The organism is Streptomyces kanasensis (assembly GCF_043077165.1).
GTDB lineage: Bacteria > Actinomycetota > Actinomycetes > Streptomycetales > Streptomycetaceae > Streptomyces > Streptomyces changanensis.
The window spans coordinates 1,858-366,681 of sequence record NZ_JBIBSF010000008.1; the positions used below are offsets into that span (position 1 = coordinate 1,858).

268 protein-coding genes, 8 pseudogenes and 1 riboswitch are annotated in these 364,824 nt (G+C 73.1%); of the genes and pseudogenes, 124 read left to right on the top strand and 152 right to left on the bottom strand.

Annotation, left to right across the window (positions count from 1 at the left end):
* Positions 1-105: 105 nt before the first annotated feature.
* The gene (recQ, locus tag ACF053_RS20185) at positions 106-1,953 is read right to left on the bottom strand and encodes a DNA helicase RecQ (RefSeq protein ID WP_391955150.1); all 1,848 of its coding nucleotides are present in this window, start codon (positions 1,951-1,953) and stop codon (positions 106-108) included.
* 70 nt (positions 1,954-2,023) lie between these two features.
* Between recQ and ACF053_RS20190 the strand changes: the two genes are divergently transcribed.
* Positions 2,024-2,401: an NTP pyrophosphohydrolase gene (locus ACF053_RS20190; protein WP_391955151.1), complete on the top strand. Its 378-nt coding sequence runs from the start codon at positions 2,024-2,026 to the stop codon at positions 2,399-2,401.
* Between the two features lie 188 nt (positions 2,402-2,589).
* On the opposite strand, the gene ACF053_RS20195 is transcribed toward ACF053_RS20190, so the two are convergent.
* The 9 genes from ACF053_RS20195 to ngcE form a co-directional block, all read right to left on the bottom strand.
* A complete protein-coding gene (locus ACF053_RS20195) occupies positions 2,590-4,140 on the bottom strand; it encodes an amino acid permease (protein ID WP_391955152.1) in 1,551 nt (516 codons plus the stop codon).
* A 245-nt stretch (positions 4,141-4,385) separates the two neighbouring features.
* A complete protein-coding gene (gene dxs / locus ACF053_RS20200; RefSeq protein ID WP_391955153.1) occupies positions 4,386-6,332 on the bottom strand; it encodes a 1-deoxy-D-xylulose-5-phosphate synthase in 1,947 nt (648 codons plus the stop codon).
* A gap of 329 nt (positions 6,333-6,661) precedes the next feature.
* Entirely contained in the window at positions 6,662-7,966 is a 1,305-nt protein-coding gene (locus tag ACF053_RS20205; RefSeq protein ID WP_391955154.1) for a sugar ABC transporter permease, read from the bottom strand.
* Entirely contained in the window at positions 7,963-8,757 is a 795-nt protein-coding gene (locus tag ACF053_RS20210; protein ID WP_058941395.1) for an ATP-binding cassette domain-containing protein, read from the bottom strand. The genes ACF053_RS20205 and ACF053_RS20210 overlap by 4 nt, the downstream gene beginning before the upstream one ends.
* Before the next feature lie 198 nt (positions 8,758-8,955).
* Positions 8,956-10,056, bottom strand: coding sequence for a substrate-binding domain-containing protein (locus tag ACF053_RS20215; RefSeq protein WP_391955155.1), 1,101 nt, complete (start codon positions 10,054-10,056; stop codon positions 8,956-8,958).
* 122 nt (positions 10,057-10,178) lie between these two features.
* Entirely contained in the window at positions 10,179-11,390 is a 1,212-nt protein-coding gene (locus tag ACF053_RS20220; protein ID WP_391955156.1) for an ROK family transcriptional regulator, read from the bottom strand.
* A 211-nt stretch (positions 11,391-11,601) separates the two neighbouring features.
* Positions 11,602-12,537 carry a carbohydrate ABC transporter permease gene (locus ACF053_RS20225; RefSeq protein ID WP_391955422.1) on the bottom strand — a complete coding sequence of 312 codons (936 nt, stop codon included), beginning with the start codon at positions 12,535-12,537 and terminating at the stop codon, positions 11,602-11,604.
* A gap of 26 nt (positions 12,538-12,563) precedes the next feature.
* Complete coding sequence (locus ACF053_RS20230) at positions 12,564-13,487, bottom strand: carbohydrate ABC transporter permease (RefSeq protein ID WP_391955157.1); 924 nt, start codon at positions 13,485-13,487, stop codon at positions 12,564-12,566.
* A gap of 239 nt (positions 13,488-13,726) precedes the next feature.
* Complete coding sequence (ngcE, locus tag ACF053_RS20235; protein ID WP_391955158.1) at positions 13,727-15,214, bottom strand: N-acetylglucosamine/diacetylchitobiose ABC transporter substrate-binding protein; 1,488 nt, start codon at positions 15,212-15,214, stop codon at positions 13,727-13,729.
* A 422-nt stretch (positions 15,215-15,636) separates the two neighbouring features.
* On the opposite strand from ngcE, the gene ACF053_RS20240 reads away from it, so the two are divergent.
* Entirely contained in the window at positions 15,637-19,479 is a 3,843-nt protein-coding gene (locus ACF053_RS20240) for a GH92 family glycosyl hydrolase (protein WP_391955159.1), read from the top strand.
* Positions 19,480-19,643: 164 nt separating this feature from the next.
* Positions 19,644-20,255: a DUF4291 domain-containing protein gene (locus tag ACF053_RS20245; RefSeq protein ID WP_391955160.1), complete on the top strand. Its 612-nt coding sequence runs from the start codon at positions 19,644-19,646 to the stop codon at positions 20,253-20,255.
* A 96-nt stretch (positions 20,256-20,351) separates the two neighbouring features.
* Here ACF053_RS20245 and ACF053_RS20250 read toward each other — a convergent pair whose 3' ends face one another.
* A complete protein-coding gene (locus ACF053_RS20250; protein ID WP_391955161.1) occupies positions 20,352-23,192 on the bottom strand; it encodes an aconitate hydratase in 2,841 nt (946 codons plus the stop codon).
* A gap of 469 nt (positions 23,193-23,661) precedes the next feature.
* Here ACF053_RS20250 and ACF053_RS20255 point away from each other — a divergent pair, with 469 nt between their 5' ends.
* The 3 genes from ACF053_RS20255 (at position 23,662) to ACF053_RS20265 (ending at position 26,159) form a co-directional block, all read left to right on the top strand.
* Positions 23,662-23,991, top strand: coding sequence for a putative quinol monooxygenase (locus tag ACF053_RS20255; RefSeq protein ID WP_391955162.1), 330 nt, complete (start codon positions 23,662-23,664; stop codon positions 23,989-23,991).
* Positions 23,992-24,055: 64 nt separating this feature from the next.
* Complete coding sequence (locus ACF053_RS20260) at positions 24,056-25,063, top strand: UbiA family prenyltransferase (protein ID WP_391955163.1); 1,008 nt, start codon at positions 24,056-24,058, stop codon at positions 25,061-25,063.
* A gap of 7 nt (positions 25,064-25,070) precedes the next feature.
* Positions 25,071-26,159: a polyprenyl synthetase family protein gene (locus tag ACF053_RS20265; RefSeq protein WP_391955164.1), complete on the top strand. Its 1,089-nt coding sequence runs from the start codon at positions 25,071-25,073 to the stop codon at positions 26,157-26,159.
* 834 nt (positions 26,160-26,993) lie between these two features.
* On the opposite strand, the gene ACF053_RS20270 is transcribed toward ACF053_RS20265, so the two are convergent.
* The 4 genes from ACF053_RS20270 to ACF053_RS20285 all read right to left on the bottom strand — a co-directional run bounded on the left by ACF053_RS20270 (position 26,994) and on the right by ACF053_RS20285 (position 32,987).
* Positions 26,994-28,313, bottom strand: a complete 1,320-nt coding sequence (locus ACF053_RS20270) for a hypothetical protein (RefSeq protein ID WP_391955165.1) — start codon at positions 28,311-28,313, stop codon at positions 26,994-26,996.
* 447 nt (positions 28,314-28,760) lie between these two features.
* On the bottom strand, positions 28,761-30,002 hold the full coding sequence (locus ACF053_RS20275) for an RNA polymerase sigma factor (RefSeq protein ID WP_391955166.1): 1,242 nt from the start codon (positions 30,000-30,002) through the stop codon (positions 28,761-28,763).
* A gap of 16 nt (positions 30,003-30,018) precedes the next feature.
* Positions 30,019-30,381: a YciI family protein gene (locus ACF053_RS20280; RefSeq protein ID WP_391955167.1), complete on the bottom strand. Its 363-nt coding sequence runs from the start codon at positions 30,379-30,381 to the stop codon at positions 30,019-30,021.
* Between the two features lie 248 nt (positions 30,382-30,629).
* Complete coding sequence (locus ACF053_RS20285; protein WP_391955168.1) at positions 30,630-32,987, bottom strand: MMPL family transporter; 2,358 nt, start codon at positions 32,985-32,987, stop codon at positions 30,630-30,632.
* A 400-nt stretch (positions 32,988-33,387) separates the two neighbouring features.
* Here ACF053_RS20285 and ACF053_RS20290 point away from each other — a divergent pair, with 400 nt between their 5' ends.
* Together ACF053_RS20290 and ACF053_RS20295 are read left to right on the top strand one after the other, a co-directional pair.
* Complete coding sequence (locus tag ACF053_RS20290) at positions 33,388-34,917, top strand: helix-turn-helix domain-containing protein (protein WP_058941407.1); 1,530 nt, start codon at positions 33,388-33,390, stop codon at positions 34,915-34,917.
* 274 nt (positions 34,918-35,191) lie between these two features.
* Positions 35,192-35,392 (top strand): cold-shock protein, encoded by a 201-nt coding sequence (locus tag ACF053_RS20295; RefSeq protein ID WP_058941408.1) that lies wholly within the window; start codon positions 35,192-35,194, stop codon positions 35,390-35,392.
* A 331-nt stretch (positions 35,393-35,723) separates the two neighbouring features.
* On the opposite strand, the gene ACF053_RS20300 is transcribed toward ACF053_RS20295, so the two are convergent.
* Complete coding sequence (locus ACF053_RS20300; protein WP_391955169.1) at positions 35,724-36,566, bottom strand: SGNH/GDSL hydrolase family protein; 843 nt, start codon at positions 36,564-36,566, stop codon at positions 35,724-35,726.
* Positions 36,553-37,122 (bottom strand): PadR family transcriptional regulator, encoded by a 570-nt coding sequence (locus tag ACF053_RS20305; protein ID WP_391955170.1) that lies wholly within the window; start codon positions 37,120-37,122, stop codon positions 36,553-36,555. Before ACF053_RS20305 ends, ACF053_RS20300 begins: the two co-directional genes overlap by 14 nt.
* 1,203 nt (positions 37,123-38,325) lie before the next feature.
* On the opposite strand from ACF053_RS20305, the gene ACF053_RS20310 reads away from it, so the two are divergent.
* The 6 genes from ACF053_RS20310 (at position 38,326) to ACF053_RS20335 (ending at position 45,771) form a co-directional block, all read left to right on the top strand.
* Positions 38,326-39,879, top strand: coding sequence for a pectate lyase family protein (locus ACF053_RS20310; RefSeq protein WP_391955171.1), 1,554 nt, complete (start codon positions 38,326-38,328; stop codon positions 39,877-39,879).
* 519 nt (positions 39,880-40,398) lie between these two features.
* Positions 40,399-41,472, top strand: a complete 1,074-nt coding sequence (locus ACF053_RS20315; protein ID WP_391955172.1) for an AraC family transcriptional regulator — start codon at positions 40,399-40,401, stop codon at positions 41,470-41,472.
* Positions 41,473-42,363: 891 nt separating this feature from the next.
* Positions 42,364-42,882: a toxin-antitoxin system HicB family antitoxin gene (locus tag ACF053_RS20320; RefSeq protein ID WP_391955173.1), complete on the top strand. Its 519-nt coding sequence runs from the start codon at positions 42,364-42,366 to the stop codon at positions 42,880-42,882.
* Between the two features lie 81 nt (positions 42,883-42,963).
* Entirely contained in the window at positions 42,964-43,806 is an 843-nt protein-coding gene (locus tag ACF053_RS20325; protein WP_391955174.1) for a DUF4097 family beta strand repeat-containing protein, read from the top strand.
* A 151-nt stretch (positions 43,807-43,957) separates the two neighbouring features.
* On the top strand, positions 43,958-44,983 hold the full coding sequence (locus ACF053_RS20330; protein ID WP_391955175.1) for an ATP-binding cassette domain-containing protein: 1,026 nt from the start codon (positions 43,958-43,960) through the stop codon (positions 44,981-44,983).
* Complete coding sequence (locus ACF053_RS20335) at positions 44,980-45,771, top strand: ABC transporter permease (protein ID WP_391955176.1); 792 nt, start codon at positions 44,980-44,982, stop codon at positions 45,769-45,771. Before ACF053_RS20330 ends, ACF053_RS20335 begins: the two co-directional genes overlap by 4 nt.
* A gap of 165 nt (positions 45,772-45,936) precedes the next feature.
* On the opposite strand, the gene ACF053_RS20340 is transcribed toward ACF053_RS20335, so the two are convergent.
* The 8 genes from ACF053_RS20340 to ACF053_RS20375 form a co-directional block, all read right to left on the bottom strand.
* The gene (locus tag ACF053_RS20340) at positions 45,937-47,565 is read right to left on the bottom strand and encodes a flavin-containing monooxygenase (RefSeq protein WP_391955177.1); all 1,629 of its coding nucleotides are present in this window, start codon (positions 47,563-47,565) and stop codon (positions 45,937-45,939) included.
* 136 nt (positions 47,566-47,701) lie between these two features.
* On the bottom strand, positions 47,702-48,337 hold the full coding sequence (gene phzG, locus ACF053_RS20345; RefSeq protein WP_391955178.1) for a phenazine biosynthesis FMN-dependent oxidase PhzG: 636 nt from the start codon (positions 48,335-48,337) through the stop codon (positions 47,702-47,704).
* Between the two features lie 26 nt (positions 48,338-48,363).
* Entirely contained in the window at positions 48,364-49,227 is an 864-nt protein-coding gene (locus ACF053_RS20350) for a PhzF family phenazine biosynthesis protein (RefSeq protein ID WP_391955179.1), read from the bottom strand.
* Entirely contained in the window at positions 49,227-51,317 is a 2,091-nt protein-coding gene (locus tag ACF053_RS20355; RefSeq protein WP_391955180.1) for an anthranilate synthase family protein, read from the bottom strand. The genes ACF053_RS20350 and ACF053_RS20355 overlap by 1 nt, the downstream gene beginning before the upstream one ends.
* Positions 51,314-51,937, bottom strand: a complete 624-nt coding sequence (locus tag ACF053_RS20360; protein WP_391955181.1) for an isochorismatase family protein — start codon at positions 51,935-51,937, stop codon at positions 51,314-51,316. The genes ACF053_RS20355 and ACF053_RS20360 overlap by 4 nt, the downstream gene beginning before the upstream one ends.
* Positions 51,938-52,196: 259 nt before the next feature.
* Positions 52,197-53,369 (bottom strand): 3-deoxy-7-phosphoheptulonate synthase, encoded by a 1,173-nt coding sequence (locus ACF053_RS20365; protein ID WP_391955182.1) that lies wholly within the window; start codon positions 53,367-53,369, stop codon positions 52,197-52,199.
* 88 nt (positions 53,370-53,457) lie between these two features.
* On the bottom strand, positions 53,458-53,946 hold the full coding sequence (locus ACF053_RS20370; protein ID WP_391955183.1) for a PhzA/PhzB family protein: 489 nt from the start codon (positions 53,944-53,946) through the stop codon (positions 53,458-53,460).
* A gap of 339 nt (positions 53,947-54,285) precedes the next feature.
* A complete protein-coding gene (locus tag ACF053_RS20375; RefSeq protein WP_391955184.1) occupies positions 54,286-55,455 on the bottom strand; it encodes a ParB N-terminal domain-containing protein in 1,170 nt (389 codons plus the stop codon).
* Between the two features lie 497 nt (positions 55,456-55,952).
* On the opposite strand from ACF053_RS20375, the gene ACF053_RS20380 reads away from it, so the two are divergent.
* From ACF053_RS20380 to ACF053_RS20415, 8 genes are all read left to right on the top strand, one after another.
* Entirely contained in the window at positions 55,953-56,345 is a 393-nt protein-coding gene (locus ACF053_RS20380; protein ID WP_391955185.1) for an ArsR/SmtB family transcription factor, read from the top strand.
* Complete coding sequence (locus tag ACF053_RS20385) at positions 56,342-56,989, top strand: SRPBCC family protein (protein WP_058941423.1); 648 nt, start codon at positions 56,342-56,344, stop codon at positions 56,987-56,989. The genes ACF053_RS20380 and ACF053_RS20385 overlap by 4 nt, the downstream gene beginning before the upstream one ends.
* 123 nt (positions 56,990-57,112) lie before the next feature.
* Complete coding sequence (locus ACF053_RS20390; RefSeq protein ID WP_058941424.1) at positions 57,113-57,466, top strand: DUF3099 domain-containing protein; 354 nt, start codon at positions 57,113-57,115, stop codon at positions 57,464-57,466.
* 301 nt (positions 57,467-57,767) lie between these two features.
* Entirely contained in the window at positions 57,768-58,988 is a 1,221-nt protein-coding gene (locus ACF053_RS20395) for an FAD-dependent monooxygenase (protein ID WP_391955186.1), read from the top strand.
* 73 nt (positions 58,989-59,061) lie between these two features.
* Positions 59,062-60,693 (top strand): cytochrome bc1 complex cytochrome b subunit, encoded by a 1,632-nt coding sequence (qcrB, locus tag ACF053_RS20400; protein WP_058941426.1) that lies wholly within the window; start codon positions 59,062-59,064, stop codon positions 60,691-60,693.
* A gap of 234 nt (positions 60,694-60,927) precedes the next feature.
* The gene (locus tag ACF053_RS20405; protein ID WP_391955187.1) at positions 60,928-62,454 is read left to right on the top strand and encodes an FAD-dependent oxidoreductase; all 1,527 of its coding nucleotides are present in this window, start codon (positions 60,928-60,930) and stop codon (positions 62,452-62,454) included.
* A gap of 27 nt (positions 62,455-62,481) precedes the next feature.
* Entirely contained in the window at positions 62,482-62,877 is a 396-nt protein-coding gene (locus ACF053_RS20410; RefSeq protein ID WP_391955188.1) for a VOC family protein, read from the top strand.
* Positions 62,878-62,880: 3 nt separating this feature from the next.
* Positions 62,881-63,822 carry a M56 family metallopeptidase gene (locus tag ACF053_RS20415; protein ID WP_391955189.1) on the top strand — a complete coding sequence of 314 codons (942 nt, stop codon included), beginning with the start codon at positions 62,881-62,883 and terminating at the stop codon, positions 63,820-63,822.
* Between the two features lie 216 nt (positions 63,823-64,038).
* On the opposite strand, the gene ACF053_RS20420 is transcribed toward ACF053_RS20415, so the two are convergent.
* From ACF053_RS20420 to ACF053_RS20450, 7 genes are all read right to left on the bottom strand, one after another.
* Positions 64,039-64,710, bottom strand: coding sequence for a GntR family transcriptional regulator (locus tag ACF053_RS20420; protein WP_391955190.1), 672 nt, complete (start codon positions 64,708-64,710; stop codon positions 64,039-64,041).
* 50 nt (positions 64,711-64,760) lie between these two features.
* Positions 64,761-65,762 (bottom strand): proline racemase family protein, encoded by a 1,002-nt coding sequence (locus ACF053_RS20425; protein WP_391955191.1) that lies wholly within the window; start codon positions 65,760-65,762, stop codon positions 64,761-64,763.
* 18 nt (positions 65,763-65,780) lie between these two features.
* Positions 65,781-66,674 carry a dihydrodipicolinate synthase family protein gene (locus ACF053_RS20430; RefSeq protein WP_391955192.1) on the bottom strand — a complete coding sequence of 298 codons (894 nt, stop codon included), beginning with the start codon at positions 66,672-66,674 and terminating at the stop codon, positions 65,781-65,783.
* 14 nt (positions 66,675-66,688) lie between these two features.
* Positions 66,689-68,218: an FAD-dependent oxidoreductase gene (locus tag ACF053_RS20435; protein WP_391955193.1), complete on the bottom strand. Its 1,530-nt coding sequence runs from the start codon at positions 68,216-68,218 to the stop codon at positions 66,689-66,691.
* Positions 68,202-68,522, bottom strand: a complete 321-nt coding sequence (locus tag ACF053_RS20440) for a (2Fe-2S)-binding protein (protein WP_391955194.1) — start codon at positions 68,520-68,522, stop codon at positions 68,202-68,204. The genes ACF053_RS20435 and ACF053_RS20440 overlap by 17 nt, the downstream gene beginning before the upstream one ends.
* 155 nt (positions 68,523-68,677) lie before the next feature.
* The gene (locus tag ACF053_RS20445) at positions 68,678-69,952 is read right to left on the bottom strand and encodes an NAD(P)/FAD-dependent oxidoreductase (protein WP_391955195.1); all 1,275 of its coding nucleotides are present in this window, start codon (positions 69,950-69,952) and stop codon (positions 68,678-68,680) included.
* 57 nt (positions 69,953-70,009) lie between these two features.
* A complete protein-coding gene (locus ACF053_RS20450; protein WP_391955196.1) occupies positions 70,010-72,448 on the bottom strand; it encodes a collagenase in 2,439 nt (812 codons plus the stop codon).
* 201 nt (positions 72,449-72,649) lie between these two features.
* Here ACF053_RS20450 and ACF053_RS20455 point away from each other — a divergent pair, with 201 nt between their 5' ends.
* Positions 72,650-74,041 (top strand): aminopeptidase P family protein, encoded by a 1,392-nt coding sequence (locus tag ACF053_RS20455; RefSeq protein WP_391955197.1) that lies wholly within the window; start codon positions 72,650-72,652, stop codon positions 74,039-74,041.
* Positions 74,042-74,223: 182 nt separating this feature from the next.
* On the opposite strand, the gene argF is transcribed toward ACF053_RS20455, so the two are convergent.
* The 12 genes from argF to ACF053_RS20515 form a co-directional block, all read right to left on the bottom strand.
* Positions 74,224-75,243: an ornithine carbamoyltransferase gene (argF, locus tag ACF053_RS20460; protein ID WP_391955198.1), complete on the bottom strand. Its 1,020-nt coding sequence runs from the start codon at positions 75,241-75,243 to the stop codon at positions 74,224-74,226.
* Positions 75,244-75,671: 428 nt separating this feature from the next.
* Positions 75,672-76,904, bottom strand: a complete 1,233-nt coding sequence (locus tag ACF053_RS20465; protein ID WP_391955199.1) for an arginine deiminase — start codon at positions 76,902-76,904, stop codon at positions 75,672-75,674.
* 249 nt (positions 76,905-77,153) lie between these two features.
* A complete protein-coding gene (locus ACF053_RS20470) occupies positions 77,154-80,330 on the bottom strand; it encodes a hypothetical protein (RefSeq protein ID WP_391955200.1) in 3,177 nt (1,058 codons plus the stop codon).
* Positions 80,330-82,408 (bottom strand): hypothetical protein, encoded by a 2,079-nt coding sequence (locus ACF053_RS20475; RefSeq protein WP_391955201.1) that lies wholly within the window; start codon positions 82,406-82,408, stop codon positions 80,330-80,332. The genes ACF053_RS20470 and ACF053_RS20475 overlap by 1 nt, the downstream gene beginning before the upstream one ends.
* Positions 82,405-85,122 (bottom strand): hypothetical protein, encoded by a 2,718-nt coding sequence (locus ACF053_RS20480; RefSeq protein ID WP_391955202.1) that lies wholly within the window; start codon positions 85,120-85,122, stop codon positions 82,405-82,407. Before ACF053_RS20480 ends, ACF053_RS20475 begins: the two co-directional genes overlap by 4 nt.
* The gene (locus ACF053_RS20485; protein ID WP_391955203.1) at positions 85,119-88,577 is read right to left on the bottom strand and encodes a tubulin-like doman-containing protein; all 3,459 of its coding nucleotides are present in this window, start codon (positions 88,575-88,577) and stop codon (positions 85,119-85,121) included. Before ACF053_RS20485 ends, ACF053_RS20480 begins: the two co-directional genes overlap by 4 nt.
* A gap of 45 nt (positions 88,578-88,622) precedes the next feature.
* Positions 88,623-91,118 (bottom strand): VWA domain-containing protein, encoded by a 2,496-nt coding sequence (locus ACF053_RS20490; protein ID WP_391955204.1) that lies wholly within the window; start codon positions 91,116-91,118, stop codon positions 88,623-88,625.
* A gap of 8 nt (positions 91,119-91,126) precedes the next feature.
* Complete coding sequence (locus ACF053_RS20495) at positions 91,127-91,612, bottom strand: Pycsar system effector family protein (protein WP_391955205.1); 486 nt, start codon at positions 91,610-91,612, stop codon at positions 91,127-91,129.
* Positions 91,609-93,228: a hypothetical protein gene (locus ACF053_RS20500; protein WP_391955206.1), complete on the bottom strand. Its 1,620-nt coding sequence runs from the start codon at positions 93,226-93,228 to the stop codon at positions 91,609-91,611. The genes ACF053_RS20495 and ACF053_RS20500 overlap by 4 nt, the downstream gene beginning before the upstream one ends.
* The gene (locus ACF053_RS20505; protein WP_391955207.1) at positions 93,225-95,597 is read right to left on the bottom strand and encodes an nSTAND3 domain-containing NTPase; all 2,373 of its coding nucleotides are present in this window, start codon (positions 95,595-95,597) and stop codon (positions 93,225-93,227) included. Before ACF053_RS20505 ends, ACF053_RS20500 begins: the two co-directional genes overlap by 4 nt.
* Positions 95,594-96,499 carry a hypothetical protein gene (locus tag ACF053_RS20510; protein WP_391955208.1) on the bottom strand — a complete coding sequence of 302 codons (906 nt, stop codon included), beginning with the start codon at positions 96,497-96,499 and terminating at the stop codon, positions 95,594-95,596. The genes ACF053_RS20505 and ACF053_RS20510 overlap by 4 nt, the downstream gene beginning before the upstream one ends.
* A gap of 339 nt (positions 96,500-96,838) precedes the next feature.
* Complete coding sequence (locus ACF053_RS20515) at positions 96,839-97,567, bottom strand: Crp/Fnr family transcriptional regulator (protein ID WP_391955209.1); 729 nt, start codon at positions 97,565-97,567, stop codon at positions 96,839-96,841.
* 507 nt (positions 97,568-98,074) lie between these two features.
* Between ACF053_RS20515 and ACF053_RS20520 the strand changes: the two genes are divergently transcribed.
* Positions 98,075-99,739: a 3' terminal RNA ribose 2'-O-methyltransferase Hen1 gene (locus tag ACF053_RS20520; protein ID WP_391955210.1), complete on the top strand. Its 1,665-nt coding sequence runs from the start codon at positions 98,075-98,077 to the stop codon at positions 99,737-99,739.
* Complete coding sequence (locus ACF053_RS20525; RefSeq protein WP_391955211.1) at positions 99,736-102,321, top strand: polynucleotide kinase-phosphatase; 2,586 nt, start codon at positions 99,736-99,738, stop codon at positions 102,319-102,321. The genes ACF053_RS20520 and ACF053_RS20525 overlap by 4 nt, the downstream gene beginning before the upstream one ends.
* A 619-nt stretch (positions 102,322-102,940) precedes the next feature.
* Here ACF053_RS20525 and ACF053_RS20530 read toward each other — a convergent pair.
* Complete coding sequence (locus ACF053_RS20530; protein WP_391955212.1) at positions 102,941-103,864, bottom strand: LLM class F420-dependent oxidoreductase; 924 nt, start codon at positions 103,862-103,864, stop codon at positions 102,941-102,943.
* 164 nt (positions 103,865-104,028) lie between these two features.
* Here ACF053_RS20530 and ACF053_RS20535 point away from each other — a divergent pair, with 164 nt between their 5' ends.
* The gene (locus tag ACF053_RS20535) at positions 104,029-104,241 is read left to right on the top strand and encodes a hypothetical protein (protein WP_391955213.1); all 213 of its coding nucleotides are present in this window, start codon (positions 104,029-104,031) and stop codon (positions 104,239-104,241) included.
* Positions 104,242-104,264: 23 nt separating this feature from the next.
* Here ACF053_RS20535 and ACF053_RS20540 read toward each other — a convergent pair whose 3' ends face one another.
* From ACF053_RS20540 to ACF053_RS20555, 4 genes are all read right to left on the bottom strand, one after another.
* The gene (locus ACF053_RS20540) at positions 104,265-104,897 is read right to left on the bottom strand and encodes a DUF6099 family protein (RefSeq protein ID WP_391955214.1); all 633 of its coding nucleotides are present in this window, start codon (positions 104,895-104,897) and stop codon (positions 104,265-104,267) included.
* 125 nt (positions 104,898-105,022) lie between these two features.
* Entirely contained in the window at positions 105,023-105,391 is a 369-nt protein-coding gene (locus tag ACF053_RS20545) for a nucleotide pyrophosphohydrolase (RefSeq protein WP_391955215.1), read from the bottom strand.
* Complete coding sequence (locus ACF053_RS20550; protein ID WP_391955216.1) at positions 105,388-106,722, bottom strand: ATP-binding protein; 1,335 nt, start codon at positions 106,720-106,722, stop codon at positions 105,388-105,390. The genes ACF053_RS20545 and ACF053_RS20550 overlap by 4 nt, the downstream gene beginning before the upstream one ends.
* 78 nt (positions 106,723-106,800) lie before the next feature.
* Complete coding sequence (locus tag ACF053_RS20555; protein WP_391955217.1) at positions 106,801-107,199, bottom strand: cell division protein SepF; 399 nt, start codon at positions 107,197-107,199, stop codon at positions 106,801-106,803.
* 221 nt (positions 107,200-107,420) lie between these two features.
* On the opposite strand from ACF053_RS20555, the gene ACF053_RS20560 reads away from it, so the two are divergent.
* Together ACF053_RS20560 and ACF053_RS20565 are read left to right on the top strand one after the other, a co-directional pair.
* Complete coding sequence (locus ACF053_RS20560) at positions 107,421-108,827, top strand: phosphoribosyltransferase family protein (protein ID WP_391955218.1); 1,407 nt, start codon at positions 107,421-107,423, stop codon at positions 108,825-108,827.
* Positions 108,828-108,918: 91 nt separating this feature from the next.
* Entirely contained in the window at positions 108,919-109,539 is a 621-nt protein-coding gene (locus tag ACF053_RS20565) for a CBS domain-containing protein (RefSeq protein WP_391955219.1), read from the top strand.
* Between the two features lie 525 nt (positions 109,540-110,064).
* Here ACF053_RS20565 and ACF053_RS20570 read toward each other — a convergent pair.
* The gene (locus ACF053_RS20570) at positions 110,065-110,913 is read right to left on the bottom strand and encodes a caspase family protein (protein ID WP_391955220.1); all 849 of its coding nucleotides are present in this window, start codon (positions 110,911-110,913) and stop codon (positions 110,065-110,067) included.
* Positions 110,914-111,183: 270 nt separating this feature from the next.
* Here ACF053_RS20570 and ACF053_RS20575 point away from each other — a divergent pair, with 270 nt between their 5' ends.
* From ACF053_RS20575 to ACF053_RS20600, 6 genes are all read left to right on the top strand, one after another.
* Positions 111,184-112,098, top strand: coding sequence for a DNA/RNA non-specific endonuclease (locus ACF053_RS20575; RefSeq protein ID WP_391955221.1), 915 nt, complete (start codon positions 111,184-111,186; stop codon positions 112,096-112,098).
* Positions 112,099-112,113: 15 nt separating this feature from the next.
* Positions 112,114-113,220, top strand: coding sequence for a hypothetical protein (locus tag ACF053_RS20580; RefSeq protein WP_391955222.1), 1,107 nt, complete (start codon positions 112,114-112,116; stop codon positions 113,218-113,220).
* Positions 113,221-113,315: 95 nt separating this feature from the next.
* Entirely contained in the window at positions 113,316-114,443 is a 1,128-nt protein-coding gene (locus tag ACF053_RS20585) for a hypothetical protein (RefSeq protein WP_391955223.1), read from the top strand.
* Positions 114,424-117,630: an AAA family ATPase gene (locus ACF053_RS20590; protein ID WP_391955224.1), complete on the top strand. Its 3,207-nt coding sequence runs from the start codon at positions 114,424-114,426 to the stop codon at positions 117,628-117,630. Before ACF053_RS20585 ends, ACF053_RS20590 begins: the two co-directional genes overlap by 20 nt.
* Positions 117,627-118,751: a trypsin-like peptidase domain-containing protein gene (locus tag ACF053_RS20595; protein ID WP_391955225.1), complete on the top strand. Its 1,125-nt coding sequence runs from the start codon at positions 117,627-117,629 to the stop codon at positions 118,749-118,751. The genes ACF053_RS20590 and ACF053_RS20595 overlap by 4 nt, the downstream gene beginning before the upstream one ends.
* A gap of 203 nt (positions 118,752-118,954) precedes the next feature.
* Positions 118,955-120,025 (top strand): trypsin-like serine peptidase, encoded by a 1,071-nt coding sequence (locus ACF053_RS20600; protein WP_391955226.1) that lies wholly within the window; start codon positions 118,955-118,957, stop codon positions 120,023-120,025.
* 106 nt (positions 120,026-120,131) lie between these two features.
* Here ACF053_RS20600 and ACF053_RS20605 read toward each other — a convergent pair whose 3' ends face one another.
* From ACF053_RS20605 to ACF053_RS20620, 4 genes are all read right to left on the bottom strand, one after another.
* Positions 120,132-120,824 carry a hypothetical protein gene (locus tag ACF053_RS20605; RefSeq protein WP_391955227.1) on the bottom strand — a complete coding sequence of 231 codons (693 nt, stop codon included), beginning with the start codon at positions 120,822-120,824 and terminating at the stop codon, positions 120,132-120,134.
* Entirely contained in the window at positions 120,821-122,857 is a 2,037-nt protein-coding gene (locus ACF053_RS20610) for an RICIN domain-containing protein (RefSeq protein ID WP_391955228.1), read from the bottom strand. The genes ACF053_RS20605 and ACF053_RS20610 overlap by 4 nt, the downstream gene beginning before the upstream one ends.
* Before the next feature lie 410 nt (positions 122,858-123,267).
* Positions 123,268-124,002 carry an amidohydrolase family protein gene (locus ACF053_RS20615; RefSeq protein WP_391955229.1) on the bottom strand — a complete coding sequence of 245 codons (735 nt, stop codon included), beginning with the start codon at positions 124,000-124,002 and terminating at the stop codon, positions 123,268-123,270.
* Positions 124,002-124,859, bottom strand: coding sequence for an amidohydrolase family protein (locus tag ACF053_RS20620; protein ID WP_391955230.1), 858 nt, complete (start codon positions 124,857-124,859; stop codon positions 124,002-124,004). The genes ACF053_RS20615 and ACF053_RS20620 overlap by 1 nt, the downstream gene beginning before the upstream one ends.
* Before the next feature lie 219 nt (positions 124,860-125,078).
* Between ACF053_RS20620 and ACF053_RS20625 the strand changes: the two genes are divergently transcribed.
* Positions 125,079-125,324, top strand: coding sequence for a DUF2283 domain-containing protein (locus ACF053_RS20625; protein WP_391955231.1), 246 nt, complete (start codon positions 125,079-125,081; stop codon positions 125,322-125,324).
* Between the two features lie 385 nt (positions 125,325-125,709).
* Positions 125,710-126,879 (top strand): Cmx/CmrA family chloramphenicol efflux MFS transporter, encoded by a 1,170-nt coding sequence (locus ACF053_RS20630; RefSeq protein WP_391955232.1) that lies wholly within the window; start codon positions 125,710-125,712, stop codon positions 126,877-126,879.
* 129 nt (positions 126,880-127,008) lie between these two features.
* Here the strand turns inward: ACF053_RS20630 and ACF053_RS20635 are convergent, their stop codons facing one another.
* Both ACF053_RS20635 and ACF053_RS20640 read right to left on the bottom strand, forming a co-directional pair.
* A complete protein-coding gene (locus ACF053_RS20635) occupies positions 127,009-127,185 on the bottom strand; it encodes a hypothetical protein (protein WP_391955233.1) in 177 nt (58 codons plus the stop codon).
* 213 nt (positions 127,186-127,398) lie between these two features.
* Positions 127,399-128,784 (bottom strand): GH1 family beta-glucosidase, encoded by a 1,386-nt coding sequence (locus ACF053_RS20640; RefSeq protein WP_391955423.1) that lies wholly within the window; start codon positions 128,782-128,784, stop codon positions 127,399-127,401.
* 382 nt (positions 128,785-129,166) lie between these two features.
* Between ACF053_RS20640 and ACF053_RS20645 the strand changes: the two are divergent.
* The 3 genes and pseudogenes from ACF053_RS20645 to ACF053_RS20655 all read left to right on the top strand — a co-directional run.
* Positions 129,167-130,084, top strand: a pseudogene (locus ACF053_RS20645) (ROK family protein); the annotation flags it as partial.
* A 391-nt stretch (positions 130,085-130,475) separates the two neighbouring features.
* Positions 130,476-131,705, top strand: a complete 1,230-nt coding sequence (gene manA / locus ACF053_RS20650) for a mannose-6-phosphate isomerase, class I (RefSeq protein ID WP_391955234.1) — start codon at positions 130,476-130,478, stop codon at positions 131,703-131,705.
* Between the two features lie 391 nt (positions 131,706-132,096).
* Positions 132,097-133,764, top strand: a complete 1,668-nt coding sequence (locus ACF053_RS20655; protein WP_391955235.1) for a cellulase family glycosylhydrolase — start codon at positions 132,097-132,099, stop codon at positions 133,762-133,764.
* 440 nt (positions 133,765-134,204) lie between these two features.
* Here ACF053_RS20655 and ACF053_RS20660 read toward each other — a convergent pair whose 3' ends face one another.
* The gene (locus ACF053_RS20660) at positions 134,205-135,248 is read right to left on the bottom strand and encodes a LacI family DNA-binding transcriptional regulator (protein ID WP_391955236.1); all 1,044 of its coding nucleotides are present in this window, start codon (positions 135,246-135,248) and stop codon (positions 134,205-134,207) included.
* Positions 135,245-137,851, bottom strand: coding sequence for a glycoside hydrolase family 2 protein (locus tag ACF053_RS20665; protein ID WP_391955237.1), 2,607 nt, complete (start codon positions 137,849-137,851; stop codon positions 135,245-135,247). Before ACF053_RS20665 ends, ACF053_RS20660 begins: the two co-directional genes overlap by 4 nt.
* Positions 137,852-138,125: 274 nt before the next feature.
* Here ACF053_RS20665 and ACF053_RS20670 point away from each other — a divergent pair, with 274 nt between their 5' ends.
* The 5 genes from ACF053_RS20670 to ACF053_RS20690 all read left to right on the top strand — a co-directional run bounded on the left by ACF053_RS20670 (position 138,126) and on the right by ACF053_RS20690 (position 143,183).
* Entirely contained in the window at positions 138,126-139,445 is a 1,320-nt protein-coding gene (locus ACF053_RS20670) for an ABC transporter substrate-binding protein (protein ID WP_391955238.1), read from the top strand.
* A gap of 144 nt (positions 139,446-139,589) precedes the next feature.
* Entirely contained in the window at positions 139,590-140,732 is a 1,143-nt protein-coding gene (locus tag ACF053_RS20675; protein WP_391955239.1) for a carbohydrate ABC transporter permease, read from the top strand.
* A gap of 95 nt (positions 140,733-140,827) precedes the next feature.
* Positions 140,828-141,640, top strand: a complete 813-nt coding sequence (locus ACF053_RS20680) for a carbohydrate ABC transporter permease (RefSeq protein ID WP_391955424.1) — start codon at positions 140,828-140,830, stop codon at positions 141,638-141,640.
* Positions 141,641-142,053: 413 nt separating this feature from the next.
* Positions 142,054-142,479, top strand: a complete 426-nt coding sequence (locus ACF053_RS20685) for a toxin glutamine deamidase domain-containing protein (RefSeq protein ID WP_391955240.1) — start codon at positions 142,054-142,056, stop codon at positions 142,477-142,479.
* The gene (locus ACF053_RS20690; protein ID WP_391955241.1) at positions 142,476-143,183 is read left to right on the top strand and encodes a hypothetical protein; all 708 of its coding nucleotides are present in this window, start codon (positions 142,476-142,478) and stop codon (positions 143,181-143,183) included. Before ACF053_RS20685 ends, ACF053_RS20690 begins: the two co-directional genes overlap by 4 nt.
* A gap of 174 nt (positions 143,184-143,357) precedes the next feature.
* Here the strand turns inward: ACF053_RS20690 and ACF053_RS20695 are convergent, their stop codons facing one another.
* On the bottom strand, positions 143,358-144,296 hold the full coding sequence (locus tag ACF053_RS20695) for a beta-ketoacyl-ACP synthase 3 (RefSeq protein ID WP_391955425.1): 939 nt from the start codon (positions 144,294-144,296) through the stop codon (positions 143,358-143,360).
* Positions 144,297-144,966: 670 nt separating this feature from the next.
* Here ACF053_RS20695 and ACF053_RS20700 point away from each other — a divergent pair.
* Together ACF053_RS20700 and ACF053_RS20705 are read left to right on the top strand one after the other, a co-directional pair.
* Positions 144,967-145,284: a helix-turn-helix domain-containing protein gene (locus ACF053_RS20700; RefSeq protein WP_391955242.1), complete on the top strand. Its 318-nt coding sequence runs from the start codon at positions 144,967-144,969 to the stop codon at positions 145,282-145,284.
* Between the two features lie 10 nt (positions 145,285-145,294).
* Positions 145,295-146,239, top strand: coding sequence for a 4'-phosphopantetheinyl transferase family protein (locus tag ACF053_RS20705; RefSeq protein WP_391955243.1), 945 nt, complete (start codon positions 145,295-145,297; stop codon positions 146,237-146,239).
* A 6-nt stretch (positions 146,240-146,245) separates the two neighbouring features.
* Here ACF053_RS20705 and ACF053_RS20710 read toward each other — a convergent pair whose 3' ends face one another.
* The 5 genes from ACF053_RS20710 to ACF053_RS20730 all read right to left on the bottom strand — a co-directional run bounded on the left by ACF053_RS20710 (position 146,246) and on the right by ACF053_RS20730 (position 150,847).
* A complete protein-coding gene (locus ACF053_RS20710; protein WP_391955244.1) occupies positions 146,246-147,166 on the bottom strand; it encodes an SDR family NAD(P)-dependent oxidoreductase in 921 nt (306 codons plus the stop codon).
* A gap of 98 nt (positions 147,167-147,264) precedes the next feature.
* Positions 147,265-148,338 carry an SDR family oxidoreductase gene (locus tag ACF053_RS20715; protein WP_391955245.1) on the bottom strand — a complete coding sequence of 358 codons (1,074 nt, stop codon included), beginning with the start codon at positions 148,336-148,338 and terminating at the stop codon, positions 147,265-147,267.
* Positions 148,335-149,660, bottom strand: a complete 1,326-nt coding sequence (locus ACF053_RS20720) for an NAD(P)/FAD-dependent oxidoreductase (RefSeq protein WP_391955246.1) — start codon at positions 149,658-149,660, stop codon at positions 148,335-148,337. Before ACF053_RS20720 ends, ACF053_RS20715 begins: the two co-directional genes overlap by 4 nt.
* 72 nt (positions 149,661-149,732) lie before the next feature.
* Positions 149,733-150,599: a class I SAM-dependent methyltransferase gene (locus tag ACF053_RS20725; protein ID WP_391955247.1), complete on the bottom strand. Its 867-nt coding sequence runs from the start codon at positions 150,597-150,599 to the stop codon at positions 149,733-149,735.
* Positions 150,596-150,847 (bottom strand): phosphopantetheine-binding protein, encoded by a 252-nt coding sequence (locus ACF053_RS20730; RefSeq protein WP_058943053.1) that lies wholly within the window; start codon positions 150,845-150,847, stop codon positions 150,596-150,598. The genes ACF053_RS20725 and ACF053_RS20730 overlap by 4 nt, the downstream gene beginning before the upstream one ends.
* A gap of 411 nt (positions 150,848-151,258) precedes the next feature.
* Between ACF053_RS20730 and ACF053_RS20735 the strand changes: the two genes are divergently transcribed.
* From ACF053_RS20735 to ACF053_RS20785, 11 genes and pseudogenes are all read left to right on the top strand, one after another.
* The gene (locus ACF053_RS20735) at positions 151,259-152,110 is read left to right on the top strand and encodes an alpha/beta fold hydrolase (protein WP_391955248.1); all 852 of its coding nucleotides are present in this window, start codon (positions 151,259-151,261) and stop codon (positions 152,108-152,110) included.
* Between the two features lie 332 nt (positions 152,111-152,442).
* Positions 152,443-158,409 (top strand): annotated as a pseudogene (locus ACF053_RS20740) (SDR family NAD(P)-dependent oxidoreductase); the annotation flags it as partial.
* 3 nt (positions 158,410-158,412) lie between these two features.
* Positions 158,413-162,618 carry a type I polyketide synthase gene (locus ACF053_RS20745; RefSeq protein WP_449336537.1) on the top strand — a complete coding sequence of 1,402 codons (4,206 nt, stop codon included), beginning with the start codon at positions 158,413-158,415 and terminating at the stop codon, positions 162,616-162,618.
* On the top strand, positions 162,600-163,616 hold the full coding sequence (locus ACF053_RS20750; protein ID WP_391955250.1) for a 3-oxoacyl-ACP synthase III family protein: 1,017 nt from the start codon (positions 162,600-162,602) through the stop codon (positions 163,614-163,616). Before ACF053_RS20745 ends, ACF053_RS20750 begins: the two co-directional genes overlap by 19 nt.
* The gene (locus tag ACF053_RS20755; RefSeq protein WP_391955251.1) at positions 163,613-165,019 is read left to right on the top strand and encodes an NAD(P)/FAD-dependent oxidoreductase; all 1,407 of its coding nucleotides are present in this window, start codon (positions 163,613-163,615) and stop codon (positions 165,017-165,019) included. Before ACF053_RS20750 ends, ACF053_RS20755 begins: the two co-directional genes overlap by 4 nt.
* Complete coding sequence (locus ACF053_RS20760; RefSeq protein WP_391955252.1) at positions 165,016-166,068, top strand: AfsA-related hotdog domain-containing protein; 1,053 nt, start codon at positions 165,016-165,018, stop codon at positions 166,066-166,068. Before ACF053_RS20755 ends, ACF053_RS20760 begins: the two co-directional genes overlap by 4 nt.
* An 11-nt stretch (positions 166,069-166,079) precedes the next feature.
* Positions 166,080-167,429 (top strand): protoporphyrinogen/coproporphyrinogen oxidase, encoded by a 1,350-nt coding sequence (locus tag ACF053_RS20765; protein WP_391955253.1) that lies wholly within the window; start codon positions 166,080-166,082, stop codon positions 167,427-167,429.
* On the top strand, positions 167,426-168,436 hold the full coding sequence (locus tag ACF053_RS20770; protein WP_391955254.1) for an SDR family NAD(P)-dependent oxidoreductase: 1,011 nt from the start codon (positions 167,426-167,428) through the stop codon (positions 168,434-168,436). The genes ACF053_RS20765 and ACF053_RS20770 overlap by 4 nt, the downstream gene beginning before the upstream one ends.
* Positions 168,391-169,407, top strand: coding sequence for an acyl-CoA desaturase (locus ACF053_RS20775; RefSeq protein WP_058943062.1), 1,017 nt, complete (start codon positions 168,391-168,393; stop codon positions 169,405-169,407). Before ACF053_RS20770 ends, ACF053_RS20775 begins: the two co-directional genes overlap by 46 nt.
* Positions 169,408-169,450: 43 nt before the next feature.
* Positions 169,451-171,076 carry an AMP-binding protein gene (locus tag ACF053_RS20780; RefSeq protein ID WP_391955255.1) on the top strand — a complete coding sequence of 542 codons (1,626 nt, stop codon included), beginning with the start codon at positions 169,451-169,453 and terminating at the stop codon, positions 171,074-171,076.
* Positions 171,077-171,287: 211 nt separating this feature from the next.
* Complete coding sequence (locus ACF053_RS20785; RefSeq protein WP_391955256.1) at positions 171,288-172,301, top strand: phosphorothioated DNA-binding restriction endonuclease; 1,014 nt, start codon at positions 171,288-171,290, stop codon at positions 172,299-172,301.
* A gap of 3 nt (positions 172,302-172,304) precedes the next feature.
* Here the strand turns inward: ACF053_RS20785 and ACF053_RS20790 are convergent, their stop codons facing one another.
* Positions 172,305-172,979: a 4'-phosphopantetheinyl transferase family protein gene (locus tag ACF053_RS20790; RefSeq protein WP_391955257.1), complete on the bottom strand. Its 675-nt coding sequence runs from the start codon at positions 172,977-172,979 to the stop codon at positions 172,305-172,307.
* A 319-nt stretch (positions 172,980-173,298) separates the two neighbouring features.
* Between ACF053_RS20790 and ACF053_RS20795 the strand changes: the two genes are divergently transcribed.
* Both ACF053_RS20795 and ACF053_RS20800 read left to right on the top strand, forming a co-directional pair.
* Positions 173,299-173,754, top strand: coding sequence for a hypothetical protein (locus ACF053_RS20795; RefSeq protein ID WP_391955258.1), 456 nt, complete (start codon positions 173,299-173,301; stop codon positions 173,752-173,754).
* A gap of 554 nt (positions 173,755-174,308) precedes the next feature.
* Positions 174,309-175,565 carry a PP2C family protein-serine/threonine phosphatase gene (locus tag ACF053_RS20800; RefSeq protein WP_391955259.1) on the top strand — a complete coding sequence of 419 codons (1,257 nt, stop codon included), beginning with the start codon at positions 174,309-174,311 and terminating at the stop codon, positions 175,563-175,565.
* 77 nt (positions 175,566-175,642) lie between these two features.
* On the opposite strand, the gene trhA is transcribed toward ACF053_RS20800, so the two are convergent.
* Entirely contained in the window at positions 175,643-176,497 is an 855-nt protein-coding gene (gene trhA / locus ACF053_RS20805; protein WP_391955260.1) for a PAQR family membrane homeostasis protein TrhA, read from the bottom strand.
* Between the two features lie 256 nt (positions 176,498-176,753).
* Here trhA and ACF053_RS20810 point away from each other — a divergent pair, with 256 nt between their 5' ends.
* On the top strand, positions 176,754-177,314 hold the full coding sequence (locus ACF053_RS20810) for a hypothetical protein (protein ID WP_391955261.1): 561 nt from the start codon (positions 176,754-176,756) through the stop codon (positions 177,312-177,314).
* A gap of 271 nt (positions 177,315-177,585) precedes the next feature.
* Here ACF053_RS20810 and ACF053_RS20815 read toward each other — a convergent pair whose 3' ends face one another.
* The 4 genes from ACF053_RS20815 to ACF053_RS20830 form a co-directional block, all read right to left on the bottom strand.
* Positions 177,586-177,789, bottom strand: a complete 204-nt coding sequence (locus tag ACF053_RS20815; protein WP_048475199.1) for a cold-shock protein — start codon at positions 177,787-177,789, stop codon at positions 177,586-177,588.
* Between the two features lie 237 nt (positions 177,790-178,026).
* Complete coding sequence (locus tag ACF053_RS20820) at positions 178,027-178,383, bottom strand: MerR family transcriptional regulator (RefSeq protein ID WP_391955262.1); 357 nt, start codon at positions 178,381-178,383, stop codon at positions 178,027-178,029.
* Positions 178,384-179,551: 1,168 nt separating this feature from the next.
* Positions 179,552-179,755 (bottom strand): cold-shock protein, encoded by a 204-nt coding sequence (locus ACF053_RS20825; RefSeq protein ID WP_058943069.1) that lies wholly within the window; start codon positions 179,753-179,755, stop codon positions 179,552-179,554.
* A gap of 665 nt (positions 179,756-180,420) precedes the next feature.
* Positions 180,421-180,864: a MarR family winged helix-turn-helix transcriptional regulator gene (locus ACF053_RS20830; protein WP_391955263.1), complete on the bottom strand. Its 444-nt coding sequence runs from the start codon at positions 180,862-180,864 to the stop codon at positions 180,421-180,423.
* A 109-nt stretch (positions 180,865-180,973) separates the two neighbouring features.
* Here ACF053_RS20830 and ACF053_RS20835 point away from each other — a divergent pair, with 109 nt between their 5' ends.
* Entirely contained in the window at positions 180,974-181,531 is a 558-nt protein-coding gene (locus tag ACF053_RS20835) for a quercetin 2,3-dioxygenase (RefSeq protein WP_391955264.1), read from the top strand.
* A gap of 526 nt (positions 181,532-182,057) precedes the next feature.
* Here ACF053_RS20835 and ACF053_RS20840 read toward each other — a convergent pair.
* From ACF053_RS20840 to ACF053_RS20855, 4 genes are all read right to left on the bottom strand, one after another.
* Positions 182,058-182,771, bottom strand: coding sequence for a PASTA domain-containing protein (locus ACF053_RS20840; protein ID WP_391955265.1), 714 nt, complete (start codon positions 182,769-182,771; stop codon positions 182,058-182,060).
* 361 nt (positions 182,772-183,132) lie between these two features.
* On the bottom strand, positions 183,133-183,762 hold the full coding sequence (locus tag ACF053_RS20845) for a TetR/AcrR family transcriptional regulator (protein WP_391955266.1): 630 nt from the start codon (positions 183,760-183,762) through the stop codon (positions 183,133-183,135).
* Positions 183,763-183,905: 143 nt separating this feature from the next.
* The gene (locus tag ACF053_RS20850; protein ID WP_391955267.1) at positions 183,906-185,297 is read right to left on the bottom strand and encodes an amidase; all 1,392 of its coding nucleotides are present in this window, start codon (positions 185,295-185,297) and stop codon (positions 183,906-183,908) included.
* Positions 185,284-185,490: a hypothetical protein gene (locus ACF053_RS20855; protein ID WP_391955268.1), complete on the bottom strand. Its 207-nt coding sequence runs from the start codon at positions 185,488-185,490 to the stop codon at positions 185,284-185,286. The genes ACF053_RS20850 and ACF053_RS20855 overlap by 14 nt, the downstream gene beginning before the upstream one ends.
* Positions 185,491-185,638: 148 nt before the next feature.
* Between ACF053_RS20855 and ACF053_RS20860 the strand changes: the two genes are divergently transcribed.
* Complete coding sequence (locus ACF053_RS20860) at positions 185,639-186,988, top strand: MFS transporter (RefSeq protein ID WP_391955269.1); 1,350 nt, start codon at positions 185,639-185,641, stop codon at positions 186,986-186,988.
* A gap of 68 nt (positions 186,989-187,056) precedes the next feature.
* Positions 187,057-187,935, top strand: a complete 879-nt coding sequence (locus tag ACF053_RS20865; RefSeq protein WP_391955270.1) for an MBL fold metallo-hydrolase — start codon at positions 187,057-187,059, stop codon at positions 187,933-187,935.
* A gap of 474 nt (positions 187,936-188,409) precedes the next feature.
* Here the strand turns inward: ACF053_RS20865 and ACF053_RS20870 are convergent, their stop codons facing one another.
* The 3 genes from ACF053_RS20870 to ACF053_RS20880 all read right to left on the bottom strand — a co-directional run bounded on the left by ACF053_RS20870 (position 188,410) and on the right by ACF053_RS20880 (position 191,079).
* Entirely contained in the window at positions 188,410-188,802 is a 393-nt protein-coding gene (locus tag ACF053_RS20870; RefSeq protein WP_391955271.1) for a type II toxin-antitoxin system death-on-curing family toxin, read from the bottom strand.
* The gene (locus ACF053_RS20875; protein WP_007445201.1) at positions 188,799-188,993 is read right to left on the bottom strand and encodes a ribbon-helix-helix protein, CopG family; all 195 of its coding nucleotides are present in this window, start codon (positions 188,991-188,993) and stop codon (positions 188,799-188,801) included. The genes ACF053_RS20870 and ACF053_RS20875 overlap by 4 nt, the downstream gene beginning before the upstream one ends.
* A gap of 1,264 nt (positions 188,994-190,257) precedes the next feature.
* Entirely contained in the window at positions 190,258-191,079 is an 822-nt protein-coding gene (locus ACF053_RS20880) for a helix-turn-helix domain-containing protein (protein WP_391955272.1), read from the bottom strand.
* A 115-nt stretch (positions 191,080-191,194) separates the two neighbouring features.
* Between ACF053_RS20880 and ACF053_RS20885 the strand changes: the two genes are divergently transcribed.
* Positions 191,195-191,641 carry a hypothetical protein gene (locus ACF053_RS20885; RefSeq protein WP_391955273.1) on the top strand — a complete coding sequence of 149 codons (447 nt, stop codon included), beginning with the start codon at positions 191,195-191,197 and terminating at the stop codon, positions 191,639-191,641.
* Positions 191,642-191,785, top strand: a pseudogene (locus tag ACF053_RS20890) (cytochrome P450); the annotation flags it as partial.
* A gap of 456 nt (positions 191,786-192,241) precedes the next feature.
* On the opposite strand, the gene ACF053_RS20895 reads toward ACF053_RS20890, so the two are convergent.
* From ACF053_RS20895 to ACF053_RS20935, 9 genes are all read right to left on the bottom strand, one after another.
* Positions 192,242-193,555: a TIGR02679 family protein gene (locus ACF053_RS20895; protein WP_391955274.1), complete on the bottom strand. Its 1,314-nt coding sequence runs from the start codon at positions 193,553-193,555 to the stop codon at positions 192,242-192,244.
* On the bottom strand, positions 193,552-197,685 hold the full coding sequence (locus tag ACF053_RS20900; protein WP_391955275.1) for a TIGR02680 family protein: 4,134 nt from the start codon (positions 197,683-197,685) through the stop codon (positions 193,552-193,554). The genes ACF053_RS20895 and ACF053_RS20900 overlap by 4 nt, the downstream gene beginning before the upstream one ends.
* Positions 197,682-198,983 carry a TIGR02678 family protein gene (locus ACF053_RS20905; RefSeq protein ID WP_391955276.1) on the bottom strand — a complete coding sequence of 434 codons (1,302 nt, stop codon included), beginning with the start codon at positions 198,981-198,983 and terminating at the stop codon, positions 197,682-197,684. Before ACF053_RS20905 ends, ACF053_RS20900 begins: the two co-directional genes overlap by 4 nt.
* The gene (locus tag ACF053_RS20910; RefSeq protein WP_391955277.1) at positions 198,980-200,536 is read right to left on the bottom strand and encodes a TIGR02677 family protein; all 1,557 of its coding nucleotides are present in this window, start codon (positions 200,534-200,536) and stop codon (positions 198,980-198,982) included. The genes ACF053_RS20905 and ACF053_RS20910 overlap by 4 nt, the downstream gene beginning before the upstream one ends.
* 117 nt (positions 200,537-200,653) lie before the next feature.
* The gene (locus tag ACF053_RS20915; RefSeq protein WP_391955278.1) at positions 200,654-205,198 is read right to left on the bottom strand and encodes a sacsin N-terminal ATP-binding-like domain-containing protein; all 4,545 of its coding nucleotides are present in this window, start codon (positions 205,196-205,198) and stop codon (positions 200,654-200,656) included.
* Complete coding sequence (locus tag ACF053_RS20920) at positions 205,185-208,064, bottom strand: pPIWI_RE module domain-containing protein (RefSeq protein ID WP_391955279.1); 2,880 nt, start codon at positions 208,062-208,064, stop codon at positions 205,185-205,187. The genes ACF053_RS20915 and ACF053_RS20920 overlap by 14 nt, the downstream gene beginning before the upstream one ends.
* Positions 208,065-208,133: 69 nt before the next feature.
* Positions 208,134-211,580, bottom strand: coding sequence for a pPIWI_RE_Z domain-containing protein (locus tag ACF053_RS20925; protein WP_391955280.1), 3,447 nt, complete (start codon positions 211,578-211,580; stop codon positions 208,134-208,136).
* Positions 211,573-212,766, bottom strand: coding sequence for a pPIWI_RE_Y domain-containing protein (locus ACF053_RS20930; protein WP_391955281.1), 1,194 nt, complete (start codon positions 212,764-212,766; stop codon positions 211,573-211,575). Before ACF053_RS20930 ends, ACF053_RS20925 begins: the two co-directional genes overlap by 8 nt.
* Positions 212,763-214,388, bottom strand: a complete 1,626-nt coding sequence (locus ACF053_RS20935; RefSeq protein ID WP_391955282.1) for a PD-(D/E)XK nuclease family protein — start codon at positions 214,386-214,388, stop codon at positions 212,763-212,765. The genes ACF053_RS20930 and ACF053_RS20935 overlap by 4 nt, the downstream gene beginning before the upstream one ends.
* A 139-nt stretch (positions 214,389-214,527) precedes the next feature.
* Here ACF053_RS20935 and ACF053_RS20940 point away from each other — a divergent pair, with 139 nt between their 5' ends.
* From ACF053_RS20940 to ACF053_RS20955, 4 genes are all read left to right on the top strand, one after another.
* Positions 214,528-215,427, top strand: a complete 900-nt coding sequence (locus ACF053_RS20940) for a hypothetical protein (RefSeq protein WP_391955283.1) — start codon at positions 214,528-214,530, stop codon at positions 215,425-215,427.
* 203 nt (positions 215,428-215,630) lie between these two features.
* Positions 215,631-216,605, top strand: a complete 975-nt coding sequence (locus tag ACF053_RS20945) for a hypothetical protein (protein ID WP_391955284.1) — start codon at positions 215,631-215,633, stop codon at positions 216,603-216,605.
* Positions 216,602-218,113 (top strand): hypothetical protein, encoded by a 1,512-nt coding sequence (locus tag ACF053_RS20950; protein WP_391955285.1) that lies wholly within the window; start codon positions 216,602-216,604, stop codon positions 218,111-218,113. Before ACF053_RS20945 ends, ACF053_RS20950 begins: the two co-directional genes overlap by 4 nt.
* Positions 218,110-219,453 carry an AAA family ATPase gene (locus ACF053_RS20955; protein WP_391955286.1) on the top strand — a complete coding sequence of 448 codons (1,344 nt, stop codon included), beginning with the start codon at positions 218,110-218,112 and terminating at the stop codon, positions 219,451-219,453. The genes ACF053_RS20950 and ACF053_RS20955 overlap by 4 nt, the downstream gene beginning before the upstream one ends.
* Before the next feature lie 79 nt (positions 219,454-219,532).
* Here the strand turns inward: ACF053_RS20955 and ACF053_RS20960 are convergent, their stop codons facing one another.
* From ACF053_RS20960 to ACF053_RS20970, 3 genes are all read right to left on the bottom strand, one after another.
* Positions 219,533-220,519: a tyrosine-type recombinase/integrase gene (locus tag ACF053_RS20960; protein ID WP_391955287.1), complete on the bottom strand. Its 987-nt coding sequence runs from the start codon at positions 220,517-220,519 to the stop codon at positions 219,533-219,535.
* A 162-nt stretch (positions 220,520-220,681) separates the two neighbouring features.
* On the bottom strand, positions 220,682-220,888 hold the full coding sequence (locus tag ACF053_RS20965; protein ID WP_121827678.1) for a helix-turn-helix domain-containing protein: 207 nt from the start codon (positions 220,886-220,888) through the stop codon (positions 220,682-220,684).
* A gap of 315 nt (positions 220,889-221,203) precedes the next feature.
* Positions 221,204-221,488, bottom strand: a complete 285-nt coding sequence (locus tag ACF053_RS20970; RefSeq protein WP_376307677.1) for a helix-turn-helix domain-containing protein — start codon at positions 221,486-221,488, stop codon at positions 221,204-221,206.
* 270 nt (positions 221,489-221,758) lie between these two features.
* Between ACF053_RS20970 and ACF053_RS20975 the strand changes: the two are divergent.
* From ACF053_RS20975 to ACF053_RS21010, 8 genes and pseudogenes are all read left to right on the top strand, one after another.
* Positions 221,759-222,647, top strand: a pseudogene (locus ACF053_RS20975) (hypothetical protein).
* The gene (locus ACF053_RS20980; protein ID WP_391955426.1) at positions 222,644-223,342 is read left to right on the top strand and encodes an ATP-binding protein; all 699 of its coding nucleotides are present in this window, start codon (positions 222,644-222,646) and stop codon (positions 223,340-223,342) included. The pseudogene ACF053_RS20975 and the gene ACF053_RS20980 overlap by 4 nt, the downstream one beginning before the upstream one ends.
* Before the next feature lie 108 nt (positions 223,343-223,450).
* On the top strand, positions 223,451-224,263 hold the full coding sequence (locus tag ACF053_RS20985) for a DUF2637 domain-containing protein (RefSeq protein ID WP_391955288.1): 813 nt from the start codon (positions 223,451-223,453) through the stop codon (positions 224,261-224,263).
* A gap of 264 nt (positions 224,264-224,527) precedes the next feature.
* Positions 224,528-224,935, top strand: a complete 408-nt coding sequence (locus ACF053_RS20990) for a plasmid mobilization protein (protein ID WP_391955289.1) — start codon at positions 224,528-224,530, stop codon at positions 224,933-224,935.
* Positions 224,932-226,648, top strand: a pseudogene (locus ACF053_RS20995) (relaxase/mobilization nuclease domain-containing protein). Before ACF053_RS20990 ends, ACF053_RS20995 begins: the two are co-directional and overlap by 4 nt.
* Before the next feature lie 102 nt (positions 226,649-226,750).
* The gene (locus tag ACF053_RS21000) at positions 226,751-226,936 is read left to right on the top strand and encodes a hypothetical protein (RefSeq protein ID WP_391955290.1); all 186 of its coding nucleotides are present in this window, start codon (positions 226,751-226,753) and stop codon (positions 226,934-226,936) included.
* Positions 226,937-227,178: 242 nt separating this feature from the next.
* Positions 227,179-227,496 (top strand): hypothetical protein, encoded by a 318-nt coding sequence (locus tag ACF053_RS21005; RefSeq protein ID WP_391955291.1) that lies wholly within the window; start codon positions 227,179-227,181, stop codon positions 227,494-227,496.
* Between the two features lie 205 nt (positions 227,497-227,701).
* Positions 227,702-229,090: a hypothetical protein gene (locus ACF053_RS21010; protein WP_391955292.1), complete on the top strand. Its 1,389-nt coding sequence runs from the start codon at positions 227,702-227,704 to the stop codon at positions 229,088-229,090.
* 57 nt (positions 229,091-229,147) lie between these two features.
* Here ACF053_RS21010 and ACF053_RS21015 read toward each other — a convergent pair whose 3' ends face one another.
* The 3 genes from ACF053_RS21015 to ACF053_RS21025 all read right to left on the bottom strand — a co-directional run bounded on the left by ACF053_RS21015 (position 229,148) and on the right by ACF053_RS21025 (position 231,344).
* Positions 229,148-229,699 (bottom strand): flavoprotein, encoded by a 552-nt coding sequence (locus tag ACF053_RS21015; RefSeq protein ID WP_391955293.1) that lies wholly within the window; start codon positions 229,697-229,699, stop codon positions 229,148-229,150.
* A 927-nt stretch (positions 229,700-230,626) separates the two neighbouring features.
* Positions 230,627-230,719, bottom strand: a complete 93-nt coding sequence (locus tag ACF053_RS21020) for a TerD family protein (RefSeq protein WP_391955294.1) — start codon at positions 230,717-230,719, stop codon at positions 230,627-230,629.
* A 70-nt stretch (positions 230,720-230,789) separates the two neighbouring features.
* Entirely contained in the window at positions 230,790-231,344 is a 555-nt protein-coding gene (locus ACF053_RS21025) for a TerD family protein (protein WP_391955295.1), read from the bottom strand.
* Between ACF053_RS21025 and ACF053_RS21030 the strand changes: the two genes are divergently transcribed.
* The 3 genes and pseudogenes from ACF053_RS21030 (at position 231,261) to ACF053_RS21040 (ending at position 233,118) form a co-directional block, all read left to right on the top strand.
* Positions 231,261-231,716, top strand: a complete 456-nt coding sequence (locus ACF053_RS21030; RefSeq protein ID WP_391955296.1) for a hypothetical protein — start codon at positions 231,261-231,263, stop codon at positions 231,714-231,716. The two genes, ACF053_RS21025 and ACF053_RS21030, sit on opposite strands and share 84 nt — an antisense overlap.
* A pseudogene (locus ACF053_RS21035) lies at positions 231,713-232,896 on the top strand (hypothetical protein). The gene ACF053_RS21030 and the pseudogene ACF053_RS21035 overlap by 4 nt, the downstream one beginning before the upstream one ends.
* Positions 232,897-232,923: 27 nt before the next feature.
* Positions 232,924-233,118: a hypothetical protein gene (locus tag ACF053_RS21040; protein WP_391955297.1), complete on the top strand. Its 195-nt coding sequence runs from the start codon at positions 232,924-232,926 to the stop codon at positions 233,116-233,118.
* On the opposite strand, the gene ACF053_RS21045 is transcribed toward ACF053_RS21040, so the two are convergent.
* Positions 233,115-233,864, bottom strand: coding sequence for a hypothetical protein (locus ACF053_RS21045; protein ID WP_391955298.1), 750 nt, complete (start codon positions 233,862-233,864; stop codon positions 233,115-233,117). The two genes, ACF053_RS21040 and ACF053_RS21045, sit on opposite strands and share 4 nt — an antisense overlap.
* Positions 233,865-233,960: 96 nt before the next feature.
* Positions 233,961-234,140, bottom strand: coding sequence for a hypothetical protein (locus ACF053_RS21050; protein ID WP_391955299.1), 180 nt, complete (start codon positions 234,138-234,140; stop codon positions 233,961-233,963).
* A gap of 404 nt (positions 234,141-234,544) precedes the next feature.
* Here ACF053_RS21050 and ACF053_RS21055 point away from each other — a divergent pair, with 404 nt between their 5' ends.
* From ACF053_RS21055 to ACF053_RS21155, 21 genes and pseudogenes are all read left to right on the top strand, one after another.
* Positions 234,545-235,033: a hypothetical protein gene (locus tag ACF053_RS21055; protein WP_391955300.1), complete on the top strand. Its 489-nt coding sequence runs from the start codon at positions 234,545-234,547 to the stop codon at positions 235,031-235,033.
* Positions 235,034-235,133: 100 nt separating this feature from the next.
* Positions 235,134-235,559, top strand: coding sequence for a hypothetical protein (locus tag ACF053_RS21060; RefSeq protein ID WP_391955301.1), 426 nt, complete (start codon positions 235,134-235,136; stop codon positions 235,557-235,559).
* Complete coding sequence (locus tag ACF053_RS21065; RefSeq protein WP_391955302.1) at positions 235,556-236,332, top strand: hypothetical protein; 777 nt, start codon at positions 235,556-235,558, stop codon at positions 236,330-236,332. The genes ACF053_RS21060 and ACF053_RS21065 overlap by 4 nt, the downstream gene beginning before the upstream one ends.
* The gene (locus ACF053_RS21070; RefSeq protein WP_391955303.1) at positions 236,329-237,186 is read left to right on the top strand and encodes a relaxase/mobilization nuclease; all 858 of its coding nucleotides are present in this window, start codon (positions 236,329-236,331) and stop codon (positions 237,184-237,186) included. Before ACF053_RS21065 ends, ACF053_RS21070 begins: the two co-directional genes overlap by 4 nt.
* Before the next feature lie 13 nt (positions 237,187-237,199).
* A complete protein-coding gene (locus tag ACF053_RS21075; RefSeq protein ID WP_391955304.1) occupies positions 237,200-237,898 on the top strand; it encodes a hypothetical protein in 699 nt (232 codons plus the stop codon).
* A 22-nt stretch (positions 237,899-237,920) separates the two neighbouring features.
* A complete protein-coding gene (locus ACF053_RS21080) occupies positions 237,921-238,670 on the top strand; it encodes a hypothetical protein (RefSeq protein ID WP_391955305.1) in 750 nt (249 codons plus the stop codon).
* A 669-nt stretch (positions 238,671-239,339) separates the two neighbouring features.
* A complete protein-coding gene (locus ACF053_RS21085; RefSeq protein WP_391955306.1) occupies positions 239,340-239,747 on the top strand; it encodes a hypothetical protein in 408 nt (135 codons plus the stop codon).
* A 282-nt stretch (positions 239,748-240,029) separates the two neighbouring features.
* Positions 240,030-240,413 carry a hypothetical protein gene (locus tag ACF053_RS21090; protein ID WP_391955307.1) on the top strand — a complete coding sequence of 128 codons (384 nt, stop codon included), beginning with the start codon at positions 240,030-240,032 and terminating at the stop codon, positions 240,411-240,413.
* A complete protein-coding gene (locus ACF053_RS21095) occupies positions 240,410-241,213 on the top strand; it encodes a DUF317 domain-containing protein (protein ID WP_391955308.1) in 804 nt (267 codons plus the stop codon). Before ACF053_RS21090 ends, ACF053_RS21095 begins: the two co-directional genes overlap by 4 nt.
* A 30-nt stretch (positions 241,214-241,243) precedes the next feature.
* Positions 241,244-241,600, top strand: a complete 357-nt coding sequence (locus tag ACF053_RS21100; RefSeq protein ID WP_391955309.1) for a hypothetical protein — start codon at positions 241,244-241,246, stop codon at positions 241,598-241,600.
* The gene (locus ACF053_RS21105) at positions 241,591-242,430 is read left to right on the top strand and encodes a DUF317 domain-containing protein (protein WP_391955310.1); all 840 of its coding nucleotides are present in this window, start codon (positions 241,591-241,593) and stop codon (positions 242,428-242,430) included. The genes ACF053_RS21100 and ACF053_RS21105 overlap by 10 nt, the downstream gene beginning before the upstream one ends.
* Positions 242,431-242,480: 50 nt before the next feature.
* Entirely contained in the window at positions 242,481-243,026 is a 546-nt protein-coding gene (locus ACF053_RS21110; RefSeq protein WP_391955311.1) for a hypothetical protein, read from the top strand.
* Positions 243,027-243,028: 2 nt separating this feature from the next.
* On the top strand, positions 243,029-243,802 hold the full coding sequence (locus tag ACF053_RS21115; RefSeq protein WP_391955312.1) for a DUF317 domain-containing protein: 774 nt from the start codon (positions 243,029-243,031) through the stop codon (positions 243,800-243,802).
* Between the two features lie 33 nt (positions 243,803-243,835).
* Positions 243,836-245,623, top strand: coding sequence for a type IV secretory system conjugative DNA transfer family protein (locus ACF053_RS21120; RefSeq protein ID WP_391955313.1), 1,788 nt, complete (start codon positions 243,836-243,838; stop codon positions 245,621-245,623).
* Positions 245,620-246,549, top strand: coding sequence for an alpha/beta fold hydrolase (locus ACF053_RS21125; RefSeq protein WP_391955314.1), 930 nt, complete (start codon positions 245,620-245,622; stop codon positions 246,547-246,549). The genes ACF053_RS21120 and ACF053_RS21125 overlap by 4 nt, the downstream gene beginning before the upstream one ends.
* On the top strand, positions 246,506-247,078 hold the full coding sequence (locus ACF053_RS21130) for a hypothetical protein (protein ID WP_391955315.1): 573 nt from the start codon (positions 246,506-246,508) through the stop codon (positions 247,076-247,078). Before ACF053_RS21125 ends, ACF053_RS21130 begins: the two co-directional genes overlap by 44 nt.
* Before the next feature lie 58 nt (positions 247,079-247,136).
* Positions 247,137-247,616 carry a hypothetical protein gene (locus ACF053_RS21135; protein ID WP_391955316.1) on the top strand — a complete coding sequence of 160 codons (480 nt, stop codon included), beginning with the start codon at positions 247,137-247,139 and terminating at the stop codon, positions 247,614-247,616.
* 31 nt (positions 247,617-247,647) lie between these two features.
* A pseudogene (locus tag ACF053_RS21140) lies at positions 247,648-247,971 on the top strand (hypothetical protein); the annotation flags it as partial.
* 66 nt (positions 247,972-248,037) lie between these two features.
* Positions 248,038-249,234 carry a tyrosine-type recombinase/integrase gene (locus ACF053_RS21145; RefSeq protein WP_391955317.1) on the top strand — a complete coding sequence of 399 codons (1,197 nt, stop codon included), beginning with the start codon at positions 248,038-248,040 and terminating at the stop codon, positions 249,232-249,234.
* The gene (locus tag ACF053_RS21150) at positions 249,227-250,051 is read left to right on the top strand and encodes a hypothetical protein (RefSeq protein ID WP_391955318.1); all 825 of its coding nucleotides are present in this window, start codon (positions 249,227-249,229) and stop codon (positions 250,049-250,051) included. The genes ACF053_RS21145 and ACF053_RS21150 overlap by 8 nt, the downstream gene beginning before the upstream one ends.
* Before the next feature lie 115 nt (positions 250,052-250,166).
* Positions 250,167-251,684 carry a tyrosine-type recombinase/integrase gene (locus tag ACF053_RS21155; protein WP_391955319.1) on the top strand — a complete coding sequence of 506 codons (1,518 nt, stop codon included), beginning with the start codon at positions 250,167-250,169 and terminating at the stop codon, positions 251,682-251,684.
* Here ACF053_RS21155 and ACF053_RS21160 read toward each other — a convergent pair.
* Positions 251,675-252,325, bottom strand: a complete 651-nt coding sequence (locus tag ACF053_RS21160) for a class I SAM-dependent methyltransferase (RefSeq protein ID WP_391955320.1) — start codon at positions 252,323-252,325, stop codon at positions 251,675-251,677. The two genes, ACF053_RS21155 and ACF053_RS21160, sit on opposite strands and share 10 nt — an antisense overlap.
* Positions 252,326-252,482: 157 nt before the next feature.
* On the opposite strand from ACF053_RS21160, the gene ACF053_RS21165 reads away from it, so the two are divergent.
* From ACF053_RS21165 to ACF053_RS21185, 5 genes are all read left to right on the top strand, one after another.
* Positions 252,483-253,070 (top strand): hypothetical protein, encoded by a 588-nt coding sequence (locus tag ACF053_RS21165; RefSeq protein ID WP_391955321.1) that lies wholly within the window; start codon positions 252,483-252,485, stop codon positions 253,068-253,070.
* Complete coding sequence (locus ACF053_RS21170; protein ID WP_391955322.1) at positions 253,067-254,338, top strand: DNA cytosine methyltransferase; 1,272 nt, start codon at positions 253,067-253,069, stop codon at positions 254,336-254,338. The genes ACF053_RS21165 and ACF053_RS21170 overlap by 4 nt, the downstream gene beginning before the upstream one ends.
* The gene (locus ACF053_RS21175; RefSeq protein ID WP_391955323.1) at positions 254,338-255,447 is read left to right on the top strand and encodes a DnaB-like helicase N-terminal domain-containing protein; all 1,110 of its coding nucleotides are present in this window, start codon (positions 254,338-254,340) and stop codon (positions 255,445-255,447) included. Before ACF053_RS21170 ends, ACF053_RS21175 begins: the two co-directional genes overlap by 1 nt.
* Positions 255,448-255,514: 67 nt before the next feature.
* Complete coding sequence (locus ACF053_RS21180) at positions 255,515-256,882, top strand: DUF317 domain-containing protein (RefSeq protein ID WP_391955324.1); 1,368 nt, start codon at positions 255,515-255,517, stop codon at positions 256,880-256,882.
* 200 nt (positions 256,883-257,082) lie between these two features.
* On the top strand, positions 257,083-257,922 hold the full coding sequence (locus ACF053_RS21185; protein ID WP_391955325.1) for a hypothetical protein: 840 nt from the start codon (positions 257,083-257,085) through the stop codon (positions 257,920-257,922).
* On the opposite strand, the gene ACF053_RS21190 is transcribed toward ACF053_RS21185, so the two are convergent.
* From ACF053_RS21190 to ACF053_RS21255, 14 genes are all read right to left on the bottom strand, one after another.
* Positions 257,910-258,716: an aldo/keto reductase gene (locus tag ACF053_RS21190; protein WP_391955326.1), complete on the bottom strand. Its 807-nt coding sequence runs from the start codon at positions 258,714-258,716 to the stop codon at positions 257,910-257,912. The two genes, ACF053_RS21185 and ACF053_RS21190, sit on opposite strands and share 13 nt — an antisense overlap.
* Complete coding sequence (locus ACF053_RS21195; protein WP_391955327.1) at positions 258,626-259,837, bottom strand: JmjC domain-containing protein; 1,212 nt, start codon at positions 259,835-259,837, stop codon at positions 258,626-258,628. Before ACF053_RS21195 ends, ACF053_RS21190 begins: the two co-directional genes overlap by 91 nt.
* Before the next feature lie 9 nt (positions 259,838-259,846).
* Entirely contained in the window at positions 259,847-260,023 is a 177-nt protein-coding gene (locus ACF053_RS21200; RefSeq protein ID WP_185923492.1) for a hypothetical protein, read from the bottom strand.
* A gap of 434 nt (positions 260,024-260,457) precedes the next feature.
* Positions 260,458-261,342, bottom strand: coding sequence for a DUF5655 domain-containing protein (locus tag ACF053_RS21205; protein ID WP_391955328.1), 885 nt, complete (start codon positions 261,340-261,342; stop codon positions 260,458-260,460).
* A gap of 80 nt (positions 261,343-261,422) precedes the next feature.
* The gene (locus ACF053_RS21210; RefSeq protein ID WP_391955329.1) at positions 261,423-262,574 is read right to left on the bottom strand and encodes a helix-turn-helix domain-containing protein; all 1,152 of its coding nucleotides are present in this window, start codon (positions 262,572-262,574) and stop codon (positions 261,423-261,425) included.
* A gap of 6 nt (positions 262,575-262,580) precedes the next feature.
* Entirely contained in the window at positions 262,581-263,387 is an 807-nt protein-coding gene (locus ACF053_RS21215; RefSeq protein ID WP_391955330.1) for a hypothetical protein, read from the bottom strand.
* A 156-nt stretch (positions 263,388-263,543) separates the two neighbouring features.
* Positions 263,544-265,703: a DEAD/DEAH box helicase gene (locus ACF053_RS21220; protein ID WP_391955331.1), complete on the bottom strand. Its 2,160-nt coding sequence runs from the start codon at positions 265,701-265,703 to the stop codon at positions 263,544-263,546.
* A gap of 54 nt (positions 265,704-265,757) precedes the next feature.
* The gene (gene brxD / locus ACF053_RS21225) at positions 265,758-267,107 is read right to left on the bottom strand and encodes a BREX system ATP-binding protein BrxD (protein WP_391955332.1); all 1,350 of its coding nucleotides are present in this window, start codon (positions 267,105-267,107) and stop codon (positions 265,758-265,760) included.
* Positions 267,108-267,228: 121 nt separating this feature from the next.
* On the bottom strand, positions 267,229-270,147 hold the full coding sequence (gene pglZ, locus ACF053_RS21230) for a BREX-2 system phosphatase PglZ (RefSeq protein ID WP_391955333.1): 2,919 nt from the start codon (positions 270,145-270,147) through the stop codon (positions 267,229-267,231).
* Positions 270,147-274,040: a BREX-2 system ATPase PglY gene (gene pglY, locus ACF053_RS21235; RefSeq protein WP_391955334.1), complete on the bottom strand. Its 3,894-nt coding sequence runs from the start codon at positions 274,038-274,040 to the stop codon at positions 270,147-270,149. Before pglY ends, pglZ begins: the two co-directional genes overlap by 1 nt.
* A gap of 25 nt (positions 274,041-274,065) precedes the next feature.
* Positions 274,066-277,800: a BREX-2 system adenine-specific DNA-methyltransferase PglX gene (pglX, locus tag ACF053_RS21240; protein ID WP_391955335.1), complete on the bottom strand. Its 3,735-nt coding sequence runs from the start codon at positions 277,798-277,800 to the stop codon at positions 274,066-274,068.
* 64 nt (positions 277,801-277,864) lie between these two features.
* Positions 277,865-282,532, bottom strand: coding sequence for a BREX system serine/threonine kinase PglW (pglW, locus tag ACF053_RS21245; RefSeq protein ID WP_391955336.1), 4,668 nt, complete (start codon positions 282,530-282,532; stop codon positions 277,865-277,867).
* Positions 282,533-283,027: 495 nt separating this feature from the next.
* Positions 283,028-284,359 (bottom strand): class I SAM-dependent RNA methyltransferase, encoded by a 1,332-nt coding sequence (locus ACF053_RS21250; RefSeq protein ID WP_391955337.1) that lies wholly within the window; start codon positions 284,357-284,359, stop codon positions 283,028-283,030.
* A gap of 93 nt (positions 284,360-284,452) precedes the next feature.
* The gene (locus ACF053_RS21255; RefSeq protein ID WP_391955338.1) at positions 284,453-286,519 is read right to left on the bottom strand and encodes an APC family permease; all 2,067 of its coding nucleotides are present in this window, start codon (positions 286,517-286,519) and stop codon (positions 284,453-284,455) included.
* Between the two features lie 209 nt (positions 286,520-286,728).
* Here ACF053_RS21255 and ACF053_RS21260 point away from each other — a divergent pair, with 209 nt between their 5' ends.
* Positions 286,729-287,397 carry a potassium channel family protein gene (locus ACF053_RS21260; protein ID WP_391955339.1) on the top strand — a complete coding sequence of 223 codons (669 nt, stop codon included), beginning with the start codon at positions 286,729-286,731 and terminating at the stop codon, positions 287,395-287,397.
* Positions 287,397-288,074, top strand: coding sequence for a potassium channel family protein (locus ACF053_RS21265; RefSeq protein WP_058943814.1), 678 nt, complete (start codon positions 287,397-287,399; stop codon positions 288,072-288,074). Before ACF053_RS21260 ends, ACF053_RS21265 begins: the two co-directional genes overlap by 1 nt.
* 187 nt (positions 288,075-288,261) lie before the next feature.
* Here the strand turns inward: ACF053_RS21265 and ACF053_RS21270 are convergent, their stop codons facing one another.
* From ACF053_RS21270 to ACF053_RS21300, 7 genes are all read right to left on the bottom strand, one after another.
* On the bottom strand, positions 288,262-289,167 hold the full coding sequence (locus ACF053_RS21270; protein ID WP_391955340.1) for a DUF3159 domain-containing protein: 906 nt from the start codon (positions 289,165-289,167) through the stop codon (positions 288,262-288,264).
* 3 nt (positions 289,168-289,170) lie between these two features.
* Positions 289,171-289,569 carry an OB-fold nucleic acid binding domain-containing protein gene (locus ACF053_RS21275; RefSeq protein WP_391955341.1) on the bottom strand — a complete coding sequence of 133 codons (399 nt, stop codon included), beginning with the start codon at positions 289,567-289,569 and terminating at the stop codon, positions 289,171-289,173.
* 177 nt (positions 289,570-289,746) lie between these two features.
* Positions 289,747-290,433 (bottom strand): response regulator, encoded by a 687-nt coding sequence (locus ACF053_RS21280; RefSeq protein ID WP_391955342.1) that lies wholly within the window; start codon positions 290,431-290,433, stop codon positions 289,747-289,749.
* A complete protein-coding gene (locus ACF053_RS21285; protein WP_391955343.1) occupies positions 290,430-293,042 on the bottom strand; it encodes an ATP-binding protein in 2,613 nt (870 codons plus the stop codon). The genes ACF053_RS21280 and ACF053_RS21285 overlap by 4 nt, the downstream gene beginning before the upstream one ends.
* Positions 293,043-293,186: 144 nt before the next feature.
* Complete coding sequence (locus ACF053_RS21290) at positions 293,187-293,954, bottom strand: DUF3710 domain-containing protein (protein WP_391955344.1); 768 nt, start codon at positions 293,952-293,954, stop codon at positions 293,187-293,189.
* A gap of 1 nt (position 293,955) precedes the next feature.
* A complete protein-coding gene (gene dut / locus ACF053_RS21295) occupies positions 293,956-294,468 on the bottom strand; it encodes a dUTP diphosphatase (RefSeq protein WP_058943818.1) in 513 nt (170 codons plus the stop codon).
* Positions 294,468-295,043: a PaaI family thioesterase gene (locus tag ACF053_RS21300; RefSeq protein ID WP_391955345.1), complete on the bottom strand. Its 576-nt coding sequence runs from the start codon at positions 295,041-295,043 to the stop codon at positions 294,468-294,470. Before ACF053_RS21300 ends, dut begins: the two co-directional genes overlap by 1 nt.
* 58 nt (positions 295,044-295,101) lie before the next feature.
* On the opposite strand from ACF053_RS21300, the gene ACF053_RS21305 reads away from it, so the two are divergent.
* Positions 295,102-295,584 carry a DUF3093 domain-containing protein gene (locus ACF053_RS21305; protein ID WP_391955346.1) on the top strand — a complete coding sequence of 161 codons (483 nt, stop codon included), beginning with the start codon at positions 295,102-295,104 and terminating at the stop codon, positions 295,582-295,584.
* A gap of 374 nt (positions 295,585-295,958) precedes the next feature.
* Here ACF053_RS21305 and ACF053_RS21310 read toward each other — a convergent pair whose 3' ends face one another.
* The 4 genes from ACF053_RS21310 to ACF053_RS21325 form a co-directional block, all read right to left on the bottom strand.
* The gene (locus ACF053_RS21310; RefSeq protein ID WP_391955347.1) at positions 295,959-296,873 is read right to left on the bottom strand and encodes a hypothetical protein; all 915 of its coding nucleotides are present in this window, start codon (positions 296,871-296,873) and stop codon (positions 295,959-295,961) included.
* A gap of 13 nt (positions 296,874-296,886) precedes the next feature.
* Positions 296,887-297,183, bottom strand: a complete 297-nt coding sequence (locus ACF053_RS21315; RefSeq protein WP_058943822.1) for a DUF4193 domain-containing protein — start codon at positions 297,181-297,183, stop codon at positions 296,887-296,889.
* Between the two features lie 395 nt (positions 297,184-297,578).
* A complete protein-coding gene (locus ACF053_RS21320) occupies positions 297,579-298,817 on the bottom strand; it encodes a sensor histidine kinase (RefSeq protein WP_391955348.1) in 1,239 nt (412 codons plus the stop codon).
* 4 nt (positions 298,818-298,821) lie between these two features.
* Positions 298,822-299,475 carry a response regulator transcription factor gene (locus ACF053_RS21325; protein ID WP_228973294.1) on the bottom strand — a complete coding sequence of 218 codons (654 nt, stop codon included), beginning with the start codon at positions 299,473-299,475 and terminating at the stop codon, positions 298,822-298,824.
* Between the two features lie 333 nt (positions 299,476-299,808).
* Here ACF053_RS21325 and ACF053_RS21330 point away from each other — a divergent pair, with 333 nt between their 5' ends.
* Entirely contained in the window at positions 299,809-299,982 is a 174-nt protein-coding gene (locus tag ACF053_RS21330; RefSeq protein WP_391955349.1) for a hypothetical protein, read from the top strand.
* Between the two features lie 128 nt (positions 299,983-300,110).
* Here ACF053_RS21330 and ACF053_RS21335 read toward each other — a convergent pair whose 3' ends face one another.
* Together ACF053_RS21335 and ACF053_RS21340 are read right to left on the bottom strand one after the other, a co-directional pair.
* Positions 300,111-300,938, bottom strand: coding sequence for an inositol monophosphatase family protein (locus ACF053_RS21335; RefSeq protein ID WP_391955350.1), 828 nt, complete (start codon positions 300,936-300,938; stop codon positions 300,111-300,113).
* A gap of 9 nt (positions 300,939-300,947) precedes the next feature.
* Positions 300,948-302,075: a ferrochelatase gene (locus tag ACF053_RS21340; RefSeq protein WP_391955427.1), complete on the bottom strand. Its 1,128-nt coding sequence runs from the start codon at positions 302,073-302,075 to the stop codon at positions 300,948-300,950.
* Between the two features lie 171 nt (positions 302,076-302,246).
* On the opposite strand from ACF053_RS21340, the gene ACF053_RS21345 reads away from it, so the two are divergent.
* The 3 genes from ACF053_RS21345 (at position 302,247) to sepH (ending at position 306,330) form a co-directional block, all read left to right on the top strand.
* Positions 302,247-303,515 (top strand): MFS transporter, encoded by a 1,269-nt coding sequence (locus ACF053_RS21345; protein WP_391955351.1) that lies wholly within the window; start codon positions 302,247-302,249, stop codon positions 303,513-303,515.
* Positions 303,516-303,522: 7 nt separating this feature from the next.
* Positions 303,523-304,845 carry a D-arabinono-1,4-lactone oxidase gene (locus ACF053_RS21350; RefSeq protein ID WP_391955352.1) on the top strand — a complete coding sequence of 441 codons (1,323 nt, stop codon included), beginning with the start codon at positions 303,523-303,525 and terminating at the stop codon, positions 304,843-304,845.
* 426 nt (positions 304,846-305,271) lie between these two features.
* Positions 305,272-306,330, top strand: coding sequence for a septation protein SepH (gene sepH, locus ACF053_RS21355; protein ID WP_391955353.1), 1,059 nt, complete (start codon positions 305,272-305,274; stop codon positions 306,328-306,330).
* 120 nt (positions 306,331-306,450) lie between these two features.
* Here the strand turns inward: sepH and ACF053_RS21360 are convergent, their stop codons facing one another.
* Positions 306,451-307,311 carry a sulfurtransferase gene (locus tag ACF053_RS21360; protein ID WP_391955354.1) on the bottom strand — a complete coding sequence of 287 codons (861 nt, stop codon included), beginning with the start codon at positions 307,309-307,311 and terminating at the stop codon, positions 306,451-306,453.
* Positions 307,312-307,540: 229 nt separating this feature from the next.
* Between ACF053_RS21360 and ACF053_RS21365 the strand changes: the two genes are divergently transcribed.
* Positions 307,541-308,314 carry a VOC family protein gene (locus ACF053_RS21365; RefSeq protein WP_391955355.1) on the top strand — a complete coding sequence of 258 codons (774 nt, stop codon included), beginning with the start codon at positions 307,541-307,543 and terminating at the stop codon, positions 308,312-308,314.
* Between the two features lie 195 nt (positions 308,315-308,509).
* On the opposite strand, the gene ACF053_RS21370 is transcribed toward ACF053_RS21365, so the two are convergent.
* From ACF053_RS21370 to ACF053_RS21385, 4 genes are all read right to left on the bottom strand, one after another.
* The gene (locus ACF053_RS21370; protein WP_391955356.1) at positions 308,510-309,211 is read right to left on the bottom strand and encodes a thymidine kinase; all 702 of its coding nucleotides are present in this window, start codon (positions 309,209-309,211) and stop codon (positions 308,510-308,512) included.
* A 73-nt stretch (positions 309,212-309,284) separates the two neighbouring features.
* Positions 309,285-310,490 carry an alkaline phosphatase family protein gene (locus tag ACF053_RS21375; RefSeq protein WP_391955357.1) on the bottom strand — a complete coding sequence of 402 codons (1,206 nt, stop codon included), beginning with the start codon at positions 310,488-310,490 and terminating at the stop codon, positions 309,285-309,287.
* Positions 310,490-311,074: a DUF5998 family protein gene (locus ACF053_RS21380; protein WP_058943833.1), complete on the bottom strand. Its 585-nt coding sequence runs from the start codon at positions 311,072-311,074 to the stop codon at positions 310,490-310,492. Before ACF053_RS21380 ends, ACF053_RS21375 begins: the two co-directional genes overlap by 1 nt.
* 66 nt (positions 311,075-311,140) lie before the next feature.
* Positions 311,141-314,116 carry a bifunctional acetate--CoA ligase family protein/GNAT family N-acetyltransferase gene (locus tag ACF053_RS21385; protein WP_391955358.1) on the bottom strand — a complete coding sequence of 992 codons (2,976 nt, stop codon included), beginning with the start codon at positions 314,114-314,116 and terminating at the stop codon, positions 311,141-311,143.
* Between the two features lie 126 nt (positions 314,117-314,242).
* Between ACF053_RS21385 and ACF053_RS21390 the strand changes: the two genes are divergently transcribed.
* Complete coding sequence (locus tag ACF053_RS21390) at positions 314,243-314,530, top strand: HPr family phosphocarrier protein (RefSeq protein WP_391955359.1); 288 nt, start codon at positions 314,243-314,245, stop codon at positions 314,528-314,530.
* A 297-nt stretch (positions 314,531-314,827) separates the two neighbouring features.
* Here the strand turns inward: ACF053_RS21390 and ACF053_RS21395 are convergent, their stop codons facing one another.
* The 4 genes from ACF053_RS21395 to ACF053_RS21410 form a co-directional block, all read right to left on the bottom strand.
* Positions 314,828-315,505 (bottom strand): GntR family transcriptional regulator, encoded by a 678-nt coding sequence (locus ACF053_RS21395; RefSeq protein ID WP_391955360.1) that lies wholly within the window; start codon positions 315,503-315,505, stop codon positions 314,828-314,830.
* Between the two features lie 256 nt (positions 315,506-315,761).
* The gene (locus ACF053_RS21400; RefSeq protein WP_391955361.1) at positions 315,762-316,565 is read right to left on the bottom strand and encodes a M23 family metallopeptidase; all 804 of its coding nucleotides are present in this window, start codon (positions 316,563-316,565) and stop codon (positions 315,762-315,764) included.
* Positions 316,566-316,578: 13 nt separating this feature from the next.
* A riboswitch (cyclic di-AMP (ydaO/yuaA leader) is annotated at positions 316,579-316,742 on the bottom strand.
* 258 nt (positions 316,743-317,000) lie between these two features.
* Positions 317,001-318,368 (bottom strand): M16 family metallopeptidase, encoded by a 1,368-nt coding sequence (locus ACF053_RS21405; RefSeq protein ID WP_391955428.1) that lies wholly within the window; start codon positions 318,366-318,368, stop codon positions 317,001-317,003.
* A 26-nt stretch (positions 318,369-318,394) separates the two neighbouring features.
* Positions 318,395-319,744: a M16 family metallopeptidase gene (locus ACF053_RS21410; protein ID WP_391955429.1), complete on the bottom strand. Its 1,350-nt coding sequence runs from the start codon at positions 319,742-319,744 to the stop codon at positions 318,395-318,397.
* Positions 319,745-319,928: 184 nt separating this feature from the next.
* Between ACF053_RS21410 and ACF053_RS21415 the strand changes: the two genes are divergently transcribed.
* On the top strand, positions 319,929-322,391 hold the full coding sequence (locus ACF053_RS21415) for a DNA gyrase/topoisomerase IV subunit A (RefSeq protein WP_391955362.1): 2,463 nt from the start codon (positions 319,929-319,931) through the stop codon (positions 322,389-322,391).
* 362 nt (positions 322,392-322,753) lie between these two features.
* On the opposite strand, the pseudogene ACF053_RS21420 reads toward ACF053_RS21415, so the two are convergent.
* Positions 322,754-323,887: pseudogene (locus tag ACF053_RS21420) on the bottom strand (CobW family GTP-binding protein); the annotation flags it as partial.
* A 116-nt stretch (positions 323,888-324,003) separates the two neighbouring features.
* Here ACF053_RS21420 and ACF053_RS21425 point away from each other — a divergent pair.
* Positions 324,004-326,010, top strand: coding sequence for an ATP-binding protein (locus tag ACF053_RS21425; RefSeq protein WP_391955363.1), 2,007 nt, complete (start codon positions 324,004-324,006; stop codon positions 326,008-326,010).
* A gap of 22 nt (positions 326,011-326,032) precedes the next feature.
* On the opposite strand, the gene ACF053_RS21430 is transcribed toward ACF053_RS21425, so the two are convergent.
* From ACF053_RS21430 to ACF053_RS21445, 4 genes are all read right to left on the bottom strand, one after another.
* The gene (locus tag ACF053_RS21430) at positions 326,033-326,914 is read right to left on the bottom strand and encodes an SGNH/GDSL hydrolase family protein (protein WP_391955364.1); all 882 of its coding nucleotides are present in this window, start codon (positions 326,912-326,914) and stop codon (positions 326,033-326,035) included.
* Between the two features lie 451 nt (positions 326,915-327,365).
* Entirely contained in the window at positions 327,366-328,970 is a 1,605-nt protein-coding gene (locus ACF053_RS21435; protein WP_391955365.1) for a solute symporter family protein, read from the bottom strand.
* A complete protein-coding gene (locus tag ACF053_RS21440) occupies positions 328,960-329,475 on the bottom strand; it encodes a DUF485 domain-containing protein (RefSeq protein ID WP_449336538.1) in 516 nt (171 codons plus the stop codon). The genes ACF053_RS21435 and ACF053_RS21440 overlap by 11 nt, the downstream gene beginning before the upstream one ends.
* Before the next feature lie 430 nt (positions 329,476-329,905).
* Positions 329,906-332,023, bottom strand: coding sequence for a DNA gyrase/topoisomerase IV subunit B (locus ACF053_RS21445; protein WP_391955366.1), 2,118 nt, complete (start codon positions 332,021-332,023; stop codon positions 329,906-329,908).
* Positions 332,024-332,461: 438 nt separating this feature from the next.
* Here ACF053_RS21445 and ACF053_RS21450 point away from each other — a divergent pair, with 438 nt between their 5' ends.
* Positions 332,462-332,692, top strand: a complete 231-nt coding sequence (locus ACF053_RS21450; protein ID WP_058943282.1) for a DUF7455 domain-containing protein — start codon at positions 332,462-332,464, stop codon at positions 332,690-332,692.
* Between the two features lie 725 nt (positions 332,693-333,417).
* Here the strand turns inward: ACF053_RS21450 and ACF053_RS21455 are convergent.
* The 7 genes from ACF053_RS21455 to ACF053_RS21485 all read right to left on the bottom strand — a co-directional run bounded on the left by ACF053_RS21455 (position 333,418) and on the right by ACF053_RS21485 (position 344,136).
* Positions 333,418-334,248, bottom strand: a complete 831-nt coding sequence (locus tag ACF053_RS21455) for a S1 family peptidase (protein ID WP_391955367.1) — start codon at positions 334,246-334,248, stop codon at positions 333,418-333,420.
* A gap of 144 nt (positions 334,249-334,392) precedes the next feature.
* Positions 334,393-335,946: an RNA polymerase sigma factor gene (locus tag ACF053_RS21460; RefSeq protein WP_391955368.1), complete on the bottom strand. Its 1,554-nt coding sequence runs from the start codon at positions 335,944-335,946 to the stop codon at positions 334,393-334,395.
* Between the two features lie 400 nt (positions 335,947-336,346).
* Complete coding sequence (locus ACF053_RS21465; RefSeq protein WP_391955369.1) at positions 336,347-337,288, bottom strand: FadR/GntR family transcriptional regulator; 942 nt, start codon at positions 337,286-337,288, stop codon at positions 336,347-336,349.
* A 116-nt stretch (positions 337,289-337,404) separates the two neighbouring features.
* Positions 337,405-339,444: an ATP-binding cassette domain-containing protein gene (locus ACF053_RS21470; protein ID WP_391955370.1), complete on the bottom strand. Its 2,040-nt coding sequence runs from the start codon at positions 339,442-339,444 to the stop codon at positions 337,405-337,407.
* Between the two features lie 135 nt (positions 339,445-339,579).
* Positions 339,580-340,350 (bottom strand): NUDIX hydrolase, encoded by a 771-nt coding sequence (locus ACF053_RS21475; protein ID WP_391955371.1) that lies wholly within the window; start codon positions 340,348-340,350, stop codon positions 339,580-339,582.
* 131 nt (positions 340,351-340,481) lie between these two features.
* Entirely contained in the window at positions 340,482-342,542 is a 2,061-nt protein-coding gene (locus ACF053_RS21480) for a glycogen debranching N-terminal domain-containing protein (RefSeq protein ID WP_391955372.1), read from the bottom strand.
* A gap of 115 nt (positions 342,543-342,657) precedes the next feature.
* Positions 342,658-344,136 (bottom strand): DUF4192 domain-containing protein, encoded by a 1,479-nt coding sequence (locus ACF053_RS21485; protein ID WP_391955373.1) that lies wholly within the window; start codon positions 344,134-344,136, stop codon positions 342,658-342,660.
* A 111-nt stretch (positions 344,137-344,247) separates the two neighbouring features.
* Here ACF053_RS21485 and ACF053_RS21490 point away from each other — a divergent pair, with 111 nt between their 5' ends.
* Both ACF053_RS21490 and ACF053_RS21495 read left to right on the top strand, forming a co-directional pair.
* Positions 344,248-346,419 (top strand): RecQ family ATP-dependent DNA helicase, encoded by a 2,172-nt coding sequence (locus ACF053_RS21490; protein WP_391955374.1) that lies wholly within the window; start codon positions 344,248-344,250, stop codon positions 346,417-346,419.
* Positions 346,420-346,636: 217 nt separating this feature from the next.
* On the top strand, positions 346,637-347,266 hold the full coding sequence (locus tag ACF053_RS21495; protein WP_391955375.1) for a hypothetical protein: 630 nt from the start codon (positions 346,637-346,639) through the stop codon (positions 347,264-347,266).
* A gap of 169 nt (positions 347,267-347,435) precedes the next feature.
* Here ACF053_RS21495 and ACF053_RS21500 read toward each other — a convergent pair whose 3' ends face one another.
* The 4 genes from ACF053_RS21500 to ACF053_RS21515 form a co-directional block, all read right to left on the bottom strand.
* Positions 347,436-348,068 carry a hypothetical protein gene (locus tag ACF053_RS21500; RefSeq protein ID WP_391955376.1) on the bottom strand — a complete coding sequence of 211 codons (633 nt, stop codon included), beginning with the start codon at positions 348,066-348,068 and terminating at the stop codon, positions 347,436-347,438.
* A 91-nt stretch (positions 348,069-348,159) separates the two neighbouring features.
* Positions 348,160-348,870: a ribonuclease HII gene (locus tag ACF053_RS21505; RefSeq protein ID WP_391955377.1), complete on the bottom strand. Its 711-nt coding sequence runs from the start codon at positions 348,868-348,870 to the stop codon at positions 348,160-348,162.
* Between the two features lie 387 nt (positions 348,871-349,257).
* The gene (locus ACF053_RS21510) at positions 349,258-350,169 is read right to left on the bottom strand and encodes an ADP-ribosylglycohydrolase family protein (protein WP_391955378.1); all 912 of its coding nucleotides are present in this window, start codon (positions 350,167-350,169) and stop codon (positions 349,258-349,260) included.
* Between the two features lie 41 nt (positions 350,170-350,210).
* Positions 350,211-351,821, bottom strand: coding sequence for an ABC-F family ATP-binding cassette domain-containing protein (locus ACF053_RS21515; RefSeq protein ID WP_391955379.1), 1,611 nt, complete (start codon positions 351,819-351,821; stop codon positions 350,211-350,213).
* A gap of 134 nt (positions 351,822-351,955) precedes the next feature.
* Between ACF053_RS21515 and ACF053_RS21520 the strand changes: the two genes are divergently transcribed.
* On the top strand, positions 351,956-352,594 hold the full coding sequence (locus tag ACF053_RS21520) for a TetR/AcrR family transcriptional regulator (protein ID WP_391955380.1): 639 nt from the start codon (positions 351,956-351,958) through the stop codon (positions 352,592-352,594).
* A gap of 12 nt (positions 352,595-352,606) precedes the next feature.
* On the opposite strand, the gene ACF053_RS21525 is transcribed toward ACF053_RS21520, so the two are convergent.
* Positions 352,607-353,212, bottom strand: coding sequence for a YdbC family protein (locus tag ACF053_RS21525; protein WP_391955381.1), 606 nt, complete (start codon positions 353,210-353,212; stop codon positions 352,607-352,609).
* Positions 353,213-353,448: 236 nt separating this feature from the next.
* Here ACF053_RS21525 and ACF053_RS21530 point away from each other — a divergent pair, with 236 nt between their 5' ends.
* Positions 353,449-353,976, top strand: coding sequence for a TerD family protein (locus tag ACF053_RS21530; protein WP_391955382.1), 528 nt, complete (start codon positions 353,449-353,451; stop codon positions 353,974-353,976).
* Positions 353,977-354,173: 197 nt separating this feature from the next.
* On the opposite strand, the gene ACF053_RS21535 is transcribed toward ACF053_RS21530, so the two are convergent.
* Positions 354,174-357,053 (bottom strand): vitamin B12-dependent ribonucleotide reductase, encoded by a 2,880-nt coding sequence (locus tag ACF053_RS21535; RefSeq protein WP_391955383.1) that lies wholly within the window; start codon positions 357,051-357,053, stop codon positions 354,174-354,176.
* 153 nt (positions 357,054-357,206) lie between these two features.
* Positions 357,207-357,719 carry a transcriptional regulator NrdR gene (nrdR, locus tag ACF053_RS21540; protein ID WP_391955384.1) on the bottom strand — a complete coding sequence of 171 codons (513 nt, stop codon included), beginning with the start codon at positions 357,717-357,719 and terminating at the stop codon, positions 357,207-357,209.
* 691 nt (positions 357,720-358,410) lie between these two features.
* Between nrdR and lexA the strand changes: the two genes are divergently transcribed.
* On the top strand, positions 358,411-359,211 hold the full coding sequence (gene lexA / locus ACF053_RS21545) for a transcriptional repressor LexA (RefSeq protein ID WP_058943266.1): 801 nt from the start codon (positions 358,411-358,413) through the stop codon (positions 359,209-359,211).
* A 294-nt stretch (positions 359,212-359,505) separates the two neighbouring features.
* On the opposite strand, the gene ACF053_RS21550 is transcribed toward lexA, so the two are convergent.
* Both ACF053_RS21550 and ACF053_RS21555 read right to left on the bottom strand, forming a co-directional pair.
* Entirely contained in the window at positions 359,506-361,473 is a 1,968-nt protein-coding gene (locus ACF053_RS21550; protein WP_391955385.1) for an ATP-dependent DNA helicase, read from the bottom strand.
* A 221-nt stretch (positions 361,474-361,694) separates the two neighbouring features.
* Positions 361,695-363,059, bottom strand: a complete 1,365-nt coding sequence (locus ACF053_RS21555; RefSeq protein ID WP_391955386.1) for an aminotransferase class III-fold pyridoxal phosphate-dependent enzyme — start codon at positions 363,057-363,059, stop codon at positions 361,695-361,697.
* Between the two features lie 432 nt (positions 363,060-363,491).
* On the opposite strand from ACF053_RS21555, the gene ACF053_RS21560 reads away from it, so the two are divergent.
* Positions 363,492-364,679: a trypsin-like serine peptidase gene (locus tag ACF053_RS21560; RefSeq protein ID WP_391955387.1), complete on the top strand. Its 1,188-nt coding sequence runs from the start codon at positions 363,492-363,494 to the stop codon at positions 364,677-364,679.
* Positions 364,680-364,824: the final 145 nt, after the last annotated feature.

Here is a 364,824-nt window from a genome sequence, read left to right on the forward strand (position 1 = left end):
GGGGGGGGGGGGGGGGGGGGGGGGGGGGGGGGGGGGGGGGGGGGGGGTGGGGGGGTGTCGGCGGGGGGGGGGGGGGGGCGCCCCCCCCCCCCCCGCCCGTCGTGGTCAGTCCTCCGCGGCGAGTGCCTCGATGATCTGCTCCCCGTACTTGGCGAGCTTGTTCTCGCCGACGCCGCTGACCGCGCCGAGCTCGGCGAGGGTCGAGGGCGGTGCCGCGGCGATCTCCCTCAGCGTCGCGTCGTGGAAGACGACGTACGCCGGGACGCCCTGCTCCTTGGCGGTGGCCGCGCGCCACGCCCGCAGCCGCTCGAAGACGGGCAGCGCCTCCTCCGGCAGGTCGACGGGCGCGGCCTTCCGCTTCCCCGCCGCACCGCCCCGGCCCGCGGCGCGCGCGGGCTTCTCCGGCTCGGTGCGCAGCAGGACCTTGCGGCGGCCTGCGAGCACCTCGGCGGACTCGTCGGTGAGGACGAGGGTGTTGTACTCGCCCTGCACCGCGAGGAGCCGCTGGGCGAGCAGCTGGCGGACCACGCCGCGCCACTGCGCCTCGGTCAGCTCCGTGCCGATCCCGAAGACGCTCAGCGCGTCGTGGTCGAAGCGGATGACCTTGTCGGTCTTCCGGCCGAGGAGGATGTCGACGATCTGGCCGACGCCGAAGGACTGGTTCCGCTCCCGCTTGAGCCGGACGACGGTCGACAGGGCCTTCTGCGCCGCGACCGTGCCGTCCCAGGTGCTGGGCGGCGTCAGGCACGTGTCGCAGTTGCCGCAGGGGCCGCTCTCCTGCCCGAAGTAGGCGAGCAGCTGGACGCGGCGGCACTCGACGGTCTCGCACAGGGCCAGCATGGCGTCGAGGTGGGCGGCGAGACGGCGGCGGTGCTCCTCGTCGCCCTCACTGGTGTCGATCATGCGGCGCTGCTGCACGACGTCGTTGAGCCCGTACGCCAGCCAGGCCGTGGAGGGCAGGCCGTCGCGGCCGGCCCGGCCCGTCTCCTGGTAGTAGCCCTCGACGGACTTCGGCAGGTCGAGGTGGGCGACGAACCGGACGTCCGGCTTGTCGATGCCCATGCCGAAGGCGATCGTGGCGACGACGACCAGGCCGTCCTCCCGCAGGAAGCGCGACTGGTTCTCGGCGCGGGTGCGGGCGTCGAGCCCCGCGTGGTACGGGACGGCGTCGATGCCGTGCTCGACGAGGTACGCGGCGGTCTTCTCCACCGAGGCGCGGGACAGGCAGTAGACGATGCCGGCGTCGCCCTCGTGCTCACCGCGCAGGAGGGCGAGGAGCTGCTTGCGCGGCTCGTTCTTCGGGGCGATCCGGTACTGGATGTTGGGCCGGTCGAAGCTCGCGACGAAGTGGCGGGCGTCCTGGAGCTTCAGCCGGGAGGCGATCTCCGCGTGCGTCGCGCGCGTCGCGGTCGCCGTGAGGGCGATGCGCGGCACGTCGGGCCAGCGCTCGTGGAGCTGCGACAGCTGGAGGTAGTCCGGGCGGAAGTCGTGGCCCCACTGGGCGACGCAGTGCGCCTCGTCGATGGCGAACAGCGCGATCTTCCCCCGCTCCAGCAGCCGCAGCGTCGACTCGACGCGCAGCCGCTCGGGCGCCAGGTAGAGCAGGTCCAGCTCACCGGCGGCGAACTCCGCCTCGACCAGCCGCCGCTCGTCGAGGTCCTGTGTCGAGTTGAGGAACCCGGCCCGCACGCCGACCGCGCGCAGGGCGTCCACCTGGTCCTGCATGAGCGCGATGAGCGGCGAGACGACGACGCCGACACCGGGGCGGACCAGTGCGGGGATCTGGTAGCAGAGCGACTTGCCGCCACCCGTCGGCATGAGGACGAGCGCGTCACCACCGCCCACGACGTGGTCGATGATCTCCCGCTGCTCACCGCGGAACGAGTCGTAGCCGAAGACCCGGCCGAGGACCCGCAGGGCCTCGTCCGCGTCGGATGCGTGCGGGGAAGTCATTCGGCAATACTACGAGCGCCGCACGGGGCCCGGGGACCTCCGGCCGCCGCCTGTGGATAACGTGGGGGCCATGACGTCCCCCCTGCTGATCGTCGACGCGGCGAACGTCGTCGGCTCCGTACCGGACGGCTGGTGGCGTGACCGCCGGGCGGCCGCCGAGCGGCTGCGCGACCACCTCGCCCGGTACGCCGCCGGGGGTGTGCCCGGTCTGCTGCCGGGACCGCTCGACATCGTGCTGGTCGTGGAGGGGCGGGCGCGCGGCGTCGAGCCGGTCGACGGCGTGCGGGTCGTGGCGGCCCCGGCGGACGGCGACGCCACCATCGCGGAGCTGGCCCGCGGGGCGGCGGACCGCCCGTGTGTGGTCGTCACCGCCGACCGGGAGCTGCGCCACCGCGTCACCGCGTACGGCGCCCGCTGCGCCGGCCCGCGCACGGTACGCCCCGTCTGACCCGGCCCCGGCGCCCCGGCCCCGACGTCGCACGCCCCTACGGCGCCGGGGCGCCCGCGGCCGGGCCTGGCCCGCCGGGTCCGGCGGGCCCGGCCCGGTCGTGGTCGGGACCGGTCGTGGTCGGGACCGGTCGTGGTCGGGACCGGTCGTGGTCGGGACCGGTCGTGGTCGGGACCGGCGGTCCCGGTCTAGCCGCGGTCCGGTCCGCCGGTCCCGGCCGGGGCGCGCTCCGGTCCGGGCCCACCGGCCATGCGGCTGCGGGACCGGCCGTAGAGGAAGTAGACGACGACGCCCAGGGCCATCCAGATGGCGAAGCGGACCCAGGTCTCGGCGGGCAGGTTGAGCATCAGCCACAGCGACGCGGCCACCGACGCCGCCGGCAGCCACGGCACCAGGGGGGTGCGGAAGGCACGCGGCAGGTCGGGGCGGGTGCGGCGGAGGATCACCACGCCCAGGGCGACGACGACGAACGCGAAGAGGGTGCCGATGTTCACCAGCGTCGCCAGCTCCGCGATGCTGGTCATGCCGGCGATGACGGCGATGAGAACGCCGAGCAGCACCGTCGCGCGGTAGGGCGTCTGGTACACCGGGTGGGTCCGGGAGAAGAAGCGCGGGAGCAGTCCGTCCCGGCTCATCGCGAAGAAGACCCGGGTCTGGCCGAGCAGCAGGATCATGCACACGGTGATGAGGCCGACGGCGGCGCCGAAGCTGATGAAGCCGGCGTACCAAGGGTGCCCGGTGGCCTTGAAGGCGTCCGCGAGGGGCGCGTCCACGGAGAGCCGGCTGTAGTGCTGCATGCCGGTGACGACGATCGACACGGCGACGTACAGGGTGGTGCAGATGAGGAGGGAGCCGAGGATGCCGCGCGGCATGTCCCGCTGCGGCACGCGGGTCTCCTCGGCGGCCGTGGCGACCACGTCGAAGCCGATGAAGGCGAAGAAGACGATCGACGCGGCGGTGAAGATGCCCATGACGCCGAAGTTGGTCGGCTCGTAGCCGAAGAGGACCTGCAGGAGCGGCGCGTCGAGGCCGCTGCCCCCGGTCTGCGGCTGCGCCTCGGGGATGAACGGCCGGTAGTTCGCCGCCTTGACGAAGAACGCGCCGGCCACGATGACGACGAGGACGACCGTGACCTTGATGACGACGACGAGCGCGGTGAGCCGCGCCGACAGCTTCATGCCGAGCACGAGGACGGCGGTCAGCGCCAGCACCAGCAGGAAGGCGAGCAGGTCGAAGCCGAACCCGTGGACCTCGTCCGTCCCGGACAGTGCCTGCGGCAGGTGCCAGCCGACGTTGTCGAGGAGCGAGCGGACGTACCCGGACCAGCCGACGGCAACGACGGCGGTGCCCAGCGCGAACTCCAGCACCAGGTCCCAGCCGATGATCCAGGCGGGCAGTTCACCGAGCGACGCGTAGGCGAAGGTGTACGCGGAGCCGGCGACCGGCACCGTCGAGGCGAACTCGGCGTAGCAGAGGGCCGCCAGGGCGCAGACGACACCCGCCACGACGAAGGCGAGTGCCGTCGCGGGGCCGGCGGTCTCCTTGGCGACCTTGCCCGTCAGGACGAAGATGCCCGTGCCGATGATCACACCCACGCCGAAGACCGTCAGGTCCAGTGCGGAGAGGGATCTGCGCAGCCCGTGCTCGGGTTCCTCGGTGTCCTGGATGGACTGCTCGACCGTCTTGGTGCGGAACAGGCCGCTGTTCCGGCGCGGCGCCGGGTCCGTCTGTGTCGTCACCCGGTCATGATCCGGAGACGGGGCGGGCGCGGGGCGGGCGCGCGGGCCGGGTTCACGCGAATGGGCCGGTGGGACCACCCGAACAGGGTGGTCCCACCGGCCCACACGGCCTACGGCGGCGTACCGCGGCCCGCCCGGCCCACCGCGGCGGCGATCCGGCGCCCGGGCCGGCCCGGTACGGGCGAGCCCGTGGGCCGCCCGGCGTGGGCCGGCCCGACGTGGGCCGGCGCACGGTCCGGCGCGGGTCAGTCGCGGACCGGCTCCGCGGCGGCCTCGTCCGCCGACTCGTCGGCCGTCTCCTCCGGGGCCTCGTAACGGCCGTCCAGCTTGGAGACGAGGCCCGTCACCTGGCGGGCGACGTCCGGGGCGGTCAGACCGATCTCGGCGAGGACCTCCTTGCGGGAGGCGTGGTCGAGGAAGCGCGGCGGGATGCCGAAGTCGCGCAGCGGCACGTCGACGCCCGCGTCCCGCAGCGCCTGGGCGACGGCGCTGCCGACGCCGCCCACGCGGCCGTTGTCCTCGACGGTGACGACGACGCGGTGCCGGTCGGCGAGCGGCGCCAGGGCCTCGTCGACGGGCTTGACCCAGCGCGGGTCGACGACCGTCGTGGAGATGCCCTGCTTGTCGAGGAGGTCGGCGATCTCCAGGCACATCGGGGCGAGCGCGCCGACGGAGACGAGCAGGACGTCCGGCCGGTCGGTGCCCGGCTCGCGCAGGACGTCCATGCCGCCGACACGGCCGACGGCCTCGACGGCGGGGCCGACGGCGCCCTTCGAGTACCGCACCACGGTGGGCGCGTCGTCGACGGCGACGGCCTCGCGCAGCTGGGCGCGGACCTGGTCGGCGTCGCGGGGGGCGGCGATGCGGAGGTTGGGGACGACCTGGAGGATCGACATGTCCCACATGCCGTTGTGGGAGGCGCCGTCAGTACCGGTGACGCCGGCGCGGTCCAGGACGAACGTCACGCCGCAGTCGTGCAGGGCGACGTCCATGAGCACCTGGTCGAAGGCGCGGTTGAGGAACGTGGCGTAGACGGCGACGACCGGGTGCAGCCCGCCCGCGGCCAGGCCCGCCGCCGAGACCGCCGCGTGCTGCTCGGCGATGCCGACGTCGTACACCCGCTCCGGGAACGCCTTGGCGAACTTGTCGAGGCCGACCGGCTGGAGCATGGCCGCGGTGATCGCGACGATGTCCTCGCGCTCCTTGCCGAGCTCGACCATCTCGTCGGCGAAGACGGAGGTCCAGTCGGCCCCGGAGGAGGCGATGGGGAGGCCGGTGTCGGGATGGATCTTGCCGACGGCGTGGAAGCGGTCGGCCTCGTCCGCCAGGGCCGGCTGGTAGCCGCGGCCCTTCTCGGTGAGGCAGTGGACGATGACGGGGCCGTTGAACCGCTTGGCCCGCTGGAGCGCGGACTCCACGGCGGCGATGTCGTGGCCGTCGATCGGGCCGACGTACTTCAGACCGAGGTCCTCGAAGAGGCCCTGCGGGGCGATGAAGTCCTTCAGGCCCTTCTTCGCGCCGTGCAGCGTCTCGTACAGGGGCCTGCCCACGACCGGGGTGCGGTCGAGGATGTCCTTGGTGCGGGCGAGGAAGCGCTCGTAGCCGTCGGTGGTGCGGAGCGTGGCCAGGTGGTTGGCGAGGCCGCCGATGGTCGGGGCGTAGGAGCGCTCGTTGTCGTTGACGACGATGACGAGCGGCCGGTCCTTCGCCGCGGCGATGTTGTTCAGCGCCTCCCAGGCCATGCCGCCGGTGAGCGCGCCGTCACCGATGACCGCGACGACGTGGTCGTCGCGGCCCAGCACCTCGTTCGCCTTCGCCAGGCCGTCCGCCCAGCCGAGGACGGTCGAGGCGTGGGAGTTCTCGATGAGGTCGTGCTCGGACTCGGCACGCGCCGGGTAGCCCGACAGGCCGCCCTTCATCTTCAGCTTGGAGAAGTCCTGACGGCCGGTGAGGAGCTTGTGCACGTACGACTGGTGCCCGGTGTCCCACAGGATCCGGTCCTTCGGGGACTCGAAGACGCGGTGCAGGGCGATGGTCAGCTCGACCACGCCGAGGTTGGGGCCGAGGTGGCCGCCGGTCTTCGAGACCGCGTCGACGAGGAAGGTGCGGATCTCCGAGGCCAGCCGGTCAAGCTGCTCCGGGGAGAGCCGGTCGAGGTCGCGCGGTCCCCTGATACGGGTCAGCAATGCCACCCGTGCCTCCTTGCGTGTTGGGCTGGTCGAGGTTGAGCCGGTCGAACGTGCCGATCCGCCGAGTCTAATGTTCCGTCCCGGACTGTGGACATCGGGCCGTGTCCGGGAGGCGCCCGTACGTGGTGACAGGCACGGGCGGTGCGGACGTAGCCGAATGTAACCACGTGGGGCGGGTGGGTGCCCGGTGTCTACGGGCCCCTCCCTCAGGACGCACCGGTGCCCGGCGCCGGTTGCGTGGCGCCGGGCACTGCGGGGTGACGCGCTGCCGCCGGGGTGCGTCCTGCCGATCGGGTCGGGCCCGCCGGCCCGACCCGATCGACACGGCGCCCCTAGGCGCGGCCGGCGTCCTTCTGGGTCCTGCGGGAGATCGAGTCGATCACGACGGCGGCGAGGAGCACCGCGCCGGTGATCATGTACTGGATCTCGCTGGCCATGCCGAGCATGTTCAGGCCCTGCTGGATCGACTGGATGACGATCATGCCGAGGAGGGCCGACCAGACCTTGCCGCGGCCGCCGAAGAGGCTGGTGCCGCCGATGACGGCCGCCGCGATGACGAGCATCAGGGTGTTGCCGCCGCCGAGGCTCTTCGTGGCGCCGCCGGAGAGGCTGGCGACGAAGAGGCCGCCGAACGCGGCGAGCAGGCCGGAGAGGCCGAACACGGTGATCCGGATCCGGTCGACGTTGATGCCCGCGCGGCGGGCGGCCTCGGCGCTGCCGCCGACCGCGAAGACCTGGCGGCCGAAGGTGGTGCGGCGGGCGACGAAGTCGGCGACCAGCAGGACGGCGAGGAAGAGCACGAGGGCCAACGGCAGGCCGCGGGCGCCGGCGGGCTCGTTCAGCACGTAGGCGACGGCGAGGCACAGGACCGCGACGACGCCGGTGCGCAGCAGGATCTCGCTGGTGGGACGGGCGGCCAGGCCGGCGGCGCGGCGGCGCTTGACGTCCAGCAGCAGCGAGGCGGCGTAGAGGAGCACCGCGGCGACGGCCAGGCCGTAGGCGGCGGCCTTGTCCTCGAAGTAGTAGCCGGTGAGGCTCTCCACGACGCTGCCGGTCGGCGTGTTGATGGAGCCTTCCTTGCCCATCAGCCAGATCTGCAGGCCGCTCCAGCCGAGGAAGCCGGCGAGGGTGACGACGAAGGCGGGCACGCCGACCTTCGCGAAGAAGAAGCCGTGCAGGAGGCCGAGGGACAGGCCGACGACGACCGAGATGAGGACGGCGAGCCAGTCGTTCAGCCCGTTGGTGACGCTGAGCACCGCCCAGACGGCGGCGCCGACGCCGGCGATGGAGCCGACGGAGAGGTCGATCTCGCCCAGGATGAGGACGAAGACGATGCCGACGGCCATGATGCCGAGGCCGGAGCTGTACACCGCGATGTTCGCGACGGAGCTCGCCGACAGGAAGTTGGCGTTCTGCGACTGGAAGACGACCGCGATGACGATCAGGCCGATGAAGACCGGCAGGGAGCCGAGCTCGCCGCCGCGGACCTTGCGGGTGAACTCGGTCCAGTAGCCCTTGAGGCCCTGCTCGCGGACGAGGAGGCGGGGGTCGACCGCCGGTACGGGCGCCGCCGACTGGTCGGTGCCGTTCTGGGCGTGGGCGCCGCGGCGCCGGGGGGTCTTGGTGAGGTCGCTCACTTCGCGTCCTCCTTCGAGGCCGTACGGGCCTGGCGGCGCGTGACGGCGTTGTCCGTGGCGCCGGTGATGGCGGCGATGATCTCTTCGTGGGACGTGCCCTGGACGTCGAAGACGCCGTTGTTGCGGCCGAGGCGCAGGATGGCGGCGCGGTCGGCGACGGCCCGGACGTCGGCCATGTTGTGGGTGATGAGGATGACGCCGTGGCCGTTCTCGCGGAGCCGCTCGACCAGGTCGAGCACCTGGGCGGTCTGCTCGACGCCGAGGGCGGCGGTCGGCTCGTCCAGGATGACGACCTTGGGGTTGCCGATCAGGGCGCGGGCGATGGCCACGACCTGGCGCTGGCCGCCGGAGAGGGAGGCGACCGGGATGCGCACGCTCGGGATGCGGATGGAGAGGGTGTCGAGGAGCTCCTTGGCGCGCTTCTCCATCGCGATCTCGTCGAGGACGGAGGCGCGGCGCAGCTCGGTGCCGAGGAAGAGGTTGGCGACCACGTCGAGGTTGTCGCAGAGGGCGAGGTCCTGGTAGACGGTGGCGATGCCGAGCTCCTGGGCGTCGTTCGGCCGGGTGACCCGGACCGGACGGCCCTCCCACTCGATGCTGCCCTCGTCGATCGGGTGGACTCCCGAGATCGTCTTGACGAGGGTCGACTTGCCGGCGCCGTTGTCGCCGAGCAGGGCGACGACCTCTCCGGCGTGGATCTCCAGGTCTACGTCGGTGAGCGCCTGGACGGCGCCGAACCGCTTGGAGACTCCGCGCAACGCCAGCACGGGCGTAGCGGACACGTGAATCATCTCCTTCACCCGCCCGACGGGCGGGGATGGTGGTGCGTTGGAGCACAAGGGGTGCGAGGGAGTCCGGCGCCCGCCCGCCGCCGCGGGGCGTGATGAGGGGGTGGGCGCCGGACCGGTGCGGGGGCCCGGGTCGAACGGGCCTCGTGTGGGGCCCGGCCGGAGCGGGCCCCGCGCGTGGTGAGGGGGGAGGGGTGCCGGTTACTTGATGCCGGCGGCCTCGCAGGCGGCCTTGTACTCGGCCGTGCAGATGTCGGCGGCCTTGTAGACCTTGTCCATGACGATCGTGTCGGCGATGTTGTCCTTGGTCACGATCTGGGCGTCGTAGAGCTTCGCCGGGATGTTCTTGAACTCGCCGGTGAGGCTGGTGACCTTGGCCGGGGTCAGGTGGGCGAACTTCTCGCCCTTGAGGAGCGCGACGGCGATCTCGGCGGTGGTCTCGGCCTCGGGCTTGATCTGCTTGTAGATCGTGAAGGACTGCTCGCCCTTCAGGATGCGCTGCAGACCGGCCAGCTCGGCGTCCTGGCCGCCGACGGGGACCTTGACGCCCTGCTTCTTGAGGGCGGTGATGATGCCGCCGGCCATGCCGTCGTTGGCGGAGTAGACGCCCTGGAAGCCGTCCTTGCCGAGCGAGTCGATGGCGGCGCCCATCTTCTTGTTCGCCTCGTCCGGGGACCAGTCCGGGATGTCCTGCTCGTAGACGATCTTCCCGACCTGCTTGTCGAGGACGCTGTGGGCGCCCCTCTTGAAGAGCGGGGCGTTCGGGTCGGTCGGCGAACCGTTGATCATGACGACGTCGGCGTCCTTGGCCCCGGCGCCCAGCGCCTTGACGAGGGCCTCGCCCTGGAGGCGGCCGATCTTCTCGTTGTCGTACGAGACGTAGGCGGCGATCGGGCCCTCGGCGAGCCGGTCGTACGCGACGACCTTGACGCCCTTCTTCTCGGCCTGCTGCACCCACGACTTGGTGGCCTTGTAGTCGACCGCGTCGAGGATGATCACCTTGACGCCCTGCGTGACGAGCGCGTCGAACTGCTTCTTCTGGGTCTCGGTGTCCTGGGCGGCGTTGTTGTACTTGACCTCGCAGTCCGAGCAGAGTTCCTTGATCTTCGCCTCGATGATCGGGCGGTCGAAGGTCTCGTAGCGCGTGGTCTTGTTCTCGGGCAGGAGCAGACCGATGGTCTTGCCGTCACCGCCGTCGCCGCCGGCGGAGCCGCCGTCTCCCGCCTTGCCACAGGCGGCGAGGGACACGGCCATGGACACCGCGGCCGTACCTATGACGACGCGTCGCGTCATTGCGTTCATTGGGTTTGCCTCCCTGACGAGGCCGCGACACTGCGGCCGAGGTGGCTGTGAGTCAACTCGGGCCGCCACCTCGTCGTCAAGGAGTGAATTGTTAACGAGATGACAACGGTGCCATGCGTTATCTAAGTGAACGCAGGCGTAGCGGCCTTCCCGGCCGGCTGGTGGGCGCCCTCCAGAAGGGTCGAATCACCCATTTCGCTCAGGACGAGGGCGAGCGCTCCCAGCACTTCGGCGCGTCCGCCGAGGGCGCCCGGGGCGACGGAGAGGTGCCGGGCGGCGCTGGGGATCGCGTACCGCGAGACGGACTCCCTGATGGGCGTCAGGACCAGCTCACCGGCCTCCGCGAGGTCACCGCCGAGGACGACCCGGCTGGGGTTGAGGAGGTTGCAGAGGTTCGCGACGCCGCTGCCGATGTGGCGGCCCACGTCGGCCACGACGCGGCGGCAGCCGGGGTCGCCCTCGCGCGCCAGCTGGACCACCCGCTCCATGGTGAGGTCGGGACCGTGGCCGGGCTGGAGGAGCGGCAGGACGTAGCGGGCCGCGGTGAACGTCTCCAGGCAGCCGCGGTTGCCGCAGCGGCAGACGGGGCCCGACTCGTCGAGCGTGATGTGGCCGATCTCGCCGGCCGTACCGCCGGGGCCCCGGTAGATCTGCCCGTCGATGACGAGCCCGGCGCCGACGCCGCTGGCCACCTTGATGTACGCGAGGTCGCGGACGCCGCGGCCGGCGCCCCAGACGAGCTCGCCGAGGGCGCCGAGGTTGGCGTCGTTGTCGACGTAGACGGGGACGCCGAGGCGGGCCGACAGCTCCCGGCTGGGGTTGATCCCGGTCCAGCCCGGCAGGATCGACGTGGAACCGAGCGTGCCGGACGAGACGTCGATCGGGCCGGGGACGCCGAGCCCCACCCCGATGACCTTGTCGGGGCCGATGCCGGTGGTCTCGATCAGCCGTTTGACCAGGTGTTCCGCCCGGTCGAAGCCCTCGGCGGAGGAGGCGTCCACGTCGAGTGGCTCGGCCTCCTCCGCGAGCACCTGGTGGGCGAGGTTGCCGACGGCGACGCGCAGGTGCGTGTGGCCGAAGTCGACGCCGATCACGATCCCGGCGTCACCGCTGAGCGAGACGCTGCGGGCGCGGCGGCCGCCCGCGGAGGTCGGGGTGACCTCGACCGTGCCGCCGTCCTTGAGCTCCCGCACGATGTTGGAGACCGTGGCGGCGGACAGCCCCGTGGCCCGGGCGATCTCCGCCTGGGTGAGGGAACCGGCCATACGGACGGCGCGCACGACCCGTTCGAGGTTGGCGCGATGCAGAGACGTCTGCGACCCCGGAGTCTCCATCGACTCTCTCACTCCTGCCGTTTTCTCCAACATGTGAACTCTAAGCTGAGCCTTTCGCGTTGGCCTCCGTCAAGACCTTGAGCATTACGAAGCTCTGATGAGCGGGTAATGTCGCAATAAGACCGGTATGTCGGCATTGGGGCACAAAGAAACCGCCCGCCGGAGCCCGTGGGGCCCGGCGGGCGGTTCACGGCTCGTAGCCGCCGGACGGCTACTTCAGGGCGCCGGAGGTGAGCCCCGCCTGCACCTGCCGCTGGAAGACGGCGTACACCACCAGCACGGGCAGCATCGCGATCACCATGCCGGCCATCAGCGCGCCCCAGTCGTTCTCGTACCCCTGCTGCAGGGCGATCATCGCCAGGCCCTGGGTGAGGACGTACTTGTCCTCCTGCTGGTTCAGCACCATCGGCAGCAGGTACTGGTTCCACTGCCCCAGGAAGTTGAAGATCCCGATGCTGATCAGGCCGGGCTTCGCCATCGGCAGCATGACCTGGAAGAACGTCCGGGTGTGCGAGGCGCCGTCGATCAGCGCAGCCTCCGCCACCGAGGTGGGCAGCGTCCGGAAGAACGCCGTCATGAAGAAGACGGTGAAGGGCAGCGAGTACGCGACGTAGACGAGGATCAGCCCGTGGTACGTCGCCAGCAGCGAGGTGCCGGGGAAGTCCCGCATCACGAAGAAGAGCGGGATCACCAGCATGAAGACGGGGAAGGACATCCCGGCCACGAACAGGTAGTAGACGAACCGGTTGCCGGGGAAGGTGAAGCGGGCCAGCACGTACGCGGCCATCGACCCCAGCACCATCGTGCCGGTCACGGAACCGCCCACGACGATCGCCGTGTTCACGAAGTAGCGGCCCATGTTCGCCTCGTTCCAGGCGTTGGACCAGTTCTCCCAGTGCAGGACCGTCGGCAGCCCCCACGGGTCGGTGAGGATGCCGCCGCTGTCCTTGAAGGCGCTCCACAGCACCCACAGCAGCGGGACGCCGACCATCAGCGCCCACAGCACGAGGATGCCGTGCGAGAAGACGTTGAGGACGTCGCCCTCGGACGGGCGGCCCCCGGCGCGCCCCGGGCCCGTGGACCGGCGGGGGGTGCGCGGGGACGTCGGGGTGCCGGCGCCGGGTACCGGCCCGTCGGTCTTGCGGATCTCGTCGGTGGTCACGCGCCGCTCCCTCAGTACTCGATCCGCTCACGGCGCGCGAAGCGCAACGTGAGCACGGCGAAGGCCATCGTCACGACGAGCATCGCGACGCCCATCGCGGCCGCGAAGCCGTACTGGCTGTCGCGGAAGGCCGTCAGGTAGAGCCTGAGCGGCATGACGTCGGTGGCGCCGTCCGGCCCGCCCATGTTCACCGACATGATCTGCACCAGGGCGAACGCGTCCAGGGCGATGATCCCCATGTACACCCAACCGGTCTGCACGGTGTCCCAGAGCAGCGGCAGCGTGATCCGGAAGAAGGTGTGGGAGCGGCCCGCGCCGTCCAGCAGGGCCGCCTCGTACACGTCGCGGGGGATGGAGGCCATCGCCGCGGAGAACAGGACGACGAAGAAGCCGACGTGTCCCCAGACCATGACCGCGCTGATGCACCACAGCGCGAGGCTCTTCTCCCCCAGCCAGGCGTTCTGCAGCCCCTCCAGGCCGACCGCGCCGAGGAGGGAGTTGAGCATGCCGTCGTCCGGGTCGGGGTTGTAGATGTTGAACCAGATGACCGCGATGATCGTGATGGAGATGACCTGCGGGAGGAAGAACACGAACGTGTAGAGGCGGGAGCCCGCCACACCGGCGACGACCTGGTTCGGCCGCCGTCTGCCGCCCACGTTGAGCATGAACGCGAAGAACAGGCCGAGGGCGAGCGTGACCAGCGGCACGAGCGCCAGCATGTACACGTTGTGGCGCAGCGCGTTCCAGAACTCCTCGCTCTCCCACAGCCGGACGAAGTTGTCGGCGCCGACGAAGCGGGCCGTGCCGACCAGGCCCGACCAGTCCGTCAGCGAGATCTGGAAGGCCTGGACGAACGGCGAGACGACGAAGACGGCGTAGACGAGCAGAGGCGGGGCGAGGAAGCCCACGATGAATCGGTACTTGCCGTGTTGCATGGAGCGTGCGGCCCCTTCCCTCATCCGCCGGTCGACGACTGACGACCGGCACCGAACCGGCCGGCGCGGCACCGGCGCCGGGTCGGCCGCCTCCGGTCGGTACCGACCGCGCCGGAGCCGGAGCCGGTGCCCGCGCCGGCCCGGTCGGTGCCGGCCGGAGGCCCGGCGCCCGGCGCCGGTCGTGGTCGCGGTACTGGTCCCGGTCGCGGCGGCCGGCCCGGCGCCGGTCGTGGTCGCGGTCAGGCGGTGCGCTTGAACTTCGTGACGGACGGGTCCCTGGCCACCTTGTCGGCCTCCGCCTGGGTCTTCCTGATCCATTCGGCGGCCTTCAGCTCGCCGGCGAGGAGCTGACCGGTGAGGCCGCCGATCTTCTCGTCGGTGAGCGCCGGGTACCACTCCTGGAGCTGGAGGCTGATCAGGTGGTCGCCGGCCTCCTTGAAGACCTTGCTGGCGGAGGCGAGCCCCGGCGAGAGGGACATGCCCTCGGTGGCGTCCACCACGCAGGTCAGGGACTTCACCTTGGTCGCGAAGTTCTGCGCGTGCTTGCGCGACAGCATGATGCGCAGCAGCTCCATGCCGCCGACCGGGTTCGCGCCCTTCGCGGCGACGACGTACGGCTCGCTCGGCTCGGCGCGCAGGGTGCCGTGCGGCATCGCGTCGCCCGTGCCGTCGAAGAGCGCGCCCACCGCCATGCCGAAGCCGTCGGGGGTCGTGGGCGCCGACTCGTTCTCCACCCAGGAGCCGTTGGGGATGAAGACGGCCTTCCCCCGGTTCCAGGCGGTCTGGGACTGGATGTGGGTCAGGCCCTGGCTGCCCTCCAGGAAGTACTTCTTCGCCGCCAGCTCCTCGTAGTGCTCGACCACTTGGCGGACCGCGTCGTTGGAGGTCCAGGCGCCGGGTTCCAGGTTGTCGATGGCGGTCCACTTCTCCATGCCGCCGATCTTGGCGATCTGGGCGAAGAGGTTGAAGTGGACGTAGTACGGGTACTTGCCGGCGTACGTCCAGGGCGCGATGCCGGCCTTCTTGATCTCGCCGCAGAGCGCGACCATCTCGTCGAGGGTCCGCGGGTACGCCCAGCCCTTCGACTCCAGCAGCCTCTGCGAGTACCAGGTGCCGTAGATGGTGAAGGCGTAGTACAGCACGTCGAAGGTGTCGCCGTGCCTGCCCTTCTCCACGGTGCTGGGGTGGATGGTGTCCCGGACCTTCTTCGCCGGGTCGTCCAGGGACGGGGCGTCCAGGAGGGCTGCGAGGTCCTGGAGCTGCCCCTGTGTGGAGAGCTTGTTCATGTCCAGGTGGTCGGCGCCGGAGTTGTCGATGACGTCGGGCGGGTTGCCGCCGGCGAAGCGCGGGGTGAGCTTGGGGCCGACCTGCTGGGTGCCGGTGTGCTTCACGTCCGCCTTGTACGTGGCCTTGTAGTCGGCCTCGGCGTCCTTCGCGTACTGGTCGCCGAGCCCGCCCTTGAAGATGAACGCCTCCAGCGGGGCGCCCTCCTTGACGCCGAGCGGGTTCTTCTCGGTCTTCTCGCCGGCGGGGGCGGTCGCGCCGTCGCCGCCGCCACCGCCGCCCCCGGTCGCGCAGGCGGACAGCAGGCCCGTGGCGGGCACGGCGATCAGGCCGAGCGCGGCGGACCGCCGCAGCAGTTCTCGGCGGCCGTGGCCCGCGCGGCCGCGGCCGCCCTCGGGGGTGGAACCGTCGTCGCCGTCGTTGCGGGCGGAGGTGGATCCCATGCTCAAGTCCTCGCCTTCTCCAGGACTCAGGCGGTGCGCCGGTCGCCCCGTACGACTCGCCAGAGGCGAAGGGCCCCGCCACCGCGGTCTCGTGCAGCTGGGTCGTGCCGGTTCGTGCAGGGAGCAGCGCACCGCCCGGCCGTTCGGGAACGGCCGGCGCGGACGCCGACAGGTATAGTCCACTTCAGGTCGACGGGGCAAGATCGATAACAGTATTCGGCAGGAGTCTTTCCCTAGTTGAGACCTCGGGGGAATTCCTTTCAGCGCGGCGTGAATCGAAGCTCGATTCGATCACCGGAAGGAATGAATCGCGCCGCACCGCCCCGTCGGAACCCTTGACACCTTCTTCCGCTTCGCCCCCTACTGGACCCCGCGCCCATGAGTTGACAACGTTGTCCTGGCGCGATCGGAGGGAGCGTCGGATGCGGTTACGACCTCTTCGCACGGCCGCCGTCCTGGCGGCCGTCTCGCTGCTCGTGGCCGGGTCGCCCCCGGCCGTACAGGCCTCACCGGCCCGACCGGCGGCCCCGGCACAGGAGTTCACCACCTCGTTCGAACCGGACGAGGCCCCGCCCACCTGGCGCGACACCGTCGAGACCGGCCCGGACGGCCGGGAGCGGGCACGGGGTGTGGACGGCGCCTTCGCCGCGGGCATCCCCGGCGACGTGACGGACCGGGTCACCGGGGTGCGGGCCAGCGGGGAGCACGCGGAGGCCGGCGAGACGAAGGAGAATCTGCTCGACTCCGAACCCACCACCAAATGGCTCACCTTCGCCCCGACCGCCTGGCTCGAATTCACGCTGGAGGAACCCCTCCCGGTCGTCTCCTACGCCCTCACCTCCGCCAACGACCACGCCGCGCGCGACCCGCGCACCTGGACGCTCCACGGCTCCGCCGACGGCACGCGCTGGACGCCCCTCGACACGCGCGAGGACGAGACGTTCCCGGAACGCTTCCGGACACGCACGTACCACTTCGCCAACACCACCCGGTACGCGCACTACCGGCTGGAAATCACCGCCAACAACGGCGCCCCCGCCACCCTGCAACTCGCCGACGTCCACCTCTCGGACGGGGACGGCACGGCCCCCGCGCCGCGGACCATGCGCAGCCACGTCGACCGGGGCCCGGCCGGCTCCCCCACCGCCAGGGCCCACGCCGGCTTCACCGGCCTGCGGGCGCTGCGGTACGCCGGGACGCACCGGACGGCGGGACCGGGGCACTCGTACAACAAGGTCCTCGACGTGCACGTCGCGGTCGGGCCCGCCACGGAGCTGTCGTACCGGATCCACCCCTCCCTGCCCGCCGGGCCCGGCGGCACCGGGGCCGACCTGACGTACCCCGCGACGCACGTCGCCGTGGACCTGGCCTTCACCGACGGCACCTACCTCAGCGACCTGCGCGCCACCGACAGCCACGGCGGGGCGCTCACCCCGCGCGGCCAGGCCGCCGCGAAGCGCCTCTACGCCAACCAGTGGAACCAGGTCACGGCCGGCGTCGGCGCGGTCGCCGCCGGCCGCGTCGTGGACCGGATCCTGGTGGCGTACGACGCGCCGCGGGGACCCGCCCGCTTCCAGGGGTGGCTCGACGACGTCACGCTGCGCCGCGCGGCGCCCGAACCGGCGCACGTCCAGCCCTCCGCGTACGTCTCGACGGTGCGCGGGACCCACTCCAGCGGCGCCTTCTCGCGCGGCAACACCTTCCCCGCGACGGCCGTGCCGCACGGATTCAACTTCTGGACGCCGGTGACGAACGCCGCGTCGAAGAGCTGGCTGTACGAGTACGCGCGCGGCAACACCGCGAACAACCTGCCCGCGCTCCAGGCGTTCAGCGCCAGCCACGAGCCGAGCCCCTGGATGGGCGACCGGCAGACGTTCCAGGTGATGCCGTCGGCGGCGCCGGGGCCGGGGGCGCCACCCACCGAACGGGCCGCCCGGGCGCTGGAGTTCCGTCACGGCAACGAGTCGGCGCGGCCGCACCACTACCGGGTCCGCTTCGAGAACGGCCTCACGGCGGAGATCGCCCCGGCGGACCACGCGGCGACGATGCGGTTCACGTTCCCCGGTGACGACGCGTCGGTGGTCTTCGACAACATCACGCAGGAGGGCGGGTTGACGCTCGATCCGGCGACGAGCTCCTTCACCGGCTACTCGGACGTGAAGAGCGGTCTGTCGACGGGCGCGACGCGGATGTTCGTCCACGGCGTGTTCGACGCGCCGGTCACCGCCTCGTCGGCGGAGGGCGTCCGGGGCTTCCTGCGGTTCGCGGCGGGCCGGGACCGGACGGTGCACCTGCGGATGGCGACGTCGCTGATCAGCGTCGAACAGGCGCGGCGCAACCTCGCCGCGGAGATCCCGGCGGGCACGCCGTTCGCCGCGGTGGCGGCCGCGGCGCGGGCCCAGTGGGACCGCCTCCTCGGCCGGGTGCGCGTGGAGGGCGCGACGCGCGACCAGCTCACGACGCTCTACTCCGGCCTGTACCGGCTGTACCTGTACCCCAACTCCGGCCACGAGCGGGTCGACGGCCGGTGGCGCTACGCCAGCCCGTTCTCCCCGCAGACCGGCCCGGACACCCCGACGCACACCGGCGCGAGGATCGTCGACGGGAAGGTGTACGTCAACAACGGCTTCTGGGACACCTACCGGACGACCTGGCCCGCCTACTCCTTCCTCACCCCGCGCCGGGCGGGGGAACTGGTGGACGGCTTCGTCCAGCAGTACCGGGACGGCGGCTGGATCTCCCGCTGGTCGTCGCCGGGGTACGCCGACCTGATGACCGGCACGTCGTCGGACGTGGCGTTCGCCGACGCGTACGTCAAGGGCGTCCGCTTCGACGCGGAGGCGGCGTACGAGGCGGCGCTGAAGAACGCGACGGTGCTCCCGCCGGGCCGGGGCGTGGGCCGCAAGGGCATGGCCACCTCCCCGTTCCGGGGGTACGCCTCGACGGAGACGCACGAGGGCCTGTCCTGGTCGATGGAGGGGTACGTCAACGACTTCGGCCTGGCGCGGATGGCGCGCGAGCTGCACCGCAGGACCGGCGAGGCGCGCTACGGGGAGGAGGCCGCGTACTTCCTGGACCGGGCGCGCGGCTACGTGGCGCTCTTCGACGCGGAGGCCGGCTTCTTCCAGGGGCGCGACGCGAGCGGCCGGTGGCGGGTGCCGTCGGCCTCGTACGACCCGCGCGTGTGGGGGTACGACTACACCGAGACCAACGGCTGGGGGTATGCCTTCACCGCCCCGCAGGACAGCCGGGGCCTGGCGAACCTGTACGGCGGGCGCGCCGGTCTCGCGGCGAAGCTGGACGCGTACTTCTCGACGCCGGAGACGGGCGCGCCCGAGTTCGCCGGCTCGTACGGCGGCGTCATCCACGAGATGACGGAGGCGCGGGACGTGCGGATGGGCATGTACGGCCACTCCAACCAGGTCGCCCACCACGTCGCGTACATGTACGACGCGGCGGGGCAGCCGTGGAAGACGCAGGAGAAGGTCCGCGAGGTGCTGTCCCGGCTGTACGTCGGCAGCGAGATCGGCCAGGGCCACCACGGCGACGAGGACAACGGCGAGCAGTCGGCCTGGTACCTGTTCTCCGCCCTCGGCTTCTACCCGCTGGTGATGGGCGCAGGCGAGTACGCCGTCGGGTCGCCGCTGTTCACCAGGGCGACGGTGCGCACCGACGACGGGGCGGTGCTCGTCGTCGAGGCCCCGCGCAACAGCCCCCGGAACGTCTACGTGCAAGGGCTGCGGGTCAACAGCCGGCAGTGGACGTCGACGGCGCTGCCGCACCATCTCCTCGCGCGGGGCGGGACGCTGGAGTTCGACATGGGACCGCGGCCCTCGACGTGGGGCACGGGCGCGGACGCGGCGCCCGCCTCCGTCACCCGGGACGACCACGTGCCCGTGCCGCGGCGCGACGCCCTGTCGGGTCCCGGCCCGCTGTTCGACGACACGTTGGCGACGGCGGGACCGGTGTCGGGCGCGGTGGAGCTGCCGGTGCCGGGGCCGGTCCGCGCGGTCCAGTACACCCTGACGTCCGCGGCCGCGGCGGCCGCGCCGGAGGGCTGGGTGCTGGAGGGCTCGACGGACGGCGCCCGCTGGCGGGAGGTGGACCGCCGGTCGGGCGAGGCCTTCCGCTGGGACCACCAGACGCGGGTGTTCACGGTGGCCCGGCCGGGGGCGTACCGGGCCTACCGGCTGGTCGTCGCGGGCGCGGGCGCGGGCCGGGAGCTGGCGGAGGTGGAACTCCTGGCCCGGCCACCCCACGGGTGAGACCGCCGGCAGCGCGGGCGGGCATGCGCGGGCGGTGCGGGGCCCCGCGGCGGGCGGTCGGCGCGGGTGGCGCCAGGGCCTCGCGGCGGGCGCGGGCGGTGCGGGGTCTCGGGCAGGCGGATAAATCGCTGGCCCAGGCCCCGTGCCGACGGCAGCCTGGGGCCATGGAAGAACCGCACCAGCGCGTCCGCGCGCTCCACACGGACACGACCGTCACGGTCTACCAGGCGTACTCCCCCGCCATCGGCCTGCCCGCCGCGCGCGAGGGACGGTTCCCGGCGTCCTGGAAGCGGGACCGGATGACATGGATCAAGCCGTCGTTCCTGTGGATGATGTACCGCTGCGGCTGGGCGACCAAGGCGGACCAGGAGACCGTCCTCGCCGTCGAGATCCGCCGGGCCGGGTTCGAGTGGGCGCTGCGCCACGCCTGCCTGTCGCACTACCGCGCCGGGCTGCACGCCTCCCCGGAGGCGTGGCGGCGGGAGCTGCGCGACGCCCCCGCCCGCGTGCAGTGGGACCCGGAGCGCGACCTGCACCTGCGCCCGCTGCCGTACCGCTCCCTCCAGCTGGGCCTGGCGGGCGAGGCGGCCCGGCGGTACGCGGACGAGTGGACGGTGTCGATCACCGACGTCACGCCGCTCGCCCACGAGGTCCACGCCCTGGTCCGCGCGGGCGACCTCGACGGCGCGCGGCGGCGGCTGCCGCGGGAGGAGCCGTACCCGACCCCCGACGGACTGCTGGACCGGCTGGTCGGCACGGGCCCGGCGGCCGCGTGAGCACCGCGCCCCCACCGCCACGGGCCCCGTGACGGCCGGAGGGCCGCACCCCGTACGCGACGGGGTGCGGCCCTCGGCCGTGGGTGGGGTGGTGCCTCAGCCGCGGATCAGGTTGCGCAGCACGTACTGCATGATGCCGCCGTTGCGGTAGTAGTCCGCCTCACCGGGGGTGTCGATGCGGACGACCGCGTCGAACTCGACGCCGGTGTCGGTGGTGACCTTCACCGTGCGGGGCGTGGTGCCCTCGTTCAGCTCGGTGACGCCCGCGATGGAGAAGGTCTCCTCGCCGGTCAGACCGAGCGACTCGGCGGACGCGCCCTCCGGGAACTGCAGCGGCAGGACGCCCATGCCGATGAGGTTCGAGCGGTGGATGCGCTCGTACGACTCGGCGATGACGGCCTTGACGCCGAGGAGCGCGGTGCCCTTGGCGGCCCAGTCGCGGGACGAGCCGGAGCCGTACTCCTTGCCGGCCAGGACGACCAGCGGGATGCCCTGGTCGATGTAGTTGCGGGAGGCGTCGTAGATGAACGACACCGGAGCACCTTCGTCGGCCCGGGTGAAGTCGCGGGTGTAGCCGCCCTCGGTGCCCGGCGCGATCTGGTTGCGCAGGCGGATGTTGGCGAACGTGCCGCGGATCATGACCTCGTGGTTGCCGCGGCGCGAGCCGTAGCTGTTGAAGTCGCGGCGCTCGACGCCGTGCTCCGTGAGGTACTGGCCGGCCGGGGTGTCGGCCTTGATGGCGCCGGCCGGGGAGATGTGGTCGGTGGTGACCGAGTCGCCCAGCTTGGCGAGGACGCGGGCGCCGGTGATGTCGGCGACCGGCGTCGTCTCCATGGTCATGCCCTCGAAGTACGGGGGCTTGCGCACGTAGGTGGACTGCGGGTCCCACTCGAAGGTGTCGCCGGTCGGGATGGACAGCGCCTGCCACTGGGCGTCGCCCGCGAAGACGTCCTGGTAGGACTTGTTGAACATGTCCTCGCCGATGGCGTTGGCGACGACGTCGTTCACCTCGGCCTCGGAGGGCCAGATGTCCTTCAGGAAGACCGGGTTGCCGTCCTGGTCGGTGCCGAGGGCGTCCTTGGTGATGTCCACCTTCATGGAACCCGCGAGGGCGTACGCGACGACCAGCGGCGGGGAGGCCAGGTAGTTCATCTTGACGTCGGGGTTGATCCGGCCCTCGAAGTTCCGGTTGCCGGAGAGGACCGAGGTGACCGCGAGGTCGTGGTCGTTGACCGCCTTGGAGACCTCCTCCGGCAGCGGGCCGGAGTTGCCGATGCAGGTGGTGCAGCCGTAGCCGACGAGGTTGAAGCCGACCTTGTCGAGGTACGGGGTGAGGCCCGCCTTGTCGAAGTAGTCGGTGACGACCTTCGAGCCCGGGGCGAGGGTGGTCTTGACCCACGGCTTGCGGGTCAGGCCCTTCTCGACCGCCTTCTTCGCCACGAGCGCCGCGGCGACCATGACGTACGGGTTCGAGGTGTTGGTGCAGGAGGTGATCGCGGCGACGGTGACGGCGCCGTGGTCGATCTCGTACGTCGAGCCGTCGGCGGCGGTGACGGTGACCGGGCGGGTCGGGACCGCCTCGCCGGTGGCCTCGTCGTGCTGCGGGGCGCCGGCGCCGTTGTCGTCGTGGCCGTACGCCGGGGCGTCGGAGGCCGGGAACGACTCGGCGCTCGCCTCGTCGACGGGGGAGGCCACGCCGTGCGGCTGCTCCTGCTGCGGGACGCCCGGCTTGCGGTCGTCGCCGCCGGTCACGCCCGCCTCGACGTAGTTGAGGACGTCACGCTTGAACTGCTCCGCGGCCTCGGCGAGGACGATGCGGTCCTGCGGGCGCTTCGGGCCGGCGATGGAGGGGACGACCGTGGAGAGGTCGAGCTCCAGCTTCTCGGAGAAGTCCGGCTCGGCGGCCGGGTCCAGCCACAGGCCCTGCTCCTTGGCGTACGCCTCGACGAGCGCGACCTGCTGCTCGGAGCGGCCGGTGAGCTTGAGGTACTTCAGCGTCTCGTCGTCGATCGGGAAGATCGCGGCGGTGGAGCCGAACTCGGGCGACATGTTGCCGATGGTGGCGCGGTTCGCGAGGGAGGTGGCGGCGACGCCCTCACCGTAGAACTCGACGAACTTGCCGACGACGCCGTGCTTGCGCAGCATCTCGGTGATGGTGAGCACCAGGTCGGTGGCGGTGGTGCCGGTGGGCAGCTCGCCGGTCAGCTTGAAGCCGACGACGCGCGGGATGAGCATGGAGACCGGCTGGCCCAGCATGGCGGCCTCGGCCTCGATGCCGCCGACGCCCCAGCCGAGCACACCGAGGCCGTTGACCATGGTGGTGTGGGAGTCGGTGCCGACGAGGGTGTCGGGGTACGCCTGGCCGCCCCGGACCATGACGGTGCGGGCCAGGTGCTCGATGTTCACCTGGTGGACGATGCCGGTGCCGGGCGGGACGACCTTGAACTCGTCGAAGGCGGTCTGGCCCCAGCGCAGGAACTGGTAGCGCTCCTTGTTGCGGCCGTACTCCAGCTCGACGTTCTGGCCGAAGGCCTCCGCGGTGCCGAACTTGTCGGCGATGACGGAGTGGTCGATGACCAGCTCGGCCGGGGCGAGCGGGTTGATCTTCGACGGGTCGCCGCCGAGCTCCTTGACGGCCTCACGCATGGTGGCGAGGTCCACGACACACGGCACACCGGTGAAGTCCTGCATGATCACGCGGGCCGGGGTGAACTGGATCTCCTGGCTCGGCTGCGCCTGGGAGTCCCACCCGCCGAGGGCCCGGATGTGGTCGGCGGTGATGTTCGCGCCGTCCTCGGTGCGGAGCAGGTTCTCCAGCAGGACCTTGAGGCTGTACGGCAGGCGGGCGGAGCCCTCCACCTTGTCCAGCCGGAAGATCTCGTACGACTCGTCGCCCACGCGCAGCGTGCTGCGGGCGTCGAAGCTGTTCGCCGACACGACAGTCTCCTTCATCAATGTGCGCGTTCAACCGCATCCTGCCGCCAGGGCTTCTCGCCGATCCGCTAAGGTAAGGCTCAGTTAGGTGACCCTTACCCTCACGGGCGACCGCGGTGCGTCGTCAGCAGATATCTCGATGTCGAGATAACTCTAGTACATCACCGCTGCCCGGTCATGCCCGGGCGCGACCGGAACCCGTCCCGGGCCCCTTCCGACCCACCGGACCCGGGCCCGGCGGCGCCCCCGGCGGCCGGTCGGCACGCCGTCCGCAGCAGTCCGCCGGGCCGCACCGGCCCCCGCCGCACCGCGGCGCCCCGGGCGGAAAGCCCGCCGCACACCCCTGACGCCCGCCGCGGCACACCGCGGAGCGGCGGCGAAACGGAATTCCGCACACCGGGTCTTTGCGCGCATGGGCCGTGAGTCAACGCGGGCGTTGTCCGGGACTTTCCGGCGTTGTTAGTTTCCGCGCATGACTGAAACGGTGATTCGCGCGGAAGACGATCTGCTCACTCTCATCAACGTCTTCGAGGTGGAGGCCTCGAAGCAGGACGAACTCGTGGCGCTCCTCAACGAGGGCGTCGAGAAGGTGTTCCGGCACCGGCCCGGGTTCGTGTCGGCGACCGTGCTCGTCGGCAAGGACGGCACGAAGGTCGTGAACCTCGCCCAGTGGCGCAGCCAGGAGGACATCCAGGCGACCCTCGCCGACCCCGCCGCCCAGGAGTACGGCCGCAAGACGGCGGCCCTCGGCAAGCCCGCGCCGGGCGTCTACTCGGTGGCCTCGGTCTTCGGCGCCGCCTGAGCGGGTGGGGCCGCCCGCCGGGACGCACCCCACACCTCCCTCCGACCGGAGAAGGGACGGACTCATGTCGAGCACCGGCACCGCCACGACACTCGGTGCGAAATTCGCCGCGATTCTGACCGACCCCCGGGGTGTGCCCGGCGAGCGTGCCCCGCTGGCCGCGCGCCTGAAGTACGCGCTCGTCATCCGGCGCTACGAATTCCTCCCCGTCTATGTTCCGCTCGTCCTGACACCGGCCCTTCTGGGCGCGCGTTCCTGGGGGGAATTCGCGTCGCTCGACGCGGTGCTCGCCCTGGTCTACGTCATCTCCGGCCTCCAGGTCGCGAACATGACGAACGCCCTGGCCGACCGCGAGCAGGACAGGCAACTGAAGTCGCGGCAGTCGGACGCCGTGTACGGGCTGGGCGTGCCGCGCGTCGTGACGCACATCGCCGTGTCGACGGCCGTCTGCGGGGCCCTCGCCCTCTACCTCACCGTGCGCGCCCAGCAGTGGGAGATGCTGCTCCCGGCGCTCGCCGCCGGACTCATCGGCTTCCAGTACTCCCTGCCGCCGCTGCACCTCAAGAGCGCCGGGCTGTGGCAGCTGCTCGCGTTGCAGAACGGCTGCGTGTTCCTGCCGGGCCTGTTCGTGCTGTGGTCCTTCGGCCATCCGCTGGAGTGGGGGTCGGTCGTCGCCGTCCTCGGCTTCGCACTGGCCCTGACCTCCCTCTTCGTCACCAGCCACGGGGAGGACTACCTCGTGGACGGGCGCTTCGGCATCCGCACCTACGTGCGCGCCCTGGGGCTGGTCCGGGCGTTCCGGGTGCAGCTGGCGATGCTCGTCGCGGGCGGGGTGCTGATCCTCGTCTCCGTGCCGGCGACGTTCGGCTTCACGTGGGGGCTGCTGCCGTTCCTCGCCGCCTGGCTCGTGAGCATCCGGTTCCTCGACGCGGTCGTGCGCGACGTGCGCCGGGCGCCGCTCCACGAGGCCGTCGCCGACCTGCACGGGAAGTCGCTCCTCGGGCCGTACCACTCCTCCCTGCTCAGCTGGGCGACGGTGGTGCTCGCCGCCTCCGTCCTGATCGGACGGTGACCCGCGCATGACCGTCGACCACCGCGAGGCCACGGCCGGCACGGCCGCCGTCGACACGGCGCTGCGGACCTTCCTCGCCGAGCGCCGGGCCGGGGCCGCGGCGATCGGCGAGGGCTACGCCACGGCGGTCGCCGACCTGGAGGAGTACGTGCTGCGCGGCGGCAAGCGGGTGCGGCCGACGTTCGCCTGGACCGGCTGGCTGGGCGCCGGCGGCGACCCGGACGGCCCGACCGCCCCGGCGGTGCTGCGGACCTGCGCGGCGCTGGAGCTGCTGCACGCGTCGGCGCTGATCCACGACGACATCGTCGACGCGTCCCGCACCCGCCGCGGCTTCCCCGCGGCGCACGTCGCCTTCGCCGACCGGCACCGGGAACGGGGCTGGTCGGGTGACCCCGACGCGTACGGCACGGGCGCCGCCCTCCTCGTCGGCGACCTCGCCCTCGTCTGGGCCGACGACCTGGTCCGCACGTCGGGGCTGCCGGCGGACGCCATGGCCCGCGTCGGCCCGGTCTGGTCCGCGATGCGCACCGAGGTCCTGTGCGGGCAGCTCCTCGACCTGGCGGCCGAGGCCCGAGGCGACGAGAGCGCCGACGCCGCGCTGCTGAAGGACCGGTACAAGACGGCCTCGTACACGGTGGAGCGGCCCCTGCACGTCGGCGCGGCCGCCGCCGGCGCCGACCCGGGGCTCGTCGCCGCGTACCGGACCTTCGGCGCCGACATCGGCATCGCCTTCCAGCTGCGCGACGACGTGCTGGGCGTCTTCGGCGACCCGGCGGTGACCGGCAAGCCGTCGGGGGACGACATCCGCGAGGGCAAGCGCACGGTGCTGCTGGCCACGGCCCTGCGACGGGCGGACGACCGGGACCCGGCCGCGGCGCGCTTCCTCCGCAGCAGGATCGGCACGGACGTCTCCGAGGACGACCTCGACTCGGTCCGCGCCATCCTCGTCGGCCTGGGCGCGGTCGCGTACGTCGAGCGCGAGATCACCCGCCGCCGTGACCGGGCCGTCGCCGTCCTGGAGCGCAGCGCCGCGACCCGCCCCGCGCGGGAACGTCTCGCGGCGATGGCCCTCAGCGCGACGCAGCGGAACCGGTGAGGAGGGGGTCGCGGCCCACCCGGAGGCCGGGGCCGCGGGGCCGGTGACCGGGTGGCCCCGGCGGCCTGGACGGGTGCCGGTCGGCCCCGGAGGCCGATGGCCGGGCGGTCCCGGGCCCGTGGTGGGTGGCGGGTGACCCCGGTGACCGACGGCCGGGTGGCCCCAGCGGCCTGGGCGGGTGGCCGGTCGACCCCGGAGGCCGACCGCCGGGCGGTCCCGGGGGCGTGGGCCGGTGCCGGTTGTTCCTGCGGCCGGTGGCCGGGGGATCCGGGGCCCGCGGCCAGGGCCCGGATGGCCCCGGAGCCGGGTGCCGGTTGTCGCGGTCGTCGGGGATCGGGTGGTTCCGCCGGATGACGCCAGGGGCCGGGTGGTTCCGGCGGCCCCCCGGGGCCGGTGGCCAGGGGTCGGGGTGACCCGGGGCCGGTGGCCCCAGGGGCCTCGGCCGGTGCCGGTTGTTCCTGCGGCCGGTGGCCGGGGGATCCGGGGCCCGCGGCCAGGGCCCGGATGGCCCCGGGGCCGGTGGCCCGGTGGCGGGTGACCCCTATGCCTGAGGCCGGTGCCGGTCGGTCGCGGCGGCCGGTGGCCGGGCGGTCCCGGGGCCGGTGGCCGGTGACCCGGCGGTCCCGGGGCCTGGTTGGTGCTCCTTCCCGGTGCGCCGGCGTCTCGACGCCCCGCCATCGCCCGGCGTGGCCCCGTCCGTCCGGCGACCCGTGGTGGCCCACGAGCCCCGCGGTCGGGCGGCCTGTGCGGCGGACGGCCCGTCGCGGGGCTCGTGGGCCGCGGGTGGGGGTGCCGGGGGCGGCGCGGAGCTCCGGGTCGTGTCGTACGCCGTCGTCAGGAGGCGGCGCCGGGCGCCCTGCCGGGGCGCTCCGTTGAGTGGGCCACTGCCGCGCCGCCCGCCACCGTCAGGTGGAGGCGGCCCGTCAGCACCCGGACCCGTCGGTGCAGCGCCGCCGGGTTGAGGCGGTCGTGGGTGTCGGCGAGGATCGCCTTGTCCTCCGCGCTCACCGCGGGGTGGCGTGCGGTGCGCCGCAGCGGGGTGGCCGTGTCGTACTCCTTGCGCCGCCGGCCGTCCGGGCCGGTCACCCGTACCGAGTGCTGCTGCGGGGAGAAGTGGTTCGTCAGCTGTGACAGCGTCGCCCAGATCCGGTTGAGCAGCAGGGCCTGCGCGCGGGTGTCGTAGCGGTGGCCGGCGGTGACGGCGTGCAGCGTGCTCCAGTTCTTCTGCCCGACGTGGTGGTTCCCGGCCCGGGAGGGGCGGGCGCGGGTGAGGGTGACCCGGCGCTGCTCGCACCACCTCAGCAGCATCTCCCCGGTCCGGGCGTCGACGTGGGCGCCGGACTCGACGCCGAGGACCGGGAAGGGGAGCGTCCCGGCGATCTCGTCCAGCGCGTACGGCAGCCAGTTGACGGCGCGGACGGTGCGGTTCTCGGACCAGCCGGTGGCGATGTCGGTCGCGGACACCGTCAGGAGGTGGCCGCCCCGCTCCCCACGCGCGTCCCGCTCCGGCTCCCGGTGCCCGTCGCGCTCGCCGCCGTCGTGGTGGACGACCGCGACCTCCAGGAAGCCGGGCCTGGAGTGGTCCCACTCCGCGAAGGTGAGCAGGGGCGGTTCGTCCCGCAGCAGCGAACCGGGCCGGATGCGTGCGACCGGGACCGGCTCGCGGGACCGGCGGCGCAGCGGCGCCAGACGGCGGTCGATCGTCGCGGCGGACATCCCCGTCAGGAGCGCCGCGGTCTCGTCGTCGACGGCCAGCTCACCGTGACGGCGCAGTACGGGCACCAGCTCGGGCAGGACCGGCGCGAGCCGCTTGCCCGCGGGCATGTCGAGGATCGTCCAGCAGAAGGTGAGCGCGGCGACGACGTCCGCGTCGTAGGGGGTCCGGCCGCCCCGCGCGGGCCTGGCCGGCCGGGGGCGGGAGGCGTCCAGCAGCGCGCGGCGCGCGTGGCTGCGGTGCCATCCCGTGGCGGCGCACACCCGGTCGAGGATCCGTGACTTCTCCTGCTTGCCGGCGCGGGCGTACCGGGTGGCGTACGCGTGGGTCAGCGCCCGGCGTTCGGCGAGGGTGACGGCCCGCCCGGCGGGTGGTGCGGCGGGCGCGGCGGGCTCCTCCGTCGCGGAAGCCGCGGCGGAGGCTCCGCGCGTCGGGGACACCGGGGTGGGTGGCGGGGCGGGACGGGGTCCCGCGGGGCGGGGCTCGGTGGAACGGGGTTCCCCGGAGCGGGGTTCCCGGGCGGGCCGGGGCGCGGCGGCCGATCCGGCAGCCCGGCCCCCCGGTCCGGCGGCCGGCTCCCCGGTGCGCCGCCCACCGGTGTTCGGCTCCCCGGCACGCGGCTCCCCGGCGGACGGCCGACCGCTGGGCTGTGGGGCGGGCGCGGCGGTGGGGCCGCCGCCGACGGAACGCAGCGGCACCCGCGCCGGGACCCGTTCCCGGGGCGGTGGCGCTGCTGCCGGGCGTGTGTGCGTACGGGCCTCGGTCCTGACGGGGACCACGGCTTCGGCCGAGCTGGTCAACGCTCCCCCATACGGCTGGGGCCTCCCTCTGAGGCTCCTCACCCGTACGTCGGACGAGCGGACGCCCGGATCGACAATCCGGTGCGATCAGTCGCCGAGTTCTTCCAGACGCGACTCCAGGAACTCCCGCTCGACGGCGTTCTCGGTGACCCGCAGCGCCTCGCGGTAGGCGGTCCGCGCCTCGCCGGCGCGCCCCAGCCGCCGCAGGAAGTCGGCGCGGGCGGCGGCGAGGTACTGGTAACCGGCCAGCTGCCGTTCCGCGACCAGCTCGTCGAGCGCGGCCAGGCCGGCGGCGGGCCCCCGCGCCTGGCCGACGGCGATGGCCCGGTTGAGCGCCACGACGGGCGACGGCCACACGCTCAGCATCGTGTCGTACAGGTCGACGATGCGGGGCCAGTCGGTGGCCTCCCAGTCGGGGGCGCGCGCGTGGACGGCGGCGACGGCGGCCATGAGCGCGTACCGCGTGGGCGGCCGGTGCCGCAGGGCGGTCGCGGCCAGCCGTAGCCCCTCCTGGATCTGCGCGGCGTCCCAGCGCGTGCGGTCCTGCTCGGAGAGCGGCGCGAGGGAGCCGTCGGGGAGGGTGCGGGTGTGCCGCCGGGCGTCGGTGAGCAGGATGAGCGCCAGCAGCCCGGCCGGCCCGGACCTGCCGGGCAGCAGCCGGTGCAGGACGCGGGCGAGGTGCTCGGCGCGTTCGACCAGGTCGCGGCGTTGGAGCCGGTCGCCGGACGGGGCGGTGTGGCCGGTGCTGAAGACGAGGTGGACGACGTCGAGGACGGCGTCCACGCGTGCGGGCAGCTCCTCGGGCGGCGGCTCCCGGTACGGGATGCGGGCCGCCTTGATCTTCTTCTTGCCGCGGGTGATGCGGGCGGCCATCGCCGGTTCGGAGACGAGCAGCGCGCGGGCGGTCTCCGCGGTGGACAGGCCGCACACCAGCCGCAGGGTGAGGCCGACGCGGGTGTCGACGTCGAGCGACGGGTGGCAGCAGGTGAAGATCAGCCGCAGCCGGTCGTCCGGGATGTCCCGGCCCGCGATGTCCTGGTCGGCGGGGGGCGCGGTGTCGTCCTCGGCGAGCAGCGGCAGCTTGCCGCGCAGGGTGTCGCGGCGGCGGACGACGTCCACGGCTCGGCGCCGGGCGACGGTGGTGAGCCACGCCTCGGGCCGGTCCGGTACGCCGTCGCCGGCCCACTGCGTGAGCGCCTGGGCGTACGCCTCCTGCACGCACTCCTCGGCCAGGTCGAGGTCGCGGGTGACGCGTACGGTCGCGGCGAGCACGAAGCCCCACTGCCGGCGGTGGGCGTCGGCGACCACCGACGCGACGGTCGCGTCCACAGGGGGGTGGTCGATGTCAGGCGTCCGGCGTCGGACGGACGGGGCGGATCGGGCGGACCTCGACGCCCCCGTGCGGTACGGGGACCTGTCCGGCGACGGCGAGCGCCTCGTCCAGGTCGGCGGCCTCGACGAGGAAGTACCCGGCGACGACCTCCTTGGACTCGACGAACGCGCCGTCGCTGATCCGCACGCCACCGTCGGCGTCCCGCCGGGCGGACACGGCCGCGGAGGTCGGCGCCAGCCGCCGGCCCTCGCGCACCCGGGTGGCGTTGCGCGCCATGAACCGCTGGAAGTCGTCGACGAGCGCGGCGTCGGCCGCCGGCTCCAGGGCACTCGTCCGCGCCTCGTCCTCGTAGATCAACAGCAAGTACTCTGCCACCGCTCCGTGCCCTTCGCTGCCCCCGGCAACCGCCCGCTCACGGTACAACACCGGGCGTGCGGACCGTCGTCGGCGGAAAGCGCGACGACACCGCCCCTTTCTCCCACCCGGCGGCGGGGGCGGGGCCGGAGATCACAGGATCTTCACCGGTGGGCGCGTCGTGGGGCGCGGCAGCCCCCGGGCCCCGGCCCCGCGACGACGCGCACGTCATGCCGTGCCGAGGCGGGGCCGCGGGGCGAACGGGTGGCTCAGCGGTCGTCGGTCCGTACGGTCCCGTCGGTACGGGCGGCCCCGGTGGCGGGGTCTGCGGTGGGCGCCGGGGCCCCGGCGGTCGCGTGCCGGCCGGCCGGTGGGGCCGGGTGCGCCTCCTCCGTGAGGCCGACGCGGGCGTGCAGCCGACTCAGCGCGGGCGGGGCCCACCAGTTGAAGCGACCCATCAGCCGCATCATCGCCGGGGCGAGCAGACAGCGGACGACGACGGCGTCCACCAGGACGGTCAGGGCGAGCCCGAGGCCGAAGAGCTGCATGAACGACACCTTGGACACGCCCATGCCGATCAGGACGATGGCCATGAGGAGGGCGGCGGCGGTGAAGACGCGACCGGTCCTGGCGACGCCCATCGCGACGGCGTGCGTGTTGTCCTCGGTGGTGGTACCGCCGGACGCGAGCCACTCCTCGCGGATGCGGGAGAGCAGGAACACCTCGTAGTCCATCGACAGCCCGAACGCCAGACAGAACATCAGGACCGGGATGTTGGCGACGAGGTAGCCGGTCGGCGTGAAGCCGAGGAGGCCGGAGAGGTGGCCCTCCTGGAAGACCCAGACCATCGCGCCGAACGCGGCGGCGAGCGACAGCGTGTTCATCAGCAGCGCCTTCACGGGCAGCACCACGCTGCCCGTGAAGAGGAACAGCAGCACGAACATGGTGAGCGCGATGAGCGCGGCCGCGTACGGCAGCGGCCCGGTGAGGGCGTCCAGCACGTCCTGGTTCTCGGCCGCGGCGCCGCCGAAGAGCGCCTCGCCCGGTCCGCTCACGTCACGCAGGGCGGCCAGCAGCCGCTCGCCGTCGTCGGAGTACGGGTCGACGGCGGTGCCGACGCGGACGACGGCGCCGGCGTCGTTCACCATCCCGGCCGCGGCGGGGCCGACCTGCGCCCCGTCGGCGAAGGTGCCGCCGCCGCTCACGACGGTCGACACGCCGTCGACACGGGAGAGCGCCGTGGCGTACGGGGCGAGTTCGCGGGCGCCGCCGTCGAAGCCGGGCAGCACGACGGTCATCGAGGCGGCGGCGTCCTGGGCGAAATCCTCCCTCAGCAGGTCGCCGACCTGGCGGCTCTCGGCGGCGGACGCGGCGATCACCCGGTCGTCGGGGTACCCCCACTTGGACGACAGGAAGGGCGCGCCGAGCACCAGCAGACCGACGGTGGTGAGGACGGCGACGGGCACGGCGCGGCGCGTGACGGCCACGACCATCCGGTACCAGCGGCTCTCCTCCGGCGCGACCCACCTCGGCGGTTTCATCCCGAACCAGCGGCGCAGCGGGACGCGCATGTCGTACCTGTCGACGCGGTGGCCGAGCAGGGTGAGGGCCGCGGGCAGCACCAGGACGGCGGCGAGGGCCGCGGCGAGCACGACGGCGACGCCGACGTACGCGAACGACTTGAGGAAGAACATCGGGAAGACGATGAGCGCGGCGAGCGCGAGCGCCACCGTCACCGCGGAGAACATGACGGTGCGGCCGGCCGTCTGGACGGTGCGCAGGACCGCGGCGGGGACGTCGAGGCCGTTGCGCAGCTCCTCGCGGAACCGGCTCACCATGAAGAGGCTGTAGTCGATGCCGAGGGCGAGCCCGAGCACGGTGGTCATGTTGAGGGCGTAGATGGACACGTCCGCGAAGGTGGTGACCAGGCGCAGGATGGCGAGCGTCGTCACGATGGAGACGGCGCCGATGAGCAGCGGCAGGCCGGCGGCGACGAGGCTGCCGAAGACGACGACGAGCACGATGAGGGAGATGGGGAAGGCCACGGCTTCGCCGATGGTGGCGTCCCGGGTGACCTGACTCTCCATCTCGGCGGTGAGCGGGCCGTAGCCGCCGACGCGCACGGTGACCCCGTCCGGCCGCGGAAGGTCCGCCTTCACCCGCTCCGCGATCTTCGGCAGGTCGGTGTCGCCGGCGTCGATGCGCGCCATGACGAGACCGCTGGCGCCGTCCTCGCTGCGCAGCGCTGCCCCGGCCTCCGGCCCGAGGGTCCAGTAGGACTGCACGCCCTCGATGTCGTCGCGCGCGTCCATCCACTCCGTGATCCGCGCGCCCGCGCGGCGCGCCGCGGCGCTGTCGACGCCCGCCCTCGCGGCGGCCCCGGCACCCGCGTCCGCCCCGGCGCCGGTCGTCACGGCGACGATGAGGTTGGGCTGGGCGCCGTCGAAGTGCTCGTTGACGAGCTTCGCGGCACGGGCCGACTCGGAGTCCGGCGAGGTGTACCCGCCGGCCTTCAGCCGGTCCGTCACCGACGCGCCGAAGACGCCGCAGAAGACCACGACCAGTAGCGCGCCGACGAGAACCCATTTCGGCCGATTGATGGCGAGACGGGCAAGTCGGGTCAACATCGTTGTATCCCTACCGGGTTTCCCCTGGCATGTTGCTTGTGGTGATGTTCCGGCATAACTTAGGTCGCTTGCCGTCCGTGAACCACGGGTGCGTTGCCGCACGGGATGCGCTTGTGAACGCGTGACGCCCGCCCGCCTCACCGGCCCCTCCGCGCCGCTCCCCGGCGGCACCCCTCGGCACCACCCCCGAAGGCCATCCGTCCGATTCGGGCAACTTCGGGGGTTTTCCGAGAGAAGTCGGCGAAGCGGGGTACCCAGGGAGGGGTGACGCGGCCTCATCCGCCGCCGGTGGCCAACCGGCGCCCGGTGCACAGGTCCTGACATGCGCTGATACGTCCCGCTGACGCGGATGGCGCAGCCCAACGAGAAGGCCATCTCATATCTGAGATAGCCTGCCTCTATGGCAGACGACTACCTCGTACGCATCGGCAAGCTCATCCGTGACGCCCGCCAGCACCGTGGCTGGACACAGACGCAGCTCGCCGAGGCGCTGGCCACCAGCCAGAGCGCCGTCAACCGCATCGAGCGCGGGAACCAGAACATCAGCCTTGAGATGATCGCCCGGATCGGCGAGGCACTCGACAGTGAGATCGTGTCCCTGGGCTACGCCGGACCCATGCACCTCCGGGTGGTCGGTGGCCGCCGCCTCTCCGGCGCCATCGACGTCAAGACGAGCAAGAACGCCTGCGTGGCCCTGCTGTGCGCCTCCCTGCTGAACAAGGGCCGTACCGTCCTGCGCCGCGTCGCACGGATCGAGGAGGTCTACCGGCTGCTGGAGGTCCTCAGCTCCATCGGCGTCCGTGCCCGCTGGATCAACGACGGCCGCGACCTGGAGATCGCGCCGCCCGCCGAGCTGAACATGGAGGCGATCGACGCGGACGCGGCCCGCCGCACGCGCTCGATCATCATGTTCCTCGGGCCACTGCTGCACCGCGTGCACTCCTTCAAGCTGCCCTACGCCGGCGGCTGCGACCTCGGCACGCGCACCATCGAGCCGCACATGATCGCCCTGCGCCGGTTCGGTCTCGACATCACGGCCACCGAGGGCCTGTACCACGCCCAGGTCGACCCGTCGGTCTCCCCGGACCGCCCCATCGTCCTGACCGAGCGCGGCGACACCGTCACCGAGAACGCGCTGCTGGCCGCCGCGCGCCACGACGGCACCACCGTCATCCGCAACGCGTCCTCCAACTACATGGTCCAGGACCTCTGCTTCTTCCTGGAGGCCCTGGGCGTACGCGTCGACGGCATCGGGACCACGACCCTCACCGTCCACGGCGTCCCCCACATCGACGTGGACGTCGACTACTCCCCCTCCGAGGACCCGGTCGAGGCGATGAGCCTGCTGGCCGCGGCCGTGGTGACGGAGTCGGAGCTGACGATCCGCCGCGTCCCCATCGAGTTCCTGGAGATCGAGCTCGCGGTCCTGGAGGAGATGGGCCTGGACCACGACCGCTCCACCGAGTACACCGCGGACAACGGCCGCACCCGGCTCGTGGACCTGACCGTGCGCCCCTCCAAGCTGGAGGCGCCCATCGACAAGATCCACCCCATGCCGTTCCCGGGACTGAACATCGACAACGTCCCGTTCTTCGCGGCCATCGCCGCCTCCGCACAGGGTCAGACCCTCATCCACGACTGGGTCTACGACAACCGCGCCATCTACCTGACGGACCTCAACCGGCTCGGCGGCCGCCTCCAGCTCCTGGACCCGCACCGCGTCCTGGTGGAGGGCCCCACGCGCTGGCGCGCCGCCGAGATGATGTGCCCGCCCGCCCTGCGCCCCGCCGTGGTGGTCCTCCTGGCCATGATGGCCGCCGAGGGCACCTCCGTCCTGCGCAACGTCTACGTCATCAACCGCGGCTACGAGGACCTCGCCGAGCGCCTCAACTCGGTCGGCGCCCAGATCGAGATCTTCCGCGACATCTGACGGACGGCGCCGCCCCGCCCGACCTGTGGTGAAACGGGTCGGGCGGCGCTCCGGTCGACGGGGGACCTCGCCGCGACCACCGGGCCCGCACCGCCGGAGGAGCGGCGGAGGAGCGGCGGAACGGCCGCCCGGCGGACCGTGACGGGCAACGGCGTGTCGTCCGTAGGATGATCCGGCCGAAGCGGGGTAGAACCGCTGTGGCTCCTGATTCAGCAGGGGCCGGGGCACGTCCGACCCTGGGCTGCTCCGTGCATGAGCGAAGGACGAATTCGGTATGGCCAGCGGCACCGTGAAGTGGTTCAACTCCGAGAAGGGTTTCGGGTTCATCGAGCAGGAAGGCGGCCCGGACGTCTTCGCCCACTACTCCGAGATCCAGGGCAACGGGTATCGCGAGCTGACCGAGGGCGAGCGCGTCACGTTCGACGTCGGCCAGGGACCGAAGGGGCCGCAGGCGCAGAACATCGTCCGAGGCTGAGCTCCTCCGGACCGATCCCGGGGCAATGAAGGGCCGCGACACGCGTCGCGGCCCTTTTCGGCGTGGCAGCCGTCGCGGCCCTTTTCGGCGTGAGACCCGTCGATTCGACCGTGGCACCCGTCGAGCGGGGGGCTCGTCCCCCGGCATGGGCACCGCCCCGCCGCCCGCGTGGCTGCCGTCCGCAGCCCGGGCCGGCGCGGACCCCGCCCTTCGACACGATCACCGGGGTCCGGACAGCCGGGGGACGCGGGGTCTCTTCCGGCGCGTGGTGACGCGTCGCGCCACCGCGGATCCCCGCGTCCGGGGGCGGAGCCCGGGGCCGATGCCGTCGCTACGGACCCTCCCGTCGTCCGGTGCCCGCCGAGGAGTCGGGGGTGACGCTCGGGCAGGAGCCGGGGGTGACGCTCACGGGCAGGAGCCGGGGGCGTTTCGCGGTACGGCCGTCGCCGGAGGACCGACCCCGCAGACGGCGTCCCAGCCAGGGGCCGAGGAAGGTGGCCGCCCAGCGCAGTTCGGCTCCTGCGGCGTGCCAGCCCGTGGCGACCCTCTGCGGCGGGAGGGGGCGCGTCCAGGCGTCGTCGCTTCCGGGCAGGCGGATGGCCTGGGCGAGGGCCGCGGCTATCCGTTCGTGGCCGAGGGAGCTGGCGTGGAGCCGGTCCGCGGTCCACATGCGCGGGTCGGTGGTGACGGCGTGCCGATCCGTTTCGACGACCGTGACCCCGTGACGGGCGGCCGCGGCGCGGATGCGGGTGTTGAGGTCGGACAAGCGGGACCTGACGGGCCGGGCAAGGGGCGCGATCTTCCCGAAGTCGGGGAAGGCCAGCGTCACCACGTGGGTCCCGGCAGCCGTGAGCGCGGCGAACATCTCCTCCACGTGCCCGGCCACCTCCGCGGCGTCGTACCGGGGCCGGAGCAGGTCGTTGACTCCGGCGACGACCGTGGCCAGGTCGGGGCGCAGGGCCAGGGCAGGCCCCAACTGCTCCGCGCGGACCTGGCCGGCGGTACGTCCTCGGACGGCCAGATTGGCGTACCGCACACCGGGGTTGACCGCTGCGAGGTGCTCGGCGAACCGGTCGGCGAAGCCGCACAGGCCGACGGTGTCGTCCCCGTCGCCCAACCCCTCGGTCTGGCTGTCGCCCAGGGCGACGTAGCGCGCGTACTCACCGCTCGGCACGGGCCGTCCGCCTTTCCCGCAGGACGGCGGCGATCCGCAGGCACCAGTCCCGGTGGCCCTGCTCGAAGGCGAGGCCGCGCAGGCCGGTCAGGTACGGCCCGATCCGCTCGCCCCGGCGCAGGAACTCCTCTTCGTCCGCATCGCCGCGCATGTGCCGCAGCAGCTTGCCGAGGAGCTCGATCTTGCCCTCGGCCACGCAGGCGCGCTCTTCGAGCTGCTCGATCACCGACGCGGTACCGATGCGGTCGGCGACCTGGACCTTGACCAGCAGGTCGTCGCGGATGGACGAGGGCTTCGACGCGGCCGCGGCGAACTCCTCCAACACGGCGCGGCCCGCGTCGGTGACGTGGAACAGCCGCTTGTTGGGCCGGGTCTCCTGGACCACCTGCCGACCCGCGACCAGCCCTTCCTTCTCCAGCCTGGCCAGCTCGGCGTACAGCTGCTGGGGCAGTGCGTGCCAGAAGTTCGCGACGCCGACGTCGAACGCCTTCGCCAGCTGGTACCCGCTGTACTCACCGTCCAGCAGCGCCGCCAGCACGGCATGCCGCAAGGCCATCGGAGGCACCCCCTTTCTTCGTCCTCCGCCGGATCATACTCAAGAAAATGACTAATCACCTCCTTGAGTAACAAAGGTCCGGGTACGGGCACGGATACGGGTCCGGGTCCGGGTCCGGGTACGGGTTCGGGTTCGGATACGGGTCCTCGGACGCGATCTCCGAGACCGGCTCGCCGAGCGGGGTGGGCGATCGTCACCCCGGCCGCCCGTGAGTCCAGGCCGTCCTGGGGCGCCGTCACCACCTCCACCGAACGGTGGTTCCTCACGGCTGCGGCGACGGACGATCGGGACGGCGGCCTGGCGGGCGAGGCCGGGACGGGCTGGGAGCGGGAGTTCACCGCCGGGCAGCCGACAGAGGCCGTCGCGGTGGACGCCCTCATGACGACCGGCCAGGCCGAGTGGAACGGCACCCCGAAGACGTACGTCACGGACAAAGTTCGACCGCCAGAACCTCGCCGTCTGGACCAGCTCGCCCCCTCGCGGCGCACGGCGGCGGCGCGGCGCGCCGGATCCGGGGCACCCCGGAACCGACCCTCACCGTCCGCAGCACGGCCCCTGCCACGACCCTGGTGGCCTACCTGTTCGACGTCCACCCCGACGACACCGCCCGCATCATCACCCACGAGCCGCTCACCCTCACCGACCTGGTCCCCGACCGGGACCGCGGCGCCACCTGGCAGCTGCAGGCCGCCGGTCACGACCTGCCCGGGGACCACCGGCTCAGGCGGCCGGATCGGCAGCATCAGCGGGACGCCCCCCTGTCGGCGCCCCGGGGAGCGGACGGTGCGGCGCCGGGGGGTGGGACGCGGCAGGGTCGCGGGGGCGGTGCGTGGGGGGCGAGGGTCCATCGCAGGACGCTCCAACGGCGCTCGTCATCCGTCAGTTCAATCGGGTGTCGCGGCATGGCGGGCGGGCTGCGCTGGATCGTATGGGCAGAGCAGCGGAGGATGTCGGACACGACCGGCGCGTATGCGTATCTGAATGCCGGTCAGCATGGCGTCCCCCGAGCGCCTCCGGGGAACTGCCATTCCCGTTTCTGAACCAACCGGTGCGCGGAACCTTGTCACTCCAGTAGGCGGACCCTATTCTCGCGGCCAGAAAGCGCTTTCCCGCGTCATCCGCCGTCGCCCGGCCGAGCCGACGGTGGCGAGCGGCGCCGCCATCGCGGCGCCGTCGGCAGGTGAGGACGAAAGGGCAGCCACCATGAGACGAAGGGTCGGACTACGACTCTGCACGGCGCTGGCCACCGTGGCCATCGCGGGCGCCGCGGGCGCGGTTCTGCCGATGCCGAAAGCGTCGGCGGCAGTCGCCGGCGCGACCGGCTACGCGAGTCAGAACGGCGGGACCACGGGCGGGGCGGGTGGGCAGACGGTACGGGCGACCACGGGAACCGCGATCCACGCGGCACTGTGCGGCCGGGCCAGCAGCAGCACCCCCATCATCATCCAGGTGGAGGGGAGGATCGACCACGCCAACACCAGCAAGGTGTCGGGCGGCAGCTGCAGCACCGCCGACGGAGTGATCGAACTCAAGCAGGTCAGCAACGTCACCCTTCTCGGGGTCGGAAGCGGAGCCGTCTTCGACCAACTGGGCATCCACATCCGCGACTCCCGCAACATCATCATCCAGAACGTGACCGTGCGGAACGTCAAGAAGTCGGGCTCCCCCACTTCCAACGGCGGTGACGCCATCGGCATGGAGAGCAACGTACGCAACGTCTGGGTCGACCACGTCACCCTGGAGGCTTCGGGCGGCGAGGCGGAGGGTTACGACGGCCTCTTCGACATGAAGGACAACACGCAGTACGTCACGCTGTCCTACAGCACCCTGCGCAACTCCGGCCGTGGCGGCCTCATCGGCTCGAGCGAGACCGACACCTCCAACGGCTACGTCACGTTCCACCACAACCTGTACGAGAACATCGACTCCCGTGCTCCGCTGCTGCGCGGGGGCGTCGCCCACCTCTACAACAACCACTACAAGAGCCTCAACGACTCGGGCATCAACTCACGGGCCGGGGCCCGCGCCAAGGTGGACGGCAACTACTTCGAGGACTCCAAGGACGTCCTCGGAACCTTCTACACCGACGCGGCGGGGTACTGGCAGGTCAGCGGCAACATCTTCGACAACGTGACGTGGTCCCCCCGCGGCGGCGAACACAACCCCGCCGGGCCCGACCCGCAATCCAACACCACCGTCGGCATCCCGTACGCCTACGACCTGGACGCCGCCGGCTGCGTACCGGACGTCGTGAGCCGTACGGCAGGCGCCGACAAGGGCCTGCGGGTGTCGGACGGCAACTGCTCACCCCAGACGCCGACCCCGACCCCGACGCCGACCGCGAGCCCGACGCCCACGCCCACGCCCACGCCCACGCCCACGCCGCCCACCGGTACCAATCTCAGCATCGGGGCCGGCTCCGACGGATCCAGCAAGGCTGACGGCACGAGCTACGGCAACGTGCGGGACGGCACCCTGAGCACCTACTGGTCACCGACCGGCTCGACCGGTTCCGTCTCGATCAAGTGGAACTCCCCCACCGCGGTCTCCCGTGTGCACATACGGGAGGCGGCCGGATCCGCCGGCAGCATCGGCTCCTGGAGGCTGGTCAACGCCGACACCGGCGCCGTCCTGGCCTCCGGCAGCGGAGCGGGCGTCATCTCCTTCGCGCGGACGTCGCTGCAGAAGATCACCTTTGAGATCACCAGCTCCACCGGTACGCCGAAGGTCGCCGAGTACGAGACCTACGCCGGGTGACAGCCCCCTGCCACCCGCCCGTCCGGGTCCGTCATCGCCGGACCCGGACGCCGGCGGCTCTGCCTGCGGATCGGGACGCGCCCGACCCGTGCCCGCCGCGTCCGCCGTCACGACGCAGCCATGCGTGGCCACCGGGATCGTCGTCGGTGGGGTACGCGCGCACGGCCGTCCCCGCCGCCGCACCCGTTGCCGTGCCGACCGTCAGGGCGACCGCGGCGGGACCGACACCACGGCCTTCGCCGAGCGCTGGTGAACCGGATGCACTCGCACGCTCCTCCCGCTCTCCGAGGAGGCAGGCGTGCAAGGCCGTACCCGACGGCCATCCCGTGGCGCCCCCCCGTGGCGCCACGGACGTCCCCGCCTGTCGCGATGAGCATGGGCCAGACGCGCTCAGCTGGGGAAACCGTCGGATGCGGACAGTCGTCGACGCTACAAGCCCGACGGCGCGTCGAGCGGGACACCATGCGCCACACAGGGGACCTCGGGCGCCACGGCGCCGGGAAGCTATGCTCCGTCCCCGTGGTCCCACCTGCGCACCAGGGCACGATGTCCTCCGCCCTCACCCGTCTGAGCGTCAAGGCCGCACGCCTGCTCGGCACACCCCCGCACGGATACGCGCACCTACTGGGTCTGGCCTCCGAGCACCTCAACGACGACCTGTGCCGCATTCCCGCGACCACGGGCAACCGCATCGCGGAACTGACCACCGCCCATACCCCGTGGCCAGAGCTGTCCGTGGTGCTGGCGGAGCAGTCGAGGATCGGCACGCTCGGGGTCTGGGACTACCTGATCACCTCCGCGGCCACCCCGCTCGAAGGGATCCAAGACGCCTCGACCTACTTCGCCGCCGTCGCCGACGTCGGCACGGACACCCTCGACATCGCGGAGAACGGCGAACACGTCACCGTCAGCCACGTCAACCAGGCCGAGCTGACCCACGAGGCGGCCTGCGCCGTCCGCGCGTACGCACTCGGCCTGTACCAGCGGCGTCTCAGCGAAGCCGCACAACGCAGTCTCGTGCCCCTCCGCGTCACCCTGGCCGCCAGTGCCCCCCGCCGGCACGACGTCCTGACCGAGCTGTACGGCACCCACGCCATCGACTTCGAGGCACCGACCAGCTCGATCACCTTCCTCGCCGCCGACCTGAAGGCCCCGACACCCCACGCCCAGCCCGGCCTGTCGAGCGTGCTGCGAAGGCACGCCGAACAGAGCCTCGCCACCGCGGTTCCCCTGCACGGCTGGCTCGACCTCTTCCGCGCCGCCCTCGCATCCGTCCACCAGGAGAAGACGCCCACGCTGGCCACCGTCGCCCGACGCATGGGCGTCAGTACCAGAACCCTCCAGCGCCGCCTCGACGCACACGAGACCACATGGAGGAACGAGGTCGAGATCCTGCGCCGAGCCGACATCACCCGCATGCTCCACGACACCGACCTCACCGTCGACGCGATAGCCGCCCGAACCGGCTACGCCGACGCCCGCGCCCTGCGCCGCGCCGTCCACCGCTGGTACGGCACCACACCCGCGACCCTGCGCCGCACCGGCCGGTCTGCGGAGAGCGGCCGTTTCTCCCGGCCCGGTCCCACGGGCTGACAGCCTCGGGGCTGCGCCTTCCTCCACGGTCGGACGCCGAGCTTCCCGGTGGTGCCGGGGTCGAGGTCCGGGGGCACCGTCGAGGTCCGGGGGCACCGTCACGGGGTCGGCACCCGCCTTCGCCCGGACCCGGACGCAAGGGACGCTCACCGGTGCCGGACGCGACGGTGCTGCGCCGGACAGGGTCGGCGGTCGCCGAATCGCCGGGAGGGAGCGTGACGGGGCGGGCCGTTCGTCGCGGCCGGCGCCGGTGGTGATCTCGCCGCTGCCGACGAGGATGGTGACGCCACCGACGGGCTCCCGGTCCTCGTCCGGAAGCTCCGGCAGCGGGTGGCCTCCGACGCTGTGGAGGCGCGTGCCGCGGGCGTCGAGGTGCAGGCCCACGGCGCGCAGCCCCGTCGCCGCGGCGCCCTGGCCGGCGCTGACGCGGATTCCGGAGGGGCACGAGCCCGCCTCGGATCGGCGCCTCGGCCGCAGGCGCCTTGGCCACCCTCGCACCCTGGCCTGTGTGATCCGCGGCGGGGCGGGGCAACGCGCCGACCCGGACCGTACCTGACGCGGCCTTCCCGGGTGCGACGTCGCGCACGGTCACGGTCGGATCGGCCACCGGCGCCGCCGTCGCCGATCGGGCGTCGTCCCACGCGGGCGACGGGGGCCACAGCCCATGACCAGGGGCGTCACAAGCGAACGGATGCGTCTCAGGTGGCGCCACTGTGGCGCTGCGCGGTGCCACTCAGCGGCGCGAAGAGCACTCCGACGTCCATGGCGCCACCGGGTCCCAGCGTGACGTTACTACGTTTATGCAGGTCAGAGGCGTAGGCGCGTCGCACGCTCCGGCTGCCTGCCTCCTTCGCCTTGCGTGTGGCGCCACAGTGATGCCATGATGGCGTTATGGACCTCACCCCGTATGTCGACACCCTCCGCCGTGAGCTCGCGGTGGCCGCCGAAGCCGGCGGGGACGAAGCCCGCGAGCTGGCGGAGCGGCTCACCGCGCCCCTGGAGTCGGCGACCCGGCTGACCCTGCTGAACGTGCTCTCCGCCGCGATGGACGAGATCACCCGCGAGCTCGCCCCCGGCTCGGTCGACGTACGGCTGCGCGGTCTCGACCCCGACTTCGTGGTGACGCCGCCGCCCGCCGACGGCGGCACGCCCGCGGAACCGGCGGCCCCCGTCGAACAGCCCACCGGCGCGGCTCCGGCCGACGGCGACGAGGGCGGTACCGCCCGGGTCAACCTGCGGCTGCCGGCCCACCTCAAGGCACGCGCCGAGGAGGCCGCGACACGCGAGGGCCTGTCCCTCAACGCCTGGCTGGTGCGCGCCGTGTCGGCCTCGGTCGACGGCGGCACCGGGCCGCGTACGACGCAGAGGGCCCAGACCCTCGGACAGAGCTTCACGGGCTGGGTGCGCTGACCGCAGCCCCGCCCGCGCCACTTCACTCACACGCGCCCCACCAGCGCGGATATTCCGCAGACCCAGGAGGACGGGACAGTCATGCCTTCTTTCGACACCCCCGAAGCGATCAAGGCCACGGCGCACGTGGAGGCCGGTTCCCTCACGTTCACCGCGGGCGACCGGCTCGACACCGTCGTCGAGGTCCGGCCCCGCGACCCGAAGCGCGAGCTGGACGTGCGGGTGGCCGACCGGACGGAGGTCGCGTACGCGAACGGCGTACTGACCGTCAGGACGCCCAAGTCCCACCTCCTCGGCCGCACCGGCGTCGTCGACGTGACGGTCGGACTGCCCACCGGCTCGCACGTCGACATGTCCGGCGCCTGGACCCAGGTGCTGGGCGAGGGGCGGCTCGGCGAGGTCCACGTGAAGACCTCGTCCGGTGACGTCCGCCTCGACACGACCGGGCCGCTGCGGCTGACCGCGTCACACGGGTCCATCGCCGTCGACCGGGTGGAGGGCGCGGCCGAGATCACCACCAGCTCCGGCAGCATGCGCGTCGGGTTCGTCGACGGTCCCGCCGTCCTGAAGAACTCGCACGGCACCACGACCGTCGGCGCCGCGACCGGCGAGCTGCGGGTGAGCGGAGCGAACGGCGACATCGAGATCCGGCGCGCCGAGGACTCCGTCACCGCCACCACCGCCCACGGCACCCTGCGCCTGGGGGAGGTGGCGCGCGGCACCGCCCGGTTGGAGACCTCCTACGGCGCCATCGAGGTCGGCGTCCGCGAGGGCAGCGCCGCCTGGCTCGACGTCAGCTCGACGTCCGGGCAGGTCCGCAACACGCTCACCTCCTCCGGGGCCCCGCAGGAGGGCGAGGACACCGTCACGATCCGCGCCCGTACGCGGTACGGCAACATCGACGTCCGCCGCGCCAGGCCCTGACCCCGGCGGACCGGCCCCGCCGTACGACGCCCCGGCCACCCCGGGCCGCCCCGGCCGCTCCGGCCGCTCCGGCCGCTCCGGCCTCCGAGAACACCCCGACACCCGAGAACACCACGACCTCCGAACGGGAGGGCCCATGCCTTCTTCTGTCATGCCCACCTCAAGCTGCGGCGGTCGTCCGTCGCCGACCACCGGCCCCGCGGTCCGCGCCGTCGGCCTGCGCAAGTCGTACGGCGACAAGACCGTCCTCGACGGCATCGACCTGCACATCCCGGCCGGTTCCGTGTTCGCGCTGCTCGGGCCGAACGGCGCCGGCAAGACCACCGCCGTGAAGATCCTCTCCACGCTCGTCGCCGCCGACGGCGGGCGGGCCGAGGTCGCGGGCCACGACGTCGCCACGTCACCGGACGGGGTGCGGGCCGCGATCGGCGTCACCGGGCAGTTCTCGGCCGTCGACGGACTGATCACCGGCGAGGAGAACATGCTCCTGATGGCGGACCTGCACCACCTGCCCAAGCGCGAGGGGCGGCGGGTCACCGCCGAGCTGCTGGAGCGGTTCGACCTCGTCGACGCCGCGAGGAAGCCCGCCCAGAGCTACTCCGGAGGCATGAGGCGCCGCCTCGACATCGCCATGACCCTCGTCGGCGGACCGCGGATCATCTTCCTCGACGAACCGACCACCGGCCTCGACCCGCGCAGCCGCCACAACATGTGGCGGATCATCCGCGAACTCGTCTCCGACGGCGTCACCGTCTTCCTCACCACCCAGTACCTGGAGGAGGCCGACGAACTCGCCGACCGCATCGCGGTGCTGAACGACGGCAGGATCGCCGCCGAGGGGAGCGCCGACGAGCTGAAGCGGCTCATCCCGGGCGGGCACGTACGGCTCCGCTTCACCGACCCGTCCGCGTACCGGCACGCCGCCGCCACGCTGCGCGAGGCCACGACCGCCCGGGCCCCCGGTTCCGCTCCGGGCGCCGCCGTCGACGACGAGGCGCTGGCGCTGCAGATCCCCAGCGACGGCAGCCAGCGCGAGCTGCGCTCCCTGCTCGACTGGCTCGACTCGGCCGGCATCGAGGCGGACGAGCTGACCGTGCACACGCCCGACCTCGACGACGTGTTCTTCGCCCTGACCGGCTCCACCGTGCCCACCCAGCCCCACAAGGACGTCCGATGAGTTCCCTCTCCCTCGCCCTGCGCGACTCCTCCACGATGCTGCGGCGGAACCTGCTGCACGCGCGGCGCTACCCGTCGCTGACGCTGAACCTGCTGCTCACGCCGGTCGTCATGCTGCTGCTCTTCGTGTACGTCTTCGGCGACGTGATGAGCGCCGGCATCGGAGCCGGCGGGGCGGACCGCTCACGGTACGTCGCGTACCTCGTCCCGGGCATCCTGTTGCTGACCATCGGCGGCACCACGATCGGCAGCGCGGTGTCCGTCGCCACCGACATGACCGAGGGCATCATCGCCCGCTTCCGCACGATGGCGATCCACCGCGGGTCGGTGCTCGTCGGGCACGTCGTCGGCAGCGTGCTGCAGTGCGTGCTGAGCGTGGCCCTCGTCGGGGCCGTCGCGGTGGCCATCGGGTTCCGGGCGACGAACGCCACCGCGGTGGAGTGGATCGCGGCGTTCGGACTGCTCACGCTGTTCGCCCTGGCGCTCACCTGGATCGCGGTCGGCATGGGCCTGTCCAGCCCGAACGCCGAGGCCGCCGGCAACAACGCCATGCCGCTGATCTTCCTGCCGTTCGTCTCCAGCGCCTTCGTCCCGGTCGACGCGATGCCCGGCTGGTTCCAGCCGGTCGCCCAGTACCAGCCGTTCACACCGGCCATCGAGACCCTGCGCGGGCTGCTCCTGGGCAGCCCGATCGGCCACAACGGCTGGCTGGCCGTCGCCTGGTGCCTGGGCCTGGCCGCCCTCGGCTACGCCTGGTCCACGTCCCTCTTCGCCCGCGACCCGAAGTAGCGGGCGGAACGCCGGCCCCCAGCTCGTCCCGCCCCGGGCGGCGCACTCCGACACCACGTCGGCGTACGCCGCCCGGTCGGCGTTCCCCTCGACGCGCACGGCGCTACGCCGCCCGCCCCCCGTCCCCGCGGGCCGGCGCGGGCGGGGACGGGCGGCGGCGCAGGGTCAGGCGGGCACCGGGAGGGTGCGGGGGCTGTGGAGGGTGAAGCCCTCGTAGTCCGCGGCGGCCGTCTCGCGCAGACGGCGCCGGTACTCCGCCAGGCCGCCGAAGAAGAACATGACCGACCTCTTCTTGCCGGGGATGTTCGTCCCGAAGATCCACGAGTCGACCTGGGAGAAGAGGGAGTACGCGGCCGTCTCCTCGCAGGTGACCGTCCAGCCCGCCTCGGCCTCCGCGGTCGCCTCGATCGCGGTGGCGTCGCCGTCCTCCACGAGCCCGATCAGCTCCGCGATCCACTCGACGTGGGTCTCGATGCCGGGCGGGAGGTTGCTGAAGGCGCTGTTCGGGCCATACACCATGAACATGTTCGGGAAGCCGGAGACCGCGACGCCCAGGTAGCTGCTCGGGCCCTCCGCCCAGTGGCGCTGGATCGGTTCTCCGCCCCGGCCGCGGATGTCGATGACCTGGTAGCCGCCGTCCATGGCCTCGAAGCCCGTCGCGAAGACGAGGACGTCCAGCTCGTGCTCGACGCCGTCCTCGGTCACCACGCCCTTCGGGGTGATCTCCCTGATCGGGTTCTCCCGGACGCTGACCAGGGTGACGTTGTCCCGGTTGAACGCCTCGTAGTAGCCCTCGTTGCAGATGGGCCGCCGGGCGTAGTAGTCGGTCGGCGTCAGCTTCCGCGCGGTCTCCGGGTCCTTCACGATCTCCTTGATCTTCGAGCGGATGAACGCGGCCGCCGCCTCGTTCGCGGCCGGGTCGACCGCGATGTCGCCGAAGGTGCCGAACATGAAGCGGAAGCCGTTGCCGACGCGCCAGCCCTCCTCGAAGACGCGTCGGCGCTCCTCCTCGGAGACGCTCATGGCGGGCGTCTGGCTCTCCTCGAAGCCGCAGCCCACCCGGGAGTTGCGGACCTGGTCCCAGATCCGGTCGTAGTCGGCCTTGACGCCGGCCACGTACTCCTCCGTGACCGGCCCGTTGCCGGAGGGGACGACGTACTGCGGGGTGCGCTGGAACACCGTCAGGTGCCCGGCGGTGCGCGCCGCGGCGCAGACGAACTGGGTGCCGGTCGAGCCCGTGCCGACGACGCCGACCCGCTTGCCGTCGATGGTCAGGTCCTCGGGCCAGGCCCCGGTGTGCACCATGACGCCCTCGAAGGTGTCCCGCCCGGGTATGTCCGGGAGGTTCGTCTTCGACAGCGGGCCCAGGGCGGTGACCAGGTAGCGCGCCGTGTGGCTGCCGCCGTCCGTCGTGGTGACGGCCCACACGTCGCGGTCCTCGTCGTAGACGGCGGCGGTGACGCCGGTCTCCAGCTGGATGTCCCGGGCGAGGTCGTGGCGCTCCACCACGGCCTCCAGGTAGGCGAGGATCTCCGCCTGGGGGATGTAGCGGGTCTTCCAGTCCCACTCCTGGAGCATCTCCTTGTCGAAGGAGTACCGGTAGACGAACGCCTCGACGTCCGCCATCGCCCCCGGGTAGCGGTTCCAGTGCCAGGTGCCCCCGACGCCGCTGCCCTTCTCGAACGTGCGGACCCGCAGGCCCAGTTCGTCGCGCAGCTTGTGGGTCATGTAGATGCCCGCGAATCCGGCCCCCACGACGATCGCGTCGAAGTCCGTCCCGGTGTTGTCGCTCATGCGTCAGCCTCCCTGTGTGTGTCACGCCCGTACGGGCTGTTCGTGCGCGGGCCGTATGTCCGCGGACCGCTCCCGCGCGGGCGGTGCGCTCGTCCCGCGGTGGCCCGTGCGCCGGCCGTCCGCGGGTCGGGGGCGTTCACGGCTGGAGCCGTACGGCCCGCCAGCCGGCCGGGGCGCTGTCGTAGCGCAGCCGCCGGTGCAGCCGGTCGGCGGCGGCGCACCAGAACTCGACCGCTTCCGGCCGCAGCCGGTATCCGACGAACCGCTCGGGTCGCGGCAGCGGCGAGCCGTCCGCGGCCAGCCGGTCGGCCTCACGGCGCAGACCCTCGACGTCGGTGAGCGGGTCGCTCTGCCGGGACGCCGTCGACATCGCGTGCAGCGGTACGGGCCGCGCCGCCCACAGCCGGTCCGCCTCGGCGCCGTCCAGGACGTCCACCGGGCCGGAGACGATCAGCTGCCGGCCCGTCTCGCGCCAGTAGAAGAGCCCCGACGCCCACCCCGTCCCGGCGATCTCGCGGCCCTTGCGGCTGGTGCTGTGGCTGGTGAAGAGCAGGCCCTCGGCGAAGACGTCGAGGACGGCGACGGTCCGGTTGGAGGCGCGGCCCCGGGCGTCGGCCGTGGCGAGGGCGAGGGCGAGCGGCTCGCGCACCCCCGCCTCCACGGCACCGGAAACCCACGCCCGCACCAGCCCCATCGGTTCGCCGGGCGGCGCGTCGTACTCCGGGAACGGGTCGTCGACCGCTCCGGTCAGGCTCTCGAACTGGCTGCTCACTTCTCCCCCAGGGCGACGGTGGTCGGTCAGACGTGGATCGTGCCGCGTGCGAAGGGCACGCCGGCCCCGGCGACGCGCACCGAGGTCACGCGGTCCCCCTCGCCCTCCGCGAAGGCGCGCATCAGGGCGTGCCGGCCCATCTCGACGCCCTGGTGGACGTCGATCCAGCGGCCGTACGCGGCGCGGCCGTGGCGGGCGAGGTGGACGGCGAGCGGGCCCGCCGCCGAGCCGGTCGCGGCGTCCTCGGTGACGCCGTAGGCCGGGGAGAACATCCGGGTGCGCCAGGTCGTCCCCGAGCCGGCGAAGCAGTTGGTCGCCATGTCCGGGAAGGCGGCCAGCGCCCGGTGGTCGGGGTCGACGCGTGACAGCGCCTCGACGCTCCCCAGCCCGACGAAGACGTGCCGCGGGCCGTTGGTGTAGATCTCGACGGGCAGCTCCGGTACGGGCACGCCGAGGGCGGCCAGCAGTTCCTCGGTGCGGTCGAACTCCCGCCAGGTGGGGATCGGCTGCTCCATCCGGGCCGTCAGCGCTCCCCCGGCGGGCCGTTCCAGCTCGAAGGCGATGACGCCCATCGCCGTCTCCAGGCGGAGCCGGTCCCCCGGGTGGGCCTCACCGAGCGCGACGGCGGTGCCGAGGAGCGGATGGCCGGCGAACGGCAGTTCGTTGACGGGGGTGAAGATGCGGATGTGGGCGTCGCCGCCCCGCTTCGGCGCGAGGACGAAGGTCACCTCGGAGAGGTTCATCTCCTGGGCGATGCTCTGCATCCGCTCGGCGGGGATGTCGTCGGCGTCGAAGAAGACGGCGACGGGGTTGCCCCGCAGGGGGGTGTCGGTGAACGCGTCGATCACCACGTACCGGTGGGTCGTGCCGAGCACGCCGGCAGACGTCATCAGGTCATCGCCCTTTCGATGAGGGAGCCGAGGATGCGCGGCCCGTTCTGGGTGAGCACCGACTCCGCGTGGAACTGGATCGAGGAGAAGCGCGGCCCGCGCAGCGCGTGGACCTCGCCGGTCTCCGGGTCGCGGCAGACCTGTACCGGACCGACGCCGTCGACCTGCCGGGTCTCCGCCTCGGCGCGCGCGGCGAAGGTGTTGTAGAACCCGACGCGCTCGGCAGTGCCGAACAGGTCGATCCGCTTCTGCAGGCCCTGGTTGGGCGTGGCGCGGCGGCGGATCGGGAAGCCGAGGCGGGTGGCGAGGACCTGGTGGCTGAGGCAGACCGCCAGGAACGGGCGCCGCGCCGCGAGCAGCGCCCCGGCCGCGGCGTCCAGGGCGGCGATCTTCGGGTGGCCGGCGGCGCGCGGGTCGCCGGGGCCGGGGCCGAGGACGACGAGGTCGTACCCGTCGAGCGGCGGGACGGCGTCCCAGCGGCACACCGTCACCGCCGTTCCCAGCGTGCGGAGTTGGTGGTCGAGCATCGAGGTGAAGGTGTCCTCGGCGTCGACGACGAGGGTCTTGCGGCCGACGAGGCGGGCCGCGTGGCGCATCGGGCCGGTGGCGGCGGACCCCGTGGCGGGGCCGGCGGTGGAGGAGGCGGCGGGCCCGGCCGGGGTGGCCGTGGCGGCTCGGGTCGAGGGGGCGGGCGCGGCGGTGGGCGCGGGCGCGGCGCCCTCGGGGGCCGCGCCGGCGGTCGTGTCCGTGCCGAGCCAGAAGGCCGCGATGGTGGCGTTGCGCCGCTCCAGCGCGCCGCGGACGTCCGGGTGGTCGGCGAGCCGGGCCGGGCCGCCGCCGGACAGCGCGGCGAGGAGCCCGGAGACCTTGGCGCGGGTCTCGGCGACCTCGGAGAGCGGGTCGGAGTGGCGGACGAGGGTGGCGCCGACGCCGATGCGGGCCCGGCCGGCCGCGTCGATGTCGGCGGTGCGGATGAGGATCGCCGAGTCGAGGGTGCGGCGGTCCGCCGCGTCGCGGCCGACGAGGGCGAGGACACCGCTGTAGTAGCCGCGGCCGCCCCGCTCGTGCCGCCCGATGACCCGGCAGGCGCTCTCCAGGGGGCTGCCCGTGACGGTGGGCGCGAACATCGTCTCGCGGAGCACGTCCCGGACGTCGCCGTCGCAGGTGCCCTCGATGACGTACTCGGTGTGGGCGAGCCGCGCCATCTCCTTGAGCCGCGGCCCGACGACGCGGACGCCCGGCTCGCAGATGCGCGCCATCATCTTGAGCTCCTCGTCGAGGACCATGTAGAGCTCGTCGGACTCCTTGCGGTCGGCGAGGAAGTCCATCACCCCGGGCAGGGTCGGTCCGGACGGCGGGTAGCGGTAGGTGCCGCTGATGGGGTTCATCGTGGCGACGCCGCCGGACAGGGTGAGGTGGCGCTCCGGGGTGGCGCCGACGAACGTCCGCGTGCCGGTGTGGACGACGAACGTCCAGTACGCGTTCGACTCCACCTCCAGCAGGCGCCGGAAGAACGTCAGGGCGCTGCGGGGCGTGTAGTCGTCGATGTCGGTGACGAAGGACCGCTTGATGACGAAGTTGGCGCCCTCGCCCTCGCCGATCTCCTCCTTGACCACCCGGCGCACGGTCTCGGCGTAGTCGTCGTCGGCCACGTCGAAGTGACCGCCGGAGACGGTCACGGGCACGTCCGGGAAACGGTCGAGGACCTCCGCGGTCGGCACCGACCGCTGGTCTCGCACCGTCATCGCGAGCAGCGGCGCGCCGTCGTCGACGCAGTCGAAGCCGCGCTCGCGGATCTGCCGGTACGGGACGAGGACGAGCACGTCGTGGCGCGGCCCGGGCTGCGCCGACGCCGTGCCGCCGTGGCCGTGCCCGGGGTCGCAGGCGGGACCGGAACCGGAGCCGGGGAGCGGGATGTGGGCCAGGTCCGCCACCGGGGTGACGTCACCGACGAGGACGTCCAGGGCCCCCGGGCCGTTCGCCTCCGGCCGGTGGAGCAGCGCGAAGGCGGGCGGCCGCTCCCCGAGGACGGCGTCGAGCAGTTCGGCGGTGGTCGGCCGCGGCGGCGGCGCGGCGTGCGGGCCGGTCACGCGAACACCTCCTTCGAGGCCAGGACGACCGCGCAGCGGCCGGCTGCGTAGGTGAGCGCCATCCGGTGGTGGGCCGCGTCGAAGTCGGCGACGGCGTCCCCGACGAGGAACGTGCGGATGTCGTGGGTGAAGGCGTCGACGGCCGTCATGAGGACGCCGACGTGCGCGTACACGCCGCACAGGACGAGCTGGTCGCGGCCTTCCGCGCGCATGCGCTCCAGCAGGCCGGAGCGGAAGAAGGCGCTGTAGCGGAGCTTGTCGAGCATCCAGTCGCCGGGGGCGGGCGCGAGCGCGTCGACGACCCGGCGGTCCTCGGGGGTGGCGCGCATGCCGGGCCCCCAGAAGTCCTTGAGCAGACCGCGCACCTCGTCGCTCATGTCGCCCCGCTGGGTGGTGTAGGCGACCGGGACGCCGAGGGCGGCGGCGCGGTCGCGGACCTGGGCGGCGTTCGCCACCACCTCGGCGCGCAGGGTGGCCGGCAGGGGCGCGAGGAAGTACCGCTGCATGTCGTGGACGAGGACGACGGCGCGGGCGGGGTCGAGGGTCCAGCGGGCGGTGTTGGCCGGGAGTTCGCCCGCCGTGGGCAGGGGGTAGGGCTCGATGGCCGGGATACCGGGCATGGTCTTCTCTCCTGGTCAGGTCGCGCGGAGGGGTCGCCTGGAGGGGTCGCCTGAAGAGGTCCGGGCAGGGCCGGGGCACGCAGGGCCGGGGGTGCGGCACCCGGGGGCCGAGGGTCGGGGGTCGGGGGTCCCTCGGGTCGGGGGTCGGGGGTCCCTCGGGTCGGCGCCCGGTCGGGCCTCGGAACCTGGCGTCCGAACGGGTCGCCGGGTGGCGGCACCCGGTCGGGTGGTGTGGTGTGGGGTCGCGTCGGGTTCGGCGTCAGGCGTCCCAGGCGGAGATCACCGAGGTCGCCTGCTCCACCGTCAGCCGCGGGTCGCAGTGGGAGGTGTACCGGTCACCGACCCGGGCGAGGTCCGCCGTGTCGGCCGCGCACTCGGTGACGTCGTCGGGGGTCGTCTCCAGGTGCAGTCCGGCGGGGACGCCGCCGGCGGCCCGTACCGCGCCGACGAAGTCGCGCACCTCCCGCCGGAGGGCCCCGACGAGGCGGGTCTTGCGGCCCTCCGGGGTCGTGACGGTGTTGCCGTGCATCGGGTCGCAGAGCCACAGGGCCGGGTGCCCCGCCGCCCTGACGGTCTCGACGAGCCGCGGCAGTCGGTCGGCGACGAGGTCGGCACCCATCCGTGCGATGAGGGTGAGGCGGCCCGGCTCGCGTTCCGGGTCCAACCGCCCGCACAGGGCGACGAGTTCGTCCGGTGACGTCGACGGGCCGATCTTGCACGCGACGGGGTTGGCCACCGCGGCCAGGAGGGCGACGTGCGGGCCGTCCGCGCGGCGGGTCCGCTCCCCGATCCACGGCCAGTGCGTGGAGCCCAGGTACAGCGTCCCCGCGGCGCCGCGCCGGAGCATGGGCATCTCGTAGGCGAGGAGCAGTGCCTCGTGGCTGGTCCACACGGGCGCGTCGACCGCGGGGCGACCGTTGGGGCCGCGCCAGCCGAGGTGGTCCATGATGTCGCTCGCCGCCATGTACCCGGTGAGGATGCGCAGCGGGTCGGGCCGCCGGCCGTCCGCCGTCGGCTCGGGGCCGTTCACCATGTGGCCGCGGAAGACCGGCAGGGTGAGGTCGCCGACGCGTTCCGTGCCGTTGGAGCGCGGTTTGGCGAACTGGCCGCCGATGCGGCCCACGCGGAGCACCGGCGCGTGGGCGCGCATCCGCAGCGCCCCGGCCATGATGTCGAGGGCGGCGCTCTTGCGGGCGACGTGCCGCGGGGTGCACTCCTCGGGGTCCTCGGCGCAGTCGCCGGCCTGCACGACGAGGGTCCGGCCCTCCGCCGCGTCCGCGAGGAGCGCGCGCAGGGTGCGCACGTCCGCCTCGCGGACGAGCGGGGGGCGGGACGCCAGCACCTCTCCGACGCGCTCGACCTGGCCGGTGTCGCTCCACTGGGGCTGCTGCGGCGCGGTGGCCGTCCCGATCTCGGGCATGACGTGCTCCACGGTTCTCCATCGGTCGGGGGCGAGCGACTGGTGGGCGGGTTCTCGTCGGCGGTGCGCGGCGGTGCGACGCGGGGCGGGCGTACCGCCGTCAGGTCGGTATTCCCTCGCGCTTGATCTCGGGTACGGGAATTCCGAGGGCGCGCAACTGCTCGAACGGGTTCATGAACTCCCGCTGCAGCTTGATCTTCCCGTTCTCCAGGAGGAAGGAGTGCAGGAAATGGTTCTCGTACCGACCCTCGGGATAACCGGGGAAGCGAATGGCGCCGACTCCGTCGCACTCGACCCAGAAGAAGTTCGGGTCCTGCGTCTCGAAGATCTCGATGTTCGTCCATTCCCAGTCCGGAAAGCACTTCAGCGACCAGACCGCGTGCTCACCGAGGCGGTCGCGGCCGCGGATGGCGATCGGCTGTCCGGTGTCGTTGGTCCACAGGCCGCCGACACCGTCCTCCGTGAAGAGCAGGTGACGCCGCAGGCGGTCCTCACCCCGGGTGTTCATGTAGGTCTCGACCGTGGCCCGGTTGACCTTCCTGAGCTCCGCGTCCTCGGCGGTCCCCGGGAAGTGAGCACTGCTGGACATGACTGGCCTCCGACTGCACGTGGCTGGTGTGGCGGGAAGGGGCACGGGCGGGAACGCCTCGCGGGGTGCGCGCGCCGACGGCACGCGGGACACGGCCCGCGGCATTCCGGTCCTCGACCGCGAGCGCGGCGGGAAATGCGGCGGGCCGAATGACGGCGGGCCGTTTCCCGGCCCGCCCGCCGTTCGGATCGTCGACGCTTTTCTGCAATCCCCCGAGGCGGCTTCCCGAGCCGCTACGGTCCTTAGCTTTTACGAACGCCCCGTGCGTGTCAAGGCTGTGGCTGCGCACATGAACCGGATTTCCCCGGGTTCAACTGCCGCGCGGAAATGCGAAAGCGTTCACCGTGGGGAATCCGGGTCGGTCGGCACCGACTCGGCGAGTTTCCTCAGCTCTTCGCAGCGCCTGAGGAGCACCTCGCGGACGAGCGGCACGCAGTGGGCGGGGACCGCCTCGGCGATCTCCTCCCACCGGGGTTGGGCCAGCTCGGTCGCCAGGAGCATCCGCAGCAGCTGCCGGCCGGACTCGGTCGCGCGCAGCGCCGGGTCCCGCGCGAGCTTGCGCACGGCGGTGGCGGGGTCGAACGGGGCGCCGCGGGCCTCGCCCCGCGCCCGGCCCGTCTGGTCGGCCGGCGGCCGCGCCACCGCCGACCGCACGCCGGTTCTCGGTACGGCCGTCGGGGGCGTACCGACGGACGAGCCGCCGGCCGGCGCGCCGGTGGGTCCGGCACCGCCGGACGGGGTTCCGCCGGGGGGCGTCCGGGCGGGTGGCGGCGCCGTGTCCCCGCGCCGTTCCTCCGGGCCGCGCAACCGGTCGGGCACGACGTCGCGGCCCTTGACGAGGCGTTCCCTGACGTCCCGTACCGTCCCCACCGCCAGGCCCGTCCTGCGGGCCACCTCGCGCAGGGACATCCCCGGGTGCTCGGCGAGCAGGACGGCGGCGCTGCGCCGCCCGTCGACGCTGCTGAGGGGCCGTACCCGCCCGTCGCCGCCGACGCGCCGGGCGGGCCCCCCGTCGTACTCGCCGGCCCGTGCGCGGACCTTGCCCACGGTCTTGGGGCTGAGGCCGGTGCGCTGCGCCAGGACGCGGTCCGACCAGTGCGGGTGGGAGCGGATGACGCGGGCGGCGGCGGCCTTGCGCTCGTCGAGGGTGAGCGGCAGTCCGTGCCGGACGTTGAGTTGGACGGCGAGGACGAAGGCGTCCTCCTCGGTACCGTCGAAGAACTGGACCTCGACCGCCGTCCGGCCCCGCATGACGGCGGCGCGTAACCGGTGCGCCCCGTCGATCACCCGCATGGTGGCCCGGTGCACGAGCAGCGGGTCGCAGGTGCCGCCGGTCTCCGCGAGGAGGCGGACGTGGGACGGGTCCTCGCGCTGTTCGCGCGGTGCGAGCGACGGCATGAGCTCGTCGATGGAGACGACCTCGCAGGGGAGGTCGCGGAGCCGTTCGGGCGCGTCGAGGAGGGGGTTCTCCGCGATCCGGTCCGGCGGGAGTGCGTGGTGGAGTGTCACGGGCGGCAACTTCCTCGGTGGTTCCCTCGACTGCCCGCCCGGGCTCTGCCCGGGCGGCTCGGACGGTGGGGTGCTCTGTTCCACGGAGGTGTGCTCGCCCCGCCGGCGGTACGGCGCCCGGAACCCGCTCCTGCCGGCAGGTGTACCGGGTGGTGAACCGTCGCCGAAGCCGCATGCGTCGACCGACGGTCGGCACGCGTCGCCCCCCCGTGGGCTCGTCGGTCTCGTCAGGCTCGTCAGTCACGTCGTTGACTTCACGCGAGAACGCTAGTCAAGGACGTTCGCGGTCACAATCCCTCTTCCTACCGTCCGGTTCGCCCGCCCCCGCTGGTCGGGCGGGTGGGGGCCGCCGGGAAAAACGGCGATCACCGGACGTTCCCGGGCGGTCCGGACGGTCCGGGGGCGGGGACCCGGGCACCCCCGGGGGGTCCGGGCGGTCGGCGACTTGTCTTGATTCAACCTTCTCTTACATAAGCGGCGGCCAATATTTTGAGGCCGTGCACGCCTTCGAGGTCCTCGCCGACCCGGTGCGACGGCGCATCCTGGAGCTGCTGGCCTGGGACGAGCAGTCGGCCGGGGAGCTCGGCACGGCCATCCGCGGGGAGTTCGGCATCTCCCAGCCCGCCGTCTCCCACCACCTGCGGGTCCTGCGGGAGACCGGTTTCGCCACCGTGAACCCCGAGGGCACGCGCCGCCGTTACGCCGTGTCGCCCGACCGCCTGCGGGAGGTCGACGACTGGCTCGGCCACTTCCGCCGGTTCTGGGAGCAGCGCCTCGACGCGCTCGGTACCGAACTCGTCCGGGGCCGGCGCGAGCGCCTCGACGGGGACGGAGCCGCGGCGCCGCCGGGTGGCGGCGGGCCGCGGACGAACGACGGGAAAGAGCTGTGAGCGGAATCCTCGACCAGATCAACGCCGCCCACCGGGAGATCAGCGACGGCCCGGTGGGAGCGGGCGAGGGGCGCTCGCTCGTGCTCCGCAGGAGCTACGACGCCCCGGTCGACGAGGTGTGGAGCGCCTGTACGGATCCGGCCAGGATCCGGCGCTGGCTCGCACCGGTCAGCGGGGACCTACGGGTCGGGGGCGTCTTCCAGGTCGCGGAGCACACCCGCGGCAGGGTGCTGCACTGCGACCGGCCGCGGCTGCTGCGGGCGACGTGGGAGTACGGGCAGGGGTCCGTCACCGAGGTCGCGGTGCGGCTCACGGAGGACCCGGCGGGCGGCACGCTGCTGGAGCTGCGCCACGCCTCCCGCGCCGAGGTCGCCGACGAGCTGCTGCGCACGCGCGGACCGGCCGGCGCCGTCGCGAACGGCGCGGGCTGGGACCTGACGCTGCTCGGGCTGGGCCACTTCCTGCAGGGCCGGGACGTCGACGCGGTGCGGCGCGAGGACGCGCCGCAGATCCGCGAGTACGCGCTGCGCAGCTGCCGTGCCTGGGGCGCCGTCAGCCAGGCCGTCTGGGGCATCCGCGCCGACGACCTCGCCGGCATCGTGGAGACGGCGTTCCGCCGTGTCGTACCGGAGGTGTGCAACTGAGTACTTTCCTCACTTGCACGCCCCCCGCCGACCCTCGAACACGGGGTCCCGCGGGCGTAGCGTGGCGTGGAGATCCGGTCCGGGGGAATCGGCCCCGGCGCACGAGTCGGGGCGGGGGAGACGGTGTCGCGGAAGCGCAACGGCAAGCAGAAGCAGGTGTTTCGGATCACGCAGGCCCGCCAGGGCCTCGCCGAGGACGTACGCGGCAGGCAACGCCGTTACGTGATCTCGATGTCACTGCGCACGGTCTCCGTCGTCGTGGCGGCCGCCCTGTGGAACACGGAGCGGTACGTCGCCGTGGTGGCACTGGTGTTGAGCGTGGTCCTGCCGTACATCGCGGTGGTGGTGGCCAACGCCGGCCGGGAGACCCCGCCGGGCCTCGACCGGGTGACTGCGCCGGTTCCGCCCGTCCGCCCCGCACTGCTGCCGGGCGAGGCCGCCGCGAGCGCGCCGGGTCGGGAACGGACCGCGCCGTGACCGCCGTCCGACACCGTCACGGACACTGTCCTGCGGCCCCGCGTGACATGCAACACCCTTGCGGGTGTGCAGAGTTAGGCACTTTGCACACCCGCGCCGAGGATGTCCCGACTGCTAGCCTGGATCACCCGTCACGCCCGCACCACGACCTCTTCCTTCCGCACGCCGGGCTCACCAGCGCACAGGGCTACGGGACGACATGGGTACGCCCCGCTGATCCCGTTCAGCGGGGCGTACCCATGTCGACGCTCCGCCGTCCCCACGTTCCACGAACCGAACCGCAGGGAGCGCACACGTCACCATGGCAACCTCCACAGCAGACATACTGATCGCCGGGGCCGGCATCGGGGGGCTCACGGCCGCCCTGGCGCTGCACGCCCGCGGCATCCGCGCGACCGTGCTGGAGGCCGCCGAGGAGATCCGGCCGCTCGGCGTCGGCATCAACATCCAGCCGGCCGCCATCGCCGAACTCACCGCCCTCGGCCTCGGCGGCGAGCTGGCGGCCACCGGCATCGCCACCCGCGAGCACCTCTACGTCGACCACCTGGGCGCGACCCTGTGGAACGAGCCGCGCGGCGTGGCCGCCGGCCACCCGTGCCCGCAGTACTCCATCCACCGCGGCGACCTGCAGATGATGCTGCTCGCCGCCGTCCGCGACCGGCTCGGCGCCGACGCCGTGCGCACCGGCACCCGGCTCACCGGGTTCGAGCACGTCGACGGCGGTGTCCGGGCCCGCGTCCAGGGCCGGGGCGGCGCCGACGGACCCGTGCTGGAGGCGCCGGTGCTCGTCGGTGCCGACGGGCTGCACTCCGCGGTGCGCGCCGGGCTCCACCCGGACGGACCTCCGCTGTCCACCGGCGGGGTGCAGATGTGGCGGGGACTGGCCGAGCTGGACGGCTTCCTCGACGGCCGCACCATGATCGTGGCCTCCGACGAGCAGGCCACCCGACTGGTCGCCTACCCGGTCTCGGCCCGGCACGCGGAGCGGGGCAAGGCCCTGCTGAACTGGGTGTGCCTGGTCCAGGACCCGACGGGCGGGAACCCGGCCGGCGCCGGCTCCCCGACCCTGCCGGGCGGGATCGACGACGTCCTCCCCCACCTGGCGCACTGGGACTTCCCGTGGCTCGACCTGCGCGAGGTGCTCGCCCGCAGCGAGCACATCCTGCGCTACCCGATGGTCGACCGCGAACCGCTGCCGCGGTGGGGCGAGGGCCGGGTGACGCTGCTCGGCGACGCCGCCCACCCGATGTACCCCATCGGGGCGAACGGCGCCTCGCAGGCCGTCCTCGACGCCGCGGCGCTCGCCGCCGAGCTCGCCGCGCACGGTGACCCGGTCACCGCGCTGGACCGCTACGAGGCGGCGCGGCGTCCCGCCACCACGGCGATCGTGCAGGCCAACCGGGACATGGACCGGGCCGAACGGGCCATGGTGAGGCGTCCCGACCGGGACAAGACCGCGACGCTCGTGGCGGTGACCACCCGCTACCGGGCGACGGTGGAACGGCGGAACGCCTCGGGCTGACCCGTGTACTTCGGCCCTGCCGGCCCCGCGGTGCCCGCCGCGGGCCGGTGTCGACAACCTTCTGGGAGCGCGGATGAGTACCACCACGGAACAACCCCGCCGGGGGAAGGCACCCGCCGGTGAGCGGGTCGCCGACTGGGCGGACGGACGGCTGGGGATCTACTCCCTGGCCAAGACCAACATGCGGAAGATCTTCCCGGACCACTGGTCCTTCATGTTGGGTGAGGTCTGCCTCTACAGCTTCATCATCATCATCCTGACGGGCGTGTACCTGACGCTCTTCTTCCACCCGAGCATGAACGAGATCGTGTACCACGGCTCGTACGTGCCGATGCAGGGTGTGCGGATGACCGAGGCGTACGCCTCGACCCTGGACATCAGCTTCGACGTCCGCGGCGGTCTGCTGATCCGGCAGATACACCACTGGGCGGCGCTGATCTTCCTCGCCGGCATGTTCGTGCACATGATGCGCGTCTTCTTCACCGGCGCGTTCCGCAAGCCGCGCGAGGTCAACTGGCTGTTCGGCTTCCTGCTGTTCGTCCTGGGCATGTTCACCGGCTTCACCGGCTACTCGCTCCCCGACGACCTGCTCTCCGGCACCGGCGTGCGGTTCGTCGAGGGCGCGATCCTCGCCGTGCCGGTGGTCGGGACGTACCTCCAGATGTTCGTCTTCGGCGGGGAGTTCCCGGGGACCGACATCATCCCCCGCTTCTACGCGATCCACATCCTGCTGCTGCCGGGCATCATGCTGGCCCTCGTGGTGGCCCACCTGATCCTCGTCTTCCACCACAAGCACACGCAGTACGCGGGGGCGGGGCGCACCAACAAGAACGTCGTCGGCATGCCGTTCATGCCGGTGTACATGGCGAAGGCCGGTGGCTTCTTCTTCCTGGTCTTCGGCGTCATCGCGGTCATCGCCGGCGCGTTCACCATCAACCCCGTGTGGGCGGTCGGCCCCTACCGGCCGGACCACGTGTCGACCGGCGCGCAGCCCGACTGGTACATGGGCTTCACCGAGGGAGCCGTCCGGGCCATGCCCGCCTGGGAGTGGGTGCTGCCGACCGGGCACACCCTCAACTTCGGCGTGCTCATCCCGATGCTGCTGCTCGTGATCGTGCCGGGCGTCCTCGCGGTGTACCCGTTCTTCGAGTCGTGGCTGACCGGTGACAAGCGCGAGCACCACCTCCTGGACCGGCCCCGCAACGTCCCCACGCGGACGGCCTTCGGCGCGGCGTGGATCAGCTGGTACTTCGTGCTGATGATCGGCGGTGGCAACGACATCATCGCCACCTACTTCCACCTCTCCATCAACGCGATCACCTGGTTCGTGCGGATCGGGTTCTTCGTGGTGCCACCCCTGGTGTTCATCGTCACGAAGCGGATCTGCCTGGGCCTCCAGCGCCGCGACCGCGACAAGGTCCTGCACGGCCGTGAGACGGGCATCATCAAGCGGCTGCCGCACGGCGAGTTCGTCGAGGTCCACGAGGCGCTCAGCCAGGCCCAGCTGCACCGGCTCACCGCACACGAGCAGTACACGGTCGCGGCGCTCGGCCCGGTGGTCGACGAGAACGGCGTGGAGCGCAAGCCCACCCGCAAGGAGAAGCTGCGGGCCAGGCTCTCCAAGGGCTACTTCGGCGAGGGCAACCAGATCCCGAAGGTGACCGCGGAGGAGTACCGGGAACTCACCAGCGGCCACGGCCACTAGCACCACCCCTCCCGCCGGTCCGGAGGCGTCCCGCCGACCGGACCGGCGGGACGCCGCGGCCGGCGCGGCCACCACCGGCGCCACCGGCCCGCGCGGCCGCCCCGTCCCGAAGGCCGCCTCGCCCGCACGGCCGCCGGCCCGCACGGCCCGCGGCGCCGGCGCCCCCACGCGGGGCGCCGGACCAGTTCCGCGAGCGGAGCCCGATGCTTCCCACGCACCCAGGAGGGCCAGCACATGAGCCTCGACCCCACTTCGCGCGGCCCCGACACCGGTGACGGCCACGCCGTGGTCATCGGGTCCGGATTCGCCGGACTGACCGCGGCACGGGCGCTCGTGGACCACATGGACCGCGTCACGGTCATCGAACGCGACCGGCTGCCCCGCGGCCCGCGGTGGCGCCCCGGCGTGTCCCAGTCCCGCCACACCCACACCCTGACCGACACCGGGCTGCGCGCCCTGGAACAGCTCTTCCCCGGCGTCACCGGGGAACTCGTCGCCGCGGGCATGAGCGTCGTCCGCGTCCCGAGGGACGTCCTGCTGTACGGGCCGGGCGGCTGGCTGCCCCGCTTCGACAGCGGCCTGTCCGTGCTGACCGGCTCCCGCGACGTCCTCGACACGGTGGTCCGCAACCGGCTGCACGCCGACCGGAAGGTCCGCTTCCTCCAGCAGCACGAGGTGGTCGGCCTGGAGGGCGGCCGCAACGACACCGTCACCGGTGTGGTCCTGCGCCGGGCCGGCGACGACACCGGCCCCACCGGCGTGCGGCGGCTGTTGCGCGCCGAGTTCGTCGTGGACGCCTCCGGATACGCCTCGGCCACCCCGCAGTGGCTGCGCGAACTCGGGTACGAACCGCCCCGGGAGTCCGTCGTCGACGCGGGCGCGAGCTACGCCACCGCGGTGTACGCCCCACCCGTCGGCCACGTCGACGACTGGAAGGGCCTGCTGCTGACCGCCACGCCCGACAACCCGCGGCACGGGGCCCTCACCCCGTTGGCCGGCGGGAAGTGGATGGTCTCGTACGCCGAGAACGGGGCGGCCCACGCCCCGTCCGGGCACGCCGACTTCCTGGTCGCCCTGGGGCGGCTGCGCCACCCGCTGCTGCGGGAGGTCGTGGAGAGCGCCACGCCCCTCGGACCGGTCTACCGGTCCAACCGCACCGAGAACCGGTGGCGGCGCTACGAGTGGACACGGCGCCTGCCCGACCAGTTCGTCGTCATGGGTGACGCGCTGGCCGTGTTCCACCCCGTCCACGGGCAGGGGCTGACCGTCGCCGCGCAGTGCGCCGTCCTCCTCGACGCCATGCTGCGCAGCCACGGCAGCACGGTCGGCGTCGCCTACCGGCTCCGTCACGCGCTGGCCCGGCAGGTGGCCGGGGCCTGGCGGGCCGCGACCGCCACGGACCTCGCCTTCCCCTGTGCGGTCGCCGACGTCGACCCCCCGGGCCCGGCCGCGCGGCTCGCCCGGCGCTACCTCGACCGGGTGGCCCTGGCCGCCTCCGTCGACCGGGCCGCCGCCACCGCCACGCTCGAACTGGCCCACCTGCGCGCCACCCCGGCGGTGTTCCTGCGTCCCCGGGTCGTCGCGGCGGCGGTGCGCGGCGGGCGCCCCGCGGCGTTCGACGCGCCCAGCACCACGCACGGACGGGGGGTGCGGCGGCGGCGCCCCCCGCTGACCGCCGCGCCCTCGGTGGGCGCGTCCACCGCCGCGCCCCCGAGGAGCCGCGTCCCCGGCTCCTCCCCCACGCACCTGTCCGGCCGCTGAGTACGACGCCGAGGAAAGGGCCCCCCGATGATCACCAACCCGCGCCTGGCCGTGCTCTACGTCACCGACGTGGAGCGGACCCGGGACTTCCTCACGCGGACGCTCGGCTTCGAGCTCGCCGCCGACGTCCCGTACGGGGACGGCCGGCGCTGGGTGGAGGTCCGGCCGCCGCACGCGCACACCTGCGTGGCGCTCGCCGCCGTCGAACCGGCCCTGCTGGAGGTGCTGCACGCACGTGCGGGCCGGATGACGCACGGCTGGTTCGACTGCGACGACCTCGACACGACCTGTGCCGACCTGCGCGCCCGGGGCGTGGAGTTCGTCGTGGAGCCGCAGGAGGCGCCCTGGCGGGCGGGCAGCCGGTGGGCGCAGATCGCCGGCAGTGACGGGCACCTGTACGGGCTGACGGAACGGGGCCGCTGAGCCATGGCCGTCGCCGTCGCCCTGCTCGCCCTCGGCGTGCTGATCGCCGCCGCCGGGCCCCGCGCCCTCGCCCGCGCCCGGTGGCTGGACCGGGAACCCGTCGTCGCGCTGTGGGTGTGGCAGTGCGTGGTGGCGGCGGTGCTGCTGTGCTGCGCCCTGTCGATGACGCTGAGCGCGGCGGCCGCCTGGCACACGGTCCGCGTCCCCCTCTTCTCCCCCGCCCCCGGCTCCGTCCCGGCGGCGTACGGCCTCGGCACCGGTGACGCGTGGGCGGCGGCGACGGCCTCGCTGCTCGCCGTCGGCGGCGCCTGGACGGCCGCCATGCTCGCCCGCGAGGTCCTCGGGGCCCGCGCCCGCCGCCGGCACCTGCGGGCCGGACTGCGGCACCGCGCGCCCCTGCTGCCCGGGGAGGCCGCGACGGGCGGTCCGCGCCTCACCGTGCTGGAGGACCCGCGCCCGCACGCGGCGTGGCTCCCGGGCGGCCGGCCCCGGCTGGTCGTCACCACCGCGGCGCTGCGGCGGCTGGACGGCAGCCGGCTGGACGCCGTCCTCGCCCACGAGCGGGGCCACGCCCGCGCCCGCCACGACTGGTTGCTGCACTGCTCGGGGGCGCTCGCCAACGGCTTCCCGGGCGTACGGGTCTTCACCACCTTCCGCGACGAGGTGCACCGGCTGGTGGAACTGGCCGCCGACGACAGCGCCTCGCGCCGCCACGGCCGGCTGGCCATCGCCCTGGCCCTGGTCGAACTGAACGAGCACCGCGGGGTGTTCGGGCCCTGCCCCACCCCGTTGTCGCCGGCACGGCAGCGCGTCGACCGGCTGCTGGCGGCGGCACCCAGGCTCACCCCCTGGCAGCGGCTGCGGCTCACGGTCACCGCCGCGCTCGTCCCCGCCGCGCCCCTGCTGGTCACGTTCCTGCCGGGGCTCGGCGCGCTCCACGGCTAGGTCCTGTCCTGTGGACCAAGCCGGATCCGGGAGCGGCGTCCGGTGCCGTGGATCGCAAGGCGGAGGGGGGAGCGACTGCGGAACGTGGCCGACCGACGACGACGCGGTGAGACGCGGTGCCGGACGCCACGACCCCGGCACGGTCCGAAAGGCAGGCCCTGGTGGCCGTCACCGCCGGGCCGGGCCCCCGCCGGCTTCGTCCGGGGCCCGGGCGGGTCAGCGGTCCTCCGCCGCCCACAGGGACCGCACGTGGCCGAGGTGCCGGGCCATGCACTCCTCCGCCCCCGGGGCGTCCCCGGCGAGCATCAGGTCGAGGAGCTCCAGGTGCTCGCGGGCGGAGGCGACGAGCATGCCGCGCTCGTCCAGTGCGGTCAGGCCGTACAGCCGGGACCGCTTGCGCAGGTCGCCGACGGTCTCCACCAGCCGGTCGTTGCCGTGCAATGCCAGCAGGGAGAGGTGGAAGCGCCGGTCGGCGTCCAGGTAGCCGATGAGGTCGTGGTCGCGGGCCGACGCCACGATCTCCTCGGCGACCGGCCGCAGGGCCTCCAGTTGCTCGGGGGCGGCGGAGCGGGTGACGGCGCCGACCGTCGGCACCTCGATCAGCGCGCGCAGCTCGGTGTACTGGTCGAGGTCGTGCTCGCTGACCTCGGTGACGCGGAAGCCCTTGTTGCGGACGGGCTCGACCAGGCCCTCGCGGGCCAGGTCGAGCATCGCCTCGCGCACGGGGGTGGCGGAGATGCCGAAGTCCGCCGCGAGGGCCGGGGCCGAGTAGACCAGCCCCGGCTGGAGCTCACCGGAGATGAGGGCGGCGCGCAGGGCGTGGGCCACCTGGTCGCGCAGGCGCTCCTGCGCGGTGATGAGGTGGGGTTGCTTCAGATGGCCACCCATGGGTCTACCTCCGGGGCTGCTGTGGTGCGTGGGTTCGTTTCGCGGGCACCTCAGAGTAGGAAACCCGCGGGGAAGGGATCGTCGGGGTCCAGGAAGTACTGGGCCGTGCCGGTGATCCACGCCCGTCCCGTGACGGTGGGGACGACGGCGGGCAGACCGCCGACGGTGGTCTCGCCGACGAGCCGCCCGGTGAACCGGGTGCCGATGAACGACTCGTTGACGAAGTCCCGGCCGAGCGGCAGCGCGCCGCGCGCGTGGAGCTGTGCCATGCGCGCGGACGTGCCGGTGCCGCAGGGCGAGCGGTCGAACCAGCCCGGGTGGATCGCCATGGCGTGCCGCGAGTGCGCCGCGTCGGAGCCGGGGGCGGCCAGGTACACGTGTTTGAGGCCGCCGATGGCGGGGTCCTCCGGGTGGACCGGGCGGTCGGTGGCGTTCACGGCGCGCATGACGGCGAGGCCGGCCGCGAGGAGGTCCTCGCGGCGGGCCCGGTCGAAGGGCAGGCCGAGCCGGTCGAGGTCGACGAAGGCGTAGAAGTTCCCGCCGTACGCGAGGTCGTAGCGGACCGTGCCGTGGCCGGGGACCTCCACCTCGCGGTCGAGGGCGACGGAGAACGCGGGAACGTTGGTGAGGGTGACGGCCTTCGCGGCGCCGTCCTCCACGTGGACGTCCACGGTGACGAGCCCGGCGGGGGTGTCCAGCCGGACGGTGGTGACGGGTTCGGTGACGGCGACCATGCCCGTCTCGACGAGGACGGTCGCGACGCCGATCGTGCCGTGGCCGCACATGGGCAGGGCGCCGGACACCTCGATGTACAGCACCCCGTAGTCGGCGTCGGGGCGGGTGGGCGGCTGCAGGAGGGCGCCGCTCATCGCGGCGTGGCCGCGCGGCTCGTACATCAGGAGGGTGCGGAGGTGGTCGAGCTCCTCGACCAGGTGGCGGCGGCGCTCGGCCATGGTGGCGCCGGGGAGGACGCCGACGCCGCCGGTGACCACCCGGGTGGGCATGCCCTCGGTGTGCGAGTCGACGGCGTGGAAGACGTGTCGGGTACGCATCGGCGGGACCTCCGGCGGTCAGTCGAGGCCCTCGGCGAGGGCCTTCTCGGTGGCGGCGCGGACGGCGGCGGTCTGCGCCTCGGTGAGCGGGGAGCGCGGCGGGCGGGTGGGGCCGCCGGGGCGGCCGGCGATGTCCATCGACAACTTGATGGCCTGGACGAACTCGGTCCTGGAGTCCCAGCGCAGCAGCGGGTGCAGGGCGCGGTAGAGCGGCAGGGCGAGGTCCAGGTCCTGGGCGAGGGCCGCCCGGTAGAGGGCGGCGCAGGCGCCGGGCAGGGCGTTGGGGTAGCCGGCGATCCAGCCGACGGCGCCGGCGAGGGCGAGCTCCAGGAGGACGTCGTCGGCACCGACGAGGAGGTCGAGTTCGGGGGCGAGCTCGGCGAGCTCGTAGGCGCGGCGGACGTCGCCGCTGAACTCCTTGACGGCGACGACGTGCCCGTCGGCGTGCATCCGGGCGAGCAGCCCGGGGCCGAGGTCGACCTTGGTGTCATGGGGGTTGTTGTACGCGACGACGGGGACGCCGGCGCGGGCGACCTCGGCGTAGTGGGCGCGGACGGTCGCGTCGTCGGCGCGGTAGGCGTTGGGCGGCAGGAGGAGGACGGAGCCGCACCCCTCCTCGGCGGCCTGCTCGGCCCAGCGGCGGGCCTCGGCGGCGCCGTAGGCGGACACGCCGGGCATGACGCGCGCGCCGTCGCCGGCCGCCTCGACGGCGACGCGGACGACGCGGGCGCGCTCGTCGTCGGTGAGGGTCTGGTACTCGCCGAGCGAGCCGTTGGGGACGACGCCGTCGCAGCCGTCGGCGATCAGGCGGGCGACGTGCGCGGCGTAGGCGTCGTAGTCGACGGAGAGGTCGTCGCGCAGGGGCAGCGCGGTGGCGACCATGATGCCGTGCCAGGGCTTGGTGCGGGTCATGGAAAGGCTCCTCGTCAGGTGGTGGGGTGCTCGTCCCGCCCGGCCGCCCCCGGCGGGGGCGCGTCGGACGGGTCGGACGGGTCGGATGGGTCGGACGGGTCGGACGGGTCGGGCAGGGCGGCCAGGTGTCCGAGGGGTACGGGGCAGGAGAGCGGGCGCCGGTCGGGTGCCGGCGGCCCGCCCGCGAGGTGGGCGACGGCCTGGCCGCAGACGCGGCCCTGGCACCAGCCCATGCCGGCGCGGGTGAGCAGCTTGACGGTGCGGGCGTCGCGGGCCCCGAGCTCGGCCACGGCCTCGCGGACCTGCGCGACGGTCACCTCCTCGCAGCGGCAGACCTCCGTGGCGCCGTCGAGCCGGTCGGCCCAGCCGGCGCCGGGGCGGTGCGCGGCGGCCATCACGTCGGCGAAGGCGCGCAGGCGGGCCCGGCGCCGGGCGAGGACGGCGGTGCGGCGCGGGTCGCGCGGGGTGCCGCGCAGGGCGTGGGCCAGGGCCGCGGCGGCGATCTCGCCCTCGGTGAGGGCGAGGTCGGCGCCGCCGACGCCGCCGGTCTCCCCCGCGGCGAAGACACCGGGCACGGACGTGGCCTGGTCGGCGTCGAGCTCGAGCGCGGGCGTGCCGTCGGCGGTGCGGCGGGTGGCGCAGCCGAGGCCGGTGGCGAGTTCCAGTTGGGGGACGAGGCCGTGGCCGACGGCGAGCGCGTCGCACGGGACGCGGCGGGAGGTGCCGGGGACGGGCCGCCACGCCCGGTCGAGGCGCGTGACGGTGACGGCCTCGACGCGGTCGGTGCCGTGGGCCGCGGTGACGGCGTGCCGGGTGAGCAGGCGGGTCGCGCCGCGCAGGAGGGCCCCGCCCTGCCGGGCGCCCTCGACGAGCTTGCCGGGGTTGCGCAGCAGGGTGGGCAGGTCTCGGGCGTACGCGGTGTAGTCGGCGGCCTCGACGACGGCCGGCACGCGCGCGCCGGCGGCGGCGAGCGATCCGGCGACGGCGAGCAGCAGGGGTCCGCTGCCGGCGACGACGACACGTCCCCGAGCTCTCGGCTGCCCTGCGGCAGGGGATGCCCCTGTGCCGGGCAGGACGAGGCCGGACTTGAGCATGGCCTGGGCGCCGCCCGCGCCCACGACGCCGGGCAGGGTCCAGCCGGGGAAGGGGAGTTGGCGCTCGAACGCGCCGGTGGCGAGGAGGACCGCACGGGCGGTCACCGTGGCCGGCGCGCCCTCGGGTCCGGCGACGGCGTGCAGCCGCCAGGTGGTGTCGGCGTCGCGTACGACCGTCCACACGTGGTGGGCGGCGAGCCAGGTGATCCGGCCGGTCCTCCGGTGGGCGTCCAGGCGGCGGGCCCGGGTGGAGAAGCGGCGCCAGCCGTGGTGGAGGGCCTGCGGGCGGGTGGCGCCGAGGCCGGGCGCGGGGTGGCGGTAGTACTGGCCGCCCGGCCGCTCGCCCGCGTCGAGCAGGGTGACGCGCAGGCCGAGGTCGGCGGCGGTGACGGCGGCGGCGAGCCCGGCGGGCCCGGCCCCGACGACGGCGACGTCAGCGGGGGGTGTCACGGCCGGTCCCCTCCTGGGTGGTGACGGCGTCCCCGGGGCGTACCGGTACGAGGCAGGCGCGCTGGTTGGGGCGGCCGTTGACGGTGGCGAGGCAGTCGTGGCAGGTGCCGATCCCGCAGAAGGCGCCGCGCGGGGCGCCGGCGCCGCGGGTGGTGCGCCACGACAGGATCCCGGCCGCCCACAGGGCGGCGGCGAGGCTCTGCCCGGGGAGCGCGGTCAGGGGACGGCCGTCGAAGGTGAAGGGGTACGACTCCGTGGGCTCGGCGCGGACGAGGCCGAGCGGGTCGCGCGGGGCGCGGGCCATGGGGCGGCTCCTGGGGAGGTGCGCGGGGGCGGTTCGCTGCGGGGACCGGAGGATCGGGGCGGGGAGGTCCGGCGGGGGAGGTCCGGGCGGACCGGCCGGTGGGGGCGGTTCGGGCGGGGGCCGGTGCCGCGCGGGCGGGGGTGCCGGGCGCGGCGTCACGGGGCGCCGTCCGGCGGGGGCGGTCCGGCCTGCCGGGGCGCCGCGTGCTGGGACGGGCCGCCGTGCGCGGGCGGGGCCTGCGGGGGCGGGCCGTCCGGGGGCGGGAAGCGGTCCGGGCGGAACGGGGCCGGGTCCAGGGGCGGCGGGGCGCCGGTGAGCGCCGCGGTGACGAGGAGCCCGGTCGCCGGGGCGAGGCCGATGCCGGCGCCCTCGTGACCGCAGGCGTGGTGGAGCCCGGGGACGCGCGGGTCGGGCCCGACGGCGGGGAGGTGGTCGGGCAGGTAGGGCCGGAAGCCGCAGTACGCGCGGATCGCGTGGACGTCCGCCAGGGCCGGGAACAGCGCCGTCGCCTGGGCGGCGAGACGGCGCAGGGCCGGGGTGGACAGGGTGCGGTCGAAGCCGACGCGTTCCCGGGTGGCGCCGATGAGGACCGGTCCCGCCGGGGTGCTCTCGACCACCGCCGACGACTGCAGGGCGGCGGAGTCGCTCGCGACGTCGGTGACGTAGTCGGCGGCGTACACCTTGTGGCGGACGGTGCCCGGCGGGAGCGGCTCGGTGACGAGGACGAAGCCGCGGCGGGGCAGGACGGGCAGGTGGGTGCCGGCGAGGGCGGCGAACCGGCCGCCCCAGGTGCCGGCGGCGTTGACGACGGCGGGGGCGTGGAGGTCGCCGCGCGCCGTGCGGACGCCGCGGACGGCGCCGCCGGGGGTGGTGAGGACGGCGGTCACCTCCTCGCCGAGCCGCAGCAGGGCGCCGGCGCGGCGGGCGGCGCGCAGCAGGGCGGCGGCCGCCCGGGCGGGCTGGACCTGGGCGTCGGCGGGGTAGTGGACACCGCCGGCGAGGCCGGGCGCCAGGTGCGGTTCGAGTGCGTGCAGCGCGTCGGCGGGGACCTCGTGCGCCGTGACGCCGGCGCGGCGCTGACCGCGGGCGAAGGCGTGGAGAGCGGTGAGGGCGGTCTCGTCGGGTGCGATGACGAGACCGCCCTTGGGCTCGTACTCGATCGCGTCCTCCGGTGGCAGGGCCTCGGCGAGTTCCCGCCACAACCGGATCGACAGCCGGGCGAGGTCGAGCTCGGGGCCCGCCTCCTTGTCGGAGACGAGGAGGTTCCCCTCGCCGGCACCGGTGGTGCCGCCGGCGACGGGTCCGCGGTCGACGACCGCGACGGAGAGGCCGGCGCGGGTCGCGTAGTACGCGCACGCGGCGCCGACCACTCCGGCGCCGACGATCACGGCGTCCAGGGACGGGGGCGTCTGCGGTCCGGGGTGTCTCATGGGCACGTCAGTAATATTTCACATACTACTGAGCACCCACAAGACCCGTGATCGCGTTCACCGGCGGAGCGGGCCCTCACAGGTGTAGTCGGCGCTGCCGGCCGTGCGGTCGGCCCAGACCTCCACCTCACCGAAGGAGCAGTTCATGTCGGAGAGGTTGGGCGAGGCGGGCGCGGCCCGGTCGAGGAGGAAGCGGTCGACGGTCTCCGACATGTCCCGGAAGACCCGGTCGGCGCTGCCGGCGTCGCCCAGGCGGGCGGTGACGCGGCCCGAGCAGACGAACCGGGGCATCCCCGTGTCGCCGGTGGCCGTGCAGCGCGGGTCGGCCGCGGTCGCCCCGGCGAAGGCGGTGCGCACGGCGTCGGCCGTCGTCTCGCGGAGCCGGTCGTTCGGTACGTACGCGGTGTTCGGCACGAACAGCTCGGCGACACGCGCGATCTGCCGGTCGAGGAAGGCGTCGTACCCCTGCTGGACGGCCGGGTCGCGCGCCAGCCGGCCGCGCCAGGCGTCGAAGGCCGCGGGGTCGTCGGCGCGCAGGTGGCGGTACATCTCCCGCAGCTGCGCGGGGCGTTCGGTCCACAGGTACTCGAAGAGCACGCCGGCGTAGCTGTAGAAGCGGAAGCCGTCGCCGGCGTAGGTGGCGTGCAGGATCCGGTCGACGCCCATGCGGGGGCCGCCGCCGGCGGTGTCCGCGATGACGCCTTCCACGAGCGACTTGCGGACCGCGACGCCGTCGCCGCGCGTGGCGCCGGCGAAGAACTCGGCGGTGCCCTCGTCCATGGCGGTGGTGCGGTCACCCTGGTACCAGGGGCCCTCGCCGAAGAAGCCGGGCACGGCGAACCTGCCGTTGAGGTAGTGCACGTACTCGTGGCGGAAGAGCTCCTCCAGCGTCAGCCGCGAGTCCTGCGGCACGCGCCGCTGGTAGGTGTAGAAGGTCGCGCCGCGCTCGATGTAGATGCCGCCGTTGTTCGTGTCCATGCCGGTCAGCAGCGGATGGTAGTTCTCGTAGTCGGCGCGGGAGGCGTACAGCACGACGTTCAAGGCGGTGTTGGGGTCGCCGGCCAGCGGCGCCGCGGTGCCGAGGACCCGGTGGAACTGGGCCTTGACCTGCTTGCTCGCGTAGTACAGCTGGTCGACGACGGCGCGGTCGAGGGCGGTGCGGACCTTGAGGGTGCCGTTGTCGTAGGCGTGGGTCCGCGGGAAGAGCAGGCGCTCGATGTCGTCCTTGCAGACGGCGTACGGCTTGCAGGCGCCGTAGTGGTCGAGCCAGGAGGCGAGCTTGGCCCAGGGGGCGCTGCCGCGGCCCCAGTCGGCGGTCACCGGGGTGAGGAGCGCGCCGAGGTCGGCGACGATCCGGCCGCGCAGGGACGGGACCTCCCCGAAGCGGCCGTACTCGGAGAGCGCGTCGCGCACGGTCCACTCGTTGGGCTTGCCCTTGAGGTGCGTGTGGCGCGCGAAGGCGGCGAAAGCGGCCCGGTAGGCGTCGTTGCGGGCGACGAGCGTGCGGAACGCCGTGTCGTTGTTTCCGGGGTACAGGCCCAGGTAGTTGACGGACAGGCCCGCGAGGACGGCGCCGCCCCAGGAGGGGTCGGCCGAGGTCTCGGGGTGGTACCGGTCCATGGTGGCCAGCACCCTGCGTATCAGGTCCAGCTGGGAGTGGCGCAGGCCCGGGGCGCTGCCGGCGTAGAGGGCCTCGCGGAGCGTCTCGGCGTTGGCGCGCGTGACGCGGAAGGTGCGGGCGGCCGTGCCGAAGTAGTGGATGGCGCGCCGCATGGTCTCGGCGGTGGGCGCGTCGGTGACGTCGATCTCCGTGCGCGAGAAGTCGTGGTACACGACCGCGTGGAGGTAGGTGAACATCTCCAGCAGGTGGGCGGAGTTGGTGCCGTCGTGCCGGGCGGCGAGGTCGGTGATCCGCTGCGAGACCGCCTGCACGTGGGCGTCGGACATGACGGGCGCGAGACGCGCGTCCCACGTCCAGATCAGGCCGCGCAGGCAGCCGTCGGCGGTGACGGCCGGGTCGGCGAGGAAGTCGGCGAACGCGCGCGGGGCGAGACCGGTGACGCCGTCGAGGGTGCAGGGGACGCCCGACGCCGTGGCGACGGGGGCGGTGCGCGCCGCGGTGGCGCCGGCGGTCGGGGCGCGCCCCGGGGTGCGCCCGCCGGCCCGGTGTTCGCCGGGGGCGTCGGCGGCGGGTGTGACGGGGGCGGGGGCCCGGCCGAGGCGGAGCACCTCGTCACCCGCCTCGTGCCCCTCGGCGCCCCGCGCCGCCCCGGCCGGGGCACGACCCCCGAGCGCGACGGCGCCCGGTCCGGGTGCGGGGCCCTGGAGGGCGGCGGCGCCGCGGGCGGTCAGCGGCGCCCGGTCGGCGGCAGCGGGGGTGGCGAGGGCGGTGGGGGCGGTGCCACCCAGCAGGACGGCGGTCACGGCGGCGGCGAGGAGGCCGGTGCGCAGCGGTCTGCGCCCGGCGGGGCGCGGCGGTCGGGGGTTCTGGAACACCTTTGCGGCTCCTGGTGTGTGTGGGAGGTGGCGGCCGTCCACGCCCCCTCTTCGGGCGTGAACGGCCGTGCCGCAGCGGCGCGTTGCCCACACGCTTGAGGCGTGCATGCCACTGCAATGTGAGCTGTAACATAGTAATGTGAAATTGCACTGACAACCCCTCTGCTCTCCTCCGTTCCGACGAACCCTCCGGGAGCCCCGATGGCCGACGCCCCCACCCGCCCCCGCACCGGCAGCCACGACCTGTCCGTCTCCACCGCGCTGGCCCGGTCGATGGCCCGCGACTGGGCGCCCTCGCCGCTGCCGCTCGACGCCCGGGTGACCGCCCGCGCCGTCACGCCCGCGCGCCGGGCCAGGCTGTCGGCCCGCTTCCCCGGCGAGCGGCTGGTGATACCCGCCGGCGAACTGCGCGTCCGTTCCAACGACTGCGACCACCGCTTCCGCCCGTACAGCGCGTACGCCTGGCTCACCGGCCTCACCGGGGAGGACCAGCCGGGCCACGTCCTCGTCATGGAGCCCTCCGGCACCCACGACCACGAGGCGGTCCTCTACCTGCGGCCCCGCTCGCCGCGCACCGACGACACCGGCCCCCACGGCGGCGCCTTCTACCGGGACCGGCGCTACGGCGAGTTGTGGGTGGGCCGCCGCCCCGACCTCGACGAGGCCGAGCGCCTCACCGGCATCCGCTGCGCCGACCTCGCCGAGCTGGGCGGCACCCTCCCTCCGGGGCGGGAGCCGTCCGCGGACCCGCGGCTGGCCGCGGCCCTCGCCGAACTGCGGTTGGTGAAGGACGCCTGGGAGGTCGAACAGCTGCAGCTGGCCGTCGACCACACGACGGCCGGCTTCGAGGACGTCGTCCGGGCCCTCCCCCGCGCCCTCGCCCACCCCCGCGGCGAACGCTGGATCGAGGGCGTCTTCGGGCTGCGCGCCCGCGCCGAGGGCAACGGCACGGGGTACGAGACGATCGCCGCCGCCGGCGCCCACGCCTGCGTCCTGCACTGGACGCGCAACGACGGCGCCCTCGACCCCTCACAGCTGCTGCTCCTCGACGCGGGGGTCGAGACGGACACCCTGTACACCGCCGACATCACCCGCACCCTGCCGCTCTCCGGCCGCTTCTCCCCCAGCCAGCGCCGGGTGTACGAGCTGGTCCTCGCCGCCCAGGAGGCGGGCATCGCGGCGCTGCGCCCCGGCGCCCGCTTCCGCGACTTCCACCTCGCCGCGATGCGCGTCATCGCCGAGGGGCTGGCCGAGTGGGGCGTCCTCAAGGACGCCGAGGGCGATCTGCACCGGCGCTACACCTTGTGCAGCAGCGGCCACATGCTGGGGCTCGACGTCCACGACTGCGCGCAGGCGCGCGCGGAGACGTACCTCGACGGCGTCCTGGAGGAGGGGCAGGTGCTGACCGTCGAACCGGGCCTCTACCTCCAGCCCGACGACCTCACGCTCCCGCCCGAGCTGCGCGGCATGGGCGTGCGCATCGAGGACGACCTCGTCGTCACCGCCGACGGCGCCCGTCTGATGTCCTCGGCGCTGCCGCGCAGCCCGGACGCCGTCGAGGAGTGGATGGGTGCCCTGCTCGACGCCGCGTAGGCGCCGGGCGGGTCCGGCCCCCTCCGGCCCGTCCGGAGGGGGCACGTCACGACCGGGAGGCCGCCGAGCGCCACCGGGGCCCGCGCGTCCCGCAGGCGGGCACGGCCGCGGAGGGCGAGTCGCGGGTGGCCACCCTGGACCACCGGGCCCCGGGTGTCGCGCGGCGGGCGGCCGTCGTCACGTCACGCGTGGGCGACCCGGTCCCCGGCGAGGGTGGCCACCAGGACGGCCTTGATGGTGTGGAGGCGGTTCTCGGCCTCGTCGAAGACGACCGAGTGCGCCGACTCGAAGACCTCGTCGCTCACCTCCAGTTCGGTGAGCCCGTGCCGCGCGTGGATCTCGCGGCCGACGGCGGTGCCCAGGTCGTGGAAGGCCGGCAGGCAGTGCAGGAACCTGACGTCCGGATTGCCGGTGGCGCGCAGCACGTCCATGGTCACGGAGTACGGGGCGAGGGCGGTGATCCGCTCGTCCCAGACCTCCTTGGGCTCGCCCATCGACACCCACACGTCGGTGGCGACGAAGTCGGCCCCGCGGACGCCCTCGGTGACGTCCTCGGTGAGCGTGACCCGGGCGCCGCTCCCGGCGGCGAGCTTGCGGGCGTGCGCGACGACGTCCTCGGCCGGCCAGTACGCGCGCGGGGCGACGACGCGGACGTCCATGCCGAGCAGGGCGCCGGTGACCAGGTAGGAGTTGCCCATGTTGTGGCGGGCGTCCCCGAGGTAGGCGAACGCGACCCGGTCGAGCGGCTTGTCGGTGTGCTCGGTGACGGTGAGGACGTCGGCGAGCATCTGGGTCGGGTGCCACGCGTCGGTGAGGCCGTTGTAGACGGGGACGCCGGCGTGCAGGGCGAGCTCCTCGACGGCCTCCTGGCTGTCGCCGCGGTACTGGATGGCGTCGTACATCCGGCCGAGGACGCGGGCGGTGTCCTTGACGGACTCCTTGTGGCCGATCTGCGAGCCCGACGGGTCGAGGTACGTCGTGGAGGCCCCCTGGTCGGCCGCCGCCACCTCGAAGGCGCAGCGGGTGCGGGTGGAGGTCTTCTCGAAGATCAGCGCGATGTTCCGGCCGCGCAGCGCCTGGACCTCGGCCCCGGCCTTCTTGGCCGCCTTCAGCCGGGCGGCCAGGTCGACGAGGCCGCGGAACTCCTCGGCGGTGAGGTCCAGCTCCTTGACGAAGTGGCGGCCGGTGAGGTCGGGGGCCATGGGTACTCCTGGGGTCGGGCGACGGAAAGATTTGGAAGTGTATACGACACCCGGCATTCTTATACGGCAGGAGGGCGGGGGCTCCCTCGGAGCGGTGGTGCGCCGTACGGGTACGACCCTAGGACGGGCGCGCGACCGGCGCGGCGGCGGCTCGCGCGGGTCGCGGGCGTGGTGGGGGACCGGTCCGGCCCCGGTGGCCCTCGGCGGGGGCGGTGACCCCACGCTCACCGCGCGGCCGGGGTGGGCGCGCGGCCGGGTGGGGGTCGCGCGGGCGGGGTGGGGGCGCACGGCTCACCGCGCGGCCGGGGTGGGGGTTGCACGGCTGGCCGCGTGGCCGGGGCAGGGGTTGCACGGCTGACCGCGTGGCCCGGGCGGTGGCCGCGTGGCCGGGGCCCTGGAGCCGGTGCCGGCTTCGGGGCCCCGCGCCGTCAGGCGGCGTCCCGCTCGATGGGGCAGCTCATGCAGCGCGGACCGCCCCGGCCCCGGCCGAGCTCGCTGCCGGGGATCTCGATCACCTCGATGCCCTCGCGGCGCAGGTGCGTGTTGGTCGTGACGTTCCGCTCGTAGGCGACGACGACGCCAGGCTCCACGGCCAGGACGTTGCAGCCGTCGTCCCACTGCTCGCGCTCCGCCGCGTGCACGTCCTGCGTGGCCGTCAGCACGCGGATCGAGGACAGGCCCAGCGCCCGCGCTATGGCCCGGTGCATGTGCTCCGGCGGGTGGTCGCCGACCTTCAGCACCTGGCCGCCCTCCCCCGGCTCGATCGTGTACGAGCGGAGCATGCCCAGCCCCGCGTACTGGGTGAAGGTGTCGGGCGCGACCATCGTCATGACCGTGTCCAGGTGCATGAACGCCCGGCTCTTCGGCATGTCCAGCGCCACGATCGTGTGCGCCGACCCGGCGGCGAACAGCCCCCGCGCGAGCATCTCCACCGCCTGGGGCGTCGTGCGCTCGCTCATGCCGATGAGCACCGCGCCGTTCCCCATCACCAGCACGTCACCGCCCTCGATGGTGGACGGGTAGTCGTCCTGCCCCTCGGACCAGTGGTGGAACGTTCCCGCGTCGGGGCCCGTGAAGAGCGGGTGGTGCTTGTAGATCGCCTCGAAGTGCACCGTCTCGCGCTGCCGCGCCGGCCAGCGCATCGGGTTGATCGACACCCCGTCGTAGATCCACGTGGACGTGTCGCGGGTGAAGAGGTGGTTCGGCAGCGGCGGCAGGAGGAAGTCGTCCAGGTCCATCACGTGGAAGCGGACGGAGGTCGGCTCGGCGTGGGCCGCGAGGTACTCCCGCTTCGTCACGCCGCCCACCAGCGCCTCGACGAGGCGCGGCGTCTCCATCGCGTCGAAGGCGGAGCGCAGGTGGTCGGCGGCGAGGGGGCCGTACTCCTTCTCGTCGAAGACCCGGTCCAGGACGAGCTTGCGCGCGGCGGGCAGTTCGAGCGACTCGCGCAGCAGGTCGCCGAAGAGGTGCACCTCGACGCCGCGGTCGGCCAGCACGTCGGCGAACCCGTCGTGCTCCTGACGGGCGCGGCGCACCCACAGCACGTCGTCGAAGAGGAGGGCGTCCTTGTTGCTGGGGGTCAGGCGCTTGAGCTCCAGGTCCGGGCGGTGCAGGATGACGCGGCGCAGCCGCCCGGTCTCGGAATCGACGTGGAATCCCATCCCCCCATCCTGGCCGAGCCGGGCGCCCGACGCACCGTCAGGGTCCGGACCGGAACGTGCCTTGCCGACCGGACCGGCGGGGGCAGCCCCTGGGGGATCCTGTCGACCAGGTGGGATCCGGGGGCGGTGTCCGGTGCGCGCGCCCGCACGGCGGAGGAGGAAGTCGACCCGGAGCGTCGGCGGCCGACGACGACGCCGCGAGGGCCCGTGCCGGGCGCCGCGAGCCCGAACTGATCGACAGGACGTCCCCTAGGAGCGCAGCGACACGACGACGAGCGCGGCGAGCAGCAGGACGATCACGGCCGCGCCGACCCCCACGACGACGTACGGCCGCCGGTCGTCCGGCCGCGCAGGCGCGGGCGGATCGGCACCCGTCGGCGGCGACGACCCGCCGGGGGGCCGGGGCCCCGCCCCGGACGGACGCCCGGCATCACCGGCCGACCGCCCCGGCACGCCACCGGCCCCCGTCCCCGGCTGCTCCCGCCCGGGGCTTCCGGGGGCGCGCGCGTCGGGCCGGGCGGGGCGGGGTGGCTCCGCGGCCACGGGGATGGGAGGTGCGGGCCCACCGCCCCGCCCCGGGGCGGCTCGCCGGGGAGTCGACGGAGGCGCCGCGGCTTCGCCCGACGCGCCCGCCGAGTCGGGCTCGTCAACCCGCCGCTGCCGGCCCCACGGCCCACCCGCGTCAGCCGACCCGGGCTCGTCCGCCGGCTGCGGCCGGCTCGACCGAAGCCTGTCCGACGGGCGCGGCTCGCCCGCCGGGCGCGGTGCCTCGCCGGGCGGGCGCGGCTCGCCGGGCGGGTGGACCTCGTCCGGACGGCGGGACGCGCCGCCCGGCCGGGCCCCGTCCGTCGGACGGCCCGAGGCACCCGACCGCACCTCACCCGTCGACCCCGATGCGTCATCCGAGCCGGACGTCCCACCCGGCCACGGCCCGTCCGCCGGACGCGACCTGCCCGCCCCGGGCCGGCCCGACGGGCGCGGCTCGCCGGGCGGATGGACCTCGTCCGGACGGCGGGGCGGGCCGTCCGGGCGGAGCCCGTCCGCCGGACGCGGCGCCTCCCCCGGGCGGGTCGCCTCCCCGGAACGGGACGGGGCCGCCGGGCCGAACCCTTCCCTCGGACCGGGCGCATCCGCCGAAGGAGCCGCACCGCCTGACCGGAGCTCGCCCTGCCGGGCGGACGCGTCGGCGGGGCGGGGTGTACGCGGTGCGTGGGCGGCGTCAACCGGAGCGGCATCACCCGGGGCGGCGACGCCCGGGGCGGTGTTCGCGCGCATCGGGTCTTCGCCGCCGGCGCCGCGCGCGGTGCGGTTGCCGGCGGTCCCGCCCGTACCACCACGCCGGTCCTCGCCGTCGTCTCCGTACGGGGACGGGACCCGGGTCCCGTACCCCGCGCGGTCGGGGTCCTCAGGGTCCGGTGGGGCCTCGCGCTCGCCGCCCGGCCCGCTCGTACCGCCGCCGCGCCCGTCCCGCCTCCCGTAGGCGGCCGCGTCCGGGGCGTCGGTGCCGTACGCGTACGCTTCCCGTCCGTCGCGGGCCGGTGGGGGCGGGGTCCCGCGGCCCGGGGCCTCCCGAGGCGGGCGGGGGGGATCCGCCTGCGCGGGCCCGTCGTCGCGCGGGCGCGGCGTCCACGCGGACGGCTCGGTCGGGGCGAGGGGGGCGGACGGGCCCGGCGGAGCGGGCCGGCTGGGTGGTGCCAGTGGCGCTGGTGGCGCTGGTGGGGTCGCGGCCGGTGGCCAGGGCCTGCCGCCTCCGCCACCACCGCCGCCCCCGCCCGGATCGCCTCCTCCACCATCCCCCGCGCCACCGCCCGCTCCCCCGCCGCGGCCACCCCCGCCGCCACCGCCCGGGTGCGGGGTGCGGCGGGTGCGGGCGGTGCGGTAGAGCGCCTGCCACACGGGCTCCGGCAGGCCGGGGCTCGGGTCGTCGGTGATCTGGCGCACGGCGGCGCGCGCCGCACGGTACGGGCAGACACTCAGGCGCGGCAGCAGCTCGGTGACGCGGTCCGCGAGCGCCGGGTCGTCCAGCAGGGGCCGGACCGCCCAGCGGTGGAGCGAGGCGGCGTTCGCCGCCCGCACCTCGTCGGCCGGCTGCCCGGCCCCGGCCGCCCGGTCCGTGACGAACAGCTCCTGCTCCAGCAGCACGGCGCAGAGGGCGGCGCGCTGCTCGCGGCCCCAGGCCGGCCAGCGGGCGGCGACCTCCGTCATGAGGAGTGTCAGCGCCCCGTATCCCGTGCCGCGCGTGGCGACGGCGCGCACCAGCTCGTCGTCGGGGGCGCCGGACACCGCCTCGCGGACGGAGTCCCCCGCGAACGGATCGTGCAGGAGGGCGAGCAGGTCGCCGTGGCCGGGGCCGCGCCGCGGTCCGCCCCGCCACCTGAGCGCCCGCGGCCGGTCACCGGACGGCTCCGGCCACTGCGGGGCCACCACGCGCACGGCGGGCGGGGCCGGTGGGGCGGGCGGGCGGCCCCGGAGGGGGGCCGGGGGCGGGGCCGGGGGCGGGGCGGGGGGCCGGCGCGGAGGCCGGTCCAGCGGCGGCAGGCCGGTCAGGGCGGCCTCGGCGAGGGCCAGCAGCGTGGTCGGCCCTGCCTGGACGGCCCGGTGGCGGTCGGCCGCGCGCCGCAGGGCCTCGCCCACCTCGTACCCGTCCCGCAGCTGGTGGTGGACGAGGAGCTCGGCGACGGACTCGGCGTGGTCGCGGGAGCGGTCGGCCGGGTCGACGCGCCGCCGGGCGCCGTTCGCGGGGGCCTCGCCGGGCCAGCGGCTGACGAAGACGAACCGCAGCTGGTCGGTCTCGGCGGTGTCGTGCGTGGCGAACGTCCACCGCCGGGAGACCTGGCCGCCGAAGAGGCCGTGCAGCCCCCACAGCACCCGGCACGCCGCCTCGCCCGACGGGTCGAGGAAGGTGAACCCGGCGCCGGGGTGGCGCAGGAACGCGGCGACCGCTCCGGTCAGTTCGCGGCGGACGCCGTCGAGGTCGGCGGTGAGGAGCCGCTGCCCCTCGTCCGCCGCCGGAAGCAGCGCGGCCTCCGCGACGGGCGGGAGGGCGCCCCGCACCTCCGCCAGGGGCAGGTCGCCGCCCGCCCAGGACCAGGGGTGCAGGCCGAGGCAGGTCGCCGGGTCGAGCACCGTGGCCGGGCCGACCAGGGCGTGGCAGACGGTGCTCGCGCGGCCGCCGGCGTCGCGCCACGGCGCCCGGTGCACGAGCAGCGCCTGGTCGCCGCTCTCCAGCCGGAGCAGGGCGGGTGCGGTGGCCTCGCCGGTGGCCCGCAGCACCGGCCCGGTCCTGCGGAAGACGGCGTCGGCCTGCTCGGGGGTGCACGAGCAGGCGACCGGGCCGAAGCCGGTGGTGCCGGAGAGGTTGTCGGTGTCCCAGCGGAAGACGATCTGGTCGACCAGCCGGTCGTGGGGAGCCGTCGGACGGACCATCAGATGCCCACCTCTCCCGGGTCGGTCCCCGGCAGGAGCCCGCACATGGCGAAGAGCGACAGCAGGGGCGCGAGGACCCTGCGGGGCCGGACGCCGTGCGGGAAGCGGTCGTCCCGCGCCTGCCCGCCGGTCGCCGCGACGAAGTGCAGGGTGCAGCGGGCGCAGTCGTCGAAGGGCCGCAGCCAGGCGGCGGACGCGTGTTTCGCCAGGAAGGCGTGGACGTCGCGGCTCTCGGCGTGGACCTCGTCCGCCCGGTACGCGGGGGGCAGGGTGCGGCCGAGCCACTGGTCGACGGCGGGTTCGACCCGCACGAGGTCGCTCTTGTTGACGGCGACGACGGCCGGCGCGGCGACGTACGGGCCGTGGTCGCGCGGGACGCGGTTGAGGACGGTGGTGAACGCCTCGTCGCCGAGGTCGCGCCGCCGCAGCCCGTTGAGCGCCCGGACCGGGTCGAGGGACGGCAGGCGCAGGGACCGCAGCGGGTCGACGACGAAGACGAACGCGTCGACGCCCGTCAGGAACCGGGTGACCTCCCCGTCCTGCGCGAGGTCCTCCCCCGCGAGGTCGAAGAAGACGACGGGCCGGGTCGGGCCCCGCCCGGTGACCAGCAACCCGTCGGCGAACCGGGCGAACGTCTGCTGCCCGGTGCGGCCGAGCTCCCGGCCCTGCTGGAGGCTCTGCACGCGTTCGCGCAGGAAGGTGCGGTGCGTGTCCGGGTTCAGCGGCAGGCACTTGAGCCCGTACGGTTCGAGGCCGCCCTGCTCGACCTCGCCGAGCATCGCCGCGAGCAGGTGGGTCTTGCCGACGCCGGAGCTGCCCACGAGGGCGATGGTGAGGGGCCGGCCGTTGGTGAGGTAGGGGGCGGGCAGTTCGTGGAGGGTGTCCTCGTCGGCGTGGGGGCACGGCTGGTAGGCGGTGCGCAGCAGGTCCCGCAGGAGTGCGGGCGGCAGTTCGCCGCTCAGGTCGAGGGGGACGCGCTCGCCCGTGGGGCCGATCGACACGAGGCGGGTGGGGTCGAAGGCGACCGGCAGCAGGCAGTGCGGGCAGAGGCGCTCCGGTGAGGTGGCCTGCGCCGCCGGCACGGGTGGCGGCGGGGGCGCCGCGGGCGGGTCGGGGTACCGGGTGGGCGCGCGGCGGGGGAACCACCGGGGGCGGGCGGCCGGCTCCGGTGGCGGTGGGGGCCGGTCCAGGCCCAGCTGGGACCGTTTGCGGGCGATCTGGGCGTCGTACTCGGCGCGGCCGCTGACCAGCGGGTCGGGGCCGTCGGCGGTGACGAGCGGGTCGGGCACGTTCAGCAGGCGCATCAGCTCGGCCGGCGTGGGCCGCCCGGCGGCCTGCGGGGCGAAGGCCCCGCCGTGGTCGAGGGCGGCGAGGCCGCGGAAGCCGGCCAGGTCGGCGGGGGGTCCCCCGCCGCGGTCCGGGCGCCCGGCGGCCAGGAAGTAGCCGACCTGGGCGACGGACCACAGGTCGTCGCGCGGGTCGGCCGTGCCGGTGCCGCGCCGCTGTTCGGGCGAGGCCCACGGCGCGGTGCCGTACGCCCCGCGCGGCTCGCCGGCGCGCAGCGCGGCGTGGGGCTCGGCGAGCCGGACGTGCCGGCCGTCCCAGCGCACCGAGTCCGGGTCGACGGCGCGGTGCACGAGCCCGGCCTCCTCCAGGAGCCGTACGGCGAGGACGAGTTGGGCGAGGACCTGCTGCTGCTCCTCGACGCCGAGGGCGCCGCCGTACGCGGCGAGCGGCTCGCCGCCGGCGATCCGGTACAGGACGAAGGGCTCCGGGGCGTCGAGGGAGTAGCCGACGACGCGGGTGAAGACCTCCCCGAACCGCTCCGGGCCGTAGCGGCGCTCGAGGGCGACGGCCGCCGCGGCCTCCCGTTCGAGGGCGGCGTGGGCGTGCGGGTCGCCGGGGGCGACGCGGTACTGCCGCACGGTCCAGTCGAGTCCGAGGGTGACCGTGCGGGTGACCCGCCCCGGGCTGCCCGGGACGTCCTCGTCGGGGCCGAAGCGGGCGGCGAAGCGGACCAGGTTGCCCTGGTGGGTGAGGAACGACAGCTCCTCGTCGGTGTGCGCGGGGTACGTCACGACGGGCCGGCCTCCTCTCCGGGCGTCTCCTCGCGGACGGTGCGGACGGCGTCGGCGCGCAGCGGTACCAGGCCGAGCACCCCGGCGTGGCGGCCGGCGGGCGTCCACACGACGTCCTCGGCGAACCCGTCCTCGCCCGCGTGCCCGGCGCGCGGTCCGGCGGGGCGGTGTTCGTCGCCGTCGGCGGCCCCGCGCCGGAACGCCTCGGGGACGAAACGGACCCGGCGCACCTCCAGCGGGTCGGCGGACAGCAGCCGCCGGTGCTGCGGCCCGCACAGCGGGACGGTCGCCTCGGCGTCGCCGGCGGCGAGCAGTTCGGCGACGCGGTCCGGGGCCACGCCGGTCAGCCGGGCGGCGTCCGGACGGTCGCCGGGCCGGGGCGCGTGCGGGGGCGGGGAGGTCGCCGCGTCGCGCACGAGGCGGTCGTGGACCTCGTCGAGGACGTCGCGCATGGGCCCGTCGAGCGGGGTGCGTCCGGCCCGTGCGGGGTCGCGTTCGAGGCGGGCCCAGCAGGGGGCGAGGATCCGGCGGGTGCCGGCCGCGAGGTCGTCGACGAGGGTGGTGACCAGGTCGGGTCCGCCGTCGCCGCGTTCGCGCTCCAGCCAGGGCGGGTCCTCGGCGGGGCCGGCCGGCTGCCAGGTCGACCAGCCCCCGTCCTCGTCGGGGTCGGCGTGGAAGGAGCCGACGGTCTCGTACGCCGGGCCCTGCACGGGCGCGACGGTCTCGTACGCCGGACCGTGTGGGGGCGCGACCGTCTCGTATGCCGGGCCCTGCCGGGGCGCGGCGGGGAAGGCGTCGACGGCCCCGGCCGTGCCCGCCGTGTCCGGTGCCGCCGTGTCCGGTGCCGGGGCGCCGTGGTGGGCGGGGCCGGTCGGTGCGGCGGGTTCGGCGCCGTACCAGCCGTCGTCGGCGGAGCTGTCGCCCCAGGTGTCCCAGTCCCACGTGTCGGTGGTGCCGTCCGGTTCGGCCGGGGGCGCGGACCGGGCCGCGGGTCCCGGCCGGGGCGCGGGGACCGTCCGGGCGGTGGGGGCCGGGGGCACGGGCGGCGCCGTGGCGTCGCCGCGCCCGTGGGCGTCGGCGGTCGCGGCGAGGCCGCGCAGCAGGAGGCCGGCCGCCCGCGCGCCGTCGGAGCAGTGGTGGCGGGCGTCGGCGAGCAGCCAGTCGTGCACGGCCGTCTCGGCCAGCAGCCGGTCCACGCCGGTGAGGACGCGGGCGGCGTAGGCGGCGTCGGTGGCGCGCCACCACGCGTCGACGGAGGCCGTCCAGTCGCGCAGCGAGAGGGCGAGGACGCCCGTGAGGGCCAGGACGGCGGCCGCTGCCCCCGCCCAGGGGGGCAGGGCGAGCGCGGCTCCGGCCACGGCCCCGGCCGCGCCGCCCGCGAGGCCGCCGAGGAGCCGCGCCGCCACCTGGGTGGTGACGGGCCCGTCGAGGTGGCCGTCGGGTGAGCGGTTGGGCCGGTGGCGCCGCATCAGCAGCCCGAGGGCCGCCGCGGCGAGCCCGGCGACGGGGCCGAGGAACCAGCCCGGGCCCGCCCACAGCCCGGCGACGAGCGCCGGCACCAGGGCGAGCAGCGCCACCGCGACCGGTGTCCCGCCCGCCCGGAACGGTGGCGGGGCGGCCAGGTGGCGCAGGTACGCCGGGTCGCACACCTCGTCGAGGCGGGCCAGGCGCGCGGCGCTGCCCGCGGGCGCGGAGCGGTCGGCGAGCGCGGCGAGCCGGGCGGCCGTGGATCGCAGGGGCAGGCGCCGGTCGAGCAGCCGCTCGGTGAGCTCGCGCAGCGCGGGCACGACCCGGGCGCGGGAGGCGGCCGGCAGGTCCGGCAGCACGATGCCGCGTTCCAGGAGCCGGGCGCGCTGGTCCGCGGTGAGCCGTACGCCGTCGGCGTCGGCGAAGGCCCCGGCGACGGTGTCGCGGTACGCCTCCAGGGCCCGGCCGAGCGCGGCGAGCCGGGCGGGCAGGTCGGCGCGGCGGGTGCGGGCTGCGAAGAGCCCGGCGGGGCCCCGCGCGAGCCGGTGCCCGGCGTGGGCGTCCTCCAGCGCGTCGTCGCAGGCCCGCCGCCGGGCGGCGGCGGGGCGGGACGGCTCCAGCCACCGGTGGCCGGCCACGGCCTCGGGGAGGGAGTCGTCCAGCAGCAGGGCGAGGTCCGGTGGGACGGCGTCGCCGGGTACGGCGCCACCGGGGGCGTCCTGGCCGGTGAGGGCGGCGAGGGCCTCCTGCCAGGCGCGGGTGCGGGCCTCCTCGGTCAGGTCGTGCTCGACGACGCGGACGGACGGCACCGCGACGTTGTGCACGACGTCGCCGAGGGAGGCCAGGACCGCGTCGAACACGTCGCGCTGGGCGAGGAGGTCGACGAGCGGGCGCAGCCCGTCGGGGTCGTCGCCGGTGTGCGGGTCGGGGAGCCACAGCACTCCGGCGGCGGGGGGCCGCAGGGTGAGCGGGCGGCTCAGGACGCGCTCGCGGGGGGAGCCGACCGCCAGGCAGACGATCCGCGCGGGGCCGTGCGCCTGGAGCCGCTCGTAGAGGAGCTGGTGGGCGACGAGCCGGGCGGCGTCGTCGACGACGAGGAAGCGGGGCTCGCCGTCGTCGTGCCGGACCGCGTCGAGCGCGTCCCGCACGGCGTCCGCGCCGGGGGCTCGGCGCAGGTCGAGGCAGACGGCGTCGGCCGGCGGACGGTGGTGGACGGGGGTCGTGGCGGTGGCGGGGCGGGTGCTCACTCCTCGTCACCGTCCATGTCCCACGGGTAGGCCGGGGAACGGGTGGGGCCGGGCTGCGCGGGGCGCGGCTCGGCGGGCGCGGGTTCCGGGGACGCGCGGCGCGGTTCGGGGGGCGTGCCGCGCTCCTCCTGCGACGTGCGGCGCGGCTCGGGGACGGCCTCGTGCCGGGGTTCGGCCTCCCGCCGGCGGCCCTCACCGGCCGGGGGCCGCTCCCCGGGGGCCGGGTACCGGTATCCCTCGCCGGGCCGGGTGCCGGGTCCGTCGTGTCCGTCGTCGGGTGCGGCGCGGGGCCCGGAGGGGCGGGGCGCGTACGGTTCGTCCTCCGCGTCCTGCCGGCGGTACCGCTCGTGGAGCGCGCGCAGCGTCGGGCGGGTGGGCCGGGCGGCGCCGTCGAAGCGCAGGGCGAGCGCGCCGGGCAGGGTCTCGGCCCAGAAGTGCCGCAGCGGGGCGAGCCACTCCTCGTCCTCGTCGCCGTACCGGCCGGTGAGCTCCTGGATGCGGGCGAGCTCGCGCGGCGCGACCTCCTCGACGAACGTCAGGAACAGCGGCGAGGGCGGCACGGGCGTGGTGGACAGGCCCTCCGGCTGGGTGCGCATCAACCGCTCGCAGAACTCCTCGATGATCGAGCCCTCGTCGAGGAGCGCGGCCCGCTCGTACGCCCGCAGGAGTCCCGCCCACCCGGAGAGCCGGCCGTCGTAGGACTCCAGGCGCAGCGACAGCGTCGCCGAGTCGCCCTCCTGGAGGCGGACGCGGACGAGGCCGGGCGAGGTGTCGCTGCCCTCGTGGACGGCGACCCTGCCGTTCCACATCGCGCACAGGAGGTGGTGGAGGATGCGCTGCCGGTCCTGTTCGGTGCTCACCAGCCAGTCGTCGTTGTGGCCGAGCCGCTGCCGCCAGTGCAGGAAGTCCTCGGCGCCCGCGGCGTCCCGCGCCTCGGACCAGAGCTTGAGGACCTCGCGGACCTCGGAGATGTCGGTGAGGCTCATGCCGCTGCGGAACAGCACCACGGTGATCGACTCGGTGTCGACGGCGCGGAACTCCTGCTCCGCGTGGGGCGGCAGGTACAGCTCCTGGGCGAGGTACTCGGCGGCGCGGCCGTCTGCCTCGCTCTCCGGGTGGGCGATGAGCACCTTGAGGGGGCCGCTGCCGTCGGGCGTGAAGCCCACGGGCAGCAGCTTGGCGAGCTGGACGCGGAACTGGTCCAGCCAGCGGCCGTCCACGGCGGCCGCGGCGTTCTCGTCGCCGGCCGCCGCGCGCAGCAGGAGGGCCATCGACGGCAGAAGGGGCCGCTCGTACAGGGTGTCGTCGGCCTCGCCGAAGAGGCGCTTCACGCGCCGCTCGACGACCTGCTTGACCTCCTTGACGGCGGCGCCGTGGGAGCGGCGCACGGCGTCCAGGGCGCGCAGCCAGTCCTCGGGCTGGACGATCGTGGCGAGGAGTCCGGCCGCGTCGGTGTTGTCGGGGAGCCGTTCGCTGCGCACGAGCCGGTCGACGACGTCGTCGTAGAAGGCGCGCAGCCCGTTCTGCGGGGGCAGCAGGTAGGAGACGCCCTTGCGGTCGTCCCGGTACAGCTCGCGGCGCCGGTCGCTGAAGAGCTTGCCCTCGTCCTCCTCGTGGGCGCGCAGGGCGCGGGCCAGTTCGTCGACCGCCTTGCGGGCCCGGGCGAGGGGCGGGCGCCACTGCGTCGCGCCGTCGCCCCAGGCCTTGTGCCACAGGGCGTTGGCGCGCCAGCGGTACCAGTCGTCCTGGTCGGCGACGGCCTCGCGGACGTCGGGGTCGCTCCAGCGGACCGGTACGAGTCCGCCCGCGCCGCCCTTGATGCGCGGCACCGGGGGTGCGGCGTGCTGGACGTGCGCGGGGCGCCGGGGTTCGCTGCCGCGGTTGCTGAGCATGCCGGCGAACCCCGCCTCGGCGACCCGGTCGGGGTGGCCGGGCAGTCCGGCGATGACGCGTTCCAGCTGGAACGGATCGACCCGGCCGAGGAGTTCGCGGGCCCCGGCGGCGGGCCGGAAGTCCTCCACGAGCCGGGGGACGTCGCGGCCGAGGTCGCGTTCGAGGCGGACGAGGAGGTCCTCCAGGTCGCCGCGCCGGTCGTGCAGGGCCTGGGTGACGGCCTTCGTGCCGCGGGGCGGCTGCTCCGGCTCGGGCGGGTCGGGGGCGCGCCGGGCCCACAGGGCGCCGATGCCGGAGCGTTCGAACATCTCCCGGACGCGGTCGCCGCCGTCCTTGGCGGGGTGGCGGGCCCGTTCGGCCATGCCGCGCACGGCCTGGGCGAGGAGGCGGGCGGCGACGATCTCGGCGAGGTCGTCCACGGGGACGGTGAGGGAGGCGGCGAGGCTGGTGGACATGGAGCGGTAGCCGATGCCGGAGCGGGCGGTCTTGGACCGTTCGACGCTCTCGTTGATGAAGCTCGCGGCGAACGACTGGTGGTCGGCGTCGGACCGGCCGCCGCCCTTGTCGTCGGGCAGCTCGGTGCCGATGAGGGACATCACCATCGCGGTGACGGAGCGGCGCAGGTCCTCGGTGCGGATCACCGACGGCTTGCTGAAGAGGAAGGCCGTCTGGACGGTGGAGGGGCGCAGCGCGACGACGGTGTCGCCGGGGTAGCGGACGCTGACGCGGGCGCGCTGCTCGACGTCGCCGACGTCCGACTGGGCGTCGGGGACGTTCTGGTCGTCGACGAGCCGCGAGAGGTCCACGAGGGAGCGGGCGGCGTTGAGTTCGGCCTCGCGGCCGCCGCCCGCCTCCGGCGGGAACGCCGACGGCATGACGACGAGCGGGTAGATCTTCACGCCGGGCACCTTCGACCGGCGGAACTCGTGCCCGATGAGGTGGATGAAGTCGTAGAAGATGCCGGCGCCGGTGCCGCCGGCCACCGAGAACGCGACGAAGACGTCGCAGCCCCGGATGCGGCCGCCGCCGAGCCGCTGGAGGTCGCCGGCGGAGTTGCCGATGGCGCCGATGGCGGTGCGCAGCGGCCGCAGGACCGGCTCCAGGCCGCTGCGCAGGGTGGCGAAGAGCGCGGCCCGGCCGACGGTGGGCAGTTGCCCGGCGCCGTTGTGGAGCGGGGCGACGCGCGGCTGGCGGGCCTGCGGCGGCAGCCAGTCGCGGGTCTCCTCGTGCAGGGCGACACGGAGCATCCGCGTCACGTCGGGCGAGCTGTCGAACTCGCCCGGCAGCAGGTCTCGGACCATGCGGGAGGTCCGCGCGTACGCGGCGCCCTCCGTGCCCTTCGCGTGGAACTGCGGCTGGCGCAGCAGCTCCGCCTCGCTGAAGTCCGCGTACACGAACTGGAGGCAGTCGGGCAGCTGGAACGGGGCGCGGCGGCCGCCGTCGACCAGGTTCGTGCCGTCCGGACCGCACAGTTCGCGGCGCAGGCCGCGTTCGAGTTCGCTGCCGATCCGTCCGCCGGTGCCGCCCAGGCCGACGAAGAGCATGGGCTGGTAGATCTTCATTGCGTCTCCCCTCGGGGCGCGGGCGCCCCGTCGTGCGGTCGTACGTCAGAAGTGCGGGTCCCAGGTGCTGTCGGTGCTGTCGGTGCGGGACCCGCGGTCGCCGTCCTCGGGTGCGGTTCCGCGGTCCCGGCCGGGACGGGACCAGGTGCCGCCGCCGTGGCCGTCCCGGGGGTCGCCGGGGTCGTCGCCGCGCTGACGGGGCACCCCGGCGCGGCCCGCGGGGTCCCGTGCGGGGCGCAGCCGGCCGAGGAAGCCGCCGGCCCCGGCCGCGGTCCGGTGGGTGTCGCCGCCGCGGCGGTACGGAGCGGTACGGGCCGTCCCGCCCGCGGACCTGCGGTCGTGGACGGCGACTTCCAGTCCCTCGTCGTCGCCGAGCGGGGCGGCCTCGCCGGGGCGCAGGGTCTGCTCACGGCCGCCGTGGGGCCGCAGGCGCAGCTCGCCGCCGCCGGTGCGGTGCAGCTGGTGGGAGCGGGACGCGCCGGGCCGGGCCCGCTGGAGCGTCGGGGCGGCGCCGCGCGCCTGCTCGACGGTGAAGCGGAACACGCCGCCCTGGGCCTGGCCGCCGCGTACGGAGAGCCGGTCCAGGGAGCGGCCCCCGCCGAGCAGTTCCAGCTCGACGCCCGCGAGGTCGCGGCGCCGGCGGCGGGCCAGGAGGCGCACGGCGACGAACGCGCCGAGGAGCAGCGCGGCGGCGGCCGCGCCGACGACCACCCGCCACCACCGCTCCCACCAGGTGGGCGGGGCGTCGACGCGGACGTCCAGGAACGCCGTGTCGAGGACGCGTGCGGTGTCGCCGGTGTCGGCGACGGTGATCTGCCCGCCCAGGTCGCCCGGGGCGGTGTCCTCCCCGACGGTCAGCGTGAACGGGACGTCGCGCCGGCTGTTGGGGGCGGCGGTGACGGTGGCCGGGTCGAGGCGCAGCTGCGTGCCCGGCGCCTGGTCGGCGAGGGCGAGGCGCAGGGTGCGCGGGGTCCGGGCGTTGTTGGTCACCGACAGGGTGCCGCGGACACTGTCACCGGGGTGCACCGTCACCCGCTCGACGGTGAGCCCGGCGACGACGTCGGGGGTGCCGTGGGAGACGCGGGCGTGCAGGGGCCGCCGGTCGGAGGTGACGCCGGGCGCCGCCATGAGCGTGGTGAGCCGCAGGGCGCCCGTCGCGGTGGCCGGGACGGTGACGGTGCCGGTGAACCGGACGTCGGAGGCGGTGGCGTCCGGCCCCTCGCCGTCGTCGGCGAGGGCGACGCGGACGGGCGGGAAGCCGTCTCCGGCGAGCTGCGCGGTCACCTTGATGCCGGCGAGCAGCGCCGGGTCGGTGATGACGACGCCGCGCCGGGTCTGCATCCGCACCTGGACGACGGTCTCCTCGCCGGGTCGGGGCGACGCCGGGTCGAGGAGGACCTCGGAGCCGAGCCGGCCCTGCCAGATGGCCCGCACGGCGACCTCCCGGTTCCGGTGCTCCGCGGGCGCCTCGACGTGGGCCCGCCAGCGGCCGGGCAGCGGGTCGGACACCCGCAGGGCCTCCACGGGGCCGTCCTGGCCGCTGAGTTCGAAGCGGGACCCGTCGAGGTCGGTCCCGGCGGAGACGCGGCGGCCGCGCGGGTCGTAGTAGGTGACGGTCACGGCCGGGTCGTGCTTGGTCACGGTGATGGTGCCGTCGGTGGCCACCGGCGGGATCGTCACGTACAGGTCGGCGGGGGGCCGCTTGGAGTCGCCCGGGCTGACGCCGGCGCAGCGGGCCGCGGCGAAGGTCTCCTGGAACGCCTCGTCGATGCCGGCCGAGTCGGCGACGACCCGCATCCGGGGCGTGGCGGCGGAGGTGTCGGCGCAGCCGGGCTGGTAGCCGCCCCGCGCCATGGCGGTGAGCGCGGCCCGGTCGATGCCGCTGCCGAAGCCGAGGGGCCAGATCTGCACCTTCTCGCGGCGGGCGCGGGCCAGTGCGTCGGTGAGCCGCTTCGCGCCGTTGGCCTGCCGCGACGTGCGGTCCTTGCCGTACTCGGGACTGTCGGCGACGTCCAGGCGGCCGTCGGTGAGGAGGAACACCACGCGGGGGGTGGCGGCGTCGCCCCTCTCGGTGAGGCGGTCGACGGCCTGGCGGATCGCCGCCGGGAAGTCGGTGCCGGGGCCGGTGCGGGCGGGGTCGCGGCGCGACAGCTGCTGGACGCAGTCGCTCAGGCGCTGGCGCCCCGCCGTGTCGGCGACGGTGGGCGGGCACACCTCGCGCACGGGCGACTGGCCGGGCTCCTCGGAGCTGCCGAAGCCGATGACCGTGGCGCGGGACCGCTGCGAGATCTCGCCCTGCACGAGGAGCGCCGCCGCCTCCACCTCGCGGGCCAGGTCCGCGGCGGAGAGGCTCTCGGACTGGTCGACGACGACGGCGAAGTCGAGGGGGTCGGCGTCCCCGGCGGGCGCCGCGGGCGTGCTCGCCGCGGCCGCCGGGGCCAGGGCCGGGGCGGGGGTCGGGGCGGGGGTCAGGGCCACGAGGCCCAGGGACAGGAACAGGGCGGCGGCCCGGCCGGCCCGTCCGGTGCTGGTCGTTCGCATCGTCTCTCTCACCACAGTTCACTCAGGAGGGCCAGTGCCGCGCCGAGCGCGAGGCAGAGCGTGCCCGTGCGCAACCAGCGGTACTTGGCGGCCAGGACCTGTCCGTGCACGCTCGCCTGGTCCAGGAGCCAGGAGGTCGTGTCGGCGCCCGCCTCGGCGAGCCGGTCGAAGAGCACACCGGCGGGGGCGCCGGAGGCCAGGTCGCGCAGGAGCGTGCGGTCCGCTCCGACGCGGGTGCGGGGCAGGACCACCGCGACGAGCATCAGCATCCCGGCGCCCCACAGGACGGCCCCGAGGGCGAGGAGGGCCACGCCGGCGCCGGCGGTGGCCGGTGCGGCGGGGTCGCGGGTGAACACCACGGCCAGGAAGGCCAGGGCGCCGGAGAGGAGGATCGCCGCCTTGGTGTCGGCGCGGCCGATGTCCTCGCGGACGGTGGTGAGCATGCGCTCCGCCATGAGCCGGATCTCGTCCGGGGGCGCGGGGGTGCCGCTCACGCGTCGTCCCAGTCGTCGAAGTCGGCGCTGGGCCGGGCGGATCCGCCGCCTCCGTGGGGGGCGTCGCGGCGGTCCCGGTCGGCGTGGCGGGGGCCGTACCGGTCGTCGTCGTGGCGGTCGGAGCCGTAGCGGTCACCGCCGTACCGGTCGCCGGCGTACGGGTCACCGGCGTACGGGTCACCGGCGTACGGGGCGTCGCCGTACCGGTCGCCGTCGTGCCGGTCGCGGTCCTCGCCGAACCGGTCGCGGTCCCCGGGCCGGTCCCGCCCGCGCTCGCGGGCGGACTGCACGCGGGTCGGCTCGTGGACGTGGTGCGGTGCGTGCGTGAGGTTCGGGTCGCGGTCGCGCTCCCGGTCGTCCGGGGCCCGGTCGGTGTCGTCCCCGTACCGCTCGCCGTCCCGGCCGCGGTACCCGTCACCACCGCCGTCGCGGTCCCGGTCGCGGTACCGGTCGTCGTCGCGGTCCAGGTCGCCGCGCGGGTCCCTGCCGTCGCCGTGCCGGCCGCGGTCGGCGTCCCGGTCCCCGTACCCGTTCCGGTCGCCGTACCCGTCGCGGTCGCCGTACCCGTCGCGGTCGCCGGCGGCGCCCCGGCCTCGGTCGGCGGGGTCCTCCTCCCACGGCGGGCGGGCCGTGTCGCCCCGGGAGGCGCCCTCGGTGAGGGCCCGGGGCGCCTCGTGCGGCAGGTCGAGGACCCGGTCGGCGACGCCGCCCAGGACGCCCCCGCTGCTGCTGCGCAGGTGCTCCAGGACCTGGTAGGTCATCTGGTCCAGGTCGTGGCGCTCGATGACGCCCGTGTCGATGAGCCGGTGGAGCACGGCGAGGAAGTCCGCTTTGCCCTCGCGCTCCTCCGCGCGCAGCTGCCGGCGGATCTCCCACTGCTTGTCGGGGTTGCGTGCCATGTGGTGGGCGATCTGGGTGAACTCGCCCTGGCGGAGCATGTTCTCCAGCTCCCGGGTCCGGTCGGCGAGCAGCTGCCGTTCGTACGCCTCCTTGCGCCGCTCGCGCTCGGCCACCCGCCGGTCGACGCCCATGCCGACGAGGGTCCGGTCCGCCTCGGCGAGCTGGCCCTTGACGGCGCTGTCGAGGTCGAAGAAGACATGGACACGGGTGCGCAACCCCAGGTCGCGGCCCAACTGCAGGCGGCCGGCCGCCAGTTCGTCCCGGACGGCCTCGTCGGCGCGCTGCGCCTCGGTGAGGCCGAAGCGGCGGGAGACGGCGCGCAGCCCGTCCAGCAGGTCGTCGCGGAGCAGGTCGGCGACGTCCCACACCTGCCGCGTGACGACCAGGTGCGGGTCGTCGACCTCCCACTGCACGCTCGCCTTCGCCCGGAAGGACACGCCGTCGCCCGCGGCGGGCAGTTCGAGGTCGAAGTCGGTGACGTTGCGGCCGAGCACCACCTCGAAGACGGTGTAGGGGCCGCCGAAGAGGGGGACGCCGTGGTCCTCCTTGCGGTCCGGCCACATCACGCGGTGGCCGCCGTTGCGGTACAGCAGGACGGCCGCGATCGTGCCGGTCTCGCGCCGGTAGGGCGGCGGGCACTCGCGCCGCAGCGGTCCGCGCCGGCGCGCCCCGGGCTGGTCGTCGTCGGCCCGGCGGGCCGAGGGTCCGGGATTCATCGCCGGCCTCCTTCCGCCACGGCGTCCCACATGCGGCCCGCCGCGGCCTTGTCCAAGGACTTGTCCCGGTCGCGTACGAGTCCCGTGAGGAGGCCGCGCAACCGGTCGCGGTCCCGGGAGGTGGCGGCGAGCCGCGGCAGGAAGCCGCAGACGTCGCGCAGTGTCTCGGGGTCCCGGGCGGCGCGGCGCAGCAGCGCGGCGAGCCCGTCGAGGGCGGGTTCCCCGGAGCGGGGGGTGCCCAGGGCCTCCCGGACCAGGGCCGCCAGCGGGGCCGCGAGGTCGGGGCGGGTGGCGAGCAGCGCGAGGAGCAGCGGCCGCGAGCCGTACGTTTCGAGCGCGGGCACCTCGGTGAGGCCCCAGAGGTGCGTGGTGCGCATGGTGAGGGCGCCGATGGCGGAGAGCAGCACGAGGTCGGCGAGGGGGCGGCGGCCGTCGTCCAGCCAGCGGCCGAGCCGGTCGACGACGGTGTCGGGCCCGCTCGACGCGAGGAGCCGCATGACGCTGAACGAGGCGGTGCCGAGGACGTCGGGGTCCGCCCCGTCGTCGGCCCGGACCACCGCGCCGAGGGCGTCGAGGGAGGAGCGGACGGAGCCGGCGGGCAGGACGTAGCCGTGGGCCAGGACGGCGCTGTCGACGAGCGCCGCGTCCCCGCTGCGCGCCCACTCCCGGAGGACGGCGGCCACGGCCGGCTGGACGCGCGGGTCGCGGGCCGCCTCGGCGAGCGCGGTGGCGGCGGCCATGCGCGGGACGCGGCCGTCGAGGGCGGCCAGCGGGCGGACCAGCTCGCCGAAGCCGTACACCCAGTCCCAGGAGCACAGCACGCCTGCGGCGATCGAGGCGCGGACCCACACCTCGGGGCGCGGGTCGTCGCACAGGCCGCGCAGCCAGCGGGAGACGGGGCCGCGGACGTTGTGGTGGCCGTGCCACACCTCGCGCAGGACGGCGGTGGCGAGGGCGTCGCCCTGGAAGCGGATGACGCGGGCGGGCACGCGTGCCGCGCCGAGGTCGAGTTCGCCGTCCTCGACGACGGAACGGGCGACGGCGGGCCGGTTGTCGGCGTGGGTGCCGAAGAGGCGGCGGCCGACGGGGTGCTCGGGGTCGAGGGTGACGGCGAGTTCCCAGGTGAGCAGTTCGGCGGCCTCGGCGGTGAGGCTGTAGGCGGAGCCGTTGAAGACGGCGACGGCGATGCGGAACGCCGCGGCGTTCAGCGCGGGCAGCGCCTCGGGGAGGCGGCCCGGCCGGTCGGCGCGGGCGAACCAGACCCGCGCCTGCGCGCGGACGAAGGCACCGCAGTCCTCGACGAGCTGCTCGTGGGTGAGTTCGCCCTTCTGGTGGCGGGCGAGGTGGTCGGCGAGGCGGGCGGCCTCGCGGGGGCGCAGCTCGTCCAGGCCGAGGGCGCCCACGACGTCCTCGTGGGCGGCGAGGGCGCACGCCGCGTCGAGCGCGCCTTGGGGTTCGCCGCGCAGCAGGATGCGCAGGTGGCGGTGGAGGACCTCGGCGGGCGACGGGGGCGGGCAGGTGACGCCGTACCGGCCCTGGAGGAGCCGGTCGGCGAGGTCGCCGCTCTCGACGAGGACGATGCCGTACGAGGTCCTGGCGCGCAGTTGGCCGCTGAAGCGGTCGAGGTGGAGTTCGGTGAGCCGGCGCCGCGCGGGGTGGCGGCCGTGCGGGCCGTCGGGCCCGTCGGGTTCGGGGGCGGCGCTGTCCTCGGGCGGGAGCTCCAGCAGGTAGCCGTGGGCTGCGTGCAGGGCGTCGTCGCCGATGGTGTGGACGGCGGTGGCCGGGTCGAGGCGGGTGACCTGGTCCTCGGTGAGTTCGGAGAGCAGGGCGAGCGCGGTGGCGGTGCGTCCGCTGCCGGGCTCCCCGGCGAGGACGATCAGCCCGTTGGCGCGCAGGGTCTGCTTCATCCGCTGGTAGCCGGTGGTCTCGCAGTAGACGGCGGCGAGGTGGGCGAGGGTCTCCCGGGGGACGGCGCCCTGGACGGCGGGCGGCCCGGAGTCGACCCAGAACTGGTTGATGAAGGTGTTGTCCTCGAAGACCTGGCCGTCGCCGCGGATGTCGTAGCGGCGTTCGGCACGGCCGTGTTCGAAGGTGGTGCGGGCGGCGTGGGCGGTGCCGGCACCCCCGGTGCCGCCGGACGCGCCGAGCGGGTTGCGGCCCGCGTGGTCGAACGGGTTCGGCGGGGGCGGTTCGGGGGCGGGGGCGGCGTCCGCGCCGTCCCGGCCGGCACCGTCGCGGCCGGCACCGTCGCGGTCCCTGCCCGGGTCCCTGCCCGGGTCGCGGGCGTGGTCGCCCGCCGGTGGCCGGCCGTCCCGCTGGTCCTGCTGGTCCCGCTCGTCCTGCTGCGGGGCGTCGTCGAGGTCGCTCATGCGCCGTCTCCCGTGCCACGGTCCTTGCGGATGCCGGTGAAGCCGCCGTGGATGGTGTTGTGTTCGAAGACCTGGAGGTCGCCGCCGGCCCGGTAGGTGCGTCCGGGCCGCGTCGCGGCGGTCCGGGGCGGTGGGCCGTCCCCCCTGTGCGGCCCACCGCCGGTCCTCGGGGCGCCGCCTGCGGCTCCGCCCTCGCCTCCCTCGCCGTCCCGGCCCGCCGCGGCCGGGCCCTCCGCGGCGGCGCCCGTACCCGTGCCGGGCGGGCCGCCCTCGCCGGGGTGGCCGTCGCCGGGGGCACCGCCGGTGTCGGGGGGCGGCAGGGGCGGTGCGGCACGGCGGGGTATGTGGAACCAGGCGGTCTCGTCGGTCTCCTTGGAGCGGACGCGGGCCGGCCGGTAGTGGCCGGGCTCGACGTACCGCCCGCCCTCGCACACCACGTTGACGTACAGCCAGTCCGACACGACGACGAGCAGGTCCGCGTCCTCGGCGCGGACCATCACGTCCTTCGCGGCCGGGCTGTCGGCCAGCCGGCAGGTCAGGTCGACGGCGCGGCCGACGAGCCCCCGGCCGTCGTCGAGCACGGGCCCGGCGTTCATGCCGACGCGGACGCGCAGCCGCCGCTCGCGGTCGGCGTTGTGCTCGCGCAGGCTCTCGTACAGCGTGTCGATCCACCGGCCGACCATCAGCGTCGGCGGCACGTCGGGCGGCACCGCGCAGAGGATGCCGTCGCCGCGGTCCTCCTGGTGGACGGCGCCGGGCGCGACGCCGACGGCGTCGTACGCCTCGGCGAACGCCCGGTACAGGGCGCCGCGCATGCGCTCCTTCGCGGCCATGCCCAGCGTGGCGGACGCGCAGGCGTCGCCGAAGACGACCAGTCTGTGGATGGCTCCCGCACTGCTCACTCGGACTCCCTGGTGCCGTGATGTGCCGTGGTGCTGGAAACGTCGTGCTCGTGGGGGTGGCGCACCGGTCCGTACCGGTCGGCGCGCCGGGTGCCCGGGTGGCCACCGCGGCCGGGTGCCGCCGCGACCGCTCGTCGCGGTACCGGCGCGGCGGCTCCGGGCCGTCGTGGTGGTGCGGGCCTTCGTGGGTGGTGCGAACCTTCGTGGGGTGGTGTCGCGCGGTGGTGCCGCACGGTCGTGTCGGGCGGTGTCGCGCGGTCGTGTCGCGGTGGTCTTCGTGGTGGTGTTCGTGGTGACAGGGCCAGCCTGGTCGCCCGCCGGCGCGGGCGATGTAGCCGTTTACACACCCGGCGGGAATTTCTCCGCGGGTCCCGGGGCCGGGCGCGGGCCGCGCCCCTGCGCGAGGTGGAGGAGGACGGTCATGTCGGTGACGACGACCTGGCGCTGCCCCGTCCGCACGACCTTCTCCTCGCGGAGCTGCCGCAGGGCCTTGGCGACCGCCTCGCGGGTCGCGCCGATGGCGGCGGCCAGGTCGTGCTGGGGCAGGGGTATCTCCAGGACGGTGCCGTCCGGACCGGGGCGGCCGGCCCGTTCGGCGAGCTCGACGAGCCGGGCCGCCAGGCGTTGGAGGACGGTTTCGGAAGCGAGGGAACGGCGCTCGACGTCGGCGCTGCGCAGCCGGGCGCTGAGCTGCCGCATGATCAGTGAGGTGGCGTGCGGGCGGGCGGCGAGGAAGCGGCGGAACCGGTCGCCGGATACGGACACGGCCTCGACCCTGCCGAGCGCCGTGACCGTGGCGCTGCGCGGGCCCCGGTCGACGGCGGCGAGGTCACCGACGACCTCGCCCGCGCCGCGCAGGGCGAGGATGAGGCGCGTACCGCGTTCGGTGCCGACGGAGACGACGGCCCAACCGGAGAGCAGGGCGAGGACGTAGGCGGACGTGTCCCGTTCCCGGATCATGACCGCGCCGGGTTCGTAGACGCGGGGGACCCCCTCGGCGAGGAGGGCGCGGCGGTCCTGGAGGGAGAGGGCTTCGAGGAAGGAGCGGTCCTGGCCGAAAAGACTCACGCCGCACCCCTCCCCGCTCTTCGCGCACCCGCCCGGACGGACGGCCGCGCGTCGGCCGGACCGCATCGGAAGACCGCGCGCCGTCCCAAGTGACCTTGTTGGCAACACTGTTGACGTTACGTCACTCCTCTGGGGTGTGATGAACGCTATGGGCTCGTCACAAGCCCGTCAACAGGCGGCGAAGCACACAGGGCGCATCGCGCCACGAACCCGCGCTCCGTGCGCTCCGCATATGCGCTCTGCACTCTCCTCGCGCGCCCCCGTGCGCCCCCCACCCGGCCCGTTTCCGACCCCTCGACCGCCCCCTTCCGGCCGGGCCACCCCGCCCTCCCGACCGGGACCGGACGTCCGGATCCCGCATGGGCCCCGCCCGGTCCCGCGTGGGCCCCGCCCCCGCCCGACCCCGCTGCGGACCCCGCCGAGGGCCGTTCCCGCTGCTCGGCCTCCTCGGGCGTCCCGCCGCAAAACCGCTGGAGGGAGGGGGGTCCGGACGGGATACTCGGACGGGTGTTCCTGACGATCAGCACGACCGGCCTCCCCGGACGACCCGCGACCGACCTCGGCTTCCTGCTGCACAAGCATCCGGACAAGGCGCAGGCGTTCTCGACCTCCCACGGCACGGCCCACGTCCTCTACCCCGAGGCGTCGGAGGAGCGCTGCACGGCCGCGCTCCTGCTGGAGGTGGATCCGGTCGCCCTGGTGCGCCGCGCCAAGGGCGGCAGGGGCGGCCGGGACCGCAGCCCGGACACGGCACTCGCCCAGTACGTCAACGACCGCCCGTACGCCGCGTCGTCCCTGCTCGCCGTCGCCCTGGGCAACGTGTTCTCCAGCGCCCTCAGGGGACGGTGCGACGCCCGCCCGGAGCTGGCCGGGGCGGCGCTGCCGCTGCGCGTCGAGGTCGCGGCGCTGCCCGCGCGGGGCGGCGCCGAGCTGGTACGGCGCCTCTTCGCACCCCTCGGGTGGGCGGTCACGGCCGACCCCGTGCCCCTGGACGAGCGGTTCCCCGAGTGGGGCGACTCGCGGTACGTGCGGCTCGTCCTGGAGGGCGAGCAGCGGCTGTCGGACGCGCTGCGCCACCTCTACGTGCTGCTGCCGGTGCTCGACGACGCCAAGCACTACTGGGTGTCCCCCGACGAGGTCGACAAGCTGCTGCGGGTCGGCGAAGGATGGCTGCCCGACCACCCTGAGCAGAAGCTGATCACCTCCCGCTACCTGGCGCACCGCCACGCCCTGGCCCGCGAGGCGACGGAACGCCTCGAACTGGCCCGGCTCGCCGCGGCGGACGACAGCGAGGCGGAGGACCTGGACAACGCCGTCGACGAGGGCACCGACACCGAGGAGCGGCCCGTGCCGCTGGCGGTGCTGCGCCGCGCGGCGATCACGGCGGCGCTGCGGGGAGCGGGCGCCTGCCGGGTGCTCGACCTGGGGTGCGGCCAGGGCCAGCTGGTCAAGGAGCTGCTCGACGACCCGCGCGTCACGGAGGTCGTCGGCGTCGACGTCTCCGCACGGGCGCTCGGCCTCGCCGCCCGCCGGCTGCGCCTGGACCGCATGGGAGAGCGCCAGGCGGCGCGCGTACGGCTGCTGCAGGGTTCGCTCGCGTACACGGACGAGCGGCTGCGGGGGTACGACGCGGCGGTGCTCAGCGAGGTGGTCGAGCACGTGGACCCGCCGCGGCTGCCCGCGCTGGAGTACGCCGTGTTCGGCGACGCCCGGCCCGCCACGGTCGTCGTGACGACGCCGAACGCCGAGTACAACGTCCGCTGGGAGTCGCTGCCCGCCGGGCACCTGCGCCACGGGGATCACCGGTTCGAGTGGACCCGCGCGGAGTTCCGCGCCTGGGCCGGCGACGTCGCCGAGCGCCACGGGTACGCCGTGGCCTTCGAGCCCGTCGGGCCGGACGATCCGGAGGTGGGCGCGCCGACGCAGATGGCGGTGTTCACCGCACGGCCCGCCGAACCCGCCGCAGGGGCCGGTCGGGAGGCGGGGGACGCCGCGCCGGACGCGGATCCCGTGGGCGCCACCCCGGCCGTGCCGGACGTGCACGCCGCGCGCGACGTGCCGGACGTGCCGGACAGCGGGGACCCGCAGGACCCGCAGGACCCGCAGGACCCGCAGGAAACCGAGGACGTGAAGGACACGAGCGTGACGCAGAAGGAGGGGCAGGCCGCATGAGCACCACCGACGCCACCGGCACCGCCGCCCCGGAACCCACCGGGCCCGCCGGCGCGACGGGCCGCGTGCTGCCCGTCACCGACCTGTCCCTCGTCGTGCTCGTGGGCGCCACCGGCTCCGGCAAGTCGACCTTCGCGCGCCGGCACTTCAAGCCCACCGAGGTGATCTCCTCCGACTTCTGCCGCGGTCTGGTCGCGGACGACGAGAACGACCAGAGCGCCTCGGGCGACGCGTTCGACGTGCTGCACTACATCGCCGGGAAGCGGCTCGCCGCCGGCCGGCTCACCGTCGTCGACGCGACGAACGTGCAGCCCGAGGCGCGCCGCCAGTTGGTGCGGCTGGCCCGCGCGCACGACGTGCTCCCGGTCGCGATCGTGCTGGACGTGCCGGAGGAGGTGTGCGCCGCGCGCAACGCGGGCCGTGCCGACCGGGCCGACATGCCCCGGCACGTCGTCCGGCGGCACTGCCGCGAACTGCGGCGCTCCCTGCGCGGCCTGGAGCGCGAGGGCTTCCGCAAGGTGCACGTCCTGCGCGGCACGGAGGAGGTCGACGCCGCCGAGGTGGTGCTGGAGCGGCGGTACAACGACCTGCGCCACCTCACCGGCCCCTTCGACGTCATCGGCGACGTGCACGGGTGCAGCGCCGAACTGGAGGCGCTGCTCGTCCGGCTCGGCTACGTCGACGGCCACCACCCCGAGGGGCGCACCGCCGTCTTCGTCGGCGACCTCGTCGACCGGGGACCCGACAGCCCGGGCGTGCTGCGCCGCGTCATGGGGATGGTCGGGGCCGGGGACGCGCTGTGCGTGCCCGGCAACCACGAGAACAAGCTCGGCCGCTGGCTGGCCGGCCGCTCGGTCCGCACGACGCACGGCCTGGCCGAGACGATCGAGCAGCTGGAACGGGAGGACGACGCCTTCCGGGAGCGGGTGCGCGACTTCATCGACGGGCTCGTCAGCCACTACGTCCTGGACGGGGGCCGGCTGGTGGTCTGCCACGCCGGCCTGCCGGAGAAGTACCACGGCCGCACCTCGGGCCGGGTCCGCGCGCACGCCCTGTACGGCGACACGACCGGCGAGACGGACGAGTACGGGCTGCCCGTGCGCTACCCGTGGGCGGAGGAGTACCGGGGCCGCGCCACCGTGGTGTACGGCCACACTCCCGTCCCGAACACCACATGGATCAACAACACCATCTGCCTGGACACCGGTGCGGTGTTCGGCGGCCGGCTGACCGCGCTGCGCTGGCCGGAGCGCGAACTCGTCGACGTACCTGCCGAGAAGGTCTGGTACGAGCCGGCCAAGCCGCTCGCCGCCGACGCGCCGGGCGGGCACGAGGGCCGGCCGCTGGACCTCGGCGACGTGCGGGGGCGGCGGGTCGTGGAGACCCGGCACGCCGGCAACGTCGCCGTCCGGGAGGAGAACGCGGCGGCCGCCCTGGAGGTCATGAGCCGCTTCGCCGTCGACCCCCGGCTCCTGCCGTACCTGCCGCCGACGATGGCGCCGACCGCGACGTCGGCCCTCGACGGGTACCTGGAGCACCCCGCGGAGGCGTTCGCCGGGTACGCGGCCGACGGGGTGGCCCGGGTGGTGTGCGAGGAGAAGCACATGGGGTCGCGGGCCGTGGCCCTGGTCTGCCGTGACGCGGAGGCGGCACGGGAACGCTTCGGTTCCGGGGCGGCGACCGGCTCCCTGTACACCCGCACGGGGCGGCCCTTCTTCGCCGACGGGGCGACGACCGAGGCGGTGCTCGACCGGGTGCGCGCCGCGGTGTCCCGCGCCGGTCTGTGGGAGGAACTGGACACGGACTGGCTCCTCCTGGACGCCGAGCTGATGCCGTGGTCGCTGAAGGCGGGCGGCTTGCTGCGGTCGCAGTACGCGGCGGTCGGCGCGGCCTCCGGGGCGGCGCTGCCCGGCGCGGTCACCGCGCTGGAGGCGGCCGCCGCGCGCGGCGTCGACGTGGCCGGGCTGCTGGAGCGGCAGCGTGCGCGGGCCGTGGACGCGGCCGCCTTCACGGCGGCCTACCGCCGCTACTGCTGGCCGACCGACGGGCTGGAGGGCGTGCGGCTCGCGCCGTTCCAGGTTCTCGCCGCGCGGGGCCGCAGCCTGGCCGGGCTGCCGCACGACGAACAGCTGGCCCTGGTGGACCGCCTGGTGGAGGCGGACACGACGGGGCTGCTGCGCACGACGCGCCGACTGCTGGTCGACACCGGCGACGAGGCGTCGGTGCGGGCCGGTGTCGACTGGTGGCTGGAGCTGACGGAGCAGGGCGGCGAGGGCATGGTCGTCAAACCGCTGGAGGCCCTCGCCCGGGACGTCCGGGGCCGGCTGGTGCAGCCGGGCGTCAAGTGCCGCGGGCGCGAGTACCTCAGGATCGTCTACGGCCCCGAGTACACCCGCCCGGAGAACCTCCGGCGCCTGCGCTCCCGCTCCCTCGGCCACAAGCGCTCGCTCGCCCTGCGCGAGTACGCGCTCGGCCTGGAGGCGCTGGACCGCCTGGCGGCGGACGAGCCGCTGTGGCGCGTCCACGAGGCGGTCTTCGCGGTCCTGGCCCTGGAGTCCGAACCGGTCGACCCCCGTCTGTGACCCACCGGGCCCACTGCCACCGGCACCGGGCCCGGCCGGGCCTCCCGACCACCCGACGGCAGGCCCGGCCGCCCCGACCACCCGACGGCGGGCCCGGCGGGCCTCCCGACCACCCGACGGGGGCCCGGAGGACCCCCGACCCCACCCGATGGCGGGCCGGGCGGACCTCCCCGGCCACCCCGGCCGCGGGCCCGGCAGTCACCCGGTGGCAGACCCGGCCGGCCTCCCCGGCCACCGCGGCGGCGGGCCCCGACGGCCGCATGGGCCCGGCAGGTCACCCGCCGGCGGGGGCCCCACGCCCGGGGACCGGTGGGACCGGCTCCGAGGGGGAGAGACGGACGTCCCGCCCTGCCCGGGCGGGTGACCTCCCGGCGGCCGGGCCCCCGGCGGGTCGGGCCCCCGACGGCCGCATGGGCCCGGCGGCCTACCCGACGGCGAGCGGGGCCCCAGGGCCCGCTGACCGACGGGACCAGTTCCGGGGAAGACGGGCGTCCCGCCCTGCCCGGGAGGGCGGGCCCCCGGCGGGCGGGGCCCCGGCGGGCGGGGCCCCGGCGGGCGGGGCCCCAGCGGGTCGGGGAGAGCACCCGACCCGCCCCCGGGCCGTCAGTCCGGTGAGACCTCAGCCCAGTTGGGACTGGACCTGTGCGGAGATCAGCTCCAGGTGGTCCAGGTCGTGCAGGTCCAGCACCTGGAGGTACACGCGGGAGGCGCCCAGGGCGGCGTACCGGCCGATCTTGTCGACGACCTCGGCGGGGGAGCCCGCGAGGCCGTTGGCCTTCAGCTCGTCGACCTCGCGGCCGATCTTCGCCGCGCGGCGGGCCACCTCGGCGTCGTCCTTCCCGACGCACACCACCAGGGCGTTGGAGTACACCAGGTCGTCGGGGCGGCGGCCGGCTTCCTCCGCCGCCGCGCGGACCCGCGCGAACTGCCGCTCCGTGTCGGCGAGGGAGGCGAACGGGACGTTGAACTCGTCCGCGTACCGCGCGGCCAGCCGCGGGGTGCGCTTCGCGCCGAGACCGCCGACGAGGACCGGGACCTTCTTCTGGGTGGGCTTGGGCAGCGCGGGCGAGTCGGTCAGCCGGTAGTACTTCCCCTCGTAGCTGTAGGTCTTGCCGAGCTGCGTCTCCCACAGGCCGGTGACGATGTCGAGCTGCTCCTCCAGGCGGCCGAACTTCTCCTTGGGGAACGGAATGCCGTACGCCTTGTGCTCCTTCTCGAACCAGGCGGCACCCAGGCCCAGTTCGACGCGGCCGCCCGACATCTGGTCGACCTGCGCGACCTGGATGGCGAGGACCCCCGGCAGCCGGAACGTCGCGGCGGTCATCAGCGTGCCGAGCCGGATGCGCCGGGTCTCGCGGGCGAGGCCGGCCAGGGTGATCCAGGCGTCCGTGGGGCCCGGCAGCCCGGTGACGGAGCCCATGTGGAGGTAGTGGTCGGAGCGGAAGAAGGCGTCGAAACCGAGGTCCTCGGTGGCCTTGGCGACGGTCAGCAGGGTGGCGTAGTCGGCGCCCTGCTGCGGTTCGGTGAAGATACGCACGTCCATTCGTCCATCCTGCACCGTCGAACACCGTCAACCACGATGTGCGTGCCGTGCCCGCTCCGCCGGGGCGCGGTCGCCGACCGCCCGGCCCTGGCACCGGCGGCAGCCGCCGACGCGTCGCCGTCGTATCGCCCTCCCTCGGACGGGCCGTGGCCGAGGAGCCCGCGATGTTCCAGGAAGCCGTGCCGGAACAGGCCCCGTCCGACAGGGCCGTGTCCGCGCCGGGCACGCCCGCGGAGCAGGGCTCGGGCGCCCCCGCGGATCTGCCGCAGCAGAGGGTGGCGCTGACGGCGCTGACTGCCGACCTGTCGCAGCTCGACGCGGACCTGCAGTCCTGGGCCGACCGCGCGGACGGGGAGCGCGGACACCGGGCGTCCTGAAGCCCCTTGCCACCGCCCGGCGGTCACGACCCCGCCGCGGAGTCCGCCGGGTCCACCACGTCCACCCGCTCCGGACGCGCCGTGTCGATCGGGCCTTCGCCCCCCGTGGACCGCGGCGCGGACGCCCGGGGCACCGCCGCGCCGCCGCGCTCCGTCCGCACCGGGCGCGCGCCCCGCCGGTCGGGCGGGCGGGCCGCCCCTCCGGGAGGTCTCGCCCGGTCGCCGACCGTGAGCCGGCGGAGCATGACGCGGACCCGGTCGCTGGACTCGTCGGCGGCGTCGATCGCGTCGATGCACTGCCAGTACAGCCCTTCCTCGTCGGTGGCGCAGGCCACTCCGACGAGGGCGATGCCCACCTCCCCCAGCAGCACGCCCAACGCGAGTAACGCGCCGTGCGGGTCGGCGACGCCGGACAGCTGCGCCGCGCGCGCCGCCGTCCGCCGCACCGGGTGGTCCGGTCCGGGGACCCCGCGCCCGCCGATCTCACCGAGCCCGCGCGCATCTCCCTTCAGCTCCTGCGGCCCGAAGAGGGCCAGGTGGTCGCCGATCGCCTGGGCGAGACTCTGCGCCTGCCAGACGGACGCCATGACGTCCGGCACCCCCCGACTCTCCGCGAGGTCACTCCGGCTGAGGGAGATGAGCCGCTCCGCATCCATGTACGCCGCCCCCGTTCGTACGACTTTCCGCTCACTGACTCACTACCCAGAGTGAGGCCATCCGAGCCGAAACACCAGGGGAATTCGGAAATCTGTGGACACGAAGCTCAGTTTGAATAAGTCGATCACTCCGAAGAGTGACGATCCGCCCTCGCGGACCGGCCCGGCGGGCGCCCCACGGGGAAGCGCCGCTCGTTCCGGTCGATCTTGTCGGAGAGCGCCGCCAGCGGGTCGACGCCGAGCGCTCCGCAGAACTGGAGCAGGTAGGCCAGCACGTCGGCGACCTCGTCGGCCACCCGGTGGGCGGTCTCCGGGTCGTCCATGACCCGGGCGGCCTCCTCGGGCGTCAACCACTGGAAGATCTCCAGGAGTTCGGCCGCCTCGACGCTCAGCGCCGCCGCGAGGTTCTTCGGGGTGTGGTAGGGCTGCCACTCGCGCGAGGCCGCGAACTCGGCCAGCCTGCGCTGCAGTCCCGCTACGTCCAGTTCCGTCACGGCGTCAGGTCTACCACCGTCGCCCCGGGGCACGCGCGGGCGGCCCCCGCACCGGTCTCCCCCACCGCGCCGATGAGCCGCATGTGTCCGTCGGCGCAGATGGCGGCGGCCAGCTCGGTCAGCTCGTGGGCCTGCCGGGCGTCGAGCCCCCGGTCGAAGCCGTCGGCGAGGACCGTGAGCGCCTGCATCGGTCCCGGCACCTCGGCCGGCTGGTCCACGGCGAGGACACCCGGCCCCGTCAACAGCACCAGGCCCAGCGCCAGGTAGCGCAGTTCACCGTCCCCGAGCCGGTCCAGCGGCGTACCGGCCGGCCGGCCGCCGGTCCCTCCCGCTCCCCCGCCCGCGCCCCGCTCCGCGCCCCGTCCCGGGCCGGGGCCGCCGTCGCCCGCCGCGTCCCGCACCAGCAGCGCCCGTACCGTCCCGTCGGGCAGCACCTCGGCGTCCACGCCCCGGACCGGGCCCGCGCACCCGGCCCGCGCCAGCGCCACCAGCCGCGCGTGGCGGCGGGCGCAGTCGGCGCGGGTGCGGTGGAGCACCTCGGCGAGGTTGTCGCAGCCGCGACGCAGCCGCCCCTCGACCGGCGCCACGGGGGCGCGCATGAACGAGGGGCGCGGGTCGCAGGGGAAGACCGACCGCAGCGCCATCAGCGTCTGTTCGGCCGCCGCGAGCACGCGCAACTGGCCCGCGTCCTTCCCCGCCACGCGCAGCGGCAGCAGCGCGGTGGCCAGCCGGTCGTCGGGCAGCGGCGCGCGGGTCGCCGGGGCGGGCCCCGCCGTGTACCACTCGGCGTGCACCGAGCGCCGCCCCGGGTCGCGCAGCGCCGTGGCCAGCAGGGTCCGCCCGTCACCGCCCGTCAGCCGCTCGCCCACCACGCGCAGCCGCGGCTCGGCCTGGACGGCGAGGTCGAGCCGTACCGGCCCGGCCGGCCCGTCGGTGGTGCAGCCGATGCGGAAGCCGCGGCGCCCCTGCGCGTCCGCGGGGGCACCCTCGGGCACGCAGCCCGGGGCGTCCGGGAAGACCGCGTCCAGCGCGGCGCCCGCACCGAGCCCCGCCAGCGCCTCGTACGCCTGGAGCGCACCGGACTTGCCGCTCCCGCTCGGGCCGGCGAACAGCGTCAGCGGGCCGATCGGGTACACCGCGCCCCGGTGCGACCGGAAGGCGGAGAGCCTCAGTTCGGTGACGACCGGGCGCACGGGGCGGACGGCGGGCGCCGCGCCGTCCGGGCGGCGCGCCACGGGTGACGGGCGGGCGGGGCGGGCGGCGCGCCCGGGGTGCCGGGCGTCGCGCGCGGCGTCCCCGGTGGCGTGGTCGCGCCTCGTGGTGGAGTCCATGGTCGGCCACCGTACGAGGGCGTGCCGAGGGCGCCCGGAGGGGAACCGTTCCGCCCGAACAGGCTTCCTACGAACGAGCTACGCGTGCGGGACGGCCGCGGCGGCCGCGCCCTCGACCTCCGTCCCCGCCGGGGCGAGGAGGAAGACGTTCCGGTCGACCCGGTGCATGGCGCTGCCGAGGCCGAAGACGACGCCGCTGCTGAAGTCCAGGATCCGCTTGGCGACGTCGGTCTCGGCGCTGGTGAGGTCCAGCAGCACCGGGATCTGCGCGACGAGGTACTCGGCGACCTCCCGCGCGTCCGCGAAGACCTGGACGCGCAGCACCACCATGCGGCGCTGTGCGCCGGCCTCGGCGTCCTCGGGGAACGCGCGGTGGTCGACCCTCGACGGCCATTCGTCACGCCCCCGCAGCGGGACGACCTGCGCCAGGCCCTCCCACTGCTCGTCGGTGACGTCGTACCTCTCGTACCTACTCATGGACCCATCCTCGCCTCCCTCACCCGTTCGGCCCAACTGCGACACGGCGCGTGTACGGCGTGTCGGCATACCGGTTCGGCGACGGACGCCGCCGAGGCGTGCTCCTGCCGCGCGCGGACGGCGCGCCTACGATGGGAGGAACCGGAGACAAGCGAAAAGGCGGAAGAAATCGGAATCGCGCACTCCGGTGGCACCCCCGACAGAACGGGCGGGAGGGCGGCATGCGGTTCAGGGACCGTGCGGACGCCGGTCGGCGGCTGGCCGCCGCCGTGGCGGCGGTGGATCCGCGCGACCCCGTCGTCCTCGGACTGCCGCGCGGCGGCGTTCCCGTCGCCCACCGGGTCGCCGAGGCGCTCGCCGCGCCCCTGGACGTTCTCGTGGTGCGGAAGCTGGGCGTGCCGTCCCGGCCCGAGCTGGGCTTCGGCGCGATCGGCGAGGACGGCGTGAGGATCCTCAACGACGCCGTCGTACGGGCCGCGGCGGTCGGCGAGCACGACCGGACGCGGGTGGAGGAGGCCGAGCGGACGGTACTGGAGGACCGGCTGCGGCGGTACCGGCGCGACCGCGGCGGGGTGCCGCTCCGGGGGCGCACCGCCGTACTGGTCGATGACGGGGCGGCGACGGGGTCGACCGCCCTGGCGGCCTGCCGGGTCGCCCGGGCGCACGGTGCGGCCCGCGTGGTGGTCGCCGTGCCGGTGGCCCCGCGCGAGGCGGTGGCGCTGCTGCGGCAGGAGGCCGACGAGGTGGTGTGCCTGGCGTCGCCGGACGGGTTCGGCTCGGTGGGCCAGTGGTACGACGACTTCACGCAGACGAGTGACGGGGAGGTCGCCGAGCTGCTCGCGCTCCACGGCCCGCCCACGCCGGAGACCGGAACCGGAAGCGGAAGCGGAACCGGGCGCCTGGGTGAGGAGGGAAGCGGACACGCAAGCGGGGTCCGGGGCAAAGGCTCCGCACGCGGGAAGGGCGTCGTGGGCCCGGCGGTGGCCGAGGGGCCCGTCGAGGTGGTGGCCGACGGCGTGCGCCTCGCCGGTGACCTGGTGCTGTCGGACCGGGCCCCGGGGGTCGTGGTCTTCGCGCACGGCAGCGGCAGCGGACGGCTCAGCCCGCGCAACCGCGCCGTCGCACGGGCGCTCCAGCGGCAGGGCCTGGGCACGCTGCTGTTCGACCTGCTCACCGAGACCGAGGGGGAGGACCGCGAGCGGACCTTCGACATCCCGCTGCTGGCCCGGCGGCTGACCGGGGCGACGGCCTGGCTGCGCCGCGCCCAGGCCCCGCCGGTCTGCTACTTCGGCGCCAGCACCGGCGCGGCGGCCGCGCTGACCGCCGCCGCGGAGCCGGACGCGGACGTGGCGGCCATCGTCAGCCGCGGCGGCCGGCCGGACCTCGCCGGAGCCCGGCTCGACGACGTGCGCGCGCCGGTGCTGCTGATCGTGGGCGGGGCCGACGCGCCGGTGCTGCCGCTGAACCGGCGGGCCGCCGCGCGGTTGCGCTGCGAGCACGCGGTGGAGGTGGTGCCGGGCGCGACGCACCTGTTCGAGGAGCCCGGGGCCATGGAGCAGGTCGAACAGCTGGCCGCGGCCTGGTTCCTGGGCCACCTTCCGCGGCCCGGACCCGGAAGCGGGGGGTGAGAGGCGGAGGAGGCATGTCCGACCGTCTTGCACCAGCCCCGGGAGGGCCCACAGTGGAAGGGAAGGCGACGCCGGAAGGCACCTTCCGGCGGTGACAGCCTGGGAGGCCGTCATGACGATGCACGCGCCGGCGCGGGACGCCCCCGGGCCCCCCGCCCGCGTCGAGGTTCCGGGTCCGGGCGGGGAGCCGCCGCCGGGGGCCGGGACCGTACCGCTGCTCGACCGGCGGGTCGGGGACGTGATGCGCGCCCCGCTCGTCGCGGTCGCGGCCGGGGAGACGCTCCTCGTCTGCTGGGAACTGCTGGAACGGACCGGTGAACGGCACCTGCCCGTGGTCCAGCCCGACGGCCGCTGCGCCGGTGTGCTGGACCGGGCCGAGGTGGCCGCGGTGTGCGCGGCGCCCGCGGTGGCGCTGTCGCGGCGGTACGCGGGTGACCTCGTGCGCGGCCGGCGGTGCGTGGTGCTGCACGAACGCGACCCGGTGCGCCGAGCGGTGGACGTGATGGACGACAACGACTGCGACGCGCTGCCCGTGGTGGCGGACGGCGGGACGCTGGCCGGACTGCTCACGCCCGCCGACGTGGTCCGGGCGCTGGCCGGCCGCCGGACCGCCGCGCCGCCCGGCCGGGCCCCGGCGCCACCGGCCCCGTATCCGGTGCTGCCCGGGCTGGCGCCCCGGCGCGACACCGGGCGGGTGTCGCCGGTGCCGTGACGGCGGGACGGGGCGCGGGGGCCGATGACGCGGGGGGACGAAGGGGGGCGGAGGAGGTGGCGCGGTGACGAGGACACCAGGACGAGAGCCGGAGCGGACCGGTCCGGTACCGGCGGCCGAGCGGACCGGACGCCGGCCCGCGGCCGAACGCGGCGGACCGGAGGAGCGGCGGACCGGAAGCGAGGGACGGGAGGAGCGGCGGACCGGAAGCGGCCGCCTCGGCCGCCCCGCGACGAATGACCGCCCCGCGGCCGGCGGGCGCGGCGCTGCGGGTGGGCGGCTGCCCGCGCACGGGGCGGAGAGCGGTACGCGGCGGACCGGGCGCGCGTCGTCGTGGCGGGAGCGGCCCGTACGGACGATCCGAGTCCGGTCGCTCTTCGGCTGAGGCACCCAGGGCCCCGGGCGCGCGGGCACGAGGGCACGGCGATCCGCAGGGCCGGCGGCACGGGCGGCGACAGGACCGGCGGCACGGGCATCCGCGGGCGGTCGACTCGCGGCGGTCGGCGGTCGGCCGGTCGGCGGTGGTCAGACCGTGAAGGGGCGTTCCGCGAGGAACGCCTCCGGCGGGCGGCCGGACACGTGGAGGTTCGGACTCTGGTTCGCGGGCATCCGGCGCAGGATCGCCCGGTGGAAGGCGCGGTGGTCGCCGCGGAAGGCGCCCCGGTCCCACACGTCCAGCAGCGTCCCGGTGAAGGCGCCGTTCACCCGGCCGTCCGAGGCGAGCTGGTTGTCCTGGCAGGCCGAGATCAGCACCGCGTCGGCCGGGCGCCCGCCACCGGTGCGCAGCTCCCGCTGGAGCCCCTGGAAGAAGTCCTTGTCCCGCTGGTAGATCGCGCCCTGCCGGACCAGGGGCATGAGCCGGGACGCCGCCTCGATGCCGGCGGGGTCCGCCGTGCCGAACTGGGCGTCCAGGGCCTCGGGCGTCAGCAGCTCCCGCACCTCGATGCCGCTGCCGCTGTGGCAGCAGTCGAGCAGGACCAGGATCCGCACGCCGTCGGCGCACCGGGCGAGTTCGCGGTTGAGCTCGTCGTCCAGGAACTGCCGGTCGTACAGCACCAGCGTCTCGTCCAGCGCGTCCGGCTCGTCGTCCGCGCCCGTCACGTCGGGGACCTGCCCGCCGTGGCCGGAGTACGTCAGGAGCAGCGCGTCGCCGTCGCGGAGCCGGTCCGCGGCGGCGCGCAGTGCGGCAGTGACGTTCTCGACGGTGCCGTCGGCGCCGAGCAGGACCGTGTCGGAGAAGCCGGCGGCACGGGCCAGGGCGGCCATGTCGTGGGCGTCGTTCTCGCAGGCGGCGAGCCGCCCGTCCCAGCCGTCGTAGCGGGCGGGGTCGACGGTGTTGAGGCCGATGTGCAGGGAAAGGCCGGCAGCGGCCATGGGGGCTCCTCGCGCGGGCGGTGGGCGTGGTCGTCCGCATCCCTTCCGTACGCGGCGGCCGGGCGAACCGCGTGGGCGGCTGCCGGGCCGGAAATCCCCCTGAACGGCCCGCCCTGGGGGTGCCCGCCGGACCGGCTCGGCGCAGCGAGCGCGCACCTGGCGCCGCCGGACCGACGCGCCCGGCACGCCCCCGCCCCGTGGGTGCGCTGATGGGGTGGCGTGGGCGGCGGGTCCGTTGGGGGCGGGCCCCCACGCGGTACTGGTCAGATCATGATCCCACCCGATGATCGGGACGGCCCGGAGGGCCACGGCGGGCCGGAGAGCGGGCCCGTGCCGGAGGGCCGGGCCGGGGCGCTCGCCGACCGCACGGGGTACGACGAGGCGTTCCTGGGCCCCGTGGTCCCGCTGCCGCGCCTCGCCGCGGCCGGTGTGGAGACGGTCGTCCTGCCGTACACGCACTTCAGCGTGGTGCTGCGGCCGGACCGGCGGCTCGCGGCGGCCACCGCCGTGTGCGTCGACGGCGCGCGGCTGGTGGAGGACGTGCCGCGCGACGACGTGTGGCGGTACGACCCGCGCGTCGCCGAGGACTGGCAGGCCGGCCCCGAGGTGTACCGGAACAACTCCCTGGACCGGGGCCACCTCGTGCGCCGCCTGGATCCGGTGTGGGGCGCCGTCGCCGTGGCCCACCGCGCCGACGCCGACACGTTCCACTACACGAACGCGGCGCCCCAGGCCGACGTGTTCAACCAGGGCAAGCAGGTGTGGCAGGGGCTGGAGAACCACCTCCTCGACCACGCCGCGCGGCACGACCGCAAGCTCACCGTGCTGACCGGTCCGGTCCTGCACGACGGGGACCCGCCCTACCGGGGCGTACAGGTGCCGCTGCGCTTCTGGAAGGTCGCCGCGTTCGTCCACGAGGGGCGGCTGGCGGCGACGGCGTACGTCCTGGACCAGAGCCCCGACCTGACGCGGGACGCCGACCGGGCGCTCGCGGGGGCCGTGCCGGGCGCCCCGCCGCCGCTGGGCGCCTTCCGGACGTACCAGGTGCCGGTCGCCGACGTGGCGGTGCTGACCGGCCTGGACCTCGGGCCCCTGCCGGGCGCCGACCTGATGCCGGCGGCACGCTCCCCGGAGGCGCGGTGGCGGCGCCTGGAGGCACCCGACGAGACCGTGATGGACATCTGAGGCGCGGGAGGCCCGATGCGACCCCGGATCGTGTACGTCCACGGCAGCGGCCCCAAGCCGCGTGCCGAACTGCTCAGGGCGCAGTGGGACCGGGCGCTGTTCGGGCGCGACGCGGGGAACGTGTCGCACCTGGCCTACTGGGCTCCGGTACTGCGGCCCGACACCCTCCCCGACACCGCGTCCGACCCTCTGGAGGGACGGCCCGGCGCGGTCGCCGAAGCCGAAGCCGAGGCGGAAGCGGAGGCAGAGGCGGAAGCGGAAGCGGGGCCGGGCTTCGGAGCGGAGGGCGGAGCGGAGTCGAGTGGCGCGGCGGGCGGGCCGGGCGCGGAGGTGCCGGCGCGGCCGGCGCTGGAGGACCCGGCCCACTTCGCCGCCCGCACCGCGGCCGCGGCCGCCGCGCGGACGGCCCGCACCCGGTCCGCCGGCCCGGGCACAGGCGCGGGCACGGGCGCCGGCTCCGGTGCCGCGCCGGCCGGCGCCGCCGGCGGGGCGCCGCTCGGCGCGTGGCTGCACGGCATGACGTACCTCGCCGAGGCGCTCGCCCTCGCCGAGGAACCGCGTCCCGGGCGGGGCGCCGAGCCCCTGCCGCGGGCCCTGCCGCTCCCCCGGCCCGCCCGCACGGCACTGTTCCGGCAGCTGGTCCGGCACTCCTTCGAGGACGTGTACGCGTACTTCTTCGGCGGCGTGGGGCCGGCGGTGCGGCAGGTCGTGGCGGACGCGCTGACCGCCGCCGCCGACGCCCGCGACCGGGACGGCGGCGGCCCGCTCGTGGTGGTCGGCCACAGCCTGGGCAGCATCGTGGCGTACGAGGTGCTGGCGTCGCGGGACATCCCCGTCGACCTGTTCGTGACGCTCGGGTCGCCCCTCGCGATCCGTGAGGTGCAGGACCTGCTGGCGGTGCCGCCCGCCGTGCCGCCCGGCACGCGGCTGTGGCTGAACGCCTCCGACGCCCGCGACCTCGTGGCGCTGGACCACACCCTGCGGCCCGAGTACGGACCGCCCGGCCGGGTCACCGACCTGCTGGTCGTCAACGGCAGCGAGAACCACCACGGCGTGTGCGAGTACCTCGCCGACCCGCTGGTGCGGGAGCCGATCCGCCGGGTCCTCGACCGAATTGCATGACCCCCACCCCGGTGTGACCATGGCGGAAGGGGACCGGAGGGAGGCGTGGCGGACGGGAGGGCGACCGGCGGGCGGCGAGATGTGGCAGGTGCTGAATGCCGTTGGAGACCCCCGAGTGGGACGAGGTCACCGAGTGGGCGCGTGAGTACCTCCTCGACTCGATCGACCCGCACGCACAGCTCCGCCGGGCCGGTTTCCCGGCCGACTTCGTCGCGGACCTGCCCCTCACCTCCGTCAGTTCGCACAACGCCCGCGCCCTCGTGTACGCCTCGCGCAGGTCGATCGCCGGGCAGGTGCGGCTCCTGCGGGCACTGGTCCTCGACGACCGGCTGCGCAGCCTGCCGGACGTGACGGTGGCCGAGGGGTTCCTCGCGCAGCTGGAGCGGGACGCCGCCGCGCACGAGGCGCAGGACGTCTTCCGCACCTGCGTGCTGCGCGGCGGCAGCGAGGTGTTCCTCGACCGCGACGACCTGCGGGAGACGCTGCGGGCGTTCGTCGCGGACGCCCACAAGTCGGTGCTCCTCGTCGACGGCGAGCCCGACAGCGGCCGCTCGTACACGTACTCCCTCATCCGCCACCTCGCGCAGCACCGAGGTTTCCGCCCGGCCCGCATCATGCTGGAGCCGACGACGACCGCCACCAAGGTGGTGCGGCGCCTCGCCGCGTTCGTCGCCGACCCGCGCGCCGGGGTCGCGCCGCCCGTCCCGACCGGGCTCGACGACCTGCTGCCCGCGCTCGACGAGGCGGTGCACTGGGTGGTGTGCCAGGCGACCGGCGCGGAGGACCTGTTCTGGTTCGTGCTGGACGATTGCGACCGGCTCGACCCGGGCTCCGACGTGTGGGACCTCATCGGGCAACTCGCCCTCGCCATCTACGAGCACGAGCCGGTGCGGCGCGAACAGGCGCCCCGCCTGGTCCTCCTCGGCTACGGCCCCGCCATGCGCCAGCTCCCGCACGACCTGCGGCACAGCCTGTGCTGGGACCGGGCCCGGTCCGCGGGACCGGCCGACGTGCGGGCCTTCTTCGACCGGTACCTGCGCGAGCAGCCGCCGCCCCCGCTGGCCGCCCTCGCCGCCGGGGAGCGGGACGCCGCCCTGGCCGGGCTGGTCGACGTCGCCGTGGAGGAGGTCCTCGCGGCGGCGGCCGGCGGGGCGGGCGAGAGCTACATGCGCCGGCTCGGTACCGCGGTGGAGGGAGCGGTCCGTGTCTGCCGGGCCCTCTGACGGCTCCGGCCGGTCGGTGTCCACCGGCGCCGCCGGCCCGTGGGCCCCGGGCCGCAACGGCTCCGGGCCGGCACCCACGGGCCCCGAGGCCGCCGCCGCCCATCCGGGCCCCGACACCGAGGCCGCCGCCCGTCACGTCACCGGCTCGGCGTCCACCGGCCCCCGTACGGCCTCCGGCCCGCGTCCGGGCCCCGGTGCCGCCGCCGCGCTGAGCGAGCTGTTCCGCTCGCGGCTGCGGGAGGAGCTGCGCCCCGCGGCCGGCCCCCCGGACGCCGTGCCCGACGCCCGGCTCGGCTACCGCCGGGCGGCCTGTCTGCTCACCTCGTTCGACCCGCGGCGGCTGCGGCTGCCGGACGAGCGCGAACCGACCGGGCGGGCCCTGACGGAACTGACCGCGGACTGCACCGCGACCGGCGTGGCCGACCGCCCCGAGTGGTCGCTGAAGCCGCAGGTGCGGGAGGAGGCGTTGCGCTCGCTCGCCGGTCCCGCCGAGGCGCTGCGCGTGCTGGAGGAGAACCTCGACGCCGCCGACGCCGCCTCCGGGGAGCCCGGGCCCGAGGCGGTCTGCCGGGAGGTGCTGCGCGGTCGGGCGCCGCGCACGGCCGGGGTGGGACCGGACGAACTCGCCGACGTCCTCCAGGCCGTGCTGTGGCTGTCGCTCGTGCCGGGCGTGACGGGGCTGCCGGACCCGCACGTCGTCCGGCGGGAACTGGAGCTCGCCCGGCTCCTCCAGCCCCTGGAGCGCCTGGCGGGCGTGCCGTTCGTCGGGCGGACGGTGGAGCTGGAGGAGCTGCGCCGGTACGTGCACGAGCCCATCGGCGGGCCGGGCGGCGAGCCGTCCGTACCGCCGCCGCTGGTGGTGCACGGGCCGGGCGGCACCGGCAAGAGCACGCTGCTCGCCCGGTTCCTGATGGACGGCCTGCGCGGCGGGACGGCCGAGGGCGGTGCCGGCGGCGGGGTGCGGAAGTTCCCCTTCCCGTTCGCGTACGTGGACTTCGAGCGGCCGACGCTGTCGGTGCACGAGCCGGTGACGCTGGTCGGCGAGATGGCCCGCCAGCTCGGCGTGCAGTACCCGGCGCACCGGGCGGCCCTGGACGCGATCGCCGACGAGTGCCAGGAGGCCGCGCGCGGGCAACGGGTGGACGAGGAGCGGGTCGCCGAGCTGAACCGGCTGGCGGCCACCCGGGCCGGGGCGGGCCGCCGCTCGTCGCAGCAGTTCATGGTGACGGCGAGCGAGCGGGAGAGCGGGCTGTCCCGCCGCGTCGGGGAGGTGCTGCGGCGGGCGGTGGCACCGGACGACCCGCCGTTCGTGCTGGTCATCGAGTCCTTCGAGGAGGCCCAGTACCGGGGGTCGCCGGCGCTGGGCCGGATGTGGGCGGTGTTCCTCGCGCTGTACGGGGCCTATCCGCGGGTGCGGGCCGTCGTCTCGGGCCGGGCGCCCGTGCCGCACCCGGCGGCCGGGGCTCGGCCGCGGGAGATCGAGCTGGGCGACCTCGACCCCGCGGCGTCCGTGGACCTGCTCCTGGCGTGCGGGGTCCGCGACCCGGAGCTGGCGCGGCTCCTCGCCGAGCGGGTGGGCGGGCACCCGCTCAGCCTGCGGCTCGCGGCGCGGGCCGCCGCGCTGGCGGGTGGGGACGCCGCGGGCGCCCGGGAGTTGGTCGGCAGTCTGCCGGCGCGGCGGCGGGACTTCTTCCGCCGTGTCGACCAACTGCTGGTGCAGGGCGTCCTGTACGAGCGGATCCTCCAGCACGTCCCCGACGCCGACGTACGGCGCCTCGCCCGCGGGGCGCTCGTGCTGCGGCTCGTCACGCCGGAGGTCGTCCAGGAGGTGCTGGCCGGGCCGTGCGGGGTCGAGGTCGCCGGACCGCAGGAGGCGCGGCGCCTGTTCGCGGCCCTGTCCCGGCTGGACCTGGTGGAGCCGGCGGGCCCGGCGGCGCTGCGGGTGCGGTCGGACGTACGGGCGATCATGCTGCGGCTGGCCGCGGGTGACCCGGCGTCCGTCGCGCGGGACGTGGAGCGGCGGGCCGTGGCCCACTACGCCGGGCGGGAGGGACTGGAGGCACGGGCCGAGGAGATCTACCACCGGCTGCGGCTCGACGAGGACCCGCGCACCGTGGAGGAGCGGTGGCTCCCGGGCGTCGAGCGGCTGCTGGAGGGGGCGCAGGACGACCTGGGTCCGCGCGCGGCGGCGCTGCTCGGGGCGCACCGGGACCGCGGTGGGGCGTCGGAGCTGGTGATGGCCGAGGCGGACCAGGAGGACTGGGAGCGGATGGCCGCCCGCGAGGTGGGGGACCTGCTGTCGCAGGGCTTCACCGACGCGGCGCTGGCGCGGCTGGCAGAGCGCCGCCCGTGGACGCCGTGCAGCGCCCTGCACCCGTTGCTCGGCGAGGCCCTGGACGCGGCGGGGCGGCGTGGCGAGGCGCGGCGGGCGGCGTCCGACGCGGCAGACGCGGCGCACGGGGCGGGCTGCCCGGAGCGGGAACTGGAGCTGCTGCTGCTGTCGGCGCGGCTCGCCGAGCGGGACGGGGACATCGACAGCGCCGACCGGGAGCTGCGGCTCGCGGAGGACGTGGCGATCGGGCTCGGTCATGACCTGGAGGCCGTGGGCACCCTGCTCGCCCGGGCCCGGCTCGCCGACGCGGCGGACCTGCCGGACCGGGACGCGGACGCGCGGCTGGCGCGCCGGCTGCGCCAGGTGCCGGACGAGATGCTGGCCCACCAGCCGACGCTCATGCGGGAGGCGGCGTCCCAGGTGTACGCGCTGGACGAGCGGGCCCTGCACCACGCCCTGGAACTGGTGGGGCTGCCGGAGGGCGACGAGGTGGTGCGGGTGCTCGGCGAGGGGCTGCGGCGCGCGGTCCGGCGCGACCCGGGGCTGCTGCCCGCGCTCATGGGGGTGCTGCGGACGGCGGCGGGCGCGCCGCGAGCCCCCGGGGCCACCGGCCCGGCGCCGGCGCCCGCGCCCGCACCCGTCCCCACCGGGCCCACGGCCCCGGGTGGTCCGCCACCACCACCGGCGTCACCGTCGCCGATGGACGTCACCGGCATCCTCCGGCTCGTGCGGGAGCGCGGCGCGCTGGACGAACTGGCACGGCGGCTGCTGGTGCTGCGCGACGAGGGCGGCGAGATCGCGGCCTGTGTCGCCGCCGCCCTGCGGGTCGGCGCCGAGGGAGGTGGAGGAGCGTGACCGCGTACCTGTCACCGGAGGAGCTGCTCGCCCTGCGGGACGCGGCCGTGGACGCCGGGCTCGCCGACCCGGCGGTGCGGCCCCTGCTCTTCCAGGGGATCATGCCCCGCTACCGGAGCACCCTGCCGCTGCTGGCCGCGCCGGGGCTCCAGGTCCAGTCCGACCTCGCGGAGATGAACCGCGTCGAGCGGCTCGTGGACGGTTCGGTGCCGCTGGAGACGTGGCTGCGCAACGCGGTCGCGCAGAGCACGGCGGCGGCGCCGGTCGCCGTGTTCCAGCGGGCCCTGGACGACGTGGCGCGCGGGGCGAACGGCGAGCCTGACGTCCTGGCGGGCCGGCCCGTGCCGGAGATCAAGGAGGAGATCGTCCACCGGGACGACACCGTGCCGTTCGGGTTCCTGCGCGGTGGCGACGCGGCGGGCGCGGCGGTGGCCCGGCTGAAGGTGCCGCCGTACGAGGGGGGCCGGCCGCTCCAGCCGAACGGCTTCCCCCACGCGGGCACGGGCTGGCTGGTCGCGCCGGACCTGATGGTCACCAACCACCACGTGGTCAACGCCCGGTCGGCGACGGGCGGCACCCGCGTCGTGGCCGGCCAAGACGACCTGCTGGTGCAGGCGCGCCACACCCGGGCGAGGTTCGACTACGAGAGCGAGGACACGGAGACGGCGGAGGTCGCCGTACGGGAGCTGGTCGCCGCCGACGCCGACCTGGACTACGCGGTGCTGCGGCTGGCGGAGGCCCCGGGGCGGCCCCTGCTGCGGCTCGCGGGGCGGACGCTGCGGGTCGCGGCGGGCGAGGTCGTGGCCGTCAACATCATCCAGCACCCGGGTGGCGCGCCGAAGCGGGTCGCGCTCCGCAACAACCTCGTGTTCGACGCGGACGACCGGGACCTGCGCTACTTCACGGACACGCGCAGCGGTTCGTCCGGTTCCCCGGTGCTGACGGACGACTGGCTGGTGGTGGCGCTGCACCGGGGGACGCGCCGCGTGGAGGACGTCCACTTCCAGGGCCGGGACACCGCGTTCGTGAACGTCGGCACGCAGATGACGGCCGTCATGGCCCACCTCGCGGAACGCGCCCCGGCGGTGCACGCCGAGATCGGCGCGGCCCAGCAGGGCTGAGGCCGCACCGCCGACGGGAGACCGCGGGGAGACACGGGACACGGTCCGGAGACGGAGCGAACCGGGAGGGCCGGAGGAGGAGGGGCCCGGGGAGGGCGGGCCCCGAGAGGAGAGCCGCGGCGAGGACGGGCCCCGAGAGGAGGACCCGGAGAGGAGGGTCCCGAGATCGGACAGGAGGGGGCGGGAGACGAGAGGAGAGTGACATGGGCAGCCGCAGTGGGTCACCGGTGGCGGCCGGGCCCGGACAGATCTTCGCCGACCCGGGCGCCGTGGCGGAGCGGGTGCGGCGGCGACTGGCGCAGGAGGTGCCGGAGTCGGCGTACGAGCCGCCGGCGGACGAGGCACCCGGCGAGCACGTCGCCCGGTTCGCCGAGCGGGAGCGGGAGCGCGTGCTGGAGGCGGGGGCGCGGGGGCTGGAGAAGCTCGCCACGGGACGCGACGACGAGATCGGCGACGACGAGTCGTTCGGCATGGAGGCGATCGTCCTGCTGGAGGGTCGCCCGGCGATCCTCGTGCAGGGTGCGGACTTCCCGCCGCAGGAGGGCGACTGGGCGGTGCTGAACGGCCATCGGGCGGCCATCCGCACGTCGCTGTCGCGCGTGGGCCGGGTCGACGTGTCCGGGCACGTCAGCCTCGACTGGGTGGGCACGGCGTTCCTCGTCGGGCCCGACGTCGTCATGACGAACCGGCACGTCGCCCTGGAGTTCACCGCGGCCGGCGACCGGCGGGACGCCTGGACGTTCCGGCCGGGCCTCGGCGCGGCCCTGGACCTGACCCGGGAGTACGGTGCCCTGCCGGGCGCCGGCGGACCGGCGTACACGGTGACGGACGTGGTGGGCGTCCACCAGGACGTCGACCTGGCGCTGCTGCGGGTGGAGCCGGGGCCGGGCGGTGCGCCGCTGCCGGCGCCGCTGGCCGTCGCGGCGGACGCCCCCGCCGACCTGCCGGGCCGCCCGGTGTACGTGGTGGGGCACCCGGCGTGGGACGGGCGGCGCAACGAACCGGAGTCGATGCGGCGGATCTTCATGGACGTCTACAACGTGAAGCGGCTCCAGCCGGGCACGGCCAACGAGCTGGTGGCCGAGCGGAACGTGCTGACGCACGACTGCTCGACACTGGGCGGCAACAGCGGCTCGCCCGTGTTCGACCTGGCCGACCACCGCGTCCTGGGCCTGCACTTCGGCGGCCGGTACGGGTTCGGCAACTACGCGGTACCGCTGTGGTCGATGCTCGACGACCCCCTGGTGCGGCAGGCGGGCCTCAACTACGTGTGAACGCCCCGCCCGGACCGGGCACCGGGCCGGGCCGGGCCGGAGGCGGACGCACCGCGCCCCGGAGCCGGGCGGCTCCGGGGCGCGGCGGGAACGGCGGCCGGCCGGTTCAGCGGCCCGCGCCGCCGGTCCCGGTCCTGCGGCGGCGGACCACGATGGCGCCGGCCGCGGCGACGCAGGCCACCGCGGCGGCGGTCGCGGCCACCGCCGTACCGGACCCGCCGGGCCCGGTGGACCCGCCGGAGTCACCGGCCCCGTCCGTGTCGGACGCGGTGGTGCGCGTCGCGGCCGTACCGGACGCGACCGTGCCGGAGGCCGGAGTTCCGGCCATGGGCCGGTCCCCGCCCGCCGCGGCCGTGCCGGCGGCCGGCGCCACCGGGGAAGCGGGTGCCGCCGGGGAGGCCGGGGTGCCCGCGGGCACGGTGACCTCCCGCTGGGCACGGCCCAGCCCCGGGTGGCCCACCTCGACGGTGACCTTCCAGCGGCCCGGCGGCAGCGCCTCGACCGTCGTGTACCCGGTCGGCGTGCCGACGGCCCGGACGAGCCGCCACGGACCGAGCGCGGTCCGGCCGTCGCCACTGACGGCGTTGACCGTCGCGGCCACCCGCTCGTCGACGGGGTCGCCGTCGCCCGCCCAGGTGACGTCCGCGGTGACGCGCCCGGCCGACTGCCCGGTGACGTCGACCTCCAGGCCGCCGCCGTGCGCGAGGGTGGTGCCCGTACCGGTCAGCCACAGGGCGGCCCCGGCCAGCGCGGCGACCGCGGCGGTACGGCGGGTGCGCGGGGTACGGGTGCGGGTCACGGCTGCTGCACCGTCCACACCTGGGCGCCGGCGCCCGAGGCGTGCTGCAGCTCGATCAGCCAGGAGCCGTAGTACGGACGGTTGCTGACGCCGAGGACGTACCGGCTGTCGCCCGCGGTCACGGTGACTCCGCTGCCGCTGCGGGTGATCCGCCACTGCTGGGACGCGACCGCGCGGCAGGGCTGCTGCGCCACCCAGGTCCCGGCCGAGGCCGTGCCGCCGAGCTGGAGGCACTTGCCGGAGACGGCCGAGCGGATCCGGGTGTACCCGGCGCCCGCGTCGTCGAAGAACCACTGCTGTTGGGCGTAGCCGTTGCGGGGCGAGCCGACGAGGACGGTGCCGTCGGCGGTGCGGCCGCCCCAGATCTCGGCGGCGTTGCCGGTGGCGCCGTTGGCGAGGACGTACCGGGTGCCCGGCGTCGGGGTGGTGCCCCCGCCGCCGGTGGTGCGGAACGACGCGGCCCTGCCGGGGGCGGTGTCGCGGCCGGAGGCGTCACGCACGGAGACGGCGACCGTGTGTGCGGTGTTCGGCTTCAGGTTGTACAGGCGGGCGCTGGGCGTGTCGACCCAGCCGATGGGCCGGCCGTCGAGGTGCACCTGGTACCAGGCGGCGCCGGCGACCGCGCGCCAGCTGACGACGGCGGAGTCCTGCGCGATCTGGCCGACGGTGACGTCCGGGCCGGTCGTACCGCCCGTGCCGCCGGTCGGGGACGGCGTGGGGCTCGGGGTCGGGTTCGGGTTGGGCGTCGGGCCGGGGCCGTTGCCCTTGTGGCCCATGAGGAACTGGTTGTCCGCGATGTTCCAGTGGGTGGCGAGATAGCTGCCGGGCTTGGGACTGGTGTGGAAGTAGTCGTCGTGATTGCAGTCGAGCCGGTTCTCGTACGCCCGGTCACCGCACACGGTGCGCATCTTCGGGTAGTACGGGGTGTCCGAGTAGCACATGACGTCCCACTCGTCGGTGCAGTGGGCGCCGCGGCTGGTGTTGGGCGCGCTGTTGTTCACCGCGCCGAGGTTGTGGCCCAGTTCGTGGGCGGCGGTGTGACCGCCCCAGCAGCCGGAGTCCGTACGGCCGTAGGACGGGCCGAAGTTGCTCAGGTTGCTCTGGCCGGGGCGCTCGTCCCCGGCGAAGGTGCCGATGCCGCAGTAGACCTGCGAGTCCGCGAAGATCATGTACTTGCGGTCGCGGCGGTCGAGGCCCTTGGCGGCCAGCGCGCGGTTGGTGGCGCTGAACTCGGCGAGGGCGGAGGCCGGTACCTCGATGTTGAGCACGGTGGGGGTGCAGTCGGCTGCCGTCACGTAGCGGATGTGACGGACGCCGCCGGTGTCCCGGGCGCTCTCGGAGTAGATGAGGTCGGCGTCGGCGGCCCACTTGCGGAAGGACGGCAGGTACTGGGCGTACCGGTCCTGGCCGGGGGCGTGGACGTAGACGACCTGGACGCGGTTGCCCGTGGCACCGTCGCCGTCGCACTGGACGGTCTGCCCCGCGGGCCCCTGGGCCGCGGTGCGGCCTCCGGTGGAGGAGGGGGTGGCGGCGGGCGGCTGCGGGTCCGCCTTGCGCGGCAGCGCGGCGGCGTCCAGGGCCGGGGTGGTCACGGCCTTCTCGCCGGCCGGCGCCGCGGCGGCCGGGTCCTCGGCGCGGGCCGGATCCTCGGCGGGGGTGGCGGCCTTCACCGCCGGCGGGGTGTCCTTCTTGATGTCGACACCGGGCGGCGGGGCGTCGGGGCCGTGCGTGCAGTGGCCGCTCGCGGTGCGGTAGACGCCCTCGCAGGTGTCGTCCTTCGGGGCGGGCTTGAGCCCCTTGTAGACGAGGCCCTTGGCGGGCTCGTCCTTCGGCACCTCGGTGATCGGCTCCGGCTCCTCGTCACGGGTCGGCTCGGCGGCCGGCTCGGGAGCGGCGCTCGGGGAGGCCGCCGCGGGCGCCGCGACCGCCGGTGCGGCGCCGCCGCCACCATCCGCCGGCGTGCCGCCGGGCGCGTACACCCCCTGGTACGCGACGGCTCCGGCGGTCGCCATGAGGGCGACGGCGGCGGTCACGAATATGAGGCGGCGTGGCTTTCGGGCTGGGGTCTTCTTCATTCTTCGACGTCCGGACACGTACGTGCACCTTTCCTTGGCCCCTGGTCAGAGGACGGTGCGCGGAAGCCTGCCAGAGGAGAATTCCGGCAAACGAGACCAGCGGAACGAGTCCATTCCGTAACCGGGACGCAGGAAATGACGAACCCTCAAAAGGCTTGTCCGGTGCGGTAGTTACGCGCGTCACCCGCGAGTGGTTGAGCCCTTGACAAAAAGGTCGTTACCCAATCGAGATAGACCTTGCCGCTATTTGTCTACGCGTCAGCGGAATGGGTCACTCCGCCGGAGAGCGGCGATTACGGGCCGTGCAGGAACTCCGGGTATTGGTTCAGACCTTCGGACCTTCGGACCTTCCGACCCTTCCGAGACCCTCAGACCCTCAGCCCGAAAAGCTCGGCGGCGTTGCGCCACAGGACGCGCTCGAGTTCGTCCGGTGCGAAGTGCGCGTCACGGATCACGCCGAGGGAGACGCACGGGTCGATGAGCGTCGAGTCCGTGCCGAAGAGGATGCGTTCGACGGGCACGCCGGCCTCCCTGGCGTACGCGATGCGGCCCGCGTCGGTGGCGGTGCGGCAGTGCTCCAGGTACAGCCGGTCGCAGGCCGCCGCCGCCCGCGCGGCCTCACGCCAGGCGTCACCGCCGGCGTGGCCCACGAGGACGCGCAGGCCCGGCCGGGCCTCGACCAGCTCCGGCAGGAGGGCCACCTCACTGCCCCACGTGTGCAGCAGCAGCGGTACGCCCGCCTCGGCGACCAGGTCGAACGCGGCGGCCATCTCCGGCGACCCGGGCAGCCGGCCCGGGTAGTGCGTGTGGATCTTCACCCCCACGAAACGCCCGGTGTCGAGGCAGCGCCGCAGGTCGGCGGCGCTCTCGTCGATGCGGTTGGGATTGACGACGGCGTAACCGTGGAGCCGCGGCCGCGTGGCGAGCGCCTTGTACAGGGCGGCGTTGCCCGCGACCGCGTCGTACACCACGGCCTCCGAGGCGGAGACCAGCTGGTGGTCGATGCCGTACCGGTCCATCTGCCGCAGGTTGGCGTCCGCGTCACCGGCCGTCAGGTGGAACTGCCAGCGGCCCACGTGGGCGTGAACATCGATGATCGGCATCAGGCGAGCAGCTCCTCGACGTTCCTCGTGGCGATCGCGGCGCGGTCGTCGGCCGGGATCTCCGCGTACCGCAGCTTCAGCGTCTGGGGCGAGAGGTCCATGAAGGGCGTCCGGGAGCCGAAGACGAGGTGGCGGGAGCCCACCGACTCCACGACCCGTTCGATCGAGTCGGGCCCGGAGAGCATCCGGGTGGTCGCCCGGAACCCGGGCTCGTCACGGGCCAGGAGGAGGAAGTCGGCGAGCAGGTACGCGTGGAGGTCGAGGAAGACGACGTCGGCGCCGCACCCGGTGAGGGGCGGGCCGAAGCGGCGCGGGTCGCCGTCGTGGAGGAGCACCATGCCCCGTTCGACGGCGAGGCGCACGACCCTGCGGTACCCGGGGAAGTCCGGCTCGGCGCCCTGGTCGACGGTGAACAGGCGCAGGAACCGCACGCCCGCGGCGCCCAGCTCGTCCAGCCGCGCCTCGGCGGTGAGCGCGTCCCGCAGGTCCACCGTGCCCACGGGCCGCAGCTCGGGGCAGTCGGCGAGGTCGCGGACCGTCTCGGCGTTCCCGCCGGCGTCGTCGTAGAGCACGCCGCGCGTGGAGAGGGCGAGCGCCCCGGCGACCGGCGAGGCGGCGAGGTGGGCGCGGACCTCGGCGAGACCGGTGTCGCGGTCGTGGCGCGGCCAGGGGCCGTACAGCACGTCGACGTCCCAGCCGACGTACTCCTCCGGCGCGGGCTCCAGCCACGGGTACGCGCCGCCCGGCTTCGCGGAAGCGGTGACGGAGGTGGAGGTGGAAGCGGTGGTGGTGGAAGCGGTGGGGCCGGTCGGCGCCGCGGGTAGGGGGGTGGCCTGCGGCCCTTCGCGTGGGGGCATCGGGGCCGTCCTCTCTCGTCGGGGCCACTTGCGGTCCGGACCGAAACTAGAACGGCGACGCGGGGCCGGTCAATGAGGCGGGGCCCCGGGCGCGTGACGGGCGCCGGCAGCATGCGCACCCGGCGGACCCGGCGCAAACCCGTTGCGGCACCACCGGCGCCACCCGCATCGTCGGCACGTACCCCCTTCGTTCGACCACAGCCAAGGAGCACGCCGACGATGACGCACCCCCGGGTCACCTACGACAGGGCGGCGGACGCCGCCTACGTGTACCTCACCGCCCCCGGCACCTTGACGAGGGCGGCCCGCACCGTCGCCTGCGATCCGGTGGGAATCGACGGCACCGTCAACCTCGACTTCGACGAGGAGGGCCGCCTCGTCGGCGTGGAGGTACTGGGGGCCGCCGCGACACTGCCCGCGCGCCTGCTGGAGTCGGCGGAGCGCCTGGACCCCCGAGGCGCCTGAGCGCCCCGGCCCACATCGACGTCGACGTCCGCGTCCAGGTCCCCGTCGGCATCCACGTCCATCCTCCTCGGCGGCCCGACCACGATGTCCACCACGGCCCGACCACGACGACCGCACCCCCCGACCGCACCCCCCGACCCGGCCGATGCGCTCCGCCCGGGAGTAAACCGGGCTGCCCCCGCGGGGCCGGTCGGGTACCGTGCGGGCCATGTCGAGTCCTGAGTCAGCCGAGGTGGGGGCTTTCGGTCACGCCGTCAGCCCCCTTGCCCCCTGAGTTCACGGTCCGCCGTCCCGCCGCGCTCAGCGGCCGGACGAGGGCGCCCCTGGGTGCTGACCGCGGTGACGAGATGACCTCTCGTGCTTCTCCTCGCCTCGGAGCCACTCGATGCCCTTCCCCCTGTACCTGCTCGCCCTGGCCGTCTTCGCCATGGGCACCTCGGAGTTCATGCTCGCCGGCCTGCTGCCGGACATCGCCCCCGACCTCGACGTCACCGTCGGGACGGCGGCCGCCCTCACCACGGCGTACGCGATCGGCATGGTCGTCGGCGCCCCGCTCATGGCCGGGCTCGCCCGGAACGTGCCCGGACGCTCCGGCCTGTCGGCGTTCGTCCTCCTCTTCCTCGCCGCCCACGCCGTGGGCGCGGTCACCGGCAGCTTCCCGGTCCTGATCGCGACCCGGGTGGTCGCGGCGCTGGCGAACGCCGGGTTCCTCGCCGTGGCGCTGACGACCGCCACCGCGCTGGTCCCCTCGGACAAGAAGGGACGGGCGCTCGCCGTGCTGCTGTCGGGCACCACGGTGGCGACGGTCGCCGGGGTGCCAGGGGGGTCGCTCCTGGGCGCGCTCTTCGGCTGGCGGGCCGCCTTCTGGGCGGTCGCCGCTCTCTGCGTGCCCGCGGCCGTCGGCATCCTCGCGGGAATGCCGGCGCGCCGCCCGCGGGAGCACGCCGCTGACGGGCCGCCTGCGCTGCGACCCGAGCTCGCGCAGCTCAAGAGGCCGCGGTTGCTCGTGGTGATGCTGGTCGGCGCGCTGGTGAACGCGGCGACCTTCGCCGGTTTCACCTTCCTCGCCCCGGTGGTGACCGACGCGGCCGGGCTGGGCGAGCTGTGGGTGCCCGTCGCGCTGGTGCTCTTCGGCGCCGGTTCCGTCGCCGGCCGGCTCTCCGACCGGCGGCCCGGCTCGGTGCTGGTGGTCGGCGGACCGCTGCTGCTCGTCGGCTGGCCGGCCCTGGCCCTGCCGGCGGGTGAGCCGGCCGTGCTCCTCCTCCTCGTGTTCCTCCAGGGCGCGCTGTCGTTCGCCCTCGGCGGCACGCTGATCACCAGGGTCCTCCACGAGGCGTGGGGCGCGCCCACCATGGGCGGCTCCTACGCGACCGCCGCGCTGAACGTCGGCGCCGCCGTCGGACCCCTCGTCGCCGCGACCACCCTCGGCACCCCGCTCGGGTGTCACGGGCCGCTCTGGGCGAGCGGGTCCCTCGTCCTGCTCGCGCTCCTCGTCGCCCTCCCCCTGCGCGGGGTGATCACGGCCGACCCCGGCCGGAGCGGGGCACCGCGGTGACCGCACGACGACCGGCGGGGGCCGGCCGAGAGCAGGCGGGGGCCGGCGGGTTCGGCACGGTCGACGGCGTCGACGGCGTCGGCGCTGTCGGCCGGGGGCCGGCGGGCCGGGCGTCGAGGGTGGGGACGGCTAGCCCTCCTCCGGTGCGGGGTCGGTCCGTACGTCGGCGGGCGCGTCGGCGGTCCGCTCCCCCTCCGCCTGGGAGGGGGTGGACCGGGCCACGTCGGGGTGTTCGTCGGTGCCTGGCTCCGGCTCCCGTTCACCCTCCGCCTGGGAAGGAGTCGGGTAGTCCCACGCGTCACTCATGGTCGTGCCTCCGCAGTCCGTGCCCGCCCCGTCCGGGGCGGGCGTGACGGGTACCCGGGAGAGCCCGCCACTACCGCGCCGCCGCCCGGCGGTGCGGTACCGGCGCGGCAGGCCGGACCGGCCCGGGACCGGACCCGCGGAACCCCCGGGCCACGGAACCGCACCGGGCCCACGGAACCCCGGGCCGTCGACGCCGGCAGGGCGGCGCCGGGCTCAGTCGGCGCGGCGCTGGGCGGCGATCAGCCGGCGGTACCAGTGGAAGCTGTCCTTCGGGGTGCGGCGCTGGGTGGCGTAGTCGACGTGCACGACGCCGAAGCGCTTGCCGTAGCCCTCCGCCCACTCGAAGTTGTCGAGCAGCGACCACACGTAGTAGCCCCGTACGTCGACACCGTCGGCGAGGGCGGCGGCCACGGCCCGCAGATGGCCGTCGAGGTACGAGATCCGGTCGGTGTCGTGCACCGTGCCGTCGGGGGACGGCTCGTCGTGCTCGGCCGATCCGTTCTCCGTGACGACGATCGGCGGGAGCGCGTCACCGTAGCGGTCGCGCAGGGAGACCAGCAGCTCGTGCAGGGTGTGCGGGGCGACCGGCCAGCCCATCGCGGTGTGGCGGAGCTCCGGCCGGGGGACGGCGGCGTACCGGTTGTCGTCGGCGGTCCGCAGCTGCGGGTCCGGCTCGCGGAACGGGGCGTCCCGGATGGTGGAGGGCGTGTAGTAGTTCACGCCGAGGAAGTCCAGTGGCTCGGAGAACAGCGCGAGGTCGCCGGGACGGCGGAACGTCTGCCGGGTGATCAGCTCGCCCCAGGTGTCCTCCTCCGAGCCGGGATAGCGGCCCGCCAGCAGCGGTTCCGTCCACATGAGGTTGCGCTGGGTCTCCGCGCGCAGGGCGGCGGCGGTGTCGTCCGGGCCGGGGGTCGCGGGGGTCACGTGGTCGGGGTTGAGGGTGATCCCGGCCTCGCGGACGCCGGCGGCGCGCAGGGCCCGCAGGGCGTGGCCGTGGCCGACCAGGAGGTGGTGGGCGGCGGCCAGGGCGGGCGTGCCCTCGCGGGTGCCGGGGGCGTGCAGGCCGTGGGCGTGGCCGAGGAAGGCGCTGCACCAGGGTTCGTTGAGGGTGATCCACCGCGGGACCCGGTCGGCGAGGGCCTCGGCGACGTGTGAGGCGTACTCGGCGAAGCGCAGCGCGGTCTCGCGGTTCCGCCAGCCCCCGTGGTCCTCCAGGGCCTGCGGCAGGTCCCAGTGGTAGAGGGTCACGGCGGGTTCGACCCCGGCCTCCAGCAGCCGGTCGACGAGGCGCGCGTAGAAGTCGAGGCCCGCGCGGTTGACGGGGCCCGCGCCGGAGGGCTGGACGCGCGGCCAGCTGACGGAGAAGCGGTACGAGTCGACTCCCAGCTCCTTGAGCAGGGCGATGTCCTCGGGGTGGCGGTGGTAGTGGTCGCAGGCCACGTCACCGGTGTCGCCGTCGCGCACGCGGCCGGGGAGCCGCGTGAAGGTGTCCCAGATGGAGGCGCCGCGCCCGTCCCCGTGGACGGCGCCCTCGATCTGGTAGGCGGCGGTGGCGGCGCCGAAGACGAAGTCGCGGGGGAAGGCGGGGAAGCCGGACAGGTCCCGTGGATCAGGCGTGTGGGGTGTGGCGGACGGGCCGGAGGGGGTGGGGAGGGAGGGGGCAGCGCTCATCGGGGTGTCTCGTCCTCGGGGCGGCGGGCGGCGGGCGGCGGGATCGGGGGGGAGCGGGGTGCGGGGTGCGGTGGAGCAGCCGGGCGGCGGTCCGGGCGTGACGGGGCACGGCGACGCGACGGCGAGGTGCGCGACCCGATACTTAACCGATCAAGTGCCTTGGTAAAGGGGCTATGCGCGCTCGGCGATGAGTTTTACTAAACGGTCACTTAACATCGGCAGCCGGCTAGACAACGTTGTCAGCTACCGTGCAGAGTGATCCCCCGCGGGACGCCCGGTCCCGCGCTACCCGCGACGAAAGGCTGACGCGATGGTGTACGGGGCTCTGGACATCGGCGGTACGAAGATCGCCGGGGCGCTCGTCGACCCGGACGGCCGCCTGGTGGCCCGCGCGCAGCGGCCGACGCCCGCCCGCGGGTCGGCGGAGGCACTGATGGGGGCCGTCACCGCCGTCCTGGACGAGCTGTCCGCGCATCTCGCGTGGGCGGCGCTGGACCGTTTCGGGATCGCCAGCGCCGGGCCGGTCGACACGGCCGCCGGGACGGTCAGCCCCGTCAACATCCCCGCCTGGCGCGGATTTCCCTTGGTCGAGCGGGTGCACGCCCACCCGCGGATGCCGGCGGGCACCGCCGCGCCGGTCCTGGTCGGCGACGCGGTCGCCATGACCGCCGCCGAGCACTGGCTGGGCGCCGCGCGGGGCGTCGACAACGCGCTGTGCATGGTGGTGTCGACGGGCGTCGGTGGCGGCATCGTCCTCGGCGGACGGCTGCACACGGGCCCCTCCGGCAACGCCGGGCACATCGGTCACATCTCCGTGGACCTGGACGGCGAGCCCTGCCCGTGCGGGGCGCGCGGGTGCGTGGAGGGCCTGGCGAGCGGCACGGCCATCGCCGCCCGCGCGCTGGCCGCCGGGTGGACGCCGCCGCCCGGCGCCCCGGCCACCGCCGCCGCCGTGGCGGAGGCCGCCCGCGCCGGGGACGGTACGGCGCGGGCCGCGTACGACCGGGCCGCGCAGGCCCTCGCGGCCGGCATCGCGGCGACCATCACCCTCGTCGAGCTGGACGTGGTGGTCGTCGGCGGGGGCGTGGCACAGGCCGGGGACACGTTGTTCGCGCCGCTGCGGCGGTGGCTGGACGCGTACGCGGTGCTGGGCTTCGCCCGCGGTGTAACGGTCGTGCCCGCGGGCCTGGCCCTCGACGCCGGGCTGATCGGCGCCGCGGCCGCCGCGGGCGCCCACACCGGCGCCGCCCCCGTCCCTGCCCCGCCCCGCCGGTCCGCCTCACCCGGGCCGAACGCCCCCTCTGCCCCGTCCGTGCCGTCCAACCCCTCCGCCCCGCCCGCACCGCCGGCGTCGTACACCCCGTCAGCCCGGCCCGACCTGGGCACCCCCTCCGCCCCGCTCGTGCCGGAGGCCCCCTCCGGCCCGCCGGGGCCGGACACCCCGTCCACGCCGCCGGCCCGGGGCACCACACCCACCCCGCCGGTCCCCACGCCCTGACCGGCATTACGTCTCCGGCGTACACCCCCGGCACACGTCCCGCTCCCCCGCCCCCACCGCTTCCCGCCCCGCCGCCCCGGGTGGCACGTCCCTCGGCCGGCCGGCCGAAAGGAACCCGCCCGTGGACCGCCTCGGTACCACCGTCCGCCCCTACGAGTGGGGCTCCCCCACCGCGCTGCCCGAGCTGATGGGCACCGTCCCCGACGGCACGCCGCAGGCGGAGCTGTGGATGGGCGCCCATCCCGCGGCCCCCTCCCTCGTGGAGCGCGGGGGACGCCCCCGGCCGCTCGACCAGGTCATCGCCGCCGACCCCGGCGGGGAGTTGGGCGAGGCCACCGCGCGCCGGTTCGGGCCGCGGCTGCCGTTCCTGCTCAAGCTCCTCGCGGCCGAGTCGCCGCTCTCCCTCCAGGTCCACCCCGACGCAGCGCAGGCGGCCGCCGGGTACGCGCGCGAGAACGCCGCGGGCATCCCCGTCGACGCACCCCACCGGACCTACCGGGACGCCCACCACAAGCCCGAGATGCTCGTGGCACTGAGCCCGTTCGAGGGCCTGTGCGGCTTCCGCCCCGCCCGCGAGTGCGCCCGGCTCCTCGACGCCCTGGAGGTGGAGGGCCTCGCCGCGTACGCGGAGGTCCTGCGCTCCCGGCCGGAGGAGGACGCACTGCGCGAGGTGTTCTCCGCCTTCCTCACCTCCCCCGCACCGGACCTCGTCGCCGAGGTCACCCGGGCGCTGGCCCGCGTGGCGCGGAGCGGCGGCGCGTGGAGACGCGACTGCGCGGCGTACGCGGAGGCGGCGCGGGTCCACCCCGGCGATCCGGGGCTGCTCGCCGCCCTGATGGTGCGACAGGTGCGACTCGCCCCGGGCGAGGCGCTGTTCCTCGGGGCGGGGGTCCCGCACGCGTACCTGAGGGGGCTCGGCGTGGAGGTGATGGCCGGTTCGGACAACGTGCTGCGCTGCGGGCTGACGACCAAGCACGTGGACGCGGCGGAGCTGCTGCGGGTCGTGCGGTTCGCCGCCGGTCCGGCCGGTGTCGTGCGCCCCGAGGTCCTCGCGGGCGGCGAGGAGCTGTACCCGGCGCCGGTCGGCGACTTCCGGCTGTCCCGGCTGCGGCCGGGAACGGCCCGTGCCGCCTACCGCCTCGACGGGTCCGGTCCGCAGGTCCTGGTGTGCACGGGCGGGCGAGCCCGACTGGCCGGCCCGAGGGGCGAACTGTGGCTGGCGCCCGGTCAGTCGGCGTACGTCCCGGCGGGCGAGGAGGTCGCCGTCACCGGAAGCGGGACGGTCTTCCGGGCCACCGTCGGGCGGGAAGAAGCACACCGAACGGACATCGCGCACATCGGCAACCGATGAACTCCCGCTAAACTTAACCGGTTTCGTCCGAACGGTTGTCTCGTTCCTGGTCTCGTTCTAGCCTCTCCTCAAGTCGCCGGACGGAATGTCGAACACCGTCGTGCACGCGCTCCCCCACCAGGGAATGCGCGGTGCCGTCCCCCCGGCGCCCGATCTCCCGCCGTCCGGTCCCGGAGCCGCAATCTCGGACCGGGCAGCGGGAATCCACCTCGGCACTCCGGCGCGCCCGTCGATGAACGGCGCGGACCGGCGGAGAAAGCACACGCGGGGGAATCCTCCGGGAATTCTCCGCCGCACCGGGACCGAGGGAACGACCCACGACACACACGGCACAGCCGTACCCCGGGACGCACACGCCCCGGCGTACGAGCGACCACGTTGGGAGCAGGAGATGCGAAAGAGACTGGCCACCGCGGCGGGAGCGCTGCTGGCCATGGCGGCCTCGACACTGGCCGCCCCGCACGCCACCGCCCGGGAGGCCGACTCCGGAGGGAAGGTGACACCATCGGCACAGGTGTCGGCATCGGCGGCGACCGGGTTCCACGTCAGGGACGGCCGGCTGCTGGACGCGAACGGCGGGGACTTCGTCATGCGCGGCGTGAACCACGCCCACACCTGGTACACGAACACGACGCCGAAGGCGTTGAAGGACGTCAAGGCGCTCGGCTCGAACACGGTCCGCGTCGTGCTCGCCACCGGTGACCGCTGGACCAGGAACGACACCGCCGACGTGGCGGCCGTCGTCGACCAGTGCAAGCAGAACCGGCTCGTCTGCGTGCTGGAGGCGCACGACACCACCGGGTACGGCGAGCAGGACGGCGCCGTGACCCTGGACCGCGCCGTCGACTACTGGATCGACGTGCAGAGCGCCCTCAAGGGCCAGGAGAAGTACGTCGTCCTCAACATCGGGAACGAGCCGCACGGGAACACCGGGTACCAGGCGTGGACCGCCGACACGTCCGCGGCGATCAACCGGCTCCGCACCGCCGGATTCACCCACACGCTGATGGCGGACGCCCCGAACTGGGGCCAGGACTGGTCCTTCACCATGCGGGACAACGCACAGCGCGTGTTCTCCGCCGACCCGGCGCGCAACACGGTGTTCTCCATCCACATGTACGGCGTCTTCGACACGGCGGCCGAGGTACGGGACTACCTGAACCGGTTCGCCTCCGCCCGACTCCCGATCGTGGTCGGCGAATTCGGCCACGACCACTCCGACGGCAACCCCGACGAGGACGCCATCATGGCGACCGCCGAACAGCTCGGCCTCGGTTACCTGGGCTGGTCGTGGAGCGGCAACGGCGGCGGCGTCGAATACCTCGACATGGCCGTCGGCTTCGACCCGTCCCGGCTCTCCCCGTGGGGTGAGCGGATCTTCAACGGCGCGCACGGCATCAAGGCGACCTCCCGTGAGGCGAGCGTCTACTCCGGTGGCGGCAGCGACACCAGGCCCCCCACGGCGCCGGGCACGCCGACCGCGTCCGACGTGCGGTCCGACCGCGTGACGCTCGGCTGGGCGGCCTCCACGGACGACACGGCGGTCACCGCCTACGATGTGGTGCGCCTCGACGGCGCCACCGAGACCCGCGCCACCACGTCCGCGACGAACCGCGCGACCGTCACGGGCCTGACGCCGTCCACCGCGTACGCCTTCGCCGTGTACGCCCGTGACGCCGCCGGCAACCGCTCCGCGCGCTCCGCCCCGGTCACCGTCACCACGGCACCGGCGCAGTCCACGGGCGCCTGCGCGGTCACCTACCGCGTCCAGGAGTGGAACGGCGGCTTCAACGCCGACGTGACCGTCCGCAACACCGGCGCGGCGGCGGTCAGCGACTGGCGGCTGGACTTCGCGTTCCCCGGCGACCAGAGGGTGCACTCCGCCTGGAACGCCAAGGTCGTCCAGCAGGGTTCCCAGGTGCGGGCCACCCCCGAGCCGTGGACCCGGACCATCCCGGCGGGCGGCAGCGTGAGCTTCGGCCTCAGCGCCTCCTTCACCGGCACGAACGGCACGCCGACCGCCTTCAGCCTCGACGGCGCCCCCTGCACCAGGCTCTGACGGGCCCCGCCGCGGCCTGCCGGGAGGCGCCGGGACCGACGCTCCGCGACACGTCCCCCCGCAGCCGACGGCGGAGCTGACGGCGGAGCTGACGGCGGAGCTGACGGAAGGCGGCCGCCCCGGGCCGCCCCCGGGGGGGCGCCCCCCCCCCCCCCCCGGGCCCCGCCCGCCCCCCCCGCCCCCCCCCCCGCCCCCCCCCCCCCCCCCCCGCCGGGGGGGGGGGGGGGGGGGGGGGGGGGGGGGGGGGGGGGTGGCGGGCGGGGGGGGGGGGGGGGGCGCGGCCCCGGCGCCCCCCCCTTCCGCAGCCCTCGGGGCCCCGGCGTCTCCCGGCGTCTCCCGGCCTCTCCCGGAGCCTCCGGCGTCGTCTCCGGCGTCTCGCGGGGCCTCGTACGCCGGAGGGCCGCACCCCCGAGCGGGGTGCGGCCCTCCGGCGTGTCGGGTCAGGCCCGCGGGCCGTACCCGGGTGCCGGAGCGGTGGATCCGCGGGGGGTCAGCGTCGGGGTCGGCGCCTGGTACGGGCCGGTGTGCGTGCCGTCGATGACCTCGAACAGGATCCGCGCCACCTCCGCGCCGAAGTGGTGCACGTCGTGGCTCATCGCGGAGAGCGTCGGATGCGTGATCCGGCAGAGCTGCGAGTCGTCCCACGCCAGCAGCGACAGGTCGTCGGGGACGACGAGGCCCATCTCGGCGGCGACGCCCGCCCCCGCGACGGCCATGATGTCGTTGTCGTAGACGATCGCCGTGGGCCGGTCGGCGGAGAGCAGCAGGGAGCGCGTGGCGCGGGCGCCCTCCTCCTCGTCGAAGCCCGTCGCGATCTGCCGGCCCTCGTCCAGGCCCAGCCCGCGGACCGTCGACCGGAACGCCTCCGCGCGGATCGCGCTGTGGCCGAGCTCCGCCGGGCCGCCGACACGGGCGATCCGGCGGTGCCCGAGGGCCGCCAGATAGCGCACGGCCTCACCGACCGCGGTCGCGTCGTCCGTCCACACGGCCGGGAAGGCCCCGGTCAGCGACGGGTGGCCGACGGCGACGGCGGGCAGCCCGATGGCTTGGAGGGCCGGGACGCGCGGGTCGTCGCGGCGGAAGTCGACGAGCACCGCGCCGGCGACCATGCGCCCGCGCCACCAGTCGCGGTGGACGGCGATCTCCTCGTCGACGTCGCGCACCAGCCGCAGCAGCAGCGAGCAGGAACGCTCCACCAGGACGCTCTCGATGCCGGAGACGAAGTCCATGTAGAACGGCTCGATGCCCAGCAGCCGCGCGGGCCGGCACAGGGCCAGCCCGACGACGTCGACCCGCTGGTTGGAGAGGCTGCGCGCCGTCGCGCTGGGCGCCCAGCCCAGCTGCTGGGCGGCTGCGAAGATCCGCTCGCGGGTGGCCTCCGACACGCCCGGCTTGTGGTTGAAGGCGAGCGACACGGCGCCCTTGGACACCCCCGCCCTGGCGGCGACGTCCTTGATGGTGACACGTGCGGGCGAGCCGCTCACACCACGTCCACGCAGAACAGGGCGGACCGGACGTCCGCGGCGTCCGGGGTGCCGCAGCCGGTCAGCCGGATGCGCGTCACCTCGCCGGGCAGCAGGGTCTGCGGGCCGCGGTCGGCGGCGGCCGCCGCCCCGAGCCGGTCGGCCTGGAGCAGGAGGTCTCGGACAGGAGTGTGCGCGCTCACCACGACGTCGACTCTATCCCCCCCGCCCGCTACCGGCTCCACCGCGACGTCGAACCGGGGCGGCACGTACGCGAAGTCCTTGTCCGGCACCGGGAAGTGGACGGCGCGCAGGCCGTCCGCGTCGGCGACGAGGAACTCCTTCACGGTCCCCTCGGCCGGCGCGGCCGCCTCGGGGACGGGTACGCGGACGACGGAGCGCGGCGCCACGGCCACGTCCAGGGTGGTGTGGTGCAGGACGGTGCCGTCCGCGGCGAGGCGGCGCAGGGTCACCGCGGCGTGCCAGGGGTCGGCCGACTGGTTGATCACGGCCAGCGTCGGTCCCCCGCCACCGCGGCCGGCGTCCGTGCCGTCACCACCGGTGCCGGCGCCCGTCTCCGGGCCGGTCCCGGTGCCCACCCCCGTCCCGGTCCCGGTGCCCACCCCCGTCCCGGTCCCGGTCCCGGTCCCCGCCACCGTGCCCGCACCGGCGTCCGCTCGCGAGCCGCCCGGCAGCAGGGTGAGGAGCCGGTCGGCGTAGACGCGGCGCAGCTCGTGGTGGAGCGGCTTCGGTCGGCCGTCGCCGTCGATCGCGGACCAGGAGCTGACCGGCCAGCAGTCGTTGAGCTGCCAGACGACGGTGCCGGCGCAGACCGGCCAGTGGGCCCGCCAGTGCTCGATGCCGGCGGCGACGGCGCGCGCCTGGACGAGCTGGGTGAAGTAGTGCCAGCGGTCGAAGTCGCCGTCGGGGAGCGGGAAGTGGCGGGCGACGCCCCGGTTCAGCTTGCCGTTGCCGTCCTCAGCCTTCTGGTGGTGCAGCATGCCGGGCGAGTCGGGCGCGAGCCGTTCGCCGGGCAGGGCCCGCCGGAGCGTGGCCAGCGCGGGCGGCGCCTGCCAGCCGAACTCGGCGACGAACCGGGGGACGTTCGCGCGGTACTCGGCGTAGTCCTGGCGGTTCCACACCTCCCACGAGTGGTGGGTGCCGTGCGCCGGGTCGTTGGGGTGGTGGTCCCACGAGCCGGACCAGGGGCTGCCGGCGGTGTACGGGCGGGTGGGGTCCAGCTCGGCGACGATGCGGGGCAGCAGGCCCAGGTAGTAGCCCTCGCCCCAGGAGTCACCGGCCAGGTCGGCTTCCCAGCCCCAGTCGCGGAAGCCCCAGAGGTTCTCGTTGTTGCCGTTCCACAGGACGAGGCTGGGGTGCGGCATGAGTCGGACGACGTTGTCCCGCGCCTCGGCCTCGACCTCGCCGCGCAGGGGCGGCTCCTCCGGGTAGGCGGAGCAGGCGAAGAGGAAGTCCTGCCAGACCATGAGGCCCAGTTCGTCGCAGGCGTCGTAGAACGCCTCGTCCTCGTAGATGCCGCCGCCCCAGACCCGGACGAGGTCGACGTTGGCGTCGGCGGCCTGGGCGAGGCGGGCGCGGTACCGCTCGGGGGTGACGCGGGAGGGCAGGACGTCGTCGGGGATCCAGTTGACGCCCCGGGCGAAGAGGCGGACGCCGTTGACGACGAGGGTGAAGCCGGTGCCGTGCGCGTCGGCGGAGCGGTCCAGCTCGACGGTGCGGAAGCCGATCCGGCGGTGCCAGGTGTCGAGCGGCCCGTCGTCGTCCGCGAGGGTGACCTCCAGGCCGTACAGGGGCTGGTCGCCGTAGCCGCGGGGCCACCACAGGCGCACCTCGGGCACCTCCAGCCGCAGGACCGCCTCGTCTCCCGTGACGACGGCCTCCGCGAACGCCCCGTCGCCCCCGCCGGCGGCCTCCGCGGCCGCGCCGGCGCCACCACCGCCACCGCCGACCCGGGCGCGGACGCGCAGGGGCCGCCCCTCGCCCCGCGCGGTCCGCTCCACGTCGACGCGCACCTCCACCCGGCCCGTGGCCCCCTCCACGGTGACCAGGGGCCGGACCTCGGCGACGCGCGCGGTCGACCAGTGCTCCAGCCGGACCCCGCGCCAGATTCCGGCGGTCACCACGGTCGGCCCCCAGTCCCAGCCGAAGCTGCACGCCATCTTGCGCACGTACTGCGAGGGCTCCGGGTAGACGTTGGGCCGCTCGCCGGTCACGGCCCGGACGGCCGCCGCCTCGTCGTAGGCGGAGGCGAAGCGGACCTCCAGCTCGCCGGTGCGGCCGGTGACGTCGAACCGGTAGCGGCGGTGCATGTTGCGGGTGGCGCCGACCGGTTCGCCGGCCAGGGTGACGCGGGCGGCGGTGTCGAGGCCGTCGAAGACGAGGTGGGTGCGCTCGTGGGCGCTGTCGTGGGCCAGGTGCGTCGTGTACGTCCACTCCCGCCGGCCGACCCAGGCGACCTCCTTCTCGTTGAGGCCGATGAACGGGTCGGGGATGGCCCCGGCGGCCAGCAGGTCGCTGTGGACGCAGCCGGGGACGCGGGCGTCGAGCAACTCGTCGCCGTGACGCAGGTGCCAGCCCTCCGTGAGCTGCGTGGTGTCCTTCATGGGTGCGGCTCCAATCGCCTGGTTCAGGCCGGGGCGGATGTACGACGGCGCACAACGTAACCCGCCGATCAAGGCGTGTCCATAAACCGGTCTAGTAGAGAATCCGGTCCGCAGATCGGTGGCTCCAGTCAGCCCGTACCCGGCTCGACGCACGCGGTCCGGTAACGATTGGGCATCACGCTGGAAATCTGAGCTTTACCGGTTCACCACCGACTGACATAGTGCCGACATCCCACCCGCAGAGCTGAGCCGCGATCCTGAAGGAGCTGGGCACATGGGGAAGAAGAAGACGCTCACGGGGGCGCTCCTCGCCACCGCGATGCTGACCGTCGCGGGATGCGGCGGCGGTGGCACCGCCTCCGGCGAGCCGGCGACCGCCCCCTCCGATCCGGGGGACGCCACCGGCGAGATCAAGGTCCTCACGCACCGCACCGACCTCGTCCAGGACGGGACGATGGCCCGGTACGCCGCCGAGTTCAACAAGACCCACCCGAAGGTGAAGGTGACCTTCGAGGCCCTGACCGACTACGAGGGCGAGGCGAGGATCCGGATGAACACCGACGACTACGGCGACGTCCTCATGATCCCGGCCGCCGTCGCCAAGAACGACTACCCGAAGTTCTTCGCCCCCCTGGGCAGCTCCGAGGAGCTGCGCTCCAAGTACCGCTTCAGCGACAAGACGGACGTCGGCGGCAAGGTCTACGGCATCGCCCAGTTCGGCACCGCCAACGGCTTCCTCTACAACAAGGCCGTCTGGAAGAAGGCCGGCATCACCGACTGGCCCACCACCCCGCAGGAGTTCCTCGCCGACCTCCGGGCGATCGAGGCGAAGACGGACGCCGTCCCGTACTACACGAACTTCAAGGACGGCTGGCCGCTGACGGCCTGGAGCAACGACATCGGCTCCGTCGGCTGTGACGCGAAGGCCAACGACAAGCTGGCCGGCCCCGTCTCCCCCTGGAAGGAAGGGGGTGAGCTGCGCGTCATCGACTCGCTGCTGCACGACATCGTGAAGTCCGGCCTGTCGGAGAAGGACCCCAACACCACCAACTGGGAAGCCTCCAAGGGCATGATCGCCGAGGGCCGGATCGCCACCATGCACCTCGGCTCGTGGGCGATCACGCAGATGCGGGACGCGGCGAAGAAGGCCGGTACCGACCCGGCGGACATCGGCTTCATGCCGTTCCCCGCCCAGAAGGACGGCACGTTCTGCGCGACCGCCACCACCGACTACCAGCAGGCGGTCAGCACCCACTCGGAGCACAAGGCGGCGGCGCGCGCCTGGATCGACTGGTTCACCGAGAAGTCGGGCTACGCGGCGAAGGAGGGCGCCATCTCCACGGTGAAGGCCGCCGCGATGCCCGACACCCTCGCCGAGTACGGTGACAACGATGTCAAGCTCGTGGAGCGGTCGGAGGCCGAGACGGGCGAGGTCAACACCATCGACAAGGCCGCCGAGATCGGCCTCGACAAGCCCGACTACCGGCGGCAGCTGGTCGACATCGCCCGCGGGGCGCAGAAGGGCGACGCCCGGAGCTTCTTCGCCGACCTCGACAAGCGGTGGAACGAGGCGGCGAAGACCGCCGGTTCCTGACCCCGGCGGAACGGGACCGCCGGACCCCGACCCGGCGGCACAGGACCGCCGGCCGCTGCCGGCGGAGCGGGCTCCGGCCGTACGACACCGGCCGGAGCCCTCCCTCCCGTCTCCCTGCCGCAGACGCGGACACGAAAGGCTGAGATGACCGACACGACCGACACCGGCTCCGGACGCGCCGCCGCCACCGGACGGCCCGCCGCCGCACGCCCCGCCCCCACCGTCTCCGCACGGCCCGCACGGCCCTCATCGGAGAAGACGGGTGCGCCGGGCCGGGGGCCCCGTCCCGGCGAGGCACCCGCGGACCGCCCCGTGGAGCGCTTCCCCGAGCACCCCGGCCGGCGCTCCCGGCGCGGTGACGGCTCCGGTCCGCCCTCGGGTCCCCCCTCCGGCCCGCCGCCCGGGCGGCGGTCCTGGCGCGACAGCCCCGTGCGGCGGCTCACCCCGTGGCTCTTCCTGCTGCTGCCGCTCGCCCTGCTGATCACGTTCACGTACGTCCCCGTGGTCAACATGGTCTACTACGGCTTCACCGACTGGGACGGCATCAGCCCGGACCGGAACTTCACGGGCGTCGACAACTACGTGCAGATCTTCACCCGCCCCGAGCTCTTCCGCGTCTTCTTCGTCAGCGGCTACTACCTCGCGGCGTCCGCCGTCCAGATCGCCGTGGCGCTGTACTTCGCCACCGTCCTCAGCTTCGACCTGCGGTTCCGCAACCTCTTCAAGGGGATCCTCTTCTTCCCCTACCTGATCAACGGCGTCGCGATCGGCTTCGTCTTCCTCTACTTCTTCCAGGACGGCGGCACGCTCGACTCGGTCCTGTCCTGGCTGGGCGTCACCAGCGACCACCCGTGGCTCGGCGACCCCACCTCCGCGAACGCCTCCCTCGCGGGCGTCTCCATGTGGCGCTTCACCGGACTGAACTTCGTCCTCTTCCTCGGCGCGATCCAGTCCATCCCCGGCGAGCTGTACGAGGCCGCACAGCTGGACGGCGCGAGCCGGTGGCAGCAGTTCCGGCACATCATCGCCCCCAGCATCAGGCCCGTCCTCAGCCTGAGCGTCATCCTGGCGATCTCGGGTTCGCTGTCCGTGTTCGAGATCCCGTACATCATGACCGGCGGCGCGACCGGCACGTCGACCTTCGTCATCCAGACGGTCAAGCTCGCCTTCCAGTTCAACAAGACCGGCCTCGCCTCCGCCGCCGCCGTGGTGCTGCTCGCGATCATCCTGCTGATCACGTGGATCCAGCGCCGGCTCGTGCCCGACGACAAGGTGGACCTCACGTGACGACCCCCGACCTCACCGCCGCACCGGCCGCACGGCCCACGCCGCCCGCGCCGCCGTCCACGCGACCCGCACCGCGCCGTACCCGCCGCCCGCGGATCGGCACCGCGCTGACCTACCTGTCGCTGGTCGTGGCCTCCGTGGTGGTGCTGCTGCCCCTCACCGTCGTGTTCCTGACGTCCCTCAAGACCTCGCAGGAGGTCGCGGACGGCAACGCGCTCTCCCTGCCGGGGAACTGGCTCAACACCGACAACTACGTCACGGCCTTCACCGACGGCAAGATGCTGGCCGCCTTCGGCAACACGGCGTTCATCCTGCTCTTCTCCATCGGCGGGACCGTCCTGATCGGCTCGATGACCGCCTACGCCATCGACCGCTTCGACTTCCGCGCCAAGAAGACCGTCATGGCACTGTTCCTCGTCGCCACCCTGGTGCCGGGCGTCACGACGCAGGTCGCCACCTTCCAACTGATCAACAGCTTCGGCCTCGTGGACTCGCGGTGGGCGCCGATCCTCCTCTACATGGGCACGGACATCGTGTCGATCTACATCTTCCTGCAGTTCATCCGCTCCATCCCGACCTCCCTGGACGAGGCGGCCCGACTGGACGGCGCGAACGCCTTCACGATCTACCGGAAGATCATCTTTCCGCTGCTGAAGCCGGCCATCGCCACCGTGGTCATCATCAAGGGGATCACGACGTACAACGACTTCTACATCCCCTTCCTCTACCTGCACTCGGAGGAGCTCGGCACCATCTCCACGGCCCTGTTCCGCTTCAAGGGCCCCTTCGGCGCGCACTGGGAGGCGATCTCGGCGGGCGCGATCCTCGTGATCGTGCCGACGCTCGTCGTCTTCCTGCTGCTCCAACGGTGGATCTACAACGGCTTCGCCCAGGGCGCGACGAAGTAGCCGTCGGGGCGGAGCCCTCCCGCCCCACCACTTCCCCTGCCCCCTCACCCCCGCGACACCGCACACCAAGACGTCCGGGGCCACGTCCGCAGGGCCCCCACCCCCCGAAGGCGGCGATCCCACCGAAGGGGGAGGGGCCGCCGTGTGGAGTACGTGACCGCCAGACCCCACAGCACCCACGCCCCTCCCGTAACAATCGCAACGAGGGCCAGCGGACAGCCGAACGCCTCCGCCGACAGCCCCGATGAGGAGCGCCCAGTCCGCGATGCGCGATATGCCGCACTCTCAAGAAGGACCCAAAAGCCCTCGTCGGGATCGGCGGCCTCACGGGGTGGCGGCGCGCGGCCGTCTCCCCGGAGAAGGCCGCGTCCTCGATCGGGAACCTGCGCTTCGGCGCGGGCGGCGGCGGGACGGTGCACTACCTGAGGGGCAAGCTCTCCTACAAGACGCCCATCACGCCGGAGCTGACGAAGCTGGTCAACCCCCAGAAGGGCGGGACCAACTGCCGCGCCTGCGCCATCGCCGTCGACCGGTTGCCGGCGGACGGCGCCCCGTCCTCCGCCCCGGCGAACCTCGGGCGGGGGTCCGACTCCGCCATCACCGGCCTCTACGGCGGCAAGCCGTTCCTGCGCACGACCCTGAGCGGCATCGTGCGTGACGTCCTCGCCGGTGGGGACGGTGCCCGCGGTATCGTGTGGGGCTTCGGGCCCGGCAAGGGCGACTCCCACGTGTTCAACGTGGTGAACGTCAAGGGAGACGTGATCTTCCTCGACGGACAGTCCGGGCACGCCAAGCCGGGTGTCCACCGCAACTACGGATTCCTCAGGACCGACCAGTGATCAGTCTCGAACGAGCGGCGGAACTGGCCCAGCGGTACGTGACCGACGACCCGCTCAACTCCCCAGTGGACCTGGTGCCCGTCGAGGGTGCGGCGACCGTGGTCGGCGGGGCGGCCTACTTCGGGTTCCAGAACCGCGGCTACCTGGAGACCGGGGACCCGTCGCAGATGACCATCGGCATCGGTCCCGTCCGTGTCGACCTGACGACGGGCGAGTGCAGGATGCTCGGTGCCGTCGAGGCCGGGGAGATGGACCTGTTCGACGTCGACGAGCTCGCCCTGCCGGGCCCCGGCGGCTGGCGGCTGGTGCCACCGGGACTGCTGGCCGCCTGGCGGACCGCCTTCGACGCGGAACCGGCCGCCCCCGACCTCTCGGCGCCCTGTCCGCACTGCGGGGCGGAGGACCTCCACCGCTGGTACCGGGTGGACGGTCCGCTGGACGAGGAGTTCGACGGGGTCCGGGCCGTCGCCTACGGCTGGCGGACCGAGTGGTGCGCCTCGTGCCACCTCGCCCAGGAGGACGGCGACACCTTCGTGCCGGACCACTGGCGGTCCCCGTACGACGTGCCGGACGCCCACGGGATGGCGTTCTCCCCGAGGCTCGTCGAGGCCGCCCGCCAGGCGCACCTCGCCCGCGGCACGGACACCGGTGCCGATGCCGGCACGGGGACGGGCACCGGCACCGGCACCGACCGGGACGGCTGAGGCCGGAGGAGACGGCGCCGTGCCTCCCGCCGGGTGACCGGCGGGAGGCACCGGCCGACGGAGGGCACGGACGGGCGGCCCGGTGCGGGCCGGCGGCCGGTGCGGGCCGGCGGCCGGTGCCGTGTGGCCAGTCGCGGTCGCTTCGGGTCGTGGTGGGGCACCCGCCCCCGACCGTCACGGGCAGGTGATCACCTGGGCCGCGTAGCTGAGCCCCGCGCCGAAGCCCATCAGCAGGATCGGGTCACCGGGCCGGACCTGCCCGAGGTCGATCAGCCGGGACAGCGCCAAGGGTACGGAGGCCGCGGAGGTGTTGCCGGTCTCCACGACGTCCCGGGCGACGGCGGCGTTCGTGGCGCCGAGGCCCGTCGCCAGGCGCTCGATCATCCGCAGGTTCGCCTGGTGCGTCACGAAGCCCTTGAGGTCGGCGGGGGCGATCCCGGCGCGCGCGCAGGCCGCCGCCGCCACCGCGGTCAGCTCCGACGTCACCCAGCGGTAGACGGCCTGGCCCTGCATGGTGACGCTGCCGTACCGGTCGGGGATGGCGACCAGCCCGGCCTTGTCGCCGTCCCCGCCCCACTCCACCGGGTGGATCCCCACCCGCTCGTCGGCGACGACGACCGCGGCACCGGCCCCGTCGGCGAAGACGGTGGCGGTGTCCACGTCGTCCCGGTCCACCCAGTCGGTCATCCGCTCGGCCCCGATGACCAGGGCCACGCGGCTGGTGCGGGCGCGGACGAGGCCGTCGGCGACGCCGAGGGCGTAACAGAAGCCGGCGCAGGCCGCGTTGACGTCGAAGGCGGCGACGTGCGGGACGCCGAGCAACGCCGCGACGGACGCCGCGCCGCTCGGCATGGGCGACGGCATGGAGCAGGTGGCCAGGACCAGCAGATCGACGTCGACGGGGGCGAGGCCCGCCGCCGAGAGCGCCTTGGCCGCGGCGCCGGCCGCCATTCCCGTGACGGTCTCCTCCGCTCCCGCGAAGCGCCGCTCGCGGACGCCCACGCGGCGCTCGATCCACTCGGCCGTGACGCCGAGCCCCCTGCCCAGCTCGTCGTTGCCGACGACCCGCTGCGGGCGGACGCCGGCGACGGCCGCGATCCTGGAACCGGCCACGGCGTCGGTACCGGCCGGAGCAGATGAATGGGACGACATACGGTCACCTCGAACTGTCTGCGACGGTGGACGGCCGGGAGGGCCGCGAGGAATTCACGCCTCCCGGGCGCCCCTGAATGCGGGGCGAAATTTTGTACGGAGTCGTCGATTCCCCTTGCGGGAGCATTTCCCCGTGGCCGTAAACGGCTCCGTGCGCGGCTGCGAACCGGAGAGGGCGGAAAGGGCCGGGCCGCGGTGCGGACCGCCTTTCCGCGCCGGTGTGGAGAATTCCCCACGAGGAGCGGGAAACCGCACGTCCACGCCCTGGCGGCCGTCGCCACGGAGCCCGGACGACACCCGGGGCCGCGGCGAAAGCCCTTGCCGGCGCGGGGAGTTGAGCGGTCAACCAATCGCGAAGACGATCTTCGCGTTCATCCGTATCGGCTTGAACGGAACCACCGCCTCGCCCTACGCTCCCTGGACGGTCCGACGCACAGGCGAATCGAACCCGGTTTCGACCGGCGACCCCTCGCCCTACGGGTACAGTGCGAGTGACGCACGTCACATAGGCGGCGGGCTGTTCGGGCGCCGCCTTGTTCATGGTCGGACCGAAGGGGGAATTCCGGTTGGGTGCGACGAAACGATCCGATTCCTCCCGTGGTGACGACTTCCTCAAGGAGTTGGAGAACGCATGCACGGGGAGAAGCTTCAGGTCGGCGGAGGCGTCGACAGACGCATAGGGGTCGGTGGCGGCCGGCTGGCGTCGGTGGAACGGTCGGCCCTGCGGGTACTGACGCCACGGGAGCTCGAAGTGTTCAGCGTGCTGCCGGACGGTGAGGGGAACCGGGAGCTCGCCCGCCGGCTCGGCATCGCGGAGCGGACGGTCAAGGCCCATCTGACCAGCATCACGAGGAAGCTGGGACTGCGGTCCCGGGTGGAGGCCGCGCTCCTCTCGGCGGAGTGGGCGGACGACCTCCGGCGCGACCCGCGGGGCCTCGACAGGCCGTGACGGCACCTTCATGACTCACTCCCTTCGGGCCGGGGCGCCGGGCGGACCGCCCGGCCCCCACGGCACCGACACGGGCGGTACGGGCGGTATGGGCGGCGTGGTGACGGGTGACATCGGTACGGGAGGCGTCGTCCCGGGCGGCGTCGATACGGATGGTCCGCTCGACCGGCCGGACCGGCGCGACCCGGCGCACGCGGTCGACCCGGCCCGCCCGGTCGACCCGGCCCACGCGGTCGACACCGTCGACGTGTGGACGCTGTGGATCCCGGACCACGCCGCGGCGGCCGCCGCCCGCGCCGGGATCCTCGACGCCGGAGAGACGCGGCGTGCCGCCGGGTTCCAGGACCCGGCGGCGCGCACGCGCTTCGTCACGTCGCACGTGGGGTTGCGGGTACTGCTCGGCGACCGCCTCGGAACCGCTCCCCAGGACGTCGTCCTCGTCCGCGAGCGGTGCGGGATGCCCGGCTGCGAGGAGCCGCACGGGCGCCCCGCCGTCGCCGGCCACCCCGGTGTGCACTTCTCCCTCTCGCACGCCGGGGACGTCGCGCTCTACGCGCTGGCCGCCTCGCCGGTCGGGGTGGACGTCGAGTCCCGCGAACTGGTCGGCGACGGCTTGGAACGGCTGGCCCGGCGCCTGCACCCCGACGAGCGGCGCGCCCTCGACGCCCTGCCCCCGGCGGCCCGCCGGGACGCGCTGCTCGGTTGCTGGGTGCGCAAGGAAGCCTTCCTCAAGGGCATCGGCACCGGACTGCCCGGCGGGGTCGGCGCCCATCACGTCGGCCTCGCCGCGGCGCTGGCCCCGCCCTGGGCGCCGCCCGGGCCCGACGGCTGGGCCCTGCTGGACGTGCCCGCGCCCGCCGGCTGCCAGGCGGCCGTCGCCCTGCGCCGCCCAGGGACCGCGGGACACCTCCCCACCATGCGCACCTCCCGACTGCTGCTCGCCCCGCCGGACTGACCGGCCCTACTGCTCCGCCACCGAGGTGACCACCTTGTTCAACCGGTGCATCCGGGTCGCCAGGCTCATCCGGCCCTCCAGGCGGAACGGCGGCGGCTGCCGGCCGTCCACGTCGGCGAAGCCGTACGCGACCGCCAGGTCGCCCGTGCTCAGCACCTGGCCCGTGCGTTCCATCACCGCGGGGTCCGCGAGCAGGGCGACGATCGCCCGCCCCACGTACTCCGGGGAGTGGACCACCGACGCGGGACCGTCGCCCATCGCCTCCCAGGCGGCCTGCACCCGCTCCGTGCGGACGAAGCCGGGGTGCAGGGAGAGCGCCGCGACGCCCTTCTTGCGCAGGTCGAGGGCGAAGTCCCGGCACATGCGGTCGGCGGCGGACTTGAAGACGTCGTAGCCGACCTGGCCGAGGTAGATGTCGCCGTCGGAGAAGCTGATGCCGACGACCAGGCCGCTGCGCTGAGGCAGCATCAGCGGGACGAGCCTGCGGGTGACGTCGTACTGCGCGCGCAGCGACGTCGCGAACAGGTCGTAGCGCCACATCGGCTGGTCCCAGAACGGCGCGTCGAAGCGGACCTCGGAGGAGCGTTCGTAGCCGCCCCAGGCGTTGTTGACCAGCAGGTCCAGCCGGCCGTGGTCGGCCTGGACGCGGGCGGCGAGCGCCTCGTTGTCCGCGGCCGACCCGTGGTCGCAGCGCACGGCGACGCCCTTGCCGCCCCGCTCGGTGACCTCATCGGCGGTGTCGTCCACCGTGCCGGGCAGCCCTTCGGTGCGCGCGCCGTCCCGGGTGCTGCGGCCCGTGACGTACACGGTGGCGCCGGCGGCGCCGAGCGCGAGGGCGATGCCGCGGCCCACGCCGCGGCTGGCCCCGGTGACCACGGCGACCTTGCCCCCCAGGTCCGGCGCGTTCCAGTCCTCGTTCCCGTTCACAGCACTGTCCTTTCCGTCGGTCCGGCCGTCCGGGCCGGGCCCTCCCCGGACCGTGTGGTCCGGCGGTTCCCCCGGACCGCGCGGTCCGGCCGTCCGGTCTAGCCCAGGTGGTCGGCGGCGTACTCCAGGCTCGCCAGGTACGCCGTGGTGTCGTCGACCCGCGGAACGCCGTAGCGCTCGCGCAGCTCCGGCATGGACGTGGGCAGCACGCCGCCGCTGCACCGGGTGACCTCGCTGACGTCGCGCAGCACGGACAGGTAGGAGCGGGCCCGCGGGGAGGCGTTCGCGATGGCGTCCGCGGCGAGCTCGTCGGCGTTCACCACCGGCGGTGGGGTCAGGGTCCGCCCGCGGCCGGCGGCGTGCTTCACCAGCACCCGCAGGCAGTCCTCGACGTCCATGGCCTCCGGGCCGTACGTCACCCAGAACTCGCCCGCGTCGTCGCCCCGTTCGACGGCGCCGAGCACCGCCTTGGACAGCAGGTCCTGGGGCACGAAGTCCATGCGGATGCCCGGGTGCGCCGGGAGGAAGGGCGCCCTGCCGCGGCCCAGCCAGTCCGACATCAGCTGCACGATCTGGCCCTGGGAGGTCCAGCCCGTGGTGGAGTCGCCGATGAGGTTGGTGGGGCGGAAGACGGTGTGCCGCACCCCGCTGTCACGCAGGACGTGCTCCGCCTCCCGTTTGGAGCTGATGTAGTTGCGGCAGACGTTGTCCGGGCCGAGCGGCACCGGCGCGGTGTCCGCGAGCGCGGCGACGAACGCCGTGCTGATGAAGTGGACGGTGGCGTCGGCCCGTTCGGCGAACTCGGTGATCCGCCGGGTGCCCTCGACGTTGACCGGGCGGTAGGCCCCTGCGGGCAGGCCCCACTCGGTCAGGCCCGCGGAGTGGATGACGACGTCGACCTCGGCGGCGAGGGCGGCGTAGGCGTCCTCGTCGAGGCCGAAGCGCTCCGCGGTCATGTCCAGGCGGACCGACCGCGCGTCCCCGGCTTCGGGCACGGGCGTGCTGTGGGTGGCGACGACGAACCTCGGGCCGTCCTGCTCCCGCAGGAGGGAGCGTCCGACGACCCCGGACGCGCCGGTGAGCAGGACGGTGGGGCGGGCACCCGGGGCGCCCCCGCCGCTCCCGCCGTCGCGGCGGCCCCCGCCGTTCCCGTTGCTCGTGGTGCGGCTCATGCGCGGGAGTCCTTCCAGTCCATCAGCCGGGCCGCGGCACGGGCGCCGGCGAACAGGACCGGGTCGGGCGGGAAGGAGGCGGGCGGCTTGCGCCGCTCGTCGTCCACGAAGAGCAGCCGCGAGTAGTCCGTGTCCTTGCCCAGCGTGAGGTCCCGCAGGACCTTGCCGCCGGTGTGGGTGGCGGCGATGCCGTTGCCGCAGTAGCCGTACCCGTAGAGGATGTTGCCGCCGCCGAGCCTGCCGAAGTGCGGGGCGTAGTCGCGGACGACGTCGGCGGTCCCGCCGTACGCGTAGCCGAACTCGACGTCGTCCCACATCGGGAAGAACCGCAGGAACTCCCGGTGGATCTCCCGGTAGACCTCGGGCCGGTTCATGTTCCGCTGCCGCTTGTCCCGGCCGTAGTAGTACGGGGCCGGTCCACCGGCGAACATGACGCGGTTGTCGTGCGTGAGGCGGGCGCAGGTCAGCAGGGACTTGGCCTCGACCAGGCCCTCACGGCCCGGCCAGTTCACGCGCCCCAGCTGCGCGTCGGTGAGCGGCTCGCTGACCATCGCGTACGTCCAGATCGGGATGACCTTCCTGCGGAACGGCGGGAAGGCGTCCATGTGGACGTTGGTGGCCAGGACGACCTTGTCGGCCGTGACCCGCCCGCCGGCCGTCACGACGGTCGGCCGCACCCCCGGCTCGACGCGCAGGCAGGGGGAGTCGTCGTGGATCGTCACGCCCTTCTCGCGGACCACGCGGGCGATGCCGCGGGCGAGCCGGAAGGGGTTCACGAGTGCGCCGCCCGTGCGCATGCTGCCGAGCACCACGGGCGAGCCGATGACGGCCCGCGACTCCTCGCCCGGGAGGATCTCCGCCTGTGCGGCGCCCATCCGCTCGGCGAGCGCGCGGTCCTGCTCCAGCCGTCTGAGCTGGGCGGCGTCGGTGGCCACCATCAGGTAGTCGTTGGCCTCGTACTGGGCGTCGACGCGGTTCCTGCGGGCGAACCTGCCGATTTCCAGGATCGACCGGCCCACCGCCTGCGACGCCTCGAGTGCGCGCTGGAGCCCGAATTCCTTCACCAGGGCCTGGATGTCCTTGCCGATGGTGGGCGTGACGAATCCGTCGGCGCGGCCGGAGGCGCCGTAGCCGGAGTGGTGGGCCTCGACGATGCGGATGTCGAGCGCCGGCTCGGCCTGGTTGAGGAAGTAGGCGGTCCACAGGCCCGTGAAACCACCGCCGACGATGCAGACGTCGCAGTCGACGGATTCCCGGAGGGGCGCCTCGACGGTGACCTTTTCGGTGTCGTGCCAGTAGACGACGTGCTTGTACGCGTTCAAGTGAGTGCTCCCAGGGAGGGCCCGCCGGTGGAGCTGACGTCGGAGCTTTCGTGAGGAATGCAGGTCACCCGTTCACACGGCTTCGAGGACGATCCTCGACAGTCCCAGGTGGCGGTTCCGGAAGTGGCCGACCGTGGAACTCAGATACCTCTCGTAGTCGGCGACCGTCTTCTCGCCGGCCACTTTGACGGCCTGGTCGCGGTGGGCCCGCAGCCGGTCGAACCATTCCTGGCAGGTGCGGCTGTAGTGATCCGGGTCGTTGCGCAGACGGACGACGTCGAAGCGCTTCTCGCTCGATTCGAGGACCTCGGAGAGTGCCGGGATCTCGGATTCCGGGAAAATGGTGTCGATGATGAACTGCAGGTCCCGGACGGTCTGCTTGTCCATCCGGACGTTGTTCCCCTTGACGTTCGTCTGGAGCGCGATCCTGCCGCCCTTGGGCAGCCAGGCGCGGCAGCGCTCGAAGAACGCGCGGTACGCGGCGACCCGCTCGGCGCGGGAGAGGCCCGTGCGCGCGAAGTGCTCGAAGGCGCCGATGGAGATGATCGCGTCGTACTGCTCGGCCGGCTCGTGGTCGAGCCAGTTCTCCACCCGCACCTCGGTGCGTTCGAGCGCCAGTCCCCGCAGGTGCCGGGCCTGGCTGTCGCTGAGCGTGAGGCCGACGGCCCGCTCCACGCCGTGCGTGCGGACCAGCCGTTCGAGCAGGCTTCCCCAACCGCAGCCGACGTCGAGGACGCGGCGCGCGCCGGCCGCCCGCGCGCCCTCGATCAGGTGGTCGAGCTTGCGCTTCTGGGCGCTTTCGAGGGTGTCGCCCTCGTCCCACAGCGCGCAGGTGTACGTGAGGTCCGGGTCCAGCCACAGCGCGAAGAAGTCGTTGGAGACGTCGTAGTGATGTCTGATGGACTCCGCGGTGGCGCCCTGGTAGGCGTCGGCCGTCACGCGGCGGCGCTGCCCTGCTGGGTCTCCTCGGCGAGCTTCACCAGGTCCGCGACCGTCTTCACGCTCGCGGCCCTGCTCTCGTCGAATTCGATTTCGAGGTCGTCCTCGATGGAGTAGACGATGTCGGCTATCTGCAGGCTCGACAGGCCCACGGAGTCGAAGGCGGTCTCCTCGTTCAAGGTGTACGCCTGCGCCTTGCCGCCGAGCTTCTTGGCGATGCGGGCACATACGTCTTCGGCAGTGATCACGGGACAGCCTTTCCGATGCACGGTGATGGGATGACCGAGGGGTGAATGAGTCCGCGATCCGGCCGCTGCGCGAGGGGCGAGGGCGGAAATCCGGAGTGGTGACCCCTGGGGTGCGGACGGAAGCCGCACGGCATACCTCGTCCGTGTACGCGCCCTTCACCTTGCGGCGGACGGCTCCGGTACGGGAGTCGCCACTGTACCCAGGCGGCGGTCGGCCGACCATTGCCCTAAAGGGCAATGATCGTTCCTGGTCGGGTTGTTGCTGGCGAAAAGCAGCCGGAGGTGTTTTGCTTACCCCGACTCACCCGTCCGGGTGGCCGCCACGCCGCCCAACTGGGCGTCGAGCGTTGCGTCCGGTGCGAGCATCCCTTCGCGACCTCCCGAACCCGTACAGCTCCGAGGAGATGTGAAATGGCTGAGGTAGACCTTTCGGCTGGCACGGTGGAGTATCAGGACACCGGGGGTGAGAAGCCGGTCGTGGTCCTGCTGCACGGGGTCGCGATGGACGGATCCCTGTGGCGGAACGTGGTGGCGTCCCTGCGTTCCGACTTCCGGTGCGTGGTGCCGACCCTGCCGCTGGGCGGTCACCGCCGGCCGATGAAGCCGGACGCGGACCTGTCGATCGCGGGTGTGGCCCGGCTGGTCGCGGAGTTCCTCGACCGGCTCGACCTGCGCGACGTCACGCTGGTGATGAACGACTGGGGCGGTGCGCAGGCCCTGGTCTCCGCGGGCCGGGACGAGCGCGTCGGCCGCCTGGTCATCACCTCGTGCGAGGCGTTCGACAACTTCCCGCCGGGCCTGCCCGGGAGCAACCTCTTCACCTCGGCGAAGCTGCCGGGCGGCATCAACGTCGCCTTCAAGCTGCTGAAGTGGAAGCCGATGCGCCGACTGCCCATGACCTGGGGCTGGATGAGCAAGCGACCGGTCCCGCACGAGGTGATGGACGCCTGGTTCACCCCGCTGTGGAGCTCCGAGGAGATCCGCCGCGACCTGCGCAAGTACGTGCTCGGCGTTCCTCCGAAGAGGGAACTTCTCGACTGGGCCGCCAAGTTGCGCGGCTTCGACCGGCCCGCCCTCGTGGTGTGGGCCGCCGAGGACAAGGTGATGCCGCCCGAGCACGGGCGCAAGCTCGCCGAACTGCTGCCCCAGGGCCGGCTCGTCGAGATCGAAGACAGCTACACCCTCATTCCCGAGGACCAGCCGGAACAGCTCAGCGCGCACATCCGGTCCTTCCTCCTGACGGGCGGAGCCGCCTCCTCGTAGGAGGCTCCCCCGAGGAGTGCCCTCCCCCACCGGAGGAGGGCACTCCCACCAGGGGCGGACGACGGAACTCTGTGGCCGCATCCCGTGCGCGGGGGCGGCGGCGAGGCGCGGGGGCGCAGGGAGACGACGTGGAGGACGGCATGGCTGACCCGATGGACGGGCGGACCCGGCGGACGGGGCCGGCCGAGGACGTACGGGCCGGGGAGCCCGGACCGGCCGAGGACCTGGCGGGACGCCTGGCCGGGCTGCCGGTCGGCCGCCGCCGGGCGGCCCTGCTCGACCTGGTGCGCGAGGAGACCGCGGGCCTCGCGGGCGGGGACCCGCTCGACATCGACCCGGAGAAGGCCTACCGCGACTACGGCTACCACTCCCTCGCGGCCGTGGAGCTGACCGGTCGGCTGGGCCGGGCCACCAACCTCGACCTGCCGCTCACCCTGCTCTTCGACCATCCGACGGCCGCCGCCGTGGCGGAGCACCTGCTCGACCTGCTCGGCCTCGCCGCCCCGGAGGACGACGTCCCCGCCCCGGAAGCGGCGGGCGAGGGCCGGGGCGGGAGCCGGGGCCGGGGCAAGGGCCCCGAGGACGATCCCATCGCCGTCGTGGGCATGGCCTGCCGCTACCCGGGCGGCGTGACCTCCCCCGCCGGCCTGTGGGACCTGGTGGCCGCCGGGCGCGACGTCGTCTCCGACTTCCCCCGCGACCGGGGCTGGGACCTCGACGGCCTCTTCTCCGCCGACCCCGAGCAGCCCGGGACCAGTTACGCCCGGGCCGGCGGGTTCCTCGACCCGGTCGCCGACTTCGACGCGGAGTTCTTCGGCATCGCCCGCCGCGAGGCCCTGGCGATGGACCCCCAGCAGCGGCTGCTCCTGCAGACCGTCTGGGAGGCCCTGGAGGACGCGGGCATCGACCCCGGCCGGCTGCGGAAGTCGCCGACCGGCGTGTACGTGGGCAGCAGCGGCCAGGACTACGAGGGCGTGGCGCGGTCCGGCCCCGGCGAGCTGGAGGGCTACTGGGGCATCGGCTCCGCGGGCAGCGTCCTGTCGGGCCGGGTCGCCTACGCCTTCGGGTTCGAGGGTCCGGCCCTCACCGTCGACACGGCCTGTTCGTCGTCCCTGGTCGGCGTGCACCTGGCGGTACAGGCCCTGCGGCGGGGCGAGTGCTCCTTCGCCGTGGCGGGCGGCGCCACCGTGATGGCCACGCCGAAGGTCTTCACCGAGTTCAGCAGGCAGCGCGCGCTCTCCCCGGACGGCAGGTGCCGCTCGTACGCGGAGGCCGCCGACGGCACCGGCTGGGCCGAGGGCATCGGCGTGCTGCTCCTGGAGCGCCTCAGCGAGGCCCGACGCCGCCACCACCGCGTCCTGGCCCTCATCCCGGGCACGGCGGTCAACCAGGACGGCGCCAGCAACGGCCTGACCGCCCCGAACGGCCCCTCCCAGCAGCGCGTCATCACCCAGGCGCTCGCCGATGCCGGCCTGCGCCCCCACGACGTCGACGCGGTCGAGGGGCACGGCACGGGCACCACGCTCGGCGACCCCGTCGAGATCGACGCCCTCACGGCCGTCTTCGGCCCTGACCGCCCCTCCGGACGGCCCCTTCGGCTGGGCTCGCTGAAGTCCAACATCGGGCACAGCCAGGCCGCCGCGGGCGTCGGCGGGCTCATCAAGATGATCCAGGCGCTGCGCCACGAAACGCTCCCCCGGACCCTGCACGTCGACCGGCCCACGCCCAAGGCCGACTGGTCGGGCGGCGGCGTCTCCCTGCTGACCGAGGCCGTCCCGTGGCCGCGCGGCGAACGGGTCCGCCGGGCGGGCGTGTCGGCCTTCGGCGTGGGCGGGACCAACGCGCACGTCCTCGTGGAGGAGGCACCCGCCGTACGGACGCGCCCGCCCGGGGCCGGGGCGCCGCGGCCCCCCGCCCCCTCGTCGGCGACGCCTCCCGTGGTGCCGTGGGTGCTGTCCGCCCGGACGCCGGCCGCCCTGCGCGCCCAGGCCCGACGCCTGCACACCCACCTCACCACCGCACGACCCGACGCCGCCCCCCTTCAGGTCGGCGCCGCCCTCGCCCACACCCGCGCGCACTTCGACCACCGGGCCGCCCTCACCGGCACCACCCGTACCGAACTCCTCGACGCGGTCGCCGCGCTCGCCCGGGGCGAGGAGACGGACCGGGTGACCCGGGCCCACGCCCGTCCCGGCAGGACCGTCTTCGTCTTCCCCGGCCAGGGCTCCCAGTGGGTCGGCATGGGCCGGGAACTCGCCGCCGCGCACCCCGTGTTCGCCGACGAGCTCGACGCCTGTGCCGCCGCGCTCGCGCCCCACACCGGCTTCGCGCTCGACGAGGTCCTGCGCGGGGCGCCGGGCGCTCCCCCACTGGACCGGGTGGACGTCGTACAGCCCGCGCTGTTCGCGGTGATGGCGGCGCTCGCCGCGCTCTGGCGCCACCACGGCGTGCACCCGGACGCCGTCGTCGGGCACTCGCAGGGCGAGATGGCCGCCGCGTACGTCGCCGGGGGCCTCTCGCTCCAGGACGCCGCCCGCGTCGTGGCGCTGCGCAGCAGGGCCATCGCGGGGATGGCCGGGCGGGGCGGCATGGCCTCGGTGACGGCGTCGCCCGAGCGGCTGCTGCCGCTCCTGGCGGAGTGGGACGGGCTCATATCCGTCGCCGCCGTCAACGGCCCGTCGTCCGTCACGCTCTCGGGTGACCCGGACGCCTTGGACGGGCTGCTCGCCCGCTGTGCCGCCGAGGGCGTCTGGGCCCGGCGGATCCCCGTCGACTACGCCTCGCACTCCCCCCAGGTCGAGCCGCTCCGGGAGCGTCTGGCCGAGGTCCTGGCACCGATCGCGCCGCGCTCGGCAGAGGTGCCCTTCCACTCCACGGTCACCGGCGGCGTGTTCGACACCCGTGGTCTCGACGCCGACTACTGGTACCGGAACCTGCGCCGCACCGTGCGGTTCGAGGAGACCGTCCGGGCGCTGCTCGACGGGGGGCACACCACGTTCGTCGAGATCAGTCCGCACCCCGTCCTCACCTTCGCGGTGGAGCAGACGGCGGAGCGGGCGGCGGAGCAGACGGTCGAGCGGGCGGGGGGGCGGCGGGACGGGGGGTCCGGTCGGGCCGCCGTGACCGTCCTCGGCTCGGCCCGCCGCGAGCGGGAACAGGCGCAGTTCACCGCCTCGCTGGCCGCCGCCCACGCCCACGGGGTACCGGTGGACTGGGCCGCGGTGTTCGACCCGGCCGACGCGCGCGACGTCGACCTCCCGACGTACCCCTTCGCGTCGACGCGCTACTGGGCGGCGCCCCGGCCCGCCGCGGGCGACGTCGGGGACGCGGGACTGCGCTCCACCGGCCACCGGCTCCTGACCGCCGGGGCCGAGCGCGCCGACGGCGGCGGATGGCTGTTCACCGGCCGGGTCTCGCCGGGCACGCACGGCTGGCCGGCCGACCACGCGGTCCACGGCACGGTCCTGCTGCCGGGCACCGCCTTCGTGGACATGGCCGTCCTCGCCGCCGCGCACGTCGGCTGCGACACGGTCGAGGAGCTGACGCTGGAGGAGCCGCTGCCGCTCCCCGCCGAGGGCGCCGTCGACCTGCAGGCGTCGGTCGGCGCCCCGGACGCCCGGGGACGGCGACCGGTGGCGATCCACTCCCGGCCGGCCGACGCGACCGGCGGCGACGACTGGACGCGGCACGCCGCCGGCTTCCTCGCGCCCGCCCCGGCGCACGTCGACACCTCGCCCGCCGCCACCGCCTGGCCCCCGTCGGACGCCGATCCGCTGGACGTCGACGGCCTCTACGACCGGCTCGCCGACCGCGGCTTCGGCTACGGGCCCGCCTTCCGCGGCCTGCGCGCCGCCTGGCGGCGTGACGGTGCGCTCCTCGCCGAGGTGGACGCCCCGGCGGCCGGGGACGGCGGGGGCACCGAGGGGTACGGCGTGCACCCGGCCCTGCTCGACGCCGCGTTCCACGCCCAGCTCACCGAACTGGCCGACGCCGACGGAGGGTCCGGGCAGGCGTGGCTGCCGTTCACCTGGTCCGGGGTGCGGGTCAGCCGGACGGGCGCCACGCACCTGCGGGTGTCGCTCACCCCGCTCGGCGAGGGGACGGTACGGATGTCCGCGGTCGACGCGGCGGGCGCCCCCGTGGTCACCGTCGACTCGGTCGTGGCCCGCCCGGTGGCCGCGGACCGCCTGACCGGCGCACGCGGCCCGGCCGATCGCCTCTTCCGCGTGGACTGGCAGGCGGCACCGGCCCCGGACCCCGCCGCGGTCCCCGCGCCCGGGTGCTGGGCGGTCCTGGCCGAGGACGGGACGACCCTGCCGCACCCGGGCACCGCCGGCGGCGCGCCCGCGGGGACCGGCATGCCCGCCGGAACCGGTGCGGACACCGGGGCCGGCACGCCCGCCGGAACCGGTACGGACACCGGGGCCGGCACGCCCGCCGGGACCCGTACGGACACCGGAACCGGTACGGACGCCCCAGCCGGCTCCCTCGGCCCGCGCCTCCCCACCTACCGTTCCCTCCCCCACCTCACCGCGGCGCTCGACGCGGGCGGACCCGTACCGGACACCGTCGTCGCGCTCGTGCCGGCGGCGCACGGCACACCCACCGCGGAGGCGGCCCGCGCCCGCGCCCACCACACCCTGGCGCTGCTGCGCGGCTGGCTGGCCGACGAGCGGTTCGCCGCCGCGCGGCTGGTGCTGGTCACCCGGGGCGCCGTGGCCACCGCTCCCGGGGCGGCCGTCGCTCCCGACCTCGCGCCGCTGTGGGGGCTGGTGCGGACCGCGCAGTCCGAGCACCCCGGCCGCTTCACGCTGGTCGATCTGGCCGCTGACGCCTCCGACGATCCGGCGCGCGTCCTGCCCGGCGCGCTCGCCACCGGCGAGCCCCAGGTCGCCGTACGGGACGGCGTCCTCCACGTCCCCCGTGCCGTCCGGGTCCGCGGCACGTCCGGCGGACCGCTCCCCTTCGACCCGGACGGCACGGTCCTGATCACCGGCGGCACCGGCGGACTCGGCGCCCGGGTGGCCCGGCACCTCGCCGCCGAGCGGGGCGCGCGCCACCTGCTCCTGGCCGGCCGCCGCGGCCCGGACGCCGAGGGCGTGGCGGAGCTGACGGCCGAACTGACCGGCCTCGGCGCCCGGGTCACCGTCGCGGCCTGCGACGTCACCGACCGGTCGGCGACGGCGGCGCTCCTCGCGTCGGTCGACGCCGCGCATCCGCTGACCGCCGTCGTCCACTCCGCGGGGACGCTCGACGACGGCCTCCTGGAGGCCCTGACGCCCGAGCGGTTGGACCGCGTACTGGCGCCCAAGGTGGACGCGGCGCTGCACCTGCACGAGCTGACCGCGTCCCTGCCGCTCGCCGCGTTCGTTCTGTTCTCCTCCGTCGCGGGCACCATCGGCGGGCCGGGACAGGGCAACTACGCGGCCGCCAACACGTTCCTCGACGCCTTCGCGCAGTGGCGGCGCGCCCAGGGGCTGCCGGCGCTCTCGCTGGCCTGGGGCCTGTGGGAGGAGACGAGCGGCATGACCCGGCACCTCGGTGACGCGGGGGTGGCCCGGCTGGGCAGGTCGGGGCTGGCGCCGCTGACCACCGACGAGGGGCTGCGCCTGTTCGACGTCGTGCACGGCACGGACGACGCGCTGCTGCTGCCCGCCCGGCTCGACCCGGGCGCCCTGCGCGCCCAGGCCCGCGAGGGCTCGCTGCCCGCCGTGCTGCGAGCCCTGGTGCCGGCTTCGCACGCCCCCGCGGGCCGGTCGGGTCCGGCGCTGCCCGCGCACCTCGCGGCCGCCGCGCCCGAGGAGCGGTACGCGCTCGTGCTGGCGGCGGTCGCGGCGGAGGTCGCGGTGGTCCTCGGGTACGAGGACGCGGGCGCTGTCGACCCGGAGCGTCCCTTCAAGGACCTGGGTCTGGACTCGCTGGGCGCGGTGCGGCTGCGCAACCGGCTGGGCCAGGTGACCGGTCTCGCCCTGCCGTCCACCCTCGTGTTCGGCCACCCGACGGTCTCCGCGCTCACCGCGCACCTGCGCACGCTGCTCGACGCGCACGCCGCCGCCGGGGAACAGCAGGCGGCGGCGCCCGGTGTCCATGCGGACCTGGACCGGCTCGCCGGGCTGCTCCCGTCGGTCGCCGCGTCCGACGTGCCGGCCGTGCGCACGCGGTTGCGGTCCTTGATCGCGGCACTCGACGACAGGGGCGGCGGGGACGGCGAGGACGGCGGCCTGCGCCGGGAGCGCATCGACGAAGCGTCCGCCGACGACCTGTTCGACCTGATCGACAACGACTTGGGGGTGGGCTGAACCATGCCGGACGACGACAGGACACTGCGGTACCTCAAGCGTGTCACCGCCGAGCTGCAGGCCACGCGCGAGCGGTTGCGGCAGGCCGAGCAGCGGGCGTACGAGCCGATCGCGGTGGTGGGCATGGCCTGCCGCTACCCGGGCGGCGTGACCTCGCCCGACGGCCTGTGGGACCTGGTGGCCGCCGGGCGCGACGCGGTCGCGGACTTCCCCGCGGACCGCGGCTGGGACCTGGAGCGGCTCTTCCACGACGACCCGGACCACCCGGGCACGACGTACGCCAGGGCCGGCGGGTTCCTGGAGGGGGCGACGGACTTCGACGCGGAGTTCTTCGGCATCGGCAGGACCGAGGCCCTGGCGATGGACCCGCAGCAGCGGCTGCTCCTGCAGACCGTCTGGGAGTCGCTGGAGGACGCGGGCATCGACCCGGGGAGCCTGCGCGGCTCGCCGACGGGTGTGTTCGTGGGGACGACTGGCCAGGACTACGGACAGCTGGCGCGGTCGGGCCCGGACGAGCTGGAGGGCTACTGGGGCATCGGCTCGGCGGGCAGCGTGCTCTCCGGCCGCGTCTCGTACGTGCTCGGGTTCGAGGGTCCGGCCCTCACCGTCGACACGGCCTGTTCGTCGTCGCTGGTGAGCGTGCACATGGCCGTCCAGGCGCTCCGCCAGGGCGAGTGCGCGCTGGCCGTGGCGGGCGGGGTGACGGTGATGTCCACACCGGGCGTCTTCACCGAGTTCAGCAGGCAGCGCGCCCTCTCGCCGGACGGCAGGTGCCGCTCGTACGCGGAGGCCGCCGAGGGCACCGGCTGGGGCGAGGGGGTCGGGGTCGTCCTGCTGGAGCGCCTGAGCGAGGCGCGCCGCAACGACCACCGCGTCCTGGCGGTCGTCGCGGGTTCCGCGGTCAACCAGGACGGCGCCAGCAACGGCCTGACCGCCCCGAACGGCCGCTCCCAGCAGCGCGTCATCACGCAGGCGCTCGCCGCGGCCCGGTTACGCCCCGACGACGTCGACGCGGTCGAGGGGCACGGCACGGGCACCACGCTCGGCGACCCCATCGAGGTCGACGCCCTCGCGGCGGTCTACGGCCCGGGGCGGACCGCCGCGCGGCCGCTGTGGCTGGGCTCGTTGAAGTCCAACATCGGGCACAGCCAGGCCGCCGCGGGCGTCGGCGGACTGATCAAGATGGTGCAGGCGCTCCGTCACGGCGTACTGCCCCGGACGCTGCACGTCGACCGGCCCACGTCCAAGGCCGACTGGTCCGGTGGCGGCGTCTCCCTGCTGACCGAGGCCGTCCCGTGGCCGCGCGGCGAACGGGTCCGGCGGGCGGGGGTGTCCTCGTTCGGCATCAGCGGCAGCAACGCGCACGTCGTGGTGGAGGAGGCGCCGCCCGACGCGTCCGCCGGGGCCGGGGAGGGGCCTGAGCCGGCGGCCCTGCCGGTGGTGCCGTGGGTGCTGTCCGCCAGGACGCCGGCCGCCCTGCGCGCCCAGGCCGGCCGCCTGCACACCCACCTCACCACCGCACGACCCGACGCCACCCCCCTCCAGATCGGCGCCGCCCTCGCCCACACCCGCGCCCGCTTCGACCACCGGGCGGTCCTCACCGGCACCACCCGTACCGAACTCCTCGCCGGGCTGGCGGCGTTCGGCGCGGGGGAGCTGCCGGGCAACGCCGTCCTCGGGGTGGCGGCACGGTCGCGGAAGACCGTGTTCCTGTTCTCCGGGCAGGGGTCGCAGCAGGCCGGCGCGGGCCGCGGTCTGGCCGCCGCCCACCCGGTGTTCGCCGACGCCCTGGACGCGGCCCGCGCCGAGCTCGACCGGCATCTGGACCTTCCTCTGCGCCGGGTGATGGACGCCCCCGAGGGCAGTGCCGAGGCGGAGCTGCTGCACCGCACGGGCTGGACGCAGCCGGCGCTGTTCGCGCTGGAGGTGGCCCTGTACCGGCTCGTCGAGTCCTGGGGCTTCACCCCGGACTTCCTGATGGGCCACTCGATCGGCGAGCTGTCCGCCGCGCACGTCGCCGGGGTGTTGTCCCTGGCGGACGCGAGCGCCCTGGTCGCCGCGCGCGGCAGGCTGATGCAGGCCCTGCCGGAGGGCGGCGCGATGGTCGCCGTGGAGGCGACGGAGGACGAGGTCCTGCGGAGCCTGCGCGGCGACGACCGGCTGGCCGTGGCCGCCGTGAACGGGCCCCGTTCGGTCGTCGTGTCCGGCGCCACCGAGCCCCTGGCGGCCTGGCAGCGGGCGTGGCGGGAGCGGGGCCGGCGCACCCGCCGGCTGCGCGTCAGCCACGCCTTCCACTCTCCTCTCATGCGGCCGGTGCTCGACGAACTCGCGGCCGTGGCAGGGAGCCTGAGCTACCGCGCGCCGACCGTGCCGATCGTCTCCAACGTGACGGGGACCCTCGCCGAGGCGACCGACCTGACCACGCCCGACTACTGGGTCCGTCACGCCGAGCGCCCCGTCCGCTTCCACGACGGGGTGCGCCGCCTGGAGGGCGCGGGGGTGACGGCGTTCCTGGAGCTCGGGCCGGGCGGGGTGCTGACCGGGATGACCCGTCCGTGCCTGCGCGACCCGGACGCCGCGGTGGTCGTCCCCGCCCTCGACGGGCACGCGCCCGAGCCCGCCGCGCTCATGGCCGCGCTCGCCGAGTTGCACACGCACGGCGCGTGCGGCGACCTCGCGGCCCTCCTGCCCCGGGACGCGGCCCGCCGGGTGTCGCTCCCGACGTACGCCTTCCAGGCGCGCCGCCACTGGATCGACGTGCCGCAGACCGTACGGGGCACGGGCCCCGCGCCGTCCGCGGACCGGGCGGATCCGGCACCGGGCGGGCAGGGACCGGCGGACCGGGACGCGCCGGAGGCGCCGGGCGGGGAGCGGGACGTCCTCGGGCTGGTCCGCACCCAGATGGCCCTCGTCCTCGGCTACGAGGACGGGGCGCGGATCGACCCGGACCTGACGCTGCCGGAGCTCGGCATCGACTCGCTCGGCGCCGTCCGCTTCCAGCGGCGCCTGGCCACGGTCACCGGGCTGGCCCTGCCGGCCACCCTCCTGGTCGACCACCCCACCCCGGCGGCCCTCGCGGAGCACCTGCGCCCGCTGCTCGCCCCGAGCGACCCGAGCGCCACCCCCACACCCGACGCCACGACACCAGCGCCCGACACCACGTCCGCACCCGACACCGCAGCGCCACCCAAAGCCGTCACCGCACCTGGCGCCACGTCCGCACCCAGCGACGCGCCCGCCCCCGGCGCCCCGAACGCGGCCGACCTGTCGAGCACATCCGGCCTCTCGAGCGCCACCGGCACCTCCGGTCACCCGAGCACCCCGAACGCCGCCCGCACCTCCCATGACCCGAGCCGCCCCGACGCGCCCGCACCCGGCGCCGGGGACGGTCCCGCCGCCCTGCTGCGGGACCTGCACCGGCGCGGGCGGCTCGGTGACGCCGTACCGCTGCTGCGGACCGCCGCGGCGGACCTCCCCACCTTCACCGCCGCCGACCGGCCCCCGGGACCGCCGGAGTCCGTGCTCGTCTCCGACGGGCCCGCCGCGCCCGCCGTCGTGTGCGTGCCGTCCTTCCTGGCCGGCTCGGGCCCGCACCAGTTCGCGCGGTTCGCCGCCGGATTCGCCCACCGGCCGCGGATGTCGGCGCTCACCCTGCCCGGTTTCGGCGCCTCACCGCTGGTGCCCGGCTCGTGGCGGGCGGCGGTCGACAGCCTCGCCGCGGCCGCGCTGCACACCGCGGGCGGCGCCCCGCTGGTCCTCGCGGGGCACTCCATCGGCGGCGTCCTCGCGCACGCCGCCGCCGCGTCGCTGGAGCGCGCCGGGCACCGCGTCGAAGGGGTCGTGCTGATCGACACGTACGAGCCCGAACCGGCGCAGCAGCAGGCGGTGTTCGCCTGGGCGATGGGCCGCGTCCTCGCCAGGGACGGCGGGCCCGCGGGCCTCGACGACGACGTGCCGGCCATGGGCGGCTACCTGCGGCTGTTCGACGACTGGACGGCTGACCCGCTGACGGCGCCCGCGCTGCTCCTCACCGCCGAGCAGGGCCCCGACGCCCCGGACGGCGCCGGCTGGCGGCTCTGGCGGGCCGCGGGCACCGTCGCGCCCGTGCCCGGCGACCACTTCTCGCTCCTCGAGGATCACGCCGCTCACACGGCACGCGCCGTCGAGGAATGGCTTCGAAAGGAACTGTCATGCAGCCGGTCGGCATAGTCGACTTCGGGAGCTACCTGCCCGAGAACGTCGTGGGGCCCGAGTTCTTCCTGGACGGGGACGCCCCGGTGGACCCGCTCGCCCACACCCCGCTGTTCCGCGTGCCCCCGACCCGGCACCACGTCGCTCCCGGCGAACGGGCCGCCGACATGATCGCCGAGGCGGCCCGGCCGCTCTTCGAGCGCCTCGGCAGGGGCCCCGCCAACCGGGTCGACGTGCTGCTCACGAACGTGCTGCTGCCGGACGAGCCGTTCATGGGCGTCGGCGCCCAGGCGGCGCACGCCCTCGGCATCGACCCCGAGTGGATCGTGGACCTGCACAACGGCGGCTGCGCCTCCTTCCCCTACATGCTCGCGCTGGCCCGGAAGATCATGGCCGACGGGGCGGCGCGCACCGCGCTGGTCGCCAACGTGCAGAACACCGCGGGACGGATGTTCGCCCAGTCCGAGGTGCGCAAGCGGTCGCACGCGCCGATCCCCGGCGACGGCTGCGGCGTGGCCTACCTGGAGGCCGGCGCGGGCTCGCCGCTCCTCGGGGTACGGACCCGCAGCATCCCCGCGCACTCGGTGGACCTCGGCATCAAGACCCCGGACGGGCGCAGGTACTGGGAGCCGGGCGAGGGCCAGATGGACATCGCCTTCGACCCCGCCAAGGCGGCGGAGATCCTCCAGCGCGGCAACACCCTGGTGCCCGAGCTCGTCGGGGAGCTGTGCGCGGACCTCGGGGAGCAGCCGTCCGACATCGACGTGCTCGTCACCAACCAGCCGAACCGGATCTTCCTGCAGAACTGGCGGCAGGCCCTGAAGCTGGACGCCGCACGGCACCTGGACACCTTCGACCGCTACGGGAACCTGTACGGGGCCGCCGTGCCCGTCACCCTCGACCGGGCGGCCCGCGCCGGTGAGCTGCGCGACGGCGACCTCGTGGTGATGTCGGGGTTCGCGCACGCCGGTGACTTCGCGGCCGCCGCGGCGGTGCGCTGGAACGGCGCCTCGTGAGCGGGCCGACCGGGGGGCCCGGGCAGCCCACGACCACGGAGTACGACGTCGTCGTCGTCGGCGCGCGCTGCGCCGGGGCCACGCTCGGCGCGCTCCTCGCGCGCCGCGGCCTGCGGGTCGCCGTGCTCGACCAGGCCACCGAGATCCGCTCGACGCTCTCCTCGAACATCCTGCAGGCCGACTCCCTGGCGTTCCTGAACCGCCTCGGCGTGATGGAGCGGCTGCGCGCGGCCGGGGTCACCACCATGAGCCACGTCGACATGCGCCTGGAGGGGTTCCGCTGCCGGGAGGCGTTCCCGCAGGAGCCCGGTGACGTGGGCGGCGCCGCCTGCGTCCGCCGCGAGGTCCTCGACCCGGTCCTGGTGGACGCGGCCCGCGCGTCCGGCGCCGAGGTGCGGCTGGGCACCCGGGTCGTCGGGGTGATCCGTGAGGGCGGCCGGGTCACGGGGGTCCGGGCGGTGGCGGGCGGCGTCGAGGCGCGGCTGCGGGCCCGCCTGGTGGTCGGCGCGGACGGACGGAACTCGAAGGTCGCCGAGGCGTGCGGGGCCCGCATGTACCACGTGAGTCCCGGCGAACGCAGCTACTACTGGACGTACTTCGAGGGCGCGGACACCGGTCCGCGGCCGACGTTCGTCTTCCACCGCTGGGGCGACCGGCACATGCTGGGCGGCCCCGCCGACAACGGCCTGTACATCGTGGGCGTCTCCCCGCAGCGGCACGAACGGGAGAGCTTCCGCGCCGACCTCGACGGTTCCCTGCGCGCCCACGCGCTGCGCTGCGCGCCGATCGCCGAGGCCCTCGCGGGCGCCACCCGGGCGAGCAGGATCTACGGCATCCGGCGCTTCTTCGGCTACTTCCGCGAGGCGGCGGGCGCCGGCTGGGTGCTGCTCGGCGACGCCGGGCACTTCAAGGACCCGGCGGGCGGGCGCGGCATCGGCGACGCCTTCCACCAGGCGGAACGGCTCGCCGACGCGGTCGGTGACGCCATCGGGTCGGACGCCCGGCTCGACCGCGCCGTCACGGACTTCGGCCGCTGGCGGGACCGCACCTACGCCGAGTACTACGGCCTGGCGGCGGACCTGGGCGTGGCCGGTCCCATCGCGGGCGTCGTCCCGCGGGTCGTGCGCGCACTGCACGCGCGCGGCCGGGTCGACGGCGTCCTGAACCTGCTGAGCCACCGGGCCTCCGTCCTGGAGGTCCTCACCCCGGCGCGGGTGCTCGGCGCCACGGGCGGGCAGCTGCTGCGCGCCCCCGGCCGGCGCCGCGCCGCGCTCGGCGAGCTGCGGCGGCTCGCGACCACCGAGCTCCGGCGCAGGAACGCGATGCGCCGGCCCGTCTTCCGGAGCGGCCCGGAGCCGCGCCCCGTACTGCAGGACACGTCCGAACCGGAGCTGAGCCGATGACCAGCACGTACCCGCACACCGCCGCACGCGGCCACCTGCCGCCCCCGGGCATCGACCTGGGCTTCGAGCGGACGGTGCCGCGCGCCCTCGCCCACCGCAGGCAGGTCGGCGAGGTGTTCGTCACCGACTCCGCGCAGGGGTCCGACGACGACTTCCACCTCGCCTTCCAGATCCCGCGCGCCCACAGCCTGTGGTCGGACCGGACGGCGGGCTTCCATGACCCGCTGGCGTCCGCGGAGGCGGCGCGGCAGTCCATCTTCGTGCTGCTGCACCGCCACGTCGGGGTGCCGGTCGGGCTGCCCTTCAGCCTCCAGCGGATCTCGCTGCGGGTGACGGACCCCCAGGCGTACGCCCACGACGGCACGTCGGCGCTGCAGGGGTACGTGCACTACCGGGTCGCCGAGCGCCGGGGCAGGGGCTCCGACGTGGTGGGCATGGTCCTCGACGGCGTGATGGAGGTCGGCGGGCGCCCGGCGATGACCCTGAACGCGGTCCTCGCCTTCATGTCGCAGGAGGACTACGACGTCTTCCGGGCCTTCCAGCGGGGGCAGAAGCCCGTGGCCGAGGCCCGCCTCACCCCGGCCCGGCGGCTCGACGCCGGCCTGGTGGGGCGCGAGAACCCGCGGAACGTCGTCGTCGGCCTGCCGGAGGGGCAGGCGTGGCCGGACGGCGGGTCCGACGGGGGCGCGTTCCGCTGCCTGCTGGCGGCGGACCCGCACCACCCGGCCTTCTTCGACCACGAGTACGACCACGTGCCGGGCCCCCTGATGGTCGAGGGCATGCGGCAGGCCGCCCTGGCCGCGGCCTGCCGGGCCGGGGTGCCGGCCGCCCCGGACGCCCTCACCGTCGGCTGCGAGGCGGCCTTCCTGGACTTCGCCGAGTTCGAGGCCGACCTGGTCCACGAGGCGGAGGTCGGCGCCCCCGGCGCGGACGGCCGCGTCCCGGTGTCCGTGGTCCTGCGGCAGTTCGGCAGACCGGTCGTCGAGGGCCGCGTCGACCTGCTTCCCGACGCGGCACCGCGTCGTCCCCGATCGACCGCGCGAGCGTAGGAGTCCGAGCCATGGCAGTGACACACACGGGTGACCGGCGGCGCGTGGCGGTGGTGGGGGCGGGCGTCTCCGGCCTCACCGCGGCGCTCCGCCTCGACCTCCTCGGGTACGACGTCGAGCTCATCGAGGCGGCCGGGATACTCGGCGGCCGCTTCGGCCTCGACAAGCTCGGCGACCGGCAGGTCATGACGGGCGGGAAGAACATCGGCCGCCGCTACCACACGTTCCGCTGGTTCACCTCGGAGCTCGGCGCGGACGCGTACGAGTCCTTCGGCTACAACGCCTCCCGCATCAAGGACGGCGAGGTCCTCACCCTCGACAGCGAGCGGCGGGGCCGGACGCTGAGGAACATCCGGCGGATGGGCTCGTCGCGCGACGTCGCGCGGATGGCGGCGATGGCGGCGCGGATCCGCGCCGACGACCGCAACCGCTTCCTCGGCTCGCGCTACTTCAGCGGCGTCTCGCGGCGCCACGACCACTCCCCGCTCAGCTCGTTCTTCGGGCGCGAGATGACGGACATGCTGGTGCGTCCCATGGTCATCCGCAACAACGGGGCGGAGCCCGACGAGGTCCACCCCGGCACGTTCGGCACCAACCTGGCGATGCTGATGGACCACTACGACCAGCTGAGCGGCGGCATCCAGCCGGTGCTGGACGCGTTCGTGAAGCGGGTCCCGGTACGGCTCGGCGCCACCGTGGAGGACCTGGTGGTCCGCGACGGGAGGGTCACCGGGCTGCGCGTCTCCGAGGGCGGGGCGCCCGCGCGGACCAGCGACTACGACGGCGTGGTGCTGGCCACACCGGCCCACGCGGCCGCCGGGATCGTCCGCTCCGCGCGGCCCGCGCTCGCCCGGCGGCTGTCGGACGTGAGGTACTTCCCGTCCACCGTGGTCCTCGTCGAGTACGACCGGCCCGTCTTCGGCCCGGACGTGCGCGCGCTCGCCATGGACGACGGGCCGTGCAGCAACGCCGGTTCGTACGGCATGGAGGAGCGGCACATCGTCCGCTACACCTACAGCGGCCGCGAGGGGCGCCTGACCGACCTCAGCCCGGAGAACATCGACCGGCTGACCGGGGAGACCGAGGAGCGCCTCGTGAGGTACCTGGGGGCACCGCGCGCCGAGCGCGTCAACCTCCTGGTCAAGCACTGGGACGCGGCCTACAGCGGCTACCTCCCCTACCACGCCGACTTCCTCGCCGAGGTCCGGGAGAGCGTCGCGGACATGCCCGGCCTGGAGCTCGCGGGCGACTACATCCAGGGCGTGTCCATCGAGGCGTGCGCGCGGACGGGCCGCGCCGCGGCCGGCCGGCTCGCCGCGCACCTCACCTCCCCCTCGGCGCCCGCGCGGGCGGCGGCGTGAGCGGCGGCGCGCACCGCGAACCGGGCGACGGCCCGGGTGGCGGCGCGAGCGGGGACACGGGCCCCGGGAGTGCGGGCGGCGGCGCGGACGGGGGCGCGGGCGCCCCGGCCGACTGGGCGGTGGTCACCGGCGCCTCCTCCGGCATCGGCGAGCACCTCGCCCGGGGTCTGGCCGCGCGCGGGTACGGGCTGTGGCTCGTCGCCCGCTCCACCGACGCCCTCGAACGGCTCGCCGGGGAACTGCGCGGCCGGCACGGCGTACCCGTGCGCGTGCGGACCTGCGACCTCGCGGACCCGGCCGCGCGGCGGGCGCTCGCGGCGGAACTGGGCGGGCAGCCGGTCTCGGTCCTCTGCGCCAACGCGGGCTTCCCCACCTGCGGGCCGTTCCACGAGAACGACCCCGCCCAGGAGAGCGCCCAGGTCCAGGTCAACGTCGTCGCGCTGCACGCACTGACGCAGGCCCTGCTCCCGGGCATGCTGGCGCGGCGGCGCGGCGGGATCCTGATCACCGGCTCCACCGCCGGCTGCCAGCCCGTACCGACCGCGGCCACCTACGCGGCCGGCAAGGCGTTCGCCAACGCCTTCGCCGAGTCGCTCCACGTCGAACTGCGCGGCAGCGGGGTGCGCTGCACCCTGCTCGCGCCGGGCCCCGTCCGCACCGGTTTCTACGCGGTGGGCGGCATGGCACGGCTCCAGGAGCGGCGGTTCCTGGCGTGGCTGACCCCCGAGCGCGTCGCCGAGGCGGGCCTGCGCGGCCTCGCACGGGGCCGCCGCGTGGTGGTCCCGGGCCCGGTCGCCAAGGCCCAGTACCTCGCGGGCCGCCACACGCCCCGCGCCCTGCTCTTCCCCGTGCTGCGCGCCGTGGTGCTGCCGGTCTTCCGCACCGCGCGGACCGGCTCCCGCACCCGCCCGCCGGCCGGCACTCCCGACTCCCGACTCCCGCACGTGAGAGGCACAGGACAATGGACGGCAGAAAACACCGGTGGTTCATCCTCGGGGCGTCGCTGATACCGCTGATCGCGGTGGCCGGCGCCATGGCCCTGCTGTGGAACGAGATCTTCGGCTGGTCGGACGTGGTGGTCCTCGTCCTCATGTACGCGGTCTCGGGCTTCGGCATCTCGACCGGCTACCACCGGATGCTCACCCACCGCTCGTTCGAGACGTACAAGCCCATCCGCGTCGCCCTGGCCACCGCCGGGGTGATGGCCGGCCAGGGCCCGCCGCTGATCTGGGCGGCCCACCACCGCAAGCACCACCGCGTCGCCGACAAGCCCGGTGACCCGCACAGCCCCCACCTGGACTTCGAGCCCGGCTTCAAGGGCACGATGGCCGGTCTCTGGCACGCCCACCTCGGCTGGCTCTTCGACGTCAACCTCACCTCCGACCCGATGCGCTACTGCCCGGACCTGGTGCGCGAGAAGCCGCTGCGCTGGCTCAGCGAGCACCTCCTGCTGGTCACCGCCGCCGGTGTCGTGCTGCCCGGCCTCCTCGCCTACGCCCTCACCGGCGGCGACTGGCGGGCCGGCCTGACCGGCATGCTCTGGGGCGGCCTGGTCCGCATCTTCCTGATCAACCACATGACCTACGCGGTCAACTCCGTCGGGCACGTCTTCGGCCGCCGCCGCTTCGACACCACCGACCAGTCCCGCAACGTCGCCTGGCTCTCCCTCCCCTCCTTCGGCGAGGCGTGGCACAACAACCACCACGCCTTCCCGCGCTCCGCCCGCCACGGCATGAAGTGGTACGAGGTCGACCTCTCCGCGATCCTCATCTGGAGCCTGGAGAAGACCCGCCTCGCCTGGAAGGTCGTGCGCATCGACCCCGACCGCATGGAGATGCGCGAGGCGGGGGTAAGCCGGGTCAACGCGGCCTCCATGGACAAGAGGGAACTCCTGGAGACCCAGCAGAACATCGCGCCCCTCGCGGAGCGCCGCCGCGATGCCCGTGAGGCCGACGCCTCGCTGGTGGACGTCGAGTAGCGCGGCCACCGGACGAGCAGACGAGTAGACGGGGATCACGTACATGGAGTTCTTCAGGGCCCTGACCGACGGGGCGACGCACGGCGTACTGCACGAGTGGACGGGCGAGGGGTTCGCGCACACCCCCTGGCGGGACGTCGTCAGGGACGCCCACGGCATGGCCGCCGAGCTCCGCGGCCTCGGCGTCGGGCCGGGCACCCGCGTCGCCGCCGTCCTCACCAACACGCCCGACACGGTCCGCGGACTGCTGGCGATCTGGCTGGCCGGCGGCGCGGTCGCCTCCCTGCCGCTGCCGACCCGCGGCCAGGGCCGGGAGGCGTACGGCGAGCAGCTGGTGGCGCTCTCCGCGCGGCTGGACCCGACGCTGCTCCTGGTCGACGAGGGGCTGACCGACATGGTCCCGCCGAAGCTCGGCAAGGAACTGCCGGTCCGCGGCTGGTCGTCGCTGCGCGGCGGGGGACGCGTCGAGCCGAGCCCGCCGGGCCGGGACGACGTGGCCTTCGTCCAGTACTCGTCCGGGTCCACCAGCACCCCCAAGGGATGCGCGCTGACCACCCGGGCCATCGAGCAGCAGCTGCAGATCATCCTGCACCTGACGGGCGGCCGCCCCGGCGCCGACACGGTCGCCTCCTGGCTGCCGCTCTCGCACGACATGGGCATGTTCGGCTGCCTGCTGTACTCGTGGGCGTACGACTTCGACTTCGTGCTGTCGTCGCCCGAACGGTTCGGGATGGCGCCGCGCACGTGGTTCCGCGACATGGCCGAGTACGGGGCGACGATGACGGCGGGCACCAGCACCGCCGTGTACCTCGCGGCGCGGGCGCAGGGCCGGGGGGCGCTGCCCAGGGAGCTGAAGCTGCGGGCCGCCGTGATCGGGGCGGAGCGCGTCGACTGGGACACGCTGGCGGCGGCGACGGAGAAGTTCCGGCCGTTCGGCCTGTCCGACACCGCCTTCCAGCCCGCGTACGGGATGGCCGAGGCGACTCTCGCGGTGACCGGGAAGCCGTGGGCCCAGGCGCCCAGGGCGCTCGCGTTCGACGGTCCCGCGCTGGTCGAGGGCACGGTGATCGAGGTGGCGCCCGACCACCCGAAGGCGGCCCGGCTGGTCTCCAACGGCGTGACGCTGCCGGGGGTGTCGGTCCGGGCGGGCAGCGGCGGCAGCATCGCGGAGATCCAGGTGTCGTCACCGAGCCTCGCCGTCGGCTACCACGCCGACCCCGAGCGCACCGCCGCGCGGTTCCGGGACGGCTGGCTGCACACCGGCGACCTCGGCTTCGTGCGCGACGACGAGCTGTACGTCCTCGGCCGGGCCGACGACATGCTGTCGGTGGGCGGGCGGAAGGTCTACGCCTCCGAGATCGAGTCGGCGGTCGACTCCCTGAGGAACGTCCGCAAGGGCTGCGCCGCCCTCGTCGACGCGGGCGGCTCGGGGACGTCCCGGCTCGTGCTGATGGTGGAACCCCAGGGCAACCCGAAGGACTTCCGGCCGATCGCCGAGGAGGCCGCCTCGCTGGCCATGGAGAAGGCCGGCGTCGCGCTCGCGGAGTGCCTGTTCCTGGCGCGCGGGGTGCTCCCGAAGACGCCCAGCGGAAAGATCCAGCGCTTCCGCTGCCGCGCCCTGCTCGACGAGGGACGGCTCGCCCCCGTGGCACGGGTGGCGTTCGCCTGACCGGGCCGAGGGGCCCGCCCACACGGGCCCCTCGCCCCACCACCCCACCACTCCCCTCGCCCTTCCTCCCCGCCTCCGCGCCCGCCCCCGCCCCGCGCGGCCGTCAGTGGAACCGCGACGGGAAGGCTTGCGAGAATCAGCGGGCACGCCACCCGGACACGGCCGCGCGGAGCCGGACGGGGGGACACGGGGCGGACATGGGGGAGGTTCCGTGACGCGGGACGAGCTGCTGGACGCGCTGTCGGCACTGCGGCGGGCCCAGGTGGGCGGGCGGCGGGCACCGCACAAGCCGTTGCTCGTGCTGTGGCTGCTGGGGAGGTTCGCCGGTTCCGGCAGCACCGCCGTCTCGTACGACGAGGCCGAGGAGCCGGTCAGCCGGCTGATCAACGACTTCGGGCCCGCCGTGACCAGCCCCGCGCGGGCGCGGGAGCGGGCGGCCATGCCGTTCGTGCACCTGGAGCGCGAGCTGTGGGAGCTGCGCGACCGGGACGGCCGCGCGATCGGCCCGGACACGCCGGAGCGGGGCGGCGCCCTGCGGGCCCGCGGGGCGCACGGCCGCCTCCACCCGCACGTCGAGGCGCTGTTGGCGGAGCCGGGCACGTTGGCCACGGCGGTTCGCCTCCTGCTGGAACAGCACTTCACCCCCGCGCTGGAGGCACCGGTCTGCGACGCCGTCGGGCTCGACCTCACCGACGACCTCACCGCGGACCCCTCCGGAGACTTCGGCACGGGCCTCGCCGGGGACCCCGGCGCCGACCTCGCCACCGACATCGGCTCCGCCCCCGCCGGCACCGCGCCGCACACCCCCGCCGGACGGAAGCGACGCCGGCGCAGGGCCGGTTTCACCGAGGAGGTGCTGCACGCCTACGCGTACGCCTGCGCCTTCTGCGGGTTCGACGGCGCCCTCGGCCGCCACCCGGTCGGCCTGGAGGCCGCGCACGTACGCTGGCACAGCCAGGACGGCCCGGACGAGGTGAACAACGGCCTGTCCCTGTGCTCCCTGCACCACGCCCTCTTCGACCTCGGCGTCCTCGGGCTCCTCCCCGACCTGCGCATCCAGGTCTCCGAGCTGTACGTCGCCCGCGGACCGGCCGGCCGCGCCGTCGACGACCTCCACGGCCGCCCCGTCGCGGCGCCCCGCCCCGGCCGCCCCACCGTCGACCCGCGGTTCGTCCTCTGGCACGGCCGCCAGGTCTTCAAACGCCCCGGGACCCAGGCCGCGTAGCCCTCAGCGAGCGCATCCGCCCGCGCGCCGGCGCGGTGGCGGTACGGTCACGACGGTGGCCACCAGCCCCCCGTCCACCGCCCACCGCCCGCTGAAGCCCTCCGCCGGAACGGCCGGGTCGCGCGGGAGGACACGCGCCGTGAACGTCCCGTCCACGGCGAAGGCCAGCTCGGCCTCCTCGTGACCGAGCCAGCGGCGGGTCAGCGGGAACCACGCCTTGTACACGGACTCCTTCGCGCTGAACAGCAGCCGGTCCCCGTGCACGTCCGGACGCGCACGGGCCAGCTCCGCGAGGTGCGCCCGCTCGCCCTCCGACGCGACCAGCCCCAGCACTCCGTCCGGGAGCGGCAGGTGCTCCTCGGCGTCGATCCCGAGGGCGCGCAGGTCCGTGTCGCGCGCCACGGCCGCCGCCCGGTAGCCCTGACAGTGCGTCATGCTGCCGACGATCCGGTCCGGCCACTGGGGCGCCCCGCGCTCACCGCGCGGTATCGGCACGGGCCCGACGCCCAGCCCGGCGAGGGCCCGCCGCGCGCACCAGCGGACGGTGGTGTACTCCCGGCGCCGCTTGTCGACCGCACGACGCACCTGCTCCGCCTCCGCACCGAGCAACGGCAGCCCCGGCGGATCGTGGAAGACCTCGACGACGCGCACCTCGGCCGGCAGCAACCCGTCCATCACGGCCGTCCCCTCCCCTCCACGACGACACCCCGGCGGGGGCCACCCTCGCACACGGACGCACGGTCCGATCACCCCCCGCTCGCGTGACGCTGCCCGCTTCACCGCCATGCGCATCTCACCGCCATGCGCGCTTCACCGCCATGCGCGCTTCGCCGCCGAGGCCCCGGTGGTCCCGCCGGTCCCCCAGGTACGCACGGCCGGCACATCCGGCCCGCCCTGCGCGGTGCCGGTGCCCGGCCGGTGCCACCGACCGCGGCGCCGGTGCGGTGTGGGAGAAACGATAATCTGAGCCGCATCGACACATCGGGCGGGAGCGAAGTTGAAGCGAGCGAGCAGATCGGTCTGCGTCGCGGGAGCACTCGTACTGCTTCTCGGAGGCTGTGACGCCCTCTCCACCGACAAGACGCCCGAGCGCATCAGGAACGGGACGTCCCAGCTCGACCTGACCGTCACCGGGCGCCCGACGCCAGGCAGCCTCTCCGTCACGGAACACGTTCTGGCCCGGCTCAGGGCGCGCGACGCCGAAGGCCTGGCCGAGCTCGCCGGGGAGGGCGACAGAGCGGACGAGGACGCGAAGCGCTGGCTGGCACGCTGGGGTGATGCGGCCCGACGCCCGGCCACGGCGGACTTCGGCCTCGGCGAGAAGGACGCGTCCGTCGAGGTCCGCTTCGCCGGAGACCGCTCCACGCTGACGCTCCTGCTGACGCCGAAGGACCAGGACGACCCTTACGGCGACCGGTACGTGGTCGCCCTCCACGAGGACCCGGTGACGTGACGGCCCGGCACCCCGGGGGGCGTCCGTACGGCCCCGGAGTGTCCGACCGCCGCTGAACCCGCCGGCCGGGCCCGGGACGCGGGCTCCGACCCCAGTCGCACGGGGAGGGAGCCGTACGGGCCGGAGGACGACGGACCTGTGCCTCTCGACGACCCCGGACAGCTCAGCGAGGAGGCCGCACGCCCCCTCCGCCCCCTTCGCCTGCTGCTTCCCTCGGCAGGCGGCTGACTTCCTCGGCGCACACCTGCCGCTCCGTATCGCCGTGCGGCGTCGGGCGCCGGTGAGCGCCCTGGAGCGGGACACCGGCAGGCGGCGTGGGCCGACTGCCCGCCGCCTGCTCGTGCAAGGAACGGTCGGCTGAGAGGTGCGCCCCCTCGGGCGCGCCGTGGTGCAATGACTTCTGCCCGGCACCGGGCTTGTGCCTGCCCTCGCACCCCTGGGACGGGGCCCGGGCCACCAGTGAGCGAGGAGTCATCGTGACCGTATGCGAGCCTGACGGGGAGGGTGAGCCGAGCTCTCGTGCTCCCGGGAACGGGTGGGGCCGGGGCGAGGCGATGACCTTGGCGGGGACGCTGGCGGCGGCGGAGAGCTCGGCTCCCGTGGAGTCGCTCGACGTGGTCGCCCGCATGCTGAGGGAACACCTCGGGGCCGCGTCCGTGTCGTTCCTGATCACCGACTTCACCGGCGGCTCGGTCGTACGGCTGGGGGCCGCGGGCAGCGTCGAGACCGACGAGCCCGCGCGGCGCATCACGCTGCGGGGCACCCTGTACGACGACGTGATCCGCACCCAGCGGCCGCGGGTGGAGGACCGGGGCGAGGCCACGCTGGTGCGGGTCGTCGCCCCGGTGACCAACCGCGGGGACGCCATCGGGCTGCTGGAACTGTTCCTGCCGTCGGCGCCGGACGCGGGGGTGATGCGGGAGATCGGCGAGACCGCGCACGCCCTGGCGTACATCGTCATCGCGAACCGGTCCTACACGGACGTGTACCAGTGGGGCCGCCGCACCACCCCGCTGAGCCTGGCCGCGGAGATCCAGCACCGGTTGCTCCCGGCGTCGCTGGCGTGCGAGGCGGCGCAGTTCGCGGTCGCCGGGGCGCTGGAGCCCGCCGACCACGTCGGGGGCGACACCTTCGACTACGTGATCGACCGGGACACGGTCCAGCTCTCCGTCACCGACGCCATGGGGCACGACGTCGACGCCGCGCTGCTGGCCACCCTGCTGGTGGGCGCCCTGCGCCGGGCACGACGGGCCGGCGCCGACCTCGCCGAACAGGCCCGCCAGGCCGACCGGGCCATGCGCGAGCACGGCCGCCACGGCTACGTCACCGGTCAGCTGCTGCGCATCAGCCTGATCGACGGCGGGACCGAGTTCATCAACGCCGGGCACCCGTGGCCGCTGCGGATGCGGGACGGGCAGGTGCAGGAGATCACTCCGAAGATCGACATGCCGTTCGGCTTCGACGCCCCGCACACCTACCGGGTCCAGTCGCTGGACCTGCGGCCGGGTGACCGGCTGGTGATGTTGACCGACGGCATGCTGGAGCGCAACGCCATCAGCTCCGACCTGTCCGACCTGGTCGTCCGCACCCGCGCGCTGCATCCACGCGAGGCCGCCCGCACCCTCATCGCGGCGGTCGTCGACGCGAACGACGGCCACCTGCAGGACGACGCGACCGTCATGTGCCTGGACTGGCACGGTGTCGGCCACTCCCGGCGGGACGCCGACACCGGTGCCGACCTCGCCGACGCCTCCGCCCCGTCGTGGACGGGACAGGCGGGGCGGACGAGGCGGACGGCTCCCGGGCGGTGACCCGACGGCTGCCCCGGGGCCCGCGTCGACGCGCCCTGGTCACGGCCGCCGTCGGCTCGGGGCGAGGACCGGGCGGGTCAGGAGACGGCCAGGGCGATGGCGGCGTAGTGCGCGGTGAAGGCCGCCACCGTCAGCGCGTGGAAGACCTCGTGGAAGCCGAACCAGCGGGGTGAGGGGTCGGGCCGCTGAAGGGCGTAGACCACCGCGCCCGCGCTGTAGAGGAGACCGCCGACCACGACCAGGACGAGCACGGCCACTCCGCCGGCGTGCAGGAAGTCGGGCAGGTAGCTCACCGGTGCCCACCCCAGGGCCAGGTAGCAGGGGGTGTACAGCCAGCGGGGGGCACCGACCCACAGGACCCGGAACGCGATGCCGACCGCCGCGCCCACCCACACGATCCACAGCAGCAGGGACCGCTGGTCCGGCGGGAGGAGGAGCACGGCCAGCGGGGTGCAGGTGCCGGCGATGATCAGGAAGATGTTGGCGTGGTCGAGACGGCGCAGGAGTGCCTCGCCGAGCGGCCCCCAGGTACCCCGGTGGTAGACGGCGCTCGTGGCGAACAGCAGCCAGGCGGTGACCGCGTAGACGGTGCAGGCCAGGACCGCCTGGGGGGTACGGGCCAGCCAGATGAGCACGATGCCCGCGATCAGCGCGGCAGGGACCATTCCGACGTGGAGCCAGCCACGCAGCCTCGGCTTGATCGGTTCGGCCAGGTCCGACGCCCGCTCCACCAGGGCGGCGACCGGGCCGGTGCTCTCCTCTGTGTCGCTTGTGCCGCTGCCGGCTGTGTCGCCGGCTCGTGGTTCGCGGGCCGGCCCGCCTTCATGACGTTCTCCGGGCGCTGAGGCGACGTGACCACTCTCGACTTCAGCGGCGTGGCGGGACACGGCTTCCCGTCCTCCTTCGAACTCCTGGGCGTCACTGGCAACCATGTGAGCATGCTAGGAGGCACCACCCGGCAGGACGGAAGGAGGCCGGTCCGGAACCCGAAATCGCGTTGCCGGGCATGCGCCGGTCCGGAACCCGAAATCACGTTGCCGGGCATGCGCCGTTTCGTCACCGTGTGGGCTGCGGCCCCGTCGCCGTCGCCACCGATCGGGCCTGCCGAAGCCGAGTAGATCGCCCGGTCATGGGAACGATCAGGGCTTCCGAACGGGCTCCTCCGCTCGCCTACCGCAAGGATCGCCGATGCTTCCTGAGGTCCGCCCCCACGTGTCCGCCCCCCTCGCACTCCAGCTGGAACACCGGTTGGGCCTGGCTCCGCACCTGGGAGTCGGCCACCTCGATGTGGAGGGCGTCGCCGGCATCGCCGTCGTCGCGGCCGCCCACTCCGGCGGGTACGCGGCCACCGGCCACCTCCTCGGGCTGCTGGCCGCGCTGCCCGCCCCCACCGAGGCAGGAGAGCGCTTCTGGTCGGACCTGTGGAGGGCCTCGGGCACCGCGTACCTGCTGCCCGTCAACATGAAGGCGCTGGTGCGGCGTTCCCTCGCGGGAGAAGGGATCGACCTGGCCCGACAGATCCTCTCGGCCGTCGACGAGATGACCCCGCCCCAGCGCGTCGCCGCCGGGGACGTGATCGGTGAGGCCCTCGCCGAGTCCGACCACCTTCCCGACCTCAAGACACAGGTCATCGGAGAACTGTGGCTCCGCGATCTGGAGCTGACCGCCTGGCGCGTCCTGCACGCGGACCGCGGCTCGGACGATCCGGCCGGCCGGAAGGCCTTCGTCGACGCCTGGACCGGCGTCTGAGCGTCCGCTCTCCGGGCGGAGGCGCAGGGCACGTGGCGCCCGGGCCGGCGCGCGGTGCCCGCGGCGCCCTGTCCACCTCGACGGCTCAGGGCCGCGCAGCCATGGCTGCGCGGCCCTGAGATCGTGCTTCACCGGTCTGGTCGACGCCCCGGCGCGGGAACGGGTCCGCACGGTCCGGCTGGAGCACGGAAACGCACGGCCCTCTGGCCCCCACGGGTCGCGGCGGTCACCGGACGCGCGGTGCGCGAGCCCTCGGGAAAGGGCTGGAGGGTCAGGCCGGGGTGATGTTCTCGGCCTGCGGGCCCTTCTGGCCCTGGGTGACGTCGAACGTCACGGTCTGCCCCTCCTGGAGCTCACGAAAGCCCGAGGAGTTGATGGCGGAGTAGTGCGCGAAGACGTCCGGGCCGCCCCCGTCCTGGGCGATGAAGCCGAAGCCCTTCTCCGCGTTGAACCACTTCACAGTGCCCGTAGCCATGTTCATGCCTTCCAGTCGATGACGCCTGCCACTGCATGTGGGAGGCAGAGGTGATCGCCCTGGTTCGTGCGGCACAGCACAGCACAGCAAGATGCCCACGCCTGAGGCGTGGGCAAAGGGGAACTCCGAACCACGACAGCTGGAGCAGACGCTACACGCCCACCCACCGCGTCGCCACAGGAACGATCACAACGGCGCCGCGCGTGGCGCCCGCCGGCACCGGCGGGCGCACCCGTCTCATGCCGCGGCCGGAGGCGTGGGCGGTCCCGCGGCGCGTCGGTCCTCGGCGGCGCGGCGGTACTCCGCGTTGATGCGCTGGGCTTCCTCGAGCTGGTCTTCGAGGATCACGATGCGGCAGGCGGCTTCGATGGGGGTGCCCTGGTCGACCAGCTCCCGGGCGCGGGCGGCGACGCGCAGCTGGTAGCGGGAGTAGCGGCGGTGGCCCCCCTTCGAGCGCAGCGGGGTGATCAGCCGGGCCTCTCCGATGGCACGGAGGAAGTTGGGGGTGGTACCGAGCATCTCGGCAGCCCGCCCCATGGTGTAGGCGGGGTAATCGTCGTCGTCGAGACGGCCGAAGGAATCGTCTGCTGTCATCTCACCTCTCAGTGTCACGCGTGGAGGGGCCCTGGTGCCGTACTGGCACCAGGGCCCCGAAGGAACTGCTACACCATCTGCCGGCCCTAGTGCTGCACCGGCCTACTTGTTCCGCAGACCCACCCGGCAGAGGGCGGGACGTGCGGGGATCGCGGATGCGTGACCGGAGACCACCTACCTATCGATGTCCTGCGGTACCCGGGCTCGAGCCGCTGGCTGCTACCCGGGCGATCCTGATGGCGCCGAAGCCCTCCGTTCTTCCCTCTGGACCGATCACTTACCAAACGGGTACTGCGTACTGCTCGTGGTGGCCCCTGATCACTGCGGGCCACCCGGTCCGGTCGTCAGCTCCGTCACCGTCCTACGACAACCCTGGCTCCGGAACTCCACCACCGCACCGTGCTGCGAACTGCTTGTACCTCTGCCCGGCAGTTCGTCTCTGCCGGGCCTTGCTCGATCTCGGCTACAAGAGAAACCATAGCCACAGCACCATGCAATGTCTACTCCGGCGGGCATAGATTTTTGACCGCTCGAAGAGGAGCTAACCTGCGCCGCCGGCCTACGGGGGCGGGCCGGGGCAGACCGGACGCCCGACTCCGGCACCCGGAGCACCCCCGACCACGGCCCGCACGGCCCCGAGGGCGTGCCGCGGGCTCGCGGTCAGGTGGCCCGTGGTCACCGACCACCGGCCGCGCAGGCAAGCCCTTCGGGCCGGCACGGCGACCCGAGCGGCGGGCGGCAAGCGGCAAGCCGCGCGATCGAGGCACCGCGACGGGGCAGGGGACGGCCGGACACCGGGGCCGGGGGGGGGCCGGACGGCCGGGCATGCACCGGCTGGGCGTAGCGATGCACGGCGACGAGCGGCAGGGAAAAACGACACCTACGGCCAAGGCGGAAGAAGAAATGTTTCGCCGGCGAAATTGCGCGGGCGCAGGGCCAGGCGCGGAGCGGACAACGCGACGGAAGCGTGAAATCCGAACATCAACGGGCGGTGCAGCCCTTCAGGGCGGCATTCTCCACCTCACCGCCTCCGGAGGAGCAGCCACCTCAAGCCGGGGCCGCGCACCCCTCCGCGTCACCCCGCAGGTCGAACCACTGCGGGGCGGACATGCAACCGGGGCCCGCATCCGGAAGGATGCGGGCCCCGACTACGGAGTGCGTATCAGCGTCAGGCCGGAACGATGTTCTCGGCCGTCGGGCCCTTCTGGCCCTGCGCGATGTCGAACTTCACCTTCTGGCCCTCGAGGAGCTCACGGAAGCCCTGAGCGGCGATGTTCGAGTAGTGGGCGAACACGTCGGGGCCGCCGCCGTCCTGCTCGATGAAGCCGAAGCCCTTTTCAGCGTTGAACCACTTCACGGTGCCAGTAGCCATGTCATATCTCCTTTGGGGCAGTACACCGGAATCCACACTGCGCGGACCCCGTGTCGCCGCGATGATTACCCCGCCCGGAAATGACCGGAAATACAAAAGTGCTCCCACCCGAAGGAACCGAGAGGGGGCACTTGAAGCTTGGGAACCACAACTGCAACTGATATCGACAGTAGCACGTCTGAAGGGCCCGCGCGCGCTGCCCGATTCCCCTTCGCGCGTCGCGACAAAAACCCTGACCGCTCGAACCGTGAAACTCTTCCTTCACGAACACAGATATCGAGCCGAAAACCCACGAGGAGAACCCGGCACGGCGCGGTCGCGCGACCCCCGCCCGACCGCGCCGCCCACGCGGCCCGCCGCACACAGGCAACGGACCGAACGGAGCCCCGGACGGCCGGACGCCCTACGAGGCCAGGCCGCAGGCCAGACGCCAGCGAGAAAGCGCACATGAAGTGCGCAGGACGGCCGGCGCCACCAGGGGCGCATGACGGCCTCGACGAAAGCACCCACTACCGCACGCCGTGCCACTCCCTGTTGCGCCGCAGCTCAACACCCCGCCGACGGAACTCCTACCGACCCCCCTGCCACTACCGCCGGACTCGATCCCCGCGAGCACCCCCACGGGGAAGCCACCCTCGCCCCCTCTTCTCCGGCAGCGAGCGGTCTCACCGTGAGCTCGGCGAGGGCGGTCGGCCCCACGGGGCCTCCAGCGCCGCCCGCAGGGCGTCGACCGCCTCGCGGCCGATGCGCTCGGCGAGCTGCTCTTCCAGCCGCTCAAGGACGATGCCGGCCTGCCGGTGCGCCCGCACACCCAGCTCGGTGCGCCGGATCAACCGCTGCCGGGCGGAGGCCGGGTCCTGCACCTGCTCGACCAGTCCGGCGGCGAGGAGGTTGTGCACGGCCTGGTGCGCGGTCTGCCGGGTGACGCTCATGCGCCGGGCCAGCTCGGACACGGTGGTGCCCTGGTCGTCCAGCACGGCGAAGAGCTGAGCCTGCGTCGGGGACACCGGCGTGGCTCCGGCCGCCTGCATGGCGGCCAACAGCCCTTCTTCGAACCAGCGTCGGGCGTCGCCGAGCAACTGGGGGAGGTTGCGGCGGGTGGACTGCATCTGTTCCTCACGACCGGGCCGGGCTCGCACCCGGGCGCTTGCTTCCGAACAGGCTCTCATGTCAGGCTGCCTGACGTTCCTGGCGAAGGTCGATCCACGGAGACGACACATGACCATCGAGTACGCGACCCGCTACCGGCAGGCGTCGCGCATTCCCCCGGAGCCCGGCAAGCCGTATTTCATCGAGAAGGGCGAGGGCGACCGCGCCCATCTCTTCGGCGACCTGATCACCATCTACGCGGGCGGCGAGCAGACGGAGAACACCTTCAACTTCTTCACCGTCGAAGGCCCCAAAGGGGACGTCATCCCGGCCCATCTGCACACGGACACCCACGAGGTCTTCTACATCACCCAGGGCGCCGTCCGGCTGTTCGTCGAGGACACCGAAGGCGACCAGCAGGAAAAGCTGCTCACCCCGGGCGACTTCGGCTTCGTACCCAAGAACTGCCGGCACGCCTACCGCATGGAGCGCCACCACAGTCAGGTGGTCGGCGTCGCCGCCGGCCCGGGAGGCACCTTCGAGCGGTTCTTCGAAACCTTCGGCGCGCCCGCCGAGCAACTCGGCCTGCCACAGCGGCCCGTGGTCCCGGCCCCCCACAAGTTCGACGTCGTCCCCGAGCGCTACGACGTGCGCTTCCTGCCCGACCACCAGTGGCGAACCGGGTGACGACGACCGCGCCGTCGCGACGGAACTGACCGCCACACCCCACCCCGACCACGCCCCCTGCCGCCCGGCGCGCCAAGCGAGCCGGCGAAGGACTTCCCCCGGGCAGCACGAAGAGACTCGTGCGGGTGGGGGCATGTCCTTCGAAACTCCACCGAGGCGGAGCGGAAGCCCGTCGGGCCGCGTAGACGACGTGCTTGAGACTACCCGGTGACTCACCCAGCCGTCCTGGGGGCAGCCGAGGCGGCGCAGGCGCCCCAGCCGGCTCTCTCGCTCGCCGTCGACTCCACCGCTTGGTCCGCGCAATGGCGATCTGGAGGTGATCATCCGGGGAGGCATCCAACGCGCGGTCCGTGACCGGCGGACCACACCCCGGAGGGACCACGTTTCCCTCAGAGCCCCTGGTCACGCAGGGGTCCCGAACCAAGTCCCGAGCCGTACCTCCGGTAAACGACGGATGGCGATCTCGCACCGCCGTCGCGGCTACTCGCTCGGCAGCGGGGATGTGCAGCGAGCACGGGGGTGGCGTTCAGCAGGTCTCGCCGAACTTCACTGCTGTCAACGTGACAGGCCGGCCGTCGAGCCTGGTGCCGGCAGTCGGTACCTGGGTGCACACCTGCCAGTTGGACTCCATGAGGACCATCCGGCCCGCGGGAGACGCATCGGTCACCGTGAGACTCGTGGATGCGTCGAGGGCCTGGCGGGCGACCTTGACGGACTTCCCGGTGAAGTCGGGCATGGTAGTCACGGTCTCCGGCCGGCTCGCGCCCTGGTCCTTGTCGGGGCAGTCCTCCGCGAGCTTGACCGACGCGAAGTCGATCTTGACGTCGGCGGGATGCTCACCCGGAGCCGGACTCTGCCCGCACACCTTCCAGTTCCGGTCGAGGGTCTGCACGCGGCCACGCCCGAGGGCGTCGTGGGAGTGCAGATTGTAGAAACCGGCGGCCTGCGCCTGATCCTGCGCGGACTGGAGGCCCTTGCCGGTCATGTCCGGCAGAGCGCCCACTTCGGCGTCAGGCTCGGGGGCCTTGGTGGTGGCGGCTGCGGTCGGCTCGGTGGGCCGGGCGGTCGGCTTGTCCGAGCCGACCTGGCTGCCCCCTTCGCAGGCGGTGAGCGTGAGCATGAGGGCAGCACCCGCGATGAGCGGGGTGGTTTTGATGCGCATCGGGCCAGCCTGCCGGATGGTGTACAGCTTGCATGGGGCCTTGATCAGTTCGTGACGATGCACCGCTGCGAGGGTCACGCTGACCGACCAGAGTCATCTCAGCGTCGAGACGTCACCCGTGACACCCACACCGCGCATGAAGCGCGACCACAAAACACAACTCAGGCGTCCTACTTCACCGGCGCCAGGATCGCGACGCACTCGACATGATGGGTCATCGGAAAGATGTCCTAGCAGGATGGATCTCGCATAACACCAGCTCAGGAGCCGTTTTCCGCTCCACCGAAGGGCCCTTCGTGCGCACGGAGCGTCAAACGGGCGTCACGCCCAAGAACCACGTCCTGGGCGGTCAGTGCTGGGGAATTCACGACCCCTGCCGGTACAGCCAGCCGCTTGGCCTCCACGGTCCGGTGGCCAGACCGCCCGATGAGCGAAGTGGTCAGTTGTCGGGTTTCTTCCTCGAGCGCCGAGGGGCGGCGGCCTGGGTGGGGCGAGCACCGGCCTCGGTCTGCTGGGCGTGCACGGCGTTCGTCACGAGCTCGCGCGCGTATGCGGCGTCCAGTCGGCCAGGGCGGAAGAGGATGCGGTACATGATCGGCGCCACGACACGGTCGATCAGCAATTCCGTCTCGGGCACCGGCTCCCCCCGCTGCACCGCACGGGCCAACACGACGTCGATCTGCTCTGCGGCATACGCCGAACACTGACCGGCATTGGTTCCGTCGGGGTCGCCGAGCAGGGCGTCCCGGATGTAGGCGCGCCCGGGCGGCGAGGCCATCTCGTCGACGAACTGTTCCGCCCACGCGTCGAGATCGGCCCGCAGGCTTCCGAGATCGGCCGGATCCGTTTCCGGGCGCAGTCGTTCGACGGCCACGTCTGACAGGAGTTCCTGCAGGTCGCCCCAACGACGGTAGATCGTGGAGGGGGTGACGCCCGCCCGAGTGGCCACCATCGGGACCGTCAGCGCGTCGCGGCCCACCTCTCCTACGAGTTCACGTACCGCCGCATGGACGGACTCCTGTACGCGTGCGCTGCGCCCGCCGGGGCGGACCATGGGCTTGGGACTCATGCGTTCCACCTTAATGCGATTTTGTTGCTTCTAGGCGGTGGCCGGCGTCGGCGACCCGCGGGGCTACGTGTCCGGGCGGCCAGAGCACGGCGGACGCCCCTGCAGCGACGCGACCGCATGCCGGGTGGAACGACCGCCTTCCCTCAGGCAGCGAGGGGAGCAAGCCGCCCCGCGCCGGCCACCGACTCCTCGTAGACCCGGCCCACACGGAGCACCGTCGCGTCGTGGAAGGGGCGCGCCATCAGCTGCATACCGATCGGCAGTCCGGCGCGGTCGTGACCGACCGGCAGGGTGAGGGCCGGGACGCCGGTGATGTTGGCTGGGGCACAGAGGCGGACGTAGCTGTCCGACACGGCCTCGGTCGTGCCATCGGCCCACTCGACGGCTTCCTGCCCCGCCTCGGCGGCGGTCATCGGCACCGTCGGCGCGGCGAGGACGTCGATTCCGTCGAACATGCGGGCCCAGGCGTCTCGCATCATGGTGCGGGCCCGCTGGGCGCGGAGGTAGTCGCCCGCAGAGGTGAGTTCGCCGGCCTCCAGCAGGAGGCGAACGTCCGCCGCGTACAGGTCGGGGGTGGCCCGCAGCGACCGCTCGTGGTAGGCGGTGGCCTCGGGAACCATCAGCCCCCACTGAACGGCCTGGACGTAACGCGCCATCGGGATCTCGACGTCGACGAGCTCCGCCCCCAGCTCCGCCAGCCGCTCGATCGCGCCGCGTACGGACTCCTCGACCTCGGGCGCGACCCGGTCGAAGTAGTGGTTCCGCGGTACGCCGACCTTCAGTCCCCGCAGGTCGCCTCCCGGGAAGCGGTCCAGCATCGGGCCGGACACGCTCGCCGGGTCGCGCGGGTCGTGGCCGGCGGTCGCCGAAAGCACCAGCGCGACGTCCCGGACGGTGCGGGTGAGAGGGCCCACGTGGTCCAGGGACCAGGACAGCGAGGTCACGCCTGTGCGTGGGACCAGGCCGTAGGTCGGCTTGAGGCCCACCACGCCGTTCAGGGCAGCGGGGACCCGGATGGAACCGCCCGTGTCCGTGCCCATGGCGAACGTCGCCCCGCCGGCGGCGACAGCTACCGCCGAGCCGCCGCTCGACCCGCCCGCAACCCGGCTGCGGTCCCAGGCGTTGTTCGTCTGCGGAGTGGTCAGGCCGTAGGCGAACTCGTGCGTGTGCGTCTTGCCCAGGAGCACGGCCCCGGCGGCGCCGAGCCGTTCGGCCACCCGGCTGTCGCGTTCCGCCACGTGCCCTGCCCGGACGTGCGAGCTCGCCGTGGTGGGTATCCCCTCCGCGTCGATCAGATCCTTGAGCGCCATGGGGATCCCGTGCAGCGGCCCGCGCGGTCCGCTTCCGGAGATCTCCCGTTCGGCGCGGACCGCTGCGGCCAGGGCCGCGTCGGCGGCGACGGTGACGTAGGCGCCCAGCCGTCCTTCGACGGCGGCAATACGGGCGAGCACCGATTCGGTGAGTTCGACGGGGGACAGCTCCCGCGCGCGCACCGCACGGGAGGCTTCGGTCAGCGACAGCTCAAACGGTTGCATCGGCGTTCCCCTGTCCGGCTCGGTAGGAGGACGCGGGAGGGGTCTCGCCGAAATCGAGCTCGCGCAACGCGCTGATCACGGAGTGGATGTAGTTGGCCGTCATGGCCACTCCTTCGTGTCGGCCGTCCCCGAGGGGGAGCCCCGCCCGCAGCGCCCCTCGGGCTGCCTCTTGGGGGGTGAGTTCGCTGGTCATGGCTTCCTTCCGGATCTGTACGGCGCGACGGGCCGGGGCTGGTACAGGACCTCCGACCACCGTAAAAGCGAATCGTTTGCTTTAGTCGATCGTAGGACCTACGGTGGCTTAACGCAAACGAATCGCTTTTAGCACTGGAAGGACTCTCATGCAGAGCGTCCCTGCGGGCCTCGCGCCTCCCCGCACCTCCCCATCCGGACGCCCGCCGTTCGCCTTGCACGCCTCGATCCTGATCGCGCTGCTCGCCGCATCCAGCGCGCCGACCCCGCTGTACCCCCACTACCAGGCTCAATGGCAGTTGTCGTCCCTCGACATCACCGTGGTCTTCAGCGCCTACGCCTTGGCGCTCCTGATGGCACTGCTGACGACCGGAGCCCTTTCCGACCATGTCGGACGCCGCCCCGTGCTCCTGGGCGCGCTCGCGGTCCAGGTCGCCTCCATGGCACTGTTCGCGACGGCCGGCGGCCTGACCACCCTGATCGGCGCCCGCGTGCTGCAGGGCATCGCGACTGGCGCGGCGACCAGCGCAGCAGGTGCGGCTCTCCTCGACCTGGAGGACCCCGCCCGGCCGGGTCGCCCCGCTCTGGCCAACAGCATCGCGCCAATGACGGGCATGGCGGCCGGCGTCCTGGCAGCCACCCTCATGGTGCGCTTCGCCCCCGTTCCGACGATCACGGTGTACGCGGCCCTGATCGCCGTGTTCGCCGCGCAGGCCATCGCCCTTGCCTCGACGCCCGAGACCGTCCGCCGCCGTCCCGGAGCACTGCGCTCGACGCGGCCCGACCTGGCGCTGCCGTCGGCGGCCGCCCACGCTCTCCTGCTCAACGGCGCCGGTGTCGTCGCCGTCTGGGCACTCGGCGGCTTCTACTCGTCCCTGGGACCGGGCTTCACACAGCTCGTCTCCCCCGGCGGACCCGAATACGCCGGCGGCATGGTCTTCTTCACGCTGACGGCCGTCGCCGCCCCGACGGAGTACTTCACGCGCAGGATGCGTGCCGACGTCTCCGCTCTTCTCGGGAGCTGCGCGGTGATTCCGGCGGCCGTCCTGCCCCTGGGTGCCCTCCATCTCGCCGGCCCCGTACTTCTCTTCGCCGGGGCGGCGCTGGCCGGGTTCGGCTTCGGAGCCGTATCCCAGGGTGCGCTGCGCGCGGTCGTCGACTCGGTCCCGGCCCGGGAGAAGGGCGGCACGCTCGCCTCCTATTACGCACTCAGCTACCTGGCGATGAGTCTGCCCGCCATCGGCGCCGGCGCCCTCACCGCCGGCTTCGGGCTGCGTGCGGCAGCACTGGCCTATGCCGGCTGCGTGGCCGTACTGGCGACCGTCGCAGTCGCGACGCTGACCGCGTCGCTGCGCAGTCGGCGCCGGGCACCGTCCCCGGACACCCGCTCCCGCTCCCGCTCCGGCTCCGGCTCCCGCCCGGCAACGAACAACTACTCATCCACCTCACCCGACACACTCGCTCCAGACATCTCCGTCCTCGCGACCCATAACAGGTAAGGCAAGTCGCCGTGTTCACCTCATCACAAACGACCGAGTCCATCACTCCCCCCGTCTCTTCCTGGACGGTGGGCAACCACACCGTACGACGCATCGACGAAGTGGTCCTGCCCGCCCGGACCGGTCCGTGGCTGCTGCCCGGGGCAACCACCGACCTCGTGAGCCGGACTCCCTGGCTGAGCCCCGAGTTCGCCGACGAACAAGGCGTCCTACGCCTGGCGAGTCACAGCTTCGCCGTCGAGGTGGACGGCATGCGGGTGCTGGTGGACACCGGCATCGGAAACGGGAAGCGGCGCGCCAACCCCGCCTGGCACAACCTGAACAGCGACTACGAAGCACGGCTACGGACGGCGGGCTTCGCGCCGGAGAGCGTTGACCTCGTGGTCCTGACCCACCTCCACGCCGATCACGTGGGCTGGAACACGCGTGCCGAGGGCGACGCCTGGGTGCCCACCTTCCCGAACGCGCGCTATCTCACCTCACGCACCGAGTGGGACTACTGGGCCGGTGTCGACATGGAGGAGGCGCGTCGGCAGATGTTCCGGGACTCGGTCCATCCCGTCCGGGAAGCAGGTCTGTTCGACCTCATCGATGTCGCGGACGAGGGCACGGACGTCGCGCCGGGCATCCGTCTGCTGCCCACCCCCGGCCACACACCGGGGCAGGTAGCGGTGGAACTGAGCAGCCGTGGCGAGACCGCATTGGTCACCGGTGACAGCATCCACCACCCGGTCCAGATGGCGCATCCGGAGCTCTGCAGCTGTGTCGACGTCGCTCCCGAACTCGCGGCCAGGACCCGGAACCAGGTGCTCGGCTCACTGGCCGGTACGTCGACTCTCCTGCTTGGTAGCCACTTCCCGCCGCCGACCGCCGGACACGTGCTACGCGAGGACGGCGGGTTCCGACTGGTCCCGGCTCCCTCGGGGGTACCGCCCATCGGCGGCTGAAGCGGATCGGAGCACCCGGGACGTGCCGCGCACCGAGTCGCACCGAGTCCGTGCGGGTGACGTCCTGGGCGTCCGCGACCGGACGGCCCGGGAGCGGCTATGAGACTCCTCCGGCATGCGGTCCGTCGTCACCGATGGGGCCGGACGACGTCATGACCGATCACCGGCTTGCGCCCTTTGCGTAAGTCGGCTGTCGGCTGTCCCTCGTGGGCGACAGTCACGCCGACGCGTCGCGAACGAGGGCAACCTGCCGGCCCCACTCACCCATCGCCGGCCGAGCAACGCGGCCCTGCTTCAGTCTCACGAAGCGAACGTCATTCGAGCGTCAACAATGACGAATGCACGTCGCCGACATCATTCGTACGAACCCCGCCACACCCTGCAACCGCAGGTCAGGCGAGTTCGAACAAGCAGTGAGTGCGAGCTCCAGAACCGCCACGCACTCCACATGAGGCGCCCTTGCCTCGTCGAACGTCAGGAAACGGGGAACCAGGTCGCGAGGCGCTTGGCGATCGCCGGTACATCGACGTTGTCCTGCGCGACTTCCTCGACGAACGGGCCGGCCACGGAAACGGGCGGCGGGACGGTACTCGCGCTGACGCCGTTGAACCGCAGGAAGACACGCATGGCGAGCCAGGCGGTGCGCTTGTTGCCGTCGATCAGCGCATGGTTGCGGGCGACAGAGTGCAGCAGCGCCGCAGCCTTCTCGTGCAGCGTGGGATACAGCTCGGCTCCGAACACATTCGTCCGGGGTCGCTCGATCGCCGACACCAGAAGACCCATGTCACGCACACTGTGCTCCGTACCGTTGACCGTACGGGCGATGGCCAGGATTTCGTCGAGCTGGATGTAGCGCAGGTCGGTCACTTCAGGTAGTCCAGGATCTCCGCATCGCTGTCCATGAGCTCGGCCAGGACGTCATCGACCTTCAGCTCGGCCCGGTCCTGGGCGTCACGGATGGCCTCAATGGCAAGTTCCTGCTTGCTGCGGCCCTCCCGACGAGCCCGCTCGGTGAGCTTCGCGTCAAGGTCGTCGGGGAGTCGAAGTGTCATCGCCATACAGAGATGATACCAGGCCGGTATCAAGTGCGCGGTCGGGCCACACTCGGCTCCGCGGAGCGTGGAACCAGGCGGCCGTGCGCATCGCTACCGCGGAGGCCCTAAGACTTCCATTTCGAGCGTCATCCGAGCGTCAAGAATCCCGCAAGAGCCACTTGAGGCGTCGCCGTTGCAAGCGAATTTCGCAGGTCAGAGAGCGCTCAAAGATCGATCCGCCCGCTCGAACCGCTGCACGGAGGGAAACAGGTCGAGTCACCCGCCCGAACAACAAAACCGCAGGTCAGGAGCTCTTCGCGGCCGGCTCCAGAATCGCCACGCACTCTACGTGGTGGATCATCGGAAAGATGTGTCAATGACGGGCGGGGAACGAATCACCAGGTCAGCGAGGGTATTCGGGCAGCTCGAGGGAGCGCTGCGAGCGCCTGTGCGTCAAACGAGCGTCACACACCTGCGTACGGGGACCGCGCGGCGGTCACCGTCCGGAGCTGGGACCGCGTTCCCGTACTCGCTGGAAACGCCCTCGACGCCGCGGTCCCGCAGGTGGGACTGCGCTCCCGGACTCACCGGACCACTTCGGCAGGGACTTTTCAGGTGCTTGCCGACCAGCACCGCAGCGCCACGTGCGCCGTGACGTAGCAGCGCTCGTCCCTGGTATGGCGGAAGGCCGCGGGAAGCCGACACTCCTCCGGTCCGGGACATGAGGACCAGGGCAGCAGCGCCCTCCCGCCGGCTCCGCGCATCCACGAGCCACGGCACCGAACCGCCGGGCGCGCCGGAGGCCGCGGGCTCCCGGGCCACGCCCCGAAGTCGGTGCCCGTCGCTTGGGCTGCGGTGATGCTCACGTCAGTCATGCATCGAGTCCCGCCTTGGCGCTCACGGCCAGGACGAGGCAAGATGCAAGGCCGTTGAATACGACTTGCGGTCTTTCACCACCCGCGCGGCGCGGGCCAGGGAACAGCGTCCATCGACCCGGCGGCGCCATGTCCCTCGGTGACTCCGCGGGGTAGTGGACCTGCTGGCCGAGCTTTTCCCGTACGAGCATGGCCATTGGGACCCAAGCCCGAACACAGCCCCACCGCCTTGGTCATGATCACGCCGGCGTCGCATGACCGTCTTGATTCAACCCTGTGTCCCTGCCGCAGGTTCCAAGCCCCAGTGCGTCCACGGCGTACCGTGAGGCGTCCCCAATCCCACGCCGCGGTATTTCCGGTAGCAGGCAGGGCACTGTGCCAACCTCGTGGAGCGGCGGGGTTGGCAGGAGATCCTAGGCGTCCGGATTCGTGCCGCCCGCCGTGGCCAGGTCACGCAGAAGCGCTTCCGTCGCCTCGTCCATCGGGAAGAACGTCTCCACCGCGAGCTCGGAGAGTGTCACGTCTGCGGGGGCGCCGAAGGTCGCGATCACGCTGAAGAAGGACATGTCCCCGTACGGCGTGCGGACCCTCAGCGGGACCACGAAGCCCATCGGGTCCACCGGGCCGGGCGCGAGGTCGAGGCCCGGCGGGGCCGGATAGGCGGAGACCTCGTCGTACAGCTCGCGCAGATCGCGGTGGCCGGTGGCGTTGACCTGGTGCAGGAGGCGGCCGAGGGCGTGGGCGCGGACCTCGGCGAAGTTCAGGCACCGGGATGCCAGGCCGTCGGGGTGCAGGATCAGCCGCATGACGTTCGCGCCCGAGTCCGTCAGGTGCGGCGGAACCATGTTGAGCAGCACGGACACGGCCCGATTGCAGTCGACGACGTCCCAGATCCGGTCGATCGCAGCGGCCGGGTAGGGGTCGTGGCCTGCCAGCATGGTCTTCAGCGCCGTACGCACCATGGCCATCCGGTCGCTGCCTAGAGGGCTCTCCCGGTAGGCGGGGGCGTAGCCGGCGGCCAGCAGCAGGCCGTTGCGGTCGCGCAGGGGCACGTCGAGGTGTTCGGCGAGCCGGAGCACCATCTCCCGGCTGGGCCGGGCGCGGCCGGTCTCCACACAGGACAGATGCCGGGTCGAGGTCTCCGCCTTCAGGGCGAGATCCAGCTGGCTGAGCTTCTTGCGCTGCCGCCAGTCCCGCAGTAACACCCCGACGCGGGGCAGGTCTTCCGTCTCCATGCTTCCACCGTATCCGCCGTCGTGAGCAGTGCCATGACCTCAGAGGTCATGGAGTCCGCGACCTGGTGCGTGTCACGGTGGGATCACCCCCCCGGCGGCGAGAAGGAGTCCTGAGATGACGCACACCCTGGCCACGACCGACACGGCGACACCCTCGCGCGACACGGCCCGACTGCTGCGCCTGGTGCTGCGCGTCGACAGTGTCAGTACCGCCGTGATGGGGGTCGTGCTGATCGCGGCCGCCGGGCCGCTCGGTTCCGCCACCGGAATGCCGGTGCCGTTCTCCGTCGGGTTCGGGATCTATCAGCTCGGCGGGGCGGCGGCACTCGCCCTCGTCTCGGGGTATCCGGTGATCCCGCCCGGACTCGTGTGGGCGGTGATCGCGGTGAACGCGCTGTCCGCCGTCGCCAGTATCGTGCTGGCCTTCGGCGGCATGGTGCCGCTCACCGGCTTCGGCACCGTCTTCATGCTGATCGGCGGGTTGATCGTGACCGTCTACGCGGCGCTGGAGTACGCCGGTCTGCGGCGCATGACCACGGTGGGCCAAGCCCGCCCCGTGTGAAGTCGACTCCGCCCCAGGGGCCCCGCCGCGCTCGTGGAACTTCCCGGTGGAGTACCCGCCTGGTCGGTGACCCGGCACGACGTGATCAAGCGGCTCCTGGCCGACCCCCGGGTGTCCAAGGACCCCCGGCGTCACTGGCCGGCCCGGGCCCCGCCGCGACGGCGCCGCCGGTCGCGTCCACTGCGGCGGGGCCCGTCGCGACGGGCGCGACGGCCACGGCCCGGCACAGCAGCTGCCTGCCCGACCATCAGGTTCAGCGTCAAATGAGCGTCGAGACGACGCGACAGATACCAGCCGACATATGCGCCATCCTGCGCTGCCCCACGGCACCAGATCGACAGATCAGCAGGTCACCGGCCCCGTCGCGGAGAAACACCCATCAGCACGCACTTCCACTCGATGGCTACCTGGAATCAGGTGAAGACACTTCACCATCAGACGAAAACCGCAGGTCAGACACTCTTTGCCGCAGGCTCCAGGATCGCCACACACTCCACATGGTGCGTCATCGGGAAGATGTCACGCGAATGGCAGTCGACATAGTCGCAGGTCAGCACCGGTATACGGCTCCTCTGAGCGCCCCTTCGGTCGCTTGGAGCGTCACGGACAGCCAGCGGGGTACTCCTGGCGAGCCGCAGCAGCGAGATCTTCCAACAGCGCATCCGCTACCAGCTCCTCGACCACGGCGATGTCGTGCTCCGCCATGGCTTCGGCCAACTCGGGATCCCACGGTGCTCCGGTGATGCGCCCCGGTCGAGGACCGTGCGCGTTGCGGACGATCGCGGATCTGTAGTCTGCCGCCGTCATGCGCCAGGGGTGCGCCCCTGTTTTCTCCATGACGTATGCGGCAATGCGGATGCCTTCGCCATCGAAGTCACCGTGGTAACGGAGAGCAGCGCCTTGGTCCGCGAGTAGGCGCAGGAGCTGGATGGCTGCGCTGTTGGGCCAGCCGGACGTGCAGACGAGCGGTGGGCAGTTGGAGCCGAAGCGGCGGAGGGCGAGGGCCAGGATACTGGGGTTCTCCACTACGTGGACGACGAGCGGGGCAGGGGTGGCGGGCAGGGTGAGCTCGCCCGGGCTCCTGACGTGGGCGAGGGTCAGGCTGGCGGCCTGGCCGGCCTCGGTGCACAGGCGGGCCACACGGGCGAGAAGGCCGTCGCCGCCTGGGCGCAGTCCGCCGGCGATGACGGTGGCGGACAGCTCGTCGTCGGCGACGCCAGCGCGGGACCACAGGGCGCGCCGTTCCGCTGCGGACTGCGGTGGAGCAATGTCGTACAGAGTCGCCAGGGCACGCAGGACGAGGGTGGAGACGGGTGCGCCGTCGTCGAGAGCGTGGGCGTGGCCGTTCAGGACTCGGGCGGCGAAGACGGGCAGGGGTTCGGCCTGGCCCGGTAGTTCGGCGAGCACCTTGAGCGTGTCGGTGAGGAGCGTACGGGTACGTTCCGCCGATCCGCCGACCAGTCCCGCGGCTCGACAGGACGCAGCCCAGTCGGCGAGCACCGGCTGCGCCCGTACCGTGTCGTGACCAGCCAGCCAGGCCCACAGACCGGCGCGTTCGTCCTCCTGGCGGCGGCGTTCACCGGCTCTGTCGCCGAGTGGGCCGATGAGTTCGGCGACGACTTCTCGTACGGTGCGGCCGGAGAGCTCGGTGACGGCCTCCTCCAGGCGGGCCAGGGCGACGGAGGGCCGGGCGTCCGGCAGGCGGTCCAGGCCGAGGAGGTCTGCGAGGGCTTCGCGCTGGGTCTCGTCCAGCAGTCCGAGGCGTACGCGTGTGACGGGGCGGCCGGAGGAGAGACGGTCGTGGACCGTCTGCCAGACGGGATGGAGTTCGGGGCGGCGAAGGGTCGCGTCGCCCGGGGCGAGATGCTCCCGAGAGGTCGTCCCGCCGGACACGGGGTGGTCTCGCAAGGTCATCCTTCGTCCATTCCGGTGCCGTTCCAGACGAAGCGCGCGCTGGTGACGGCGTCGTCTCCGTCGGTCAGGAGTTGGTGGACGGCGATGCCGGGCAGTTCCCTGTAGTTTCCCCACTCGTGGTCGGAGGTGATCATGAGGTCCAGGTCGAGTGCGGTGAGCAGGGCGAAGACCTGTCCGCGGTTGACGGTGTCGACGCCTACGAAGACCTCGTCGAGGAGGATCGGGCGGGGGGCCAGGGGCACGTCCTCGTAGTGGGCGGCGACGGCGGCGAACGGGGGCAGGTGCAGTGCGATGGCTTTCTCCCCGCCGGAGAGCGCGCCGTGCAGCCGCTTGGTCAGGGGCTGCAAGCCGCTCCCGTCCGCCCGGTCGAGGCGGACGGTGAAGGTGTGCCAGGCGGTGTAGTCGAGCACCTCGCCGAGGTGCTCCTCCCAGCTCGCGGCCGTGTCGCTGCCCTTGGCCTCCTCGATGCGGGCACGGAAGAAGGCGTGCAGGGCCTCCCGGTCGGACTCGGTGACCCGACCGGGGTCCTTCAGGAGCAGCTGGCGGGCGGTGCGGGTGCTGTCGGGGAGGTCCGGGCGGACGTCCCAGACGAGCTGGACGGCGACGTTGGAAGCGGTACGGACCCGCTCCAGGTGCCCGTTCATGTGCGCGACGAGTTGGCCGGCCCGACGGATGCGGGCGGCGAGGTGGCGGCGGATGTCACCGGTGAGGATCTGGTCGAAGAGGCGCCGTTCGGCGGTGCTGATGTCGTCGCGGCTGCGGTCGCGCTCCTGCGTGAGCGCGGCGAGCAGACCGGTCGCCCCGACGCGGACGCCCTCCAGGGTGGCGGTGAAGAGCTGGATGTCGTCGTCGGGCTCGAGCTCCAGGTCGGCGCGGACGCCGAGGTGGCGGCGGGCCTCGTGGACGGCTTCGGAGAGGCGGGTGGCGGCGTCGCCGAGGTGGCGCGGGGCGTGCGGGACCTGGGGCCACCGTGCCGCCATGGCGCGCGCGGCCTCCAGAGTGGCCTTGGTGCCGTCCACGGCGTCGAGTTCGGGTACGACGCCCGCGTCCTCGGCCAGACCCACCAGGCACAGGTGCCGGAACCGCTGCGCCGCGCCGTCGCGGGCCTCGGCTGCCTTCTCCTGCCGGTCGGCGTCCTGGCCGCTGGTGGCCCGCAGCTCTCCGATGCGGCCTTCCAGGCCCAGGAGGAGCTCGGCTGCCTGGCGGGCTTCCTTGCCGCAGCGGACCCGTTCGGCACGGGTCTCCGCAACGCGCGCGACGATCTGCCGGTAGTCCGCGCCGACCGTCTCCTCCACCGCCTTCAGACGTGCCGTCATACCAGCCGCCTTCGCTTCCGCAGCGGCCGCGTCTGCGGCCTGCTTCTCGGCGAGAAGGCGTGACCGGTCCGCCCGTGCGGCCGTTTCCCTAGCCCTTTCAGCGGCCGCGATCGCGTCGATGTGGGCGTCCGTCCAGGCTTCGGCGAGGTCGCGGAACCTCTCCACGTCGCGGCCGAGTTCGCGCAGCCGGTCGCGGTCCGTGGGCAGTCCGTGTTCGGCGGCCCTGCGGCTCAGCGTGCGCAGCGCGCCGGCCACGTCACCCTCGCGTGCGGCCAGATGCTCGGTCGCGTCGCGCACGGCGTCGTCCCGGGCGGCCACCTTCTCCTCGGCCCGGTCCCAGTCTCGTCGGCAGGCGTCGACTTCCCGGTGGTCGGGCCGGGCGGCGCGGTCGTCCGCCAGCCGGGCGGCGCGGGCACCGAGTTCCCGCAGCCGGTCGGCGAGGGTGGCCAGGGAGGCGTCCTTGTCGGCGATCAGCTCGGTCAGTTCGGCGATCTCACGCTGCTTGGCCCGCTGCCGGGCGAGGGCTCCGATATGGGCGGGCTCCGGCTTGCTCCAGGAACCCGTGGCCGGCGCGAGGCGCCAGGCGCCGTCGGAGGAGACTGCCGCAGGGTGCCCGCTGGGCAGGGTGGTGCCGTACGCGATTCCGGCGAGGATGCGGGTCACCGTGCCGGCCGGTACGGGCATGTCCTCCTCGGGCCTCAGCACGTCCAGCAGGCTGGAGCCGGGGGCGGTCGTGGCGAGGCCGACCTCGACACGGGTGTCGTGCCCGGGAAGGGTGAGCCCTTCGGATGCGCTCACCCATGCGTCCAGGAGGCCTGACGCCTCCAGTGCCGCTTCCACCGCGGCCTGTACGGGGAGCGGGACGTCCTCGTGGAAGGCGATCAGCCGCCACAGCGGCGCGCCCGCCGCACCCGTGCGGACGGTGGTGCGGGTGGGTGGAGCGACGGGCTGGAGATCGGTCTCGCCGCTGAGCTTGCGCCTCCGCGCGTCGAGCAGGTCCCGTTCCTGCTCCAACCCCTGTTGCGCGGTGCGGACTCCGGCCCGCTCAGTGGTGATCTCCTGGTCCAGCGGTCGTGCGACCGTTTCGACCAGCTCGCGCACGTCTGCCTCGACGGCCGCTCTGGCGGCCAGTTCATCGAGGTCGGGGATGCGCAGCTCCGTGCAGTCCCGGGCCCAGGCGAGCAGCCGTTCCGCCTGGGCGGCAAGGGCGTTGTTTCCGGCGGTGGCGAACGCGTCGCGGTGGGCGATCGCCTCCGCAAGCCGGGTGCGGGCCTCGTCCAGCAGGCCCTCGGCGGTTCCCCGGTCGCGTACCGCCCGGTCGTGGGCGTCGATCGCGTCGGTGATGTCGGCGACCTGCTCCCGCCGGGCGGTGACCGCGCCCCGGAGCAGACGACGGGCGGCGGTGCCAGGAGCATCGGACCGCCTGCTCCCCGGCCTGACCGGGGTGTTCGCCGTCCCGTAGCCGAGGGACTTCGCCTCCCCTTCCGCGTCCAGAATCGTCTTCACCTCGTGGTGAATGGACTCCATGACTGCGGCCCGGGCCGAGCGGTGTGCCTCGTCCGCGGTCGCGCGGGCGTGCTCGTCGCGCGAGCGGGCGTGGCCCGCGAGCTCGTCGGCGTGCTTCCGGTCCTCCTCCGCCTCGGTCTCGGCGGACAGGGCGGCGGTACGCAGCTTCGCGGCGGCCGCGACCTGTTCCTCGGTGCCGCGGCGGAGCCGGTCGAGCTCCTCCCCCTTCTGGTAGGCGTCGCTCTCCCGAAGCCCTTCGATGATCTCGTCCAAGGCGTGCGCCCGTAGTTCCAGCTCCTCTCGCAGGGCCAGGGTGGAGGCGCGCTCCTCGCACGCCTTCTCGTACTCCTCGGCGCTGACGCGGGCGTCCCGGGTGAGGTCGTCCATCTCGGTGGTCGCAGAGATCAGCGCTGCCGCACCGGCTCGCAGGACCCGACGGGCGTAGGCGCGCTGCCGGGAGGCGACGTTCTCGGCGGCCGTCACCTCGGCGTCGAGCCGGTCGAGGTGGTCCCGCTGCCGGTCCAGGCGCTCGAAGCCCTCGGCGAGCTCGGTGATCTCTCCTTCTCCGAGCGGGGGCAGTGCCCGGGACAGCAGGGTGGACAGGAGGGAGGGGTCGAGCCGTTCGGACAGCTTGGGCTGGCGGAGCTGGAGCAAGGCGGAGAGCAGGGACTCGTACCGCTGCTCACCCATGCCCGCGAAGAGTTCGCGCCGCACAGTGGTGCGGTAGTCGGTGGCTGACGGATGCACCTCGCCGCGGTCGCGCAGGGCTTCGGCGAGGGCCGCTTTGGTCAGGGGCTGTCCGGTGTCGTTGACGAGGTGGACCCCGTCGGGATGGGCAATCCGGGCGGTGGTGGTGAAGTAGTCGGCGTGCGCCGTACTGGTGTGCACGCTCGCGTGCAGGCGGGCTCCGCAGCCGAACCAGTGCTCAGTGCCGTCGTCTCCGACGCGGCGGAACTCCATCCACACGTACCCCACACGGGTCTTGCCGGACGCTCCCTGGCCGAGCAGGTTCCAGTGCATCGTGCGCTCCGAACCGCCGAACGTGGAGAGGCGGTTGGGGCGGAGGCTGGCGTCGAAGAGGAAAGGGAGCAGCAGTTCCAGGGCCTTGGACTTGCCGGTGCCGTTCTGACCGCGCAGCAGCAGGCGACCCTGGTGGAAGGTGAAGGTCTCGTCGTAGTAGCGCCAGACGTTGAGGATGCCCGCGCGATGGGGCTGCCAGCGTCCGCGGCCGGTGTCCGCCTCGTGAACGGGCGACGGCTCGATGGTCTCCTCGGGCCGTCGCTGGAGGGGGAGTTCCGTCACGCTCACTGCTTGTCTCCTTCTCCGGCACTGCCGACGGCGGTCACGGCTAGCGGATCGTTCTTCGTAGATGGGCCGGTGGTCTCCGTCAGGCGGTAGCGGTACGCGGCCGGTCGCGCGACGACACGGTCTCGGGCCCTGCCTGCCAGGCCGACGTCGAACAGGATCCGTACGGCGTCGTCGACAAGGCGGGCCGGGCCTTCCTCCGACTGGTACGCCTTGGCCCAGCCCGGGAAGCGGCGCAGCAGCTCCGCTCCGGCCTCGACCAGCTGCTCGGGCAGCAGGCCCGCGGGCGTGGCGCAGAGCGGTGAGAGGAGGAGTAGCGCGGCGACTCGGGCTGTGGAGGTGTCGTCGGGGAAGCGGACGTCGGTGGCGATGGCGTCCGGGTCGACGAGTAGAAAGCCCTCCGCCCGTTCCTCCAGGAGGAAACCGGCCTGTTCGACAGAGCGGCGCAGAATCTGGCGGCCGGTCAAGGAAGTGACATAAGCGAGCTCGTCGTCGGCGAGGTCGGTCCGGTAGAGCACGGGATCGTCGAAGAGGCTGCGCAGCACCGAATGGCGCAGCCGCAGGTTGCGCTGGGCGTCCGTGGTCGCGGCGGTCTCGGCGTGCGTATCGTCGGCAGAAGCGCCTCCGTAGCGGCGCTCCCTGACCAGGTCGGCGAGGAGTTCCTCGAACCGCGCGGGCACCTCCTCCGGAGGCACGGCGAGCCGGGAGGCGCCGACCGGTGCGGCGGGCAGCCGCATGAGCAGTGTGTTGTCCACGCGGTAGAGGACCTTCGCCTCCACGGAGTCGACGTACGTCTCGGTCGTGCCGTCCACCACACGCAGCACGTCGTACGACTCCAGCAGCTTCAGGACATCGACGAACGCCATGCGCTCCGGCCGGCGGACCGGGTCGAACCCCGCCAGCGCGCGGTCGGCCGCCATGGCCTGGACGACGCGGTCGGCGAGCATGCCGATGGTCGTCATCGGCATCGACAGCAGCTCCGCGGCGGTCACGCACAGCAGGACGTACCGTCGGCGGTCGAACGGGGCCCGGCCGGAACGCGCCCGGCGAGCGGGGCGGGAGCCGTCGGGGTTGACGCGGACCTTGGTGAGGCGGGCGTAGCCCCGGCGGGGCTCCACGACCAGATTCCAGCCGCAGGTGTAGTCAAACCAACGAGCGAGCGGGTCACGGCGGCGGCGCACCAGATCGAAACCGGTCGGGTCGGCTGCCTCGGTGAGCAGCGGGCGGGCCAGAAGGAGGCGGATGGCACGGGCGACCTCCTCCCGCTCGGCGGAGGCCAGTTGGTTGGCGAGGGTGCTCATCCTGCGGCCTCCTGCCCCGTGGCGGCGCGGACTGCCGGGAAGGAGATCGCCCCGCCCACGGCCGTGACGTGGATGACGTAGTCCGGTCCTGCCATCGTCCCCTGCACGGTACGCAGTACGGCGGTGCGCCCGTCGGGGGGCGGCGACAGCGCCACCTCCACCCGGCCGTCGCCGGTCGTGGCCCGTCGCCGGCCACCCGCGTCCGGCCGGGCGGCCAGCGCCCGGCCTAGCAGATCGAGGAGACGGTCGAAGGCCGCGGGGTCGAGGGTGCTGAAAGAGGAGAGCCGTACCGGGCCGTCCGTCTCCAGCGCCTGCCAGGCGCGTGCCAGCTCCGCTCGCTCCGCCCGGGCCCGCTCGGCGCGTTCCGCCCTGACCGCCGCAACGTCCCGCACCGTGGCCGTACGAGTGAAGCGTTCGGTCCGTCCGCTGGTCCTCAGCAGAGCCGACACCTGTACCGGCGGCGCCTCGGACCAGGAGTGGGACGAGGGGATCAGCTCCGGGTCCGGGTGGGCGAGGTGGGCATGGCGGGCCGGGCCGAGGCCGAAGGCGGCCGACCACAGCCGGTGCAGGTCCTCCTCGTCGGGAGCCGCAGCGAACCAGCGCGCGAGCTCCCGGAAGTCCTGTACGGCGCTGGAGGGGCGGCGCCGGGACTCGTTGATCCGCTCCAGCACCTGCAGGAGGGAGACGATGGCGCGCCGGGCGATGTCGTGCAGCTGCTCGATCCGGGGGCGCGCCCCGTCGTCCGGCAGGAACCAGGCCCTCAACCCCGCCCAGCGCGCCCGCCGGCTCTCCAGCCAGCCGGCTGCCGGGTCCTCTCCCGGGGTCGGGGGCAGCTCGGCACCGCGCAGGGCCCGCTCACGCAGCACCGCGATGCCCCGCTCCTCCACGCGGGCTACGGCGGCGGCCACCGTCTCGCCGCGCCGGTCGAGATTGACCAGGAACTCCTGGAGATACGCGACGGTGCCGGCCTTCACCTCACGGAACACGTCCAGATCCACTCCTTCGGCGCGAAGGAGCCTCTGCAACTGGCCGTTGAAGGCCTTGGTGTTCTCCACCAGGCCCTCCAGATGACCCTCCAGCTCCCGCAGGGTGCTGAAGATCCGTCGGTCGGCCGCGGCAGGTTCGCCTGACAGAAGGGTCAGTTCGTCGAGCCGGTCGGCGATCGCCTCCAGCACCGCGGTCTGCAGCGCCCCCGTGGAGGCCAGCACCTCCAGGGCGTGTCGCACCCCGGCGAGCGCGGCCTCGCCCCGGCGGGTCAGCGAGTAGTGCAGGTTGCGCCGCTCGTACTCCTCGGCCGTGCGGTAGTTCTGGGCGTGGTTGTGGACCACGTCGAGGAGTTCCCACTTCACCAGCCGTTTCAGCGTCTCGTGCAGTTCCTCGTCCTCGAGGTCCGAGACCCAGCCCACCGCACGCAGCCGCTCCCGTACGCCGTCGAGCCCGAGCGCAGTCTCCAGGTGCTCGCCGGCCACCCCGAAAGCCTCGAGCACGGCGCCGTTCAAGTCGGCCGTCTCCCCCGTGGTGAACCGGAACATCTCCGGCGGAACCCTGCGCATGCTGGTACGTCCCCTCCGCCGCCACCCCTGCGGCACTTCGGCGCCCACGTTAAGGGGCGGTCCGAAATCACGTTCTCGAGTCGCTGTCATCATTCTCATGGCAGTCACGGCCGAGGATTACTCCGTGCTCTCGAACGGGTAGACAAGGCTCTGCGCGCCCCGGATGCCGGAGACGAGTACGTTGCTGCTCGGACGGTAGGGCAGGTGCTTCAACGGCTCCAGGATGATCCGTACGGTGACCGGTGCGGCTCCGGCCTCCAAACCGGAGACGACCACAAGGAAGAAATCGTCGCTTTCGATCGCCCGCTGGAACTCCGCAGGGGTGAGCTGGATCGTGTCCGGCTCGGCACCGCCGTACGTCTTGAGTTCGTAGAACCGGGCCAGCTCGTCCACTGCGTCCGCCCCCAAACCGTGCTGAGCCCTCAGGTCACGCAGCTCGGTCTCGTCCAACGCCAGAGCCCGGCGTACGAGGTCCAGTGCCGCCTTCTCCTGCTCCACGGCCGTATAGGGACGTGCGGCGGTGCGCTGCTGGGGGACGGCCGAGCCGGACCGGGGCTGGGGCAGGCCGACCGGGCCCTTCTTCGGGGCGGTGCCCGTCGCGGGCCCGGCCCCGGATTGCGGTGCCGTGAGGTTTCCCCGGTCCACGACGAGACGGAGGGTGGCGGGATCCACCAGTCGGCGGAACGAAGCGGGGGGCCGCACGGCGGGGACGGAGGGGCCCCGGCCGTGCGGGATCGCGGGTAGTGCGGGCGCCCGGCCACTGATCGTCGACGGGGCTCCCGCAACCGGACGCCTTTCCCGTCCGTTCGTCCGGCCGCGTCGGTCCGCTTCTTCCCGCATCTCCATGAGCCGGCGATCGCGTTCGGCGACGGCGGCTTCCTGTTCACGGCGGACCTGATCCTCCGCGAGGCTAAGGTCCACGGCAGTGCGGCCCCGCTCCGCCCGGTCACACGCGGCGGTCCAGGCGAGGGCCGCCGCCCTGCGGTGTCCAGGGAACTTGGTGGCGATCGAAGCACCGCCCGCAGAGGGCCGGTTCACCGCTGACAGGTCACGGACGTACAGGGTGCTGGAAGCCCAGTCGACACCGGCGTCGACGGATACTTCCACCGGAGTACCGGACAGTTCCACCCGGCAGATCAGGTCCGGTGCCACGCTCACCGTGAGTGTCGCGAGTCCGTCCCAGGAGCCGTCCAGGCCGCGGGCCACCTCCGGGGCGTTGCGTTGCAGGTCCTCGCGCAGATGGGTGACAGCCGCGCGGACCAGTTCCGTCGCGTCCGGATCGTGCGAAGCGACAGTGGAGCTGTGCACACTGAGTTGCTCCACTCCGATCCACGTGAGGCGCAGGGCCCCGGCCAGTGGACGGAACTGCTCCAGCTCTGCTCCCGGCCGCCACACGGCGTGGTCACGGCCCAAGCCGTCGGCGACCATGGGGTCCTCGACCGCGTACACAGGCCGCTTGCTAAGCCATCCCTTGCTCGTGACCAGGGGAAGTCTTCCCAGCCGCCCGGCTGTCAGCTCCTCCGACCGGACGGCAGAGGGGCGACGGAGCATCTTCAGGGTCTCCAGGACTACCGATTGAGTGGTTCCCTCCGGAACGTTCCGTCGCTCCCTCCTGTCCTTCTGCGCCAACTCCCTGATCACCTTCACAGCGTCGTCGACGGTCGGCCGACGCGCCCCGAGCCGCGCCCAGAACGCCTCGCCACCAGTGAACACGGGAGCGAAGGCCCGTGACGCTCCGAACAGTGGCTCGCCGATGAGGCACTCGCCCGGGCGCCGCCAGCCAGAGTTCGTGAGGACCAGCCCTTCGCCTGTGGTGAAGGCACGAAGGACTTCACTGAACGGCATCTCTCCTGATCCGCCCGAAGTCCCCCTTCCGGTGGCACGCTCGGCCAGGGCTTCGTAGACGATCATTGCGGCGGGGGCGTTTCGTTCAGCCCCGTCCTTCTCCTCACGACGGAGCCGCCGCAGGCACTCGACGAGATCGCGGGTACGGGCGTCTCCGACGACGTCCAGGGCTCGGAGTACCTCAGTACGCCGCCGTGCCTGCTCCTGGATGTCCGGATGCAGGAATTGGGCGTCCCCGTCCCCGTAGACGGCCACGGTGCCCGCGGTGCGGGTACGGAGCCGGAAGGGGCTGGACGGAGTGCCGTTCCGATCGTCCAGCCAAGCCACCTCGCGTAGTTGCCAGAGCCATAGGGCGGCCGTCCGCCCTCGGTCGTGCCATGTGTGGTAGTCGAAAGCCGCACCGACCTCGGCATGTTCGGAGAAGCGACTCCATGAGCGGCCGAGTACGTGGAGAAGCGCGGCCGCCCTGCGTCGGCGACGTGCAGAGTCGTCGTCCTTCGCGATATCGGTTGCCACGGCATACAGGTCGGGGCAGTCGTAATCGTTGAGGGTGTAGGTCGCGCGAAGAGCCTCCAGCGCTTCCGTGCGCGCCTTCGAACCCGAGGCGAAGGCTGAGGGAAGTCCTCTGGCGCCTCGTTCGAACCGCGAGTGCTGTCCAGGATGACTGCGCGGCCGGGGAGCCGTCTCGGCACCAAGCAACCGGAGAAATCTCAGGGCTCCGATGCTGCCGCCTTGCAACACCTTGGCGTAACGCGATCGCAGCCACGCCGGGCCGGAAGTCGAGCCGGCGGCGAAGGCGAAGCTCTCGTCGTGCTCGGCGCTGTCCAGCCCGGACGGAAGATAGGCCCGAGCGGGTGCGATCTCCACGTCCTCCCGCGCTCCATCGGTGGTGTAGCGGTGGCCTTGGAGCCGCACTGCCAGCCCGACCTTCCTGCCCCACAGCTCACGGCGGCTCTCCGGTACGTGTGCGAAACCGTCCCGCAGCGCCACGAGCTGCTCATCCGTGAGGACAAGCCCAGCTCCACCTCGCGCACCCCCGAAGTCTGCGAGACGCTGAATCACCGCTGCCGGGTCGTCGTCGTTGAGCAGTACCCCTTGCTTGCCGAGCCATTCCCGGACCGACCGCGCGTCGTCGGTGTCGGCCAGAAAGTCCGGGTGGATCTCACGGGTGAGCCCCAGTTCGAATCCCAGCCCACGAGGAGTGGCGGCGAACAGCACGGGTACAGAGCCGCGCATGCCGTACTGCGTACCGGAACTGTCCACGAGCCAATCACGTGACGACAGGAGGCCGCTCCAACCCGCTTTGATGACTCGCGCGACCAGTCGGACCGTCGCTCGTGGTGATCGACTCCCGTCGCCAAGGAGGTCCAGCGTGTCGTACACCTCGACCCGGGCCGGTGCGCCGACACCGTTCTCCTCCCAATCCGACAACACCTCCCGCCACCTGCCGTCCGGGTCTCGCATCGCTCCGGGCAGCGCGGCGGGCACATCAGCCAGACGGGCGACCTCCTCCTCGGTCACGGCACCTTCGAGTTCTTCGTCCTCCACGGCAAGCGATTCGAGATCGAGGAGACCCTCCCCCGGGACCTCCAGGAGCAGCTTCGCGGACACCAGACGCCGGGCGTGGTCGAGCAACCGCTGTTCCATCGCAGCAGCCGGATTGCGCCCGTCACGGACGTGATCCGGCAGGGGAACAGCACTCCAGGCGTTCACCGGATCCTGCCGGAACTGCCGCAGAACGGCTGCCGTCCACAGATCGGCCACCAATGGAACGAGCGCACGGTTCCACGGGGTTTCGTCGAGCGCCTGCCGGCTGGCGAGCGGGTCGAACTGCGCACTCGTCCAGAGGGCCGGCCCGATCTCCTGAACCGGCAGACCGACGTGGATCCGTCCGGGACCGCCGTGTCCGAGCGGGAGGGCGACGGCGAGAGTCGTGGTGGGTCCGGCAGCCTTGTGCGCCCTGTCGATGCCCGAGGGACTGGGCACAGTGGTACGGCACACCAGCCATCGAGTCCCAGTGGCCGCACGGGCGAGGTGGGTCCCTACCTCTGCCGGTCCACCGCCGACCTCGGCCTCGAAGCCGGGTCCGGGCTCCCGGGATAGAGCGAGCCGGTGCCGGACGCCGCCCTGCGTATCCAGGTGCGTGACGTCGGATACGTGGTCGAGGAAGAGCAGCGCGCCGGAGGTCCAGGCAGCGAGCCACCCGTCGACGCTCTCCGCGTCGAGCGCACCGGGTGCAAAGGGAACGCGGAGCACGGTCCAGGCGTCGTCCGCGAACCAGTCCGGTACGACGAGCGGTTCGGCGACGGAGACATAGGGATCGCCGATGCGCACCCGGTAGTGGCCACTGTGCACTTCCAGATGGGGAGAAAGCGACTGCAGCGTCATCAGCCCGATGCCGAACCGCCCTGTGGATTCGGCTTCGTCCGCCTTGCTGGACAGCCACGGCATGGCCAGGGCCACTACGTCCGGCAACCGCACCGGGGCACCGTTATGGGCAACGAGAAGGTCTCGCTTCCTGGTGAGGATGCGCACTTCTGAGGCGCCGAGATCCTCCGAGTTCTGCACGATCTCGGACAGGCCCTGCAGTGGATCACTCGAAAGGTTGCCCGCGTGGTCCCGGGTCCGGCCGAAGGCGTGGCGAACCATCCCGGGCAGTGTCGCGAACCGTTTGCCCAGGTGCTCGACGGCTGCGGCCGTCGCTTCACCGCCCTCCGGCTCCGGTACGGCGTTCGCGTCCCGCATTTCCTCCTGATCGAAGATGCGGTCGGCGAACCCGACGGCCCGCGCAGCCGCCTTCGTGTCACGCGTTCCCATGTGCCTGGTCCTCGTCGTCCTCATCGGTGTCGAAGTCGAATGCGAGCTGCCCTGGGCCGTCTTCGACGCCGGTCCCTACGATCGGCCCCGCCGTCGGGTCCACCGCCTCCTCCTCGTCGTGCGGCAGCGCGTACTCGTCCGCGAGCCGTGCGAGGTGAAGAGCGAGCGGCAGGCCGAGCACGTCCCGGTAGTCGTCCTTGCAGATGCGCTGTTGGTGGACGAACGCGGCCCATGCCTCGGGGTCGTCGCCGGGCTGAAGGCAGGCCAGGGTGAGCTCCAGTAGCTCGGGGTTCCACGCGTTCACCGTCGGCCGGTGGGCGCTCCGGCCGGCGGGGTTGACGTGAGGGGTCAGCTTCGCGTCGTCGTTCGTCAACTTCGTCTGCGTGCTCGCCTTGTCCGCCGTGCTGTAGAAGACGCGGCCGGGGGCTCCGGGCTCGTCGGGCACCCACAGTCCCATGCCGAAGCCGCCCCGCTGTTGCCCGGCCAGCTCTTCCTCGCGCTCCTCCCGTTCCGCCCACCACTGGGGCGTCTCGTCACGGCCGCTGTCAGCGACCCTGACGACCCGGAGGTGCTTGCCGTAGAGACCGATCCGCTGCGCGGGACCCCCGTCGAGGCCGATCCGATCCACCTCGAGACCACCGTTGGTGAGCCACGGCCAGCGCTTGCGCACGTCCTGTGCGTGGGCCAGGACCAGGGTCGGCGTGCCGCGCAGGCTCGCCAGGGTCCTCCTGATGAAGGCCGCCGTGACTGCCGACTGCTGCGCCGAGGTCCTCAGGTCATTCCCCCGCACTCGTCCTGTCAGGGTCCGGAGCAGGTCCGGGTAGGGCATCCACTCCGAGGCGTCCGAGGTCCGTCCGAGAACACACGGTGCGTCCGGCCGGAGCAGCACGGCGATCGGGGTGAACTGTGCCCTGCCCGTGGGACCGTCGACCCGGCGCTCGACCAGATGGAAGGCCACCTGGTTCAGTCCGGAAGGGATGCGATCGCCGAGAGTGTGCTGGGGCACCAGGCGCATCCCGGTCTGACGGAGGCCGTCCGCCCAGGCCGCTTCGGCCCGCAGGGCGGCGTCCTTCTCGGCGTCAGCCTTGTCCATCGCGGTGTCCAGGGGGCGGATGAACTGGGTGACCAAGCCTGCGTCCGCGTACCCGAGCCGGATCGCGTACTTGGGGTCGGTGCGCCTCGCGGGACCCTGGAACGCTTCGCTTCCTTCCAGCTCGACAAGGGCGATCCGCGCCCCGGGCACCTGGGCCTTCAGACGGGTCATCGCCTCGGCGACGCGTCCGCGCCGCTCACGGATGGCCTGGTCGTGTTCCTGTCCCGCGCGCGGCGGCCGGTCCTCCGCTCCAAGAGGGGATCCCAGCTCACCGAGCGGGTGGGCGTGGAGCCGCACGGTGAGCTCCTCGGCCTCCCACACCCATGTCTCCGGCCCCTGTTCACGCCGAAACTCCGTGAGTCCGAGCGTACTCTCGGCGGTGGCGGCGAGCCGGTCCCGCTGGTCGTCGGTCTGGTGGACCAGGAAGCCGACGAGGTCGGTGCCGTCCAGCGTCGCGGCGAGCGCCGCACGTCGCACCCGTGCGTTGTCCGCAGCGGTCCGTTCCGTCCGCTCCAGGAGGGCGGCGAGCTCTTCGGTGGTGGCGTTCTTGGGCATGGAGGGCCGCTTCGTGAGCTGCCTGACAGGCGGGCGACCGTACCGGCTGCGCTGGAGCTTCGGGGCGGGGACGAACTCGGGGGCCAGCGCCTGCTCGGCCCACTCGATGAGACGGCGGCGTTCGCTGGGCATCAGTCCGGTCCCGATGGGGTGCCTGCCCATGGCGGCCTGGTGACCGACCGCCAGCCTGATGCCGTCCTTTCCGTCCCCGATCCAGTGGTCGGCCTCCTTGACCAGTCGATCCACCGACGGGAGACCGTCGAGCGCGGCGACGGCGGCGAGCATGCCGCTGGGGCCGCCCTGCCTCCAATCCGTGGTGCCGTTGCGCCACTGCAGCATGGCAACCGAGAGTCGCCGGGACACCGGTGCGTCCGGCACGAGCGAGGTCTCCGGCAGTAGGTAGACCGAGACACCCTTGCGGAAGGGCATCCAGACCTTTCCGGTGACGAACCGGCGGATTCCCGCGCTGAGATGAATCCGAGGAACCGGTGAGAACGGAACGGTGCGCACGCCGACGCGGAGGGTGGCCGCGTAGTACGACGGCTTGCGCTCGCCGCTCCTACCCGTGGGCCGGTATTCGATCGGCGGCCACGACATCAGTTCCGCGCTGCTGCTCCCGGCGTCGTACCCGCCGCCGGCGCCGGCGACCTGGTGGAAGGTGAGTTGCCGGCCTCCGTGCTCGTAGGCACCCTGACGTGCGATGCGTGCGGCCAGTTCGTCGGGGAGCAGTCGGTACACCAGACGGGTGGGCTTGGCGGTGCCACCGGGAGAAGGCTGCTGTTCGAGCAGGTCGATGGTGTCTGCGCGCCAGGTCAGGCTTCCGGTGTCTAGCTCGCGGAAGCACTCCGCGAGCAGACGCCGTGCGTCCGGAGCATCGGGATCGCGGGGGAGGTTCCTAAGCCAGGTGGCGGCGTAGAGGTTCGTCACCGGGGCGGGAAACGGCTCGGCGCAGTAGAGCCAGGGGGAATCCGTTCCGAAGGTGGCGTTGGACGCTACGGTGACGACGTCCGGGGCGGTGGTACGGATCAGCTGGTTGATCTCCCGGGTGGGGATGCGGTGTGGACCGTGCCATCGGCCCTCCGGCCGGCCATGGTCACGCAGCCGGCCGAGCGGCTCCTCCCAGTGAGCGGGCAGCGAGAGGGTGTGCCGTAGGACGGGGAAAGGCCCCTGCGCCGGGTCAGGCATGTACGAGGCGGTCCGTACGTGCTGGTACGCCATCTGGTGGGTCTCCTCAGATCGGAGGGAGGTGCGGGAACAGGTGTGGGGTGCGGACGGGCGGCCGCGGTCTCAGCCCATGTCGACGAGGGCGCGATAGAGCGGCTCGTACAGTTCGTGGACGAGTGACTTGTCGATCGGAGAGGGTTCCGGCGGGGCTTCGGCACCTTTAGCGACGACGTCGGGCTCGTCGAAGTAGGGGGCCAGCACGGCGCGCATGCTCGCCAGCAGGCTGGTGTCCGGGGTGTCGACAGCCTCGAATCCCGCCTCGCGGGGTGAGAAGGCGGCGTCCACGAAGGCCACCCTGGCGGGCACACCACCGCGTACGAGGCGGCCGATCACCTGCCACATCACGACCAGCTGGTCCCAGGTGAAGGCGACCTTCTCGTCGTCCCGGAGGCTGGACCAGGCCATTCGGCGGGTGAGGTACCGGTTCCACTGGCGGCGTGCGCGACTGCGGAACCCGATGGCGGCCTGGTGCGGCGTGGCAGCCGCGAGCGTCGCCTGTGTGAAGACCCTTCCGGTGTCGCGGAGCTGGCGTACCGCCCAGTCGTTGATCGACTGGATGGCGAGGGCGATGTCGTCGGGTCGCGGGTGGGGCCGGGCGAGGAAGTAGACGCTGCCGATCGCCGCCTTGCCCGTGCTCAGCACGATGTTGTGCCCTCGTTCCACTGCGAGCAGTGGAACGACCAGGAGTTCGCCGCCGGTCTTCGCGAAGGAATGCACGTCGCCTCGGGTGAGGGTGTGCACCGCGGGGTCCTCCGGCATCCGGGCCCAGGCGGTGTCGGCGTCCGCGTCGTCCGAGACGAGCTGGACGACACGGCCGTTCCACTCGGGGATTCCGTTGAGGTACTCGGCCGCGCGCCGCGCCTCGTCGTAGCTGCCGACGAGGAGCAGGATGCGGCGTCGATCCTGGTCGGGGATCTCGTCCAGCTCGGTGTCGAGCATGCTCGATGCGCCGGGCAGGCTGCGGTCAGGGACCGCGAGCTGCCGGAGCATCTCGACGAGCGCCTGGGGCCGCTCCTTCGGAGGGCAGCCCGACAGCCGCAAGGGCCGCGGTCCTTCGCCGCCCGGCCAGTGGAGGAACTCCTTGCGGAACTCGGTGCCGAGGACCGCCTGGACCTCCTCGTCCCGTGGGCGAAGCACGGCTCCTACGTCGGCGTGCAGGTGGTACCGGCTGGAGGTGCCGGCCCAGCTGGTCGCGGACATGAGCAGGACGTGGGGGGCGGGTCGGCCGTCCACCCGGCACAGGTCGCCCATTCGCATGAGGAGTTCGCGCCCCACGCCGTTGCAGTGGAAGAAGCGCAGCTCACCGCTGCGGTCACCGTCGCGCTCCGAGTCCGTGAGGCGGAACTGGAAGCCGAGGACGTTGCCCATCGGTGATTCGGGGATGACCGCCTCGTAGTCCTTCGGAGGTCTGCGGGAGAGGACGTTCGACGCGTTCTCCAGGTGGAGTGCGGCCTCGACGCGCGGCCACAGGATGGTCATGAAGTCGAGTCGGCTGTGGAGCGCGGCGAGGAGCAGGGTGAACTCGAAGCGTCGGGCCTGTACGTCGATCCGGTCCAGGGCTCCGGAGTCGTGGCCCACGACAGCAGTGAGGGTGGATCGGAGCCGTTCCCGGGTGCGGGCGCCCTGGGGGGCGTGGAGCAGTTCAAGGGTCAGGTGGACGAAGGTGTTGACCAGGGGGGTCACCTGGTCGCCGTCACCCGTGCTCTCGTGTTCGTGCAGGGGGTCGTCCCGGAAGCGCAGCAGCGCCTCGTCCAGCAGCCGCGCTGCGGGCGGTGGTTGGTCGCCCGCTTCCCGTCCGGGGAACCAGCTGTCGATCAGCAGGGTGTGCAGGGTGAACGCGCTGAAGTAGTCGACGCTGATCCACTGCCTCAGCTCCCCGTCCTTTACCAGGAGCGAATAGAGCCGGTCGGTGGCGGCACTCACGGTGTTGACGGCGTTCGTCCAGTCGTCGACGTCGCGTTCGGACAGCTGGAGTCGCCCGTCTCGCGCCATCTGCTGGAACTTGTGGACGGCGACCTCGTCGAACCATGAGTTCGGGTAGGTGCCGACGAGGGTGCTGGCCGGGGCGAACACGGTGTCGAGCTGCATCTGCACGCGGTCCGCCTCATCGACGATGATCACGTCGCTGAGTCGGCAGGCAAGTTCCAGGTAACGGATCTGCTCGTCGTGCTGGTGCTGGGGCACGGAACTGTGCACCAGCCCGGCGGGGGTCGCAACCCAGACGCGGGCGTCGACGAGGTCCCGGGCGCCGCGATGTCTCGGGCAGCGGTTCCACAGCGGGCACAGCCTTCGTTGAGGCTTGGGGCGCGGCCTTCGGCCGGCCGGGTTCTCCGCTTCGACCAGTGGATCGTCGGGGGTCTCTTCCTGGTCCACGGCGGGGTACACCCCGAGGCACGGGGCTTCCCTGATGCCGAGGGGCCTGCGTGCCTCCATGCCGCGCAGGACGTCCACGGGGCAGGCGCTGCTCAGGTACGCGAAGCCGGGGTGGTCGTGTCCCAGCATGGAGTCGGCGCCCGCCACCGCGGTGCGGCGGTGCAGGCGTCCGATGTTCCGCTCTCGCGTGGAGTGGCCGAGGATGGGGGCCGCCGCCACTCCCAGCCGCTTGAACAGCTCCACGACGGCAAGGGTTTCGGCGACGTCGCCGACCACCAGGGTGACACGGCGTGACGTCCGGGTGACCAGGTGGTAGGTGAGGATGTCGCGGAGGGTCGACTTGCCCGCACCGACCATGCCAACCATGTGGAGCAGCTGGTCGATCCTGAGGCGCTTGCCCCGGGTGAACCGGCCGAGGGCCTCGTCCCGGACGAGTAACCGGACACGGCTCAGTCGACCGCTCCATCCGCTTCGGGAGCCGCCGAGGGCCTCCTCCTTCGCGTCCATCGCTGCGGCCGCCGTCTCGAGTTCTTCCCAGGTCACGTCTACGGGTTCCCCGCGCCCGGCGGGCGCCGCGTCGAGGGCGTGCGACCTGGGCACGGCGCCGAACAGCAGGTCGTCGGTGATCTCGACCGAGTGGAGCCGGTCCTGGGCCCGGAAGGTGTACTCGCCCGATCCAGCGAGCGGAACATGGCGGGTCGCGAACTCGGGTCCTGTGGTGAGCAGCTCTTCGAACACCTCGAAACGGCGCGCTGCCCGGGCGGGTGCGCGTCGACGCGGGACCGCGTCGACGCTTTCGAGGTCGTATCCGCGCAGCTGCTGCGGCACGCGTAGGTACGCCTCCAGCGCCTCAGACCAAGCGTGTCCGCGTCTGAGGACCCACAGGCGGTGGCGGGCGCGCAGGATGCGCAGCCGCTGTTCGTCGGAGCGGACGTCCCCGAGCGCTTCGCTGTGGGGGTATCCGCCGAGCAGGGGCCACACGTCGAGCGCGGCGCGCGTGGGCGCCACGCTCTGCAGCAGGTAGAGGCCGAGTTCGACGTCGAGGAGATCGGCGGCCCGGAACGCACCGAGGTCGTCCGGCCACACGTCGGCGAGCTGGCGGGAGCAACGACGGTGCCAGCCGCTGCGATCACGCATGGTGGTCTCCTTGGGGGCGGGGGAATCCGGCTTCCGTCCGGTCCGCGATCTGTTCGGCCACGAGACGCAGGAAGGTCCGGTCGTCGAGCAGGGTGATGCTCCCTGCCAGATCTTCTGGAAGGCTTCGGCGGAACTGTCGTCCGTACGCCTCGTTCTCGCGGAATCGATAGCGGGGCACGACCAGGAAGGCCCGGTCGAAGGGCGGATCGGCCCGGAAGCGGGTGAGTGTGCGGGCGAGCAGGACCGGGTTCACCCGGTCCTTGACGTCCACGGCCCAGTACCGGCCACCCGGCAGCGGGACGCGCAAGTCGTACGCGTCGAACTGGGGCCACATCTCGGCGTCGATGCCGAAGCGTCTCTTGAGGGTTGCCCCGATGTCGTTCTCTGCCAGGCCCGGACTGGTGACGAACATCCGCAGGGGGCGGCTGAGCTGGTGGAGCCCGCTGCGGTCGGGGCGTACCGGAACCGGGACGGCGGCGGTGGCGTCACGGCGGCAGCGATCCAGCTCGCAGCGGTGGCCTCCGCCGGGCAGTGGCACCATCAGGCAGCGGCAGCGTCCGCACTGCTGGTATCCGCCGTCGCGTCGATAGGTCGCAGGGACGGGTTCGTAGCACTGTCTGATGACGTGGTGGAGCAGGAGTCCGCACTCCGGGTCCCCACCGAGCAGGGCGAGCTCTGCGCCGGTGAGTACGGGCCGGGTGGTCAGCAGGGACCGGAAGGCGGTGTACGCCGCAGGATCGCCCGCTGCCCGGCATACGGTGAGTGCCTCCAGCATGCGCTGGTTCTCGAAGATCTCTGCGGCGGGATCCGCCGCATCCACCTCCCACTCGAGGCAGAGCTGGTGCGGCAGTCTCGTCTGGGGATCCACGAGCGTGCCGGCGGCCCCACGGGCTTCGGGAGACAGGTCCAGCGGCCAGCACGTCAGCGGTCGTTCGCAGGCCCAGCGCACCATCTCGGGAATGCTGCCCGGCGGTTCGACTCCCTGTCGCAGGCAGTGCAGGACGAGTCGGTTGTAGGCGTTCTGGACCTGGGCCGGATAGATCGGGTGGGGCACGCCGCGCTGCCGGGACAGACGAACCAGCGCACTGGCGATCTCCCGGAGCAGGGGTTCGTCCGAGCCCGCGGACGGTCGGGAGACCAGGCCGGATCGGGCTGCCCCGGAGTTCGGTGGGGTCTGGGTGATCATGCCTTCTCCTCCGCGTCGGCAGGGGCTTGGGCGCTCGGGCACCACCGGGAGACCGGGCACTGGCGGCAGTGCCCGCCCGGCCGTGCCTCCCACGCACGGTCCTCGCGCCAGGGGCCGGCGTACCGCCGGAGCACCGCCCGCGCCTTGGCCAGGCGCTCCGCGTCCATCGGGTCGATGACGTGGGGGTCGGATCCATCGGGGCGGAGGACCTCCAGCTCCACCCTCGATCCGGAGGGGTCGCCGCCCAACTCCCCCTGGGCAAGCAGGACGACGGCCAGGGCGAGCTGCGGATACGCGTCCAGCGGATCCTTGCCGAGGCGAGCCGGGGTGCGGGTGGTCTTGAGCTCCCGCCACACCCAGGAACCGTCCTCCCTGTAGAGCAGGTCGGGTTTGGCCACGACCAGGGCCTGGGCCGCCGTGTCGTGAAACACCTGGGTCGGTTCGCATTCGACCCGCTCGATGGCCCCGGGGAACTGGAAGGGGCACGAGTCCACATGCTGCAGGAGCATGGCGCGGCCCGTTTCCGCTTCCTCGTCCGGAACCCTCCACCGACCGGCGGTCCAGTTCTCCCCCTGCGGGGGCATGTCGTCGCGCGTGCAGGGAACCGGGCCGGTGCGGCGGTGGAGCGCCTCGACCCAACCGTGTACGGCCTGGCCGAGCTTGGCCGCGTCGCTGTACTCGCCGGTTTTCGGCAGGTGCAGGGAGCGCAGCAGGGACTGCGCCGGGCAGGCGGCGTGGTACCTGAGGTCGCTGATGGACACCTTCCGCAGCGGTAACCGGCGGGAGGGCAGTGCCAGTACCCCAGGAGACCGGGGCACCGCCTCACACCCGGTGAACTGCTTGCAGTCGAAGCAGGCCGCCCCGGGGCGCTCCGGACCGCCCCTGACCACATTCCTCACGTGGGGGCCGCCGTGCGCCTCGTAGTACGCCTTGGCCTCCTCCGCAGTTCCGTCGAACTGAACGGTCCGCGATCCGTCGCCCAGGCCGATCTCAATGATCCTGACCCTCGCGACGGGCCCGGGAGAGCCGTGGATCACGAACTCCTGGTTCCAGCGGCGCGGCCACGCCGCGTCGGCTCCGAACGCCGCGGTGTACGCGGCGACCGCGATCTCACCCCGGCTCGACGCACGGGCGTCCCCGTGTCTCAGCCGCCGGTACTCGCGCACCGTGCCGTCGGCCGACTGGTAGCGGCGCCACCATGCGTAGAGCTCCCAGCGCCGACCATTGTCCTTGCGCACCGCCCAGTACGGCTGGACGGGCACGAAGGCGTCCGGCCCCTGGCTCGTGTACTGCCGCACCGCGTGCTCCACGTAGGTCCGGTGCCCCTCGTGCAGAGCAGGCCGGTGGCCGGACAGGGCTCCGAGCGCCTCGTCCACCGTGGCGCCGCCGAACTCGATCCGGTCCAGTGCCGCGCACACGGGACCGAGCGTGAAGGTCTCGTGCTCTTCCCGGGGAAGCTGCGACGGCACCCGCGCCCGAAGTCCTGGCCGGGCCTTCGCCGCGTCGCGGGCCGGGCAGACGTGCGGCTCGTCCGCTCCCCCTCCTGTGCCCGGCCCGATCCGGACCGGCCCCTCGTCCCCCGTCATCCACTGCGGCACACGCCACGGCACGTCGCACGTCATGTCGTTCCCCCTCCCGGCCGAAGCACGGAGTCAGGCCGACCGTCGTGAACCCCGAGGCCGTGCAGCCGAGCGTAGCGCACAACTTTGGAACTCTTTGGAGAACCTTGGAAATCAAAGGGATCGGCGATACAGTGCGCCCATGACCGCATCGCTGGAGGAGCTCGAGGAACGCCTGTCGCGCCTGCGCGCCCTCCTGCGAGAGGCTCGACGCGCCCGCGACAACGCGGCCACCGCCCGCATCCGCGCCGAACTGCGCGAGGCGGAGGCCGCGTGGGAGCGAGCCCTCGACGCCGAGGAGGCGGAGGGGGCCGCGCCACCTGCCGCGGCTCCTTCCTCACCCGCCGGGTCCCCGGCACCTGCCACCACCGCCGGGACCGCATCCTCGTTCCGGCTCCAGGCCCACGGGAAGCAGTCCACCCACGGCGCCGTCCCGGTCCGCGAGCAGGTGCACCAGGCACTCACCCTGCTCGGCGCTCCCGCGTCGCCCAAGCTGATCTCATCCGTATACCAGGCCTTCTTCACCGAGCCGCTGGTCGCGACGAAACTCGCCTCGCTCCGTCGCGACGAGGAGAGGTCCTTCACCGCACAGGGCTACGCCCGCCCCTACTACATCTGTGCCGCCCTCACCCACGACCGGCTCACACCCGCCCGCGGTCTCCTCGCCGTATCCGTCTGGCCCCTGGAGCAGCGCATCGTCGGCCCGCTGAGCCCGCGTGCCGACTTCCTCGTCCACGCCATCGGCACCGCCGAGCAGATCCTGCGACTCGACGTCTCCGGACACGCACCCTCCGGCGCGGCCCGCCAACTGCTGCGCCGTTTCGCGCTCAACATCCCCGGTGCGTACGGCGACGAGGAAATCGACCCCGAACGCGTGATCTCCGCAGCACGCACGGAGGCCGCAGTGCACCAGGAGGCGGATTACTCCCTGCGTCGCACGACCGCCGACCGCGCACGCGGCCAACTCACAGGAGTACAGCAGCTCTTCGGGGCCCCGCCCCTGCACGATGCCCTGCGTGGTTCAGCCGGCTTCACCATCTGACCGACTACCGGATTCCTCCGGTGCCGCCACAGAATTCCGCGTAAGAAGAGAAGATGTCTCCGCAGCACCCCTCTGCCCCCTCTCCGGGAAGGCTCGCCGTCCTGCGCGGACCGCGACCCCCGCAGGAGTACACGGCACGCAAGATCACCGCTCTCACGGCCAACCCGGCCTGCTCCCGCCGCGCCGTACTCGACGCAGCGGGCGTGGACAAGGCGTTGCTCGCCCAACGCCTGGGCCATGAGCCGCGTTTCGGCCAGTCCCCCTTCGCGATCCGGCGCGAGCAGAGCTTCGAGGCCCTGGTCAAATGGGGCGGCTACGCGGAGCTTATCCGCCTGCTCCGGGAGCAACTCGACGTCCCCGTCGAAGAAGCCGCGGTAGCCGATCTGACCGAGGTGGGCGGCGACGCTTCGCTCGCGATGCGGGCGGGCGAGAGTCGGCGGCTTCTGAACCGCCTGGCGGCCGGCGCCGACGAGCGTCTGATCCTGGACCGCCCCGTCCTGACCCTGGAGGTCGCCGGTCAGACCGCCCACGTGATACCGCAAGCCCTCAGCCACCGCACCGGCGGACAGTTCTACGTGGTGGAGATCCGCTCCTTCCCGGCCATCGACGGCCAGGCGAACCCCTCGGCGGTTGCCCAGACCACGAAACAGGCCGCGGTCAGCGTCCTCGCCCTGCGGCAGACCTTCATCGAACTCGGCCTCGATCCCAAGGCGATCGCCCACAGGTTCCTTCTCATCTGCCCTAAGGACTTCTCCAACCGGCCCTACGGAAAGCTGATCGACCTCCGCCAGGAACTCGACGCCCTGCGGTTCCAGTTATCGCGTCTGCGCCGGGCCGAAGACCTGGCCCACGCCCTCTCTCCCGACGCGACGCTCGACACCGAACGGCCGAAGGCCGAGATCGACGCCACGATGCGGGAGCTGGACGCCAGCTTCACCCCCGACTGCCTCTCGTTCTGCGAGATGTCCCGCTACTGCCGGGACGAGGCCACTGACTGCGCCTCCCCGGCCCGGCTGGGTGGAGTGGTGCGCAACAGTCTTCCCGGCATCGACTCCACCCGGACCGCCCTCCGCCACCTCGACGGCACCAGCGCCCCGGGCCCCGCCGAGGAGGCGGTCATCATCCGGCTGCGGGCCGCCGAACGACTCCGTCGTCTGCGTGGAGGTGCGACCGCGTGAGCGTCATCGCCACGGTGGCCGCCCTGCGGGCATCCACGTCGGAATACGCCGAGCGGCTGACGACCGTGCGCCACGAGCATGTGGACGACACCCCGTTCGTCCTCGTCCCGCTCACCCTCGCCGGCGAGGCCTGCGCGCCACTCGCCGCTCTCGCCGGGACGGATCCCGACCACCCGGCGCTTCTGACGGTTCGCCGCCCCCACGACCGAACCGAGCGCTTCGGCTTCGTCGAGAGCCTCGCGGACCTCCTCCTGCCCTACTTCGAGGAATGCCGCGCCGCGCCGAAAGAGCCGTACACGGTCGGGCGCGGCAAGGACAAGGAGGAGCGGGAGCGACCCCTGCGCGCACCCCAGCTCCTCGTCCCGAACGCCGGGGGGATCACGTACGTCCGGCTGCTGGGCCGTCTGACCCGGCTGCGCGCGACGGATGGTCCGCATGCCGTCTCCCCATCCGTACCCCTGCTCGGAAAGTGGCTGACCTGGTTCGCCGACCGGGCCGAGTTCCCGGATTCCGCCCTGCTCCAGGCCATGACGCGGACCCTCTCCGCCCACTGGGCCACTGGGCAGAGCCCCACCGAGAACGCGAACCTGGCATCCCTGCTCGGCTGGATCGATCCCCCCTCCGGACGCACCGGGGCCGAGACCGCCCGGGAGCGCGAAGACCCCGCGGCGTGGCCGCCCGCCGGGCCGGCGACCGATCCGGTCTTCGACCGCACGCTCGACGAACTGATCACGAAGTACGACGGCGCAACCGGAGAGCGGGCGCGGGACGCTGCCGCTCGCACCATCGACCGCGAGCTGCACGCCCAGATGCTGCCGACCTGGCAGCTGATGTGGCACGGCGTCCGCCTGTTGCGCGAGCTTCCCGCAGGAGACCACGTCGCCGAACGGCGGGCATATGACCGGCGTCTGTTCGGCGAGTACGCGACCTACCTGGACGACGACGGGCGCCCACAGGCCCGCCGCGATCACGCGGTGGGGGCAGCCCGCCGCCTCGCCCGTATGGAGGAGGCCCAGGAGCGGTACGACGCCGAGCGCGCGTATGACGATCCGCTGGTGATGGCGGAGTACGAACTGACGGGCGAGGCTTTCACGGGCGTGGTCACGGCCCGGGAGGAAGAGCGCACCATCCCCGGGGCGCGGCCCGGGTCCCCTCTGTGGCGCCCGACGATCACCGTGCACTGCGAAATTCCCGTGTCCATGGCGGTGGGGACGACGGTCAAGTCCCCGGCAAGACCGAGGCAGAAGGCCGAGGTCCTAGACGTCGCCCCCGACGGAGCCGGGTCCGCCGTGCTGATCCAGCTGAACGGTGGCTTCGGCAACAAGCGCAAGCCGCCCGCGCCTGAGGGGACCATGGCCGACCTCGGCGAGACGGTCACCTTCACGTCGATCGATCCCAAGAACATGCCGTCCTCGCTCCCGGCCGAGGAGGACACCCCCTGGACCCACGGCGGTCCGCCACAGCCGTACGAACCCACCGACGAGGACGCGGAAGAGGTCTGGGAATGACAGCCACTCCGGAACCCGACAGCGGCACGTCACCCGGCGCCCTCGCTGACCGGGCGGTCGCAGACGTGCTGTCCGGCCTGGACTCAGCCACCGGACGCGGCATCGTGGTCGACTCTCCACCGGGCGCGGGAAAGTCCACACTGGTCAAGCGCGCCACCGGCCACCTGACATCGGCCGGCCATCAGGTGATGATCGTCGCGCAGACCAACGAACAGGTCGACGACCTGGTCGACAACATCGCCCGGGAGTACCCTGCTCTTCCCCTCGGGCGCCTGCACGCGAACGGCTTCCGTCTTCCCGAGCGCGTGAGCCGACACGCGAATGTACGGGGCAGTAATGAGGCAGACGCCCTCCGCGAGCTGGCGGTCGTGGTCTCCACCGCCAAAAAATGGTCGTACGTCAAACCTGAGAAATGTGCTCCATGGCGCTGGGCCATCGTGGACGAGGCCTACCAGATGCGGTCGGACGCGCTGCTGGCGACGGCACCGCTGTTCTCCGAAAAGGACTCACAAGTCCTCTTCGTCGGCGATCCCGGGCAGCTGGATCCCTTCGCCACAGTGGACACCGACCGCTGGCAGGGACTGACCTGGGACCCGCTGCGCAACGCCGTCGACGTGGCGCTGGCGCACAACTCCGACCTGCTGCGACACGAGCTCCCGGTCTCCTGGCGGCTGCCGGAGATGGCAGCCCCTCTCGTGCAGAAGGCGTTCTATCCCTTCTACTCCTTCATCTCCGGTACTAAGGCGGCTGACCGCGTCCTCACCTATGGCACCGCACCTCACCGTGCAACACCGTCGGACGCCGTCCTCGCCTGCGCGGCCGGGTCGGGCTGGGGTCTGCTGGAGCTTCCCGCTCGGCACACTCTCGACGATGACCCCGAGGTGGCCGAAGCACTGGCAGAAACGGCGGCCCGGTTGCTGGAGCGAGGGGCGCTGGTGAACGGAGAGCCGCTCATCGAGTCCCGCATCGCGATCGGAGCCGCCCGTACGATCCAGGCGGACTCGGTACGGTCGCGACTGGAGAAGCGGGGTCTCACGGACATCACCGTGGACACCGCCAACCGTCTCCAGGGCCGCGAGTTCGACGTCACACTGGTCTGGCACCCGCTCTCCGGCCGTCAGGATGCCTCCGCCTTCCATCTGGAGACGGGTCGCCTGTGCGTCCTGCTCTCCCGCCACCGCTTCGCCTGCATCGTCGTGGCCCGCGCCGGCATCACCGACCTCCTGGACCGGCATCCCCGCAGCAGCCCGGTCTACCTCGACGTACCACCGAAGTTCCCGGACGGGTGGCGGGCGCACCAAGTGGTCATGGACTACCTGGAGAAACAAGCTCGTCCATAGCTGTAGGCCGCCCTTCAGCTCGCCCTGTACGTAGGGCGACGCGCGCATCCGACGCACGCCAGTGGACAGGACGAGTTGTCTACGCTGCAAAGGTCAGCGGGACGTCCAAACGCTCCCAAGCTGCCAGCACTGCCTTGTGCGCGTCCGGCTGCAGGTGGGCGTAGCGCTGGGTGGTCTGGAAGCTCTCGTGGCCGAGGAGGTGCTGGACCTCGTAGAGCGAGACTCCCTTCTGGACGAGCCACGAAGCGCAGGTGTGGCGCATGGAGTGGGGCGGATAGTGCGGAACGGGGAGCTGCTCCCCGTCGGTGCCGAAGTAGTGGGCATTCTCAATGGCAGGCCACCAGGTCTGGCGGCGCCAGTTGCCGTCGTCGAGGCGACGGCCAGCGCGGCCCTTGGTGACGGTGGTGAAGACCAGGGCGTCACGGTCGAGCGGGTGGATGTGCCGGTCGAGCGCGTCCAGGACGTGCAGCGGAAGCGGGACCTCCCGGCGGCTCCTCGAACTCTTGGGGTACTCCTTGATGCCGCTCTTGGTGTTGACCTCCACCACGAACAAGCGGGAACGGCGCTGGTCGATCCGATGGCGATGCAGGCCGGTGAGTTCGCCCCAGCGCAGACCCGTGTAGAAGCCGAGCAGGCACATGGTGCGCCATGGGGCCGGGAGCTCGTCGACGATGCTCTGCGCCTGATCGAGGGTGAACCATTGCGGAGGCCTGATCGCGATCTGCGGCAGGTCGATGTTCCGGCAGGGGCTGACCGCGATGACATCGTCGTCGACGGCCGCACGCATGATGGACGACAGCCGGTTGTACGCCCTCTTGATCGCCGAGGCACCGACCCCCTTCTCGACCAATCCGCGGATCCAGCTCTGGACGTCCATACGGGTGATGGCCCGCATCTCCCAGTCGGCCCAGTGGGGCAGCACGTGGTTCTTGATGCTGGAGGCGTCCCCGCGCAGCGTATGGAGCTCGACGACGCGGGCCTGCCACCAGCGAGCGTGCCACTCGTGAAACGCCATCTCGCCCGCCCGGGGGTCCCGCATGCTTCCGCGGGCGAACTGCGTCTCCATATCGGTACCCCAGGCGCGGGCCTGCGCCTTGAGGGGAAACGACTCGCTGAACCGGTCTCCAACCCGGTTGCGGACGGTTGCCTGCCATTTGCCGGACTACAGCTTCCGGAGGTACGTGGTTCCGGTCCTTCCTGTTTCGCGTACGGAGGTACTTGGTCCTGGTCAGCGGCGGCGCGCGGGCGCGGAAACCGCCCGGCTGTTGATGAAGTCGTCCAGGCTCGCGGCCGGGACGCGAACGCGAGAGCGAGCCGGTCCTGTGCGCAGGTCGACGACGGGCAGCTCGCCGGCGGCGATGAAGCGGTAGACCGTGCGGCGGTCAACGTCCAGGGCGGCGGCGACGGCGGGTATGGACAGCAGGCGCGGGGCCATAGGCGGTTCCTTTGCGTGAGAAAGAGCGACGGGAATGGAGAGATCTAACTGGGACGGGAGGCAACAAGCCCAGCCGATTCCGCGAGTTCGTCGAATAGGGCTTCTACGTACGGCCGGGATCTCCGAGCGGAGCAGAAGAGGAAGCGAGCGGGGCTACGTGTGCGCGGCGGGGAATATGAAATCGGCGCGCAGGAAAATCGAGCAAGGCATCCTCTGGGGAGGTGGGCAGACTTCTGGCAGGGACCGGCACGACGAGCGTTCCGGGACCCCCAATCATCCGGAGAATCCCCGGTTTCGCTAACCGGGGATCGTCGGCTATATTTCGCCCACCCCGGCCGCCCCTGGGGGCATGAGGGGGCCGGCGAGGAGGGTCTGCGGGGCGATTCCGAGGGCTGTGGCGATGGCGACGAGGTCGTCGATGTCGCAGCGGCGGACGGTGCGTTCGATGCGGGAGAGCGCGGTGAAGGTCATGGGCCGGCCCAGTGCGGTGACCCGGGCGGCGAGCTGACGCTGGGAGTAGCCGCGGGCGGTGCGGGTGCGTTCGATGGCGTGGGCGGCGGCATGTCCGGCGGGTCCGATGACGAGAGGGCGTGGCGGCATGGGTGGTGTTGTAGCTTGCGCGCCGGCCGGTCCGGAAGGGCATTCCTGTCTGCCGTGAGCGATGCAAATCACCCGGCGATTTCCCGCAGCGATTTCGGTGACCGGGAATTCGGCCCTACAGTTGCGGGACTCGCCGACGCGGCATGCCGCCGGGCTGTACGGAATTCCAGTGCAAAGTCTGGACTTCTGCGCCCCAGGTGTGGCTGTGTTGGCCATGCACCCCGCACCGCCGGATTCCCCAGCCCTCTCCCTGAAAGGTGGTCGATCGCCATCGCCCGTATCCGCACCATCAAGCCCGAGGCGTTCTCGTCCGAGTCCCTCGCGGCGGTGTCGCTGTCCGCCGAGCGGACCTTCTTCGGGCTGCTCACCCAGGCCGACGACCAGGGCCGGTTTCGCGACCAGGCCGCCGTCATCGCCGGCCAGCTGTGGTCGCTGCGCCGCGAGCACGGCCCGGAGGCGGTCGAGGACGACTTGATCCAGCTCCACGGTGCCGGGCTGATCTGCCGGTACGAGGGCGGGGACGGCAAGCGGTACCTGCACATCGTCACCTTCGCCCAGCACCAGAAGATCAACCGGCCCAGCGGTGTCCGGACGCCCCCGTGCCCGCACCACGATCTCGGGATTCCGCGTGAGCCCTCACCGCAGGCGCAGGGAGCTCTCGTGGAGACTTCCGCAAGTCGTCAACGAGGACTCACGGAGCCCTCCGTGAACAACGAATCCGCAGGTCAGAGGCAATTCCGTGAGCACTCACCGCAGCCGCAGGGAGGGCTCACCGAGCCCTCCGTGAGCCCTCACCGTCCGGATCTAGGACCTAGGAACAGGGATCTAGGATCTACCCCGTTGGGGGCGCAGGCGCCCCCCGTGCCCGACTCGGTCTCGACGAAGGACGTGATCGGCGAGTACGCCGCCGGATGCGCTTACCGCCCGCCGCAGGACGTGCTCAGCCACCTCGGCCAGGAGGTGAAGAAGCTCCTCAACGAGGGCATCGCCCCGGACCACATCCGCGCCGGCCTCAACCGTCACCGCGCCAAGGGCCCTGCACCCCAGCACCCTGCCCAGTCTCGTCCACGAGGCCATGAACGCCACCCCCGCCGCCGCTGCCCACCAGCCGTGGACCAACCCCACCAACACCGCCGCTGCCTACGGAGGCGACCTCTGACCGCCGCCCTCACTCGCGACCCGCAGCAGCCCGCCCGGATCACCGGCCGCCTCGGCGACATCCTGGCCCAGCGCGGTATCGCCCCCGACGCCGCCGCCCAGGAGCCGACGCCCGAACCCGTCACCGCACTGCAACAGGCGGAAGCCCGCATCCCCGCCCGCTTCCGCCACGCCCTCGCCGACCACCCCCAGGTCACCGCCTGGGCGGACGAGATCACCCGCGCCGGACGCCCCGGCCCCGGCGGCGCACCGGGCATCGCGGAGGGCCCCTCGCTGCGAATCGTCGGACCGACCGGCACCGGCAAGACCCACCAGGCGTACGGCGCCATCCGCACCCTGCTGGCCGCCGGGGTACGCCTGCGCTGGGAAGCCGCCACCACCGCCGACCCCTACGCCCGGCTGCGCCCGCGCCCCGGGTTCGACAGCGAGCGCGACCTGCAGAGCCTGATGCGCTGCCCGCTGCTGCTCCTGGACGACCTTGGCGCGGCGAAGACCAGCGAGTGGACCGAGGAGTTGACCTACCGGCTGATCAACCAACGGTACGAGCACCTGCGCCCCACCCTGATCACCAGCAACCTCACCACCGACACCCTGCGGGCAGCCCTCGGCGACCGCGTCGCCTCCCGCCTGGCCCAGATGACCGAACGCGTCACCCTCGAAGGCGACGACCGCCGCCGTCAGAAGCCCGTCGCCTGACCCCGACAGCGCCCATCCCGCCCCCTTGCACCACACCGGAGATTCCTGCTCTTGCCCTCCCCTGCCCCGATACACCCCGCCTTCGAACGGCGAGGCCGTCCCCTCCTCATGGGGATCACCCTGATCGCCGCCGTCGGCTTCGTCCTCTCCTACGACGCCCTGCGGCAAATGGCCGTCGCCGCCCACATCAGTGGACCGCTGACCTACCTCTTCCCCCTCGTCATCGACGGCTTCATCGCGCTGGGCGTCACCGCCCTGCTCATCCTGCGCACCGCCCCTCTCCGCTCCCGCCTGTACGTGTGGACGCTCGTCACCCTGGCGACCGGCGCCAGCATCTGGGCCAACGCCCTGCACGCCATCCGCCTGAACGAACAGGCCCGCCTCCACCTCAACAACGCCACCGTCGGCGCCCTGTCCGCCATCGCCCCACTCGCCCTCGCCGGCGCCGTCCACCTTTACCTCGTCATCAACCGCCACCTCGCCGCCAACAAGGCGATGGCGGCCGAACCGCCAACCGCCAAGGCACCCAGTGGCGGACCGCCACCGCCCGCTGCCAAGTCCGCCGCCACCGCCATACCCGCTAAGCGGCGCCTGGTGCAGCCGACCGCCACGCCAGAGCCGAAGCCGCCCGCCGCACCGGCTTCCCCCGCCACGACCGCCACGGCGCCGCCTCCCCCCACCGCCGCACCGCCGAGGAAAGCGACGCCAAAACCTGGCGGGCGCAAGGCCAGCGCCCCTGACGCGTACCTCCTGGAGCTCGCCCGCCAGATGCGCTACGAGACCGGCACCGTCCGCCGGACCGACCTGGAGCGCACCGCCCGTGCCCAGGGCTACACCGTCGACAGGGCCCGGGCCCAGAAGGCCGCCGACACCGTCCTGGACGAAGCGGCCACCGCCAAGAATCTGGCGGCCATCGCCTGACGTCCCCGTCACCCCAGGCCCACACGGGCGCCCCTCCAGCACTCGCTCCGAAGGAACACTCCGATGCACGACAGCCACACCGAGGCCCTCACCAACCAGCCGTTGGTGCCCACCGGCGCTGCCCCGGGCGGAGCAAGTTGGAGGTTCGGACACTCCCCCGTCGGGGGTGCGTCCGAACCGGTGCCCGCCCCGGGGGTGGCGGGCACCCTCCCGCGCCGGGGGGCGCGGGAGGGTGGGGCTGCGGCCGAGGGCGGACCGCAGCCGGTGCCGCGTCGCCGTGGCAAGTCCCGCGTACGCGCCCGTACGCAGCGCCGCGCGCACAGCGTCCGCCTCAGCGACGCCGAGCACGCGACCATCGCCGCCGGCGCCGAAACGGTCGGCATGAGCATCGCCGGCTTCCTCGCCCACAGCGGACTCACCGCTGCCCGCGACCTCGACCGCACCGCAGCCGCCATCGCCACCCGCCAGGACACCCTGACCATCCTCTTCACGCTCCGGCGCCAGCTCGGGCACGCGAACAACAACCTCAACCAGGCCGCCAACGCGCTCAACAGCGGCACCTACCCCGACGGCCTGGAGGACACCATCGCCGCCGTCCGCCACGCCGTCGACGCCGTCCGCCACGTCACCGCCCGCCTCACCGACCCGAACTCCGAAGGCACCGCCGCTTGATACCCCGCATCCACAAGCAGGGCCGCAACACCGTCCGCCTGCTCGCCTACCTCTACGGCCCCGGCCGCCGCGAGGAACACACCGACCCCCACCTCGTCGCCTCCTTCGACGGCTTCGCCCCCGACCCCGGCCGCGACCGGAGCACCACCATCGTCGACCTCGCCCAGCTCCTGGACGAGCCCCTGCACCTCCTCGACGAAGACGCCCGCCCCACCACCCACGTGTGGCACGCCTCCGTCCGTGCCGCCCCCGGCGACCGCACCCTCACCGACGCCGAATGGGCGGACATCGCCCGCCGCGTCATCGCCGCCACGGGCATCGACCCCGGCGACGGCGCGGGCTGCCGCTGGGCAGCCGTCCGCCACGCCGACGACCACATCCACCTCATCGCCACGCTCGTCCGTGAAGACGGCCGCCGCCCCGACCACCACCGCTCCGCCAAGCGCGCCCAGACCGAATGCCGCCAGATCGAAGTCGACTACGGCCTCCACCGCGTGGCGGCGGGGGACGGTACCGCCGCCACGCGGCCCACCAGCTCCGAACGCCACAAAGCCGACCGCCTCGGCCGACAGCGCACCCCACGCGAGGAGCTGCGCGAGGAAGTCCGCCGCTCGGTGGCCGGCGCAGCCAGTGAGGAGGAGTTCTTCGACCGTCTCGCCTCGGCCGGTCTGCTCGTCCGGCGGCGCATCGCACCCTCGGGCGACACCCTCGGCTACACCGTCGCCCTCCCTGATGACCGCAACGGCAAGGGCGAGCCGGTCTTCTACTCCGGTTCCAAGCTCGCCCCAGACCTCTCGCTGCCCCGGAATCCGTGAACGCTGGACCACATCCGCGGAAGCCCTCTCCTCGGAGCCCTCCCAGCCGTGGGTGACCGGGCCCGCGTCCGCACGCCGACACGCCGCCACAGCCACCTGGCAGGCCCTGCTCGTCATCGACCACGGCGACGACGGCGTCATCGCCGCACAGATATCCGCCACAGGGGAGGTCCTCGACGCCCTCGCCAAAACCTCCGCCGCCCACACCCGCCACGAACTCCAAGCCGCAGCAGCCGCCTTCGAACGTGCCTCCCGCTCCCACGTCCGCGCCGCACGCGGTCACGATCACGCCTTGCGCCGAGCCGCCCGCGACCTCGTCCACAGCGGCCCGGCCCTCGGCCGGGGCGAGGACGGCGCCACCACCGCAATGGTCATCGACATGCTGTTCTTCCTGATCACCGCCGCCACCCACTGGCACGCCAGGAAGCAGCACTTCCAGCAGGCCGAAGCCGCCCACCGGGCCGCCGCACACCTCCGCGCCGCCTATCCCGCCGCTGCCGCCCACCCCATGGCCTTCCTCCACCAGCGGGGCAGCCGTCTGGCCCCTGCCTGGCAACGCCATCACGCCGCCACCCTGCGCCAAGCCCTGCCCCAGCTGGCCGACCAGGTCCTCGCCGAACGCGGATGGCCCGCCCTCGCAGCCACCCTCGACGAAGCCCGGACCACCGGCCACAACCCCACCGCTCTGCTGGTGCAGGCAGCCACCCAGAGGGATTTGGACACGGCGGAGCGCATGAGTGACATGCTCGTGTGGCGGCTACGACGGATGGCCGACCTCCCCGCCGATCCCCAGAACTCCCGCAGCACGCATGGACGAGGCAGCGCTGCCGCCTCCTCGCAGCAACGTGCGGCACACCTCGACGCCAGGACCTCGAACGACACCCGAAGGCAGCGCTGACCCGCGAAACGAGGCGGAAAGATAGCCCAGAATCGCCGGTTATCCTAACCGGCGACTCTCCCAACAATTGACCTTCCGACCAACCCCCGGAAGGAATCCCGCATGCCCCCGTCCGAAGCCCGCCCCGAGATCGTCGCCCTGCTCTGCGACGCGAACTTCCAGCACTTCCGCGAAACCGGCTCCTGGTCCCATCGAGACGGCCGCTCCTTGACCCAGGAGGAACGCACACTAATCTTCCAGGCCACGCGCGCCGACCTCGAAGAGCTGAAGATCCAGCATTCGCGCTGAATGGATTACCTCCAGACGCACGAGGAAGCACCCGAAGCCATCCAGCTTTCCTCGCCCCGTTCATGGAATAGCTCGACGAGAAGGACCTCGGCAACGCCCACGCCCTCATGGCGGAGGACGAGCGAGCCGAGTTCGACCGGCTGCTCAAGCTCATGATCGAACCCGCTCTCTCCTTCACCCGGTACACCTCCTGACCAGGCACAAGGAAGCCTCCATGCCCACCCCTCCCCCGCCCCCACGTCATGGCCCTGCTGTTCGACACGGACTTCGACCGGCCGTGGGGCACCCGCACCTTCCGCCACCTCGACGGCCGCCCCTTCACCGACGAAGAACAGGCACTCGCCGATGACGCCACTCTCGAAGAATTCCAGGCCGCCGGCGTCCGCATCCACAACCCCGAAGCAGGAACCGAAGCCAAAGCAGCCGTCACCGAACTCGCCAAGCTGATCTATTCCTACGCCCTGGACCATCACATGGTCCTCGTCCAGTTCATGACTTACGAGGACGTGCTCGAATACGACCGCCTGTGCGGCATCGTCGCCACAGGCGCCGATGCATGACCCGAGAGAAATAGCAGGAACGGGCCAGATCCTCCATGTAAACAACCAGCCGGTGGCGGGGGTCTTCCCTGCCACCGGCTGCATACTGTCCGCCGCCGTACCGAAGTCCAGACCACGCGCCCCTGCGCACTTGCGTGCGCCGCTCCTCCCTTCCGTACGGTCCAGCCGATGGCGAACCGCCCTCGCACACCGTGAAGGAGAGCTGTTGAAGCCGACCGAGGAAGTGCTCCAGGACCTGACCCAGCCGTCGAACATCTCCATCCACTCCGACGACGCACTCGTCGGCAAGGTGGAAGCCGCCGTCGCAGCGGACGACAAGAAGCGGAAGGAGAACGAGGACGAGCCGCTCCGCAGGAAGCCCGACCTCGTCCCGATCCCGTCGACGGAGCTGCCCCGGCAGTTCGAAGTGACCCTCTGGGACGTCCTCCACACCCTCGCCCGGGCCACCGCCCTCTCGTGGCGTGGCGCGGGCCGGGGACTGGCGGAGCACTGGGGCGCGCTGAAGTACACCCAGGCCCTGGCCGGCGGCAGGGACTCCTTCCTCGGTCTCACCGACGAGGGCCACCGCATCGCGGACCACTACAAGTCGCTGCAGTCCGGCGAGCTCGGCATCGGCTTCGCGCTGACCCTCGCGGAGCACATGCTGCGCAGCCGCTTCCCCGATCATTCGGTGACGATCGTCCCCGCCGACACGGTGTTACGCGCGGGCTGGGCCCTCACGAGCAGGGACAAGGGCGAGAAGGTGAAGTACCGCTACCGCCCGCAGTACTTCGCCGAGGTCTGGCGTCCTGGCGAGCCGTCTCTCGTCATCCCCCTCGCCTGCAAGGGCAACCACGGCGACGCCGCCACCTCCGCCGACCAGCTGGCTTCCGCCTCCGCCCACGCCGAGGCGGTCCACATCGGCGCGTGGAACGAGACCCCCGGCCTACTGTTCAGCACGCAGCTCCCGACGGACGGCGGCGCGATGACCGTCCATGCCCTCCAGGCACCCGGCAGCGGAGGCCGGTTGTCCCCGGCGGAAGTCCGTGAGGCGAACCTGAACGCCCCACCGTTCCAGGCGAACGTGATGCCGGACATCCACCCGCCCACCGAGGGCCTGGTAACGCCGGAGCCCGTACGGGGCTGCCACGTGCAGCCGAAGGACTACGCCTGGTTCCAGGAGTCCCTGGCCCACACCACCGCGGCGGGCCTCATGGCGTTCACCGGCTCCGGCCACGCCACCGCCCGCCACCTCACCGACCGGCAGGGCCGTAAACGCTTCACCGGTCTCGAACACGCGGCCGCCATGAGCACCCAGGACGCCGCCCACACCCTCTTCGGCACCGCGTACGTCGGCACCGACCACGTCTTCCGCTTGAACGGCCCCCGCGTCGAGGCGTTCTCCGGCGTGGACGAGGAGATCTTCCGCCTCCTCGCCAGGGGCGACGTCGAGGAGTACCGGGCCATCGTCCATGCCGGCCGCCACGCCCGCTCCCGGCTCAGCTACGACAAGGACTGGGGCGGCCCGGTCTCCGTCCACGCCGACGGCTCGGTCCTCGCCCTGCGACTGCTGCCGGGGCAGGACGAGGAGCCGCGTCCGGGCTCCGCCCACTGACGAAAGATCCGCCCGGTCCTCTCCGACCGACGACAGGCGCGCGGGCGTCGATCCGGATCACCGTCCGAAGAGACCTGCGCCCCTGTCGTCCAAGAGCTCCAGCGCCTCCTCCCACCGAAAACGCTCCGCTCCCCCGCCCGCCTTCGGCCGGTGCGGCTCGTACGACCCGACCAGCACGCCCATCTCCCGCAGCTGGTTCAGGCTCCGGTCGTACGCCGGGTGTGCGGCCATGGCCGCGTTCACATACGGCAGGACGACCGTCGGAACGCCCACCCCGTACGCCTCGCACAGGATGCCCAGCGCGAGGGTGTCGGCGATGCCGGCGGCCCACTTGTTGATCGTGTTGAACGTGGCGGGCGCGACGGCGATGACGTCAGCGGGCGGGAGGGGGCGCGGGTCGCAGGGACTGCGCCACGCCGAGCGGATCGGGTAGCCCGTCTGGGCCTCGACCGCCTCGGTATCGAGGAAGCCGAGGCCCTGGGGTGTAGCTACGACACCGACGCCCCAGCCCTGCTCCTTCGCGGCGGTGATCAGCCGGTGCGCGTCGCCCGCGATGCCGGCGGCGCAGACGACGACGTACAGGAACGGCTTCTCCGACCGATCGTTCATGGCTTTGACCCTCGTCGACGCGCTCCCCTGCGGTCACACGATCCAGACCCTAGCCGTCAGCATCCGCGGACGGGGCCAGGCCGGAGAAGCCGCCTACCACCAGCGCGAAGGGCACGGAGTCTGAGTACAAGCGTCGGCCGGACCACGGATGCCCGATGCCGCGCGGTGATCCTTGTGCACCCGGGTGCTCTGCTCACGTATCGTCGCCAAGGTGACCAACGCGCATGTGGCGAGCAGGCACCGCATCCCCTCCGATGATCTTGATGACGGCGCAGGCCGGTTACGAGCACCTGGAGGCGGCGGCCCGGGAGCACGCCTGGCAGTACGGCCGTAGCCTGCGCTCCGTTCTGCGCGATCCCCGAGTTCTAGGATCCGCGGCTTCGCTGACAATGAAGGCGATCCATTGACAATGGATTGACAAATCTGCAGGCCCGTTGTCAACGACGACCTACCATAGCGGACATTGTTGATGCTTTCCCCGTCTTCGTCAGTGCGTGATGCCCGTCCGTAGCCTTTTGTCTTACGCTCATCATGGTCAGGTGCTGCACGGGGGGAGGCTCCTCATGACGAGACCTGCCCCCTGCGCCGGGTCGGCTTCGATCCCGAGATCAGTGGCGACTCTGCCACCAAACAACCAGCAGGCCGAAGCCGGTTGTCCCGGCGGCATATCCGACACCGCGCAAAGCGCCGTCGCTTAGTTTGCGGGCGCCGCTTGTCAAGATGTTCAACCACCGCCTCGGGGGCTGGGGGGACTCTGACTGGCGATCTTCCCTAGACTCACTCATGGGAACCCTTCTGTCTGACTCGATGGATACGGGTGACTCCAGCGGGCCCTCTCGGGTGAATGCTTGCCGGCTAAGCCGAGAGGGCCCGTTCGCACGAACCGTGGGTCCTGTAAAGGAAGTTGGGCCCGGTCGTTGCAAAACTCTAGGGCGATTCCTCGTAGTCCCGCCGCGTACCCTTGCCTACGGCCCGGAACTTCCATTCGCCGTAGTACCGGTAGACCTCGCCGAAGATCATCGCCGCCTCGGTGGAGCCGGCGTCCTCGGAAAGCCGGAGCGCGCGAGCTCCTGGCCGTCGGCCTGCTTGATCACGCGGATGAACGCATGCTGACCTGGCCGAAGGTCTGGCCGCGATTGTCCGTCTCGTGGTTGGGGAGGCGCTTCTCGACCTCGGCCGGGACCTTGGAGAAGGTCAACCAGGATCCACTCGCCGTCACCGTCGCCCTCACCGGTGAGGTTGTCTCCGGTGTGCTCCACCGAACCTCTGGGCTCGTGAGCTGGTTGTAGAAGACGAGCCACTCACCCTCGAGCACTTGCCCGGAGTTACAGAGCAGGACGCTGGCGTCCAGGTCGAAGGGGCTCCGGTGGTAGAGCGGGCATCTCAGCCGAGCCCGACCTTCACCTGTGTGCGGTTGGGTGCGGCTTTGAAGAAGGGAGACGTTGCCTGCCTTGGCGAGCGCGATGCCCCAACGGCGCACTTGCGCCTCATGCCTGCGGCCCGTCCGTCCCCCGCCGCCTATCTGCTCCACCACCGACCACGTCAGGAGATGCCCGCCCTCTTGGAACCCGGCACCCACTTTGTCTTCGGCACCCACAAGGAGCACGGCTTCGTCGCTTCCTTCACCTCCTCCATGCCCTCGCACCTCGCCCAGTGGTTCCTGCTGCGCGAAGAGTTCGAACCCGTCGCCGACGAGCCGTTGTTCCGGCTCAGCGAACCCGAGCGGGACGGCCCTCGCCGCACCCGCCAGGCCGTCCACGATCTACGGCGCCAGGGCTACGCGGTGCACGCCGACATCGCTCTCGACCCCACTGCTTCGGCTGGCCCGCCGCGTCCCGTCCTGCCGAACGGGCTCCTGGAACGCCGCAGCCGTCTCGCCCAAGCCGCCGCCGGCCGTACGACACAACGCGGCACGGCACCCACCACCTCGCCACCGTCGGCCGGGCCGATCCCGCCGAAGCCCACCTACGCGCCCACCGTCCACCTGACGGCCTCGGGCGGCGAGCGATCCCGATGACGCCCGGAAGCGACCCGGCCCCCGAAAGCCCGCTGCCCGTGGCCGCCGACCTCGGAGTCCGAGCAAGCGACTTCCGACTCCGGATGTCCGTCATCGCCCGCGACAGCGAGATCGCGCTCGACATGACCCGCGATCGCTATGGCCGCACCGTTCACGAAGGCGCCGCGGCAGCCGCACGCGCCACCGCGACAAGGCCGCCGTGGAGGCGTACGCCACGCACCTCGCCCCGTCCGCCGATGCACTGCTCGATGCCGCCCGTCGCGCGCTCGACGAGCTGCCACCCGCCCGGCACCTCACCGGGTGGCGGACCGTGCTGGACGGCCTCGCCGTCTCCGCCGCCAAGATCCGGCGGGCACTCGACCGGCCCGCTCCCCCCGGTCCCGCCGTACGCACGCAGCATGCGGCCTTGTGGCCCCACCTCGCCGCTTGGGCGGACCACGGCTTCATTGCCGGCAACCTCGCCGACCAGCACCAGCACCAGCACCACAAGGTCCCGTTGGTCGACGAAGAACAGCAGGCGTGGACCGAGCGGGCCCAGGCCGCGCAGCGGCGAGGCGAGCTGGAGCTGACCGAATCGTGGTACGCCGCTGACGGGCAGCCCATCACCCTCGCCCATCTGATCGAGGACGACGACTCGATGGTGGTCGCCCTCAGAGGTGACCCGGACACCCCCGGCTGGCAGGCGATCGGGCACTTCGCCCACAAATACGAGGCCGGACAGGTGCTGCCCGCCCCGGTCCCGCCCGGCGTGCTGCGCCCGGACGTCTCTGTGTTCAACCGCCCCGTGCCCGCCCCCGAGGTATCGCTGCAGGAACTCATCCGGGACGTCATCGAGGCCCAGCACGCCGGTGACGCGTCCAACGCGCTCCTCGGGGCCACCCAGCGCGGCTTCAACGCGGGCCCGATGATCCGCCTCCAGGAACTTCTGGAGACCGCAGGCCAGTTCGCGAGCGCCCTGGAGACCGTGCAAGGCCGGCAGATCGCCGCCCGGCTCACCGCACTCGGCCGGCAGATCGACTTCCTCACCCGCGAAGTGCACGAGGCGGCCGAGGACCTCGGCGCGACCGTCGCCGTCCTGCCGCCGCACCGCACCCCCGTCCTACGGGTCCGCCCGCGCCCCGCCGTGGACACCACACCGCCCACGCCGCCGCCCCGCACCATCACGGCCCGCCACCGCTAGGCACCGCTCCCCGAGAGAAAGCACCCGTTGTCCCTGACCGCACCCCCGGGCCCGGCACCGCGCATCACCTATGGCGCGGTGCTGGGCAGCCCGTACGTCGCCCGCCTCCTCGGCGGCACCCTCACCGGCCGCCTCCCCAACGGCATGGCGCCCGTCGCCATCCTCCTGTGGGCCACCGCGACCGGAGGCAGCATCGCCTTCGGCGCGCTGCTCCGTGATTAAGTGTCGCTGCTCTTGAGGTCTTCGATGAACAGACGCGCATACCGACCCCAATCCATCCTGGCGGTCCGGATCCTTTCCATCGCTCTACCCGAGGGCATTTCATCTTCCATTCGTGCCCAGGAGATGAGGAGGAGCGCAAGCGTTGTTGCCGCCTGCTCGTCTTCACCATCCATCACCTTCCAGATCTCATTGCCCATAGGGTGTCGAAGGTTCAACTCAACTCGGAATAGCCCGGGAAGGATAGAGACATTGAACATCTCGGGACCATTCCATCCCGCCGCGACAATAGTCGTGTGAAGTGAAGCTCCTTCACCGGATGGCGCATCCATCAAAAACTGCCACTTTTTCGGTTCCTCTTCGGCAGTCGGCGGACCGGCCTGGGCGGATTCAGGTGCCACCAGCCCGCCTACCTCAATGACTTGGGGCGCCTCTGGCAGGGGGAGCGATGGAGGCAGGGGCTCAGGGGGCGGCTCAGGCTGCTCTCCCGCGGGGAAGCTGATCGCCTCCCAGAGGCCCCGGAAGCGGTCAATCTCGGACAGCGATGTCTCTCGTCTCGCAAGGGTGAGCAGGGCGTCCACCAACGCTTCCACTTTGAGCCACCGCGGCACACGGCGCCCCGTCAGAATGTTTGCGACGGTCTGATGGGACATGGAGTCCCTGGCGAATTCTGACCGCGTGATCGCCTTGCTGATCACGCGGGTGCTCGGGAATCCGGCTAGCCGATAGAGATCGTGCAGGGCCGTCAACAGATTACGATGAGGCCCCAGCGGTACCTCTGATTTATGCGGCAATGCGATCAGAGACGGCCTCACTTCTGCCACTATTATTCCCCCCTGCAGCGCTCACTTGTTGTCTTTCAGGAAGTACTCGACGACCGCTTTAACTGCCCCACTGACCACGGCAGATGCCAGCGCTAGGCCGATTCTGAACCCGTTTCGTTCCCTTGCTCCACTTTGCGAGTTCCCACGCGGTGATTCTTGCTTGGGCTTCGACTCCGGGAAATTCTCCTGAGAGGTGCTCATGACTTAATCCTGAGATCACCATGGCATCCGTCAGACACTCATGAACGCTCCTTGACAAAACTTTACAGATCTGACCAGGAACGTACAGGGCGGGCACCGCTTCGTGTAGAGATGCCGTCGCCTGCGCCTACGTCGCCACCGAGGCCCTCACCTCGCGGACCGCATCAGCGAGGCAACACGTGACTGACCGTCAATCGGAGGCGGGCAGAACGCCGGCACCGTGTTCGCCGGACACATCGCCGATCGGCCTCTCGTGCGCTCTTCGACCGTCGGCGCGGCCTTCGCTCTCACCATGCGCCGACGTCTCAGCCCCAGCAGCATCGCCGCCCGCTCCTCGGCTGGCCCAAGACGCCCTGATCAGGTCGCACCCCCAAATTCCAACCCTTGTTACAGGAGACCCATTTATGGCCGTTCGTACGCAGTGGACCGTGGAGCACGCATGCTCTCACCAGGCGGTTCATGACCTGTCCAACCGTCCCGCCGACAAGCGCGCCGGATTCGCCCGCTGGCTCGCCGGGCGGGACTGCACCGACTGCTGGAAGGCAGCTCGCGATGCCGACACGGAGTCCAAGGAGGAGTGGCTCGCCGCCAAGCGCGCCGAGGAACAGCAGGCTGCCGTCGAGTGGGCGAAGCAGTTCGACATGCCGCAGTTGGAGGGTCCGGAGAAGGCCCTGGCCTGGGGAGAGCGGTCCCGGCACCATCTGATGACCTCCGCGCACACCTCACTGGTCGTTGAGGACTCCTGGGACGAGGCGGAGCTGGAGGAGAAGGCGCGCTCCATCACCCGCGCCGGATGGTGGATCGATCAGCGTGATGCGGAGGGCACCGACCTGCTCGAACTCCTGGGCGCGGCCGGCGGGGACGACCGCGGGACAGAGAACCCGTTCCGCTGACGGCGGCGGAACATAGCCGAGGATCGCCGGTTAGCCAAACCGGCGATCCTCCGGACCATTGTTCCTCCCGCCGCCACCCGCCTCGCGTGGAAGGAACCCCATGTCCCAGCCCCCATCCGCTCCGGTCTTCACTCCGACCCCCGACCCCCTCACCCCGGATAGGGACATCACCCACGCCCACTTCCAGGCCGGCGACACGGTCGTCGTCCTGAAGGGGGCCGCCGGCGGGGAACTGTGGGGAGACGCCATGCGTATCGTCGCCCCGTCCTGGCACACCCCCACCGATGAAGACGGGTGGCGGCTGCGCGACGCCACGGGGGGAGCACAGACGTACATCACCGCGCACCCCCGCTACCTCGTGCACCTCTCCCGCCGCTGCCCGGACTGCCTGATCTACCTGCGAGCCATGGAGGACTACCTCCCGCCGAAGTACACGGACGGCGAGGCCATCGTCGACTGCGGCTGGTACACCACCACCGCAATCGGCCAGCTCGTACACCGAGCCGACGCCCGGAGCGGCTCGTGACCCTCCCCGTCCGCGACATCGTCCTCCGCGAAGCCAGGACCCGTGCCACCAACCATCTAGGCGCCCCGTTCTGGCCCGTCCGGCTGGCACATGAGCTGCGCGAACTCGACGTGGACTGGCAGGAATCAGCGGAGGTATGTGCGGATGCGGCATGGGCCGCCCGTGCCGCTGGGCGCAGCGTCTTCAGCCTGCTGAGCCCCGACGAGATCACCGCAGCCAACCTCGATCCGGTCACCGCCCGTACTTACCGGCATCTGTATCTGAGCGCCCTGCGCTACGACTTCCGCTGTGCCACCCTCCAGGCGTTCGTCGAACAGCTCCCGTCCAGCGCGATCTCGGAACTCGACTGCTACAGCCGCGCGCTGTACGCCTTCGCACTGCTCGGTCAGTCCCGCCCCGAGGGTCTGGCCCTGATGGACGAGGTCCTCGCCGAAGCCGGCCAGCACACCAAGACACTCCACGTTCTGCTGCACGGACTGTGGCTCGGCCACGACCTGGACCACGGTGCGGCGCGACTCCTCGCCCTCAGCGCCCAGCCTGCCTTCGGCACCGCGGGCACGGATCCGATCGTGCTGTTCCGGGTGGCCGGCGCACTGCGCAGACTCGGCCGCTACGACGAAGGGCTCGCGGCCATCGACCGGGCCCTGGATCTTCTGCCGCCGGGCGACATCACGGTGCACGCCGATCTGGTGCGCGAGCGTTCCCTGATTGCCGCCGCCCGGGACGTCCACCAACACCTGTCTGCCCGCGCCTTCGGAGGCTCGGCGGCGTGATACCTCGCATCAACCCGCGCACCCACGAGCCGTACGAACCGCTCGGCGAAGCGCTGGGGCGTCCGGTGCCCATCGGGGGCGGGATACCGGAGGACACCGTCTTGGCCTACTGGCCGGGGCTCAGCTCCTACACCCTGGACGACGAGCAGGCTACGTGGACCGCCACGCAGTGGGCCGAGCACCTGGAAGACCCGCTGCTGGAGGAGCCTTTCGTCCCGAGCCCGCAGGGTGATCGGCGGGCGATCTTCCACCTCGACGTCCGGCTGCACCCAGACGACCGTGAGCTGTCCGGCCCCGAATGGGCTGAAGCAGCTCACCGGCTGGCCCGCGCGGCGGGCATCGAAGTCCCCGGCGAGGCGAACGGCTGCCGCTGGATCACCGTCCAGGCCCAGCCCAGACGCCTCGACCTGATCGCCAACCTGATCCGTCTCGACGGCTCCTGGCACACGCAACCTCCCAAGGTCATCCGCCGCCTCTCGGATGAGGCCCGCCGCACCGAGCAGGACCTGCACCTGATCCCCGTACGCAGTACTTCCCCGCCGCAGCCCGTCGCCCGGCCCGCTCCGACAGCATCAGCCCAGCTCGCGGTCATCATCTCGCAGCTCGCTGACGAGCGGACCGGCCTCTTGGCCACGGTGCGCGGACTCATCGAGCACACCGCCCACCAGGCCGCCCGCCAGCCGGGAGCCGCCGGTGCCGACACGGCGCATCGCCTGGAACTGATCGCCCGCCGCCTCTACGGCATCCAGCAGGACCTCGACACCGCCGCGACCCACCTGAACGCACCCACCCGGCCACGCACAGGCTTCCCGGCACCGCCCGCGATCACGGCACCTCCACGTCGATCACCGTAGGAGAAACGTCCCTTTGCCCCCGGCCGACCGATTTCTGACCGTCCGCCGCGACCCGCACTCCGAGGAGGTGCTCGCCCGCGGCGGAGACCCCGAGGCCCACAGCGTCCTGCAGCGTACGGGCTTCGTCCCGGTGGTCCGCGTCCACGAGACCTACCACCGCGCCCCCACCAACCTCATCGAGGGCGACGACACCCGCCTCGGGATCGAAGCCGTCGCCCGGCTTCGGGCCGTCGGATACCACGTCGACTGCGACAAGGAAATCGACACCGACCGCCGGCCGGTCCACGATCTGCCGCTGGGTGCCACCGTCGCTCATCTCGCCCAGCGCATCCGCGAAGCCACCACCACCTGGGATGCGGCCGGCGTACTCACCGAACTGACCGCCTCCCACGACGGCGTCCTCGCCGCCCTCGAAGAAGTCCTTATCGCCACCGCGGATTTCCACGACGGCCTTGGTGACGCGGCCGACCCGCACATCGCCCGCCGTCTGCGCTACCTCGCCGACGAGCGTCTCCAAGCCCTCCGTAGCGACCTCTCCGACACCCGTAACGCCCTCGCCGACCGGCACGTCCCGCACCACGGCCGCAGCATCTGCGCCGGAGAGGTCCCCGCCACTGAGCGCGAGCGCTCCGCCGTCTGCGCCTGCCCGTCACCACCGCGCACCGCGCCGGCCCCGCCGCCGCCTCCCGTGGCCGCCGGGCTTCGCCGCTGACCCCACCTCGCTCAAGGACACCATGCACGATCACGACAACTCCGAGCGCCTCGCCTCGTACGCCGACGTCCTCGCCGGCGAACTCCCGGGCACCTGGACCAGTTCCTACCACCCTCCCGAGCACAAGGACGACCTGGCCGAACTGTCCGACCGCATCTGGGACCTGGACCTCGTCGCCGAATCACTCGCTGAGCGCCCATTCCAGCAGGCGGCCGTCCTGAGCCGCCCGGACGGAGCCCAGCTCGTCGTCCTGGAACGACACGACGAACGCGACGGATTCCTCATTGCCGCCGTCGCCCCGCGCGCACTGCCCGACGAGGCGTACCGCGCCGTACCCGAGCCCAACGGCATCGCGCTCGCGGACGATCCGTTCCTGAGCGCCGAGCAGGTCACCGGCGACCTGCTCGCCCGCTACCAAGCCGCGCTCGCCCAGGTCCGGCACAACGCCCTCGGCGGCATCCAGCCGTCCCAGCCGGATCGGGTCGTCCTGACCTGGCAGCAGGACGGCAGCGTCGCCGCCGCGCCCGTCGGTGACGCAGCCGGCGCCGTCCTGGCGGCTCACGGCTTCATCCAGGATCCGCAGACCGGTATCTACCGCCTCGGCGCAGACGACACCAGGGCCCAGGCCCGCGCCCTGCACGCGATCGGTCCACAGCTCGACGCGCTCGGCATCGGCACGGCGCTCCAGCACCCCGCAGCTCGGACCGCCCCCAGCGCCGTCATGCCGCCGGCCCCGGCCGCCACACGAACGCCGGCCTCCAGAGCTCGATGAAGCCAGGGGAGCCCAACTTCCTGGTGCTGGAGTACGTCACCATCACCAAGGACCCACGCACCGGTCTGGTCGTCGCGATCGGCGGGACCGAGCGGGCGGCGGACATCCTCCAGCGCACCGGTGGCTTCCTTACCGCTCCCGGCCCCCGCGGGGACTACCACCGTCTTCCCCACGGCCTCCCGATCGAGCAGCAGCGCCTGAAGGCCACCGCGGCATCGCACGCCCTGCTCTGCGCCGGTCACAGCGTCCACCTCGGCCCCGCCCTGAAGGCGCTGACCGCGCCGAATGGCGAACGCGACGCGGCTCTGCGCTACCTCGCCCAGCTCGCCGAGCGGGCCTCCCGCGCTGAGAGCAGCACCGAGGTCGCCGAGGTCCTGAGCCGAGATCGCCGGGCCGGCCAGCGGCCTGCTGCCGCTCACCCGGGACGTTGTCGTCAGAGCCTGGATCGCCTTGTCCCCTGCCCCGGACGCCGAGAGCGCAGACCCCGACCCCGTCGCCGACCTCGGCAACACCGCCAGCGCGCTATCGCGCGCCACCCACCGGATCCTCGCCGCCCGCAATCACGCCGCGCGGGCTCCCGAGCGGTCGACAGCCACAACACCGCCGCCGAGCCCCGCGAGGCAGCCGTCCGCCCCCGCACCCCGACGCCGATGAACTGGAGAACCCCCCATGGGCAATCGTGCCGATGATTACGGCACCGACGTCGAGATCTACGTCAAAGCGTTGACCACCACCATCCACGCCGCCACTCCCACCGGCGCCCCGGCCAAGCTCCACGACTTGCTGGAACAGCTCGGTATGGAACGCCACGAGTACCCCGTCGGCACGCCCCTGTACATCTGGCACACCGTGCCCGACCACCTCGGTGCCGAGGAGCAGAAGCACCTGGCGAGCCGGGCGGTCCCGACGCTGCTGATGGCCGGATACAAGGTCAACATCGCCCCCGACCTGCTCGACGAAACCGCCTACCAGCAGGCCGTGCGCGAGATCCGCGCCAAGAAGCCGCGCCCCGTCAGACAGCAGCCGCCACGGGCTGCCTCCGCCTCGCGCCCCACACCGTCCCGGCGTACCCCGTAACGCCCGTCGGGCGGCCCCGGCTCCATGCTCGGGGCCGCCCGCCCCGCACCGACAGCCTTATCGGAGAACCCAGTAACACCCCGCAAGCCCCCGCCGATCAGCCACCGCCTCACACCGCGCCTCGCCACCGCCCTGTTCCGCCGCTACCTACGCGCCTGCATCACCACCAGCCCCCACCGCCCCTCCCCGCCAGCACCTGCCCGTCCCGAAGCCGTCCCCGGCGAAGCCCGGCGGATCGGCCACCGCCACCACCACTGAAACCGACCCCCGTCCTGGAGGAGCATGCCCCACTCCAACCCGTACCCGGTGCGGCTGGCCGACGAGATCGCCCGCCAGCTCGGCCAGCTCGGCGACCACCTCGCGATACTCCCCCCGCATGAAGCAACGCAGGTCATCGCACGCGTTGTTGATCCCGCGGACGGCGTCCTCGCCGGCGTCACCCACCTCGTCTCCGTCAGCAGCACCTTCGCCAAGGTCCAGGCCGAGCGCGGCGCCCTGCCCGCTGAGGTGTGGCTCGCACTGGGGCGGGCCACGAACGAACTCGACGCCATCGGCGGGGACCTGGACGAACACCGAGAGATCCTCCAGCACGCCGGCAACCGGCCCGAGACCGCACCGGCGAAGCCGCCGGCCCCTGCTCCACTCGTCGTACGGCGGCGCCGGTGAAGAGGAAGCATTGGCAGGGCTGGGGGGCGGGCGAGCAGGCGCAGCAGCACTACCTTGTCGAGCCCCGCGCCCTCGCCGGCGGCGGTGACCTCCGGCACGTCTCCGAGTTCCTGCGCGCTTCGGGTTGGCGGGACAAGTCCAAGGCCGGCGGTCCTCTCGCCATGGAAAGCCCGGACCGCGCGGTTCGTATCACCTACGACCCCTTCGTACTGCCCGGCGGGTGGACGATCCACGGTGCCGCGAGCGGTCACCAAGAGCAGTGGTGGGCAGTCCTCGGGCGGCAAACACCGGTGGAGATCGTCGCCGGTCTCACCGACGCCCTCACCCGCCCCCGCTCCGCGCACGCCCCCAACGTGTGGGCACCGCTGCGCGAGCAGGGGTGGGACCGTCCACCCAACGCCGAGCACGTGACCGCGACCAGCCCCGACGGCAGCGCCTGGATGCAGTTCCACCAAGGCCCCGACGGCGAGGCGATGTGGTGGTCCGGGGCAAAGGACAAGCAAGGCAACGGCTGGACAGCCCAGTTCGCACCCAGCACCCCGATGCACCTGGTGGAAGCCTTCTCGACCGCGCTCGCCAGCCCCGAACCCGTGATGCGGCCGCTCGGCCGGGTTCCACACAGCGCCCAGATCCGCACCACATCCGTGTCCGTCCTGCCCTCCCAGCTCAGCGCCTGGCAGCAGGCCCGGATCACCGCCGCCCGTGCCGCCACCTGGGCTCGCAACGCCGCCCGCAGCAGCCGGCCCCGCACCACGGCCCGCCCCCACGCCAACACTGGTGGCGCCCACACCTACCGCTGATCACCCACACCCCACGAACCGAGGAGCTTGATGCCCGCACTCACCCCGGACACGATCCGCACGGCGACCGAGACCCTGTCCCTTCTTACCGACTACCTGCGTGAGAGCCCCGACCCCGAAGAGGCGATCGCCCTCGTCGAGCCTCTGCTCGACGAGTACACGGGCCTGCCCGTCCAGCTCGCCGACACCTTGCGCGCCCTCGCCCGCGCCGTGCAGGACCACCCGGACACCCCGCGCACCCCAGAAGTCGGCCTCCTGATCACGGACCTGCGCACCGCCGCATGGGAGCAGGCAGACCAGCACACCCTCCACTACGTCCTGGACGGCCTCCGGGGCCTGTACGGCAGCGCCGTCGCCACCGAGCCGGAGTACGGCTTGTGCCGCTGAGCGAACGGCAGCTCGCCGCCTTCGCCGACAAGCACGCCTGGCGGATCCCGTTCGACACCAGCCCCCGCCACCTCGCCGGCCCTGGAGACGCCCGCCACGTCACCCACGGCCTGGCCGCCGCCGGATGGAGACCCACCTCCGACCCGCTCAGCGCCGAGATCGTCCTGCGGAGCCCCGATCACCGTCACAGCCTGCAGTTCGACCCGCAGTCCGCCACCTCCGCGTGGTGGCGGCTGCGGGCCGAACCCACCGGCAGCGAGCCGGGCTGGTACGCCGAGTTCGGCGAACTCGTCCCCGCCGAGGTCCTCGCCGGCCTCACCGACGCCCTCGTCGCACGTGCACCCGCCGAGCCGGCCAACCCCCTGCCGTCGCTGGAAGCTGCCGGCTGGCTCATCGACGGCCGCGGGGCCGCCGTCTCCGATCCACCGGGGTGCAGGGTGGAGCGCCGGCCGGAGAAGGGTGACGGCACCGTGCCGTGGCGCGAACCAGACCGTACGTCCTGGCACATCGAGGTCCGGGACCACCCCGGACTCTCCGCTGCGGGCCCCCGGATCTGGCACGCCTGGTTCGACGGCAACACACCGGAGCACCTCGTGACCGCCTTCATCACCACACTCGCTGACCGCGCCCCGCTCCAGCGCGGCATGTACGACCGCACCGCCCACGGCGCCGTGCAGAAGCCGAGTCCGCTCACCCCGGAGCAGGTCGTCGAGGCCCACGCCGCCCGACTCGCCGGCATCCGCAGGCAGGCCCGCGGCGTGCGGCGCCAGCCAGAGGCCGTGACGCCCCCGGCGAAGGAAAACACCACCCGTTCCACCGCTCGCCGCTGATCCCGATAGGACACCCCACCATTCCCCTCGCCCCCGCCGCACATCGCGAGGTGCTGCGTCACCTCGACGCCTTCATCCGCGACAGCAAGAAGATCCTCGACGCCTGGGACGCGTACTCCGACGAGCACACCGGCCTCGACGGCTGGCCGTACGACGACCACGCCTACGGACTCCGCCAGAGCCAGCGCGACGCCGACACCGGTGCCGCATTCGAAACCGTCCACGCCGGCGCCCGCCACCTGCTGGCCACCGCCGAGACGCAGCTCGCCCAACTCCCCTCCCACGCGGTACAGAGCCGCTGGGTATGGCAGCTGGGCGTCCTGCAGGATGCGCTCGACCGCGTGGATGTACTGCAAGAGGAATGGCGGCAGACGCGCGACAGCCTCACTGCCGACGCCTGCCCCGGAATCCCGGCGTACGACGACGCCCTCACCGAGTACCACGCCGAAGCCTGGAGCTACCTCGACGGGGCCTCCCACGGCCAGGCCGTCCTCGACATCAACACAGCTGCCCGCCACGCCCCCTCGACCCTGGCCCCGCCACCGACCGCGACCACGGTCCCCGCGTCCGGCCGGGCCAGCACGGTGCGGAGGTGACCATGCCGAAGCCCCCCGAGATCGTCGATGTCGACTTCGTCGCCCCGCGCCACCTGGCCGGAGGCGGAGATCCCTCCTGCGTCACCGTCCCCCTCCATCGGGCCTGCGGCTGGAGCTACGGCCACGACCCCCTGATGCCGCGCGTCATCCTCTCCAGCCCCGACCAGAGGGCCCTCCTCCGGCTCGAGCCCGACCCAGACGGCCAGTGGTGGACGCTCCATCACGCCCAGCAGCCGGACCGGCCCGCCTGGTACGCGAGCTTCGGTGCCCGCACCCCGGTCGAAATCATCGCCGCTTTCACCGACACCCTCACCAGTCCCGCCGCCCATCCTGCAGACGACTGGGACCCGCTGGAACCGCTCCAGAAATCCGGCTGGTCACCGGCCTACAGCCACAACCGGCTCGCCTCGGCCGACGGCACGGTCCGCGTCGAGGTCAACGAGACCACCGGCTGCTGGTGGGTCGGAGCCGCCCTCGATCGCACCGGCCCTCCTCTGTGGCAGGCCCGATTCGGCGAGCACACGCCGCCCCACCTGATCACCGCGTTCACCGCAGCACTGACCGACCCAAGCCCGGTGCTGCGTACGGCCACCGTCGTCAACCTCCCCACCCGGGACCCGGATCTCATCACCGTCACGCGGCGGGAAGTCCCCGCCGCGCAGGTCGCCTCCGCCCTGGAAGAACGCGTCCATGCCCTCGCCGCCCGCCGCGCCAGCACGCCGGCGAATCTGAGCCCCCTTCGACGGTCACCGGCCAAGAACACCCGCAGCCGCTAACCCCTTCGTCCCCGCCCGGAAGCACGTAGCCCTTTGCCACCCTCCTCCAACCGTTCCTCCGACGGGTACGACATCGTCCTGCGCCTCCTCCTCGGAGTGCTCGGCGTCGTCGTCCCGCTGTCCCATCTCGCCTGGCTGTCCGGCAACATCACCGCATGGCTGACCGCCGACCACTGGGCGCCCTACCAGCCGACCGCCGCCCTCCTCCACCCTGACCAGCTCTGGCCCCAGGTCGGAGAAACGTCCCTGCTTGTCGGCGCTCGGATCGTCCCGATCGCAGCCCTGCTCGCCCTCGGCGCCGTGACCGGCGTCCTGTGGGCGCGGTACAAGAGCCGCGGCGGCGGCCGGAAGAAGATCACCGGCATGGCCAAGGCCCGGGACATCGAACCGCTGATGGCCAAGGCGATCACCGCCAAGGCCCGCTCCCTGCGCCCGAGCCTGAAGGACGCCAAGCACATCGAGGCCCGCGACACCGGCATCCTGCTCGGCAACCTGCAGGGCACCAAGCACGAGGTGCGCATGGGCTACGAGGATGTGGCCGTCGCCATCATGGCGCCGCGCTCGGGCAAGACCACCTCGCTCGCCATCCCCTCCGTACTCGCCGCGCCCGGCCCGGTTCTGCTGACCTCGAACAAGGCTGCGGGTGATGCGTTCACCGCCACCTACGACGCCCGCGCACGCGTCGGTCAGGTGTGGTCGATGGATCCGCAGCAGATCGCGCACGCAGCACGCGAGATGTGGTGGAACCCGTTGGCGGACGCCAAAACCCTGGACGGCGCCGGGCGGTTGGCCGGCCACTTCCTCGCCGCCTCGGTGGACGCGAGCCAGCAGGGGGACTTCTGGTCCAAGGCCGGATCCAACATCCTGTCCCAGTTGTTCCTGGCCGCAGCCCTCGACGAGCGGCCGATCACCGACGTCATGCAGTGGCTCGCCTTCCCCGCCGACCGCACTCCGCTCGACATCCTCCGCGACCACGACTTCGCCGCCGTCGCCGCCCAGCTCAAGGGCACGGTCGAGGGACCGCCGGAGACGCGCGATGGCATCTACGAGACCGCCCGCCAGTACGCCGCCGCGCTGCTGAACAGCGAGATCGCCGCCTGGGTCACCCCGCAGAAGGACGTGCCCGAGTTCCGTCCGGCCGAGTTCGTCACCTCCACCGACACGCTCTTCCTCTTGAGCAAGGACGGCGGAGGCGGCGCCAGCGCGCTGATCGCCGCGTGCGCGGACTCGGTGATGCGCGGCGCGACCGCGCAGGCCGAGCGCGCCGGCGGGCGGCTCGACCCGCCGATGCTCGCGATCCTCGACGAGGCCGCCAACGTCTGCAAAATTTCGGACCTTCCGGACTTGTATTCGCATCTCGGGTCCCGCGGGATCATCCCGATCACGATCCTGCAGTCCTACCGCCAGGGCCAGAAGGTCTGGGGGGATGCGGGCATGGACGCCATGTGGTCAGCGTCCACGGTGAAGGTGATCGGCTCCGGCATCGACGACCCGGACTTCGCCGACAAGCTGTCCCGGCTGATCGGCGACCATGACGTCGAGACGACGTCCACCTCACATTCCGAGTCCGGCAAGTCGACCTCCGTGTCGATGCGGCAGGAGCGGATCCTGCCGGCCGACGCGATCCGCGCCCTGCCCAAGGGCACCGCTCTCTGCTTCGCCACCGGCATGCGCGCCGCGATGCTCGACCTGCGCCCGTGGTACCTGGAGCCCGGCGCCGACGAACTCTCCGCCGCCTCCAAGCGGGCCTCCGACGGCATCACCAAGCGGGCGGTCGCCAAGCACACGCCGAGGCAGACCGACTTCGGGACGGCAGCATGAGATCGATACGGCTCCCCGATGGTGCCCGGCTCGCCACCTACATCGACGGTCCCGCCCAAGCACCCGTGACGGCAGTCCTCGTGCACGGGCTCTCGGTCACCGCTGCCCTCTGGCGCTCGCACGTACCGCTCCTGCTCCGTGAGGGGATGCGCGTCGTGCGCTACGACCAGCGCGCGCACGGTTACTCCACCCGCGGCACCGCCGCCCTGAGCCTCGACCAACTGGCCGACGACCTCACCCAGGTTCTCGAGACGACAGCGCCACGGGGACCGCTCGTGCTCGCCGGCCACTCCATGGGGGCGATGACGCTCATGCGCCTGGTCGCGCGCCACCCCCACCTCGCGCCCCGCATCCGCGGGCTGGTGCTGATCTCGCCCCCGTACGCCGGTATCAGCACCCGCACGGGCACCGGCCCGGCCCAGTCCATCCTCACGCTGGGCCGCAACCTTCTCGCGTCCGCGTGCACGCACGCGCCGTACCTGCTCGACGCGGTCCGGCGGTGCCTTCCCACCACCAGCCGGTGGGCCCTGCACTCCCCCGCACAGTCGGCGTCCGGTGCATTGCCGTTGCCGTGCCGGCAGGGCCTGCACACCATGGCGACCGGAGACCTCGCTGCCCTGTGGCACGACCTCGCCAATCAGCAGCCCGACCCCGGTTCGCTGCAGCAGCTCGGCGGGCGGGTCCACCTTCTGGCCGGAAGCCTCGACGCCCACATCCCGCCCGAGCGGACCGGTCGTCTCGCCGCCTGTCTGCCCAGCGCCCAGCTGGAGATCGTCCCGGACGCCACCCACGCATTGCCCCTGCGTCACGCCCAGCTGGTCACCGACCGAATCTCCCGCTGCGCCTCCATCTCTAACCCGATCTCCCGGAGCACACCGCCCCATGCCTTCGCTCAACCTTGCAGAACAGGCAGAACAACTCCGTGACCTGGCAGGCGAGTTCGAGGCCCTGCACGCACGCGTCCGGGACCTCTCCTACACCCCCGGCACCGACGCGCTGCGCCGGATCAGCCCGCTCCTGCTCAAGGTCCAGGACCTGATGGCCACCGCCCTCGTACGCCTGGGCGCGCTCGACGGCGGCGCGTACGCCGACATCGCCGGCAGCCGCGCCAGCCTGGAGTGCCTGGCCTCGGTCGTGGTCGCTTCCTCCCTGGCCGGCAACGACCTCGCCAGCGCGCTGTACGCCAACCCGTACGAAGGCGCGCCGTTCGTCGGCTACCCGGCAGACGACGAAGCGGTACGCACCGCTCGCCACGCCGAGGCCATACCGCGTATGACCGGCCACCTCGCCGATGCCGCCCACCAGCTCGACCTGAGCGCGATCGGGTGCCATTACGTCGCCACCGGCATCACCCGCGACCTCGCCGCCACACAAGAACGAGCGAAGCCTGTTCAGCGGACGACCGGCCCCACCACAGCCCCCTCAGCGTCCCGCACTCCCCGCGTACGGCGTTGACGCTGCCCCGACGCCGCCAGCTGGACACGCTGACCTTCTCTCCCGCCGAGGACACTTCTTGCACCCCTTCCACCTGTTCGCCCTCCAGCTCGCCGACCGTCTGCCCGGCACCTGGACGGCCCTCTACCGCCAGTACACCCGCGCCGCCGACCAGTTCGCTGACACATGCCGCGTGTGGACGCCGCTGGACGCCAGGCCGGCCATCGCCTTCCGCAGCCACGGAATCACCCTGCGGCGGCACGACGACCTGGAGCTGTACCTCGTCGAGCACCGGCGAGGCCGGGTCCTGGTCTGCCCTGTGATCCCCCAAGGGCTGCACGAGGGCATCACCGACCGCATCCCCGCGCCGCCGACCGTCGCCGGCCCTCTCGATCCGGCCCGCGCCGCCTGGCGGATCACGGACCGCGTCCTGCCCCACTACACCGCTGCGGTCACCGGCGCCCGCGAGGCCACCGCCGCCCTCGCCGCACGGCGCTCCTTCGTGCCCGCGCTCCTGCCCGCCCCGCAACCGGACACCTCCCGAGCTCGCGCCCGCTGACCGGCCTCCACGCTCCGCCCAAGGATTGCCCATTCACGCCTCCCCCCAGTTCCGCGCCCTTTCTCTCGGTGCCGGCGTCCAGTCCAGCACCCTGCTCGCCCTGTCTGCCGAAGGCATCCTCCCGAAAATTGACTACGCGATCTTCGCCGACACCGGATGGGAGCCCAAATCCGTCTATGACCATCTCGACCGCCTCGAACGCGAAATAGCAACGCCCGCCGGTATACCTGTTCTCCGGGTTTCCTCCGGAAACATCCGCAACGACGCCCTGAACCCGGATCACCGTTTCGCCTCCATGCCCCTCTACATCCTCAACACGGACGGGCGTCCTGGGATGACCCGGCGCCAGTGCACAGTTATCTGCACCAGCTCCCCTCGTTGATCGACGTGATGGTCAGTGCGATTGATGGGGAGGAACACCTTGGAACTGCGGCATGAACTGATCGAGGGGCGGGCCGAGCTACCCCGGGTGGGGGCCGTTGTCCCCGCTCGGGGCGTCCACCCTCCGTACATCGTCGTGAACGCGTACGACGATGAGATCGAGGCGGCTACCGCCTATCTGCGGGACCTGGCGCTGAACGACTGCAGTCCGCTGACGGTACGCAGTTACGGGTATGGCCTGCTGCGGTGGTTCCGGCTGCTGTGGCTGCTGGGGGTGGCCTGGGAGAGGGCGACTGAGGCTGAGGTCGCGGTGCTGGCGGGGTGGCTGCGGACGGCCTCGAATCCGCAGCGTCAGCGGACGCGGGCGCGTGGTGATGCGCCGGGGTCGGTGAACTTGAGGACCGGCAAGCCGACGCTCCGTGCTGGGTATGCGCCCAGGACGATCAACCATGCGTTGTCGGTGATCAGCGGCTTCTACGGGTTCCACGCCCATCAAGGCAACGGTCCGGTGGTCAACCCTGTCCCTGTCTCGCCGCAGCGCCGGAGGGCCCTCGCCCACCGAAGCCCGTTGGAGCCGCGGGCGGTCGTGGGTCGGGCACGGCTTCGGCAGAAGGTCTCAGACCGGCCGCCCCGCTCCATCCCCGACCGGCTCTGGGATGAGCTGTTCAACCGCATGGGCTGCGAGCGCGACCGCGCCCTGCTGGAGTTCTACGTCTCCAGCGGCGCCCGCGCGGTCGAGCTCCTCGGGGTTGGAGTGAATGACATCGACTGGGCCGGCCAGCGAATCTACGTGATCTCCAAGGGCACCCGGGAGAGGGAAGCGGTGCCGGCCTCGCCGCAGGCGTTCGTCCGGCTCGCCCGCTACCTCGACGAAGCGGGCACGCCGCCACGGAACGAGCCGATCTGGCGAACCCGTCGCGGCAACAATCGGCCTCTGTCCTACTGGGCGATGCGCCGGATCATGCAGCGGGCAAACGGGCTGCTGGGCACGAACTGGACGCTGCACGACCTCCGTCACACTGCGGCGTCCCGGATGGCCAACGGCGGGAAACTCACCCCAGTCGAGGTCCAGGCGATCATGCGTCACGCCAACATCCAGACCACCAGCCGCTACCTGACCGCCCGGGTGGAGGAGATGTTCGACAAGCTCGCCGAGCACTACAACTCGCCTCGGCCCGTGACGAGCTACCCCACCGGGTACTCCGCGGACGACATCAAGGCGGTGTTCGGTGCCTAGGTCACAGGCGAGCCCGACCACCGGTGTCAGCCGCCGGCACGGGCCCATCGTGGAGGGGCTCACCTTCCCCAGCCGGTTCGTGGGCGGTCCGATGAAGCCGCAGCCTGCGGTCTCGGATCCTCCACCGCGACCGCACGGAGAGCTGTCCGGTGCCTCGATCAACCAGATCTCGAAGCTGGCGTTCGATGTCTGGGAAGACGCTTCCACCGTCACGCGGCACCAGCGCAGCCAGGCCACCCGCGGAATCCTTCAGTACCTGTCCACCCACCCGGGCCAGACCTGGCAGGAGCGGTGGGATGCCAGCCCTCTGGGCAAGGGACTGATCAAGGCGAACAGTCTCGGTGCCCGCAGGACGACCGGTCTCGCGGTCACCCCCGGGGTCCGCACGCTGTTCTGTCTCCGCGTCGTCCAGCCCTCGATGCTCGCCTTCCGGCAGAACCAGCTGAACAACTTCACGCCCCTGTTCATCTCCGCGCAGAACGACCCACTGCTGGTCACCTTCGAGGAGCACATCGCCGCGCAGGAGCTGCGGCTCAAGCACCAGCGGGAGGCCGTGCTCGACATGTGCACGCTCCTGACCTACCAGGGCGTCGCGCTGGCCGACGTCACGCCGGAGTCGATCCTCCAGTACGCGCACGACAACCGGCTCGCCCGCTGCCGCCTCCAGCCCGGACAACCGGCATCTAACCGCTTGTTCGGGCATGGGATGTGGACGGCCCTTATCGCCATGGGGCGCTTCCCAGCCTCCACGCCGACCACGATGCGGGCGGCGATGATGCGCGGCCAGCGGACCATCGAGGAACTCGTCGATCAGTAGCGTCCGCGACCAGGCCGTTCGCGGCCTGCTGATCGACTACTTCGGCCGGCGCCGAGCCGATCTCGACTACTCCAGCCTGAAACAGCTCGCGCTCCTGCTCGTCAAGCACTTCTGGGTGAAGATCGAGCAGCTCAACCCCAGCCAGCAGGGCCTTCGAATCGCACCGGACCTCTACACACGCTGGCGCGAGACGATCCGCCTTAAGGACGACGGCACCCACAGGAGTGGCCAGGACGACATCGTCATCTCCGTCCGCAGCTTCTACTACGACCTGCACACCTGGGCTGCCGACGAACCCGAACGCTGGGCGGCCTGGGTCGCACCGTGTCCCGTCCCGCCTGGTGAGTTCCACGGCCTGGGCGTCCGCCGGCGGAAAGGGACCGAACGCTCCGCGGACCGCACCCGGCAGCGCCAGCCCCTCCTGCCCGTCCTGGTCGAGCACGTCGAGTCCCGCTACGACCATGCCCGGCTCCTACTCGAACGCGCCGACCAGGCCGTTGACGGCGAGGAATTCACACACGCCGGCACCGCCTACCGCCGGGTGATCAGCGAATCGGACCGCAAGCTTCTCCGGCACGGCGACGCCGTTCCCACGCGCGTGCTGCATTTGGACTCCGGCGAAGTGGTGAATGTCGAGGCCGACGAGGAGGCCGCGTTCTGGGACTGGGCGGCGGTGGAGACCCTGCGGCACTCCGGCGTCCGCATCGAGGAGCTGTGCGAGCTGACCCACCTCAGCATCCGCCAGTATCAGCGCGCGAACGGCGAGGTCATCGCCCTGCTGGTCATCGCCCCGTCCAAGACTGACCGCGAGCGCGTCATCCCAATGTCGGCCGAACTGTTCCACGTCGTCGCCTCGATCATCCGCCGCCACGGCCGGCGGGGGAAACCCATCCCCCTGGTCAGTCGCTACGACCCGCACGACAAGGTCTGGAGTGCGCCGATGCCCTTCCTCTTCCAACGCCAGAACGGAGCGATCGGATCGAAGATCTTCAACCCCGGCACCATCCAGCACATGATCAGCCGACGCTGCGAAGACCTGGCCAAGACCCACCCCGGCTTCCGCGGTCTGAAGTTCACCCCGCACGACTTCCGGAGGATCTTCGCCACTGAGCTGGTCAACAGCGGCCTGCCCATCCACATCGGCGCCGCACTGCTGGGCCACCTCAGCATCCAGACCACCCGCGGCTACGTCGCAGTCTTCGACGAGGACGTGATCCGCCACTACCAGGCCCACCTCCACCAGCGGCGCCAGGTCCGGCCAGCGGACGAATACCGGGACGCCACCGAGCAGGAGTGGACCGAGTTCGAGGAGCACTTCGACCGCCGCAAGGTCGAGCTCGGCGCCTGCGGACGCCCCTACGGCACCCCCTGCCAGCACGAACACGCCTGCATCCGATGCCCGATGCTTCACATCAACCCCAAGATGCTGCCCCGCCTCGCAGAACTGGAAGTCGACCTGCTCGACCGTCGGACACGGGCCGAAACCGAAGGCTGGGTCGGTGAGGTCGAAGGAATCGACCTCACCCTCACCTTCCTTCGCGCGAAGCGAGACGAGGCCCAGCGCCGGTCACAGCGCCCAGCGGTTGACTTGGGCACGCCCCGTCCGCGAACAGCGCCAGGGCATCAAACTTGAGCGATCAGCGCGTACCGAATGTCATCGACCGGGCGCCCCCACAGATCTGGGGCTTCGCTGAGATCTTCCACTCGCATCGATGCAACCAGCGGTTCGACCGCGGAGGAAAGGTCGCCGGGAAGCACTCCGCCGTTCCATGGCAGCGCTTCGGCACCCGTGACATACGGCTCTCCTTGCCCTGCTTCACCCCAGCGCCCTTCGACAAGGAGCAGAGTGCCTCCCGGGCGAAGCCGGGCCACCCACTCTCGCAGCGCGTTCTCAGGGGCCGGGAGGGTCCACAGGAGGTGCCGAGCGAGCACCATGTCGAACTGCTGGCCGCCCGTGGGAGGCGCAGCAGCGTCCCCCACGACAAAGCGGCCTGGGAGACCAGCGGTTGACAGCTTTGCCTGAGCTTGCTCAATCATTCTCGCGGACAGGTCGACGCCGGTCACCCGGTGGCCGGCCGCAGCAAGTAGCGCCGAAAGCGAGCCCGTACCGCAGCCGATGTCTAGGACATCAGCCGGGCCAGGCGGCGCCCAACGCCGCAGCAGTTCGTCCCACGCACGGTGGGTGTGTTCCGCCCGCAGACCGTGATCCGGCTCCTCGTCGAACGACGGAGCTGCGGCGTCCCAGTAATTGGCAATCTCAGAGGCGTTGACCATGCCTCGCATCCTCGCAGCACCCACTGACAGGACCGCTTGCCAGCCAGTCCCCTTAATGACACCAAACGAGCCAAACGGAAACAAGCAGGAGAAAGCAATACATATAACCGCAGCCACCCATACGGGTGAAGTGCAGAGAAGCACCGGGGAGTACAAGGTGAAGCCCATCAAGAAGAAGATCCGCGATCTTCTCGGCTACCCGTATCCGACTCGGATACCAAAGGGCGTTTTCGTCGAGCAGTGGATCGGCATATCCAACGACGAATTCCACCGCGCCAAGGACGCCGACGTGAAGTACATGCAGAACCGACATCCGCTGATCGACATGGGCTGGTCGCGTTCCGACTGCGTTCGCTATCTCACCTCTCTCGATCTGGCCGAGACCCCGAAATCGAGCTGCCTGGGCTGCCCTTTCCATGGCAATGCTCAGTGGCGGCGCATCCGCGACAACTCCCCCGCCGAGTGGGAGGATGTCGTGGAATTCGACGCTGCCATCCGAAAGGGCAATGCCCGCGCCAACGCCAGCGGCAATCGGCTGCTGGGCGAGGCGTTCCTGCACCGCTCCCGCGTCCCCCTCGACCGGGCCCCGATCGACCACGTCACCGCCTCCGAGTGGGCGGCCCTCCAGCAGGAGCTCGCCGACGAGGACGAGTTGGAGCGGGGTGTCGCGGACGGCTGCTCGCCCTGGGCGTGCCGCGGCGATGCGGACGCGCTGGCGCAGGACGACTTCGGGCTGGCCACGTGATACTCGACCTCTTCGCGGGGCCGGGCGGCTGGAGCAGTGCACTGGGTGTCTTCGGCGTGCGTGACGTGGGGCTGGAGTGGGACGAGTGGGCGTGCAGGACCCGTGCTGCCGCTGGGCAGTTGACGATCCGGACCGACGTGGCGATGTATCCGACGTGGCCCTTCCTCGGCCGGACGCGCGGGCTGATCGCTTCTCCGCCGTGTCAGGCGTGGAGCATGGCCGGCAAACGTCTTGGCCTGGTGGACCAGCCGCTGGTGCATGCGGCGGTCGAGGACCTCGCCGCCGGACGCGACACCCGCGAGCGCCTCCTCGCCGCCTGCCGTGACGAGCGTTCCCTGCTCGCGGCCGAGCCGATGCGCTACCTCCACGCCCTGAACACGGTCGGCGAGCCCGAGTGGGTCGCCATGGAGGAGGTTCCGGACGTCCTGCCGCTGTGGAAGCAGTACGCGGCGATCCTGCGCGGCTGGGGCTTCTCGGTCTGGTACGGGATTCTCAACGCGGCCGACTTCGGCGTTCCGCAGACGCGCAAGCGGGCGATCCTGCTCGCCTCGCGAGTCCGTACGGCACAGCCTCCCACGCCGACGCACGCCCGGGTCGCCGAGCCCGACTCGCTGTTCGGTCCGGGACGTGCCCGCTGGGTGAGCATGGCCGAAGCTCTGGGGTGGGGTGCGACCGACCGGCCCGTTCCCACCGTCTGTGCCGGGGGCGGGCCCGGCGGCGGGCCCGAACCGTTCCCTTCGGGCTCCCGCAAGACGCTCTCCGACGCCCGGGACCGCGGAACCTGGATGCCGCGACCGGACGGAGTGGTCCTTCAGTCCCGTCGCGAAGGCGCGGGGTGGGCGGCACGGCACGGCACCCGTGAGAACCGTGCTGCCACCGCCCCGGCGCCGACGTTCACCGCCGAGGCGCACCGCTGGTCCTGGTCTCTGCGCAGCAACAACCAGGCCAACGCCACTGTCCGGTCCATCGAGGAGCCGGCAGGCACGCTGTTCTTCGGGCACCGCGCGAACGAATGCACCTGGGTCGCCACACCGCTCTCGGCGCCGACGAAGGACACGGACGCGCCGGCAGTACCGGAGCCGATCCGGATCACCGCTCGCGAGGCCGGCCTCCTGAAGACCTTCCCCGGCGACTACCCGTGGGCCGGAAACAAGGGCCAGCAGTTCTCGCAGATCGGCAACGCGGTCCCGCCGCTGCTCGCCGGCCACCTCCTCGCCCCGCACCTCGGCGTCACCCTCGACCCGAACGACTTCACCCTGGCCGCCTGATGCCCCTCAGTCCCGAACCCGACGAGGACGACCTCGACACGATCCCGGCGCCGCAGCCGGTGTTCCACGTCGAGCAGGCCCTCCTCGGCGCGCTTCTTCTCGATCCGCACCGTCTCGGCGACGTGACCGGGGTCTCCGCCGACTCGTTCTCCACCGCCGCGCACGCCGCCCTGTTCGCCGCGATCAGCACCCTGCCGCCGCCCGACCCGGCCGAGCACGCGAAGAACACCACGTGGCTCAACCAGGTGCTCGCAGCGGGCCAGCAGCAGGCACGCGGACTGACCGCCTCCTATCTGCACACCCTCATCCAGGTCTGCCCCTGGCCCCGCCACGCACCCGCCTACGCTCGGATGGTCGAGGCCGAACACGCCCGCCGCCGGCTGCGGGCCGCCGCCGAGCACCTTCTCCAGACCGTCCACGACGCCTCCCTCCCCCACCCCGTCCAAACGGTGCTCACCGAGGCCGACGCGCTCGCCGCAGTCGTGGACGACATCGCAGCACGCTTCCCGCCACGCGCGGGCGTCCTGCCCCGCACCCCGCCACCCCCGCCGGCCATCGCACCCGACTATGCCGAGGCGGCGCAGGAGGAGCAGTTGCTGCTCGCTACCGCCACCGCCCACCCCGCTGGCATCGAGTCCGTACGGTGGCTGCTTCCCGAGGATTTCACCCAGCCGCTGCACGCCGGCCTGTGGCAGTGCCTCACCACCCTCGAACACCGCCACGAGCCCATCGACCCCGTCACCCTCCTATGGGAAGCACAACAGCGCGGCCTTCTTGAGCACGGCAACGAACCCGGCGACGTGCTCTGCCTTCTCGCCGGACCGGTCGGCTCCGTCGAGCACTGGGGCGAACGCACCTTGCAGCGCTCCCTCCTGGCCGCCGCCGACCACGTCGGCCGCCGCATCGAGGCGTACGCCAGCGACCCTGCGAACACACCGTTCCAGCTCGTCGTCGGTGCTCGCCGGGCCCTCGCCAACCTCGGCGCCATCCGCACCCGCTGGCAGCACGCCACCGGACGGATCCTTCCGCAGCGCCCACGCCCCGCGCCTACCACCCGCGCGGGCCCCCCGACCACCACGGCCGCCCGCACCACTCGCGCCACCCGATAGCCCCCCGCACACGCCGGTGGCCGGGCCCGTAGGCCCGGCCACCGGGCACAGGAGATGACACCCCCACGTGACCACCGCCCAGTTCATCGACGCGCACGTCCGCCTCGACGTCCACCCCACCCACCCCAGTGCCGTGACCGCCGTCCTGACCGGCTCCCAGGCCCACATCCCCCACGTGGGCCTGGAGGCCGCCAACTGGACCGTCGTGGCCGAGAACACCCTGGTCCTGGCCCGCATCGATCACGAGGAGCCCTACTGGGCCGAAAAGGCGGCCCAGCAACTGGCCGCTGACGGGGTCAGCGTCGAGATCACCCCGCGGCTCCGGGAAGCCATGGCCGAGGAATGGACCTGGGCCGACTATCCAATGCCCTGGTGCACCCGCAGCGAAATCCTCGAGGTCTCCGACGCGGCCCAGAAGATCTATGACGACATACGCCATGGCCAGCTCCTCATCCACGCTCACGCCGAGGACGGCCACACCACCGTCGCGGTCGGCACCTACCTCGGCAGCGGCAAGAGCGTCTATCTCCACGGCGAGAACCATCTGCGGCAGGTCGCCGACACCTTCGACTCGCCCGCCGCAGCCCTGGTCGCCTTCGAGAGAGTCCACGGCGCCGCCATGCGGCCAGGCCCGGCACCCATGACCGACACCGAGCGCGCCGCCGCCCAGGCGGAAACGTCCCCACCCGCCGCCGAATCTGGACCTCCACACCCCCCGCCGGAAACGGTCCCCGCGTACGCGGCTGATGCCGGCGACCACGATGCTCTGCTGGAGGCGTTCCTCGCCGCCCACGGTGACTGGGAAAAGTGGCGGACCTGGTCGGACGAGACGACCCACGCGATCCACGAGTCCCAGACCCTGCGCATCGAGCGCGTCCACGAAGCCCACCCCCACGAGACCGCCTGGACCGTAGCCGCGTACAAGACGCCCGTCTCCGACCGCATGTGGGTCCTCACCGCGACCGCCGCCACTCCGGCCCCAGTGCTGCAGGAACTGCTGGATCACCTCGCCGACGGCGACGGCTGGGACACGGCCGTCGGCGCCCCGGTGGACGAGAAGACCGTCGCCGCCGCCACACAGCCCCTGTCCGAGGCCGGGTGGAAGCACACTATGGACGGGCGATGGATCGGCTGGACGTCCCCCGCCGGGGGCGCGGGGGTCCGGTTCGACGCTTTCGCCGCCCAGCACCCGAGCCAGAACCTCGCCACCTGGACCGTCTGGGCAGGTCCAGGTCCCGACCGACCCACCTGGGCCCTCACCGCGTCCCCGCACACCCCAGGTTCGCTGCTGGCCGATCTCTCCGAGACCCTCGCCCACGGAACCGGCACCCGGCGCACCAATACCGCAAGGCGCCCCCGCAGCCTCCGACTCCGACCCGCGCCGCCAGCTATCTCCCCACCAACGACCGGGCACACGATCAGCCGCAGTCTCTGAACCGGACACGAGCGGCTTATGTCGCTGATGCCGCCCAACGGCAGCCCTGCGTCCCGTAAGCCCGGTATCGCACCTGTCCCCGTTCGGGGCGCGTCCTCACCTAGAGGGCAGCACGGGATCGATCTCCTCGTCAGCTGCACCTGTACGCCTCGCCCCGAATCTCCCTCGCGATGTGGCTGGGACTTGGTACGTTCGGGCGCATGACACCGCGTTCAGTGGACCTGCGCAAGGAGCCTGTGGAAGCCGTGCTGGACCGTGTCGAACGGTCGCTTGAGGTACGCCTTAGCCGGGAGGCTGTAGTGCGCAAGCGCCGGTCTCTGGGGGCGCGTACGGACCGCAATACGTGGGTGCGGATCGAGCGGCGCGGACTCGATCGGATCGGGGTCCAGGGAGGGGATGGCACCGCGTCCGCCGAGGCCCTTCGCGGGATCGCGAAACCGGCCTGGCTCACAGGCGTCGCGTGGCGGGACGACACGGAGCCGGTGATGTGGCGAGCGGACGAGACGGAGATGCTGCCGGCGGCGCCAGTGAGCAGCGCCGTAGTGGCGGAGGATCCACAGCTGCCCGAGGAGTGGTGGAATGCGCTGAACGCCTCGCTGGATGCCCTGGCCACGCAGCACACAAACCGTATCGCGACACCGGATACCGAGACCCTCACACAGGACCTGGTCAGGGGAACGATCCACAACGTCTTCCCGGGTGTCGATGCGACCGTAGCCGAATGGCGGCCGGCCCATGCAGATTTCAACTGGGCAAATATCACGGCGCCGGTGTTCTGTGTGTTCGACTGGGAGGACTGGGGCATGGCCCCTCGCGGCCTGGACGCGGCAAGTCTGTGGGGGGCCTCGCTCGCCGTCCCAGCTCTGGCAGACCGCGTCCGCAGCGAGCGGCGTGAGGATCTGGAGAGCCGGGACGGCATGCTGATGACCCTGTTCATCGCCGCGAAGATCCTCGGCCCTTACGCCGATCCCGAGGACCCCCGCCTGGTCCCCGCGAGGAAGACGGCGGAGCAGCTGCTGCAGGAACTTCAGGCGCGCTGACGGGCTTTGAGGAGCTGCCTGTACTCCCGGACCACGTTCTCGTCGACCTCGTACGCCAGGGCCTCGGTCAGCTCCCGCAAATGGGCGACGTCGTCTGTGCCGACCGCGACCGCGTCGACCCGAGGGAGGCCGTACGAGGAACAGAAGGCAGCCTGGATCTTCGTGGCGGACGGGGAGCCTCGCAGGAAGACCCTCGGATCGAAGCGTTCCCACACCGCCTCGGCCGTACTTCCGCCGAAGGGGCTCATGCCCCACACCTGCGACGGGCACCACCGCATCGCCAGGGCCTCGGCCGCTTCGAGGACGTCGACCCCGACCAGCAACCCCGCTCGGGCCATAAGGACATCAGGACTTGGCACGTCGAAGTCCATGAGCGAGCGCGGATCCCAGGTCGAGACGCCCCAGGAACGGCAAAGCCCCGCCTGCGCTGCGTCGGCCAGGACCGTGCACGCCTGTTCCAGCGCCTCGGCGTCGGGTGCCGAGTGCTCTGGGTTGTGGAGAAATACCAGATCAGGCTCCCGCCCAAGATCCTTGATGGCTTGCTCGACGGCTACGCGGAGCCGGGCGGGAGCGAGGCTGTGCCCCTCGGGGAAATACCCGACCTTGGTGGAGACCGAGAATTTCGGCAGAAGATCGCCTGCCGTCGTCTTCAGGACCTCGTGGGAGCGATGACGCAGGTAGTTAGACGCGGTGTCGAGGCGTGTTACATCGAGGTCGGCGGCTGCTTCGAGTAGGTCACGGGCGTGACCAGACCGGTGTAGCCCGAGGACGATAGTTCCGTCAGCGGTTCGCACAGCCCCTCCGTGATCAACAGGTCGGCCAAAGTGATGATGTCGTCGGGGGCACCCTCGAGGTAGACCGGGTGACCCGACAGGAGCGCACGCAGGCTCGGTTCTGCGCGCTCGTGGAAGGTCAGCCGCTTACCGCCACCGCACACTTGGACGGTGTCACCGGAGCGGACGATGGAGGGCGCGAACTCGGTGACGGCCGCGACTCCGTCCGGCCGACCGAAGGCGGCCACGTGCGGCATGTGGCGTGCGGGCGGGGTGCTGGACCGCAGTTCGTCCAGGTACCGCTCTGGGCTGTAGGTGGCGGCCAGGGCGCTGAGCTTGTCCGTCAGCACCTGGTGTGCGGTGCCCTGCACGCCCTCCAGGTCGTGACGGAACGCGTCGTCGGCGCGGGCGGCGTCAGAGAGGAAGTTAGCCCAGGTGACACCGGTCCGTTTGGTGAACCCGAACGTCACGTGCAGTGAGTGTCCACCACTCCCCGAACCGAGGCGGGTCGCGGTGTGCCAGAAGCCTCGTGGGATGTGCATGACGTCCCCGGCCTGCATCGTGCCCTTCCACAGCACTTCCTCGGAGGGCGTGCGGTTGCGTTCCGCGTCGCGGTACATCGGCGCCAGCCGCGAAGGACCGCGCACTTCCCACGACTTCTCGCCAGAAAGCTGCACGGCGATGACCTCGTGGTCGTCCCAGTGCAGGTGGAATCCGTCGGTGTCACCCACCGCGAGGTAGACGTTGGCAGAGGTGAGCTCGCCGGACCACCAGCCCAAGGCCCGGCAGGCGACTTCCAGCGTCGCGTCAAAGAAGTCCACGTGATCCAGGACCACGGTGCCGCCGTCGTTGAGAATTCGTCCGAGGGCCGCCATGTCCGCCTGGCTCACGGCCTGCCTGCGCCGGTTGACGTTGGTGGACAGGAACGTGGACGGGTGCACTTCCTCGCCTTCGGCATAACAGCGCAGCTGCGGATTGGCCAGATGGCGGCGCTTGATCAGGTCCAGCAGTCTGAGCGGGGTCAACAGCCGTGCGGGCAGCTCCGGGTCCGTGAGACGGCCGCGCGCGAACGCGGATCCCACGGAACCCGGCCCGTCCCAGCCGAGAGCCTTCTCGATGTGGCTGACGAGCCGGTGCTCCATGGGTTCCCCCTACTCCTTCGGGAGGTTCAGGTCGCGGTTGTCGCCGTCATCTCCCGCGCTGTTCTGCGAGCTGGTGATGTCGGACCGCTCGGACTCGCTGCGGTCATGCGCAGTCGCCAGCTCCTCCACCGCGATCAGAAGCGCGGGGCTGGTCCCCGCCACCTGTGTGGATGCCCTGTCTGCCATCGAGCTCTCCTCTCAGTTCTCCAACCCAGCTCTGGGCGAACGTCTGAGTTAACCCGCGTCCACCGCATGGCAGTAGGGCGGGATTCGGACAGCGCTGCAGGACGCTCTTGCCCCTTCTCAGGGGAGGAAGCTAGGGCCTGATTCCGCCTGGACGACTGCCTGGTCTGGGCTGGGCCGAAGGAGTGTATTCATCGACCGGGAGTGTGAGCCAGGGCGAGAGTGACAACCACGGCGCTCACCATGGCGGCGAAAGGCAGGACATCGGAGCCCCGTCAGCGGGGCAACATAGCGCGGGATCGCCGGTTAGCCAAACCGGCGATCCCGCGGATGATTGATGGTCCACCGCCACTACCTGCCCGTACGTCGAGAGGCATCACCGAGACGACCATCGAATTGACGCGTGGAAACGCGATCGGCTAGGACCCGTTAGCGCTTCACGCCGCCGCATAGCTCATGCGGAACAGGTCCTGGGCGCGCTCCACATCCCGGAGGCTGCGCAGCTGCACCTCCAGGTCGCCCGTGCCGTGGTGACCGAGACCCGTCACGTCCCGGGTGAACCCAGGGACGAGGTCGACCTGCTTCGGGTCAACCTTGAGATAGACGAGGAGCTTGGTCCTCTGGGGCGGGCACACGCAGGCGAAGTTCCGCAGGCGCTGGTACGCCCGGTACATCTTGCGCTGGACATAGTTCACGCCGTCGCCCAGCCCTAGCAGCGACTCGTCGACCGCCTGCGCCAGCTCAACCAGGGCCGTGCCGTGGCCGCCGCCCCCAGGCCCGGTCCCCTGCCGGCGGACGCGTCGGGTGACTGGCGACCGGCCGCTGACCGAGGCCACAGTCTCAAGGCCGAGCAGGTCGTTGCCGAAGAGCCGGTAACGGACCAGGTCGATGCTGCGCCGGTGCTCGCGCACGGCATGAACGTCGTAGCGGGTGAAGCCGCCAGCGACGCAGATCAGCCTCGGTCCGCTCCACAGCACCTGGGCCGCGGTCGTGGCCCCGAGCCGGTCGCGGGCCAGGCGCTCGAACTCCGCCCGGTGATCCATGAGCCAGCTGAGGTAGATCAGGCCCTGGTTGATAACACCCGAGTCAACGCCCCGCTTGTACTCGACGATGACAGGGGATCCGTTCTCGTCGAGACCGAGCGAGTCGATGCGACCGGCGTGGACCGGTCCCGTGCTGTACTCGCTTGCCAGAAAGCGAACCCCAAGCAGCGCTTCCATGTTGGCCTCGACAAGGCTCTGCACATCTGCTTCGAACTCGGCAAGACGCGGTGCGACCTCGGTCACACCGCCATTCGTGCTGTAGAGCTTCAGGTTCGACACCACCCCTCCCATACACCAGTACCGCCGAGATTCAACAGTGGTAGCCGTCGGATCTATTTCCGACGCTGGCCATTAGACGGTTAGCCCGGAAAGAGCTGAAGCACCTCGGGCGCATCTCCCTCATCAACACTCAGAGCGAGGCGGGGACGAGTCATCGTGGCCGTCGCATAGACCTCGTTCGCGAGTTCAAAGGGGAGTCCCGACCGAGCAACGAGCTCGTCGAACGACACCCCCGTCTCCTCGCAGAGCCGGACTGCCCGCTCCAGCAGTAGAGGGGCTTCCCGAGGACCCAGGTCGCACGGCTCCGGATCCCCGTTCTGGGAGAGCATCATCATCGCGCGCTTATACGTTGCATCGCGGAAGGCGCCGAGAGCGTGAGCGCGATAGACGATTGCCTTCAACGACGTTCCCCAACGCCGCTTCAGCGCGTATAGCACCTCCCAATCGAGCCGTTGCGGTAGCTCCGCAAGGATCTCTGCACTTGGCATCAAGAACTCCGCCGCAAAGTCATGCGCCTGGTTCTCGATGATCCGGCTACCGGGCTCTGCGTCAAGATGCATGACCAAGTGCCCCGCCTCGTGTGCGGCATCGAACCGAGAGCGAGCCCTGTCGTTCTTGGCAGGATTACGGAAGACCATGGGCCTGCTTCCGTACCAGTGAGAAAAGGCGTCCACTCGTTCGGACATTGCTGGAAGCTCCAGAACTACCGCGCCATGAGCCTCGAGAAGCCGCGTCATGTGGGGAATGGGTCCGGTAGGGACCCCTAGCGCATCACGAGCGTCCCGTGCCACGGCTGCGATGTCCGCCCGGCTGGGCTCGGACGGCAATGCCAGGCGAGGCAGCGCAACAGGAGGCAGCTCCACATAGTGCTCAATAGTGGTAACCAACCTCCACGCAATCTTGCCAAAAGCGACAGCCTGGTCCCGTTGCAGTTGAGTCGTTGCCCGAAGGCTCCGGAAGTGGGCAGCACTGGGCACCGTCGGGTGCGGGTGGCCCGCTGCGAAGAATGTGGCCGGCACCCCCAATGCCATGGCCAGCTGCGCAACCACCGCAGCCGACGGACGGCTCTGGCCCAACTCGTACTGACTAACCGCCGCTGGCGTGAGCGCGACCTTCTTGGCGAGCTCGTTCTTGCGGAGTCCTCGAAGCTGGCGGGCCGTCGTCAGAGCTTCAGGTTCGAAGGAGCGGGAGGCGAGCTCAGCGCCTCTCGATCCTCGCAGCGGTGTCGGCATGATCTCTCAGTCTGTCTTCTCGCGCTTTTCACGCGGTTCTTCAGTACGCCGCCGCAGCGGCAGCTCGTGCTCGTCCAGGTCGCTATAGGCGGGCGCCCTCGAAGTCTCCTTGGCAGTACGGCTGTCGTCGATGCCCGGCTCCGGCAGCTTGCGGTCCACGCCCGTGCTGACCTCTTGGGGCAACCCTTCCTGCTCGACCATGACGTCTTCGGCCGAGCGGGGAGCCGGAAGGCCGACCTGGAGATCATTGTGGATCTCGACCGTGCCATCAAGCCAAGGCGACCCACCCTCGCGGTTGTCCCGCGGGAGACCGACCTCGATGACACAGTTACCCGTCTCGGGATCGCCCATGTGCATGACCCGCACGTGGCCCTGGCGAACGGCCTCAGCGAAGCTCTCGGACCAGTCGGGGTCTTGATCGAAGGTCAGCTGACCCTTCATCGCACTGTTCGCTACCGCACCCCTGAGACGCGCAACGCTACCGTCCCAGCTCAGTTGCTCCAGCTTGTCCCGCACCTTGCCAGGTGCGGTCAGCGGAAACTTGTAGATCCTCAGGACCCACGGCCCTGAGATGACCTCGATCGCTCCGCCGGCGACCTTGCGGACCGGAATACCTGCTTGGTTGAGCCTCTGGAAGGAGAGGTTGGCGATGTTCCGCCAGACCAGTTGGGCAAAGGTGCCGTTGTCATCCCCATGCGAGGGGTCATGACGGTCGGCGTTGGTCGCGTACACCTCGCACGCGACATCCCGGATGATCTCCAGCGCACCCGCCTGCCGGAGATCACTCAATGCCTGCTGCAGAGTGATTTCCACACGCCGACGATAGCAGAACCCTCCCATCTCTGCGCGAAAATCAAGTAGATGGGTCCCGTGCGTGCCGTTCCTCAAGCAGGAGCGCGAACCGGGAGGCTCGCCAAGTTGCTCGAGCGGAACCACTGCTAGCAGGCGGCGGGCCGTGATCTGGGTTGTTCAGCCGCCCCATTCCAGGCGCACGGGTTCTCGGGCAGCGGTGAGGGCCCCCTCTAGGTCGGCGAGTCGTTCGGCGAGGGTGGTGGTAGCCAGTCGAAGGGGGAGGGCGGCCGAGAACTTGAGGCCGCGAACGGCACGCGGGTCGACGGTGGGCAGGGTGAGGGAGTCAGGGAGTTCAACGCGGGCGCCCTTCCAGTCGTCGGGCGCGAGGTCTTGGCGCAGCCGGACGTGGGTGTCGGTCGGGCGCTGAATGGGGTCTGCGAAGTTGCCGAGGGAGGCTGCGAGAGTGGCATTGGCGCGGTAGCCGGCCCAGGTCCACCAGCGTGTGGCGTCCGCGTCGCGGACCAGGAGGGTGCCTGCCGGGTGTACTTCGTGGGGTGCGCGGTCCATACGAAGTTCGGCGAGGGCGGCGGTTGCGCGGCGTGTGAGGCGGACGTCCGGGTCGGTACCGAGGAGAACATCGCGCATGGCCCGGGTGAGGTCGTAGGAGAGGCCGCGGGCTTCGCTTCCCTGCCATTTTGCGATGCCGCCATCTTCGACGGGTTCGACAAATGCGCGGCGCCGGGCCCAGTCGATGAAGGTGACCTGCCAGCTGCGGCCTGCCAAGAGCAGGCGGCGCGGGCCTGGGCGTTCCTCGGTGAGGACGGCGGGGTCGGTGGTGCCGATCTCGGTGCGTCCGGCGAGCACTGTGAACTCGGGCGGTGCAGTGAAGGAGGCGGTCAGCTCCATGAAGTGCCGTCGGCCGAAGTGCTTCTCGGCTTCGGCGCCGATAAAGAGCATGCCGCCGTCGCTGTCGAGGAAGCCGCCTTCGACGAGGTGGGACAGGAGAGGGGCAGCGGAGCGGTCAAACGGAGCAAGGCCGTTCCATTGTTCGGGCCACAAGCGATCGCCAAGGCGGTGTTCCTGCAAGGTGACGGCGAGGAGTTGCTGTGCAACGAGGTGGCGGGGCGCGGGGGGCGGTGTGACGGGTTCGACCCAACCGCGGGTCCACAGAGTGAGTAGGCCGGCGGCTTGGAGGAGGGCGTCGGGCCGGGTGGCGAGGAACAGGCAGTTGCGGAAGGTTCCGGTGCGGCGGCCTGTGCGGCCGATGCGCTGCAGGAAAGAGGCCACGGTGCTGGGCGAGTCGATCTGGATTACGCGGTCGAGGTCGCCGACGTCGATGCCGAGTTCGAGGGTTGAGGTGGAGACGATGACACAGTCGCGTGCTTCGGCGAATGCCTGCTCGGAGCGGGCGCGTTCGTCGGTGGAGAGGGAGGCGTGGGAGAGAAACACGGTGACGTCGCGGGCTCGTAGTGCCGCGCCGAGCTCCTCGACCTGCTTGCGGGAGTCACAGAAGACGAGCCGTTTCTCGCCCCGGTGCAGGGCAGAGATCACCTTGGCAGCGTTGGCGAGAGATCCGACGTAGTCAAGTTCCACCTCTCCTGCGGGGCGCGGGAGATCTTGGGTTTCGGCTGCAGCAGCGCTGGCTGCTGGCAGGGTGACGCCGGGGGCGACGACTCGGCCGGGGCGGTCGGCGGGGCTTGCGCCCTGGAGCCAGGTGAGCAGGGTGTCGGGATTGCCGACGGTGGCGGAGAGGCCAATGCGCTGGATCCGGTGGCCGGCCAGTCGCTCCAGGCGTTCGAGTACGGCGAGCAGGTGCCAGCCGCGGTCGTCCCCGGCGAAGGCGTGCACCTCGTCGACGACGACGGCATGCACCCGACCCAGCATGTGCGAGTGGTCGGTCTTGACGCTGATGAGCATCGCTTCGAGGGACTCGGGAGTGGTGAGCAGGAAGTCAGGGGACTCGGTGCGGATGCGCCGGCGTGCGGACTCGGGGGTGTCGCCGTGCCAGAGGGCAGCTCGGCGTCCCAACCACTGGGCGTAGGTATCGACTCGGTGCACCAGGTTGTTGAGGAGCGCCTTGAGCGGGGCCAGGTAGAGGACGGAGGTGCCGGTCCAGCGTTTCTCCCGCATTGCGGACAGCATGGGGAAGGTGGCGGCCTCCGTCTTCCCGCCTGCGGTAGGCGCGAGCAGGATCGCGTCCTCGCCGTCCATCAGCGGGTGCACGGCGGCCTTTTGCAGGGGGCGTAGATCTGGCCACCCGAGCGTGTTGACGATGTGGTGCAGGACGACCGGGTCGAGGCGTTCCACTGGGTCGGTGCCGCGCGTCTGCTCCTGCACGTCTGTAACTCCTGCACTGATCCGTCAGAGTTCGGGTCTTCGGAGAATGGGACTTCAGATCTCGAGGTCGAGATCGTCCGCAGAGGCGGCTGGCGCGGGTGCGGCGAAGTTCCGTTCGGTCGCGGTGAGATCGCCGCTGGCCACTGTCAGCTTGTAGTGCGTGCGCGGGTCGAAGTCAGCGAACTGGTCGATCCGGTCGAGCACGTCCCCGACCAGCTTCTTCAGGTACAGCCGTGGTGCCACTCCGACCTTGCCGCCGAGAGCCCCACCCACTGCTCGCGCCAGGTCCGTGAGGTACGCGTCGTCGGCGAGCTGCTTGATCCGGTCAGGAGACTGGGAACCTTCCGCGTACAGGTCACGGATGGTGGCACCGAGGCTGGTCAGTGATTCCTCGGTGAATCCGGGCAGCCGGATCTGGACAGCCCGAGGGTTGTCGAAGCGGGGATCGGTCGTGAAGTCGGTGGAAAGGCGCTGGGCGAGCGGCGCGAGGCGCTGTACGCCCTGCTGGCCGTCGTAAAAGGCGGGCGTGCCGGTGATGACGAGGTACAGGCCCGGGAAGCGGCCGGAGTGGACCTCGTCGATGAGCTGGCGGAGCGCGTTGAGTGCCTTGTCGCGGGCGTCGGAGCGGACCCGTTGCAGGGTCTCTACTTCGTCCAGGACGAGGACGAGTCCGGCGTGCCCAGCATCCCGGAGCACGGTGAGCAGGCCCTGCAGGAAGCCGAAGGCGCCGAAGTGGTCAAGGTCGCCGCGGACGCCTGCGCTGCGCCTGGCGGCTGCGGCGACGTGTGGCTGGCCGCCGAGCCAGGCCATGACCGCGGCGGCGGTGGCCTCGTCTCCGGAGTCCAGGGACTGCTTGTATCCACGCAGGGCGGTGGCGAACGCGGGTGCGTGCCGGGAGACCTCCGCGAGGCGGGCGGTGAGCAGCCTCTCCACGGCCTGCGGCAGCTCGTTCTCGCTCGCGCCGTCGGCGAGCGCATCCTCTTCCAGTGCGTAGAACCAGGCGTCGGCGACCGGCCGCAGGGCGCTGGGCGGGAAGCTCGCGGTGGTCAGGCGTTCGGTGAGTCGCCGGTAGACGGTCTCCAGCTTGTGCAGCGGGGTCTCGGTCTCCGACACCTGCACTTCAGCTACGGCGAAGGTGCGTCGTTTGGCGCGTTCGCCGAGCCAGCGGGTAAAGAAGGTCTTGCCGGATCCGTACTCACCGCGCACGGCCTTGAACACCGAGCCGCCGGCAGCAACAGTCTCCAGTTCCTCGTCGACTGCCTGCTCGAAGCGCCCGAGGCCGGTGGCGAGCAGGTCAAGGCCGCTCTCAGGGACGGCGCCGCGCCGCAGCGCGTCCACCACGGCGCGCCGCCTCACGGCGCCGACCGGGGTGGCCCCGGATGCTGAAGATCCAAACGCGTTCACCCGCACAGTCTCCCATCCTGCCGCCCACCTGGCCGGACACCAATGCGGACCCCGCACCGCCAGCGCGCGGACGGGGCGGGCCGGGAAACCGGCCCGCCCGTCGCGGCCGCAGTGTGCCGGTTCACAGCCCGAACTGCTCGATCAGCTGGGCGCGGTGCAGGCGCAGGGTTCGGTTGTCGGGCAGGATCTCCAGGATCTGAGCACCGTCGTAGTTGAGGAGCTGGGCGAGGGTCGCGGCGAAGCCGGGGGCACGGGTGGCGGGCTGGCCGGCGCGTTCGGCGAGAGCGGTCATCGGCAAGGTGCCGGCCTCGACGAGCGCGACCAGCGCCTTCGGGAGGACGGTCTTGTCACGTGGCTTACGGGCGAGGAGGTCCAGCTGTGCCTGGTACAGCTCAGTGGCCATGAGCCGCTCGACCAGGGCAACAGCAGGGTCTTCGGGCTGGTTGGAGGGGGGTACGGTCTCGGGCTCGGCCGCCGACTCGGCGGGATCCTGCGGTACGGGGGGTGCCACCTCGTCCTCGCCGAACAAGCTGATGGCGCCCTCGGGCGCGGGCGGGGCGGCCTTCCTGGTCTGCTTCCGGCGCGGGCTCGCCAAGGCGGCATCGGGCACGCCACCTGCGTCCGCTTCGTTCTTGGCGCCGACCTCGACGACGCCACCGCCCTCGGCATCCTCCGTCCACCAGGAGGGTGTCGGGTCGCCCAGCTCCCGCCATCCGATCGGCGGCTCGGCGCCGAAGGGAAGCAGGGCGAGGAGCGGGATGGTGAACTCGGCGAGCGTCACCCCGCCGTGGTAGCCCGCCTTGAGCGCGGTGTACCGGGTGTCGTGGTCCCGCAGCGCGACGATCCGCGATCCGGGCTCCGGCCAGACCACCCGAGGTCCGGACAGCTCGATCTCGGCCGGGGCGACGGGCCCACCAGGAGTGCGGTGGCGGGCCGAGCCGATGGTGCCGCCGGCCGCGTCGAGCTTGGTGCCGCGCCGCTCGACTACATGGCCGTGGTCGGAGGTGAGCAGCACGGTCATGCCGTACGCGCGGGCAGCCCGCAGCAACGGTTCCAGACCGCCGATCTCCTTGGCCTGCCACGCGCCGTCGCCAAGCTTCTGCTCTTTGCCGAGGCGGTCGTCGACCGTGTTGAGTACGACCGCGACATGGGTGCGCTCGTCGGCGAGGGCTTCGGTGAGAGCGGTGGAGAAAGGCGAGCCGGTGTCGGGGCCGCGCAGGTCATCCTTGTGGAAGACGACCGCCGGAGCCCCGTTCCAGCAGGAGTGCTGGGGGAAGAGCCGCTTCTCGTCGCTCTGGTCGCCCTTCATCAGGGTGCCCGCGAACAATGAGGTCCGGGATACGGCCGTGAGGGTGGGCAGCGCGGCAGCCACGGCGCGCCGGACGGGCGCTCCGGTCGCAGCGGGCAGCGGGTCGAACTCCGCCCACTGGCCTCGGAGTTCTTCACCGATCTCCGCTGCTATCGCCGCGCTCATCCCATCCACGAGGAGGAGCAGCACCCGTCGACCGGGGCTGGCCACTACGGGTGCGACGACGCGGTCCAGCAAGCTCTCCACGGTGAGCATGGCGCCGGGAGCGGTGCCACCCGCAGTCCACACCGCGAGCCGCTCGGAGAATGCGCGGTCCAGCTCGCGGCGCTTGTCCCGCGCCTGCGCGCCGATTTGGCTGTATGCGTCGGCGAGTACGTCGTCTGGGTCGCCGCCCGCTTCGAGGTGTTCCAAGGCTCGGTCCACCCAGCCGAGTTCGTAGATCTGGCGGGCGGTGCCCTCAGCGACCGAGGCGATATCGGCCTCAGGCGAGCCGGCAAGCCACCGTCGCAACCGCGCCGCCATCCGCACCCGCTCGATACGGGCCTGGGTGGCGCCGTCGGCGGCCAGAGCATGGTCGGCCAGCGCGGTGACGGCAGCGGTGATCGTGTCGGTGCCGCCGTCGGCAAGGGCAAGACCAGCCGCAGTGAAGCGGGCGTCGAGTCCGGCCGACAGCAGCGGGCTGGCAGTCGCGGCAGCCTGTGCCCCGAACTGTGCCACGAACTGTGCGGCCCGAGTCAGGACCGGGTCGGCGAGCCGGTGCTCGCCTCGGTCGACGAGACCGCGGACGAACGCCTCGCCGCTGCATCCGAAGGAGGCCAGGAGTCTGTCGAGGTCGTCGCCCTGGGCGGGAGGCTGTTCGCCGAGCCATCGCTCGGCGCGCCCTCGAGCCCGGTACAAGTCGTGGTCGGCCTCCGCGTGCCCCCACAAGGCGGCGCAGACGACCGCGTAGGCGGCTGCGTCGGCCCCGTGTTCGGCGTTCACCAGCGCGGTGATGATCTTTCCGGTGGAGCCGCCCTGTTCGGGTTCGGCGAGGAAGCGGGCCAAGCCGGCCCGTTCCGGTCCGCGCAGGTCGCGTAGGAGGTCGGGGCCGCCTGGGGTGAGGGTCCATCGGAACAGTGCGACGGGGTCGATGCGGTCTCCGTCGTCGTGTGCGGTCGGCCCGCCCAGCGCGTCCGTGTCGTGACGGCCGAGCCTGAGACGGCGCCTGGCCAGCCGGGTGAGTGCCTCGTCTCGGGAGAGCACTCCCTTGCCCAACGAGGGCCAGCCACGGGTGGCCGCCGCGTCCAGGAGCGCTTCGGCCGCCCAAGTCTCGCTGCGCAGTCGCCCGTCGAGGCCGCGTGCGTCAAACGCCTCCTGCACGACCTCCCAGTTGTCGACGGACCGGATCCTGCCGCCGTAGACGCGGGCGAGCAGCCCGGGGTCGAGGTCGGTGTCCTCGCGGTCGGTGAGGACGACCAAGACCTTGGGGTCGGGCGGAGTTGCCGCGTCGAGGTGGCCCAGGATCTGCTCATGTACGGCCAATACCGAGGGCCCGACGGCTACGCGCGCCCGCAGCCCACCCGCTGTCTGTTGCACGGCGGGCCCATCCCAGACCGGATCGGCCCGCAACAGCAGAACGCGTACCGTGCCGTCGCCGAGCCGGCTGCGGGCAGCGAGGTACTGGCGGACGGTTCCCGCAGGCAGCCGGGCGAGACCGGCAGTCACGAGCGCCGTGGTGACCGTGTCGGACATCAGTCGACAACCTTCCAAACGACCTCGACGGTGGCATTGGGGTGCTCAGCCGCGAGCGCCGCAATCTCCGCCTGCAGCTCGGCGGCGGCCCGTGCAGCAGTGGTCCGCCCACCGCCGGAGCGGACCACGGACCGCGACGGCGTACGAGGCCCCGGTTGCTGTGCCGGCTCCGGTAGCACCTGCGGGTGAGCGGAACCGCCGTTCAGGTCCACGTCGTCCGAGCTCGGCGACGGGGTGACGGGCGGTTGAGGACGCTCGGCCGTGGTCTGTCGGGCCCTCAGCAGGGACAGCACCTCCCGGCCACCGGCATTGAGTACCCCAGGCAGGTCGGGGTAGTCCCCCGGATCGCCGGCGGCGGCATCTCGCACCCGTTCCAGGACGGCTGCGCCGCCCACACCGAGGGTGTCGGCCAGTCCCAGCTGATCCCAGCTGGTGTTCTGCAGCGCGGTGGCGACCTTCCCGGCGCTCTTGAGAGACATGGCGTACCGGTGAGCAGTGAAGTCACCAAGGTCGAAGCGGGCGAGCCGGTCCACGACGGTCTTGGCCTCGATGCCGGCTTCCGTCACCTCCTTGACCAGCTCCTGCGCCCGCCGGGCGAGGACGAGCCGCGGTGAGTCATCGTCGAGGCGGAGGAAGTCGCGGTGCTTCTCCAGTTCCCCGACAAGCCGTCCTGCGTCCTGGCCGAGCGCGGCGGCTGCCTGCTTGATCTGTCCGGCGAACTGGTTGACGATGCGCCCGCGCCGCAGTTGCGGTGCCCGGTCCCCGAGGATGGTCTCGTACCGCTTGCGCGCCTCTGGCCAGTTTTCCTCACTGGGCAGAGGCTGCTCGCGCAGGGAATAGTCCCGCTTCAGCTCATGCGGTGCGGGCGCCGGTTCGACGGGGACGCCGCCGCGCACCCACACCCGGTCGGTTGTCTCCGCGTAGGCGGCGGCGAGCAGCCTGCGCAGCGGCTCGGGCAGTCCGCGCGGTTCGGGAAGGTCGCTCCAGTCGGAGAGCTTGACCAGGGTCGGTTCGGCGGTGCCGTCTCGGCGGGCCTGGCTGGTGAAGTGGTCAGGCCAGGTGGTGGACTGTCGGTAGTACGCCTCCCGCATGGTGCCGAGGCCGAGGCCGCCCGCGATCCGCGCCATGGTCTTGCGGTCCTTGCCGTCGACCTCGACCTGTCCGTCGCGGTCCTCGGCGGCCTTGCGTACGTACTCGAAGACGGTCCTAATCTCGGCGGGCTTCACGGGCTTGCCGCTGCCGTCGGGGTCCAGGTCGGGGTGGGCGGGGTACTGGTGTGCGAGCAGCTTGCCGGCCAGGTCGCGGGCGGCGGCATCCAGCGGCGCGCCGAGCGGAAGCCGAAGCTCGGGCACGTCCTGCTGGGCGACCAGGTGGGTGTCGAAGCCGAGGTCGACGATCCCTTCCTGCTTCTGCGCGAGCCCGTACGCCTGCCGCAGCGCCTGGGTGACGCGCTCGGTGAGGATGTCGCGCTGCGATTGCAGCATGCTCTTGGCGCGCGCCTTGTCGTCGGCATTGAGGCTGCGTGCGAATTCGGCGTCGAAGCGAGCCTCGTCGGCGAGGGCCTTGTCGATGACGACGAGACGCTCGAAGTCACTGCGGGAAGCGTCGGTCAGGTGTGTGGGCAACCAGGCCAGGGTGCGCGAGTCGCCGCCCGGCTTCTCCCGCAGGGCACGCAGCCGCTGCAGGTCGTCCATCGGGCCGAACTCGCCCTCGTCGTACGGGAAATCGACGACGAGCCGCCAGGCGTCGTCCTGGCTGGGCCGCAAGGTCGCCTCGGACAGCGAGTCGACGTCTGCGACGTGGCCGAAGACCACCTCGATCTGTCGTTCGGTGCCCTTCCACACAAGGTCAAGCACGTCGTATGCGTCGAAGCCTCCGGGCCCGTCGCCAACCCCGAGCGCGTCCTTAAGCAGGCTGCGCATCTTGGCGCGCCGGTTGCCCAGGTTGTTGTGGACCTGTGCGTTGGCGAGGACGGCGTCCAGGTCGACGCCGGTGAGCTCTAGACGGACCACCGCGCCCGGCCCGGTACCGGCGACCTTGATCTCGGGGAAGGTCGCCGCCCACTCCTTTACCTTCTGCTCGAGCCGGCCGACCTCGGTGCCCGCGATTCGGGTGGTGATAGAACCGTGGTTAAGGGCGTGCAGCCGAGCGAGAGTGAGGTCGGCGAGCGCCGGCACGCTGGGCGCGAGCGCCGACAGCAAGAGGGTCTGCAGGAGCCGGCTATCGCCGGTCAGATCGCGGCAACGGGCGGCGAGCTGTGGGTCGCCCAGGCTCTCGGGAGAGCGTCGATACGCCTCGACCTGGTCCTCAGTGACCTGGTTGGTCTTCAGCAGGTACGGGCGCAGCTTGTCCCGGTACAGCTTGTCGGCAGCCTCGAAGTGGACGTTGGTCTCTCCGCTGAACGCCTTGTCGCCGCCGCCCGCGATCGCCGGATACAGATCGCCGAGCGGCACGAGCTGTCCGAGCCGCCAGTCGTCACGGTGGTCGACAAGCAGCTGGCTCATCAGCTTCAGGCCGGTGCGGGAGCGCTGCAGCGCGGCAGAGATGTGCACCAGGGTGTCCATGAACGCCGGCGGGAACGGGTACGTCCGCCTAAAAGCGTCCTCGTCCGCGCCGGTGGTGGACTTGTCGTGACCCAGCAGGGTGTCCCACACATCCGGGCCGAGCTTCTTGGCCTCGGCGAACGCCGCGTCCACCTTCGCCTCGGCCCCCGGCACGGGCTTGAGCAGGCGAGCCTGCGCGATCTGAGGAAGGTTGCGGTCCTCTAGGACGATCTCGTCGTAACGCCCGCCGTTGAGCTTCAAGGTGTCCTGCACTGCCGCCTCGGCGGCACCCGACATCTCCTCACCGACCAGCTCGCGCAGATCGCGCTGACGGGCGATGAACGACACCACCGGAATCGCCCGCCGCTCGTCACCGCCCTCCACGAAGTTCGTCACCTTGCTGGATTCCCTGCCCAGCACCTTCTGGTCGTGGATGAGAGTGGCCAGCCACAGGATCAGCTCGTCCATAAACAGGATGAGCCCGTCGTAGCCCAGCGCCTTGGCGTGCGCCGCGATGACGCTGAGCCCCCTGTCGAGGGAGATGAAGCCGCTGACGTCCTCGGAAGCATTGCGCGCGAAGGCGGGGAACAGCGTTCTTGTGAGGTCCTGCACGAGGCGGGCACGCAGTTCCCTCGGCGTGGAGGGATTGTCCAGATCGAGGCTCTTGGTGTTCTCGTGCTCCTCCACCGCGTCCATGGCCTCGTCGAGAAGGCTGCTGGTCCAGGTGAAAGAATCACCCCATTCGTCCTCCTGGCCACCGGCATCGGCGAGCTGTGCGATCACCCAGTGGTCACCGTTACGGCGGCGCTGCTCGGCGAAGTCCTCGAAGATCCCGTCGGTCCGGTAGACCTGCGGCAGCGGGCAGTCCGGATGCAGCTTGCGCACGTGCTCCACGTACTTGCCGAGCACCCGCTGCTCCAGGGACTTGGAACCCAGCATGTGGTACGGCACCAGCAGGAACTTCCGGTCGTCCGCATCCAGCCAGGAGTGCCGGGCCCGCACCGGGTCGAGCTCGCTACGGTTCCGAGCGGCCTGGTTTCGCGAGAGCAGCGCGTAAAGCACTGCCATGAAGTGCGACTTACCGGAACCGAACGAACCGTGCAGATATGCCGCCTTCGACGAGTGACTGTCGAGCGCCGACTTGATCAGGTCCAGGGCTTCGTCGAAGTTACCCAGCAGCCGGTCGGTGACGACGTAGTCCTTCAGGGCCGCCTCAGCCCCCTCGGCGGTGACCGCCTCGTTCAGCTTCAGCACGAAGTCGGAGGTGGACACCGACTCCGGGATGTCGATCAACTCTCGCAGCAGCGGCCGGTCCTCGGGGCGAGAGTTGTTCCTGCTCATGAACGCCATGATGTCTTTAAGCTCCTCGCCCTGCTCAGTCGGACTCTGCGCCGGTGACGGCATCAATGACAGTGTCCGTGACGGACATCTGGACGGCGGCCTTCGCGCCCGTTCGCTTCTTGGGCGCGGCTGCCTTCTTCGCGCCCCCTCGAGTGGCGGCGGCCGGGCGCCAGGCCCTCAGCGCGTCGTCAGTCAGCCCGAGCTCGCCCTGCTTCTGCTGCCGGAAGGCCAAGATCTCGGCGGCCGGCGACGCCCCGAACTCCGGGTCATACTCGCCGTACCACTGCTCCAGCCACGGTTGCAGCTCAAGCAGCCCGGCCAGATACGGCACGAGGTCGTCGTCACCGAGCCCAGCCTGCTGGATGTACGAGGCAAGGGCGAGCGCCTGCTCCAAGTGGTCCCAGCCGGCCCACCCGTACAGTTCCGGCGACTGCGCGTTGGTCGTGCCGTACGACACGAACCGCTCCTTGGGCACGTCGAGCTTGCCGCGCGCACGCCAGTAGCTCGGCTTCAGAAAATCTGCCGAGGTGTACTTCGGCGGCACGGGCGTCCGCTCACGGACCTTCCGCTTGGCGGGCTCGTCCGGCGCCGCGTCCTCCTCGCGCTGGAGGTCCCACACATGCTCCCAGTCGGCCCACTTCTTCAGCGCGGCCGGCTTGTAGCGCAGCGGGGCGACGAACGGCACATGCTCCTCTGACAGCAACTCACGGACGGTCTTCGCGAGATCCTGCCGGGGCGCGTACAGCTCGGCGACAGAAGTGAAGTTCTCGTCTGCAGATAGCGCCTCGGCGAGTCGGCCGAGAGTGGTGACGGTGGGATTTCCGTTGGCATCGAACCAGTACGCACTGTCCTCGATCCGGTCCAGGAGCCAGGAACGTAGGGCCTTCTGCCGCATCGCGTCCCAGCCCTCGGTGGCCCAGCGCCGCTTGTACTCGGGCCGCTCCACCATGCCGATGGCACGGTTCGACTCGATGACGTCGATGCGCTTCTGCACGAGGGCGCGGTACTCGGCGGGCCAGTGGGTGGGGATCTCAGTGATCGGCGTGGATCCATGCCGCTTGAACCACTCGTCACTGGCCTCCCCAGCTTCCACCCGGCGCGCAAGCACGATCTCGAACGCCCGCTCTCCAAGGGCGAGTTCGGGCACGGCGGCGACGTCAAGCAGGCGCAGGTCCTCGGAGTGCAGGCTGTAGAGGTTGTACACCTGCCAGTCCAGCTCCTCCTGGAGCGCGATCATGCGGGCGCGGAGGGAGGCATAGCGAACCTGGGCCGCACGGAGAGCGGAAGCGGTGGGAACCGCCTCGGCAGCGAGGGCGGCGGGGGTCGTGGCGGAGAGCTGCTGGGCGAGAGAGTCGAGTTCGGTGGCGACGATGCTGGGGTAGCTAGCAGGGAGGGGGAATTCCTGGAGCTTGGTACCGGTGAACTCGTAGAAACGTTCCCAGACCTGAGACTTGTACCCTTCGTTCACCCCCTGACTGCCCTTGTCGTGACTCACCATCTTCAGCCAGAACCCGGCCGTGGAGCTGTTGAGCAACCCAAGCAGCCGAACGTACTCCTCTTCCGTGGCCCCTTCCCGCAGTTTGATAACGGGCGCGTGGCGATTGAATACCTTGCCGCCACGATCGAGGGCGAAATGATTGTGTGTAGCCACGAAGGGAAAAGAAATTCCCATAGGGTCTGAGAAGCGCTCCGGGTGCCAGCGACTCCATTCATACCAAGCAAGGCCGATTTCCTCGGGCGTTCCCCCGAGCTCTTGACGCCCACGCAGCGAGGTGCGATTGCGCCACAGGAGGCGCTCGGTGTCGCTTGTCAACTCAGCGCGCAACGAATCCCCGTACGGGAACAGTGCTTCTGTTGCCGGATTCAAGTTCCAGTCCCGGACGTCTTCTCCGGTAATCAAGGGGACCGTATGCGCCTCGATCGCACCAAATCGACGCCAGGTTCGCGATGGAGCGAAATAGGCAACATCATTTCCGGTGTGTGCGTACCTACCGATAGAGCGTTGCACTTCTTCGAGTCTAGTGGTTGCGAAGCGACCGATTGTTCGGTTCAGCTCCAGGCCCCCGTCGGCCAGGATCCAGGGCTGCTTGCCGAAATACATCCCCCGTTCCAGGTCGTCAACTGAAACCCACTGCCCCACACTCCCCGGCTGGTCGATCTGGTCCACGATCGCCCGCCAAACCAGCCCCTCCTCCGCCTTCTCGGGCGCCGAAGGCTCACCCTGCACACTCCGCACCGTCCGGATCGTCACCTGCCGCTTAGTCCCCTCCCGCGGCCGCCCCACGAGGATGACCGTCGGCGTCCCGTGCCCGGGAATGTAGGCCCCCGAAGTGTCGATAACCTCAGTCAATTCGACCTTGTGGCCGAAGTATTCCTCGATCAGCTTCGTACCGAACTCCCGCTTCATGAAGGAGTTGGCCGTGATCTGGCCGACCATCCCGTAGCCGTTTCCGTCGACCCCGCCCCGCTTGGCCAGTTCAAAGAACCGCTGGGCGAATGGGACAGAAAGCGCGTATGTCCCCGCGCAGGCGTCGTACAGCTCTCGGTACAGCTGGTTGAGCTTCTTGTCCTTGACCGTAATGTATGGCGGGTTTCCCACCACCACGTGGTACCGCCCCTGGTCCAGAATCCCGGGGTACTCGTGCACGTCCTCCGTTGCGTACGAGAACTCGGCGAGCGGGTCACCAGCCGCGTTGCCGTCCTCGTCAAACCCGAGCCCCAACTGCAGCTCCAGCTGGCGGTTCTTGATGAGCGAGTCGCCCACCGCGAGCTGGATGGGCCACTCGTAGCGCCGTGCCTCCTCGAAGGTACGCATTCCGCTCGCGGCCATTGCCGCGACCAGGAGTCGGAAGCGGGCCACTGCGACCGCGAACGGGTTGAGGTCCACCCCGTGCACCGAGTCGAGTGCCGCTCGCACCCTCTCGTGCGTGCCAACCTCGGGCCGCTGCTCAGCCCACATACGCACGAGCCGCCGGAACGCACCGAGCACGAAGTGTCCGGACCCACACGTCGGATCGATCACCTTCAGTTCTTCGAAGCCGAACTCTCGCACCGCCGGGGTCATCGTGCGATCGAGGATGAACTCCTCCACGAACTCCGGTGTCTGCAGTAGTGCGTACGTCTTGCGGGCCGCCTCGCTGAGGTCCTGGTACAGGTCACCAAGGAACCGGGTGTCCCAGCCCTTGGTGCCATCCTCGTTCAGCGGGTCAGTGAAGTCGTGGACGAGGACCGAGCCGCCGGCCCCGCCGTCGCTGTCGGCCTCATCCTTGGCGGCGCGCTGTTCGCGCCAGAACGCGAGCAGCGCGCCCGCACCGTCGTGTGAGAGGGGGATCTGGTAGAGCGGGTTGTGATCGCGGTCGAAGAGCAGCTGCCCGGCCTGGCCGGCGCCGAGTTCGGCGAACGCAGTCTCCAGCCATCCCCGGTACGTCGGGTCAACGACCTTCTCCAGGTACTCCTCGTACCGCGCCTGGGCGGTTTCCCGTCCGGCCACGTCGGGGGAGGTGATGTATGGCTCGGCGATCAGATGGTTGTCCTCGCTGAAACGGACGAAGACCGTGCCGAGTACCCAGGCCACCGCAACCTGGGTAACGCGCTCGCCGAGCCAGGCGTTCCAGGTCGCCGCCGTACGGCCCAGCTTCCGAGCCTGCTCATACTCGCGACGCAGCCGCGTCCCGACCTCGGGGACAGCTTTGACCTGCTGCTCAAGGTCGGTCTCTGCCGCCTTGACCTGCTTCTGCAGGTCGGCGAGGAGGCTCTTGCGGTCGATCACGGAACGGCTCCTGAGGAGAAATCGGAGAGGGCGGAAGAAGATCAGGTCAGAAGGGGGAAAAGGGTCAGGCGTCCGGTGCGAGGTGTTTGCGCGCGACCCAGGCGTCGGGCACGACGATCCACTCGTCGAACCCCGCCTGGTACGGCACGCTCTGCCCGGCCAGCCGCGGTGCCCGTGCCGGGTCGGACTGGGCGACGAGCAGCCACAACGGGCTGCCGCCCTGCCGCGCTTCCTCCGCGAGCCGGCCGAGCAAGTCCAAAGCGTCGTACCGGGCGAGCACCGCAGTGTCGGTGAGGAGCAGCGGGCCTTGTCCCTCCGCGAGGCGCTCCCGCAACTGCGGCTCGACCCGCCCCCACGCCTTGTCGGTGCGGATGCGCAGCTGCTGGTGGGCCCGGCTGCCCGGGTCGGCGGCGTCCGCCTTGAGGACGGTCTCCCAGGTCGGTCGGGCAGCCTCGCCGACCACGCCGCGCAGTTCGTCGACGAAGAGCCCGGTCAGCGACACCGGCCGAGCCTCATACGGTTCGCCAGCCAGGTGCCGCACCGCGTCCTCGGCGCGCCGGTGGGGCACGGTCAGCACCCGGAAGCCGTCCTGCCGCGCCGAGTGCGTGAGCCGCTGCTCGGCCTTGACGGCGGCTGCGACGGCCGCGTTCGCGTCGTACTGGGTGGGGGCAGAGCGGCGGGCAGCCGAGGCGCCCCAACTCGCCGAGGTCAGCCCGGTGGTGGCGTCCCCGGACGGACGGTCCGGGATGAGGCGGAGCACCTTGTCGTAGCGGGTGGCCAGCTTCAGCTCGAAGCCGGCCTGCTTCAGGCCGCGGACCAGTGCGCTGCCGGTGGGCAGCTCCCGCGGCACCAGCGGGTCCGTGCCCAGGTCGGGGAAGCGGGTGGAGACCCGCTTGTGGAGGGCGTCCACCGTCAGGCCCGGCTGCCGCTCCTCTTCGACGCCCGGCTGCACGGCGACCACACCAGCCTGGGTGATTCGCAGCGCGCGCACGAGGTCAAGGTCGCGCGGGTAGATCTCCAGTCGGGGGGTGAGGGCGGCCCGGGTGGAGGCTGCTACCGCAATCTCGGCGGTGCGTCGCTCGTCCCAGCCCAGATTTCCCGGCGGCCGTCGTACCGCGTCCAGCTCGGTGAGGACGGTGCTGGCCGTCGGCAGGGACTCCAGCTCCGCGAGTCGGTCGGCCCGCGCGCCCAGGTTGAGCGCGTAGTCCTGAAGGGCGGGCAACGTCGGGGTGTCCGGGCCGTCCACTCCCTCCCGGACGTCCAGGGCGAGCAGGCCGAGCACCGGTTCGGCGCCCTTGGGCATCCGGGCGTGGAAGTAGCGGAAGAGCGGCGGGGACTCGTTGTCGTAGCTCTCTCGCTCCACCACCGCGCGCAGGAGCGACAGGGCGAGCGCGCGCCGGTCGCGCCGCTCCACGTGCTGGGTGCCGCGCCGGGCGATCAGCGCGTCGGCGAGCTCGATCACCGGGGCCACCCGGCCGCGCTCGGCAAGGAGCTCCACCACCTCCTCGCGCAACAGCCCAAGGGCGGCGTCCTCGAACCAGCGCTCGCGCGCCTTCTTCACGATCTGCGGGATACGGCCTGCGGTCAGGCCCACCGCGTCGGCGACGTCCCGCTGCCGGACCCACGCCAGGCCCTCGGGCAGCTCGCCCGCCTCGTTGGGCAGCCGCAGCAGCAGCCGGACCGCTTCGCGCTCCTTGGCGTTGGAGCGGGCGCTGCCGCTGGATGGCTTTGGCACCAGGCGAGCGGCGAGCGCGTCCAGGCTCAGTGCGCCTAGCAGCTGCGGGTCGGTGACGTTTCCGCCGCCGGCGGCGACCGAATCGGCGACCGCCTGTTCCAGCTCGGTGATCTCCTGACCGGCTGCCTTGCGGGCTTCCGCGCTGAGTGGCGCGGGGGCCGCTTTGCCGAGGCGGAGGTTCCACTCCTTCTGCCGGCGCTGGATCTCCTCCCGTGTGCGCGAGCCCATGCCCGGCGCAGTGAGGAACTTCCTCGCCGAGTAGTCCAGTACGTCCCCGACGGTGTTCAGTCCCATGGCGAACAGCTGGGACTGCGCGGAGAGCGTCAGACCTGCCACGGACAGAGGCGTCGTACGGTCGGCCCTCGCCGCCTGCTGGTCACGAACCTGCTCGACGGAGGCATCGTCGTCCTCGCGTCCGATCTGCGGCCCGGCTTCCTGCGTGATCCCTGCGCTTTTCGCCGTACCGTGCCCGGAGCTCGGAGCCGTTGTCCGCTGCGCATCCAGGAAGAGCGCCTGCCAGGCACGTTCCATCGGCTTCAGGTCCGAGAACCGGTCCTTCACGTCCCGCGCCAGAGCCTTGCGGAAGAAGGCCACCAGGCCGTCACGGACCGCCGGCTCAAAGGCGTCGGCCGCCAGCTGCGGGTACGGCCACTCCTTCGGATCTGTCTGCCGAGCTGTGACGGCGCCGTCGCCCCATCGGGGCAGCTCGTTCGACGCCATCTCGTGCAACGTCACCGCGAGGGCGTACCGCTCGGCGTGCCCGTCGTACGAGCCGCGCGTGATGATGCCCAAGAACGGGTCGAGGTAGCCCTCGGTGCCCGCATCGATCTCCTTCGCCGGGTATCCGGCTAGCGAGAAGTCGATGAGCACCAGCTGTCGAGTGCCGTTGGGACGGATCCGAATCGCGATGTTGTCCGGCTTCAGGTCCCGATGCCAGATTCCTTCCGCCTCCAAGTGCTCCACCGCACCGAACAGGTACTTCCCGTACGCCTCCAGCTGGTCCATGCCCAGGCGACCGTTGTCCCGCAGCTGACGGGCGACGGTGTCCTCACGCCGCCTTGGTCCCTTCCCGTCACCACGGTCCTGGTCCTTCAACTCTCGGCTATCGCCGACGTATTCGAGAGCGAGTACCCGACGGCCCGCGAGAGTCATCGGCTCCCGCTCGTACAGCGCGATGATGCTGGAATCCCGGTGGATACGGCCCAAGACCTGGGCCTCCCGGTCCAGGACCGCGTGCTTGGCCTCGCTCAACGCGACCTTCAGCACCGCCACCGGCAGGGTGCCGCTGCGCCGCGGCTCACCCGCGAGATCCCTCACCAGGAACGCCCGTGACGTCGAGCCCGTGCCGAGCCGACGCACAACCTCCCAGCGCCTGGCCAGTACATCCCCGGCCACGGCCTCCAGCGGGTCCTTCTCCGGCTCGCCCCGATCCTCGTCCGTCTCCGATCTCGACCCGCCGTCCCCGCCCATACCGGAAGCTGCGTCCGTGCCGACGGAGTCCTTTTCGGTGAATGCCTGCTCGACGTACTCCAGCATCTCCAGGAAGTCGTCGACCGTGGACAGACGTCGGCCCGGTTCGTACGCGGTGGACGCCTCCACCAGGTCGTCGATGTCCGGGTTGAGCCCGTCGACCAGGGCGCTCGGGCGCAGGCTCTCACCGGCTTCCAGCCGGGCCATGACCTCGCTCTGGCTCGCGCCCGGTGCCTGGCCGGTGACAAGCAGATACGTGAGGACACCAAGCCCGTAGACATCAAGGCGCACCGGATCGGCCTTCGGAATCCGCAGCTCCGGCGCCAGATACGGATCAGCCTGCTCCGAGACGTGGAACCCGGACACGTTCGTAGGAGCCAGGGTCAGGGGCCGGCCACGGCTGGCGCTCTGACCGGTAGCGATCTGCCAGTCCGCGATCTGCGGCCAAGGACTCAGCCAGCGCTGCTCCTCGCTGAGCTCCCGCCCACGCGGGCCGCGGTCACGCGGAATGACGTGCACCGCGTGCGCCGAGAGCGTGCGGTGATGGACGCGGCGGGAGTGTGCGGAGCGCACCGTCTCGGCAAGCTGCCGTACGAGCGCGAGGCGGCCCCGCAGGTCCAGCTCCTTCCCGTGCTGCACCAGAAAGTCGTCCAGCCGCAAAGTCTCCGGGTGGTAGTCGAACAGGATCGTCGGTCCAGCCGGATGCCCCGACGGCAGGTAGCTCTTCAGCTGCACCGCACCCGGGTGCCGGAACCGGCTGAGCACCAGCGCCTCGCGAGCAGCGGCCTGCTCCACGGAACGCCGCTCGGCGTCCGAGGCACCACGCTCGCTGAGAAAGACCCGCACCCGCGCCAGATCGTGCAGCTGGGAATGACGGCCGAGATAGTCGGCCCAGGTGGGCCCAGTGTCGAACGCCTTCGCATCCAGGAGGTAGGAGCCCACCTCGTGCTGGCGGCGGATCGGTGCGATGCCGAGCTTCTTCAAGGACGCGTCGACATGTCGAGATGTCTCGGCCGTTATCCGGCGCCGGGCGTCACCCGGCGGCTCGGCCAGCATTTCCACGAGCTGCTTGACCGTGAAAACGCCGTTCAGATCGGCGGCCGGAAGGTTCACACGGAGCTTGTCATCGGTGAAGCAAACCGCCTCACCCACCCAGATCTTCGGCCGGTCCCCGGGCCGACCGGAGACGTCGTTGATCAGACCAGACAGTTCCTTGGCTTTCCGATTCGCCAGGTGCAGGGGGTTGCCGTGTCGCCGCTGGGTACCGCCGGGCGTGGTCTGCACCCAGTCGTTGCCGCCGCCGTGAACCGATCCGTGCCAGTCCTTGAGCTCAACGAGGAACACCCCGGCCGGTGAGGTCACCAGGAGATCGACCTCGCGGACATGCCCGCTATTCGCAGTGAACGTGAAGTTCGACCAGGCGCGCCACGGCTCCTCGTCCGGCAGGCGCCTGCGGATCGCTTCCAGACCGCGGCGCTCGTGCTCGTACTCGGAATCGGTGATCGTCGTCCACCGGCCTTCCAGCATGCGACTCCCCGCCTGTATCTGCTGCGCCCGTTCATGCCTGCCGTGACCCTGCCGCGGCGACAGGAACACGGAGCTGCCCCCGCAGAATGAATCTTAGGGGGCGGGACTGACACCGGGACAAGGAATCGAACCTGCGCCTGACGGCCAGCTCCTCATCTGACCAGCGGAAACCAAGGAACGCCGCCGGAAGGTCCAGCTCTGCGCCAGGGAACTCAGCTGGGGTGGCCCAAAGGGCAGAGATCCACCGCCCGATGGCCGGGAAACGCCCGCGGATACGACGTGGGGTGACGAGCCTGGCCGCTGCTCATGCACCAAGCACACAACCGCTGGTGTAGGCGTCCCGCACCTGCACTGATGAGGCAGTTTGGGCAGCACTAAGCCACCTGACACCCCATCAGAACGAGCGTCAAATGAGCGTCACGAGCGTCATTTCAGCGTCAAGATATCGCCCGTAACGCCCACACCGCACATAATGCGCACGCACAAAACCGCGGGTCAGGAGCTCTTCGCGGCCGGTTCAAGGATCGCCACGCACTCCACGTGGTGGGTCATCGGGAAGAGGTCGAAGGCGCGCAGGGTGCGGACGCGGTAGCCCGTTTCGGCGAAGTACGCGATGTCGCGGGCGAGGGCGGCCGGGTCGCAGGCGACGTAGGCGATGCGGCGGGCGCCCAGGGACGCGAGGTGGCGGACCGTCTGCTTGCCGGCGCCGGCGCGGGGCGGGTCGAGGACGATGATGTCGACCTCGGTGATGCCGGTGCGCGGCAGGACCTGTTCGACCTTGCCCTGTTCGACGCGGACGCGGTCGAAGTGCTGGAGGTTGTGGCGGGCGTCCTCGACCGCGCGCTTGCCGGACTCGATGCCGAGGACCGCGCCCTGGTCGCCGACGCGGTCGGCGAGGGCTCCCGCGAAGAGGCCGGCGCCGCAGTACAGGTCCAGGGCGGTGTCGCCCTTGCGCGGGAGGAGGCCCTGCATGACGGCGCGGACGAGGGTGTCGGCGGCCTTCGGGTGGACCTGCCAGAAACCGCCGTTGCCGACGCGGTAGGTGCGGTCGTCGGCGCGCTCGCGGACGAAGGCACGGCCGTGGACGCGGTGGACGCCGCCGTCCTTCTCCTCGACGCGCAGCACCGAGACCGGCTTGTCCAGTTCGACGAGGGGGAGGCGGGCGCCGGGGCGCGGGGTGAGGACGACCTGGCGGTCCTGGGAGCCGGTGGCGGCGATGGCCTCGACGGACGCCATGCCGGGCCAGTCGCGGTTCTCGACGCCGAGTTCGCTGACGCCGGGCGCGGCGATGAGGCAGCGGTCGATCGGCTGGACCTCGTGTGAGCGGTGCTTGCGCAGGCCCGCGCGGCCGTCGGCGTCGATGGCGTACTGGACGCGGGTCCGCCAGGCGGGCACCTCGCCTGCGGGGAGCTTGTCGCCCTCGACGGGCACGACCGTGCCGTCCCAGCCGGCCTCCTCGGGGGTGAGGCCCGCGAGGCGGCGGAGCTGTTCGGCGACGACCTCGCCCTTGAGGCGGCGCTGGGCGCCCGGCTTGGCGTGCTGCCAGTCGCAGCCGCCGCAGCGGCCGGGGCCGGCGTACGGGCAGGGGGCCTCGATGCGGTCCTTGGACGGGTCGAGGACGGTGACGGCGTCCGCGCGCAGGAAGCGGGAGGTCTCGTCGCCCTCGGTCACCCGGGCGACGACCCGCTCGCCGGGCAGCGCGTGCCGGACGAACAGGACCCTGCCCTCCGCGGTGCGGGCGATGCAGTGGCCGCCATGCGCGACGGGGCCGACCTCGACCTCGTACTCCTCGCCGACGAGCGAGGACTCGGGTGCGTTCTTCGGCATGGCGGGGTGACTCCAAAAGAAGGGGGCGGAGAGATCCGTTGGCGGGCTCGCGTCGGGCGTGGCGCCAGCCCACCAGTCTACGTCCCCCCGGGGTCACTCCTTGCCGTTCGGCTCCCCGCGGCCGGAGGGACGCTGGGGGCCGGTTTCCACCAGGCCCCGGCGGACCGAGCCGGGCGCGTTCCAGTCCTGGTTCTTCTTCGCCCGCTCCTTGGCCACCTCGGACGAGCGCAGCTGGTAGGGCACGGAGGTGACCATGACGCCGGGGGTGAACAGGAGGCGGCCCTTGAGGCGCAGGGCGCTCTGGTTGTGCAGCAGGTGCTCGAACCAGCGGCCGACCACGTACTCCGGGATGATCACGCTGACGACGTCGCGGGGGCTCTCGCGGCGCAGGCTCTTGACGTAGTCGACGACGGGCCGGGTGATCTCGCGGTACGGGGAGTCGAGGACCTTCAGCGGGACGTTGATGCCGCGGCGCTCCCACTCCTCGGTGAGGGCCTTGGTCTCGGTGGGGTCGACGTTGATGCTGAGCGCCTCCAGCTTGTCGGAGCGCATCAGCTTGGCGTAGGCGACCGCGCGGAGCGTGGGGCGGTGGATCTTCGACACCAGGACGATGGAGTGCACGCGGGCGGGGCGGATGCTGTCGTCGCTGGGGCCCTCGGGGGCGGCGAGCTCCCGGGCGACGCGGTCGTAGTGCTTGCGGATGGCGGTCATCGTCACGAAGAAGATCGCCATGCCGAGCAGCGCGACCCAGGCGCCGTGGGTGAACTTGGTGACGAGGACGACGATGAGGACGAGGCCGGTGAAGAAGGCGCCGAAGGCGTTGATCGCGCGGGAGCGGATCATGCGGCGGCGCTTGGCCGGGTCCTGCTGGGTGCGCAGCAGGCGGTTCCAGTGGCGGACCATGCCGGTCTGGCTGAGCGTGAAGGAGACGAAGACGCCGACGATGTAGAGCTGGATGAGCTTCGTGGAGTCGGCGTCGTAGATCCAGACGAGCAGGATGGCCGCGCCGGCGAGGAGCACGATGCCGTTGGAGAAGGCGAGCCGGTCGCCGCGGGTGTGGAGCTGGCGGGGCAGGTACCGGTCCTGGGCGAGGATCGAGCCGAGCAGCGGGAAGCCGTTGTACGCGGTGTTGGCGGCCAGGAAGAGCACGAGCGCCGTGGCCGCGGCGAGCACGACGAAGAAGAACGTCCCGTCGCCGAAGACGGCGGCCGCGACCTGGGAGATCACCGGGTCCTGGACGTACTCGGGGCCGACGGGGACGCCGTCGTGGAGCAGGTCGTGGGCGGGCTTCTCGGCCATCTTCACGTGGGTGGCCATGGCCAGGCCGATGATGCCGCAGAACATGGTGACGGCGAGGGCGCCCATGAGCAGGAGGGTCGTCGCGGCGTTCCTCGACTTGGGCTTGCGGAAGGCGGGGACGCCGTTGCTGATCGCCTCGACGCCGGTGAGGGCGGCGCAGCCGGAGGAGAAGGCCCGCAGCAGCAGGAAGACGAGTGCGAAGCCGGCGATGCCCTCGTGTTCGGGCCGGATCGTGAAGTCCGCGGTGGGGGCCTGCATGGTCCGGTCGAGGACGACGCCCTTGAAGGCACCCCAGGCGATCATGACGAAGACGCCGGTGACGAAGACGTACGTCGGGATGGCGAAGAGCTTGCCGGACTCCTTCACGCCGCGCAGGTTCATCAGCGTCAGCAGCACGATGATGCCGATGGCGCACAGGACCTTGTGCTCGATGACGAAGTGGACGGCTGAGCCGAGGTTCTCCACGCCGGAGGAGATGGAGACGGCGACGGTCAGGACGTAGTCGACGAGCAGGGCGCTCGCGACGGTGAGTCCGGCCTTCGGGCCGAGATTGGTGTTGGCGACCTCGTAGTCGCCGCCGCCGCTCGGGTAGGCGTGGACGTTCTGCCGGTACGAGGCGACGACCGTGAACATGAGGATCACGACGGCCGCGGCGATCCAGGGACTGAAGGTGTAGGCCGACGCGCCCGCGATGGAGAGGACCAGCAGGACCTCGCCCGGCGCGTACGCCACGGAGGAGAGGGGGTCGGAGGCGAAGACGGGGAGCGCGATGCGCTTCGGGAGGAGCGTCTCGCCCAGCCTGTCGCTCCGGAGAGCCCGGCCGATCAGGATCCGTTTGGGCACGTCGGTCAGTTTGGACACGGAGAGGATCGTAAGCGTTCCAAATGGGCCACGCCCACTCGCGGGTGACCGGTTCGACGCGTCGCCCACGTCCGCGGGCGGATGAGGGCAACCGATCGATCGGGGCATAAGCTCGTGACGAGACAGCACCGCACGCAGGCTGAGAGAGAAGAGTGAGCAGGGTGTTTTCGCAGGTCAGCAAGGCGACCCGGAGTGCGGGGTAGGCGGACGTGCACATTGTGATCATGGGCTGCGGCCGGGTGGGGGCGGCCCTGGCGCAGACCCTGGAGCAGCAGGGGCACACGGTCGCGGTCGTCGACCAGGACCCCACGGCCTTCCGGCGCCTCGGCTCCGGCTTCGGTGGACGGCGTGTCACCGGGGTCGGCTTCGACCAGGACACCCTGCGCGAGGCGGGCATCGAGGAGGCCGGGGCGTTCGCCGCGGTCAGCAGTGGTGACAATTCCAACATCATCGCCGCGCGTGTCGCCCGCGAGATGTTCGGCATCGAGAACGTCGCCGCCCGCATCTACGACCCCCGGCGCGCCGAGGTGTACCAGCGGCTGGGCATCCCGACGGTCGCCACGGTGCGGTGGACCGCCGACCAGATGCTGAGGCGTCTGCTGCCGGCGGGGTCGGAGCCGGTGTGGCGGGACCCGAGCGGTGGGGTGCAGCTCGCGGAGGTGCACACGTCCCCCGCGTGGATCGGCCACAAGGTGAGCACGCTCCAGGAGGAGACGGGGGTCCGGGTGGCGTTCCTGACCCGGCTGGGCGAGGCGATGCTGCCGACGTCGCAGACCGTGCTGCAGGAGGGCGATCTGGTGCACGTGATGATGCGGACGGACGACGTCGAGAAGGTCGAGGCGGCGTTCGCCCACGGCCCCGAGGGAGGCGAGCACTGATGCGGGTCGCCATCGCCGGCGCCGGCGCGGTGGGGCGTTCCATCGCGGGTGAGCTGTTGGAGAACGGTCACGACGTCCTCCTGGTCGACAAGGCGCCGACCGCCATCTCGGTGGAGCGGGTGCCGCAGGCGGAGTGGCTGCTGGCCGACGCGTGCGAGATCACGTCCCTGGACGAGGCGGCGCTGCAGCGGTGCCACGTCGTCATCGCGGCGACGGGCGACGACAAGGTGAACCTCGTCGTGTCGCTGCTCGCGAAGACCGAGTACGGGGTGCCCCGGGTCGTCGCCCGGGTGAACAACCCGAAGAACGAGTGGCTCTTCACCGAGGCGTGGGGCGTGGACGTCGCCGTGTCGACGCCGCGTCTGATGTCGGCCCTGGTGGAGGAGGCGGTGAGCGTCGGCGACCTGGTCCGGCTGCTGCGCTTCAGCCACGGCGACGCGAACCTCGTGGAGCTGACGCTGCCCCCGGAGTCCGGTCTCGCCGGTACGCAGATCGGGGACGTGGCGTGGCCGGAGGACACCTCGCTGGTCACGATCATCCGCGGTTCGCGGGTGCTGACGCCGACCCCGGAGGAGACCCTGGAGGCCGGTGACGAGCTGCTGTTCGTCGCGGCGCAGGCGCGCGAGGAGCAGCTGGAGGAGTTGCTGTCGGTCCGGCGCGAGGACGCCTCGGGCTGACGGGCGGCCGGTCCGGCACGCACGCGGGAGGGGCCGGGATCCGTGACGGATCCCGGCCCCTCCCCGTGTACGCGGGCGGCATCGGGGCGCCGGGCCGGGGCGCTTCCCCCGGGAGCCGCTCCTCGGGTCCCGCGCCGAAGCGCCGCGCTCAGGCACCCTGCCCGGGTCCCGCGCCGAAGCACCGCGCTCAGGCGCCGCGCTCGGGCTCCGGCTGGGTGCGCCGGGCCTCGGCCTGGGCCTTGCGCTCCTCCTCGGCGCGCTCGGCCGCCTCCATCTCCGCGAAGACGTCGATCGGCGGCGGCGCCTTGGCGAGGAACATCCACGTCAGGTACACGGCGAGCAGGAACGGCGGGATCTTCAGCGCGACGAGCACCCAGCCGAGCTGGGTGGTGTCGGCCCACCAGTACAGCGGGAAGAGGATCGCGCACTTGCCCAGCAGGATCAGGCCCCACGCGTAGCTGGCCTTGGCGTAGGCCTTCTTGCGGCCGGGGTTACGGGTGCGCCAGGAGAGGTTCTCCTTGAAGATCGGGCCGAGGACGAGGCCGATCAGCGGCACGCCCGCGAGGGTCGTCACGATGTACGCGATCCCGAGCCCGAGGGTGTAGAGCATGCCGGGCAGGTAGAAGTCCTTGGCGTCGCCCGTCATCATCGCGAACACCACGCCGAAGGCGACGCCGAAGACACCGCTGAAGGCGTGCTTCATGGTGTCGCGGCGGACCAGCCGGACGACGACGAGCAGCAGCGACACGGCGAGGGCGGCGAGCGCCGAGACGTGCAGGTCCTTGTTGATCGTGTAGATCGTCACGAAGAGGAGGCCCGGCAGGACCGTCTCCACCATGCCGCGGACCCCGCCGAACGCGTCGAACAGCGCGGCCTCGGTCACGGCCCGCGCGTCGGCGGCCACGGGGTCGGCGGCCGCGGCGTCGGCGCGTACGGTGCCGGCGGGTGCCGTGCCGTCGAGTGCGGGGGCGCCGTGTCCGGCGGCGTGGTGCGCGGCGCCGTCACCGCGGGCACCACCGCCTACGCCGCCCTGCGGGCCGTACGGGCCCTGCGGGCCGTCGTGGTCGGCGGTCGGCTTGTCGAGTGACGTCACCGGCTACTCCTGTCCGAGCGGTCGGAGCTCGTATTTCGGATTGAAGAGGACCCTGCGCCCCTGGCTCATGGAGATCCGGCCCGAGGCTATGAGCCTGCGGCCCGGTTCGATGCCCGCGATGGAGCGGCGGCCCAGCCACACCACGTCCAGGGGGGCCGTGCCGTCGAAGAGCTCGGCCTCCAGCGCCGGCACTCCGGCCCTCGGACGCAGGGTGACCGTCCGCAAGGTACCAGTCACCTTCACGATCTGCCGGTCACCGCAGTCACAGATGCGCGTGCACCCGGTCGCCTCCGCGTCCTCCCGGAGCTCCTCGGACTCGAGGTCGCCCTGGGAGCTGGCCAGGCGGTCCAGCATCCGGCGGAAGCGGCCGGTCGGCTTCCCTGTACGCGGTGCAGCACTCATACGCAAAGCCTACCGGGACGCCCCGGACCCGACCCGGGCTCGGGCGGGTGCCCCCGCCGCACGCTGTGGGCACCGGGCGGCCACCCCCCGAGGCACGCCGCGGGCACCTGGCGGGTGCCCCCGCCGCACCCCGTGGGCGCGGGCGGGGCCGGCCGCCCGGCGCAGCAGCGGAACGCCTCAGCGCTCGAACCGGTACCCCATGCCGGGCTCGGTGACGAAGTGGCGGGGGTGCGAGGGGTCGGCCTCCAACTTGCGCCGCAGCTGCGCCATGTACACCCGCAGGTAATTGGTCTCGGTGCCGTACGAGGGCCCCCACACCTCCTGGAGGAGCTGCTTCTGGCTCACGAGCCGGCCCGCGTTGCGCACCAGGACCTCCAGCAGGTGCCACTCGGTCGGGGTCAGCCGTACGTCGGCGCCTCCCCGGTTGACCTTCTTCGCGGCGAGGTCGACGGTGAACCCCTCGGTCTCCACCACCACGGCGCCCTCCCCGGCCCCGCCGACCGGCTCCGCGCGGCGCACGGCGGCGCGCAGCCGGGCCAGCAGCTCGTCCATGCCGAACGGCTTGGTGACGTAGTCGTCAGCGCCTGCGTCGAGGGCCTCGACCTTCTCGTCGGAGGTGTGGCGGGCGGAGAGCACGAGTATCGGCACCCGGCTCCAGCCGCGCAGCCCCCGGATGACGTCGATCCCGTCCATGTCGGGCAGGCCGAGGTCGAGGACGACCACGTCGGGGTTGCGCCGGGCGGCCAGGGAGAGGGCGGTCGCGCCGTCGGGGGCGGCGTCGACCTCGTACTTCCGTGCCTTCAGGTTGATCACGAGGGCGCGCACGATCTGCGGCTCGTCGTCGACCACGAGCACCCGCGTCATGAGGGGCCTGCTTCCTGTCGTCGGGGGTGGGCGGGGTCCTGGCGGGGGCCCGGCACCGCGGGACCGGGCCCCGCGGTGCCGGGCGGTCCGGCGGCGGGCGCGGAGGCGGGCGGGGCCGCCCGGAGGGTGAGGACCATGGTGAGGCCGCCGCCCGGGGTGTCCTCGGCGGTCAGCGTGGCGTCCATGGCCTCGGCGAAGCCGCGGGCGACGGCGAGGCCGAGGCCCACGCCGGCGCCGCGCGGGGCGTCGCCGTACCGCTGGAAGGGAGCGAAGATCCGTTCCTTCGCCTCGTCGGGCACGCCCGGGCCGCGGTCGATGACCCGCAGTTCGACGCGGTCCGCGTGGGCGCTGGCGGAGACGAGGACGCGGCGGCCGGCGGGGGCGTACTTGACGGCGTTCTCGACGAGGTTGGCGACGACGCGTTCGAGGAGCCCGCGGTCGACGGTGACCATGGGCAGCGTCTCGGGGATGTCGAGGTCGACGCCGTCCTCCGGGACGCCGCCGAGGGCGACGGGGACGACCTCGTCGAGGTCCGTCACGCGCAGCAGGGGCGTGACGGTGCCGGTCTGGAGCCGCGACATGTCGAGGAGGTTGCCGACGAGGTGGTCGAGGCGGTCGGCGCCGTGCTCGATGGCCTCCAGCAGGTCGGTCCGGTCCTCCTCGGACCACTCGACGTCGTCGGAGCGCAGGGAGGAGACGGCCGCCTTGATGGCGGCGAGCGGGGTGCGCAGGTCGTGGGAGACGGCGGCGAGCAGCGCGGTGCGGATCTTGTTGCCCTCGGCGAGGCCGCGGGCCTCCTCGGCCTCGCCGACGAGCCGCTGGCGGTCGAGGACGACGGCGGCCTGGGCGGCGAAGGCGCCGAGGACGCGGCGGTCCTCGGCGGGCAGGACGCGGCCGGTGAGGGCGAGCGCGAGGTGGTCGCCGACGGGCATGTCGACGTCGGCGTCCTCGGGACGGGCCGGCGGGCGGCCGGGGCCGACGTGGGCGGCGCAGCTCCACGGGGTGTGGTCGTCGGGGCGTTCGAAGAGCGCGACGGACGCCATGGCGAAGTTGTCCCGCACGCCCTGGAGGAGGGCGTCGAGAGTGGTCTCGCCGCGCAGCACGCCGCCGGCGAGCGCGGAGAGGATCTCCGACTCGGCCCGCAGGCGCGCGGCCTGCTGGGTCCGGCGGGCGGCGAGGTCCACGACGGAGGCGACGGAGAGGGCGACGGCGAAGAAGACGGCCATGGCGACCACGTTCTCGGGGTCGGCGATGGTCCAGGTGTGCGTCGGCGGGGCGAAGTACCAGTTGAGGAGCAGCGAGCCGGCGGTGGCGGAGGCGAGTGCCGGCAGCAGCCCGCCGAGGAGGGCCGCCGCGACGGTCAGCGCCAGGAACAGCAGCATGTCGGTGGCGATGCCGGGTCCGGCGTCGACGCCCGAGAGGACCAGGGTGAGCAGGACGGGGCCGAGGACGCCGACGGCCCAGGCGCAGGCGCTGCGGCCGGGGCCGAGCCGGGCGCGGCGGGCGGCGGGCAGGCCGCGCCCCCGGCCGGCGGCGCCGTGGGTGACGATGTGGACGTCGAGGTCGGCGCCGGAGTCGCGGGCGACGGTGGCGCTGACGCCCGGACCGAAGACGTACTGCCAGGTCTTGCGGCGGCTGGCCCCGAGGACGATCTGGGTGGCGTTGTGGCCGCGGGCGAACTCCAGCAGCGCGGCCGGCACGTCGTCGCCGATGACGTGGTGGAAGGTGCCGCCGAGGTCCTCGACGAGGGTCCGCTGGAGGGCCAGTTCCTTGGGCGAGGCGGAGGTCAGGCCGTCGCTGCGGGCGACGTGCACGGCGAGGACCTCGCCGCCCGCGCCCCTCTCGGCGAGCCGGGCGGCGCGGCGCACGAGGGTGCGCCCCTCGGGTCCACCGGTGAGGCCGACGACGATCCGCTCGCGGGAGCCCCAGATGGCGGAGACGCTGTGGTCCCTGCGGTACTGCCGGAGGTGCTCGTCGGCGCGGTCGGCGGTCCACAGCAGGGCCAGTTCGCGCAGGGCGGTGAGGTTGCCGGGGCGGAAGTAGTCGGCGAGCGCGGCGTCCACGCGGTCCGGTTGGTGGACGTTGCCGTGGGCCACGCGGCGGCGCAGGGCCTGCGGGTCCATGTCGACCAGCTCGATCTGGTCGGCGTGGCGGACGACCTCGTCGGGGACGGTCTCCTGCTGGCGCACGCCGGTGATGGACTCGACGACGTCGCCGAGGGACTCCAGGTGCTGGATGTTGACGGTGGAGACGACGTCGATGCCGGCGGCGAGCAGTTCCTCGACGTCCTGCCAGCGCTTGGCGTTGCGGGAGCCGGGGGCGTTGGTGTGGGCGAGCTCGTCGACGAGGGCGACGGCGGGGCGCCGCTCCAGGACGGCGTCCACGTCCATCTCGGTGAGGGCGGCGCCGCGGTGCTCGACGGTCCGGCGGGGTATCCGCTCCAGACCGGCCAGCAGGGCCCGGGTGCGGGGCCGGGAGTGGTGCTCGACGAGGACGACGACGCAGTCGGTGCCGCGTTCGACGCGGCGGTGGGCCTCGGAGAGCATCGCGTACGTCTTGCCGACCCCCGGCGCCGCGCCGAGGTAGATCCGTAGCTTGCCGCGTCCCATGGCCTCATCGTCTTCCGAGCACTGCCGACTGCGCAGCGTCGACCCTAAGGCCAGGGATGGAGGCGAACCGGACGGGGGCGGTGGTTTCCGGGCAGTCTTGACAGGATTCTGACACCCGGGCCGGCCGGCCCCCGTACGGAGCGGTCAGCGGACCTCGGTGATCTCCGGGCCGCGGTGGAGCTGGCCCATGTCGCCGGAGAAGCGGGAACCGCCCTCGGTGTCGGTCTGGACGCCCTCGGGGACCATCTGCGCGTCCTCGGGGAGCTTGAGCACGATCGGGTCGCGCGGGGCCATCGGGCCCTCGCCGCGGACGACGACCGTGTCGCGGAAGATCTGCTCCAGCAGTCCGGCGGCCTGCGGCTGCACCGCGCCCTGGCCGGAGATGACACCGCGCAGGAACCAGCGCGGACCGTCGACGCCGACGAAGCGCACCAGCTGGACGCCGCCCGTGCCGTCCGGCAGCTGGACGGGGACCTGGGCGCGCAGCTCCCAGCCGAGGGAGCCCTCGATCTCGTCGATGACGCCACCCTGCTGGGTGATGCCGGAGGCGATCTCCTCGCGGACCTCGCCCCAGATGCCCTCCTTCTTGGGGGCGGCGAAGGCCTGCAGCTGGATCGCGCTGTCCCGCAGGACGACCGTCGCCGCGACGATGGCGTCGCCCGCGACCTCGACGCGCAGCTCCATGCCCTCGACCCCCGGTACGAACATGCCGCCCAGGTCGACGCGGCCCTCCTCGGGCTTGGTCACCTCGGAGACGTCCCAGGGCCCGTCGGGCCGGGGCGCCGGCGGGAGGTTCACGCGGCGGGGGCTGTCCTCGTCCGCCGCCTCGTCGGTGTCGACCGCGTCGACGACCTGCTCGGCCTCGCCCGCCGCGTTCTCGGCGGCACTGGTCTTCTTGCGACGTCCGAACACGTCACTGTCCTTCCCGGTCGGATACGACCGCAGCGTATTGATTCCCACCCGTCCAGCCGCCCACGGCGGCATGCCCGCCGGTGGACCCGAAGCCCCCCTCGCCCCGTGCCGAGCCGGGAAGCTCCGCCACCTCGTGGAAGCGGACCTTCTCGACCTGCTGAACGACCAGTTGGGCGATCCGGTCGAACCGTTCGAACCGCACGCTCTCACGCGGGTCCAGGTTGACCACGATCACCTTGATCTCTCCACGGTACCCGGCATCGACCGTCCCCGGGGCATTCACCAGACCGACTCCGAGCCGGGCCGCGAGCCCGGAGCGCGGGTGTACGAAGGCCGCGTACCCGTCCGGGAGGGCGATCGACACCCCGGTGGGGAGGACCGCGCGCTCGCCGGGCGCCAGCTCGACGGCCTCGGTGGTGACGAGGTCGGCTCCCGCGTCTCCGGGATGCCCGTACGCCGGGATCGGCACCTCCGGGTCCAGGCGGCGGATCAGCACGTCGACGGGGTTGCGCATCAGGGGTTCACCTCGAAGGCGCGGGCGCGCCGGAGCTGGTCGGGATCGGCCATGGCCGCGCGGATCTCCTCCGGGCGGCCGTTGTCGATGAAGTGATCGACCTTGACCTCGATGAAGAGCGCGTCGGCGCGGACCGCGACGGGCCCGTCGGGCCCGCCGATCCGGCCGGTCGCGGTGGAGTAGATCTTGCGGCCGTGGACGGCGGTGACCTCGGCCTCCAGGTGGAGGACGGTGCCGACCGGCACGGGCCGCGCGAAGTCGGTCTCCAGCCGCCCGGTCACGGCGATGACCCGCAGCAGCCAGTTGAGCGAGCCGAGCGTCTCGTCGAGCGCGGTGGCCAGGACGCCGCCGTGGGCGAGGCCCGGCGCGCCCTGGTGGTCCGCCGTGACGGTGAACCCGGCGGTGACGGTCACGCCCTCGCCGGCACGTGCCTCCAGGTGCAGCCCGTGCGGCTGGCCGCCGCCGCAGCCGAAGCAGTGCGCGTAGTGGGCCCCGAGGAGCTCACCCGGGGCGGGGGCTTCGGGGTGCCGTACCGGCGGCCGGGCCTCGGCGGGAGGCGTCAGTGCTGTGCTCACAGCCGCAGACCTTACCCGCGCGGCGGCGCACCGGTCGCACCGTGCCAAGCTTGGGTGTATGCAGCCTTCCGACCGCGCCTCGGCCCCGAGTCACGACGAACGCCTCACCGCGCCCGGCCAGTGGTGGCTCTTCGCCGCCCTGCTGGGCCTCTCCGGGGGCCTGGTGGTCATGCCGCTGGGCCCGGTACCGATGCTGGGGGGCGTCATCGCCGCGGGCGCCCTGGCGTCGATCTGCGTCAGCTCGTACGGCTCGGCGCGCGTGCGCGTGGTGGCGGGGTCCCTGGTCGCGGGGGACGCCCGGATCCCGGTGGAGGCGCTGGGCGAGCCGGAGGTGCTCGACGCCGAGGAGGCACGCGCCTGGCGCACGCACAAGGCGGACCCGCGGGCGTTCATGGTGCTGCGCAGCTACATCCCGGGCGCGGTGCGCGTCGAGGTGACGGACCCGGCCGACCCCACGCCGTACGTGTACCTCTCGACCCGCGACCCGGAGGCCCTGGCGGGTGCGCTGCGGCGGGCGCGCGAGGCTGCGGTACGCGGCTGACGGCCGACCGTTCCGGGCGGGCCTGGGGGCCGCCGGGCCGCCGGGCCGCCGTGAGGGGCGGTACGCCGGGGTGGGCCGACGGGCGCCGGGCCGGAGAGACCGTCCGAGCGCCGGACGGGGCCCTGTGTGTGGCGGACGCCGGGCCGGACGGGGCTCTGTGACGGACGCGGGGCGGAGGCCGTGCCGCGGGCCGCGGACACCAGGCAGGGCCTGCGCGGCGGACACCGGGCGGACGCCGTCCCGCGGGCAGCGGGCGGACACCGGGCGGACGCCGTGCCGCGACATCGGGCGGATGCCGTGCGGCGGGCGCCGGGGCGGGTGCTCCGCGGGCGGCGGTGGCGGGGAGGCCGTCCGCCGCGCGCGGTGCGGCCGGCTCAGTAGCCCAGCTGCTTGGGGTTCTCGGGCTGCTCCAACGGGGGCAGCTCCGGCAGCGCGTCCCAGGGGACCTGGCGGGTGCGCAGGTCGGTCCTGATCCGTTCGGCGAGCTTCCTGGTGTCACGGCGGTTCATCACGGCACCGACGGTGGCGCCGATCATGAAGGGGAGCAGGTTCGGCATGTTGCGCACGGTGCGCTTCATGATCTGCTGGCGCAGTTCGCGCTTCATGCGGCCGCCGAGCGCGGCGTTGACGGTGGTGGGCTTGGAGACGTCGATGCCCCGCTCCTCCGTCCAGGCGGTCAGGTAGGCCGTGGAGCGTTCCTTGAGGCCGCCCGGCGGCCGCTGGCCGTAGACCTCGTGGAGCTCGGCGATCAGCTTCAGCTCGATCGCGGCCACGCCGGTGACCTCCGCGGCCAGCTCGGCCGGCATCGCGGGCGGCACGGGCAGCATGGCGGCGGCGCCGATCCCGGCGCCGACGGTCGCGGTGGCGTTCGCCGCGCCGGCGACGAGCTTGTCGGCGAGCTGCTCCGGGCCGAGGCCGGGGAACTGCCGGCGCAGGGCGGCCAGGTCCCGGACGGCGATGCGCGGCGCCGTCTCGATGATGCGGTCGGCCACGTAGGCCAGGCCGGCCCGGGCCCCCGCGCCGCTCTTGCGCACGCCGCGCCGGACGGCGTCCAGACCGCGGGAGCGGACTGTCGGCCGGTCGGCCCGGTCGGGTGCGGCGCCGTGCGCCGTGGGTTCGAGCGAGGCCCCAGGGCCCCGCTCGTCGTCACGCGCGCCGGGGGAGGACAGGGCGGGGTGCTCGGCGGACGCCCCGTGGGCGCCCTGTGCCGGGCCGGTGCCGCCCTCGTGTGCCTCCGGCTTCCCAAGGAGCCGGAAGCGCCTCTTCCTGGACGGGGTGTCGCCTGCCACGTCCGACCGGTCCTCAGTCGCAGTCTCGGCAGATCGGCTGGCCGTTCTTCTCCTTGGCCAGCTGGCTGCGGTGGTGCACGAGGAAGCAGCTCATGCAGGTGAACTCGTCCGCCTGCTTCGGCAGGACGCGGACGGCGAGCTCCTCGTTGGAGAGGTCGGCACCCGGCAGCTCCAGGCCCTCGGCGGCCTCGAACTCGTCGACGTCGACCGCGGAGGTCGACTTGTCGTTCCGCCGGGCCTTCAGCTCTTCGAGACTGTCCTGGTCGACGTCGTCATCGGTCTTGCGTGGGGTGTCGTAGTCCGTAGCCATGTCACTCTCCCCCTCTGGGTGTTTGCGGTGTCTCCAGCGCACGTAACGCGTGAGAGGCCGGACTTGTGCCCGACCTGAGGCGGAGATTTTGCCTCACATCAAGGTCTGTTACTCAATCGACACCCAACCGGGGCCCTCTCGGGTGATCGGGTTTGGGTGGCGAACGGGACCGTACACGGTCGGGGACGCGTGCTTCACACGCACCACCCCGTGTACTTCCCGTGATCCGACCCCCGGGAAACCCGGACTTTTCCCGGTTTTCCAGGGCCAATTACCATCACGGAGCGTAAGTGTCCGGGCGGAGAGCGCTGTGATCGATCACACAACGGACCCGCGCGGACGGCTGCACAAAATTCCGCTGAGAGCGAACAGGCGGAGCCCATCGATCCGGCTCGTCACTGCGGAAGAGTGACGCGCATCACGAGACCGCCGCCTTCCCGGGGCTCCGCCGTGATGCGGCCGCCGTGGGCGCGCGCCACGGAGCGGACGATCGACAGCCCCAGCCCGACGCCCCGGTCGCTCCCGGTCCGCTCCTCGCGGAGCCTCCGGAACGGTTCGAAGAGGTTGTCGATCTCGTACGCCGGCACCACCGGCCCGGTGTTCGACACCACCAGCACCGCCCGGCCCTGCTCGACGCCGGTCGTGACCTCCACCCAGCCGTCCTCCGGCGCGTTGTACCTGACGGCGTTCTGCACCAGGTTCAGGGCGACGCGCTCCAGCAGCACGCCGTTGCCCTGGACGACCACCGGGGCGCACTCACCGCGGATCTCCACGCCCTTGGCCTCGGCCTCGCCCCGGACCTGGTCGATGGCACGGGAGGCGACCTCGGCGACGTCCACGGGCTTGCGCTCCACGATCTGGTTCTCGCTCCGGGCGAGCAGCAGCAGCCCCTCCACGAGCTGCTCGCTGCGCTCGTTGGTGGCGAGCAGCGCCTTGCCGAGCTCCCGCATCTCGACGGGGGCGGCCGGGTCGGAGAGGTGGACCTCCAGCAGCGTCCGGTTGATCGCCAGCGGAGTGCGCAGCTCGTGCGAGGCGTTGGCCACGAAGCGCTGCTGCGCGGTGAAGGCCCGCTCCAGGCGGTCGAGCATGTCGTCGAAGGTGTCGGCGAGCTCCTTGAGCTCGTCGTCGGGGCCGGCCATCTTGATCCGGCGGCTCAGGTCGGAACCGGCCACCTGGCGGGCGGTGCGGGTGATGCGGCCCAGGGGGGACAGCACGCGGCCCGCCATCGCGTAACCGAAGGCGAAGGCGATGATGCTGAGGCCCAGCAGCGCGAAGAGCGAGCGGCGCAGCAGCTCGTCCTGGGCGAGGTCGCGCTGGTGCTGGAGGCAGGCGGCCATGGCGTCGTTGAACTGGTCGGGCGTCACCCCCTCCACGGGCAGCCTGCACCAGTCGAAGTTCGGTTCGACCTCCCCCTTCAGCAGCTTGAACGGCAGGTCGTCCGTACTGATCGACAGCGCCTGCCGGGTGAGCAGGTAGATGATCGACAGCAGCAGGACGCCGGCGATGAGGAACATCCCGCCGTAGAGCAGGGTGAGGCGTATGCGGATGGTGGGGCGCAGCAGGGGGCGCGCCGGGATCCGCGGGTCCCAGGTGGGTTTGGGGGGCGCCTGTGGCGGCGTGGGGGTGCCGGTCACGGGGTCAGATCCGGTAGCCGGAGCCCGGCACGGTGATGATCACCGGGGGCTCGCCGAGCTTGCGGCGCAGGGTCATGACGGTGACCCGCACGACGTTGGTGAACGGGTCGGTGTTCTCGTCCCAGGCCTTCTCCAGCAGCTGCTCGGCTGAGACCACGGCCCCCTCGCTGCGCATGAGCACCTCCAGTACCGCGAACTCCTTCGGCGCCAGCTGGATCTCCCGGCCGTCGCGGAAGACCTCGCGGCGGTTCGGGTCCAGCTTGATGCCGGCCCGCTCCAGCACCGGCGGCAGCGGCACGGTCGTACGCCGGCCCAGCGCGCGCACCCGGGCGATGAGCTCGCTGAACGCGAAGGGCTTGGGCAGGTAGTCGTCGGCGCCGAGCTCCAGCCCCTCGACGCGGTCACTGACGTCGCCGGACGCGGTGAGCATCAGCACGCGGGTCGGCATGCCGAGCTCGACGACCTTGCGGCAGACGTCGTCGCCGTGGACGAGGGGCAGGTCGCGGTCCAGGACGACGACGTCGTAGTCGTTGACGCCGATCCGCTCCAGGGCGGCGGCCCCGTCGTACACGACGTCGACGGCCATGGCCTCCCGGCGCAGTCCGGTGGCCACCGCATCGGCGAGCAGCTGCTCGTCCTCGACGACGAGTACGCGCACGGCGCTGTTCCTTCCTCCGAGCCCGGATCCGGGCAGATCTACGACACCGCGGGACGGACGGCGTCCCGCTCATCCTGCCCCTTACGCGCGTAAACCGGCTGTAAGGCGGCCGACGGGCGGTCCCGGCGGGGGCTCGGGGGGCGGACGCATTCGCGACAGGCCCGATTCTTTGAGGTTTCCCTGAGGTTTCCTCTGGGGAGGACGACTCCACACCCGAGATCACGCCCCGTACGCGGTTTACCACGGGCCGCTCTGTCCCCCAGAGGCGCTGTGCGTGATCCGACCCACCCCCGGCACGCCCCGTGCCACCGACCCATGACGAGGGGGCGCATCATGGACGCTTTCACCGCAGGACTCCTCCAGCGCATAAGGGCCACGCAGAGCGATCTGACGCGGGCGCGGGAGACCGGAGACGACTTCCTGGCCGACGTCGAGCAGGCGGAGCTGGACGACCTCCGCCGGCTGGCGGAGGAGCACGGCGTCAAGGTCTCCCTGCTGACCGCCTGACGTCCGGACGCGTACGCGCGTCCGCCCTCGACCCGCCGAAGGCCCCGGTGTCCCGGACACCGGGGCCTTCGGCACGTCCGGGCCCGCCCCACGGCGCGGGGAGGCACCGGCCGGGGGCCGGGCGCGCGTCAGTCGTGCCAGGCGCCCAGGTCCTCCAGCAGGGTCTGCAGCGGGGCGAAGACGCCGGGGCTCGCGGCCACGGTGAGGTCGTCGTCCGCGGGCGAGCCGGGGCGCCCGCCGGTGAGGGCGCCCGCCTCGCGCGCGAGGAGCACGCCGGCGGCGCGGTCCCAGGGGCGCAGGCCGCGCTCGTAGTAGCCGTCCAGCCGGCCGGCGGCGACGTCGGCCAGGTCGACGGCGGCGGAGCCGCCCCGGCGGATGTCCCGGAGCAGCGGGACCAGCCGGCCGGCCACCTCCGCCTGGTGGGCGCGGACCTCGGCGACGTAGTTGAAACCGGTCGACACCAGGGCCTGGTCCAGCGGCGGGGCGGGGCGGCAGCTCAGCCGCCGCTCCCCCAGGTGGGCGCCGCGACCGCGCACGGCGTGGAACGTCTCGCCCCGCATGGGGACCTCGACGACGCCGACGAGCGCCTCGCCGTCGCGCTCGGCCGCGATGGACACCGCCCACGTGGGCAGGCCGTAGAGGTAGTTCACGGTGCCGTCCAGCGGGTCGACGACCCACCGGATGCCGCTGGTGCCCTCGGTGGCGCCGCCCTCCTCGCCGAGCAGGCCGTCCTGCGGCCGGCGCTCGGCGAGGTACCCCGTGATCAGCTTCTCGGCGGCGATGTCCATCTCGGTGACCACGTCGATGGGGCTCGACTTCGTGGCGGCGACGCCGAGGTCGGCCGGGCGCCCGTCACGCAGCAGCGCGCCGGCCCTGCGGGCCGCCTCCAGGGCGGCGTCCAGCAGCTCGTCCAGCAGCGGGTCGTCGGCCGTCCGGTGCGGCAGCGGGTCGGTCACGGGGCCTCCTCAGGCGTAGGGGCTGTCGGCGCCGGCCGCGGCGGGCCGCTCGGCGCGGGCGGGGCAGCAACCGACGGGGCACAGGTCGTGCGAGGGTCCCAGGGCGCCCAGGGCGCACCGCTGCGGGGCGGCGCCCCGCTCGGCGGCCGCGCGCTCCAGCAGCAGCTCGCGGACGGCCGCGGCGAAGCGCGGGTCGGCGCCGACGGTGGCGGAACGGCGGACGGGCAGGCCCAGCTCGGCGGCCTTGGCCATCGCCTCGGTGTCGAGGTCGTACAGGACCTCCATGTGGTCGGAGACGAAGCCGATGGGGACCATCACGACGGCCGGGGCGCCCTCCCCGTGCAGCGCCTCCAGGTGGTCGCAGATGTCGGGCTCCAGCCACGGGATGTGCGGGGCGCCGCTGCGCGACTGGTAGACGAGCTCCCAGGGGTGGTCGACGCCGGTGCGCTCCCGCACCGCCCCGGCGATCAGCCGGGCGACGTCCAGGTGCTGCGCGACGTAAGCGCCGCCCTCGCCGTGGCTCCCGACCGGGCCGGAGGTGTCCGCGGCGGACTCGGGGATGGAGTGCGTGGTGAAGGCGAGGTGGGCGCCCGCGCGGACGGCGTCGTCCAGCTCGGCGAGGGAGGCGAGGACGCCTTCGACCATCGGCTCGACGAAGCCCGGGTGGTTGAAGTAGTGCCGCAGCTTGTCGACCTTCGGCAGCGGCAGGCCCTCGGCCTCCAGGGCGGCGAGGGCGTCCGCGAGGTTCTCGCGGTACTGCCGGCAGCCGGAGTACGAGGCGTAGGCGCTGGTGGCGAGGACGGCGATGCGGCGGTGCCCGTCGCGGACCATCTCCCGCAGCGTGTCCGTCAGGTACGGCGCCCAGTTGCGGTTGCCCCAGTGGACGGGCAGGTCGACGCCGGCGGTCGCCAGGTCCTCGCGGATCGCCGCGAGCAGGGCCCGGCACTGGTCGTTGATGGGGCTGACGCCGCCGAAGAGGAAGTAGTGCTGCCCGACCTCCTTCAGCCGCTCCGTGGGGATGCCCCGGCCCCGCGTCACGTTCTCCAGGAAGGGCACGACGTCCTCGGGCCCTTCCGGGCCGCCGAAGGAGAGCAGCAGCAGGGCGTCGTACGGGGCTGGGTCTCGCTGGTCGGACACACGCTGATCGGACATGGTCCCGATCCTGCCACCCGGCACCGACAGCCGGAAAACCGCCGTGCGTCGCCACTCTTTCGGCCGTAATCTGTGAAGGCTGTACCGACGCCTTACCCCGCCCGGTCCGCAGGCGCCGACCGCGGCCCGCCCCCGCACCACCCCCGGAGAACCCCCTTGGCCAGTCCCTACCGTGCGCTCTTCGCCACCCCCGGCACCCTGGGGTTCTCCGCGGCCGGCCTCCTCGGACGCATGCCGCTGGCCATGATGGGCGTCGGCGTCCTCACGATGATCACGGAGCTCACGGGGCGGTACGGGCTGGCCGGGCTGCTGACCGGGACGCTGGCCCTCTCCGCCGCGGTGCTGGGCCCGCAGGTGTCCCGCTTGGTCGACCGCTACGGGCAGCGCCGGGTCCTGCGGCCGGCGACGCTCGTCTCGGTCGTGGCGGCCGGCGCGCTGCTGGTGTGCGCCGAGAAGGGGCTGCCGGACTGGACGCTGTTCGTGTGCACGGCGGGCGCGGGGTGCGTGCCGAGCCTCGGCGCGATGACGCGTGCCCGGTGGGCGGAGATCCTCCGCGGCCGGCCGCAGGAGCTGCACACGGCGTACTCGCTGGAGTCGATCGTCGACGAGGTCTGCTTCATCGTGGGCCCGCCGCTGTCGATCGGCCTGTCGACGATGTGGTTCCCGGCGGCGGGCCCGCTGCTCTCCGGGGTCTTCCTGCTGGTCGGCGTCTGGTGGCTGACCGCGCAGCGGGCGACGGAACCGGCGCCGCACCCGGTCGGGACGCACGCCGGCGCGCGGACCAGCGCGCTGCGCTCCCCCGGCCTGCAGGTCCTCGTCCTCGCGTTCGTCGCGACCGGGGCGATCTTCGGCGGGGTCGACGTGGTGACGGTGGCGTTCGCCGAGGAGCAGGGCCACAAGACGGCGTCGAGCCTGGTGCTGGCGGTGTACGCGGGCGGTTCGTGCCTCGCGGGGGCCGTCTTCGGGACGCTGCGGCTGAAGGGCGCCCCCGCACGCCGCTGGCTCCTGGGCGTCTGCGCCATGTCCGTGAGTATGATCCCCCTCCAACTGGCCGGGAACCTTCCGTTGCTGGCCGTCGCGCTCTTCGTCGCGGGTCTCGCCATCGCACCGACGATGGTGACCACCATGGCCCTGGTGGAGGCGCACGTACCGCGCGGCAAGCTCACCGAGGGCATGACCTGGACAGGGACCGGGCTCGCGGTGGGCGTGGCGCTGGGCACGTCGACCTCCGGCTGGGCGGTCGCCGAGCACGGGGCCGCCGCGGGGTACGCGGTGCCCGGTGTGGCGGGGGTACTGGCGGCCGTGGTGGCGTTCCTGGGGTACCGCCGGCTGAGCAGGCCGGTGCCGACGCGGGAGGGGCAGCGTGAGCAGCAGGACCCGGAACAGTCCGATCGGCCCGAGCGGTTGGAGCGGTCGGAGCGGTAGCGGCGGAATGAGCCGGCTCGGCCGGCGCCCGGCGGACGGCACCTGGCGGAACTGGGCGGGGAACGTCTCGGTCCGTCCGGCGCGGGAGGCCCGGCCGGCCTCGGTGGACGAGCTCGCCGAGGCGATCAGGAACGCCGCCGACGACGGCCTGCGGGTCAAGACCGTCGGCACGGGCCACTCCTTCACCTCCATAGCGGCGACGGACGGGTTGCTGATCCGGCCCGACCTGCTCACCGGCATCCGGCACGTCGACCGCTCCGCGATGACGGTGACCGTGGAGTCGGGCACGCCACTGAAGCGGCTGAACGCCGCCCTGGCCCGCGAGGGCCTGTCGCTGACGAACATGGGCGACATCACGGAGCAGACCGTCGCGGGCGCGATCAGCACCGGGACGCACGGCACGGGCCGCGACTCGGGCTCCGTCGCCGCGCAGGTCCGCGGCCTGGAGCTGGTGACGGCGGACGGGCGGGTGCTGACCTGCTCGGCACAGGACGAGCCGGAGGTCTTCGCGGCGGCCCGGATCGGCCTGGGCGCCCTGGGCGTGGTGTCGGCGGTCACCCTGGCGGTGGAGCCGCTGTTCCTGCTCACCGCGCGCGAGGAGCCGATGTCCTTCGACCGGGTCACGGCGGAGTTCGAGGCCCTGCACGCCGAGAACGAGCACTTCGAGTTCTACTGGTTCCCCCACACGGAGAACTGCAGCACCAAGCGCAACAACCGCAGCCACGGTCCGGCCGCCCCGCTCGGTCCGCTGAGCGGCTGGTTCGAGGACGAGTTCCTCTCCAACGGCCTCTTCCAGGTGGCCAGTTCCTTCGGCCGGGCGCTGCCCGCGGCCGTCCCGTCGATCGCCCGGGTCTCCAGCCGGGCGCTGTCGGCGCGGACGTACACCGACATCCCGTACAAGGTCTTCACCAGTCCGCGCCGGGTGCGCTTCGTGGAGATGGAGTACGCCCTCCCGCGGCAGGCGGCGGTCGCGGCGCTGCGCGAACTCAAGGCGATGCTGGACCGCTCGCCGCTGCGGGTCGGGTTCCCCGTGGAGGTCCGGACGGCGCCCGCCGACGACATCACCCTCTCCACGGCGTCGGGCCGGGACACCGCCTACATCGCGGTGCACATGTACCGCGGGGCGCCCTACCGGGCGTACTTCACGGCGGCCGAGCGGATCATGACGGCGCACGGAGGCCGGCCGCACTGGGGCAAGATGCACACGCGGGACGCCGAGTACCTGGCCGAGGCGTACCCCCGGTTCGGCGAGTTCACGGCACTTCGCGACCGGCTGGATCCCGACCGTCTCTTCGGCAACGCCTACCTCCGGCGGGTGCTGGGTGACTGACGCCTCGTCCGCCGCCGCCCACGGGAGGCGCACTTAAGTTCCCTTTCAGTCGTTTTCCACCCACGGGAACCCGCCCAGCGGGCCGTGTCGGAGGGTCAACTACCGGACGCCCGGAGAACTTCGGCGGCGCGCCGGTCCACTGACATGGCCCGAATGGAGTACTGTGGCGAACCCTGGGCATCGGTCCCTTACGGGTGTCCGGGATCAACGGGAGGGGCCGGAAATGGCACTCGATCCGGCGGCGCCGCGACACCGCACGGAAGCCTGTGACGAGGGGTGACCGACCGGTCACGCTGGGTTGCAGAATAGGCTACCGTGCCAGAACGGCGTTCCAGGGCCCATGCCCGACACGCCGGGCAACTCGGCAAGGTTGTGGCAGGCTGCACCCGGGCAGGCCACACTCGACTAGCGGAAGCAGCGACGCACGTGACGTCGGCAGGCACCACCCGGGAGGTCCCCATGCCCGAACTGCGTGTCGTGGCCGTCTCCAACGACGGCACACGACTGGTGCTGAAGGCTGCTGACAGCACGGAGTACACGCTTCCGATCGACGAGCGGCTGCGCGCCGCCGTCCGCAACGACCGCCCCCGGCTCGGTCAGATCGAGATCGAGGTGGAGAGCCACCTCCGCCCCCGCGACATCCAGGCGCGGATACGAGCCGGTGCCTCCGCCGAGGAGGTGGCCCAGCTCGCCGGCATCCCGGTCGAGCGGGTGCGCCGGTTCGAGGGCCCCGTGCTCGCCGAGCGCGCCTTCATGGCGGAGCGGGCCCGCAAGACCCCCGTCCGCCGCCCCGGTGAGAACGCCGGACCCCAGCTCGGCGAGGCCGTGCAGGAGCGGCTGCTGCTGCGCGGCGCCGAGAAGGACACCGTGGCGTGGGACTCCTGGCGCCGCGACGACGGCACCTGGGAGGTGCTGCTCGTCTACCGGGTCGCCGGCGAGGTGCACACCGCCAGCTGGACGTACGACCCGCCGCGGCGGCTGGTGCAGGCCGTCGACGACGAGGCGCGCGCCCTCATCGGCGAGACCGACGACGCCGTGGCCGTCCCCGAGCCGAGCTTCCCCTTCGTCCCGCGCATCGCGCGGCTGCCGCGCGAGCGGACCCTGGACCGGCCCGCGGCGCCCGTGCCGAGCGCCGAACCGGCGGAGGAGTCCGAACGCGACTCGCTGACCAGCCTGCTGGAGGCGGTACCGAGCTTCCGGGGCGACATGGTCGTCCCCGAGCGTCCCACCGGTTCGGACGCCGCGGTGACCGAGGACGACACGGAGCCGGACGCCGAGGAGCCGCCGGCGCCCGCCGCGTCGGCCGGCGCCGGATCGGCGTACGCGGACGTGCTGATGCCGCGTTCGGTGAGCGGCCACCGCGACCGGCTGGTCGGCACGACCGACCGCCAGGCCGAGGCGGACGGGGTCCGCCCCGGTCGCCGGGCGGCCGTCCCCAGTTGGGACGAGATCGTCTTCGGCACGCGCCGCAAGAAGCAGGAGTAGCGACCGGCGGCACAGCGGGCGCGTGGCCGTGGCTCCGGCCCGGCCGGCCCGGTTCGTCCGCCGTGCTCGTCGGCCCCGGCCGTCCGCCGTGCTCGTCGGCCCGGACGGCGCGCCCGCCCGTCAGCCCCGGTCGGCGCCCGTGGCGACCGGCCTCGACGGGTCGCGCGACCACTCGGACCACGAGCCGGCGTACAGCGCCGCCCTGATCCCGGCTACCTCCATGGCCAGCACCTCGTGGGCAGCGGAGACGCCCGAGCCGCAGTACACGCCCACCTCGGGCGTGTCGAGCGCGCCCAGCTCCTTGAACCGCGCCGCCAGCGCCTCCGCGGGCAGGAAGCGTCCGTCCGGCGCGACGTTGCCGGTCGTCGGGGCCGACACCGCGCCCGGGACGTGCCCGGCCACGGGGTCGATCGGCTCGACCTCGCCCCGGTACCGCTCCCCCGCGCGGGCGTCCAGCAGCAGTCCGGACCGGGCCACGGCGGCGGCGGCGTCCGCGTCGAGCAGCGGCAGCCCGCCCGGTACCGGGATGAAGTCGCCCGGCGCCGGTCGCGGGACCTCCAGCGACAGCTCGCCCCGCCACGCGGCCAGACCGCCGTCCAGGACCCGGACGTCGGGGTGGCCCGCCCAGCGCAGCAGCCACCAGGCGCGGGCCGCCGCCCAGCCCTGGCCAGCGTCGTACGCGACCACGGGCGTCTCGGCACGGACACCCGCCGCGCGCATCGCCGCCCCGAAGGCCGCGAGGTCCGGCAGTGGGTGGCGGCCGCGGGGACCGGGGGTGCCGGCCAGTTCCGCGTCGAGGTCCACGTACACGGCGCCGGGCAGGTGACCGGCCTCGTACGCGGGGCGTCCGGGAGGGCCGCCGAGCTCCCAGCGGACGTCGAGCAGGACGGGCACCCCGCCGGGGCCCGGCGCCGCCAGCTCGGCCGCGAGCTCCGCCGCGGAGACCAGGGGGTTCGAGTCGGTGCTTGCGTTGGGCTTCATACGTGCCATCCTCGCGCAGACACGGGCCGCGCCGGGACGACCCCGGGCGGATGGGTCACGGAAATCCGGGCATCCTCCTGCGGGATCGCGCCAAACCGCGGCGCGCCCCGGGCGCACCGTCCGGCCTGCGGTGCGAGCATCTGACGAGGCGTGAAGCCGCAGGGCGCGGGCGGTCCGCGCCCCGTCCCCCCCCGTACGGCCACGACGATGGTCCGAGGAGAGTGTGACGATGACCGAGGCGACTCGGCGCGAGCCGGGTACACCCTGTTGGGTGAGCTTGATGGTGCACGGCCTTGACGCGACACAGAGGTTCTACGGGGAGCTCTTCGGCTGGGAGTTCCGACCCGGTCCCCGGCAGCTCGGCCCGTACGTGCGCGCCCTGCTCGACGGGCTGGAGGTCGCCGGTCTCGGACAGCTGCCCGCCGACCGCCATCTGCCGGTCTCCTGGACCACGTACCTGGCGACCCGCGACGCGCGCGACGCCGCCGAATCGATCCGCTGTGCGGGCGGGACGGTCGCCGTCGGGCCGATCGAGGCGGGCGAGGCCGGGCGGATCGTGATCTGCTCCGACCCGTCGGGCGCCGTCTTCGGCGTCTGGCAGGCCGCCGCGCACCTGGGGACCGCCGTGCGGGGCGTGCCCGGCGCGCCGGTCTGGAACGAGCTGCTGACCCACGACACGGAGTCGGTCGCGAAGTTCTACCGGACGGTCTTCGGCTGCGAACTGGAGCCGCTGGTCCCGGCCGACACGGACCTCGTGACGCTCCGTGCGGGCGGGCGGCCGGTCGCGGGGTTGCGCGGGATGGGCAGCGCCCTGCCGCGCGACCGGGGCGCGCACTGGATGACCTGGTTCGAGGTGGCGGACCCGGACGCCGCCGCCCGGCGTGTCGAGGAGCTGGGCGGGCGGGTGCTGCGGCCACCGGCCGACGCCCCGGAGGGGCGGCACGCGGTGGTGGCGGACCCGGAGGGGGCCGTGTTCACGATCGTGCGGTCGGCCGGGGTCTGACCTGCCCGGTGGCGGCCGCCGGCGGCGCCGCTACCGCTGGGAGGCGGGTACGCGCGCGGGTCGGCCGGCTGCGGGGCACGCGCCTACCGCACGCTCTGGGGCGGCCTGCCGGACGTGCCGCGCCCGGCCCGCGGGGCACACCGCCCGCCCCGCACAGGGCCGGGCGGGTCCGCGACGGACCCGCCCCGCGGGACGTCAGGCGGGCTGGACGCGGTCGGTCGGCCGGGGCTGCCGGGCGCGCTCGGCGGGCCCGGACGGTTCGACGGGGAGGACGTCCGGGGACAGCGCGGCGGCATGGGCGCTCGCGGCCGTCATGCGGCGGCGGTGGTGGCGCCTACACAGCACCTCGTACCCGACCTGGTCCCCGGCGTTGACGTCGCCCACGACGACCTGCGCGCCCTCGACGACCATCACGCCGCCGACGGTGCGGGCGTTGTGCGTGGCCCGCGCCCCGCACCAGCACAGCGCTTCCACCTGCAGCACCTCGACCCGGTCCGCGAGCTCCACCAGCCGCTGCGAGCCGGGGAAGAGCTTGGAGCGGAAGTCGGTGGTGATGCCGAACGCGAAGACGTCCAGCTCCAGGTCGTCGACGACCCGCGCGAGCTGGTCGATCTGCTCCGGGGCGAGGAACTGCGCCTCGTCCGCGATGACGTAGTCGCAGCGGCCGCCGCGCGACAGGTGGTCGACGAGGTAGGCGTAGAAGTCGAACTCCTCGGCGGCCTCGACGGCCTCCGTGACGAGGCCGAGGCGGGAGGAGAGCTTGCCCGCCCCCGCGCGGTCGTTCCGGGTGAAGATCATGCCCTGGAGGCCGCGCGCGGACCGGTTGTGCTCGATCTGCAGAGCCAGGGTGCTCTTTCCGCAGTCCATCGTTCCGGAGAAGAACACCAGCTCGGGCATGGGGAGGCGACGACCTTTCGGGTCCACGGGCGGTAGGGGCGGGGGCGGGGCGGGGGCTGGGGGCGTGCAGCGGCTACGGGCGCACTTCGAGCAGCGGCACGAGCTGTTCGGCTGCGGTCATCGAGCCGTGCATGCCGGCCATCGCCGACTCGTGCGGCTCCTCGATGGAGGCCGTCAGGGCCACGTCGTCGTGGGCGGCCGCGACGACGTCGCCGATCCGGCCGTGGACCCGCTCGTCGATGTGCGGCCCGAACCAGCCGGCCTCCACCGCCTCGTCGCGGCCGGCGACCCAGAAGCGGTCGCCGAGCACCTCGCGCCAGCAGGCGAGGACGTCGGACGCGGCGCCGGGCACCGCGTACACGTGGCGGGCGCGGCCCTCGCCGCCGAGGAGGGCGACGCCGGCGCGCAGCTCCCAGTCCTCGTCGAAGTCGATCCGCGACTCCTCGTCGAAGGGGATGTCCACCATGCCGTGGTCGGCCGTGACGTACAGCGCGGAGCGCGGCGGGAGCTGCTCGGCGAGCCGCTGGACGAGCTGGTCCGCGTGCATCAGCTGCCCGCGCCAGGCGTCCGAGTCGACGCCGAAGCGGTGCCCCGCGCCGTCCACCTCGCTGTAGTACGTGTAGAGCAGCGCGCGGTCGGCGGCGGCGAGCTGCCGGGCGGTGAAGTCCATGCGCTCCTCGCCGGACAGCCGCCCGTGGAAGGTCCCGCCGCTGAGGGCGACCTTGGTGAGCGGCGTGTCCTGGAAGGCCGGGGACGACACCTGCGCCGTGTGGACGCCCGCCGCGTCGGCCAGCTGGAACACCGTGGGGTAGGGCTGCCAGACGTGCGGCGGCGTCCAGGGGCGCCAGCGCAGCTGGTTCATCAGCTGCCCGCTGTCCGGATCGCGGACGGTGTACCCGGCGAGGCCGTGGGCTCCCGGCGGCAGTCCGGTGCCGACCGAGGCGAGGGAGGTCGCGGTGGTGGCGGGGAATCCCGAGGTGAGGGGGCGGCCCGTGCCGCCGCGCGAGGTGCCGAGGAGCGAGGTCAGGAACGGCGCCTCGGCGGGGTGCGCCCGCACCTGCTCCCAGCCGAGCCCGTCGATGAGGAAGACGCAGACCCGGTCGGCCGGCGTCAGCTCCGCGATGCGCGGTGCGAAGTCCGGCACGCCGAGCCCGGCCGCCAGGGTCGGCAGCAGGTCGGCGAGGGAGCCGGTGCCGTACTCGGGTACGGGCGCGGTGTCGAGGGCCAGCGGTACCGGGTCGTCGGGCCAGGCGGAGGCCGTGGTGGCGGGCTGGACCATCAGCGGGTGGCCGCGGTGGCTTCGGACAGGGCCTGGGCGAAGTGCAGCGCCTGGCGGACCGTCTCGGGGCCGTCGCCGGCCTCGCTGACGCGGAGGCTGAGGTCGTCGGCGGTGGAGCTGCCGGTGTAGCCGTGGTCGGCGTCGCAGTTCGCGTCGCCGCAGGCGGCGGGCTCCAGGTCGATGCGGGCGACGGCGCCCCAGCCGACCGTGAGGACCACCTCGCGGGGGAGGGAGCCGGGCGTGTACGCCTCGGGGTTCGCCACGACGCGGCTGACGACCACCGACGAGATCCGGTCGAGCTTGACGGACTCGGTGGACGTGGTCGCGTACGGCGTCGGGGAGCTGGTGTCGGCGTTCTGCTCGTCGGTGTGGCTCACGATGAAGCGCGTCGACGTGAGGACGAGGACGGTGACGTGGCGCCGCACCTCGTTCGCGTCGAAGGTGGTCTCCTGGTGGACGAGGTACGACGAGATCGGCTCGCCGCCGATGGCGGCCTCCACCGCCTCGGCCACGAGGGCCGGGTAGTAGCCGCTGCGCTCGATGGCCGCGCGCAGCCCCTGGGTCGTCGTACCGGTCTTCGCCATGGACTCCATCCTAAGGGGCGTACGGGCGCCCGGTGACGGTCGCGGAGCCGCCCCGGGGAGGAGTGCCTAGTAGCTGGGGAGCCGGCGGGGGCCGATGTCGGTGCGGGCGGGTGGCGGCGCGAGCCGGACGGTCGCGCCGAGGACGGCGAGGCCGCGGGGGGCGACGACGACCGGTTCCAGGGCGACGGCGACCACCTCGGGGTGGTCGTCCACCAGCCGCGACACGCGCAGCAGCAGCTCCTCCAGGGCGGCGGTGTCGACGGGGGCGGAGCCGCGCCAGCCGAAGAGGAGCGGGGCGGTCCGGATGGAGCGGATCTGCTCGGCGACGTCGCGGTCGGTGGCCGGGACGAGACGGTGGGCGGTGTCCCCGAGGAGCTCGGAGGGGGCTCCGGCGAGGCCGAAGGAGAGCACGGCGCCGACGCCGGGGTCGATCGCGGCGCGCACGACGGTGTCGACGCCGCGCGGGACCATGGCCTGGACGACCGGCTGGAGCTCGGTGGGCTTGCCCAGGGCCTCCGTCAGCTCGGTGTACGCGGCGCGCAGCTGCTCCTCGGTGGCGAGGTCCAGGCGTACGCCGCCGAGGTCGGGGCGGTGGCGCAGGTGGGGCGCGGTGGTCTTCAGCGCGACGGGGTAGCCGAGCCGGGCGGCGGCCCGCACGGCGGTGTCGGGGTCGGGCGCGGGCAGGGCGGGCCGTACGGCGATGCCGTAGCGGCCGAGCAGCCGGTGGGCGTCGTCCGGCGTGAGCGTGACGCCCCGCTCCCCCGCCTCCGGGGTGTCCAGGAGGCCCTGGATCTGCGCGGCCGCCCCGCTCTCGTCGATCCCCTCGTACTCGGGGACGCGGCCGGGGTCGGCGACCTTGCGGCGCCACTCGGCGTACCGGACGGCTTCGGCGAGGGCGCGGACGGCGCGTTCGGCTGCGGGGTAGGCGGGGATGTGGCCGGGGGTGGACGCGGTGCCGGTGGGCGGGGCGGCGGTGGGCACGGCGTCGGAGCCGGTGCCGGTCGACGGGGCGCCGGTGGGCACGGCGTCGGAGCCGGTGGGCGGGGTGGGCGTCGGCGCGCCGGTGGGCACGGCGTCGGAGCCGGTGGGCGGGGTGGGCGTCGGGGTGGCGGCGGCGGCCGGCGGGGTGGGTGGGGGCGTCGTGCCGGTGGGGTGTTCCGGGGCGGGGGCGGTGCTCGTGGCGGCGGCGAGGGCGTCCGCCAGCGCGCCCAGCTCCACGTGGACCACGACGACCGGCTTCGCGGGCGCAGCGGCGCGGGCCGCCCGCAGTGCCGCGGCCAGCACCTCCCCCTCGCCGGACGTGTCGATCCCGCCGTGCGGGCCGACCGACGGGATGGCGGTGACGACGACCGCGTCACAGGCGTCGTCGTGCAGCGCCGCGGCGAGCGCCGTACGGAAGTCGTCCGGGGTGGCGGCCGTGGTGAGGTCCCGGGGCGGCAGCGGCCGCAGCCCCTCGGTGAGGCAGGCGTCGTAGGTGAGGAGGCCGAGCGACTCCGAGTTGCCGAGGATCGCGACCCGCGGGCCCGCGGGGAGCGGCTGCCCGGCGAGGAGCAGACCCGCGTCGACCAGTTCCGTGACGGTGTCGACGCGGATCACCCCGGCCTGCCGGAGCAGGGCCGACACCGTGGCGTGCGGGATACGGGTGACGGGCACGGCGTGGCCGGGCGGCGCGCTGCCGCTGTGCCGGGCGCCCTTGACGACGACGACCGGCTTGACGGCGGCGGTCCGGCGGGCCAGCCGGGTGAACTTGCGCGGGTTGCCGATCGACTCCAGGTAGAGCAGGACCACGTCGGTGTCGGGGTCCTCGTACCAGTACTGGAGGATGTCGTTGCCGGAGACGTCCGCCCGGTTGCCGGAGGAGACGAACGACGACACGCCGGCGCCGCGCCGGTGCAGCCCCGCGAGGAGGGCGATGCCGATCGCGCCCGACTGGGTGAACAGGCCGATGCGGCCGGCGGCGGGGAGCTGGGGGGCGAGGGAGGCGTTGAGCCGGGCGCCGTCCGCGGTGTTGATGACGCCGAAGGCGTTGGGGCCGATGACCCGCATGCCGTACGAGCGGGCCTGCCGCACCAGGGCGCGCTGGCGCTCGCGGCCCGCGGGGCCGCTCTCGGCGTAACCGGCGGAGAGGACGACCAGGCCGCGCACGCCGTGCTCGCCGCAGTCGGCGACGGCCTCCGGGACCCGTTCGGCGGGCACGGCGACGACCGCGAGGTCGACCGGCTCGCCGATGTCGCCGACGGAGCGGTGTGCGGGGACGCCCTCCAGTGTGGCGGGGCCCTCGGGGAGGGCGCTGTTCACGGCGTACGCGCGACCGGTGAAGCCGGCACCGACGAGGTTGCGCAGGACGGTCCGGCCGACGCCTCCGGGTGTGCGGCCCGCGCCGACGACGGCGACCGAGCCGGGGGCGAGGAGGCGCTGCACGGACCGTGCCTCGGCGCGCTGCTCGCGGGCGCGCTGGACGGCGAGGGAGCGGTCGGTGGGCTCCAGGTCGAGGTGGAGGCGGACGGCGCCGTCCTCGAAGCTGCGCTTCTGGGTGTACCCGGCGTCCGTGAACACCTTGATCATCTTGGTGTTGGCGGGCAGGACCTCGGCGGCGAACCGGTGGATGCCGCGCTCGCGGGCGACGGCGGCGATGTGTTCGAGGAGGGCGGAGGCGACGCCCCGGCCCTGGTGGGCGTCCTGGACGAGGAAGGCGACCTCGGCGTCGGCTGCCGGAGCGGTGGCGGGGTGGCCGTGCTCGTCGATGCGGTCGTAGCGGACGGTCGCGATGAACTCGCCGCCGATCGTGGCGGCCAGCCCCACCCGGTCCACGTAGTCGTGGTGGGTGAAATGCCGCACGTCCTTGGCGGAGAGGCGGGGGTAGGGTGCGAAGAACCGGTAGTACTTCGACTCGTCCGAGACCTGTTCGTAGAAGCTGACCAGGCGTTCGGCGTCGTCCGTGGTGATCGGTCTGATCCGCGCGGTGCCGCCGTCGCGCAGCACCACGTCTGCTTCCCAGTGGTCTGGATAGGCGTGCGCCGGCTGATCGGACGGGTTCAGCATGGGCCAAGGGTACGGCGCGCGGCGTGGTGCGGGAGGGGGTCGGCGGGCACGCCGAGCCGGGTTCCGCCACTCTTCCGCATATGGGAGACTGGTCTAGACAACCACTAGCACGTGAAGGGCAACACCATGGCTGAGCGCCGCGTCAACGTGGGTTGGGCCGAGGGCCTGCACGCCCGCCCCGCCTCCATCTTCGTCCGTGCCGCCACGGCGTCGGGCGTCCCCGTGACGATCGCCAAGGCCGGCGGCACCCCGGTCAACGCCGCGTCGATGCTCGCCGTGCTGGGTCTCGGCGCGCAGGGCGGCGAGGAGGTCGTGCTGGCCTCCGACGCCGAGGGCGCGGACGCCGAGGCGGCACTGGACCGTCTGGCGAAGCTGGTCGCCGAGGGCCTGGAGGAGCTGCCCGAGACCGTCTGACGGTCCCCCGGCAGCACGACGGAGCCGCACCCCCTGGCCGGGGGTGCGGCTCTTGTCGTTGCCGGAGTGGGCGCGCGGGCGGGGAATTCCGGGCGCGAGGGATTACCGGGGGGACGGGCGCTTTCCCCGGACGAATTCCCGACCGTCGGCGCATTACGACATGCCGGTGTCGCCTCGTCGCCGCGCGTCCCCGCCACCATTTCCCGCACCGCGTTCCACGCCGCCCCCTTTTCCGGGCGCCCGCCTCGGGCGGAAAGGACTCGGGGCGCGCCCGCCTTTTTGTATACGAGGCCGCTGTTAATGCCGTGCGCCGGCGGTGTTTACGGGAGGTTGCGAACCCCTCACACCGTTCGCGCGGCGCAGCCGGTGGGAGCCGCGCCAGCGTTCGGCGTGCTGCGCGGTGAGCGCCCGGGCGCGCTCCGCGTCGCCGCGGGCGACGGCGTCGACGATGGCGCCGTGCTCGGCCCAGGCGTCCGTCGGGTGGGCGGGCTCGTCGACCACGTACATCCAGGCGATCTTGTGGCGCAGCTGGGTGAGCAACGAGGAGAGGCCGGGGCTCGCCGACGCCTGGGCGAGCGTCTCGTGGAACCAGCCCCCGAGCGCGCGCAGGTCCTCACCTGGGCCGCGGCGGGCCCCCTCCTGGCCGAGCCGGACGAGGCCGCGCAGCACCTTCAGGTGGGCGTCGGTGCGCCGCTGGGCGGCGCGGGCGGCGCCGAGCGGCTCCAGCAGCGCGCGCATCTCCAGGAGGTCGGCGGCCTCCTGCTCGGAGGGCTCGGCGACGCAGGCGCCGACGTGGCGGCGGGAGGTGACGAAGCCCTCGGACTCCAGGGTGCGCAACGCCTCGCGGACCGGTACGCGGGAGACGCCGTAGCGACGGGCGAGCTGCTCCTCCGTCAGACGGCTGCCGCGCGGCAGCGCCCCGGAGACGATGTCCGCCCGGATCGCCGTGCACACCGAATGCGCGGGAATGCGCATACCGAACCTCCGAACCGCTCCGCCCACCGTTTAATCCGCGCGACACCCAGGAGTTCGACGCTGTTGCGGTGACTCTATGGCAACCACACCGATTTTCCGATGCCGGGCCTGAATTCGTGGTGCTTTTTTGGACGTGCGCGGGCGCGCGGGAGGGGGTGTCCCGCCGACCTGATCGGCGGGACACCCCCTGGGGGCCGGAACGGCGCGGAGGCCCCGGCTCGTCGGCGAGCGGGGGCCTCCGTGAGCGGGTGGCGGGTCAGACGTTGACGCCGCGGGCCCGGAGGTAGGACACCGGGTCGATGTCGGAGCCGTACTCGGCGCTCGTGCGGGCCTCGAAGTGGAGGTGCGGGCCCGAGGAGTTGCCGGTGGAGCCGGAGACGCCGATCTGCTGGCCCGGCGCGACGCTCTGGCCGACGGAGACGCCGACCGAGGCGAGGTGGCCGTACTGGGTGTAGGTGCCGTCGTTCATGCGGATGACGACGTTGTTGCCGTAGGCGCCGCCCCAGCCGGCCTCGACGACGGTGCCGAGCCCCACGGAGACCACGGTGGAGCCGTAGGGGGCGTGGAAGTCGACACCGGAGTGGCTGCCGGAGGACCACATCGCGCCGGCCGACTGGTAGGCGGTGGAGACGTACGAGCCGGCGACGGGCAGCGTGAAGCTGTTCAGACGCTTGCGCTCCGCCTCGCGGTCGGCGCGCTCCTGCGCCTCGCGGGCGGCCTCGGCGCGGGCCTCGGCCTTGCGGGCCGCCTCGGCGCGGGCCTCGGCGTTGCGCTTGGCGGCCATCTCGGCCTCCGCCTGGCGCTCGGCGACCTCGGCGGCCAGCTCCTGCGCCGACGCCTGGTCCGCGACCTCGTCGGCCAGTTCGTAGTCGGCGATGGCGGTGGTGAGCCCGGTGTCCTCCGGGGCCGCGGTCCGGTCGGCCTCGGCGGCGAAGGCCGGGGACGCGAGGGTTCCGATGACGCCGGAGGTGGCGAGTGCGGCGACGCCGGCGGCGTGGGCGCTCTTGCGGCTCAGACGGCTGGGGGCGCGGTGCTTCCCGGTGGCACGGGTGAACGCCATGAAGTGGACGTGTCCTTTCCTTCCCTCTCGCCTACCGGGTTAGCTGACGGGTTCGGAGCAGGAAGGTCTCCTACGGGCCCCTCCGCACGGTGGCGAAGGCGTCCGATTCACCCCAGGGGACGGTGGGTCCCCGGCTCCCCAGGCTCGCGCCTGACGGGGATTCGGCGATCGCTGCCCGATGCCGCGGGTGCGGCGGATCATGCGGGCGGACAGCGACTAAGACGCTAAGCGGCTGATCTTTCAATAACCAAACGGACGCGGTTTTTTGTAGCGCACGCCACAGTGCAGACACCCCGCCTTGCCCACAAAACGGACACCCGGCCGGCAAGGGGAGAGCCCCGGCGTCCCTCGGGACGCCGGGGCTCCGTGTGCCCCTCCCGGTGCCGGGACGACGGGAACACGAGGTTCCGCGCGCGGCTCCGGACCCGGTGTCAATCAGCCCGCCACGACGGTGACTTCACCGATGCCGAGCGCCTCCACCGGCGCCTTGATCTGCGCGGCGTCACCCACGAGGACGGTGACGAGGCGGTCCTGCGGGAAGGCGCTCACGACCGCGGCCGTGGCCTCCACCGTGCCCGTCGCGTCCAGGCGCTGGTACAGCCGGGCCTGGAAGTCGTCCGGCAGGTGCTGCTCGACCTGGTCGGCGAGCGTGGCCGCGACGGACGCCGCCGTCTCGTACTTGAGCGGCGCCACGCCCACCAGGTTGTGCACGGCGGCGTCACGCTCCGCGTCGGTCAGCCCCTCGGCCGCGAGGGTCCGCAGCACCTTCCACAGGTCCTCCAGGGCGGGGCCGGTGTTGGGGGTGTCCACCGAGCCGCTGATGGCGAGCATCGCCGCGCCCGAACCGTCCGGCAGCGACCGCAGGACCTGACCGAAGGCCCGCACGCCGTAGGTGTAGCCCTTCTCCTCGCGCAGGACGCGGTCCAGGCGCGAGGTGAGGGTGCCGCCCAGGCAGTACGTGCCGACGATCTGGGCCGGCCACACGCTGTCGTGCCGGTCGGGGCCGACGCGGCCGATGAGCAGCTGCGTCTGCACGGCTCCCGGCCGGTCCACGATGACGACGCGACCGGTGTCGTCGGCGGTGACGGCCGACGCGGCGCGCTCCCGGGGCGCGTCGCCCGTCCACGCGCCGAGCGTGTCGCCGAGGACGGCGTCCAGGTCGATCCCGGTCAGGTCGCCGACGACGACCGCCGTCGCCGACGCGGGACGGACATGGGCCTCGTAGAAGGCGCGCACGGCCGCGGCGTCGATCCGGGCGACGGTGTCCTCGGAGCCCTGGCGGGGACGGGACATCCGCGAGGTGGCCGGGAACAGCTCGGCGGAGAGCTGCTTGGCGGCGCGGCGCGCCGGGTTGGCCGTCTCGTGCGGGATCTCGTCGAGCCGGTTCCGCACGAGGCGCTCGACCTCGCCGTCGACGAAGGCGGGGGCCCGCAGCGCGTCCGCGAGCAGCCCGAGGGCCTTGTGCAGCCGGGAGGCCGGCACCTCCAGCGAGACCCGCACGCCCGGGTGGTCGGCGTGCGCGTCGAGCGTCGCGCCGCAGCGCTCCAGCTCGGCGGCGAACTCCTCCGCGGAGTGCTTGTCGGTGCCCTCGGACAGGGCGCGCGCCATGATCGTGGCGACGCCGTCGAGGCCCTCCGGCTCGGCGTCCAGCGGGGCGTCCAGGACGATCTCCACGGCGACGACCTGCTGGCCGGGACGGTGGCAGCGCAGGACGGTCAGCCCGTTGTCCAACCGGCCCCGCTCCGGGGCGGGGAAGGCCCACACGCGGGGCGCGCCGGCCTGCGGCTGCGGGTGGAATTCCATGCTGGTCAGAGACACGGCAGCGTCGCTCACTGGTCCGTACCCTCCTCGTCGTCGCTGTCGGTCGGGTCGCCGTCGGCGCCCTTGGCGGGCTCATAGACGAGCACCGCGCGGTTGTCCGGGCGCAGCCGCTGGGCGGCGACCTCCCGGACCTCCTCCGCGGTGACGTCCAGGACGCGCCGGACGGCGGTGAGGGCGAGCTGCGGGTCACCGAAGAGGACGGCGAAGCGGCACAGTTCGTCCGCGCGGCCGGCGACCGTGCCCAGGCGGTCCAGCCACTCGCGCTCCAGCTGCGCCTGGGCCCGCTCCATCTCCTCGGCCGTGGGGCCCTCGGCGGCGAACCGGGCGAGCTCCTCGTCCACGGCCGCCTCGATCTCCGGCACCTCCACGCCGGCGGACGTCTTGACGTCCAGCCAGCCGAGCGAGGGGGCGCCGGCCAGTCGCAGCAGGCCGAAGCCCGCGCCGACGGCGGTGCGGTCGCGACGGACGAGCCGGTTGTGCAGCCGGGACGACTCGCCGCCGCCCAGGACGGTCAGCGCGAGGTCGGCGGCGTCGCACGCGCGCGTGCCGTCGTGCGGGAGGCGGTAGGCGGCCATCAGGGCGCGCGCGGGGACGTCCTCCTCGACGACCTGGCGGAGCTGCTCGCCGATGACGTCCGGCAGCGTGCCGTCCCGCGGGGCGGGCTTGCCGTCGTGGGACGGGATGGAGCCGAAGTACTTCTCGACCCAGGCGAGCGTCTGCTCGGGGTCGATGTCGCCGACGACGGACAGCACGGCGTTGTTCGGCGCGTAGTACGTGCGGAAGAAGGCGCGGGCGTCGTCGAGGGTGGCCGCGTCCAGGTCCGCCATCGAGCCGATCGGCGTGTGGTGGTAGGGGTGGCCGTCCGGGTAGGCGAGGGCCGTCAGCCGCTCGAACGCGGTGCCGTACGGGACGTTGTCGTACCGCTGGCGGCGCTCGTTCTTGACGACGTCCCGCTGGTTCTCCATCGAGTCGTCGTCCAGTGCGGCGAGCAGGGAGCCCATGCGGTCGGCCTCCAGCCAGAGCGCGAGCTCCAGCTGGTGGGCGGGCATGGTCTCGAAGTAGTTGGTGCGCTCGAAGCTGGTGGTGCCGTTGAGCGAGCCGCCGGCGCCCTGCACCAGCTCGAAGTGCCCGTTCCCCCGGACCTGCTGGGAACCCTGGAACATCAGGTGCTCGAAGAGGTGGGCCAGGCCGGTGCGGCCCTTGACCTCGTGGCGGGAGCCGACGTCGTACCAGAGGCACACCGCGGCGACCGGGGTCAGGTGGTCCTCGGAGAGCACCACGCGCAGGCCGTTGGCCAGCCGGTGCTCGGTCGCTGTCAGGCCGCCGGAGCCGGCCTCGGCCGTGGCCGTGTGACCCATGGGCATGTACGTCCCTTCGATCGCGTCATGGAAAAGTCCTGCCACTGTATGCAAGCGCGCCACCGCACGGCGAAGTTCCCGGCAAGCTGCGGGGTCCCTCTTCCGGGTCGCGGTCGGTCCTGTCAGTGGGACGGTCCACAATGGTCGGCGTCAGATCCACCTTGGTGAAGGAGCCGCAGCAGCGATGGCCCGCCGCAGCACGAAGACCGCGCCGCCCGACGACTTCGAGGAGCGCATCCTCGACATCGACGTCGTCGACGAGATGCAGGGCTCCTTCCTCGAGTACGCGTACTCGGTGATCTACTCCCGGGCCCTGCCGGACGCACGGGACGGCATGAAGCCCGTGCACCGCCGGATCGTCTACCAGATGAACGAGATGGGCCTGCGTCCCGAGCGCGGCTTCGTCAAGTGCGCCCGCGTCGTCGGCGAGGTGATGGGCAAGCTCCACCCGCACGGTGACGCGTCGATCTACGACGCGCTGGTGCGCATGGCGCAGCCGTTCTCGATGCGCCTGCCCCTCGTCGACGGCCACGGCAACTTCGGTTCCCTCGGCAACGACGACCCGCCGGCGGCCATGCGGTACACCGAGTGCCGGATGGCCGACGCGACGTCCCTGATGACGGAGTCGATCGAAGAGGACACCGTCGACTTCGTCCCGAACTACGACGGGCAGGAGCGCGAACCGATCGCCCTCCCCGCCGCCTTCCCGAACCTGCTGGTCAACGGCGCCTCCGGGATCGCCGTCGGCATGGCCACCAACATGCCCCCGCACAACCTGGGCGAGGTCATCGCCGCCGCCCGGCACCTGATCAAGCACCCCGGCGCCGACCTCGAGACGCTCATGCGCTTCGTGCCCGGCCCGGACCTGCCGACCGGCGGCCGGATCGTGGGCCTCTCGGGCATCCGGGACGCGTACGCGTCGGGCCGCGGCTCGTTCAAGATCCGCGCGACGGTGACGGTGGAGAACGTGACGGCGCGCCGCAAGGGCCTCGTCGTCACGGAGCTGCCGTTCGCGGTCGGCCCGGAGAAGGTCATCGCCAAGATCAAGGACCTGGTCGGCGCGAAGAAGCTCCAGGGCATCGCCGACGTCAAGGACCTCACCGACCGCGAGCACGGACTGCGGCTCGTCATCGAGGTGAAGAACGGCTTCGTCCCCGAGGCGGTGCTGGAGCAGCTGTACAAGCTGACGCCGATGGAGGAGTCCTTCGGCATCAACAACGTCGCCCTGGTCGACGGCCAGCCCCTCACGCTGGGCCTCAAGGAGCTGCTGGAGGTCTACCTGGACCACCGCTTCGAGGTGGTGCGGCGGCGCAGCGAGTTCCGGCGCGGCAAGAAGCGGGACCGGCTGCACCTGGTCGAGGGGCTGCTGGTGGCCCTCATCGACATCGACGAGGTGATCCGGCTGATCCGGTCGAGCGAGAACTCCGCGCAGGCCAAGGAGCGGCTGATCGAGCGCTTCTCGCTGAGCGACGTCCAGACCCAGTACATCCTCGACACGCCGCTGCGCCGCCTCACCAAGTTCGACCGGCTGGAGCTGGAGGGCGAGCGGGACCGGCTGAAGGGCGAGATCGAGCAGTTGACGCGCATCCTGGAGTCGGACGCGGAGCTGCGCCGGCTGGTCTCGTCGGAGCTGGCCACCGTGGCGAAGAAGTTCGGCACGGAGCGGCGCACGGTCCTGCTCCAGTCGGCGGGCTCCCCCGCCGCGGCCGTCCCGCTGGAGGTCGCCGACGACCCGTGCCGGGTGCTGCTGTCCTCGACGGGCCTGCTGGCGCGCACGGCGACGGCCGAACCGCTGCCGGAGGACGAGGGCAAGCGCGTGAAGCACGACGTCATCGTGTCGGCCGTGCCGGCGACGCAGCGCGGCACGGTCGGCGCGGTGACGTCCGGCGGGCGGCTGCTGCGCATCCCCGTGATCGACCTGCCGCAGCTGCCGGACACGGCGACGGCGCCGAACCTCTCGGGTGGCGCGCCGCTGGCGGAGTTCCTGACGCTGGAGAAGGACGAGACGGTCGTCTGCCTCACCACGCTCGACGAGTCGTCGCCCGGCCTCGCGCTGGGAACGCTCCAGGGCGTGGTGAAGCGGGTCGTGCCCGACTACCCGGCGAACAAGGACGAGCTGGAGGTCATCACCCTCAAGGAGGGCGACCGGATCGTCGGCGGCGCCGAGCTGCGGACCGGCGACGAGGACCTCGTCTTCATCACGTCCGACGCGCAGCTGCTGCGCTACCAGGCCGCCCAGGTGCGCCCGCAGGGCCGTCCCGCGGGCGGCGTGGCGGGGATCAAGCTGGCGGCGGGCGCGCGGGTCCTCTCGTTCACCGTGGTCGACCCGGCGGCGGACGCCCTCGTGTTCACGGTGGCGGGCGCGACCGGGCAGCTGGACGCCTCGATCGGCACGTCGGCGAAGCTGACGCCGTTCGACCAGTACCCGCGCAAGGGGCGGGCGACCGGCGGCGTGCGCTGCCACCGGTTCCTGAAGGGCGAGGACGTGCTGGTGCTGGCCTGGGCGGGCGCGGCGCCGGCCAAGGCGGCCCAGAAGAACGGGATGCCGGTCGAGCTGCCGGACGTCGACCCGCGCCGGGACGGCTCGGGCACGCCGCTGGTCAAGCCGGTGGCCGTCCTGGCGGGGCCCGTCGCACAAGGGGCGTGACGGGCAGGGGGCGTGGCGTCCGCCGGGTGGTGGGCCGCGCCCCCTGCCGTCGTCCGTCAGGCGCCGTACGGGGCGTGTGCGCCGCCGTACGGGGCGGGGTGCGGGTCGTCCGGCTCGGGGGCCGGGTCGGGGTCGTCCGGGTCCGGGTCGTCGGCGTACGAGTCCGGGTCCGGGTGGGAATCCGGGTCCGGGTCCGGGTCCCCGTAGGCGTCGGGATCCGCGTACGGGTCGGGGCCGGGGTCCGCGTAGGCGTCGGGATCCGCGTACGGGTCGGGGCCGGGGTCCCCGTAGGCGTCCGGGCCCGCGTACGGGTCGGCCTCCACGTCGGCGTAGGCGTCCGGGTCGGGGGCAGGCCCGGGGGCCGTGGCGGCCGCCGCCGGGGCCCCGCCCGTCGCGGCGGCGCCGTCCGGGTCGTCGCCGGGCTCGCGCACGGCCTGCGGGTCCCCGTCGACCGGATCGGGCTCGGGCACGTACCGCAGGACCCCCCACAGGGCGTGCTCCTCCGGCACGTCGTGCGGGCCCGCCACCCGGCAGGCGTCGAGGCCCCGCAGCAGGGCCGCGCCGTCCGTGCCGGAGCCGATCAGGACGAGCTCGGTCAGCCGCTCCCCCGGCGGCCAGGGCTGGGGGTAGAAGCGCAGGAAGCGGCCCACCGCGTGGACGGCGTACCGGTGGTCCGGGTCGGCGGCGCCGAAGTCGACGAACCCCTTGATCCGGTACAGCCCCTCGGGCCGCGAGTCCAGGAAGTCCATCAGCCGCCGCGGGTGCATCGGCTCCCCCGCCGTGAACGACACCGTCTCGTAGGCGGCGTGCGGGTGCTCCCGGTGGTCGCGTTCGTACGCGTCGGCGTACAGGTCCTCGAAGGAGAGCTGCCGGACGCCGTCCGGGTCCTCCTCGGGGCGGGCTGCCCGGTCGAAGAGCAGCTCCGGGTCGACCCGTCCGTGCGCCGCGGCGATCACCGCGGCCCGGTCGGCGACGCCCGTCACGGCGTCCACCACGCGCCGCAGCTCGGCCTCCGGCACCCGGTCGGCCTTGTTGACGACGACGAGGTCGGCGAGGGCGAGGTGCCGGTCCGTCTCCGGGTGCCGGGCGCGGGTCGCGTCGAACTCCGCGGCGTCCACGACCTCGACGAGCCCCCCGTACACCACCCGGCCGTTGTCGCTCGCGAGGATCATCCGGACCAGCTCCTGCGGCTCGGCCAGGCCGCTGGCCTCGATGACGATGACGTCGAGCCCCGCGCCGGGCCGGGTGAGCGTGTCCAGGTAGGTGTCGAGTTCGCTCGTGTCGACGGCGCAGCACAGACAGCCGTTGCCCAGGGAGACCGTCGAGCCGACCTGGCCGGCGACGGTCATGGCGTCGATCTCGATGGAGCCGAAGTCGTTGACCATCACGCCGATCCTGGTGCCCCGGGCGCTGCGCAGGAGGTGGTTGAGCAGGGTGGTCTTGCCGGATCCGAGGAATCCCGCGAGGACGACGACGGGGATCTGCTGCGCGCTCAAGGGGCACCTTTCACTCGGCCGCGGAGGAACGGAGGGTTCCTCAGGATAGGCGGGCGGGTGCCCGGTGTGGCGGCGGCCATTCCGCCCGGCGGCGTCGCCGTCTAGCGTGTCCCGCCATGTGCCCGGCCCTCCCTCCGCCCCCGCCCTCCCGCGGCTCCCCGCCCGTCCGGCCGCCGCGGCCGCCCCGGCTGCCGTTCGGCCGTCCGCGCCGCGTGTTCTCACAGGTGCTGCTGATCCAGCTGGCGGTGGCGGCCGGGGTGACGGTGCTGGTGACGGGGTTGTTCCTGGCGCCGCTGAGCAGCCAGCTGGACGACCAGGCGATGCGGCGGGCACTGGCCATCGCGCAGACGACGGCGTCGTCGCGGCTGGCCGGCGAGCTGCTGTCGTCGGCTCCCGCCGAGGACGGTCCGGTCCAGGCGGAGGCCGAGCGGATCCGGCGCGCCACGGGCGCGGAGTACGTGGTGGTGATGGACGTGCGGGGCGTCCGCTGGTCCCACCCGAACCCGGCCAGGATCGGCGAGGTGGTGTCGACCGACCCGAGCGGGGTGCTGGCGGGCCGGGACGTCCTGGAGATCGACAGCGGCACGCTCGGGCGTGCCGCCCGCGGCAAGTCACCGCTGCGGGACGGGGACGGGCGGATCGTCGGCGCGGTCTCCGTGGGCATCGCGTACGACAGCGTGCGGGGCCGGTTCCTCGCGGCGATCCCCCCGCTGCTCGCGTACGCGGGCGGTGCCCTGGCGGCGGGGGCGCTGGCCGCGTGGCTGATCGCCCGGCGGATCCAGCGGCAGACGCGGGACCTGGCGTTCTCCGACATCGCGGCGTTGCTGGCCGAGCGGGAGGCGATGTTGCACGGCATCCGCGAGGGCGTCGTCGCCCTGGACGGGGCCGGCCGCATCCGACTGGTCAACGACGAGGCGCAGCGGCTGCTGGACCTCGGGCCCGAGGTGACCGGGCGGCCACTGGAGGAGGTGCTCGGCGGCGGCCGTACCGCGGACGTGCTGGGGGGCCGGGTCACGGGCGGGGACCTGGTGGCGGTCCGGGGCCGGCGGGTGCTGGTGGCGAACCGGATGCCGACGCACGACGGCGGCGCGGTGGTGACCCTGCGGGACCGCACCGAGCTGGAGCGGCTGGGGCGCGAGCTGGACGCGACGCACGGCCTGATCGACGCGCTGCGGGCACAGGACCACGAGCACGCCAACCGGATGCACACGCTCCTGGGGCTGCTGCAGCTGGAGATGTACGACGACGCGGTCGAGTACCTGGTCGAGGTGGCGGACGTGCGGCGGGCCACCGCCGAGCAGGTCACCGAGAAGGTGCACGACCCGCTGGTCGCGGCACTGCTGGTGGGCAAGGCCACGGTGGCGGCCGAACGCGGCGTGGCCCTGCGGGTCTCCCCCGGCTCGCTGCTGCCCGACCGGCTGGTCGCGCCGGGCGAGGTGGTGACGGTGGTGGGCAACCTCGTGGACAACGCCGTGGACGCGGCGGCCGGATCACGGGGCGCCGCGGTCGAGGTGGAGCTGGTGGCGCGGGGGCGCACGGCGGTGCTGCGGGTCTCCGACACCGGGCCGGGCGTCCCGTCGAACCACCGGGAGGCGGTCTTCACGGAGGGCTGGTCCACCAAGCGGAAGCCGTCCCACGGCGCCGGCCGTGGCCTGGGCCTCCCCCTGGTGCGCCGGCTCGCGGAGCGCCACGGGGGCGGCGTACGGGTGGGCACGGCGGCGGGCGGCGGCGCGGAGTTCACGGTGACCCTGCCCGAGGCCCTCGCGGAACCCGCCCCGTCCCCGGCGGGTCCCGAACCCGGCCCCCCTGGGGCAGCCGTACCACCCACGGCGGGAGCCGTGCCCGCGGGGGCAGCCGTGCCCACGAGGGGGGCCGTGCCCGCGAGGGGGGCCTCCCCGGTGGGACCCGAGCCCTCCGGGGCGCCGGAGCCCGGACTCACGGACGTACCGGATCCGGGGGCCCCGGGGGCACCGCTGCCGGGGGGCGCGGGCGTACCGGACGTACCGGAGCCGCCGCCCGGGCTCCCGGGGGAACCGGCGCCGGGCCCCGGGCCGGGCTCCTCGCCCGGGGCGGTGGGGGCGCCCGCACCGGACCCCGCGGCCGGGCCCGGTGGGTGCCCGTAGGTGGTGCCGTCCGACCGCCCGGTCAGCGCAGGGCGGCGAGCACGGCGTCGGCCATCGCCCGTTCACCCGCCGCGTTCGGGTGGAACGGCGCGGCGGCGTTGGTGAAGAGCGGTTCCATCCACCGCGTCCCGGCCGGCTTGCAGGCGTCGTGGCCGATCGACTTGGTGTAGGTGTCGACGTACACGGCCCCCCGCTGGGCGGCCTGGGTGGCGATCATCGCGTTCAGGCGCTTGTGGGTGTCGCGCAGCCACGGGGCGTCGCCCTTGGCGATCGAGACGACGGTCGGGCAGTTGGTGCCGTCGTCGGGAAGTATCGCGGGATAGCCGGTGACCAGGATCGTCGCGTGCGGCGCGCGCTGGCGGACGCCGTCGATGGCCCCCGCGATCTTCGGGGCGGTGGCGTTGATGGTGGCGGCCAGCTGGTCGGTGCCGGTCCAGGTGTAGCTGCTCTTGCAGGGCGAGCCGAACGGGTTGAACAGGCCGAGGCTCACGCACCGGACGATGATGTCGGCGAAGCCGATGTCGTTGCCGCCGATGGTGAGGGTGACCACGTCCGTGTCGGCACTCAGCGCCTCGAACTGGGGCGGTGCCGAGGCGTTCTGTGCGGTCGTCATGTGCACGGTGGTGGCACCGCCGCAGGAGACGTCCCGGTGCGCGGTTGGGGTCAGCGAGGCGCGCACCAGCGCCGGGTAGTTGCGGTCGGAGCGCATGCAGGCCGAGTCGACCTGGTCGGGCACGCCGGCCGCCGAGGCGAACGAGTCGCCCAGCGCGACGTAGCGGTCGACCGACGTCTCGGCGCCCGCGGCGGGGCCGGCGCCGAGCGCGGCCGTGGCCAGCGCGGCCGCGGCGGTGGTGGTGGCGGCGAGGACGGTACGGGCGCGGCGGCCCGGGGGGACGGAACGCATGGCGGTGCCTCTTTCGGTGGGGGTGGAGGCGTCGCCCCCGGCGGGCGGGAGGCCGGGGGCGAACGGGGGGCGGCAGGCGGTCCCGTCCGGCCTGCCGTGTCATGAGGCACTGCGCGCAGTTACTGGTGCGTACTACCGGTACGTAATATGTGGCGGTCGTGACGACCCGTCAAGACTTCGCGCAACGGCGGTCGGGGCTCCATCCGACCTGGGTCCGGACCCGCCCGGGGTCCGACCGGCCCGCCGGCCCGCCATCGACTTCCACCCTGGCGCCGGCCCCCGGCCCGGGTCGCCCGCGCCCGCTCTGGTCCACTCGCGCCCGCGTCCGTCACGCCGCGCCCGCGCCGGTCCGCCCGGGCCCGCGCCCGCGTCGGACCGCCGGCGCCCGCTCCCGCACGCCCGTCCCTCCCCGGCGGCGGTCAGGCTCCGGCCGTCCCCCGGACCGCGTCCGTCACGCCGCGCCCGCGCCGGTCAGGGCGCGTACCTCCGTCTCCGCGTGCTTGGCCGCGTCGGCCGGCTCGGGGGACGTGACCGTGCCGAGCCACCCCGCGAGGAAGCCGAGGGGGATGGAGACCACGCCCGGGTTCTGGAGCGGGAAGAGGTGGAAGTCGACGCCGGGGAAGAGCGCGCCGGGGCTGCCCGAGACCACGGGCGACAGCACGACGAGCACGACGGCCGGCACCAGCCCCCCGTACACGGACCACACCGCGCCGCGGGTGGTGAACCGGCGCCAGAACAGCGCGTACAGCAGGACGGGGAGGTTCGCCGACGCGGCGACCGCGAAGGCGAGCCCGACGAGGAACGCCACGTTCAGCCCCTGGGCCAGCAGGCCGAGTCCGATGGCGGCGGCCCCGATCACGGCGGCCGACACGCGCGCGACCGCGACCTCGCCGTACCGACCGGCGGGGCGGCCGTCCCGGTCCCGGGTGAACGAGGCGTACAGGTCGTGGGCGACGGACGTGGACGAGGCGAGGGTGATGCCGGCGACGACCGCGAGGATGGTCGCGAACGCCACGGCCGCGACCACCGCGAAGAGGACGGCCCCGCCGGTGGAGCCCGCTCCGCCACCGAGGTCGAGCGCGAGCAACGGCACGGCCGTGTTCCCGGCGGCGTTGGACGCCCGCACGGCGTCCGTGCCGACGATGGCGGCGGCCCCGAACCCGAGGACGATCGTCATCAGGTAGAAGCCGCCGATGAGGCCGATGGACCAGACGACCGAGCGCCGAGCCGACCGGGCCGTGGGCACGGTGTAGAAACGGGCGAGGATGTGGGGCAGGCCTGCCGTGCCGAGGACGAGGGCGATGCCGAGGCTGATGAAGTCGAGGCTGGCCGTCCGGTCCCCGCCGTAGGCGAGCCCGGGCGCGAGGAAGGCCGAACCGTGCCCGCTGCGTTCGGCCGCGCTGGTCAGCAGCGCGCCGAAGTCGCCGTGGAAGCGCAGCAGTACGAGCACGGTGAGCGCGCCGGCGCCCGCCATCAGCAGGACGGCCTTGACGATCTGGATCCACGTGGTGGCGCGCATGCCGCCCAGCGAGACGTAGACGACCATCAACGCGCCGACCCCGACGACCGTCCAGCTGCGAGCGGCGTCGCTGGTGCCGCCCAGGAGCAGGGCGACGAGGCTGCCCGCCCCGACCATCTGCGCCACGAGGTAGAGGAGCGACACGGCGACGGACGAGACGCCCACCGCGGTACGGACGCCCCGCTCGCCCATGCGGGCGGCGACGACGTCGGCGAGGGTGAAGCGCCCGCAGTTGCGCACGAGTTCGGCCACGAGGAGGAGGACGACCAGCCAGGCCACGAGGAAGCCGACGGAGTACAGCATCCCGTCGTACCCGTGGAGCGCGATGAGCCCGGAGATGCCGAGGAAGGAGGCGGCGGACATGTAGTCGCCGGAGATGGCGAAACCGTTCTCCATGGGGGAGAAGAGCCGGCCGCCGGTGTAGAACTCGTCCGCGCTGCCCTGCCGGCGACGGCTCGCCCAGGTGGTGATGGCGAGGGTGACCGCGACGAACGCGCCGAACAGCAGCAGGGCCAGGGTCTGGTGGTCACCGGTCACGGCGCGTCTCCCGGGTCATCTCCTGCGTGTCCCAGCGCAGTTCCAGCGCGGCGCGGTCCCGGTGGACGCGGGCGTGCCGGGTGTAGGCCCAGGTCAGCACGAAGGTGGTGAGGAACTGGCCGAGGCCGGCGATCATCGCCACGTTCACCGCGCCGACGACCGGGCGGGCCATCAGACCGGGCGCGGCGGTCGCGATGACGACGTAGGCGAGGTACCAGCCGAGGAAGACGAGGGCGGCCGGGCCGACGAACCGGCGGTAACGGCGGCGCACCTCCTGGAAAGCGGGACTGCGTTGGACCTCCAGGTAGACGTCGGCCGCGCCGGCCCGCCGCCCGCCCGTGTCCGACGCCTCCGACCACCCCCCGGCACCGCCGCCCCCCGGTACGGCGGGGGCGGGGCCGGGGACGACGGAGGTGGCCCCTGGTACGGCGGGGGCGGGACCCTGTACGGCGGGGGCGGGGCCCGCGGTGCCGGCGTGGCGCGCCGCACCTCCCGCGCCCGCCACTCCGCCCGCGGCTGCGGCGCCTGCCGGTCCCGCCCCGACGGCCGTGCCCCCCGCGCCACCGCCCGCGCCCGTCATGTCCCCCGGGTCCACCGGGCCCGCGGTGCCCGTCGCGCCCGCCTCCCGGCCCGGTTCGCCCCATCCGGACGCCAGCGCGTCGTACCAGGGGTCTTCGATGCGCGTCGCGGCGGCGTCGCGTCCTTCCCAGTTGTCCACCGGTAACTCTCCTTGTCAGCGAACCGTTTCGGCCGCGTGGCCAAGCATGGGCAGAACGGGAAGTTCCCGGACTCTCCTCCCGCCCCTTTCACCCCATCAGGTGACGCGGCAGCCGAGCCGGAGCGCACGGGGAACGCAGAAGCCCACCGGCCGGAAGGAGTTCCGGTCGGTGGGCTTCGGTGTGTCCGGCGCGGCGGAGGGCGCCGCGGCGGTGCGCTCAGGCGTCGATGCGCGAGCGGTCCAGCGTCGCGGCGGAGCTCGTGATGAACTCCTTGCGGGGGGCGACGTCGTTGCCCATGAGCAGGTCGAAGACCTGCTCGGCCGCCTCCAGGTCGCCGATGTTGATGCGCCGCAGGGTGCGGTGGCGCGGGTCCATGGTGGTCTCCGCCAGCTGGTCGGCGTCCATCTCGCCGAGGCCCTTGTAGCGCTGGATGGAGTCCTTGTACCGGACGCCCTTGCGCTGGAACTCCAGCAGCGTCTGGCGCAGTTCGCCGTCCGAGTACGTGTACACGTACTTGTCCTGGCCCTTCTTGGGCTGGACCAGCTCGATCCGGTGGAGCGGCGGCACCGCGGCGAAGACGCGGCCCGCCTCCACCATGGGCCGCATGTACCGCTGGAAGAGCGTGAGCAGCAGACAGCGGATGTGGGCGCCGTCGACGTCGGCGTCCACGAGGAGCACGATCTTGCCGTACCGGGCGGCGTCGATGTCGAAGGTCCGGCCTGAGCCCGCCCCTATGACCTGGATGATCGCCCCGCACTCGGCGTTCTTCAGCATGTCCGACACGGACGACTTCTGGACGTTGAGGATCTTGCCGCGGATGGGCAGCAGGGCCTGGAACTCGCTGTTCCGGGCGAGCTTGGCCGTGCCGAGCGCCGAGTCGCCCTCGACGATGAACAGCTCGCTGCGCTCCACGTCGTCACTGCGGCAGTCGGCGAGCTTGGCCGGCAGCGACGAGGTCTCCAGCGCGGTCTTCCGGCGCTGGGCCTCCTTGTGCTGGCGGGCCGCGATCCGGGTGCGGGCGGCGGCGACGGCCTTCTCCAGTACGGCGCGGGCCTGGGCCTTCGCGTCACGCTTGGTGGAGGTGAGGAACGCCTTGAGCTCCTTGGCGACGACGTTGGCGACGATGCGGTTCGCCGCGGACGTGCCCAGGACCTCCTTCGTCTGCCCCTCGAACTGCGGCTCGGCGAGCCGGACCGTCACGACGGCGGTCAGGCCCTCCAGGGCGTCGTCCTTGACGATGTCGTCCTCGGCGACGCGCAGCAGCTTGGCGGCGCGCAGGACCTCGTTCACGGTCTTGGTCACGGCCCGCTCGAAGCCGGTGACGTGGGTGCCGCCCTTGGGGGTGGCGATGATGTTGACGAACGACCGGACCGTGCTGTCGTACCCCGTGCCCCAGCGCAGGGCGACGTCGACGCCGAGCTCACGCGTGACCTCGGTGGGCGTCATGTGGCCGCGCTCGTCGAGGACCGGGACGGTCTCCTTGAAGGTGCCCTGGCCGGTGAGGCGCAGCACGTCGGAGACGGGCTTGTCGGGTGCGAGGTACTCGCAGAACTCGCTGATGCCCCCGTCGAAGTGGAAGATCTCCTGGCTCTTGCCGATGCCCTCCAGATCGCGGTCGTCGCGGACGACGATGGTCAGCCCGGGCACGAGGAAGGCGGTCTGGCGGGCCCGCTGGTGCAGCGTCTCCAGGGAGAGCTTGGCGTCCTTGAGGAAGATCTGCCGGTCCGCCCAGTAGCGCACACGGGTGCCGGTGCGGGTCTTCGGGACGCGCTTGGTCTTGCGCAGGCCGTTCCCCGGGTCGAAGGGGGCGTCGGCGCCCGACTCGGTGAAGATCCCGGGCACGCCGCGGCGGAAGCTGATGGCGTGGGTGGAGCCGTTCCGGTCGACCTCGACGTCGAGGCGGGCGGAGAGCGCGTTCACCACGGAGGCGCCCACGCCGTGCAGACCGCCGGACGCGGCGTACGAGCCGCCGCCGAACTTGCCGCCGGCGTGCAGCTTGGTCATGACGACCTCGACGCCGGACAGGCCCGTCTTGGGCTCGACGTCCACGGGGATGCCGCGACCGTTGTCCCGGACCTCCACCGAGCCGTCCTCGTGGAGGATCACCTCGATGTTGTCGCAGTAGCCCCCGAGGGCCTCGTCCACGGAGTTGTCGATGATCTCCCAGATGCAGTGCATCAGGCCACGGCTGTCGGTGGATCCGATGTACATGCCGGGACGCTTGCGGACCGCTTCGAGCCCCTCGAGGACGAGCAGGTGCCGCGCGGTGTAGTTGGAACCGTCACGGTCTGCGGTCAGCAGAGCACTGGACGGAACAGACGTCTCGGCGGTCACGCGGTTCGCTCCTCGCTGAATTTGAGATCTTGCCCACGGGGGTAGGGCGGTCGGCTTCTGTGCCGGTCCGAGCGTACAGAGCCCAGGTAGAGCGGCTGTCACGCCACCCACGTGAACTGTCATGCTAGTCCAGAGTCGCATGGGTGTTCGATCCCTCGTCCGGGTGACGTGGACATCACGTTCCCTTCCAGGCATGAACCATTTAGGCTCCGGGCACGTCCTCCTGAACAACCGGCAACCCAGCCGGGGGGACATACCAGACAAGCAACGCGAAACCCGTAACGCACAGCGACACCGCAATACGGCTCATTCGCCGCCAACCGGCAGCAGACAGCCACCTTGAAAAAGTTTCGAGGAAAAGCCGCGAGCGGGAACGTTTTCGGCCTGGTTGGATGTTGACCCTGGTACGACAGCTCGTCGAGCTAGAGAAGAGGCGACGTGACTACTGTTCTGACCCCCGCGAGCCAGCTGACGGCCGCCGACCGTTGCGACCGCTGCGGCGCCCAGGCATATCTGCGCGTCGTGCTGTCCAGCGGTGGCGAACTGCTCTTCTGCGCCCACCACGGCCGCAAGTTCGAGCCGGAACTGAAGAAGATCGCCGCGGAGATACAGGATGAGACGGACCGGCTCACCACCGTGCCGGCCGGAGCACCCGACGAGGACCGCTGACACGCGCATCCACGACGAGCCAGACCGGTCCAGGACCGGCCATCGGGCGGCCGCCCCCGTCACCGCGGGGTAGGCCGTCCGCGGCTTTTTCCGGTGACGCCGGAGGGTCCCGGACCGCCGGTGACGCGGGGCGGCACCCTGAGTGACGGCGGGGTGCCGCCCCGCTCCGTACGCAGCCGGCGTGCGGCGGCGTGCTGCCGCCGCGCTCCGCCGACAGCACCACACCGGGCTGGCCCCTTCCGCGCCCTCCAGCGCCCCTTGGCGCAGCGGGCACGACACCGGCGGACGACTCCCGCCGGACGGACGGGGCCGGCGCCGACGGCCCCGCACACGAACCGCCCGGACAGGCCGGACGCGGCCCCGCTCGCGCAGCGCGCCGCCCGACTCGGGCCGGGCGTCCGCCCGCTCGAGGCGGAGTGTCCGCCCGTTCGGGACGGGCGCCGCCTGCTCGGCGCGGCTGTTCGCCGGCGCGGGACGGCCGCGTCCGACTCGGGCGCGCCGGCCCGTTCCGGCGGGTGTCCGCACGCTCGGGACCGAGGCCGGCCCACCAGGAGCCGCGGACCGACCTGCGTGTCCGGCCGGCGACCCCGTCCCTGCGCCGGCCCTCGCTCACGTGCCGGCGCGACCCGACCCCACCGCGTGCCGGCGGACGTCGATCCCCGCGCGACGGCGGAGGGTCTCGACGCGACGGCGTACGGCGGTTCCGGCACGACGGCGTACGCCCGTCACGCCGGTGGCAGGAGCGTCGAGGCCCGCGTGTAGACGCCCGGGCTGTCCGCGCGGCCGCAGCCGCTGCCCCAGGACACCAGGCCGATCAGGCGCCCGTGTGCCACCAGCGGCCCCCCGCTGTCGCCCTGGCAGGCGTCACGGCCCCCCTGGTCCGTGCCGGCGCACAGCATCGTGTCGGCCCGGTACCGCGCCGGCCCCTTCCCCGCCGGGTAGGCGCGGGCGCAGGACTCGTCGGGAAGGACGGACACCTCCGCGGCGTGGAGCCGGGAGGCGTACGTGCCCTGGCCGGTGGTGTCGCCCCAGCCGTACACGGTCGCCGCAGTACCGGGGGCGTAGGCGGCGTCCCCGGCGCGGGCGACGGGGATCGTGTAGCCGTCCGGCAGGCGCTGGGCGAGGGTCAGGACGGCGACGTCGCCGGAGTTCGAGTCGGGGTCGTACGCCGGGTTGATCCAGATCGCGCTCACCGGGACCTCGTACCCGCCGGGCCCGAGCAGCGAGGAGCGGCCGGCGATGACCTTGAGGTCCTCCAGCCGGTCCGGCGCCACCCCGAGCACGTCCTCCCGGAGGCAGTGCGCCGCCGTGGCGACCTTCGCCGGGGCGATCACCACGCCACCGCAGAACTGGCCGGCCCGCGTACGCCCGAACCGGTCACGGCTGGACAGGGCGACCACCCACGGCGCGTCCGCGACCTGGGCCGTGTGCCCCCCGACGACGCCACCGTCCGCGACGGCCGGGGCGGGCGCCATGAGCGCGGCCACGGCCGCCGCCGCGGCCACGACCCCGACCGCTGCCCGCCTGCTGCTGATGGGATGACGCGTTCCGCGCATTCGGCCTCCTGACCCAGGGTTGCATGTCACCCACTCAGCGTCAGCCACCGAGCGGGCGACCGCACCCCGCAACGCCGGAGGGCCCGGTTCCTTTTCCGGAACCGGGCCCTGTCGTGCGTCGAGCGGGACGTGCCCGCGGACCACTCAGTCGAGGTAGTCGCGGAGCACCTGGGAGCGGGACGGGTGGCGCAGCTTCGACATGGTCTTGGACTCGATCTGGCGGATCCGCTCACGGGTCACGCCGTAGACCTTGCCGATCTCGTCGAGCGTCTTCGGCTGGCCGTCCGTGAGGCCGAAGCGCATGGAGACGACACCCGCCTCGCGCTCGGAGAGCGTGTCGAGCACGGAGTGCAGCTGCTCCTGCAGCAGGGTGAAGCTCACCGCGTCGGCCGGCACGACCGCCTCGGAGTCCTCGATCAGGTCACCGAACTCGCTGTCGCCGTCCTCGCCGAGCGGGGTGTGCAGCGAGATCGGCTCACGGCCGTACTTCTGGACCTCGATGACCTTCTCGGGGGTCATGTCGAGCTCCTTGGCCAGCTCCTCCGGCGTGGGCTCGCGGCCCAGGTCCTGGAGCATCTGGCGCTGGACGCGCGCGAGCTTGTTGATGACCTCGACCATGTGCACCGGGATGCGGATGGTGCGGGCCTGGTCGGCCATGGCGCGGGTGATCGCCTGGCGGATCCACCACGTGGCGTACGTGGAGAACTTGTAGCCCTTGGTGTAGTCGAACTTCTCGACGGCGCGGATCAGACCGAGGTTGCCCTCCTGGATCAGGTCCAGGAAGAGCATGCCGCGGCCCGTGTAGCGCTTGGCCAGGGAGACGACCAGGCGGAGGTTGGCCTCCAGCAGGTGGTTCTTGGCGCGCCGGCCGTCCTCGGCGATGATCTCCAGCTCGCGCTTGAGCTTCGGCGCCAGCTTGTCGGCGTTCGCCAGCTTGTCCTCGGCGAAGAGACCGGCCTCGATGCGCTTGGCGAGCTCGACCTCCTGCTCGGCGTTGAGCAGCGGGACCTTGCCGATCTGCTTGAGGTAGTCCTTGACCGGGTCGGCGGTGGCGCCGGCGACGGCGACCTGCTGCGCGGGGGCGTCGTCCTCGTCCTCGTCGGAGAGGACGAAGCCCTTGGCCTCGCCTTCGGGCTCCTCTTCCTCGCCCTTGGCCGGCTGGACGTCCTCGAGCAGCTCCTCGCCCTCGATGATCTCGTCGGCGTCCTTCTTGGCCGCGGTCTTCTTCGCCGTCGTCTTCTTGGCCGTCGTCTTCTTCACGGCCGTCGCCTTCTTGGCGGCGGTCTTCTTGGCGGCGGTCTTCTTCGCAGGGGTACCGGCCTCGTCGACCGGGGCGTCCTCGCTCGGGGCCGCCGGCGCCGCCGGAGCGGACGCGGTCGTCCTGGCCGCGGTCGTCCTGGCGGTGACGGTCTTGGTGGCGGTGCGCTTCGCCGGGCTCTTCGCTGCGACGCTCTTGCGGGCGCGCTTCGGCGACTCCGCTGCACTGACCATCAGCGTCACACCCTCTTCCTCGAGGATCTGATTGAGGCTGCGCAGAACATTCTTCCACTGGGTTGGCGGAATCTGGTCAGCCTCGAAGGCCCGACGCACGTCATCGCCCGCGATCTGCCCATCAGCCTTTCCCCGCTCGATGAGCGCCATCACAGACTCGGACTCGGCGATCTCCGGCGGGAGCGTACGGGATGTGCTGGCCGACACGAACAACCTCTCGGAACGATGGAAACGGCTTCCGGCCCCGCCCATGATCGGGCCGGAGCCGACGACCGCCGGCGGGGAATGAGCCGACGACGCGGGCTGAACCTCGGAGGTGGACAGCGCCGTGATCGGCGCCTGTATTCCCTCCTCGGCTGTCACCTCTTAGGTCATCGCCGTGCTTCGAGGAGCGTTACGCCCAATCCGCGTGGCCCGAGTCACACCGCATAACGGCGCACACAGGGCGTACGAGGGCATCACCCCGCAATCCCGTCACCGGTCCGTGCCGCCGGACCCGGGTGGTCCGATCCTGTCGGGTACCCCGAGGGGCCGGCGGCACGCCCCCGAACGACGCTTCCGTGTGCCGTGTGACACCGTGCGCGCTCCCCGCGCCCACGGTCGGCGCTCAGTGCTCGCGGGGAGCGGGGACGACCCGCTCCACGTCGGGCTGGACGGTGAGGAGCTGCCGCATGGCCCCCTCGGCGGCGGGGCCGTCGCCGGCGGCGAGGGCCTCGACGATGCGGGCGTGGTGGGAGATGCAGGACTCGCCGGGGCGGTCGCAGCTGATCGCCGGGGCGCCGGACACCTGGAGCGCCGCGGAGACGATCCCGGAGAGGTGCTCCAGCATGCGGTTGCCCGCGAGCTGGATGAGAAGGGAGTGGAACTCGGCGTCGGCGCGCGAGAACGTGATCGCGTCGCCCTGCGCGAAGGCGTGGCCCATGATCTCCACCATGTCCGCGAGGCGCTGCTGGAGGTCTTCGCGGCTGTGGCCCGCGGCCAGCCTGGCGGCCAGGGGCTCGATGGTCCAGCGCAGCTCGGCCAGCTCCCGGCGCTGGTCGTCGCGCTGCGGCCCGAAGGCCCGCCACTCGATGATGTCGGGGTCGAGGAGGTTCCAGTCGCTGACCGGGCGGACGCGGGTGCCGACGTTCGGCCGGGCGCTGACGAGACCCTTCGCCTCCAGGACGCGGAGGGACTCGCGGACGACGGTGCGGGAGACCTCGAACCGCTGGCCGATCTCCTCCGGGACGAGGGGGCGATCGGCACCGAGATCACCGGAGACGATCATCTGACCGAGCTGTTGGACGAGTTGCCCGTGGAGTCCGCGACCGCGGTTGCCCGCCGACCGGCGGCCCATGCGGCCCAACTCCGAATCGGCGGCGTCCCAGGACGGTGCGCCGACGCGGTCGGCGGCCGGCGCCTCCGCGTAGGGGTAGCGGTCGAGACCGCCCGGGGCGGCGAGGGAGGCCTCGGCGTGGCGGGCGGCGGTCATCATGGTGTGCGCAAGGGTACTCACGCATCCTTTGTCGGCGCCGCTCACGAACCCCTTGAGGTCTTTGGTGAAAAGCACACGAAAGGGTGATCGGCGCCCGCGCTGCACTTGACGCCTTATCGGAAGGAAGCGGGCAAATTCCAAGGACGACCGAGCGATTGGCGCGCAACGATCACTTCCTGACCGGCAACTGATCACCACCGAGCGGTACGGCGCACCCCCGTGAACAGGAACGCGCACAGGAGCGCCGTGAGGGACAAGGCCAGGGCCGCGCCGACCGGTTGGGCCATGACCCGCAAGGCAGCGTCCAGCCAGCGGTCGCCTTCCGCGGGCCAGCGGGGCCAGGCCAGTTCCCGCAGCCGGGCGGGGAGTCCGGCGACGCTGCGCACCGCGGGGCCGAGGAGGGCCTCCTCGACAGCCGGCGCGATCACCACGGGTACGGCGAGGACGGCCGCGAGCCCCGCCGCGGCGGCCCGGAACACCCCGGCCGCCAGCAGCCCCGCCCAAGCGCATCCGACGACGAGTGCGAGCCAACTCGCGCACAGTGTCGGCCAGTTGTCCGGCACCGGGATCAACCGGCCGCCGTAGACGACCCGCAGCGCCTCCAGATCGACGACGGCGACCACGACTGCCAGCAGCACGGCGGTGGCGGCCGTGACGGCGAGTTTGGCCAGCAGGAGGCCGATGCGGCGCGGGGTGGCACCCAGGGCGGCGGGGAGCACCGGGTAGCGGTACTCGTCGCCGAAGGAGAAGGCGCCGACGAGCCCGGCACCCAGGGCCGCGGGCGGCAGGGGCAGCAGGTCCGGCCAGGCGGCGACGGCGGCGGGCACGGGGGTGCGGCCGAGCCGCCCCATCAGCACGGCGAGGACGACGGAGGCGAGGACGGCGGCACCGAGGGTGATCGGCGTGGAGGGCACCCCGGTGAGGCGGCGCAGCTCGTAGCGGAACGGCCGCAGCGGCGCGCGCCGCGCCGCCCACGAGCGCCCGCGCCCGCGTCGGCGGCGGCGCTTCCCGGCGCGGGGGCCGGGGTGGCGCGGGGTGGCGCGGGCGGCGGGCGGGGTGGCGGTGCGGTCCGGCGCCGGGGTGGCGGCCGGTCCGCGGTCGGGCGCGGCGGTGGGGGGCGGGACGGGGGGCGCGGCCGGTCCACGGTCGGGTGCGGCGGTGCGGGTCGGGGCCGGGATGCCTCGTGCGGTGGTGGCGCGGTCGGGGACCCCCTCCCCCGGGACGGCCGCCCCGGACGGGTGCGAGGGAGCGGTGACGTACGCGAGTGCGGCGGTGTTCGGGGGCGTGGGGGCATTCGGGAACGTGGACGCGGTCGGAGGCGTGGACGCGGTCGGGGGCGTGAGGGTGCTCGCGGGTGCGGGCGCGGGGCCGGTCTCGTCGGCGAGGCGGTGCAGGAGGATGCCGTGGCGGAAGGCGGTCTCGCCGACCTGGGCGCAGTCGCTGCCGTACACGTACAGCCCGTTGCCGTGCTCGGAGACGACCTCGACGGAACGGTGCGCGGCGCGGGCCTCGCGCTTGAGCTGGGCGGCGAGGCGGGCGGCGTGCGGGGTGCGGACGGCGACGCGGGGGCGCAGCCGCGTGCGGGCGAAGGTGGCGGCGTCCTGGTCGCCGACGAGCCGGCCGGCGGCCATCGCCACCACGCGGTCGGCGGTACGGGCGGCAGCCCGGCTGTCGGAGGTGGTGTAGAGGACGGTGCCGCCGTGGTGGGCATGGGCCCGCAGCAGGCCGTGCAGCCAGTTCGCCTCGCGCGTCGAGAGGCGGGCGGTCGGCTCGTCCAGGACGAGCGTGTGGGGGTCACCCAACAGGGCCGCCGCCATGCCCAGTCGGCGGTCCATGCCGCGGGACAGGGCGCCGAGGCGCTGGTCGTCGAGGCCGTCGAGACCGACGGCCTCGATCAGCTCGTCGGCGCGGGAGACCGGGACGCCTGCCACCGCGCACAACATCCTGAGCTGGCCGCGGACGCTGCGCGCCGGGTGCCCCGACACGTCGCCGAGGAGGACTCCGACCTCCCGCAGCGGGTGGGCGACGCGGTGGAGGGGGCGGCCGCGGAAGTAGGCGACGCCCTGGCCGCGTTCGAGTCCGAGCATCAGGCGCAGCGCCGTGGTCTTGCCCGCTCCGGGCGGGCCGAAGAGGGCGGTGACCTCTCCGGGCCGCGCCTCGAAGGTGAGGTCGTCCACGGCGGGCGGGCGGTTCCTGCGGTGCGTGCTGGTGAGTCCGATTGCCTGGAGCATCGTTTCTCTCGCGGTAGGTGAGACCGCTCGGCGGCAGGGTGGGTACCGCAGCACAATAACTCGGCATTTCGGACTTTCCGCGCACATCGGGCGGTTGCGGGGTGCCGGTCCACCCGACGCCGCCACGCAGGCGCGTCAGACCTCGGGACGCAGCATCGGCGGGTTGAGCAGGGTCGCGCCACCGGCGCGGAACAACTGCGCGGGCCGCCCGCCCTGGCGCGTGGTCGTGCCACCCGCCGGAACGAGGAAGCCCGGTGTACCGGTCACCTTGCGGTGGAAGTTCCGCGGATCCAGGGCCACGCCCCACACCGCCTCGTACACGCGCCTCAACTCGCCGACGGTGAACTCGGGCGGGCAGAAGGCCGTCGCGAGCGAGGAGTACTCGATCTTCGACCGGGCGCGCTCCACACCGTCCGCCAGGATGCGGCCGTGGTCGAAGGCGAGCGGGACGGACGGCTCCTCGCCGCGGTCGAAGCCCGTCTCGGGGCTGAGCAGTTCCTCCACGGGTGCCCAGCGGACGCTGTTGGCGTCACCACCCGGCCGAGGTGCGGGCAGATCGGGCGCGAGGGCGAGGTGGGCGACGCTGACCACGCGCATGCGGGGGTCCCGCTCGGGATCCCCGTACGTCGCCAACTGCTCCAGGTGCGCACCGGCGCCCGGAGCGGGTGCCGGGTCGCCCGGGTCGTGCACGCACAGCCCGGTCTCCTCGGCGAGCTCGCGCGCCGCGGCCGCGCCCAGATCCTCGTCGGGCCGTACGAACCCCCCGGGCAGCGCCCAGCGGCCCTGGAACGGCGGCTCCCCCCGCCGGACGACCAGAGCGCACAGCGCGTGCCGGCGCACGGTGAGGACGACCAGGTCGACGGTCACGGCGAAGGGCGGGAAGGCCGAGGGGTCGTAGGGGGGCATGCCGCGATCATAGTCGTCTTCCTGACGATAAACACGTCGTCGGGACGCCTTGTGGGGGGCCTCCCCCTCCCCCACCCACCCCTTCCCCCTCCCCCTCCCCCTCGCGGTGCCCTGTGGCTGACCGCGCGCGGTCACACGCCCAACTGGAGTCCCGCGGCTGCCTCCTCGACCATCCCGAGCCCCATCCTGCTCACGCGCACCGCGAACGGCTCCCCCGCCACACAGAGCCCGGAGAGCCTCAAAGCGCCCAGGGGGGCGCCGCCCAGCGGGTGCAGCGCGACCGTGCCGGCCGGGACGTCGGGGCGGATGCCCGCGAGAGCGGTGAGGACGTGCACGGCCGCGGCCGCGGCGACGGCGGCCGGACGGCAGGCGGAGGGGTGCGGTACGGGAGCGCCCCCCTCGGCGCGCTGGTCCCCGCCGTACATCTCCGGCAGCCGGTACGCGAACGTCTCCGCGGCATCGAGCAGCCCGCGGACCAGCCCGGTCGCTTCCCTCTCGTATCCGGCGGCGGCGAGGCCCACGACGGCGACGGCGGTCTCGTGGACGCGGACGGCGCCCGCGCGGTGGCCGAACGGATTGTGCCCGGGCTCCTTGGTGCCGAGGCCGCGCAGGCCCCAGCCGGTGTCGAGCGCGGGGCTGCCCAGCAACCGGGCGACCTGTTCGGTCTGCAGCTTGTCGAGTAGTCCCCTGGCGTGGCCTCCCCCGCCGACCAGTCCGGTGTCGAGCAGGTGGGCCGCGGCACACCCCAGATGGGGTAGGGGACGGCCGTCCGCGGTGAGCGCGGCGGCGGGGCGGCCGCCGGTCGGGTCGTCCAGCCAGAAACTCTCCCGGAAGTGGTGCCGGATGGCGTGGGCACGGTCGCGCCATGCGTCGGCGCCGTCCCGACCGCAGGCCTCCAGCAGGTCGGCACCGAGCAGGGCGGCCCGGTGGGCGTGGGCCTGTGTCTCCGCGCGCCGCACACCGGCGGCTGGTCCCGGCTCGGCCACCAGCCCGTCGTCGTCGACGGCGGCGCAGAGCCACGCCAGGCAGCGTTCCGCCACCGGCAGCAGCTCGGCCAGGTCCTGCTCCGGGAGCCCCCACAGACGGGCCTCGGCGAGGACGGCGGGGAAGGCGAGGGTGGCCTCCACTCCGGTGCAGGCCGGCGGGAGGTGGGGACCGGCGTCGCGGAGTGGCCCGGGGACGCGCCCGGCGGACGGGCCGGTGGCACCGTCCAGGGAGCGGGCGACGCCGCGCAGGGTGTCGGCTGCGAGTCGGGTGCCGAGCGGGAGGAGCATCCGGGCGGCCCAGAGCGCCTCGGCCGGGGCGGGGCCGGTGCGCCAGGGGACTCCGGCTGCCAGGTGGAGGTCGGCGGGGTGGGCGGGGTCGCGGACGAGGAGGGAGCGGAGGTCGTCGAGGGCGGTGGCGAGGAGTCTCGCGGCCCGGGGGTCGTCCCCTTCCGCTTGGGCATCGGAGAGGATCCGGCCGCTCGACCGGGCAGCCGGCCTGAGGGGCCGCCCGGCGTGGACGTGCAAGGCGATGGTGCGGGCGGCTCCCGCGTCGACGTCGAGCTCCCAGCGGAGCAGTCCGGTGGACGCGAGCGCGTCCTTCGGCGGGGGTTCGGCGGTGACGACGGACTGGCCGCCGCTCGGTGCCGACCAGCGCAGTCCCGAGCCGTGCACGGAGGGGCGGAGCTCGGGGCCGGGGCGTCCCGACGCGATGGCGGCGAGTGCGGAGAGGTCCGTGGCGAGGGTGAGCTCGACCGGGACGCGCAGGGGCCGGCCCGTCGCGTTGCGCAGGGTGATGCGTTCGGAGCCGTCGGCGTCCCTGGAGCGTTCCACGGCGACGCCGGGGTCCGGGCCGGGGTCGGCGGGGGTACGGACGAGGGCGACGAACCGGGCGCGGGACGCCGAGACCTGCCTGCTCTGGACGGGGACGGGTTCGCGGCCGAAGACGCGCAGGTGGCACCGGGAGAGGAGTCGTCGTCCGGACTGGTAGACCCCTTCGAGGCCGTGGCCGGTGAGCTGTCCGTGCTCGGGGGAGACGGCCAGTCCTGGCAGGGCGACGCCGACGAGAGCGTGGTGGACGGACGGGGGTCCGCCGGGTGGTGCGGCGGGGGGTCGGCCGTGGGCGGCGGGCGGTGGGTGGGCCCGCCCGCCGGGGCGGGCCGTGCGTCGGGTCGGGGTCGGGGTCGGGGAGGGGACGGTGAGGTCCATGGGTCGTCTGCTGAGCCTTCTGTGCGCTCCGGACAGCCGCTGGAGGTACGGCGGCACGGGTCGGGGGACTCCGCCACAGACGTGAACGGCGGGACGGGGGCGCGGGTCACGGCCGTCATCCGGCGCTCCCTCCATCGCTCGCGTCCCGGCCGCCGGTCCCCCTCAGGTCGTCGTGCCGTTCGGCGGTCCGACCGTCCTGAGCTCCCCGCAGCCCGCCGCCGCGGACGGTGCGCGTACGCGCGGGAGGGGCGTCGGGGCCGCGGCGCGTCGGGCCGGGCGGCGGGGTGTTCGTCGTGGTGGGCCGGGGCGACGAGGTCCGGGCGCGCAGCTTGCGCCGTACCGCTCGGGCCCCGGACCCGCGCACGGCCGTCCGGCGCCTGCCGGACCGGCGGTCCTCCGCGCCTTCCCTGGCGTCTCGCTCGCCCCGCAGGCAATGGCGGAGCGTCTCGGGGTCCAGTTGCTCGTTGCACGCCTGGTGCAGCAGCCGGGCGAAGACGTACTCGGGGTCGGCCTCCAGGGCGAGCGCCAGGGCGACGCGTGCGGTCGGCTCGTCTCCGGCCGACCAGGCGACCCAGCCGGCGAGGGTGAGGGGCGCGGCGGCGTGCTCGCCGTAAGCGCCGACGCAGCGGCGGGCCAGGGCGCGCCACAGCCGTAGGGCGCGGTCCGCTGCGGCGCCTTCCATCCACTCGGCGGCACGGTCCCGGGTCCGGCGGTCCTGGAGTCCGACGATCAGCTCCGCGGCTTCCCGGTCGTCGATCAGTGCGTCGTCCCGCTTGTCGCCGGCGGAGTCGTCGCTGAGCGGCGGGTGCTCGGAGAGCCGGTCGATCAGGCGCTGGGCGAGTCGGATGGTCTCCTCCCTGACGCGCGTGGCCTCCTTGGCGCTGAGGATGCGGTGGACGAGCGAGGCACTGGCCGTGTCGAGGGCGTGCTCCTGGGCGGCCGTGGTGGGGCCGGTCGGCCGGGGCCTGAGGCGGGCTTCCATGTCGCGCAGCGAGCCGCGTACGTGGATGCCCGCGTAGGCGGCGGCCGCCGCCATGACGGACGTGCCGGGCGGGGCCAGGGCCGTGCCGCCGGGCGGGCAGCAGTCGCTGTCGGGGCAGCAGTACGACCAGAACCGACCGCCGGAGATGCACAGGGCCTCGTACACCGGAACGTCCAGGGCGCCGCACGCCGTGCGCAGCTTCTGCGCGAAGGGCCGCAGCCGCTGCATCACCCTCCTGCCGTCCTCCTCGTCGGCGGCGGGGTCCTGGCAGAGGAAGACGACGACGCCGTCCGGGCGGGAGCCGCGCCGCTCGCACCCCTCGACGAGGCATTCGGCCAGCTGTTCGGCCACGGGTGCCCACTCGCGGGGCGAGGCGGGGATGCCGAGCCTGAGACGTCCGCCGAAGCGGCCGTGCTCGCCGTGCAGGGCGAGCAGGACGACCGAATCGGTCGGGTGGAATCCCAGCATGTACGGGAGTGCGTCGGCCAGTTGGCCGGGGCCGCGCAGGGTGATCTGCGGTTCGTCCGTGAAGCCCGGGGAGGTGACGGGCAGCGGGCCGGCGGCGGAAGGGTGGGCGTCGCGGGGACCGGTGTGATCGTGGTGTGCGTTCATGGCTTGACGGTCCCGCCGACCCGTCGATCCGTCGACCCCTGTGGATAACTTTGTCCACAGGCTTCCCGGTGCGTTCGCCGGTTGTCGGTGCGGTGCTGTTCCATGTGAGGCATGGAGCAGACGAACGACGAAGACCTGCGTTCCGCGGCCGACGCGGTGCTGGCCCGCCTGGTCGGTGACGCCACCGGCGCGGCGAGGCTGCGCGAGGACCAGTGGCGGGCCATCGAGGCGCTGGTGGCGCACGGCAGACGGGCGCTGGTCGTGCAGCGCACCGGCTGGGGCAAGTCCGCCGTCTACTTCGTGGCCACGGCGCTGCTGCGGGCGCGTGGTGCGGGGCCCACGGTGATCGTCTCGCCGCTGCTGGCGCTCATGCGGAACCAGGTGGACGCCGCGGCTCGGGCGGGCATCCACGCCCGGACGATCAATTCGTCGAACATGGAGGAGTGGCAGACGGTCCAGGAGGAGATCGCCGCAGGTCGGGTCGATGTGCTGCTGGTGTCACCGGAGCGTCTGAACAACCCCGACTTCCGTGACGAGGTGCTGCCCGCGCTGGCGGCGGCGACGGGGCTGCTGGTGGTCGACGAGGCCCACTGCATCTCCGACTGGGGTCACGACTTCCGCCCGGACTACCGGCGGCTGCGCACGATGCTGGCGGAGCTGCCGCCCGGCGTCCCGGTGCTGGCGACGACGGCGACGGCGAACGCTCGGGTGACGGCGGACGTGGCCGAGCAGCTCGGCACGGCGGCGGGATCGGACGCGCTGGTGCTGCGTGGTGCGCTGGACCGCGAGAGCCTGCGTCTGGGTGTCGTGCGGCTCCCGGACGCGGCGCACCGGCTGGCCTGGCTCGCCGAGCACCTGGGGGAGCTGCCGGGTTCGGGGATCGTCTACACGCTCACGGTCGCGGCGGCCGAGGAGGTCGCTGCGCACCTCCGTCAGTGCGGTTACGAGGTGGCGTCCTACACGGGGCGCACGGAGAACGCCGACCGGCGTCAGGCCGAGGAGGACCTGCTGGCGAACCGGGTGAAGGCGCTCGTCGCCACGTCGGCGCTGGGCATGGGATTCGACAAGCCGGACCTCGGGTTCGTGGTGCACATGGGCTCCCCCTCGTCGCCGATCGCCTACTACCAGCAGGTGGGTCGCGCCGGGCGCGGTGTGGCGAGTGCGGAGGTGTTGCTCCTGCCCGGCCCGGAGGACGAGGCGATCTGGCAGTACTTCGCCTCGGTGGCCTTCCCGCCCGAGGAGCAGGTGCGGCGCACGCTCGACGTGCTGGCGCGCTCGGAGGGCCCGGTGTCCCTGCCTGCGCTGGAGCCTCTGGTGGAGCTGCGGCGCACCCGGCTGGAGACGATGCTGAAGGTCCTCGACGTGGACGGCGCGGTGCGCCGGGTGAAGGGCGGGTGGACGAGCACGGGGCGCCCGTGGGCGTACGACACGGAGCGGTACGCGTGGGTGGCGCGGCAGCGGGCCGCGGAGCAGCAGGCCATGCGGGACTACGTGGCGACGGCGGAGTGCCGCATGGAGTTCCTGCGGCGGCAGCTGGACGACGAGGAGGCGGCACCGTGCGGCCGCTGCGACAACTGCGCCGGGCCGCGCTTCGACGCCAAGGTGTCCGCGACGACCTTGGACGCGGCGCGGGGCGAGCTGAACAGACCGGGGGTGGAGGTCGAGCCGCGCAGGATGTGGCCGACCGGTCTGCCGACGGTCGGTGTCGACCTCAAGGGCCGCATCCCGCCCGGGGAGCAGTCGGCCGCGGGCCGGGCGCTGGGGCGTCTGTCGGACATCGGTTGGGGCAACCGGCTGCGGCCGATGCTGACGGATCGGGCGCCGGACGGGGCGGTGCCGGACGACGTGGTGGACGCGGTGGTGCGCGTGCTGGCCGACTGGGCGAAGGGCCCCGGGGGCTGGGCGTCCGGTGCGTCGGACGCGCCGCCCCGCCCGGCGGGTGTGGTGACGGTCGCCTCGCGGAGTCGTCCGCAGCTCGTGGGTTCGCTGGGCGCGCGGATCGCGGAGGTGGGGCGGATGCCGCTGCTCGGCTCCGTCGAGTACGCGCCGGAGGCGGTGGACACGCGCATCTCACGGACCAACAGCGCGCAGCGGGTGTGCGGTCTGCACCGGGCCCTGACCGTCCCGGCCGGTCTTGCCGAGCGGTTGTCGTCGGCGGGCGGTCCGGTGCTGCTGGTCGACGATTTCTCGGACAGCGGCTGGACGCTCGCGGTGGCGGCGCGGCTGCTTCGCCGCGCGGGAGCACCGGGGGTGTTTCCGCTGGTCCTCGCGGTAGCGGGTTGATCGGGTCGTCACGGGGAATTCTTATGGTCGGGAATTGGGTGGCATAACAGCCCATTCCCGTCAGCGGTCCCAATTGCTCGTTGCCGCCTGCCCATGCCGCCCGCAAGAATTGGATCCCGCCCCAGCACGGCCCGTTCGCGGTCCGGAAGGGCCTTGCCGCGGCGCGCCCTCACCCGACCCTGCCCGCTCCTGTGGGCGCGTATGCGAAGGGAGGATCGTGACCTTCGGATTCGCTCCGTCCGCAGCCTCCTCGTTGACCACACCGGCCGCCTCCGCCAGCCGTCTCGCCCGCATGCTGGAACCCGCCGAGTGGGCGGAGGCCGGCATCCCCCTGTTGCGCAGTCCCCGTGACGTGGTCACGGGTCTGCACGCTCGTCACGCGCCGGGGCCGGCGACCGCCGTGGTCGCCGTGCTGGATCACGAGGAACGGCTCATCGCCAGTGCGTCGTTCACGCCGAGACCGGTGCCGGCGGACGGCTGGGACTTCCGCAACGCGCTCCTGGCGCACCTGCGCCGGGTCATCCCGCACGACCTGCGGCGCCGCAGCCCGGTGCGTACGGCCGTCCTGCTCAACTGCCGCGAGGGCAGCGGGAAGTGGACGGAGGAGGACGGGGCGTGGATGTGGGGCCTCCGGGACGCGTGCACGCTGCACGGGCTCCGTTGCGGCGCCTACATCACGCTGACCCGCGACGGGTGGCAGGTGGCGGGTGACGACCGGGGTGGCCGGCATCCCCACTCGGCGTCACCGCCGTCGGACATATCCGGTGCCGAGGGGCAGGACGCGCCGCCGGCACCGCGCATGGTGAGCGGCTCGGGCGAGCCGCTGCGCCGTACGGCCGCCCGCTGACGACGAGGAGCGCGGCTCAGGGGAGCCGCCGCACCGTACGGCCGCCGCGCCGCTGACGGTCCTGGCGGACCAGGCCGGCCGGTGCGGGTCGCGCCGACTCGGGCGGCCCACGGTGGCCGGTGGGCCGGACGGCGGTGCTGCCGTCCGGCCCACCTCGTGTGGCGTTCCGTCAGAGGGCGGTGCCCAGCACGGTGTTGATGCGGGCGGGGTCACCGCACACGATGAGCAGCGTGTCGGCGCGGTTCAAGGCGGCGGGCAGCGCCCGGGCGGTGACGGCGTCGTCGCCGCCGTTGACCGCGACGACGACCACGGGTCGGGCGGCGGCACGGTCCGCGGCGGACGCGGCGGCGAAGAACACGTCGTCGCGTGCGTCGTGCTGGGCCCAGTAGGCAGCCTCGCCGAAGGACAGCTCGTGGGCCGCCCAGGGGTGCTGCTCGCCGGTGGTCAGGACCAGGATGTCGCCGGGGGCGCGGCCGCTCTCCAGCAGGAGGTCGACCGCCTCTTCGGCGGCGTCGATCGCGCCGTCCAGCGGGGCCGGGATCAGCTGGATCCGCGGCGTGGTGTGGGCGTCGGCGGAACGATTCCCCTGCCGGGCCGCGGGCTGTCCGCCCGGGTTGTGCTGGCGGGGGGCCGGCGGTGCGGGCCTGGCGGGGCCGGGACCCGGGCGGCCGGGGCGGGGCGAGGCCGCGGTACGCGGGCCGGGTACGGGTCGGGGGGTCGGCGCGGGGCGGCCTGCGGCCGGCGTGACGCGGGGACCCTGGGCACTCTCGTGAATCTGAGGCTCCTCGGGGATGAGAGGCATAAGGGATGTGTATCAAACGCCGGTGCGACGGGCATCGGCGGGTGGCTCGTATGTGCGGTCCGCGACGCGCGGCCGCGCCCCGTTCGGGCGGTCAGAAGTCGAAGCCGAGCTGGCCCCCGCTTTCGAGTTCGGCCGCCTCCGGGGAGACGCGGTACTTCCTCAGGTGCCGCCACCGGGGCAGCGCGTCGAGGAAGGCCCAGGTCATGCGGTGGTGCGGGGTGGGGCCCCACTCGGCGAGGGCGGCCTTGTGCACGGGCGACGGGTAGCCGGCGTTGGCGGAGAAACCGAACGGCGCGTACCTGTCGGACTGCGCCTCCAGTTCGGTCATCATCGCGTCCCGCCGCACCTTGGCGATCACCGACGCCGCCGCCACGGCGACGCAGGAACGATCCCCCTTGATCACCGTGCGGACCTGCCAGGGGTTTCCCAGGTAGTCGTGCTTGCCGTCGAGGATGACCGCGTCCGGTCGGACCGGCAGGGCCTCCAGGGCGCGTACGGCGGCCAGTCGCAGCGCCGCGGTCATGCCCAGCTCGTCGATCTCCTCGGGGCCGGCGTGCCCGAGCGCGTGGGCCGTGACCCACCGTTCGAGCTCCGCGGCGAGTTCGGTGCGGCGCCGGGGGGTGAGGAGCTTGGAGTCGGTGAGTCCGTCCGGCGGCCGGCGCAGGCCGGTGACGGCCGCGCAGACGGTGACGGGCCCTGCCCACGCCCCGCGGCCGACTTCGTCGACTCCGGCGATGATCCTGGCGCCGGTTGTCGCTCGGATCGAGCGCTCGACGGTGTGTGTGGGTGCTTCGTACGGCATGGCGCCTGACAGGTTACGCCGCTTGTGCCCTCCGGCGACACCCGGATTGGCATCCCGTGCCATCTCCCTCCCGTTTGACGGGCGGTCGCGGGACCTTCCGGGAGCCGCGGCGGCGGTGGGGCGGAGCCCTCCGGCGCCCTCCCACCGGCCCTACCGGGCCGCAGTCGGGCCGCCACGCACCCGGAGGGGCCGGTGTACGTCGGGGTGGCGTCCGCCGGGTGGCGGGGCACTGGGGGACACTCGGCCGGACAGGACCGTGGAGGGGGCGGACAGGCCGCCAAGGCGGGAGCGTGCCCCTGCCCCGGGCCGTGCGGCAACCGGACGACGGCAACGGGAGCGATGGCAACCGGGGGCCGTGGACCGTGGGCCGTGGCCGGGCCCGTGGGGTCAGTGGGCGGCGCGCGCCGGGAGCCAGGCGGGCAGGTCCTCGGTGCGGGCGAGCCACTCGGCGGGCGGTGCGCCTCCCTGCGCGGCGGCGACCACGCCACCGACGATGGCGCAGGTGGTGTCGACGTCCCCGCCGGCCTGGGCGGTCGTCCAGAAGGCACGCTCGTAGTCGTCGAGGGAGCGGGCGGCGGACCACAGGGCGAACGGCACGGTGTCGTGCGCGCTCGTCCGCCGTCCGCAGCCGAGGACGGCGGCGACGGTCTGGGTGTCGCCGTAGTCGAGCATGTCGCGGGCGCGCCGCAGTCCCGCGCCGACGGCGCTGCGGGGGACGAGGGCGACGACCGCGTCGAGGAAGTCGGTGGGCTTGGGTGGTCCGTCCGGCGCCGCGGCGAGTGCGGCGGCGGCCGCGACCGCCATGCAGCCGACGACGGCCTCGCGGTGCTGGTGGGTCGTGTACGAGGAGATCTCGGCCTGGTGGGTGGCCTGCTCGGGGTCGTCGGCGTACCAGGCGCCGAGGGGCGCGATGCGCATGGCGGCGCCGTTGCCCCAGGAGCCCTGCCCCTGGAAGAGGCCGGCGGCCAGCTCCCGCCAGTCCCCACCTTCCCTGATCAACCGGAGCATCCGGTTGACCGCGGGGCCGTAGCCGCGGTCGAAGTCGTGGTGGTCGGCGAAGGAGCGGGCGAGGGCGTCCTGGTCGATGCGACCGTGCGAGGCGAGCACGGCCAGCACGGAGCAGGCCATCTCGGTGTCGTCGGTCCACTGCCAGGAGCCCGGTGGGAGCTCGCGCCGCTTCAGCAGGGGGTAGTGGGAGGGGACGAAGAACTGGGAGCCGAGGGCGTCGCCCACGGCCAGCCCGCGGAGGCTGGCGAGGGCGCGGTCGAAGCGCCGGTCGAGGGAGGAGTCAGCGGTCATCGCCCTGCCACTCTAACCGGTGGCGCCGCCCGTTTCCCGGGTCAGCCGACGAGGCGTCCGGCCTCCAGCCGGTGCGTCCGGCCGGTGAAGCGGCGGCGCAGGAGCCGGTCGTGGGAGACGATGACGAGGGCGCCGGTCCAGCGGTCGAGTGCGGCTTCCAGCTCCTCCACGAGGCCGAGCGCGAGGTGGTTCGCAGGTTCGTCGAGGAGAAGGAGGTCGGCGGGGCGGGCGAGGAGCCGGGCGAGGGCGAGCCGGCGGCGCTGTCCGGCCGAGAGGGCGCCCACGGGGGTGTGGAGGTCGCGGGGGCGGAACAGTCCGTACGACAGGAGGAGTTCCTCGCGCTCGTCGTCGGTGAGCGGCAGGCCGCGGCCGAAGGCGGCGAGGAGCCGCTCCGCCGGGCGGTCGGCGGGTATCTCCTGGGCGAGGTGGCCGATGGCGCCCCGGCGGATGACGGACCCCGTGTCGGGCGCGAGGTGTCCTGCCATGACGCGCAGCAGGGTGGACTTGCCCGCGCCGTTGCCCCCGTGGACCAGGAGCTTCTCCCCCGCCGCGACGGTGAGGCGGTCGACGGCGAGCCTGTCCCCCACGCGCACGTCGGTGAGGGTCACGAGGTCGCCGTCGGCGGCGCCCGCGACCGGGCGGGCGGTGAAGGAGAGCGGTCGGGGTGGGCGGGGTACCGGGTCCTCCCGGAGCCTGCGGAGCCTTTCGCGCGCGCTGCGGACACGCCCGGCGACCGACGCCTGGACCCGGCCGCCGGCCCGGTCGTACGCCATCTTGTTGTTGTCCCTGATGGTGCGGCCGGCGGCGACGCCGTGGGCGGTGGTCTCGGCGTACGCCTCCAGGCGGGACGTCTCGTCGCACCAGGCGGCGTAGGCCTGCTCCCAGCGGCGGCGCGCGGCCGCCCGCTCCTCGCGGTACCCGGCGTAGCCGTTCCCGTGGCGGACGACGGTGCGGCGGTCGGCGTCCACGTCGAGCACGGCGGTGGCGACGCGCTCCAGGAAGGTCCGGTCGTGGGAGACGGCGACGACGGTGCCCCGGTGGGCGAGCAGCGCCCCCTCCAGCCAGTCGAGGGCCCCCTCGTCGAGGTGGTTGGTCGGTTCGTCCAGCAGCATGACCTCGGGAGCCGCGGCGATCAGGCAGGCGAGGCCGAGCCGGGCCTGTTCACCGCCGGAGAGGCTGCCGAGGGTCCGGGAGCGGCCGGTGCCGGCCAGCCCGAGGGCGTGGAGCGCCTTGGCGACCCGGGCGTCCGCCTCGTACCCGCCGCGCAACTCGTAGGCGGTGAGCAGTTCGCCGTACTCGGCCAGGGTGGTGTCGTCGGCGTCGGCGAGCACGGCTTCGAGGGCGCGCAGGCGGGCCTCCATGGCGCGCAGCTCGTGCAGGGCGGTGTCGACGGCGTCGCCCACGGTGCGGTGCGGCGGGAGCTGCGGCGTCTGGGCGAGCAGCCCCACACCGTGCTCGGCGACCGTCACGACATCGCCCTCGTCGGGCCGCTCGGTGCCGGCGAGGAGGTGCAGGAGGGTGGACTTGCCCGCGCCGTTCTCCCCCACGACGCCGATCCGTTCGCCCGGGCGCACGGTGAGGGAGACGTCGTCGAGCAGCAGTCGCTCGCCGCGGGCCTTGGTGACGTGACGGAGGGAGATCTGCGTGGGCAAGGGCGCCTCCAAGAGGATTCCGACGAGAGGGTGCGGGAGCGGGGGAACCGGCAACGATCCCCCGGTAATGCAACTTTCGTCGCGTTAAGCCGAGTGTGGCACACTCGCCCTGACTAACGCAACAGGAGTGGCAATTGACCGAGAACCCGACGCAGTCACCGTCCGACCCCGGACCCGGCTCCCGGCGTCCCGGCGGCCGCACGGCGCGGACCCGCGCGGCGGTGCGCGACGCCGTGCTGACCGGTCTGGCCGAACACGGCTACCCGGGCCTCACCGTCGAGTTCGTCGCCGAGCGGTCGGGGGTCCACAAGACGACGCTGTACCGCAGGTGGGGCGGGCTCGAAGGGCTGGTCGCGGACGCCCTCGACCTCGCGGGCGAGGACGGCTGGACCCCACCCGACACGGGCACCCTGACGGGTGACCTGCGGGCCCTCGCCCGGGAGGTGTGCGACTCGTTCGCCGACCCGGCGGCCGCCGCCGCGCCCACCGCGTTCGTCGCCGCCGCCTTCCAGTCGGAGCGCGCGGCGGACGCCCTGCGCGCCTTCTACGCGGAACGGTTCGGCCGGTGCGAGGCCGTGGTGGAGCGCGCGGTGGTACGCGGCGAGGCACCGCCCGGCACGGACGCGGGCGCGGTGGTGCGCGCGGTCTCCGCCCCGCTGTTCCTCCGGCTCTTCGTGACGCGGGAACCGGTCGACGCGGAACTCGCCGACCAGGCGGCCGCGGCGGCCCTCGCGGCCGTCCACGCGGGCGTGTTCACCGGCGCGCGCCGCTGAGGACGACGCCCGTCAGACCGTCCAGGCCGCTTCCAGGTCCACGACGTCCCCCGTCAGGGCGACGACGTCCGCCGCGATCTGCGCGCGCAGGGCGAGCCGTTCGACCCGCTCCGTCCGGTACTTGCCGTGCTCGGCCGCCGACTTCCACATGGACAGCACCAGGAACTCGTTGCCCGGCGCCTCGCCGAACAGCCCCCGCAGCATGCCGGGGGATCCGGCCATCGCCGGGTTCCACACCTTCTCCTGCATCAGCGCGTAGTGCTCCACCCGGTCCTCACGGATCCGGCTGTGGGCGACGCGCACCACGTCGGCGTCGGTGAAGCGCGGCTCGAAACCGGTCTTCACGTCGAAGCGGTAGTCGAAGAGCTTCGCCTGTGCGTCCTTGAAGGTGCCGGCCTGCGCGGCGGCCAGTCTGGCGTGCGACCGCGCCATGAAGGAGTCGTAGAAGGGACGGCTCTCCCAGAAGGAGAACACGTGGGCCACACCGGGCCGCAGACGGCTCCACCCGCCGCCCTGCCCCCGGAAGCCGGGTTCCCCCGGCAGCCCCGCCCATTTCCGCTGCCCCCGCTCGAACCCGCGACGGTCCACGACGGTGCAGCGAATCCACTTGACCAGCACCGCGCCATCGTACGGCGCGGCGGCCCGGGCGGTCCCGGCCCGACGGAACCCGCCCCGCCACCGGGGGCACGCCCTGAGCACCCGGCGCGGGAACGGTCCTCGCCCGGTCCCCCCGGGGCGCATTCCGCACGGACGCGCTGACGGTCCTGACGCTCCGTGACACCATGGTCCAGCAGGCGGGCGCCGGAGGGGAGTTGCCTCCGGTCCCGTGCCAGTGGCACAGAGAGGGGGAAAGGGTGAGCACGCTGAACAAGGGCGTCGCCAAGGTCGAGGTGGCCCTCAAATGGGACCCGAGCACGGGTGGCGGCCCGGTACACGACCTCGACATCATCGCCGCCGTCTATCCCACGGCGGACCCGTACGGCGAGCCGGTGTACCTGGTGCACTTCGACAACCGGTCGCCGGACGGCACGATCACGCTCAACCGCGACAGCCGAACGGGACAGGGGTTCGGCATCGACGAGGCGATGACGCTGGAGCTGACCCGTCTGTCGCCCGACTACGCGCGCGTGGTGGTGGGCATCGCCATACAGCAGAGCGGCGGGCCCGTGACCTTCGGGGACGTGCCCAACACGAAGGTGCTGGTGCGGGAGGGCTACGAGGAGCTGGACAGCGACGACCTCGCGGGCGTGGCCGGCGCCACCGCGGCGACCATCGCCGAGTTCGTCCGCGAGGACGCCGACACCTGGCGGTACCGGCGGCTGCTGCACGGCTTCGACACCGATCCGCAGTCCTTCAGCCGCGTGATGGGCGCCCGCCGCTGAGGGGGTCGGCGTGATCGGCGCCCGACGCCGACGGTAGGCGCGATCGGCGCCCGCCGCGCGGTCCGGCAGCGCCGCGGCACCCCGCCCCGCCCCCGTACGCGAGAGGTGGGGAGGTCTCCCGGGAGACCTCCCCACCTCAGCGGGTCATCGTGCACGCCCCACCGACGCCCACCCCGTCACCGGCGCGGGCGGTCGGTTCAGCTGCAGCCGCTGGTCGAGCCGCAGCCCTCGCAGATGTAGCAGGAACCGGCGCGCTGCATCTTCGTTCCGCAGGAGAAGCACAGCGGGGCGTCGGCCTGGATGCCGAGCTGCATCTCGACCAGTTCGGCCGAGGTGTGGGCCTGCTTGGGGGCCGGGAGCTCGACCGGCTCCGCCTTGGGGGCGGCCTTCGGGGCCTCCTGCTGGCGCGGGGCCGACTGGGCGAGTCCCTCGACGTCCACGTCCTCGTCCTCGACGGACTGCTCGTACGAGCCGGTCTCCAGGTGCCGCTGACGCTCCTCGGCGGAGTGGATGCCGAGCGCCGAGCGGGTCTCGAAGGGCAGGAAGTCCAGCGCCAGGCGGCGGAAGATGTAGTCGACGATCGACTGCGCCATCCGCACGTCCGGGTCGTCCGTCATGCCGGCCGGCTCGAAGCGCATGTTGGTGAACTTCGAGACGTACGTCTCCAGCGGGACGCCGTACTGCAGGCCGACGGAGACCGCGATGGAGAAGGCGTCCATCATGCCCGCGAGGGTCGAGCCCTGCTTGGACATCTTGAGGAAGACCTCGCCGAGACCGTCGTCCGGGTAGGAGTTGGCGGTCATGTACCCCTCGGCACCGCCCACCGTGAAGGAGGTGGTGATCCCGGGGCGGCCCTTGGGGAGCCGCTTGCGGACCGGGCGGTACTCGACGACCTTCTCGACCTTCGTCGGCTCGACCGCGACCTCCTTCTTCTCCTCCTCCTTCTTCTTGGCGGAGAGGGGCTGGCCCACCTTGCAGTTGTCGCGGTAGATGGCGAGCGCCTTGACGCCCATCTTCCACGCCTCGAAGTAGACCTCCTCGACGTCCTCGACGGTGGCCGTCTCGGGGAGGTTGACCGTCTTGGACAGCGCGCCGGAGATCCAGGGCTGGATGGCGGCCATCATGCGGACGTGGCCCATCGCGGAGATGGAACGCTCGCCCATGGCGCAGTCGAAGACCTCGTAGTGCTCCTGCTTGAGGCCGGGCGCGTCGATCACGTTGCCGTGCTCGGCGATGTGGGCGACGATCGCCTCGATCTGCTCCTCCTGGTAGCCCAGGCGGCGCAGGGCCTGCGGGACCGTGCCGTTGACGATCTGCATGGAGCCGCCGCCGACCAACTTCTTGAACTTGACCAGGGCGAGGTCGGGCTCGAGGCCGGTGGTGTCGCAGGACATCGCGAGACCGATGGTGCCGGTCGGGGCGATGACGGACGCCTGCGCGTTGCGGAAGCCGTTCTTCTCACCGAGGCGGATCACGTCCTGCCAGGCCTCCGTGGCGGCGGCCCAGATCGGCGAGTCGAGGTCGTCCATGCGGACGGCGGCGGTGTTCGCGTCGGCGTGCTGCTGCATGACGCGGTTGTGCGCCCCGGCGTTGCGGGCGTAGCCGTCGTACGGGCCGACGACCGCGGCGAGCTCGGCGGAGCGGCGGTAGGAGGTGCCCGTCATCAGCGAGGTGATGGCGCCGGCGAGGGCGCGACCGCCGTCGGAGTCGTACGCGTGGCCGGTGGCCATCAGCAGGGCGCCGAGGTTGGCGTAGCCGATGCCCAGCTGGCGGAAGGCGCGGGTGTTCTCACCGATCTTCTGGGTGGGGAAGTCGGCGAAGCAGATGGAGATGTCCATCGCGGTGATGACGAGCTCGACGACCTTCGCGAAGCGCTCGACCTCGAAGGACTGGTTGCCCTTGCCGTCGTCCTTCAGGAACTTCATCAGGTTCAGCGAGGCGAGGTTGCACGAGGTGTTGTCCAGGTGCATGTACTCGCTGCACGGGTTCGAGCCGTTGATCCGGCCGGACTCGGGGCAGGTGTGCCAGCGGTTGATGGTGTCGTCGTACTGGATGCCCGGGTCGGCGCAGGCCCAGGCGGCCTGGGCCATCTTGCGGAAGAGCGCCTTGGCGTCGACCTCCTCGATGACCTCGCCGGTCATGCGGGCGCGCAGGCCGAACTTGCCGCCGGTCTCCACGGCCTTCATGAACTCGTCGTTCACGCGGACGGAGTTGTTGGCGTTCTGGTACTGGACGGACGTGATGTCGTCGCCGCCCAGGTCCATGTCGAAGCCCGCGTCGCGCAGGGCGCGGATCTTCTCCTCCTCCTTGACCTTCGTCTCGATGAAGTCCTCGATGTCGGGGTGGTCGACGTCGAGGATCACCATCTTGGCCGCGCGGCGGGTCGCGCCGCCCGACTTGATCGTCCCGGCGGAGGCGTCGGCGCCGCGCATGAAGGAGACGGGGCCGGAGGCGTTGCCACCGGAGGAGAGGAGCTCCTTGGAGGAGCGGATGCGGGAGAGGTTCAGGCCGGCGCCGGAACCGCCCTTGAAGATCATGCCCTCTTCCTTGTACCAGTCGAGGATCGACTCCATGGAGTCGTCGACGGACAGGATGAAGCAGGCGGAGACCTGCTGGGGCTGCGGCGTGCCGACGTTGAACCACACCGGGGAGTTGAAGCTGAAGATCTGGTGCAGGAGGGCGTAGGCGAGCTCGTGCTCGAAGATCTCCGCGTCGGCGGGGGACGAGAAGTAGTTGTACTCCTCACCGGCCTTGCGGTAGGTCTTCACGATGCGGTCGATGAGCTGCTTCAGGCCCGTCTCGCGCTGCGGGGTGCCGACGGCACCCCGGAAGTACTTGCTGGTGACGATGTTGACCGCGTTCACCGACCAGAAGTCGGGGAACTCGACGCCACGCTGCTCGAAGTTGACCGAGCCGTCACGCCAGTTGGTCATGACGACGTCACGGCGCTCCCAGACGACCTCGTCGTACGGGTGCACGCCCGGGGTCGTGTGGATGCGCTCGATGCGCAGGCCCTTGCCCGCCTTGGACCCCTTGGCTCGGGAGCCTCGTGCCGGGCCGCTCGTCGTCTCTGTCATGCCGCCTCCCATATACGGGCAAAAACGCCCTGATGTGCCCAGATCTTCCCAAGGCACGGTGTCTGTCTGTCGCCGCGGGCGCTGCGGGCAGCGCCCCGGTTGGTCGATTGGCCGCCGCGCGGCCGGCGTCCGGACCCGGGTCCGGCGGGCCGGTCAGTCGGCGGGGCCGGCGGGCACCGGGACCTCGGGGGCCGCACCGGTGCCGCCCTGGTCCACGGAGGGCCGCCGCTCGCGCAGCTCCGCGATGGCGGCCTCGAAGTCCTCCAGCGTGTCGAACGCCCGGTACACGGACGCGAAGCGCAGGTACGCGACGAGGTCGAGCTCCCGCAGCGGGCCGAGTATGGCGAGGCCGACGTCGTGCGTCGTGAGCTCGGCGCTGCCGGTGGCGCGCACGGCCTCCTCGACCCGCTGGCCCAGCTGTGCGAGGGCGTCCTCGGTGACGGGCCGCCCCTGGCACGCCTTGCGCACGCCGTTGATGACCTTGGTCCGACTGAACGGCTCGGTCACCCCGCTCCGCTTCACGACCATGAGGGAGCAGGTCTCCACGGTGGTGAAGCGGCGGGAGCAGTCGGGGCACTGACGGCGGCGTCGGATGGACGTCCCGTCGTCGGTGGTGCGACTGTCGACGACGCGGCTGTCGGGGTGCCTGCAGAAGGGGCAGTGCATGGTCCCAACCCTCCTTCACAAGCACGACTGAACAGCCTCGCCGGGTCCTCCCGGACCCGTGCGAAGCAGGCACCAGCATAGGCGATGGCCGCACCCCCCACCGACCGGGGACCACAACTTCTGGGCGGCTGTGACCATGCAACCACTACATGTAGGGTCTGGCGCCCATCCGCCCCGTGGCGCGTGTCGCACCACCCGCGGGCCTGCGGCCGACCGAGAGCCTACGGCACGGGCGGTCCGCGGGAGCGTCGGGGCACGGGCGCGACAGGCCGCCGTGGGCGCACTTCCCGCACCGCGCGCCTACCCCGGGCTCCCCTCCGCACGCCCCCTCGGCAGACGTTTCGAATGTCGCCCGAGGTCCCCCCGAGACGCCTCGGAGCCGTTCCCGCAGACCCCTCGGAAACCTCAGGGTGACCCCGTCGGGCACCCCCTCCGCGCCGCCCCGGCGCCCGCGGACGCCTCCGAAATGTTCCGGAGAACGGCGGAGTGGCGACCCCGGGCGCGCTGGGCGTGACGGCGAGGGTTACCGTAATGGCCCGAATTGCCACGGCGCCGAAAAGGTCGCACATACACCTGGACACACGCACACGTAAGCCATTCCTTGTTTTTTCACTCGAACGTGTGTTTGGCGCAACCTTTCGAAAGCAACTACCGTTGTGCCAGCCAGGGAGACCATTCGAGAGGGGCCGACGTGACCACCACCGCAGACAGCGCCACCATCACCGCCCAGGACCGCTCCCAGGGCCGATTCGAGCCGGTGCATGCCATGACCGTGAAGAACGTGAACGAGGCGAGCGCGACCCCCGAGCCTCCCAAGCCCGCACGGTCGCTGCCCGGCCGACCTCCCGGCATCCGCGCCGACAGCTCGGGCCTCACGGACCGCCAGCGGCGCGTGATCGAGGTGATCCGCGACTCCGTGCAGCGGCGGGGGTACCCACCGTCGATGCGTGAGATCGGCCAGGCGGTGGGGCTGTCCAGCACGTCCTCCGTCGCCCACCAGCTGATGGCGCTGGAGCGGAAGGGCTTCCTGCGGCGGGACCCGCACCGGCCCCGCGCCTACGAGGTCCGCGGCTCCGACCAGCCCAGCACCCAGCCCGCCGACACCACGGGCAAGCCCGCGGCGTCATACGTGCCGCTCGTCGGCCGGATCGCCGCCGGTGGCCCGATCCTCGCCGAGGAGTCCGTCGAGGACGTCTTCCCCCTCCCCCGGCAGCTCGTCGGCGACGGTGAGCTCTTCGTACTGAAGGTCGTCGGCGACTCGATGATCGAGGCCGCGATCTGCGACGGCGACTGGGTCACCGTCCGCCGCCAGCCCGTCGCGGAGAACGGCGACATCGTGGCCGCCATGCTCGACGGCGAGGCCACCGTCAAGCGCTTCAAGCGGGAGGACGGCCACGTCTGGCTGCTCCCGCACAACGCCGCCTACCAACCCATCCCCGGTGACGAGGCGACCATCCTCGGCAAGGTGGTGGCGGTTCTGCGACGGGTGTGACGCTCACCCGCCGGCCCGAACCGGCCCCGGGACCTCTGCGCCGGTCCCGGGGCCTTGCTGTGTCACGGGGCCGCGGGCAGCCGGGCGGACGGACGAGCCGGTCCACGAGCGGGCAGGGCGAGGCGGCGGGACGGCTGAGCCGTGTGGGCTGAGCACCCCAGGCCCGACCGAGCGACCTCCAGGGCCGACAGGTCCCGGGACCGGGCGGCCCCAGGCAGGAGCGCCATCCGGGACCGGACGACCCGGACCGGGCGGTCCGAAGGGCCGGGCGCGCCGGTCCGGGCCGGAACCGGCCTACCCCGCCGTCCGCGCCGCCGCGTCGATCGCCGCCAGGGAGCGGCGGACCTGGTTGCGGTCCGTCGTGTACCAGAAGTCGGGCAGGGAAGCCCGCAGGAAGCTGCCGTACCGGGCGTTCGCCAGCCGCGGGTCCAGGACGGCCACGACGCCCCGGTCCCCCGTCGCGCGCACCAGACGGCCCGCGCCCTGGGCCATGAGCAGCGCCGCGTGCGTCGCGGCGACGGCCATGAAGCCGTTGCCGCCGGCCTCCTCCACGGCCTTCTGCCGGGCGCTCATCAGCGGGTCGTCCGGCCGCGGGAACGGGATGCGGTCCATCACCACCAGCTGGCAGTTCGGCCCCGGGACGTCCACGCCCTGCCACAGGGACAGCGTGCCGAAGAGGCAGGTGGCGGCATCCCCCGCGAACGTCTTGATCAGCTCGCCGAGGGTGTCCTCGCCCTGGAGCAGCACCGGCCGGTCGAGCCTGCCCCGCAGCTCCTCGGCGGCGGCCTGCGCGGCCCGCATCGAGGAGAAGAGGCCCAGCGTACGGCCCCCGGCCGCCTGGATCAGCTCCGCCAGCTCGTCCATCATGTCGTCCCGGCTGCCCTCGCGGCCCGGGGTGGCGAGGTGCCGAGCGACGTAGAGGATGCCCTGTTTGCGGTAGTCGAACGGGGAGCCGACGTCGATGCCCTTCCAGACCGGCAGGTCCTCGCCCTCGACGCCCTCCGCGGCCAGGCCGAGCGAGGCGCCCACGCCGTTGAAGTCGCCGCCGAGCTTGAGCGTCGCGGAGGTCAGGACGACCGACCGGTCGGCGAAGAGCTTCTCGCGCAGCAGCCCGGACACGGACAGCGGGGCCACCCGCAGGGACGCGCCGAACCGGTCGTGCCGCTCGTACCAGACCACGTCGTACTCGGAGCCGTTCGCGATGCGCTCCGCCACCGCGTGGACGTTCTCCACGGCGGCGAGGGCCTGCTTGCGGACGGCGTCCTCGTCCTGCACGGACCGGTCGCGGGTGTTGCCGATGGCGGTGATCACCGCACGGGCGGCGTCCCGCAGGGCCATCAACGCGTAGGCGAGGTCTTCGGGCAGCTCCTGGAGCCGGCCGGGCAGGGCCAGCTCCATGAGCTTCTCGAACCCTTCGGCGGCGGTCTGGAGCTGGTCGGCGGCCTTCTCGTCAACGAGCTTCGCCGCCCGGCGCACGGCGCGGTTGACCTGGCCGGGGGTGAGCTCGCCGGTGGCGACGCCCGTGACGCGGGAGACCAGCTCGTGGGCCTCGTCCACGATCAGCACGTCGTGCTGCGGGACGACCGGCGCGCCCTCGATGGCGTCGATCGCCAGCAGCGCGTGGTTGGTGACGACGACGTCGGCGAGCTTGGCCCGCTCGCGGGCCGCCTCGGCGAAGCACTCGGCGCCGTACGCGCACTTCGTCGCCCCGAGGCACTCCCGCGAGGTGACCGAGACCTGCCCCCAGGCGCGGTCGGAGACGCCCGGCGTCAGGTCGTCGCGGTCGCCCGTCTCCGTCTCGTCGGACCAGTCACGCAGGCGCATGAGGTCCTGCCCGAGCTTGCTGGTGGGGGCCGCCGCCTCGAAGGGGTCGAAGAGCCCCTCCTCGTCGTCCTGCGGGACGCCCTCGTGCAGCCGGTGGAGGCACAGGTAGTTGGAGCGGCCCTTGAGCATCGCGAACTCCGGGCGCCGGCGCAGCAGCGGGTGCAGCGCCTCGACCGTGCGGGGCAGGTCCCGCTCGACGAGCTGCCGCTGGAGGGCGAGCGTGGCCGTCGCCACCACGACCCGGTCGCCGTGGGCCAGGGCGGGCACCAGGTAGCCGAGGGACTTGCCCGTGCCGGTGCCGGCCTGGACGAGCAGGTGCGTACCGTCGTCGATGGCCTGGCCGACGGCCTCGGCCATGGTGACCTGGCCTGGCCTTTCCGCGCCGCCGACGGCGGCGACGGCGGCGTGGAGGAGCTCGGGGAGGGATGGCTTCGTCATAGCCCGTCCACCCTAAGGGGCCACACCGACAGTCGGTTCCCGTCGCCGTGCCCCGCCGTCCGCTTCCGGCCGACGAGCGGGGGCGGTCGTCCCCGGGCCGGACCGCTCCCCACTCGTACGGGTGACCTGCGCCGCGCGATGGACACCGGGTGTCGGAGGGGGAAGCCGGCGGGCTCGGTGGGCAGCGGGTGCGGCCCCGCCGGGGCGGGTTCGAGACGGGCTCAGGGGGGCTGTGTCCGCTCGGTGGCGGCGACGGCGTCGGCGAAGCGGTCGAGGACGGCGGCTGCCTGCCCGTCGGTGAGCGTCAGCGGCGGCAGCAGCCGTACGACACCGGAGGCGGGCCCGCCGGTGGTCACGATGAGGCCCCGGTCCAGACACTCCCGCCGTACGGCCTCCGCGCGGTCGGCGGCGGTGCGCAGGAACGGGGCCGTCGCGCGCGGCGGCACGTCGCCGGTAGGGGACGGGACGGCCAGTTCCACCCCGATCATGAGGCCGCGGCCCCGCACGCCGGCCACGCAGGGGTGGGCGGCCGCCAGCTCCCGCAGGTCGGCGAGGAGTCGCGCGCCGAGGACGGCGGCGCGTTCGGCGAGCCGGTTCCCCCGGACGAACGCGAGGGTGGCGGTCCCCGCGGCCATGGCGAGCTGGTTGCCGCGCGGGGCGCCGCCGGGGCGGTCCGGCCCGTCGCGGTCGAGGCCCGCCCGGTAGACGATCACGGACAGCGGGAGCGAGGCGCCGAGGGCCTCCGGCATGACCATCACGTCGGGGACGACACCGCTGTGTCCGACCGCCCAGAACGAGCCGGTGCGGCCGAGTCCCGTCAGCGTCTCGTCGGCGATCAGCGGAACGGACGCCGCCGCGGTGAGCCCGCGCACCCGCCGCAGCCAGTCGTCCGGCGCGGGCACCACGTCCCGGGCGCCCCGGACCGGTTCGACGATGACGGCCGCCGACGTGGCGATCCCGCCGTCCGCGCCGTCCGCGCCCCGCGGGCCGTGCGGGCCGTGCGGTGTCCCGTCGCCACCGTCGAGCGGGCGGCGCCCGTCGCGCGGGTACGGCAGCCAGGTGACCGGTAGGTCGCCGTCCGGCCCCGTTACGGCCGGCCGGCCGGGCGCGGCCGGGGCGTGGGGTCCGTCGCCGGCGCAGGCGAGCACCCGGGAGCGGCCGGTGGCCGTGCGCGCCAGCGCGAGCGCGGCGGCTACGGCGTCCCCGGGGGCGGGCCCGCAGAACCGGACGCGGGCGTCGGCGGCGAGCGCGGCCGGCAGGGTGGCGAACAGTTCGGTGGTGAAGGCGTCCCGGACCGGGGTGGCGAGGCCGTGGACGTCCAGGGGCGCCCCGGAGTCGATGACCCGCTTGATCGCTTCCAGGACGACCGGGTGGTTGTGGCCGAGGACGAGGGTGCCGGCGCCGGACGTGCAGTCCAGGTAGCGGCGGCCGTCGGCGCCCTCGATGGTGACCCCGCGGGCCCGTACCGGGACGACCGGCAGGGAGCGGGCGTAGGTGCGGGCGGCGGGTTCGCGCAGCGCCTGGCGGCGCATGATCCCCTCGTGCCCGGCGGTCGGCCCCGCCGGGGCCGGTTCGGTCGCGGCCACGTCTCTGCTGTCCTCCCGGTGGCGAAGGCTGGTGGTGGGCGTGCGGGTGCGTACGGCCCGTGCGCGGGGACCGAGGTGCGTGCGGTGGGCTGCGTACCCGTGCCGCCCATCGGTACGTCGCCCGTGCGTCCCGCGTTCGCCCGGCGCCGGGCACGCCCGTCGTGAGTCCCCGCTCGCGAGGTCCGCGCGCGTGGTGCTCCGCACGTACCAACGACGACATCTGCGGGCGATCACGGGCAGGTCGAAGATCCTCGCGCCGGGGAACCGCGGACCTGCCGCACGCCGTCCCCCTCGGCACCGGCATAGTGGGGGCCGCACCGCGGCGCCCGAGGACAGGGCACCGGCCCGGTGTGCCGGCGTCGGTCAGTACCGCGTCCGGGAGGCGGCGTTTCCGCCGGAGCGCCCGGTCACGAAGTCCCAGGGGGATCACTCATGCGATCGTTTCGTCCGTTGCTCGTCCCGGCCGCCGTCGCGGCCGCGCTGGCGCTGACCGCCACGGGCTGCGGCCCGGGCGAGGACGCGCCGGGCGGCTCGCCGAGCGCCTCGGCGGCCCAGACCCCGGACGGGGCCGGGGCCGGGAAGATAACCATCCCGGAGGACCTGAAGGGCCGGCTCAAGGAGCACGGGATCGACCTGGACAAGTGGCGCGGCGGCGAGTGGCGGAACTGGGACAAGGACAAGTGGCTGCGCGAGGCGCAGGACTTCGTCAACCCGATCATCGAGGACCTGTGGGACCCGGACCGCATGCGCGAGGCGGAGGAGCCGGACCGTCCGGTCGACGACGGCGACGTCTCCGGTGACGAGGGCGTCACGGACCCGACGCCCCGGCGCGTCGAGGCCACGCGGGTCGGCACGCCGTACCACGGCAGTGCGCCGGAGGCGGGCAAGCTCCTCTTCGACGGGCCGAAGGGCTCGATGGTGTGCTCGGCGACCGTCGTGAAGGACCCGGCGCACCCGGGCAAGTCGAACCTCGTGTGGACGGCGGGCCACTGCGTCCACGCGGGCAAGAACGGCGGCTGGTACCGGAACATCGCGTTCGTCCCCTCGTACAACGACAAGGGCCTGTCGACGGACCGGTTGGAGGCGGCGACCCGTGAGGACGTCGCCCCCTACGGCGTGTGGTGGGGTGACTGGGCGCAGACCTCGGAGCAGTGGATCGACCAGGGCGCCCCGGTGGGCGGCCAGGGGGCGCCGTACGACTTCGCGGTCGTCCACGTGACGCCGGAGAAGGGCAGCGGCGGCAAGTCGCTGGAGGAGACGGTCGGTTCGGCGCTGCCGGTCGACTTCGCGGCGCCCGCGGTGGCGGGGATCGCGGAGATGGAGGCGACCGGGTACCCGGCGGCGCCGCCGTACGACGGGGAGAAGCTCTACCGGTGCGCGGACAAGCCGGGCCGGCTGTCGCTGAAGGCCGGGCAGCCGACGATGTACCGCATCGGGTGCAGCATGACCGGTGGGTCGTCGGGCGGTGGCTGGGTGGCCACCGGCGGCAACGGTGAGCCGGCGCTCGTCTCGAACACGTCGATCGGTCCGGTGACGGCGGGCTGGCTGGCCGGGCCGCGGCTCGGCGCGGAGGCGAAGGGCGTCTACACCGCGGTCAGCGAGAAGTTCGCCGGCCGGTAGGCGCGCGCGCCCGCCGTTGCCGGCGCGCGGAGCGGCGGGGGCCCCCCCCGGGCCCCCCCCCCCCCCGGCGGGGCCCCGGGGGGGGGGGGGGGGGGGGGCCCCGGCCCCCCCCCCCCCCCCGGCCCCCCCCCCCCCCGGGGGGGCG

Excerpts from the sequence above, each read along its gene's own strand:
- ACF053_RS20230 (WP_391955157.1), bottom strand. The coding sequence starts at position 13,487 with ATGCAACACGGCAAGTACCGATTCATCGTGGGCTTCCTCGCCCCGCCT.
- ACF053_RS20210 (WP_058941395.1), bottom strand. The coding sequence starts at position 8,757 with ATGATTCACGTGTCCGCTACGCCCGTGCTGGCGTTGCGCGGAGTCTCC.
- ACF053_RS21470 (WP_391955370.1), bottom strand. The coding sequence starts at position 339,444 with ATGCTCCAGGCAATCGGACTCACCAGCACGCACCGCAGGAACCGCCCG.
- ACF053_RS20810 (WP_391955261.1), top strand. The coding sequence starts at position 176,754 with ATGCTTCCTGAGGTCCGCCCCCACGTGTCCGCCCCCCTCGCACTCCAG.
- ACF053_RS20470 (WP_391955200.1), bottom strand. The coding sequence starts at position 80,330 with ATGGTCCGTCCGACGGCTCCCCACGACCGGCTGGTCGACCAGATCGTC.
- ACF053_RS21005 (WP_391955291.1), top strand. The coding sequence starts at position 227,179 with ATGGCCCTGCTGTTCGACACGGACTTCGACCGGCCGTGGGGCACCCGC.
- ACF053_RS20970 (WP_376307677.1), bottom strand. The coding sequence starts at position 221,488 with ATGCCGCCACGCCCTCTCGTCATCGGACCCGCCGGACATGCCGCCGCC.
- ACF053_RS21550 (WP_391955385.1), bottom strand. The coding sequence starts at position 361,473 with ATGACGAAGCCATCCCTCCCCGAGCTCCTCCACGCCGCCGTCGCCGCC.
- ACF053_RS20670 (WP_391955238.1), top strand. The coding sequence starts at position 138,126 with ATGGGGAAGAAGAAGACGCTCACGGGGGCGCTCCTCGCCACCGCGATG.
- ACF053_RS20820 (WP_391955262.1), bottom strand. The coding sequence starts at position 178,383 with ATGACAGCAGACGATTCCTTCGGCCGTCTCGACGACGACGATTACCCC.
- ACF053_RS20920 (WP_391955279.1), bottom strand. The coding sequence starts at position 208,064 with ATGGCGTACCAGCACGTACGGACCGCCTCGTACATGCCTGACCCGGCG.
- trhA (WP_391955260.1), bottom strand. The coding sequence starts at position 176,497 with ATGGTTGCCAGTGACGCCCAGGAGTTCGAAGGAGGACGGGAAGCCGTG.
- ACF053_RS21060 (WP_391955301.1), top strand. The coding sequence starts at position 235,134 with ATGTCCCAGCCCCCATCCGCTCCGGTCTTCACTCCGACCCCCGACCCC.
- ACF053_RS20925 (WP_391955280.1), bottom strand. The coding sequence starts at position 211,580 with ATGCGTGATCGCAGCGGCTGGCACCGTCGTTGCTCCCGCCAGCTCGCC.
- ACF053_RS20455 (WP_391955197.1), top strand. The coding sequence starts at position 72,650 with ATGGCCGACGCCCCCACCCGCCCCCGCACCGGCAGCCACGACCTGTCC.
- ACF053_RS21410 (WP_391955429.1), bottom strand. The coding sequence starts at position 319,744 with ATGGGTCACACGGCCACGGCCGAGGCCGGCTCCGGCGGCCTGACAGCG.
- ACF053_RS20240 (WP_391955159.1), top strand. The coding sequence starts at position 15,637 with ATGCGGTTACGACCTCTTCGCACGGCCGCCGTCCTGGCGGCCGTCTCG.
- ACF053_RS21500 (WP_391955376.1), bottom strand. The coding sequence starts at position 348,068 with ATGCCTCTCATCCCCGAGGAGCCTCAGATTCACGAGAGTGCCCAGGGT.
- ACF053_RS20935 (WP_391955282.1), bottom strand. The coding sequence starts at position 214,388 with ATGACGTGCGACGTGCCGTGGCGTGTGCCGCAGTGGATGACGGGGGAC.
- ACF053_RS20700 (WP_391955242.1), top strand. The coding sequence starts at position 144,967 with ATGCACGGGGAGAAGCTTCAGGTCGGCGGAGGCGTCGACAGACGCATA.
- ACF053_RS21100 (WP_391955309.1), top strand. The coding sequence starts at position 241,244 with ATGCCCGCACTCACCCCGGACACGATCCGCACGGCGACCGAGACCCTG.
- ACF053_RS20425 (WP_391955191.1), bottom strand. The coding sequence starts at position 65,762 with ATGCGTACCCGACACGTCTTCCACGCCGTCGACTCGCACACCGAGGGC.
- ACF053_RS21370 (WP_391955356.1), bottom strand. The coding sequence starts at position 309,211 with ATGCCCGAGCTGGTGTTCTTCTCCGGAACGATGGACTGCGGAAAGAGC.
- ACF053_RS20850 (WP_391955267.1), bottom strand. The coding sequence starts at position 185,297 with ATGCAACCGTTTGAGCTGTCGCTGACCGAAGCCTCCCGTGCGGTGCGC.
- ACF053_RS20530 (WP_391955212.1), bottom strand. The coding sequence starts at position 103,864 with ATGGACGTGCGTATCTTCACCGAACCGCAGCAGGGCGCCGACTACGCC.
- ACF053_RS20430 (WP_391955192.1), bottom strand. The coding sequence starts at position 66,674 with ATGACCCGCACCAAGCCCTGGCACGGCATCATGGTCGCCACCGCGCTG.
- ACF053_RS20505 (WP_391955207.1), bottom strand. The coding sequence starts at position 95,597 with ATGAGCGACCTCGACGACGCCCCGCAGCAGGACGAGCGGGACCAGCAG.
- ACF053_RS21485 (WP_391955373.1), bottom strand. The coding sequence starts at position 344,136 with ATGAACGCACACCACGATCACACCGGTCCCCGCGACGCCCACCCTTCC.
- ACF053_RS20415 (WP_391955189.1), top strand. The coding sequence starts at position 62,881 with ATGGCCGTCGCCGTCGCCCTGCTCGCCCTCGGCGTGCTGATCGCCGCC.
- ACF053_RS20875 (WP_007445201.1), bottom strand. The coding sequence starts at position 188,993 with ATGGCGATGACACTTCGACTCCCCGACGACCTTGACGCGAAGCTCACC.
- ACF053_RS20715 (WP_391955245.1), bottom strand. The coding sequence starts at position 148,338 with ATGAGCCGCACCACGAGCAACGGGAACGGCGGGGGCCGCCGCGACGGC.
- ACF053_RS20320 (WP_391955173.1), top strand. The coding sequence starts at position 42,364 with ATGGACCTCACCCCGTATGTCGACACCCTCCGCCGTGAGCTCGCGGTG.
- ACF053_RS20485 (WP_391955203.1), bottom strand. The coding sequence starts at position 88,577 with ATGAAGATCTACCAGCCCATGCTCTTCGTCGGCCTGGGCGGCACCGGC.
- ACF053_RS21015 (WP_391955293.1), bottom strand. The coding sequence starts at position 229,699 with ATGAACGATCGGTCGGAGAAGCCGTTCCTGTACGTCGTCGTCTGCGCC.
- ACF053_RS20395 (WP_391955186.1), top strand. The coding sequence starts at position 57,768 with ATGGCAACCTCCACAGCAGACATACTGATCGCCGGGGCCGGCATCGGG.
- ACF053_RS20855 (WP_391955268.1), bottom strand. The coding sequence starts at position 185,490 with ATGACCAGCGAACTCACCCCCCAAGAGGCAGCCCGAGGGGCGCTGCGG.
- recQ (WP_391955150.1), bottom strand. The coding sequence starts at position 1,953 with ATGACTTCCCCGCACGCATCCGACGCGGACGAGGCCCTGCGGGTCCTC.
- ACF053_RS21210 (WP_391955329.1), bottom strand. The coding sequence starts at position 262,574 with ATGCCGACACCGCTGCGAGGATCGAGAGGCGCTGAGCTCGCCTCCCGC.
- ACF053_RS21395 (WP_391955360.1), bottom strand. The coding sequence starts at position 315,505 with ATGCGCATTCCCGCGCATTCGGTGTGCACGGCGATCCGGGCGGACATC.
- ACF053_RS20800 (WP_391955259.1), top strand. The coding sequence starts at position 174,309 with ATGACCTTGGCGGGGACGCTGGCGGCGGCGGAGAGCTCGGCTCCCGTG.
- ACF053_RS20625 (WP_391955231.1), top strand. The coding sequence starts at position 125,079 with ATGACGCACCCCCGGGTCACCTACGACAGGGCGGCGGACGCCGCCTAC.
- ACF053_RS20910 (WP_391955277.1), bottom strand. The coding sequence starts at position 200,536 with ATGCGCAGGGTTCCGCCGGAGATGTTCCGGTTCACCACGGGGGAGACG.
- ACF053_RS20860 (WP_391955269.1), top strand. The coding sequence starts at position 185,639 with ATGCAGAGCGTCCCTGCGGGCCTCGCGCCTCCCCGCACCTCCCCATCC.
- ACF053_RS20190 (WP_391955151.1), top strand. The coding sequence starts at position 2,024 with ATGACGTCCCCCCTGCTGATCGTCGACGCGGCGAACGTCGTCGGCTCC.
- ACF053_RS20705 (WP_391955243.1), top strand. The coding sequence starts at position 145,295 with ATGACTCACTCCCTTCGGGCCGGGGCGCCGGGCGGACCGCCCGGCCCC.
- ACF053_RS20220 (WP_391955156.1), bottom strand. The coding sequence starts at position 11,390 with ATGGAGACTCCGGGGTCGCAGACGTCTCTGCATCGCGCCAACCTCGAA.
- ACF053_RS20880 (WP_391955272.1), bottom strand. The coding sequence starts at position 191,079 with ATGGAGACGGAAGACCTGCCCCGCGTCGGGGTGTTACTGCGGGACTGG.
- ACF053_RS21510 (WP_391955378.1), bottom strand. The coding sequence starts at position 350,169 with ATGACCGCTGACTCCTCCCTCGACCGGCGCTTCGACCGCGCCCTCGCC.
- ACF053_RS20985 (WP_391955288.1), top strand. The coding sequence starts at position 223,451 with ATGGGGATCACCCTGATCGCCGCCGTCGGCTTCGTCCTCTCCTACGAC.
- ACF053_RS21375 (WP_391955357.1), bottom strand. The coding sequence starts at position 310,490 with ATGGTCCAGCCCGCCACCACGGCCTCCGCCTGGCCCGACGACCCGGTA.
- qcrB (WP_058941426.1), top strand. The coding sequence starts at position 59,062 with ATGAGTACCACCACGGAACAACCCCGCCGGGGGAAGGCACCCGCCGGT.
- ACF053_RS21020 (WP_391955294.1), bottom strand. The coding sequence starts at position 230,719 with ATGATCTTCGGCGAGGTCTACCGGTACTACGGCGAATGGAAGTTCCGG.
- ACF053_RS20550 (WP_391955216.1), bottom strand. The coding sequence starts at position 106,722 with ATGGACTCCACCACGAGGCGCGACCACGCCACCGGGGACGCCGCGCGC.
- ACF053_RS21195 (WP_391955327.1), bottom strand. The coding sequence starts at position 259,837 with ATGGAGCACCGGCTCGTCAGCCACATCGAGAAGGCTCTCGGCTGGGAC.
- ACF053_RS20440 (WP_391955194.1), bottom strand. The coding sequence starts at position 68,522 with ATGGCCCGCGCCCCGCGCGACCCGCTCGGCCTCGTCCGCGCCGAGCCC.
- ACF053_RS21380 (WP_058943833.1), bottom strand. The coding sequence starts at position 311,074 with ATGGCGAAGACCGGTACGACGACCCAGGGGCTGCGCGCGGCCATCGAG.
- ACF053_RS20940 (WP_391955283.1), top strand. The coding sequence starts at position 214,528 with ATGACCGCATCGCTGGAGGAGCTCGAGGAACGCCTGTCGCGCCTGCGC.
- ACF053_RS20405 (WP_391955187.1), top strand. The coding sequence starts at position 60,928 with ATGAGCCTCGACCCCACTTCGCGCGGCCCCGACACCGGTGACGGCCAC.
- ACF053_RS20245 (WP_391955160.1), top strand. The coding sequence starts at position 19,644 with ATGGAAGAACCGCACCAGCGCGTCCGCGCGCTCCACACGGACACGACC.
- ACF053_RS20765 (WP_391955253.1), top strand. The coding sequence starts at position 166,080 with ATGGCAGTGACACACACGGGTGACCGGCGGCGCGTGGCGGTGGTGGGG.
- ACF053_RS20215 (WP_391955155.1), bottom strand. The coding sequence starts at position 10,056 with ATGAACGCAATGACGCGACGCGTCGTCATAGGTACGGCCGCGGTGTCC.
- ACF053_RS21365 (WP_391955355.1), top strand. The coding sequence starts at position 307,541 with ATGACCGAGGCGACTCGGCGCGAGCCGGGTACACCCTGTTGGGTGAGC.
- ACF053_RS20445 (WP_391955195.1), bottom strand. The coding sequence starts at position 69,952 with ATGAGACACCCCGGACCGCAGACGCCCCCGTCCCTGGACGCCGTGATC.
- ACF053_RS21055 (WP_391955300.1), top strand. The coding sequence starts at position 234,545 with ATGGCCGTTCGTACGCAGTGGACCGTGGAGCACGCATGCTCTCACCAG.
- ACF053_RS20915 (WP_391955278.1), bottom strand. The coding sequence starts at position 205,198 with ATGGGAACGCGTGACACGAAGGCGGCTGCGCGGGCCGTCGGGTTCGCC.
- ACF053_RS20575 (WP_391955221.1), top strand. The coding sequence starts at position 111,184 with ATGATCCCACCCGATGATCGGGACGGCCCGGAGGGCCACGGCGGGCCG.
- ACF053_RS20555 (WP_391955217.1), bottom strand. The coding sequence starts at position 107,199 with ATGAGTAGGTACGAGAGGTACGACGTCACCGACGAGCAGTGGGAGGGC.
- ACF053_RS20290 (WP_058941407.1), top strand. The coding sequence starts at position 33,388 with ATGGCAGACGACTACCTCGTACGCATCGGCAAGCTCATCCGTGACGCC.
- ACF053_RS20930 (WP_391955281.1), bottom strand. The coding sequence starts at position 212,766 with ATGATCACCCAGACCCCACCGAACTCCGGGGCAGCCCGATCCGGCCTG.
- ACF053_RS20330 (WP_391955175.1), top strand. The coding sequence starts at position 43,958 with ATGCCCACCTCAAGCTGCGGCGGTCGTCCGTCGCCGACCACCGGCCCC.
- ACF053_RS20295 (WP_058941408.1), top strand. The coding sequence starts at position 35,192 with ATGGCCAGCGGCACCGTGAAGTGGTTCAACTCCGAGAAGGGTTTCGGG.
- ACF053_RS20500 (WP_391955206.1), bottom strand. The coding sequence starts at position 93,228 with ATGAATCCCGGACCCTCGGCCCGCCGGGCCGACGACGACCAGCCCGGG.
- ACF053_RS21125 (WP_391955314.1), top strand. The coding sequence starts at position 245,620 with ATGAGATCGATACGGCTCCCCGATGGTGCCCGGCTCGCCACCTACATC.
- ACF053_RS20630 (WP_391955232.1), top strand. The coding sequence starts at position 125,710 with ATGCCCTTCCCCCTGTACCTGCTCGCCCTGGCCGTCTTCGCCATGGGC.
- ACF053_RS20420 (WP_391955190.1), bottom strand. The coding sequence starts at position 64,710 with ATGGGTGGCCATCTGAAGCAACCCCACCTCATCACCGCGCAGGAGCGC.
- ACF053_RS21315 (WP_058943822.1), bottom strand. The coding sequence starts at position 297,183 with ATGGCTACGGACTACGACACCCCACGCAAGACCGATGACGACGTCGAC.
- ACF053_RS21185 (WP_391955325.1), top strand. The coding sequence starts at position 257,083 with ATGACACCGCGTTCAGTGGACCTGCGCAAGGAGCCTGTGGAAGCCGTG.
- ACF053_RS21385 (WP_391955358.1), bottom strand. The coding sequence starts at position 314,116 with ATGCTGAACCCGTCCGATCAGCCGGCGCACGCCTATCCAGACCACTGG.
- ACF053_RS20655 (WP_391955235.1), top strand. The coding sequence starts at position 132,097 with ATGCGAAAGAGACTGGCCACCGCGGCGGGAGCGCTGCTGGCCATGGCG.
- ACF053_RS21175 (WP_391955323.1), top strand. The coding sequence starts at position 254,338 with ATGCCCCTCAGTCCCGAACCCGACGAGGACGACCTCGACACGATCCCG.
- ACF053_RS20325 (WP_391955174.1), top strand. The coding sequence starts at position 42,964 with ATGCCTTCTTTCGACACCCCCGAAGCGATCAAGGCCACGGCGCACGTG.
- ACF053_RS20255 (WP_391955162.1), top strand. The coding sequence starts at position 23,662 with ATGACTGAAACGGTGATTCGCGCGGAAGACGATCTGCTCACTCTCATC.
- ACF053_RS21455 (WP_391955367.1), bottom strand. The coding sequence starts at position 334,248 with ATGCGCGGAACGCGTCATCCCATCAGCAGCAGGCGGGCAGCGGTCGGG.
- ACF053_RS20560 (WP_391955218.1), top strand. The coding sequence starts at position 107,421 with ATGCGGTTCAGGGACCGTGCGGACGCCGGTCGGCGGCTGGCCGCCGCC.
- ACF053_RS20815 (WP_048475199.1), bottom strand. The coding sequence starts at position 177,789 with ATGGCTACGGGCACTGTGAAGTGGTTCAACGCGGAGAAGGGCTTCGGC.
- ACF053_RS20620 (WP_391955230.1), bottom strand. The coding sequence starts at position 124,859 with ATGCCCCCACGCGAAGGGCCGCAGGCCACCCCCCTACCCGCGGCGCCG.
- ACF053_RS21200 (WP_185923492.1), bottom strand. The coding sequence starts at position 260,023 with ATGGCAGACAGGGCATCCACACAGGTGGCGGGGACCAGCCCCGCGCTT.
- ACF053_RS21400 (WP_391955361.1), bottom strand. The coding sequence starts at position 316,565 with ATGGCGTTCACCCGTGCCACCGGGAAGCACCGCGCCCCCAGCCGTCTG.
- ACF053_RS21475 (WP_391955371.1), bottom strand. The coding sequence starts at position 340,350 with ATGCCCCCCTACGACCCCTCGGCCTTCCCGCCCTTCGCCGTGACCGTC.
- ACF053_RS20960 (WP_391955287.1), bottom strand. The coding sequence starts at position 220,519 with ATGGAGACGCAGTTCGCCCGCGGAAGCATGCGGGACCCCCGGGCGGGC.
- ACF053_RS20830 (WP_391955263.1), bottom strand. The coding sequence starts at position 180,864 with ATGCAGTCCACCCGCCGCAACCTCCCCCAGTTGCTCGGCGACGCCCGA.
- ACF053_RS20635 (WP_391955233.1), bottom strand. The coding sequence starts at position 127,185 with ATGAGTGACGCGTGGGACTACCCGACTCCTTCCCAGGCGGAGGGTGAA.
- ACF053_RS21085 (WP_391955306.1), top strand. The coding sequence starts at position 239,340 with ATGGGCAATCGTGCCGATGATTACGGCACCGACGTCGAGATCTACGTC.
- pglY (WP_391955334.1), bottom strand. The coding sequence starts at position 274,040 with ATGGCGTTCATGAGCAGGAACAACTCTCGCCCCGAGGACCGGCCGCTG.
- ACF053_RS20780 (WP_391955255.1), top strand. The coding sequence starts at position 169,451 with ATGGAGTTCTTCAGGGCCCTGACCGACGGGGCGACGCACGGCGTACTG.
- nrdR (WP_391955384.1), bottom strand. The coding sequence starts at position 357,719 with ATGCACTGCCCCTTCTGCAGGCACCCCGACAGCCGCGTCGTCGACAGT.
- dut (WP_058943818.1), bottom strand. The coding sequence starts at position 294,468 with ATGCGCAACCCCGTCGACGTGCTGATCCGCCGCCTGGACCCGGAGGTG.
- ACF053_RS20895 (WP_391955274.1), bottom strand. The coding sequence starts at position 193,555 with ATGACCTTGCGAGACCACCCCGTGTCCGGCGGGACGACCTCTCGGGAG.
- ACF053_RS20675 (WP_391955239.1), top strand. The coding sequence starts at position 139,590 with ATGACCGACACGACCGACACCGGCTCCGGACGCGCCGCCGCCACCGGA.
- ACF053_RS20410 (WP_391955188.1), top strand. The coding sequence starts at position 62,482 with ATGATCACCAACCCGCGCCTGGCCGTGCTCTACGTCACCGACGTGGAG.
- ACF053_RS20775 (WP_058943062.1), top strand. The coding sequence starts at position 168,391 with ATGGACGGCAGAAAACACCGGTGGTTCATCCTCGGGGCGTCGCTGATA.
- ACF053_RS20540 (WP_391955214.1), bottom strand. The coding sequence starts at position 104,897 with ATGGATGCGGAGCGGCTCATCTCCCTCAGCCGGAGTGACCTCGCGGAG.
- ACF053_RS20350 (WP_391955179.1), bottom strand. The coding sequence starts at position 49,227 with ATGACGTCTGCCGGCGTGCTCGGCACGACCCACCGGTACGTGGTGATC.
- ACF053_RS21390 (WP_391955359.1), top strand. The coding sequence starts at position 314,243 with ATGGCTGAGCGCCGCGTCAACGTGGGTTGGGCCGAGGGCCTGCACGCC.
- ACF053_RS21080 (WP_391955305.1), top strand. The coding sequence starts at position 237,921 with ATGCACGATCACGACAACTCCGAGCGCCTCGCCTCGTACGCCGACGTC.
- ACF053_RS20585 (WP_391955223.1), top strand. The coding sequence starts at position 113,316 with ATGCCGTTGGAGACCCCCGAGTGGGACGAGGTCACCGAGTGGGCGCGT.
- ACF053_RS20335 (WP_391955176.1), top strand. The coding sequence starts at position 44,980 with ATGAGTTCCCTCTCCCTCGCCCTGCGCGACTCCTCCACGATGCTGCGG.
- ACF053_RS21480 (WP_391955372.1), bottom strand. The coding sequence starts at position 342,542 with ATGGACCTCACCGTCCCCTCCCCGACCCCGACCCCGACCCGACGCACG.
- ACF053_RS20600 (WP_391955226.1), top strand. The coding sequence starts at position 118,955 with ATGGGCAGCCGCAGTGGGTCACCGGTGGCGGCCGGGCCCGGACAGATC.
- ACF053_RS21280 (WP_391955342.1), bottom strand. The coding sequence starts at position 290,433 with ATGACGCGGGTGCTCGTGGTCGACGACGAGCCGCAGATCGTGCGCGCC.
- ACF053_RS20750 (WP_391955250.1), top strand. The coding sequence starts at position 162,600 with ATGCAGCCGGTCGGCATAGTCGACTTCGGGAGCTACCTGCCCGAGAAC.
- ACF053_RS21265 (WP_058943814.1), top strand. The coding sequence starts at position 287,397 with ATGCGGGTCGCCATCGCCGGCGCCGGCGCGGTGGGGCGTTCCATCGCG.
- ACF053_RS20570 (WP_391955220.1), bottom strand. The coding sequence starts at position 110,913 with ATGGCCGCTGCCGGCCTTTCCCTGCACATCGGCCTCAACACCGTCGAC.
- ACF053_RS20905 (WP_391955276.1), bottom strand. The coding sequence starts at position 198,983 with ATGAGCACCCTCGCCAACCAACTGGCCTCCGCCGAGCGGGAGGAGGTC.
- ACF053_RS21405 (WP_391955428.1), bottom strand. The coding sequence starts at position 318,368 with ATGGAATTCCACCCGCAGCCGCAGGCCGGCGCGCCCCGCGTGTGGGCC.
- ACF053_RS20340 (WP_391955177.1), bottom strand. The coding sequence starts at position 47,565 with ATGAGCGACAACACCGGGACGGACTTCGACGCGATCGTCGTGGGGGCC.
- ACF053_RS20825 (WP_058943069.1), bottom strand. The coding sequence starts at position 179,755 with ATGGCTACTGGCACCGTGAAGTGGTTCAACGCTGAAAAGGGCTTCGGC.
- ACF053_RS20525 (WP_391955211.1), top strand. The coding sequence starts at position 99,736 with ATGAGCACCACCGACGCCACCGGCACCGCCGCCCCGGAACCCACCGGG.
- ACF053_RS21330 (WP_391955349.1), top strand. The coding sequence starts at position 299,809 with ATGGACGCTTTCACCGCAGGACTCCTCCAGCGCATAAGGGCCACGCAG.
- ACF053_RS21505 (WP_391955377.1), bottom strand. The coding sequence starts at position 348,870 with ATGCCGTACGAAGCACCCACACACACCGTCGAGCGCTCGATCCGAGCG.
- ACF053_RS21360 (WP_391955354.1), bottom strand. The coding sequence starts at position 307,311 with ATGAAGCCCAACGCAAGCACCGACTCGAACCCCCTGGTCTCCGCGGCG.
- ACF053_RS20760 (WP_391955252.1), top strand. The coding sequence starts at position 165,016 with ATGACCAGCACGTACCCGCACACCGCCGCACGCGGCCACCTGCCGCCC.
- ACF053_RS20305 (WP_391955170.1), bottom strand. The coding sequence starts at position 37,122 with ATGGCCTTGCGGCATGCCGTGCTGGCGGCGCTGCTGGACGGTGAGTAC.
- ACF053_RS21305 (WP_391955346.1), top strand. The coding sequence starts at position 295,102 with ATGCAGCCTTCCGACCGCGCCTCGGCCCCGAGTCACGACGAACGCCTC.
- ACF053_RS20535 (WP_391955213.1), top strand. The coding sequence starts at position 104,029 with ATGTTCCAGGAAGCCGTGCCGGAACAGGCCCCGTCCGACAGGGCCGTG.
- ACF053_RS20835 (WP_391955264.1), top strand. The coding sequence starts at position 180,974 with ATGACCATCGAGTACGCGACCCGCTACCGGCAGGCGTCGCGCATTCCC.
- ACF053_RS20845 (WP_391955266.1), bottom strand. The coding sequence starts at position 183,762 with ATGAGTCCCAAGCCCATGGTCCGCCCCGGCGGGCGCAGCGCACGCGTA.
- ACF053_RS20465 (WP_391955199.1), bottom strand. The coding sequence starts at position 76,904 with ATGGGATTCCACGTCGATTCCGAGACCGGGCGGCTGCGCCGCGTCATC.
- ACF053_RS20310 (WP_391955171.1), top strand. The coding sequence starts at position 38,326 with ATGAGACGAAGGGTCGGACTACGACTCTGCACGGCGCTGGCCACCGTG.
- ACF053_RS21560 (WP_391955387.1), top strand. The coding sequence starts at position 363,492 with ATGCGATCGTTTCGTCCGTTGCTCGTCCCGGCCGCCGTCGCGGCCGCG.
- ACF053_RS20265 (WP_391955164.1), top strand. The coding sequence starts at position 25,071 with ATGACCGTCGACCACCGCGAGGCCACGGCCGGCACGGCCGCCGTCGAC.
- ACF053_RS20955 (WP_391955286.1), top strand. The coding sequence starts at position 218,110 with ATGACAGCCACTCCGGAACCCGACAGCGGCACGTCACCCGGCGCCCTC.
- ACF053_RS20370 (WP_391955183.1), bottom strand. The coding sequence starts at position 53,946 with ATGTCCAGCAGTGCTCACTTCCCGGGGACCGCCGAGGACGCGGAGCTC.
- ACF053_RS20745 (WP_449336537.1), top strand. The coding sequence starts at position 158,413 with ATGCCGGACGACGACAGGACACTGCGGTACCTCAAGCGTGTCACCGCC.
- ACF053_RS21350 (WP_391955352.1), top strand. The coding sequence starts at position 303,523 with ATGAGCCGGCTCGGCCGGCGCCCGGCGGACGGCACCTGGCGGAACTGG.
- ACF053_RS20360 (WP_391955181.1), bottom strand. The coding sequence starts at position 51,937 with ATGCCCGGTATCCCGGCCATCGAGCCCTACCCCCTGCCCACGGCGGGC.
- ACF053_RS21490 (WP_391955374.1), top strand. The coding sequence starts at position 344,248 with ATGGAGCAGACGAACGACGAAGACCTGCGTTCCGCGGCCGACGCGGTG.
- ACF053_RS21160 (WP_391955320.1), bottom strand. The coding sequence starts at position 252,325 with ATGGTCAACGCCTCTGAGATTGCCAATTACTGGGACGCCGCAGCTCCG.
- ACF053_RS20735 (WP_391955248.1), top strand. The coding sequence starts at position 151,259 with ATGGCTGAGGTAGACCTTTCGGCTGGCACGGTGGAGTATCAGGACACC.
- ACF053_RS21050 (WP_391955299.1), bottom strand. The coding sequence starts at position 234,140 with ATGAGCACCTCTCAGGAGAATTTCCCGGAGTCGAAGCCCAAGCAAGAA.
- ACF053_RS20490 (WP_391955204.1), bottom strand. The coding sequence starts at position 91,118 with ATGCGAACGACCAGCACCGGACGGGCCGGCCGGGCCGCCGCCCTGTTC.
- ACF053_RS21275 (WP_391955341.1), bottom strand. The coding sequence starts at position 289,569 with ATGAGTGCTGCACCGCGTACAGGGAAGCCGACCGGCCGCTTCCGCCGG.
- ACF053_RS21425 (WP_391955363.1), top strand. The coding sequence starts at position 324,004 with ATGTGCCCGGCCCTCCCTCCGCCCCCGCCCTCCCGCGGCTCCCCGCCC.
- ACF053_RS21535 (WP_391955383.1), bottom strand. The coding sequence starts at position 357,053 with ATGACAGAGACGACGAGCGGCCCGGCACGAGGCTCCCGAGCCAAGGGG.
- pglW (WP_391955336.1), bottom strand. The coding sequence starts at position 282,532 with ATGCTGGAAGGCCGGTGGACGACGATCACCGATTCCGAGTACGAGCAC.
- ACF053_RS20885 (WP_391955273.1), top strand. The coding sequence starts at position 191,195 with ATGACGCACACCCTGGCCACGACCGACACGGCGACACCCTCGCGCGAC.
- argF (WP_391955198.1), bottom strand. The coding sequence starts at position 75,243 with ATGGCCCCCGACCTCACCGGCCGCCACTTCGTCAAGGAGCTGGACCTC.
- ACF053_RS20615 (WP_391955229.1), bottom strand. The coding sequence starts at position 124,002 with ATGCCGATCATCGATGTTCACGCCCACGTGGGCCGCTGGCAGTTCCAC.
- ACF053_RS21415 (WP_391955362.1), top strand. The coding sequence starts at position 319,929 with ATGGCCCGCCGCAGCACGAAGACCGCGCCGCCCGACGACTTCGAGGAG.
- ACF053_RS21250 (WP_391955337.1), bottom strand. The coding sequence starts at position 284,359 with ATGCCGAAGAACGCACCCGAGTCCTCGCTCGTCGGCGAGGAGTACGAG.
- ACF053_RS21090 (WP_391955307.1), top strand. The coding sequence starts at position 240,030 with ATGCCCCACTCCAACCCGTACCCGGTGCGGCTGGCCGACGAGATCGCC.
- ACF053_RS20665 (WP_391955237.1), bottom strand. The coding sequence starts at position 137,851 with ATGAAGGACACCACGCAGCTCACGGAGGGCTGGCACCTGCGTCACGGC.
- ACF053_RS20965 (WP_121827678.1), bottom strand. The coding sequence starts at position 220,888 with ATGGCCCCGCGCCTGCTGTCCATACCCGCCGTCGCCGCCGCCCTGGAC.
- ACF053_RS21285 (WP_391955343.1), bottom strand. The coding sequence starts at position 293,042 with ATGGGACGCGGCAAGCTACGGATCTACCTCGGCGCGGCGCCGGGGGTC.
- ACF053_RS20260 (WP_391955163.1), top strand. The coding sequence starts at position 24,056 with ATGTCGAGCACCGGCACCGCCACGACACTCGGTGCGAAATTCGCCGCG.
- ACF053_RS21130 (WP_391955315.1), top strand. The coding sequence starts at position 246,506 with ATGCCTTCGCTCAACCTTGCAGAACAGGCAGAACAACTCCGTGACCTG.
- ACF053_RS21000 (WP_391955290.1), top strand. The coding sequence starts at position 226,751 with ATGCCCCCGTCCGAAGCCCGCCCCGAGATCGTCGCCCTGCTCTGCGAC.
- pglZ (WP_391955333.1), bottom strand. The coding sequence starts at position 270,147 with ATGTCCGACACGGTCACCACGGCGCTCGTGACTGCCGGTCTCGCCCGG.
- ngcE (WP_391955158.1), bottom strand. The coding sequence starts at position 15,214 with ATGGGATCCACCTCCGCCCGCAACGACGGCGACGACGGTTCCACCCCC.
- ACF053_RS20285 (WP_391955168.1), bottom strand. The coding sequence starts at position 32,987 with ATGTTGACCCGACTTGCCCGTCTCGCCATCAATCGGCCGAAATGGGTT.
- ACF053_RS21430 (WP_391955364.1), bottom strand. The coding sequence starts at position 326,914 with ATGCGTTCCGTCCCCCCGGGCCGCCGCGCCCGTACCGTCCTCGCCGCC.
- ACF053_RS20580 (WP_391955222.1), top strand. The coding sequence starts at position 112,114 with ATGCGACCCCGGATCGTGTACGTCCACGGCAGCGGCCCCAAGCCGCGT.
- ACF053_RS21115 (WP_391955312.1), top strand. The coding sequence starts at position 243,029 with ATGCCGAAGCCCCCCGAGATCGTCGATGTCGACTTCGTCGCCCCGCGC.